The 461,373-nt window shown below is 39.7% G+C and carries 386 protein-coding genes, 9 tRNA genes, 4 other RNA genes, 6 pseudogenes and 1 riboswitch (1 of these 406 only partly in view); of the genes and pseudogenes, 149 read left to right on the top strand and 256 right to left on the bottom strand.

Annotation, left to right across the window (positions count from 1 at the left end; genetic code table 11):
* Window positions 1-236: 236 nt before the first annotated feature.
* Window positions 237-1,475, bottom strand: a complete 1,239-nt coding sequence (gene hutI / locus M1E96_RS07245; protein ID WP_272579910.1) for an imidazolonepropionase — start codon at window positions 1,473-1,475, stop codon at window positions 237-239.
* A 221-nt stretch (window positions 1,476-1,696) separates the two neighbouring features.
* Here hutI and smrB point away from each other — a divergent pair, with 221 nt between their 5' ends.
* A complete protein-coding gene (gene smrB / locus M1E96_RS07240; RefSeq protein ID WP_140178711.1) occupies window positions 1,697-2,239 on the top strand; it encodes an endonuclease SmrB in 543 nt (180 codons plus the stop codon).
* Between the two features lie 38 nt (window positions 2,240-2,277).
* Here smrB and sixA read toward each other — a convergent pair whose 3' ends face one another.
* From sixA to M1E96_RS07220, 4 genes are all read right to left on the bottom strand, one after another.
* Window positions 2,278-2,763 (bottom strand): phosphohistidine phosphatase SixA, encoded by a 486-nt coding sequence (sixA, locus tag M1E96_RS07235; protein WP_272579909.1) that lies wholly within the window; start codon window positions 2,761-2,763, stop codon window positions 2,278-2,280.
* A gap of 468 nt (window positions 2,764-3,231) precedes the next feature.
* Window positions 3,232-5,388, bottom strand: coding sequence for a fatty acid oxidation complex subunit alpha FadJ (fadJ, locus tag M1E96_RS07230; protein WP_272579959.1), 2,157 nt, complete (start codon window positions 5,386-5,388; stop codon window positions 3,232-3,234).
* Window positions 5,389-5,411: 23 nt separating this feature from the next.
* Complete coding sequence (gene fadI, locus M1E96_RS07225) at window positions 5,412-6,731, bottom strand: acetyl-CoA C-acyltransferase FadI (protein WP_272579908.1); 1,320 nt, start codon at window positions 6,729-6,731, stop codon at window positions 5,412-5,414.
* Window positions 6,732-7,075: 344 nt separating this feature from the next.
* A complete protein-coding gene (locus M1E96_RS07220; protein ID WP_272579907.1) occupies window positions 7,076-7,372 on the bottom strand; it encodes a YfcZ/YiiS family protein in 297 nt (98 codons plus the stop codon).
* 351 nt (window positions 7,373-7,723) lie between these two features.
* Between M1E96_RS07220 and fadL the strand changes: the two genes are divergently transcribed.
* Complete coding sequence (fadL, locus tag M1E96_RS07215) at window positions 7,724-9,061, top strand: long-chain fatty acid transporter FadL (protein WP_369427446.1); 1,338 nt, start codon at window positions 7,724-7,726, stop codon at window positions 9,059-9,061.
* Between the two features lie 703 nt (window positions 9,062-9,764).
* Here fadL and mlaA read toward each other — a convergent pair.
* Entirely contained in the window at window positions 9,765-10,517 is a 753-nt protein-coding gene (gene mlaA, locus M1E96_RS07210) for a phospholipid-binding lipoprotein MlaA (RefSeq protein ID WP_070929162.1), read from the bottom strand.
* Between the two features lie 467 nt (window positions 10,518-10,984).
* Here mlaA and M1E96_RS07205 point away from each other — a divergent pair.
* Window positions 10,985-11,059, top strand: a tRNA-Arg gene (locus M1E96_RS07205).
* Between the two features lie 317 nt (window positions 11,060-11,376).
* Here the strand turns inward: M1E96_RS07205 and glgC (M1E96_RS07200) are convergent.
* The 3 genes from glgC (M1E96_RS07200) to M1E96_RS07190 form a co-directional block, all read right to left on the bottom strand.
* Window positions 11,377-12,681, bottom strand: coding sequence for a glucose-1-phosphate adenylyltransferase (gene glgC / locus M1E96_RS07200; protein WP_272579905.1), 1,305 nt, complete (start codon window positions 12,679-12,681; stop codon window positions 11,377-11,379).
* Between the two features lie 18 nt (window positions 12,682-12,699).
* Complete coding sequence (glgX, locus tag M1E96_RS07195) at window positions 12,700-14,721, bottom strand: glycogen debranching protein GlgX (protein WP_337979900.1); 2,022 nt, start codon at window positions 14,719-14,721, stop codon at window positions 12,700-12,702.
* 750 nt (window positions 14,722-15,471) lie between these two features.
* Window positions 15,472-17,133, bottom strand: a complete 1,662-nt coding sequence (locus tag M1E96_RS07190; RefSeq protein ID WP_369427445.1) for an alpha-glucosidase — start codon at window positions 17,131-17,133, stop codon at window positions 15,472-15,474.
* A gap of 1,295 nt (window positions 17,134-18,428) precedes the next feature.
* On the opposite strand from M1E96_RS07190, the gene M1E96_RS07185 reads away from it, so the two are divergent.
* From M1E96_RS07185 to M1E96_RS07175, 3 genes are all read left to right on the top strand, one after another.
* Complete coding sequence (locus M1E96_RS07185; protein WP_272579902.1) at window positions 18,429-18,959, top strand: fimbrial protein; 531 nt, start codon at window positions 18,429-18,431, stop codon at window positions 18,957-18,959.
* A 162-nt stretch (window positions 18,960-19,121) separates the two neighbouring features.
* Window positions 19,122-20,114 carry a fimbria/pilus outer membrane usher protein gene (locus tag M1E96_RS07180; RefSeq protein WP_272579901.1) on the top strand — a complete coding sequence of 331 codons (993 nt, stop codon included), beginning with the start codon at window positions 19,122-19,124 and terminating at the stop codon, window positions 20,112-20,114.
* Window positions 20,115-20,151: 37 nt separating this feature from the next.
* Window positions 20,152-21,393, top strand: a complete 1,242-nt coding sequence (locus M1E96_RS07175) for a hypothetical protein (RefSeq protein ID WP_272579900.1) — start codon at window positions 20,152-20,154, stop codon at window positions 21,391-21,393.
* Window positions 21,394-21,621: 228 nt separating this feature from the next.
* Here the strand turns inward: M1E96_RS07175 and M1E96_RS07170 are convergent, their stop codons facing one another.
* The 4 genes from M1E96_RS07170 to M1E96_RS07155 form a co-directional block, all read right to left on the bottom strand.
* Window positions 21,622-22,419 (bottom strand): MoaF C-terminal domain-containing protein, encoded by a 798-nt coding sequence (locus M1E96_RS07170; RefSeq protein ID WP_272579899.1) that lies wholly within the window; start codon window positions 22,417-22,419, stop codon window positions 21,622-21,624.
* Window positions 22,420-22,428: 9 nt separating this feature from the next.
* On the bottom strand, window positions 22,429-23,208 hold the full coding sequence (locus M1E96_RS07165) for an SDR family NAD(P)-dependent oxidoreductase (RefSeq protein ID WP_272579898.1): 780 nt from the start codon (window positions 23,206-23,208) through the stop codon (window positions 22,429-22,431).
* A gap of 416 nt (window positions 23,209-23,624) precedes the next feature.
* Window positions 23,625-24,362 (bottom strand): cyclase family protein, encoded by a 738-nt coding sequence (locus tag M1E96_RS07160; protein WP_140183130.1) that lies wholly within the window; start codon window positions 24,360-24,362, stop codon window positions 23,625-23,627.
* 289 nt (window positions 24,363-24,651) lie between these two features.
* Window positions 24,652-25,485: a MetQ/NlpA family ABC transporter substrate-binding protein gene (locus M1E96_RS07155; protein WP_233445746.1), complete on the bottom strand. Its 834-nt coding sequence runs from the start codon at window positions 25,483-25,485 to the stop codon at window positions 24,652-24,654.
* A 215-nt stretch (window positions 25,486-25,700) separates the two neighbouring features.
* Here M1E96_RS07155 and M1E96_RS07150 point away from each other — a divergent pair, with 215 nt between their 5' ends.
* From M1E96_RS07150 to M1E96_RS07130, 5 genes are all read left to right on the top strand, one after another.
* Window positions 25,701-26,825 carry an alkylhydroperoxidase domain protein gene (locus M1E96_RS07150; protein WP_140183128.1) on the top strand — a complete coding sequence of 375 codons (1,125 nt, stop codon included), beginning with the start codon at window positions 25,701-25,703 and terminating at the stop codon, window positions 26,823-26,825.
* 4 nt (window positions 26,826-26,829) lie between these two features.
* Window positions 26,830-28,287 (top strand): FAD-dependent oxidoreductase, encoded by a 1,458-nt coding sequence (locus M1E96_RS07145; RefSeq protein WP_337979898.1) that lies wholly within the window; start codon window positions 26,830-26,832, stop codon window positions 28,285-28,287.
* 2 nt (window positions 28,288-28,289) lie between these two features.
* A complete protein-coding gene (locus M1E96_RS07140; protein ID WP_140183126.1) occupies window positions 28,290-29,303 on the top strand; it encodes a methionine ABC transporter ATP-binding protein in 1,014 nt (337 codons plus the stop codon).
* The gene (locus M1E96_RS07135; RefSeq protein WP_070928809.1) at window positions 29,300-29,968 is read left to right on the top strand and encodes a methionine ABC transporter permease; all 669 of its coding nucleotides are present in this window, start codon (window positions 29,300-29,302) and stop codon (window positions 29,966-29,968) included. The genes M1E96_RS07140 and M1E96_RS07135 overlap by 4 nt, the downstream gene beginning before the upstream one ends.
* 438 nt (window positions 29,969-30,406) lie before the next feature.
* Window positions 30,407-32,134, top strand: a complete 1,728-nt coding sequence (locus M1E96_RS07130) for a potassium/proton antiporter (RefSeq protein ID WP_369427444.1) — start codon at window positions 30,407-30,409, stop codon at window positions 32,132-32,134.
* Window positions 32,135-32,612: 478 nt separating this feature from the next.
* Here M1E96_RS07130 and M1E96_RS07125 read toward each other — a convergent pair whose 3' ends face one another.
* From M1E96_RS07125 to M1E96_RS07090, 8 genes are all read right to left on the bottom strand, one after another.
* Window positions 32,613-32,906, bottom strand: coding sequence for a helix-turn-helix domain-containing protein (locus M1E96_RS07125; protein ID WP_070928815.1), 294 nt, complete (start codon window positions 32,904-32,906; stop codon window positions 32,613-32,615).
* Between the two features lie 1,935 nt (window positions 32,907-34,841).
* A non-coding RNA gene (locus M1E96_RS07120) (RtT sRNA) lies at window positions 34,842-34,969 on the bottom strand.
* Between the two features lie 45 nt (window positions 34,970-35,014).
* A non-coding RNA gene (locus M1E96_RS07115) (RtT sRNA) lies at window positions 35,015-35,142 on the bottom strand.
* 45 nt (window positions 35,143-35,187) lie between these two features.
* Window positions 35,188-35,263: transfer RNA gene (locus tag M1E96_RS07110), tRNA-Lys, on the bottom strand.
* A gap of 161 nt (window positions 35,264-35,424) precedes the next feature.
* Window positions 35,425-35,500: transfer RNA gene (locus M1E96_RS07105), tRNA-Lys, on the bottom strand.
* Window positions 35,501-35,542: 42 nt separating this feature from the next.
* Window positions 35,543-35,618 (bottom strand) — tRNA-Val (locus M1E96_RS07100).
* A gap of 35 nt (window positions 35,619-35,653) precedes the next feature.
* Window positions 35,654-35,729, bottom strand: a tRNA-Val gene (locus tag M1E96_RS07095).
* A gap of 44 nt (window positions 35,730-35,773) precedes the next feature.
* Window positions 35,774-35,849: transfer RNA gene (locus M1E96_RS07090), tRNA-Val, on the bottom strand.
* Between the two features lie 473 nt (window positions 35,850-36,322).
* On the opposite strand from M1E96_RS07090, the gene gltX reads away from it, so the two are divergent.
* The 3 genes from gltX to M1E96_RS07075 all read left to right on the top strand — a co-directional run bounded on the left by gltX (window position 36,323) and on the right by M1E96_RS07075 (window position 38,113).
* Window positions 36,323-37,744, top strand: coding sequence for a glutamate--tRNA ligase (gltX, locus tag M1E96_RS07085; protein ID WP_070928811.1), 1,422 nt, complete (start codon window positions 36,323-36,325; stop codon window positions 37,742-37,744).
* Window positions 37,745-37,920: 176 nt separating this feature from the next.
* Window positions 37,921-37,996, top strand: a tRNA-Ala gene (locus M1E96_RS07080).
* Between the two features lie 41 nt (window positions 37,997-38,037).
* Window positions 38,038-38,113: transfer RNA gene (locus M1E96_RS07075), tRNA-Ala, on the top strand.
* Between the two features lie 99 nt (window positions 38,114-38,212).
* Here the strand turns inward: M1E96_RS07075 and M1E96_RS07070 are convergent.
* The 4 genes from M1E96_RS07070 to zipA all read right to left on the bottom strand — a co-directional run bounded on the left by M1E96_RS07070 (window position 38,213) and on the right by zipA (window position 42,975).
* Complete coding sequence (locus M1E96_RS07070; RefSeq protein ID WP_272581179.1) at window positions 38,213-38,428, bottom strand: DUF3820 family protein; 216 nt, start codon at window positions 38,426-38,428, stop codon at window positions 38,213-38,215.
* Between the two features lie 66 nt (window positions 38,429-38,494).
* Window positions 38,495-39,679, bottom strand: a complete 1,185-nt coding sequence (locus tag M1E96_RS07065) for a NupC/NupG family nucleoside CNT transporter (RefSeq protein ID WP_070928812.1) — start codon at window positions 39,677-39,679, stop codon at window positions 38,495-38,497.
* A gap of 231 nt (window positions 39,680-39,910) precedes the next feature.
* Entirely contained in the window at window positions 39,911-41,926 is a 2,016-nt protein-coding gene (ligA, locus tag M1E96_RS07060) for an NAD-dependent DNA ligase LigA (RefSeq protein WP_272581180.1), read from the bottom strand.
* A 56-nt stretch (window positions 41,927-41,982) separates the two neighbouring features.
* On the bottom strand, window positions 41,983-42,975 hold the full coding sequence (gene zipA / locus M1E96_RS07055) for a cell division protein ZipA (RefSeq protein ID WP_272581181.1): 993 nt from the start codon (window positions 42,973-42,975) through the stop codon (window positions 41,983-41,985).
* A 350-nt stretch (window positions 42,976-43,325) separates the two neighbouring features.
* Here zipA and cysZ point away from each other — a divergent pair, with 350 nt between their 5' ends.
* The 5 genes from cysZ to crr all read left to right on the top strand — a co-directional run bounded on the left by cysZ (window position 43,326) and on the right by crr (window position 48,499).
* Window positions 43,326-44,090 carry a sulfate transporter CysZ gene (cysZ, locus tag M1E96_RS07050; RefSeq protein WP_140180356.1) on the top strand — a complete coding sequence of 255 codons (765 nt, stop codon included), beginning with the start codon at window positions 43,326-43,328 and terminating at the stop codon, window positions 44,088-44,090.
* A gap of 243 nt (window positions 44,091-44,333) precedes the next feature.
* Window positions 44,334-45,287 (top strand): cysteine synthase A, encoded by a 954-nt coding sequence (gene cysK / locus M1E96_RS07045; RefSeq protein WP_272581182.1) that lies wholly within the window; start codon window positions 44,334-44,336, stop codon window positions 45,285-45,287.
* A gap of 371 nt (window positions 45,288-45,658) precedes the next feature.
* Window positions 45,659-45,916, top strand: a complete 258-nt coding sequence (gene ptsH / locus M1E96_RS07040) for a phosphocarrier protein Hpr (RefSeq protein WP_008910625.1) — start codon at window positions 45,659-45,661, stop codon at window positions 45,914-45,916.
* Between the two features lie 282 nt (window positions 45,917-46,198).
* On the top strand, window positions 46,199-47,926 hold the full coding sequence (ptsI, locus tag M1E96_RS07035) for a phosphoenolpyruvate-protein phosphotransferase PtsI (RefSeq protein ID WP_070930082.1): 1,728 nt from the start codon (window positions 46,199-46,201) through the stop codon (window positions 47,924-47,926).
* Window positions 47,927-47,989: 63 nt separating this feature from the next.
* A complete protein-coding gene (crr, locus tag M1E96_RS07030; protein WP_070930081.1) occupies window positions 47,990-48,499 on the top strand; it encodes a PTS glucose transporter subunit IIA in 510 nt (169 codons plus the stop codon).
* 76 nt (window positions 48,500-48,575) lie between these two features.
* Here crr and cysM read toward each other — a convergent pair whose 3' ends face one another.
* From cysM to M1E96_RS06990, 8 genes are all read right to left on the bottom strand, one after another.
* Window positions 48,576-49,457, bottom strand: a complete 882-nt coding sequence (cysM, locus tag M1E96_RS07025; protein ID WP_272581183.1) for a cysteine synthase CysM — start codon at window positions 49,455-49,457, stop codon at window positions 48,576-48,578.
* 205 nt (window positions 49,458-49,662) lie between these two features.
* Window positions 49,663-50,751, bottom strand: a complete 1,089-nt coding sequence (gene cysA, locus M1E96_RS07020; RefSeq protein ID WP_140180352.1) for a sulfate/thiosulfate ABC transporter ATP-binding protein CysA — start codon at window positions 50,749-50,751, stop codon at window positions 49,663-49,665.
* Window positions 50,752-50,753: 2 nt separating this feature from the next.
* Window positions 50,754-51,596, bottom strand: a complete 843-nt coding sequence (gene cysW, locus M1E96_RS07015) for a sulfate/thiosulfate ABC transporter permease CysW (RefSeq protein ID WP_175442603.1) — start codon at window positions 51,594-51,596, stop codon at window positions 50,754-50,756.
* An 18-nt stretch (window positions 51,597-51,614) separates the two neighbouring features.
* A complete protein-coding gene (gene cysT / locus M1E96_RS07010) occupies window positions 51,615-52,445 on the bottom strand; it encodes a sulfate/thiosulfate ABC transporter permease CysT (protein WP_140180350.1) in 831 nt (276 codons plus the stop codon).
* Window positions 52,445-53,467, bottom strand: a complete 1,023-nt coding sequence (locus M1E96_RS07005; protein ID WP_070930077.1) for a sulfate ABC transporter substrate-binding protein — start codon at window positions 53,465-53,467, stop codon at window positions 52,445-52,447. The genes cysT and M1E96_RS07005 overlap by 1 nt, the downstream gene beginning before the upstream one ends.
* A 254-nt stretch (window positions 53,468-53,721) precedes the next feature.
* Window positions 53,722-54,618, bottom strand: coding sequence for a Dyp-type peroxidase (locus M1E96_RS07000; RefSeq protein WP_070930076.1), 897 nt, complete (start codon window positions 54,616-54,618; stop codon window positions 53,722-53,724).
* Between the two features lie 173 nt (window positions 54,619-54,791).
* Entirely contained in the window at window positions 54,792-55,388 is a 597-nt protein-coding gene (locus M1E96_RS06995) for an RpoE-regulated lipoprotein (RefSeq protein ID WP_272581184.1), read from the bottom strand.
* Window positions 55,389-55,458: 70 nt separating this feature from the next.
* Window positions 55,459-55,890: a GNAT family acetyltransferase gene (locus M1E96_RS06990; protein WP_070930074.1), complete on the bottom strand. Its 432-nt coding sequence runs from the start codon at window positions 55,888-55,890 to the stop codon at window positions 55,459-55,461.
* Window positions 55,891-56,026: 136 nt separating this feature from the next.
* On the opposite strand from M1E96_RS06990, the gene hemF reads away from it, so the two are divergent.
* The gene (gene hemF, locus M1E96_RS06985) at window positions 56,027-56,947 is read left to right on the top strand and encodes an oxygen-dependent coproporphyrinogen oxidase (protein WP_272581185.1); all 921 of its coding nucleotides are present in this window, start codon (window positions 56,027-56,029) and stop codon (window positions 56,945-56,947) included.
* 290 nt (window positions 56,948-57,237) lie between these two features.
* The gene (locus M1E96_RS06980; RefSeq protein WP_272581186.1) at window positions 57,238-58,398 is read left to right on the top strand and encodes a M4 family metallopeptidase; all 1,161 of its coding nucleotides are present in this window, start codon (window positions 57,238-57,240) and stop codon (window positions 58,396-58,398) included.
* 79 nt (window positions 58,399-58,477) lie between these two features.
* Here the strand turns inward: M1E96_RS06980 and rluF are convergent, their stop codons facing one another.
* The 23 genes from rluF to trmJ all read right to left on the bottom strand — a co-directional run bounded on the left by rluF (window position 58,478) and on the right by trmJ (window position 87,082).
* On the bottom strand, window positions 58,478-59,353 hold the full coding sequence (gene rluF / locus M1E96_RS06975; protein ID WP_070930071.1) for a 23S rRNA pseudouridine(2604) synthase RluF: 876 nt from the start codon (window positions 59,351-59,353) through the stop codon (window positions 58,478-58,480).
* Between the two features lie 184 nt (window positions 59,354-59,537).
* The gene (der, locus tag M1E96_RS06970; RefSeq protein WP_272581187.1) at window positions 59,538-61,010 is read right to left on the bottom strand and encodes a ribosome biogenesis GTPase Der; all 1,473 of its coding nucleotides are present in this window, start codon (window positions 61,008-61,010) and stop codon (window positions 59,538-59,540) included.
* A gap of 137 nt (window positions 61,011-61,147) precedes the next feature.
* Window positions 61,148-62,320: an outer membrane protein assembly factor BamB gene (bamB, locus tag M1E96_RS06965; protein WP_070930069.1), complete on the bottom strand. Its 1,173-nt coding sequence runs from the start codon at window positions 62,318-62,320 to the stop codon at window positions 61,148-61,150.
* Window positions 62,321-62,353: 33 nt separating this feature from the next.
* The gene (locus tag M1E96_RS06960) at window positions 62,354-62,974 is read right to left on the bottom strand and encodes a tetratricopeptide repeat protein (protein ID WP_070930068.1); all 621 of its coding nucleotides are present in this window, start codon (window positions 62,972-62,974) and stop codon (window positions 62,354-62,356) included.
* Between the two features lie 10 nt (window positions 62,975-62,984).
* Window positions 62,985-64,277, bottom strand: coding sequence for a histidine--tRNA ligase (gene hisS / locus M1E96_RS06955; RefSeq protein ID WP_319066159.1), 1,293 nt, complete (start codon window positions 64,275-64,277; stop codon window positions 62,985-62,987).
* 213 nt (window positions 64,278-64,490) lie between these two features.
* Window positions 64,491-65,612: a flavodoxin-dependent (E)-4-hydroxy-3-methylbut-2-enyl-diphosphate synthase gene (gene ispG, locus M1E96_RS06950; RefSeq protein ID WP_070930067.1), complete on the bottom strand. Its 1,122-nt coding sequence runs from the start codon at window positions 65,610-65,612 to the stop codon at window positions 64,491-64,493.
* Window positions 65,613-65,775: 163 nt separating this feature from the next.
* On the bottom strand, window positions 65,776-66,723 hold the full coding sequence (gene rodZ / locus M1E96_RS06945) for a cytoskeleton protein RodZ (RefSeq protein WP_272581189.1): 948 nt from the start codon (window positions 66,721-66,723) through the stop codon (window positions 65,776-65,778).
* A gap of 195 nt (window positions 66,724-66,918) precedes the next feature.
* Window positions 66,919-68,100 carry a bifunctional tRNA (adenosine(37)-C2)-methyltransferase TrmG/ribosomal RNA large subunit methyltransferase RlmN gene (locus M1E96_RS06940; protein WP_369427443.1) on the bottom strand — a complete coding sequence of 394 codons (1,182 nt, stop codon included), beginning with the start codon at window positions 68,098-68,100 and terminating at the stop codon, window positions 66,919-66,921.
* Between the two features lie 152 nt (window positions 68,101-68,252).
* The gene (gene ndk / locus M1E96_RS06935) at window positions 68,253-68,678 is read right to left on the bottom strand and encodes a nucleoside-diphosphate kinase (protein ID WP_070930065.1); all 426 of its coding nucleotides are present in this window, start codon (window positions 68,676-68,678) and stop codon (window positions 68,253-68,255) included.
* A gap of 306 nt (window positions 68,679-68,984) precedes the next feature.
* A complete protein-coding gene (gene pbpC, locus M1E96_RS06930) occupies window positions 68,985-71,306 on the bottom strand; it encodes a peptidoglycan glycosyltransferase PbpC (RefSeq protein WP_369427442.1) in 2,322 nt (773 codons plus the stop codon).
* A gap of 75 nt (window positions 71,307-71,381) precedes the next feature.
* Window positions 71,382-76,430 carry an alpha-2-macroglobulin gene (locus M1E96_RS06925; protein ID WP_369113603.1) on the bottom strand — a complete coding sequence of 1,683 codons (5,049 nt, stop codon included), beginning with the start codon at window positions 76,428-76,430 and terminating at the stop codon, window positions 71,382-71,384.
* Between the two features lie 528 nt (window positions 76,431-76,958).
* A complete protein-coding gene (locus M1E96_RS06920; protein WP_272581192.1) occupies window positions 76,959-77,921 on the bottom strand; it encodes an Rpn family recombination-promoting nuclease/putative transposase in 963 nt (320 codons plus the stop codon).
* 408 nt (window positions 77,922-78,329) lie between these two features.
* Window positions 78,330-78,788: an enhanced serine sensitivity protein SseB C-terminal domain-containing protein gene (locus M1E96_RS06915; protein ID WP_140180329.1), complete on the bottom strand. Its 459-nt coding sequence runs from the start codon at window positions 78,786-78,788 to the stop codon at window positions 78,330-78,332.
* 101 nt (window positions 78,789-78,889) lie between these two features.
* A complete protein-coding gene (pepB, locus tag M1E96_RS06910) occupies window positions 78,890-80,185 on the bottom strand; it encodes an aminopeptidase PepB (RefSeq protein WP_070930060.1) in 1,296 nt (431 codons plus the stop codon).
* 158 nt (window positions 80,186-80,343) lie between these two features.
* Window positions 80,344-80,544, bottom strand: a complete 201-nt coding sequence (iscX, locus tag M1E96_RS06905) for a Fe-S cluster assembly protein IscX (protein WP_070930059.1) — start codon at window positions 80,542-80,544, stop codon at window positions 80,344-80,346.
* Window positions 80,545-80,567: 23 nt separating this feature from the next.
* Complete coding sequence (gene fdx, locus M1E96_RS06900) at window positions 80,568-80,903, bottom strand: ISC system 2Fe-2S type ferredoxin (protein ID WP_070930058.1); 336 nt, start codon at window positions 80,901-80,903, stop codon at window positions 80,568-80,570.
* A gap of 2 nt (window positions 80,904-80,905) precedes the next feature.
* Window positions 80,906-82,756, bottom strand: coding sequence for a Fe-S protein assembly chaperone HscA (hscA, locus tag M1E96_RS06895; protein ID WP_283125706.1), 1,851 nt, complete (start codon window positions 82,754-82,756; stop codon window positions 80,906-80,908).
* Between the two features lie 11 nt (window positions 82,757-82,767).
* The gene (gene hscB, locus M1E96_RS06890) at window positions 82,768-83,289 is read right to left on the bottom strand and encodes a co-chaperone HscB (RefSeq protein ID WP_283125705.1); all 522 of its coding nucleotides are present in this window, start codon (window positions 83,287-83,289) and stop codon (window positions 82,768-82,770) included.
* A 138-nt stretch (window positions 83,290-83,427) separates the two neighbouring features.
* A complete protein-coding gene (gene iscA / locus M1E96_RS06885; RefSeq protein ID WP_140180323.1) occupies window positions 83,428-83,751 on the bottom strand; it encodes an iron-sulfur cluster assembly protein IscA in 324 nt (107 codons plus the stop codon).
* Between the two features lie 161 nt (window positions 83,752-83,912).
* Window positions 83,913-84,299 carry a Fe-S cluster assembly scaffold IscU gene (gene iscU / locus M1E96_RS06880; RefSeq protein WP_070930054.1) on the bottom strand — a complete coding sequence of 129 codons (387 nt, stop codon included), beginning with the start codon at window positions 84,297-84,299 and terminating at the stop codon, window positions 83,913-83,915.
* Window positions 84,300-84,323: 24 nt separating this feature from the next.
* Window positions 84,324-85,538, bottom strand: a complete 1,215-nt coding sequence (locus M1E96_RS06875; protein WP_070930053.1) for an IscS subfamily cysteine desulfurase — start codon at window positions 85,536-85,538, stop codon at window positions 84,324-84,326.
* Between the two features lie 106 nt (window positions 85,539-85,644).
* Window positions 85,645-86,142: a Fe-S cluster assembly transcriptional regulator IscR gene (iscR, locus tag M1E96_RS06870; protein ID WP_070930052.1), complete on the bottom strand. Its 498-nt coding sequence runs from the start codon at window positions 86,140-86,142 to the stop codon at window positions 85,645-85,647.
* 208 nt (window positions 86,143-86,350) lie between these two features.
* Window positions 86,351-87,082 carry a tRNA (cytosine(32)/uridine(32)-2'-O)-methyltransferase TrmJ gene (trmJ, locus tag M1E96_RS06865; RefSeq protein ID WP_070930051.1) on the bottom strand — a complete coding sequence of 244 codons (732 nt, stop codon included), beginning with the start codon at window positions 87,080-87,082 and terminating at the stop codon, window positions 86,351-86,353.
* A 125-nt stretch (window positions 87,083-87,207) separates the two neighbouring features.
* Here trmJ and suhB point away from each other — a divergent pair, with 125 nt between their 5' ends.
* On the top strand, window positions 87,208-88,011 hold the full coding sequence (gene suhB / locus M1E96_RS06860) for an inositol-1-monophosphatase (RefSeq protein ID WP_070930050.1): 804 nt from the start codon (window positions 87,208-87,210) through the stop codon (window positions 88,009-88,011).
* A gap of 92 nt (window positions 88,012-88,103) precedes the next feature.
* On the opposite strand, the gene M1E96_RS06855 is transcribed toward suhB, so the two are convergent.
* A complete protein-coding gene (locus M1E96_RS06855; RefSeq protein WP_337979890.1) occupies window positions 88,104-89,255 on the bottom strand; it encodes a 3-phenylpropionate MFS transporter in 1,152 nt (383 codons plus the stop codon).
* A gap of 71 nt (window positions 89,256-89,326) precedes the next feature.
* Entirely contained in the window at window positions 89,327-90,580 is a 1,254-nt protein-coding gene (glyA, locus tag M1E96_RS06850) for a serine hydroxymethyltransferase (RefSeq protein WP_140186428.1), read from the bottom strand.
* Between the two features lie 351 nt (window positions 90,581-90,931).
* On the opposite strand from glyA, the gene hmpA reads away from it, so the two are divergent.
* Window positions 90,932-92,131 (top strand): NO-inducible flavohemoprotein, encoded by a 1,200-nt coding sequence (gene hmpA / locus M1E96_RS06845; protein ID WP_272581198.1) that lies wholly within the window; start codon window positions 90,932-90,934, stop codon window positions 92,129-92,131.
* Between the two features lie 410 nt (window positions 92,132-92,541).
* Here hmpA and glnB read toward each other — a convergent pair whose 3' ends face one another.
* The 5 genes from glnB to M1E96_RS06820 all read right to left on the bottom strand — a co-directional run bounded on the left by glnB (window position 92,542) and on the right by M1E96_RS06820 (window position 98,227).
* Window positions 92,542-92,880, bottom strand: a complete 339-nt coding sequence (gene glnB, locus M1E96_RS06840) for a nitrogen regulatory protein P-II (protein ID WP_004921424.1) — start codon at window positions 92,878-92,880, stop codon at window positions 92,542-92,544.
* Window positions 92,881-92,892: 12 nt separating this feature from the next.
* Window positions 92,893-94,515, bottom strand: a complete 1,623-nt coding sequence (locus tag M1E96_RS06835) for an NAD+ synthase (RefSeq protein ID WP_272581199.1) — start codon at window positions 94,513-94,515, stop codon at window positions 92,893-92,895.
* Window positions 94,516-94,605: 90 nt separating this feature from the next.
* Complete coding sequence (gene glrR, locus M1E96_RS06830; protein WP_140186432.1) at window positions 94,606-95,946, bottom strand: two-component system response regulator GlrR; 1,341 nt, start codon at window positions 95,944-95,946, stop codon at window positions 94,606-94,608.
* Window positions 95,943-96,785 (bottom strand): two-component system QseEF-associated lipoprotein QseG, encoded by an 843-nt coding sequence (gene qseG, locus M1E96_RS06825; protein WP_081336057.1) that lies wholly within the window; start codon window positions 96,783-96,785, stop codon window positions 95,943-95,945. Before qseG ends, glrR begins: the two co-directional genes overlap by 4 nt.
* 2 nt (window positions 96,786-96,787) lie before the next feature.
* Window positions 96,788-98,227, bottom strand: coding sequence for a HAMP domain-containing sensor histidine kinase (locus M1E96_RS06820; RefSeq protein ID WP_140186434.1), 1,440 nt, complete (start codon window positions 98,225-98,227; stop codon window positions 96,788-96,790).
* A gap of 974 nt (window positions 98,228-99,201) precedes the next feature.
* Here M1E96_RS06820 and M1E96_RS06815 point away from each other — a divergent pair.
* The 7 genes from M1E96_RS06815 to fbpC all read left to right on the top strand — a co-directional run bounded on the left by M1E96_RS06815 (window position 99,202) and on the right by fbpC (window position 108,215).
* Window positions 99,202-100,239 carry a methyltransferase gene (locus M1E96_RS06815; RefSeq protein WP_369427441.1) on the top strand — a complete coding sequence of 346 codons (1,038 nt, stop codon included), beginning with the start codon at window positions 99,202-99,204 and terminating at the stop codon, window positions 100,237-100,239.
* Between the two features lie 126 nt (window positions 100,240-100,365).
* The gene (locus M1E96_RS06810; RefSeq protein ID WP_070930046.1) at window positions 100,366-100,992 is read left to right on the top strand and encodes a response regulator transcription factor; all 627 of its coding nucleotides are present in this window, start codon (window positions 100,366-100,368) and stop codon (window positions 100,990-100,992) included.
* Window positions 100,993-100,998: 6 nt separating this feature from the next.
* Window positions 100,999-102,525, top strand: coding sequence for an MASE1 domain-containing protein (locus M1E96_RS06805; RefSeq protein WP_140180291.1), 1,527 nt, complete (start codon window positions 100,999-101,001; stop codon window positions 102,523-102,525).
* A 74-nt stretch (window positions 102,526-102,599) separates the two neighbouring features.
* Entirely contained in the window at window positions 102,600-103,955 is a 1,356-nt protein-coding gene (uhpC, locus tag M1E96_RS06800) for an MFS transporter family glucose-6-phosphate receptor UhpC (protein ID WP_272581252.1), read from the top strand.
* 15 nt (window positions 103,956-103,970) lie between these two features.
* Window positions 103,971-105,002: an ABC transporter substrate-binding protein gene (locus tag M1E96_RS06795; RefSeq protein WP_121874848.1), complete on the top strand. Its 1,032-nt coding sequence runs from the start codon at window positions 103,971-103,973 to the stop codon at window positions 105,000-105,002.
* 77 nt (window positions 105,003-105,079) lie between these two features.
* A complete protein-coding gene (locus M1E96_RS06790; RefSeq protein ID WP_272581203.1) occupies window positions 105,080-107,158 on the top strand; it encodes an iron ABC transporter permease in 2,079 nt (692 codons plus the stop codon).
* Window positions 107,159-107,174: 16 nt separating this feature from the next.
* Entirely contained in the window at window positions 107,175-108,215 is a 1,041-nt protein-coding gene (gene fbpC, locus M1E96_RS06785; protein ID WP_070930043.1) for a ferric ABC transporter ATP-binding protein, read from the top strand.
* Window positions 108,216-108,293: 78 nt separating this feature from the next.
* Here fbpC and purL read toward each other — a convergent pair whose 3' ends face one another.
* The gene (purL, locus tag M1E96_RS06780) at window positions 108,294-112,181 is read right to left on the bottom strand and encodes a phosphoribosylformylglycinamidine synthase (protein ID WP_319066379.1); all 3,888 of its coding nucleotides are present in this window, start codon (window positions 112,179-112,181) and stop codon (window positions 108,294-108,296) included.
* 373 nt (window positions 112,182-112,554) lie between these two features.
* Here purL and mltF point away from each other — a divergent pair, with 373 nt between their 5' ends.
* Window positions 112,555-114,228, top strand: a complete 1,674-nt coding sequence (mltF, locus tag M1E96_RS06775; RefSeq protein ID WP_272581204.1) for a membrane-bound lytic murein transglycosylase MltF — start codon at window positions 112,555-112,557, stop codon at window positions 114,226-114,228.
* 31 nt (window positions 114,229-114,259) lie between these two features.
* On the opposite strand, the gene tadA is transcribed toward mltF, so the two are convergent.
* Window positions 114,260-114,763: a tRNA adenosine(34) deaminase TadA gene (tadA, locus tag M1E96_RS06770; protein ID WP_140180284.1), complete on the bottom strand. Its 504-nt coding sequence runs from the start codon at window positions 114,761-114,763 to the stop codon at window positions 114,260-114,262.
* Window positions 114,764-114,931: 168 nt separating this feature from the next.
* Window positions 114,932-115,579 carry a leucine efflux protein LeuE gene (leuE, locus tag M1E96_RS06765; protein WP_272581205.1) on the bottom strand — a complete coding sequence of 216 codons (648 nt, stop codon included), beginning with the start codon at window positions 115,577-115,579 and terminating at the stop codon, window positions 114,932-114,934.
* Window positions 115,580-115,854: 275 nt separating this feature from the next.
* Between leuE and M1E96_RS06760 the strand changes: the two genes are divergently transcribed.
* From M1E96_RS06760 to M1E96_RS06750, 3 genes are all read left to right on the top strand, one after another.
* Window positions 115,855-116,322 carry an XRE family transcriptional regulator gene (locus M1E96_RS06760; RefSeq protein WP_140180279.1) on the top strand — a complete coding sequence of 156 codons (468 nt, stop codon included), beginning with the start codon at window positions 115,855-115,857 and terminating at the stop codon, window positions 116,320-116,322.
* A gap of 115 nt (window positions 116,323-116,437) precedes the next feature.
* Window positions 116,438-116,881, top strand: a complete 444-nt coding sequence (locus M1E96_RS06755) for a hypothetical protein (RefSeq protein WP_140180277.1) — start codon at window positions 116,438-116,440, stop codon at window positions 116,879-116,881.
* 150 nt (window positions 116,882-117,031) lie between these two features.
* The gene (locus M1E96_RS06750; protein WP_070930041.1) at window positions 117,032-117,292 is read left to right on the top strand and encodes a YfhL family 4Fe-4S dicluster ferredoxin; all 261 of its coding nucleotides are present in this window, start codon (window positions 117,032-117,034) and stop codon (window positions 117,290-117,292) included.
* 219 nt (window positions 117,293-117,511) lie between these two features.
* Here the strand turns inward: M1E96_RS06750 and acpS are convergent, their stop codons facing one another.
* From acpS to rpoE, 11 genes are all read right to left on the bottom strand, one after another.
* Window positions 117,512-117,895, bottom strand: coding sequence for a holo-ACP synthase (acpS, locus tag M1E96_RS06745; protein ID WP_070930040.1), 384 nt, complete (start codon window positions 117,893-117,895; stop codon window positions 117,512-117,514).
* The gene (gene pdxJ, locus M1E96_RS06740) at window positions 117,895-118,626 is read right to left on the bottom strand and encodes a pyridoxine 5'-phosphate synthase (protein WP_070930039.1); all 732 of its coding nucleotides are present in this window, start codon (window positions 118,624-118,626) and stop codon (window positions 117,895-117,897) included. Before pdxJ ends, acpS begins: the two co-directional genes overlap by 1 nt.
* A gap of 219 nt (window positions 118,627-118,845) precedes the next feature.
* Entirely contained in the window at window positions 118,846-119,574 is a 729-nt protein-coding gene (recO, locus tag M1E96_RS06735; protein WP_070930038.1) for a DNA repair protein RecO, read from the bottom strand.
* Between the two features lie 13 nt (window positions 119,575-119,587).
* Entirely contained in the window at window positions 119,588-120,496 is a 909-nt protein-coding gene (gene era / locus M1E96_RS06730) for a GTPase Era (protein ID WP_070930037.1), read from the bottom strand.
* Window positions 120,493-121,173, bottom strand: a complete 681-nt coding sequence (rnc, locus tag M1E96_RS06725) for a ribonuclease III (protein ID WP_070930089.1) — start codon at window positions 121,171-121,173, stop codon at window positions 120,493-120,495. The genes era and rnc overlap by 4 nt, the downstream gene beginning before the upstream one ends.
* Window positions 121,174-121,557: 384 nt before the next feature.
* Window positions 121,558-122,529 carry a signal peptidase I gene (gene lepB / locus M1E96_RS06720; protein WP_272581207.1) on the bottom strand — a complete coding sequence of 324 codons (972 nt, stop codon included), beginning with the start codon at window positions 122,527-122,529 and terminating at the stop codon, window positions 121,558-121,560.
* A 17-nt stretch (window positions 122,530-122,546) separates the two neighbouring features.
* Window positions 122,547-124,343, bottom strand: coding sequence for a translation elongation factor 4 (gene lepA / locus M1E96_RS06715; protein WP_070930088.1), 1,797 nt, complete (start codon window positions 124,341-124,343; stop codon window positions 122,547-122,549).
* A 230-nt stretch (window positions 124,344-124,573) separates the two neighbouring features.
* A complete protein-coding gene (gene rseC, locus M1E96_RS06710; RefSeq protein WP_070930035.1) occupies window positions 124,574-125,038 on the bottom strand; it encodes a SoxR-reducing system protein RseC in 465 nt (154 codons plus the stop codon).
* Window positions 125,039-125,047: 9 nt separating this feature from the next.
* Window positions 125,048-125,992 (bottom strand): sigma-E factor regulatory protein RseB, encoded by a 945-nt coding sequence (gene rseB, locus M1E96_RS06705; protein WP_070930034.1) that lies wholly within the window; start codon window positions 125,990-125,992, stop codon window positions 125,048-125,050.
* The gene (rseA, locus tag M1E96_RS06700; protein ID WP_070930033.1) at window positions 125,992-126,615 is read right to left on the bottom strand and encodes an anti-sigma-E factor RseA; all 624 of its coding nucleotides are present in this window, start codon (window positions 126,613-126,615) and stop codon (window positions 125,992-125,994) included. The genes rseB and rseA overlap by 1 nt, the downstream gene beginning before the upstream one ends.
* Before the next feature lie 107 nt (window positions 126,616-126,722).
* Window positions 126,723-127,301, bottom strand: coding sequence for an RNA polymerase sigma factor RpoE (rpoE, locus tag M1E96_RS06695; protein ID WP_070930032.1), 579 nt, complete (start codon window positions 127,299-127,301; stop codon window positions 126,723-126,725).
* A gap of 470 nt (window positions 127,302-127,771) precedes the next feature.
* On the opposite strand from rpoE, the gene nadB reads away from it, so the two are divergent.
* Window positions 127,772-129,373, top strand: coding sequence for an L-aspartate oxidase (gene nadB, locus M1E96_RS06690; RefSeq protein ID WP_319066183.1), 1,602 nt, complete (start codon window positions 127,772-127,774; stop codon window positions 129,371-129,373).
* 29 nt (window positions 129,374-129,402) lie between these two features.
* Here nadB and M1E96_RS06685 read toward each other — a convergent pair whose 3' ends face one another.
* A complete protein-coding gene (locus tag M1E96_RS06685) occupies window positions 129,403-130,140 on the bottom strand; it encodes a tRNA1(Val) (adenine(37)-N6)-methyltransferase (RefSeq protein ID WP_272581210.1) in 738 nt (245 codons plus the stop codon).
* Between the two features lie 155 nt (window positions 130,141-130,295).
* Here M1E96_RS06685 and M1E96_RS06680 point away from each other — a divergent pair, with 155 nt between their 5' ends.
* The 4 genes from M1E96_RS06680 (at window position 130,296) to srmB (ending at window position 134,905) form a co-directional block, all read left to right on the top strand.
* Window positions 130,296-131,027 (top strand): IclR family transcriptional regulator, encoded by a 732-nt coding sequence (locus M1E96_RS06680; protein WP_272581211.1) that lies wholly within the window; start codon window positions 130,296-130,298, stop codon window positions 131,025-131,027.
* A 2-nt stretch (window positions 131,028-131,029) separates the two neighbouring features.
* Window positions 131,030-131,947 carry a formimidoylglutamase gene (gene hutG, locus M1E96_RS06675; RefSeq protein ID WP_070930028.1) on the top strand — a complete coding sequence of 306 codons (918 nt, stop codon included), beginning with the start codon at window positions 131,030-131,032 and terminating at the stop codon, window positions 131,945-131,947.
* 133 nt (window positions 131,948-132,080) lie between these two features.
* Window positions 132,081-133,292 carry a sodium/glutamate symporter gene (gltS, locus tag M1E96_RS06670; protein WP_140180265.1) on the top strand — a complete coding sequence of 404 codons (1,212 nt, stop codon included), beginning with the start codon at window positions 132,081-132,083 and terminating at the stop codon, window positions 133,290-133,292.
* Window positions 133,293-133,564: 272 nt separating this feature from the next.
* On the top strand, window positions 133,565-134,905 hold the full coding sequence (srmB, locus tag M1E96_RS06665) for an ATP-dependent RNA helicase SrmB (RefSeq protein WP_272581212.1): 1,341 nt from the start codon (window positions 133,565-133,567) through the stop codon (window positions 134,903-134,905).
* Window positions 134,906-134,931: 26 nt separating this feature from the next.
* Here srmB and M1E96_RS06660 read toward each other — a convergent pair whose 3' ends face one another.
* Window positions 134,932-136,386, bottom strand: coding sequence for an ankyrin repeat domain-containing protein (locus M1E96_RS06660; RefSeq protein WP_272581213.1), 1,455 nt, complete (start codon window positions 136,384-136,386; stop codon window positions 134,932-134,934).
* 160 nt (window positions 136,387-136,546) lie between these two features.
* The gene (grcA, locus tag M1E96_RS06655; RefSeq protein ID WP_070930026.1) at window positions 136,547-136,930 is read right to left on the bottom strand and encodes an autonomous glycyl radical cofactor GrcA; all 384 of its coding nucleotides are present in this window, start codon (window positions 136,928-136,930) and stop codon (window positions 136,547-136,549) included.
* A gap of 444 nt (window positions 136,931-137,374) precedes the next feature.
* On the opposite strand from grcA, the gene ung reads away from it, so the two are divergent.
* Window positions 137,375-138,055: a uracil-DNA glycosylase gene (ung, locus tag M1E96_RS06650; protein ID WP_070930025.1), complete on the top strand. Its 681-nt coding sequence runs from the start codon at window positions 137,375-137,377 to the stop codon at window positions 138,053-138,055.
* 49 nt (window positions 138,056-138,104) lie between these two features.
* On the opposite strand, the gene grpE is transcribed toward ung, so the two are convergent.
* A complete protein-coding gene (grpE, locus tag M1E96_RS06645) occupies window positions 138,105-138,689 on the bottom strand; it encodes a nucleotide exchange factor GrpE (RefSeq protein WP_140180259.1) in 585 nt (194 codons plus the stop codon).
* A gap of 101 nt (window positions 138,690-138,790) precedes the next feature.
* On the opposite strand from grpE, the gene nadK reads away from it, so the two are divergent.
* From nadK to bamE, 3 genes are all read left to right on the top strand, one after another.
* The gene (gene nadK, locus M1E96_RS06640; protein ID WP_070930087.1) at window positions 138,791-139,690 is read left to right on the top strand and encodes an NAD(+) kinase; all 900 of its coding nucleotides are present in this window, start codon (window positions 138,791-138,793) and stop codon (window positions 139,688-139,690) included.
* Window positions 139,691-139,775: 85 nt separating this feature from the next.
* Window positions 139,776-141,437: a DNA repair protein RecN gene (gene recN / locus M1E96_RS06635; protein WP_349485264.1), complete on the top strand. Its 1,662-nt coding sequence runs from the start codon at window positions 139,776-139,778 to the stop codon at window positions 141,435-141,437.
* A 112-nt stretch (window positions 141,438-141,549) separates the two neighbouring features.
* Window positions 141,550-142,023 (top strand): outer membrane protein assembly factor BamE, encoded by a 474-nt coding sequence (bamE, locus tag M1E96_RS06630; RefSeq protein WP_272581215.1) that lies wholly within the window; start codon window positions 141,550-141,552, stop codon window positions 142,021-142,023.
* 191 nt (window positions 142,024-142,214) lie between these two features.
* On the opposite strand, the gene M1E96_RS06625 is transcribed toward bamE, so the two are convergent.
* Together M1E96_RS06625 and M1E96_RS06620 are read right to left on the bottom strand one after the other, a co-directional pair.
* Window positions 142,215-142,508 (bottom strand): RnfH family protein, encoded by a 294-nt coding sequence (locus M1E96_RS06625; protein WP_349485263.1) that lies wholly within the window; start codon window positions 142,506-142,508, stop codon window positions 142,215-142,217.
* The gene (locus M1E96_RS06620) at window positions 142,501-142,935 is read right to left on the bottom strand and encodes a type II toxin-antitoxin system RatA family toxin (RefSeq protein WP_217495512.1); all 435 of its coding nucleotides are present in this window, start codon (window positions 142,933-142,935) and stop codon (window positions 142,501-142,503) included. Before M1E96_RS06620 ends, M1E96_RS06625 begins: the two co-directional genes overlap by 8 nt.
* A 154-nt stretch (window positions 142,936-143,089) precedes the next feature.
* Here M1E96_RS06620 and smpB point away from each other — a divergent pair, with 154 nt between their 5' ends.
* From smpB to M1E96_RS06595, 5 genes are all read left to right on the top strand, one after another.
* Entirely contained in the window at window positions 143,090-143,572 is a 483-nt protein-coding gene (gene smpB / locus M1E96_RS06615; RefSeq protein ID WP_070930020.1) for an SsrA-binding protein SmpB, read from the top strand.
* 48 nt (window positions 143,573-143,620) lie between these two features.
* Window positions 143,621-143,984, top strand: a transfer-messenger RNA (tmRNA) gene (ssrA, locus tag M1E96_RS06610).
* Between the two features lie 183 nt (window positions 143,985-144,167).
* The gene (locus M1E96_RS06605) at window positions 144,168-145,409 is read left to right on the top strand and encodes an integrase (RefSeq protein ID WP_104872823.1); all 1,242 of its coding nucleotides are present in this window, start codon (window positions 144,168-144,170) and stop codon (window positions 145,407-145,409) included.
* Window positions 145,402-145,545 carry a hypothetical protein gene (locus M1E96_RS06600; RefSeq protein ID WP_158660869.1) on the top strand — a complete coding sequence of 48 codons (144 nt, stop codon included), beginning with the start codon at window positions 145,402-145,404 and terminating at the stop codon, window positions 145,543-145,545. The genes M1E96_RS06605 and M1E96_RS06600 overlap by 8 nt, the downstream gene beginning before the upstream one ends.
* 201 nt (window positions 145,546-145,746) lie before the next feature.
* Window positions 145,747-146,509 (top strand): IS5 family transposase gene (locus M1E96_RS06595; RefSeq protein WP_104872825.1). Its coding sequence is split into 2 segments (ribosomal slippage): window positions 145,747-145,857 and window positions 145,859-146,509, totalling 762 coding nucleotides; the frame shifts between segments, so codons are not numbered across the junction.
* An 8-nt stretch (window positions 146,510-146,517) separates the two neighbouring features.
* Here M1E96_RS06595 and M1E96_RS06590 read toward each other — a convergent pair.
* From M1E96_RS06590 to M1E96_RS06560, 7 genes and pseudogenes are all read right to left on the bottom strand, one after another.
* The gene (locus tag M1E96_RS06590) at window positions 146,518-146,958 is read right to left on the bottom strand and encodes a restriction endonuclease subunit S (RefSeq protein ID WP_104872826.1); all 441 of its coding nucleotides are present in this window, start codon (window positions 146,956-146,958) and stop codon (window positions 146,518-146,520) included.
* Window positions 146,958-148,064, bottom strand: a pseudogene (locus M1E96_RS06585) (class I SAM-dependent DNA methyltransferase); the annotation flags it as partial. The gene M1E96_RS06590 and the pseudogene M1E96_RS06585, both read right to left, overlap by 1 nt.
* A 175-nt stretch (window positions 148,065-148,239) precedes the next feature.
* Window positions 148,240-149,265, bottom strand: coding sequence for an Eco57I restriction-modification methylase domain-containing protein (locus M1E96_RS06580; protein WP_249890796.1), 1,026 nt, complete (start codon window positions 149,263-149,265; stop codon window positions 148,240-148,242).
* A complete protein-coding gene (locus M1E96_RS06575) occupies window positions 149,265-152,522 on the bottom strand; it encodes a DEAD/DEAH box helicase family protein (RefSeq protein ID WP_249890795.1) in 3,258 nt (1,085 codons plus the stop codon). The genes M1E96_RS06580 and M1E96_RS06575 overlap by 1 nt, the downstream gene beginning before the upstream one ends.
* Complete coding sequence (locus tag M1E96_RS06570) at window positions 152,522-153,499, bottom strand: hypothetical protein (protein ID WP_249890794.1); 978 nt, start codon at window positions 153,497-153,499, stop codon at window positions 152,522-152,524. Before M1E96_RS06570 ends, M1E96_RS06575 begins: the two co-directional genes overlap by 1 nt.
* Before the next feature lie 319 nt (window positions 153,500-153,818).
* Window positions 153,819-154,043, bottom strand: a complete 225-nt coding sequence (locus M1E96_RS06565; protein WP_249890793.1) for a hypothetical protein — start codon at window positions 154,041-154,043, stop codon at window positions 153,819-153,821.
* Entirely contained in the window at window positions 154,018-155,982 is a 1,965-nt protein-coding gene (locus M1E96_RS06560; protein ID WP_369427440.1) for a hypothetical protein, read from the bottom strand. Before M1E96_RS06560 ends, M1E96_RS06565 begins: the two co-directional genes overlap by 26 nt.
* Before the next feature lie 90 nt (window positions 155,983-156,072).
* Here M1E96_RS06560 and M1E96_RS06555 point away from each other — a divergent pair.
* A protein-coding gene (locus M1E96_RS06555) for an IS3 family transposase (RefSeq protein WP_094963256.1) occupies window positions 156,073-157,241 on the top strand; the annotation gives its coding sequence in 2 pieces (ribosomal slippage) (window positions 156,073-156,322 and window positions 156,322-157,241; 1,170 coding nt in all).
* 242 nt (window positions 157,242-157,483) lie between these two features.
* On the opposite strand, the gene M1E96_RS06550 is transcribed toward M1E96_RS06555, so the two are convergent.
* The 4 genes and pseudogenes from M1E96_RS06550 to M1E96_RS06535 form a co-directional block, all read right to left on the bottom strand.
* Entirely contained in the window at window positions 157,484-159,022 is a 1,539-nt protein-coding gene (locus M1E96_RS06550) for a hypothetical protein (protein WP_369427439.1), read from the bottom strand.
* Window positions 159,015-160,283 (bottom strand): tyrosine-type recombinase/integrase, encoded by a 1,269-nt coding sequence (locus M1E96_RS06545; protein WP_369427438.1) that lies wholly within the window; start codon window positions 160,281-160,283, stop codon window positions 159,015-159,017. Before M1E96_RS06545 ends, M1E96_RS06550 begins: the two co-directional genes overlap by 8 nt.
* Before the next feature lie 126 nt (window positions 160,284-160,409).
* Window positions 160,410-161,051, bottom strand: a pseudogene (locus M1E96_RS06540) (type I restriction-modification system subunit M N-terminal domain-containing protein); the annotation flags it as partial.
* A 162-nt stretch (window positions 161,052-161,213) separates the two neighbouring features.
* Window positions 161,214-162,455 carry a hypothetical protein gene (locus M1E96_RS06535; protein WP_249890787.1) on the bottom strand — a complete coding sequence of 414 codons (1,242 nt, stop codon included), beginning with the start codon at window positions 162,453-162,455 and terminating at the stop codon, window positions 161,214-161,216.
* A gap of 160 nt (window positions 162,456-162,615) precedes the next feature.
* On the opposite strand from M1E96_RS06535, the gene M1E96_RS06530 reads away from it, so the two are divergent.
* Window positions 162,616-162,834 (top strand): AlpA family transcriptional regulator, encoded by a 219-nt coding sequence (locus M1E96_RS06530; protein ID WP_241105141.1) that lies wholly within the window; start codon window positions 162,616-162,618, stop codon window positions 162,832-162,834.
* A 309-nt stretch (window positions 162,835-163,143) separates the two neighbouring features.
* On the opposite strand, the gene M1E96_RS06525 is transcribed toward M1E96_RS06530, so the two are convergent.
* Window positions 163,144-163,803, bottom strand: coding sequence for a tetratricopeptide repeat protein (locus M1E96_RS06525; RefSeq protein ID WP_249890786.1), 660 nt, complete (start codon window positions 163,801-163,803; stop codon window positions 163,144-163,146).
* Between the two features lie 113 nt (window positions 163,804-163,916).
* Here M1E96_RS06525 and M1E96_RS06520 point away from each other — a divergent pair, with 113 nt between their 5' ends.
* The gene (locus M1E96_RS06520) at window positions 163,917-165,125 is read left to right on the top strand and encodes an IS4-like element ISVsa5 family transposase (protein ID WP_249890785.1); all 1,209 of its coding nucleotides are present in this window, start codon (window positions 163,917-163,919) and stop codon (window positions 165,123-165,125) included.
* On the opposite strand, the gene M1E96_RS06515 is transcribed toward M1E96_RS06520, so the two are convergent.
* Both M1E96_RS06515 and M1E96_RS06510 read right to left on the bottom strand, forming a co-directional pair.
* Window positions 165,094-165,759, bottom strand: coding sequence for a hypothetical protein (locus M1E96_RS06515; protein ID WP_249890784.1), 666 nt, complete (start codon window positions 165,757-165,759; stop codon window positions 165,094-165,096). The two genes, M1E96_RS06520 and M1E96_RS06515, sit on opposite strands and share 32 nt — an antisense overlap.
* 654 nt (window positions 165,760-166,413) lie before the next feature.
* The gene (locus M1E96_RS06510) at window positions 166,414-168,273 is read right to left on the bottom strand and encodes a hypothetical protein (protein WP_369427437.1); all 1,860 of its coding nucleotides are present in this window, start codon (window positions 168,271-168,273) and stop codon (window positions 166,414-166,416) included.
* Window positions 168,274-168,341: 68 nt separating this feature from the next.
* On the opposite strand from M1E96_RS06510, the gene M1E96_RS06505 reads away from it, so the two are divergent.
* Genes M1E96_RS06505 through M1E96_RS06495 form a run of 3 tightly spaced genes read left to right on the top strand, consistent with a single transcriptional unit; the run spans window position 168,342 to window position 171,213 of the window.
* Window positions 168,342-170,102 carry a hypothetical protein gene (locus M1E96_RS06505; protein ID WP_369427436.1) on the top strand — a complete coding sequence of 587 codons (1,761 nt, stop codon included), beginning with the start codon at window positions 168,342-168,344 and terminating at the stop codon, window positions 170,100-170,102.
* Window positions 170,095-170,601, top strand: a complete 507-nt coding sequence (locus M1E96_RS06500) for a GreA/GreB family elongation factor (RefSeq protein ID WP_249890781.1) — start codon at window positions 170,095-170,097, stop codon at window positions 170,599-170,601. Before M1E96_RS06505 ends, M1E96_RS06500 begins: the two co-directional genes overlap by 8 nt.
* A 9-nt stretch (window positions 170,602-170,610) precedes the next feature.
* Window positions 170,611-171,213 carry an AAA family ATPase gene (locus tag M1E96_RS06495; RefSeq protein ID WP_249890780.1) on the top strand — a complete coding sequence of 201 codons (603 nt, stop codon included), beginning with the start codon at window positions 170,611-170,613 and terminating at the stop codon, window positions 171,211-171,213.
* A 561-nt stretch (window positions 171,214-171,774) separates the two neighbouring features.
* On the opposite strand, the gene M1E96_RS06490 is transcribed toward M1E96_RS06495, so the two are convergent.
* The 3 genes from M1E96_RS06490 to M1E96_RS06480 form a co-directional block, all read right to left on the bottom strand.
* The gene (locus M1E96_RS06490; RefSeq protein ID WP_104872827.1) at window positions 171,775-171,993 is read right to left on the bottom strand and encodes a hypothetical protein; all 219 of its coding nucleotides are present in this window, start codon (window positions 171,991-171,993) and stop codon (window positions 171,775-171,777) included.
* Between the two features lie 145 nt (window positions 171,994-172,138).
* Window positions 172,139-172,723 carry an inovirus Gp2 family protein gene (locus M1E96_RS06485; protein ID WP_104872828.1) on the bottom strand — a complete coding sequence of 195 codons (585 nt, stop codon included), beginning with the start codon at window positions 172,721-172,723 and terminating at the stop codon, window positions 172,139-172,141.
* Between the two features lie 346 nt (window positions 172,724-173,069).
* Complete coding sequence (locus tag M1E96_RS06480) at window positions 173,070-174,554, bottom strand: YfjI family protein (protein ID WP_369427435.1); 1,485 nt, start codon at window positions 174,552-174,554, stop codon at window positions 173,070-173,072.
* A gap of 466 nt (window positions 174,555-175,020) precedes the next feature.
* Between M1E96_RS06480 and M1E96_RS06475 the strand changes: the two genes are divergently transcribed.
* The 9 genes and pseudogenes from M1E96_RS06475 (at window position 175,021) to M1E96_RS06435 (ending at window position 180,237) form a co-directional block, all read left to right on the top strand.
* Window positions 175,021-175,749: a DUF3944 domain-containing protein gene (locus M1E96_RS06475; protein ID WP_104872830.1), complete on the top strand. Its 729-nt coding sequence runs from the start codon at window positions 175,021-175,023 to the stop codon at window positions 175,747-175,749.
* Window positions 175,750-175,805: 56 nt separating this feature from the next.
* The gene (locus tag M1E96_RS06470) at window positions 175,806-176,480 is read left to right on the top strand and encodes a YafY family protein (RefSeq protein ID WP_104872831.1); all 675 of its coding nucleotides are present in this window, start codon (window positions 175,806-175,808) and stop codon (window positions 176,478-176,480) included.
* 14 nt (window positions 176,481-176,494) lie between these two features.
* A complete protein-coding gene (locus tag M1E96_RS06465; protein ID WP_104872832.1) occupies window positions 176,495-176,941 on the top strand; it encodes a hypothetical protein in 447 nt (148 codons plus the stop codon).
* 59 nt (window positions 176,942-177,000) lie between these two features.
* Window positions 177,001-177,219, top strand: coding sequence for a hypothetical protein (locus M1E96_RS06460; protein WP_104872833.1), 219 nt, complete (start codon window positions 177,001-177,003; stop codon window positions 177,217-177,219).
* Between the two features lie 89 nt (window positions 177,220-177,308).
* Window positions 177,309-177,725 carry an antirestriction protein gene (locus M1E96_RS06455; protein WP_104872834.1) on the top strand — a complete coding sequence of 139 codons (417 nt, stop codon included), beginning with the start codon at window positions 177,309-177,311 and terminating at the stop codon, window positions 177,723-177,725.
* 59 nt (window positions 177,726-177,784) lie between these two features.
* Window positions 177,785-178,110: pseudogene (locus M1E96_RS06450) on the top strand (DUF932 domain-containing protein); the annotation flags it as partial.
* Between the two features lie 58 nt (window positions 178,111-178,168).
* Window positions 178,169-178,672: a hypothetical protein gene (locus tag M1E96_RS06445; protein ID WP_232006113.1), complete on the top strand. Its 504-nt coding sequence runs from the start codon at window positions 178,169-178,171 to the stop codon at window positions 178,670-178,672.
* 197 nt (window positions 178,673-178,869) lie between these two features.
* Window positions 178,870-179,301: pseudogene (locus tag M1E96_RS06440) on the top strand (antirestriction protein); the annotation flags it as partial.
* A gap of 99 nt (window positions 179,302-179,400) precedes the next feature.
* Window positions 179,401-180,237: a DUF932 domain-containing protein gene (locus M1E96_RS06435; RefSeq protein WP_369427434.1), complete on the top strand. Its 837-nt coding sequence runs from the start codon at window positions 179,401-179,403 to the stop codon at window positions 180,235-180,237.
* 161 nt (window positions 180,238-180,398) lie between these two features.
* On the opposite strand, the gene M1E96_RS06430 is transcribed toward M1E96_RS06435, so the two are convergent.
* The 5 genes and pseudogenes from M1E96_RS06430 to M1E96_RS06410 form a co-directional block, all read right to left on the bottom strand.
* Window positions 180,399-181,163 carry a lecithin retinol acyltransferase family protein gene (locus tag M1E96_RS06430; RefSeq protein WP_104872837.1) on the bottom strand — a complete coding sequence of 255 codons (765 nt, stop codon included), beginning with the start codon at window positions 181,161-181,163 and terminating at the stop codon, window positions 180,399-180,401.
* 914 nt (window positions 181,164-182,077) lie between these two features.
* The gene (locus tag M1E96_RS06425; RefSeq protein ID WP_104872839.1) at window positions 182,078-182,959 is read right to left on the bottom strand and encodes a hypothetical protein; all 882 of its coding nucleotides are present in this window, start codon (window positions 182,957-182,959) and stop codon (window positions 182,078-182,080) included.
* A gap of 812 nt (window positions 182,960-183,771) precedes the next feature.
* Window positions 183,772-184,311, bottom strand: a complete 540-nt coding sequence (locus tag M1E96_RS06420) for a hypothetical protein (protein WP_272581232.1) — start codon at window positions 184,309-184,311, stop codon at window positions 183,772-183,774.
* Window positions 184,312-184,334: 23 nt separating this feature from the next.
* Window positions 184,335-184,471, bottom strand: a pseudogene (locus M1E96_RS06415) (IS3 family transposase); the annotation flags it as partial.
* Window positions 184,472-184,487: 16 nt separating this feature from the next.
* The gene (locus M1E96_RS06410; RefSeq protein WP_070929954.1) at window positions 184,488-184,847 is read right to left on the bottom strand and encodes a DUF1090 family protein; all 360 of its coding nucleotides are present in this window, start codon (window positions 184,845-184,847) and stop codon (window positions 184,488-184,490) included.
* Window positions 184,848-185,944: 1,097 nt separating this feature from the next.
* Between M1E96_RS06410 and M1E96_RS06405 the strand changes: the two genes are divergently transcribed.
* Window positions 185,945-186,331 carry a DUF805 domain-containing protein gene (locus M1E96_RS06405; RefSeq protein WP_272581233.1) on the top strand — a complete coding sequence of 129 codons (387 nt, stop codon included), beginning with the start codon at window positions 185,945-185,947 and terminating at the stop codon, window positions 186,329-186,331.
* Between the two features lie 150 nt (window positions 186,332-186,481).
* Here M1E96_RS06405 and M1E96_RS06400 read toward each other — a convergent pair whose 3' ends face one another.
* From M1E96_RS06400 to M1E96_RS06385, 4 genes are all read right to left on the bottom strand, one after another.
* The gene (locus M1E96_RS06400) at window positions 186,482-186,922 is read right to left on the bottom strand and encodes a fimbrial protein (RefSeq protein ID WP_272581234.1); all 441 of its coding nucleotides are present in this window, start codon (window positions 186,920-186,922) and stop codon (window positions 186,482-186,484) included.
* A 145-nt stretch (window positions 186,923-187,067) separates the two neighbouring features.
* Entirely contained in the window at window positions 187,068-187,520 is a 453-nt protein-coding gene (locus tag M1E96_RS06395; protein WP_337979859.1) for a fimbrial protein, read from the bottom strand.
* Between the two features lie 59 nt (window positions 187,521-187,579).
* A complete protein-coding gene (locus M1E96_RS06390) occupies window positions 187,580-188,077 on the bottom strand; it encodes a hypothetical protein (RefSeq protein WP_349485714.1) in 498 nt (165 codons plus the stop codon).
* 17 nt (window positions 188,078-188,094) lie between these two features.
* Window positions 188,095-188,478 (bottom strand): fimbrial protein, encoded by a 384-nt coding sequence (locus M1E96_RS06385; protein ID WP_349485713.1) that lies wholly within the window; start codon window positions 188,476-188,478, stop codon window positions 188,095-188,097.
* Window positions 188,479-189,499: 1,021 nt separating this feature from the next.
* Between M1E96_RS06385 and M1E96_RS06380 the strand changes: the two genes are divergently transcribed.
* Complete coding sequence (locus M1E96_RS06380) at window positions 189,500-190,594, top strand: acyl-CoA desaturase (RefSeq protein ID WP_272581238.1); 1,095 nt, start codon at window positions 189,500-189,502, stop codon at window positions 190,592-190,594.
* 15 nt (window positions 190,595-190,609) lie between these two features.
* Here the strand turns inward: M1E96_RS06380 and M1E96_RS06375 are convergent, their stop codons facing one another.
* A complete protein-coding gene (locus tag M1E96_RS06375; RefSeq protein WP_272581239.1) occupies window positions 190,610-191,503 on the bottom strand; it encodes a hypothetical protein in 894 nt (297 codons plus the stop codon).
* Between the two features lie 421 nt (window positions 191,504-191,924).
* Between M1E96_RS06375 and M1E96_RS06370 the strand changes: the two genes are divergently transcribed.
* A complete protein-coding gene (locus tag M1E96_RS06370; RefSeq protein ID WP_369427433.1) occupies window positions 191,925-192,869 on the top strand; it encodes an ATP-grasp fold amidoligase family protein in 945 nt (314 codons plus the stop codon).
* Between the two features lie 153 nt (window positions 192,870-193,022).
* On the opposite strand, the gene M1E96_RS06365 is transcribed toward M1E96_RS06370, so the two are convergent.
* Window positions 193,023-194,165 (bottom strand): MFS transporter, encoded by a 1,143-nt coding sequence (locus tag M1E96_RS06365; protein WP_272581256.1) that lies wholly within the window; start codon window positions 194,163-194,165, stop codon window positions 193,023-193,025.
* Window positions 194,166-194,680: 515 nt separating this feature from the next.
* Complete coding sequence (prpR, locus tag M1E96_RS06360; protein ID WP_369427432.1) at window positions 194,681-196,273, bottom strand: propionate catabolism operon regulatory protein PrpR; 1,593 nt, start codon at window positions 196,271-196,273, stop codon at window positions 194,681-194,683.
* Window positions 196,274-196,657: 384 nt separating this feature from the next.
* On the opposite strand from prpR, the gene prpB reads away from it, so the two are divergent.
* Genes prpB through M1E96_RS06345 form a run of 3 tightly spaced genes read left to right on the top strand, consistent with a single transcriptional unit; the run spans window position 196,658 to window position 200,218 of the window.
* Complete coding sequence (gene prpB / locus M1E96_RS06355; RefSeq protein WP_070928763.1) at window positions 196,658-197,542, top strand: methylisocitrate lyase; 885 nt, start codon at window positions 196,658-196,660, stop codon at window positions 197,540-197,542.
* A 49-nt stretch (window positions 197,543-197,591) separates the two neighbouring features.
* Entirely contained in the window at window positions 197,592-198,758 is a 1,167-nt protein-coding gene (gene prpC, locus M1E96_RS06350) for a 2-methylcitrate synthase (protein ID WP_272581242.1), read from the top strand.
* 11 nt (window positions 198,759-198,769) lie between these two features.
* Entirely contained in the window at window positions 198,770-200,218 is a 1,449-nt protein-coding gene (locus M1E96_RS06345; RefSeq protein WP_369427431.1) for a bifunctional 2-methylcitrate dehydratase/aconitate hydratase, read from the top strand.
* Between the two features lie 41 nt (window positions 200,219-200,259).
* On the opposite strand, the gene M1E96_RS06340 is transcribed toward M1E96_RS06345, so the two are convergent.
* From M1E96_RS06340 to M1E96_RS06315, 6 genes are all read right to left on the bottom strand, one after another.
* Window positions 200,260-201,261, bottom strand: a complete 1,002-nt coding sequence (locus M1E96_RS06340; protein WP_140183053.1) for a substrate-binding domain-containing protein — start codon at window positions 201,259-201,261, stop codon at window positions 200,260-200,262.
* Between the two features lie 49 nt (window positions 201,262-201,310).
* On the bottom strand, window positions 201,311-202,351 hold the full coding sequence (galM, locus tag M1E96_RS06335; protein WP_319066216.1) for a galactose-1-epimerase: 1,041 nt from the start codon (window positions 202,349-202,351) through the stop codon (window positions 201,311-201,313).
* A gap of 10 nt (window positions 202,352-202,361) precedes the next feature.
* Window positions 202,362-203,537 carry a galactokinase gene (galK, locus tag M1E96_RS06330; protein WP_272581245.1) on the bottom strand — a complete coding sequence of 392 codons (1,176 nt, stop codon included), beginning with the start codon at window positions 203,535-203,537 and terminating at the stop codon, window positions 202,362-202,364.
* Window positions 203,538-203,564: 27 nt separating this feature from the next.
* On the bottom strand, window positions 203,565-204,623 hold the full coding sequence (locus M1E96_RS06325; RefSeq protein WP_272581246.1) for a UDP-glucose--hexose-1-phosphate uridylyltransferase: 1,059 nt from the start codon (window positions 204,621-204,623) through the stop codon (window positions 203,565-203,567).
* A 14-nt stretch (window positions 204,624-204,637) separates the two neighbouring features.
* A complete protein-coding gene (gene galE, locus M1E96_RS06320) occupies window positions 204,638-205,666 on the bottom strand; it encodes a UDP-glucose 4-epimerase GalE (protein WP_369096691.1) in 1,029 nt (342 codons plus the stop codon).
* A 217-nt stretch (window positions 205,667-205,883) separates the two neighbouring features.
* Window positions 205,884-206,813: a cation diffusion facilitator family transporter gene (locus M1E96_RS06315; RefSeq protein WP_070928752.1), complete on the bottom strand. Its 930-nt coding sequence runs from the start codon at window positions 206,811-206,813 to the stop codon at window positions 205,884-205,886.
* A gap of 557 nt (window positions 206,814-207,370) precedes the next feature.
* Between M1E96_RS06315 and M1E96_RS06310 the strand changes: the two genes are divergently transcribed.
* Complete coding sequence (locus M1E96_RS06310) at window positions 207,371-207,808, top strand: universal stress protein (protein WP_070928750.1); 438 nt, start codon at window positions 207,371-207,373, stop codon at window positions 207,806-207,808.
* 44 nt (window positions 207,809-207,852) lie between these two features.
* On the opposite strand, the gene eco is transcribed toward M1E96_RS06310, so the two are convergent.
* The gene (gene eco / locus M1E96_RS06305) at window positions 207,853-208,329 is read right to left on the bottom strand and encodes a serine protease inhibitor ecotin (protein WP_070928748.1); all 477 of its coding nucleotides are present in this window, start codon (window positions 208,327-208,329) and stop codon (window positions 207,853-207,855) included.
* A 279-nt stretch (window positions 208,330-208,608) separates the two neighbouring features.
* On the opposite strand from eco, the gene M1E96_RS06300 reads away from it, so the two are divergent.
* The 3 genes from M1E96_RS06300 to M1E96_RS06290 all read left to right on the top strand — a co-directional run bounded on the left by M1E96_RS06300 (window position 208,609) and on the right by M1E96_RS06290 (window position 211,176).
* Window positions 208,609-208,827 (top strand): DUF465 domain-containing protein, encoded by a 219-nt coding sequence (locus M1E96_RS06300; RefSeq protein WP_140183047.1) that lies wholly within the window; start codon window positions 208,609-208,611, stop codon window positions 208,825-208,827.
* 244 nt (window positions 208,828-209,071) lie between these two features.
* The gene (locus M1E96_RS06295) at window positions 209,072-209,434 is read left to right on the top strand and encodes a nitrous oxide-stimulated promoter family protein (RefSeq protein ID WP_272581248.1); all 363 of its coding nucleotides are present in this window, start codon (window positions 209,072-209,074) and stop codon (window positions 209,432-209,434) included.
* A 917-nt stretch (window positions 209,435-210,351) separates the two neighbouring features.
* The gene (locus tag M1E96_RS06290) at window positions 210,352-211,176 is read left to right on the top strand and encodes a helix-turn-helix transcriptional regulator (protein WP_369427430.1); all 825 of its coding nucleotides are present in this window, start codon (window positions 210,352-210,354) and stop codon (window positions 211,174-211,176) included.
* A 225-nt stretch (window positions 211,177-211,401) separates the two neighbouring features.
* On the opposite strand, the gene M1E96_RS06285 is transcribed toward M1E96_RS06290, so the two are convergent.
* From M1E96_RS06285 to xerD, 8 genes are all read right to left on the bottom strand, one after another.
* On the bottom strand, window positions 211,402-215,493 hold the full coding sequence (locus M1E96_RS06285; protein ID WP_369427429.1) for a hypothetical protein: 4,092 nt from the start codon (window positions 215,491-215,493) through the stop codon (window positions 211,402-211,404).
* Window positions 215,494-215,526: 33 nt separating this feature from the next.
* Entirely contained in the window at window positions 215,527-217,017 is a 1,491-nt protein-coding gene (locus tag M1E96_RS06280) for a hypothetical protein (RefSeq protein ID WP_369427428.1), read from the bottom strand.
* Window positions 217,014-217,559, bottom strand: coding sequence for a hypothetical protein (locus tag M1E96_RS06275; protein ID WP_369427427.1), 546 nt, complete (start codon window positions 217,557-217,559; stop codon window positions 217,014-217,016). Before M1E96_RS06275 ends, M1E96_RS06280 begins: the two co-directional genes overlap by 4 nt.
* Window positions 217,560-218,225: 666 nt before the next feature.
* Window positions 218,226-219,746, bottom strand: a complete 1,521-nt coding sequence (lysS, locus tag M1E96_RS06270; protein WP_070925313.1) for a lysine--tRNA ligase — start codon at window positions 219,744-219,746, stop codon at window positions 218,226-218,228.
* Between the two features lie 7 nt (window positions 219,747-219,753).
* Window positions 219,754-220,855 (bottom strand): peptide chain release factor 2 gene (gene prfB, locus M1E96_RS06265; protein WP_139158610.1). Its coding sequence is split into 2 segments (ribosomal slippage): window positions 219,754-220,776 and window positions 220,778-220,855, totalling 1,101 coding nucleotides; the frame shifts between segments, so codons are not numbered across the junction.
* 136 nt (window positions 220,856-220,991) lie between these two features.
* Window positions 220,992-222,707 (bottom strand): single-stranded-DNA-specific exonuclease RecJ, encoded by a 1,716-nt coding sequence (gene recJ, locus M1E96_RS06260; RefSeq protein WP_233445651.1) that lies wholly within the window; start codon window positions 222,705-222,707, stop codon window positions 220,992-220,994.
* Between the two features lie 27 nt (window positions 222,708-222,734).
* Entirely contained in the window at window positions 222,735-223,436 is a 702-nt protein-coding gene (gene dsbC / locus M1E96_RS06255) for a bifunctional protein-disulfide isomerase/oxidoreductase DsbC (RefSeq protein WP_070925311.1), read from the bottom strand.
* 20 nt (window positions 223,437-223,456) lie between these two features.
* Window positions 223,457-224,359 (bottom strand): site-specific tyrosine recombinase XerD, encoded by a 903-nt coding sequence (gene xerD / locus M1E96_RS06250; protein WP_272580120.1) that lies wholly within the window; start codon window positions 224,357-224,359, stop codon window positions 223,457-223,459.
* Between the two features lie 101 nt (window positions 224,360-224,460).
* Between xerD and fldB the strand changes: the two genes are divergently transcribed.
* Entirely contained in the window at window positions 224,461-224,979 is a 519-nt protein-coding gene (fldB, locus tag M1E96_RS06245; protein ID WP_070925309.1) for a flavodoxin FldB, read from the top strand.
* Between the two features lie 37 nt (window positions 224,980-225,016).
* Here fldB and M1E96_RS06240 read toward each other — a convergent pair whose 3' ends face one another.
* Window positions 225,017-225,427 (bottom strand): protein YgfX, encoded by a 411-nt coding sequence (locus M1E96_RS06240; protein WP_070925308.1) that lies wholly within the window; start codon window positions 225,425-225,427, stop codon window positions 225,017-225,019.
* Window positions 225,408-225,674 carry an FAD assembly factor SdhE gene (sdhE, locus tag M1E96_RS06235; protein ID WP_070925307.1) on the bottom strand — a complete coding sequence of 89 codons (267 nt, stop codon included), beginning with the start codon at window positions 225,672-225,674 and terminating at the stop codon, window positions 225,408-225,410. The genes M1E96_RS06240 and sdhE overlap by 20 nt, the downstream gene beginning before the upstream one ends.
* 252 nt (window positions 225,675-225,926) lie before the next feature.
* Between sdhE and ygfZ the strand changes: the two genes are divergently transcribed.
* Both ygfZ and M1E96_RS06225 read left to right on the top strand, forming a co-directional pair.
* Entirely contained in the window at window positions 225,927-226,913 is a 987-nt protein-coding gene (gene ygfZ, locus M1E96_RS06230) for a tRNA-modifying protein YgfZ (protein WP_272580121.1), read from the top strand.
* Between the two features lie 11 nt (window positions 226,914-226,924).
* Entirely contained in the window at window positions 226,925-227,545 is a 621-nt protein-coding gene (locus M1E96_RS06225) for an HD family hydrolase (protein ID WP_272580122.1), read from the top strand.
* Window positions 227,546-227,713: 168 nt separating this feature from the next.
* On the opposite strand, the gene gcvP is transcribed toward M1E96_RS06225, so the two are convergent.
* From gcvP to M1E96_RS06190, 7 genes are all read right to left on the bottom strand, one after another.
* A complete protein-coding gene (gcvP, locus tag M1E96_RS06220; RefSeq protein WP_070925304.1) occupies window positions 227,714-230,590 on the bottom strand; it encodes an aminomethyl-transferring glycine dehydrogenase in 2,877 nt (958 codons plus the stop codon).
* Window positions 230,591-230,821: 231 nt separating this feature from the next.
* On the bottom strand, window positions 230,822-231,214 hold the full coding sequence (gcvH, locus tag M1E96_RS06215) for a glycine cleavage system protein GcvH (protein ID WP_070925317.1): 393 nt from the start codon (window positions 231,212-231,214) through the stop codon (window positions 230,822-230,824).
* 58 nt (window positions 231,215-231,272) lie between these two features.
* Window positions 231,273-232,367: a glycine cleavage system aminomethyltransferase GcvT gene (gene gcvT, locus M1E96_RS06210; RefSeq protein WP_070925303.1), complete on the bottom strand. Its 1,095-nt coding sequence runs from the start codon at window positions 232,365-232,367 to the stop codon at window positions 231,273-231,275.
* Window positions 232,368-233,014: 647 nt separating this feature from the next.
* Window positions 233,015-234,244, bottom strand: coding sequence for an FAD-dependent 2-octaprenylphenol hydroxylase (gene ubiI / locus M1E96_RS06205; protein WP_369427426.1), 1,230 nt, complete (start codon window positions 234,242-234,244; stop codon window positions 233,015-233,017).
* A 23-nt stretch (window positions 234,245-234,267) separates the two neighbouring features.
* The gene (gene ubiH, locus M1E96_RS06200; RefSeq protein WP_369427425.1) at window positions 234,268-235,446 is read right to left on the bottom strand and encodes a 2-octaprenyl-6-methoxyphenyl hydroxylase; all 1,179 of its coding nucleotides are present in this window, start codon (window positions 235,444-235,446) and stop codon (window positions 234,268-234,270) included.
* A gap of 34 nt (window positions 235,447-235,480) precedes the next feature.
* Window positions 235,481-236,791, bottom strand: a complete 1,311-nt coding sequence (gene pepP, locus M1E96_RS06195) for a Xaa-Pro aminopeptidase (protein ID WP_369427424.1) — start codon at window positions 236,789-236,791, stop codon at window positions 235,481-235,483.
* A 207-nt stretch (window positions 236,792-236,998) separates the two neighbouring features.
* Window positions 236,999-237,577 (bottom strand): YecA family protein, encoded by a 579-nt coding sequence (locus M1E96_RS06190; protein ID WP_272580124.1) that lies wholly within the window; start codon window positions 237,575-237,577, stop codon window positions 236,999-237,001.
* Between the two features lie 358 nt (window positions 237,578-237,935).
* Here M1E96_RS06190 and zapA point away from each other — a divergent pair, with 358 nt between their 5' ends.
* The 3 genes from zapA (at window position 237,936) to M1E96_RS06175 (ending at window position 239,242) form a co-directional block, all read left to right on the top strand.
* Window positions 237,936-238,265, top strand: a complete 330-nt coding sequence (zapA, locus tag M1E96_RS06185) for a cell division protein ZapA (protein WP_070925299.1) — start codon at window positions 237,936-237,938, stop codon at window positions 238,263-238,265.
* Between the two features lie 111 nt (window positions 238,266-238,376).
* A non-coding RNA gene (gene ssrS, locus M1E96_RS06180) (6S RNA) lies at window positions 238,377-238,559 on the top strand.
* A 92-nt stretch (window positions 238,560-238,651) separates the two neighbouring features.
* On the top strand, window positions 238,652-239,242 hold the full coding sequence (locus M1E96_RS06175; protein ID WP_272580125.1) for a 5-formyltetrahydrofolate cyclo-ligase: 591 nt from the start codon (window positions 238,652-238,654) through the stop codon (window positions 239,240-239,242).
* Between the two features lie 39 nt (window positions 239,243-239,281).
* On the opposite strand, the gene serA is transcribed toward M1E96_RS06175, so the two are convergent.
* Both serA and rpiA read right to left on the bottom strand, forming a co-directional pair.
* Window positions 239,282-240,532, bottom strand: a complete 1,251-nt coding sequence (gene serA, locus M1E96_RS06170) for a phosphoglycerate dehydrogenase (protein ID WP_070925297.1) — start codon at window positions 240,530-240,532, stop codon at window positions 239,282-239,284.
* Between the two features lie 354 nt (window positions 240,533-240,886).
* Window positions 240,887-241,543, bottom strand: coding sequence for a ribose-5-phosphate isomerase RpiA (gene rpiA / locus M1E96_RS06165; protein ID WP_070925296.1), 657 nt, complete (start codon window positions 241,541-241,543; stop codon window positions 240,887-240,889).
* A 184-nt stretch (window positions 241,544-241,727) separates the two neighbouring features.
* Between rpiA and M1E96_RS06160 the strand changes: the two genes are divergently transcribed.
* Entirely contained in the window at window positions 241,728-242,627 is a 900-nt protein-coding gene (locus M1E96_RS06160) for a LysR family transcriptional regulator ArgP (protein WP_140181832.1), read from the top strand.
* On the opposite strand, the gene M1E96_RS06155 is transcribed toward M1E96_RS06160, so the two are convergent.
* The 4 genes from M1E96_RS06155 to M1E96_RS06140 all read right to left on the bottom strand — a co-directional run bounded on the left by M1E96_RS06155 (window position 242,624) and on the right by M1E96_RS06140 (window position 245,694).
* Window positions 242,624-243,358 (bottom strand): oxidative stress defense protein, encoded by a 735-nt coding sequence (locus M1E96_RS06155; RefSeq protein WP_070925295.1) that lies wholly within the window; start codon window positions 243,356-243,358, stop codon window positions 242,624-242,626. The two genes, M1E96_RS06160 and M1E96_RS06155, sit on opposite strands and share 4 nt — an antisense overlap.
* 124 nt (window positions 243,359-243,482) lie before the next feature.
* Complete coding sequence (argO, locus tag M1E96_RS06150) at window positions 243,483-244,100, bottom strand: arginine exporter ArgO (protein ID WP_070925294.1); 618 nt, start codon at window positions 244,098-244,100, stop codon at window positions 243,483-243,485.
* 197 nt (window positions 244,101-244,297) lie between these two features.
* Window positions 244,298-245,173, bottom strand: coding sequence for a small-conductance mechanosensitive channel MscS (gene mscS / locus M1E96_RS06145; RefSeq protein ID WP_272580126.1), 876 nt, complete (start codon window positions 245,171-245,173; stop codon window positions 244,298-244,300).
* Between the two features lie 149 nt (window positions 245,174-245,322).
* Window positions 245,323-245,694 (bottom strand): YacL family protein, encoded by a 372-nt coding sequence (locus M1E96_RS06140; protein WP_070925292.1) that lies wholly within the window; start codon window positions 245,692-245,694, stop codon window positions 245,323-245,325.
* A 212-nt stretch (window positions 245,695-245,906) separates the two neighbouring features.
* Between M1E96_RS06140 and M1E96_RS06135 the strand changes: the two genes are divergently transcribed.
* Window positions 245,907-246,284, top strand: coding sequence for a VOC family protein (locus M1E96_RS06135; protein ID WP_070925291.1), 378 nt, complete (start codon window positions 245,907-245,909; stop codon window positions 246,282-246,284).
* 104 nt (window positions 246,285-246,388) lie between these two features.
* Here the strand turns inward: M1E96_RS06135 and acnB are convergent, their stop codons facing one another.
* The 9 genes from acnB to nadC all read right to left on the bottom strand — a co-directional run bounded on the left by acnB (window position 246,389) and on the right by nadC (window position 260,888).
* The gene (gene acnB, locus M1E96_RS06130) at window positions 246,389-248,986 is read right to left on the bottom strand and encodes a bifunctional aconitate hydratase 2/2-methylisocitrate dehydratase (RefSeq protein WP_319066230.1); all 2,598 of its coding nucleotides are present in this window, start codon (window positions 248,984-248,986) and stop codon (window positions 246,389-246,391) included.
* Window positions 248,987-249,559: 573 nt separating this feature from the next.
* Entirely contained in the window at window positions 249,560-249,730 is a 171-nt protein-coding gene (locus M1E96_RS06125; RefSeq protein WP_272580128.1) for a hypothetical protein, read from the bottom strand.
* A gap of 206 nt (window positions 249,731-249,936) precedes the next feature.
* Window positions 249,937-250,161: a hypothetical protein gene (locus M1E96_RS06120; protein ID WP_036978471.1), complete on the bottom strand. Its 225-nt coding sequence runs from the start codon at window positions 250,159-250,161 to the stop codon at window positions 249,937-249,939.
* Between the two features lie 28 nt (window positions 250,162-250,189).
* Window positions 250,190-251,452 carry a hypothetical protein gene (locus tag M1E96_RS06115; protein WP_272580129.1) on the bottom strand — a complete coding sequence of 421 codons (1,263 nt, stop codon included), beginning with the start codon at window positions 251,450-251,452 and terminating at the stop codon, window positions 250,190-250,192.
* Window positions 251,453-251,869: 417 nt separating this feature from the next.
* Complete coding sequence (lpdA, locus tag M1E96_RS06110) at window positions 251,870-253,297, bottom strand: dihydrolipoyl dehydrogenase (RefSeq protein ID WP_070925286.1); 1,428 nt, start codon at window positions 253,295-253,297, stop codon at window positions 251,870-251,872.
* A gap of 204 nt (window positions 253,298-253,501) precedes the next feature.
* A complete protein-coding gene (gene aceF, locus M1E96_RS06105) occupies window positions 253,502-255,364 on the bottom strand; it encodes a pyruvate dehydrogenase complex dihydrolipoyllysine-residue acetyltransferase (RefSeq protein WP_272580130.1) in 1,863 nt (620 codons plus the stop codon).
* A 13-nt stretch (window positions 255,365-255,377) separates the two neighbouring features.
* On the bottom strand, window positions 255,378-258,044 hold the full coding sequence (gene aceE, locus M1E96_RS06100; RefSeq protein ID WP_070925284.1) for a pyruvate dehydrogenase (acetyl-transferring), homodimeric type: 2,667 nt from the start codon (window positions 258,042-258,044) through the stop codon (window positions 255,378-255,380).
* A gap of 305 nt (window positions 258,045-258,349) precedes the next feature.
* Window positions 258,350-259,120, bottom strand: coding sequence for a pyruvate dehydrogenase complex transcriptional repressor PdhR (gene pdhR / locus M1E96_RS06095; protein WP_070925283.1), 771 nt, complete (start codon window positions 259,118-259,120; stop codon window positions 258,350-258,352).
* Window positions 259,121-259,985: 865 nt separating this feature from the next.
* Window positions 259,986-260,888, bottom strand: coding sequence for a carboxylating nicotinate-nucleotide diphosphorylase (gene nadC / locus M1E96_RS06090; RefSeq protein ID WP_272580131.1), 903 nt, complete (start codon window positions 260,886-260,888; stop codon window positions 259,986-259,988).
* 390 nt (window positions 260,889-261,278) lie between these two features.
* On the opposite strand from nadC, the gene ampD reads away from it, so the two are divergent.
* The 7 genes from ampD (at window position 261,279) to yacG (ending at window position 266,996) form a co-directional block, all read left to right on the top strand.
* Window positions 261,279-261,827, top strand: coding sequence for a 1,6-anhydro-N-acetylmuramyl-L-alanine amidase AmpD (gene ampD, locus M1E96_RS06085; RefSeq protein ID WP_337979956.1), 549 nt, complete (start codon window positions 261,279-261,281; stop codon window positions 261,825-261,827).
* Between the two features lie 274 nt (window positions 261,828-262,101).
* Window positions 262,102-262,524, top strand: coding sequence for a prepilin peptidase-dependent pilin (ppdD, locus tag M1E96_RS06080; RefSeq protein ID WP_272580132.1), 423 nt, complete (start codon window positions 262,102-262,104; stop codon window positions 262,522-262,524).
* 14 nt (window positions 262,525-262,538) lie between these two features.
* On the top strand, window positions 262,539-263,939 hold the full coding sequence (locus tag M1E96_RS06075; RefSeq protein ID WP_070925279.1) for an ATPase, T2SS/T4P/T4SS family: 1,401 nt from the start codon (window positions 262,539-262,541) through the stop codon (window positions 263,937-263,939).
* Window positions 263,939-265,126: a type II secretion system F family protein gene (locus tag M1E96_RS06070; protein WP_319066233.1), complete on the top strand. Its 1,188-nt coding sequence runs from the start codon at window positions 263,939-263,941 to the stop codon at window positions 265,124-265,126. The genes M1E96_RS06075 and M1E96_RS06070 overlap by 1 nt, the downstream gene beginning before the upstream one ends.
* A 284-nt stretch (window positions 265,127-265,410) precedes the next feature.
* Complete coding sequence (gene coaE, locus M1E96_RS06065) at window positions 265,411-266,028, top strand: dephospho-CoA kinase (RefSeq protein ID WP_272580136.1); 618 nt, start codon at window positions 265,411-265,413, stop codon at window positions 266,026-266,028.
* Window positions 266,025-266,783 carry a cell division protein ZapD gene (gene zapD / locus M1E96_RS06060; protein WP_140181808.1) on the top strand — a complete coding sequence of 253 codons (759 nt, stop codon included), beginning with the start codon at window positions 266,025-266,027 and terminating at the stop codon, window positions 266,781-266,783. The genes coaE and zapD overlap by 4 nt, the downstream gene beginning before the upstream one ends.
* Before the next feature lie 15 nt (window positions 266,784-266,798).
* Window positions 266,799-266,996, top strand: a complete 198-nt coding sequence (gene yacG / locus M1E96_RS06055; protein WP_070925277.1) for a DNA gyrase inhibitor YacG — start codon at window positions 266,799-266,801, stop codon at window positions 266,994-266,996.
* A gap of 202 nt (window positions 266,997-267,198) precedes the next feature.
* Here yacG and mutT read toward each other — a convergent pair whose 3' ends face one another.
* From mutT to secM, 3 genes are all read right to left on the bottom strand, one after another.
* Window positions 267,199-267,588 carry an 8-oxo-dGTP diphosphatase MutT gene (mutT, locus tag M1E96_RS06050; RefSeq protein ID WP_070925276.1) on the bottom strand — a complete coding sequence of 130 codons (390 nt, stop codon included), beginning with the start codon at window positions 267,586-267,588 and terminating at the stop codon, window positions 267,199-267,201.
* Between the two features lie 62 nt (window positions 267,589-267,650).
* Complete coding sequence (gene secA, locus M1E96_RS06045) at window positions 267,651-270,362, bottom strand: preprotein translocase subunit SecA (RefSeq protein WP_070925275.1); 2,712 nt, start codon at window positions 270,360-270,362, stop codon at window positions 267,651-267,653.
* Window positions 270,363-270,457: 95 nt separating this feature from the next.
* Window positions 270,458-270,985, bottom strand: coding sequence for a secA translation cis-regulator SecM (gene secM, locus M1E96_RS06040; protein ID WP_070925274.1), 528 nt, complete (start codon window positions 270,983-270,985; stop codon window positions 270,458-270,460).
* A 234-nt stretch (window positions 270,986-271,219) separates the two neighbouring features.
* On the opposite strand from secM, the gene M1E96_RS06035 reads away from it, so the two are divergent.
* Window positions 271,220-271,741, top strand: coding sequence for a DUF721 domain-containing protein (locus M1E96_RS06035; protein WP_070925273.1), 522 nt, complete (start codon window positions 271,220-271,222; stop codon window positions 271,739-271,741).
* A 76-nt stretch (window positions 271,742-271,817) separates the two neighbouring features.
* Here the strand turns inward: M1E96_RS06035 and lpxC are convergent, their stop codons facing one another.
* The 21 genes from lpxC to leuO form a co-directional block, all read right to left on the bottom strand.
* Window positions 271,818-272,735, bottom strand: coding sequence for a UDP-3-O-acyl-N-acetylglucosamine deacetylase (lpxC, locus tag M1E96_RS06030; RefSeq protein ID WP_070925272.1), 918 nt, complete (start codon window positions 272,733-272,735; stop codon window positions 271,818-271,820).
* A 99-nt stretch (window positions 272,736-272,834) separates the two neighbouring features.
* Entirely contained in the window at window positions 272,835-274,013 is a 1,179-nt protein-coding gene (gene ftsZ, locus M1E96_RS06025; protein ID WP_070925271.1) for a cell division protein FtsZ, read from the bottom strand.
* Window positions 274,014-274,069: 56 nt separating this feature from the next.
* A complete protein-coding gene (gene ftsA / locus M1E96_RS06020; protein ID WP_008910356.1) occupies window positions 274,070-275,326 on the bottom strand; it encodes a cell division protein FtsA in 1,257 nt (418 codons plus the stop codon).
* A 36-nt stretch (window positions 275,327-275,362) separates the two neighbouring features.
* Complete coding sequence (ftsQ, locus tag M1E96_RS06015) at window positions 275,363-276,175, bottom strand: cell division protein FtsQ (RefSeq protein WP_070925270.1); 813 nt, start codon at window positions 276,173-276,175, stop codon at window positions 275,363-275,365.
* A 1-nt stretch (window position 276,176) separates the two neighbouring features.
* A complete protein-coding gene (locus tag M1E96_RS06010) occupies window positions 276,177-277,097 on the bottom strand; it encodes a D-alanine--D-alanine ligase (protein ID WP_335674128.1) in 921 nt (306 codons plus the stop codon).
* A gap of 3 nt (window positions 277,098-277,100) precedes the next feature.
* Window positions 277,101-278,519, bottom strand: a complete 1,419-nt coding sequence (gene murC, locus M1E96_RS06005; RefSeq protein WP_219339430.1) for a UDP-N-acetylmuramate--L-alanine ligase — start codon at window positions 278,517-278,519, stop codon at window positions 277,101-277,103.
* A 94-nt stretch (window positions 278,520-278,613) separates the two neighbouring features.
* Window positions 278,614-279,705, bottom strand: a complete 1,092-nt coding sequence (gene murG / locus M1E96_RS06000) for an undecaprenyldiphospho-muramoylpentapeptide beta-N-acetylglucosaminyltransferase (RefSeq protein WP_337979847.1) — start codon at window positions 279,703-279,705, stop codon at window positions 278,614-278,616.
* Window positions 279,702-280,895 (bottom strand): cell division protein FtsW, encoded by a 1,194-nt coding sequence (gene ftsW / locus M1E96_RS05995; RefSeq protein ID WP_140181797.1) that lies wholly within the window; start codon window positions 280,893-280,895, stop codon window positions 279,702-279,704. The genes murG and ftsW overlap by 4 nt, the downstream gene beginning before the upstream one ends.
* The gene (gene murD / locus M1E96_RS05990) at window positions 280,895-282,220 is read right to left on the bottom strand and encodes a UDP-N-acetylmuramoyl-L-alanine--D-glutamate ligase (RefSeq protein ID WP_140181795.1); all 1,326 of its coding nucleotides are present in this window, start codon (window positions 282,218-282,220) and stop codon (window positions 280,895-280,897) included. The genes ftsW and murD overlap by 1 nt, the downstream gene beginning before the upstream one ends.
* A 1-nt stretch (window position 282,221) precedes the next feature.
* Window positions 282,222-283,304, bottom strand: coding sequence for a phospho-N-acetylmuramoyl-pentapeptide-transferase (gene mraY / locus M1E96_RS05985; RefSeq protein WP_070925265.1), 1,083 nt, complete (start codon window positions 283,302-283,304; stop codon window positions 282,222-282,224).
* Window positions 283,298-284,671: a UDP-N-acetylmuramoyl-tripeptide--D-alanyl-D-alanine ligase gene (gene murF / locus M1E96_RS05980; RefSeq protein ID WP_337979846.1), complete on the bottom strand. Its 1,374-nt coding sequence runs from the start codon at window positions 284,669-284,671 to the stop codon at window positions 283,298-283,300. The genes mraY and murF overlap by 7 nt, the downstream gene beginning before the upstream one ends.
* The gene (gene murE, locus M1E96_RS05975) at window positions 284,668-286,155 is read right to left on the bottom strand and encodes a UDP-N-acetylmuramoyl-L-alanyl-D-glutamate--2,6-diaminopimelate ligase (protein WP_272580140.1); all 1,488 of its coding nucleotides are present in this window, start codon (window positions 286,153-286,155) and stop codon (window positions 284,668-284,670) included. Before murE ends, murF begins: the two co-directional genes overlap by 4 nt.
* On the bottom strand, window positions 286,142-287,908 hold the full coding sequence (gene ftsI, locus M1E96_RS05970; RefSeq protein ID WP_070925262.1) for a peptidoglycan glycosyltransferase FtsI: 1,767 nt from the start codon (window positions 287,906-287,908) through the stop codon (window positions 286,142-286,144). Before ftsI ends, murE begins: the two co-directional genes overlap by 14 nt.
* A 17-nt stretch (window positions 287,909-287,925) precedes the next feature.
* The gene (gene ftsL / locus M1E96_RS05965) at window positions 287,926-288,246 is read right to left on the bottom strand and encodes a cell division protein FtsL (RefSeq protein WP_140181791.1); all 321 of its coding nucleotides are present in this window, start codon (window positions 288,244-288,246) and stop codon (window positions 287,926-287,928) included.
* The gene (gene rsmH, locus M1E96_RS05960; protein WP_272580141.1) at window positions 288,246-289,196 is read right to left on the bottom strand and encodes a 16S rRNA (cytosine(1402)-N(4))-methyltransferase RsmH; all 951 of its coding nucleotides are present in this window, start codon (window positions 289,194-289,196) and stop codon (window positions 288,246-288,248) included. Before rsmH ends, ftsL begins: the two co-directional genes overlap by 1 nt.
* Before the next feature lie 2 nt (window positions 289,197-289,198).
* Complete coding sequence (gene mraZ / locus M1E96_RS05955) at window positions 289,199-289,657, bottom strand: division/cell wall cluster transcriptional repressor MraZ (protein WP_070925259.1); 459 nt, start codon at window positions 289,655-289,657, stop codon at window positions 289,199-289,201.
* Between the two features lie 679 nt (window positions 289,658-290,336).
* Window positions 290,337-291,347 (bottom strand): catabolite repressor/activator, encoded by a 1,011-nt coding sequence (cra, locus tag M1E96_RS05950; protein WP_070925258.1) that lies wholly within the window; start codon window positions 291,345-291,347, stop codon window positions 290,337-290,339.
* 228 nt (window positions 291,348-291,575) lie between these two features.
* Window positions 291,576-292,067: an acetolactate synthase small subunit gene (ilvN, locus tag M1E96_RS05945; RefSeq protein ID WP_070925257.1), complete on the bottom strand. Its 492-nt coding sequence runs from the start codon at window positions 292,065-292,067 to the stop codon at window positions 291,576-291,578.
* 2 nt (window positions 292,068-292,069) lie between these two features.
* A complete protein-coding gene (ilvI, locus tag M1E96_RS05940; RefSeq protein ID WP_070925256.1) occupies window positions 292,070-293,797 on the bottom strand; it encodes an acetolactate synthase 3 large subunit in 1,728 nt (575 codons plus the stop codon).
* A 306-nt stretch (window positions 293,798-294,103) separates the two neighbouring features.
* A complete protein-coding gene (locus M1E96_RS05935) occupies window positions 294,104-295,936 on the bottom strand; it encodes a long-chain fatty acid--CoA ligase (RefSeq protein ID WP_272580142.1) in 1,833 nt (610 codons plus the stop codon).
* A 358-nt stretch (window positions 295,937-296,294) separates the two neighbouring features.
* Complete coding sequence (gene leuO / locus M1E96_RS05930; RefSeq protein ID WP_272580143.1) at window positions 296,295-297,248, bottom strand: transcriptional regulator LeuO; 954 nt, start codon at window positions 297,246-297,248, stop codon at window positions 296,295-296,297.
* 892 nt (window positions 297,249-298,140) lie between these two features.
* Here leuO and leuA point away from each other — a divergent pair.
* The 6 genes from leuA to mutH all read left to right on the top strand — a co-directional run bounded on the left by leuA (window position 298,141) and on the right by mutH (window position 306,068).
* Window positions 298,141-299,721: a 2-isopropylmalate synthase gene (gene leuA, locus M1E96_RS05925; protein ID WP_070925253.1), complete on the top strand. Its 1,581-nt coding sequence runs from the start codon at window positions 298,141-298,143 to the stop codon at window positions 299,719-299,721.
* A gap of 2 nt (window positions 299,722-299,723) precedes the next feature.
* Entirely contained in the window at window positions 299,724-300,815 is a 1,092-nt protein-coding gene (gene leuB, locus M1E96_RS05920) for a 3-isopropylmalate dehydrogenase (protein WP_369427423.1), read from the top strand.
* Between the two features lies 1 nt (window position 300,816).
* Window positions 300,817-302,220, top strand: a complete 1,404-nt coding sequence (gene leuC, locus M1E96_RS05915) for a 3-isopropylmalate dehydratase large subunit (RefSeq protein WP_349489816.1) — start codon at window positions 300,817-300,819, stop codon at window positions 302,218-302,220.
* Window positions 302,221-302,232: 12 nt separating this feature from the next.
* Window positions 302,233-302,835 (top strand): 3-isopropylmalate dehydratase small subunit, encoded by a 603-nt coding sequence (gene leuD, locus M1E96_RS05910; protein WP_369427422.1) that lies wholly within the window; start codon window positions 302,233-302,235, stop codon window positions 302,833-302,835.
* A gap of 319 nt (window positions 302,836-303,154) precedes the next feature.
* Window positions 303,155-304,834: an HTH-type transcriptional regulator SgrR gene (gene sgrR / locus M1E96_RS05905; RefSeq protein WP_369427421.1), complete on the top strand. Its 1,680-nt coding sequence runs from the start codon at window positions 303,155-303,157 to the stop codon at window positions 304,832-304,834.
* Window positions 304,835-305,384: 550 nt separating this feature from the next.
* Complete coding sequence (gene mutH, locus M1E96_RS05900; RefSeq protein WP_070925315.1) at window positions 305,385-306,068, top strand: DNA mismatch repair endonuclease MutH; 684 nt, start codon at window positions 305,385-305,387, stop codon at window positions 306,066-306,068.
* On the opposite strand, the gene M1E96_RS05895 is transcribed toward mutH, so the two are convergent.
* Window positions 306,055-306,372, bottom strand: coding sequence for a hypothetical protein (locus tag M1E96_RS05895; RefSeq protein WP_369427420.1), 318 nt, complete (start codon window positions 306,370-306,372; stop codon window positions 306,055-306,057). The genes mutH and M1E96_RS05895 overlap by 14 nt on opposite strands.
* Window positions 306,373-306,541: 169 nt before the next feature.
* Window positions 306,542-306,787: a helix-hairpin-helix domain-containing protein gene (locus M1E96_RS05890; RefSeq protein ID WP_140181774.1), complete on the bottom strand. Its 246-nt coding sequence runs from the start codon at window positions 306,785-306,787 to the stop codon at window positions 306,542-306,544.
* A 402-nt stretch (window positions 306,788-307,189) separates the two neighbouring features.
* Here M1E96_RS05890 and M1E96_RS05885 point away from each other — a divergent pair, with 402 nt between their 5' ends.
* Window positions 307,190-308,056 carry an alpha/beta fold hydrolase gene (locus tag M1E96_RS05885; RefSeq protein ID WP_272580150.1) on the top strand — a complete coding sequence of 289 codons (867 nt, stop codon included), beginning with the start codon at window positions 307,190-307,192 and terminating at the stop codon, window positions 308,054-308,056.
* 37 nt (window positions 308,057-308,093) lie between these two features.
* Here the strand turns inward: M1E96_RS05885 and M1E96_RS05880 are convergent, their stop codons facing one another.
* The 4 genes from M1E96_RS05880 to speA form a co-directional block, all read right to left on the bottom strand.
* Window positions 308,094-309,002, bottom strand: coding sequence for a sphingomyelin phosphodiesterase (locus M1E96_RS05880; protein ID WP_272580151.1), 909 nt, complete (start codon window positions 309,000-309,002; stop codon window positions 308,094-308,096).
* 772 nt (window positions 309,003-309,774) lie between these two features.
* Window positions 309,775-310,554, bottom strand: a complete 780-nt coding sequence (locus M1E96_RS05875) for an acetoin reductase (RefSeq protein WP_070925245.1) — start codon at window positions 310,552-310,554, stop codon at window positions 309,775-309,777.
* 427 nt (window positions 310,555-310,981) lie between these two features.
* The gene (speB, locus tag M1E96_RS05870) at window positions 310,982-311,902 is read right to left on the bottom strand and encodes an agmatinase (RefSeq protein WP_369427419.1); all 921 of its coding nucleotides are present in this window, start codon (window positions 311,900-311,902) and stop codon (window positions 310,982-310,984) included.
* Window positions 311,903-312,013: 111 nt separating this feature from the next.
* Entirely contained in the window at window positions 312,014-313,918 is a 1,905-nt protein-coding gene (gene speA, locus M1E96_RS05865; protein WP_318708868.1) for a biosynthetic arginine decarboxylase, read from the bottom strand.
* Between the two features lie 690 nt (window positions 313,919-314,608).
* Between speA and metK the strand changes: the two genes are divergently transcribed.
* Together metK and M1E96_RS05855 are read left to right on the top strand one after the other, a co-directional pair.
* Complete coding sequence (gene metK, locus M1E96_RS05860) at window positions 314,609-315,763, top strand: methionine adenosyltransferase (RefSeq protein ID WP_070925244.1); 1,155 nt, start codon at window positions 314,609-314,611, stop codon at window positions 315,761-315,763.
* A gap of 227 nt (window positions 315,764-315,990) precedes the next feature.
* Complete coding sequence (locus M1E96_RS05855; RefSeq protein ID WP_070925243.1) at window positions 315,991-316,746, top strand: tetratricopeptide repeat protein; 756 nt, start codon at window positions 315,991-315,993, stop codon at window positions 316,744-316,746.
* A gap of 256 nt (window positions 316,747-317,002) precedes the next feature.
* Here the strand turns inward: M1E96_RS05855 and M1E96_RS05850 are convergent, their stop codons facing one another.
* From M1E96_RS05850 to M1E96_RS05830, 5 genes are all read right to left on the bottom strand, one after another.
* On the bottom strand, window positions 317,003-317,917 hold the full coding sequence (locus tag M1E96_RS05850; protein ID WP_070925242.1) for a LysR family transcriptional regulator: 915 nt from the start codon (window positions 317,915-317,917) through the stop codon (window positions 317,003-317,005).
* Between the two features lie 280 nt (window positions 317,918-318,197).
* Window positions 318,198-319,904 carry a glycosyl hydrolase family 18 protein gene (locus M1E96_RS05845; protein WP_369427418.1) on the bottom strand — a complete coding sequence of 569 codons (1,707 nt, stop codon included), beginning with the start codon at window positions 319,902-319,904 and terminating at the stop codon, window positions 318,198-318,200.
* Window positions 319,905-320,379: 475 nt separating this feature from the next.
* Window positions 320,380-320,787, bottom strand: a complete 408-nt coding sequence (locus M1E96_RS05840) for a DUF6691 family protein (RefSeq protein WP_272580156.1) — start codon at window positions 320,785-320,787, stop codon at window positions 320,380-320,382.
* Between the two features lie 4 nt (window positions 320,788-320,791).
* Window positions 320,792-321,229, bottom strand: coding sequence for a YeeE/YedE family protein (locus M1E96_RS05835; RefSeq protein WP_070925240.1), 438 nt, complete (start codon window positions 321,227-321,229; stop codon window positions 320,792-320,794).
* A 2-nt stretch (window positions 321,230-321,231) separates the two neighbouring features.
* Window positions 321,232-321,558, bottom strand: a complete 327-nt coding sequence (locus M1E96_RS05830) for a helix-turn-helix transcriptional regulator (protein WP_272580158.1) — start codon at window positions 321,556-321,558, stop codon at window positions 321,232-321,234.
* 104 nt (window positions 321,559-321,662) lie between these two features.
* Between M1E96_RS05830 and M1E96_RS05825 the strand changes: the two genes are divergently transcribed.
* Window positions 321,663-322,196, top strand: a complete 534-nt coding sequence (locus tag M1E96_RS05825) for a SprT family zinc-dependent metalloprotease (RefSeq protein ID WP_272580159.1) — start codon at window positions 321,663-321,665, stop codon at window positions 322,194-322,196.
* 35 nt (window positions 322,197-322,231) lie between these two features.
* Here M1E96_RS05825 and M1E96_RS05820 read toward each other — a convergent pair whose 3' ends face one another.
* On the bottom strand, window positions 322,232-323,248 hold the full coding sequence (locus M1E96_RS05820) for a magnesium transporter (protein ID WP_233445652.1): 1,017 nt from the start codon (window positions 323,246-323,248) through the stop codon (window positions 322,232-322,234).
* 128 nt (window positions 323,249-323,376) lie between these two features.
* A riboswitch (M-box (ykoK) riboswitch) is annotated at window positions 323,377-323,553 on the bottom strand.
* Between the two features lie 586 nt (window positions 323,554-324,139).
* On the opposite strand from M1E96_RS05820, the gene M1E96_RS05815 reads away from it, so the two are divergent.
* Entirely contained in the window at window positions 324,140-324,376 is a 237-nt protein-coding gene (locus M1E96_RS05815; RefSeq protein ID WP_070925236.1) for a HEAT repeat domain-containing protein, read from the top strand.
* A gap of 158 nt (window positions 324,377-324,534) precedes the next feature.
* On the opposite strand, the gene hcr is transcribed toward M1E96_RS05815, so the two are convergent.
* Together hcr and hcp are read right to left on the bottom strand one after the other, a co-directional pair.
* On the bottom strand, window positions 324,535-325,539 hold the full coding sequence (hcr, locus tag M1E96_RS05810; RefSeq protein WP_369427516.1) for an NADH oxidoreductase: 1,005 nt from the start codon (window positions 325,537-325,539) through the stop codon (window positions 324,535-324,537).
* A gap of 63 nt (window positions 325,540-325,602) precedes the next feature.
* On the bottom strand, window positions 325,603-327,255 hold the full coding sequence (gene hcp / locus M1E96_RS05805) for a hydroxylamine reductase (RefSeq protein ID WP_272580160.1): 1,653 nt from the start codon (window positions 327,253-327,255) through the stop codon (window positions 325,603-325,605).
* 320 nt (window positions 327,256-327,575) lie between these two features.
* Here hcp and M1E96_RS05800 point away from each other — a divergent pair, with 320 nt between their 5' ends.
* Window positions 327,576-328,670: a porin gene (locus M1E96_RS05800; RefSeq protein WP_140186057.1), complete on the top strand. Its 1,095-nt coding sequence runs from the start codon at window positions 327,576-327,578 to the stop codon at window positions 328,668-328,670.
* A gap of 55 nt (window positions 328,671-328,725) precedes the next feature.
* On the opposite strand, the gene M1E96_RS05795 is transcribed toward M1E96_RS05800, so the two are convergent.
* Genes M1E96_RS05795 through M1E96_RS05775 form a run of 5 tightly spaced genes read right to left on the bottom strand, consistent with a single transcriptional unit; the run spans window position 328,726 to window position 332,993 of the window.
* A complete protein-coding gene (locus tag M1E96_RS05795; RefSeq protein WP_140182821.1) occupies window positions 328,726-329,151 on the bottom strand; it encodes an NUDIX domain-containing protein in 426 nt (141 codons plus the stop codon).
* A gap of 14 nt (window positions 329,152-329,165) precedes the next feature.
* Window positions 329,166-330,425 (bottom strand): adenylosuccinate synthetase, encoded by a 1,260-nt coding sequence (locus tag M1E96_RS05790; protein WP_272580162.1) that lies wholly within the window; start codon window positions 330,423-330,425, stop codon window positions 329,166-329,168.
* A 12-nt stretch (window positions 330,426-330,437) separates the two neighbouring features.
* Window positions 330,438-331,091 (bottom strand): HAD family hydrolase, encoded by a 654-nt coding sequence (locus M1E96_RS05785; RefSeq protein WP_140186053.1) that lies wholly within the window; start codon window positions 331,089-331,091, stop codon window positions 330,438-330,440.
* A 10-nt stretch (window positions 331,092-331,101) separates the two neighbouring features.
* Complete coding sequence (locus M1E96_RS05780) at window positions 331,102-332,196, bottom strand: phosphoribosyltransferase family protein (RefSeq protein WP_272580164.1); 1,095 nt, start codon at window positions 332,194-332,196, stop codon at window positions 331,102-331,104.
* A gap of 29 nt (window positions 332,197-332,225) precedes the next feature.
* Window positions 332,226-332,993 (bottom strand): HisA/HisF-related TIM barrel protein, encoded by a 768-nt coding sequence (locus M1E96_RS05775; RefSeq protein ID WP_272580165.1) that lies wholly within the window; start codon window positions 332,991-332,993, stop codon window positions 332,226-332,228.
* A 332-nt stretch (window positions 332,994-333,325) separates the two neighbouring features.
* Here M1E96_RS05775 and clcA point away from each other — a divergent pair, with 332 nt between their 5' ends.
* The gene (gene clcA / locus M1E96_RS05770; RefSeq protein WP_272580166.1) at window positions 333,326-334,726 is read left to right on the top strand and encodes a H(+)/Cl(-) exchange transporter ClcA; all 1,401 of its coding nucleotides are present in this window, start codon (window positions 333,326-333,328) and stop codon (window positions 334,724-334,726) included.
* A gap of 42 nt (window positions 334,727-334,768) precedes the next feature.
* Here clcA and tehB read toward each other — a convergent pair whose 3' ends face one another.
* From tehB to M1E96_RS05745, 5 genes are all read right to left on the bottom strand, one after another.
* A complete protein-coding gene (gene tehB, locus M1E96_RS05765) occupies window positions 334,769-335,635 on the bottom strand; it encodes an SAM-dependent methyltransferase TehB (RefSeq protein ID WP_349485428.1) in 867 nt (288 codons plus the stop codon).
* 294 nt (window positions 335,636-335,929) lie between these two features.
* Entirely contained in the window at window positions 335,930-337,009 is a 1,080-nt protein-coding gene (locus tag M1E96_RS05760; RefSeq protein ID WP_070925225.1) for a linear amide C-N hydrolase, read from the bottom strand.
* A 273-nt stretch (window positions 337,010-337,282) separates the two neighbouring features.
* Window positions 337,283-338,092 carry a topoisomerase IV gene (locus M1E96_RS05755; RefSeq protein WP_070925224.1) on the bottom strand — a complete coding sequence of 270 codons (810 nt, stop codon included), beginning with the start codon at window positions 338,090-338,092 and terminating at the stop codon, window positions 337,283-337,285.
* Window positions 338,093-338,540: 448 nt separating this feature from the next.
* Window positions 338,541-339,119 (bottom strand): YceI family protein, encoded by a 579-nt coding sequence (locus M1E96_RS05750; RefSeq protein WP_070925223.1) that lies wholly within the window; start codon window positions 339,117-339,119, stop codon window positions 338,541-338,543.
* A gap of 14 nt (window positions 339,120-339,133) precedes the next feature.
* Window positions 339,134-339,691 carry a cytochrome b gene (locus M1E96_RS05745; protein ID WP_272580167.1) on the bottom strand — a complete coding sequence of 186 codons (558 nt, stop codon included), beginning with the start codon at window positions 339,689-339,691 and terminating at the stop codon, window positions 339,134-339,136.
* Window positions 339,692-340,104: 413 nt separating this feature from the next.
* On the opposite strand from M1E96_RS05745, the gene M1E96_RS05740 reads away from it, so the two are divergent.
* Entirely contained in the window at window positions 340,105-340,743 is a 639-nt protein-coding gene (locus M1E96_RS05740) for a glutathione S-transferase family protein (protein ID WP_272580168.1), read from the top strand.
* Window positions 340,744-341,073: 330 nt separating this feature from the next.
* Here the strand turns inward: M1E96_RS05740 and M1E96_RS05735 are convergent, their stop codons facing one another.
* Window positions 341,074-341,691 carry a malonate decarboxylase holo-ACP synthase gene (locus M1E96_RS05735; protein WP_272580169.1) on the bottom strand — a complete coding sequence of 206 codons (618 nt, stop codon included), beginning with the start codon at window positions 341,689-341,691 and terminating at the stop codon, window positions 341,074-341,076.
* Between the two features lie 217 nt (window positions 341,692-341,908).
* Between M1E96_RS05735 and M1E96_RS05730 the strand changes: the two genes are divergently transcribed.
* Together M1E96_RS05730 and M1E96_RS05725 are read left to right on the top strand one after the other, a co-directional pair.
* Complete coding sequence (locus tag M1E96_RS05730; RefSeq protein ID WP_369427417.1) at window positions 341,909-342,877, top strand: FUSC family protein; 969 nt, start codon at window positions 341,909-341,911, stop codon at window positions 342,875-342,877.
* Window positions 342,878-343,465: 588 nt separating this feature from the next.
* Window positions 343,466-344,107 carry an NAD(P)-dependent oxidoreductase gene (locus tag M1E96_RS05725; RefSeq protein ID WP_140182831.1) on the top strand — a complete coding sequence of 214 codons (642 nt, stop codon included), beginning with the start codon at window positions 343,466-343,468 and terminating at the stop codon, window positions 344,105-344,107.
* A 57-nt stretch (window positions 344,108-344,164) separates the two neighbouring features.
* Here M1E96_RS05725 and M1E96_RS05720 read toward each other — a convergent pair whose 3' ends face one another.
* From M1E96_RS05720 to iolG, 9 genes are all read right to left on the bottom strand, one after another.
* A complete protein-coding gene (locus M1E96_RS05720; RefSeq protein ID WP_369427416.1) occupies window positions 344,165-345,277 on the bottom strand; it encodes a class II histone deacetylase in 1,113 nt (370 codons plus the stop codon).
* Between the two features lie 285 nt (window positions 345,278-345,562).
* Window positions 345,563-346,396: a 5-deoxy-glucuronate isomerase gene (gene iolB / locus M1E96_RS05715; RefSeq protein ID WP_070925216.1), complete on the bottom strand. Its 834-nt coding sequence runs from the start codon at window positions 346,394-346,396 to the stop codon at window positions 345,563-345,565.
* Window positions 346,397-346,474: 78 nt separating this feature from the next.
* Window positions 346,475-347,368 carry a myo-inosose-2 dehydratase gene (gene iolE, locus M1E96_RS05710; RefSeq protein ID WP_070925215.1) on the bottom strand — a complete coding sequence of 298 codons (894 nt, stop codon included), beginning with the start codon at window positions 347,366-347,368 and terminating at the stop codon, window positions 346,475-346,477.
* A 32-nt stretch (window positions 347,369-347,400) separates the two neighbouring features.
* Window positions 347,401-349,305, bottom strand: coding sequence for a 5-dehydro-2-deoxygluconokinase (gene iolC, locus M1E96_RS05705; protein ID WP_319066264.1), 1,905 nt, complete (start codon window positions 349,303-349,305; stop codon window positions 347,401-347,403).
* A gap of 20 nt (window positions 349,306-349,325) precedes the next feature.
* Entirely contained in the window at window positions 349,326-350,459 is a 1,134-nt protein-coding gene (locus M1E96_RS05700) for a Gfo/Idh/MocA family protein (protein ID WP_140186044.1), read from the bottom strand.
* 273 nt (window positions 350,460-350,732) lie between these two features.
* Window positions 350,733-351,437: a 3'-5' exonuclease gene (locus M1E96_RS05695; protein ID WP_070925213.1), complete on the bottom strand. Its 705-nt coding sequence runs from the start codon at window positions 351,435-351,437 to the stop codon at window positions 350,733-350,735.
* Window positions 351,434-353,305: a DUF294 nucleotidyltransferase-like domain-containing protein gene (locus tag M1E96_RS05690; RefSeq protein WP_369427415.1), complete on the bottom strand. Its 1,872-nt coding sequence runs from the start codon at window positions 353,303-353,305 to the stop codon at window positions 351,434-351,436. Before M1E96_RS05690 ends, M1E96_RS05695 begins: the two co-directional genes overlap by 4 nt.
* Window positions 353,306-353,320: 15 nt before the next feature.
* Entirely contained in the window at window positions 353,321-355,009 is a 1,689-nt protein-coding gene (locus M1E96_RS05685; RefSeq protein WP_070925211.1) for a solute:sodium symporter family transporter, read from the bottom strand.
* Window positions 355,010-355,132: 123 nt separating this feature from the next.
* A complete protein-coding gene (gene iolG, locus M1E96_RS05680) occupies window positions 355,133-356,119 on the bottom strand; it encodes an inositol 2-dehydrogenase (protein WP_070925210.1) in 987 nt (328 codons plus the stop codon).
* Between the two features lie 680 nt (window positions 356,120-356,799).
* Here iolG and M1E96_RS05675 point away from each other — a divergent pair.
* Window positions 356,800-356,946 (top strand): Hok/Gef family protein, encoded by a 147-nt coding sequence (locus M1E96_RS05675; RefSeq protein ID WP_081335932.1) that lies wholly within the window; start codon window positions 356,800-356,802, stop codon window positions 356,944-356,946.
* Between the two features lie 16 nt (window positions 356,947-356,962).
* Here M1E96_RS05675 and M1E96_RS05670 read toward each other — a convergent pair whose 3' ends face one another.
* The 3 genes from M1E96_RS05670 to M1E96_RS05660 are packed head-to-tail and all read right to left on the bottom strand — an operon-like array spanning window position 356,963 to window position 360,743.
* Window positions 356,963-357,250 (bottom strand): hypothetical protein, encoded by a 288-nt coding sequence (locus M1E96_RS05670; protein WP_369427414.1) that lies wholly within the window; start codon window positions 357,248-357,250, stop codon window positions 356,963-356,965.
* 31 nt (window positions 357,251-357,281) lie between these two features.
* A complete protein-coding gene (gene iolD / locus M1E96_RS05665; RefSeq protein ID WP_272580174.1) occupies window positions 357,282-359,219 on the bottom strand; it encodes a 3D-(3,5/4)-trihydroxycyclohexane-1,2-dione acylhydrolase (decyclizing) in 1,938 nt (645 codons plus the stop codon).
* A gap of 12 nt (window positions 359,220-359,231) precedes the next feature.
* Window positions 359,232-360,743, bottom strand: coding sequence for a CoA-acylating methylmalonate-semialdehyde dehydrogenase (locus M1E96_RS05660; RefSeq protein ID WP_070925109.1), 1,512 nt, complete (start codon window positions 360,741-360,743; stop codon window positions 359,232-359,234).
* A 561-nt stretch (window positions 360,744-361,304) separates the two neighbouring features.
* Between M1E96_RS05660 and M1E96_RS05655 the strand changes: the two genes are divergently transcribed.
* Both M1E96_RS05655 and M1E96_RS05650 read left to right on the top strand, forming a co-directional pair.
* Entirely contained in the window at window positions 361,305-362,141 is an 837-nt protein-coding gene (locus tag M1E96_RS05655; RefSeq protein ID WP_140182838.1) for a MurR/RpiR family transcriptional regulator, read from the top strand.
* A 362-nt stretch (window positions 362,142-362,503) separates the two neighbouring features.
* Window positions 362,504-363,496 (top strand): hypothetical protein, encoded by a 993-nt coding sequence (locus M1E96_RS05650; protein ID WP_319066271.1) that lies wholly within the window; start codon window positions 362,504-362,506, stop codon window positions 363,494-363,496.
* A 298-nt stretch (window positions 363,497-363,794) separates the two neighbouring features.
* On the opposite strand, the gene M1E96_RS05645 is transcribed toward M1E96_RS05650, so the two are convergent.
* Window positions 363,795-364,049: a helix-turn-helix domain-containing protein gene (locus M1E96_RS05645; protein ID WP_070925112.1), complete on the bottom strand. Its 255-nt coding sequence runs from the start codon at window positions 364,047-364,049 to the stop codon at window positions 363,795-363,797.
* An 877-nt stretch (window positions 364,050-364,926) separates the two neighbouring features.
* Between M1E96_RS05645 and glgC (M1E96_RS05640) the strand changes: the two genes are divergently transcribed.
* The 4 genes from glgC (M1E96_RS05640) (at window position 364,927) to M1E96_RS05625 (ending at window position 371,463) form a co-directional block, all read left to right on the top strand.
* Entirely contained in the window at window positions 364,927-366,219 is a 1,293-nt protein-coding gene (glgC, locus tag M1E96_RS05640; protein WP_272580176.1) for a glucose-1-phosphate adenylyltransferase, read from the top strand.
* A gap of 4 nt (window positions 366,220-366,223) precedes the next feature.
* On the top strand, window positions 366,224-368,677 hold the full coding sequence (gene glgP / locus M1E96_RS05635) for a glycogen/starch/alpha-glucan family phosphorylase (RefSeq protein WP_272580177.1): 2,454 nt from the start codon (window positions 366,224-366,226) through the stop codon (window positions 368,675-368,677).
* 204 nt (window positions 368,678-368,881) lie between these two features.
* Window positions 368,882-369,769 carry a helix-turn-helix domain-containing protein gene (locus tag M1E96_RS05630; RefSeq protein WP_319066273.1) on the top strand — a complete coding sequence of 296 codons (888 nt, stop codon included), beginning with the start codon at window positions 368,882-368,884 and terminating at the stop codon, window positions 369,767-369,769.
* A 314-nt stretch (window positions 369,770-370,083) separates the two neighbouring features.
* Complete coding sequence (locus M1E96_RS05625) at window positions 370,084-371,463, top strand: sugar porter family MFS transporter (RefSeq protein ID WP_349489810.1); 1,380 nt, start codon at window positions 370,084-370,086, stop codon at window positions 371,461-371,463.
* Window positions 371,464-371,554: 91 nt separating this feature from the next.
* Here M1E96_RS05625 and M1E96_RS05620 read toward each other — a convergent pair whose 3' ends face one another.
* Both M1E96_RS05620 and M1E96_RS05615 read right to left on the bottom strand, forming a co-directional pair.
* Window positions 371,555-373,588: a TonB-dependent copper receptor gene (locus tag M1E96_RS05620; protein WP_319066275.1), complete on the bottom strand. Its 2,034-nt coding sequence runs from the start codon at window positions 373,586-373,588 to the stop codon at window positions 371,555-371,557.
* 266 nt (window positions 373,589-373,854) lie between these two features.
* Window positions 373,855-374,196, bottom strand: coding sequence for a DUF2946 domain-containing protein (locus M1E96_RS05615; protein ID WP_337979843.1), 342 nt, complete (start codon window positions 374,194-374,196; stop codon window positions 373,855-373,857).
* Between the two features lie 32 nt (window positions 374,197-374,228).
* Here M1E96_RS05615 and M1E96_RS05610 point away from each other — a divergent pair, with 32 nt between their 5' ends.
* On the top strand, window positions 374,229-374,426 hold the full coding sequence (locus M1E96_RS05610) for a hypothetical protein (RefSeq protein WP_070925117.1): 198 nt from the start codon (window positions 374,229-374,231) through the stop codon (window positions 374,424-374,426).
* A 71-nt stretch (window positions 374,427-374,497) separates the two neighbouring features.
* Here the strand turns inward: M1E96_RS05610 and M1E96_RS05605 are convergent, their stop codons facing one another.
* The 6 genes from M1E96_RS05605 to M1E96_RS05580 form a co-directional block, all read right to left on the bottom strand.
* Window positions 374,498-375,529, bottom strand: a complete 1,032-nt coding sequence (locus M1E96_RS05605) for a phosphotriesterase (protein WP_070925118.1) — start codon at window positions 375,527-375,529, stop codon at window positions 374,498-374,500.
* A gap of 2 nt (window positions 375,530-375,531) precedes the next feature.
* Window positions 375,532-376,497, bottom strand: coding sequence for a DMT family transporter (locus tag M1E96_RS05600; protein ID WP_070925119.1), 966 nt, complete (start codon window positions 376,495-376,497; stop codon window positions 375,532-375,534).
* A gap of 382 nt (window positions 376,498-376,879) precedes the next feature.
* Window positions 376,880-377,617 carry a glutamine amidotransferase gene (locus tag M1E96_RS05595; RefSeq protein ID WP_349489809.1) on the bottom strand — a complete coding sequence of 246 codons (738 nt, stop codon included), beginning with the start codon at window positions 377,615-377,617 and terminating at the stop codon, window positions 376,880-376,882.
* 25 nt (window positions 377,618-377,642) lie between these two features.
* Window positions 377,643-378,863 carry a PfkB family carbohydrate kinase gene (locus M1E96_RS05590; RefSeq protein ID WP_140181677.1) on the bottom strand — a complete coding sequence of 407 codons (1,221 nt, stop codon included), beginning with the start codon at window positions 378,861-378,863 and terminating at the stop codon, window positions 377,643-377,645.
* 421 nt (window positions 378,864-379,284) lie between these two features.
* Complete coding sequence (locus M1E96_RS05585; RefSeq protein ID WP_369427413.1) at window positions 379,285-379,470, bottom strand: EamA family transporter; 186 nt, start codon at window positions 379,468-379,470, stop codon at window positions 379,285-379,287.
* The gene (locus M1E96_RS05580) at window positions 379,413-380,162 is read right to left on the bottom strand and encodes a DMT family transporter (protein WP_369427412.1); all 750 of its coding nucleotides are present in this window, start codon (window positions 380,160-380,162) and stop codon (window positions 379,413-379,415) included. The genes M1E96_RS05585 and M1E96_RS05580 overlap by 58 nt, the downstream gene beginning before the upstream one ends.
* A gap of 663 nt (window positions 380,163-380,825) precedes the next feature.
* Here M1E96_RS05580 and M1E96_RS05575 point away from each other — a divergent pair.
* A complete protein-coding gene (locus M1E96_RS05575) occupies window positions 380,826-381,254 on the top strand; it encodes a hypothetical protein (RefSeq protein ID WP_070925123.1) in 429 nt (142 codons plus the stop codon).
* Between the two features lie 217 nt (window positions 381,255-381,471).
* A complete protein-coding gene (locus M1E96_RS05570) occupies window positions 381,472-382,437 on the top strand; it encodes a helix-turn-helix domain-containing GNAT family N-acetyltransferase (protein WP_337979842.1) in 966 nt (321 codons plus the stop codon).
* 46 nt (window positions 382,438-382,483) lie between these two features.
* Here the strand turns inward: M1E96_RS05570 and M1E96_RS05565 are convergent, their stop codons facing one another.
* Window positions 382,484-382,627, bottom strand: a complete 144-nt coding sequence (locus M1E96_RS05565) for a hypothetical protein (protein WP_369427411.1) — start codon at window positions 382,625-382,627, stop codon at window positions 382,484-382,486.
* Window positions 382,628-383,263: 636 nt separating this feature from the next.
* Here M1E96_RS05565 and M1E96_RS05560 point away from each other — a divergent pair.
* Window positions 383,264-383,479: a hypothetical protein gene (locus tag M1E96_RS05560; RefSeq protein ID WP_272580181.1), complete on the top strand. Its 216-nt coding sequence runs from the start codon at window positions 383,264-383,266 to the stop codon at window positions 383,477-383,479.
* A 298-nt stretch (window positions 383,480-383,777) separates the two neighbouring features.
* On the opposite strand, the gene M1E96_RS05555 is transcribed toward M1E96_RS05560, so the two are convergent.
* The 8 genes from M1E96_RS05555 to M1E96_RS05520 form a co-directional block, all read right to left on the bottom strand.
* A complete protein-coding gene (locus M1E96_RS05555) occupies window positions 383,778-384,437 on the bottom strand; it encodes a MarC family NAAT transporter (protein WP_140181680.1) in 660 nt (219 codons plus the stop codon).
* Between the two features lie 21 nt (window positions 384,438-384,458).
* Complete coding sequence (locus tag M1E96_RS05550; RefSeq protein ID WP_272580182.1) at window positions 384,459-386,093, bottom strand: FUSC family protein; 1,635 nt, start codon at window positions 386,091-386,093, stop codon at window positions 384,459-384,461.
* 3 nt (window positions 386,094-386,096) lie between these two features.
* Window positions 386,097-386,945, bottom strand: a complete 849-nt coding sequence (locus M1E96_RS05545) for an HlyD family secretion protein (protein WP_070925125.1) — start codon at window positions 386,943-386,945, stop codon at window positions 386,097-386,099.
* 1,042 nt (window positions 386,946-387,987) lie between these two features.
* Window positions 387,988-388,413 carry a glutaredoxin-dependent arsenate reductase gene (arsC, locus tag M1E96_RS05540; protein ID WP_272580183.1) on the bottom strand — a complete coding sequence of 142 codons (426 nt, stop codon included), beginning with the start codon at window positions 388,411-388,413 and terminating at the stop codon, window positions 387,988-387,990.
* Between the two features lie 10 nt (window positions 388,414-388,423).
* Window positions 388,424-389,713, bottom strand: coding sequence for an arsenic transporter (locus tag M1E96_RS05535; protein ID WP_272580184.1), 1,290 nt, complete (start codon window positions 389,711-389,713; stop codon window positions 388,424-388,426).
* A 187-nt stretch (window positions 389,714-389,900) separates the two neighbouring features.
* Window positions 389,901-389,963 (bottom strand): arsenic metallochaperone ArsD family protein, encoded by a 63-nt coding sequence (locus tag M1E96_RS05530; RefSeq protein WP_369097338.1) that lies wholly within the window; start codon window positions 389,961-389,963, stop codon window positions 389,901-389,903.
* Between the two features lie 47 nt (window positions 389,964-390,010).
* Window positions 390,011-390,346, bottom strand: a complete 336-nt coding sequence (locus tag M1E96_RS05525; protein WP_036968128.1) for a metalloregulator ArsR/SmtB family transcription factor — start codon at window positions 390,344-390,346, stop codon at window positions 390,011-390,013.
* Between the two features lie 350 nt (window positions 390,347-390,696).
* Window positions 390,697-391,524: a sulfite exporter TauE/SafE family protein gene (locus M1E96_RS05520; RefSeq protein WP_319066286.1), complete on the bottom strand. Its 828-nt coding sequence runs from the start codon at window positions 391,522-391,524 to the stop codon at window positions 390,697-390,699.
* A 985-nt stretch (window positions 391,525-392,509) separates the two neighbouring features.
* Between M1E96_RS05520 and M1E96_RS05515 the strand changes: the two genes are divergently transcribed.
* Complete coding sequence (locus M1E96_RS05515) at window positions 392,510-392,833, top strand: hypothetical protein (RefSeq protein ID WP_272580186.1); 324 nt, start codon at window positions 392,510-392,512, stop codon at window positions 392,831-392,833.
* 90 nt (window positions 392,834-392,923) lie between these two features.
* Window positions 392,924-393,095, top strand: a pseudogene (locus M1E96_RS05510) (hypothetical protein); the annotation flags it as partial.
* Here M1E96_RS05510 and M1E96_RS05505 read toward each other — a convergent pair.
* Window positions 393,066-393,142 (bottom strand) — tRNA-Arg (locus M1E96_RS05505). The pseudogene M1E96_RS05510 and the gene M1E96_RS05505 overlap by 30 nt on opposite strands.
* 189 nt (window positions 393,143-393,331) lie before the next feature.
* Between M1E96_RS05505 and folD the strand changes: the two genes are divergently transcribed.
* The 5 genes from folD to fruA all read left to right on the top strand — a co-directional run bounded on the left by folD (window position 393,332) and on the right by fruA (window position 398,609).
* On the top strand, window positions 393,332-394,189 hold the full coding sequence (folD, locus tag M1E96_RS05500) for a bifunctional methylenetetrahydrofolate dehydrogenase/methenyltetrahydrofolate cyclohydrolase FolD (RefSeq protein WP_272580187.1): 858 nt from the start codon (window positions 393,332-393,334) through the stop codon (window positions 394,187-394,189).
* Window positions 394,190-394,206: 17 nt separating this feature from the next.
* Window positions 394,207-394,419 carry a ribosome-associated protein YbcJ gene (gene ybcJ, locus M1E96_RS05495; protein WP_070925132.1) on the top strand — a complete coding sequence of 71 codons (213 nt, stop codon included), beginning with the start codon at window positions 394,207-394,209 and terminating at the stop codon, window positions 394,417-394,419.
* A 397-nt stretch (window positions 394,420-394,816) separates the two neighbouring features.
* Window positions 394,817-395,962, top strand: coding sequence for a fused PTS fructose transporter subunit IIA/HPr protein (gene fruB, locus M1E96_RS05490; protein ID WP_369427410.1), 1,146 nt, complete (start codon window positions 394,817-394,819; stop codon window positions 395,960-395,962).
* Window positions 395,959-396,903 carry a 1-phosphofructokinase gene (gene fruK, locus M1E96_RS05485; RefSeq protein ID WP_369427409.1) on the top strand — a complete coding sequence of 315 codons (945 nt, stop codon included), beginning with the start codon at window positions 395,959-395,961 and terminating at the stop codon, window positions 396,901-396,903. The genes fruB and fruK overlap by 4 nt, the downstream gene beginning before the upstream one ends.
* 11 nt (window positions 396,904-396,914) lie before the next feature.
* Window positions 396,915-398,609: a PTS fructose transporter subunit IIBC gene (gene fruA / locus M1E96_RS05480; RefSeq protein WP_272580189.1), complete on the top strand. Its 1,695-nt coding sequence runs from the start codon at window positions 396,915-396,917 to the stop codon at window positions 398,607-398,609.
* A gap of 78 nt (window positions 398,610-398,687) precedes the next feature.
* On the opposite strand, the gene M1E96_RS05475 is transcribed toward fruA, so the two are convergent.
* The 3 genes from M1E96_RS05475 to cysS all read right to left on the bottom strand — a co-directional run bounded on the left by M1E96_RS05475 (window position 398,688) and on the right by cysS (window position 402,207).
* Complete coding sequence (locus M1E96_RS05475; protein ID WP_272580190.1) at window positions 398,688-399,461, bottom strand: hypothetical protein; 774 nt, start codon at window positions 399,459-399,461, stop codon at window positions 398,688-398,690.
* 173 nt (window positions 399,462-399,634) lie between these two features.
* Window positions 399,635-400,636: a protein-tyrosine phosphatase family protein gene (locus tag M1E96_RS05470; RefSeq protein WP_272580191.1), complete on the bottom strand. Its 1,002-nt coding sequence runs from the start codon at window positions 400,634-400,636 to the stop codon at window positions 399,635-399,637.
* Between the two features lie 182 nt (window positions 400,637-400,818).
* Entirely contained in the window at window positions 400,819-402,207 is a 1,389-nt protein-coding gene (cysS, locus tag M1E96_RS05465) for a cysteine--tRNA ligase (RefSeq protein ID WP_070925136.1), read from the bottom strand.
* Between the two features lie 404 nt (window positions 402,208-402,611).
* Between cysS and ppiB the strand changes: the two genes are divergently transcribed.
* From ppiB to M1E96_RS05440, 5 genes are all read left to right on the top strand, one after another.
* Window positions 402,612-403,106 (top strand): peptidylprolyl isomerase B, encoded by a 495-nt coding sequence (gene ppiB / locus M1E96_RS05460; RefSeq protein WP_070925137.1) that lies wholly within the window; start codon window positions 402,612-402,614, stop codon window positions 403,104-403,106.
* 10 nt (window positions 403,107-403,116) lie between these two features.
* Entirely contained in the window at window positions 403,117-403,848 is a 732-nt protein-coding gene (gene lpxH / locus M1E96_RS05455; RefSeq protein WP_070925138.1) for a UDP-2,3-diacylglucosamine diphosphatase, read from the top strand.
* Window positions 403,849-403,989: 141 nt separating this feature from the next.
* Entirely contained in the window at window positions 403,990-404,508 is a 519-nt protein-coding gene (gene purE / locus M1E96_RS05450; RefSeq protein WP_070925139.1) for a 5-(carboxyamino)imidazole ribonucleotide mutase, read from the top strand.
* On the top strand, window positions 404,505-405,587 hold the full coding sequence (purK, locus tag M1E96_RS05445) for a 5-(carboxyamino)imidazole ribonucleotide synthase (RefSeq protein WP_349485417.1): 1,083 nt from the start codon (window positions 404,505-404,507) through the stop codon (window positions 405,585-405,587). Before purE ends, purK begins: the two co-directional genes overlap by 4 nt.
* Before the next feature lie 247 nt (window positions 405,588-405,834).
* Window positions 405,835-407,085: a CynX/NimT family MFS transporter gene (locus tag M1E96_RS05440; RefSeq protein ID WP_272580193.1), complete on the top strand. Its 1,251-nt coding sequence runs from the start codon at window positions 405,835-405,837 to the stop codon at window positions 407,083-407,085.
* A 46-nt stretch (window positions 407,086-407,131) separates the two neighbouring features.
* Here the strand turns inward: M1E96_RS05440 and M1E96_RS05435 are convergent, their stop codons facing one another.
* The 3 genes from M1E96_RS05435 to ybbA form a co-directional block, all read right to left on the bottom strand.
* Window positions 407,132-408,496 (bottom strand): esterase-like activity of phytase family protein, encoded by a 1,365-nt coding sequence (locus M1E96_RS05435; RefSeq protein WP_369427408.1) that lies wholly within the window; start codon window positions 408,494-408,496, stop codon window positions 407,132-407,134.
* A 141-nt stretch (window positions 408,497-408,637) separates the two neighbouring features.
* On the bottom strand, window positions 408,638-411,085 hold the full coding sequence (ybbP, locus tag M1E96_RS05430; RefSeq protein WP_319066299.1) for a putative ABC transporter permease subunit YbbP: 2,448 nt from the start codon (window positions 411,083-411,085) through the stop codon (window positions 408,638-408,640).
* Window positions 411,082-411,768 (bottom strand): putative ABC transporter ATP-binding protein YbbA, encoded by a 687-nt coding sequence (gene ybbA, locus M1E96_RS05425; protein WP_272580194.1) that lies wholly within the window; start codon window positions 411,766-411,768, stop codon window positions 411,082-411,084. The genes ybbP and ybbA overlap by 4 nt, the downstream gene beginning before the upstream one ends.
* Between ybbA and tesA the strand changes: the two genes are divergently transcribed.
* From tesA to M1E96_RS05400, 5 genes are all read left to right on the top strand, one after another.
* The gene (gene tesA, locus M1E96_RS05420; protein ID WP_140181711.1) at window positions 411,736-412,377 is read left to right on the top strand and encodes a multifunctional acyl-CoA thioesterase I/protease I/lysophospholipase L1; all 642 of its coding nucleotides are present in this window, start codon (window positions 411,736-411,738) and stop codon (window positions 412,375-412,377) included. The two genes, ybbA and tesA, sit on opposite strands and share 33 nt — an antisense overlap.
* A gap of 203 nt (window positions 412,378-412,580) precedes the next feature.
* Window positions 412,581-413,366, top strand: a complete 786-nt coding sequence (locus M1E96_RS05415; protein WP_272580195.1) for an SDR family oxidoreductase — start codon at window positions 412,581-412,583, stop codon at window positions 413,364-413,366.
* Between the two features lie 59 nt (window positions 413,367-413,425).
* Window positions 413,426-414,283 (top strand): co-chaperone YbbN, encoded by an 858-nt coding sequence (locus M1E96_RS05410; RefSeq protein WP_272580196.1) that lies wholly within the window; start codon window positions 413,426-413,428, stop codon window positions 414,281-414,283.
* Between the two features lie 13 nt (window positions 414,284-414,296).
* Entirely contained in the window at window positions 414,297-415,241 is a 945-nt protein-coding gene (locus M1E96_RS05405) for an SPFH domain-containing protein (RefSeq protein WP_070925145.1), read from the top strand.
* Window positions 415,238-415,717, top strand: a complete 480-nt coding sequence (locus M1E96_RS05400) for an NfeD family protein (RefSeq protein ID WP_140181718.1) — start codon at window positions 415,238-415,240, stop codon at window positions 415,715-415,717. Before M1E96_RS05405 ends, M1E96_RS05400 begins: the two co-directional genes overlap by 4 nt.
* On the opposite strand, the gene cueR is transcribed toward M1E96_RS05400, so the two are convergent.
* Window positions 415,671-416,081 carry a Cu(I)-responsive transcriptional regulator gene (cueR, locus tag M1E96_RS05395; protein ID WP_070925146.1) on the bottom strand — a complete coding sequence of 137 codons (411 nt, stop codon included), beginning with the start codon at window positions 416,079-416,081 and terminating at the stop codon, window positions 415,671-415,673. The genes M1E96_RS05400 and cueR overlap by 47 nt on opposite strands.
* Before the next feature lie 120 nt (window positions 416,082-416,201).
* Here cueR and copA point away from each other — a divergent pair, with 120 nt between their 5' ends.
* The 8 genes from copA (at window position 416,202) to M1E96_RS05355 (ending at window position 426,730) form a co-directional block, all read left to right on the top strand.
* On the top strand, window positions 416,202-419,147 hold the full coding sequence (gene copA, locus M1E96_RS05390; protein ID WP_272580197.1) for a copper-exporting P-type ATPase CopA: 2,946 nt from the start codon (window positions 416,202-416,204) through the stop codon (window positions 419,145-419,147).
* Between the two features lie 345 nt (window positions 419,148-419,492).
* Window positions 419,493-420,293 (top strand): TraB/GumN family protein, encoded by an 801-nt coding sequence (locus tag M1E96_RS05385; protein WP_272580198.1) that lies wholly within the window; start codon window positions 419,493-419,495, stop codon window positions 420,291-420,293.
* 18 nt (window positions 420,294-420,311) lie between these two features.
* Window positions 420,312-420,791: a Cys-tRNA(Pro)/Cys-tRNA(Cys) deacylase YbaK gene (gene ybaK / locus M1E96_RS05380; RefSeq protein ID WP_272580199.1), complete on the top strand. Its 480-nt coding sequence runs from the start codon at window positions 420,312-420,314 to the stop codon at window positions 420,789-420,791.
* Window positions 420,792-421,155: 364 nt separating this feature from the next.
* A complete protein-coding gene (locus tag M1E96_RS05375) occupies window positions 421,156-422,241 on the top strand; it encodes a 3-oxoacyl-ACP synthase III family protein (RefSeq protein ID WP_369427407.1) in 1,086 nt (361 codons plus the stop codon).
* A 382-nt stretch (window positions 422,242-422,623) separates the two neighbouring features.
* Window positions 422,624-423,715 carry a 3-oxoacyl-ACP synthase III family protein gene (locus tag M1E96_RS05370; protein WP_337979839.1) on the top strand — a complete coding sequence of 364 codons (1,092 nt, stop codon included), beginning with the start codon at window positions 422,624-422,626 and terminating at the stop codon, window positions 423,713-423,715.
* 37 nt (window positions 423,716-423,752) lie between these two features.
* Complete coding sequence (locus M1E96_RS05365; protein ID WP_272580202.1) at window positions 423,753-424,001, top strand: acyl carrier protein; 249 nt, start codon at window positions 423,753-423,755, stop codon at window positions 423,999-424,001.
* 18 nt (window positions 424,002-424,019) lie between these two features.
* Window positions 424,020-425,606 (top strand): amino acid adenylation domain-containing protein, encoded by a 1,587-nt coding sequence (locus M1E96_RS05360; RefSeq protein ID WP_349489827.1) that lies wholly within the window; start codon window positions 424,020-424,022, stop codon window positions 425,604-425,606.
* Window positions 425,585-426,730: an acyl-CoA dehydrogenase family protein gene (locus M1E96_RS05355; RefSeq protein ID WP_272580203.1), complete on the top strand. Its 1,146-nt coding sequence runs from the start codon at window positions 425,585-425,587 to the stop codon at window positions 426,728-426,730. Before M1E96_RS05360 ends, M1E96_RS05355 begins: the two co-directional genes overlap by 22 nt.
* Window positions 426,731-427,029: 299 nt before the next feature.
* Here M1E96_RS05355 and ushA read toward each other — a convergent pair whose 3' ends face one another.
* Window positions 427,030-428,697 (bottom strand): bifunctional UDP-sugar hydrolase/5'-nucleotidase UshA, encoded by a 1,668-nt coding sequence (ushA, locus tag M1E96_RS05350; RefSeq protein WP_272580204.1) that lies wholly within the window; start codon window positions 428,695-428,697, stop codon window positions 427,030-427,032.
* A 461-nt stretch (window positions 428,698-429,158) separates the two neighbouring features.
* Here ushA and M1E96_RS05345 point away from each other — a divergent pair, with 461 nt between their 5' ends.
* The gene (locus tag M1E96_RS05345; protein ID WP_369427406.1) at window positions 429,159-430,382 is read left to right on the top strand and encodes an MFS transporter; all 1,224 of its coding nucleotides are present in this window, start codon (window positions 429,159-429,161) and stop codon (window positions 430,380-430,382) included.
* Between the two features lie 358 nt (window positions 430,383-430,740).
* Window positions 430,741-432,483, top strand: coding sequence for a YbaL family putative K(+) efflux transporter (gene ybaL / locus M1E96_RS05340; RefSeq protein WP_272580206.1), 1,743 nt, complete (start codon window positions 430,741-430,743; stop codon window positions 432,481-432,483).
* A gap of 176 nt (window positions 432,484-432,659) precedes the next feature.
* On the opposite strand, the gene M1E96_RS05335 is transcribed toward ybaL, so the two are convergent.
* The 4 genes from M1E96_RS05335 to M1E96_RS05320 form a co-directional block, all read right to left on the bottom strand.
* Complete coding sequence (locus M1E96_RS05335; RefSeq protein WP_272580207.1) at window positions 432,660-433,004, bottom strand: DUF1937 family protein; 345 nt, start codon at window positions 433,002-433,004, stop codon at window positions 432,660-432,662.
* Between the two features lie 106 nt (window positions 433,005-433,110).
* Entirely contained in the window at window positions 433,111-433,887 is a 777-nt protein-coding gene (locus tag M1E96_RS05330; RefSeq protein WP_140181739.1) for a DeoR/GlpR family DNA-binding transcription regulator, read from the bottom strand.
* Window positions 433,888-433,923: 36 nt separating this feature from the next.
* Window positions 433,924-435,153 carry an NAD(P)/FAD-dependent oxidoreductase gene (locus M1E96_RS05325; RefSeq protein WP_272580208.1) on the bottom strand — a complete coding sequence of 410 codons (1,230 nt, stop codon included), beginning with the start codon at window positions 435,151-435,153 and terminating at the stop codon, window positions 433,924-433,926.
* The gene (locus M1E96_RS05320; protein WP_272580209.1) at window positions 435,150-436,550 is read right to left on the bottom strand and encodes an NAD(P)/FAD-dependent oxidoreductase; all 1,401 of its coding nucleotides are present in this window, start codon (window positions 436,548-436,550) and stop codon (window positions 435,150-435,152) included. Before M1E96_RS05320 ends, M1E96_RS05325 begins: the two co-directional genes overlap by 4 nt.
* A 399-nt stretch (window positions 436,551-436,949) precedes the next feature.
* Between M1E96_RS05320 and M1E96_RS05315 the strand changes: the two genes are divergently transcribed.
* A complete protein-coding gene (locus M1E96_RS05315; RefSeq protein ID WP_272580210.1) occupies window positions 436,950-438,389 on the top strand; it encodes an FGGY family carbohydrate kinase in 1,440 nt (479 codons plus the stop codon).
* Window positions 438,390-438,414: 25 nt separating this feature from the next.
* Window positions 438,415-439,665, top strand: a complete 1,251-nt coding sequence (eutH, locus tag M1E96_RS05310) for an ethanolamine utilization protein EutH (RefSeq protein WP_272580211.1) — start codon at window positions 438,415-438,417, stop codon at window positions 439,663-439,665.
* A gap of 485 nt (window positions 439,666-440,150) precedes the next feature.
* On the opposite strand, the gene M1E96_RS05305 is transcribed toward eutH, so the two are convergent.
* From M1E96_RS05305 to apt, 9 genes are all read right to left on the bottom strand, one after another.
* Window positions 440,151-441,464: an inosine/guanosine kinase gene (locus tag M1E96_RS05305; RefSeq protein WP_272580212.1), complete on the bottom strand. Its 1,314-nt coding sequence runs from the start codon at window positions 441,462-441,464 to the stop codon at window positions 440,151-440,153.
* Between the two features lie 176 nt (window positions 441,465-441,640).
* Window positions 441,641-442,768, bottom strand: a complete 1,128-nt coding sequence (gene wzz(fepE), locus M1E96_RS05300) for an LPS O-antigen length regulator Wzz(fepE) (protein ID WP_140181749.1) — start codon at window positions 442,766-442,768, stop codon at window positions 441,641-441,643.
* A 123-nt stretch (window positions 442,769-442,891) separates the two neighbouring features.
* Window positions 442,892-443,857: a ferrochelatase gene (gene hemH, locus M1E96_RS05295; RefSeq protein WP_140185810.1), complete on the bottom strand. Its 966-nt coding sequence runs from the start codon at window positions 443,855-443,857 to the stop codon at window positions 442,892-442,894.
* Between the two features lie 118 nt (window positions 443,858-443,975).
* Window positions 443,976-444,620, bottom strand: coding sequence for an adenylate kinase (gene adk, locus M1E96_RS05290; protein ID WP_070925173.1), 645 nt, complete (start codon window positions 444,618-444,620; stop codon window positions 443,976-443,978).
* Window positions 444,621-444,812: 192 nt separating this feature from the next.
* Window positions 444,813-446,687, bottom strand: coding sequence for a molecular chaperone HtpG (gene htpG, locus M1E96_RS05285; protein WP_139158606.1), 1,875 nt, complete (start codon window positions 446,685-446,687; stop codon window positions 444,813-444,815).
* A 189-nt stretch (window positions 446,688-446,876) separates the two neighbouring features.
* A complete protein-coding gene (gene recR, locus M1E96_RS05280; RefSeq protein ID WP_070925174.1) occupies window positions 446,877-447,476 on the bottom strand; it encodes a recombination mediator RecR in 600 nt (199 codons plus the stop codon).
* The gene (locus M1E96_RS05275; protein ID WP_070925175.1) at window positions 447,476-447,805 is read right to left on the bottom strand and encodes a YbaB/EbfC family nucleoid-associated protein; all 330 of its coding nucleotides are present in this window, start codon (window positions 447,803-447,805) and stop codon (window positions 447,476-447,478) included. The genes recR and M1E96_RS05275 overlap by 1 nt, the downstream gene beginning before the upstream one ends.
* Window positions 447,806-447,854: 49 nt before the next feature.
* Window positions 447,855-449,771 carry a DNA polymerase III subunit gamma/tau gene (dnaX, locus tag M1E96_RS05270; RefSeq protein ID WP_272580214.1) on the bottom strand — a complete coding sequence of 639 codons (1,917 nt, stop codon included), beginning with the start codon at window positions 449,769-449,771 and terminating at the stop codon, window positions 447,855-447,857.
* A gap of 96 nt (window positions 449,772-449,867) precedes the next feature.
* Window positions 449,868-450,419 (bottom strand): adenine phosphoribosyltransferase, encoded by a 552-nt coding sequence (gene apt / locus M1E96_RS05265; RefSeq protein WP_272580215.1) that lies wholly within the window; start codon window positions 450,417-450,419, stop codon window positions 449,868-449,870.
* A gap of 215 nt (window positions 450,420-450,634) precedes the next feature.
* Between apt and priC the strand changes: the two genes are divergently transcribed.
* Window positions 450,635-451,183, top strand: a complete 549-nt coding sequence (gene priC, locus M1E96_RS05260) for a primosomal replication protein PriC (protein WP_070925178.1) — start codon at window positions 450,635-450,637, stop codon at window positions 451,181-451,183.
* On the opposite strand, the gene M1E96_RS05255 is transcribed toward priC, so the two are convergent.
* Window positions 451,168-452,160 (bottom strand): FUSC family protein, encoded by a 993-nt coding sequence (locus tag M1E96_RS05255; RefSeq protein WP_140181761.1) that lies wholly within the window; start codon window positions 452,158-452,160, stop codon window positions 451,168-451,170. The genes priC and M1E96_RS05255 overlap by 16 nt on opposite strands.
* A 379-nt stretch (window positions 452,161-452,539) precedes the next feature.
* Here M1E96_RS05255 and M1E96_RS05250 point away from each other — a divergent pair, with 379 nt between their 5' ends.
* The gene (locus M1E96_RS05250) at window positions 452,540-452,710 is read left to right on the top strand and encodes a YbaM family protein (RefSeq protein WP_081335838.1); all 171 of its coding nucleotides are present in this window, start codon (window positions 452,540-452,542) and stop codon (window positions 452,708-452,710) included.
* Here the strand turns inward: M1E96_RS05250 and mscK are convergent, their stop codons facing one another.
* From mscK to acrR, 3 genes are all read right to left on the bottom strand, one after another.
* Window positions 452,711-456,085 (bottom strand): mechanosensitive channel MscK, encoded by a 3,375-nt coding sequence (mscK, locus tag M1E96_RS05245; protein ID WP_337979834.1) that lies wholly within the window; start codon window positions 456,083-456,085, stop codon window positions 452,711-452,713.
* A 78-nt stretch (window positions 456,086-456,163) separates the two neighbouring features.
* A complete protein-coding gene (locus M1E96_RS05240; RefSeq protein ID WP_272580217.1) occupies window positions 456,164-456,517 on the bottom strand; it encodes a DsrE/DsrF/TusD sulfur relay family protein in 354 nt (117 codons plus the stop codon).
* 159 nt (window positions 456,518-456,676) lie between these two features.
* On the bottom strand, window positions 456,677-457,312 hold the full coding sequence (acrR, locus tag M1E96_RS05235; protein WP_070925181.1) for a multidrug efflux transporter transcriptional repressor AcrR: 636 nt from the start codon (window positions 457,310-457,312) through the stop codon (window positions 456,677-456,679).
* A gap of 137 nt (window positions 457,313-457,449) precedes the next feature.
* Here acrR and M1E96_RS05230 point away from each other — a divergent pair, with 137 nt between their 5' ends.
* Both M1E96_RS05230 and M1E96_RS05225 read left to right on the top strand, forming a co-directional pair.
* On the top strand, window positions 457,450-458,637 hold the full coding sequence (locus tag M1E96_RS05230) for an efflux RND transporter periplasmic adaptor subunit (protein ID WP_070925182.1): 1,188 nt from the start codon (window positions 457,450-457,452) through the stop codon (window positions 458,635-458,637).
* Between the two features lie 15 nt (window positions 458,638-458,652).
* Window positions 458,653-461,373 carry the 5' portion of an efflux RND transporter permease subunit gene (locus tag M1E96_RS05225; protein WP_070925183.1) on the top strand. Its footprint extends 441 nt past the window's final position, so the window shows 2,721 of its 3,162 coding nt (coding positions 1-2,721); it begins with the start codon at window positions 458,653-458,655; its stop codon lies beyond the right edge, outside the window.

The raw sequence follows: 461,373 nt of genomic DNA, 5'->3' as shown, positions 1-461,373 counted from the left end.
TCGTGGCTACCCCATGCCAATCACATACTGATTATGCTCTTAGGGACTGACACACTTGTCACCTAGCCATCGCTCAAATTATCTAGAGTATACAATCAAGTAGCCAATATTTTGACCGTCGCAAATAAAATCTAATCTCCTGCAAAATAGGCTTAAGAGAAATAACTTACCTATCTATATTATCAGTTTTGTATGGCGATATAAGAATTTTATGACTTAATAACCAACCAATACCATTAAGCATTATGGTGACTAATATTTCCTTGATAAACGCGCATATATAAAGGCTGGCTACCTTGCTCATAAATCATCTCAACGGGATCAATAGCATTCCATACCACAAAGTCCGCCTGATATCCCACTTTTAACTGCCCATGGGTATCCTCTCGGCCTAATGCTTTCGCAGCGTGACATGTCACACCGGCCCAAATTTCTTCAGGTGTTAATCTAAACAATACCGCTGCCATATTCATGATCATACGCAATGACGCAAAAGGGCTGGTTCCTGGGTTAAAATCTGTCGATACGGCCATCGGGACCTTATGTTCACGTAACAGCTCAATTGGTGGTAATTTAGTTTCCCGTAAAAAGTAAAATGCCCCCGGTAAAAGTACCGCTACCGTTCCACTTTCTTTTAAGGCACGAATACCATTGAGATCAAGATACTCAATATGATCAACCGATAAGCCTTTAAAACTTGCGACGAGCTCACTACCACCGAGATTGGACAGTTGCTCTACGTGCCCTTTTACTGGAATACCTAATTTTTGTGCTGCGGCAAACAGTTTATGGCTTTGCTCCAAAGAAAAACCTACACTTTCACAAAACACATCAACGGCTTCAAATAAACCTTGCTGCCACAAAGCTGGCATAATCTCATTACAAATAAGATCAATATATTCGTCAGCTTTATCTTTATATTCAGGGGGAACGGTGTGAGCCGATAATAATGTAGAACTGACGCTAACGGGGTAAGAGTCTGCGAGTTTTTTAGCGACTAATAATTGCTTTTGTTCGCTGACAAAATCTAAACCATAGCCTGATTTCATCTCAATAGTCGTAACACCCTCACGGATCAATGCCTCTAGCCGAGGTTGAGAAACCTGAAAAAGCTGCTCCTCATCCAATGAACGAGTCGCACGCACCGTTGAGTTAATGCCCCCCCCTTGCTGACTTATCGTTTCATAAGAAACGCCATTCATGCGTTGCTCCCATTCCGCCGCACGGTTACCACCAAACACTAAATGTGTATGACAATCAATCAAACCCGGTGTCACTAAGCGCCCTGCTAAATCCACAACGTGGCAATCTGTAGTATTAAGCGATCCTGCTGGAACAAGCGCTACAATCAGATTGCCGCGTGTCACCATATCAACATTTTCTAGCAATCCATAAGCAATATCAGACTGCTGATCCATGGTTGCAATACGGCCATTTTGCCAGATAACATCTTGAGCTAGGGTTTTAAATGACATAACAAATCCTATGGTTTAAAAATGCATTGAATGTTGCAACAAAACAACAGGTATAGATATGTATATACAATTAGACAAAACAGCGTGATTTGTCAATGTATACTCGATAGTTTAGTTAAAAATTTGTTATTTTAGTCTTAGAAATTACGCCTCTAACAATAAGAGACAAAAATAGGTTAAACTTAAAGAAATATAATTATCTAAAAAAGACAGTTAATATAATGAAAAACAAATTTGGGTTAAATGATGATGATATTCATCTGTTTAAAGAAGCTATCCAGGGCGCAAAGAAGATAAAACAAGATCAAATTTTACATACACCTATTCGTGCCAAAGTGACTCAGCCATCGAGTAAAAAAGTTCAACAAGAACAAATTGATGCAACATTTTATTTTTCTGATGAGTTCCAACCTCAATTAGAAGATGAAGGCCCTACTCGCTATCTAAAACCCGGCGAAAGCCCTTACGAATTAAAAAAGTTACGCCGTGGAGATTACGTTCCGGAACTCTTTCTTGATCTACATGGTTTGACCCAAATGGAAGCTAAGCAAGAAATTGGTGCATTAATTGCGGCATGTAAACGTGAAAATATATTTTGTGCTTGTATTATGCATGGCCATGGTAAACATATCCTAAAGCAACAAACACCGCTCTGGTTGGCACAGCATCCAGATATTATTGCCTTTCATCAAGCACCTAAAGAATGGGGAGGTAACGCCTCAATTCTGTTACTCATTGAAACCCAAGAAAGCATCAGGCGTTAGATCCGTTAACTTAAAGTAGCCCCTTAGGGGCTAGTTAACTATTGGTTCATTGAGAATAATTGTGATGGACTAAGCATCCAGTCTAAATGAGCTTTATGGTGCCCCACATCGATTTCAATACAAGCGATTGAGGAAGTAATAAACATAGGTGGTGCCTCGTGTGGACACAACTCAGAAACTAAATAACCAACTAATGGCAAATGAGAAACGACTAATACCGCATTTGCTCCCGTCACTGTGAGATCACGAATATGATCAGCTACAAATGTGGCATTTCCCCCCGGGGTCAACATCTCCATTACTTCTGCCTGCATAGGAAGACTTAAATTTTCCCTAACCACCTGTAGCGTTTGTTGCGCCCGCAAATAAGGACTGACAAGTACATTATCAATTGCTGGGTTACGTTTATTCAACCACTGAGCCATCAATGCTGAGTCATCTCTTCCCTTTTGCGTTAACGCTCTCGCTGCATCACTGGCAGCCTGTAATGCCGCGTCACCATGACGCATAATATAAACTTGCATAATCCACCATTTGGGTTAACTAAGTCACCAGACTCGCTAACCTTATTTATTAAAATACCTTTATATATCAAATGATAATATTCTATTGAAGCATTATTCATTCACGCAAAACAACCTAACTAAGCTTCAAATTATTGAAAACACAATTGTTGCAAAAATCAGCATTAACCACACCGAATGTGTGATTCTGCATCAAACCATTTAAAAATAAAATGACTTAAGTAGTTTTTTTGTTTTTAGTTTGTCTGAAATATATCTAGATTTTGCAGTCAACTTAACGTTACTGTTTATCCTATCTTACCTACTTTGTGATGCTTTCATTTCCCCGACAATTAACCATAAAAAAACCCGATGTTTGCTATAACAAGCAAATTCATCAGGTTTTTTATCAGGTTAGCACTCTATTTATTTGATCCTAGCCTGACTCACTACACCTAGATCATTATCCTTTCTTCGCTATTCAATGTTCTACTCAGAGAAGAATTGCTCATTATTTTGTGCCATTTGACACAATCGATCGCAAGGTCTGAATTTTTCATCATATTTTTCAGCTAAGTTATTCATCGTATCAACTGTTTTTTGAATACCCAAGCTATCCATATAGCGGAAAGGACCACCAAAGAATGGCGGAAAGCCAATTCCAAATACAGCACCGATATCTCCATCACGTGCATTTTGAATAATTTTTTCATCTAAACATCGTACCGCTTCATTCAACATTAACAGCACACAACGTTCTGCAATATCAATTTTGCTTAAATGATTTTGTGGATGAATACCCACTAATGAATAAAGGCTCTTATCAACTTGGCGCTTATGAGCCTTTTTCCAAAAGAATAACTTAGATGACGCTTGATGCTCATACAAATAAAAACCTTTACCATTTTTCTTACCTTTACGACCATCTTTATTCACTTTATCTAAAAGTTCAGGAGCCATAAAACGCTCTCCAAAACGCTCGACGAGTATAGGAAGAATTTTTGTCCCTACATCAATACCCACTTCGTCTAACAGATTGAATGGCCCTACAGGAAACCCAAAATCGACTAACGCGCTATCAATATGTTCAATTGACTCGCCATGCATTAAACACTCAGCCGCTTCACATAGATAAGGCGCTAAAATGCGGTTAACATAGAACCCCGCGTCATCACCAACGACTATTGCTGTTTTACCCTGCTTTTTAGCTAAAGCGACCGCCGTTGCAATAGTTTGAGCATCTGTCTGCTGATGAGGGATCACCTCCACTAAAGGCATTTTATCTACAGGGCTAAAATAATGTAATCCAATCACTTTTTCGGGGTGTTTGGCTTTTTCTGCAATCTGATTAATAGGTAATGATGATGTATTTGAAGCAAAAATAGCATGGCCTTTAGTCACATCTTGGATCTCCGCAACCATTTTTTGCTTTAATGCGAGATCTTCAAATACCGCCTCAACAACGATATCAGTATGCTCAAAACCTTGATAATCAAGAGTACCTGATATTTTCGCCATGACTGCATCACGTTCACGAGCAGGCATTCGCCTTTTATTCACGCGCTGAGTTAGCCGATCCCAGCTATAACGCAGTGCTTGCGCTACACCGCTCTCATTAATGTCTTTGATACGAACAGCAAGATCACCTCGCATTGCAGTAACATAAGCGATCCCTCCGCCCATCAAACCACCACCTAACACACCTATCTGTTTAAATTTAGCAGGAACCGCTGCTGAACCCGTTTCATTTTTTAATGAAGTTGTCGCAAAAAAGAGGCTGCGCAATGCTGCCGATTGTGGAGTCATCACTAGCTCACCAAAGGCTTTTGCTTCCGCATCATATCCCGCTTTAGCCCCTTTTTCGACCCCTGTTCTCACAACTTGAATTATCTTCTCAGGTGCTGGATAGTGCCCTTTGGTTTTACGCATCACCGTCTGTTTAGCCGTTGAAAATACTTTATTGCGTAATAATCTACTGCTTAACAACCTTTGCTGCCAATGGATAGGAGCTCGCTGAATTTTACCTTTCTTTGCCATTTGAATAGCAACATCCAGCAAAATAGTTTCAGGTACGACATCATCCACTAGTCCGATTTTTTGAGCTTGCTTAGCGCGTAACTGCTTACCTGTCAGCATCATATCTAATGCACTAGGAATACCCACTAATTTAGGTAACCGCTGTGTTCCACCAGATCCTGGAAGTAACCCAAGTTGTACTTCAGGTAGACCTAGTCGTGTTTTATCATCATTCGAGCAAACGCGTGCGTGGCAAGCTAATGCCAGCTCTAAGCCCCCTCCTAAGCAAGCCCCATGAATAGCAGCAATGATAGGCAATGGATAATTTTCTAATTTATCAAATAAAATATGACCTTCTCTTGAAAGTTCACTGGCTTCTTCTTTACTCGTGCAATTAGCAATCATGCTAATATCAGCACCAGCAATAAAGCTGTCTTTCTTCCCAGAGGTGATCACCAGCCCTTTCAAGCCTGATGTTGATTGTGCCTGCTGTAATATGGAAAGGAATTGCTGGGCAAATTCAGCCTTTAAGGTGTTCACTTTTTCGTTAGGGACATCAATATAAATCACCCCTACAGTTTGCGAATGAACTTCAAGACGAAATGCCCCCTTAGCGATTTCACCTTGCATTTCTCGCGGAGAATAATCAGTCATTATTCCACCTCCAAAATCATTGCTGCACCTAAGCCACCCGCTGCACATGCAGTTGTTAGGCCAAACCCACCGCCACGCCGGCGAAGTTCATGAAGTGTTTGCGTTACCATACGAGCACCTGTCGCAGCAAAAGGGTGTCCATAAGCAATAGAACCACCCAAAACATTAAATTTATCCATGTCCACTTCACCAATTTCTTTGGTTAATCCTAATTTTTCTTGTGCAAATTGGCGACTTGAGAATAATTTAAGATTTGCCAGCGTCTGAGCTGCAAATGCTTCATGCATATCAATTAAGGTGAGATCTTGCAATGTCAGCCCTGCACGTTTCAGTGCAATCGGCGTTGCATAAGATGGTCCTAGTAACATATCTTGCCAAACATCAATCGCAGAAAAAGCAAAGCTACGAATATAACCTAATGGTGTATAACCTAATGCTTTTGCTCGCGACTCTGTCATCATTAGAACAGCAGCCGCGCCATCCGTTAATGGAGTACTATTCGCCGCGGTAACAGAACCATGTTTACGGTCAAATGCAGGCTTTAATTTTGCATAAGAAGATAAAACTGAGTTTGTACGAATATTATTATCTTGAGTAAACGCTTGTTTGAAAGGTGGCATATAAGCGGTCATCACCTCTTGCTCTAATACACCACTTTCCCATGCTTTCGCCGCCAGCAAATGTGAACGATGAGCCAACTCATCCTGTTGTTCACGGCTAATATGGTAGCTTTTAGCCATTTGTTCAGCGGTATCCCCCATACGTAACCCTGTAGAATACTCCGCGACTGCTGGTGCAACGGGTAACAAATCCTTTAAACGTAATTTCGCGATAAGGGATAATTTTTGGCCTAACGATTTAGCTTTACTCAAAGAAAGTAGTGTTGCAGCTAATTTTTTGGATACGCCAATTGGTAAAACTGAAGAGGAATCGGCGCCACCGGCAATACCAACGGAGATATGGCCAGCCATCATACTTTCAGCAATATTAGCCATTGCTTGAAAACTGGTTGCACAGGCTCGTGAAACGCTATAAGCATCCGTTGAAACACTCATACCCGTCCCGAGCACAATCTCCCTTGCAATATTTGGAGCAGCAGGCATTTGCACAACTTGCCCAAATACCAACTGCTCAATCAACTCTTTCTCAATACCACTTCGGTTGAGTAATTCAGCAACCACCGCTTTTCCCAAATCAACCGCGGCAACCCCTTGGTATGCTGTCGCTTGTTTAGCAAAAGGTAGACGTAGACCACTCACAATCGCGATCCTTTCTTTTGCTGAATAATTACTTTCGCCATGATGGGAAGTTTGATTCATGGTAGCTCCCGCTAAAATTTTCTAGCTTATAGACCCTACAGATATCGTCGTTGTTTACATTTAGGTGTAATAAATAGATATGCACCTAAAAACCTAATTTAATAGCGATACTTTCACAACTGTTGAACCCTAAGAGGTCTGACCTGTTATCATTGTTAACATAAAGGTTACATTCAGAAAACCGTGATATTGAGAAAATGCGAGCTTGCACACAACTTAATGAGTATCAATGAAAGATTGGAACAATTAAGGTAGGAAATAGATATTGCAAGAAAATAAAGAAACCTTCACTATTGTGCAATAAATCAACAGCGAAGGTCGCAAATAGTTAATCAGTTGATTGATTAGCGCAGGCCCAATTGAAAAATCAGACTTTCTGCTTCACAGCTAAATGTGAAATCTGCTGATAGCTCAACACCGCCCTCAACATTCGCTATCGAATGTTTGATGATACAAGGGTCTGATTCAACTGATTTAGCTTTTTCTGTTAACTGTTTCAACATGGCTTCCGCTTCTGCTTGGCTTGCGAAAACATGCTGATATGATGCAGTACAATCTTTGTTATCTAAGATTGTGCCCACATCCACACAACAGCAAGCAGCTGTCTCTTCTGCGCTACAGCGCTTAATCGCATCAGTCATTTTATTCTCCAAATCAACAAACTGTTAAGCTGCTATCATAACGCCGAAAAACAGCGAAAAACCAGTGTATACCAAAGCTATCACCGACTATCTGCTATAAGTTTGATCTAACCCCATAAATTACAGCTATAAGTAAAATTGGCACCATTCAATGTTGCAATTTTGTTAAACACATCGCAATTTTGAAAACAATTCAGAGATAATTGTAAAACATACTTGCAACACATAAGGTGGTCAGACCTATACTCTAGTAACTGGTCTGATTTGTCATAAAGGCAAGCGACCCTACAATTCTGCGCTTCTTGCGATAGAAGTCGCCTAATATAAATAATAAACAAGAGGGTTTTGGTCATGAGCCAGAAAAACCTATTTACTCGATCAGCTTTGGCAATAGCAGTGGCAATGATTTCATCTAACGCTGGAGCCGCTGGTTTTTTGCTTAATGAATATTCCACATCTGCGCTAGGACGTGCATTTTCTGGGGCAGGTGCAATCGGCGATAACGCAAGTGAAGGTAGTCGTAACCCAGCAGCGATGATGTTATTTGATCGTCCTGCTCTTTCAGTTGGTGCGGTGTATATTGATCCGAGCGTTGATATTAAAGGCCGTGGAGCCTCCCCACTCGGTAGTAATTTAAATGCGAATGATATCGCACCAAGTGCGGTAGTACCTAATGCTCACTTTATTTTCCCTATTAATGATAAATGGGCAGTGGGTACCTCAATGACGACAAACTTTGGGCTCGCAACTGATTTCAACAAAAACTATGCCGCAGGCCCTATCGGCGGTAAAACTGACCTAAAAACCGTGAATTTAAACTTAAGTGGTGCTTACCGCTTAAATGATAACTTTAGTTTTGGTTTAGGTGTTGATGCTGTTTATGCAGATGCAGAAATTACACGTCATGCGGGTGATCTTGGTCGACTAACTCCGATGCTTGGCCTACCTGCGTTGCCAGCAAGTACCACTATGGCAAAATTAACGGGTGACGATTGGGGCTATGGCTGGAACGCAGGGATCCTCTATGAATTAAACCCTGATAACCGCTTTAGTTTGACTTATCGTTCAAAGGTTAAGGTCAAATTTGAAGATGGTAAATACTCAAACGATTTACCAACTAGTTTACCAAATGGCGGGCCTCTACCTGGTGACCTTGTGGGAACTGGTGGTGAGAAAATCAAAGGGAAACTTGATCTGAACTTACCTGATATTTGGGAGTTCTCTGGTTACCATAAAGTTGCACCAAAGTGGGCATTACACTATAGCGTTGCCTACACGGGATGGAGTGAATTTAAAGATCTTACCGCATACCGTAGTAGTGATAATGAACTATTATTCCACAAAGCAGAAAACTTTAAAGATGCATGGCGCTTTGCTTTAGGTACCACCTACTTCTATGATGATAATTGGACATTCCGTACCGGTATTGCCTACGATGAAAGCCCTGTACCAACTAAATATCGCTCAATTTCTATTCCTGACCAAGATCGCTACTGGTTAAGTGCGGGTACAACCTATGCATTTAATGAAAACGCCTCCGTTGACCTTGGTATCTCTTATATGTATGGCAAGAAAGTGAATATCTCCGAAAAACTCAGCGAGAGCGCAGCTGTGCCACTGCCAGCCTACGAGTTTAAATCTGAAGGTTCAGCTTGGCTGTATGGCGTAAACTTCAACTATACATTTTAATTGATATGAGCCTCATAAATAACAGGGGCATCCCCCTGTTATTATTTTTCCCAAATACAAACAAACCTTTTTCTATCTGTAAAACCTCATTTTTAAGTTATAAATCACTGGCATTAACCTGATTTTCTACATTGAAAGCACATTATCATCATCAAGGTAGCAAAATATCCTACCTACTACTACGTAAAAAGCCTTGAAAACGCAGTTCTCGCCTGAGTTGCACTTGACATCTGCCCAGATAAATCTATAAATTAAATTATGGCTGGCTTGTAAATTAACTGTTAACAGTCCCTACACCACGCCTACCACTGTAAAACTATTTCAATTTGTTTTTAAACACCCATTTCGTTGTAAATAGTTTTGCAATTCTTTTTCATAACATCACAACACCCTGCATGTTCTTGTCATAACGCTATGTACAATAAGTTTATTGTATAGCTCAACATGGCAGCATAGATGTATGGGCAAAACACATTAACGTTAAGCCATCATTAACACGCCGAGCGTTAATCATAAAGAGGCAGATATGAGCACATAGGAGAAAAGTATGGGAACTTTATTTACTGTTGGCTTTATTGGCGTATTAGGCGTCATCGCACTAGTAGATGCAATAACTTCTCGAGGAAACCGAGGCAATGAATAACATCTTTATCACTCTCTAATGTCTGATGACAAAAGAGAGTGATAACGTTAATCACATAGACTAATCAATAGAATCTAAATCACCTTCGATTGCCGATGCATTAGGATTCACCGTCGCTTTTAATTCCCCACCACTCGATAAGAAATCATTACGTTGGAAATAGGCTTCCCTCATTAACAAATACGGATCTGAAGAGTTCTTCAATAAACCATCAGAATCGAGTAATTGTGAACGGGTTTCAATACCTTCAAGCGCCCATTTACCCGCTGACATCCAGAACGTCAAATAACTTAACATCGGATATAGATCATCGACTAAGTTACCCCCCTCTTCACGTACCGTAAAGCTACCGTAGCCGGGTAACACGACGTATGGGCCATAGCCAACATCATAGTAACCTAGAGTATTACCAAAACGTTTAGGTTCTTCTTTCGCTAACTGAGGGTTTGCCATTGAAGCTACGTCGATAAGCCCCCCCACTCCGAAAACGGTATTGAGGAAAAAGCGATTAAAATGTTTAAAACCTTGGCTGACTTCGCCTCGTAGGAAGCTATTCAGCATACTGGCTGGTTCTTCAAGGTTAACAAAAAAGTTGGTTAAACCATTACGTGCAGGCATCGGTACATAATCACGCCAAGCCACTGCAACAGGCCTTAAAACGTATGGGTCTAACACATTGTAGTTAAAATTGAACATCGCTCGGTTAAAACCTTCAAGCGGATCCGAACGTTCCTGAGTTTCAGGGTTTATTGAACTCGAACATCCAACAAGCAAAACTCCCGCAAGAAGAACGCCACTCATGCGAAACTTCATAATACTCTCCATCCCCTGCACCACCAGCCATGGCACTTTTCTACGAATTATAAGCTAATATGTTTATATTAAAACCAAACAGATATAATTGTTAATCAATTTGAGTGCTAAGAACAACTAAGCAACCATAATGTTAACTATACCTTATTTATGGCATCCATCATTATAAGAAATGTGATTAAACAGGTAAGAATCACTTTTTATCGGGCAAGAAACACAAAAATGTAGAAGATTCATAGTGATAATGCACACTATTTTAAGTATTACTATGATTTACACGTATAATTCTCATTTATCCAATTATCACATACAACTTATTTATCTAACCAGTCAACCAAAACATCACTTGAGCAAAAAAACAACTAAAAGCTCTTTTTGCAGCTTCTGATAAAAGAAATTCCACGTAACAACTTGATTCAACAGGAAGTCAGAAGTAGAATGCCAACCACTGCGGCATTAGCGGTAAAGTCCCCTTAGTTAAATGGATATAACGAGCCCCTCCTAAGGGCTAGTTGTAGGTTCGATTCCTGCAGGGGACGCCATTAGCAACTAAATAGAGCTATCCATACCTAAACAAACCCTCCAAAAAAACCAATCACAGCAATGCATCGCACTAAACTTAGCTAAACCAATCTATACTGGTATAAACGTATCTTTGGGGGTAGTATTGGTGGTATCGTATATTTCACTCGTACTCAATACCCCCATGCCAACAAATATCAGTGGCAAAAACAAAAATCATACAACTAAATGCAATCGATACATTTCTAAATGGTACGAACAGAGAGAAATAATTCAGAATAAGTCGATAGGATATGCATTTCCCTTTTCTCCCTATCCATCTTATTCCTCTATACCATCAAAGCTGTGCCAACATTTCCTGCGTAATCAGTACCACTCCACCCTCTGAACAATAAAAACGCTGTTCATCCTCTTCTTTATTTTCGCCTACCACCAATCCACTTGGCACATGGCAACCTTTATCAATAATGCAACGTTTTAAGCGGCAAGCACGCCCTACACGTACCTTAGGGAGTAACACTGAAGAATCAATTTGGCAAAAAGCATCAATATTTGTTTCTTGAAAAATAACTGAGTTAGTAATCATTGAATCCGCAATTATACAACCAGAGTTAATTAGCGAGTTAATGACCATACCTTGTGTTCCTGAACTACCTTGAATAAATTTAGCGGGGGGTAGCGGGTACATTGCTGTACGAATTGACCAATTATGGTCATACATATCTAGTTCAGGTGCAGCAGACACTAAATCAATATTCGCATTCCAATAAGAGTCGATAGTGCCGACATCACGCCAATATGGCTGAATTTTTTCATTAAAATTAGATGTGACACATGAACGAGCAAATGGATGTGCCCATGCTACCCCTTGTGCGACTACCTTTGGGATGAGATCTTTACCAAAATCATGATGAGTTTCTATAAGAATGTTTTCTTCTTTCAGTAATTGATATAGGTATTGCGCATCAAAAACATAAATTCCCATACTGGCTAATGAAGTATCAGGTTTGCTAGGCAGCGATGGTGGATTTTCTGGTTTTTCGATAAATTGAATAATACGTTCGTTTTCATCGATATCCATAATTCCAAATCCAGAAGCTTCATCTCGCGGTACTTCAATACAAGCCACCGTGCATTTGCTGCCTTTTTCGACATGGTCGAGCAACATTTGCGAGTAATCCATCTTATAGATATGATCCCCCGCTAAAATCAAAATATATTTTGCTTGATAATGCCTAATGATATCTAAATTTTGAAAAATGGCATCAGCAGTACCTTGGTACCATCCATCATTCCCTTGCTTTTGCTCAGCAGGTAAAATATCAATAAACTCATTGGCTTTATCATTCAGAAATGACCAACTCCTTTGAATATGTTGGATCAATGAATGCGAATAATACTGTGTTAACACCCCTACGCGGTAAATACCTGAATTGATGCAATTTGATAATGTAAAATCAATAATTCTAAATTTTCCACCAAAAAATAATGATGGCTTAGGTTGCTTATTAGTCAGTGCTTTTAAGCGTGTTCCTCGCCCCCCAGCAAGGATCAACGCCACCGTTTTATTAGGTAACTGCCTTGCTAACATTAAACGTTGCGCAGAGTTTGATTGTGATTGAGCCAATAACTTTTCTGGCATATAACCCCCTCAAAAAACTTAATGATTAAAATTATTATTAATTAACACATCAATATTTCTTGGATTACTTTGGTGTTTTTCAATCATTTCACTAGAACAGAGAAAAGGCTCACTGTTCACCCAATGACCAGCGGGGAGTGTTATATGCTGGTTCTGCTCTGTAAAATTAATAATTATTAGCCACTTACCAGATAATAATATTTGTAACGGTAATATTTCATGCCATTGCCATTGTTCAGGTGTTAATGGCTCTCCATGTTGATTGAGCCAAACCACATCAGCGGCATTCTTTTCACTAGAAAAATTTCCTGTCCACCATTCACCTTCAGTTAGAGCGGTTATTTTATGCCTTAAAGCTGTCAACCGACTTGTAAATTGGATCAACTCTTCGTCTCTTGTTTGCCAATTAATCCAACTTACAGGAGAATCCTGACAATAAGCATTGTTATTTCCTTGTTGGCTATTTCCTTGTTCATCACCAGCTAGCAACATCGGTGTTCCCAGTGATAACATCAAAAAGGTCAATAAATGCCGTTGGCTTTGAGATCTTTTTTGTAATATTTGAGGATCGTCAGTTATCCCTTCAAAACCGTGGTTATTACTGTGATTACTATTACTACCATCAGTATTGCTTTCTCCATTAGCTTGATTGTGTTTATGATTGAAGCTCACAACATCTTGAAGAGTAAAACCATCATGAGAAGTAATTTTATTGATAGAGACATAAGGTAAGCGCTGGCTCTGTTGATAGATGTCACTAGAGCCTGCGAAGCGGCTCGCAAATGTACCTAAAGGGACACCTTTATTTAAGGTAAATTGACGGATATCATCACGAAAACGGTCATTCCATTCCGCAAATGGAGTCGGAAAGTTACCTAATTGATAACCGCCAGTCCCAACATCCCATGGTTCAGCAATGAGTTTTAATTTGGATAAAACAGGATCTTGAGTAATTGCTCTTAATAATGGGGAATTTGAGGAAAATTCAGGCGTTCTACCGAGTACTGTTGCTAGATCAAAACGAAAACCATCAACATGACACTCATTTGCCCAAAAATGTAGGCAATCTATCACCCACTGTTTCACCATTGGATGAGATAAATTCAGTGTATTTCCACACCCCGTCCAATTATGATAATCACCATTATCTTGCAACCAATAATAAGTACTGTTATCAATACCTCTAAATGACAATGTGGGGCCTAAAAGATCTAATTCGGCGGTATGATTGAAGACAATATCTAAAATAATTTCAATACCTGCACGATGTAAGGCTTTTACCATGTCTCGAAATTCGTTTAGCGGTGAGGTATTAGCTCGACCAGACCAATATGTCGGTTCAATCGCAAATGGCGCTAACGAGTTATAACCCCAATAATTGGTTAAATTTAATTTTTGCAAACGAGGCTCATCAAGGTGAAATTGTATGGGCAGTAATTCAATAGCAGTAATACCCAGTTGTTTTAAATAGCTAATCATTACTGGATGATCAATAGCCGCATAGCTACCTCGGATCTCTTGTGGAATATCAGGGTGTAATTGAGTCAAGCCACGTACATGCGCTTCATAAATGATCGTCTGTGACCACGGCGTATTTAGTAATTCATCATCCCCCCAATCATAATTGTCTTGTGTAACAATCGATTTAGGCGCAATGCTTCCATTATCAATTACATTTCTACTATCTATCCCATCAATAAATAGATGTGCATCTTGTACTTTACTACTCACAGCTCGACTGTAGGGGTCAATCAGTAGTTTATTAGGGTTAAAACGCAAACCTTGTTCTGGCTGCCAAGGGCCATGCACTCGATAACCATAATGAAGACCAGCTGTAGCACCCAATAAATAGCCATGCCAGATATGGTTATCATCACGTATTAAGTCATAACGAATTTCTTCACCCTGTTGGCTAAATAAGCATAACTCTACTCTTTCAGCTTTTTCACTATAAAGTGCAAAATTGACGCCATTTTTATCGGCCACACAGCCTAATGGCGTTGAATGCCCCGCGCTTAATTTAAAGTTAACATTTGCCATTGTTCATCTTCCTTTTTGGTTGAAAAGGAGGAATACAACTATCATTGAATGAAATTTATTATGACAAGCAATAGGCTTTGTGTGAATATTTGCCATATCATCAATATCCCCTTTATGATTGTCGAATATCGTCCTAATTAATCATGATGTTATATCTCTTACTAGAATAATTAAGCCGCTGACAACTTTGTTTTACTTGTTTGAGTTAAACTAGCACATAAATATCAGTACATCAGAGCAAAAATATTCTCATGAAAAACTTATCCTCAAATTATAAATCAGTAATGTATAAAAAAGATTATCGAAACGAACTAAAACTTTCTTTCAACTACTTCCGTACTTATTCTAAAAAATTAAATAACCGTAATGCCTGTTAGGTTCGCTAAAGCTAACCTTGCATATTAATTTACAAGAGCTTTTCAGCATAAAGTGAGAAGTTTATAAGTTATTAAAACTTCATCCCAATTAGTCACCTTAAGTTATTACACCTTAAAAACCCCATTTGTGAGTTTAAAGTTTCCATTTATTATCAATGCATTAAAAAAACAAATGTGATTAAACTACTACCATACTAATCACATCCACTTTACAGTTAATATTATAGTGTGTTTTTTTTGTTATTTAAAAATTCGAATATTTTTTACATTAAAACTAAACCCAACATAAATAAACAGTAATCTACATTATAGATTTTAATTTTTCAGCAACCCATATTTTAGGTTGCCGCTTTATTTTTACATAAATAGATAGTCATTTAAAAATGATCGCTTGGTAAGGGTTTAGCACAATATGTTCACTTTCAATATTTAAATCTTTAATATTACTCAAATATAGTTTATTTATATGACTATTAACCTTCTCATTTTTATCATTGAAATTACAATAAATATTTACCCATTGATCTTTTAATACTCTACGGTAGGCAATAACATTTTCTGGTGCCTCAAGCGCTATAAAAGTACCATGAATAAGAATGTCTCTGATCTCAGAATGTAATCTCAGAGAAATAAGCTGTTGATAGAATGAAAAAAGAGAATCTGCTTGCTGTTGCTGTTCTTGAGCATTAATGGTTGTGTAATTAGGATTGATTTTTAGCCACGGTGATGCAGAAGTGAACCCTGCGTGCAAGTCTGAATTCCATTGGAATGGCGTTCTTGCATTATCTCTACTACGTGCAGCAAAATAACTTATCATCTTCTGCTGATCATAATTATGTTGTAATCCCCATTCATATAATTTAAAAACATGTAAATCATCATGCTCATCTATCGACATGGCACAGTTAGTCATACCAATCTCTTGTCCTTGATAAATAAATGGCGTACCACGTTGCATCAACAAAAAAGTCGCCAACATTTTTGCTGCAACTAAAGATGATTCAGTGCCTTTTGGCAGAAATTTATTTAATGAACGTGGTTGATCATGATTTTCCAGATATGGAGCCCCCCAACCTACCCGTTGGGTATCAAGCTGACTTTTTATAAAAACTGGCTTTAACCGTTTTCCAGTAATTGGCTTTAATGTAAAAGGTGGTTGTTCATCAATATCAAGATTTGCAATGCTAAAATCAAATACCATCGAAAAATAGCCATGTTCTCCTACATAGTCATAGAGATCTTTTTCAGGAACATCAATTTCAGCAACAGTCATACAATTGGCGGGGCGAAAAGTATTATCTGCAAGTTGATTAAGAAATTTATCTATCCCAGGTTGATTGACAACCCAAGGGATCAGGGAGGCGGTACTATCTTCATGATCAGGTGCAAAATAATGAACTGAAAGTGCCTCTGGTGATTTTTTTAAATTACCAATCGCATCAATACGAAAACCCGCGACTCCTTTTTTTATCCACACATTAATCATATCAATAATTTCTTGACGTAATTGTGGGTTTTCCCAGTTAAGATCCGGCTGTTCTGGCCCAAAAGAATTAAAATACCAACGATGAGTGTTTGGAACATGCGTCCATACCGAGCAATCAAAATAGCTACGTAAATTGTTAGGGGGGGTCGATTTATCCCATTCTATAAATGTATAGTAATCGGCATATCGGCTATTTGGGTCGGCGAGTGCAGCTTTAAACCATGGATGCTCATCTGATGAATGATTGAGAACTAAATCGAGGAGTATTTTTATGCCACGCTTTTTTGCTTCCGCAATTAGCTTATCTAACGTCGCATTATCACCAAAAATAGGATCAACCGTTGAATAATCAGAAATATCATAACCATTATCTTTCATCGGTGATTTAAAAATAGGGCATAGCCAAATAACATTTACCCCAAGAGCTTGTATGTAATCTAATTTTTTTATGATCCCTGCTAGATCGCCTATTCCATCACCATTATCGTCACAAAAGCTTTTGGGATAAATTTGATAAACAACCGTTTCTTTCCACCATGCATCTGTCATACTCACCTCATCATTATGTCAATAATAAATCTGTGTTAGATACAGCATGTAACTTTGTTTTACCTATCCTTGTATATTAAAAACACAAAAATTTCACTAATACTAACGTAAAATTGACGGTAAGCTATCCATAAAAATGAACTCCCTTTGCAAGCAGCAATTGGCAACTACTTTACAAGCTATAGCATAATTATCTAAAGAGGTAACTAAATCACTTAACTACTATCACTTAACTACTATCACTTTCACTCATTATAATGTCATAAGCTGAGTCTTTTTGAATAAATGATGGACTTTATGGCGAGCTAACCTATTGATATTTAATTCGAATGCACTGAACATACATAATGAATGTTCCGAAAATTTATATCATAAGAAAGTATAGCTACTCGTCCATATTATATTAATTTGTTAAAATATTTGGACATTTTGATTAAGAAAACGCTTACCACTCTATAAATAAAATCAACATGCAATATAAACACCTCACATCTTTGCACATTTCTATCATATTGATGCCTAGCACATCTAGATCACTATTATTAAGTTCTACTGTATTAGAAAATAAACCCAAGCTATTTTATTTATTGATGACATATTAGGGAGAGATTCCACTATGTATATTTACTGTGTTCACAATAGTAGTGTATAACAAACACCTATAACTAAATGTATTTCAAAAAAAACGATAGTGTAACAAAATGAAAATATCAATCTTAAATTAAAAAAATAACAAATAAAATAAACTTAAAATATATGATAATCCCATCATCATTCCAAAAAGAACTATTCACATATCTTGTTAATTTATAAAATTACAAAGTCAAATTTTTAAATGTTTTGTCAAGTTTCATCATTAAATCAATAGACAAAACCGATTAAAAAAATTCTTATCCATTGACTGAAATGTGTTTACTTAAATAACGAGTGGGCCATATTTAATTCCAGTTTAACACGCAATATGTTAATCACTAAGTGTTTTTACTATAAAAATATCAATTAGAACATATTAAATATTTGCATCATTAAGGGGTATTAATTAGAGCATGTTAAATATTTGTATCAGATAACAATAAACACTTCACTAAGTGAAGTAGGTTCGACGTTAATATTGCTTAATTAAATTCAACATTAACGGTTACTGATAAAATATGGAATGGAGCCCATATAATTATTATTAAAAGGAACAAGGCCCTAGTTAAACTACTTAACCTAATTATATTTAATAGAAACACAAAAAAAACAAGTAAATATATATTTTAAATTTAGCTTTTCACATACTTAGGAAGATCATCATGAAATTAAATAAAATTGCTTTAATTGGTACATTTGCGGTTGCAGCTCTATCTTCTCAAACATTCGCAGCGCAAGATGCTACTGTTAATTTTAACGCGCGCTTAGTAGCAGCAACATGTGATATCAGTGCTTCTAAATCTTTAGTAAATTTAGGTACTCACTCAATCGAAAAAATTACTGATATCAATAAAGCATTAGCAGAATCAAACTTTAACTTAGTATTAAATAAATGTACTAAAACTTATTCTGATGATACAACTGCAACAGAAGTTTCAATCCTAACAAGTGGTGAAGCTTTAGCGGGTCACTCTGATATGTTTGCTGATGCTCAAGCATCACAAATTGGCGTTAAACTAAAAGCAGGTACAACTGAATTAGCACCTAACGCACAAACAACTATCAATAACCTGAAAATTTTAGGTGATAACGACTATATCGTTGAAGTTACAGCTGGTTTATATGCAACTTCTAAAGATGCTGTCGCTCAGAGTTTAAATGTTCCAGTTACTTTTAGCGTTGCATACGACTAATAACTACTTTAGTTAATTAGCTAGTTGAGCAGGCAGTATCAATATACTGCCTGCTATAAAGGAAATAAAAAATGATAAAATTAAAATTCTTAATTTTTACCTTATTGACTCTTTCATTTACTACTCAAGCAGGCGTCGGTTTAAGCCAAACACGTATCATAATTGAAGAATTGGGGTGGGCAAAGCTCAAATACCTCTGTCGGTATGTCATACAATAATAATTACAAAGGCATATCTTATAGCTTAAGTTATATGGTTGACCGAGTAAAAAGCTACAACAACTCATGGCCTGAAAACCGTGTGGTTTCTTTAGATATTACAGTGCCCTTCAGCTTACTGACTAATAATGAAATGGCTCAAACGATGAGCGCTCGTTACGGTATTAGCATTGATAACCACGGCGAAACACGAAATCAAGCAGGTTTGACAGGAAGTGCATTAGAAAATAAATTCAGTTACGGTTTGTACCAAAACTACAATAGTCAAGGAAGTAACTACGGTGGTAGCTTAAATGGTACATATTCAGCAGATAATTCAACGCTCTCAGCTGGTTACAGTTACTCTGACACAAACCGCACAATGAACGTAAGTATGAGTGGTGGAATGATCGCTCACTCTGATGGGATTTCATTGTCCCCGAATATTGGAGATACCGTCGCTATTATTACCGCTGATGGTGCTAAAGGCGCAGAGCTAACAATGGGTGCCAAGTTTGACCGCTTTGGTAATGCGATTATTCCACAATTAGCGAGCAATACAGCAAACCAAATTTCTGTCAACGTCAATACGTTACCAGATGATATTACTTTTAAAGATACATCAATGATGGTGTACCCAACTGAAGGTGCAATTATCAAACGTAACTTTAAAACCAAAATTGGCTACCAAGCCATCATTCATATTAGTACAGCAGGTAAAATACCACCATTCGGTGCCATTGCAACGCTTATTTCTGCCGATAAAGATGATGATATTAATACAGGTATCGTTGGTTCTAATAATCAGTTGTACATGAGTGGATTACCTAATTCCGGAAAACTAAACATTAAATGGGGTAATCAAGGTGATCAATGTTCAATTAGTTACACATCATTAGAAAGTATAGCGGTAACTGCTGATTCACCAGTTAGAACGCTAATAGCTGAATGTAAATAAAGAGCATTAAAGCCAAATGACGGATAAGAGAATAACCATGAAAAAAATAAAATCCTATTTTCCATTTTCATCCAGTGTAGCATCAAGCTTGCTATTCACATTGCTATTTGCTACACAATTTCCAGCACTAGCAGCGGATAAACTCACTGTTCGAGCTGGACAATCAGGCTATTTGGGAGAGTTATACCCTTCAGCAAAGTCTGCTTTTTTGAGCTATCACCCTTCGTGGCACTATTCAAGCACGTCTCCGCTGCAGGATCCTAACGTTAACTACCCGATGCTTCCAAGCAATGCTGTTTACTTACAATTTTCAACACTAAGTGGTGGCTATATTAATTCCAACTTTCCAAAGTATGAAGGAGCCCCAGGTATTAGACTTATTAACGAAAATGATCCAAATAAAATTATTGTATTACTTCTAAATGGTACTGTATCCGCTTCATTTTATAATACAAATTACTCATATGTCACAAAAAGAGCTGTTATTAAGCGTTCAAGAACAATAAGTGGTAATTTATATCAAACAAACTCTTTAGGCTGGAAGCTTGAAAATAATACTTCTACAATTGAGAAATATTTTATTCCTGATTCACGGAATAGAACAGGAAATATTACAGCTGATATTAGCAGTTTTTCTGCTTATGCTAGCTCCGAATCAGGAGCTCCGACAACGATAACAAAAGGACGTTATAGACTGTCAACTGATGAACAATTACGGTTCGGCCATAGTAACTTATATTCTATATATGGATGGGCATCAGCAGATACACAATTATTAAATGATAGCACTCTAAGTATCGAAGCCTTAGATTCGTGTATTGTTAAACCGATGACTGCAACCAATATTGTATTTAACAATCAATTGGCTGGTTATAAAGCCAATCAACTATTGGAAACCCGCCCCGCCACACTGTCATTAGATTGTGTGACAACTGGCAAATTACTTATGGTGTTATCGGCTAATCAGCAATTGCATGGTCAAAATAGTACAGGAACAACATCAAGTACGAATCTTGCCGGAATGGCTTTGGATTCTTTGTCAGGAAATTCAGCTAACTCAACTGAGCGCCCTTATATTGTAACCACTAAGGTACCACCGGCATCAGATATCTGTCGAAATGGTCACAGTGATGCATTAGTTTACTATGACCGCATTAAACTAGGAGATATTACCACTACAAATTTACGCCAAAACTTATACTTTAATCTTTGCCAAAATGGGAATGTAAAAGCAGGTGCGTACCGTGGAAGTATTGATGTATCTTTTTATCTTGAATAAAAATTAAATTGACAAAAAACGTTAATGCTGTAAGTAATTAATATCTTATTACACATATTATTAATATTTAATTAAACGATGCCACTCACTATATGCTGCGAGTGGCAATCTATATTTAAAATAATAATAAGCACAGCTAAATACAAAATAAGTCACTCGCTCAGAGGCATGGGATATACGATCAGCCCCTCTTAACGAAAAGCATTACGACTTGAAATATCACAATGATTACGCTTTAGGGTAATCGGTTTTATTTAATATCGTTGCATGCGCCCCCACAGGGAATAAACTAATGGAACTAAATCCCTGATCTTGATACCCCATAATTCCACCATCTGTTCTCATTTCATTAAGGTCAATCAAGATGATACCTAACGTTGGGATAATTTTTTCACGCCAGATAAATAAATACAGATTATTTGATATTTTAATGTAATGACAACGGTCAACATCCGCTAACCCCTTTTCAACACCATCCAAACAATGCCACGCATAGAATTGTTCATTCAGATAAACATGCTCATAACGCTCTTTAGGATTATAAGTATACATATTACGCATACCAATAAGCTCTGCGGTATAAGTCGGTGCTTGTCCTTGCTTATTATCAAGGGTTCCAAATTGAATGCCGATTTTAACATCCGTTAATGGCAGATTTTGCTCAACCTTACTAAAGGCTGAAATACGTATATCAGTTTCCGTGGGTAAAGTGCCTTGAAGCAAGACACAGTTATTATCTTGCTCGTTAATAATAATAGTAATCCCTACACGCCAATCTTCAGGTGAAATAAAATTAACAAAATAAACCCCAGGCCGAATAGAAGTAATCCTACAACCAACAATAGCATCTTTCCATTTAATTTGTTGATCAGCAGGAAAAGAGACTGCTATTTGTTGCATTGTATCTGCAAAATTTAATTGAAATGTCTTACCTGTTAATTTATTACTGACCTCTAAAATATAGCTATCCGGTGCAAAACCATCTGATAATGCGCCCACTTGGATAAATGCAGCTTCTTCAATCATAATAGCTCCTTAGGTAAAAGCGAGAGTAGGTAAATCGACAACTGTTGCACCACCATCAATAACCAGTGCTGCACCAGTAATAATCGAAGCGTCCGCCGAACATAAAAACTTGCATGCTAAAGCAATTTCTTTTGCACTTGCTGGACGTTGTAATGGCACGTCACGGCAAACATATCGATAAGCCTCATCCAATGAAAACTGATGTTGTTCCATCAATGGCTGCATCTCTGCATCCGCCATTGGTGTTTTTACCCAGCCGGGACAAATTGCATTTGCTCTAACCCCTTGTCTTCCATAATCACGAGCAACAGAACGCATGAGTCCAATTAGTGCATGCTTTGCTGTAACATAACCACAAGCTTCAGGGCCAGCAGCTAAAGACGCTAATGAACCAATGAAAAGTACGTTGCCTTGATTCCGTATTAAAAAGGGTAAACATCCACGAATACTAGCAAATGCACTGTCTAGATTAGCGGATATGGCTTGCCGCCATTGTTGGTCGCTCATATCCTCAACCGTCCCTAGCCCCATTCCTCCTGCATTGCAGATTAATACATCAATTCTATCTGTGTACTGTTGAATCTGTGGCAAAATGTTCTCATCCCATGATGTTGCAGTAGAAACATCAGCGACAATGGCTATTGAGCCTGTTTCTTGAGCAATTTTTTGTAGGGGTTCTGCACGGCGCCCAATGATAAAAACTTTGTCACCTTGAAGAGTAAATAGCTGAGCACAAGCAGCACCGATTCCAGTACCACCACCTGTAATAACAACGGTTCTTGCTTCCATACCCTCTCCTATCGCGACTCATGCTTAATACAAAGTTAATTTTTACTTTAAACAATTCGAGATGTAGCTAGGAACAGAAAAATTATGCGACTAACTCACATCTGCGTAGTCACCATACCTTAGCGGAAAACCTTGTAGTTCGAAGTATGACGGGTCTATTTGTTAATATAGAAACAAATTACCAAACCTGACTATCGCTCTAAGGAACGATATTCATAAAAATGCGATTGAAGTGGATAAATTAAGAGGGAGTAAGATAAATTTATCAGCCAGCCTTTTATTATCGTATCCTAAATAATTCTAGATATAGCTAGAAGCCTACTGAGGTGTTTGACTCGTGCGAGTGCGCGCAGCCAACACGGCTGCGGCACGGTGTGTGACGACTATAATTCACTGATAAATTTAGATAATTAAATTTAAGGTAAGATTGCAAAAGAACGAACAGGGAAACCACTGGCATTGTTAGGTTTGGCGACCAAATTAAAAATCACAGCACCTCGGGTTGGTAATTTATCAAGATTAGTCATTAATTCAATCTGATATGTATCTTGTTCCAACACATAATATTCCCCTTGCAAAGCATTATTACGCCGAAAATCTTGGGCTGAATCGGTATCAAAAGTCTCATGACCAATCGCTTTAATACCTCGTTCTTCAAATAAAAACGTCAATGCATCCATTCCCCAACCTGGAATTTGATTGTTACCCTCTGTATCTTTATTATCCATTGCTTCCTGTGATGGCCAGCGATGGCTCCAATCGGTTCTCAACGCAACAAAAGTTCCGGCTTCAATTTGTCCATGTTGTTTTTCAAAATCAAGCACATCTTCTCGCGAAAAAGCAAAGTTTGGATCTTGTTTAGCGCGCTGTGATTGGTCAATGACGATCAAAGGTAAAACTAACTCTTTAAGCTCTAACTCGTGTAGATAACGTTTCCCTTGTACAAAATGGCATGGAGCATCAATATGCGTGCCATATTGACCGGGGAAAGTAAATTGCTGTGCAAAAAAACCATCTTTATAATCGAATAATGTCTGAAATTTCGCTGCTTCGAACATAAAAAAACGTGGTGAATCTTGATCAAAACTATGTGTTAAATCGACCCACTTTTTTGACTTTAATAAATTTAGGGCATTCAATAATTCGTTAGACATAGATTTTCCCTTTTGCGATGTATTTGCTCAGTTATTATTTTTATACTTAAAATAATGAGATGTATAGCTAGACAACCGGTGAACTTCATCACCCAAAGCACGACTATCTGAAGTATAGCAATGCCTTTATTAATTAACTAAAAATAAACACTTTGTCCATCAATACAAGACGAATATTTTTCATATTACATCACTGTTATTTCCAACCATATTAAAATAATAAAAAACCACCTAATAACATACTAGGTGGCCATAATTAACAATAAAAAGTAGACTAGGATTTTGTTAGTTACTTATTCCATACTTCAGGCTCAATAAAGCCATCATATATGCGTTGTGAACGAATATAATCCGCATATTCTTTTGACTCGAAAGCATCTTTTAAATCTTTTGCCCATTGAGAGTTCACATTATCTTGCATTACTGTCACAATAACACGATGCTCTAAAGGCGAGTCTTCAATCACTAATCCATCCGCAATACGCTGGCCTGCACTCGCAACATAGTTACCATTTACCACAACAAAATCAACATCATCTAATAAACGTAGACCTTGCGCAGCATCTGTTTCACGGATATCTAAATTATATTTAGCAGGCTCTATATCATTCACGCTAAAAGTTAATGTATTGGTATTAGGCTTTATTTTTATCCAACCTAATTGCTCTAAAATTCGAGCTCCACGCTCTGCGTTTACCGGATCATTAGATAATGCGACAATCATACCATCTTTTACTTCATTCAATGATTTATGTTTGTTAGAACGTAAACTTTGTGGTGCGCTTGGGGAATCTGCTAAGGCAACCATATTGATATTATTTTTCTTATTATACGCTTCCATATAAGCTCGGCTTTGATTTACTGAAGCGTCAATGGATCCCTCTTCAAATGCGGGGTTTATTTGCCTATTTTGTGAAAATTGTCGCAAGGTAACTTTATAACCTTTTTTTTCTAATATCGGAACGATTCCTTTTTCGACTTGATCAATATAATTACCAACGCCAAAGCCGATGGTTATTTCCTTCTTATTTGGGTTATTTTTCTCGTTATTATCATTACATGCAGCCAATGCAATCACTGCTGTGGCAACTAAAGCTAAATATTTTATTTTTTGTTTCAACATGATGTTACGACCCTGTGTAAATAATAGGGTCAGTATAATCATAATTATTTCATCTGATTTATAACATATCGCTATAACTTATTACTAATATTATATATAAAGCCATTTTAATAACATTTAGGAATATGGATATAGCGATTTGTTCGTTCGAATAATGGGTTTCTTGTTATGTAATGAATAAATAAGATAAAAATGTATATAAAGAGAATTGTAAGATGTCTATTCCAAATAATGATTTAATTAATGAACTCATTGAACTAACACCAGAGTCAAATTTAGCAATTACCAGAAATGAACGAGCAGCTGCGACTGACAATACTCAAGCCGCTTTTGATATTATTTTTTCCGTAGATTCTTCTCGTTTAACACCTGAAATAAAATATCACTTCGCGAGTATTGTGGCCGAGCAAACAGGTAGTGCAACACTGGCGTATTTTTATCAGCAATCTTTAGGTCAGCATCCCCTCAATTTAACTGATCCCGCCTTTAAAGCTGCCGAAAAATATTTACAAACACTGGTTAACCACCCCAAACAAACTGATTATCAGCTACTCAATGCTTTAACTCACCATGGGTGGATTGAAAGTGACATCATTTTACTCGCTCAATTAATTACCTTTGTTACTTACCAAGCTCGCTTGATAGAAGGATTGCGATTGCTACAACAGCATGAGCCATCACATATTCACACACCCTTGATTACTGCTGGGCAGTGGAATAATCACCCACAAACACATCAAGGAAAACCTTCTCCAACCGCATTCACCCAAGAACAACTTGGTTGGGAAGCATGGCTCAACGCTCGTGATCCTCAAACTCTTGATGCCGACGAAACACAAGTGATGAAAAAGTTTGGACAACTAAACTCTGAATATTTTTTATTGCTTGCTCATCAAAGCAAAATTCTGGAAATTCGTACCTTAATTGATCGCGGTGTTTTTTATACCGCCGGTGGCCTACCTCGCTGGGAGCGTGAATTTGCCGCAGCAGCAGCAAGTAAAGTTAATGGTTGTATTTACTGTGCTTCAGTTCATGCACGTAAAGCCAGTCAATACGCTAAAGATCGTCGTACTGATGTTGAAAAGTTATTAGCGACACCAGTTGGCTCAGCACTTGCCGACGGTTTCGATGAGCGCCTAACCGCAATCACCGACCTAGCAACTGCGCTTTCTGCTACACCGATACAAGCTAACCATCAGCAAATTGTTTTATTGAGGAAATTGGGATTATCTGAACTCGAATTACTCGATCTCATTCAGTCTACTGCGTTTTTCTCTTGGGCAAACCGTTTGATGCTTTCTTTAGGTGAGCCATTTCAAATCGAAGAAAATAAGGAGTAAACCAATGACCTCGTATAATGGTTTAAAGGCTCTGGAAGAGCAAATTCGTCGTGATTTGCAATACCTTAATTTACCGCTAACAAATTGGTCATTAACGCCAAATCATTCGCATCATCAATTGGATGTAGCGATCATTGGCGCTGGAATGTCAGGTATCACTGCCGCTTTTGCTCTTAAATTACAAGGAATTGGATCCGTTGTATTTGATCAAGCCGTTGCAGGAAGAGAAGGTCCATGGCAAACCCCTGCGTTAATGGAAACATTACGTTCACCAAAACATGTTGTTGGCCCCGCACTTGCCTCACCTTCACTGACGTTTCAAGCTTGGTTTAAGGCACAGTTCGGTGATGAACAGTGGGATTTACTAGATAAAATTCCACGCCTGCAATGGGGCGAATATCTTCAATGGTTCAAAAAAATGACCGCACCTTATGTACTGAATCAATATCAATTAATTGATACTGAATTAAGTGCACAAGGTTATATACTCACTTTTAAGACGCCAGACGGAGAACAACGCTATCAAGCGCAACATGTGATCCTTGCCACAGGTATGGAGTCATTCAGTGAACCTAATATTCCTGCATTTATGGATACTATTCCTAATCATTATTGGGAACATTCTTACGCAGGGAGTGATTATAGCCGTTTCAATGGATTAGATATTGCTGTAGTTGGCTACAGCGCTGGTGCAATGGATAGCTCAGCTACTGCATTAGAACACGGTGCTCGCTCGGTTGAATTACTGATCCGAGCGAAAGATATGCCAAGAGTTAATCGCGGTAAAGTTGCTGGAAACCCTGGGTTTACCGAAGCCTATAGTCAATTTACTGACGCTCAAAAATGGCATTACAGCGACTATGTTGTTAAAGCCAAGACTCCAGCACCGCATGGCAGCACGCTGAGAGTATCTTGCCATGATAATGCTTATTTTAATTTCGATACTCAAATCAAGCAGATCACAGTAAAAAATAATAAACTGCATATTGATACAACCACTGGCGAGTATATTGCTGATTATCTGATCTTAGCCACTGGCTACCGCTTAAACTGGCAGAAACATACTGCATTTAGCAAAGTTACCCCTTTTATTCGTACATGGGGAGAAGTTTATAGTCCTCCTAGCGATGAAGAGAACAGTGAATTTGCTTTATATCCTTATTTAGGTGCTAACTTTGAGTTTCTGCCAAAAGAAAACTGTCATCTATCTGAATTAAGTAATCTGTATTGCTTTAATTTAGCGGCATCACTCAGCATGGGGCCGATTATTGGTTTAATCCCTAATACCAATACTGGCGCACTAAAACTTGCAGAGCATATTGCTGCTAAGCTTTATCTTGCTCATCAACAACAACACTTGCAACAGGTGAAAGACAGTACTGAAGCTGAACTACTAGGAGATGAGTGGCAACCAGCACTCCCTTATCGCTTACGGATCACCCAAGCGGATAGTGTGGAGTAATTATGATTACATTTAAAAACATCGAAAAAATCTATCAAAAAGAAGGCCAGTCACTAACCGCACTGCAAAATGTTAATTTACAAATTAATGAAGGTGAAATTTTCGGTTTTATTGGCTATAGCGGTGCGGGTAAAAGTACTCTGATCCGCTTAGTGAATCAGCTAGAAAAACCCTCTTCAGGTGAAGTGATCATTAATGGGCAAAATATCGCACATCACAGTGCGGCAGAAATTCGAGCTCATAAAAAAAGTATTGGCATGATTTTTCAACATTTTAATTTATTAGAAACCAAGACTGTTGCCCAAAATATTGCCATGCCATTACTGTTATCTGGTGTGAGTAAACAAGAAATCGAACGACGTATTGATGATATTTTAGCTTATGTAGAACTGAGCGATAAAAAACATCAATACCCGGGGCAGCTTTCTGGTGGACAAAAGCAGCGAGTGGGTATTGCTCGTGCATTAATTAATAATCCCAAAATTTTATTATGTGACGAAGCCACATCGGCATTAGATCCACAGACCACATTATCGATTTTATCATTGCTCAAAAAAATCAATAGAGAGCAAAAAATTACTATTTTATTAGTTACTCATGAAATGGAAGTGATTGAACAAATCTGCCACCGCGTAGCTGTGATGGAAAATGGTCGTGTTGTTGAAGAAGGCTCAGTCCTCGATATATTTGCAAACCCGCAACAACCGACAACACAGAAATTTGTGCGTACAGTACTCAATGAGGAAATACCTAAACGCGTATTAGATAATTTAGAACATCAACACAATGTTTATCGCTTAGAGTTTTTAGGTGCTTCGGCACAACAGCCCGTGGTCAATGAGCTGATATTACAAGATAAAGTAAAAATTAATATTTTATTTGCCAACATGAAAGAAATCAGTGGCGTAGTTTTAGGCAGTATGTTTGTACAAATTGTTGGTGAAGAAAACAATATTCGTGATGGCATTGAATTTTTGCGCCAGCGTGGCGTTGCAGTCAGTAAGGGGGCTCTATGACACAATGGTTTGATACGGCATTAACCAGTAAACAATTTTTCCTCGCAATGTCCGAAACCTTTACCATGGTTTCTATTGCGCTGGTGATTGGCTCATTACTAGGTATTTTGTTAGGTATCGTTTTAGTGGTCACTCGACCTGATGGTATATGGGAAAACAAATGGATATACCGCATTATCAACCCAATTATTAACACTATTCGTTCATTGCCTTTTATTATTTTATTAGTCGCTATGATCCCTCTTACTCGACTGATGGTTGGCACTTCAATCGGCACAACCGCAGCGATCGTACCTTTAGTGATCTATATTGCTCCCTATACTTCACGTTTAATTGAAAATTCTTTGTTAAGCGTTCATTCGGGGATTATTGAAGCGGCTGATGCTATGGGAGCAACCAATTGGCAGATTGTTTGGCACTTTATTTTACCTGAGGCCAAATCATCTCTGATCCTAAGTTTAACGGCTGCCAGTATCACACTCGTTGGCGCAACAGCAATGGCAGGTGCTGTCGGTGGTGGTGGTGTTGGCGATTTAGCACTTAACTATGGCTATCAACGCTTTGATAATGTTGCGATGGCGATTACCGTTGTGACATTGGTCATCATTGTACAAGGAATGCAGATGATCGGTGATTATCTCGCTAAAAGGGCAAGATATCATTGATAACACAATGACCGGTATGAACCGCACTTATCGGTCATTTTTCTCCTCTCCCTCTCCTACTATTGTTCACTCATCCTATCATGCAGAAACCACACTAGAACATAATTGATTGATTAGCATGAAATTAATATAATCACATAAACAAAAAATCAAAATACATTAAATAAATTAATTATTAAAGGAATTCAAGTACTAAACATTATTAATTAGTCAATAAAATTATCATATGAAGACATCATCTGATTTAAAAATACAGTTATATGTCAATTTATTTGTTTTTATCTGTTGTATAATCATAGTGATATAACGATTAAATTAAAATTATTGTGTTTTCAGCCATAGTACTATCTTAATTGTTTTATTTTCATTGCTGATGACCTTACTCGCAACAATGATACATTATCAGCGTGTTACTCACCCCCTAACTTAAATCTGATTATGCTAACAATTGAACAGTTAATATTACTCACTTCTATACTCATCTTACTGGGTATTTTTTCCAGTAAACTCTCGGCTCGGCTAGGCTTGCCAATGCTGGTTATGTTCCTATTCATCGGCATGCTAGCAGGGGAAGATGGCATTGGCCAAATTGCGTTTAACAATGTTAACGTCTCTTATGCCGTTGGTTCTCTAGCATTAGCACTGATCTTATTTGATGGGGGTTTGCAAACTTCGGTGAAATCTATTCGCCTTGTTTGGAAACCCGCATTCACTCTCGCTACATTTGGTGTATTAGTCACCGCAGGTATTACAGGATTAGCTGCGGCGTACATTTTAGGTATACCGCTACTTGAAGGCCTTTTACTTGGCGCAATTGTGGGGTCAACGGATGCCGCTGCCGTTTTTTCATTATTACGTAATGCAGGGATCTATCTTAATGAACGTTTGCAATCAACTTTAGAGATTGAAAGTGCCACTAACGACCCGATGGCAATTTTTTTAACCGTCGGCCTGTTACAATTACTAATGAACCAGCAAGCTTCAGGTAGCGAGCTACTATTATTATTTATCAGTCAAATGGGGATTGGTACCTTAGTTGGTCTAAGCGTTGGCTGGCTATCGATCAAAATTATTAATAAGATTAAATTACTGGCCACAGGACTTTACCCTGTATTAGTAGCAGCTTGTGGCTTACTATCCTTTGGTATTGCAAGCAATTTACAAGGTAGTGGTTTCTTATCAATTTTTGTGACTGGCGTCGTTATCGGTAATGCTCGTTTTGTTTTTCAGCGCAATACTTTCTTATTTCATGATGGGTTAGCTTGGCTAAGCCAAATTATCATGTTCGTCATGTTAGGCTTGTTAGTCAACCCAAGTTCATTACTGGAAGTGTGGTTTGAAGGGCTAGTTATTGCACTGGTATTAACCTTTATTGCTCGCCCAATTGCTGTTGTTCCTGTGTTAAAATTATTTGGGTTCAATCGCGAAGAGATCACATTAGTCTCTTGGGTTGGTCTGCGCGGCTCTGTCCCTATTATATTAGCCATCTTTCCTTTTATTTATGGCTTACCTGGAGCAAATCTAATTTTTGATGTGGTGTTTTTTGTGGTGTTAATATCGGCTACATTACAAGGCTCAACTTTACCTTATGTCGCCCGCAAACTGAATTTGATGCAGCCCCCTCCTCTTCTTCCAGCCGCAACGCTTGATATCACAGCTGTCGATCAAATTGATGCAGATCTTGTCGAATATACTTTAGGTGAAGATTGCTCTGCTGTTGACCGCCGTTTATCACAATTGGCTTTACCTGACCAAACCGTTATTGCCATGATCACTCGCGGTAAGAGCGTTCTTCCTCCTAGAGGTTCAACAAAGTTACTTGCCAATGATCATTTATTTGTCGTCCTGAAACCTGAAAATCGTCTTTTTCTCGAGCGTCTATTCTCTGAAAAGATTTCTTCCGAGTTAATGCCCATAGAGCTACCATCAACAGGGCTTAGCCTAAAAGGAACAACAAGGCTTGATGAAATTTATGAATCTTATGGCATTCAAATTGATAATGAGAACATACAAACGCTAGATCAGTTTATTTATAGTATCTCAACTGGAGAACCAACGCAGGGCATGGTAATTAGCTTGACGTCTTTACAGATGAGGATCCGTGAGATGATTGGTTCACGGATAGTCACGGTGGTATTAGAGCCAATACCTTTAGAGGATAGCTAGTAAAAATCTAAACGCCATTTTTGATTATATACTCTAAATAATTCAAGGCGTAGTTAGAAGACCAAGTCAACGAGGCGCTAGGAACATAGGAAATACGTAACTAGCGTAAGTGGACATAATCAGTACGCCTTAACGAAAAGCGCTACAACATGAATTATGGGAGTATGAATTAGCTGACATTGACATCCCCTATATCAATATATTTACTTAAAATCATTGTTTTTCACTTTATTATCTCTGGAGCATCCAGTAATTTTTTATTTCCACTCATATGATATTCGGTATTTCTGACCATAAAAAAATAAAAGCCCATGAGAGGGCTTTTATTTCATAGTATATAAATAATGACAGATGCAGTATTTATTGATAGTACAATAGAGAAAGTTCTCAATGTCTATTTATATAATGTTCTTAATTGAAACAATTAAGTTCTAGATTACTTAATTAAGTTCCACTTTGGAACATATATAATCAATAGTTAGATAAGAGAATAAATAGAGTCGTCAAACCCTTTAGATTCTTTATCTTCACTTGCATGGGTATCATCTTGAAGGACTTCACTAAAGAATTCCCCCATATTTACATCTAATACTTTCAGTACTCTTACTAAACAGTCGATATCTATACGGTTTACTCCACGTTCATAACGGAATAGTTGTTGCTCGCTGATATCAATCTCTTTAGCTAACTGAAAAACAGTATAGCCTTGAGACTTTCTTAACGATTTAATTTTTTGTCCAACTGCACAAGCGACAGGATATTTTGTATTCATAAACATTCTCGCTTCAACTTATATTATTAATGAAATAAAAAATCAGCAGGTGATTCTCTGTGTTTTTCTATTGTTATCTTTATTTATGATATAGCCATTTGGATGTATTAACGACGATTCAGCCTATATCTTGAGAGGGATGATATACTAGCAATATAATTAGTTTCAACTAATCCAAAAATGACATTGCAACTATGTAACTAAATATTATCATAATCACAAAATGCCTTAAAAATGAGGATTTTCCTTTACTTTCAATAAATTAAAGCATTTAACAATTAATAGTTGTTGTTCTAGGCAAACATAGTCCCGCAGGTAACCACAAAATTTAAACCTAAATTAACCTTATTTACCCGATAAATAATCTAAAAATAACGGAAATAAACAGAATAATTTAATACTGTAACAGTATTAATGATTTTTGAAACCGATATTCATAAAATGAATACACACAATACGATAAACACACAAATAGTGTAAAACAAAGTAAAAAAGAGAAATTATTCCCATATTATCATTTTGATATCTTAAATATCAATAGCTTATATCAATAGTCTTTTTGTTACAATCGACAAAAAACACTGAATTTTTAAAGTAGCATAAGAAAAACTATAGCTAGCTCACTAAACATAACAAAACATTAACGTTATGTATCTTTTTGGTTTGCTATACATGAAGCATATCACAAAAAATAAAAATTTAAATTCTTTGAAATACACAGTTTTTTATGTTAAAAAACAAATCTAAATATGATAGAGCTACTGTATATTCACCCCATAAACTAAACAGTAAGAATTTATCTCCATAAAATTTACCTTTGTAGATTTTTATCGCATTATAAATCACTGACTATTGAGTAATACCCAATATAATTCTTACCAAATTAGCCCAAAAGAAACCGACTTAATCCTAAAAACTAGCTATTTATGCTTAACTCCTAATTCTCTTACACAATAGTAAATTTCCCTTACTTCGTAATAATTTTAATAGAACCACAAGAGATACAACAATGCAGTGTTCCATAACTCACTATTAGAGTAATTACAAGCTAAAAAATTTGTTAGACTATCTTTTATTGAACTGTGTATTTTATATACCTAAAGCCTCAACTCTTAAACTATTTGAATGTCTTTATACATGCTCTATCACTCTATGCTAAATTAATAGCATATTAACGAATACGGACTCCTTAACATCAAACTGTTTACAATTAAATTGTAAAAAAAAATAACGTCACGTTACAATAAAAGAATGATCCATATATATCTTTAAACAGTATATTTACATTCCCTATTGTCATATTAATAAGTATTTTTGTTTTTGATTTATGTTTAGCATGGTATTTTATCATTGTGGTAAACCACAGTATTAAATTAAACAACCTGTAAGGTATCTTGAATGTCTCATCCCTCCTCTGACAACTAATAATGCTAATTAGCTTAGAAAACTTCACAAGGGTTGACTGAGGGCACTACAATTTAATTTAAATGACAAAGCTCATCTCTTTATCTCTTATGCAAACATAACAATATGGAATGGCTTAGTGGGTAGTATGTATATATTACAGGAGGAGCATTAATTTGTTTGCTAATGTGACAATGAGAATATAGTCATCAAAATGATGATTCAAACCAACATCTCTAGATCACAAATCAATGAACACCGAGAAATACAGATAAATAGCCAACCCCTAACTTTAGCTAAAATTGCTGTGAGTTGAAATATTGTGAATACAAACCAATTGAGTACATATGTTGGTAAAGCCATTAAAAGCGCTATAGCTTCGCTGTAAATCATTTGGATGTATGTTTGGTATCTATTCTAGGTATGATGTAGACGTTTGAGAGAGAATCAATCGTAGAGCTTCTCACCCGCACTCTACGTACAGCATGCAAGGATCTTTTTTTGGGATTAAGAACGGAGTGTTTCTTTAGATGGTGGGTCGTGCAGGATGACTCGCCCGATGGCCTCGCCCTTCGGGTCGTTGCGCAAGCGCAACGCTGTCTCGCTTCGCTCGGCTCGAACCTGAACGCAGCTTCTCACCCGCACTCTACGTGCAATATGCAAGGATCTTTTTTGGGGATTAAGAATAGAGGAGGTTGTTTAGATGGTGGGTCGTGCAGGATGACTCGGCCGATGGCCTCACCCTTCGGGTCGTTGCGCAAGCGCAACGCTGTCTCGCTTCGCTCGGCTCGAACCTGAACGCAGCTTCTCACCCGCACTCTACGTGCAACATGCAAGGATCTTTTTTGGGGATTAAGAATAGAAGAGGTTGTTTAGATGGTGGGTCGTGCAGGATTCGAACCTGCGACCAATTGATTAAAAGTCAACTGCTCTACCAACTGAGCTAACGACCCATCGTTGAATTTTGATACTAAAAATGCTTGATATACGTACAGTATTTTAGTCCTTCGGACTTACCCTTACGGGTCAAACCTGCAACCATCTTGAAAAACACAATAATCTACTGACTGAGCCAACAACCCATCTTAAAAATGATTGGTTTTGTATCTTTAGATGGTGGGTCGTGCAGGATTCGAACCTGCGACCAATTGATTAAAAGTCAACTGCTCTACCGACTGAGCTAACGACCCATCTATAAATCTAAATTGATATAATGCGACTAACTAATGAAGTGGTGGGCGATACCGGGTTCGAACCAGTGACCTCCTCCTTGTAAGGGAGATGCTCTACCAACTGAGCTAATCGCCCACTTCATGACAAGTTTCACATATTGGGTAAATAAATGGTGGGCGATACCGGGCTCGAACCAGTGACCTCCTCCTTGTAAGGGAGATGCTCTACCAACTGAGCTAATCGCCCATTTATTTACTGCTTACTACTAAGTACTTCTTTATCGTCGACAGTGGTGGGCGATACCGGGTTCGAACCAGTGACCTCCTCCTTGTAAGGGAGATGCTCTACCAACTGAGCTAATCGCCCTGTCGTCGATGGAGGTGCATTATAGGGATCCCTCGTTCTGAGTCAACGGTTTTTGAATAGATTTTTTCTGTTCGTTGTAAAAATAAGCAAGATGTACCAATATTCATCAGAAAAGAATCTTATTTAACCAGAATCAGGTTGATTTATACCACCTAACAAAAACAATATTAGTCGAAAATTATTTTTATGCTGGTAAAAAATGGCTATTTGCTTCTTTAAACAGATTTTATTTATCTAACTACAGATAACTTTATTGAGGTATCACTGTAGAGTGATAGAATAGAACTACATTTTATACTCGTCATACTTCAAGTTGCAGCGCTTTTCGTTAAGGTATGGTGACTACGCCCTCTTTTACTAGTCACATACCCATGTATGCTTTCAGCGACTCGCTCACTTGTCGCCTCGCTGCACCTCGAATTATTTAGAGTATAGGCACGTTAGAAACCCGTATCGCAATTAAGGCAATCTCGATGAGTAAAATTAAAACCCGTTTTGCACCTAGTCCAACAGGTTATTTACATGTTGGTGGAGCGCGTACCGCGCTTTATTCCTGGTTATTCAGCCGCCATAATCAAGGCGAGTTTGTTCTACGTATCGAAGATACCGACTTAGAACGTTCAACTCAGGAAGCTATCGATGCCATTATGGATGGTATGAACTGGTTAAATTTAAATTGGGATGAAGGCCCTTACTACCAAACTAAGCGCTTTGATCGCTATAACGATGTCATTGATCAAATGCTTGATGCAGGCACTGCCTATCGTTGCTATTGCTCAAAAGAACGTTTAGAAGCGCTACGTGACCAGCAAATGGCTTCAGGTGAAAAACCTCGCTACGATGGTTGCTGCCGTGACCATGCTCATAATCACACAGCAGATGAGCCTCATGTGGTGCGTTTTCGCAACCCACAAGAAGGTTCTGTTATCTTTGATGATAACATTCGTGGCCCTATCGAATTTAGTAACCAAGAGCTTGATGACCTTATTATTCGCCGCACTGATGGTTCACCAACTTATAACTTCTGTGTCGTTATTGATGACTGGGACATGGAAATTACCCATGTGATCCGCGGTGAAGATCACATCAACAATACTCCTCGCCAGATCAATATATTAAAAGCTTTGGGTGCACCTGTACCTGAGTACGCTCACGTTTCCATGATCTTAGGTGACGACGGTAAAAAACTGTCTAAACGCCATGGCGCAGTTAGCGTGATGCAATATCGTGATGAAGGCTATTTACCTGAAGCTCTACTTAATTATTTAGTACGTTTAGGGTGGTCACATGGTGATCAGGAAATTTTCACCCGTGAAGAAATGATCAACTACTTCAGCTTAGATGCCATTAGCAAATCAGCAAGTGCGTTCAATACAGATAAATTGCTTTGGTTAAATCACCATTATATTAACCACTTGCCAGCTGAAGAAGTTGCTGTTCACCTTGCATGGCATATTGAGCAACAAAATATTGATACACAAAATGGGCCACAATTGGCTGAACTAGTGAAATTACTCGGCGAACGCTGTAAAACACTCAAAGAAATGGCCGAGTCTTGCCATTATTTCTATGAAGAGTTTAATGAGTTCGATGCAGATGCTGCGAAAAAACATTTGCGCCCAGTTGCTCGCCAGCCATTAGAAACGGTGAAACAGAAACTGGCCGCTATCACTGAGTGGACGGCTGAAAACGTTCATCAAGCTATTGAGCAGACTGCGACTGAGCTTGAAGTCGGTATGGGTAAAGTGGGTATGCCATTGCGCGTTGCAGTAACAGGTGCAGGCCAATCGCCTGCTTTAGATGTGACTGTCCATGCTATTGGTCAAGCACGCTCTGTTGCTCGTATTGATAAAGCACTTGCTTTTATCGCTGAACGTGAAGCATCAGCTCAATAATTATCAGCACTTCCCTATGCTGTATATGGCGGCATAGGGATCTCTCAAAATCCAACCCATCCCACTGATTTGCTGTTTAAATGCTCTATAATTCAGCAGTTAAACTCAAAACCACATTATTTGATTGACACCCTGACATTGCTTGAATATCATGCCCTCCGTCCATAGATTTTGTTGGGGCTATAGCTCAGTTGGGAGAGCGCTTGCATGGCATGCAAGAGGTCAGCGGTTCGATCCCGCTTAGCTCCACCACCTAATTCCCTGTTAGGTGTTTATCCAAAATCAAATCTATTGGGGCTATAGCTCAGCTGGGAGAGCGCTTGCATGGCATGCAAGAGGTCAGCGGTTCGATCCCGCTTAGCTCCACCAAATCCTCATATCTAATTTCAATCACTACTCTAAAGAATTCAAGTTAACATTAGGCGAGTAATGTGATTGAACATAACAACTTGAAGTATGACGAGTAAGTCAGACACGTTTTAACGGCTTTACAAGGCTATCCAGCCCTTCTATTTTAAGCCCTAATGCCATTTCCATTAATTGCCCAAGTCGCCCTTTCGGGAACTCACCTTTCTTATAGAACCACAACAAGTACTCCTCAGGGAGATCGACTAAGGTTATACCTTTGTATTTCCCAAATGGCATTTGCGTATTTGCTATATCGATAAGATCTTGTTTTTCCATTTTCTCTCCAAGCAAAAACGGCATTCATAATGAATGCCGTTAGTCATTTTAACATTTTTATTAGCGTTATAGAATGAGCCCAACAACCGCCGCTGATAAAAAGCTAACTAATGTTGAACCAAACAGAAGTTTTAAACCAAAGCGAGCAACGGTATTACCTTGCTTCTCATTCAAGCCTTTGATTGCGCCTGCTACAATACCAATTGATGAGAAGTTAGCAAAAGAAACTAAGAATACCGATAAAATACCCACGGAGCGAGGAGAAAGTGCCGCCGCCGCTGCTTGTAAATCCCCCATAGCAACAAATTCATTCGTCACCATTTTCACTGCCATGATACCGCCTACTTGTAAAGCTTCATCAGCAGGAATGCCGAGTATCCAAGCAAAAGGATAAAATACATAACCTAGCATTGTTTGGAATTTAATATCGAACAGCGCAACACAAATACCATTCACCATTGCAATCAAAGCAATGAAGCCGATCAGCATAGCAGAAACAATAATCGCGACTTTAAAACCAGCAAGAATATATTCACCCAGCATTTCAAAGAAGCTTTGACCTTCATGAATGTTGCTCATTTGCAACTCTTCTTCTGCTTCTGGTGGATATGGGTTAATCAGTGAAAGTACAACGAAAGTACCAAACATGTTCAGCACCAACGCTGCAACTACATAGCGAGGTTCTAACATTGTCATGTAAGCACCCACAATTGACATTGAAACTGTCGACATTGCAGTCGCCGCCATGGTGTACATTCTGCGTTCTGACATTTTGCCTAGTTGGTCTTTATAAGCAATAAAGTTTTCAGACTGTCCGAGTAATAATGAACTAACCGCGTTAAATGACTCCAATTTTCCCATGCCATTCACTTTAGATAGCACGGTACCAATGATGCGGATCACAATAGGTAACACTTTGATATGCTGTAAAATACCGATCAGTGCTGAAATAAAGATGATAGGACAAAGAACTTGCAAGAAGAAGAACGCTAAATGGCCTTCGATCATGCCACCAAAGATAAATTTAGTCCCTTCAGCTGCATATCCTAATAAGTGTTCAAAGACACCTGCGACGCCTAATACAAACGAAGAACCTACATCAGAGTGCAAGAAGAAATAAGCTAATGCAACTTGAATAACCAGTAATTGTACAACATAACGTAGTCGGATTGCCTTACGGTTACTACTTGCTAATGTCGCAAGAGCGCCAATTACAACAAGAGATAAAACAAAATGCAGGATCGAGGTCATATGCGACTCCAACAAATTTAAACAAAGCGGTTTATGTGTATATTCTATGTAATAGGCGACATTTAAATGCGACAACCGTCACATTAGCATGAAAATGGATACATTGTATTTTGTAGAAAGCTAATGCCGATCACACTTTAAGCGGAAATACTGACTGTTAACCTATAAGTTGATATAGGTCATGTCATCACCTATTTTCAGATGATGACACTCAAAAACTATAGTAGAAAATCAAGAACCTAGCAAACGAATAAGCTCATCTTCATCAATGACTTGAATACCCAATTCATTTGCTTTAGCCAGTTTGGAGCCTGCCGCTTCCCCTGCAATCACTAAATCAGTTTTCTTCGAAACACTACCAGCAACCTTAGCCCCTAATGCGACCAACTTATCTTTTGCTTCATCGCGGGTTAAGCGGCTCATCGATCCGGTTAATACCACTGTTTTCCCTGCAAATGGGCTATCAATACTGCTGACATCTATCGCAACTGCTTGTGGCCAGTGAATATTCGCTTTATTTAGCAAATCTTGGATCACCGCTTGGTTATGCTCTTCACGGAAGAAATTAACCACATGCTTAGCCACAACGTGACCAATATCTTGTACTGTTTTTAGTGACTCTTCATCTGCTGCCATCACGGCTTCAAGGGTACCGTAATGCGACGCGAGATTCGCCGCTGTTGCTTCTCCAACCTCACGAATACCTAAAGCATAAATAAAACGTGCGAGTGTCGTTGCTTTCGATTTCTCTAAAGCATCCACTAAATTCTGTGCCGATTTAGGCCCCATTCTATCCAGCCCGGTGAGAATACCTGCACTCAATTGATATAAATCTGCGGGTGTTTTTACATACTCTTTTTCAACCAGTTGGTCGATAATTTTGTCTCCCATGCCATCGACATCCATAGCACGGCGTGACACAAAATGTTTTAATGCTTCTTTGCGCTGGGCGCCACAAATCAGACCACCAGTACAACGCGCAACAGCTTCGCCTTCTATGCGTTCGACATCTGAACCACAGACTGGACAATGAGTTGGGAATACGATTTCACGACTATCTGCTGGTCGTTCTGATCCAACTACGCTAACAATTTGCGGGATCACATCACCTGCTCGGCGGATCACCACTGTATCACCAATATGTACGCCTAAACGTTCTATTTCATCTGCATTATGTAGTGTCGCATTACTGACTATCACACCAGCAACCTGAACAGGTTCTAAGCGCGCAACGGGTGTAATGGCTCCAGTACGCCCTACTTGAAATTCAACGTCTTTTAATAAGGTCATTTGTTCTTGCGCAGGGAATTTAAACGCGGTAGCCCAACGAGGAGCACGAGATACAAAGCCTAATTGCTCTTGAGTCGCAATCGAGTTAATTTTGATCACGACCCCATCAATATCAAAACCAAGCGATGGGCGAATTCTTTCTATTTCATGATAAAAATCTAATACCGCTTTATGGCCAGTTTTCAGTTGAACATAATCACTAACAGGTAAGCCCCACGCTTTAAATTGCATCAAACGCTCATAATGGGTATCTGGTAATGTTTCACCCTCCACTAAACCTACACCATAACAATAAAAAGTCAGTGGTCTTTTTGCGGTGATGCGAGGATCAAGCTGACGTAATGAGCCTGCGGCTGCATTTCGGGGGTTAGCAAACACTTTACCACCTGTACGGCGAGCTTCCTCATTGAGGGCTTCAAATCCTTTTTGTGGCATAAACACTTCACCACGAATTTCTACGCGGGCAGGAATGTTATCTCCGATTAAACGCAGTGGAATAGCACGGATCGTTCTCACATTCGATGTGATATTTTCGCCAACAGTGCCATCGCCTCTCGTTGCTGCTTGGGTCAGCTCGCCATTTTCATATAATAAACTTACCGCGAGGCCATCGAGTTTTAATTCACAGCAAAAAGTTTGCTCTTGTTGGTCTTTCAATCGATCTCTAACGCGTTTATCAAACGCAAGGTAGCTTTCCTCATCAAACACATTATCAAGCGATAACATCGGTATTTCATGACGAACAGTATCAAATGCAGCTAGTGGTGCTGCACCAACACGCTGTGTCGGCGAGTCGCTAGTTATCCATTCAGGATGCTCTGCTTCGATGGCTTTGAGTTCTTGCATGAGTTTGTCATATTCAGCATCCGGAATTTCAGGCGCATCTAATACATGATATTGATATTCGTGATAACGTAATTGCTGTTTGAGCGCATCGAGATGTGATTTTGTCGTCATGTTTCACCCATAAATGTAAACCCCCCAATTAAGGGGGGTTTCGGTCGTTCTGATAATTAATTTAGTGTATTGCGAATTCGAGCATGATACACCTCTATTTTTTGAGGTGTTAACATTTTACGCTCATCATCAAGGACAACACCGCCCGCATCTGAAGCGATGCGTTGTGCTGCCTGTAGCATTAACTTGAAGTTTTGGCTTGCATCACCATAAGATGGCACCATCATAAACATGGAGACACCCGGCGTCGTAAACTCAGACATGGTCTCAGGATCAAATGAACCCGGTTTAACCATATTTGCAAGGCTAAACAGCACAGGGCCAGTCCCCGAAGGGTGCACATGGCGATGGAAAATACGCATTTCACCAAACTGGAACCCTGCTTGTAAGATACTTTGTAACAGCACTTCACCTTGTAAAACTTGGCCTTGATGAGCAGCTACATGAAGAACCAGAACCGTCTCCTTGTTGTTCGTTGGAGATTCACTTTGCGGTTGTTCAGTTTTCTTCTCAGTGTGCGCCTGTTCCTGTTCATGGTGTATCGGCTGTTGCTCCTCTTGATTGTCATTAATATCGAAATTGAATTCTGGTTGCTCTGGCGTATGCGGGGTACGCACAGCAGCAGATGGCTGGGAAGTTGTGACTTTCGCAGCAGATTGTTCGTTCACAATATCGACCTGTGGAGCGACATCAGACACAATAGGCTCTGAACGCGCTGGCGTAATATTTAATACAGGTTCGGTATCATGAGCAGAAGGTGTAATGGGTGGCAAATCAGGCTCGACACGACGTTCTTCCTTTACCTGACGCACAGGTTCAGAAACCGCAGGCTGAGAGATAGGTTTCTCTTGTGCTTCAGTTTCATTGAATAATGCAGAATCATCATCATAATCTGACGATTTCTCCTGACTGTCATGTTTTCGGCGTTTTACGGGACGATCACGGAATAACTTTGAGCGCTCTTTACGGCTGGTCCATAGACCATGCAGTAACAGCGCAACTATGGCTATCGCACCTACGACCACTAATATCAGACGCAAATCCTGCATCGCTGCTATCTCTAGTTGTTGAATGATAATGCCACCACGGCAAAAACGAAGCCCAAATATTTTAAGCTGCGAGCTAACAAGCTGTAAAATCTACCATAAAACTACAGTAATTTATAATTTTAAGGCATTCATACAGCTAAGTACCGTCAACATAAACGCAACTTAAAATATGACGGATATACCTTAAGATTATTTGGCAAACGTGCTAAGTGCAACCCTCTGAACGATTTTCTTATAAGAAAGAGACAATTCTGCTTTCGTTTGCTGTTTTTTTAAGCAAATACTGACTAGCCAGCCTAAAATCCTACCTATATGATACATGGTCAACCGTAAAGGAGAGAAGAAGAAGTATGATCCAATCGACAGATCCGCAACAAAAAAGCCATTCAGGCTTTTACTACTTCGCACAAGGATGGCGCTTAGTCACGCGCCCAGGAATTAAACGTTTTGTTATTTTGCCGCTTTTAGCCAATATTATTTTACTTGGTGGCGCATTTTGGTGGTTATATAGCAAGCTCGGCGACTGGATTGCTCAAGTCATGAGTTATATCCCAAGCTGGCTACAATGGCTTGATTATCTCATTTGGCCAATTGCTGTTATATCAATCTTGCTCATATTTACTTATTTTTTTAGTACCGTTGCCAATATTATCGCAGCACCATTTAACGGTTGGCTATCTGAAAAACTTGAGTCTGAGTTAACCGGTATCCCTGCACCTGATGGGGGCATCATTGATGTCGCAAAAGACGTTCCACGAATGATAAAACGTGAGTTCGTGAGAATTGGCTACTACCTACCCCGCGCTATTGGTTTACTCATTTTGTTTTTCATCCCAGGTATCGGGCAAACCGTTGCACCAATTCTTTGGTTCCTATTCGGCGCTTGGATGATGTCAATTCAGTATTGTGACTACCCGTTTGATAACCATCGTGTTGGCTTTAACGATATGAAACAAGCGTTGTCAAAAGACCGTATGAATAATATTCAATTTGGCGGTGCAGTTAGCGTATTGATGATGATCCCAATCCTTAACTTGCTGATCATGCCTGTCGCTGTATGTGGCGCAACCTTAATGTGGGTTGACCGTTATCGCGCTCGCTACGCACGTTACTAATCTCTCTACAATAAAACGCGATGTTATTGATAAATAGCTCGCGTTTTTACTCATTCCTCCCTTTGTTCTCTTGCTATATTCGCCATTTTTGTCATAACCTTTTACTAAAATATATCTGTTCAAAATAACTTAAAGATATAAGTATATAGGTAATTCATATTTGCAATAAAGGTTTGTTCGCGTATTTTGGGATCAACCTTACATCCAATTCTCGGCCCTAATTGACTATTATAAGGATATCCCATGAGTAAAATTTATGATGATAATTCGCTAACCATTGGTCATACCCCATTAGTACGCTTAAAACATTTCGGAAATGGCAATATTTTAGCGAAAGTTGAATCGCGCAATCCAAGTTTTAGCGTCAAATGTCGTATTGGTGCGAATATGATTTGGGATGCTGAGAAAAAAGGAATTCTAACTCAAGATAAAGAACTCGTTGAACCAACTAGTGGTAATACAGGTATTGCATTAGCTTATGTTGCAGCTGCAAGAGGTTATAAATTAACCCTAACCATGCCTGAAACGATGAGTATTGAACGACGCAAACTGCTAAAAGCACTCGGCGCCAACCTTGTTTTAACTGAAGGCGCTAAAGGTATGAAAGGCGCTATCGAAAAAGCAGAAGAAATCGTTAAAAGTGACACAAATAAATATATTTTGCTACAGCAGTTTAATAACCCAGCAAACCCTGAAATTCACGAAAAAACCACAGGACCTGAAATTTGGGAAGATACCGACGGTCAAGTAGATGCCGTTATTGCGGGCGTTGGAACCGGCGGAACTATCACAGGAATTGGCCGTTATTTAAAGAAAACTAAAGGCAAAGATGTCACTATCGTTGCTGTTGAGCCAGAAACCTCACCGGTGATCAGCCAAACGCTAGCGGGTGAAGAGGTGAAACCAGGTCCTCATAAAATTCAAGGCATTGGGGCTGGATTTATTCCAGGTAACTTGGATGTTTCACTGATTGATAAAGTATTTAAAATCAGTGATGACGAAGCTATCAAAACTGCACGCGCGTTAATGGAAAATGAAGGCATTCTTGCGGGGATCTCTTCAGGCGCTGCTGTTGCTGCCGCCGTTAAATTGGCAGCAGAACCTGAGTTTAAAGATAAAAATATCGTTGTGATATTACCTTCTTCGGGTGAGCGTTATCTTTCAACTGTGTTATTCGCCGATCTTGCAGCAGATTAATTTTAAAAGCGTTAACTATTCGTTAAAAAAGCACCTTGTTGGTGCTTTTTTTGTGGTATGGATCAAACTTTAGCACGTATTGAGATGATTTCTAATCGAGGGTCTAGTATTAAACATAGTAATTATTTTGAGCCTCGAAATTAATCCAATTTAAATCAAAAAATTTGATTGTCGAACTGGTATTATTTAGGCTGTAAACTGAAAAAAGGTTGATATTCGACAAAGTCGGAAACCTTTTTAACCGTTAATAATCTAACTAGGCACACTCAGTCATGCACAGTTCAACTTGAAACTGTCGTATGACAAGTGAGTATACAAACCTAAGTTAAATCAACTACACTAATAAAAAACTAAGTTATTGAGGAAATAATATGTTCCAGCAAGAAGTCACTATTACAGCACCAAATGGCTTACATACACGCCCTGCCGCTCAATTTGTGAAAGAAGCTAAAGCATTCACTTCTGATATCACTTTGATTTCAGGTGGCAAATCAGCCAGCGCAAAAAGCCTATTCAAGCTACAAACTCTGGGGTTAACTCAAGGTACTGTTGTAACCATTTCAGCCGAAGGTGAAGATGAAAAACAAGCAGTAGAACATTTAGTTAAACTGATGGGTGAGCTGGAATAATCTTGCCGAGCAAGAGAACCAGTGTTACTGAGTTAATTCTCCATCCCTAAATATTTAGCTCTAAATATTTTGCAATGTAGCGAGGTGGCAAGTGCGTAACGACCTAGGATCATCGACAATTATGTGACTAGTCCCAATAAGCATAGCCACCATATCTTAAAGCAAGACGCCGCAGCTTGAAGTATTGCGAGTCTACATTTAGGGATATCAGTTTACAGATTGACAAGCTTGCTGTTATCTCTTCAACATCAGAACACCGAGCCGCAGTAGTAAGGTAATAATATGATTTCAGGAATTTTAGTATCCCCAGGTTTTGCTTTTGGTCAGGCTTTACTCCTCAAAGAAGACCCTATCATTGTTAGCACTAAAAAAATTGCTGATGACCAGATAGAAACCGAGATCCAACGCTTTATTGATGGACGCAACAAATCAGCCGAACAACTCAGCCTCATCAAAGAAAAAGCCGAAAAAAACCTTGGTGCAGAAAAAGCTGAGATTTTTGAAGGCCATATTATGCTGTTGGAAGATGAAGAGCTTGAGCAAGAAATTGTTACGCTAATTAAAAGTGACAAAAAAACAGCGGATGCCGCTGTTCATTCTGTGATTGAAGATCAAGCACAAGCCCTTGAAGCACTTGATGATGAGTATTTGAAAGAACGTGCAGCAGATGTACGTGATATTGGTAAGCGTTTATTAAAAAACATCCTGCGCATGCCAATTGTTGATTTAAGCGCTATCGATAAAGAAGTGATCCTTGTCGCTGCTGACTTGACCCCTTCTGAAACCGCGCAACTGAATCTTGATAAAGTGCTCGGTTTTATCACTGATTTAGGTGGCCGCACCTCGCATACATCTATTATGGCGCGTTCACTTGAACTACCTGCAATTGTTGGTACTTCAGATGCCACAACGAAAATTAAAAATGGCGACTACATCATCCTGGATGGCGTAAATAACCACATTTATTTGAATCCATCAGATCAAGAAATTGATAAACTGAAAAAATTCAATGAAGAATACCAACAAGAAAAAAATGAGCTTGCTAAGCTAAAAGATTTGCCAGCAATCACACTTGATGGCCATCAAGTCGAAGTGTGTGCAAACATTGGTACGGTACGTGATGTTGCGGGCGCAGAACGCAATGGGGCTGAAGGTGTTGGTTTATACCGCACAGAATTCTTATTTATGGACAGAGATTCTCTGCCAACCGAAGAAGAGCAGTTCCAAGCGTATAAAGCGGTTGCTGAAGCCATGGGCAGCCAAGCGGTCATTGTACGTACCATGGATATTGGTGGTGATAAAGATTTACCATACATGAACTTACCTAAAGAAGAGAATCCATTCTTAGGTTGGCGTGCAATTCGTATTTGCCTTGATCGTAAAGAAATTCTACATTCTCAGTTAAGAGCTATTTTAAGAGCCTCAAGTTTTGGTAAACTGCGTATTATGTTCCCGATGATTATTTCCGTTGAGGAAGTGCGTGAACTAAAAGCAGAACTTGAGATGCTAAAAGGTCAATTACGTGAAGAAGGCAAAGCCTTTGATGAATCAATTGAGGTTGGTGTCATGGTGGAAACACCAGCGGCCGCAGTGATTGCTCATCATTTAGCGAAAGAAGTTGACTTTTTCAGTATTGGGACGAACGATCTCACTCAATATACTCTAGCTGTTGACCGTGGTAATGAGCTGATTTCTCACCTCTACAATCCGATGTCACCTGCGGTTTTAAACCTAATTAAACAGGTTATTGACGCATCACATGCGGAAGGTAAATGGACAGGAATGTGTGGCGAGCTAGCAGGAGACGAACGTGCAACCTTATTGTTGCTTGGCATGGGATTAGATGAGTTTAGTATGAGTGCAATTGCAATCCCTCGTATTAAAAAATTAATTCGTAATGCAAACTTTGCAGATACTAAAGCATTAGCTGAACAGGCACTTGCTCAACCTACTGCGGATGAATTAATGAAACTTGTCGATACCTTTATCCAAGAAAAAACGTTATGCTAGGGGTAGCACAATAGAAACAGCACATTAGTTTCGGTCCCATATAAAACGATTAGGAGAAGATCCATGGGTCTGTTTGACAAACTGAAATCACTGGTTTCGGATGATAAAAATAGCAGTGGCAGTATTGAAATTATCGCACCTTTATCAGGTGAAATCGTCAATATTGAAGACGTTCCCGACGTTGTTTTCGCTGAGAAAATTGTTGGTGATGGTATTGCTATCAAACCTGCGGGTAACAAAATTGTCGCTCCTGTAGATGGGACTATTGGTAAGATTTTTGAAACTAACCATGCGTTTTCCATTGAATCGGATGATGGCATTGAACTATTTGTTCACTTCGGTATTGATACTGTTGAGCTAAAAGGTGAAGGCTTTAAGCGTATTGCTGAAGAAGGCCAAACAGTTAAAAAAGGCGATTTAGTTATCGAGTTTGATCTCGCATTACTAGAAGAGAAAGCAAAATCAGTTTTAACCCCTGTCGTTATTTCTAACATGGATGAAATTAAAGAACTGACTAAGCTTAGCGGTACCGTGACTGTTGGTGAAACCGTTGTGATGCGCGTTAAGAAATAATCTCATCGTCTTTGACGATAGAATAAAACCATCAGATAGCTTATGCTACTGATGGTTTTTTTATGATATTCAGCGACTAATCAAACACACCTGTTGAGAGATAACGGTCGCCTCGGTCACAAATAATCGCCACAATCACGGCATTAGGCTCCGCTTTAGCGACTCTCAGCGCCCCTGCAACCGCTCCACCAGAGCTAACACCACAAAAGATACCTTCACGTTTGGCAAGCGCCCTCATCGTGTCTTCAGCCTCTTGCTGATTGATATCTAACACACTATCAACTAAGTTTTGGTCAAAAATACCCGGAAGATAGTCTGGTGACCAGCGGCGAATACCTGGGATTTGGCTTTTTTCTGCGGGTTGTAATCCAACAACTTGTATATCTTGCGACTGTGATTTTAAATAACGGCTCACACCCGTAATGGTACCTGTTGTCCCCATACTTGAAACAAAGTGCGTAATACGCCCTTGTGTTTGTTGCCAAATTTCTGGTCCAGTGGTGTTAAAGTGTGCTAGAGGGTTATCAGGATTATTAAATTGGTCGAGTACCTTCCCTTCTCCACGTGATTCCATTTCCTGAGCTAAATCACGAGCGCCTTCCATACCCACTGCTGTACTGACTAAAATTAATTCAGCGCCATACGCTTTCATGGATGCTTGGCGCTCTTTACTCATATTTTCAGGCATCAATAGTTTCAGTTTATAACCTTTAACAGCTGCGATCATGGCAAGTGCGATACCGGTGTTACCACTTGTCGCTTCTATCAATGTATCACCGGGTGTTATTTCACCTCGTTTTTCTGCTTCGGTGATCATTGAAAACGCAGCGCGATCTTTTACTGAACCAGCAGGGTTATTGCCTTCTAGTTTTACCCAAATTTCAGCATTTACCCCATCAGTTAAGCGCTGAAGTTTAACTAAAGGCGTGTTACCAATAAATTGTTCCAGAGTTGCCACTATCGATTCCTTATTTCATTTATCTCTAATGCGCTTTCTTATGGTTATAAATGATATCCTATTATGCTTAAATAGTTCGCATGAAAAAAATTCACTTAGATATCAATAATTAATAAAATCGATTGGGCTTACAACTAATTTAGATAACAGACGAGGATTGCGCCAATAAAATCGTTTTATTGGCGCAATTGTAACTGATTGGATATTAAGCGCTTTGGGCTAGCTGGGGAAAAAACAGTTCATTTTCACCTTGATAGATTTTGGCCTTATGACTACCAAGGAAATATTGTTCCCCCCTCATTGGAATTGAGTGAGAGGATTGCCACACTACGGATAAAGGTTCATTTCCCCAACCTATCGGCTGGACGGTTAGCTGCCAAAAATGACCTCTAGGACCTGATTCAATTACGCGAATTGGTAAACGATGTTGCTCATCAGCCTCTTTAACTAAACTGATATCCCAAGGGCGTAAGAATACATCCACTTCGCCTTGATGAGCACTCGTATGATGTAATGGAAAATCATAACCATCGATCTGTAGCTGAGCACCTTTGATATGACCGTGAAGTTGATTAACTTCTCCCATAAACTCTAATACAAAACGAGTTTCAGGGTGCTGCCAAATTTCATCCGGTGTACCAACTTGCTCGATATGGCCTTGGCTCATTACCACAATTCTATCAGCAACTTCCATTGCTTCTTCTTGATCATGAGTCACAAACACACTGGTAAATTTCAATTCATCATGCAATTGACGCAACCAACGACGTAGCTCAACACGAACTTGCGCATCTAAGGCACCAAAAGGCTCATCAAGCAATAAAATTTGTGGCTCTACAGCCAGTGCTCTCGCTAAAGCAACTCGCTGTTTTTGCCCTCCAGATAACTGGGAAGGATAACGTGTCGCCAGATGAGCAAGCTGTACCATCTCCAATAATTGCATCACTTTTTGTGTAATAGCTTGTGACGATGGACGTTGCTTTCTTGGCATAACAGTTAAACCAAAAGCAACATTATCAAATACGGTCATATGACGGAATAAGGCATAGTGCTGAAATACGAATCCAACATGGCGATCTTTAGCATGAATGCGACTGACATCCTGACCATGGAAACGTAAAGCACCTGAGCTGTGTTGCTCTAAACCTGCGATAATTCGCAGCAGTGTTGTTTTACCTGAACCTGATGGACCAAGTAGAGCTACCATTTCTCCGGAAGCAATATCTAATGAGATATCTTTCAGCACTTGCGTCTTAGCAAATAATTTGCCGATTTTTTCGATTTGAATACTCATTGTTAATGAACTCCTGATTCGGATTGCTGCCGGCTCAAATGCCATTGCAATGCACTTTTAATAATCAAAGTGATAATTGCCATTACAGCAAGGATCGCCGCAGCAGTGAATGCGCCCACGGTGTTATAGTCCTGATGCAGTAATTCAACTTGTAATGGCAATGTGTAGGTTTCCCCACGAATTGCACCTGATACCACAGAAACTGCACCAAATTCACCAATTGCTCTCGCATTGGTTAGAACAACCCCGTATAGCAGTGCCCAGCGAATGTTCGGTAATGTCACCCGCCAGAACATTTTCCAGCCGGATGCGCCTAATAAAACAGCGGCTTCATCTTCTTGACTCCCTTGGCTTAGCATCAGGGGAACCAATTCTCTGACTACAAATGGGCAAGTGACGAAAATAGTCACTAATGCCATACCTGGCCACGAAAACATTAATTGAATGTCATAGCCTTCAAGCCAACCACCAAACCAACTATTAGACCCGTAAAACAGCAAATACAGTAAACCTGCAACCACTGGCGATACCGCAAAAGGAATATCAACCAATGTGAGTAATAGCTGCCTTCCCGGAAACTGAAAACGAGTCACTAGCCACGCAAGCATAGTGCCAAAAATTAAGTTTACTGGAACGGTTATCAAGGCAATCAGCACGGTTAAACCAATTGCATGCAACATATCTGAATCATTTAAATTAAGTAAAACTGCATCGAGCCCTTTCGAAAATGCAGTCATAAAGATCCAAATAATAGGTACCACCAGCAATAATACTGAAAATAATACGCCAACAGCGATCAGGAACCATTTAGCCCAATTAATAGGTTGACGTGAAGTTGCCGTCATTGGTGTAATTTGAGCCACTTATTTACCCCCTAATCGCTTGCCAAAACGGCTTTGCACGATATTGACACTAAACAACAGTAATAATGACGCTGCTAAAATCACGGATGCGATTGCACTCGCCGCTGGATAATCAAACTGTTGTAATTGGCTAAAAATCATCAATGAAACGACTTCGGTTTGCCAAGCAATATTACCTGCAATAAAAATGATAGCGCCAAATTCCCCTAAACTGCGGGTAAAAGAGAGTACCGTTCCAGCCAGTAATGCAGGTGAAACTTCTGGTAATACTACCCGACGAAAAGTTTGCCAACGACTTGCGCCTAACGTTTGCGCTGCCTCTTCATATTCAGGGCCTAGCTCTTCCAAAACAGGTTGTACCGTTCTGACGACAAACGGGATACTCGTAAATGCCATCGCTACCGCAATACCTAACCAAGTATTGACCACCTTAATATCAAACTGGTGCAAATATTGTCCATACCAACCCGATGTCGCAAATAGAGTCGCTAATGTTAAACCAGCCACTGCCGTTGGTAATGCAAAAGGCAGATCAACTAAGCCATCTAAAAAAGTCCGTCCCGGAAATCGATAACGGGTTAAAATCCATGCTAGCAACATACCAAAAACCGCATTAAATAGGCTCGCCACTAACGCTGCCAACAAAGTCACTTTATATGCTGCGACGACTTGTGGATAACTGACTACAGCCCAATATTGCTGCCATGTCATTTCTGACAACTGGATCACTAAGGCACTTAACGGCAGCAGTAAGATCAAACAGGTATAGAACAAACTGCTGCCTAGTGTCAGGCCAAAACCAGGCAAAAAGCGCTTCCCTGAATTACGCATTAACGGCGCCCTTCTGCCATCAATTTGTCAAACTCGCCGTTAGTTGCAAAATGGGTTTCCATCACCGCAGGCCAGCTTTTAAATTGGGATTCCACAGTAAATAAACGTGTCTCAGGGAATTTTTCTTTATTCGCAGCCATAACTTGTTTATCGTTAACGCGATAATTAAAACTGGTAATGATTTCTTGGGCTTTTGGGCTATATAAGTAATATAGATACGCTTTTGCTAAATCCTCTGTGCCATTTTTCTGCACATTCTTATCAATCCACGTCACTGGAAACTCTGCTAAAATATCCACTGGCGGGACGATAACTTCATAATCTGATTCGCCATATTGCTGGCGGATATTATTCACTTCTGATTCAAAACTGATTAATACATCACCAAGGCCACGTTCAATAAAAGATGTCGTTGCACCACGGCCTCCTGTATCAAATACTTCGACATTTTTTAAAAACTGCTTCATTTGCTCGCGAGTTTTCTTCTCGTCGCCTTTATTTTCTTGTGCGAAAGCCCCCCAAGCAGCTAAATAGGTATAGCGGCCATTACCTGATGTTTTTGGGTTAGGAAATATTAATTTAACGTCTGAGCGCGCTAGGTCATCCCAGGTTTTGATCCCTTTTGGATTATCTTTGCGTACTAAAAATGCCATCGTGGAATAATAAGGTGAGCTGTTATTTGGCAAACGGGCTTGCCAATTTTCAGGGATCAAATTGCCCTTATCATGCAAAATTTGTACATCCGTGACTTGGTTATAGGTCACTACATCGGCTTTTAGCCCTTGTAGAATCGCCAGTGCTTGCTTGGATGAACCTGCATGTGACTGTTTAATTGTCACTTTGTCATCAGGATGTAATTCATTCCACTGTTTCTCAAACTCTGGGTTCAAAGCCACGAATAATTCGCGAGCAATATCATAGGAGCTATTAAGTAATTCAGCGGCAACTAATGGTGTACTGCCCATCACTGAAATGGTTGCTAACCCGGCTAAAGCGGTTTTTTTTAAGAAAGCTTTTTTCATTAAACACCTACCTATCACTAAACCCAAACTACATCGTTAAACTTACTTTATCTGCTTTGGTTATAACTGTGTAGTTATCAATCGCCATTTAATATATCAAATTGATATAATCAATACATTATGGCAATAAGCAATGAAATAGTGTTTTTTATCATGAAGTTAGTTAGATGAGTGCTATTCATGAAAACGTGAAATGGGAACAGGAAGGTTGTGTCAAAATTGAGTTGCCGCTTCCTTGCGACAATCATTGTGGCTTATAGTGCAAGTAATCTATCAATAGAAGGAGCAAAGTAGTAACTACCTGATACCGCTTTAGTCATACGCAGCAAATCATCATATTTACCGTCTTTTTCACCAAACATACTTAATAACTGTTGTTCAATATTATGTAAACGCGCGCAATAAGCGACAAAGAACAAACCATGCTTACCACTCGCAGTACCATAAGGTAGGCTATGACGCATAATAGATAGCTCTTCACCATCCTCTTCGACCACAACACGTGAAACGTGGGAAGTCACATTACGGGCACTTTCATCAAGCTCAACGCTATCTTTTTTAGTGCGACCAATCATCTTTTCTTGCTCATGCTCAGAGAAGCGCTCCCATTTTTTCAAACTATGCTCATAACGCTGAACAAGAATATAGCTGCCGCCCATATCAATACCATCGGCAATCAGAGCAACCTCAGCAATTTCTTCACCTTGTGGATTTTCACTACCATCAATAAATCCACTCAAATCGCGCTCTTCTACCCAGCGAAAACCGTGAGTCTCTTCCTCAACTTTAATCGCTGAGCCAAATGCTTTTAACGCCGCTTGAGCTAACGAGAAGTTAATATCATGACGTTGAGATTGAATATGAATAAATAAATCACGTTGGGTTGCAGGCGCTAGCCCTTTCCCTAGTTGACGAAATGGTTTCAATTCAGGCGCACTTTCAGATGATGAAAGTTGCTTCCAGATATCCGACCCAAATGCAACAACAGCACCCAAACGATCGGCTGGATATTGTTCTTGTAATTGCGTCAACGCATCCACAAAGTGCTGGCAACCTAATTTAATTTCATCCAAAGTTCCTTGCACCATTGCTTCAATAAAAATGCCGAAACGACTGTGATCTTTCAGAATACCGCTCTGAGAATGAGACATGTAATCAACCTCTTATTATATGTAAGTAATTCTCAGATTATTTTAACGCAAATAATTGCCAGCAGGTAAGAAATAGATGGGATTGATTTGATTAACTCACTATTGAGTGAAGATAAAATTACGTGCTTTATTCCTATTTGGTCCATAAAGCACGCGATTAAATAATATTTGTATTATTTTTTCCAAGTTATTTGCGAGATCGTCCAGCTTTTTAACTCATCGTCAGGTGGCATTAAACCTTCAGGTCCTTGCCATTTACCAGTAAAGCTATAGACAATATGTGATGTTTCCGGCGCAACGCACTCGACTGTTGGCTGGTCATTAATCGGCTCAGCTATTTTACAAGCACCAAACGCTTTCTCATAAATATCGCTAAACTGCGAACCGATTTCTGTTCCCCATTCAGTGACAATTTTAGGATCGTTAATTATAACCCGTGAAACGTGCCCTTTTTCAGGCCCAATCACCTCAACCTTAACCGTATCATCATCAATGCCTTGGAAAACAGTGACAATTTCACCTTGCTCGGTTTGCATACCACTGCGAATGGTATAACGATTATCCAAACGCTCTTTAATGATATCTGCTTGCATCGGCGTAAAAGCAGTGATCCCACCAACCCCTGCCGCTTTAACCGTTATTGGGCTACTGAACCAATTCATCGGTGAAAGTGAAGACCAGAATCCTCCTGAGCCTGCGCAACCAGACAATAACAATACGCTCGTCAGTGCGGTTATCTGAGAAACCTTCACAATTGCACTTTTAGGCATAACATCCTCTATTAATGATTTACTTGATGCTTACTGTGACAACCTATTTTTAAAAACATTCCAGCCGACACTAAAAATCTAAATCATTTGTTAATGTTTTAGTGTAAATAAGGCGTGCAGGTTGCTCTTCTTCATAAAGCATTTTTTCAAACATACAAATCGCTGAATCGGACTCTTCATTGACAAGTAATTCAATTCTGCCGCAGCCTCTAGCACGTAATTTCTTTTCTAAACGACTAATTAAAGCATTTGCAATGCCTCGACCGCGGTACTCTGGATGAACCGCTAAATAACAAGCGGAGCCTTTAATACCGTCATAGCCTCCCATAACAGTACCAACAACCTCTCCTGTCACTTCAGCAACCAGAAATAAATCAGCACCACATTGTAATTTGCGTTCAATATCAAGTTCAGGATCGCCTCCGAACTCATTTAAGTCGCAGCGTTCCCACAGCGTGATGACTTCCTCAAAATCACTTTGGCGGAAAATACGTATTTCCATATTGATGACCCGTTTTAACTGAGCTTTCTGCCATTATCACTGCTTTTGGCGCACAATCAATATTCAATATGCCTTTTTTAATTCAAAAAGGTATACTTTACTCACTTTTTTTTACCAACCGTTCAATTGGAAAACAATGAATTACCCTGATATTTTTCGCGTAAAAGCCTTTTTACTCGAACTACAAGAAACCATTTGCCAAAAAATAACTGAACTGGATGGTAAGGAAACCTTCCTAGAGCAAACATGGGAAAGAGCTGAAGGTGGTGGCGGTCGCAGCCGCGTATTAACGCAAGGCGCTATTTTTGAACAAGCGGGCGTTAACTTCTCCCATATACAAGGTAACCAGATGCCTGCTTCAGCAACAGCGCATCGCCCTGAACTCGCCGGCCGTAGCTACCAAGCAATGGGGGTATCCTTAGTGATCCACCCTCTTAATCCATACATTCCAACAACTCATGCCAATGTACGTTTTTTTATTGCCGAAAAAGAAGGTCATGACCCTGTTTGGTGGTTTGGTGGTGGATTCGATTTAACACCCTACTATGGTTTTGAAGAAGATGTTATTCATTGGCACCGTGTTGCTCGCGATCTGTGCGAGCCATTTGGCACTGACACCTATCAAACCTATAAAGATTGGTGTGATGAATATTTCTATTTAAAACATCGCGATGAACCAAGAGGTGTTGGTGGATTGTTTTATGATGATTTGAACAAACCTGATTTCGATACTTGTTTTGCATTTACACAAGCCGTCGGTAATGGCTTCTTAGAGGCCTACGTTCCTATTGTCGAAAAGCGCCGACATCATTCTTGGGGAGACAGAGAACGTCAATTCCAACTCTATCGACGCGGGCGCTATGTAGAATTTAACCTAGTGTGGGATAGAGGCACATTATTTGGTCTGCAAAGCGGTGGACGCACTGAATCTATTTTAATGTCCATGCCGCCACTCGTACGTTGGGAATATGATTATCATCCTGAACCTAATAGCCCCGAAGCTAAGTTATACAGTGATTTTTTAGTCACTAAAAAAAATTGGCTAGATAGACTCTAAATAATTCAAGATGCAGGTAGGCGACAAGCGAAGATAGATGGGGAGCATAGATAAACTCTGTGACTTGGCGAGCGTAGCGTAGTCACTTATACCTCAACGAAAGCCCTGCAACTTGAAAAATGACGAGTATAAATAGTGACAGTGATTACTATCATTAAAGTCGCTAAAATGCTTGGCGGCTTTTGTGATAAAAATTAGCAAATTTTAATAAACATGATTAACTATCAACTAGTTACATAATCAACTTCATCGCCTATGATTCCATTCTCACAAACAAAATGGAGTCTATTATGAGTCATATCCTTGGTCGTTCTTACCTTCCCCCTTACCTTGTTGCTCAGATGTATCAAGATTCACCCTCACCAAGTAAAAAATCAACGTTACTTCATGTTAATGAATTAATGAGCAAAGCATACAGTTTAGAAGATAAGGAACTATTAAGATCTTTATTTATGAATGTGGCAAGCCCAGGTAATCGGTATGAACGTATCATTAGAGATGCACAGCAAAATGAGGAGTCTAGTTGGCATGCACATTCTAATTTACCTATTTGTTCACGCTCTGATCTATCGTTAGATAACTCAGCACCAAATCCATATGTCCTACACATGCCACATGAAGATTTTTCAATCATTATGAAAGAAGGTGACATTAACGCACCTTCAACCGCCGCGCGCACTGTGTATGATTCTGTTGGTAAAGTGCGCTCTTTTTACAAAGAAAAATTAGGCATTGATAAGTTATTTGGTTGTGATTCGCAAATTAATGCGGTGATCCACTACGGTGAAGATTACGCGAACGCATTTTGGAATTCACAAGCCATTTTCTTTGGTGATGGTGATCGAGTCTATATGGGTGCCTTTTATAATGACATCGATATTATTGGCCATGAACTCAGCCATGCTTTCGTAACCTTCACAACTGATTTTGACTATTGGTTCCAATCTGGCGCACTCAATGAATCTGTTGCTGATGTTATAGGTATAATGGTGAAACAATATGCTCAAAATGAACGAGCTAATGAATCTAACTGGCTATTAGGGGAAAATCTGTTCCTTGATAAGTATCATGCACCTGCATTACGTTCAATGAAAGAGCCGGGCACTGGGTATAATATTCCAATCTCTGGTGGAAAATATATGAAAGATATGCAAGTTGGTCATATGCAAGATTATATGCATCTGTCTGCATATCAAGATAATGGTGGTGTACACATTAACTCAGGGATCCCAAACAAAGCCTTCTACTTACTTGCTACAGCACTTGGAGGTTATTCATGGGAAGTCGCAGGGCAAATTTGGGTTCAAACTATGTATGACAGTACACTGAGATCAAACGCAACATTTAAAGAGTTTGCTAAAGCAACAATTAACACTGCAAATCAAAAATTTGATCACCGTGTTGCTAATATCACGAGAAAAAGCTGGGAAGATGTTGGTCTATTTGTTTAATCCTTTAAATAAGTTAGTCTGCCAGTAATGGCAAAACTTGTCAGCCATAAGCATAAGATACGGCTGACAGTTAATCGTATTAACGTTTTTTCTTTTTACGTCCTGGTTGCGTAAAGCGTTTACGAGATGCAGTATCCGTTGTTGCTTTTGATTTATTTCCTGCGTTTGGCTTACTGTTGCCTTTTCCACTCGCGGGTGTTTTAGCTTTTACAGGTTTCTTCGGCTTAGCATCTGCTTCTGATTTTTCAATCATTTCAAATAACTTAATTAACTCATCATCAGTTAAGTCTCGCCACTCCCCTAATGGGATCCCCGAAAGACCCACATTCATAATTCTAACTCGCTCTAATTTCGTGACCTCAAAACCAAAATGTTCACACATACGGCGAATTTGACGATTAAGTCCTTGAACTAAGGTAATACGAAATACAAATGGTGCTTCTTTTTTCACCTTACATTTCTTGGTCATCGTCCCTAGGATCGGTACGCCAGCTCCCATCCCTCGAATAAACTCTTCAGTCACGGGTTTATTGACGGTAACCAAATACTCTTTTTCATGCTCATTGCCAGCGCGTAAGATCTTATTAACCAAATCGCCGTGGTTAGTTAAAAAAATCAAGCCTTGTGAGTCTTTGTCTAGACGACCAATAGGGAAAATACGTTTACTGTGGTTAACATAATCGACAATATTATCTTTTTCGCCACTTTCGGTGGTACTCACTATACCAACTGGCTTGTTCAGTGCAATTAGCACCAAATCTTCTTCATTTCTTGGTTCAATAAGTTGCCCATTCACTTTGACAACATCACCACTAAAAACTTGATCGCCAATAGCCGCGCGTTTGCCATTGATAAAAACATTACCTTGTTCAATGTAGCGATCTGCATCACGTCTTGAGCAAATACCACTTTCACTAATGTATTTGTTAAGACGTGTAGAAGATTGAGTTTGCATGGTTACCCTCTGTAATCTGCATTGCAGGAGCTCTTTTCTCCCAATATTAGAAAGCCGTAACAGTGGATACCATTACGGCTTGTTAGAAGCGCACATTCTCTGTGACTTCTATACTCCTCATATTTCAAGAGGCAGGCATTTCGTTAAGGTATGCTACGCCTCGAATTATTTAGAGTATATATTGTTAACGTTTTTTCAAATGCTGCATTAAACGCTTACGTTTACGCAGCTGAGTGGCCGTTAACTGATTCTTTTTGTTTGCATAAGGGTTTTCGCCCTCTTTAAATTGAATACGAATCGGTGTTCCCATCACCTGTAATGAACGACGGAAGTAGTTCATCAGATAACGTTTATAACTATCTGGTAAATCAGAAACTTGGTTGCCGTGGATCACAACAATTGGTGGGTTATGGCCACCTGCGTGCGCATATTTCATTTTAACGCGACGACCACGGATCAATGGTGGTTGGTGCTCATCTTCCGCCATTTTCATGATACGTGTCAGTAAAGCCGTACCTACACGGCGGGTGGCTGACTCATAAGCTTCTTGAACAGATTCAAATAAGTTACCAACACCACTACCATGTAATGCAGAAATAAAATGGATACGTGCAAAATCAACAAAGCCAAGACGTAATTCGAGCATGTCTTTTACATGATCACGATCTTCAGGCTTCATACCATCCCATTTATTAACGGCGATAACTAAAGAACGACCTGCGTTCAAAATAAAACCTAATAACGATAGGTCTTGGTCAGAAATCCCTTCGCGTGCATCGATAACCAACAATACAACGTTAGCATCTTCGATAGCTTGTAATGTTTTAATCACTGAGAATTTTTCAACAGTTTCAGTCACTTTACCGCGTTTACGGACCCCTGCCGTATCAATCAAAATATACTCGCGTTCATCACGCTCCATTGGGATATAGATGCTATCACGTGTTGTACCTGGCATATCAAATACCACAACACGGTCTTCACCAAGGATACGGTTTGTTAGTGTAGATTTACCGACATTTGGCCGCCCCACTATCGCCAATTTGATTGGCAATGTGGTTGGATCAAAATCATCTTCTTCGTCCTCGAATTGCGCATTTTCCTCTTGGGCTGCCCAGTAAGCGGCATTTTCTTCTTCTTCGGTCAGCTCAACGTCTTCTTCGATTTCAATAAAAGGCTTCAGTGATTTTTCAATTAACTGTGTTACACCACGACCATGCGATGCAGCAATAGAATGGATTTCACCTAAACCTAAAGAATAAAAATCACCAATTGCACTATCAGCATCGATACCATCTGTTTTATTGGCAACTAAATAAGTTTTTTTCTTACGGCTACGTAGATGCTTGGCGATCCCCTCGTCCGCAGGCATTAACCCTGCTCGTGCATCGACCATAAATAGAACCACATCAGCTTCTTCAATAGCTTGCAATGATTGCGCAGCCATATGGGTTTCGACACCTTCCTCGGTGCCATCGATACCACCGGTGTCGATAATAATAAATTCATGCCCTTCTACTTCAGCACGACCATATTTACGATCACGAGTCAGACCGGGAAAATCCGCTACCAGTGCATCACGGGTACGGGTTAATCGGTTAAATAACGTGGATTTTCCTACGTTTGGACGCCCAACCAGCGCTACGACGGGTATCATTATTTGATGCCTCACTACTTTAATTAACTAAAAGAATTTTGTGTCGTGACTAAAATAAACACAAAAAACAAAAAACGAAACGGCTCCTACATCAGGAACCGTTAATTTTATAGAGAAATTGGTGACTTGTCAGAAAATTAACGCGTCAACAGATAAACTGTGCCGTTTCTTGTCTGGATCATAAGTTTATCACTGGCTACCACAGGGCGGCTATGGATACCTGAGCTGTTGAGCTTGTTTTGTGCCACAAAACCACCCGTGCTCATATCCAACCAATGCAGATAACCTTCTTTATCACCAACAACAATGTAGCCATTGTACATTTCTGGAGCGCTCAAATTACGGTTTAATAAACCTTCTTGCGTCCACAATGTCACACCATCACTCTTACGAACGGATAGAACACGGTCATTTTGATCAACAAGGTAGAGATTTTCACCCGACAACACCATATTGTTGACAGAACCGAGATCGCGTTTCCATTTGATTTGGCCTGAACGCATATCCAATGCAGCTAACGTTCCGTTATAAGCAATTGCATAGATCATACCGTCATCAATAACTGGCGTCATATCCACATCATCCAAGCGACCAATTTCAGTAGAGCTGGTCACTTGAGAAATGCGTTGCTGCCAAATTAATTGGCCTTGTGACAGTAATACCGCGCTCACGCGACCATTGTCACCACCCACAATTGCTGCACCATATGCCACACTTGGTGCTGACTCGCCTCTCACGGACAGTGATGGGGTATCCATATTCACTGTCCATTTGATTTCACCGTTGTTCTCATCAAGTGCTTGTAACATTCCATTACTGGTATGAACAATCACAAAACCGTTACTGGCGACCGGACGAGAAAGTGCTTCACCCGCAACTTCCACATCCCAAACAACTGAGCCGTCTTCTTTGTTTAGGGCAATCACGGTTCCACGCTCAGTGCCAATATAAATATGATCACCAGAAACGGTTAACCCACCTGATAGCAGTGCAGATAAGTTGGCAGAAAGAAAACCTGTACGCTTAGAAAGATCAACAGACCAAATTTCTTTACCACTATCCAGTTCAAATGCTTTCACTAACCCTTTGCGATCAGCCGCATAGATTGAGCTACCATCCCAAACTGGCGATAAATCAGAATAAAATTGTTCCACACCATTACCGACTGATTTATCCCAAACGATAGATGGGGTAAATTGATTTTCAACCTGTGGGAGTGGTGCCATAACGATAGAATCAGTTTCGCTGGAACAACCGGCAAGTAAAGCTGAAGCGACTAGGCCAATCAAAAGTGTTTTCCGCAACTGCATGTTAATCGTTTCCTTTCTACGTTATGTTATGAATTAATTAGACACGTTATTCAGTTTAAGGGTAAGGAGACCTTTAAGGGTCTGTGATCCTTCACTATCTAGCCCTTGTGTATATGCAGCTTTAGCACCTGCTATATCACCTTTTTGAAGTAATGCATCCCCACGAACATCTTGTGCAGCAGCCTGCCATGATTTCGCTTTAATATTACCAATAGACGCTAGCGCTGCATCTGCATTACCAAGCGCAAGTTGTACTCTAGCTAAACGCAAATTAATTAAATCTGCCATATCTTCCGTTTTGGCTTTCTCTAAAGCATTTGCTAATGACTTTTCAGCCATTGCTAAGTCGCCTTTATCAACCGCGACCTGAGCCAGTTCTAAACCAATCATCGCGCTATAAACATCATTGGTTTCTGCCGCGAATTTTTGTGCGGCCTCAATCCCTTGAGCTGAACCAGAGTGCAGTTGAGTGCTAACGTTTTCAAATTTTTGTGCGCTTTCTTGCAGTACATTCGTTTTATGAGACTGCCAATAGTTCCACCCAAAAACAGCACCAACACCTAAAACAAGCCCAACAACTAACGCAACACCATTATTAGCAAAAAAGCGTTTAATCGCATCAACTTGATCATTTTCGTTTGTATAGACTTCCACTTGTCTCTCCTTAACCTAACAGTTCAGCTAAACGCTGGGCTAAATGCTGTTGTGAAATCGTTTCTTGCTCACCTGTGCGCAAATCTTTAACACCAACTTGGTTATTTAAGATTTCATCATCGCCTAAAATCAAAGCAATTTTAGCGCCTTGTTTATCTGCGCGCGCTAATTGTTTCTTAAAATTACCGCCGCCGTGGTTTGTCATCACACGCAGTGTTGGTAACGCATCACGGACTTGTTCTGCTAACATTAACGCTGATTTTTGACTATTTTCACCAAATGATGCCAAATAAACATCGGTCACTGATTCATCAGCAGTAAAACTTGGGTTAAGGTCTTTAACTAATAAAACCATACGTTCCATACCCATTGCAAAACCAACAGCTGGTGTTGCACGGCCACCCAACTGTTCAACTAGGCCATCATAACGACCACCGGCACATACTGTACCTTGTGAACCTAATGCCGTTGTTACCCATTCAAACACGGTGCGGTTATAATAATCAAGACCACGAACTAAGCGCTGATTGACACGATATCCAATACCCGCCGCATCCAATAATTTACATAAACCATCGAAATGCTCTCGCGATTCATCATCTAAATATTCAAACAATTCAGGTGCGTCATTAAGTAATGTCTGCACATCTTTATTTTTCGAATCCAAAACACGCATTGGGTTAGTGTACATACGACGCTTGCAATCTTCATCGAGTTTATCTTTATGTTGCTCAAGGAACTCAACTAATGCTTCGCGATAACGTGCACGAGCTTCTAAAGAGCCAATCGAGTTCAACTCTAACGTGACATGTTCACTGATGCCTAAAGCACGCCACCAACGCGCAGTCATCATAATCATTTCAGCATCAATATCAGGGCCGGCTAGACCAAAAACTTCTGCTCCCAGCTGGTGAAATTGACGGTAACGCCCTTTTTGCGGACGTTCATGACGGAACATTGGCCCAAGATACCATAAACGCTGTTCCTGATTGTACAGCAAACCATGCTCTATACCTGCGCGGACACAACCGGCAGTATTTTCAGGGCGCAAAGTGAGGCTGATTGGCTCTTTATCGCTTTCTTGGCGATCGATAAAGGTATACATCTCTTTTTCAACCACATCGGTCACTTCACCAATTGCCCTACTAAATAGCGGGGTATGCTCTACAATCGGGGTACGAATTTCACTAAAGCTATATCCTTGTAAAATATTTTTAAGAACTGCTTCAATTTTCTGCCAGACTCGAGTGTCTGCCGGCAGGTAATCGTTCATGCCACGAACGGCCTGGATATTTTTTGCCACGTTATGTCTCTATTTTCAGAATCGAATAAACTCGATTATAAAAGCGAAATGTCATTGGGTTCAATCGACAAACAACAATATTCCTGCTCAATCGGGAATTATCTGTGCTTTTGCGATAGATAGCGTTAGTTTTTACTCTACAATATGCGGATTTAATAGGCTAAATAGAGATAAAAACAAAAACTGGCTCGCAAAGAGCCAGTTATTTGACAACTATTTTTCTATTTGGTTTATCTCTATGCGATTACTTTCATCCAGCATTGCTGCTTTTGCGCGAATTTTCGCCTCAAGCTGATCGATAATATTATCATTATCGAAACGCTCTTTCTGACGTTTACCGTCTTCATAGAAACCACTTTTCGTTTTAGCGCCAGCAACACCAAGAGTGGATACCTCTGCCTCGCCGGGGCCATTGACCACACAACCGATGATTGAAACATCCATTGGGGTAATAATATCTTCTAAACGCTGTTCTAATGCGTTCACAGTACCAATAACATCAAACTCTTGGCGTGAACAGGTTGGACAAGCGATAAAGTTAATTCCACGAGAACGAATACGCAGTGATTTAAGAATATCAAAACCAACTTTGACTTCTTCAACAGGATCGGCTGCCAGAGAAATACGCAGCGTATCCCCGATCCCTTCAGATAACAGCATACCAAGACCAATCGCCGATTTTACTGAACCAGAACGAGCACCACCGGCCTCAGTAATACCTAGGTGTAACGGCTGGTCAATTTTCTGGGCAAGAAGGCGATATGAGCCAACGGCAAGAAAAACATCGGATGCTTTAACACTAACTTTAAACTGATCGAAGTTTAATCTATCTAAAATATCCACATGGCGCATTGCCGATTCAACTAATGCTTCAGGTGTGGGTTCACCATATTTCTCTTGAATATCTTTTTCAAGAGACCCCCCATTAACACCAATACGAATAGGGATATTGTAATGACGAGCACAGTCAACAACTTGACGAATACGCTCTTCACTACCAATGTTACCCGGGTTGATGCGTAAACAATCAACCCCATATTCCGCCACTTTTAATGCAATACGATAATCGAAGTGGATATCGGCAACCAAAGGTACATTAACCTGTTGCTTAATTAACTTAAATGCCTCGGCAGCATCCATCGTCGGAACAGAAACACGTACGATATCAACACCGACACGCTCTAATGACTGAATTTGGCGTACCGTTGCATCGACATCTGTCGTACGGGTATTGGTCATAGATTGAACTGCGATAGGTGCACCATCGCCAATAGGGACTTTACCTACATATATTCGGGTGGATTTACGTCTTTTGATCGGTGATTCATTATGCATTTTAATTTAACTCTCCGGACATCCATGTGCTCTTAAACACTGTTGTGTCGTGATAATCATTGCTTCAATTATCACTATACACAAAAACGTAAACTGCAAACTATCACATTTGATGTTTTAGGATACAGTTTACGTCTTCAATTCTTCGCTTTATACCTTGGCCTTATGCTTCAGGGACTTTCAATTTAGCAGGGCGATTTGCCTTAATAAAACGACTTAAATCAACAACATTACCATTAAACTGTGCATCCACATTTGCTGGCGCACCAATATTTAAACGGTAAGGAGGAGTACCTTGTAAGTCGAGCTTATCGCCATTATTTTTTGTGCCACTAAACAAAATTTTATTATTAGCATCACGGACTTCAAGCCAGCATGGGCCTTTAAAACTCATCACTAATGCATCTTGAACCACAGGAGCGGCTTCAGGCTCATCATGAGTTTGAGCGCGATCGACTGTTACAGTTGTATTTGATGCGTTTGGTAATGGCACTGTTTTAACAGGCTGCGATTCCATGACTTGAGTATCGATAGGTTGTGCCGGTGCTAAATCAATCGGTGTACTTTCCGCGGTCAGTGGCGCATTAATTGCAGAATTATCAGGAACGTCGCTCGGCGATTCAGTTGAGTTTTCAACATTGTTTTGTTGAGAAAGGATCAAATCATTTTGATTTGCCATCGTCGTTAACTCACTTTTTTGTGCCTGATGGTCTTGCCACCACCACACACCGACCATTGCAATTAATAAAATCACAATCAGCCAAGTGACTTTCATTAGCCAGCCTTCACGTTTCTTACGTTTTTTACCTAACGAATAGCTTTGCATAGGTGAAACCGTTGACATAGCAATCGGTTCACCGGTTTTTAATAACGCGTTTAATTCACTCTCAGCAACATTTACCATGCGTGCATACAAACGCATATAACCGCGCAAAAATGTGGGTTCAACACCAGCAGGCTTTATATCTTCATCGATTTCTCTTACCGTACTCACCTTAAGACAAAGACGCTCAGCGACCGCCTCTTGCGTGAGCCCCATACGTTCACGAGCCTGAGATAATAGTTTTCCTACAGTGATTGGGGTTTGTTCGGTATTGTTATCGATAGTCATTTGCTGGCAACACTGTTTCCGAGTGAATGAAATATAAAGCTATTTATCCTAAGCTTTATTCGTAATAATCCTAATGTGACAATTAAATTGATATCATCACCTACAAAACATTGTAGGTGATGAGGGGCATTTTGCCTATCCATAAAATGATCTAGATGATAACTAGACCAAATGTTTAAGACTCAACTATTAACATCAGACTGCTTTAACCTTGATAGGTTCCCCAGCCATGCGTTTTTTCAATGTCCGTTTTGTTCTGTCAATCACTTCACCCGCTAATTGACCACACGCTGCATCTATATCATCACCGCGAGTTTTACGTACTATTGTTGTAAAACCATACTCCATTAACACCTTAGAAAAACGGTCAATACGGCTATTTGAGCTGCGGCCATAAGGTGCTCCGGGGAACGGGTTCCAAGGGATCAAATTAATTTTACTTGGTGTATCTTTTAAGCATTCCGCTAATTGATGCGCTTGTTCAGTACTATCATTAATATGATCAAGCATCACATATTCCACAGTAACACGGCCACCATTAGCATTCGATTTTGCAAGGTAGCGTCTAACACTGCTCAAAAAGGTTTCAATATTGTACTTTTTATTAATTGGCACAATATCATCACGGACATCGTCGGTCGGTGCATGCAATGAAATCGCTAAAGCCACATCAATAATATCGCCGAGCTTGTCTAAAGCGGGTACAACCCCCGAGGTTGATAAAGTCACACGACGTTTAGATAAGCCAAAACCGAAATCATCCATCATGATTTCCATTGCTGGCACGACATTATTTAAGTTCAATAATGGCTCGCCCATTCCCATCATCACTACATTGGTGATTGGACGACGACCACTGGATTTCAACGAACCAATAATTTTTGCAGCACGCCAAACTTGCCCAATAATTTCTGAGACACGTAAGTTACGGTTAAACCCTTGCTGTGCGGTTGAGCAGAATTTACATTCCAGAGCACAACCTACTTGTGAAGAAACACATAAGGTTGCACGATCATCTTCTGGGATATAAACCGTTTCGACCTGTTGGTCACCCACAGTGATCGCCCATTTAATTGTGCCATCCGCAGAACGCTGTTCTTCGGCAACTTCCGGTGCACGGATTTCAGCGACTTCCTTCAGTTTCGCTCTTAGAACTTTGTTGATATCTGTCATTTGATCAAAATCGTCATAACAGTAGTGATAAATCCATTTCATTACTTGGTCAGCACGGAATGGTTTTTCACCCATTTGCGCGAAGAATTCACGCATCTGCTTACGATTTAGATCCAGCAGGTTAATTTTTTGTGAGTTAGTTTCTGGTGTGACAGAAATAGCTGAGGAAGTTGCACATTGTGCACTAGTAGTCATGTCGGACATTTTGAGTTGCCTCGTTGTTACACTTTCGGCGAGTGCTATTAGGATAGCACAACGTTAATAATAAAATCGCCCTGTTAACAATTATATTAACAGGGCGACGCATTGTACAAACTTTATAGGAATAATGCTAATGCATTACACCAGTTTATCACTTAGCGTGGGCAGATTTCATCTTCTGCAAAAAAATACGCGATTTCGCGGTTTGCTGATTCGATAGAATCTGAACCGTGAACGGCGTTTTCAGTGAAACTATCTGCATAATCAGCACGCAGTGTACCTGCTAGCGCGTTATCTGGATTAGTTGCACCCATTAAGTCACGGTGACGTTGAACTGCATTTTCACCTTCAAGAACTTGCAGCATGATTGGACCAGAAGTCATGAACTCAACCAGACCTTCGAAGAAAGGACGGCCTTTGTGTTCCGCGTAAAAACCTTCTGCTTGTTCACGGGTCAAATGCAGCATTTTGGCGGCAACGATTGAAAAACCAGCGCTTTCAAAGCGGTGATAAATTGCACCAATTGCGTTTTTCTTCACTGCGTTTGGCTTAATAATAGAAAATGTACGTTGAACCGTCATAAATAACCTCTTTAGCGATATCGTGACTTTTACCCTGCGTTCTCAACTTTTCTTCAAGTAAATCAAAACGGAAAGTAGATGTCAGTTGTAGTTTTTTATAATGTATACTCGTTATACTTCCAGTTGCAGCCTTGTTGGTTGCATCTTGAATACTTTAGAGCATCTATATTCTGGTGACCAGCACCAGAAAATAAGGCGTTGATTATAGGGGCTACGATTACAATTTCCTACAGTCACATCAACATTTTGTTAAACTTTTTATAGCAAAAAACACTATTTTTTTGACTAAGTCACACTTTTAATGTGCTACTTCACTTTAAAGTCCACTGACGTGACTTGTCCACCCAAATCTAAAACCGATATCTGATAGCTACCCGATTTCTCCAGTGTCAATAAAATAGTGCCATTATGGTTAGTTTCTTGAACTTGTTCTCCATTTAAAAACCACCACTGATGACCTTGCCCACCTTGAGTGATTAAACGCAGATCTAAACTCGTTTTTCCCGGTAATCGCTGTAACACTTCTCCGCTACGAACGCCTGATATCAGTAGTGGTGGCATTTCAGCCCGTAACGGAGGACATTCAGGATCTGCTTTTGGTAAACGATTTATCCTTTTTTCACCAACAGGCAACCATGACTCTAAGGTTATCGGCCATAAATGGATCTCTTTTTCGGTTGCATTTGGGCAATCTGAAGCAACTTGCAAACCTTGACTGTTAACCCACACCTTTTGGCGTAAACCAAGCAAAGACTCTTGCTCCTTAGCCATCAATGTCGGTGGAATAGTATTATCTAAAATCCAACTCAAGCGACGCTGCCGGCAATTACTATCTTCTTTTGGCAGTGTAGTGCCACTTGGCCAACAAATCACTGCTTGACTGACACTAGCTGGCCGCGGATCTTTTGGCATCGATAGATGAGATTGATATAAACGAGCCAGTAATAGGTTATTGACTTGATTCATAATCGGGATCGCGGTTGCATAACCATACTGCCCCGCTACAGGCGTGCCATCAGGCCGCCCCACCCAAACGCCTATTGTATAGCGAGGGTTCACACCGATAGCCCATGCATCGCGGTAGCCATAACTCGTTCCCGTTTTCCACGCTAAATTGACTTGCGCGGTTAAACTACTATCCGGCACAGGACGCGCTTCGCCGCCCATAATACGGCGAATAATCCATGCTGCCCCCGGTGACATTAATTGACGATCACGCAATACGTCTGTGGGTCGATAACGTAAAGGCGATACCTTACCTTGACGAGCAAAGCCGCTATAAGCAGACACTAAATCATCCATGCGAGCCGCTGTTCCGCCTAAAATCAGTGATAAATTAGGTTCACTCGCTAATGGGAAACGTAATTCAGTACCTACGTTACGTAATTTAGCCGTAAAACGCTTACTGCCATAAACATCAAGTACTTGTACAACGGGTAAGTTCAAGGATCGTACTAATGCATCACTGACACTTACTGGACCATTAAATCCAGTATCAAAATTGCCCGGTCGATAATCATCAAAACGCTGCGGCACATCTTGCAGTAATGACTCTGCATGGATCAAACCATCATCCATTGCCAATGCATATAAAAATGGTTTTAACGTAGAGCCTGGTGAACGCCATGCCGTGATCATATCAACATGGCCAAAACGGCTATTATCTTGGAAATCAATTGAGCCAATATACGCTTTTACACTCATATCGGTATGATCGACCACCAGCAGCCCCAGTGATGTCTGTTTTGGCAACTGATTTTTCCAATTCATTGCCATATCTTCTAATTGACGCTGTAGCCCTGCATCAATAGTTGTTTCAATGATTGAGTCTTGAACATCTTTGACGACGCGTCGTGCCAGTAATGGCGCTGAATTTGGACTTTTACGCGGTGCCAACCAAATTTGTTCTTGTTTAATATCCGTTATTTTCTCTATCGGCCAAACTTGATACTCAGCCAATCTATCAAGTACTTTGTCACGAGCAGCTTGAGCCCTTAAGGGATAGCGATCTGGCCTTAGACGACTTGGTGCTTGAGGTAGCACAGCAAACAATGCCGCCTCCCCAGAGGTTAATTTATCTGGTGCTTTATTCAAATATACCCAACTCGCCGCACCTATTCCTTCAATCGTTCCGCCATAGGGTGCACGATTGAGATACATTTCTAATATTTCATTTTTTGAATAATGATATTCAAGCTGAGCTGTTCGCCATAGTTGCTTTAATTTACCCGTGACTGTTCTATCGTGAGGATCAACTAGCCGCGCCACCTGCATCGATATCGTGCTACCACCCGAAATAATGCGCCCAGAACTGACGTCCTGCCATAATGCTCTGAGTAATGAGAAAGGATTAACCCCCGGATGGTTATAAAAGTGACGATCTTCGTAGGTGAGTAACGCTTCAATAAATTCAGGTGAGACCTCATCTAATTTTACCGGATAACGCCATATTCCCTCTTTATCCGCAAAGCGCCAAAGCGGTGTGCCATCTGCGGCAACTACCGTGCGTGCCATCTCAATTTGTTTGATGGGTAATGGCCATATTTTATCAGCCAATACAAACAAGAGAGGCAAAAAAATCACCAAGAAGAGCAAAGTCAACCCAGTGCGTCGTAACCCTTTTTTCATAGATGGATGTACCGCAAAGAAATAGCCCTTATACTCGTCATACTTATAACTCACAGTATAAGGGCTTGCTCAAGATTAACGAACGATTTCTAGTTGACCATTAGCATTACCAACAGCACGCCATTCAGGAACATACATTGATTCCACTTGTGGAACTGGAACATTGTAGACGCCTGGGGTTACTGCACGCGCTAAATACACTAATGTCGTTGGCTTATATTGCTGAACTTCAACAGCAGCAACAAAACGGTCATCACGATATTCCATGTGACTAATTTGTGCTTGCTGCATGTCATCAATCACTTCTTGTAAGTTCGGTGCCGTTTCACTGAGATTAGCACTACTATTAGCAAGGTTTTGATTTTCTAATTCTAAACCTGCTGGCAGTAAATCAACCACTAATGCATCAGGCACTCTCTGAGTGGCGTTCACTTCTAATTTCACTACCACCATTTCACCCGTTCTTAAACGATCAAGTGAAATTGGCTTACCTTGTAAATCTAAATAAGTACGTTTTACATTCAATACATTAGAGCTTGGGCGTGGTGTATACATTGGGTAACCCACGACGTTCACACGACTATATAATGTGTTGGTACCCGTATTTTCAATGCTATAACCTGTTTGCAGTTGCTCTTTAGTTAAAAATTCATTGACTGGTTTGTCTGAAGACATCGGTGGTTGTTGACCGTTGATCACCGCTTTCCATGGTGACTCCGTATCATTGACATAATAACGACCTGCTAAGTACAACGCGTTACTTTCTTGAGTTGAGAAGTATTGCTGTGATACTAGGTTATTTGACAATGTTTGCAATTTTTGGTCACGTGATTTCGGCATCAATTGATGTTCATTCAGTAAGGCGACAATCAATGCATCATCACGAATTATTGAACCATAATCACCATCATAGCTGTAACGAGCTCGTTGTTTTTTCAAACCATCAACAATTGCGCTATCACCGCGTGTTTTATCTCCCATCAAGTTCAGTGCAACACCCAATTGAACCAGTGATAAGCCACTATTAGCTTCATTGGCTCTTGAGTACAGTTGACGTAACGCGCCTAAAGGTGCTTTTTGTTGAGTTGCTAATACTAAACCAGCGTAAGATTGCGCGGCAAAACGCGATGCAGCTTGGTTATCAGTATATGGATAGTTAATTTGATTGCCATCTTGCAAATAGCTTAAGAGGCGATTGTTTGCGTTAGCAATAGCGTCTTGAGGTACTGAATAACCACGTTGGTTTGCTCGATTTAAGAAATCTGCTGCATATGCAGTTAGCCAATATTCCTCATTGCCATTACGATCCCATAAAGCGAATCCCCCATCGGTACGTTGCATACTTAATAAATGTGGAATACCAACTTCAATTGCCTTACGACGGTCTTCATCCGTTTGCGACTTCACACCCAACTTAGACAGCTCTGCCTGTGAAGAATACAATGATGGATATAAACCACTGATGGTTTGTTCAAGACAACCATATGGATAGGCAAATAGCTCACGAATATAACGAGCAATTTGTAATGGCGGACGGCTAGTTAACAGAACTTGCCCTTCTAGGGTGTCCGTTGATAAGCCACGTAAATCCTCTATTGGTAATGACCACTGCTCACCCGGTTCAACCGCAATCGCATAAGAAATCGTTTCTGCTGGTTGTGCTGGGCGAACACCCACTTTCCAACTATTGCTGTATTCTTTCAATGATTCACCCGGCAAATTAATACCATTGATTGTCATTGAAACTTCACCTTCGCCATACCCATAATCAGCACTGACAGGTAAAGTGATAGTGGTACGCTTGCCTTTAACTAATGACAGTTCTTTTGATGTAGGTCCTTCTAATTTCACCATACCTGATGCTTTGAAGGTTACCGTAACATTTTGCGTATTATCCGTGGTATTGGTTAAATCTAAAGCAAAGTATGATTTATCACCACCAGCCATAAAACGCGGCATAGACATTTGTGTTACTAATGGTGCGGCAACAACCACTTTACTGTCCGCATGGCCAAAGTCTTTTTCATTCCACGCTTGTGCCATTACACGTAATTCGCCATTAAAATCAGGAATTGCCAGTGTAATTTCACCTTCACCGTTTTTATCTAACGTTACAGGTTTAGCTTGCTCTGCAATGATTTGGACTTCAGTCAATGGTTTTAGGCCACCACGTTCTAATGCCGCATCTTCACTGTCACCACCAAAACGTAAACTCGCTAATTTGCCTTGTCCTTCAATCAGATGACCATATACATCATATTGGTCAACGCTATAGCGTTTGCGACCAAAGAAAGCATCATACGGATCAGGGGTTTTAAAATCAGTGATATTTAATACACCTGTATCAACAGCAGACAATAAGACGTTAACTTGTTCAGGCAAAGGCTTACCATCTTGCGCCGTTGCTTTCACTTTCACAGTCAGATCTTGATTTGGTCGCATCTTAGCCGGTGCATTCAACGTTAAACCAATTTTACGGTTTTCATCTGCCAATGGCACATGAAGTACGCCGATCGCACGTTTCACTGTCGCCTCTTTTGAATCATCTCCCGGACGTACAACTACGGCTGTGATATAGAGGTCATGACGTGCCCATTCTTTGTTTACAGGAACGTCGATTTCCATGCCTTTTTCAGGCACATCAATTTCTTGCCACCATAGTGGGCCACTACTTGATTCAAGTAAGATATAACCTTTACCTGCTTTAGGCGATTCAATGTGAACTTTTGCTTTTTCACCCGGCAAATAAGCCGGTTTATTCAAACTGAGTTTGACCTGATCAGGACGTACGGCACCATTACCACCTACGTTATCTTGCCATGAATATCCAGCCCAAAACTGTATGCTGCTGACTAATTTGTTATCTTCATTTATCACTTCAAGACGGAAAGAGCCCCAATCAACGGGGAACGAGACTTTTGCAGTACCCTCTTTTTCAATCTTGATGTTTTCATTTGCCATCACCAAATCTTTTTGATCGTAATTTGATGTCCAGCCGCCACTTTCTGACCAACTCCAAAAATAGTCACGACGCTCATAGACAAGACGAGTCGTTAAATTTTCAGCTGATAATTTATTTCCTGCGGCATCAGCAAAGACCAATTCGAACTCAGCAAGTGAGTTTTCATCAACATTGTAGCGTTTGCTATAACGACCTGTACGATAGTCATAAATTTCTTTTTTATTGAACAGAGGGCGAATACCCACTAAGGCATTTGCAGGCCATACTGACTGTTCGGCACGACGCGTGACAGGTCTACCACCCGCTTCCAACAAACTCGCTTGAGCGACAACCTTAATTGGTGAACGCAGCGATTCCCAATTGCTTTGTGGAACGGCAATGACGGTTTCCCCGCTATCATTCAAGGTCAGATCGAATTCATCCAACTTGCGTTGCAGCCCTTCTTCACTTTCAAAACCAAACTCAAAGCCCGGTAATTTAGCAACAGCTTCACGATCAGGACGGATCAATATTTGCCCTTGTAATTCATTACCAGCTGCTGGTGCGCCATATAAATAACGCCCTTGAATATCAAATTCGACAGGTTGGTTGTTCAGTATCGGTTTGTCTTGTGCCGTAATGTCTAATGCCATACGCTCAGGCATAAAATCTTCGACATTAAACTTGTAGTAACGCAGAGGTGAGCCATCACCTAAATCAAAACGTAATGACCAATTACCTGTTTCTGCTGATTTTGGGATCTCATACTGATATTGATACAAACCATTTTGATCTTTTTCAGGCTGCCACACAAAACTTCTAACCACTTGGCCATCGGTTTTTAATACATCGACTTTGACTGGCTGTGCTTTGATTGGGTTTCCATCACCATCACGCAATAAACCATTAACCAGTAACAGCTCACCGGGACGATAAAGATCACGAGGACCAAATACAAAAAACTGTTTCGCATAACCCACTGGACCTGAAATATCAAATTCAGATAAATCAAGCGCAGGTTGGGTCAGGTCAATCATACTTGTTTGACCATTTAAAGTTGCCAGAAGTAATTTCCCTCCAGCTAATTTATCTAATTTGGCGTGGCCCTCACCATCGGTCGTCGCCTTATTCACTAACTGGCCTTTCTCATCCAGTATGCGTAACTCTACCCCTTTTAATGCGGAGCCTTTTGCCAATGATTGTGTAAATACATCAACTTGGTCTTGATAGCTGTGTAGTGACACACCGATATCACTCAGTGTAAATACCGTTGCAGGGAATTGATAACTATAGCTACCCGCCTTTTGCATGATCGCTAAATAGACACCATCTTGTTGCAATTCTTTGATATCTTTTAACGGTAATAAAATATTCTGGCGGGTATTCTTTTCTGGATTGAGATCAAAACGGCCTGTATAGGCTAATTTGACCTTATCGAGAAACTCTTCTGAATACCAATATTCGTAATTACTACGGTATTGCCACATTGCTAAAAATTGCGGGAGCTGCTCTTCATCAATGCGGAAAAAGTTAACATCAACTTTATCAACATTAAGCGCCATCACAGGTAGCCCTTGCGCAACTTTACTTGGTAATAAAGAACCTTTGCTAGCAAAACCCACGGTAGGGATAATTTGAGCAGTTTGGATTTTTTTCTCAAATGGCGCAGTGATTGTACGCTCATTAACCGCTTTGATCCCCGTATTAACGGTTAAATTTAGCTCTCTTGAAGGAGGTAAGTGGCGAAAGCGTAACTCCATCTGATTATCAGAGAGTTCCCATGCTCCATCTAGCTTTCCTGTTTTTACATCAATGAGATTCAAAAACTGACTAAAATCTTGGTTTGGCTCTAGAGGCACAGAGAAAGTCACCACCATTGCGCTGGCACCGTCTAATTGCAGTTCAGATGCATCGAGGATAGTCACATCTTTACCAGCATAGCGTTTGATCATCTCTTCTTTTGAAAGTTTCGCTGCCGTTTTGTTTTCTGCCGCAACTGGTGCGGTCTTAGTTTGATTTTCTGCCGCTGAATTTTTTTCAGTCGCGACATTGGTTTCTTTTTTGCTTGTATCGTCTGTATTATCACAACCCGTTAATGCAATGACAGATGCAAGAGCCGCTGCAATATAACGTTTTTTTGTTTTTAAACCCGCCAATGAAGCCCAACTAAAATGTTGATTCATGACCGACTCTTCCTTTTATAGTTAAATTTATTGAGCTGTACTTCCAATCAATATGTTGAAAGCAACAAAAATTTTGACCTGATAATAAAAATAGGCGAAGACTGAAATAGTTTGTATCAATCGGTTGTATAATTTAACAGAGAGGGAACCTAGCACCTATCAGACAAAACGGAAAAATAGCGTGATATTCTGTGTAATTAGTTATTATATTTCTTTAAATTAAATAAATTATTATTACTCACAGCCTGTATATTGTATTCATTGCACTTAAAATAATTAAGCCAGTTACAAAGGCTCAGCCTCTAAATCAAGTAACACGTAAGCATCCTATTTATACTCAAAATAACTCGAGGTTTAGCTAGCAGGCGGCAAGTGAGTGTGACGCTAGACAACCCTAGAAAACGATGTAACTAGTGCGAACAAATGTAGTCAACACCGACTGTAATTTTAATTATGCCTTGTATAACAAAAACTTAAGCTTAAACTTTCCTTTCTTAGCAATAGCTAAACAAAGCATAACTATTCATATTATTGTAGAGAAATAAGATCTTCTCGGCTTAACCCAGTACTTTCCATGATGAGTTCAAGACTAATACCATTTTTTAAAAGGGCTCTGGCTGTAGCGAGATTCGCCTCATATTTACCTTTCTCAATTCCTTTTTCGATTCCTTTTTCAATTCCTTCTTCTAGACCTTGCTGATGCCCTTTCTCCCAGCCCACTTTTATGCCTTTATCTTGCAAACGTTGTGCGATACTCATAATAGCCTCTTGATATTTTTCAACCTGATCACATAATTGTTGAACCACTTCCTCAACATTTGGTGTATCTATCGTAGCAAATAAATAATTGAGAATAGTGATGACATCGCTATCAGTATTATAGTTGCGATTGATCGCTTGGGCTATTAAAGATATTACGTGTTCATTTTTATCTCGCAAATGTTTATGTTTCATCACCAATTCCATAATCGCCACCTTACGGAAATTGATAAAATCATTATCATCCACCACCGTTACATCAACCAAAGGAAAACAGCCTGTATATAACTGGTTTGCGACACTCGCTAATGGGAAGCAATCTGTCCATAGTTGCGAATAAGGATAAGGAGAAGTATCTCCATGGTAGAACAAGATAGGCACAACTAGCGGTAAATCTTTATGCCCTTGTTGCAAGTGTTGATTCATCGCCAAAAAAGCGTAGTGCATTAATCGCCATGCCATTAACTTATCTGGAGTTGATTGATGCTCAACAAGTAAGTAAATATACCCGTCACCTTCTGTCGTTTGCACCGAGTACAACACATCAGATAACCGTGAGCGTAACTGTTTATCGACAAAAGAGGAGTTCGTTAATGTGAGCGTGTTAAAATCACATAACGTACTAATGTGTTCTGGTAAATGAAAGTGAAAAAAATCTTTAGCATTCTCGACCTGAGACATAAAACTTTTAAATGCTGCATCGTGGACTGAATGTTTGTGTGCCTTCTTCATTACTGAGCCTTATCTGCGCAAACCAGTCAACAATGCATATTGTTTGTGGCTGCTTTAGGTTATCACTGTAGAAGGGTAATCGTGTTTCAAATGACTGCTAATCTCGTAATACAGCAATATTTATTGCTAACGCTATTTTCCATAGATAAATACCCTAAATAATTCAAGTTGCAGCTAGGCGATAAGTGAACGTAATCGACATCGCTGTAACTTGAAGTATGACGGGTATAGACGATGTGCCCCACTGCTTGTCATTGCCCGAAAAGCGTATCATTAGGAGTATAAAAGAGTCATTAATCGCCTAGTTAACTTAGCGCTAAAGTTTCTCCGAAAAAATTAAATTTGGCGTTTATAGAGGATCACAAATGATGGTGGGACAATGGGTTCTTACCGAACCCATCACTGTATTTATTTGGTATTTTTAACTGGGATGGTATCACGTAACCAACTGCCTAATTTACGTTGGTAAAAAGGCTCAATATGCTCAGTGATAAAATGGCTAATCCCTTTTTCTGCTTCATTGACTAAGCAGAAATCAATAGATTCATTATCTTCTAGATAATCACAAGCTAAGGTGCCAGCCTGATGAATAATTTCATCAATATTTTCAGTCCCCGGAACAAACTCTAACGCGACCATTAAAATAGCTTCACCACTATCATGGTTCTCTTCTTGAGCGGACACAATAAAAGCACGACGTACAACTTTATGTTGTTTAAAACACGCTATTAATGCTTCAGTCAATGCTGCTGGTTCATTTTCTAGCGCACTTAGCTTTAATGATGAGCCTTGGGGAATAGTTAATTCAGTAAATTCGATCTCATTGTCAGCGTTCGATAAATGATTATTTTCAGATTGCTGCGACATATCGATGCCCTATAGGAAATATAAAAATGATGGCAACTATAATAAAAAAACAGGCACAAAAAGTCGCCCTTTTCATGCCTGTTTATTGATTTTAATACTGCTTAGCCTGCTTTTTTAACTAACAAATTTGCAATAGTTCTAACACCAATCCCTGTAGCCCCTTCAGCCCACAGGCTCACCGGTGATTTACGATAAGTTGCAGAACAATCGATATGGATCCAGTTTTGGCGATAGTTTTCAACAAAATGAGATAAAAATGCCGCTGCGGTACTCGCACCTGCGGTATGAGATGGCGCAGCAATATTATTTAGATCAGCAAAACCCGATGGCAATTGCTGACGGTGAAACTCAGCTAATGGTAAACGCCAGAATAATTCATGTTCCAATTCTGAGGAATCCATTAATTCCGCAACAAATTTATCATCAAAGCTAAGAACTGAATGGTAATCATTACCTACCGCAGTTTTTGCCGCCCCAGTCAATGTTGCTGCATCAATAATTAAGGATGGCTTTTCTTTACATGCATCAATTAAACCATCAGCAAGAACTAAACGGCCTTCTGCATCAGTATTCATCACTTCAACAGATTTACCGTTACGATAACGAATAATATCGCCTAATTTAAACGCATTACTGCTTACCATGTTATCTGCTAAGCAAAGGAACAATTTAACGCGTTTTTTCAATCCACGTTTAATCGCTAATGCCAACGACCCCACTAATGTTGCTGCTCCGCCCATATCTGCTTTCATTGAATTCATTGAGGAAGAAGGTTTAATACTGTATCCCCCTGAATCGAAAGTAATCCCTTTTCCTACTAGGCAGGCAAATACAGGCGCATTCGCATTCCCCGTTGGGTTGTAATCTAGTGCTAACAACGCTGGAGGGCGATTTGAACCACGGCCAACTGTGTGGATCCCCGCATAACCTTGTTCAACTAAATCATCACCTTTTATAATGCGATAGCTAATATTTTCTGCACCCACATGACATAACAAATCAATGGCACGTTGTGCTAACTGCTCAGGGCCCAATTCTTCCGCTGGCGCATTGATCACATCGCGTACCCAATCAATAGTACGAATACGGTTTTCTAATTCTTTACGCTCAGCATCGGCGAGTACTGGCCACTCAATCGTTCTCGCCCCTTTTGGCGCCCTAAAACCTTGCCAAAATGCCCAACTTTTTTCCAGATCCCAACCGTCACCAATAAGGGATACGTTGCGAATACCTTGGCTATCTAATTTGCGTCCCGCACTTTGCACCGCACATAGCTTACCAGGATGTTTTAAGTGGATAGTGATCCCTTTATCACCAGAGCTGATTAAAGCGCCTTCACCCCAACACGGTGCTGCTGCTTCAAATGAAATCATTACTGGCATAATTTGTTTTGTCATCGTTTCTCTCACTTTAGCTATTGTTGCGAGTAACTTTATCAATTCTTACCCGCTGATATGAGTAACTTAACCGATTCGCGGTCAAACAGATATCAATATAGTGCTGATTAAATGGAAAAACCGGACTACAAGTCCGGTTTACTCACTTAACGGAATAGTTATTCGAATTCATCCAGCCAAACTAATAAAATCGCTTCCAAGATCTTTTCGTTCGATTTTTGAGGATCATCATCAAAATCGTCTAAATCACATATCCATTGATGCATGTCTGTAAAGCGAACTGTTTTTGGATCCACATCAGGATAGGCATCATACAGTGCTTCGCCAATTTCTCGGCTATTTGACCATTTTAGGCTCATATTCGCTTCTCCGTGCAGTTGAATTAATGCTCACGAGCATGGTTAATCGTGTATTTAGGAATTTCGACCACTAAATCTTCATCTGAAACTCTCGCTTGGCAGCTCAAACGGCTTTCTGGCTCTAATCCCCATGCTTTATCCAACATGTCATCTTCTAATTCACTACTTTCTTCCAGTGAATCAAATCCCTCGCGAACAATACAATGGCAAGTTGTACAAGCACATGATTTTTCACATGCATGTTCAAGTTCAATACCAATACGTAATGCAGCATCTAAAATTGACTCACCGTCTAGTGCATCAACAACCGCACCTTCCGGACATAATTCAGTATGAGGTAAAAAAACTATTTTAGGCATAATTATATCTCATCCACAGAATGGCCTGACAGCGCCTGACGAATAGAAGCATCCATTCGGCGAGCCGCAAACCCCTGTGTTTGCTTATCCAGTTGTTTAATGGCATTTTCAATTGTGGTAGGGTCTGTACCTTCTACCGCTTCAATTAATGCATTGACTGCATTATCAATCGCTGACTCTTCGTCGGTAGTCAATAAATTAGCATCTTGCTCTAATGCACTAGTCAGGCTTTCAAGTACTCTGGCAGCTTCAACTTTTTGTTCTGCCAAACGGCGCGCATTAAAATCATCTTGCGCATTAGACATCGAGTCTTTAATCATGTTGGAAATTTCAGTGTCAGTTAAACCGTATGAAGGTTTTACCTGAATAGAGGCGGCAACACCTGTTGATTTTTCCATTGCACTCACACTCAGTAGACCATCTGCATCAACTTGAAAGGTAACTCGTATATGTGCACCACCCGCTGGCATAGCAGGAATGTCACGAAGGGCGAAGCGCGCAAGTGAACGGCAATCAGAAACCATTTCACGCTCACCTTGTACCACATGCACCGTCATTGCTGTTTGGCCATCTTTGAATGTGGTGAATTCTTGTGCTCGGGCTACAGGGATCGTGGTATTGCGTGGGATCACTTTTTCCACTAATCCCCCCATAGTTTCAAGACCTAAAGATAGCGGAATAACATCCAGTAGTAGCATGTCACTATCTGGTTTATTACCTACTAAAATATCAGCCTGAATTGCTGCGCCAATCGCAACCACTTTATCAGGGTCAATTGAGGTTAAAGGTAACTTACCAAAAAATTCACCCACTTTATCTCTAACTAATGGAACACGAGTCGAACCCCCAACCATCACAACATTGAGTACCTCTTCGGCGTCTACTTGAGCATCTTTCAACGCACGTCTGCATGCCATGAGTGTACGCTTTACATGTTTTTCTATTAGTTGCTCAAACTGTGCACGATGAATTTCGCCCTGCCATTGTGGCAACGATATTTGTACGCTATCTGTATCACTCAGCGCAATTTTCGCTTCAGTTGCCGCATTGAGTAGTTGACGGTTTAAACGGTGATCCCCTTGGCTAACAATGCCCGCTTGTTCAGCGATCCATTCCGCCAATACTTGGTCAAAATCATCACCACCTAATGCAGTATCGCCACCCGTTGCAAGCACTTCAAATACACCACGGCTTAAACGTAAGATAGAGACATCAAAGGTTCCACCACCAAGGTCGTAAACGGCGATCACTCCTTCTTGCCCTGAGTCAAGGCCATAAGCAATAGCTGCCGCAGTTGGTTCGTTTAACAAGCGCAATACATGTAATCCAGCCAAGCGAGCTGCATCTTTGGTACCTTGACGTTGGGCATCATCAAAATAAGCAGGAACAGTGATCACAACACCATCCATTTCACCACCTAACGTCTCTTCAGCTCTTTTAGCAAGCGCTTTTAATATGTCAGAAGAAACTTGAATAGGATCAACTTGCCCGCAGACCGTTTGCATAAATGGTAAACCATTTTCACTCGCAGTGAGCTGATACGGTAAATCAGGATAGCGTTTTTGAATGTCGACCAATGAGCGTCCCAGTAGGCGTTTCACTGAAATAATCGTATTCACAGGATCAAGCTCTGCACGTTGTTTAGCTTCCCAGCCTACCTGTTTGTTATCGGCTTGATAATTCACCACTGATGGCAGTAAATAACGGCCTTCATGATCAGGCAATACCGCAGCTTCGCCACTGCGTACAGTAGCAATTAAAGAATGGGTGGTACCCAGATCTATTCCAGCAGCAAGCTTACGTTGATGCGGAGCAGCAGTCATACCTGGTTCACTGATTTGAAGTAAAGCCATAATTATTTCTCTTAAAAATCGTCCAGTAATCGCTCTTCGAGCTGCTCAGCTTGCTGCTGTAATCGGTCAAGAAAACGTAATTTACGCACAGTATCTGCGGCCTGCTCCCATTGCTCTTCATCAAGCTGCGTCACCATGATAGCCGAACGTGTCTTTTGCATTTGTTGTACATTTTTTATAAAATCCACAAGCAAATCAGCAGCATGAGCGTTGCTTTCGATATTATCGAGTTCTTCACGTAGCTCAAGTTGTTCCATCAAAAAAGCGGTGTCATGCATCGTATGCTGTTCATTATTAATATCAATACCTTGTAACAACAACATGTATTCTGCACGTTTCAATGGATGACGAAGAGCTTGATAAGCTGCGTTGATTGTTGCTGCTTGTTGGAGGGCTTGCATTTTTTCCTGTTCGGTACAGGTTGCATAACGATCTGGATGATATTGACGCTGTAACGATTGAAAACGTTGAACTAGTTGCTCGCTGTCTATCGTATAGCTAGGTGTAAATCCAAAAAGAGTAAAATAATCCATAAGTATTTAGTTTCTCGAACTGAAATACCAATGCAAATCCATGAAAACGACTTGTTATAAAGTGTCACGAAGAGTACATTGGTCAAAATGTTGTCTATACTCGTCATGTTATAAATCACTCAGAGCATATAGAAAGTATTATACGTGAAAGCTTTCCCCACAACCGCATTCACTGCTGACATTGGGGTTATTAAATTTAAAACCTTCGTTCAAACCTTCTTTGACAAAATCCAGTTCAGTACCATCTAAATAGACGATGCTTTTACCATCAACGATGACTTTCACGCCTTTATCTTCAAAAACGGTATCTTCTTCATTGATCATATCAGCGAATTCGAGAATATAAGCCATACCTGAGCAGCCAGAAGTTCTAACACCAAGGCGTAAACCTTCGCCTTTACCTCTGCTAGCTAGAAAAGCTTGAATACGTTGCGCAGCGCTTTCTGTAAGAGAAATAGACATTGCAAACCTCACTATAGAAACAAACAAGGCAGATACTATTTTACGCTTAGTACCCACCCTAAAATATCATTATTTAGAGTATATACTGGCCTATAATGTAGCCGCATAGGTTTTATTTATTTATTAGTCCTGATGCGGCTCGTTGACCTGTGTTAAAAGCCTTATTTGCCTTGGCGTTTGCTTTTATAATCCGCGATGGCAGCTTTAATTGCATCTTCAGCCAGAATTGAGCAGTGAATTTTCACTGGTGGCAATTCTAATTCTTCTGCGATAGCTGTGTTTTTAATTGATTCTGCTTCATCTAAGCTTTTGCCTTTCATCCACTCAGTCACCAGTGAACTGGATGCAATCGCAGAACCACAACCATAAGTTTTAAAGCGAGCATCTTCAATAATGCCTTCATCACTCACTTTGATTTGCAATTTCATTACGTCACCACACGCTGGCGCACCAACCATACCGCTGCCAACACTTGGGTCGTTATTATCGAATGAACCCACGTTGCGTGGATTTTCATAATGATCGATGACTTTTTCGCTATATGCCATTTTTAAACTCCTGAAGCTGTCTGATTAATGGTGAGACCATTCGATGCTGTTAAGATCTACGCCGTCTTTGAACATTTCCCACAATGGAGACAGTTCACGTAAGTGACCAATTGCGCCATGAATCTGTTTGATTGCATAGTCAATTTCTTCTTCGGTTGTAAAGCGACCAAAGGAGAAACGAATTGAGCTGTGTGCTAGCTCATCATTCATTCCTAAAGCACGCAGAACATAAGAAGGTTCAAGGCTTGCGGATGTACACGCAGACCCCGAGGATACAGCCAAATCTTTAAGAGACATCATTAATGATTCACCTTCAACATAGTTGAAGCTGACGTTCAGAATGTGTGGCGCACCATTTTCTAAGTCACCATTTAGGTAAACTTCTTCGATATCTTTAATACCATTCCATAAACGCAGGCGCAGTTTACGCAGACGCGCGGATTCATCACTCATCTCTTCTTTGGCGATACGATAAGCTTCACCCATACCAACGATTTGGTGAACAGGTAATGTACCGGAACGCATACCGCGCTCATGACCACCACCATGTTGCTGTGCTTCAATACGAATACGAGGTTTGCGGCGCACATATAATGCACCAATACCCATAGGACCATACAGTTTATGGGCGGAGAATGACATCAAATCAACTTTCAGAGCAGATAAGTCGATAGGCAATTTACCGACGCTTTGTGTCGCATCAACATGAAAAATAATGTTACGGCTGCGGCACATTTCACCAATAGCGGCGATATCTTGTACGACACCAATTTCATTATTCACATGCATGATAGAGACAAGGACAGTATCATCACGTAAAGCCGCTTCGAGTTCTTTCAGATCAATCAAACCATTACGTTGCGGGGAGAGATAAGTAACCTCAAAACCTTCACGTTCTAATTGGCGACAAGTATCTAAAACTGCTTTATGCTCAGTTTTACACGTGACAACATGCTTACCCTTCTTCTGATAGAAGTTCGCTGCACCTTTAATAGCTAAGTTATCTGACTCGGTCGCACCTGAAGTAAATACAATTTCACGTGGATCAGCATTCACTAGCTCAGCGATTTGATTACGTGCAATATCAACGGCTTCTTCTGCTTGCCAACCAAAACGGTGGGAACGCGAAGCGGGGTTACCAAAATTGCCGTCCATAGTTAGACATTGCATCATTTTTTCAGCAACACGAGGATCAACCGGTGTCGTTGCTGAATAATCAAGATAAATCGGTAATTTCATTGCTCACTTACTCCAAAAGACAAAATTGTCTTCATTTTCCAATGACGCATGTAACCCTCATTTGATGGCCTACTGCATCCACTGCTATTTATAGAATTATTTTATATTAAGCACGAACATTGATAATAGTTTCAGGTGATAAACCACCTAATGTAGCTCGACGTTTTTCGTTATCTTGTCGATCAGCAACATCCATAACTTCCTGATTTTTAACCAGTTCATCAAGGCTAATACTGCTTAGGAAGCTAGTGATCCTGTCACTTAAGTCACGCCACAGAGCATGTGTTAGGCAACGATCACCATTTTGGCAACCTTCTTTATTACCTTGACAACGCGTTGCATCAACAGATTCATCAACCGCCGCAATCACTTGAGCAACGAAAATCTGGTCAGCATCACGCCCTAATAGGTAACCACCACCTGGACCGCGAACACTCGCCACAAGATCGTTTTTACGTAAACGCGAGAAAAGCTGCTCAAGATAAGAGAGGGAAATTCCCTGACGCTCAGAAATATCAGCAAGAGGTACTGGACCTGACTGAGAGTGTAACGCGACATCAAGCATCGCGGTTACTGCGTAACGCCCTTTGGAAGTGAGTCTCATAACATATACTCCATGGTAAAATATAGCCTAATTGTGACATTCCTGACTAATTTAGTCAACTATTTACCTGACTAAAACACTCAGGTATTATCCACGGAGTTTTACACGTTATACTTCAAGGTGAAGCGCTGTTGAATACCCTGACTTCCACTAGTTACATAATATTCTATGCCCCTAGTTGCACCTCGGATCATTTAGAGTGTAGCACTCACTTTTTTGCCCATTTTTCCATCGACGTTAAAATGCCACGTAATATATGTAGCTCTTGAGTTTCAATATGTGCACGTGTAAATAAGCGCCTTAACTTATTCATAATCATGCCTGGATGAGCTTTACGGATAAAGCCAGATTCATTCAATACACTTTCAAGATGCACATAGAAACGTTCAACATCTTCTGAAGGCGGGTATTCTACCTCATCCACTGACGAATTAAGCGTATTTTTTTCATCCATCGCTAGGTACGCCATACGAATTTCATAGCTCACCAGCTGTACAGCCATCGCTAAATTGAGCGAGCCATATTCAGGATTCGTTGGGATATATAAATGATACTGACACTTTTGTAGTTCTTCGTTGGTTAGCCCTATTCTTTCGCGGCCAAAAATGATAGCAACCGGTGCGGTTTGTGCTTGCGCGATCGATTTTTCACCACATTCACGTGGGGCAACCATCGGCCAAGAAAGCGTACGAGAACGAGCACTGGTACCAATCACCAACTTACAACCTTCTAATGCCTCATCGAGTGTCTCAACAATTGTTGCATTACCGATGACATCACTTGCTCCAGCAGAAAGTGCGATTGCGTGTGAGTCAGGTTGTACTTGTGGTTTGACCAAGTAAAGATTGGAAAGTCCCATGGTTTTCATGGCACGAGCAGTAGAGCCCATATTCCCTGTGTGTGAGGTTTCAACAAGGATGATGCGGATGTTATCTAGCATGATTTAGTCGTTTTGATAAAAAATAATCGCAAGAGTCTAACACAAAATTGCTTATTGTGATGAACATCTATATAATCCGCCCACTCAAAGTTTTTCGTTCTTTAACATTCCAGTGGAAAAAGCCCATGCATCCGATGCTTAACATCGCCATACGTGCTGCACGTAAGGCCGGTAATCATATAGCTAAAAGCTATGAAACGCCTGATAATGTTCAAATCACTCAAAAAGGCACTAACGACTTTGTGACTAACGTTGACCGTGAATCAGAGCATTTGATTATCGAAGTCATCCGTAAGTCTTACCCAGATCACACTATCATCACAGAAGAAAGTGGTGAATTATTAGGTAAAGAAGATGAAATTCAATGGGTAATCGATCCACTGGATGGCACTACCAACTTCACAAAACGTTTCCCTCACTTTGCTGTATCTATTGCTGTCCGCATTAAGGGACGCACAGAAGTTGCTGTCGTTTACGACCCAATGCGCAATGAGCTATTCAGCGCAGTTCGCGGTCAAGGTTCACAATTAAATGGTTACCGTCTACGTGGCGCCGACGCTCGTGAACTAGATGGCGCGATCGTTGCAACAGGCTTCCCATTCAAACAAAAACAACATTCAGTTGTCTTTATGAATATCATGAGCAAAATGTTTGAAAGTTGTGCAGATTTCCGCCGCACAGGCTCTGCTGCTCTGGATTTATGTTATGTCGCTGCTGGCCGTGTTGACGCTTACTATGAAATTGGCTTAAAGCCATGGGATTTCTTAGGTGGTGAGCTGATCATGCGCGAAGCTGGCGGTATTATGACTGACTTTGTTGGTAACCATAACTATCTGGCTTCAGGTAATATCGTTGCGGGTAGCCCACGAATTGTTAAAGATATTCTATCCGTGATGCGCGAAGAGCTATCTGAAGCGCTAAAACGCTAAACTAACAATACATCTTGAAAGGCGCTGGAAATCCTTCAGCGCCTTTTTTATTGATAGAGCCATAAATGCACTGGTAATCGCAAAACACCAGCTTATGACTGTGCAGTAACTTTTGGTCGAATAAATAATGCAGGTATTGCCAACAATGCCATTAAATAAAAAACAACACCATGTTGATCAGGGACACGTTTATAAATTGCGCCCGCCACAATCGTCATTATTGCTAGACCGCCTCCCATTGCTAATGCGGAATAGACAGCTTGTAACGGAATAATTTCGTTTTCTTTACGTGAACTAATAAACCGCATCGCAGCGAGATGACAAACTGTAAACGTACCACTATGCAATATTTGCACCACGATCAGCACAGGAAGTGAAGTAAAAGCCCCCATTAAGCTCCACCGAATAATGCCACATACAGCGGACAACAATAGCAAGTTGCGAGCACTCCAACGACGGAATAGCTTATGACTTAACATAAAGACCACCACTTCAGCCACCACCCCAAGTGACCACAAATTACCAATGACTGAATCTGAATACCCCGCTTCTTTCCAAAATAATGAAGCAAAGCCATAGTACGCAGCATGTGCGCCCTGCAATAAGGTGACACAAACGAGAAATCGAATAATATTTTTATCTGCAATAAGCTGTTTGAAGGTAATTTTAGACTCACCTACCGTTTTAAATACCCCCGCAGGCATAACCATTGGTTTAAGCATCGCGCCTAGTAACAACGCCAAACAGCTAATAATTAATCCAATCATGATGGACTGATGGCCATAAACGCTTGCATAATGGCCCATTAATGAAGAGCCGATAATAAATGCGATTGAACCCCAAACTCGAATTTTGCCATAATCAAATGGAAATTGTTTTTGCCACGTCCCTGCTAATGAATCACCAAGGGGAACCATCGGTGAAAAAAACAAATTAAACCCAATCATGACAAAAAATAACCATGCCCAATGCGATCCAAAAGCAAACCCAATCGCAAATATCAGAGAAAGTGCAGCCAGTATTCGCAACGCAGTAATGAGTTTTGAGGGATCTTTTACCATCGGTGTGATAAACATTGAACCAAGAAAACGTGCAGCTAGCCCTATTCCCAATAGCAATCCGATCATTTCAGCATCAATACCTTCCCCTTGTAGCCAAATTGACCAAAACGGCAAGAAAATACTGTAAGCTAAAAAATAGGTAAAATAGTCAATCGCAAGCCAATGCGTTGATGGGATTACCATTATTCCTCCTTGTTTTTCAATACAAAAAACCCGCCAGAAGCGGGTTTAAGTAAATTTAACACTAGCTTAAATTATGCGTAAACTGGGTACTTAGCGCAGATGTTTAATACTTTTTGCTTGATACGCTCAATGGTCGCTTCATCATTAAGATTATCTAACACATCACACATCCAGCCCGCTAATTCACGTGCGTCTGCTTCAGTGAAGCCACGACGAGTGATGGCGGGTGTCCCAACGCGAATACCAGAGGTAACAAATGGGCTTTTAGGATCGTTAGGAACGCTGTTTTTGTTAACAGTGATATTAGCACGGCCTAACGCAGCATCTGCATCTTTACCTGTGATATTTTTATCAACCAAATCAACTAGGAACAAGTGGTTCTCTGTACCACCAGATACCACTTTATAACCGCGTTGCTGGAAAATTTCTACCATTGCTTTCGCATTTTTAGCAACTTGCTGTTGATAAACTTTAAACTCAGGCTCCATTGCTTCTTTCAGTGCAACCGCTTTACCTGCAATAACATGCATTAGCGGACCACCTTGAGAACCTGGAAATACTGCTGAGTTTAGTTTTTTATACAGTTCTTCATCGCCACCTTTTGCAAGGATCAAACCACCACGCGGACCCGCTAATGTTTTGTGTGTAGTCGTTGTTACGATATGTGCATGTGGAACTGGGTTCGGATAAACACCCGCAGCAATGAGCCCTGCAACGTGAGCCATATCAACGAACAAGTAAGCATTGATGCTATCTGCGATTTCACGCATTTTTGCCCAATCAACCACACCTGAGTAAGCAGAAAAACCACCGATAATCATTTTAGGTTTGTGTTTTAACGCTTGTTCTTTGATATCGTCGTAGTCGATTTTGCCACTTTCATCAATACCGTAAGGTACGATGTTATACAGTTTACCTGAGAAGTTAACCGGAGAGCCGTGAGTTAAGTGACCACCATGGGCAAGGTTCATACCTAAAACCGTGTCACCTGGTTGTAATAATGCCATATAAACGGCAGCGTTAGCTTGTGAACCTGAATGTGGCTGCACGTTAGCATAATCCGCACCAAACAGCTCTTTTGCACGGTCAATCGCTAATTGCTCAACAACATCCACATATTCACAGCCGCCGTAATAACGTTTCCCCGGATAGCCTTCTGCATATTTATTTGTTAGCTGAGATCCTTGAGCTTGCATCACTCGTGGACTGGTGTAGTTTTCTGAAGCTATTAATTCAATATGTTCTTCTTGACGTACAACTTCCTGCTCCATTGCTTCCCAAAGTTGTGGGTCATAATCTGCAATATTCATTTCACGCTTTAACATCCGCTTCTCCTGCCTCAGCTATTCAATAAGTTGGTAATAAAACTAACGCAATAGCACACAGTGTAAACTCTTTTTGTTCGAGGTGATAGCCCTAAACAAAAAATATACGCAAACGTTTGCATATATTTTATTGACACTAAATCAACATAAGTTGCATCAAAATAAAATCATACAAATTCATATTGTAAAGATATTAAACGCTATTTTTTTATCGTCACATCAATAAACACTCTATTTTTAGGCCTTTTTTTAATAGACCTATTTACATTGTGAGTTAAAAGTTATAAGTTGCATTTAAAATACATGTTATAAATTTCATCTGCTAGTGAAGAATTTTCAAGGGAGTCTGCCATGCTAGACCAACAAACTATCGCTATCGTCAAATCTACTATTCCTGCCATTGCGGCAACAGGCCCTAAGCTGACCGCACACTTCTACGACAGAATGTTTAAACAGCATCCTGAACTCAAAGATATTTTTAACATGACTCATCAAAACAATGGTTCACAACGTGAAGCGTTGTTTAATGCGGTTTGTGCATACGCAACCTATATTGAAACCCCTGAAGCACTAATTTCAGCGGTTGAAAAAATTGCTCAAAAACATGCAAGTTTAAATATCAAACCTGAACACTACCCAATTGTCGGTGAAAACTTGCTGGCTGCAATTGATGAGTTACTGGATCCGGGTCAGGAAGTCTTGGATGCTTGGGGCAAAGCGTATGGCGTGCTAGCTGATATTTTTATTCATCGCGAAGCAGATATTTATCGCCAAAATGCGGAGAAAAAAGGTGGATGGGAAGGACTGCGTGAATTTCGTATTGCAGTAAAACAAACACAGAGCGATGTGATCACCAGTTTTGAGTTTGTTCCTGTCGATGGACAACCTGTTGCAGACTATCGTCCAGGCCAATATATTACCATTTACATCAATGATGATAGCTTAGCTAACCAAGAGATCCGTCAATACTCACTCACCACCGCTCCTAATGGTCAAAGTTATCGTATCGCGGTTAAACGCGAACAAAATGGAGTTGTCTCTAATTATATTCACCATGAACTCAATGAAGGAGATATTGTTCATCTAGCCCCACCTTGTGGTGATTTTTTCATTGATGTTGATAATCAAACTCCTGTTACCCTGATTTCAGCAGGTGTTGGCTTAACGCCGATGTTAAGCATGCTTAATCAATTAACTCACGAAGGCCATGACGCACAAATTAATTGGCTACATGCAGCAGAAAATGGTGCGGTACACGCATTCCATCAGGAAGTGAATAAGCATTTATCCCATCATAAAAATAGCCAGTCTGCGATATGGTTTAACCATCCTCGCCCTGAAGATAAGCAAGGCTTTGATTATCAATTCAGTGGATTGATGGATTTATCAGCAGTAAAAGAATGGTTAATGATCCCAAATATGCAATTCTATTTCTGTGGGCCAGTGGGTTTTATGCAATATATTGGTAAGCAATTGATTGATATGGGTGTTTCAGCAGATAACATTCATTATGAATGCTTTGGCCCTCATAAAGCCCTGCCATTGAATTAATAGGCAATTTTGCGGTAATGGTTTTGCATGTAAACATAGTTTTAATCAATCCCATTCTTGTGTTTACACCATTACCGCTTTTTCCCTTCTGAGAAATAGTAAATAGCTTGTTTTAAATAAAGAATTGGCTAACGCTACTCCATCAAATTTGACGCGGTAAATCCTCTAAATAATTCGTGCTACAGCTAGGCGGCAAGTGAAAGAGACCCTAGGAGCATACATCAGTATGTGACTAGGGCGAATGAGCGTAGCCAACAACGCTATATCGCGATGTATGACGCGGTAAATCCTCTAAATAATTCGTGCTACAGCTAGGCGGCATGTGAAAGAGACCCTAGGAGCATACATTAGTATGTGACTAGGGCGAGTGAGCGTAGCCAACAACGCTGTAGTGCGAAGTATGACGAGGATTAGATGGCTTCCTCGTCCTGCTCACCTGTCCTAATTCTAATCACACGGGCGACATCATACACAAAGATCTTCCCATCGCCGATTTTGCCCGTTTGTGCTGTTTGCATAATAGTTTCAACACAGCTTTCAACGATATCATCAGGCACGACAATTTCAATTTTGACTTTTGGTAGGAAGTCGACCATATACTCTGCACCACGATAGAGTTCTGTGTGACCTTTTTGGCGACCAAAACCTTTGACTTCGGTTACGGTCATACCCGTAATCCCGACTTCCGCCAGCGCTTCTCGAACGTCATCAAGTTTGAATGGTTTGATAATTGCATCAATTTTTTTCATAAATAATTCCTGCTATGACCAGTTTTTACGGCCAAAACCCGATGTGATCGGATAACGACGATCTTTTCCGAAATTACGCACCGTAATACGTGGTCCAACTGGCGCTTGACGGCGTTTATATTCGTTAATATCGACAAGACGCACAACGCGATGAACGATTGCTTCATCGAAGCCTTGTTCAATGAGTTGAGCAACTGAGTAATCTTTTTCTACGTATGCTTCTAACAGTGCGTCCAAAATATCATAGGGTGGTAAGCTGTCTTGATCGAGCTGCCCTGGCGCTAATTCTGCTGAAGGCGGCCTATCAATCACACGCTGCGGGATAGCGGGCGAGACAGTATTACGATATTTGGCTAATTCAAACACCAATGTTTTTGGCACATCTTTTAAAACATCAAAACCACCGGCCATATCGCCATATAAAGTGGAATAGCCAACGGCAGATTCACTCTTATTACTGGTGGTTAACACTAAACGGCGGCGTTTATTTGACATCGCCATTAGGATAACAGCACGGCAACGCGCCTGTAAATTCTCTTCTGTGGTATCGACTTGCGTACCTTCAAACATCGGTTGTAACTGTGCCATAAAGGCATCAAACATTGGTTCAATCGAAACAATATCAAATTCAACACCAAGTAACTCAGCCTGCTCTTTGGCATCATGAATACTCATTTCTGAGGTATAGCGGAATGGCATCATAACAGCTTGTACGCGCTCTTTACCTATCGCATCAACGGCTATCGCGACGGTTAGACCTGAGTCTATCCCTCCTGATAGGCCTAAAATTGCGCCATTAAAGCCATTTTTATTGATATAATCACGAGTTGCCATCACCAAACCTTGATAAACCTGTGCAACTGGTGATAGTGCTGGAGCGGGGTTATCCATTGGTATAATGTCTAAATCATTAAACTGGCAATTCACCACCTGTTCATTGAAATCTAATAACTGATGGGTCATTTCACCATTACTGGCGAATACTTTAGAACCCCCATCAAAAATCAGTTCATCTTGCCCACCAACTTGGTTCAAATAGATAATTGGCAATTGTGTGCGCTGGCAGTGAGCCACTAACAAATCACTACGGATATGCTCTTTATTACGATCATAAGGTGAAGCATTGATGGTGAGTAAAATTTCAGCACCAGCCTGTTTCACCGCATCAACAGGCGCATCAAACCAGATATCTTCACAAATCAATAAACCAATACGATAACCTTTAAAATCAATAACACAGGTTTTATCGCCAGCACTAAAATAGCGTAATTCATCAAAAACACCGTAATTTGGCAGTTCTTGTTTGAAGTAACGCGTGAGTAATTCACCTTGGTAGAAAAAAGACAACGCATTATACATTTTGCCACCTTCAGACCATGGGTGACCAACAACAATGGCGGTTTCACTGCTTGCCTTCTGTAAGCGCTCTAATTGCACTAAACAACGCTGCGTTAAGTCAGGGCGAAACAATAGATCCTCTGGCGGATACCCTGTCAGTGATAGCTCTGAGAACATCACAATGTCAGCAATATTTTTTTGTTGTTCAACAACTTGCAACATACGTTCGCAGTTGCCTTCAATATCACCAACTAACCAATTTAATTGAGCTAGTGAAATATTAAGCTTACGGCTCATAAGGTCTTTCTTCTCCCGAGCAGGTGTATTAATACTTTAATTTATTTATAACCAGAACATTAACGACTGAGCGACTTAATACAATAGTTATTATTCTTTAAAATCATTAGCTTCTAAATCGTGGCGTGCTAATAATTTATAAAATTCGGTTCTATTTCGCCCCGCCATACGTGCCGCTTGCGTCACGTTACCTTTGGTCATTTGCAGCAACTTACGTAGATAATTGAGCTCAAACTGGCTACGTGCCTCAACAAATGTTGGTAATGCGGTATTTTCACCCTGCAAAGCTTGGCTAACGAGAGTTTCACTGATCACAGGCGTGGTCGTCAATGCAACACATTGTTCAATCACGTTAACTAATTGGCGTACGTTACCCGGCCAACTTGCTGACATCAGGCATTTCATTGCCTCTGTTGAAAAACTGCGTACAAATGGTTTATGTCGTGATGCAGATTCACGCAGTAAATGATTAGCTAATATCGGAATATCTTCAGCTCTCTCATTCAGTGCAGGAATGCGTAAATTGACTACATTAAGACGGTAATAAAGGTCTTCACGGAATTCGTTTTTCTCCATCGCCTTCGGTAAGTTACGGTGTGTCGCTGAAATAATACGTACATCGATATCGAGGTCACGGTTACTACCGAGAGGTCGAACCTTACGCTCTTGTAGTACTCGCAACAGCTTAACCTGTAGAGGCATTGGCATATCACCGATTTCATCAAGAAATAGTGTGCCACCATTCGCCGCAAAGAATAAACCTTCTCGGCTACTCACTGCGCCTGTAAATGCACCTTTAGCGTGACCAAATAGTTCTGATTCCAAGAGTTGCTCAGGTAATGCACCACAGTTGATCGCGATAAAAGGTTTACGTGCTCGTGGGCTGGCCTTATGGATAGCCTGCGCTAACACCTCTTTACCCGTACCACTTTGCCCATTAATCAGTACGCTAACATCAGACTGTGCCACCATATGTGCTTGTTCTAGCAGCCTAATCATCAATGGACTACGTGTGACAATACCTTCGCTCCACTCCTCATCACTAATCGGCGTGGAAGAGAGAGCAAGAGCCTCATCAATAGCCTTATATAGAGCATCTTTATCAACAGGTTTAGTTAAAAAGCTAAAAACCCCCCGCTGAGTGGCGGCAACAGCATCAGGGATGGAGCCATGGGCGGTTAAAATAATAACAGGCAAATTAGGATGCTGTTTCTGAACTTCATCAAACAGCGCCATACCGTCCATTTCGTCCATTCTGAGATCACTAATCACCAAATCGGTTTTTTCTTTTTGCAGTATTTTTAAGGCTTCAGGCCCACTTTCAGCCGTTGTCACTTTAAAACCTTCGCTGCTTAAACGCATTCCAAGTAACTTCAGTAGACTCGGGTCATCATCCACTAATAATAGATTTGCTGATTTACGGCTGGTCATGGATGCGCACCCTCCGTTTGATTATTAGTTGCTGGTTCACGACTTTCAGCGACTGGCTTTTCATCTTTAGGCACTGCTTTTTCTTGCGTCTTCTCAACAGCTTCAACTTCTTTTTCAGTTTCATTGCTGCTTTGCTTACGAGATGAAAGCTGTCTTTCAATATCCGTCAGGTTTTCTAATTTGCGTGATGTCGTATTCAATTCAAAAACCAACTTAGCATTCTCTTCTTTCATGCGGTCAAGCTTATTATCAGTATCTTGCTGTAACCGTTTAAAACGTGAGTTTGCTTCTGCAAGGTTAATTATCTGAACTTGTTGTTCACGCCATAGCTGTAGCAATGGACGAATTGCTGTTGGAAAATTAAGGCTGAAAGTATTCATACTATCAACCATTTTACGGCGCTCAGCGATCGTAGGCTCTGCCGCGCCCATTAGAATGCTTTGTTGGAAGGCTTGTGACCAATTATCAACTGAGACTTGTGATGCCTCTTTTCGTGCGATAGCGGGATCAAGACGATCCGCACAATCCATCATACGCAACCAAAATAGCGCATTCTCACGTGCATTGGGTTGATTGTTATCCCAAATGCCATCACAAGCCGCGTAACGATAATCTGTTACTTTCACTTCAGGCACAACAACTTGAGCCAATGTTTCTAAAGGCGATTGGCCACTTTTTGCCGCACATCCCGTTAAAATGAGGGACAACAATAATGTACCAATATGTACCGCTTTTTGTTTTCGGATCAATGCTGTCGTTCTTTTGGTTAACCCTATATATTGCTTCGCTCGCATCGCCAAACTAGATGCGAATAAAACCTCTGTAGACCGATTTGCCATTATTATTCATTCTCTGCAGTTAAAGGCAGTTCAATTCTAAAGCAGACATCTGCTAACTTACTGGAAACGAGTGAAAGCTCCCCACCCATTTGTTTAATACAATCTTGTGCAATACTGAGCCCTAATCCGCTGCCTTTGACAGCCCCTTTTCTCACGAGTGATCCTTGGTAGAAAGGTTCAAAGATCATACTCTGTTCTGATTCAGGGATCGGCGTACCTGTATTAGCAACTTCAATAACAAGCTTATTATCTATTCTACGGCTTGTGATCCAAATATTACCTGATTCACTGCCATAGTGCACCGCATTGGAGTAGATATTATCAATAACCCGCCCAAGAAGTGTGGGTTCGGCAAGGCAGTGGTCAATACGTAAACGAATCTCTGTTTGAATATTCTTTGCTCTTGCGGGAAGGTTGTGCGCTAACACAATATCTTCAATCAATTTTTGCAAATCAACATGCTGTGCTTCTGGCGGGCTATCTGCCAGTTTACGATTATAATCGAGAAGCTGTTCAATAAGTTGCTGAAGATGCTTACTGCTATGATCTAAAATTTCTACCACTTCTTTTTGTGATTCAGTTAATGGCCCAGCGACTTCATCCGCAAGCAGTTCTGTGCCTTCACGCATACTTGCAAGTGGTGTTTTTAATTCATGGGAAATATGACGTAAAAATTCATGTCGTTGAGATTCTAGCCAAGCTAGCCTCTCACTTAGCCAAATAATACGTTGAGCAAGAGAACGAAGCTCACGAGGTCCTTTGAAACGCTCTAAGTTACTGGCTAATGTCCTGCCAGTCCCTAAGCGGTTAATCATGCGCTCAATACCTTTTACAGGGCCAATGATCATACGGGTAAATAACGCAACTAAGAATACGCTAAGCAAAAACAGAATTAAGCTCTGCCAACCAAATAGTTGACCTTTATTCGCAATCGCTTTTTGTAGCTGATCACCTCGGCTAAAAATGACATTGCGCGTTTCTTGGATCAAGAAATTATTTTGCTCTGAAAATTGGCTAAATGCATTTGTAACCTCTTTTGGCAACTCGTTATTATCACAGTTTACCGTTTTTAATTCATTGAGTGCCTTGGCAAGTGAGGATGAATCTGTTTCTTTTGGCAAAATGGTTTTTTGCCGTTCGAACATTTGCTGATAATCAGAAAATTGTTTTAAGTAAAGTGTATGCAATGATTCATCTTTTAAAACACAATACTGACGATAGCTTCTTTCCATTTCTAAAGCCAGCCCCCCCATCGCCTCACTACGTCGTGTATCTAAAAGGGTTGTTTTATTAATTTGAGCCGCTTGGTTGCTCAATTGCTCCAGACTTTGATAAGCCTGATAGGCCAAAACCAATAGTGGTAATAGCACTAACCAAAATGCCATAACAACTAATTGGCGCAAGGAGCGCGGAAAAAGACGCCATTTACTCAATGCATTCATCTCACACCTGTTAACGTTACACCAATGGTAGCAGAACTCGACGTATTACGTGAGCACGATTACGACGCTTATTTCTTATCTGTACTTCTAAATAATTCAGGCTCTCTGTCATCACCATACTTCAACACAAAGCGCTGTCGCCTATGTATGAAAAGTGTATTCGAAAAATGAAGATCAATAAGTTACAGCAAGCTACATGCCAACTTACTAAAAATGATTAAGATAATCAGAGGAATAGAAAGGAGTAAAAATAGGAAGGCGGAATAAAGTGTTGAACTCTATTCCGCCAGCGATGGTATTGATACTTCATTATACTCTAAATAATTCGAGATGCAGTCAACACCCCTGCAACTTGAAGTATGACGAGTATATATGGCTATTTATCTATAGTCATATAGGTGGTGCCTCACTCAACGTGTCGCCCTGTGTTTGATATGGCCCGAAGGCGAATATCTGTGCTATTGGACGGTAGGCACCTTACTTTGGCATCATTCTTGCTTTATGTGGTATGTTCCCACCCTAGTTGTGGACCGACATAATAATGTTGAATGAGCAACTGAATATTATTATGCACACATCATGCCAACTTTCCAAGTTATTTTTTAATTCATTGTTATTTAAAGATTTATATTTTCAACATCAAAATAACTCCCTATCTATAACACCTTTTGTTTCTCCCTCACGAGAAATTTGTCTCTATTTAAAGACACCTCTTTACCTCATTTATTTTTACTTTATTTTTCAATAAATTAAATGTCTCCTATTGGAGACAGTGCGATATGGTGTTTGTCGCTAATTTTATACAAGAAGAGAAATGCACTCATTTTGAGCTGTTACTGCATCAAATTAACATTAAAAAAATTTAATATTTTTAATTAACCAAAAAATAAATAACAAATTAATACATATAATTATTTATATCCCCCAAATTAATCACATACTTAAAATCCACAAAACATAAATTTAAATTATATTTGAAGGGTTATACGGAACAAAAAAGCACAGTTAAACAACAGAGTCTGAAAAGTGCACACTATGTCCTTCAGCAAGCAATTGGCTTTACCTATCAAGGTGCTCTACGCGCCGCAGCTGAACTCAAACTTGCGGATTGCTTAGTTGATAAAGCAAAAACCGCTGAAGAATTAGCACTAGAAACAAATACAGATGCAAAGATATTGAAGCGCATCTTACGAACTTTAGTATCGCGCAATATTTTTACTACAGATGGCAATGTAAATTTTGCGTTGAACCCAGAAGCGACTTTTTTATGTAGCAATCATCCATTTTCAATACGACAAGCTATTTTAATGCTCACGGATAAGACGTTTTGGCTACCTGCAAATAACCTCAATCAATATGCATATGGAAATAATAGTTTTGAAGAAATATTTGGTATGCCATTCTTTGATTATTGGGAATTACATATTAATCATCCTGACAATTTTCATAATGGCATGTCTGAACTATCAAGGGTTGAAAATGAGTTTGTTCTCAATAGCATTAAGTTCCCTGAAAATATCACAGTTGCTGATATTGGCGGGGGTACGGGGACATTACTATTATCTGTGCTTAAAAGGGAGCCCTCACTAAAAGGTATACTTTTTGATACTGAAGCGGTTTTAAAAAAGCACATCCTATCACAATTAAATGATGACACTCGTTGGCAACTCTGTTCAGGATCTTTCTTTGAACAATGCCCTGAAGCCGATATTTACCTGCTTAAATACATTACCCATGACTGGAGTGATGAAAAAATACAACAAATATTGCATACCATTCACAAAGCTATGAAGCCTTCATCTAAATTGCTGATCATCGATAATATTATCCCTGAAGGGGATCAACCTTACTTCGGTAAAGAGATGGATCTCATAATGATGACAAGTTTTTCAGGTGCAAGCGAACATACTCAGTCTGAATTTTCAACGCTTTTATCCTATGCAAACTTCAAAATGAATAATGTTATTTCAACTGGTTGCCATCTATATATTATTGAGGCAGTGCCGGTTTAAATCAGTAAAACATGATAGCTATCTTAAATTTGATGCAGCTTGAACATTTAATGTATCACACTAGCTTATCTCTCTCGGTGTTGATATAAGCATTAAAAATTACCTCAATAATGTATAGCTATAAAAATGATAAAAATTGCCCTTATTGACGATCACATCGTGGTACGTTCAGGTTTTGCACAGCTATTAACTCTTGAGCCTGACATTTGTATAGTTGGTCAGTATGCTAGTGCTCAAGAGGCTTGGCCTAACTTAATTAGCCTTGATATTGATGTTGCCATCATGGATATTTCCATGCCTGATGAAAACGGTTTACAACTGCTTACTCGTTTGCGTCAAAAGAAACCCGATTTTCGCACTATTATACTGAGTATTTATGATACCCCTGCATTTGTACAAAGTGCCTTAGATGCAGGCGCCAGTGCCTATTTGACTAAACGATGTGGCCCAGAAGAGCTCGTTCAAGCGGTTCGTTCTGTCCATAATGGGGGTTGCTACCTATGTTCAGATGCGATGAAGGTTCTACGCCAAGCACCACAACAACGCCGAGCTTTAGAAGAACTCACCCCAAGAGAAAAAGAGATATTTGATTTATTGGTGGCAGGCCTAAGCGTAAAGGTGATAGCCGAACAATTAGAGTTAAGCCATAAAACAGTTCATGTTCACCGCGCAAATATTCTTGGAAAGCTTCAATGTGAAAATACCATCGATCTTGTTCATTATGCTTTAGAGCACAACCTTTACTCAAGGTGATAGACGATGCGCAAAGGAACACGCCTACTCCTACAATCCATTTTTTTATTTTTTACTTATTCATTGATTTGGATTGGCTTATGGATTATTGGCTTTTATCTAAGTCAAAATGGGTTTCAAGCTACCCTTTTCTTACCTCAAGGGCTACGCCTAGCCTTAATGATTATCCTATGGCGACGCTATTGGCCAACACTATTGGTTAGCGAAGTAACACTTAATATTTGGCTCGCCCAAGAACAGTTATTATCACAACCGCTATTACTACTTTCACCTTTATTGAGTTTAACTGTTGCCTATGTGATCCAAGACATTTGGTGGCGATATACGCTTTATTGGCAGCGATTATTATTGTTACTTGCAGGTGTTGCGGCAAACAGCTTACTACACGTCCTTGTTTTTAGCTGGTTGTCTTCTTTTTCAGTCAGTCAGCTGTTTCTAGCCACTTTTACTGGCGGAATATTATTAACGCCATTTATTTATCTAATCTATGAATACTTGCATGAACAGCATTATCAAATGCTACTCGACTATGGTACCCCTGATAAGCAGCTCAGAACCTCTTTATTGATTTGGGCATTCTTATTTTGCTTAGTTGGTCTCAGCGCACAGGTCTTTTTCACCCCTGAAATCGAACAACTCATTGTTTTACTTGTTTTTATCCCTAATGTATTTATGGCTTATCGCTATGGTTGGCAAGGCGGTGTGTTATCTGCCTTATTAGGCAGCTTAATTATGACTTTTGCTCGTCAATTTCATGGCGCTTTTGCTGACCTACAAGAACTCGAAATGTTCTTAAGCTCTCAAGCGCTGATTGGAATTGGCTTAGGGATAGCTATCAGTCGACAACAGCAATTAGCACGTAACCTACAACGCTACCGACAACGATTAGAGCAGGAACTCAAAGCCAGAAGAGAATTAATGCGTCAATTGGTGCACACCGAAGAAGATGTGAAAAAAGCCATTGCACGTGAGCTGCACGATGAAATTGGCCAAAATATTACCGCGATCCAAATTCAATCAATGCTAGTAAAAAAAACGGCTCTTGACCCACTCAGCCATCAAGCTGCGGGGCAAATTAACCAGCTAGCACAGCAAATTCACCAATCTACCCGACAGTTATTACGTCAGTTACGTCCACCAGTACTCAATGAAATGTCATTAGAAAAAGCGCTCGCTCATCTTATTGATGAATTTGCCTTTGAAAAAAATGGGATCGAATGTGAGTTCCATTATCAGCTAATAGATACACCTGAAAATGATACAGTTCTGTTTACCCTTTATCGCCTAGTTCAAGAGCTGTTAAATAATATCAGTAAACATGCTCGCGCCACGCATATCTCTATCTCTCTAGAACAACAACCAGACAAAATCCAACTCAGGGTCAACGATAATGGTGTGGGGATCCCCTTTAGCCAACGAACGAGTGGCTTGGGATTGCGCGGCATTGAGGAACGGGTGAGTGCTTTAGGGGGAGACTGGACATTAACCACGCAAGGTGGAACACAAATAATTGTTAACCTGCCCACACTTTGAGAGTAAACAAGCCAAAACTAAGACTTATTCCTAGCTCTCTAAGTTCTTATCTCATCCTTTTTGTTAAAAATTTGATTACATTTTGCCGAACGGGAGACATCGACATGATTGGCAAAAGCACCCTCACTTTAGATAGCACATACCGCTTTTGGCGTCGTAGATTGATGCTATCAATGATTGTTGGCTACGCCGCTTTTTATCTAACCAGAAAAAGCTTTAATTTTGTGATGCCCGTTATGCAGGTGGAGTTGTTTTTAGACAAAAGTGATATCGGCTGGATTGCGACTGCCTTTTATTTGACTTATGGCATCTCAAAATTTATCTCTGGCATTTTTCACGATATCACAGGCTATCGCTGGTTTATGGGAGTGGGTCTAGTGATGACTGGTCTCCTGAATATCCTTTTTGCCTATTGTTTGTCTTTTCCTGCATTACTGATTGTATGGACACTAAATGGTTTTTTTCAAGGCTGGGGATGGCCTCCATGCGCACGTATCTTAACTCATTGGTATTCACGCAATGAAAGAGGTTTTTGGTGGGGGCTATGGAACATATCCATTAACTTAGGTGGCATGTCACTCCCCTTATTAACAGCTTGGTTAGCAACGAGTTATAGCTGGCAAATGGCATTAATTGTGCCCGGTATTATTGGTGTTGTGATTGGTCTATGGCTGTGTCGGCAGCTCAAAGGGACACCACAACAAAGTGGTCTGCCCACAATCGGCCGATGGCGGCATGATGTTTTGGAGTTAAGACAAGAAAGGTTATCACCGCCACAACCCATGCTAACCATATTAAAAGAAACCATTTTATTTAACAGAATGATTTGGTTGCTCGGTTTTTCTTACATTCTGGTTTATTTGATACGCATTGCAATAAATGATTGGGGCAATCTTTGGTTATCAGAAACCCACGGGGTCAATTTACTCAGCGCCAATGCTACCTTATCACTGTTTGAGCTAGGTGGTTTGCTCGGTGCACTTTGTTCTGGCTGGGGTTCTGATCTGCTGTTTCGCGGGCAACGTGCGCCAATGATTTTACTTTTTTCGTTAGGATTGGCGATTTCAGTAAGTGCACTGTGGCTAACGCCGATTCACCACTATGCCTTACTGGCAGCCTGTTTTTTTAGTATTGGCTTTTTTGTATTTGGGCCACAAATGTTAATCGGTCTAGCTGCAACAGAATATTGTCATAAAAATGCAGCTGGAACGGTAACTGGTTATCTCGGCTTGTATGCCTATTTAGGGGCGGCAATTGCGGGATGGCCACTCTCTCAGGTCATAGCACATTATGGTTGGTCAGGCATGTTTGCTTTACTTGCCAGTGCTGCGGCACTGATGGGATTACTGCTAATGCCACTTTTGATTGCGAATGTCAGCAAACGTGAGCACTTAGCCGGTACTGTTTCACTATCCGATGATAAAACCTGATAAAAAGGACTGAAAATGAAACTGAAAACCCTTACTACCCTTATTGCAGCCGGCTTGTCTTTAGCGGCAATTTCAACAACAGCTTCAGCCGCGGGTCGATTAGTTGTCTATTGCAGTGCCACCAACGCCATGTGTGAAACTGAAACCCAAGCTTTTGCTAAAAAATATGATGTAAAAACCACCTTTATTCGTAATGGCTCAGGCAGTACATTAGCAAAAATCGAAGCTGAAAAACGCAACCCTCAAGCCGATGTCTGGTATGGCGGTACGTTAGATCCTCACTCACAAGCAGGTGAAATGGATCTACTACAACCGTATAAATCACCTAATCTAGAGCAAATCATGCCGCAATTTCAAGATCCGGCAAAACGTAAAGGTAACTATTCCTCTGCGGTTTATATCGGCATTTTAGGCTTTGGCGTGAATAAAGATCGTTTAAAAGAAAAAGGTCTACCAATTCCCACCTGCTGGAAAGATCTCACCAAACCTGAATATAAAGGCGAAATTCAAATTGCCGATCCACAAAGTTCAGGAACCGCTTACACCGCGCTGGCAACCTTCGACCAACTGTGGGGGACCGACCAAGCCTTTGATTATCTCAAAAAACTAAATAGTAATATTTCTCAATATACCAAATCAGGCATCGCACCGGCACGTAACGCTGCACGTGGTGAATCGGCGATTGGGATTGGCTTCTTACATGATTACTCATTAGAAGTTGAAAATGGTGCGCCATTAGAATTGATTGCACCTTGTGAAGGTACAGGCTATGAAATTGGCGGCATCAGTATTTTGAAAAATGCGCGTAACCTTGATAATGCGAAGCTATTCGTTGATTTTGTATTATCAAAAGAAGCGCAAGAGCTAAGCTGGAAAGAAGGTAAATCTTATCAGATCTTAACCAATACAACGGCTGAATCTTCACCTGTTTCATTAAAACTGAATGATTTAAACCTGATCAACTACGATATGGATAAATACGGCGACGCTGATGTCCGTAAAAACCTGATCAACAAATGGGTTACTGAAGTCAAAATGAGTAAGTAATCGCTTGAAGGGAGCATCTATCACGATGCTCTCATTTCTGCAAAACAATAATAATGATGTCAACATTCGGGGGATTTATGTCTCGCACCCTTACTTTGCCTAAAAAACAGGGAAGAGACACCATTTTCTTTTGGTTACTACTGGCATGGCTAGGATTTGCGTTACTGCCATCGTGGAGCTTAGATTATGGTGTTTTCGACTCAACGCAAGATGAAATACTTGCCGCTTATGGTTGGAGTAGCGTAAATATCAGTTGGATGTGGTTTTTACTGCCTTCGCTCCTATTTATTCGCCCTATCTATGCTGCTGATAGATATCATAAAACACGACACTATCTTGATATATCTATTGCTGCCATCACGGCTATTGCCGTTGTCGTTTCTGCCATTTTTGAAGGTAAAGGCTTAGGCTATTCATCTATCATGCTATTTATCTCATTAGGCATGATCATGACACTCGCCTTAACACGATTAGAGTGGCTAGGTGGAGACCAATTTGTTATTGGCTCACTGATCACTATTGTGGCCGTTATCGCTTTATTTATTGTCTTTCCTAGCGTTGCCATTTTTATCCCTATGTTTACGGATAGCAATGGGGACTTTGCGCCATTTTCATTTGTCGCGATATTGACTCAATCTCATATCGTCCAAGTGATTATTAACTCGGTTTTCCTATCGCTGGCGGTGGGTGCAGGCTGTACTTTCTTTGGTTTGATCCTCGCGATTTATACCTCAAGAATTGCCAAACGTTCTGCTATCATTGGCCGCGTGTTCTCTATTTTGCCGATCGTTACCCCACCTTTTGTCGTTGGCCTAGGTGTCACATTGATGATGGGGCGCTCAGGTTATATTACTGAGTTCCTTGCAACCTATATGGGGTTAGAAAATACCAACTGGCTGTATGGTTTTACAGGTATCTGGTTAGCACAGGTTCTCGCCTTTACTCCAATGTCATTTATGATTTTAGATGGTGCAATCAAAACGATCCATCCATCACTCGAAGAAGCCTCTTATACGCTGAGAGCTAATCGCTATCAAACTTTCTTTAATGTGTTTATGCCTCTGTTAAAACCAGCTTTGGCCAACGCATTTTTGATCGTCATCGTTCAATCTCTCGCCGATTTTAGTAACCCATTAGTATTAGGAGGTAACTTTGACGTCTTAGCGACGCAAATTTATTTCTACATCACAGGCTCACAGCTCGATTACCAAGCTGCAAGTACCCTAGGTGCTTCATTATTGGTTTTCTCACTGCTCGTTTTCTGCGTGCAATATATGTGGATAGGCAAACGTTCCTATGTCACGGTGTCAGGTAAATCCTATCGTGGTGATGTTCAGCCACTCCCAACTTCATTAGTCACATTAGTTACCACTTTCCTCACCATTTGGGTGGTATTCAATGTGTTATTATATGGCAGCATTTTCTACGGTAGTTTCACGGTTAACTGGGGCGTTGATTACACCCTAACCCTAGACAACTTTATAAAACTCTTCGGACAGGGAATGAGTGATGGTGCATGGCCATCATTGTTGGATACCTTATTGTATGCGGGTATTGCCGCCCCAATCACCGCAATCTTAGGGCTATTAATTGCCTATATTGTAGTACGACAAGAATTCCGCGGAAAAAAAACCATCGAGTTCACCACGATGTTATGCTTTGCCGTACCCGGAACAGTCGCAGGTGTTTCTTATATTTTGGCCTTTAATGATTCACCTTTCTATTTAACAGGTACTGCTGCAATTGTGATCATCTCAATGACCATGCGTAACGTTCCTGTAGGGATCCGTGCAGGTATTGCAGGCTTAGGGCAAATTGATAAATCTCTTGATGAAGCATCACTTAGCTTACGAGCGGGTTCAATGAGAACCATTTTCCATATTTTATTACCCTTGTTACGCCCTGCGATCCTCTCTGCGCTGATCTATAGCTTTGTTCGTGCCATAACTACCGTCAGTGCCATTGTGTTCTTAGTTACGCCTGATACTCGCGTTGCAACCGCTTATATCTTAAATCGTGTTGAAGATGGTGAATACGGCGTTGCTATTGCTTATGGCTCGATCCTGATTGTGGTAATGCTCGCAATTATTTTCCTATTTGACTATTTAATTGGCGAAGCCCGTGTTTCACGTTCCAAAGCCAAAAATGCACAGTAATCATGGAGTAACTGACATGACCCAACAAAATTTTGTTGAACTTAAAAATGTGACTAAACGCTTTGGTAACAATACGGTTATCGATGATTTAAGTCTTTCTATTCCACAAGGCAGTATGGTGACGTTATTAGGTCCATCCGGTTGCGGAAAAACCACGGTTCTGCGCTTAGTTGCCGGCCTTGAAAAACCTACCGAAGGCCGAATGTTTATAGATGGTGAAGATGTTACTGACCGTTCTATCCAACAGCGTGATATCTGTATGGTGTTTCAGTCCTACGCCCTATTCCCTCATATGTCTTTAGGGGACAACGTCGGGTATGGTTTGAAGATGCTGGGTTTACCTAAAGCAGAAATTAAACAACGGGTGGAAGAAGCTTTGGAGTTGGTTGATTTAGCTGGCTTTTCTGATCGTTTTGTTGATCAAATATCTGGGGGCCAACAACAACGTGTCGCCCTCGCCCGAGCGCTGATTTTAAAACCAAAAGTACTGTTATTTGATGAGCCACTCAGTAACTTAGATGCTAACTTACGTCGTAGCATGCGCGAGAAAATTCGTGAGTTACAACAGCAATTTAATATTACCTCATTGTATGTGACACACGATCAAAGCGAAGCTTTTGCCGTTTCCGACATGGTTTTGGTAATGAACAAAGGTAAAATCATGCAACTTGGCTCACCACAAGAACTGTACCGCCAACCCGCTTCTAAGTTTATGGCCAGTTTTATGGGCGATGCCAATATTTTCCCTGCAACACTCACCAGTGATAGCGTGAATATATTTAACTATCATTTACCACGCCCAAGTCAATTAACGTCTGATAAAACAGAAGTAACTGTTGGCGTTAGACCAGAAGCCATTACCCTGAGTCTACAAGGTGAAGAAAGCCAACGCTGCACCATTTCACATGTAGCCTATATGGGGCCGCAATATGAGGTAACAGTCGATTGGCATGGCCAATCAATGCTATTACAAATCAATGCAACACAGCTTCAACCTACGGTAGGGGAAAGTCTCTACTTACAAATACATCCTTACGGTATGTTTATACTCGAATAGAAAACTAACTATTTTATATCAATAAAAAAAGCGGTAACGCAATGCGCTACCGCTTTCTCAATACATTAAACTCGAAAATTAGCCTAATTGTTTACGTGCGTTACGGAAAATACGCATCCATGGACTATCTTCCCCCCAATTTTCAGGGTGCCATGAATTGCTCACTGTACGGAATACACGCTCAGGATGCGGCATCATGATCGTTGCACGGCCATCAGTAGAAGTCACGGAGGTAATACCATTAACTGAACCATTTGGGTTTGCTGGATACTGTTCAGTCACTTGCCCATAGTTATTCACAAAACGCAGTGCGACCAGTGAACTATTTTCCAACTGTTGAATATGGGCTGGGTTACGTGCTTCAACTAAACCTTCACCATGTGAAACAGCAATTGGCATACGTGATCCAGCCATATCTTGTAATAATAATGACGGACTTTTCACTACTTCAACTAAGCTAAAACGCGCTTCAAAACGCTCTGAGCGGTTACGAACAAATCGTGGCCATAAATCTGCACCTGGGATCAGCTCATGTAAGTTAGACATCATCTGGCAGCCATTACATACCCCAAGGGATAGTGTGTCTTGACGTGCAAAGAAAGCAGCAAATTCATCGCGAACACGTGAGTTAAAGAGGATAGATTTAGCCCAACCTTCGCCCGCCCCCAATACGTCACCGTAGGAGAAGCCACCGCAAGCCACCAGTGTTTGGAAACCCGCTAACGATAGATTGCCTGACAATAAATCACTCATATGCACATCAATTGCATCAAAACCAGCGCGGTCAAATGCAGCTGCCATTTCTACATGTGAGTTAACACCTTGCTCACGCAATACTGCGACTTTAGGACGTACACCTGACGAAATATAAGGAGCTGCAATATCATCAGCAATATCAAAGGTTAATTTAGTGTTCAACCCCGGATCTTGGCTGTCTAACTTAGCATTATGCTCTTCATCAGCACACACTTCATTATCACGCAAACGCTGCATCTGCCATGTTGTCTCTGCCCACCACTCACGCAGTGTACTACGTGATTCACGGTAAACCACAGTATCACGGCTATTGATCACCACCGCATCGTCTTGTGTCGCAGTACCTAAATAATGCACACACTCAGCAAGCCCGACGTCAGCAAAACAAGCTTCAACATATTGTCTATCTTGTTGCTTAATTTGAATGACCGCACCTAACTCTTCATTGAATAGAGCCGCTAAAATATCTTCATCAAATTCGCTGATATCAACATTCACACCACAATGACCAGCAAATGCCATTTCAGCTAATGTGACAAATAGGCCACCATCAGAGCGGTCGTGATACGCTAACAATTTTTGTTCTGATAGTAAGTTTTGGATCACAGTAAAGAAACCTGATAGCAACCGAGGGTCACGAACATCAGGGGCTTTATTGCCTAGTTGGCGATACACCTGTGCCAATGCTGAGCCACCCAATGCATTATGACCCTGCCCTAAATCAACTAACATTAAAGCAGAATCTACATCCGTTTTTAATTCAGGTGTCACGGTTAAACGCACATCTTCAACACGGCCAAATGCACTGATCACCAATGATAATGGTGATGTCATTTCACGCTCTTCGCCATTTTCTTGCCAACGTGTTTTCATTGACATGGAATCTTTACCAACAGGGATCGTCAAGCCCAGCGCAGGACAGAGTTCCTCACCTACCGCTTTAACCGCCTGATAAAGGCCCGCGTCTTCGCCAGGGTGCCCTGCCGCAGACATCCAGTTTGCAGACAATTTTACTCGTTTCAGATCTTGCACATAAGCACAAGCAATATTAGTCAACGCTTCCCCAACGGCCATACGAGCAGAAGCGGCAAAATCTAATAATGCAATCGGTGTTCTTTCACCAATCGACATCGCTTCACCATAATAGCTATCAAGGCTGGCGGTAGTAACGGCACAGTTAGCGACAGGGATCTGCCATGGACCAACCATTTGGTCACGAGCGACCATGCCTGTGACCGTACGGTCACCTATCGTGATCAAAAATGTTTTCTCTGCAACGGCAGGAAGATGTAAAACACGTTTTACTGCTTCATTTAAATTGATTGATGTTCTATCCAACGCATCTGATTTTGCTTTCAATGTGCTGACATCACGCAACATTTTTGGTGTTTTGCCTAATAGCACATCAAGGGGCATGTCGATAGGTTGGTTATTGAAATGTTCATCGTTCAATACCAGCTCACGCTTTTCAGTCGCTTCACCGATAATGGCGAAAGGTGCACGCTCACGCTCACAAATAGCAGTAAATAGTGGAATTTGCTCAGGAGCAACTGCTAATACATAACGCTCTTGCGATTCATTACACCACACTTCAAGTGGGCTCATGCCTGGCTCGTCATTTAATATTTTACGCAGCTCAAAACAACCACCACGGCCACCATCACTGACTAATTCAGGCATCGCATTCGATAAACCACCCGCCCCAACATCATGAATAAACAGAATTGGGTTAGCCTCACCAAGTTGCCAACAATTATCGATCACCTCTTGGCAACGACGTTCCATCTCAGGGTTGTCACGCTGTACAGAAGCGAAGTCTAAATCTGCATCTGATTGTCCTGATGCCATTGATGATGCCGCACCACCACCCAAACCAATATTCATTGATGGACCACCAAGAACAATCAGTTTTGCACCAACGGGGATCTCACCTTTTTGCACATGATCAGCACGAATATTACCAATACCACCCGCTAACATGATTGGCTTATGGTAACCACGTAGCTCTTCGCCATTATGGCTATTCACTTTTTCTTCGTATGTTCGGAAGTAACCTAAAAGAGCAGGACGGCCAAATTCGTTGTTAAAGGCAGCACCACCCAGTGGCCCCTCTAACATAATATCAAGTGCAGTCACAATACGTTCAGGCTTACCAAAGTCCTCTTCCCACGGTTGTTCAAAACCAGGAATACGTAAGTTAGAAACGGAAAAACCCACTAAACCTGCTTTCGGTTTTGCCCCACGACCAGTGGCACCTTCATCGCGAATTTCACCACCAGAGCCCGTAGCTGCGCCCGGCCACGGAGAAATTGCCGTTGGATGGTTATGGGTTTCTACCTTCATTAAAATATGTGCATCTTCTTGATGATAACGATAAGTGCGCCCATCCGCTTCAGGGAAGAAACGCCCTACCGAAGAACCTTCCATAACCGCCGCATTATCTTTGTAAGCTGATAATACATAATCAGGTGTGGTTTCAAAGGTATTTTTAATCATTTTAAACAGTGACTTAGGCTGTTCTTTACCATCAATGATCCAATCTGCATTAAAGATTTTATGGCGGCAATGTTCTGAGTTTGCTTGCGCAAACATATACAATTCAACATCGGTTGGATTACGTTTTAATTGATTAAAGGCCGCTAACAGATAATCGATTTCATCATCAGCAAGGGCTAAGCCCATTTCTAAATTTGCTTTTTCAAGTGCTGAGCGACCATGAGCAATGATATCCACCACCTTCATTGGTGTAGGTTGATGATGAACAAAAAGCGCTTGCGCTTGTTCAAACTCACTGAAGATGCTTTCCATCATGCGGTCATGCAGCAACCCTGCAACTTCCAGCCATTGCTGCTGCGATAGCCCTTCAGCCTGAACGTAATAAGCTGTACCACGTTCAATTCGTTCAACTTGAGATAAACCACAATTATGAGCAATGTCTGTCGCTTTAGATGACCAAGGGGAAATGGTGCCTGGGCGTGGGGTAACTAAAATCAACCGCCCAAAAGGCTCATGCTCTGCGAGAGAAGGACCGTACTTTAGCAAACTACGCAGCTTGCCTTGCTCGCTATCACTTAGAGGCGCTGATAGTTCAGCAAAGTGCATATATTCAGCATAGATATCCGTAACGGGAAGCTGTTTTTCAGCGAACAACGCCAAAAGGCGAGTAATACGAAATGCTGATAGAGCAGGTGAACCACGCAAAATTTCCATAGTCTTAATTTCTCTCATTTAAACGCCAGCCCTGATCATGAAAGCAGGGGAACCGGAACACATTATAGAGCAATGTTCATCAATACGAAACCGTTTGCGTGACTAAAAATAAAGCAAACCGTTAAATATTATTAGGAGTGAAATAACACGATATTGGTTGCACAGATCATAATTGTTGAGCAAAATGTCCAAATACTGGGAATATAACCATTACTTATAATAATTTTACTATTACAAACCCATGCTCCTCCGAACGATAGGCGGGAAATGACAATATCAATAACCGTCCTCGTGATATGATCCGGATAGCTACTGCATTAACTAAGCGAAAACAACAATATGCAGTCCAAAGGTTTACATATGAGATATATTTTTGAATAACATCAAGGTCAACTATTTAATCATTGTGATTGTGGCATTGTTAGCTGCGCTAATTATTGGGCTGAGTATTCGCTGGCCAAGTACGCCAAACAATCAACTAAATCAAATCATCTCTCGAGGTGAGTTGCGTGTGAGCGCTATTAGCTCTCCCCTCATTTATCTTGATGATGATGCAAATCTACATGGATTTGATTATGAACTCGTGCAAAGTTTTGCCGATTATCTTGAAGTGAAATTAGTTATCACCATGCGGCCAACCGTTGAACTGATTTTTAACGATCTGGAGAACGAACAAGCTGATATTGGTGTGGCAGGGCTACTTTATAATCAAGAACGCTTGCAAAAAATGAAAACAGGCCCCAGTTATCTCAATGTCACACAGCAATTAGTTTATCGAAAAGGTTCTACGCGACCGAAAAATTTTAATGACCTTAATGGCAGGTTCGTTGTTATGGCGGGTTCAGCTCATGCCAGCACCTTAAAAGCATTAAAAGAGACATATCCCAATTTGGTGTGGGAAGAAACAACCGATTTTACAACTAACCAACTATTAGAAATGGTCGCAGAAGGGTTGATTGATTATACACTAGAAGACTCCATCTCAGTGGCTTTACAGCAACGAGTTCACCCTGAGATTGCAGTCGGGTTCGACTTAGTCGATGATCATGCTGTCACTTGGTATATGAAAAGGCTCAATGATGACAGCCTCAATGCTGCATTACTGGATTTTTTCAATGCCAGTAATGAGGCGGATTTATTAGCTAGATTGGATGAAAAATTCTTTAGTCATGTTGGAACCTTTGATTATTTTGATACCATTTCATTTATTAATGCGATCAACAACAAGCTTCCTAACTACCAGCCTCTATTTGAAAAATACGCTAGAGCCGTTGATTGGAAGCTATTGGCTGCTGTTGCTTGGCAAGAATCTCACTGGGATCCACTCGCAACATCACCAACAGGTGTTCGAGGGTTAATGATGCTCACAAAACCAACAGCTGAAACCATGGGTATCGCCGATCGATTAGACGCTGAAGAAAGTATTAAGGGAGGTGCTGCTTACCTTGAATATTTAATGCAGCGGCTACCTGTATCTATTGCGGATGATGATAGGGTTTGGTTTGCTTTAGCCGCTTATAATATGGGATATGGCCATATGTTGGATGTGAGAAAACTCACCGAAATGCAAGGTGGTGATCCTGATCGCTGGTTAGATGTAAAATCTAGATTGCCATTACTCACACAGAAAAAATATTATTCACAATTGAATTATGGCTACGCACGAGGCCATGAAGCTTATCGCTATGTAGAGAATATTCGTCGTTACCATCAAAGTTTAGTGGGCTATTTACAAAATCAAGATAAAAAACAGCGCTCATTAGCTATAGCGGAGAAATCATTAATTTTATTTCCTCCACTATTAACACCTAAACAAGAAAACACCCCTCAAGAAAATGAGAAAAAACCTGATATAAATCTGAAAACAACAGAGACGGAGCAAGGGGCAATGCAAGAAAAAGTGAGTCTCAAATATGCTCAGCCAACTCAGTCGCAATACAAACTACCGCCTATTTCACCACCTAGCGACAAGCTATCTTTAGGGCAATATTTTCTTTCAGCGACCCCTGATAACGATATAAGAACTGAAGTCGAATCAATAAATTAATATCATATTATAAATTTGCTTAATTATAATTCTACTCATCACTATAATTAAGCAAGCGTTTTTGTTCCTTTTTCTGCGCCCTTCTCATTTTAAAAAAAGCACTCAGCATTGTGGAGCAGCTCTCCTCGAGTACTCCCCCTGTCACCTCAAGATAATGATTCAAACCAGGTCGCTCCATGATATTAATAAACGAGCCACAAGCACCTGTTTTGAAATCTTTAGCACCATAAACTAAACGGCTTATACGACTATGGATCATTGCCCCTGCACACATAATACAAGGTTCTAAAGTCACATAGAGAGTAGTATCTAATAATCGATAATTACTGAGTGCTTGCCCACCTTGCTTAAGTGCCATTATTTCTGCATGGGCGGTAGGATCATGATTTTCAATTGAACAATTCCAACCTGACGCAACTAGTTGGTTATTTTTAACTAACAAAGCACCTACAGGGATCTCCCCCGCATCTTGAGCGTTTTTAGCCAATTCTAAAGCGCGCTTCATCCAGTACTCATCGATTTCTGCTTGCGTCACACGAACCTCTTAACTGTATTTTTAATACAATTATACTGAAAATAATTAGAGTTGAATAATGTATCGATGATAACTGAAGAGAAATTGACTTAAGTCGCTACCTAAACAAGCAAAATGATAGCAACTTAGTCAATGATATGATCTGTTTAGCAATATCAGTTGTCTACCTTAATGACTAAAGATAGCCAATTTTGCAGCAAATCCCATAAAGAAGGTTCCAACTGTACAGTTCCCTAATTTGGCTAACACTTGCTTTTCGCGTAAAAAGCGCGCTATTAAATAGCCACTAAAAATAAGCAAACTAAGATACATAAAACTAACTAATTCAAGGATTGATGCCAATACTAAATACGGTACCCAAGCATGACTATAGCTAAAATCAATGAATTGTATAAAAAAGGAAATGTAAAATAAAATGGCTTTAGGATTCGTTAAACTCAAAATCAAAGCACGTGTAAAAATTTTCTCCGATTTTACAACGACTGGCTCATCATCAGCATTGGGGATCTTTTTCTGCCAAAAAGTTGCATAAAGGATCTTACAGCCTAAATAAAGTAAGTAGGCTGCGCCCAAATAACGTACAATCATAAACAAGGTTGGAGATGCTTTAATCACCGACGCTACGCCAATGAACGAAAGAAAAATTAAGGCAGCATCACCAGTAAAAACGCCTAAAGCAGCTCGATAGCCAGCTCGAGTCCCGTGTGAAGTACTTGATTTTAATACATATAAAGAATTTGGTCCCGGAACAATGATAATTAAAACTAAACCCGCTAAATAGGTCCAGAAGTTTAATACACCAAAACTTTCAAACATGATGATGATCCTATTGTGTTTTGCTTATTATTAACATAATCCTCAGCAGTTGTGAATATTAAATTATTTAATTATTTAATTATTTAATTATTTAATTATTTAATTATTTAATTATTTAATTATTTAATTATTTAATTATTTAATTATTTATTTTACAAGCATTTATATATGTGAAATAGACTAACAATAAACATTATTTCTAAATGATTTTTAAATGAATAATATAAATGTGCTTAAACATTACTACATTCAATTTAAATATTAAGAGGTTTAAAATGGGATTTTCACAAAATATTTTTATCGATGGTGTTTTCGATCAATTCTATCCTTCTAATGTTGTTTATACAACCTCAACTAAAAAAACCTATTTTTTAGGGCATACTAATCAAGATTTCGCTTATTACATTTACAATGTAAATGATAAAGGTTCTATTGAGGGCTCAACACCTATTATTAAAGGAAAATTTTCATCCTATCTTAGTAATCTACAAACACTGGTTGATGTCGTCACAAATAAACAATATATCTTTGGTTTTAATTTGGTTGATAAATCAATCCAGTTTTTCAAAGTACTAGATACAGGTAATCTTGAACAACTTTATGAATTAATCATCTCTAATCCAAACTCAGCAGCTAGAACAGCATTGTACTATGCTATCAATGGAACGATATATTACTACTATCAAAATGAAAAAACAAAAGGATGGGAGATAAGTAAAGTCGCCTTCACTGATAATAAATAATATTTCACCTTAAAAAGGCATACTTAAAATAAGATAATTACACCGATTATCTTATTCTCAAATTATTAAATTAAAGTTTTTACATTAGTAAATAATAACGTAGAGAGTATAAAATATGGATATAATTCATGTACAAAATGGAACCTTCGATAAATATTTTTCAGCTACGGAGTTTTTTCATATCAATGGAAAAAGCTATTTTATTGGTATTAGTGAAGATGGTAGCTATAGGATCTACCCAATAGATAAAACCGGTGTTATCCTTGCAAAAAAAATAATATCCGAAGGAAAAGTTGAAACAAATATTTATGACTTAAATGTAATAAAAGATACATATAATGGATATATATATTTATATATAATTAATTCAGAGCAAACACTTATATCTCTATACACGATAACAGATAACCTTACCCTAGAGTTATCCTATTCTCTACGTTCTAATGTACGTAAGGTGGCAGGGATGTTTTATATAGTAAATAATAACCTATTTCAATATAGACAAAGCAGCACCACCAAAGCTTGGGAAATTCATCAATTTAATATAAATAGCCAATAAATTATTTAATATCATTAAGTTATATAATAGCAAAATTACTATAAATACAGTAGTTTTGCTATTTCCTTGATAACTAGTATTTAATTTTTCAATTTAGGTGTACAATACTCGATTCATTAGCATCACAAGCAATAAATTTAACTAGCTAAAATGGCACTACTAATCACCAAAAAATGCATCAATTGCGATATGTGCGAACCCGAATGCCCTAATGATGCAATCTACATGGGCGATGAAATCTACGAGATCGATACAAACCTTTGTACCGAATGCGTTGGTCATTATGATAAGCCAACCTGCCAATCCGTTTGCCCAATCACAAATACCATTATCACCGATCCTGCTCATATTGAAAGCCAAGAGCAGCTATGGGATAAATTTGTGATGATCCACCATGCTGATAAAATATGATAAAAAATAACAGCCTCTTCGTCCATGACGCCTGAACCAAGCGTTCATTCAACAATAGAATCGTTATTAACCACTGTATTTTTTATCCTATAAAGCAAACTCTAGCGATATAAGTTCAACTTACGTGTTGATAGATAGGCTTATCTATCAACACGTAGCTTAAATGATGTTCATATAACTGATACTTTGCACTACGAGCTCAATACCCACAAAGCAGACTTATACACTTTCTATAATCACTGTAGCGGCAGCATAGTGTCGTTCATCAGTTATTGATACATGAAAATGCGTAACCCCCATTCGCTCGGCAAGCTTCTCAGCCTCTCCCGTTAGCGTTAATAGAGGTTTACCTAGCGGATCATTAGTCACTTCAAACTGATTAAATGCTAAACCATTGCGAATACCAGTCCCTAGCGCTTTAGCCGCCGCCTCTTTAACCGCAAATCGCTTTGCCAAAAAACGCGCTGGCTGCGATTGCTGTTGAAACTGCTTGAATTCACTTTCAGTTAATATCCGCTTAGCTAAACTATCAGCAGAACGCTCTATTACCGCTTCAATCCGCGCAATTTCAACAATATCAGTACCAAGACCAACAATAGCCATTAGCTGCGAGCTTCTCTCAATAATTTTTTCATATCGGATACCGCACCTGCTAGGCCACTAAATAATGCACGACCAATAATTGCATGGCCAATATTCAATTCATAAATTTCAGGTAGCACTGCAATGCGCTGAACATTGTGATAGGTTAAACCATGCCCTGCATTTACTTTCAAACCTTTGCCTGCCGCATACGAAACCCCATCACGAATACGACGGAATTCAATTTCTTGTTCCTGCTCGGTTTTAGCATCTGCATAAGCACCAGTGTGAATTTCAATAAAAGGTGCGCCAGATGCCTGTGCAGCATCAATTTGCGCATGGTCTGCATCAATAAACAGTGAAACTTGAATACCCGCTTCTGTAAGGCGTTTAACCGCATCTGATACTTTGTCAAACTGACCTGCTACATCCAACCCCCCTTCGGTGGTGACTTCTTCTCGTTTTTCTGGCACTAAACAGCAAAAAGTAGGCTTAATACGACATGCGATTTCCACCATTTCTTCAGTCACTGCCATCTCAAGATTCATGCGTGTTTGAATGGTTTCTTTGAGTAGTTCTATATCTCTATCTGTAATATGACGGCGGTCTTCACGTAAATGCACAGTGATACCATCTGCTCCGGCTTGTTCTGCAACAAAGGCAGCTTGAACTGGATCTGGGTATTGGGTACCCCGTGCATTTCTTACGGTTGCAATATGATCGATGTTCACACCTAACAAAAGCTCAGCCATTATCTACTCCCCAAATTAATACAGTCAAATACTCTTCAATGCCCCTATCCTACTGCAATTTCGCTACTTATGGGAATAAATCTCTGCTTCATTCGAGTACCTTTCCAAACTTATCTTTAGATTTCTGCAAATAGTTAATTTTTTGGGAAGCGGCTCGAAGAATACAATGAGACCAAACAATATCGCTCGCAATGAACGATATGTTACGCCAAACTCAACTTATGATTTGGTGGCATTAGAATTGGTAGGTATGGCAAATTGCCTAAAGAGCTCTCTACTTTTCAGTGGTTTCCCACCTAAATACGGTTTTAAAGCCATACGAGTAAATCGCTTAGCAGCTTTCAGAGTATCACTATCAGGAAATTCTCTCGCAGCTAATGCTTTAAGCTGTTTACCTGTAAAACTCAATTGGTCAATAATGAGGCTACCAATAAAACCTTTTTCTTCGCGATAGCGATAAGTCATGGTATCCGACACAGGCTCACCGCTTCCCGCACAATGCAGAAAGTCAACACCATAACCAAGGTAGGATAACAATGCTAATTCAAACTGTCTTAGTGCGAACTCAGGGGTTTTTTCACTTGCAGCAAGCACTTGTATACATGAAAGGTAATCAAAAAATAAGGCTGAATAAGGTGTACCAAACTCAATAACCCGTGTTACTAGCTCATTGAGGTATAGGCCACTATAAAGTACTGTACCGCTTAATGGGAGTGATAATGAGATTGGATCCGCATTGATCAGTGTTTTGATTTCTCCTTTGCCACCCCAACGGATCAGCAAAGGAGTAAAGGGTTGTAAACAACCCCGAAGTGGTGAACGATTTCGGCGAGCCCCTTTGGCGAGTAGACGGATCTTGCCTTCGCCTTCAGTGAAAAAATCAATTAATAAGCTCGTTTCACTGAAGGGTCTAGAATGGAGTACAAACGCTCGTTGCCAACCACTCACAGTGATCTACCTATTATTTTAGATCATCAACATAGCCTAAGCTGCGCAATGCACGTTCATCATCAGCCCAGCCAGCTTTTACTTTAACCCACAGTTCAAGGTGAACTTTGGTATCAAACAGTCTTTCCATATCGATACGTGCTTCAGTACCGATGGTTTTCAATTTGCTACCTTTATTCCCTATGACCATTTTCTTTTGGCCTTCACGTTCAACTAAAATTAGGCCATTAATGTGAAAACCTCCCTTTTCCATTACTTTAAATTGTTCAATTTCAACAGTAACGGAATAAGGAAGTTCATCACCTAAGAAGCGCATCAATTTTTCACGAATGATTTCAGATGCCATAAAGCGCTGTGAACGATCAGTGATATAATCTTCAGGGAAGTGATGATCAGCTTCAGGAATATGTTGTTTTACAATCTTGGCGATTGTATCAACCCCTTTACCTTTTTCAGCACTAATCGGCACAACATCAAGGAAATTCATTTTTTGGCTAACAAAACCAATATGCGGAAGCAAAACCGTTTTGTCAGTTACATTATCGATTTTATTAATCGCTAATATGACTGGGCACCGAAGGCTTTTCAACTTATTGAGAACCATTTCATCATCATCAGTCCAATTCGTGCCTTCAACCACAAAAATAACTAATTCAACATCACCAATAGAACTGGATGCAGCACGATTCATCAAACGGTTTATTGCTCGTTTTTCTTCAATATGCAAACCTGGAGTATCCACATAGATGATTTGATATTCATCTTCAGTATGGATCCCCATTATGCGATGGCGGGTTGTCTGAGGCTTTCTCGATGTAATCGAAACTTTTTGCCCCAATAGCTGGTTTAGCAGTGTTGACTTACCCACATTTGGTCGCCCAACAATAGCTACAAAGCCACAGTGGGGATGTTTTTCACTCATTCAATCTCCAAAATTTTCAATGCTTGTTCGGCAGCAGCTTGCTCAGCTTTACGACGGCTTGAACCAATTCCATTAATTGGCTGCTCAATGCCACTAACTTGGCAATGGATCGTAAATTCCTGATCATGTGCCTCACCTTTTACTTGTACAACAACATAATTAGGTAATGGCAAATGACGCCCTTGCAAATATTCTTGTAATCTCGTTTTCGGGTCTTTTTGTTTGTCACCCGGGCTAATTTCATTCAGCCTAGTTTGATACCAATCCAAAATAATTCTTTCAATTGTTTGGATATCACTATCGAGAAAGATACCGCCGATAAGTGCCTCCACTGTATCCGCTAGTATTGATTCACGGCGAAAACCGCCACTTTTTAGCTCACCAGGCCCTAAACGTAAACACTCGCCTAGTTCAAACTCACGAGCAATTTCTGCTAGCGTATTTCCACGCACTAGCGTTGCTCTCATTCGGCTCATATCACCTTCATCCACTTTAGGAAAGCGGTGATATAAATCATTTGCTATCACAAAACTTAAAATAGAATCACCAAGGAATTCTAAACGCTCATTATGCTTACTGCTCGCACTACGGTGCGTGAGCGCCTGAATCAAAAGATCATGTTGATTAAACTTATAACCAAGTTTTCGTTGTAATTGCTCAAGTAAAGAGGGGTTCATCGCGCCTAGCCATTTCTCTGATTGACAAAAAAGCACACGCAACAGACCTGTAAAAAACAAAACTGTTGCGTTTGCACTGGCTTCTAATACTTTTCCCATTGTTTAATACACAACGTGAATAAAACGATAGGGATTAATTAAAAAGCCAATAAATATTAATTAAATTATATTGTACACTGAGAAAAACAATAATGCTTCGGTTTATGTGGGTTTTGATAATAAAACCCAAATCTACCTGTTCTACCTGTCATATTTCAAGTTGCTAGGGGCTAGCTATACTCAGCTAGGCAGGTCACATAGTTTATCTATGCTTACCGCCTAGCTTCGTTTGTCGCTTACTATACAACTCGAATTATTTAGAGTATCAACTCGTTATACTTCAAGTTATGATCCGATTGGTCCAATACGGCTAAAACGAATACCTGTCGGCCATTCATTCTCTTGCTTATCTAAACTTAGCCAGATAAATACAGCACGTCCAACAAGGTTCTCTTCAGGAACAAAGCCCCACATACGGCTATCAGAACTATTATCCCTATTATCACCCATCATAAAATAATGCTTTTCAGGCACAATCCATTCATTTGAAGGCATGTTAGGTTGAACATAACGCGATTCTGTAATTGCTTGACGAATAATCAAAATTTGATGCTCAACAGTATCCAATTTCTCAGTTCTTTGATATTGACGTAACGCATTACCGGGAACAGGCTGGTCAACAGGGATCTGGTAATTACCTTTTTGGCTTTCAACAACAGAATCCACATTAAAGAACATTGTCCATTCACTTGGTGCTAAAGGACCATAAGTGATGGGTAATTGTTGGGTACAGTTGTTATCTGCGCAATTTGGATAAATCGTCAATTCTTTCGCATCTGGGTTATAAACGATTTTATCACCCGGTAAACCTATCACTCGTTTTACAAAATCCACGCTTGGATCTTTAGGATATTTAAAGACAGCAATATCACCACGTGATGGTTTACCTGTTTTAATTAGCGTAGTTTGCGTAATGGGATCTTTCAGACCATACGCAAACTTCTCAACCAACATAAAATCCCCAACTAATAATGTTGGCATCATTGAGCCTGATGGAATTTGAAATGGCTCATAAATAAATGAACGCACCACCAAAACAATCGCTAAAACAGGAAAAATAGAAGATCCAGTTTCAACCCATGATGGACGGCGTACCACTTTTTCCATTTCATCTTGGGTCAATGAGCCTTGGCTCGCTTCCTGTATTTGTTGCAGCTTTTTCTTCCGCGCAGGCGAAAACTTAAGGCGATCTAAACACCAGATAATCCCAGTAACCAATGTGGCTAATGTTAGGATCAAGGCAAAGGTGTTAGCCATTGAGACTCCTTGTATTATTAGTTGTCTTTACCGACATGCAAAATAGCTAAGAACGCTTCTTGAGGTAGTTCAACATTACCTACCTGTTTCATACGCTTCTTACCGTCCTTTTGCTTCTGTAACAGTTTTTTCTTACGGCTAACATCACCGCCATAACACTTAGCAAGTACGTTTTTACGTAGCTGCTTAACTGTCGATCGAGCAATAATATGGTTACCGATAGCCGCTTGAATAGCAATATCAAACTGCTGACGTGGGATCAGCTCTTTCATCTTCTCAACCAATTCACGACCACGATACTGCGAATTCGCGCGGTGCGTTATCAGCGCTAGCGCATCCACACGCTCACCATTGATCATCACATCGACACGTACCATGTCGGAAGCTTGGAAGCGTTTAAATGCATAATCTAATGATGCATAGCCACGCGAGGTCGATTTCAAACGGTCAAAGAAATCTAAAACAACTTCAGACATTGGAATATCATAAGTCAATGAGACTTGATTACCATGATAGACCATATTCGTCTGAACACCGCGTTTTTCTACACAAAGTGTAATTACGTTGCCTAAATATTCTTTAGGCATCAACATATGACACTCTGCTATAGGCTCTCGTAACTCTTCAATATTGTTTAGAGGCGGTAATTTAGCAGGGCTATCGACATAAACGACTTCACCATTAGTTTGTTCTACTTCATAAACAACCGTTGGTGCCGTAGTAATCAGGTCTAAATTATATTCACGCTCTAAACGTTCTTGGATAATCTCCATGTGGAGTAAGCCAAGGAAGCCACAACGGAAACCAAAGCCAAGCGCACTCGAGGTTTCTGGCTCATAAAATAATGAAGCATCATTGAGGCTTAATTTACCTAATGCATCACGGAAGGCTTCATAATCATCAGAACTCACAGGGAATAAACCTGCATAGACCTGTGGTTTAACCTTTTTGAACCCGGGAAGTGCTTTATCAGCAGGATTACGAGCACCAGTTAATGTATCCCCTACTGGCGCACCAGTGATGTCTTTAATTGCACAGACTAGCCAGCCCACTTCACCACAACTTAAAGAATCACGGTCAATTTGTTTTGGTGTAAAGATACCAAGACGGTCAGCATTATATACCTGCCCAGTACTCATCACCTTAACTTTATCGCCTTTACGCAACACGCCGTTTTTAATTCGGATTAAGGAGACAACGCCCAAATAATTATCAAACCATGAGTCAATAATTAGTGCTTGTAGTGGCGCATCAACATCACCTTGCGGTGCAGGGATTGTTTGCACTAAACGCTCAATAACATCTTGTACACCAATACCTGTTTTTGCAGAACAACGTACTGCATCATGAGCATCAATACCCACAATATCTTCAATTTCTTCGGCAACACGCTCAGGATCAGCGGCTGGTAAGTCAATTTTGTTCAGAACAGGAACGACTTCTAGATCCATTTCGATGGCGGTATAACAGTTTGCAAGCGTTTGAGCTTCCACGCCTTGCCCCGCATCAACAACCAACAAAGCCCCTTCACACGCCGCTAAGGAACGAGAAACTTCATAAGAGAAGTCAACGTGGCCGGGGGTATCAATAAAGTTTAATTGATAGGTCTCACCATCAGAGGCTTTATAATCTAGCGTTACACTTTGCGCTTTGATTGTAATCCCACGTTCACGCTCTAAATCCATAGAGTCAAGAACCTGAGCTGCCATTTCCCTATCCGTTAATCCACCACAGATCTGAATAATACGATCAGACAGTGTTGATTTACCATGGTCGATGTGAGCAATGATAGAAAAGTTTCTTATGTTATTGATTTTCAAGGTAATATCTTCTTTTAAATTGCCTACAAAATCAGCCCTGCATAAATACTTGCCGCAGAACTAAAATGCTATGATTATCACAAGATTGCTAATTAGCAGCATTTTACATAGAAGCTCCCACTAACACAAAGGTTCAATGTAAAACAACTGTAAACTACTTAGAGCCTGTTGATGAACGATTGCGGTATAAAACAAAACCGCCTGTTATCACAGGCGGTACTGACTTAGCAATCAACTTGAACGGAAAGCTCCCCAGGAGGAAGTCCTATCTGTAAGATAACTGGCTGAAATGCTGACTCGTCACGCCAGTAAGAGGCAATTTTACGCGCTAAAAAAAAGCCTAAAAAACCACCAGCAATGCCAGAGGTAGCAACCCATACTTGTTCAAAACCTGCAAGTTGTACTAATACAGCCACTAAAAATAGGCCAATTAGAGGAGTTAGATAAACCAACATCGCAGAACGCAGTAAACTCCCTTCAGGAATGCCTACCTCAACCTTTTGACCAACAACTAAAGGTTGTTCAATTTCAACTTCTAACTGATGTTCTGTATTCGGTCCTATTTTACTTAGTGCATAAGAGCCACAAGCTCCACGAGCACTACAGCTACCACATCCAGAAGAAGCGCCATAACGCAATAACGCTCTTCCTTGATGCCAACGAATCACTGTTGCCCATTCTTTTATCATCATTTACTCCTAGAAACGAATGCTTGCAGCAACTTGCTGTGCCGTAGCTAACGGCAGCTCACCTATTATGGTAATCACATTTTGTTTCTGAGTCATGGTATAAATTGTGCGGCGACCATTTTGGATTGGTTGATCTAAAGGTAGCCCTTGCTCAGCCTTAGTAATATTAACTGAGAATGTAAATAATCCATCGCTAAATAATGCGCTTTCAACTTCATCATTCTCTGCCAGTTTACGCTCTGAACGTGACACCTCTTCAAAACCTGGCGGTAAAAAACCAACTCGCCATTTAAATGACGGACTACTATTTTTCGGGGAGACTAATAGTGGCGGCAGATTAATTTTACTTAGATTGGCCAGTGAATCATTAACCGTTTTACTGTCTAAAACAGTCGATATCACTCGGAACTGCTCTATGGTTTGACTATTATTGTCTAAAAGATCAACGCGTAGCGGTAATTTAGTTTCTTCATCAATCAATAAAACATAATTAAAGCGTGAATTATCTTTAGAGATAATTCGGATCACTAACGATGGCTTATCACCGATATGGGTTCTCCCCGCATCAATGAAATTATAATACGGCTTGATTTTATCGTAGTCAGCGAACAGCACTGACGGTAAGTTATCAACAATATGATTACCATTTAAACTAAATGCATCAAAACCTGGCTCAAAATAGCTGATTTGTTGCCCTTTTTGCACAATCTCACGTCGAGATGAATCCATTTGGATCATCTGAGAGATGGGAACATTATTAATAATCCCATGTCGATAACGCACTGGGATAATGCTTCTGGGGCTAAAAGACATGAACGACATTTCATAGGAAAGATTTTGGGCAGCACTTCCCATCTCTTTGAAGAGAACTTCAGCATCTGGTTGAGATGCCGAAGCTTGATTATAAATAATCAGGCTGCCCGTCAGGCAGATGACGGATAACCACTTATTCATTATTGCAGTTTAACTCCTGCGGGTACTACAGCTTTGTCACTTTCATGATATTGTTGATTCAACATTGAACGTCTTTCGATTTCATACTGCTGAAGCATTGCATTAACACGTTGATTTTGCTGTTCAACTTGTTGCATTTGCTGTTCATTACCAAACAGCTGACCATCAGAGAAGTTTAAGCTAACGGGAGCACCAGCACCGGCTGGGATCGTATTAAATACCGGTTCATCAATCACAGAATCGGATGAATTGCTTTGATTATATTGCTGTACCCCAACAATTACCGCCAGTGATACACAAGCAGCGACGCCAATCTGTGTAATTTGACTTGCCCATGGGCGTACTTTTTGCCAGAACGGCATTCCGCTCCACGTTGTTGGTTCAGGTTGCGATTCCATAACTACCTGAGGATTAATACGCACAACTTCATTCTCTAATGCTGCGGCAACTTTACCTGCTATGTCAAAATTCATGACGTCAGGGGTATCATTACGCAGAGTATCACGAATAAGATGATAGCTCTCCCAACGTTTTTGTAACGTTGAATCACATGTAATGGCGTTTACTAATTCTATATCAAGAACTTCGCCATCCATCATTGCGGAAAGTTTCTCTCTTTGCATGCCCGAATACCTTCAGTTAATTGCATCACAATTACAGTTTAATGCCCTGATTATGTTTATCTGCACTATCATACGTTGTGATCAAAAATCAATCACATGACCAATTGTTAGTGCCGTTGGATCAGTGGCTGTACTTTATTATCGATAGCTTCTCGAGCTCTAAAGATCCGCGAACGTACAGTACCCACAGGGCAATCCATAATTTCAGCGATCTCTTCATAACTTAAACCATCGAGCTCCCTGAGTGTTATTGCCATTCTTAAATCTTCAGGTAACGACTCTATGGTTCGAAAAACTACCCTTTTCAGTTCTTCAGACAACATTAAGTTCTCTGGGTTCGAAATTTCTTTTAATGCACTAGCGGTTTCGAAGTTTTCTGCATCGCTGGCCTCCAGATCTGACGCTGGTGGGCGGCGATCTTGAGCAACTAAATAATTTTTAGCTGTATTGACAGCAATACGATACAACCATGTATAAAATGCACTATCACCACGAAACGACCCAATCGCACGATAAGCTTTGATGAAAGACTCCTGAGCAACATCAGGCACATCAGCTTGAGGTACGTAACGGGAAACTAAACTTGCAACTTTGTGCTGATATTTAATCACCAACAAGTTGAAAGCTTTTTGGTCCCCCTTTTGGACTTTTTCGACCAACATCTGGTCTGTCAGTTGCTCGCTCATTCCTGGGAAAATCTCCCGAACTCAGGCTGTAAATTTGTTAAATTGATCATCACTCCCTTCCTAAAGCAAGCATAACTTTGAGTAATAAAAATAGATGAAGTTCAATTTAATGCATAAAATTAGTAAAAAACTTACAATAAAAGTCGTTTCTCACTGATAAAGGATCCTTGCGATCCGCAGAAAATCACTTTAAAACCATTTAGGTAGCATACCGCTTTATCAATATATACTCAAAATAATTCGAGGTGCAGCTAAGCAACAAGTCACCGAGTCATTGGGCACATAGATAGCTATATGGCAGCGCGAGTATATGCGACCAACACCACTGCAACTTGAAGTATGGCGTGTATAAACGCCAAGCTCAACCCACCGTAATCAATAACATTAAAGACGCTTTCACAAATAGCATTGACAAGTGCGATAGGCTAACATGAAAACTCCAATTAATACTACACAGCATACAACCACTTATGAAAAACTCTACACAGCATTACACTGATATTCTTATTATTGGTAGCGGTGTCGCAGGGCTTTCTGCTGCATTGCGGCTCGCACCGTTTCATCAAGTGACTATTCTTAGTAAAAGTAAGCTAAATGAAGGTGCATCATACTACGCACAAGGCGGAATTGCTGCTGTTTTCGACGACAGTGACAGCGTTGAATCTCATGTTGAAGACACACTCATTGCAGGGGCTGGCATTTGTGAAAAGCAATCCGTTGAATTTATCGCCTCCAATGCAAAAGAATGCGTACAATGGCTGATTGATCAAGGTGTTCTCTTTGATACTGAAGTCACCGATTCTGGAGCAACCCAATACCACCTCACTCGTGAAGGTGGACACAGCCACCGGCGAATACTCCACCACGCAGACGCAACAGGCAAAGAAGTTGAAACAACACTGGTCAACCTTGCTTTTTCCCATCCCAATATTCATATAAAAGAACGCTATAATGCCGTCGATCTCATTCGATCGGATAAGGTTGGTTTGTCAGGTGATACGCGTATCGTTGGTGCTTATGTGTGGAATCGACAAAAAGAACAAGTTGAAACGATCCGCGCTAAGATCATCGTGTTGGCTACTGGTGGCGCAGCAAAAGTTTACCAATATACCACTAACCCTGATATATCTTCTGGTGATGGGATAGCAATGGCATGGCGCATTGGCTGTAGCGTAGCCAACCTTGAATTCAACCAATTTCACCCGACATGCCTATTCCATCCACAAGCACGCAATTTTTTACTGACAGAAGCATTACGTGGTGAAGGCGCTTACTTAAAGCGTCCTGATGGTAGCCGTTTTATGCCTGACTATGACCAACGCGGTGAACTTGCCCCACGTGATATTGTCGCTAGAGCGATAGATCATGAAATGAAGCGCTTAGGTGCAGATTGCATGTATCTTGATATTAGCCACAAACCCGCTGACTTTATTCAAAATCATTTCCCAACTATTTACGAAAAATTACTGACATTAGGGTTAGATCTGACTAAAGAACCGATTCCTATCGTGCCCGCCGCTCACTATACCTGTGGTGGTGTTCAAGTTGATCAAAATGGCATGACAGATATTCATAATCTTTATGCAATCGGGGAAGTCAGTTATACCGGTTTACATGGTGCGAACCGCATGGCATCCAATTCATTATTAGAGTGCCTTGTTTATGGTTGGTCCGCATCCGAACATATCAAAAAAGTGATCTCGCAAGTTGCAGATATTACAACCTTGCCAGAATGGGACGATAGCTTAGTTCATAATTCAGATGAGCAAGTGATCATTCAACATAACTGGCATGAATTACGATTATTTATGTGGGATTACATGGGGATCGTCAGGACGACTAAACGGCTGGAAAGGGCTTTACGGCGGATCCATATGTTACAACAAGAAATTCATGAATATTATGCAAACTTCCGTATTTCAAATAACTTACTGGAATTAAGAAACCTTGTTCAAGTCGCTGAATTGATGGTTCGCTGTGCTCTAGAACGTAAAGAAAGTAGAGGGTTACACTATACACTAGACTACCCTGAACAACTTGAGCACTCAGGCCCCACTATTCTCAAACCTTAAATCGATTAGTAGCCAGCGACTGTTGGCTACTAATATTTTAAATAAAACTCGCGGATCAATTGCTGAAAATCTTCGGTATAAACCTGACTATCAACCTCCTTCAATGCCAATGTTGACACATTAGGCTCTACAAAGGTCAACTTCAGGCCTAGTAGCATGCGATGAAACGCCGTGGTTGATTTATCTTGGATATTGATTCGATACGCGGTGAACCACCCTTCCTTATTTGCCATTATTTCAACTTTTTCACCGACTTCATAAGGTAAAACAAGGCATAACACCCCATCAGCGACTAAGCATTGCTTAGCACAATCAAGTAATGTTTCATGAGTCAGTGTCGCAGTATAACGGGCCTGATCACGTTGCTCTGTACTACAAGACACTGATGGCTCAAAATAAGGAGGATTACTGACAATAAGATCATATTGTTGTGGGTTAATCGCACTAAATTCAACAATATCTTGCGCAAAAACGCGCAACCGCCCAGCCCATTTTGATTCAGTGAAGTTCTCTTGCGCTTGTTCTGCCGCTGCATTATCTAATTCAACAGCATCAATCAGTAATTGCGAGTTTCGTTGAGCCAACATCAAAGCAATTAACCCACTACCACAACCTATATCTAATGCTCTCTTGGCTTGTTGAACTGGTGCCCATGCTCCCAATAACACACCATCTGTTCCCACCTTCATTGCACAACGATCATGTCCAACAAAAAATTGCTTAAAGGTAAAACCACCTTTGCGATAATTTTTTTTCACGTTACTCAACCACTCTGAATCGTATATTAATTATTCAAATTCTCATTATGTGACAATTTAAAAATGAAAATATTACATTTTTTCCACAAAATAATTCTCATATTGTGAGAATATTATTTGAGCCCAAAAATATTTACTGCTAAGTTCGAAAAAAAGGGGATACCATGAACAGTATTAACCGAACATTGAATATTTTATCCTATATCACTGCAAGTACGGTTCCCGTCACTCCGCAAATGATTTCTAACGAATTAAATATTCCTGTTTCCACTGTTTATCGCTTGCTAGCCATTCTCATAAACTGGGAATTTATCACATACGCTAGGCAATATGGTACGTATACTGTTGGTGCGCAGAGTATCAAAACTCAGGAAAAATACTACCAACACAGCTTACTGATGAATTCATCCAAGATTGAATTGCAATCATTGAGTAAAAAAACCCAAGAAACGGTTGCGATTATTACCTCAAATCTATGTGAAACCATCTGTGTTGACATGATCGAAAGCTCTCAGGCACTACGTTGCTCCTTTGTGATTGGCCGCGGCAACACACTCATAAAAGGCGCTAGTGCAAAAACATTGTTGGCTTTTCGCGATGCAGACTATCAATCACTGGTATTTGAAACTCATGGCGAACAATTACAATCACCAGAGAGTATAACGCAGTTAAAGCAAGCCCTGACGCAAATTCGCCAACAAGGCTATGGTGTATCTTATGGTGAAATTGATGAAGGCGTATTAGGTGTTTCCGCCCCCATTTTTAAGGGTAATGATGTCATTGCCGTGGTTTCTGTCATGGCACCTGAATTTCGCTCTACTCATCGTGTTGATGAGTTTATTGTCGAGACCTGCAAAGCAGCGCTCAATATGACCAAACTGATTAATCTGGAGTAATTATGGCAGCACCTTTTATTTGGCAAGGCCGTACTGATGGAGATACTGAAGAGCACTTACGCATCCATCAAGTCATGAATAAAAACACCCCTGCACAGTTTGCTTTAATCGGTTTTGCCTCCGATGAAGGGGTAAGGCGTAATAAAGGACGACTAGGTGCTAAAGCAGGGCCTGATGCTATTCGTCAACAATTGGCTGGGCTCCCATTACATCAGCCTCTCGCGATCCGCGACGCAGGAACCGTCCGTTGTGATGATAACGATCTCGAAACCGCTCAGCGCAATCTTTCTGATCAATTGATCGCTATTTTATCATCAAATCAAACCCCTATCGTTTTAGGCGGTGGACATGAAGTTGCTTTTGCTAGCTTCCAAGGTTTATTTGACTTTGTTGCCCAAACAGAGCCAACTAAAACAATAGGTATCATTAATTTTGATGCTCACTTTGACCTCAGAACGGCAATGGAAGCGACTTCAGGAACACCTTTTTTACAATCGGCAAAATTATGCGAACAACATAATCGCCCATTTAATTATCTCTGTTTAGGTATTGCTGACCATGGCAACACTAAAGTGTTATTTGATACTGCGGATAAATTAGGGTGCCAATATATTCGTGATAGAGAGCTATCCCAAAGCCAACTACCAAAAGCAATTAATCAAATTCAGCAATTTATCGAACAAGTCGATTACCTTTATGTCACTGTTGATTTAGATGTTTTTTCTGCCTCAATTGCGCCTGGGGTAAGTGCTCCCGCAGCGAAAGGCATTAATACCGAAACATTTGATGAATTATTTGCCGTAATTAAAGCCAGTCAAAAAATTGCTGTCTTTGATATTGCTGAATGTAATCCAGAATTTGATATTGATAACCATACGTCAAAATTAGCAGCTTATTTAATTTACCAATTTTTATTCTAATAAACACACAACAATGCGACTGATAAAAACACCGTAAATTTGCAGTAATATATTTCAACTTTTCTTAAATGAAACTATAACAACAGATTTTAAGGAAAGTACTGGCAAAATAACGGTGCTACAGGGAAACTATATGAACTTTACATTACAATTAGACACCTTATCGACACTTTTACTAACCGTACTTTGCCTTCTTATGGGTATCCACCTTAAAAAACGCATTGAATGGTTACAACGCTTTTGTATTCCATCACCTGTTATTGGTGGTTTTCTTGTTAGCTTAATTATTTGGGGTTTAAAATCCTTTAATTTAGCTGAAATTCATTTTGACACCAGCTTACAAACTTTCCTAATGGTTGCCTTTTTTACCACTATCGGTATTGATGGCAGCTTCCGCATTTTAAAAAGTGGTGGACGTTTATTATTCATCTACCTATTTATCTGTTGGTTTATTGTTTTATTCCAAGATACTTTTGGTGCAGGCTTAGCGCATTTATTGGGGATCAACCCAGTAATCGGCGTTATGGCAGGTGGTGTATCACTCACTGGTGGTCATGGTGGTGCCGCAGCTTTCGGTCAAATGGCTGAAGGGCTTGGCGTACAGTCTGCAACCGTAGCTGCTATTGCGGCGGCGACCTTTGGCTTAATTACTGGTAGCTTATTAGGCGGACCAATTGCGTCTTATTTAATAAAAAAACATAACGTCGTTATTGAAGCTGATGAAACCATTAAAAGCCCAAAAGTGACCGAGACGATCGCTAGCAAAATTGAATCGATTGACGCTCATGCATTTTTAAAAATGCTTGCATTAGTACTGGGTATTATGGTTATTGGTCAATTCGCCTCAGCTCAATTCACTAAAGCAACGGGTTTTTCATTACCAAGTTATGTTGGAGCGATGATCATTGCTATCGTGATCCGCAATATCAACGATCAGGTTAATTTATTTAAAATTAACCAAAAATCTGTTGATTTAATTTCTGAAGTTTCTTTAGGACTCTTTTTAACGATGGCAATGATGTCGCTAAAAATTTGGGAACTAAAAGAAGTGGCTTTACCACTGTTTATTATCCTGTTTGCCCAAGTTGTGATACTTATTTTACTCGTCATATTCGTTATCTTTAAATTACTCGGTAAAAATTATGACGCAGCGGTTATGTGCTCTGGTTTAATGGGGCATGGGTTAGGTGCTACACCTAATGCAATGGCTAATATGTCTTCAGTTTGTGAACGTTATAAACAAGTTTCTATGAAAGCGTTTATGATTGTTCCATTAAGTGGTGCAGTACTGATTGACCTAGTCGGCATCCCATATCATACATGGTTAATCAACATTCTGAGTTAACTTCTCTCTACTCAAAATAATTCGAGTTGTAGGAAGACGAGCCGATAAGCATGAGTAAATAATGTGATTTGGATAGCTGAGCCTAGTTAACACTCCTACAACTTGGAATATAACGAGTACTATCGCGTGCTTTCACCTCGGAAAGCACGCTTTCTGGCAATATTACTGCCCGCTGCATACAAAAACAGGTACACTTTACCAAAAGATGCATATTTTCAGATGAACAATTTGGCTAACCTGTTTATAATCAGCGCCCCAAATAGAGGTATATCATGACTGCAACCACATTTTCTGAACTTGAACTAGATGAAAGCCTGATCAACGCGCTGGCAGATAAAGGCTATGAACGCCCAACTGCGATTCAGGCAGCCGCCATCCCTGCTGCAATGGATGGTCGTGATGTTTTAGGTTCAGCTCCCACTGGCACCGGTAAAACTGCCGCATTCTTACTGCCAGCTATCCAACATTTACTCGATTTTCCAAGAAAAAAATCAGGTCCTCCGCGGGTGCTTGTTTTAACACCAACCCGTGAATTGGCAATGCAGGTTGCAGATCAAGCAAGAGAATTATGTGCTCATAATCACCTTGATATCGCCACGATTACTGGCGGCGTTGCGTATATGAACCACGCCGAAGTTTTTAGTGAAAACCAAGATATTGTTGTCGCTACCACAGGTCGCCTACTGCAATACATAAAAGAAGAAAATTTTGACTGCCGTGCAGTAGAAATTTTGATCCTTGATGAAGCTGACCGCATGTTAGATATGGGCTTTGCCAATGATATTGAGACTATCGCAGGTGAAACTCGTTGGCGCAAACAAACCATGCTGTTTTCAGCTACCCTTGAAGGGGAAGCTATTCGTGATTTTTCTGAACGCTTGTTAGAAGATCCGATTGAAATCGATGCTGAATCATCACGTCGTGAACGTAAAAAAATACAGCAATTTTACTACCGCGCAGATACGCTAGAGCATAAAACAGCTTTACTGTGTCATCTCATAAAACAAGACGATGTGACTAAATCAATTGTTTTTGTACGTAAGCGTGAACGAATTCGTGAAGTCGTACAATGGCTGCGCGATGCAGGTATTGAGCCTTGCTATCTTGAAGGTGAGATGGTTCAAGCAAAAAGAAATGAAGCGGTACGCCGCCTTGTAAGTGGACAAGTCAAAGTTTTAGTTGCGACTGACGTAGCCTCTCGCGGCTTAGATATCGATGATGTTAGCCATGTGTTTAACTTTGATATGCCGCGCACTGCGGATGTCTATATACACCGTATCGGCCGCACAGGAAGGGCTGGTAAAAAAGGAACAGCAATCTCATTGATTGAGGCTCATGACTATCCTTTATTTGGTAAAGTCACTCGCTATATTGAAGATCCAATCAAAATGCGTGTTGTTGATTCTTTACGTCCAACCACTAAAGCACCTTCAGAAGCTATGATGAATAAACCAAAACCATCTAAGAAAGTGCTAGCAAAACGTAAAGAAAAGAAAAAAGAAGAAGAGTCTAAAAAGAAAGCAAAAGTTCGTCTTCGTGATAAAAAGAACATCGGTAAACGCCGTAAACCAGCAACCCCTTCAGCGACACCAACGACTGATAAAACAGAATAAATTAAAAAACGGGCTTAGCCCGTTTTTTATTGCATCATTAACGTCAATTTTTCACGCAATAACCTTCCCTGTGGTGATAAATAATCCGCTTTAACCATATGATTTTCCAATACATCAAGACAATCATAACCTTGATGATTTTTAATTCGCCAATCCGCCCCTTGAGCCAGTAAAAACTCAGCGACTAATAATGCATAACAGCCTAAAGCATCATGGAGTGGCGTATTACCCGTACTGTCTACCGCATTTATTTCACACCCTTCCGCTAATAAGATTGCAGTTTGCTCTAACCGCCCAGATTGCGCGGCAAGGTGTAAAAAGGTTCGTTCATTTCCTAAGTGTACTTTTTTAATATCACTCGCATATGAAGAAGCCAAAAGAACCTTCATGAATTCAGGATCCGTTGACCTCACAGAGTATCCAACCAACTTATCAAGATGAACTGGTTTATTACCAACTGAGATCAAATTGGTGAATCCAGCAATATTGCCCTGTTTAATACTGTTTTCGCAACAACCTTGCCAACAATCGGTTTGATCATCATGAAAAAATGATAATCCGTAACTAAACTGCTCTAATTGAACCTCAATATCATCGTTAACTACCCTACTGCCATTCTCCCATGGTGTAAAATGACACATCATTTTGAGAATTTTAGGCATACCATGCGCAATGAAATTCCGCGTCAATAAACGATGAGGAAGCCAATCTCGCCATGTTTTACCTTCATTGTAGTAATCTAATATGATCTTATTACCTAGTGCAGGAGGAAATGGCTTTAATGATTGAAGTAAATCCAACCAATCATATCGAACAACATAAAAACGAACGAGGCCGTCATTTGCGATTTGTTTAGCTTTTTCATAATCCATACCAATTCTTTGGATCGTATTTTTAGCAACTCCCGCTGAACTAAAAGCAATACAAGGCGTATTACTCGCAAGAGCAGCAAATGTTGCCAACCCTCCTCCTAACGAGTGGCCAACACAAATCATATTTCCCTTAGATACTTTATAAAGAATATTGGTTAAATTGACCGCTTGAAAATATTGAGGTTCATAGTAACCAAGCCCTTGTCGGATATCCGCATAAAAATCAACTAACTCATCTGAACCAGCGAAGCAAATAATATACAACTCATTAAAACGACAAATATTTGCTTCAAATCCTGTTGATGTATCACGTAATAAAATTGAATCAATACCAATTTCATGTAATTGCGTATGATTAAGTCGTTCAACACCATGCATAGTTTCCCAATCTTTGAAATAAACGCCACTCGCAATTAACCCAATAAGATAATCATAAGATTGAGATTGGCGCCCAAAAAGTTTCTCAGGCGATAAATCATCAGACCATTTTGCAGCTTTAGAACATAGAGCAAATGAATTATTCTTTTTTTGATAAATATTAATGCTTTCCCGAATTAACGATATCTCATTAGCGGATTGAATTTGAATACTACTATTAATATGAGGCATAGATTCTCCCGATGAAAATGAAGTAAGGGAGATCATTAAAGGGGAAATTTTAAGAGGAAAAAACAATGTACTTTATTAGTGAAGAATAAAAAAGCCATTAAATTCAATGGCTTTTTTAATTAGTTTTAGACTAATACTTATATTTGGAATGATACGCTGACTACAAACTTTCAGTAAAAGTACGAGTAATAACATCACGTTGCTGCTCTGGTGTCAGTGAATTAAAACGCACTGCATAACCAGAAACACGAATAGTTAACTGAGGGTATTTTTCAGGATTTTTAACTGCATCTTCTAACGTTTCACGACTTAAAACGTTAACATTCAGATGTTGGCCACCTTCAACACGTACAGTCGGCTTAACTTCTAAAGGAACTTCACGATACTCAAACGTACCAAGTTCATCTTTAGCAACGATTTGCCCTTCATTATAATCAGCTTTTGCACACACACAGCGTGCTTCATTTTTTTCTTCATCCAGTAACCAGAACGAGTTTAATAGCGCTGCATTATCAGTTTTAGTAATTTGAATACCAGTAATCATGTCGACCTCCACTTTCAGGTAGGATTAAGATCAATCCCATAATTTAACTGTCGATTATATATACTCTAAATAGTTCAAGATGCAGGTAGGCAACAAGCAAAGATAGCCAAGGAGCATAGATAACTATGTGACTCGGTTAGCTAAGCGCAGTCAACAACCCTGCATCTTGAAGTATGACGAGTAAAATTGGTCTAACCAATATCTCTACACACTATATACCAGCTAGCCACCACAGCTTCCTTGATATTTATCAATAATTTCGAGTGGCAATTAACCGTTAATAGGCCAACACCCTGTTTTAAATCAATTTTAACAAATCACTTAAATCAATATTTTTTACTAATATTAAAAAATATTTGAAACCAATTAATGAAAACGGGACTTTATCTCTTACAATCAAACCAGTAAGCTTATAGCTATAATTTGATTGTTATAGGAATTTTCATGGCAAATATCCCAACTTGGCATGACGTCATTGGCTCAGAAAAAACACAAGCCTACTTTACTGATACGCTCGCCTATGTTGCTAATGAACGTCAGAAAGGAAAAATCATTTACCCACCACAAGCAGATGTATTTAATGCATTTAGATACACCGAACTTGCCGATGTAAAAGTGGTTATCTTAGGCCAAGATCCGTACCATGGCCCTGGGCAAGCGCATGGTCTATCTTTTTCAGTTCTTCCTGGCATTAAACCACCACCATCACTGGTTAATATGTATAAAGAATTAGAAAAAGATATTCCTAACTTCCAACGTCCCGATCATGGTTATCTGCTCAGCTGGGCTCAACAAGGTGTTCTGCTACTCAATACCGTGTTAACTGTCGAACAAGGCAATGCCCACTCACATGCCCATCTAGGCTGGGAAACATTTACTGATAAAGTTATCGCCGCTATTAATGAAAATAGAGAAGGTGTCGTTTTTTTACTGTGGGGCTCACACGCTCAGAAGAAAGGCCGCATAATTGATAGCAAACGCCATCATATTTTAAAAGCCCCACACCCTTCACCACTTTCAGCACACCGTGGATTTTTAGGCTGTGGACATTTCTCACAAACCAATCAATTATTAGAGCAACAAGGGCTTACGCCTATCAATTGGCAGCCAAAAATTGACAATTAATTTTTATAGATACAAGAAACCGGGTATAACACCCGGTTTCTTCGATATATTATTTAGAAACGATAACCATTGCAGGCCGCAATAAACGACCATTTAACACATAGCCTTTTTGCATAACATCAATAACTTGATTTGGTTGATGCTCAGGTGATTCAATCATCGTCATTGCTTGGTGCACTTCAGGGTTAAATGCGACGTTCGATTCTCCAACCACTTCAATACCAAACTTACCAACAGCGCTTAGGAAAGTTTTCAGCGTTAAATCCAATCCTTCTACCATTGCTTTTGATGTTTCACTTTCATGATCAGCCGCTTCAATAGCACGCTCTAAATTATCGATAACAGGCAACAGCTCATTTGAAAATTTCTCAAGTGCAAACTTGTGCGCCTTCTCAATGTCTTGTTCTGTACGACGACGAATATTTTCAATTTCAGCATGAGCACGAAGCATTGCTTCACGCTCTACTTTTTGAGATGCTGCAAGTTGCTCTTCAAGCTCAGCAATACGCGCTGCCAACGCTTGCACTTCTGCTTGTTGATCTGCCGGCTGTGCTTCTTGCTCTAGCTCCGATTTTTGTGCTTCATTTAGCTCAGGGGCTTGCTCATCATGCATGTTTTGTTCTTTACTACTCATGAATATCTCCGCGTATTTAGCATTAATCCCATTTATTAGAGTATTATGGGGATATAAAACAGGGATTCAAGGGAAGTCATGTAATGAGAGGCCAAAAAAATATGCGTAAGGACAAAAGCTCGCAAAAGACACTTTTTCGAACTATCGGTATTGTTGGCCATCCGCGCCACCCCGAAGCTTTGGCGACCCATGAATTAATCTATAATTGGCTGTTATCCAAAAACTACCACGCGATTATTGATAAACAAGTTGCCAAAGACTTAAAACTCCATAATGCTAATACTGGGAACCTCACCGAAATCGGTCAACAGGCTGATTTAGTTATTGTTGTTGGCGGTGATGGCAATATGCTTGGGGCCGCTAGGATCTTATCTCGCTACAATAATAAGGTCATTGGCATCAACCGTGGAAACCTTGGTTTTCTCACCGATCTTGACCCCGATAACGCGCTACAACAACTTTCTCGGGTACTTGATGGCGAATACCATGAAGAGCAACGTTTTTTACTCGAAGCACAAGTCATAAAACCTAATCAAAAGGCCCGCAAAAGTAGTGCAATCAATGAGGTCGTATTACACCCCGGTAAAGTCGCTCATATGATCGAATTTGAAGTTTACATTGATGAACGTTTTGCATTCTCACAACGCTCGGATGGGTTAATTATTGCAACCCCAACAGGCTCTACTGCTTACTCTCTTTCTGCTGGTGGCCCTATTCTTACGCCTAATTTAGATGCTATCGTTTTAGTACCTATGTTCCCACATACACTTTCGTCACGCCCGCTAGTAATCAGTAGCAACAGTAGCATTCGTTTGAAATTTCTACGCACTAATATTGACTACGAAGTAAGTTGTGATAGCCAGATCATGTTACCAATACAAGATGGAGAGGAAGTCATCGTACAACGTAGTAACAAAAACCTGAATCTCATTCATCCAAAAGATTATAATTATTTCAATACGTTAAGTTCAAAATTAGGATGGGCTAAAAAAACTTTCTAATTTTTATCATCTGCCTCTTTACTGTATAAAAAAACAGGATAAACTGTATAGAAACACAGGTGTGTATTTTCACAGGAGAGCGCAGATGCTTACCCAACTTACCATTAATAATTTTGCTATCGTTCGTGATCTTGAAATTGATTTTCGTAGCGGTATGACCACTATTACAGGTGAAACTGGTGCAGGTAAATCTATCGCTATTGATGCACTAGGCCTATGCTTGGGTAACCGTGGTGACGCCAATATGGTACGCCCTGGTGCACAACGTGCAGACCTCTGTGCGCGCTTTTCTTTGATCGATGCTGATAGCGCAGCAAAATGGCTCATAGACCATGAATTAGACAATCATAATGAGTGCCTATTACGCAGAACCATTACACTTGATGGTCGCTCACGAGGTTTTATCAATGGAACCGCTGTTCCTCTTTCCCAACTACGTGAACTCGGAGCTCTGCTTATTCAAATTCATGGGCAACATGCTCATCAGCAATTACTCGATAATACGCATCAAAAATCGCTTCTTGATGCCTATGCTAATCAGCAATTTTTACTCACACAAATGAAAAAGGCTTGTCAGCAATGGCATGACTCTTGTCAGCAACTTGCCCTGTTTCAAAAACAAATGCAAGAACGCGAATCACGCCAGCAACTGCTTGAATATCATTTAAAAGAATTAAGCGAATTCTCACCTGTTCAAGGTGAATTTGAAACCATTGAGCAAGAATATAAACAACTCGCAAATTATGGTCAGTTTCTATCGCTTGGGCAAAATGCTGTACAGATCATGTCTGATAATGATGATGCCAATATTTTGAGTCTACTTAATATGGCTAAACATGAATTAGCTGAGTTAGCTTCTTTAGATAATAAATTTTCAAACTTATTAGATATGTTGGAAGAAGCATCAATCCAAGTCAGTGAAGCAAGTGATGAACTCAGACACTATTGTGATCAGTACGAGTTAGATCCTAATCGACTGTTTGAACTTGAACAGCGCATATCGAAACAAATTAATCTTGCTCGCAAGCACCATATCGTGCCAGAGGCATTGCCAGAGCTTTATCAACAGCTTCTTGATGAGCAAGAAAAAATAGCTAATCAAAATGAAGATTGTGAAGCCCTTAGTGAACAAGTTCAACGCGACCATCAACAAGCCATTCTCTGCGCACAGGAGCTTCATCAGGTGCGTATTGAATTTGCACAAGAGCTAAGCCAGCTTATAACAAGCAGCATGCATCAACTCTCTATGCCTCATGGTCGTTTCACTATTGATGTCAAATTTACACCTGAACATTTACAGCCAGATGGTGCAAGCAAAGTTGAATTTAATGTAACAACAAACCCAGGGCAACCTCACCAAGCACTCGCTAAAGTCGCCTCTGGTGGTGAGTTATCACGTATTGCACTAGCAATTCAAGTTATCACTGCGAAAAAAATGGATACTCCAGCACTGATCTTTGATGAAGTTGATGTTGGTATTAGCGGACCAACAGCCGCAATTGTGGGTCGTTTACTTCGTGAGCTTGGTGAGTCAACCCAAGTGATGTGTGTCACACACTTACCTCAAGTTGCAGGTTGTGGTCATCACCATTTTTATGTCTGCAAAGAAACCAATGGTGTTGAAACCGAAACACATATGCAATTACTTGATAAAAAAGCACGTTTACAAGAACTCGCTCGCCTGCTAGCGGGAAGTGAAGTGACTAAAAATACGTTAGCAAATGCAAAAGAATTGCTTGCAGCGTAAATTTTGACAACTTTTTTGCTCTCATATGGTCTTAGAGTCAATACGGAAGGTTTTAAATTGTATCAATGTCGATTATCATTGATGTTCTGACTCCAAAAGGAATGAGATATCCATGCGTTATAAACTGTTAACTGCTGCTGCACTATCACTCGCATTAATGTCATCGGGCTGTTCAATGATGGAACGTTTGGTCTATCACCCTGACATTAACCAAGGTAATTACCTGACAGCGAAAGATGTTGCTAAGATCCAAAAAGGAATGACTCAGCAACAGGTCGCTTATACTTTGGGCACACCAATGTTAACCGACCCGTTTGGTACTCAAACTTGGTACTATGTTTTCCGCCAAGAACTTGGTCATGATCCGGTTAAACAAGAAACATTAACTCTCACATTTGATCGTAACGGTATACTAACTGACATCAAAAATGAGAAAAATCTTTCTGCACAAGAAGCAATGGAAGCAAAAGAAGCTGAAAACACCCAGCCAGCTGTAGAAGCAGAGCCAGAAAGTCAGCCGAAAGCTGTCGAGCCTGCAACTGAGCAGCAACCAGCCACACCAAGCCAAAAATGGTTAACCAACTAAGATAACTTAGGTTATTTATTTTATAGCTTGTTAACCGTGTTGAGTAACTACCTGCTTAAAACAGGTAGTTATTGCTATTTACCTAATTCAAAGTTCTCTACTTACCAATCTTTTTTCTAACTAACCAATTTTTGAATAGCACAAATAAAAAAACCGAGAAACTCTCGGTTCAAAAATACGTAAAAAGATAATTATTTTTTATTATCTTTAGATTTTTCAGCTCGCTTACGGCGCAATTCTTTAGGATCTGCAATCAAAGGCCGATAGATTTCAACTCTATCCCCTTCTTTCAAAGTATCACTTAACTTAACCGGACGACTGAAGATACCAACCTTATTTTTTTTAAGATCGATATCGGCTCTCAATGCAAGAATACCAGAAGCAATGATTGCATCCTCAACTGTTGCACCTTCATTAATTTTTACAGGCAATAAATACTGCTTTTCAGGTAAAGCATAAGTGACTTCGACATTTAACTCAGACACTGTATATATCCTTTGCTCGGAGCGTAAATGCTTGAACCATATTATTGGCAAGTTCTTTGAAGATTTTTCCAAATGCAAGTTCAATGAGCTTGTTAGTAAATTCAAAATCAAGATGAAACTCAATTTTACAAGCATCTGCACTTAAAGGGATAAAGCGCCAACCACCAGTTAACTTACTAAAAGGCCCTTCAACTAGCTGCATATGAATACGCGCATTATCCTCTAGTACATTTTTAGTGACAAAGGTCTTACTAATACCTGCTTTTGAAACCTCAACCGATGCAGTCATTTCATCATCACTATGACTAATCACACGACTACCGACACACCCAGGTAAAAAACTGGGATATGCAATAACATCATTAACGAGCTTATACATTTGTTCTGCACTAAATGGTACTAACGCAGAGCGACTAATCTGTGGCATATCGATTCCTATCCCCAAAAACTGCCCATATATTACCACTATTGATTGGTTAAACAAAAAACAAAACAGATTGAGCACAATAAATGCACAATCGGCATATTTTTAAACGTTGAGAGATTTATTTCACTACAGCTTACAGTATAATGACCAAACTATGACAAAGAAAAAAGCTTATAAACCCGGTTCGGCAACAATTGCCATGAACAAACGTGCTCGCCACGAATATTCTATCGAAGAAGAGTTCGAGGCTGGCCTCTCCTTACAGGGTTGGGAAGTAAAATCACTACGTGCTGGTAAAGCAAACATTGGTGATAGCTATGTCTTACTTAGAGACGGTGAAGCATACTTATTCGGTGCCAACTTTACTCCGTTAAACGTTGCATCGTCTCATGTTGTCTGTGATCCGACTCGTAGCAGAAAGCTGTTACTAAACCAACGGGAGCTTGACACCCTTTATGGTCGAGTAAACCGTGAAGGCTACACGGTCATTGCATTATCCTTATACTGGAAAAATGCGTGGTGCAAAGTCAAAATTGGCGTTGCAAAAGGTAAAAAAGCGCACGATAAACGCTCAGATATAAAAGATCGCGAGTGGCAATTAGATAAAGCACGTATAATGAAACATTCTAATCGCTAAGTTCTAGCTTTTTAGAGTATTTTTCTGTTATACTGCGTTCAACAACTTGGGGCTGATTCTGGATTCGACGGGATTTGCGAAACCCAAGGTGCATGCCGAGGGGCGGTTGGCCTCGTTAAAAGCCGCAAAAAAATAGTCGCAAACGACGAAAACTACGCACTAGCAGCTTAATAACCTGCTTAGAGCCCTCTCTCCCTAGCCTCCGTTCTTAGGACGGGGATCAAGAGAGGTCAAACCCAAAAGAACTCGTGTGGATGCCTTGCCTGGGGTTGAAGCATTAAATTTAATCAGGATAGTTTGTTGGTGGCGTGTCTGTCCGCAGCTGGCAAATAAAATTAAAGACTAGACTAAGCATGTAGTACCGAGGATGTAGAAATTTCGGACGCGGGTTCAACTCCCGCCAGCTCCACCAAATTATCTTCTAAGGACGTCCTAAGAAGACTAAAAAGCCCGCTAACTCAATGAGTTGCGGGCTTTTTTATGTCCTGCGCAGTCTGATGTCACCTAATTAAATCCAATCATCTTAGGCACCTTGATAGGCACCTCGTTAACCTTTATAGTTTTTGAGGTGCCTAAAAACAATGGAACATCAAAAATGGCAAGACAAACCAAACCCTTATCAGCAAAAGAGATCGACGCAGCAAAGCCAAAACAGAGTGATTATGTCCTCTATGATGGCGATGGATTAGAACTATTGGTTAAATCCAATGGCAGCAAGTTGTGGTCATTTCGCTACATTCGCCCTCTCACTAAAAAACGAGCTAAAAAGAGCCTTGGATCTTACCCTGCCGTCAGTCTTGCTGATGCACGTAGTTACCGCCTTGAAGCAAGAACACTACTCGCTAAGCAGATAGACCCACAAGATCACCATAAAGAGCAAGTCCGTAACACCTTAGAAGCTAAGGCAAATACCTTTCAACTAGTTGCTGAACGTTGGTGGGAAGTGAAGAAGTCCACCGTAACCGAAGATTATGGTAATGATATCTGGCGTTCACTTGAAAGAGATGTCTTCCCCGCTATTGGTGATATTAGTGTTACCGATATCAAAGCGCATATATTGGTTCAAGCAATACAACCAGTTCAAGCTAGAGGTGCGCTAGAAACTGTTCGCCGCCTATGTCAGCGTATCAACGAAGTGATGATCTACGCTCAAAATACTGGCTTAATTGATGCCGTACCAAGTATCAACATTGGTAAAGCTTTTGAAAAACCCAAGAAAAAGAATATGCCAAGTATTCCCCCAGATCAGCTGCCAAAGCTCATGCAGACAATGCGTACAGCTAGTATTAGTCTATCTACTCGATGCTTGTTTATGTGGCAGCTACTCACCATCTCGCGCCCTGCCGAAGCCGCTGAAACCCGTTGGGACGAAATCAACTTTGAGACCAAGGAATGGAAGATACCTGCTGCTAGAATGAAGATGAACCGTGAACATACCGTTCCGTTATCTGACGCTGCTTTAGCTATTCTAGAGCTAATGAAACCTCTCAGTGGTAATCGTGAGTTTATCTTTCCTAGCCGTATCAAGCCGACTCAACCCATGAATAGCCAAACCGTCAATGCTGCATTAAAACGTGCTGGATTCGGCGGTGTACTGGTTTCTCACGGTCTTCGATCAATTGCCAGCACCGCTCTCAATGAGCAAGGCTTCCCACCTGATGTTATCGAAGCCGCCCTAGCCCATGTTGATAAAAACGAAGTGAGACGCGCTTATAACCGCAGTGATTACTTAGAGCAAAGGCGCCCTATGATGCAATGGTGGGCTGATTTTATTGAGGAAGCAGATAGGGGGAGTATTATTGAAGGCGGGATAAGAGGGATATCGCTAGTTGGGTAGTTTGTATGTACCAGCTAAATTTAGCTGGTACAATAAAAACACAGAGCTAGATGTCTACTCTGTGCCAGAAGCAGACATTGATAACATTCTATCTGCATCAACTTGTGGGGAGCAGATCACGGCTTTATTACCTTAACCATGTCTATAAACTTTTTAGGGCCTTTAGATGGATGTTGAACCCGCTTCATATAATACTTTCTATGCTGTATTAATAACCAGCCCAAATATTCCTTAATCTTAGAGTAAACTAGAGCGTGTTTATCTTTTCGGTATAAAAAGCAGACAGCAAATGGGGCTGTTATAATGGTTTCGCCAAAAATCAAAAAAACACCCCCAAATGCCGAGACTTATGTTAACAGATGATAGCTGGAAGTTACTATCAAAGATCATGCACCTAACCGGACGTATTTATAACACACCAGCACATAGAATGACCCTTGAAGGTATTTTTATTCCGAATAAGAACAGGCATTCCATGGCGCGATTTACCTCGTCAATTTGGTGAATGGAATACGGTATTTAGACGTTTTAACCTTTGGTCAAAGAAAGGCGTGATGATGGAAATTTTCCAATTTCTATCTCGCTTCAATGATCCTCAGTGGCTATTTATTGATGCCAGTATCGTGAAAACGCATCAAGATGGAGCCAACGTTAAAGATGCTTCAAAGCAGGCTATAGGTAAAAGTCGAGGCGGCAACTCAACTAAAATACATTTAGCGGTAGATAGCAGTGGTCTTCCGGTTCATTTTGAGTTGTCAGGTGGGCAAGCCCATGATGTGAGTTATGCAGAAACATTGGTTACCTCTTCACCGGAAGCCGAAGTTGTTATTGCAGATAAAGGCTATGACTGTGAAGCCTTACGACAGTTGATAAAAAGCCGTCGGGGTCAGCATGTCATCCCAAGAAAAGGGAATAGTAAACAAGGGAATAAAGATATTGATTGGTGCTTATATCGATATCGTCATTTAGTTGAAAATGCCTTCCTAAAAATAAAGAAATACCGAGCAGTGGCGACTCGGTATGACAAATTAGCCCGAAATTATGAAAGTGTTGTTGCTTTAGCATTTTCAATCATGTGGCTCCCAATGTGGGTCGATTGAAATATGCACTACAAAGATAAACACGCTCTAGTTAGCCACCAAAATAAAAAACGAGAAGATATATCCTTACTTGGAACAATAGCTGCCATTGACTGATTACACGTAGAATCAATAGCTAGTTGAGCAACCATTCCTTTAGTCTTTCCTTGACCAGCTAAAGCCATTACCAACGATTCTTTTGGAATCCACTTAGCACTACTATTATTAAAAGCATCTCTAGTAATAAATGCTGATGGTTTTTCAATTAGGCTTTGGTTCACTGCGCCAGAGTTTAACCAAGGAATTGAACCATTTTCCCAGAACGATAAATTGTCTTTACTTGGTGTTCCACCTGAATAAAGGTGTGAAGTCCACTTCAAGCTAACTGACTGCCAATGACTTGGGAGAAAGTCGAACCATGCTGAGTTGTACTCCTTATACTCAGGATATTCTTTATAACGCCCTACCATTATGAATGCACCTCGTTAAGCAACTGCATAATTTCAGCCGATATCGCATCCAAATCTGCGTCAATCTCTGCTAATGCTCTCGGGGGCTCATAAACATAGAAATGGCGATTGAACGGAATTTCATAACCCACTATACCCACGTCACCATCTTTCGGGTCCAGCTTGCTTTTATCAATCCACGCATCCGGTACGTGTGGCAGAACTTCTCGAGCAAAGTAATCAGTAATATTTTCAGTGAGTGGTACGTTTTCGTTGTCGCGTAAATCAGGGTTAGCTTCAATCTGGCCTTTGGCTTTGCACACTTCAGCTTCATCGTCGTGCTCACCAAGGTGTTTGACAATCAGTTTTAGTTGTACTGCACTTAGTTTAACATCCACCAGCTTGCTTTTTAGCTGCTTGAGGAATTTATCACGAGACAAATATTTTTCGCCTTCAAATGACGCTAGCGCGTCAAGAATAGTTTGTTGAATGGGTTCATCCATTTTCTGCCAAACACTATCTGCTTGCAGAGCTTCGAGGCGTATAGCATCTTTCGGGAAAATGGCTAATTTCAGTGGACGTTCAACCGTAATTCGACGATAACCAAATTCTTTGTAATCAAAGATTTTACTAAAGTCGTTTTCTACAAACTGGCCGTATGTTTGCACGATTGTCTCAATCGCTTCTTCTGTTAGTTCTTTACGTTTACTACCTAGTGATTTACGCATGGCTGCATAAAACACATTTTCATCATCGCCTTCAATTTCACCGCCACCACTACGCCCGCGCCCGCCTGTTTTGGCACGTTCTTTTGACGCGTTAATTAGCTGAACCTTACCTTTGCGAATAGTTGGCTTATGGTTAGATAACACCCAAATATAAGTGGCAATACCCGTGTTGTAGAACATATCAGTAGGCAGCGCCACAATCGCTTCGAGTAAATCATTTTCCAGAATATAGCGTCTAATTTCACTCTCACCGCTACCCGCTCCGCCAGTAAAAAGAGGGGAACCATTTAGGATGATACCAATACGTGAACCACCTTCACTTTCAGGGCGCATTTTACTAATTAGGTGCATCAAAAACAGTAATGAACCATCAGATACACGAGGTAAGCCCGCACCAAATACAGATTACATAAGCATATGGTGACATGACACAAACCCTTGAAATCACTCACATGTAACGAATAAGAAAATGTCATCACTTTTATTAAAAAGGTGATGACATTTTAAAATTTATGTCACTAGCTGCGTTATTAATAAAATCGTAATTTTCTATTACGAATAGAAAGAGTAAGAGCTAATCCATAGCTTTTACTTTCGTTTCTATGAACTCTATTTCGGCAGCACTCAGACCATACTTTTTGTAAAGTTGCTGGTCTATCTCAGCAATAGGTTTAGACCAGTCGATATCAGAGTTAGGACTAAAGTCTTGTAGCGGGACTTTTGACCATGTTTCTTTAGTTGCATTATCCTGAGTAATTTTTTTTATCCCAAGCATTGCTCTAGTGAATTTGCATTTAAGGTACTTGAGTAAAGCAGTTGCTTGATTTTTATGCTCAAAGTTACCTATAGAGATGAATGTTTGAGTATGACCAATATTAGGCTCCCCAATCTCAGGTGTACTTAATACTTCCCCAAGAGCACCTGCCCCATTTGATTTCGTGACAAATACTTTCCAACCTTCAAGGTTTCCACCATGTTGTATATAAGATGCATTCACATACTTATAAATACGAGCATTATTTTGTCGCCCATATATCTGAACTTGTTCATGATGGTGAGGACTGTCAAAAAATATTTCCGGATATCTATCAAATACATTAGAACCCATTGACTTGGCTTCGTTACCTTTTGCTCTTCCTGTCAAATTAGGGTTTTCTTCTAGAAGCTTATCTGTAAATTTATACGAGCTACGTAAGTATAGGATCTGGTTTAGACTTATAAAGTTCTTAGAATTAACTACTTTCACCATAATATTTTGGAGCTCTTCAAACCTCGTAAAGGTGTCAATTGAGCCAAAAACTTCGTTTTTATCATGATATAGAACAGCTATTCCTCCTTTAATATCAGTGTTAACAAAGACTTCTGATGAATTTTGATTGAAATAAACAACTTTCAAATGCTCATTATTAAGCATTTTTTCATTCCAGTCTTTAGGGGTTTGACCAGCGTTAAATAAGAATCTTGCTGGAGAAATTAAGCAGTATATGGAGCTGATTTTCTCTGCTAGATTGTAGAAGTTTTGATAAATAGGACTATTACGATTATTACCAGCATTATCTTCTTGATAAGGAGGGTTTCCTACAACAACATCAAATTTCATTATGCATCTCCTCCAAAAAGTTTATTAAGTTTTTTAACAAAATCAGCTTCATCTTTAGCATACGGGGTAGTATCTAAGTGCACGATATGTGACTTATTAATACTTTCAGCTCTTTCGTCAAAACCAAAAATAAAGTTACAAGCAATGTTGTATATGATTTCACTAGGAGCAAAACCGTACACTTGATTCTCTAAGATGTGTTTTAGTCTTGCATCAGGGTCAGGTATTTTATCTTCTAATCCCACATATAATCTTTTTACAATCTCAGTGATATATAGTCCTGACTTCATATACAAGTCAGCAAATGTCTTATCAGGATTAGTAAATATATCTGGATTCTCTTCCTCCAGCTTATCTACCATCATTTTTACAACACGCTTAGGTGTAAATATCTGGTTTGTTTGCTGTGGAGGGATATAGTCAAAAATATCTTCTTCCTGACTGTCATCAAAGTAGTTTGCTAGCTCTCTACGCTTTTTAAGAAACTCAAAGACAGATTCATCGAATACAGTTTCATCAAAGAAGTTGTAAGTATCACGCAAAGTTCTAAACTGATCGAGTGCTATACCAGTAACCTCTTTAAATACGTTATCACTAATATGTGTATCGAAGTTTCGTAAAGAGGTTTGTGGATCGCCGTAAGCCATCAAAAACGAAGGAATAGTTCGAGCGAAGCCACGTAAGCGTGCTCTAACATCATCTTCAACTGTATTCTTCTTCTTCTCCTCAGCTTTCTGTAAAATGGCTTTGGTTGACCCCTTAGTTAACTCCTCAGTTTTCTCCCTAACCTTAGCTGTTAATTCTTCTTGATAGTCATTTCTAATCTGGGTTTGTGTGGTTTCATAGCGGGCTTTGGCTTCAGCTACTATACTAGAATCGTTATAGGCTTCCGCAATTTGTTTTTCATATTCAACTTCTGCTAGTCTTTTCTTGATTTCTGCCTGTCTTTTGGTCATTTCAACTTCACGAGCAAGAGCTTCAGCAGAGGTCCTAGCTGCTTGCTCAGCTACTTTATTAGACAGTCCATTTTCTTTAGCCAAATCCTTCAGAATCTGCTCAGTACTATCTTTAAAGCTCGCTCCAATCTCTTTTGATAAATCTGCCTCGAAATCTCTCGCCTGAGATTCAACCGTTGATGCTAAGTCAGCATAAAGTTTATCACCAAAACGAGCTTCTGTTTCTGAGATAATAATATCTTCTGCGACAAATGCATTGCCATCTTCATCCACTTCCACATCCTGTGTTTCTATTGGTTCTGACTTCTGACGAGGAACAGACTTACCTTGATCGACTGGATTTAATTGATCTAAGATCTCTCTAGCTTCATTAGATGCAAATATACCTGAGATGTTTTGGAAAAGCAGGTTAGACATGAAGCCACGACGAACTACTTCTTGGGCTTTAATTGTTTTAGGAATTGTTAAAACTTGAGTAGCGTCAAGTTCTACCATTCTTCCTTCTGCATCCTCTGCTATTACGGGAAAGAAATTTAGTAGTTGTTTAATATTTTCCTTACGATCATCGCTGGTGCCACCACCACCAGCAGTTTTTTTAGACAGGTTGTTGGCAAATTCTTCATAAATAATTAATGTGCGCTCAGGTGCAAAGTCAAATACATAGGCATTTTGTTTTTGGCACATCTGTCCATCAACTTCATATACCCAGGGGTTCTGTGCGCGAAAAGCAGATTGCATGTAAAGGCTTGGAGACTGAAGGTTAGATAGCATTAGCACTGCTGTCCATTCTGGGATAGTCACCCCAGTTGTAAGCTGCCCTACTGAAAGAGTGATAGTTTTATCATAGCTTTTAATAGCTTCCTTAACACGGTCGATTGCTTTATCGGTTATTGCTTGTTCATTATCATTGCCCCGCCCATCTCCTGCGGCTAGTATGACTTCGTAATTTTCAAAAACAGGATGGTTTTGCAGTAATTTTTGCAGGGCTTTAGCACTTGCAACACGATTTAACAACCAAAAAGTATGCTTCAACTCATTACGGAGCTCTTTGGTAGAAAAGGGGTATTTCTCGTTATGAGTCAGAGTGTCAAGCCATTTTTTAACATCTGCCTCATGTATAAACTTGCCACTATCATTTGTTTCAAAAAACTCATTTAAGTCAAAAGCATAATCAATATTTTCACCTTCGATTTGAGCGCCCTTATTCACCTTGTCGGTAATCATTTGGCTCATTTGATATGAAAATAGGTTTAGTTGGGGTAATTGCTCATAAGGATTATTTTCTTCTGGATTATCCCATGTAGCTTTTGCAAGTTGTTCATCAGCATAGGTCCAATTGAAAATCTCATCTTCTTTGAAATCACCTGATGCAACGGCTTTAAATGGTGTTCCAGATAAGTGTAGCGTAAAGTTTCGAGTAATATTATAAAAGGCCGTTTCTGTTTTGCGGGTATCTACACCCTCATGAGCTTCATCTATTACTAGCATGTCCCAATCTAGTTCTTTAACCCAACTTAGCTTATCGTAATTTCCTCCAAAAGCGATGGCTCCTTTTAAATCTTGCAGCGAGATAAATGCTATAAGTTTCTTCTTGCCATAAGTTATTTGATCGACGAACTGTTCACGTGTCATTACAGGACGATTTTTTAGTGAGTCATTGGTTGATACGAAAGCAAAGTCTGTTTGCCATGCAATAAACTTTTCAAAGTCATCAAACCATGAGTTTGCAATAGCAGGACGGTTAGTAACAATCAAAACTCTATTGGCATCTAGCCTACGAGCTAAATCATATGTGGAAAGTGTTTTACCAAATCTTGGCTTAGCATTCCATAAGAATTCTCCTTCAGGACCTCTCAGGATATACTCTAAAGCCATCTCTACGGCTTCGTTTTGCTCGTTTCGTAACTTGTAGTCTAAAGTGTCATTACCTTGCTCATAACGGCTATTTATAAAATCTTCAAAGTCATCTTTAGACTTGTTTGGCATGTTATTATAAAAGAACCATTCATAAGGTAAATCTTGCTTGACCCCTTTGTTCTTACGTAAATAGTTGTGGAGTTGCTTGTCTTTAAACCACTCATCTTTCGATTTAAACTTGGCAGGTGCTGACCAGAGCTTTAAGTATTTTAATTCTACAGCTGCCGTTTTAGTCTGCTCTTTAATTCTTTCATCAACGTCTTTGCGCTCTGTATAACCTATTTTCACCCAACCATATTTTTCTGAAAAGTCAGGCAGTGTATAAGCATAAATCTGTGGATAGATTAATTTTGTTGTTTCAATAGTGATGTCGCTGCTACTCATTATTTAACCCCTTTATCAAAAAACTCCATCTTTTTAGTATCCCAGTTCATGATTTTTACTCTCTTGCCTGGCTTTATTATCCATTCATCTTCACTATTATCATCATCAAATAATGCCAGCTGATCTTTGACTACTTTTTCTTTCTTACTTGATAGAGGAATAGTGTATTGCAAGCCATCCATTTGAAATAGGTTATAACTTATTATTTCTGCAATTTGCTTAAATAAACTATAAATAGGCTCTTCACGCCACTTCGCTAAATAATAATCTCTATAAGTGTAAAGTAGATTCTCACGAGCTAACAATAACGAGTCTCCACTCCACTCAAAGCCGTAACTTGATTGGTAGGCTTCTTTTACTAGTAATTGCCACTCAGCTTTATCATGAACTTCTGCATTAATTCTCTTTAATTTACGATCTACAAACCCAACTCGATCTTCGAGACTTATCAGCTCTCCTGTGTCCATATCATAACGTGAAGCCATGTAAGGAGCTTCACCACAGGTAATCTCTAGCCACTTACGTTTGATATAGGTTTCTAAGTCGTCATTGAGATAGTTCGAGTCTATAGCATCATTTTGTTTCTTGACTATCCAGGTAGGAGTAAATACTTCAGCTTTGGATTTAGTTCGCTCTTTTTGAATTTCTTGAGACTTTAAGGCTCTCGGCATAATAATTTGGCCTTTATCACCTGTAATAAGTTCTGGCTTAATCTGACAGGTTGCTGCATATCTGTTTTCACCATATTGAATATAATTATCAGTCGCCCAAATAATGTTTTTCTTGTGTCGAGATGTGGAAGTAGTTCTATCAATAAGCAATAAATCAAGAATATCCGGCATTTGCTCACGGACTGTATTCTCAGAAATGTCCGCAGGACCAAACTCAATAAGAGCGTCCCCATCCTGATGCTCATCATGACTTTTTGTACTATAAAGGCTCAAATCAAAAAGACTGCTGCTCTCAACCTGTGTCATATGTCTTCTATACTCATTATTGATGTTTAAGCTCATAAGCTTGTTTAATCCATTTTAATACACAACTTTTAAGTAAAAAGTGCTTTAGCTTTTTATGGCATCCTTGTGACTTCAATTGCAGGAAGCCTTGACTTCAATCTCTCATTCTCTAGAGTTAGCTCAATTATAAGTCTCTCAGCTTCCATTAGCTTTGATAAGGCTATATCATTTTGCGTCTTTAAATCATCCAGTTGCTGCTTGAGGCTTCTATTCTTAGCAGTCTTAGCAAGATTCTTTTGTCTGGTAGACTGCTGCGATGAATTGTCTTTATTTTCATCAATCAAGACTGTATTTTGTCGCATAAATCAGGGTATCGAGTTCGACGTAGTGCAGAGGGGTTAACCCCAGCTTCTTTAGCGACGTTATTTTGAGTTACAGGGGTCCCTTTGGGTAGTAATTCAGGATTACCTACCTTTAGACGTTCAAAGGCCTCTAGAAAGCGAATCTCAGCTCTTCCTGGCTGTTTTTTCTTGATGGTACTAGATTTGGATTGTATTGATGACATTTATTGCCCTCTCCGCGGATTCTATCTGTGCTTTTAATGATTGATATAATGGCGATTGATCATCTGCATTAGTTAGCTGTATTTGTAAGCTATTTTTAAGCTTATTAATTACAGGAAGCTTGCTTTTATCTAAAATTACTGCATTACAAGCCGACTTGTCATCAAACCCCATACAAGATGTAATATTGCTAATACCTCCATAGGGGCACGGTGGACCTTGATTAGCACAGCCACCTAAGAAAGTCTCACGATAGCTGACTTTCCCTTTCTTAGCTGCATTAATAAGTTGTTTGTGATCTTTTTCAGTTATTTCAGATAGTATTTGTTCTTTTCTTTTATCCCCATGCGGTGAAATGTAATTGTCAGACTGTAATTCTCTAAACTCTCTGGTAATGGTCTCATACATTTCTTTTAAGTATAGGCCACGGGCTTCGCTATTAAGCGGGGCTTTAAGCTTATAGTAGTTTTGACCATAATACCTGCTCATAGCTAAGCTAGCATGTTTTAGCTGATACTGTAGAGAAAACTCTGAAACAAGGCCACTGGCAAGCATATTGACAGCACCTGTACGTCTTAATTGATGCCATGAAAGAGGCCATATTTTTCCAACGTTATAGAGTTCTGGATTTAAGTTAGCAGTTAGACGACGAGCAATATCCAAATCTTCTTTAGTAATCGTCATTGTTTGCTGATTGAATAGTTTAGGGTATTTTTTGCATACCTCTTGATATGTTCTAGGGGTAATATACTCAACATCAATATTCAAATGATGCACTCTCCATGCTTCATAAGCATGGCACTGCAATGTAGGATTTGCTAGAAACTTTTTATTAAGAGTTAACTGTGAGTTATGCTTTGCTGCAGTAAGTCTAAGCTCAGTTATATGACGCATTGCGTCAATAGCATCTTTAACAGTGGATGGAACTATCCAACTCGCTTCTTTATCCTGAATCGTTTTAGTTGTTACCCCTTTAATAAGCCATATTTCACCGCCTGTTTCATCAACCTCGCTCTGTAGACAATCAATCCTTAAGCGACTGCATTCACTGATGTGCATCAATGAAAAGTTGGCAATGTAAGCCGTGCCACAAAAATTTATAAGATTTAAATAGTTAGACAAAGTCTCTAAAGTACACTTATTATTAGTTATCACCCATTTTTCTAAAATACAGTAAACACCAAACTTTATCGCAACATCTTTAATACTCATACGAATAGACTTTATACCTTTTTCAAATTTTTCAACTAAATCAAACTCTTTGGTTAACTTTTTAAAACTGTCTTTTTTTATTATCGAATGGCTGGGTTCATATGCTAATAAGCAATATATAAAAAACCTTTCTAGTTTTTCTTTATTCTGTAAATAGCTATCTAAGCATTCTTTCAGTCGAGTTAGTTGATAACTCCAAATTCTAGGTGGGATGTAGGCTGTTTGAGTTGGCTCATTTATATTCAGATACTTATTGAATATCTTCATTCCCTCTTCATCAAGAATATTAAATCCTAATTTTTTTGCATTAAAGCTGATGTCATGAAGGTATGTAAGTAAGTGTAGATGACTAAACTTCCCCTTTGTAGCGATCTCTTTAATAACTTCTGGGTATTTTGAAAGCTCTGAAACACATATGTTATGATTAGAACAAATCACAAAAAATGGTTTAATAGTTTCAAATCTGGATACTATTGTTCTTGCTTGAACGGGTACACCAGGGCCCCAAATCCACCAAGCTGTTACTAGCCTTAATAAGTTAGCGTTTTCTTTACTGACCTTATGACCGTTTCCTGGACCGTCTCCAAAATAAATTTTGAGCACACTTCCATGCCAAGATGAGAAATCCCATCTAATGTCTCCATACCTAGAAACCACCTTTCCCTCTGAGTCTATAACAACTGGAAAGTCATCTTCTGGTGGCCATGTATTAGGTCTAAAATTAGGCATATCTGTATTTATGTGTACTGTAGTGGTTTAATAAATTTGGCCACCTGAACAGAGGTGATATGCTCACCTCAGAACAACACAGGTGCCTTAATGAAAAAACGAAATTTCAGTGCAGAATTCAGACGTGAATCAGCTCAGCTGGTTGTGGATCAGAACTATACAGTTGCAGATGCCGCGAAAGCCATGAATGTCGGGCTTTCCACCTTGACGCGGTGGGTAAAGCAATTACGGGACGAACGGGCAGGCAAAACACCGAAAGCATCCCCTATCACGCCGGAACAAATTGAGATACGTGAGCTGAAGAAAAAAATTCAACGTATTGAAATGGAAAACGAAATATTAAAAAAGGCTACCGCGCTCTTGATGTCAGACTCCCTGAACAGGTCTCGGTGATCGGGAAACTCAGAGCGCATTATCCTGTGGCCACTCTTTGCTGCGTGTTCGGAGTTCACCGCAGCAGCTATAGATACCGGGAAAACCGGCCTGACAATCCGGACGGCAGGAGAGCCGTATTACGTAGTCAGGTTCAGGAGCTGCACGGCCTCAGTCATGGCTCAGCAGGAGCAAGAAGTATCGCTGTAATGGCAACACACAGGGGCTTCCGGATGGGACGATGGCTTGCCGGACGGCTAATGAAGGAGATGGGGCTGGTGAGCTGTCAGCAGCCTGTTCACCGGTATAAACGTGGCGGTCATGAACACATTGCTATCCCGAACCACCTTGAGCGACAGTTCGCAGTGACAGAGCCCAATCAGGTATGGTGCGGCGACGTAACGTATATCTGGACCGGTAAATGCTGGGCATACCTGGCCGTTGTACTCGACCTGTTCGCAAGGAAACCCGTGGGCTGGGCAATGTCATTTTCACCGGACAGCAAACTGACCACCAAAGCGCTGAAAATGGCATGGGAAATACGAAATAAGCCATCCGGGCTCATGTTCCACAGTGATCAGGGTAGCCACTATACAAGCAGGCAGTTCCGACAGTTACTGTGGCGATACCGGATAAAACAAAGTATGAGTAGGCGTGGTAACTGCTGGGATAACAGTCCGATGGAGCGCTTCTTCAGAAGTCTGAAAAATGAGTGGGTGCCGGTGACCGGCTACATCAGCTTCAGTGAAGCAGCCCATGCAATAACGGATTATATCGTCGGGTATTACAGCGAGGTCAGGCCGCATGAATATAACGGTGGATTACCACCAAACGAATCAGAAAACCAATACCGGAAAAACTCTAAAACCGTGGCCAATTTTAGTTGACCACTACATACACCTAAGACTGATAATCCTGGTAGCTTTGGTATAGTCATGTCATACCCTCTAACAAGTTAATAAACCCACTCCATTGTGGATGATAATGACCTGATCTAATAGAATCACGGGCTTCAACCACCCATTGTTCTCTAATAGAACTACTCTTTGCGATAGCATCTAATTTGAGATTTATCCTATTAATCACTAAACAGGCTGGATGTGTATAGTTTTTTTCTGAGGGTTTATATTCACCAAGCTCTAAGGTCTAAGGTCTTTAGCCTTAAGTGTGAGGCTAATTTCCAACAATAATCAGGACTCATGATATCCCTATGGTGTGTGCAAAAAATACAACCTTCTGGACTAATACAATCTGGAATAGGCGCCTCATCAGGAGCTGATGTTATTTTTTGAGGCCGACTCTGACCAATACAAACCCCAGGACCTGGCGATTCTATTGAGGGGATATAACTGTTATGGAAGTTTATTATTTCGCTTGTAGCACGTTGATGGTGAGGCCTTAAGTAGTCACGTACTAGCACTTCCGGACTATGCCCCATCTGGTCAGCTGTAAGGTTAAGATTATCAGTGTGCCTTATCAGCCAATTAACTCGTGTATTACGTAATTCAGAAGGTTTAATAAATTTGAGATCATTTTTTTTAAATAATATCCTTATAGAGCCAAGTGTTCTTTGCGAGCATCTAGCTGGGATAATACCTCTATTTATAAATGGAAAAAGCCTGTCATCAAGTTCTTTTAAACCAGTATCATTAAGCCATTTAAGATAGGTTTGAAGATGCTCTCTGTATGTATTGTAACAACTAAAGATAGCTTCGCCTTGTCTGCGCCCTTTGTAAACTCTGAATACATCATAATCCTCACCATTAGATTGCCATCTAAAGTCTTCCAATTTTAGTGAGTCCGCTTGAGCTAAATTCATTCCTGTCTGTGCCAAAAATATAAGAAGTTCAGCTCCAATACGAATATTTAGAATATTAGATCTTTTATTGCTTTCAAATAAACTTTCCCCATCTGGAAGAGCTTGCCTTGCTTTGATCGCTCTTGTCCTATCACTACTGCTTCTAATAGCAGATACGTCTAAATCAGGGTTTATGAGGTTGCCAGCTATGGTAATTAGCTTATTATTATCGAATGATAATCTAATGGGTACTGGGCCACGTACAGTTACTAAATCGAGTTTTTGACAGATTGCTGTTAAGATCCTACCAAACTCAAAAGTATAAGCTAAATTCTGTTTATCAGCCTGTGTACTTAATGATGACTTGTGTTTACTGGGTCTGGTTAGTCTTGTATTAAGCATTAAATTATGCCCAGGCTTATTTCCAGGCATACTTAGGGCTTTAGCAATAACATTAGCAACAGTTGACGCTCTTTTGTAAGCTACATAGTGCTTTAAGTCTTTTTTATAAAACACTCTGTAGACCAAATGTTCAGTCCAAGCATCAAAAGAAGATACAATTGTATCTTCTGAGCAGGGTAAATTATTACTATCCACCCATCTTAAAAAATCCCATAAATTTCTCAGATATGAAATTATCGTAGGCTGAGCAATACCAGATACTAGTAAACTCGTAAACATATTATGAAGTAGGTGAACTAAAGAAACTCTGTCACTGACTATCTCACCGAAGTAACCATCATCTATAAGCTCATTGACTTCATTTCTCTTGACTGATGTAGCATCTTTATACAGTAAAACCCTTAGGTCCCATGGCTCTGCATGAGTACCTATCATTATGCCCTTAAGTAGCAAATCTTGATTATTCATTTACTGCTTTACTCCTACTCAGTCCCATAAATGCTTCGGTAAAAGCATCTGATGCCTCCTTCATTAACTTACTAGTTTCAATAAATTTTACGTATTTCATAGTGGTACTGATATCTTTATGAAGACAAGCCTCTTTTACAAACTCAACAGCATCAGCTACAGGCATTGCATTCAATGCCACCTTCATTAATTCTGTTGCATAGGTAGCTCGTGTTCTATGAAAGTAGAAACCTCTAAGCACTGTAACTCCTGACTTTAAGCCAAGTTTCCTTAAGCGAGACATCTCTACGTTAATAGCGCTGCTACTATCTGCTTTATAATTATTACCGAATCTGCTAAGAAACAGTAGGTCCTGATCGTTTTCAGAAGACAATGATTGTCGCTTCAATCTTCTAATACTTGATGCATAATCAAGCAGCATTTCCAGTAATTCGTTAGGTATCGGTACAGAGCCACTAACATCAAACTTCGTATCAACAGGCGGATATGCACTTGGACCAACAGAAATAGTTTTAATTCCTACTTCTGGCACAGTAATGGCGTTTTGGAGGGTTGATACTTTTAGATCTGTGATTGAGCCTATGCGTAACCCTGTGAAAAAACCTATCCTTAACATAAGAGCTAGTTCTTTAGAAGCGTTCTCATCAGCGAAGTTTAGTACTTCTTTCATGGCTTTGACTGATAGTGGAAGCAAGCCATCCTCTAGTTGGACAGGACCAGCAACAGTTCGATTTGGAATGGCTAGATTGGTGCTTGCCACTTTAAGTGTGTGCTCCAAACCGAACTGATTAGTGAGCTTTATTCCTACAAACTTATCTTTCCACATTGGCCACTCAGTTGAAATTAATCCTAAATCTCTAGCCCACTTATAAAATCTTATTACAGCGGCCATTCTTTGAGATGCTGTGCTAGGAGCCAACTCTCCTGAATTTCTAGCTTGTATCAAAGCACCTCTAAATCGATTTAGACATCTTTCACTTTCACGGTCAGGGAATTGCCACCAGTCAATAGACTCAGATTCTAGCCATTTTGCATATGCAAGTAAGTGAGACATGTTTGATCGAACTGTTTTTATACTACTTCTAAACGAGGTGGCCTGTTCTAAAGCCCATAGGTTAGCTTCTGACCAAGTAGTGTTATCTTGCCAGATGATTTGAGGTAAGCCTTCAATATTTTGATGATTTGATTTAGTCCAGTGAACTTGATCGTTCTGGATATTAACTCGGAAAGGGTGGTAGTTAATTTGTCGGAGGGTAGCCACTTTAGTTCCTTAATCAATCAAAGCCTAGATCCGGTTTATGATCTTTCTTAAGGACTATTATAAATGGCAATTATTATGTCACCAGTTAATTATGTAATGTGTGTATTATGAACATTGCATGTAAGGTGTACCTGCTGTAGGGTCGTAGATTGAGCGAACTAAGCCCGAACTGGTTAACTCTTCTTCGTTAGTGAAAAGCAATGACGTCGTCAGCTCAACAATATCCCTTGGGGTAAAGTGTTCCCCTGCGGTTTCATTCGAGCTTTCTGCAAAGCGTCGGATAAGCTCTTCAAACACTAAACCCATACCGTAGTTGCTAATAGTGTCAGGGTGAAGATCAGTAGTCGCAAAACGTTTTGCAACTTTATAAAGCAGATCGGCCTCTTCCAATTTATCAATAGTATTGAAAAAGTCGAAGTGTTCAAAAATCTCACGGGCATTTGGGCTAAATGATTGAATATAGTTCTGAAGATTATTCGCCACATCTGTTTCACCCAGACGGTTCAAATCCATTTTTGAGGTGTTATAAAAGCTTAACTGGGCAGCATGGGTAAGTAGTTTGTCCTGTGCTTCAATCGGCATTGATTTTATTGCATCGTATTTAGCCAGAACATCAGCCTTTGTAGCAGCAAGGACACACTCTAAGCGCCTTAGCAAGGTGAAAGGGAGAATGATACGTCCGTATTGAGATTGCTTGAAGTCGCCACGTAACAGGTCAGCTACTGACCATAGAAATGCCGCTGTTGAAGAGAAATTGTTATTAGTCATTGTAATCAGCACATTGTATATTAAAAAAGTTAACTGATTGTACCTTTATAACTCATCAAGCGATAGCGACATACTACATAAAAAAGACTGGTTATCCAGAAGTTAACCAATCCAGTGAACATTATTTATACTCAACTTCAGAGCGAAATAATAAACAAGCCTCTATTCACTCACTTCTTTCTCTTTATGTTTAAGGGCCGCGTCGTAATAACTATTGTTATTACTATTCCAAGGAAGCCCATATTCTTGGTTCAGTAAGAAATAGTAGTAGTACTTAATTTTAGAATAATTATCTTTTCTTATTGCTTTATGTCTCAAATACAAACTTCTTGCTGATACACTAAAACCGTAATCTAAAAGCTTTGATTTAACCTTCTCTGAAATCGTAAGACTATTATCAGCCTCATAATAAATTGCTTTGTTTGGCTCATCCCAGCGAATAGCCTCAATATCAAATGCTCCCAACGTTCCAAGCCAGCTACCCTGCGAGCCATTAAACATTCGTTTATGCAAATAAAATTTACTCATATTTTTAAGTAATTTTTCAGCATCTATTTCCGACACATGTTCGTTACATTGAAACACTACAAATGTAATTGCTTTCTTGTCTAAGATAATTAAATCAATCAGCCTTTTACAATAATCTACTGTTATCTTACGATTAATATCGGGTACTTCGGAGCCAAGATCAGGAAAAACAACCTCATTATTTTTATCAACAGGCATCATGGCTCTAATCGCTCTTTGCAGCATCCTAAACTCAAAAAGTAATCCTGCACGAATGAACAACAGTGATAGCTCTGAACCTGATTCTTTCGCTTCTTTATCAATATTACGCGAATATTTATCACACGAGATAATACCGCGACTCACCAGTTCATGATAAAAACCCATAGGGGCATCTGGATACTCAAATGCATAGCAACAGTCAGTCAATCTGTATTTGATAAAAAAAGGCATTGTTGATAGAGCAACCTCGCTGTCACTTAACAAATCTTCAACGATTTGGTTAACAAATTCGCTATCAATACCATTCTTCTCCGCGAGAATGGAAAGAAAAGCAAGGCTAAAATTTATTCCATATTCCACAACTTTCTTAGTAATCTCTTTGCTATAAGACTCATCACAGATATTATCCTTTTTATAAGCCTCAGCCGCAAATGAAATATATTTGTTATCAACAGATAAGTGAATTTCAAGATTAGCTAATATATAGTGTTTCGCTATTTCTGCTTGCTTTCCTGCAATCCCTTTCTTTTGGAGCGCTCCATTGAGTCGGTTAAGTATGTAATGATACCAGTCCTCGATCGGCTCTTCGTATACGAAACTCATTAAAATTTGATTAATGTGAAGCCTATCTATCGCATCAAATGCTGCTTTTTTTAGGGGGGTTAGAGCTGGCATAATTTAGTGTCAAAAAAAGTAATTAATAAATGCACATTTTAGACACTATTCGCCTCCATTACAATCCATCACATACCAGCCAATCGGCTCAGGTGGTGAATAACAGAGAGCCGTTATTCAATAGGTAACTTGAATTGTAAGAACTTAAAAGAGGCAAAATATGATCTCCCATACTCAAACTATAAAAATCCTGCGTATTCCTGCTGTTATAGCTAAAATTGGAGTAAAACGTTCGACGATATATGACTGGCTAAATCCCAAGTCAAAGCGCTACGATCCCACTTTTCCAAAACAGCTAAAGTTGGGGAAACAGTCTGTTGGCTGGAAGGAAGTAGAACTCGATGAATGGCTTCTTCAACGCGAGATAGCTACTGCCTGAACTCATTATACGGATATTATTAGGGGCAGCTTTATCTAACACTAATCTACTGTACTTGATATTAATATTAATATTAATATTAATCTTTATGGACGTTAGCGCTTGTATAACGTCCATTCCTCGTTCAAAGCCAACAGCTAAATTAGTTAGCAGGTTATACCTAAGGAAAGGACGATTATTATCTCATGGACTCTAGTAAGAACATATTTCAATGTAGATCTCATTGCGCTTACTACTGCCACAAAGAGCCTCGTTTCAACTGTATAGCATAGCTCTAGGCCTTTAAAAGTAGTCGAGGGAGTTATTCTGCTATTGTTCAAAAATATGTTTAAATAAATTTTTGACCAAATTGCATCTCAGCTTGATTATATCGCTAAAATCTTCTTCTTTTCTCAGCGGAATAGTAACATTATCAAAAAGATCACTAAATAATGAGGCATGAGGAGTTAACTCATTCCTTCCATTTTTATAAAAATCTCTATTAGGCGATATTTCATTGACATATTGCTGCGCAAGCTCATTACCTAAAGATGCACAATCAAGCTCATATCTTATCCAGCTTACGATATCAACCTCACTTAAATTATTTAGTAAGAAGAAATAAAAAAAGTAGAGAATTGTTCCATCGTGTAAGTGGCTAGCTTCATTTATTACCAGAGGCAGATTGGATAAGTCATTTGAGCCTTCTTTTACTCTTTCTAGTTCATCAATATGCCTAAATGCCCCCTGATGTCCTTCATTCTGGGATTTTATAAATAATTGCAATGCATCCTCATAACTATAATCACAACCATTTCCATTTTTATACATTAATGCCAAATTGAACGTTGCAGAAGTATGTCCATATTTTGCGGCTATTTTAAAATTATTAAATGCCATTTTAAAATCAGCTTTTTTAAGCGATTCAACACCTTGCTCATATATTTTATTAGCAAATTCGTTAGTACTTTTAATACAGCTAGAAGACACAGAGTACTGATGAATCCCCTAATGATTTTTATCAAAATCATTAAGTTAAGGTAGATACACATCTTGTCATATGATCAAATGGTTTCGTCAAAAATCAATAATCAGACAACAAAATGTGCGAACTCGATATTTTACACGACTCTCTTTACCAATTCTGCCCCGAATTACACTTAAAACGACTCAACAGCTTAACGTTGGCTTGCCACGCATTACTTGACTGTAAAACTCTCACTCTTACCGAACTTGGCCGTAACCTGCCAACCAAAGCGAGAACAAAACATAACATCAAACGAATCGACCGATTGTTAGGTAATCGTCACCTCCACAAAGAGCGACTCGCTGTATACCGTTGGCATGCTAGCTTTATCTGTTCGGGCAATACGATGCCCATTGTACTTGTTGACTGGTCTGATATCCGTGAGCAAAAACGGCTTATGGTATTGCGAGCTTCAGTCGCACTACACGGTCGTTCTGTTACTCTTTATGAGAAAGCGTTCCCGCTTTCAGAGCAATGTTCAAAGAAAGCTCATGACCAATTTCTAGCCGACCTTGCGAGCATTCTACCGAGTAACACCACACCGCTCATTGTCAGTGATGCTGGCTTTAAAGTATCATGGTATAAATCCGTTGAGAAGCTGGGTTGGTACTGGTTAAGTCGAGTAAGAGGAAAAGTACAATATGCAGACCTAGGAGCGGAAAACTGGAAACCTATCAGCAGCTTACATGATATGTCATCTAGTCACTCAAAGACTTTAGGCTATAAGAGGCTGACTAAAAGCAATCCAATCTCATGCCAAATTCTATTGTATAAATCTCGCTCTAAAAGCCGAAAAAATCAGCGCTCGACACGGACTCATTGTCACCACCCGTCACCTAAAATCTACTCAGCGTCGGCAAAGGAGCCATGGATTCTAGCAACTAACTTACCTGTTGAAATTCGAACACCCAAACAACTTGTTAATATCTATTCGAAGCGAATGCAGATTGAAGAAACCTTCCGAGACTTGAAAAGTCCTGTCTACGGACTAGGGTTACGCCATAGCCGAACGAGCAGCTCAGAGCGTTTTGATATCATGCTGCTAATCGCCCTGATGCTTCAACTAACATGTTGGCTTGCGGGCGTTCATGCTCAGAAACAAGGTTGGGACAAGCACTTCCAGGCTAACACAGTCAGAAATCGAAACGTACTCTCAACAGTTCGCTTAGGCATGGAAGTTTTGCGGCATTCTGGCTACACAATAACAAGGGAAGACTTACTCGTGGCTGCAACCCTACTTGCTCAAAATCTATTCAAACATGGTTACGTTTTGGGGAAATTATGAGGGGATCTCTCAGCACAGAGTATCCAGTGTTGGTTTTAGGATCGTTATATGTGTATGTTTCAGGACTACTATCTGCGTTAGTTACAGTAGACCAAAACTTTTCTTTAAGGAAATCCCCTTCACCTTGTTCGAAGGTGTCTTCACTAATTAAGTAACCATGAGTTTGGCTAGAATTAATTAAAAAGCTGATATTATTTTTATTATATAATTTATAGGTGTATTGATATTGTACAGAATATCCTTCCCATGAAAATACGCCATTAATACGGTTGTTAGAAAAAAATCTGTTCAAAGCTTGACCAACGAATTCCAATCTATCTTCTAAGTTAAGCTGAAGAGTGAACATCGTATAGGCGTCCTTTTCATCAAAACCAACAAAGATCTGAACTTCATCTTTTGTTGTTTCTCCCAGATATTTGTAATTAACAACACGGCCTTTGAATAAGCTGTCACCATCACCATCAATCTCAAAAAGGTTTTCAGTGTCATAGTTCACATACAACACATTGCCATTCTTAATTATAAAGAGGATGTCCACTTCAGCTTCGTGCAAGCGTGCCCCTCTATTTAAAATAGCTTTTGCCGTCTTCGGTTCACGTTTCGATTTAGAAAATAAATTATCAAGGAATCCCATATAAAATATCCCTATATTGTAAGAATTTAATCACGCTATAAAATATACGAGTTTAAATGATTTTATTCAACTAACCTAAATTTCCTTCCTTAAAACACAGTGTTCAACATTCGTTTGGTACATAATCAGTTAGAGTGAATACCCATTGCGAGTTGTATATCGGCAAGCGTTATCATCAGTATCATTCGGTCAAGCTGCAATCAACAAACTGATGTGTTCATAAAAACGTCTAACATGATCACTCTCGAATGCCTACCAAAACTGAGGCTTGAATAATATGGTTACAGCTCTCTTTAACAATAATAACTCGAAATCCGAAAATACCACATTACCAAATTCTACCCAAAAGGTTAAAGAACAGTATTTAGGGATTTATTATTTTCATACGGTTGATTAAGACACGATTTTGCGGGTATTTTGATACTGTGTACAAAGTATGAGCCTGAATTATTAAATGCACTTATGGTTAATAACGTAAGTCTTATTGGTTTGGCGTTAAGACTTAGAAAACAAAGACATTAGAAAAATGAACCCCAGTTAAACGAAGTCTGTCACACATAATGTACAAACTTTTTTATGCCCAAACACTTTGTTGTAATAAACCTAATATATTTAAGTTCAATCTACAAAACTAATTATTTTTCCGTTTTTTATTTAGTTACTTAATCTTCCCCATCCACGCCAAGAGTGTACCTTTTCATTCTTAGGGGGACGATTGCCATTATAGCCTTGTTCATAGGTTAAACGATGAGTAAAAAATAGTGCTGTAAGTAAATTTGTCCAAAACTGCTCCCTAAACCCCCCATTTAAATTGATTCGCTCTACAGGATAAATTTGGCCAAATCGAGGCTCAAAAATATCACAATATTTTTTTATCTCTGGTTGTTCAAGTAATAAAAAAGCATGTTTTTTATACAAGCTAACATGACGATGATCACCGTGAGTAAAATCTTTAATATCAGCCCAAGTAGGCGTCATTATACCTGCCTCTGCGAGTATACTTTTCCAGACATGTTCTAGCGGATTATTATAACCTTTACCTACGATAATCAGCTGCTTAGTTTGCCAGCTAAAGTGCTCAATAAACCGTTCAGCCGCACGCATTCCGATCACTTCCGCATGTTGGGCACAGCGTTGTAAATCAAGTTGAGGCAAAGTCAAATAAAACTGCTGACAGGCATACTCTTCGACCAAGCGAGTTAGGGTTAATATTGATTTGATATTAACAAAACGATTATCTCGTTTAGGGAATTGACCAAAAAAATAACTATAACGGATCGTTGAAAGTTTTTTAACTACATCAGAATCAGAGTTACATGTAATAATCCCAGCTTCGCTTGAGGAATTAGCTATATTTTCAGCAGTATCGACAGCATCCTCTCCCTTACCCGCAAAGCTTAAAAGAATTGGGAAGAAATAGCTCTTCAATGGGCTAGACTTGTAATCCACTACTGACATAAAAGTACTCATAATTCCATTGGTAACGCAAAGCTCTGCACCATAGCTAGCTGCAATTTTTGCAAAGCCAGAACCAAGCCACAGTGGATACTTCAATGATGGAAGTTCAGTAATATAGCACTGCGATTTTTCCACTTGATCTACCAACTCTTGTATTTCTTCACTGAGCTCCAACCGATTACCCCATTCAAAAATGGGGGGATTTTTTACTAGTGGCAGCAATTCTTTATAGTTAAGAACCCGAATGTTTAGCTGAGGATCAAGAGCTTCCCCTTTATATTCGCGCACAGAACTTAACAACTCCATTGCTGCCAATGTATAGTAGACTAAGCAAGCTTTGGTCGGGATTTTAACAATTCCATTACTCATGCCATAAGCACTAGAAACCATCTCTTGCTGGTTAACTTCTAGATGTTCTGAGGGTGCTAAAATAATAGACATTTCGGTAAGCCACTCGCGGTCTGCGTCTTTTGGTACCCAATCCTTTCTATCATTTGGCTCTGCACTTAAGATACGGCTGATAGGTAGATCAATAAACCTCTGAAGTTCTCCACTCCAAGCACGTACATGCCAACGCACAGGAGTTACTACTATAGAGTGTGGACAAATTAGATCTGTTTTCTTTTCTGAGGATGAAAAAGTTCCAATCTCTACCTGTACTGGTGTTTCATATTTCCGGCAGCGATTCAGAGTACGAAAAATTTTAGGATCCATCTTTTGCGGAATACCCATGATATCGACTAGACCGAGTAAATTGCCTACCTCACTATGTTGCTCCTGTTGAAGCCATTCTATCGGCTCATGATCAAACAAAGGAACGAATGACTCACTTAGAAAAAATACCTTTGAACTATTATCAAACTGCATATTATTTGGAGCAAACTCTTTGTAAAGAGCAATATCCGCAGACGCTTGTTGAGTCGAAATAGCAAAGCGAGCTACCAAGTCTTTTCGATTAAACTCACCAATCCAACTGAGCTGTCCCTCAATCCATTGCAAACGCTTAAGAATGGCCTTTCCATTCCGTTTTTGATTTAGATGGTCATGAAGTCTCATTGACATACCCACTCAACTTGCTAATGTGTGTCTATTGAATAGGCACGTTATCATTTTAGGAGACGAAAATGAATAGTAATTGTTCTAATAATACACTAGTATCATCACAATCCAATACATTGCCTCCTTACTGCTTATTGGAAGATGAAACAACGATATCAACTGATTCTGTTAATGTCCGCACCTATCTCTACAATGAGTTTCGCACCTTGCCTCGGAAGGTCTTTGCTCGTCTTCGTCATTTCCAACCACAGAGTGGGTGTTTTAACAAGTGCAACTTTTGTAGCCAAGGTGCGAGCTCGCGTATCATAGAATTTAGTTTAGAGAACCTGCGTAATATCATTGCTGTGCTCAAAGCCGTAAGTTTAGAACAAACCTACTCTCCCAATCAGATAGCGTCTATCATAGATTTTAATACTGGCCATTTCATCGATCCTAAAATAATCCATACTTCTCCACTTATTGCCTATGGGCGTGAAGACCGCCACGGAGTGATTTATTGCTATCTAGATAATGATCCAGCAATTTACCCGCATATTGATACATTCGCCCAATTAGTTTATGAAAATCTAGGAGCGAAAACCCGTATTGCTACTGTTGGCTACAGCCGACATAATCAGGCAATCAGACAAGCATTCACAAACCTAAGTAGCTCATTACGCCACTGCTTAGCGGGTGTAAGGCTTTCAATATCGCCTTATACCTATGGTTGGACAGAAGCAGGTATGAAAGCTGGAGTAACCCATAGGGATGAATTCGAGAAAGATTTAGCTCACTTTCTTACCACTTTCAAGGGCTCTGATTCACTATTCACTACAGAACTACGCTTTAGGCCAATGATCGATGTAGGTGAGGTTGAGCTAACCAAACACTCTGGTATGCATATACTCGCGTACAAAAATTATATATATGTATCAAATGATTCACTTGAGGGCTTAACGACAGCAAGCATTACTGATAGCCATAATCATGCACTGAAAATGGATATATCCGGACATAAGGTGATCCAGTTAGAAATGAAAGGAAATTGGAGAAACTCAGTGGATCTATACCTTCGTGGCAAACTAGCTGGCACGCCATGTGTAATGCATAAACTGCAAAACGATGACGGTATCTATTTTGGAGTAAATGTTGAGCGTAATCAAAGTGGTAAATGCTATGCAAAATTCTTTTATCCTAAGTCAATAGCACGCCCAAACAGTGGTCACATTGATGGTGAACGATACTTACTTAATGCTATTATTGATGCGCAATCAATTTCCAATAATACTAGTTGGCAAGATATCGATACATTACTTCTGAGCCTCAAAAATAAAGCTCAAACTTTAGCAAGCACATTTAATGCATCATCGAGTTACATTGAAAATGATCTTATTCCATTGATAGAAAGTTATATACGCATCTTAAAAATAGCAAAGTTTCCAGCTAACTCATTCTTAGATAAAGCATTAACTATGGATACCGGTCAAATTTGTAACCTAGGCCGAGCCTTTAATGAGTACAAACTCCTATCTTCAAGGCAAGATTTACCTATGACACCAAACCATGAGCGAGCGTTTGGTAATAAAGGCGATTTGGCTAATGAGGGCACTGTATTTCGTCTGTCACCGGGAAGAAGACAACGTATATCTAATAAATTAGGACGCATCAATACCAAAGAGAATGAATTTATAATAGAGGAACTAGATTTGTCATCGACATCTTCTGAAGACGGCCAGTCCAAGCAACACCTCACATTTTTCTTGCCAGGTAATGTGGTCAAAAGCATGAAACAATTGGATGAGCCAATTATTGTAGGTCAAATCCCAACGAGAGTTATTTATGAATAAGCAAAAAACCTATTTCACCCGAGAAGGATTAGCACGTACTAATAACGAAATCATATCTCTCCAAAAAGATATAAAGATCTGTAATGCCAAGATCGGGAAAACAGTTGAGCTTGATAACGACTTACGAGAAAATCCAGAGTTCATGGCATTAAGAACAAAAGCTGAATACGAGCTACCAAACAAGATTCAAGAACTAGCTCGCTTACTTGAACATAAAGAGATCATCGAAGATATGCCCCATATTCGGGGTAACCTTTGCAACTATGTCTCAGTGGGGCATCAGGTAACGCTTATAGACGAATATGACAACAGTAGAATGCTGACAATCCTTGGTTACGGTGATAGTAATCCAAAAGAAAACATCGTCAGTTATCTCACTCCTATAGCTCAGATTCTACTTGAACACGAGGTTGGAGATGAAGTGAGTTTGCCGACTCTTCATGGCAGTACTCTGTATGAGATAGACGAAATCATTATTTCTCCACTACTAAATGAATAAGGAGGTCTTATGGCGGGTAAATTTATCGTAATTACCGGGCTAGATGGTTCAGGCACAACAAGTATTGGTAAAATACTTGCCGAAATGGACAAAAAAGGTTATTACCTCCAAACACCAGAAAGCTTGTTCTCTGAGCACCGAAAGCAATTCACACAGGAACTAAGAGAAAACTACCCTGATGCACACTATCTGTATTACCTAACATCAGTAGTGAAGGCATCGAACGATATTAAGGAAAAACTCAAAAGCCACAACGTCTATTGTGTTCGCTATCTTATCGACACTATCGTCTCACATCGCACTATTGGCCTAGATGTTGACCTTGATTATGAACTCGGCTTTACTAGTATAACAAAACCAGACCTAACCCTATTTATTGACATCAATGAGGAAGTTCGCCAGCAACGTATTACAGAACGTGGAAAATCCACCCTAGATAAAACACTCGATGACACAGATTTTAGAGTGCGCTTCAAAAGTCAATTCGAACGCTTATCCTCTCATTACACAGTCATTGATAACTCGTCAACGCTAGAAGCTTGCCTAAGTAGTGCGAAACAGCATATTCATAAGTTAATTTCAGAAAAATCTCTGGAGAAAACATATGAATAATCTCACTGAGATGTTATAAAAACGGAGTCATATAGCAATTGAAAAACAAGAACTAAAATACGTTCGAGTCTTTCAACCGTGTTTGTCAGGCTGGCTCTCGCATCATGTTGTAGCATCGTGATGTTATACAGCATTTCAATCAGCTTACTCCTCTTGGGCTCAGTATTGAGATAAATGTAAAATCGACTCTAGAAATACTAGGCTTGAATCAAAATATCTTGCGCTCAAAAATTTCTAATGTATCCCACTGTAATTTAATAGAAAACAAATCATTACAGAGTTCTACTTTTGTTATCTATTAACAGCCAGCTGAAGCCAAATACAACCGATGCTATCTAGAGGTATAAAATCCGTACAGCGCTATCAGGTAAACTTTTTATAACGTGTTTCGGCTAATACATATACTCCATTATAACGACTAAGCTCGCAACGATAAGAGTTTCCCTAGCCAATCGTTACTGTTCAATTTTCAGACGATCAGACTAGCCTTAGCGAACCGATAGCGCACCACAATAAGACGATAATCATTCCCGAGCGAGGAAACATAGCCTTGGCTACACCTCATTTTTTTGCGAATAATGCCAAGATACAGCTTACTGGTATTGGTGAACCTGTCAGCTCAATATGTTCAGAGCAATAACCGTAGGTGTGCACACATACGGATGAAAACGCATCAATGCATGCCAGTAGCTGTTGGGGATCCACTAACTCAAAACGAAAATCAACCAATTCGATACATTCCCTACCCGTTTTTTCATCACATTGATACAATAATCGCATAACTACCTCGTTTGATGATCCCAATGGGTTTTCAATCTATAAATAAGTGACAGAGTCCCGCATTCTTGATATGTGCAGGAATAAACCCACAACGAATCTCCTTATAATATAAGGTGTTTATTCATATACTTTCCCCAGAAGCATATTAACATCGGCTCATCCCAATAGACCGATAGCCATCGTGATAACTCTTTGTATGATCCTTTGCTAGATAATCCATGCAATGAAGTAAACTCACTAGCCGCTGAGGATAGTCTTCTTTATTGGTATTAAGTACATGACGCCCGTTCTTTGTAAAATGGACAAGCCCTTCGTATTGGGCTAGCTCAATTCCTAATGCACTACACCATGCTTGGTGGATTAATCCCGCTAAGCTGGTAGTTGATTTAAAGTCCCCTGCACTCCAGTAGAAATCTTTGTTCAGTAATAATAAAGCGTGGTAATGCTTACGGTGATTAAGCTCACCAACCTCACGTACCCAAATATATCGCAAACGATTGTGCCAGTTACGATCCCAATCGTGATTTTTATTTCTACAAGCGACGTCAATCTTTGCTTTTAAAGATTCGATAAAACGTGTTATCTCTTTATTTGAATCACCATATTGGTAATCAGAAGGAAAGTGAAGATCCACTCGTAAAGCAAGCGTACGAGGAAACTCTCGTACGGCATCATTAATCACATCCGAGAAGGCTTGCTGATATTGAGCATTATAAGTATAAGGTTTCATCTTTATTTTGACATCCCTTAATTAGATATTAAAAGGATGTGTCGGTATCAGTAATTAAGTTATTCCAATCTATATTATTATGATGATAACCAATGAAGCATAAGAGATGCTACCTCATTAATTAACTGAGCATACATTTAATTAATATAATTACAAACTATCTCTATTAAATGGTATTAATTATAAATCACCATTAAATATATATAATGATAAACATATATTACTATACCGACACAATAAAACTTAACGACTAGAGAAAAACAAAAGCCATAGACCTTTATTAACTCGGTAAAATGTCAGAATGGGAATAATTTCACTCTGATATTATTTTTGTGCAATTTTATCATTAAACTCTGCGATTAGTTGCTACAGTAGCAGTCGTAGCTAATGGGTAAAATGAATACGCAGGGTGTTTTGTAAAAATATTGTTATTAAACTTTTCACCTTCATTTACAAATTTTGCACCGCGTAGTGAGTAATTTATATATACTGCACTTTCTTTTTCTAGGTTAGAAATAACCTTTTCCAGTAACTTACCTTTTCGTAATGCACTTGGACCATATCGCCGAATATCATTAAACCTTATACTACCTCGCATTCTACCACTTTGATAATACTCACGGTGTAGCCATGATAATAATAAGGCTTCATAATACCCTTCTTCATGCCCAAATAAATGAATAGCTTGTTGCATATACCATTCACAAATAATTGATGCGCTATCAATATATTCCTTTTTTATCTCACAATTTCCTTCAATAAAATAACTAAATACTGCAGCTAAACGTGCAATATTATTTGCTAATTTAGATGCAAAATCCTTCATGCTCGCATATTCTTCTTCCGGTTTAAGTCGACTTTCAATACTATTGTAAATTTGCTCCCATTCATATTGAGCAGATGACTCTAATGATAAACATATTTTCTCACTTATTTTTTCATTTAAATTACTCTCTGCTAATAATTCATTTATTCTGCAATGAAGATAATTAAGATGCATATTCACAGAGTGTTGATACCTTATAAAACGCTCACCTTGAGTCGTCAAATTTTCATCTATATTCACAGCCAAACAACGTGCAAAAAAACCACTTCCCCTAGCTTTATGTCCTTGCCTCTTTAAATATAAATCAAACGGTTTCTTCTGTACCATTACAGATAGTGTAATTCGCCCATCTTCTATCGTAAAACTTGGCGTTGTCTTGCGATCAACATGAAAGCTTACACCATCCCACATGGAATTTATAAAGCTTAAATCCTTCATAATCTGCCTATCTAAGATATTAGCTCCCTCATCTGCGATTAGCCCAATATGGGGATAGTTATTGAACATGCCCATTTGTAGTGCTTCAGGTGTCACATTGTTATAAATATATCGATGATATTTTGGCTGAACGGGTTTCTCTACTTGTAAAGCTTTGAGCTCTTTTAATGTCTCTTCGGTACTTTGTCTTTGAGTTGTTTTCTTACGAATTTGGCTTAGGATCGCTTTTTCTTTCTCTTTCCAAACCTGCATTTCAAGTGAATAGTTCGTTTTCTTTTGTTCAAACTCCCTTAATGAATTCGTGTCATGTTGATAAAAAGGTTTCATCACTATTTTATCTACTGTTGTTTTACGCTCCCCTGAGTTTGCTATCACAAGTAAAAACAATGACACGGGAAACGGTGCCATTTGGTTAACTCTAACATTTATTAATCCTTGACAAGACAAAGACATAGCACTAATCACAGAGGAGGCAATTAATGGAACTGGTGCTTGGGTGCATTCATGAACATCATGAATAATGTCACGAATAAGTGATGGAAAAGCATTTAATGGAAAATGAGACATATTTTTCACCTTACGTTTTTTGTTTCGAGGTGACTAATTAATCGCATTCCAAGTAGCAAGTCAATAACATAAATTCACATATATCAATAAGTTAAATAGACTTAATTAGACTAATTAAGATTCCGTCAGATAAAATTGGATAAGTAAAAACTCATTTCCCCCCTATTTAAATGCTTATCTTTTAATCCAATATTTACATTTATTTACAGTTTATTATTGAAAAGTATGTGCCCTATAATTTTTTAACCCAATATAGTCATTTCACTAATTCAAATATTTTTCAGATATATATCACTTACACGAAACCAAACAATTTCAATAATATCAATTAATTAAATAAATCCGATGACATACCCTGTCATTTCCCTTCATTTTCCCCCCGAAAAAAAGTCAAATAACCGGACATAACCTGTCCGGTGGGGTTGTTATCGTGGTGTTCTCTTTTTCAAGCTAGGGAATAACACCGATGGCAACTTACCGATTAGATACCGATTTAGCGTTTTTACGTGAATGCAGCAATGAAGAACTGGGCTTACTTGTATCCGTCCTAACTCACGACAGTAAAGATGGACAAAAGCGCTGGACTGAAACCTTAACCAGCTCGCCTGAATATCAACTCTACCATCCGGAGCACCAGCAATACTGGATGTCGATTGCGGCAGAGTTGCAAGCCTTTGGAGCTAACAGTTTGATGAGTCTCGTTCGAGGCAATAAGGGCGTGTTGTACCGTGAAATCTTACAGGATGTCTGTGACCACCTTGATGTCAATTATCCGAAGGCCGGAAGTACCGAAACCTTGGAATTAAATTTGTTATTGAAAGTATTAGAAAAAAGCTTAAATGAGTTGACCACAGAAGAGCTACAAGCCTTCTCTCGTGATATGCAACTTAACCTCACCAACCCCACGCCACAATTGATTTTGATTGCGGTTCAAGCGGCTATCCGTACCTCAGGCATTGCTGCTCTGGAAGTGGCCACACTCTCAGCCATTGGTGTAATTAATGCGCTCGGCGGGGTTGCCACCATTGGCACACTCTTTGCCGCACACCGAGCACTTTCCTTGATTGCTGGGCCGATTGGTCTTGCCGTGAGCTCGGCATGGCTTGTCGCTGACTTAGCGGGACCCGCTTATCGGGTCACCGTCCCCGCCTGCATCATTGTGGCGTACTTACGACAAAAAGCCTTATCGCAATAAGGTTTATCAATCCCATTCTATCCGCTTGCCGGAGCTATTTTAATAAGGACAACATCATGTCGACTTCTGTGTCTCGCCATGACCGGCTTGCGTCTCGGTTGGCGTTTATTATTAGTCAATTATTTCGCGGGGAAACCGTTTATTTATCCGAGCTGTCAGAAGAGCTCAATGTCTCGACTCGTACCCTACGGCGTGACCTTAATGAGCGCCTTCAATATCTGGACTTGGAATATCACCAAGGTGGCTATCGATTGGCAGCATCACAGCGTCCCTTTCGTACCGATAAGGACATATTGCGCTTTGCCGCCATTACGCATGTCACCTCACTGTTTCCGGCTTTAGACAGGAAGCTGCTAGCAGTTCTGCTCGACCCGACGATTGATTCACCGTTTATTGTTTACCATACCCCGCCCGAACAGCGTCCCTCGCTGTTCGGGGGCTTTTATATCTTGACACAAGCCATTGTGAAACGGCGTTTACTGCAATTTGCCCACCAAGGAAAAAACATCACGAACGTTGCCCCGTATAAGTTGATTTATTACCAAGGTCATTGGTATCTCGCCGCTGATATCGCGGAGCACATTCATGTCTTTGATGTGATGGCCTTGCAAGACGTGGTCATGACGGCGCGGGGCTTTCGTTATCGTGAAGACCTCAACCAACGGTTATGTGAAGAGGCGTTTATTCAAGCCTTGCCCCATTACCAATATATCCAATCTTTAATGAAATAATGGAGTTCATCTTTATGAAAAAGGTACTATTTACGACTTTAATCTCGCTAACGGTTTGTGCTCAAGCATTAGCACTTCACCTACCCGGTGAAATTCAGCCCACACGTTATACCTACTATTTAACGCCAGAATATGGTCAAAAATTGAAGGAGAAAAATGAGAGTAATGAAAGACCTGTCCTAGGTGTGCCTCATGGAGAGTTGACAGGCGACACTCCAATTCGACAAGCAAAAGGTTTTCCTGCCCCTACCGCGATGACCTGTATTAGTAGCGTTTATTATAATCGTGGTGCAGCGGCTAACTGGTTAAAAGTCGCCTGCGTCGATAATAATGGTTTAGCTTATTCAGCCGATAAAAAATGGCCACCTAAATCAATAGCCAAGCGAGTTTGTACTGTAGGTCAATCAGGCTGTGACTCTTTTTTAGTTTTGGATAGTGATAACTGGTCTGGTCCTCAATAAGTTACGCTCACCCTTACTTGAGCCTGTTCTCACACAGGCTTACTTCCTAGGAATTCATCATGACGATTTTTAAACTTATCGCCACCTCTGTGAGTGTTGTGACACTGATGTCTATCACCTACTACGCCCAGAAGACGGTCAATGAACAACTTGCGCTTGAAGGCAAGTATTCCGACACGGAAATTCAAGCGGCTCGACTTGGGGCGACGCTTGCTTGCACAACCTTATTGGGGGGAGCCATTGAACGACTACTCAACGGGCTATTTAGTGACCACTAAAACTCAACTATTTCAATGTAGATTCAACATAACGGCAGACCAATCGGTCTGCCTTTTTTATTTCGTAACATCCACAAAAGGGCTTTTTTATGACACTTGAACCCATCATCTCAACACCCGCTTCCAACCGCCAGCGCACGCATTTTTGGCAAACTCATTTTGGCAACGTTAAAGGCTTTTCAACCTTTGAAGTGGTGATTTTTACTACCATGGGCCAGTTTTGTGAGGACTACCACGGCGGGTATTGGGAATATTGCACTTTATCTAATGGCGGCGCTTTTATTTATCCCGATTTGAATCAAGAGGAGCTTACGCTATTCAATCCGCATAATGGTAACGAAGCGGAACTCAATCCTGAAGCTGCGGGCATAGCTGTGTGTTTGATGATGTACAGTTTATGGTCCTTTCAAACGGAAAGTGACACCCTCGTCGATCGCTTTTATCAATTGCGTGATTATGCGGCGCAACATCCTGAACGTTCCGCTATTTTCCATTTAATCGATTAACCTCGCCCTTATTTACGCCGACTTCTTATCTATCTACTTTATTTTAAAGGAAATTCATTATGACTCGCTTAGCATCCCGCTTTGGTGCGGCAAATAGTATCCGTCGCGACCGCCCATTAACGATTGAAGAATTGTTTCGCACAGTACCCAGTGTGTTTTCAGAAGAAAAATATGAATCTCGTAGCGAAAAGTGCACTTATATTCCTACATACCTTACTCGATAGTTTACAGAAAGAAGGTTCTTATCCCTTCTTTTACATGCCAAACTCGTGTGCGAGATGAAAGCCGTCGCGATCATACTAAGCATATGTTGCGCCTGAGACGCCACGATCAAATTACAGGTAGCCAAGTGCCGGAAATTATATTGCTTAATAGTCATGATGGTAGAATTATTTATGATCCACTATGTTATTCTGACAGGGTATCTACGAAAAGGAAAATGTATGAAACGATCAATCCAACTACCGTTAATTGTTCTTACTTCTTTATTAGTTATTCCATTGAGCTATGCAACTCCACATAAGGATTTACGCCAAGCTCATCTATCTCGTTGTGCTAAACCTGTGTTTTATGCTCAAACAGCGAACCATAAGAAGGAAGTTGAAATCTGCATTGTTTCACCTTCTGTATCTTATTCTTTTGGTAAAGTGGGGGTAGAAAAAAAAGAGATGGATATCTTTGTACCTGCAAACAGAACTTCATTTGCTAGTCAAAGTAATCGGTTTTATAGCATCAGTGAGTTTACTATCCGTAATGGTGATACTACCTATCTTGTCAGTGACGGCCATAATGAAGAAGGTCAGCCTTTTAGCACACTCAATGTCTATAAAGGATCCGTAGAGACAGGAAAGCACCTTGTTGAGATTAAACTAGATCCCAAAACCGTCGTGAATAACATCGGTTATCAATTAGCAGATGAAGGGATCCCCGAATCTGATTCATTATAAAAGCATCATCAGACTAACCCATTAATTAACTTACATTTATTTTTATATCTATATTATTTTAGTGAATCAATCATCAGAATGAGTCACTAAAAATGATACTCAATATACCTATCATTTTTAGAAAGCTCTGCACCACAAGGTGTAGGGCTTTTTTGTTTATTACTGTCTATCAATATCGACTGAATTGGAGTTCTATTATGTTTACTTTACAAGAGCAAGAATCAACGGTTATCAAAACCAACCTCGTCAATTCCCGTGGTCGTAGTACCTTCTGGCGTTTTTACTTTGGTACTGTGCCAGACTGGCAACGTATTGAAGGCGATATCTTTAATCTGATGGATAAGATGTGTGAGGTCTATCAAGGTGCTTTCTGGGAGTTCAGTATGCTGTCTAATGGCGGCGCATTTATCTGGCCTGATATGCTCGAAACCTCCCTGCAAATGTTTAACCCGCATAACGGAAATGAAGCTGAGTTAAGCCCTGAAGCAGCCGGTATCGCAGTTTGTCTAATGGTGTATAGCATCTGGTCATTTAAAACCGAAAGCCCTGTGCTGGTGGAATATTTTTACCTGTTGCGTGATTACGCTATACAGCATCCGGAGCAAGCTCAAATCTTTCGCCTTGTAGACTTATTTATCAGTCACGGTTTTATCTTTCCCCCCACCAGCAATCTTCATTTAATCCATTTATCGAATTATTTATCAGTTTAATTATTGAGGAGAACCCCTATGTCTCGTTTAGCTTCCCGTTTTGGCAATGCTTGCTCTATTCGTCGTGACCGCCCATTAACCATCGAAGAATTGTTTCGCACAGTACCCAGTGTGTTTTCAGAAGAAAAACATGAATCTCGTAGCGAAAAGTACACTTATATTCCTACTATTACCTTACTCGATAGTTTACAGAAAGAAGGTTTTTACCCGTTCTTTGCCTGTCAAACTCGTGTGCGAGATGACAGCCGTCGTGAGCACACTAAGCATATGCTACGACTTCGGCGGCATGACCAAATCACGGGGGTACAAGTCCCTGAAATTATTCTGCTGAATAGCCATGATGGTTCGAGTAGTTATCAGATGTTGCCGGGGTTATTTAGAGCGGTATGTTCGAATGGTTTAGTCTGCGGAGACACCTTTGGTGAAGTACGTGTACCCCATAAAGGGGATGTTGTCAGCAAGGTCATTGAAGGGGCTTATGAGGTACTGGAAACTTTCGACACCATAGCTGAAAAGCGTGAACAGATGCAATCTCTTCTATTACCGCCACCAGCACAGCAAACCTTGGCACAAGCTGCCTTGACGTATCGCTTTGGTGAGGAACATAAACCTATTACCGAGGAACAAGCATTACAACCTCGTCGCTGGGAAGATAAGAAAGATGATCTTTGGACGATATATCAACGCTTGCAAGAAAATTTAATCAAGGGGGGATTATCTGGTAGGAACGCTAAAGGCAAACGTGCTCGCACTCGTTCTGTGAATGGTATCGATGGGGATATTAAATTGAATAAGGCATTGTGGGTGATGACTGAAAAGATGCATGAGCATTTTTCTGGAAGGGAAAGAGTATAGAAATAACAGCACATTGTTTTTCATAAAATAATGTGCTGCTATCTATTTGTTAGTAGCTTTATTTTTTGTTAAACAGAAATTATTTACAGGGTCGGGGCGCTCGAACCTTAGTTTTCTCTAAATGTTTATACAAGAGCAGATGGTTCATTCACATTAGGCAATTAATCAAATATCTTACCCCAAAGGTACTTAACACCTAAACCAACTCCAGCGGCAACGGCCACACCAACAATGACTGGTGCAGCACCTACAGCACTTACTCCTGTTAATGCCGACAACGCGACGGTTGTTCCCCCCGAAGCTGCAACCCCACTCGAGATCCCAGCCGCACTTCCTCCAACCACACCTGCTAAATTTGAAGCTGTAGACGTTGCCACAAAAGAGTTAATGGCACTTGATGTTGTGGTTGAAGCAACGGTTGAATTTATTATTGTTGGTGCTGTGGTTCTTAGTGCGCTAGTGCTAGCTGCATTCACAACGGTTTTCAGCAGACCAGCACTAGCTTGTGCTCCGTTTAAATATTTATATATTGTGTATCCATTGTAAGAAACATTGACAACATTAACTGTTGCTTTTACAACGGACTGTACCTGCTTACTTTCCTTTGTTCCAGTGACGCACCAGTTGGCGAAGTGTTCACAATTATTTGTAGCTACATTGTAATCATCTTCACCTATTTTTTTTCTAGCTCTGTTAACTATTTCTTCTGGAGTGTAGATTGAGTATTCATGTTGAACAACGCCAATAAGTTGCTTTTCGCCTGAAAATTCAATAAGCGTTGTTTCTTGAATGCCGTCTTTAGAAAGACCATGTGAAAGGCCTGCATAGTGAACCACTTTATCACCACCAATATAAATACCATGGTGTGTGTAGCCTGTTCGTGGAGAATAAATATGATCTCCTACTTTCAGATTTAATGTGCCCATTTTTTTACCTTTTGGAATTTTCTATTATAATAGTATTCTTATTTTAAATCTAACTAAAGTCAAATTTTAATTAATGTAAATCTAGTGACCTTATGGTGGCATGAAATTATGGAACTCAACATAACTCTGGCTTTACAGCCTTTAAACCATCATAAGGGTCAGTCTTAAAGTATAGGCGGCTAATATGCAGAACTTCATTTGGGAGAGGTCAAATCCGGCATCCATACAACCTTAGAATAGTGTGTGGTATGTGTATCACACTCGCTTAGGGTATGGGTAGTTATTACATCACTGCTACTATCTCCTAATTTATTCTCGATCAAAAGTTATACCCCGTAAGTTTCCGCAATTGTCACTAGTGTTGACAATTACCGGGAAGGAAGTACTACTACCTAGCCATTGTCAGCATTTACTGATTAATATGCGGTATTTATGCAGTTATTGGGTGAGTTCCAGTGAGGTGATGATAGGCTCGAAATGCTTACCTATAAATATGCATTTGAATACATACATCTGATTGTTTTTTTATTCAATCTAGTTTTTAATTATTTATGATGAGAGATGGTATAGAGTGGTTGAGTTTTCTCCAACCACTCTATACTAAGAGACTAAAATAGGTTCATAAGTTTATTCAGTGCTTTTTTTCGTTTTATGATCATGTAGTCATCTATGTCATTTACATTGTTCAAAGCTGCATAGATCAGAACATCAAGAGGTAAGCTAGTTGACATAGTTTTTCCACCATACTCATACTGAACTGAACCCATCTGTTTTATAATATAATCTTTAGAAATTTTATTGTATTCCCACACAATAATTTCTTCACCTTTTAAAATATGGGTAAGAGAATATCTTTTAACATTATTTTCTGCATATTGATTAGCTTCTTGTTCTTCTTCTGTCTTTCTTCCACTTTATTCAAGGAATTTTAGCTTAGTTTCAGTTTCTTCAAAGAGAACTTTATTTTTAGTTAATTCATCTGTTAATTGTGAATTAATAACATTACGAACATTTGTACTGTATTGTTCTAACAAACTATGGTATTCGGCAATTTTGCGATCTTTTTCTTCTGAACAGTCGTTGGCTATTTTTTTCGTGGTTTCTTCGCTTAACCCTTGTTTTCTTACTAATTTATCGTAATCTGGCTTGTATGACCTTGAAATACAATTTTCTAATTCCTTATCGTAATCTGTGGGTTCGTAACGACTCAAATGATCAACACATATTTTTTTCATTTCTTCATTATGTTTTGAGTTTATTTCATCAATCCAGTGTTTATCATTTCTAAGCGATTGTATAGCATCGTAAGTTTCACGGGCTACGCACTGTTTGTATAAACCATAACTTTGCCCTCCCCCCTCTATTGCGAACTTGTATTTAACATGAGCACCAGAATCAGTGTCATTTTTTTCTATAAGATACTGGTATAGAGCATAATATTCATCAAAGTCCATGTGTAATGGACCGTTGTTAAATTCTAGTCTTGCTATTTCATCAAGTTTTTGTGCTTCTGGTGAGTAACTGTAACTCCTAATAGCATCAAATATATATCCTTGGTATTCTTGATCTTTCCTTAGTGCAAAAATATTGTTATCGTCATTTAATAATTTTGTGATAATTTCATTATGTTCTTTGATGTTACCCAGCGTATTTTTTGCCCTTTCAATTTCGCTTTCAGTTTTATCAACCGCGAGTTTTAGACCTTCTTGTTTTGAAGTGTTTCTCAGATTATTGGCATAGCCTTCATCAAATGAGAAATGCGTTTTGCCTTTATTTAAGTTACAAGTGTACTGCACCGTTTTAGTTTCTTTATTCTCTTACCATAGAACACTACCGCAAACACCTCGATTATCAAGTATTTGGCCTATAGTATAATTATTGAAACCTTCGAAATGTTGATTTTTAACTTCATCGATGGGACTATCGCCACACCCAGCTAATAGGGCGATACAGGAAGTCATTACTATTTTTTTGAACATATCTATTCTATGCCTTTTTTATCATAATTTTCATTATTATAAGTCATAAATCGTATTTAAAGTAAACTTAATAAAAAGAATATATGTACGCAAATACATATTGTCAAAGTCAAGGGGAGTGGACACTAGCTTTAGTGCGTATACTATAATAGGTTATTGGGCTACCCTCTATGACTTGATAATTTTTAGATTTATTTTGAATGATCTCACACAAGTTGTTTTTAATCAAGGAACAGAAATAAGGTAAAATCCTCATTTTCCCCTTTACCACACTAGCTAAAGTATTAACCTCTGAGATAAAATAGCAATTTTTGTATTTGTTGATAAAACACCAAGTTACAGTTAGTAAGTGCTCCACTAAATCTAACGCTTAAAAATCAATCAAATTATTTTTAGGCACCTTAATAGGCACTTTTCAAAAGTTGAATTGAAAATTAGCACTATAAAATCATTTAGTTAAGCGACGAATTCAGACTCCGCCAGCGCAGAAAGTCTAATTATAACTATCTTATTTTAGGGGAAGTGGACACTACCACATATGAAAATGGTTATTTTGATGTAGTGATAATTTAGATGATACTAATTATGCATATTAGCTATCTGATACAACTAGAGAGTAATATGGAATTTCATTTCTGAGTATTTTCTTGTGCTTTCTTGTGAATTTCGTCTCGCATTTCAGCTGTGATTTTTTGGTAAATCTCTAATGTTCCATCATCACGAGCAAGACCCATAAAGATATCCTTACCTCTTTTCTGAATTATAACTGATACTTTTACAGGCTCTATATCACCGAAATTTTTTGGCTCTATTTTCCCATTAATTTTGTAGGTAATCTTAGTGATTTTCTGCATTAATATGCTGGATTTTACGTCAAATTTCCACGTAGAGTCTTGCTTTATTTCTTCTACATTATCACCAACTTGGATCCGCAATGAATCAACAGCAGTACCATTTGGAGCAAAACTCATCATTTTGAGAATTTTTATTTCTTGTGTATTATTTACATCAATCCAATAACCATACAAGTCACTTTCAGAGTATGGCTGTGGGATTGTTTCAATTTTTATACCTTCCTCTATATCCAGATCTGCATCAGCAATACTGACGTTAGGGATACAAGAAAATGCAAACAATATAACAAGTGATAGGAATATTTTTTTCATCATTTGTTCAAAAATCGTTTTATGTAGAGCACATTGATAATTCGGTTTGCAGGCAACGAAGTATCGACTTCAATTGCCAAGCACTCACGCGTTCCTTCATCAATAATATTCACTGCCAGAAACGGTTACCATAATATAAACTTTCATACATAAAATCTAACGCCTATTGAACACTAAAACTAGTCAATATTTTTTAGCTCTTCAATAATTTCCTTCAATTCTTTTAACTCCAATTCAAGTAATCTCTCCCTTGAGTTATTATCATACAACCTAGTTGGCCCAGTTGCTCCCGAGTAATGGTCATACAATCTCGTTGGCCCAGTTGCTCCCGAATAATGATCATAACAATTAGATTTTACGTTTGATATCGCACGTTCCAGAGCTTGTACTCTATATGTATTACCGTAGTCCTTGGCATATTTTAATTGTTTTTCAAGATTATATATTTTCTTATCGCATTTATAGGCTTTGGTGCCCGCCAAAGAAGATAATGGTAAAAAAAACAGCAATAATGATGTAACCAGTATTTTAATTTTCATAGTATATTCTACCTAAAAAAATATCCTCTGCTTTAAATTTACCTTATATCATCATTTTTTGACTAGTTTGAATACCGGAACTATCTCAAACACAGTCAACGTCATTATATATATCCAATTTAAATGGAATTTTTAGTTATCTTTAATCACCTATCTCGCTAGTAGACTTGTTATTTATGTTGCACTTCACCAATTAGTCAAAATTGTCTGCTAGCAGTATCAGTATATCTCCATAAATCAGGATGTTTGGTATTCGCTATAATATCAAAAGACAGTGCATGACTATCTCAAATTACAAACCGTGTAAAATTTACGCCCATCACTCTAATTTATCTGGCATACGTATATCCCCTTCCTTTTTAAAGTGTCAAAAATTTAATGACAAGTTCTGATATGATTAGTTTAACTACAGGAGCACTATATTTAAATATCCTAACCATCCTAAGTAATATCGCTTAGGCCATTTTGACAACAAATGTTTTCGCCTTTCACACCTGAATCGGTAAATTTCAAAATACTCACTATTTGGATTTTAATCCAACTGATTTTATTATAATAACTTGCTTTTAAAGTAGACAAACAGCATCATCACTAACAGAGTAAAACCTCAGGTATATTATTTATCTTTGTCAATAATTATCGCCTCCTCAAAAGAAAATAATGACTATTGAAAATTGAAAGTACATTTCAGACTTTCATATTCCAATATAATTACCAGCCCTATCAAATTCACTTTAATAAAATCTTACATTACTATAATTTACATATCATTATCCAATCTATATACTTCCTCATCTAACTTTTTCAATTAAAAATTAACGTATAAATAAGTATTTGGGCATTATTGAAAATAGCCATACTCCCTTTTATAAAAGCTAGATACAAATAATATTAGACGTTATATTCGATAAGTTTTATCACCTACTCTCTGATTAGGATGAGTTTTATTAATGATAGTAATGAAAAGCCCAATAATATTGTTTACTTTTTTGCATGATTATTTTTTCTAGTCTTATTATAAAACCATCATTTATATTAATTTTTCTAGTCGGTCTATTTTATAAATTTAACTTAGATTTTTATATCTATGAGGCTCTATGCTTACTACAATCCTTCATTTTCTGAAAACATCATTTAGCCTTAAAGGTCGAGCTACTAGATGGGATTATTGGTCTTTTCAAATATTCAACATTCCTCTAATCAACCTAAGCATCTATATTTTAAATTATACGGGTAGATTTCACTTTCCTCGGGGTGAATTATTCGATGATACTCTAATTATCCTCGCATTTGCTTATTTAATTTTTGGTGCTACATATACAACAATACTTACAGTTAGACGACTGCATGACATCGGTTATTCTGGATGGTTAGTATTAATTCAATTTATTCCATATTTAGGATTCATTCTTGTTTTTGCTATGTTCTTTAAAGGCGATGTAGGACCTAACAAGTTTGGTGATGACCCAAAACAAAAAGACTAATTGTAATATTAATGCCCCATAATAGGGGCTACTTTAAACGGCATTTAACGAGTAATACATAACTTTTTCTAGATACTGCTAATCCAATAATCGCTTCATTATTCTCTAACTTAACTCATTTCCGCAAACTGAAAATAGCATGTCAATAAATTACAAATATTCCATACTAAAAGTCACATCGGTATTAGCAGAACCTGCGATAATTGTTCCCCCCGTAGAAACATATTGTGCATAAAAAACAAGCGTTGCACTTTTCTGGCCAGCCTCAAGGGGATAGGCAATACTCGCCGTTCCTGGCGAAATGCGAGTCTTATTCCGATCCAAAATAGCTACGCCCACATGTGATGCAGTACTCGTAGGATCCAATTTAAATAAACTACTATTATTACTGTCTACAGTGCCATTGAAAGTCACTTTCACTCCTGAAGCGATCGAACCACAATCTTCTAAATTAAAAGTAAAGCGAACCGCTGAAGTAGCAGGCTCCGCTGTTGCTGTAAATTGCTTTATCGTCCATGAACCTAAATTAACTGTTTGATTCAAAGTTCCAATACTCACAGTACAGGTGCTGGAGACGATTGTGGCACGCATATATAAGTTTGTGATCCCAACATCCCCCCGAGACAGCGGAATGTAGACTACTCCTAACCATTAACATTTGCCTTATTTTGCAATTCACTTTTATAAAACGGATTAAATAGAGTGTTATCATCCCCATATCATCACCTTATTTTGATTAAGGAAAATCTACACGTATATAAGCTTGAGATGTCACCGTTCCTTCCACTGGCTGTTTCCCTGTGATACTAATAGGGTAAATGCGTAAAGTTGCTATCGCGCTCTGAGCGCTGTCGAGCGTAAATGGTATATAACTCGATGTATTATTGGGGATCAATGGATTACCATCAGAATTTGCTACAACAAATCCCACATCACTATTATTTGAAACAACCGCATTACCAGAAACATTATCTGCTTGCAGGCGAAGCGTCATTGCGCTGCCAGCGCCAACATTGTCACATTGAATATTAATCGTACGCACAATTTCATTGACTCCATTCGGTTTTTCACCTGCGTTCTTAAACTCTGAACTGGAAATATTCCCAAAATCTACATCAATAACCTGCCCACCATTAAAACTACAAGATTCAACTACCGTAATATTCAAATTTAAATATAAGTGGAACAATGTCAGTGTTTTCGCCTGACAAGTTTGTGTGTTTGATGAACAAACCCCTCTTTCACCAACTAAAATATTCGTCCGATAAGTTCCCCAACCAAAGGTTTATCTATACGGATCGCCGTATCATAGGTTGTTTCAGGCCACCATGTAAAAGTATTTGGATTATAACTGTAAATAACACATGAACCTGGATATAAATTTTGAATATTAAAAGGGACATATGCGATAGAACAACCATCACTAAACTTTACTCCAACTGAAATATAATCATTAATTGGATGGAATACCCAACTCTGCGGTTTTGTTCCTGACACAGGCACCGTTCCCCCTGCAAAAACAAACCATATATTTAAATACCCCCCCTCATTATTTTGATTAACAGTCATTGTATAAGCATTTAATTTCACAGGACTACTTGAGTAAATTGCCCCAACTTTATTTTCCCTTGCTTTTAACGATGTCGTTAATGTCGCGGTAACATCATTACATCCTGATAGACATGTCACTGCCTGTATTTCTATTGAAAATAAAATAACTAACAATGTAATAATCAGTTTTCGCATAATTACCCCAACAGGCCTCAATTAAAGGTACCCGTGAAAGCAGAACCAGAAGCACCACCGGCAGTATTACTGATTGCTAATACCGTAGGATCGACGCTGTCGACGGTACCACTAAATGCAGTTGATACTTGAGTCGATACTGTACTATCACAATCTTCTAACTCGATATTAAAAAGGACAGAGTTTGAGCGAACCCCCATAGCTGTAAACAATGCCGAGCGATATTCTCCCATATACACATTTTGATTATTCGACGATGCACTCACAGCACAACCGGCATTCACGATTGAACCAGAAAAATGTATGGCTCCACCATTAACGGTTACAGCAAAAGCGATATTTACGCTAAAAACCAATAATAGCGATAGTACACAATAAGTTACTAACGATTTGTTTAACATAAGTGAGCCCCCATCCCACTGACACTTAATTGAATTAATATCAATAATAAGTATAAGTTGAGTTAACAGCCTTAAATATTAGTAAAAGCTAGAAAACGAGCTAGCTAAAAACAAACACATCATAAAAAGATGACTTATTGGAAATAATAGAATAAAGCCATAAAAACACCAAGTCACCACTATAAAAAAAACATAATATTTACTACTATGATTAACCTTATCTGTCGTGTTTCCTTTATCTGTGAAGCGATATATTTAACTCAATGTTTTTAAATCATTAATGAGAATATCTACTCTAAATAATTCAAGATGCAGCTAAGAGCATACATAAGTATGTGATGAGTCACGAATGAACATAGTCAACAACGCTCTAACTTGAAGTATGACGAGTATAAGCACTACTATCTTAAAGGCATTAATAATATTCTTGAATAATTGAATATATTTATTAATGACGATAATTCACCACAAATATTAACCAGAACTAGGCTTTCAGTTAAATGCTTTTCAAATAAGCAAAATAATGAATAAACATATTTCCGCCCTTATGTTGTATTTAGCGCAGGTGTTCAATGGCTATTTTAACCATTATTAGCAGCTGTTAAAAAGAATCAGTTTGTTAGGCTAAAAAATACTATTATGCCTGCTGAAATGTTATTTGAGCATCTATTGCGAGCGACTTAGCATTCGAAATTGAAAGACTGTTATCGTATTTCAGCGAACCACTTCTAGAAACAGAAAAATTTTTGAAGCAAGTACTAACTTAGCTAGCGCTGCTTCTCCCTATCGGAACTATAAAATTAAGCAATGCAATGCGTTTTGGCATTGGCCTGTTTGGATATACCTGTACATTAGAGATGACCGAAATGTATCGGGACGTTGAGAAACCAGAAGATGAACTTTATCAATGTCTTAACATTATAAGATGATGAATTGATGCGATTAGAAAAAGTAGATCCTTTGTTGCAAGGATTGATTGAGGCATAATAAATGACGCATTTTATCAAAAAAATATAAAACGATGAGCACACAACTGAACGAATTGCATTTTACACACGCTAATGAGCACGCTTTTCATGATGCATTAAAACAAGCGAGCCATAACTATCTCAATAGTAAAAACGATCATGTATATGCAAGCAAGAAAGATATTTTTCTGATTATCAGCATGATAGTCCTTGCTATCATCTGTTATATTCCTACATTGCTAACATCTTCAACGGTTGTGTATATTGCTGGCTATGTTGGCTTTGTGTTACTCATCATGCTGTTGAATGTATTAGGCCAGCACGATGCTTGTCACAATACTTTGTTTAAGCAAACGTGGCTAAATCGTATTTTTGGCCGTTTAGTCACGCTGCCACTAGGGCTAGAGCCTGAGTTTTGGCGAGTCCGCCATGTCTATTTTCATCACCGCTATGCCAATATTGAACATTACGATTTAGATACCGAGGAAAATGGTATTTTTAGGCAAACACCCTTTCAAAACTGGCGTCCAATGATGAAGTATCAACATGTTTATTGGCCAATCGTCGCATCGTTCTCGCTTACATGGATTGCATTAGTATTTGATTGGTCTGATAGAACGGGAAAAACGCCACTTAAATCGCGGAAAGTACTAGAAGGTAAATTGGGTTGGGCATTATTTTTAGGTAGTAAAATATGCCATCTGTTACTGATGCTTGGGCTACCTTTATGGGTTGCACACCTCCATGGTATAGACATCATGACTATCTTACTCACTTACCTAGCGAGTCAAATGGTCGCTTCTTTATTTGTCGTTTATTTATTGCTTGGTACACATTGGGCTGAAACGGCGTTTTTTGAGGCACCGAATAACCAGCAAATGCCTCATGGTTGGTATTATCACAATTTTGTGACTGCTTGTGATTGGTTGCCCTCACCCAAATGGTTATGGCGCTTGACTGGCGGGCTAAACTACCATCTTACCCACCATTTATTTCCCGGTTGGCACCATCGCCATTACCCCGCGTTAGCCGCCATTATTGCTCGGTTAGCCAAACAATATGATCTGCCTTATCGTTGTATTAGCTACCGGCAATTACTGGATGCTCAAATCCGCTTTTTACGTAAAATGGGTGAAGTGCCGAAATAGTACATCTCACTGATTTTATGCTGAATATTGCGCTATCCCTGTATATCCGTTGCCTTGATACAACGTCTTAACCTCTCCTGTATTCAAGGCGATTTGATATACTCCACCGAGTAAATCAGTAACATACATTAGCTGAGCGGACTTATCATAAGTTAAACCGATCGCTTCATTGAAACCACGACAAATCACCTGATGATTGCTCAAACCGTTTTCAGTAATATCTGCTTTATTCAAGCTATTACCATTCGGTTCGCCACCGCGATCTGTCCAATAGAGAATATGTTCTTCCCCATCCAGTAACAAATCAATAGGTTCAGGTAATTTGTCGAGTAGTAGCTCAATATCCTGTCGATGAGTAGGTTCAGTATTCACTGTTGGTCGTAGTGGCGCTCTAAACAAACGACCTTGATTGCCTTTTGACATACCTTTTTGTGTCCAGTATAGCCAATTGTTCTCAATATCCACGGTAATACCAACACACTGGTCGAGTATGTCGACTTTACCTTGAGGATCTCTAGGCCGCTCAACATGTGTCTGTAAATCACTACCATCAACATTACATGATGAAACTTTTCCGCCTTCTCTATCGCACCAATATAATCGTTGGTTAATTTGATCAAGTTGTAATTGTTTTGGTGTACGAATTCTCCCGTGACTGACTAATACTTTTCGATTAGTACCATTAAAGTTGATCACATTGATAGAGCCATCATCGGCTTCAAAGTCTTCCCCCATGTTGCTCCAATAAATTAAACGGTTTTCAGGATCAACGGTAATCCCATCAGGCGTGCCGCCAAGCCCTTCAAGAAGGTTATGTATTTGGCCTGTAGATTTGTGATATTCAACAATGGCGGGGCTATGGATATCAAGCAGTAACAAGTAAGGTTGGGACAGTGGTTTATCGTTCACTACATATACCTCATCATACATTTGATTAACTTTACATCAATAAATATAGATGAGTGGCTATTAGTTAGCTAACTAATACTCTAAAAATTAAATAATTCCTTAAGGTTAACTTAGCGTTCGACTGTTACTATCAGATAGTCTTGGCATCCTTGTGTACATTTATAAAATAAACTGACGAATATTGATATAAAAACAAACAAATATAGGATTTAATTACCTTGCTAATATAAAGGTTATTTATTATCTGTTTAATAAAAATATCACTTAAGATAGAAAATATAGAAAAATAAAAAATCAGAAAATTTAACAATACCCTCCATATTTAATATCTATTTATGTTTACCTAAATATAATTGCTGAGCAATTTTAAGTTTTTAAAATTTTATTAAATAATAACATAAAGAATGGTTAGGCGACTCATATGAAAAAAGTCGAATATTTACTCAAAAAACTACGCACTTTAGTCATCAGCGATAAACTCTATCTCACTAATAAATTTAGGAAAAAACTAGGTTACATCCCTAATATTGAAGTACCTAAAAGTTTTAATGAGAAAGTTAATCACCGTATGATATATGATAAAAATCCGCTATATACACAGCTTGCTGATAAACTCACGGCTCGTGAATATGTGACACGGAAAATAGGCGAACAATATTTAGTACCAATTTTAGCCGCCTATAACAATGTTAATGAGATCAATATTGATAAACTACCCGAGCGCTTTGTATTAAAGTGTAATCATGACAGTGGCAGTAGTATTATTTGTACAAATAAAACAACATTTGATTTACAAAAAGCCAAACATAAACTTTCACGCCACATGACGAGAAATTTGTATTACATCACCCGTGAACGTCATTATAAAGATATTAAAGCAAAAATAATTTGCGAAGAATATATCGATTTATCAACACATAGAGATAAACAATTAGCCATAGAAACCTGCCGCATTCACTGCTTTTCAGGCAAACCTATGTATGCTGAAATTAATTTCATCGATACAAAGGGAAATATGTATGCCAATATTTATGATACTGATTGGTTACTACAACCTATTGTGGTTGATTTTCCAAACACACCTAAAGACGTTGCCGAACCAAATTTGTTTCAAGAAATGTTACGGCTTGCACAAAAACTCACTAGCCCATTTGACTATTGCCGAGCTGATTTTTTAATGACCGATAACACGCTCTATTTTAGTGAAATGACTTTCACACCAAATGCAGGACGTTTCCCTATTCAGCCGTTATCGTGGGATTTCAGATTAGGTGAAATGTGGGAGCAACGTATCACTGGTTTAACGGATAATATTGAAATAGAGGGAGCATTCGCCGCTGCATCGTTTACTAGCAAGAAAAAATAGCCTATATGTTCAATAATTCAAGCGCTAAGAACCAGCAAGCCTAGTTCTTCAACACAAAGCGCTATAATTTCAAGTTCATGGATATATAAATAAACATGCCGTGTTTACCCAATAAATATGAAGTAACACGGCATGTTCTTTAACTACAAATAACTAATTAGCTAATACGCCTGCTTTACGACGTACACTTGCAATCAACATATAAATCGTGGTGACTGTCAATACGATAAAGAAGAAGTTAATTAAACCATTGTGTTGCTCTAAGAATGTTCCCGCCGCCAACGGACCAACCGCAGAACCGATACTATAGCTAAATAGCATTACTTGTGTCGCCGCAACAATATACGATGATTCAAGGCTATCACAAGCTAAGGTGATCGCAATTGGGTACAATGCAAAAGATGACATCCCTAACAGCGCCAAAGCAATTATCATCACAAGGTAATCTTCAGAGATATAGACAATCCCCATCGCAAATACCCCCAACAATGAAACCATGGCCAATAACAGAGTTTTGCTCATCATAACGGATAGCTTGCTGATCACAGGCTGAATCAACATACCACCCAAAATAATCGATGCCATCAATACACCGACTTGCTGAGTGGTAAATGGGCCATTTTTAAGCGATAACGGCATTAAACCATAAATGGTTCCCATCAAAATCCCTGAAGTCATACAACCAATCATGGCTGGCTTACTTAAACGGGTAATCTTTTTCAAAGACAACTTTTTGTGAGAATCACAAGCAGGCTGACCTTGACGAAGCAGCAACGGCGGTAAAACAGCCAGTAATAATAAACCTAATACCACCATAAATGGGTAAACGCCTTGAGTACCAATTACTCCGATGGCTAATTGCCCGAGGGTGGTACCGCCATACAGTGATGTCATATAAAAGCTAAGACGTTTTGCTCTTTCTTTAGCGTTATCACCAATCAATAACCATGATTCAACAACAACAAAAATCCCTGCAACCGCAATACCGGCAATTAAACGATTTGGTAGCCAAGCAGCTATTGTTGCTGCCCACGGCAACACCACGACTGTTGCTGCAAGCATTAATAAAAAGACAATAAATGAAAGGCGGTGCCCTATTTTAGCGATCACAGGCTCAATCATCATTGAGCCAATTAATAAGCCAATATAGTAAGCACTTGCAAGCCATCCTGCGTAGCTGGTATCGATATTAAAGCCACCCATTGATAATGGGATCAGGCTCATCAAATACCCCGAAGCGATTGCAAAAATAGTTAAACCAGCGACAGGTACAAAAGTACTGTCTTGTTTGCGCATTATTGTAGAGGCCTGTTTCACGACCTACTCTCCCGCTAATAAAAAAATTAAATGCGCTGCATCTTCATCGGGGGGCTGTGCGGCAACACTGAGCTGAAAAACAGCAACTCAGTCCGGCGACTAGTGCAGATATAAAAATAAACGATAGGACTAATTTGCCGGCAATATAGAACTTTAATTGGCTAAATTAAAATGAGAAAAACTAATGCTCACTAGTAAAAATATTTATGTGAGAAAAATCAGTGTTTTTTAGCAATGTGCTATTTTTTAGAATGATAGAAAGAACAAGAAAAACGCTTAAAAAACAATTCGTTAAAAAAAACCACCGCAGCAATCGTTTGAATATTTTTTAAACATCACTAACCCACATTCTTTATTAGAATTGCGCTAATAAATAGTTTCTTACAATATTCTGCTATTACCTTGGTTCTGCTGTACAAGTTATTAGGATAAATATTCCCTTTTGTTCATTTTTTAAATTGAATATCATTTATTTTTAATTAAATGGCAGAAAATTAATTTTTACTCTTTTGCTGCTTTAAACGACGCCATAATGTGGTACGACTAATACCTAAATACTGAGCCGCAGCTTGTCTATCACCTTTAAAATAATCCATCACTTCTGTTAAAGAGGCATCAAGAGGATTGATTTGCATAACGTCATGGGTTGTCGTTTTACGTTCAGGTGATAAAGTTTCTAATAATTCTTGAGTGATAGATTTTTCTGGGTAAGCACTACAGAATAATGCGACTCGCTCCATTAAGTTACGTAATTCCCTAACATTACCCGGCCATGAATATTGCCTAAAAAATCCATGACAGCTAAATAATTGCTGAACCCGAAAAGCCGGTAGGGATTGCTGTAGCCCCGCAAAAGCGAGTTTTAACAGCCTTTCCACTAACATAAATATATCATCTCCCCGTTGATGCAATGAAGGAACTTGCATACGTAACACACCTAGTCGATAAAATAAATCTGCTCGAAAGCGTCCTTCCTTAACCCAGCTATCTAAATCACAATGGGTTGCACAAATTACACGCACATTGACCTGCAATGGTCGATAGCCACCAATACGTACGACCGTCATTTCCTCTAATACTCTTAATAAGCGGGTTTGCAATACTAAGGGCATTTCACCGATTTCATCTAAAAATAGGGTTCCGCCATTTGCCATCTCAAACAAACCAGCTCGTCCGCCACGCCGCGAGCCTGTAAAAGCGCCTTCTTCATAACCAAACAACTCTGCTTCCAGTAAGTTTTCAGGGATTGCTCCACAATTGACGGCCACAAATGGCATGGGGGCTTTATTTCTTTTATGCTGATTAAATAAGCAATATTCATGATGTATCGCTTGAGCAACCATCTCTTTACCTGTACCACTTTCGCCTTGGATCAATACTGTCGCCTCTGAGCGCGCATATAACATTATGTTTTGACGCACAGATTCCATCAGTGGTGAGGCGCCAATAAGATCATTAATGGTATGGCGGATCTTAGTACTATTTTCAGGTAAATAACCAATAGGCGTTGTTTTTTGATCGTATGAAATACGGCTCAGCTCGATGGCATCATAAAACGCCTGACGGATGGTTTCAGTTGAATAAATAAAGATCCCCGTCATCTCTAGCTCTTGGGCTAAATCCATAATGAGTCCAGCCCCGACAACAACGTTGATCCCCATTGCTTTCAATGATTTCAACTGTGCTCGCGCATCTTCTGCGGTAATATAGCTACGCTGCTCTATACGTAAGCCAAAGTTTTTTTGAAATTCATCGAGTGAAGGAATAATTTTCTGGTAATTAATAATACCTACTTTATGGCTAATTTCTCTTGCTTGAGCAAGAGCTTGCATAACATCAAAACCGCTGACTTTAACAATAATCACAGGTACTGAAACATGGCTTTTTAAATAAGCGCCATTCGAGCCTGCACTAATGATCGCATCACAATGACCCGTTTTCAGCCTTTCACGAACTTCTGCTGCGGCTTGCTCAAAACCAATATTTAGTGGCGTGATATCTGCCTGAGCACTAAATTCAGGGCTAATATCGCGAAATAGTGTAAACAATCGTGATACTGATACCGTCCAAATAATGGGTTTTTGCATAAGTGATCCTTATTTAGCCATGACGTTTCAAATGAAACACCAAGAAACATTAACATCATTTCAATGAAACATTCATCTGCTTTGATTGAAAACCCTTTACTCGGTCACAAAAGTAAAAATAATCATATCCTAATGATTTTAAATAATTTTAATTATTTATACGCTATTTTGTATTTATGGCACAGCACTTGCTAAGAATAATTTTATCAATAGAGGCTACATTTTATACTCTAAATAATTCGAGATGCAGGTAGGCGACAGGCGAAGATAGACGGGGAGCGTAGATGAACTATGTGACTCGGCGAGTATAGCGCAGTCAACAACCCTGCATTTTGAAGTATGACGAATATAGTCGCAATTTAATAACAATCATAAGAGGTTACTATGTCATCTATTTCTGCTGGCCAAGCATTTCGTCAAGCACTAAGTAGTGAAACACCTTTGCAGTTAGTTGGCACTATTAATGCTAACCACGCCTTACTTGCACAACGTGCTGGCTATAAAGCTATCTATTTATCTGGTGGTGGTGTCGCAGCTGGCTCATTAGGTTTACCCGACCTCGGTATTTCAACCTTAGAAGATGTTTTGATTGATATTCGACGCATTACCGATGTTTGTGAACTACCCTTAATGGTGGATGCAGATATCGGCTTTGGTCCTTCTGCATTTAATGTCGCACGTACCGTTAAATCTATCGAAAAAGCCGGTGCTGCCGGTTTACATTTGGAAGATCAAGTTGGTGCTAAACGTTGTGGTCATCGTCCCAATAAAGAAATTGTTTCAACACAAGAGATGGTTGATCGGATCAAAGCCGCGGTTGATGCACGCGTTGATGAAAATTTTGTGATCATGGCACGTACCGACGCGTTGGCTGTTGAAGGGTTAGAAGCCGCGTTAGACAGAGCGCATGCTTATATTGAGGCGGGGGCAGATATGTTATTTCCTGAAGCCATCACGCAACTGAACATGTACCAACAATTTGTAGAGCAAACTAAAGTGCCAGTTCTTGCCAATCTTACCGAATTTGGTCAAACCCCTTTATTTACCCTTGATGAGTTACGCAGTGTTGGTATTGCGATTGCCCTTTACCCTCTCTCCGCTTTTAGAGCGATGAACAAAGCCGCTGAGCAGGTTTACACCACACTACGCAAAGAAGGCACACAAAAAAATGTCGTTCCACTGATGCAAACTCGTGACGAACTTTATCAAAGCATTAATTACTATGACTATGAACAAAAATTAGATGCTCTATTTTCACAACAAAAATAATACTTATATTCTAAATAATTCAAGTTGTCCCCCTACAAAGGATAATCCGATGAATGAACAACTTAATAATACTGGTACTCCCCAATTTAAACCTAAAAAATCCGTTGCTTTATCGGGTATCACCGCAGGTAATACCGCACTTTGTACCGTTGGCAAAAACGGTAATGACTTGCACTATCGCGGTTATGATATCCACGATCTCGCCACCCAATGTGAATTTGAAGAAGTAGCCTACCTACTGATCCACGAAAAATTACCGACTAAATCAGAACTCGTCGCCTATAAAGACAAGCTCAAGGCATTAAGGGGTCTTCCTGCTAGCGTTAAACAAACCTTAGAGTCGATCCCCGCGAATGCTCACCCTATGGATGTCATGAGAACAGGCGTGTCAGTCATGGGCTGTGTGCTTCCTGAAAAAGAGTCTCATACTTTAGCGGGAGCAAAAGAAATTGCAGATAGATTGTTAGCGTGCTTAGGTTCAATGCTGCTGTATTGGTATCATTTCAGTCATCATGGCCGCCGCATTGAAACGGAAACTGATGATGATTCTATTGGCGCCCACTTTTTACATTTACTGCATGGTAAAAAGCCACCAGCACAGTGGGAACGTTTCATGCATATCGCTTCAATTTTATATGCGGAGCATGAATTTAATGCATCCACCTTTGCTGCTCGCGTGATTGCGGGTACTGGTACAGATTTTTATTCTGCAATTACTGGGGCAATTGCTGCCTTACGTGGTCCTAAACATGGTGGCGCGAATGAGGTTTCACTGGAAATTCAACAGCGTTATCTCACCACTGAAGAAGCTGAACAAGATATTATTCAGCGCCTTGAAAAGTCTGAAGTGATCATTGGATTTGGTCATCCCGTATACACGATTGCCGATCCACGCCATCCCATCATTAAATCCGTTGCTCTGCAATTATCAGAACAGTGTTTAAACCGCCAATTATATGATATTGCTCACCATTTAGAATTGGTCATGAAACGTGAAAAAAATATGTTTCCTAATTTAGATTGGTTTTCAGCAGTAACTTATCATTTGATGGGCGTCCCAACCGCCATGTTTACCCCGCTGTTTGTTATGGCGCGTACAGCTGGCTGGTCTGCGCATATCATTGAACAACGTCAAGATAATAAAATCATTCGCCCATCTGCCAATTATGTGGGCCCAGAAAATAAACTATTTACCCGCATGGAACAGCGTTTATAAGGATAATATCAATGACCACAATTACCCCTGTACCTCAAGAGTTTGATAAAGTGATTAGTGATATCGTCGATTACGTCACTGAATACCCGATTATTTCTGACTTGGCTTATGAGACTGCCTATTACTGCTTCTTAGATACCCTTGGCTGCGGTATGGAATCACTTGAATACCCCGCATGTAAAAAACTATTAGGGCCTATTATCCAAGGAACCATTGTTCCCAATGGTACGAAAGTACCTGGAACGCATTTCCAGCTTGACCCTGTTCAGGCTGCGTTCAATATTGGTACGATGATCCGTTGGCTAGATTTCAATGACACATGGCTTGCTGCTGAATGGGGGCACCCTTCGGATAACCTAGGGGGGATTTTAGCCGTTGCAGATTGGCTATCACGAGACGCTATCGCAAAGGGCAAAACACCGATAACCATAAAACATGTGCTTACCGCGATGATCAAAGCGCATGAAATCCAAGGCTGTATTGCATTAGAAAATGCCTTCAATAAAGTCGGACTCGACCATGTGATCTTAGTGAAAGTCGCTTCAACCGCCGTTGTTGCACAGCTACTCGGTCTTAATCGTGAAGAAATTTTAAATGCCGTCTCACTGGCTTGGGTGGATGGGCACAGTTTACGCACTTATCGACACGCACCAAATACAGGTTCTCGTAAATCATGGGCTGCAGGGGATGCTACATCAAGAGCAGTACGATTAGCCTTAATGGCACAAAAAGGCGAAATGGGCTATCCAACGGCATTAACCGCAAAAACATGGGGCTTTTACGATAGCTTATTTAATGGCCAAAAATTTCGTTTCCAGCGCGCTTATGGCTCTTATGTCATGGAAAATGTGTTATTTAAAATTTCATTTCCTGCGGAGTTCCATGCACAAACAGCCGTAGAAGCTGCGTTACAATTGCATGAAAAATTAAAATCATTAGATAAAAGTGCCGATGATATTGAAAGTGTTTCCATTCGTACTCACGAAGCTTGTGTGCGTATTATCGATAAACAAGGGCATCTTAATAACCCTGCCGATCGCGATCACTGCATTCAATACATGGTTGCTGTGCCATTAATTTTTGGTCGCTTAACCGCTGCTGATTATGAAGACAATATCGCCAATGACCCACGTATTGACCTATTGCGTGACAAAATTGTTTGCCGTGAGGAAACACGTTTTACTCAGGATTATCACGACCCAGAAAAACGCTCAATTGCCAATGGGTTAACCATTAAATTAAAAGATGGCACGGTGCTTGATGAAGTGCTCATCGAATATCCTGTCGGCCATAAACGTCGCCGCAAAGAAGGAATTCCACTGTTACTCAAAAAATACCGCACCAATCTTGCCCGTCAATTTCCACAAACCCAGCAATTGCGCATTCTTTCAGCTTCATTAGATAAACCATTGCTTGAAGCTATGCCTGTCAGTGAATTTATTGATTTATGGGTGATTTAATCGCTTTTGGGAGTCAAACGACTCCCAAAACAACTCAATCACTATTTCAGTGAGCGTACTGAATGACGTTGAACCAATGTCGGTGAGTATACTAAGCCACTCGCCTTCATTGGCGCTTGGCGTGCTAACGATAAGGATAACTCAGTCGCGGTTTCAGCCATCATTTGAATAGGATAGCGGATAGTCGTTAAACGAGGGTGAATATAGCGGGCAATTAACACATCATCAAAGCCAATGACTGAAATCTGTTCTGGCGACAGAATATTATTTTCATCAAGAACAGCGAGCGCCCCCGCAGCCATAAAATCGTTATAGCTAACTACCGCAGTGATTTCTAACGATTTAGTGAGTAGATTGGTCATTGCCTGCTCCCCCCCTTCCCCATAAGGTACGCCATATTCAATATAGCTATCGGACAGTGTGATCGCATGCTGCTTGAGTGCATCACGGTACCCTTGTAACCGCTGCTCAACATCTTCAATATTATGATTTGATGAAATATAAGCGATTTTAGTATGTCCATGGCGAATTAAATGCTCAGTGGCAATATAGGCACCTTTATAGTTATTCAACGAAATACATCTGCCAGCAATTGCATCAATATGTCGATTGATCAACACCATACAAGGGACTTCTTCCGCAAATTCAATCAGCTCGTCATCAGATAATGCTTTCGAGTGGATCACCAAACCATCGCAGCGATTATTAATCAAGAGTTCAATAGATTGACGTTCTTCCTGTGCCGTATGATAACCATTACAAATTAATATATGTTTACCATTTTTATGGGCAACAGCATCAACCGCTTTGACCATGGTGCCAAAAAAAGGATCGGAAACATCATTCACGAGTACCCCAATGGTATCAGAGCTCTGGCTCACCAATGCACGTGCCGCAGCATTTGGACGATAACCGAGTTTATCCATAGCACTCTTAACGCAAGCAATTGACGCTTTGCTCGCCTTAGGTGATTGGTTGATCACTCGGGAGACTGTCGCTACAGATACCCCCGCTTCTCTCGCTACATCTTTAATTGTCGCCATCCGTTTCCTCTACATACATCCAACAAGCACATTCAACAACCAATTACGGTCAAAAACTAAATTGGTAACTGGTTTTCTGATGATAAACTTGGTTTGGCTGAGATACACCATTGTACTGTTCCCCCCATTCAAGGTGATTGACAGCATCGGGAGGAAATTGAGTTTCAAGAGCAATGCCGGAAAATGGGGTGTAATAACGCGATTTTCCCGGAACCGAAATCAAATAGTTCCCTGTATAAATCTGCATTGATGGCATGGTTGTCGCAATATCCATCCTGACATCACCATCCGGAGAAAAAACGGATGCCACGATTTTTTCACCATCAGTGAGTTCAGGATCGAATATCATCGCATGGTCGTAACCACCTGCTGCTTTTTGGTCATCATCTTGCAAAAAATCATAACCAATACGTTTTTTACGCCGAAAATCAAAAAAAGTGTCCGTTACGTCACGCCATTCCCCTGTTGGGATCCCATTCTTGTCGGTCGGTAAATAGTGTGTCGCAGCTAGCTGTAAATCGTGCTCTAGTGCGGTTTTAACCGAATCTTCACCCGCTAAATTAAAATAGGCGTGATTTGTTAGATTTACAGGACACCGTTTGCTGACTTGGGTACGGTAATCAATAATGACTTTGTTTTCATCGGTGAGAATATAGCGAACTTCAGCTTGCAGTTCTCCAGGGAAACCTTGATCACCATCATCAGAGGTCAATGAAAAAATAGCCTCTTGTTGATTAACTTGAGTCACTCGCCAAACACGATAACTAAAGTTATCCTCACCGCCATGCAAGCAGTGCTCACCTTGATTAGTCGTCAATGTATATTGGCGGCCATCTAGGCTAAAGCGACCATTAGCGATACGGTTTGCGACTCGGCCCACCGTTGCGCCGAGATAAACGCCCTGAACCATCTGTGCTGCCATATTTGGCGAACCAAGTAGAACATCGCGTTTCCCATTCGGCATAGGCAGTATGCAGCTAATCCAGCTAGCCCCCAAGGTCGACAGCAAAATTTTCATTCCATTGCTGTTGGTAAGCGCGATCACTTTTGAAGCGCGTGCTACATACCCCAGGTCTTTTGATAACTGCATATTTATCTCTCTACTTGGATGTCTTGTTAATTACACCAGCCCCATCACTTGGCTGGCAAACATAAATATCGGCTTTTAAACCTGTTAAGGCTGAATATTGTTGCTCAACCGCATTGACTACCGCTCCAACAATTTGCCGCTTCATAAGCGCAACAATACAGCCACCAAAGCCGCCGCCTGTCATACGGACACCGCCTTGTGCACCGAGTACTGATTTTACAATATCAACCAAAGTATCAATCTCTTTTACTGTGATTTCAAAATCATCACGCATAGAAATATGAGATTGCTCCATTAGTGCACTGAGTCGTGGCAAATTATTTTCTGTTAATGCTTGCGCTGCCGCAAGTGTTCGCTCATTTTCACTGATAACATGTTTAGCACGCTTAGCGACTACAGGTTCCAATTGATGTTGTTTTTGTTCAAACTGAGACATCGTGACATCACGTAGCGCTTTAACCCCAAATTGTTGAGCTGCACTTTCACATTGCTGGCGGCGAATATTATACTCACTATCAACTAATCCACGCTGCTTATTTGAATTAATGATCATAACAACAAGATCATCAGGAATAGGGATTGATGACAGCTCTAAGCTGCGACAGTCAATTAATAAGGCATGTCCTTCATCACCACAAGCTGAAATTAACTGATCCATAATACCGCAATTACAGCCAACAAATTGGTTTTCCGCTTGTTGTCCATTTAAAGCAATCTCTTGCTGGCTAATCTCTAATTGATACAGCTCTTTAATTGTTTGACCAATAACCACTTCTAACGACGCAGAAGAACTCAGGCCAGCACCTTGGGGAACATTACCGCTAACCGCAATGTCACATCCAGAGAAGTGATACCCCCTCGCCAATAAAAATTTCACCACACCGCGAACATAATTTGCCCACATTTTCCCCGGTAAAAATGGAATTTCGCTGTCGAGGCTAAATTCATCAATATCATTGTCATAATCAGCAGCCACAACTCGAATTAATTGGTCATTTCTTTTTTTTGCTGCTGTTATCGTTTGATAATCAATTGCACAGGGTAAAACAAAGCCATCGTTATAATCAGTATGTTCACCAATGATATTGACGCGCCCCGGTGCTTGCACATAAAGCTCAGGTTGATCATTAAAGCCTTTAATAAAAGCATCGGTCACTTTGTGTTGAAGAAGTTCACTATTGTTCATAAAAACAGCCTCTTAGTAAAAATAAACTTATTTGCTCATATGCTTATAGTGAATATCACTGACTGCCCGTAGCTTTTCAGCAGCCTGTTCAGGTGTGAGATCACGTTGAGTTTCCGCTAGCATCTCATAGCCAACCATAAACTTTTTGACGGTTGCTGAGCGCAGTAGCGGTGGATAAAACAATGCATGAAGCTGCCAATGATCAATATTTTGTTCGTTAGCAAAAAATGGTGCAAAGTGCCAGCCCATTGAATAAGGAAATGCACAATTAAATAAATTGTCGTAGCGGCAAGTTAACTTTTTCAATGCAATACTAAGATCGGCACAAACTGCCTCATTCATCTCCCCCATGCGCCTGATAGGCTCTTTTGGCATCAACATGGTTTCAAAAGGCCAAGCCGCCCAATAAGGGACCACGGCAAGCCAATGTTCAGTTTCAACTACCGTTCTAGCACCATCATTCAATTCTGCCTGTGCATAATCCAGCAGCAAATTACTTGCGTGTTGCTGATAGTATTGGCGTAAATGTTGGTCTTTACGGGCAATTTCATTTGGTAAAAAATCACTCGCCCAAATTTGTCCATGTGGATGAGGCTGCGAACACCCCATCACCTCACCTTTATTTTCAAAAACCTGTACCCAAAGAAAACGCTGACTGAGTTCATCAATTTGTTGCTGCCAAGTTTCGATAACCAATCCAATTTGCTCCGCCGATAATTCAGGTAATGTTTTGCTGTGGTCAGGCGAAAAACAGATCACACGGCTGAGACCACTGACCGCTTGTGCTTGAAATAATGCCGATTGTTTTGCCGGTTGCCCACATGCGTCAGGTAATAATGCAGAGTAATCATTTTGAAAAACATAGGTTCCCTGATAATCGGGATTACTATCACCTGAAACTCGATGGTTAGTCGGACAAAGAAAACAGTGTTCATCATAGCTAGGGAGCTGTTTAATCTCTGTTTTTTCATCTTGCCCACTCCAAGGGCGTTTAGCACGATGGGGCGATACGAGTACCCATTGCCCTGTTAAAGGGTTATAGCGACGATGAGGACAATCTGAAGGGTTAAATTGAAGTTTATCCATGATATTATTCCCTATTATCGTGTTTCATAACCATTAGGGTTATTGGACTGCCAGCGCCATACATCAATCGCCATATCATCAATCGTGCGGCTCGCACGCCAGCCTAATTCACGTTGTGCTTTCTCTGACGTTGACCAATATTCTGCAATATCCCCAGACCGACGAGGCATTATTTGATACGGGATCGCCCTTCCAGCAGCCTTTTCAAAAGCCTCTAGGACTTCAAACACACTGGTTCCTTTACCTGTACCAAGGTTATAGATATGCAACCCTGCTTGTGGGCTAACTGATTTAAGAGCAGCAACGTGACCATCTGCTAAATCCATCACATGAATATAATCACGTACACCAGTGCCATCCACGGTAGGGTAATCGTTTCCATAAATAGATAGTTTTTCACGACGACCAACAGCAACTTGCGCAATATAAGGGGTTAAATTGTTTGGTATACCTTGAGGATCTTCCCCCATAGTGCCTGATGGGTGGGCTCCGACTGGGTTAAAGTAGCGTAACAATGTCACTGACCAGTTAGGTTGTGAAGTGAATAAATCAGATAAACAACGCTCAACCATGTACTTACTTGTACCATAGGGGCTTTGCGTATTACCTGTAGGGAAGCTTTCGGTGATAGGTACAGAATTGGGTTCACCATAAACAGTGGCAGATGAACTAAAAATAATTCGAGTAACCCCCGCCTGTTGCATACACCTAGCCAAAACTAGTGTACCATTGACATTAACATCATAATATTCAATGGGTTTTTCAACTGATTTACCTACCGCTTTTAAACCCGCAAAATGGATCACTGCGTTGATTTTATGTTCAGCAAAAATGCGATTAACAAATGCTTCATCACGCACATCACCTTGATAAAATACAGGTCGATAGCCCGTTAGCTTCTCAATACGGTTAAGTACTTCTGTTTTAGCATTACAGAGATTATCAATAATGATTGGGGTAAATCCTGCATGGATCATTTGTACGCAGGTATGACTACCAATGTATCCCATGCCGCCTGTTACCAACACTTTTGTTTGTTGCATTATTTACCCCTGAGTCAATTTGAGTGGCTAAATCGATTTTAGGGAGTATAGCAATCAGACAACATAACAATCTGTGATCGATCTCGCGTTAGTGTAAACGTTTACACAAAACTCCATAAACTCATCGATTGAGAATAAATTCAGTAAAAATTGGAAAATAAGTACAGCGACCAGAAATCAAAAAATTTCTAGCCGCTATTATTGAAAGGAAATGGCTTTAATGCGTGCACTCTTCATCGTATGGATCTAAATGGGTCATCACATTGAGGATTTGTGGATTTTCCATCAACTTATCTCGAACATTCACAGCAATATCATGTCCCATCATAATGGACATATCACCATCGACTTCAAGATGTACATCAACTAAATAAAAATCACCTGATTTGCGTGTTTTCAAATCATGAAAACCTTTTATATCTTCAATATTTTCTAGCACATTACGAATTTCTTGTAAGGTTTCTTCATCGGCCCCTTTATCCATCAGATCTTGCATTGACTGATTGGTAAATTTATAACCCATCCGAAAAACAAATGTCCCTACAATGAGTGCAGCAATCGGGTCAAATATCTTAAATCCACATAAACTACCAATAATACCAATGGCAACCACCAATGAGGATGCAGCATCAGAACGTGCATGCCATGCATTAGCTACTAACATGCTTGAGTTAACTCTATTTGCCACCCGCAACATATAACGGAACAGCCCTTCCTTAGCAGCCAATGCAATTAATGCCGCCACTAGAGCAATAAAATGAACCTCCTGAATTAATTCAGGATTAAGCATTTTTTGGATTGCAGACCAAACCATGCCAACACCGACAATTAATAAAATAATTCCCAAGATCAACGATGCACCATTCTCATAACGAAAATGACCATAAGGGTGATCTTCATCGGGTTTTTTATGACTTTTTTTGTTAGCAATTAAAACAACAAAATCAGCAATAAGATCAGATAATGTATGAATACCATCGGCAATTAAGCCTTGAGAGTGTGAAATGACCCCAATAATAATCTGCCATATTGAAAGGAGTAAATTAACAATCACGCTAATTAAAGTGCTTTTTTTGGCAGCATGAAACTTTTCTTCTTGCAGGCTAAGCTCATTACTTGTTGTATTTGATAGGTTATTTTTATCCATAATATATATTCTTAATGAAAAACAAAACAATTATCATTCAAATAGACTTTAAAAATCAATGAATTACAAAAACAAAGTAAATGATCTCATAATATAAAAGAAAAGTCTTGTTATTTAATTGTAGATTATTATGTTAACTGATAATGATTATTTCTTATATTTTGATATAGATTAGAATAACAAAAAAAGATTAATTCTTATTTTGATTAGACGCGTTTCAAAATAGTAAACACCTATACTCTAAATAATTCGAGTTGCAGGTAAGCGACAAGCGAAGATAGTCGGGGACCATAGATAGACTATATGTCTCAGCTAGTTGAGTGTAGTCACTTATACCTTAACAAAAGCCCTGCAACTTGAAGGATGACGAGTATATACTAAATTCACTTATAGCTGATATACTGAGGCAAATTCACATGTACTCTAAATAATTCAAGTTACAGCTAAGTAAACAACGACTGAGTCACTTGCAACATAGAAAACGCTGTAACTCGTGCACATACTTTAACGCAAGATGCTGTAATTTGATGTATAGCGAGTATATTAATGAGGTGGTTATGCATAATAAAATTTTAGTCCCTATTGACCTATTAGAAGACACTCTTAATCCACAAATCATCAAACATGTTGAAGAACTAGCAAAATTGGGTTCCCCTGAAATTCATTTTCTATCTGTCATTCCAAGTGCAGAACTCTTTTTTGGTATTGAAGTTACAATCCTGCCAGAAAGCCATAAAAATTCAGCAGAACGTTCAACATTGGCACTGAGAGCTTTAGAAGAAGTGATCAAAGACATTAAAGTTCCAGACGATAAGATTGTCTGCAAAGTGGGAATTGGTTCAGCAAAAGATGAAATCCTCAGCTATGCTGAAGATATTGATGCAAGTTTAATTGTGATCGGCTCACATCGACCAAGCACTTCAACCTATTTATTAGGTTCAACGGCTTCAACAATTGTGCGTCACGCTAAAACATCTGTATTGGTGATCAGATAATTAGATATTAAAAAGTGCCACACAAAGTGGCACTTCTAGTTCAATTATTTTGTTACAGAATTCTGTAGCTGATCGTCAGTTGACCAAATACGGTATTTAACATCCATATCTTTTGGGGCATAAACGACGATTGGTAATTTGCTGTTATAACGAACAAATGCATCATCACCTAATTGGGTAGTTACAAAACGATCTTTCGCAGGTTCGGAACACCCCATCATGGTTGAAGCAGGTCCTTTAACATCTTCTAGCTTATAGTAGTTGTAACCCCAACCTTCTAAGGTTTTTTCTTCTAACTCACCCATAAACCATTGATGGTTACAGTCTGCTTTGATTGTTTTACCAATCACCAATTCAACTTGAAAATTGTTTTCATTCGGCTTTTCAGCCAATTGGATCACATGACGAGTCATGCCTTTATCTGCTTTAGGATAAGGTGCGATCTTTTCCAATTCCCCAGTTGCCATTGCGCAAGAAGAAACTAATGCTACAGCCATTACAGACAAAATCGCTCTTTTCATTATAAAATCCTATTAAGTGCAACAAAGTTAATCAGAAAAATAAATAACTTCCTATAGAATAAGTTAAAAATACTGCTTTTTACATCATAGATAATTCTTAATTTCAAAATTACGTAAAAACACTCAAAAAAACTATTTGAAGTTAAGTCATCATAACTAATTTTAGTATAGTGATCATAAATCAGATAAAAAATATGTAAATTCCATTTCGTTCTAATGCACAAATTATGTGCAGGGCTTATACTGACATTGAGGCTTAATACATTCTGAGGAGGTAGTATGTTATCTACAGATCAAGATTTAGTTTCAAAGTTAGTATCAACACATCCCCGTTTTCAAAACCTTTATGAAAAACACCATCAGCTCGATAAAGAAATCAGTAAGCTAGAAGGCCCTTCAGGCGCAGGCTATAATGAGCAAGTTGTTAAACTGAAAAAAGAAAAATTGCATCTAAAAGACGAAATGCAAAAAATAATGCAATCAGCAAGTAAAGGTTAGCAATCCATTTACTAGGTAATCATCTGGTTACATAATTCATTTGTTGCATGATTGGTTTATTTGCAACATAAAATTCACATATATTATGTCAGAGTATTTTACCTAGATTAATAGCGTTAGTTATCATGGCATAAGTCTCCACTTATGCCATTTTACATTTGATATGAATAAATCAACTCTTTCTATCCTTCCAAATAAGTTGTATATTAAATGTATCTTATATATCTCTTTATCGGATAGCAAAATGGCCGGCAAACGAATACAAAGAGAAATTAAAACAATCGAAAAAATGATCCTTATCTATGAGAAGTCACATCCTGCAACAATAGACTTCCCTGACCAATATCAACAATTGTATAAATACGCCATTAATCGCCTTGAAAAATGCCGTTACGGAGAGAATAAACCTGCGTGTAAACAATGTCCTATACATTGTTATCAGCCTAAAATGCGTGAGCAAATGAAAGTGGTGATGCGCTGGTCTGGTCCAAAAATGTTACTTCGCCATCCTATATTAGCAATACGCCATTTATTAGATGATAGAAGGCCGCTCCCTGAACTTCCGCAAAAACAACAAAAAACAAACTCATCATCGAAGAAAAATTAACCATTTATTCTGTACTATTAATTCTTAAATTCAGTTTATTTATCTCATAACACTATGCAAACAAATGCACATAATCATTATGTTGGCTGATAATTAACCATTAAGTAATATTTAAAATATTCATTTACTATATTGCTCAGATAGTATTGATTTCTCTATATATATTTATCATTTTTAGTCAAAGAAAATCTTGTGTCTATAGGATATTTGTCATGAGTGCATTCTCTTGCATGGGCTAACTCAATCATGAATGACGTTTTTCTAAAAAGTAGTACCCCTCAATAACTAATAATTAAAATCTATGTATATTTATTCATTAAAAATGATAAGCACGATAAATACACTCAATAAATAAGATGTACATCTCATAATTGAGCATTTAGCCGCACATAAATAAATTATTTTTATATTAACGATAAATTATTTTAATTAATAACATAGTTAACAAACACAAGCATTAATATTTTTAATAAACAATACTTTTTCCGATAATAATCACAACAAAAACCATACCTAAAATTTCCTGTAATATACGGAAAATGGTCAATTCCTGCGTTTAGATCAAAAAACCTCCTAATAGCAGAATTTTATTCATATCTATTTTGTACTCCCAAAGCACACTATTAAAAATTTATAACTATAAAAGTAATATTTTTAGTATATTAAAAATAAAAAAACACCAATAGGTCAATTAACAATCAATAAAAAGTCATTAATGCTAACAGATGGGGTTTGGAAATATTTATTAATATTTAGAATTAATCTGTGACACAAAAAAAGTCGCTTTATATAATTTCAATCAATCAGATAATACTGAATTTATATTTCATACACCCAAAATTATTCAGTATTTAATATTAACTTTTAATCAAAAGAGTCAACATTTAAGCAATGAAAATTAACATTTGGGACATATTATGCAAAATGATTATGATGTAACGAATCGGCGTATAAAAAAAATGATTATTAATAAAGGGAACCCACATTCAATTATTGAACAACCAACCAAAGGACTGATAGTTATTGAACGAGGCACGCTAGTATGGGAAAGCCCTACGGCAATAGAAATATTGAATACTGGTGATATTCTTTATCATAAACAGGGCTCTTATGCATTACAGATCCCTGATAATGGATCTGAATGTGAGTTTCTGTGGGTTTCATTAGAGGATCAGTTTTTACGTGAATTTATTAATCTCTATGGCAGTCATTTGAGTGAAATTGAACGTACCGATAACACGAGTCATGATGTGATTAGGTTTACAACATCTACCATTATTGATGAATTAAAAAATAGTTTTAAGGCGATTGTTAATAAAGAATATCCACGCCTAATGGTAACATTGCGAATCTCTGAATTTTTGTTATTGCTGTCTTATAGCGAACAAGGTTCACAGCTATTGTCTAGTTTAAGGCAACTAAGTAATCGTCAAGCAGAACGTTTGCAAAATTTTATGGAGAATAATTTTTTAAAAGAATGGAAACTGACTGAGTTTGCAAAATCATTCGGTATGGGGTTAACGACTTTTAAAGAATTATTTAATAACGTTTATGCCACTTCACCACGTTCATGGATCAGCGAGAAAAGAATTATGTATGCACATCAATTATTGGTAAATACTCAGATGAGCATTGTCGAGATTTCAATGGAAGCGGGTTTTTCAAGCCAATCTTATTTTACACAAAGCTATCGTAAACGTTTTGGTTACACGCCGAGCAAATCGCGCACGCCATCTCAATAATGAGTTAATATATAATTCACTCAAGCGACACATGCCCTGTCAGTTGTAGACTTCTATATACTGGCAGAAAGGCAAATATCCCTCCTCTCTCTACAGTACTCTTCTTATACAAAAACGCCTTTTAAACAAGCTTAAACCAGCCCTAAGCACAACAATCTGTGATCATATAGACGAAAAAAAAGGCTGCTTACTTAATTCAGTAAACAACCTTTTTGATGCCACTAATTATTTTGCACTGATAATTCTCAGATCAATAATTGACATTGAATTAGGTGGTATTTGCCCTGGTATACCTTTCACACCATAACCACCTTCAGGTTTAATATAAACTTTAACCACACCACCCTCACCCGCTTTTTCAATAAATGAGTTAAGTGGTACAGGTAGTTCGCTATAAGGTAATGTAACAGGGTTTTTGTCGGTATACATTACAGTTACCGTTCCATCTGTTAGCTGCTCCCTCATAATAAATGTGATATTTTTATTTTTCACATTCGCAATAGGCTTACCTTTTTGTAAGATCTTATAGTAAGTAAAGCTATCCAACTTGCTATATTTTTGCTGGGTGATCTCAGCAATTATCTTCTGATTACGTTTATCGTTCTCTTGAGCTATTGCAGTCAGTTCTTTCTCTGTTGGTTGTTTCGCTACAGGCTTAACTGAAATCGGGCTACCCGAAGAAGTCGCTGACTTCGCTTTTAATTTGTCATTCTCATCTTGCAACTGCATAACCTTTTTATTGAGATCCATAATCTGCGATTTCAATGCTTCATCAGGTATAACAGACTTTTGTTTTTCCAGCTCAGACTGAAGCTTTTTCAACTGTTCTTTCGCAGTCGTCAACTCTTGCTGTAACTTAGTCTTATCTTCGAGCTGCTTTTTCAGTTGCTCCAACTCAGCACTCTGAGCTTTATATTGTGCATTGACTGAGGTTAATTTATCAGCATCAAGTTTCAATGCACTGATCAGTTTATTCGCCTCAGCTAATTGCTTATCAGATTCAGCACTTTGTTTCGCTTTATTAGCTGCATCGCTTTCAAGACGCTTAACTTGCTGCTCGCGTTCTTTATTTTGCTTTTCTATTTCAGCTTTTTGAGCTTGTAACTGTTGCTGTACTTCTTTCAGCTCAGACTCTAACGCTTTCTTCTGCTCCACTTGGGCGGTTTGTGCAACTAGTGATGCCTGAAGCTTAATTGCTTGCAATTCATTGCTCTTTAACTTCTCTTGCAACTGCTGATTTTGCTGTGTCAGCTGTTTTGCCGCCGCATCTTGCTTCGCCAGTGCCTCTCGGGTCGCTTGGCTCTCCGCTTCCGCTTTTTGCAACGCCGCTTCTTTTTGCTTCAACTGAGCCACTTGCTGATCCAGATCAGCACTCAAGGCTTTTATCTGCTGATCAGTGGCTTGCGTCATCAACTGCTTCTGTTTCTCGATCTCTTTTTGCAGCTGTGCCACATCGCTATTGGCTTGCTTCAGTTGCACTTGTGCCGCGCTAAACGCTTTTTCGTTCTCGGTCAGTTTGGCTTGCAGCTGTTGTTGCGCCTGCTGGCTGTCGCCATACTGTTTTGTCAGCGCTTCCTGCGCCGCTTTTTGCGTCTGTAACTGCTGTTGCAGTGCCTTCAGCTCGGCTTCCACATTTTTCTTCTGCTCAGCTTGCGCTGTTTGTGCCGCCAAAGCAGTTTGTAGCTTGCTGGCCTGCTGCTCATGCTCTTTTAACTGAGCCAACAGCTGTTGGTTTTGCTGTGTCAGCTGTTTTGCCGCCGCATCTTGCTTCGCCAGTGCCTCTCGGGTCGCTTGGCTCTCCGCTTCCGCTTTTTGCAACGCCGCTTCTTTTTGCTTCAACTGAGCCACTTGCTGATCCAGATTGGCACTCAAGGCTTTTATCTGCTGATCGGAGGCTTGCGTCATCAACTGTTTCTGCTTCTCGATCTCTTTTTGCAGCTGTGCCACATCGCTATTGGCTTGCTTCAGTTGCACTTGTGCCGCGCTAAACGCTTTTTCGTTCTCGGTCAGTTTGGCTTGCAGCTGTTGTTGCGCCTGCTGGCTGTCGCCATACTGTTTTGTCACGGCTTCTTGCGCCGCTTTTTGCGTCTGTAACTGCTGTTGCAGTGCCTTCAGCTCGGCTTCCACATTTTTCTTCTGCTCAGCTTGCGCTGTTTGTGTCGCCAAAGCAGTTTGTAGCTTGCTGGCCTGCTGCTCATGCTCTTTTAATTGTGCCAACAGCTGTTGGTTTTGCTGTGCCAGCTGTTTTGCCGCCGCATCTTGCTTCGCCAGTGCCTCTCGGGTCGCTTGGCTCTCCGCTTCCGCTTTTTGCAACGCCGCTTCTTTTTGCTTCAATTGGGCCATTTGCTGATCCAGATCGGCACTCAAGGCTTTTATCTGCTGATCGGAGGCTTGCGTCATCAACTGTTTCTGCTTCTCGATCTCTTTTTGCAGCTGCGCCACATCACTATTGGCTTGCTTCAGCTGCGCTTGTGCCGCGCTAAACGCGTTTTCGTTCTCGGTCAGTTTGGCTTGCAGCTGTTGTTGCGCCTGCTGGCTGTCGCCATACTGTTTTGTCAGCGCTTCCTGCGCCGCTTTTTGCGTCTGTAACTGCTGTTGCAGTGCCTTCAGCTCGGCTTCCACATTTTTCTTCTGCTCAGCTTGCGCTGTTTGTGCCGCCAAAGCAGTTTGTAGCTTGCTGGCCTGCTGCTCATGCTCTTTTAACTGAGCCAACAGCTGTTGGTTTTGCTGTGTCAGCTGTTTTGCCGCCGCATCTTGCTTCGCCAGTGCCTCTCGGGTCGCTTGGCTCTCCGCTTCCGCTTTTTGCAACGCCGCTTCTTTTTGCTTCAACTGAGCCACTTGCTGATCCAGATCAGCACTCAAGGCTTTTATCTGCTGATCAGTGGCTTGCGTCATCAACTGCTTCTGTTTCTCGATCTCTTTTTGCAGCTGTGCCACATCGCTATTGGCTTGCTTCAGTTGCACTTGTGCCGCGCTAAACGCTTTTTCGTTCTCGGTCAGTTTGGCTTGCAGCTGTTGTTGCGCCTGCTGGCTGTCGCCATACTGTTTTGTCAGCGCTTCCTGCGCCGCTTTTTGCGTCTGTAACTGCTGTTGCAGTGCCTTCAGCTCGGCTTCCACATTTTTCTTCTGCTCAGCTTGCGCTGTTTGTGCCGCCAAAGCAGTTTGTAGCTTGCTGGCCTGCTGCTCATGCTCTTTTAACTGAGCCAACAGCTGTTGGTTTTGCTGTGTCAGCTGTTTTGCCGCCGCATCTTGCTTCGCCAGTGCCTCTCGGGTCGCTTGGCTCTCTGCTTCCGCTTTTTGCAACGCCGCTTCTTTTTGCTTCAATTGAGCCATTTGCTGATCCAGATCGGCACTCAAGGCTTTTATCTGCTGATCGGAGGCTTGCGTCATCAACTGCTTCTGTTTTTCGATCTCTTTTTGCAGCTGCGCCACATCGCTATTGGCTTGCTTCAGCTGCGCTTGTGCCGCGCTAAACGCGTTTTCGTTCTCGGTCAGTTTGGCTTGCAGCTGTTGTTGCGCCTGCTGGCTGTCGCCATACTGTTTTGTCACGGCCTCTTGCGCCGCTTTTTGCGTCTGTAACTGCTGTTGCAGAGCCTTCAGCTCGGCTTCCACATTTTTCTTCTGCTCGGCTTGCGCTGTTTGTGTCGCCAAGGCAGTTTGTAGCTTGCTGGCCTGCTGCTCATGCTCTTTTAATTGTGCCAACAGCTGTTGGTTTTGCTGTGCCAGCTGTTTTGCCGCCGCTTCTTTTTGCTTCAATTGGGCCACTTGCTGATCCAGATCGGCACTCAAGGCTTTTATCTGCTGATCGGAGGCTTGCGTCATCAACTGCTTCTGTTTCTCGATCTCTTTTTGCAGCTGCGCCACATCGCTATTGGCTTGCTTCAGCTGCGCTTGTGCCGCGCTAAACGCTTTTTCGTTCTCGGCCAATTTGGCTTGCAGCTGTTGTTGCGCCTGCTGGCTGTCGCCATACTGTTTTGTCACGGCCTCTTGCGCCGCTTTTTGCGTCTGTAACTGCTGTTGCAGAGCCTTCAGCTCGGCTTCCACATTTTTCTTCTGCTCGGCTTGCGCTGTTTGTGTCGCCAAGGCAGTTTGTAGCTTGCTGGCCTGCTGCTCATGCTCTTTTAACTGAGCCAACAGTTGTTGGTTTTGCTGTGTCAGCTGTTTTGCCGCCGCATCTTGCTTCGCCAGAGCCTCTCGGGTCGCTTGGCTCTCCGCTTCCGCTTTTTGCAACGCCGCTTCTTTTTGCTTCAATTGAGCCAATTGCTGATCCAGATCAGCACTCAAGGCTTTTATCTGCTGATCAGTGGCTTGCGTCATCAACTGCTTCTGTTTCTCGATCTCTTTTTGCAGCTATGCCACATCGCTATTGGCTTGCTTCAGTTGCGCTTGTGCCGCGCTAAACGCGTTTTCGTTCTCGGCCAGTTTGGCTTTCAGCTGTTGTTGCGCCTGCTGGCTGTCGCCATACTGTTTTGTCAGCGTCTCTTGTTCAGCTTTTTGCGTTTGAAGCTGCTGTTGAGCAATTTTTAATTTATCTTCTAACTGTTTTGCTGCTTCTTGCTGTTTTATAAGCTCATCGCGAGCTGATTGCAGAGCTTCTTCTTTTTGCTTCAGTAGTTCTTGTTGTTTATTTAGTGAAGCAGTCACTAATTTAACTTGTTCATCACTGTTTTTATTTAAGCGCTCAGCTTGCTCTTTTGCATCAGCCTCTAACTGAGTAATTTGTGCAGTCAATTGTTCAACTTGTTTTTGGGTATTCTCAAACTCTAATTTTGCTTGTTCAAGTTGTTTATCTTTTTCTGCTAATTGACTTTCAGCGACAGCTTGTGCTTTAACACTTTCACCGAGTTTTAACTCAAGTTGTTTAATGACTTGTTGAGCTTGCTCGTTTTGTAAAGTTAGAAGGTCTAAATTATTTTGTTTTTCAGTGATGGTATTTTTGGCTAACGATAATTCATCAGTCAGTAATACGATAGTTTCTTTATCATCTGTCGCTTTTAATTGTTCTTGCAATAAGGCAATTTGATTTTTATTTTCAGTTAGCTCGCTATTAATACGTTCTATTTCAAATTGTTTTTCAGCAATAGCATGGCTTAACTCTGCGACCGTCTTATTGTGTGCAATCAGTTTTTCAACTAACTGCCTATCTGTTAATAGCTGATGATAAGCAATTAACTGGCCTGCTCCCTGAGCAGCACCAAATTTAAATAAATGAGTTGCTTGCTGCTGAGCAAGTAGGTCTGCTAGCTGTTGCAAATAAGCGTCGTTGTCGGCTAATGATGATGCCGAGAACCGAGAGGAATAGAGCCCTAAAGGATCTAATACGATTTGGTATTTAGCAAAATCACGTGATAAATACTGCGGATGCCATTGCTTAGAATCAAATAAATATGGATAAGATGACAATAGCAAAGACTGGCGTGCTGAACCCGTTTGTTGCGCTACTGTGTTTTCTGGCATAGGACATTCAGACAAAGACACCATTGCCACTTCTTTTGGCGTAGTGGTGTTTGGCGTCGTAACTTTTGGCTGAACCTGCTTATTCACGACTCTCTGCGTATTCGATGGCGTACGTACAGAGCCTTTTGCTTGCCCTGTATTTTTTTTACTTACCGCAGATTTTGCTTTTTCTTTTGGCTCAGGAGCGAGCGGTAAAGATAAAAATGAATCATAACCTTGACCTTGAGTATTCAATGGCTTTTGTGGGACTTGTCCCTCCTGCTCTAATTGCAGGTATATATCGAAGTCATCAATGACATTATTAAAGCTATCCGACTTAGCAAACTGGCTAAAAGCAGCCGAAAAAATGGCCAAAGAGACACAAAGTCTTAGGTTAATTCTCATAATCCACTAATTTTTTCCAAAGTTGATTCGGTTGATAGAACTGAGTTATAACGCACTTTGGCACAAAGCACTTTTGTTTTAGCTTCTATTGCCATTTGTAATAATTCAATCGTATCTGGGCTCGCCGTTGAGGATACTTGTTTATAAAGTTGATTAATTTCACTGACTTCTTTAAATGAGCCAACTAAGCGGTTGTAATCTTTAGGTGACAAAGTTTTCAGTGCATTAAGTTCTTTAATACAAGTATTTAAATGTTGAAATGACTCTTTTTCATTTCCAGTATCATTTAAACTGGTTGCCGCTGTTTCCATAGGCTTGTTACTGATTGCTGTATTTAAAACTGCTTGCGAATCAGCATAAGCGTAATCCATTTGCTGCTGTTTAGGTGCAGGTGCAGCTACAGGCGCAGTAACGGGTGTAGTTGGAGTTGTAACTTGAGTTTTTTCTGTATTGTTCGTGTTATAGCCCAAAGAACAGCCAGAGAGCATCGCAGTCCCAGCTAAAAGCAAGGACGCAACAAAAAATTTATTGTTTGAGAACATATGGTTACCTTACCAGCACTTTTTCTTCGCTATTATAATGACATCCAAGAAACCTAGTGTAAGCTAAAACCTAGCTATTTTCTATAAGCCCCAATCTAGAAATAGAGACATCTCATAAATTTAGGTTAATTATTTTAATCTTAGCACTAAATTGGAATCCACCACACTATTTTTTCATGTAACAAAATAACTCAAAAACTCTTATTTTGAGTTTTATAAATAGCTATAGCAAAAACTACCATCTAACAAACTTATTTGAAACTTTTATTTAATAAACAATCCATATTACGTTCAGGATAATGATAACAGGTTGATTATCCAGATAACTCAAATATTTCAGTTCAGAAATAATTTCTAACAAAAAAATAAATTTATGTGTTTTATCTATTCATCTTGCTTCATTAGATACATTAGTGAAGATACACATTATATGTTCATATATAGCAGTTTATTTTGCCTAGTATTTTTACCTATATCGATAGATAGTTAATCATCGCTCACCTATCGTTCACTTTAGGCATTTATCCAGATAGTTTTATTTAAGTAATAATTTAACAATTACTAATTGTATTGATTTATTAATTAATCAATTTGATGGCGATCAAATAGAATAATGCCCAGTATGTTAACTGGGCATTCATTGAGAAATAATAAGTTTTAAACTTATTAAGCTTTAGATGGGCGCAATGCAGGGAATAAAATAACATCACGGATCGTATGGCTGTCAGTAAACAACATCACCATACGGTCAATCCCAATACCTAAGCCCGCTGTTGGCGGTAGGCCATGTTCTAATGCAGTAACATAATCTTCATCATAGAACATCGCTTCATCATCACCTTCATCTTTATGACGAACCTGCTCAGCGAAACGTTCTGCCTGATCTTCAGCATCATTTAACTCAGAGAAACCATTACCAATTTCACGACCACCAATGAAAAACTCGAAGCGGTCAGTAATGAATGGATTATCATCATTACGGCGTGCTAACGGAGAAACTTCAGCTGGATATTCAATAATGAAAGTTGGTTGAATTAAGTGGCTTTCGGCAACTTCTTCAAAAATTTCACATTGAACTCGACCTAATCCCCAGCTATTTTCAATTTTAATACCAAGAGATTGAGCAATCGCAACGGCTTTATCCATATCATCCAGATCCGCGACATTGGTTTCTGGGCGATATTTACAAATTGCTTCTTTCATTGTCAATTTAGTGAATGGTTTACCAAAATCAAATTCTTGCTCACCATATTTGACAACGGTAGTCCCTAAGACTTCTTGCGCTAAAGTACGGAACAGTTCTTCTGTCAAATCAATCAAATCACGGTAATCAGCATAGGCCATATAGAGTTCCATCATGGTGAACTCAGGATTATGGCGAGGTGATAAACCTTCATTACGGAAGTTACGGTTAATTTCAAACACACGCTCAAAACCACCAACAACTAAACGTTTTAGATACAGTTCAGGCGCAATACGCAGATACATATCAATATCTAGTGCATTGTGGTGTGTCACAAATGGACGTGCTGATGCACCGCCAGGGATCACCTGCATCATTGGTGTTTCAACTTCCATGAAACCTTTACCTACCATAAAATTACGTAATTCAGATAGGATTTTAGAACGCACCATAAAGGTGTGGCGTGATTCATCATTCGCGATCAAGTCAAGGTAACGCTGACGGTAACGCGTTTCTTGATCCGCTAAGCCATGAAATTTGTCAGGTAATGGGCGCAGTGCTTTTGTCAATAAACGAACTTCATGACAATGAACTGTCAGCTCACCCGTTTTGGTTTTAAATAAGCGGCCTTTAGCGCCTAGGATGTCACCTAAGTCCCACTTTTTAAATTGTTCGTTATAAATGCCTTCCGCTAAATCATCACGAGAAACATAAATTTGAATACGACCACCCATATCTTGCAAGGTTGCAAATGATGCCTTACCCATAATACGACGAGTCATCATGCGCCCTGCAATTGAAACTTCAATATTAAGATCTTCCAGCTCTTCTGCTGATTTCTCATCATATTGTGCGTGGATCTTCTCAGAAGTGATTTCACGACGGAAGTCATTTGGGAACGCGATCCCTTTTTCACGTAAAGTAACCAGTTTCTCTTTACGGGTCTTTAATTCGTTATTCAAATCGGGAGCTTGTTCTGCACCCTGTTGTTGCTGCTGAGACATTTTTTCCTCACAGGCCAGCTTTTAGACTAGCTTCAATGAATTTATCCAAATCACCATCCAGTACGGCTTGCGTGTTACGCGTTTCCACACCAGTACGTAAATCTTTAATACGCGAATCATCAAGAACATAAGAACGAATTTGACTGCCCCAGCCAATATCCGATTTGTTCTCTTCCATCGCTTGTTTATCTGCATTCTTTTTCTGCATTTCCAGTTCATAAAGCTTGGCTTTTAACTGGCGCATAGCTTGATCTTTATTTTTATGTTGCGAACGGTCATTCTGGCACTGAGTCACAATGTTAGTTGGTATATGGGTGATACGTACCGCTGACTCAGTTTTGTTTACGTGCTGACCACCAGCACCAGAGGCGCGGTAAACGTCAATCCGTAAATCCGCTGGGTTGATTTCAATATCAATATCGTCATCAACTTCAGGATATATAAAAGCAGAACTAAACGATGTATGACGACGGCCACCTGAGTCGAATGGGCTTTTACGTACTAAACGATGCACACCGGTCTCTGTTCTCAACCAACCATATGCGTAATCGCCAATAATTTTAATTGTTGCAGATTTTAAACCCGCCACATCACCGTCTGATTCTTCAATAATTTCTGTTTTGAAGCCTTTCGATTCTGCCCAACGCAGATACATACGCATTAACATACTTGCCCAGTCTTGGGCTTCAGTACCACCGGAACCAGCCTGCAAATCAATATAACAATCAGCACTGTCGTATTCACCTGAAAACATCCGACGAAACTCTAATTGTTCTAATTTCAGTTGTAGCTGTTCTAACTCTTCGCCCGCTTCATTAAAGGTGTCTTCATCATCTGCTTCAACAGCGAGTTCAAGTAAACCTTCAACATCCTCAATGCCTTGAGTTAGCTGATCAATGGTATCGACGATCGCCTCAAGTGAGGAACGTTCTTTACCTAAGGCTTGCGCTCTTTCAGGTTCGTTCCAAACATCAGGTTGTTCTAGCTCCGCGTTAACTTCTTCTAAGCGCTCTTTCTTGGCATCATAGTCAAAGATACCCCCTAAGAACCACCGTCCGGTCAGACAAGTCCTGAATCTTACTTTTTACTGGGTTAATTTCAAACGTCATTTTTCAATGTCTTATGTTGGGTCATTTAATAGAATGAATTCTTCACAAACTGTCAATTATATCGGAATTCCCCCGCAATTTATAGCGCCATAAAAACCTAATAGCGGAATAAATCATAGTCAGTAAACAAGGAGAATTATTCAGGCCAAATATGTTCCACCATCAATTGAACACTCTTTTGACCTCTAAACTCATTAACATCCAATTTAAAGGCTATTTTAGCGCGTTTAACACTGTTATCCGGCCAACGGCGCACATCAATATTAAACATGATGGCATCCAACATTGGCCCTCCATTTACAGGCTCTAATATTAGTTTAAGGTGACGTTCACCGACTAAACGTTGCTGTAGCAATTGGAAGTGACCATCAAATACTGGCTCAGGGAATGATTGTCCCCACGGACCACTTTCACGCAGAAGCTCGGCGGTTTCTAAGGTGAACTCACTGCGTGCTAATTCACCATCACTCCACACTATCCCTGCTAATTGCTCAGGTTGAATTAATTCACCCATCAATAATTCAAAATGATGTTTAAACAACTCAAACTTTGTTTCTTCAAGGCTTAAACCTGCCGCCATGGCATGGCCACCAAACTTTTGCATCAACCCCGGCTGTAGCGTGTTCAAGCGCTCTAAAGCATCACGCATATGCACACCTTGGACTGAGCGCCCAGATCCTTTTAACGTTCCATCACCCGCTGGTGCAAAAGCAATCACAGGCCGATGGTATTGCTCTTTGATCCTCGACGCTAAGATACCAACAACCCCTTGATGCCATTCAGGGTGATAAATCGCTAACCCATTCGGTAATTGGCTATCGCCATACTCGATTTGGTTAAACAAAACTGAGGCTTCTTGCTGCATACCCGCTTCGATTTCTCGCCGTGCTTGGTTTAAACCATCCAATTCATTAGCCAGCTCTCGTGCATAAGCCATATCATCAGTCAGTAATAACTCAATACTCACTGACATATCATCCAAACGACCCGCCGCATTCAAACGAGGCCCCAAGGCAAAACCAAAGTCATTAGCTACTAAACGAGAGCATTCACGTTTTGAAACCTCAATTAATGCTTTGATCCCCGCACAGCAACGACCTGCTCTTACTCGATTTAGCCCTTGATGCACTAAAATTCGGTTATTGGTATCCAGTGGAACCACATCCGCAACGGTACCTAATGCAACAAGATCCAGATATTCAGCTAAATTGGGTTCACTAAGCCCTTGCTGGGCAAACCAGCCTTCTTGGCGAAGTTTGGCTCGTAATGCCGACATCAAATAGAATGTAACACCGACGCCTGCAAGCGACTTTGAAGCAAACTGGCAACCGACTAAATTAGGGTTAATAATGGCATCTGCGTTAGGTAATAGTTCTCCCGGTAAATGGTGGTCAGTCACAATAACTTTAATACCAAGACGATGCGCTTCCTCAACCCCTTCATGGGATGAGATACCATTATCCACCGTGACAATAAGATCTGTGCCTCGTTTATAGGCTTCTTCTACCACCAATGGCGTTAACCCATAACCATTTTCAAAACGGTTAGGAACGATATAATTTAAGTTTACATACCCCATTTTGGTGAGTGCTCGGATAGCTAATGCGGTACTGGTTGCACCATCAGCATCAAAGTCACCCACGATGGTGATACGTCCTTGGTTTTCTAATGTGCTATACAGTAATGATAGCGCACTCTCTACCCCTGATAATGCACGATAATCTAATAAATTAGAGGCTTTACGCTCTAACTGTGCAAGATCAGTAATGCCTCGATGAGCGTATACACGTTGGAGGATCTCGGGGAAGCCTGACAGTGCTTTGATATCATCGGTTAATGTGCGCTGACGCAAAAAGGTTTCTACATTCACAGTAATTAACTATTTTTGTTCAAGTATCTTTAAAAGATCATCAGGTGCTAAATAGCCTGATAGTAGCTGCCCATCGGGTAATACGATTGCGGGTGTTCCTGTCATTTTAAATTGACGGCCTAAATTAACGTGTTTACTTAGATCAATTTTACAGTCATCAATCATAGCAATTTCATCACCTTTAAATGCTTTAGTGAGCGCATTTTGTGGTAAAGCATTACACCAAATAGAAGCCATCTGTTTTGCTGATTGGTGATTTAACCCCTGACGAGGGTATGCAAGATAACGTACGGTAATCCCTTTTTCATTTAACTCACCAACGGATTCATGCAGTTTTTTACAGTAACCACAGGTAATATCAGTAAAGACTGTCACTACATACTTTTCTTTTGGCGCTTTAAAAATAATCATTTGATCTTTTAGCGCTTCAATTTTTTTCATCAATGATTGATTGGAAATATTCGCAGGTACCTGACCACTAAGATCATAAATAGGGCCTTGTACCAAGTATTTACCATCATCAGTTACATAAATAATGCCATCTGATGTATCAACAGTATTCAGACCCACAATCGGTGATGGTTTAATCGACTCCACCACTAAATTATATTTAGCGAGTTTTTCTTCGATAATTTTATCATCAGTGGCCGCATGGGCTGACACAGAGAATGCTGCGAAACAAGCTGCCCATAATAATAATTTACGTTTCATAATTATCCTTATCATGCACATCACCCCCTAGGATGATGCTGCTCATGTAACATGCGCAAACGTTCAGTTGCGACATGCGTATAAATCTGGGTAGTTGAAAGATCACTATGACCTAACAACATCTGTACAACGCGTAAGTCCGCTCCATGGTTCAATAGATGTGTGGCAAAAGCATGCCGCAGAACATGAGGGGAAAGCGCTTCGGAATCAATATTCGCGATCACCGCATAATGCTTAATACGGTGCCAAAAGGTCTGCCGAGTCATCTTCGTGCCACGCTTACTTGGAAACAGCACATCACTGGTTTTACTACCTAAAAGATCGGATCGCCCTTCTTGGATGTATTTTTCAATCCAATAAATAGCTTCTTCCCCTAATGGGATCAATCTTTCTTTATCACCTTTACCCACAACACGGATCACCCCTTGGCGTAAACTGATATCAGAAAAGGTTAAGCCCACCAGCTCTGATACACGCAAGCCACAAGCATACAAAACTTCCAACATGGCTTTATCACGTAGCTCCAAAGGATCTTCCGTTGCGGGTGCATTAAGTAGATCATCGACCTGTTGTTCACTTAAATCTTTTGGTAGCCGCTGAGGTATTTTAGGTGCAGCAATCACAGCTGAAGGGTCATCTAAGCGTATTTTTTCACGATAAAAATACTGAAATAGCCGGCGCATCGCACTCAATAACCGCGCCGAACTGGCTGCTTTATAACCACCATCAATTCGTTCAGCTAAAAAGGATTGTAAATCTATTGATTGAACATTTTCTAAATTTAATTTATTTGCTTCTAACCATTTATCTAATAATTGTAAATCTAAACGGTAAGATGCCAATGTATTTTCAGCAAGATCTTGCTCTAACCAAATAGTATCAAGAAATTGTTCAATCAATGGATTAAGTTGTTTTGTTTCCACGTGCCCTATCTTCCTCTTCGCGATCACACAATCATTATGCCTGAATTCGCTTCATTCTGTTACAATACCTCTCTACTGCAATGAAAACTAGTTACATTAACATGAAAATAGGTCTCTTTTACGGTTCTAGCACTTGTTATACCGAAATCGTCGCAGAGAAAATACGCGATATCCTTGGTGATAACTTAGTCACATTACATAATGTTAACGATACACCACCTGAGCTAATGGAACAGTATGACGTTCTCATTTTGGGTATCCCTACGTGGGATTTCGGTGAAATACAAGAAGACTGGCTAGCAATTTGGGACGCGCTTCCCAATCTTAAACTTAGCGGCAAAATTGTTGCTATGTACGGCATGGGTGATCAGATTGACTACAGTGAGTGGTTCCTTGATGCACTAGGGATGCTTTACCATCAATTGAAGCCTACTGGTGTCAAATTTATTGGTTTTTGGCCACTAGAAGGCTATGAGTTTGAAAGCCCTAAACCACTGACGGAAGATGGCAGCCAGTTTGTCGGCTTAGCACTGGATGATGTCAATCAATTTGATGAAACAGATGAACGTATCGCCCAATGGTGTATGCAGGTACTAACTGAGCTCGAAGAATTACTGTGATAATGGCCGAAATTTTTGCCGATTACTGCAATATGCTTTAAATATCTGGATATTGCAGTAACAGTTGGTTTAAATTACGCCAATTCTCTTCCGATAACGAATCTCTCGCCACCCATAAATGGATTGTTTGTGGCTTCCCTTGTAGCGCACTTAACGTAAGTAATGTACCAACTCGAGTACACCACGGCTGTTTGACAATACTCCACTCATTCTTTTTCCATTGTACTTTGTTACCATTAACGAGGACTGCAACCCCTTTAATTTTACTGATGTTTTTTTGGCTTTTTGCCCAACTTGCGATCACAATCACCAGCAAGGGTAACCATACCATTGAGTTACCCGGAGCCCATGGTGCAACTAATAAGATGAAGCCGACTATCCCATGAATACAGGTTGAAAAAAATTGAGTTTTCCATGAAATGGAGAGATTAGATTTCCACAGGACCACGATTTTTATTTCTTTCCTGGATCAGTTTAACCATACTAAACAGCTCTTCATCCTCTGGACGACCGTGATTCATGAGCCAATTAAATAAATCGGGATCAGCACATTCAAGTAAACGAACAAAAGTGTGTTTATCTTTGTTAGAAAGGCTATCAAACTCATACTCAAAAAATGGCATGATGGAAATATCTAACTCGCGCATTCCGCGACGACAAGCCCAATGAATTCTTGCTTTGTTCTCTATATCCATTCCACTACGGCCTTATTTTGTTGCAGTTAACTGATAAGATTGGTTATTTTTAGTACTCTAACAGATTATTACTCAAGAAAACATGATGTAGAATACAATGTTACCAATTTCCATCATACTATCGCGTTTTTATCCAAGAATACCGATTAAAAATATTAAATAATTGATAGTGCATCATAATAATTACTTGCAATGTTATCCAGCTATTTTACCATTAACCCCCTTCTGAAATGAAAGAATACAGGTGAAATCATGACTACTGACGTTACTCACTTACCCTCATTCCCTCTCGATTCTCAGTCTTTACCACTTATATTGATTTCACTGGAAAACTGGGGACTCGTTCATTTACATGGACTTGACGCTCAAAAATATCTACAAGGCCAAGTTACTGCTGATGTTGATGCGCTGACATCAACACAACATACTTTAACCGCACATTGCGACCCTAAAGGGAAAATGTGGAGTGATTTACGCCTATTCCATCACCTTGACGGCTTCTCTTACATAGAAAGAAGTAGCGTCATTGAAAGTCAATTGGCTGAACTGAAAAAATATGCCGTATTTTCAAAAATCACTTTTGAGCAAAAAAGCGAATTGAAATTACTCGCTGTGGCAGGAAAAGGTGCCCGCGAAACGTTATCAACACTCTTTAGCACACTCCCAGATGATGAGAGCCAAGTGGTTGTTGATGGTAATTCTACCCTATTACATTTCTCTTTGCCGAATGAGCGCTTCTTGATCGTTACAGATGAAGCTACTGCACAAAAATTAGCAGATGCTATCAAAACCACAACGGATGATCAGCAATGGCTCTCACTCGAAATCGAAGCGGGTTATGCGGTTATCGATCAGGAAAGTAGTGCCCAACACTTACCACAAGCAACTAACTTACAAGCTCTACCTTATGGGATCAGCTTTAAAAAAGGCTGCTATACAGGGCAAGAAATGGTTGCTAGGGCTAAATTCCGCGGTGCGAATAAACGTGCTATGTATTGGCTAAAAGGTACAGCAGAGTCGGTACCTGCGGTTGGCGATGGTGTAGAATGGCAGCTTGGCGACAAATGGCGTCGCACAGGTAACGTACTTGCAGCCGTTAAATTAGCCAATGGTGAAATTAATATTCAAATCATTATGAATAATGATATGGAAGCAGACAGCGTATATCGCGTTACGGGTGATGAACAAAGCCATCTAACCATTCAACCGTTGCCCTACTCTTTGGAAGAAGAAAAATAATTGAGGTTTTTATGTCATCTGTAAATGGTAATAAGCCAGTTGAAGTCATGAATTTTGGCGGGTTTACCGAAGTTGTTCAGTTTTTAATGGAATTAGATAAACTAAAAAGTGTTTATCGCAAAAATAAGCTGTTGAACAACGAAAGACAAGAAAATACGGCTGAGCACAGCTGGCAATTCGCAATGGCAGCCATGAGCTTTGCCCCTTATGTTAAAGGTGTAAATGTCGACCATGCCATCAAACTAGCCCTAGTACATGACATTGTTGAAATCGATGCAGGTGATGTGTTGGTTTATGACATTGCTGCACGTGATGCTATCCGTGAACAAGAAATTAAAGCCGCTGTGCGTATTTTTGGCTTACTGCCTTCCCCACAAAACGAACAATTTTTAGCCTTATGGAATGAGTATGATGCCGCTGAAACATTAGATGCAAAATTTGCTAATGTGATCGATAGAACCATTCCAATGCTATTGAATTTACACAATCAAGGCCAAAGTTGGGTAGAAAATAATATTCGTTTAGAGCAAGTTATTGCTCGAAATGAATTTATTGAGGAAGTTTTCCCTGAGTTTTGGGAACAGCTATTGCCACAATTAGAAGCCGCTCAACAAAAAGGCTGGTTGTTGTAAGAAGTTTCAGTATTTTTGTCAGCCACCCGATGAAATCATCGGGTGTTTTGCCTAAAAATACGACAAAGTTATTTTAAAGAATAATTTTCTGAGCGTTAAAAAACAAAGCTCCCCGATAACATCGCTATCGGGGAGCTAACTTACCACATTGATTTAAATCAGTATCAATTAAACATAGTCTTCAATTGGTACGCAGGAACAATGCAGATGGCGGTCGCCATACACATCATCCAAGCGTTTTACTGCTGGCCAATATTTATTCGCTTTAGTCGCTTCTGTAGGGAATACCGCAAGTTCACGGCTATATGCATGATCCCATTCCCCTGCAAGCTCAGTTTGCACATGAGGTGAATTAACCAAAGGGTTGTCCTCAAGTGTCCATTCACCTTTAACAACCCTATCTATTTCACTACGAATAGAGAGCATTGCATCAATGAAACGATCAATTTCAACTAGACTTTCGGACTCTGTAGGTTCAATCATTAATGTTCCAGCAACAGGGAATGACATGGTTGGTGCATGGAAACCATAATCAATCAACCGTTTCGCAATATCCAGTTCACTGATACCTGTGTCTTTCTTGATTGGACGTAAATCAACAATACATTCATGAGCGACATAGCCATCACGACCAGTATACAAAATGTCATAGTGACCTTGCAGACGCTTAGCAATATAGTTCGCATTTAAAATCGCCACTTGGCTAGCTCTTCTTAAACCATACGAGCCCATCATGCGAATATACATCCAGCTAATTGGCAGGATTGATGCGCTACCAAATGGTGCGGCTGAAACAGCACCTTGGTCTGTCACCATCTCTTGCTCAACGACTGAGTGCCCCGGAACAAATGGTGCTAAATGTTTTTTAACACCAATTGGTCCCATACCCGGACCGCCACCGCCATGTGGAATACAGAAAGTTTTATGTAAGTTTAAGTGGGAAACATCTGCACCAATATAGCCAGGTGTCGTCAAGCCCACTTGTGCGTTCATATTAGCGCCATCAAGATACACTTGGCCGCCAAACTGATGGATGATTTCACAAACTTCTTTGATGCTTTCTTCATACACACCATGAGTTGATGGATAAGTTACCATCACACAAGAAAGATCGGCGCTGTGTTTCTCCGCTTGTTGACGTAGATCAGCAAGGTCAATGTTACCTTCGTCATCACAACGTACCACAACCACTTCCATACCTGCCATATGAGCTGATGCAGGGTTGGTACCATGTGCTGATGCGGGGATCAGACAAATATTACGATGCCCTTCATTACGGCTTTCATGGTAACGGCGGATCGCTAATAATCCAGCATACTCCCCTTGAGCACCTGAGTTAGGTTGCATGCACACCGCATCATAGCCAGTGAGTTGCACTAACCAGTGGGATAGCTGCTCGATCATTTGATGATAGCCTTGAGCTTGCTCTGGTGGGCAAAACGGATGCATTTCGCCAAACTCAGGCCAAGTAATAGGTAACATTTCTGCTGCGGCATTCAACTTCATCGTACATGAGCCTAACGGGATCATAGCTTGGTTCAATGCCAAATCTTTGCGCTCTAAACTATGCATATAGCGCATCATTTCGGTTTCACTGTGATAACGATTAAAGTTTGGATGAGATAAAATAGCATCATTACGCTTCATCGCCGGTGAAATCGCTTGTTCCTGAGCAGCAACCTGTTTATCCAGTTTTTCAAAATCTAATTTTTGCTCGCTACCTGTGATCACAGCAAATAAATCATTTAAATCTTGGCGAATGGTTGTTTCATTAAATGTAACGCCAACCGCACCATGAACATCTGTTCGAAGATTGACTTGCGCTTTTTCTGCACGAGCCAATACCGCTGCTTTATCAGCAACTTCGATGGTTAAAGTATCAAACCAACTATTGTGGCGCAGGGTTAACCCTGCTTCTTGTATCGCTTGAGCAAAAATCGATGTAAAACGATGAATGCGCTCAGCAATCAATCTTAAACCTTGCGGGCCATGATAAACGGCATACATTGCAGCAATATTGGCAAGTAATACTTGCGATGTACAAATATTGGAGTTGGCTTTTTCACGGCGAATATGCTGTTCGCGGGTTTGCATTGCCATCCGAAACGCAGTATGTCCTGCCGCATCACGTGATACACCAATAATACGTCCCGGCATCGCGCGTTTAAATTCATCACGACAAGCAAAAAATGCCGCGTGTGGGCCACCATAGCCCATTGGCACGCCAAAGCGTTGCGCAGAACCGAAAACAATATCAGCTCCCTGTTTACCCGGAGCTGTTAGCAACACCAGTGCCATCATCTCTGCGGCAACACAACTCACGATTTTGCGTTCTTTTAGCTTAGCAAACAGCTCAGTGTAATCGTGTACTTCACCTGTCGTGCCAACTTGTTGTAATAACGCACCAAAAATACCTTCATGATCCAGTACTTTTTCTGCTTTATCGACAATCACTTCAAAACCAAATGTACCAGCGCGAGTACGAACAACATCAAGTGTTTGTGGGTGGATATCATCGGCAACAAAGAAACGTTCAGCATCTTTAAGCTTACTAATACGTTTTGCCATCGCCATCGCTTCTGCCGCCGCAGTGGCTTCATCCAACAATGATGCTGAAGCTAATTCTAAGCCAGTCAAATCAATGGTCACTTGCTGGAAATTTAACAGCGATTCTAAACGTCCTTGGGATACTTCAGGCTGATAAGGGGTATAAGCGGTATACCAACCTGGATTTTCAAGTAGATTACGTAAAATCACTGGCGGTAATATTGATGGGGCATATCCCATACCAATATAGCTTTTATACCTTTTATTTAAACTCGCAATCGTTTTAAGTTCTGCAAGCGCTTCTTGTTCTGTCGCACCGCTCCCCACTCTTGGTGGTTCAGCAAGTAAAATCGCTTTCGGTACAATATTGCCCGTCAGAGCATCAAGAGATGCCGAACCAACTGTGTCCAACATGGTTTTAACTTGTTCTTCTGATGAACCAATGTGGCGTTGAATAAATTCTGAACGGTTTTCTAATTGACTCAGAGACATCGTCATATCTGTATTCCCATTCCTATATCTGCTGCAAAAAGGGTAAGCTTATACTCTAAATAGTTCGAGCTGTAGCTAAGCGACAAAACGAATGAGTCGCTAGAAGCATAGAAAATAGAGCGACCCCATACAAAAAGAGTCTCATCCCCCTATCTTCAAAAAGCGCTGCAACTTGAAATATGGCCGGTATAAAAGAAAAGCGCCCCATAATGTCTTCATTACGGGGCGCTTAACGGTTTATTCTTCTTCCGCAAGTAATGCTGAGTAAGCATCAGCGTCTAACAGGTCTGTCAACTCTGATTCATCAGAGATTTTAATTTTGAAGATCCAGCCTTCTTGATAAGGTTGCTCGTTGACTAATTCAGGCGAATCATTCAGCGCCTCATTGACTTCAACAATTTCCCCCGTCAGTGGTACATAAATATCAGAAGCGGCTTTTACGGATTCAACCACCGCACAATCACTGCCAATATCCACTGCACTACCCACTTCGGGTAGATCGACGAAAACCATATCGCCTAATAGCTCTTGGGCATGTTCAGTAATACCTACGGTATATACCCCATCACCTTCATGACGTACCCACTCATGTTCACGGGTATATTTCAGCTCAGCAGGAACATTACTCATCATTAACCTCACTCTTATGTTCGAATTTTTAACGTCAAATATTAATCAATAGCGACAACTAAACGAGGGCTTTCCCTTCTCGTACAAATCCCGGTTTTACGACCTGAACTGGCATCTCTCGATTACGAATTTCAACAATCGCACTGTCTTGTATTTCTTTTGGCACACGCGCCAAAGCAATACTAAATCCAAGTGTCGGAGAGAAAGAACCGCTAGTAATCACGCCCTCTTGTAACTTACCTAAGTCATCAGTAAAGCGCACTGTTTGCCCTGCACGTAAAATGCCTTTTTCATGCATAACGATACCGACCAATTTTTCAGTGCCTTGCTCTTTTAATTTTTCTAATGCTTCACGACCAATAAATTGGCGTTCTTCAGGCTTCCAAGCAATCGTCCATCCCATATTAGCGGCTAATGGAGAAATAGTTTCATCCATATCTTGTCCATAGAGATTCATACCAGCCTCAAGGCGTAGCGTATCTCTTGCACCTAAACCGGCTGGATGGACACCTGCTTTAATCAGTTGACGCCAAAAATCGACGACTTGCTGTTTAGGAAGCGCAATTTCATACCCTTTTTCACCGGTATAACCTGTTGTGGCTATGAATAAGTCGCCAGCTTGCACACCGTAAAAAGGTTTCATATCAGCAATCAGTGCACACTGAGACTCGGATAGTAAAGAATGGACTTTTTGTTGTGCAGTAGGGCCTTGAACGGCCAGTAGAGCGAGGTCATCACGCACTTCAATAGAAACGACGTAGGATTTTACGTGCTGTTCAATCCATGCGATATCTTTATCGCGCGTTGCGGAGTTCACCACTAGACGATAAAAATGGTCATCTAGGTAATAAACAATCAGATCATCAATCACGCCTCCAGAGGCGTTTAGCATCCCCGTATAAAGTGCTTTACCTTTCTCTGTCAACTTGGCGATGTCATTTGCTAACAAATAGCGAAGAAAGTCACGACAACCTTCGCCATGTAAATCGACTATGGTCATATGGGAAACATCAAACATCCCAGCATCGGTTCTGACGATATTATGTTCATTGATCTGTGAACCGTAATGCAGTGGCATCATCCAACCATGAAAGTCCACCATTTTTGCACCACAAGCTATATGCTCATCATATAACGGGGTTTGCTTTGCCATGAATACCCTCTTTACATTTTTGAATATGATAGGGTGAGCGCTACCATTCTGTGCAGTAAAGAGGATCATCACTACACAGCCAGTCACGCTACGCAAACGATAACATCTTATTAAAAACTACCACTGTTTTTAGCAAGAAACCATTAAAAAAAATAGGGCTACCAGCTCTCTGTATTACTGATTACAGAGAAGATAATCCAGCGAAATTTGTTAAAAAATTGAGAATGATCACTCAATAACACTATGTTTAATACAAAACAGTAGAGTAAATCATCATATCCACAGTGTTCTTAACTAAAAATCAATGTTAGCACTGAACCATAAAATTAGTAAAACTAATGCGAAAATCGATTGTGATTAGAATTTCTCAATCATTAATACCAAAAATAACAGTGATAAGTTGATTTTTCATGATCCTTCATCGGTCATAAAATATGGTTATTCTTTAAAGAATTCGAAATTCAGATAGGTAATAAGCAAAAGATAATCAGAAGGAATAGATAAACGATATGACTCGACAAATGTAACGTGGCCAATGATATCTCAATGAAAAGCCCTGCTGACGAGTATAGGCGGATAAGGCGAGGAAATATTGGCAGCTCTCCGTCGTTCAACGTTGATTTTCTGCCAATAATTAATCGATAAGTTTAGTTAGAGAGATCAGGCTCAGCCTTTTTCAACCACTCAGGCATATCAAATAGACCCATTGCATGATTGAGCAATTGCGGTTTTACCCTCGGCAAAGTACCCGCTAAAATTAAGCCGACATCACGCAAGAGTTTCTTGGCTGGATTATTACCATCAAAGAGTTCACGGAAGCCTTGCATGCCAGCAAGCATCATTGCCGCACTGTGTTTACGGTGGCGCTCAAAACTGCGTAAATAGAGATATTGACCGAAATCTTTACCTTCACGATGAAGACGTTTGATTTCACCTAACAGCATTGCAACATCCATAAAGCCTAAATTCACGCCCTGCCCAGCCAGTGGATGAATGGTATGAGCGGCATCACCTAATAATGCCAAACGCTGCGCTGCAAACTGCCTTGCATAACGCCCCGTCAATGGGATCGTTAATCGTTCACTTTTCAGTTGGCACAACCCCAAACGAGTATCAAAAGTAACGGCTAATTCTTTTTCAAAATTAACTTTGTCCATTTGTTGGCGTCTAGCGGCATCAATAGCTGGCTGAGACCATACTATTGAGCACAGATGAGGATCACTCAATGGTAAAAAAGCTAATATGCCTTTTCCATCAAAGGATTGACGAGCAATTGAATCATGGGGCTTCTCGGTACGAATCGTTGCAACCAACGCTGTATGTTCATAATCCCAAAATGTGAGCGGGATATCCGCATGACCACGTAACCATGAATTTGCACCATCTGCACCGACAATAAGCCTAGCTGTAAGCATAGAGTCATCGGCCAATGTAATGAAGACATCGTTTTCCCCCCATACCACTTTTTGAATGGTGGCAGGTGCTAATAATGTGACATTACGCATAGCCGCTGCTTTTTGCCATAATGCATCACGGATCACGTTATTTTCAACAATATGGCCTAAATGAGATAAATTTTGCTCTTGTGCGGAAAATTGGATACGACCAAAACTGTCCTTATCCCATACTTCCATTCCTTTATAGGCGGAAGCTCTCATCGATTTTATTGATGACCAAACGTCTAAGTAAGTTAGTAGTTTCTCACTTGCAGCATTAATTGCTGATACCCTCAGCGCATACGAGTCATTCTCTGAAAATGTATTTTTGGCGGGATGATTCTCAATGACCGCAACACGTAACCCTGTACCTTCTAGTCCACAAGCTAGCGCTAAGCCGACCATACCACCACCGGCTATAACCACATCAAATGATTGCATACTTTCTCCTATTAATTCTGTGGTTATTGTTCCGCTACCCAGCCAAGTGTTTGGCGAGCTAGTGCATCGCGTACTGATGGCAACATTTCCATTGCCATTAAACCTAAATTGCGTCCAACCACTAAAGGTAAACAACGGTTGGCAAAAACTCTCACTAATCCATCCGTCATGGTCACGGTTTTTTCTCTATCAATGCTTCTGGCTTGTTGATACGTATTCAACAGTGCATATGCGCCAATATCTTGATTTTTCTGATAGGCTTTAACCACTAACTCGGCCAATTGCATCACATCACGAATACCAAGGTTGAAACCTTGTCCTGCGATTGGGTGCAGTGTTTGTGCGGCATTACCGACCAAAACAGTACGATGACTAATTGGGTTTAAAGCCTTACGTAATGATAGCGGATAACAGAAACGTGTTCCCGCCTGAGTGATTTTGCCAAGACGCCAGCCAAACGCTTGCTGAAGCTTATTAATAAACGTTTTATCATCCCACATTTTGATGGTGTCAGCTTGTTCTTGTTGATGACACCAAACTAGTGAACTGCGCCCTTGAGACATAGGTAACAGCGCTAACGGACCAAACTCAGTAAAACGCTCAAAAGCTCTACCTTGAGGATCAATCGACGTTTTCACATTGGCAATAATCGCCACTTGACCATAATCAGTTTGCTGCCATTGCATATGACAAGCCTGCCCTACTGCCGAATGGCTACCATCGGCCGCTACCAGCAATGCGCCGGTGAGTATTTCGCCACTATCTAAAGTGACCTCAACATAATCGCTATGCCGCTGGATAGTTTCTACTTTTGCAGGACAATATAATGTAACACCTGCCGCTTTGCCTAATAACTCGAATAATCGAGTTCCTGCATCATACAATTCAATGACATTACCTAATTCAGGAATATGGTAATCCTGTGCATTGATATTAACAAACCCTGCATGACCGCGATCGGAAACGTGAACATGGGTTATTGGTGTAACGCAATCAGCAAGCGCTTCCCAGATGTCAATTTTAGCTAACCGCTGACAGGTTCCATGGGCAAGTGCGATCGCTCGGGCATCAAACCCCGGATGCTCGCCTTCTGGCAAAGAAGCTTCAACCAGCGAAACTGATAACTTCCCTTGGCTTAACGCAGAAATGGCCAGTGCCAAGGTTGCACCCGCCATTCCACCACCCACAATAATCACATTCATGTTGTGTTAATTACCTTTTACTACTCTCTTAAGCTTAATGAGCGCTTGCCATCAATGCTTCTATTTCATCAGGATCTTTGACGACTAAATCAGTCAAGTTTTCATTGCCGTTTTCAGTGATCACAATGTCATCTTCAATACGGATACCAATGCCACGATACTCAGGAGGTACATCTGCATCTGGTGCGATATACAGCCCAGGCTCCACCGTCAATACCATACCCGGCTCTAAAATACGGTCACGGTCGGCGCCATAGAAACCAACATCATGTACATCTAATCCCAACCAGTGACTTAAACCATGCATAAAGAATGGAAATAGTGCTTTGTTCTCGATCAATTGATCTACGTCGCCATGTAAAATACCTAGCTCAACTAGCCCTTCAACTTTGATACGCACAATTTTTTGTGTGACTTCATGAATACTTGTACCAGGGCGATACAATTCTAAGGCGGTATTTAGTGCCTTGAGCACAATTTCATACAGCTCACGTTGCGGCTTGGTAAATTTACCATTTACAGGGAATGTACGTGTGATATCGCCTGCATAGCCATCAAATTCAGCCCCTGCATCAATTAAGACCACTTCACCGTCTTTCATTTCGCATTCATTTTCTGTGTAATGCAAAATGCAGGCGTTTTCACCACTACCAACAATGGTGTTATAAGATGGGAAACGTGCACCATGGCGAGTAAATTCATATTCTACTTCACCGCATAACTGGTATTCAAACATGTTTGGCTTACAAGTTTTCATGGCACGAATGTGCGCCAATGCTGAAATTTCACCCGCTTTACGTAACGTGGCTATCTCTGCTTCAGATTTAAACAAACGCATTTCATGCACGAGTGGACGCCAATCAATCATCGTTGACGGTGCACGTAAATTACGACGGCTACCTTTACGTAAGGTCTCTAATGCATCAAACACTAATTTATCTGCATACTCGAATTCACCTTGAGCATGGTAAATAACATCAAGGCCATTCAATAATTGATATAACTGTTCTTCTATTTCGTCAAAAGGCAATGCTTTACTAATACCCAGTTTTTCTGGAGCAGCCTCTTGGCCTAAACGACGACCAAACCAAATTTCAGCAGTAAGATCACGTATACGGTTAAAAAGTACGGTATGACTATGTTTTTCATCGCTTTTGATTAGTAACAATACGGCTTCTGGCTCACTAAACCCTGTCAAATACAGGAAATCACTGTGCTGACGATAGGGGTATTCACTATCCGCATTGCGTTGTGCGCTAGGTGCTGAGAAAATAATAGCGGCGCTTGCTAGCTCCATCTGAGCCAATAATGCGTTACGACGAGAAATAAATTCCTGCTTATTCATACCGTTTCTGCCTTATTATTTAGATTGTTGAATTAATAGTATGCCCTTGTAGCTAATGCTAAAGCATATAACGGCCGTCACTTAACCTGTATTAATTTTACTGAATAAACCGCTATTTAGCTCAAATAAGCAAATATACTTCCCATCAAACAAGATGTAGCATTATCGGCTACATCTTGAATACAATAGATCTTACGTTGATGGCATTTAATGGAGCGTTGGTTTGTTGTTTTCAACATCCGTTGGTGCTTTTTTACCTTCAGTAAAAGTGATATAGCAAAGCTGTACTGCCACTCTGACATACTCAACCACTTCTTCTAGCGCCTGCTCAAGCTCTTCTTGATCTTCGTCTTCATCGTAACCCAGCATGCCAATGTTACGTAAATCAGTAATCACCTCACTAACTTCTTTTTTCTCTGCGAGTTTAGGCTGAGCGACCCCAAGCCCTAATAGAAAATGATTCACCCATCCAGCTAAGGCATCAGCGTGATCAAACACTGATGCATTCTCATTAGGAAATAACATAGAAAAGGTAAAATTACTGTCATCTAATGCTTCATAGGTGGTGTCATAGAGATCACGTAATGGCTGAGCAATTACTTGAGAAAAAGCCAGTCCATCATTAGCCAGATCATGAACTAATGTCTGCCAACCTTGGTCACGGCTTCCACCACAAATAAGTCCGGTAATCAGTCCGTGAATTTCTGCGGCTGTAAGCGCAATGGAATTTTGTTGGAGAAGAGTGTCCAACGTTTCATAGTTTGGTAAAGATTTTTGTATAGACATCTGAATTCGTCATGTTAGCTAATCATTCATGATATGCTACCATCAAGGGTAGTCGCTATACCAGTAAGCTTTTGTGATCTGTATTATTAATCAAGCGCTTTATCTAGCGAAATTTCCAGACTCTGAATAATTTGAACGGTTGCTATCAGTACTGCAACTTGGGTTATAACGGGTGTATACTCGAAATAATTCGAATTGCAGGTAGGCAAGGAGCATAGATCAACACTATGACCCAACGAGTTAAGCGTACGTACTCACTATACCTTAACGCAAAGCCCCGTAACTCGAAGTATGACGAGTATATTTTTTTGGCGCCGAACACAGATTTGTCGGCGAGTATTATTCGTATGGAGGGATCATGTCCGCACAGCCGGTTGACATTCAAATATTTGGGCGCTCAATGAGAGTCAACTGCCCTATTGAACAAAAAGAAGCATTAATTGCATCCGCTCAAGAGCTTGAACAGCGCTTACAAGATCTTAAAGATAGAAGCGGTGTAACAAATACAGAGCAGCTTATTTTTATTGTTGCATTGAACGTATGTCACGAATTAACACAAGAAAAGACAAAAACGCGTGATTATGCATATAATATGGAAGAGAAGATAAAAATGCTGCAACAGACGATCGAGCAAGCATTACACGATCAGGTAAAAATTACTGAGAGACAGGTTTTGCCTATTGGCTAAATTTGCTTAAAAATCATACATTAGTATAAAAAAATATATGAAAATGGGGTTGCATTTTCATCCCAATTTCATACAATGAAGTCCATAGAGTAGCAACAAGTACTCAACAGAATTTCTCTGAGATGCGCGTCAGTGGGTGAGTCCCCTGAGCCGATATTTCAAAAAAATAGAATGTGGTTATTGCGCTGGTGAGCACGCCTGATCCGCTCAGGAAGCCTAAAGGTTAGCTAAACTACGTTCACCTTGAACCAAGGGTTCAAGGGTTACAGCCTACAACGGCATCTTGGAGACCCCCATTTTTCCCTTCGTGTTGTCTTTACCTTTGTTTCTATTATTACGTTACACTTGCGGTAATTTATTCGATTATTTCTGAGGTATATGAAACCATGGAAGATCAACTATCAGCTACCCGTTATCAAATTCGCCAGTCTACTCGAAAAAAACGCCAACAACTGAACGCTATTGAACAGCAAACTGCCGCACAAAAGATCATGCAACATGCTTTATTGCACTCGAAAGTCAGCCAAGCTAACAATATTGCATTATTTCTCTCCTTTGATGGTGAAATCGATACACTGCCGCTAATTAACGCACTATGGCAGCAAAATAAAAACGTTTATCTCCCTGTTTTACATCCTTTCAATCGAAACAATCTATTATTTTTGCGTTATACCTCTGAAACTAACTTAGTTAAAAACCGTTTTAATATTGAAGAACCACCACTCGATGTCACTCAAGTGCTTCCACCAAACCAGCTCGATATTATGATGATCCCTCTGGTCGCTTTTGATGAACAAGGCCAACGCTTAGGTATGGGGGGAGGATTTTATGATAGAACATTGGCAAATTGGCAACACAAAGGTTTTTATCCTATAGGGTTAGCGCATGACTGCCAATATGTGAAGTCACTGCCTGCCGCACACTGGGATATTCCACTGCCAGAAATTATCACCCCTCAAAAAATATGGCACTGGTAACCAGTGCCATCAGATGACAAGCAGACAACAATTGATTAATTAGAACAATAAACGAGCGCGAATAGTGCCCGGTAGTTCTTTTAATTTCACCAAAATATCATCAGCTTGGTCAGGCTGCTGAGTAATGATATCGATCACTACATAGCCCACATTACCTGTAGTGCGCAAATACTGACCAACAACGTTAATGTTGTTCTCTGTGAATACTTGGTTAATGCTATTCATTATGCCTGGACGGTTTTCATGAATATGCAATAGACGGTTAGTATCTTCAGTATGTACCGGTAGAGAAACCTCTGGGAAGTTGACCGCAGATAATGTAGAACCATTATCAGAGTATTTGGCTAATTTGCTCGCAACTTCTAACCCGATATTTTCTTGAGCTTCTTCCGTCGAACCACCGATATGTGGAGTCAATATCACATTATCGAATTTAATTAATTCACTGACGAATGGGTCATTCGGATCATTGTTACCGGCAGGCTCTGTTGGGAACACATCTACCGCAGCACCTGATAAATGCTTGCTTTCTAATGCATCCGCTAAAGCAGGAATATCTACCACTGTTCCGCGTGAAGCATTGATAAAAATGGCCCCTGGCTTCATCAATTCAAATTGCGGTTTAGCAAACATGTTTTTAGTACTTGGTGTTTCAGGTACATGTAAGCTCACCACATCGCTCATATTTAATAGCTCAGCCATTGAACGAACTTGTGTTGCATTCCCCAAAGGTAATTTGTTTTCGATATCATAGAAGTAAACATCCATACCAATACCTTCAGCTAAGATCCCCAACTGAGTACCGATATGACCATAGCCTACAATACCTAAACGTTTACCACGTGCTTCAAAACAACCTTTTGCTTGTTTTTCCCAAATACCGCGGTGGGCTTTCATGTTTGCTTCAGGGATACGACGCAGTAATAATAGTAATTGGCCAAGTACCATCTCTGCAACGGAACGAGTATTCGAGAAAGGCGCATTAAATACAGGGATCCCACGTTTAGCCGCAGCATCTAAATCGACTTGGTTAGTCCCAATACAGAAACAACCTACCGCAACCAATTTTTCAGCCGCAGCAAAAACTTCTTCAGTCAAATGAGTACGGGAGCGAATACCGACAAAACGCGCATCTTTAATGGCTTCTTTTAATTCTTCATCCGACAGTGCACTTTTGTGATATTCAATATTGGTATAACCTGCTGCTTTTAGGTTATCCACCGCGCTGTGATGAACACCTTCCAATAATAAAAACTTAATTTTGTCTTTTTCCAAAGATACCTTGACCATTTCCCCTACCCTATCATGCTTAAAATTCGTAACAGATGAATCTCCGACTACCAACATAGCAAAAAATGGCACAGTATCAATACAATCGTTTGCCTAGCCCTAACTATCTAGCGCGAAGAAAAAGAAGTTATACGGAAGAAAATCAGGGGCGGTAACACAAAATAAGGATTTTGCCTATGTTATAAGCATTAGTGTGAGATATATCACCAAAATAGTGATAAATAAAAAATCGTGAATTTTTTTACTAATAGTTAATACCAGAAAAATCAATATTAAAAATATCTATCTACTCATAAAAAAAATAAACCAGTAAAATAATCACTGGTTTATGTTCATCTGAGGTACATTTAAACGCTATTTAATGGTTTTAACCCCTTCAGAGGTACCCATCAATACAACATCTGCCCCGCGATTCGCAAACAGGCCAACAGTGACCACACCTGCAATACCATTAATTTTATTTTCAAGGGCAACAGGATCAACAATGCTTAAATTATGAACATCTAAAATCACATTACCATTATCGGTAACGACATTTTGGCGATATTCAGGTGTTCCACCCAATTTTACTAACTCACGCGCCACGTAGCTGCGAGCCATTGGGATCACTTCAACAGGAAGTGGGAACTTACCCAATACATCAACTTGCTTTGATTGATCGACAATACAAACAAATGTTTTAGAAATGGCAGCAACAATTTTTTCACGAGTTAGCGCAGCGCCACCGCCTTTGATCATATTCATGTGATGATCAATTTCATCGGCACCATCGACATAAACATCTAATGAATCAACATCATTACAATCTAAAACAGGAATACCTAACGCCTTAAGTTTTGCAGTAGACGCTTCTGAACTCGAAACTGCACCTTCTATCTGACCTTTCATTGTCGCAAGTGCATCAATAAAATGAGAAGCGGTAGAACCCGTCCCTACGCCAACAATCGTGCCAGGTTTTACGTAATCTAATGCTGCCCAACCTACTGCTTTTTTTAATTCGTCCTGAGTCATGCCCATGCCTTTTGCTATTTAAAATATCAATGAAGTTAGTGTTAGTAGTATATACTGTACACCCAACAAGTTCAGCTTTGTTCGCTATATTCTGTGATTTATACAATGTCATTAATATTTCAAGTGTTCTGCAATAAATTATGGCATATTAACCCATAGAATAACGACAAGGAGAATATCCCCAATGAAGCGCCCTGATTACCGCGCGTTGCAAGCACTGGATGCTGTCATTCGTGAAAGAGGATTTGAGCGCGCAGCTCAAAAACTGTGTATTACGCAGTCAGCTGTTTCACAACGGATCAAGCAATTAGAAAACCTATTTGGCCAGCCGCTACTTGTCCGGACAGTGCCACCGCATCCCACTGAGCAAGGGCAAAAGTTACTAGCATTGTTGCATCAAGTAGAATTATTGGAAGAACAATGGCTTGGTGATGAAAATGGTGGTTCAACGCCACTACTGCTTTCGCTTGCGGTCAACGCTGATAGCTTAGCAACATGGCTGTTACCGGCCCTCAACCCTGTGTTACGTAATAGCCCAATACGCTTAAATATCCAAGTGGAAGATGAAACGCGTACCCAAGAGCGTTTAAGACGCGGTGAAGTAGTTGGTGCGATCAGTATTCAACCACAAGCCCTACCGGGGTGCCTTGTCGACAAATTGGGGGCTTTGGATTACCTTTTTGTTGCGTCACCAGACTTTGCCGCAACTTATTTCCCTGATGGCGTCACGCGCTCATCGCTGCTTAAAGCGCCGGCTGTCGCATTCGACCATCTTGATGATATGCATCAAGCTTTTGTGCAGCAAAACTTTGGTTTATCGCCGGGGAGTGTCCCTTGCCATATCGTGAATTCATCAGAAGCATTTGTGCAATTAGCCAAACAAGGGTCAACCTGTTGTATGATCCCACATTTGCAGATAGCGAATGAATTAAAAAATGGTGAGTTAGTAGATTTAACACCGGGGCTATATCAACGTCGTATGCTTTACTGGCATCGTTTTGCACCAGAAAGCCGCACGATGAAGAAAGTGACAGACGCCCTACTCAAAACAGGGCGCCTAATGTTGAAACAAGAAGAGATTTAACGTTTTAACTCAAAAACCACATCAACTTGGTCATTAAAATCAATACTCTGCTGCTCATAAGTTTCATTAACATCACGTTCAGGAGCAGCAGCAAGTACAGCTTTAGCACGATAGTTCATCACTGGTGCTGGGTATGGAACCGCATCAGGAGCACGATAATTGATACTGTATACAGGCCCTAACTGAACACTAAAACCTTTGGCCAATGCGTTAGCTTGTTCAATCGCATTTTTAATTGCTTTTTCACGTGCTTCATCACGATACTGTTGTGGATTATTCACACCAAACTGAACCGAATTAATTTCATTTAGTCCCGCTTTCAAAGCCCCATCCAGCAGTGTATTAAGCTGATCTAATTTAGTGACTTTAACTTCAACAGAGCGAACCGCCGTATAACCCACAATTGATGATTTTTGTGATTCTTTGTCATACTCATATTTAGGCTGAGTACGCACATTAGCAGCATTGATATCTTTCTTTTCAATGCCGTTTTGTTTTAAAAACTCAAAATACTCAGCAACACGCTTATCAACACCTGTTTTAGCGGCTGCTGCATCTTTCTCAGTAACTTCAACATTAATATTTAATGTTGCCATATCAGGTGATGCCTTAATAACTGCATTACCTGATGTCGTAATATGTGGGCCTTCAGGAAGTGGATTGGCTTGTGCAATAGCTGGAACCGCAATACCCGCCATCATGGCGGCAAGAACTAAAGACTTTAACTTCACAGGACCTCCTAAGAAATAATAACAAGAAAGTTGCCGTGATATTATCACTCACTAGCAACCTACATAAACCTTAGCACATACAATGTAAAGTTCGTTTCAGATTAATAAGAAATTACAATTATCCTTAATACCCTAATCCTTGTTTTGCTAATTGAATAGCAATAAACCACATTACTGTGCCAACAAATACATTAATAATACGTTGCGATAACGGTTTATTTAACACAGGTGAAAACCATGCCGCTAACATCGCTAATGCAAAAAACCAAACAAATGAAGCCGTCAACGCTCCCGCTGTAAACCAAGGGCGTAGTTGGCTTTCTAATTGACCGCCGACACTCCCCAACACCACGAAAGTATCTAAGTAAACATGTGGATTAAGCCATGTCACGGCAAACAACGTTATGATTACTCGCCAACGACTAGCGATTTGATGCTCTGCGCTTAACACCATATCGTCGCGACTAAATGCGCTACGAAAAGCACCATACCCATACCATGTTAAAAATCCAACACCAGCCCATGTAATCAGCTGCATCAATATTTCAGATTGGCTAAGTAAAGCGCTACCACCAAATACCCCTGCAACGATTAATAACGTATCACTTAAAGAGCATAAAAATGCACTCATAATATGATATTGCTTTCGACTGCCCTGCTGTAATACGAAGGCATTTTGTGGTCCTAATGGAAGGATCATCGCTGCCCCAAGTAAAGCGCCCTGTAGATAAATAGTAAACATGCACTCATTCCAAATAATTATTCACTGTTTATGCGACAATTCTATCGATAAAAAATTATTAGTGAAAATTATTAATTCTTATAGAACATTAGTAAAACTACTTTCGCGATGAGGTATAAAAATGATAAGAAAGGAAGAAATGAAAACAGGGTAACGTATTCAACATACGCAACCCTGTTATGACGCTCAGTCCACGATTATTCAGCAGATTGATTTTTGACGACAGTTTGTGATTGTTGGTGCAAATAGACATCCATTTGCGGGAAAGGAATACCAATTTTGTGCTCATCAAGAGCGCGTTTAAAGTTTTCCATCAGATCCCAATAAACAGGCAATGCATCGCCATTCGTGGTCCAAAAACGCACTAAGTAATTCAATGATGATGGTGCCATTTCATTCAAACGAATGGTCACACCTTTATCATGTTGAATACGGCTATCAGCCGCAACAATATCACCCAACACTTTTTTCACTACATCGATGTCTGAATCATAAGCAACACCAACTGTAATATCAGTACGACGATTTGGCTCACGTGAGACGTTAATAATACTATCTGCAATAATTTTACCGTTAGGGATGACAATAATACGGTCATCCGCGGTTCTCAGTGTTGTAGAGAAGATTTGTACATTTTGTACTGTACCTTCAACTGCACCAATCTTCACATATTCACCCGCACGTAATGGTCTAAATACCACCAATAAAACGCCCGCAGCAAAGTTACCCAGTGAATTTTGTAACGCTAAACCAACTGCTAAACCCGCGGCCCCCATTACGGCTATTACCGATGCCGTTTGAACACCAATTTTGCCAAGTACGGCAATAAATGTGAAGGCAATAATAGTATAACGCGCAATGGCAGATAAGAAATCACTCACTGTCGCATCAATGCCGCGAAGAGTCATGATACGGTGTAAACCACGACCTGCCCATTTCGCAATCATCATACCGACAATTAATATGATAATGGCAGAAACAATATTCACCACATACTGAACTAACAGATCCTGATTTGCCGCAAACCAACTGGTTGCGTTATTCAACGCTCCTGTAACATCATCAGTATTCATAAAGCCCTCGAGTTTTTAAATTGAACAATATTGTGAATAAAATAACCACACTCTCCCAAAACTTAACCTTCTGACAGGCTAATCATGTGGTATCACTGTCGAATAATAACTGTAATTGCTAAAATCTGACAACATATCAAAACAAAAGTTTATTGCCTTTTATTTTCTAAGACAAATCGTCTATATTCATTAAGCATACTAAGAAAGTCATCAATGCCACAAAATGCGATGCTTTCATTATCATAATAACTCATTCCTTCTTCCAATCCATCCGTTTCGAAAGCGAGCTGATTCGCTTTGATCATCACCTCTTCTTCATCCAAAAACAGTGTATATTCGTGACCAATCAACTCCCACTGTTTTTCGCTACCTTTAACTGACTCGTAACTTTGTTCAATATCTTCGAGTAAGTTTAAGTCGCCTTTTACCTCTTCATTAAGCCAATAACCAATCGCCTCATGATCCATCGAAAATTTTGCTGATATCTCGCCTGTAATATCTTGAAAAAATTGGTAATCCATAACTCACCTCCACCAGACGTTATTACGCTTAATTATACCCTTAGTTACGTATTATTGTTGGTATAAAAATAATATTGTTATGCCATAAAGCGCACAGAAATCGCCAACACATCTAAGTATTAAACTAAAATGAATGAGGTAAGAAATGGGAGTAATTGCAAAGTAATTAAGCTAAGTAAATTATAAAGAATATTTGGAGGGATGACTGGCTTATGATTAACCATATCGACCATTTAGTGTTAACGACCACGAATCAAAATTTATGTATTGATTTCTACACCCGTGTTTTGAAAATGAACTTAGTCACATTTGGTGAACAGCGCTATGCAATACAATTTGGTCAACAAAAAATAAACATTCACCAGTACGGTCAAGAATTTGAGCCTAAAGCTCACTTGCCTGTCCCTGGCTCACTTGATTTATGCTTTATCAGCGACATACCGCTAGAACAGGTTATTGAACATATTCAAAATCAAAAAGTAACTATCATTGATGGGCCCATCAAACGCACAGGCGCAATGGGGGATATTTTATCCATTTATATTCGAGATCCCGATTTGAACCTAATTGAAATATCAAACTATTGTTGATGCTCATTTTGATAATTAATTCCTCAATCATAACCCACACTATTACAATAGTAATAAAAAAGGCTCTGAACACTTCAGAGCCTTTAAATAGTATAACTTAATGGTTAAACAGCAGTTTGGAAAATAACGCCATCTGCTTTTTCAGTGTATTGCTCTAACTGATCAAAGTTTAGATAACGATAGGTATCTGCTGCCGTTTCATCAACCTTATCCATAAACTGTAAGTATTCCTCAGGCGTCGGTAGACGACCTAACAAAGAAGAAACAGCTGCGAGTTCAGCTGATGCTAGGAATACATTTGCCCCAGTACCTAAGCGGTTAGGGAAGTTACGTGTAGAGGTTGAAACAACCGTTGCACCATCAGCAACACGAGCTTGGTTACCCATACATAATGAGCAACCTGGGACTTCAATACGTGCCCCACTCTTACCAAATACGCTGTAATAACCTTCTTCGGTTAATTGTGCTGCATCCATCTTAGTTGGTGGAGCAACCCATAAACGCGTTGGTAGTTGACCTTTGTGCTGATCAAGCAGTTTACCTGCCGCACGGAAGTGGCCAATATTTGTCATACAAGAACCGATAAAGACTTCATCGATTTTCTCGTTCTGTACTGCTGATAATAAACGAGCATCATCAGGGTCATTAGGTGCACACAGAATGGGTTCTTTGATTTCATTCAAATCAATTTCAATCACTGCGGCATATTCCGCATCGGCATCACCTTCAAGCAGTTGCGGATCGGCTAACCAGCTTTCCATCCCTTTGATACGACGCTCAATCGTACGACGATCACCATACCCTTCAGCAATCATCCACTTCAAGAGGGTAATGTTAGACTGTAGATATTCAATAATTGGCGCTTTATCTAATTTAATCGTACAACCCGCCGCAGAACGCTCGGCTGAAGCATCAGCAAGTTCAAATGCTTGCTCAACTTTTAGCTCTGGTAAGCCTTCAATTTCCAAAATACGGCCAGAGAAAATATTTTTCTTACCTTTCTTCTCAACAGTCAGTAAACCCTCTTTAATCGCATATAATGGGATTGCATGTACCAGATCACGTAATGTGATACCCGGTTGCATTTCACCTTTAAAGCGAACCAGCACAGACTCAGGCATATCAAGAGGCATAACCCCTGTTGCTGCTGCAAATGCAACCAGACCTGAACCCGCAGGGAAAGAGATACCAATAGGGAAACGAGTATGTGAGTCACCACCTGTACCGACAGTATCAGGCAGTAGCATACGGTTTAACCATGAGTGGATAATACCGTCACCCGGACGTAAAGAAACCCCACCGCGGTTCATAATAAAATCAGGCAGTGTATGGTGAGTCGTCACGTCAACAGGTTTTGGGTAAGCCGCAGTATGACAGAATGACTGCATCACGAGATCTGCGGAGAAACCTAAGCACGCTAAATCTTTCAATTCGTCACGTGTCATTGGCCCTGTCGTATCTTGAGAGCCTACAGAGGTCATTTTAGGTTCACAATATTCACCGGGGCGAATACCTGGGCGACCACATGCACGGCCTACCATTTTTTGTGCTAAAGAAAAACCACGGTTACTTTGTGCAACAGATTTAGCATGACGGAAAACATTGGTTGGCTCTAAACCTAATGATTCACGCGCTTTTGAAGTTAAGCCGCGACCGATGATCAGAGGAATACGACCACCCGCACGTACTTCATCAATCAATACATCTGTTTTGAGTTCAAATGTTTCTAGCAGCTCGCCCGTTTCGTGGTTACGAACTTCACCTTTATATGGATAAATATCAATGATATCGCCCATATTCAGTTTAGAAACATCCACCTCAATAGGTAGTGCTCCCGCATCTTCCATGGTGTTAAAGAAGATTGGGGCAATTTTGCCACCAAGCACAACACCACCGCCGCGTTTGTTAGGGACAAATGGAATATCATCACCCATAAACCACAGTACTGAGTTAGTTGCTGATTTACGAGAAGACCCCGTACCGACAACATCACCCACATAAGCTAATGGGAAACCTTTCTTATTTAATTCATCAATTTGCTTGATTGGTCCTACGTTACCTGCATCATCAGGTACGATACCGTCGCGGGCATTTTTCAGCATCGCGAGTGCGTGTAACGGAATATCAGGACGTGACCATGCATCTGGCGCTGGTGATAGATCATCAGTGTTAGTTTCACCAGTGACTTTGAATACTGTTACTGTCAGTTTTTCAGCCAGTTCTGGGCGCTCTAAGAACCATTTGGCATCAGCCCATGACTCGATAACTTGCTTAGCATACTCATTACCTGCTTTCGCTTTTTCTTCCACATCATAGAAGTTATCGAACATTAATAAGGTATGTGAAAGTGCTTTAGCCGCAATAGGTGCAAGTTTTGCATCGTCTAAAGCTTCAATAAGTGCATGAATATTGTACCCACCCTGCATAGTGCCGAGTAGTTCGACTGCTTTTTCAGGGGAGATAAGAGGAGAGGCGGTTTCACCTTTCGCGATAGCGGCTAAAAAGCCAGCTTTGACATAGGCTGCTTCATCAACACCAGGGGGTACACGGTTGGTCAGCAGGTCTAACAGGAAATCTTCTTCACCTTTAGGTGGATTTTTCAGTAGTTCTACCAGTGCAGCTACTTGTGCAGCATCTAACGGCTTAGGGACGATCCCTTGAGCGGCACGCTCGGCCACGTGCTTACGGTAATCTTCTAGCACGACGTTCTCCTCGCTTCATTGTAATTTATATACCCGGCTGTCTGCACCATCCTGACAAAAATTATCATCCGGTGCCAGGTCAGAGGAATTTGCTCGCATAATCTCAATGGCGGTAAAATTATGCCCAGCTTCGGGCGTTCAGCATAGCAGAGTTTAAATAGAATGTTAATTCATTCACAAGAAAGCAACATTCTTCTGCTAACTTAACCTATTAACAAACTTTATAGGGTAATTTTTAAGCTTGAAACATCATAATCCATTATAAGCATCCATTAAGACCTTACTTTTTATAATCCATTTCGTGACTGAAAGCACCCTAATTAGTGCCTTTTTTCATCCCTTATCACAAATTATATTTAATAACTCATTTTTACTTATCTGACTAATTGATAAGGCAAATCATTGCGATTGGTTTAAAATTTTTTAATGGATTTTATGGGGTTTATTGGTTTTTTTAGTTCAACCAGGTTGCTGAGGGGAAGCAATAAAAAAGAGCCTACGAAAATCTAGGCTCTTCAATTGAAACTTAAATTATTTCCCATAATTATCTATCTAAATGAGCGTAATTCAATGCTAATCTTTATTCTTAAGCGTATCACGCACTTCAACTAAAATAGACATCAGGTCACCTAATGGCAGCTTTGCAATAAAATTATTAAATAAATCAGAACCTAACAATTCAACTTCCAAATATTCATATTCCATAGGATTTAAAAAAATAATTCTAAGCTTTTCATTTTTCATTTTTCATTTTTCATTTTTCATTTTTCATTTTTCTTTAACGCTAATAGTTTATTGGGGAATCTATCAATACAATTGAGATCATTTCAGATTGTTAATGTTAGAAACCTTATATATCCTCACATCAGTAGCTCGTTATGTGTACATTCTTTATTGAATTAAAGTCCCCCACTATAAAAGTGAGGGAGATCAACTTAATTATGTAATAATTAAACTAAAGGCTCTAACCGTAAAAGATGCTCTTTAGCTTTTTCTATCAATGATAAAAACTCATTATATTTGAACTCTAAAATTTCCGAGTCTGGATAAATAATGATATTTACCTCTTTTTTATCTTCAGAAAGTGATATTTCTCCCCATTGAATACTATTAAAGTAGAGCTCAGCATATAAATCATCTCTATTTAAAGAACTACCAACACTATATTCTAACATGAAATCCCTCATCAATTAGTTTTCAATTTCACGGTTCTCTAAAACCAATAAATTTCTTACCATCTCTACTAAATCTTAATGTTCGACCATCTGGTGATCTAGCATCAATCACTTCAATTCTTTGCCTATTTTCATAAACAGTTCTAGATTTTATTGTTACATTAGGATTATCTAATATTTCATCAATTATTGCTCTAGCCTCTTGGTTCAATACTGAAGCTTTTTGATTTGAATACGAGTATACAGAGCCTTCTCTGCCTCCATGCTTTTGTAGTGATCGTCCTGCATTTGTTAAGCCGTTGCGATTAATTTCAGATGCACCTTGCTTTAGCTCCTCTTTAGAAGGAATCTGATGTGTTCTAGCATGTGCTTCATCCTCAGGCCCCCAGCCATCTGGTGTACCTGAACCAGTACCACCTAATTCTACTTTATCTGAATTTGAAAGTTCTTTTCCAAGATTGGGATTTTTAGCTGCGTTATCGATATCATTAGAGCAACTCATTCCAAAAGTACAATCAAAAGTTTCTGCTAAACCATCACAAATGGAACTTAATCTATTTTCTACACCCCTTGCGATATGACTATCCGAAATTTCTGGATTCAAGGCTACGCTAGGGGGTAGTGAGCGAACAGGAATAGAAAAAAAGCTGCTTTTTGCAATACCGAGTTTAATTAAATTTCTCTGATTAGCTTTAATGCCATTGGCTACTTTGTTATGCACATATTTAATGTAAATAAGGCTTCTTCTTGCTGAACTATCAAGAAAACCCTCATCCCCATCTGGAAATATATAGTCATCATTCCAATTTTCATTGGACATATTTTCACTATAACCAACTAAAAGGTCATCCCTCTCTTGAGCCGTTTTATATACTTTAGTAATTAATCGGCCAGATATTATGCATTCTTGTTTGAAAGGATCATTATCTGGATCTAATAAAAACTTCCATTCATCAGTTGCTTCTATTTCAAATAATTTCTGATTTAGATTATCGACATGCCCTTGAATCCTTTTCGTTCTAGAGTTGAAATCTGCTTCTGATAATGAACATATATTATCTAATAAATCCTCAATATCTATTGGTGTAGATGCATCTTCACAAGCCGATATATCATCAATAATATCATTGATAGCATGATACCATCCAACCAAATCATCAGTTCTAAACCTGTCCGTAATACTATCGCACTCACCGTAACAACCATCCCCAAAATACAAACTTGGACTTTCAATAACTGGCAATTCATCGGCAGTTACATAGATTGTACCTAAATCTTCCACATTTCTCATAAACTAACTTCCTTATTAGCATAAATGAAAAAGAATAAAGAAATTAGAGCGAAATATTTTATTAGTCAACTAAAGGTTATTATTGATGTTTATTAAATTTTAATAATTGAATAAACATCTTATTTAAGAATATTATTTAATATTGATATATGCTCTGAATAATTCGAGGTACAGCTAGGTGACAAGTGAACGAATCTCTAGGCGCATAGAAAACGATGTGACTAGCGTGAGTGAATATAGTCATTATACCTTAATGAAAAGCGCTGTAATTTGAAGTATGACGAGTATAAATAAACCTATCAACAAATATAACTCTCTATAAAAGCAAAAAAGCCAATGTGTTTCCACATTGGCTTTTATATACTTTCCTAATAAACAACCAATTCAACAGGCTATTTATCAAGGCGACCTAAGAAATTATTTTTTCTTTTTCGCTTTAGCATTTGGCAAGTCAGTAATACTACCTTCGTAGATTTCTGCCGCCATACCGATTGATTCATACAGTGTTGGGTGAGCATGAATAGTTAATGCGATATCTTCTGCATCACAACCCATTTCGATTGCCAAGCCGATTTCACCTAGCAGCTCGCCACCATTAACACCAACAACCGCACCACCGATAACACGGTTAGATTGCTTGTCGAAAATCAGCTTAGTCATACCTTCAGAGCAATCAGATGCGATCGCACGGCCAGAAGCAGCCCATGGGAAAGTTGCCACTTCATAGCTGATGTTTTTCTCTTTCGCTTCTTTCTCAGTCAAACCAACCCAAGCAACTTCTGGCTCAGTATAAGCGATTGAAGGAATAACTTTAGGATCGAAGTAATGTTTCAGACCAGAGATAACTTCCGCTGCAACATGGCCTTCGTGAACACCTTTGTGTGCCAACATTGGTTGACCCACAATATCACCGATAGCAAAGATGTGAGGTACGTTAGTACGCATTTGCTTATCAACATGGATGAAGCCACGATCGTCAACTTCAACACCTGCTTTGCCAGCATCTAGGTTTTTGCCATTTGGTACGCGACCAATCGCAACCAGAACTGCATCATAACGTTGAGGTTCAGCAGACGCTTTTTTACCTTCCATAGAAACATAAATACCGTCTTCTTTCGCTTCAACAGCAGTGACTTTTGTTTCTAATAGTAGGTTGAATTTTTTGCTGATTTGTTTGGTGAATACTTTAACCACATCTTTATCCGCAGCAGGGATAACTTGGTCAAACATTTCAACCACATCAATCTGTGAACCCAGAGCATGATAAACAGTACCCATTTCCAGACCGATAATACCACCACCCATAACGAGCAGACGCTCAGGAACTTCTTTCAGCTCAAGCGCATCTGTAGAATCCCAAATACGAGGATCTTCATGAGGAATGAATGGCAGTTGAATAGGACGTGAGCCTGCAGCAATGATTGCATTATCAAAGTTGATAGTGGTGCTGCCGTTTTCGCCTTCAACAACCAGTGTGTTAGCACCAGTAAATTTGCCTAGACCGTTAACTACGTTAACTTTACGGCCTTTCGCCATACCAGCCAGACCACCGGTCAGCTGATTGATAACCTTTTCTTTCCACAGGCGTACTTTAGAGATATCTGTTTTTGGCTCACCAAAAACAATACCGTGTTCAGCCAGTGCTTTTGCTTCTTCAATCACTTTTGCAACATGCAACAGTGCTTTAGAAGGGATACAACCAACATTCAAACAAACGCCACCCAGAGTTGAGTAACGTTCTACTAATACAGTTTCTAAACCTAAGTCAGCGCAACGGAAAGCCGCAGAATACCCTGCAGGGCCTGCACCAAGTACCACTACTTGGGCTTTAATTTCAGTACTCATCATGACCTCTTTTTGTTTTGTCCTGCGGGGGCAGCCAAAAACGAATGATCCCACAGGAAAATACACACCGCGAGCAGTTTACAGAATTGTTAACATCCTGAAAAGGCTGAATGCGTGATGCAACTCCCAACCTTTCGCTGCAACAGCGAAAAACTCTGCCCCAGCCCAAATAAAACAGACCGGTCAATTGACCGGTCTAATTTATTACATAACCAGACGGCGAATATCGCTCATCAATTGTCCAACTAGCGTGATGAAACGCGCACCATCAGCGCCATCAATCACACGGTGGTCAAATGACAGAGACATTGGCAACATTAGGCGAGGAACAAACTCACTACCATTCCAAACTGGTTTGATAGCAGAGCGCGACAGACCCATAATTGCCACTTCTGGCGCATTCACGATAGGTGCAAAACCGGTAGTACCGATACCACCTAAACTAGAAATCGTGAAGCAACCGCCTTGCATGTCAGCTGCGGTCAGTTTACCTGCACGCGCTTTCTTAGAAACTTCACCCAGCTCGCGAGACAGTTCCATAATGCCTTTTTTGTTCACATCTTTGAAAACAGGAACAACTAAGCCATTAGGTGTATCAACTGCGATACCGATGTTGATGTATTTTTTCAGGAACAGACGCTGTGCATCTTCTGAAATAGAGCTGTTGAAACGTGGCATTTCTTCCAGAGCACGTGCAACTGCTTTCATCACAAAGACCAGTGGCGTGATTTTCACACCCAGCTGTTTCTTCTCAGCTTCTTTGTTTTGTTGCTTACGGAACTCTTCAACTTCAGTGGTATCAACCTCTTCCATCAGCGTTACGTGAGGGATCATCACCCAGTTACGGCTCAGGTTAGCACCAGAGATTTTTTGGATGCGACCAAGTTCAACTTCTTCAACTTCACCAAACTTGCTGTAATCCACTTTCGGCCACGGCAACATACCTGGTAAGCCGCCACCCGCTGCTGCTGGCGCTTCTGCACGCTTAATCGCATCTTTAACGTAAGCTTGAACGTCTTCACGCAGAATACGACCTTTACGACCTGTACCCTTCACTTTCGCTAAGTTAACACCAAATTCACGCGCTAAACGACGAATAACAGGTGTTGCATGGATATAAGCATCATTCTCAACAAATTCATTTTTGTTGTCAGCCGCTTTTGCTGGTGCTGCCGCAGGAGCTGGAGCAGATACCGCTGGAGCAGGGGTTGATGCTGCTGGAGCTGAAGCAGCTGCTGGTGCTGCGCCTGCCACTTCAAAGGTCATGATCAGCGAGCCAGTTTTCACTTTATCGCCAGTCGCAATCTTAATTTCTTTTACCGTACCTGCGAATGGTGCTGGTACTTCCATTGAAGCCTTATCACCTTCAACAGTAATGATTGATTGCTCAGCTGAAACGCTATCACCGACTTTGACCATCACTTCAGTGACTTCAACTTCATCACCACCGATGTCTGGTACATTAACATCTTTGATTGCCGCAGCTGCTGGTGCCGCCGGAGCTGCTGCTGGAGCAGAAGCCGCTACCGGTGCTGCGCCCGCCACTTCAAAGACCATGATCAGTGAACCCGTTTTCACTTTGTCGCCAGCGGCAATTTTGATCTCTTTAACTGTACCCGCAAATGGTGCAGGCACTTCCATTGAAGCTTTATCGCCTTCAACGGTGATCAAAGATTGTTCTTCGGTAACGCTATCACCAACTTTGACCATAATTTCAGTGACTTCAACTTCATCGCCACCGATATCTGGTACTGCTACTTCTTTCAAAGCCGCTGCTGCTGGTGCTGCTGCCGGAGCTGCTGGAGCTTCAGCTGGCGCAGCTGCTGCTGCACCTTCTGCTGATTCAAACACCATAATTAATTTGCCAGTGGTCACTTTATCGCCAACAGCAATTTTAATTTCTTTTACCACACCTGCTTGAGGAGAGGGTACTTCCATAGAAGCTTTGTCACCTTCAACCGTGATCAAAGATTGTTCTGCTTCTACTTTATCACCAACTTTAACCATCACTTCGGTGACTTCAACTTCATCAGCACCGATATCAGGCACTTGGATTTCAATAGACATTGATTATTACCTCTTATGCCAGACGTGGATTAACTTTTTCTGGGTTGATGTTGTATTTTTTAATCGCTTCTTCAACGACTTTAACATCAATCTCACCACGTTTAGCCAACTCACCTAACGCCGCAACAATCACATATGAAGTATCAACTTCGAAGTGGTGACGTAGGTTTTCACGGCTGTCAGAACGGCCGAAACCATCAGTACCCAATACGCGATAGTCGCTTGCTGGTACGTAAGTACGGATTTGTTCTGCAAACAGTTTCATGTAGTCAGTAGATGCAACTGCTGGCGCATCATTCATCACTTGAGCAACATATGGCACACGTGGTTCTTGAGATGGGTGCAGCATGTTCCAACGTTCACAATCTTGACCATCACGCGCCAATTCTGTAAATGAGGTTACACTGTAGACATCAGAGCCAATACCGTATTCAGTAGACAGTACATTCGCAGCTTCACGGACATGGCGCATCATAGAACCAGAACCTAACAGCTGAACTTTACCTTTGCTACCTTCAATGGAAGCCAGTTTGTAGATACCTTTACGGATACCTTCTTCTGCGCCTTCTGGCATTGCTGGCATATGATAGTTTTCATTCAGAGTCGTGATGTAGTAGTACACGTTCTCTTGTTTTTCACCATACATACGCTCCAAACCATCTTGCATGATCACAGCCACTTCATAAGCAAATGCTGGGTCATAAGAGATACAGTTAGGAATAGTCAGTGACTGAATATGGCTATGACCATCTTCGTGTTGTAAGCCTTCACCATTTAAGGTTGTACGGCCTGAAGTACCACCAATTAAGAAGCCACGAGCCTGCTGGTCACCTGCTGCCCACATCAGGTCACCAATACGTTGGAAACCGAACATTGAGTAGTAGATATAGAATGGGATCATTGGCAGGTTGTTGGTGCTGTATGAGGTCGCAGCCGCTAACCATGATGAGCCTGCGCCCAATTCGTTGATACCTTCTTGCAGAATTTGACCTTTAGAATCTTCTTTATAGTAAGCAACTTGCTCACGATCCTGTGGTGTATACTGCTGACCTTTAGGGCTGTAGATACCGATTTGACGGAACAGACCTTCCATACCAAAGGTACGCGCTTCATCAGCGATGATTGGCACTAAACGTTCTTTAATAGAATTGTTTTTCAACATCACGTTTAACGCACGAACAAATGCGATAGTGGTTGAAATTTCTTTTGATTGCTCTTCAAGTAATTGATTGAAATCTGACAGTGCAGGAATTTCTAATTTTTCATCGAAGTGAGTACGACGAGCTGGCAAGTAACCGCCAAGGGCTTGACGACGCTCATGCAGATATTTGTACTCTTCTGAATCTTTTTCAAAAGTGATATATGGCAGGTTTTCAATTTGATCATCTGCAACAGGCACATTGAACTGATCACGGAAGTGGCGAACACCATCCATGTTCATTTTTTTCACTTGGTGAGCAATGTTTTTACCTTCTGCTGTTTCACCCATACCATAACCTTTGATGGTTTGAGCTAAAATAACAGTTGGTTTGCCTTTAGTTTCTTTCGCTTTTTGGAATGCTGCATACACTTTCTTCGGATCGTGACCACCACGGTTCAGCGCCCAAATTTCATCATCAGTCATATCTTTAACTAATGCAGCAGTCTCTGGGTAACGATTGAAGAAATGCTCACGCACGTACGCACCGTCACGTGATTTAAATGTTTGGTAATCGCCATCAAGGGTTTCGTTCATTAATTGAACAAGTTTACCGCTGGTGTCTTTACGCAGCAGTTCATCCCAACGATCGCCCCACATAACTTTGATAACTTGCCAGCCAGCACCACTGAAGATGCCTTCAAGTTCATTAACGATTTTACCGTTACCTGTTACTGGACCATCTAAACGCTGTAAGTTACAGTTGATAACAAATACAAGGTTATCTAACTTGTCACGCGTTGCGATAGTAATCGCACCTTTCGATTCTGGCTCATCCATCTCACCATCACCTAAGAATGCGTAAACACGTTGTGCTGAAGTATCTTTCAGACCACGGTTCTCTAAATATTTCAGGAATTTAGCTTGATAGATCGCATTGATTGGACCTAGACCCATTGATACTGTTGGGAATTGCCAGAAATCAGGCATCAATTTAGGGTGTGGATAAGAAGATAGACCTTTACCACCAATTTCTTGACGGAAGTTATTCATCTGCTCTTCAGTCAAACGACCTTCTAAGAATGCGCGAGCGTAGATCCCTGGAGATATATGCCCTTGGAAGAAGACCAGATCGCCACCGTCATTGTTGTTATGAGCGCGGAAGAAATGGTTGAAACATACTTCATATAAAGTCGCAGAAGACTGGAATGATGCCATATGGCCACCCAGTTCCAAATCTTTCTTAGAAGCACGCAAAACAGTCATTACTGCGTTCCAACGAATCGCGGAGCGAATACGGCGCTCCAAATCCATGTTACCAGGGTATGCAGGCTCGTCTTCAACAGCGATAGTGTTGATATAATCAGAATGACTAGATGCACCAGCAGCAATATTTACGCCGCCTTTACGTGCTTCACTCAATACCTGTTCGATAATGAACTGAGCACGATCAACACCTTCTTCACGGATGACCGATTCAATCGCCTGTAGCCAGTCGCGAGTTTCAATCGGATCCACGTCATTTTTCAACATATCTGACATGGTGTATTCCTTATCTGTTATCTATTTTTTAATGTTTTTACTCGTCATACTTCAAGTTGTAGTGCTTTCCGTTAAGGGATAGTGACTTCATTCACTCGTTGCTCATCACATACTTATGTACGCTCCTAGAAACTCATGGACTTGTCACCTAACTGCAACTCAAATTATTTAGAGAATAAATGGAGCCTATCTTCCTGCTACTTTTCCACAAAATAGCGGAAAGATAGGCCCTGCTGTTGTTGCCGCTGAACTCCCAAAGAGAGTAGTTACAGTAATACAGACGCAGCAGTCAGTAATCTATATTACTAATTTAATTCAGGATGTTGCTGTAACCTGCGTAAAGAACGTTCACGTCGCGTTTGTTCACGGCTGATATCCAAAAGTAACTCTTCAATAAAGGCTAAGTGACGATGGGAAGCCTCTCGTGCTTTTTCAGGTTCTCTTGCCATTATAGCGGAGAATATTTGAGCACGATGTTCACTAACTGCTTTGTACATTTCTTTACGGGTATACAAAAATTCAAAATTTTGACGGATATTTTGTTCAAGCATTGGCACCATACAACGCAATAAATGCAGTATTACAACATTATGTGCGGCTTCTGTGACAATCAGTTGATATTGCAAAACAGCGTCAGACTCAGCATCAATATCACCGCTTTGCTGAGCCTTAATAATCAATTCATAACTTTGACGAATGCGTTCCAAATCCTCATCAGTACCGCGTAACGCCGCATAATAGGCAGCAATACCCTCAAGGGCATGACGAGTTTCAAGAAGATCAAATTGAGATTCAGGGTTACCAGTGAGTAGCTCGGTTAAGGGGTCGCTAAAACTTTGCCACATTTGCTTTTGAACATATGTTCCCCCACCTTGGCGGCGAGATAGTAGCCCTTTAGCTTCGAGAGTTTGGATTGCTTCACGCACTGATGGCCTAGAAACGTCGAACTGTTTGGCCAGTTCACGCTCAGGAGGTAGCTTTTCGCCGGGGCGCAATGTCCCTTCGAAAATAAGATGCTCGAGACGTTGCTCAATGACATCGGATAATTTTGGTTGGCGAATTTTACCGTAAGCCATAACCTGCCATGATCATAGTGAGTAATTAATGATTAGCTATCGCACAGTGTTAATTGGTATTACCAATTTCTGTTTGGATTAATAAAGTAACAAAGTATTCACTAACTGTCCATAAAGACCTTGCGCTAAATCATAAAATCCTGCAAATTTTAACAGATTTTTTTAAATTATAGCATATTTTGATAACTAATCCGTCCGAAGTTAGCACCTATTCTTAACAATCAGAACGAATCAATATGTAAAAATTACTTAAACTGAAACGATATAGCAGAAAACAAACAGAATAATTATTCAATTTTAACCGTTAAAAAAACAAAGCAGCTTAGCAAAAATGAAAATGATTAAAATTATGAGAAGTGAATATTAACAATATAGTTAAATATTCATCTCATCTGTTATTTTACTCAAACCAAGCGTCCAACACATCTACTGAATAGAAGAGATTCCTCAGCTAAAAAAACTAACATTCGCTATTTTGATTTCATGATAGAACTATTACTGTGTATACCCTAAATAATTCGAAATACAGATAGGCGACGAACGAAGAGAGACAAGGGTATAGATAACTATGTGATTCGGTGAGCACCGCATAGTCCCCCTACCTTGAAGTATGACGATTATATCTTTATTTATATGTGGGTCCTTATCCATATAAAAAGGTAAAAGAACTAGAGATATCCAATCATCTCTCTGGATATTGACGAAACAGAGTAAAGCGTACGCCTTCCGTTCTGCGTTATCCTGTCGAAAATCGATAAATTGATTTTCCTCGTTTATTTCAGAACCCCTAACGACTGCCGCTAAACATGATATGTTTGTCAACAGTCTGAGATATGGCTAAGCCATATCTCATTTTATCGATCTCCTACGATGATTTCTCAATAAAACGCATAGAAAGATCCATAGCCTTAATATGTTTTGTCAAAGCGCCAACAGAAACGAAATCAACCCCTGTCTCGGCAAATTCTTTGATTGTTTCTAAAGTCACATCCCCTGAAACTTCAAGTGCAGCTTTACCAGCAGTAAGTACAACCGCTTCTTTCATCATAGTCACAGTAAAATTATCAAGCATAATAATATCCGCATCAGCTTTAATCGCCTGTAGCAATTCATCCAAGCTTTCTACCTCTACTTCAATAGGAACTGTAGGATGAGCTTGGCGGGCTAGTTTTACAGCTTGCGTGACAGATCCTGCCGAAATGATATGATTTTCCTTGATAAGATAAGCATCCGACAATCCAAGACGATGGTTGAAACCGCCCCCCATTAAGACTGCATATTTCAATGCGCTTCGTAAACCTGGGATTGTTTTACGTGTATCTAAAAGCTTAGTGCGAGTCCCTTCAAGCTCAGCAACATACTTTGCGGTGACGGTAGATACTGAAGACAATGTTTGAATAAAGTTTAACGCTGTTCTTTCCCCTGTAAGTAACACCTGAGATGGCCCTGACATTTCACACAGTAATTGGTTCGCTGTCACTTTATCGCCATCGTTAACATGCCACGTCACACTTACTTGTCCACCCAATTGCTTAAAAACTTCGTCTAACCATTGCTGCCCACAAAATACGCCATCTTCTCTGGTAATAATCCGTGCATCGGCTTGTGAGTTTGGAGATAAAAGCTGCCCTGTAATATCTTGTTTATAATCGACTACCTGACCAAGATCTTCTTTTAATGCATTGCTTACCGTAAACGGGATATCTGTACGTAACCTTTCAAGCAATACTTCACGTCGTTGGTTTTCGTCATAACGCCTTGTAGCCATTAATCAACTCCAATAAAATGATTATAAACCCACCATAAGCTCTTTGAGCGCAGTTCACTTGTTTGTATGGGGACTTTACTGTTTGACCGATTTGTTATTCATCATACTCCAAGTTAAAACATGAATTAAGGGATGCCAACGATACAATCCGCAACAAAAATCCCACCTTACAGAAAAAGTGACAGCTTCGTTATTGACACTACACCTACTTACAAGCCACTATTCAATTGAATTTAATAAAATTTCTAGTACATTTTTAATCAATTAAACTAATAAATACCTCTTCATTAAATACGCAGAGAGTTCAATTATTTTACGTATATGCTAATCTCTCGAGTAAAAGTTTTTGAATACGAACAACACTACAAAGAGAACACAATGGCACTGAGTATGGAAATACAGAATGGTTGGTTAAAAAATGTAACGCATATTCCATCTCCACATCATGATGAACGCCCAACTAACACCCCGCCTTCCCTATTAGTGATCCATAATATCAGTTTACCTCCTGGGCAATTTGGTGGCCCTTATATCAACCAACTATTCACTGGAACACTAAACCCAGAAGAACACCCATTTTTTGATGAAATCAAACACCTTCGTGTTTCTGCACACTGCCTCATTCGCCGTGATGGTACTGTTATTCAATATGTCCCTTTCAACCTCCGCGCATGGCATGCAGGACAATCTATCTACCAAGGAAAAGAAAAATGTAACGATTTTTCAATTGGCATTGAGCTAGAAGGGACAGACTTTGAACCTTTTACTACTGAGCAGTACGATTCATTGACTTCTATTACACAAGCACTGATAAGCCAATATCCAGATATAAAAGACAACATTACAGGTCACAGCGATATCGCTCCAGAGCGTAAAACTGATCCCGGCCCCTACTTCGATTGGCTAAAATTTAAAAACCAACTCAGCGCTAAAAAATAACAGCAGTACTGTTACTCGGCTTTCGGTGCAAACTACGTCACAGTTTGTACCAATCTCTTTTCTTCAATTTCTAATCTATATTTATCACATGCCGCGCATTAATTTGAGTCGCTATTTTACAGTTAAATAAACTCTGCGAACCTGCTCCCAAGAAAATGTAACAGTTCACATTTCTATAATTTAATTTTCGATAACACTCGAAAACGGTTTTTTATTAAATTAATTATTAATCTTTTTTCATTAAGATAAAAACTCACTTAAATCGGAGGTTTTTATGAATCAAAAAGGATTTTCTTTAATTGAAATAATGGTTGTGATTGCAATAATATCTATATTAAGTGCTATCGCGATACCGGGCTATCAAGGTTATATGCAAAAAGCAGCCATAACCGATGTATTACAAACTCTTCTTCCATATAAAAATAATATTGAGATCTGTGCTTTTAATAAAGGCGCCTTAACGAGTTGTCATTCGGGAAATGAAAATATACCTAATGATATAAAAGGAAAGTATCTAAAAACCATTGAAGCTAAGTCAGGTATCATTACCTTTGAAGCTGATAAGAATCTCTCTGGCTTGTCCGCAACTCTAACACCTACCGTATCAACAGATGGTTCACCATTTAAGTGGCAAGTTGTCTGTGAAAGTGATGACGATAAATTAAAAACACTATGTGAAAACACATTTATTTTTTAATAATAGGATAATTTATGACATCGACCAGGGAAAGAGATTTCATATTTAAAGAATTAAAGTTTTTCTGCGATAAACATTATATAATTATTATTGATTATACAAATAAACGATTATCTATTGCTACAGCTAATAAACCTGAAGACAATGTACTAGCGACGCTTAGATTTATATCGAGTGTACCTGTTTGTTATGATATTTGGCCTAAAGAAAAAATCGATCATTATTTCAATAAAAAATATTCAGAGATACAAGAGCCAGAACCTGAGTATCAACCTAATGAAAATGAACAATTAAATACGACATCTCCTGCCGTTGAATTCGTTGAAGATATGTTAAAAACGGCAATCAGAAAAAGAGCCTCTGATATTCATCTTGAGCCCACGAAACAAGGCTTAAAAATACGTTTACGCGTTGATGGTAAATTGTATTTTATTGCATCCCCACCACTTGAAATTAATAATGAAATCATTGCACGCATTAAAATCCTAGCTAAGCTGAATATTGCTGAAAAACGCTTACCGCAAGATGGACAGATGAATTGGTATCTTGATGGGCACAATTACAGTGTTAGATTATCAACAATGCCTACACTGTATGGTGAGAAACTTGTTCTCAGGGTACTTAATACTCAATTGAGATATTCCATCGATCAAATAGGTTTACATTCAAGTTTGCTAACAAAATTGAAGAAAACACTTTTTCAACCACAAGGTTTGATATTAGTCACTGGCCCTACTGGAAGTGGTAAAACCGTCACTTTATACAGTATGCTTGAATATCTAAATCAATCATCACGTAATATTTCAACCATAGAAGATCCTATTGAAATTCCTCTTTCAGGGATCAATCAAGTACAGGTTAATGACAAATATGGATTAACTTTTGCTTATGTCTTGAGAGCATTACTACGGCAAGATCCAGATATTATTATGATTGGCGAAATTAGGGATGAAGAAACCGCGCAAATCGCGACAAGAGCGGCTCAAACAGGGCATTTAGTCTTATCGACTTTACATACTAACTGTACCTTTAGTGCCATTGAGCGTATGGAACAACTCGGTATTGATAGAACCCAATTAAACTCTTGCTTAAAAATGGTGGTTGCACAAAGACTAGTACGTAAACTTTGTACCAATTGTAAGACTAAAAGCGCCAAAAGCGTTCAAATCAATGACAATCGCTCAGTTCAAGAGTGGTCTGCAAGTGGCTGCGACCTTTGCTTTGCAGGTTTTATCGGCAGAACAGCTATTTATGAATATTTAGAGCAAGATTCACTTATCGAGTTTTTTCTGCATGGAAAAGCCAATTTATCCCATTTTGAAAGCCTTTTTGAAAATGGGTTACGGCTAGTTGGATCTAGTGAAACCACACTCCAAGAGCTGTATTCTGTTGTTGGCAATATAGAGGCTAATTAATGTTTATTTATTCATATATCGCATTATCTAAAAATAATACTATTATTAAAGACGTTATTATATCTAAAAGTAAAAATTGTGCTTTCATCGAGTTATTAAACTTAGAACAAACGCCAATAAAAATAACATTTAAATCTGTATTTTTTCTCGACAGGAAAAACATTGATTATAGGATACATTTTTTTCATCAACTGAGTGCATTATCATCATCAGGTATTAATATACTCCAAAGTTTATATATTCTTCAGAATAATAATCATCCTCCATTCTGGAAAATGATTATCAAATTAGCCATTGATGACCTAAAAAAAGGTGGCTCGCTAGCCAATAATTTTAAAAGAACACCAACTATTTTTACGCCTACAATAGTGAGTTTGGTCGAGGTAGCAGAAAAAATAGGGCAATATGAAAAGAATTTTAAAATTATCGCTGAGATGCTAAAACACCATCAACAAACCAAGAAAAAAATCCTACAGTCATTGAGATATCCTATTATCCTAATCTTACTGTCGGCAGTACTTATATTGCTCATGTTAATTTATGTGCTGCCTCAATTTGAAACCATATATCAAAGCTTTGGTCATGACTTACCCTTTATGACCAGCTTACTTATCTATGTTTCAAAATGGTTATCCGAATATGTAATATACCCACTATTAGCAATATCTCTGCTATCCTTTTCTCTTTTTAGGTACAAACAAAAATTTATTATTTGTACTATAAAATTTTTAAATTATATCCCTGCATTTAGAAATCTTACTCGGGAATACAACCTTACACTGTACTTTTCAATGTTATCTTCTACATTGCAAGCTGGTTTACCATTAACAGAATGTCTAAAGTGTGCAGCTAATACAATTGTTCATCCATTTTACAAACAAGCCTGTTTAGTTATACAACACTCTGTTGTGAAAGGAGGTTCCCTTTCTACTGCAATGAAAGAGCAATCTTTCTTTCCTAGTATGGCATGCCAACTTATCGCTGTCGCAGAGGAATCAGGGCAATTAATTCATTTCGTACAATATTTATTTGCACATTTTTCAGAGGATTTTATCTTTCGCACTGAGACGTTACTCAAAAGAATAGAACCTATATTGCTTATTTCAATGGCATTTCTTGTAGGTGGAATTATGGTGGCTATGTATTTACCGATATTCAATTTAGGAAACGTTATAACAGGAATCTGATAGCTTAATTATAGGATAGCCTTTTATCTATTTATGATATAAAAGATTGTACAGGTAGCATAATTAAATGATGAGTAGCTAGGTAACAACCGAATGAATCGCTAAGGGTGTAAAAATTTATGTAATGGGCAGCAAGTGAACGTTGGCATCAGACCTTATTGCGAAAGTTCAGTAACTTGAATTATGACGAGTAAATAAGTCTAAATTGCGTATTATCTCATCCGTGAAGACAAACAGATAAAATCCGTGTAACCTAATATTTTTCAATATATATGAACATGATTATGACTTATATTGTCGCACTTACAGGTGGTATCGGCAGCGGTAAAACAACAGTTGCGAATGAATTTGCCAAACTAGGCGTACCGCTTGTTGATGCTGATATCATAGCAAGAACAGTGGTTGAACCTAATACGCCTGCACTTACGGCGATAAAAGCACGCTATGGCGCAGATATAATTAAATCAGATGGCTCTCTTAATCGTCAGCACCTGCGGGAGATTATCTTTTCAGATACAGCAGAAAAACAGTGGCTAAATAGCTTACTTCATCCGCTGATCCATCAAGAGACTCAAAAGCAGCTACAGCAAATCAATTCATCTTATGTATTGTGGGTCGTTCCTTTATTGATTGAAAATAAGCTCTCGCATTTAGCAGATCGCACGCTGGTCATTGATGTGACACCTGAAGAACAAATTTCACGCACAATACAAAGAGATAATGTTAGCGAAGAACATGTAGCGAATATCCTAAAATCACAAGTCAGTAGAAAAAACCGCTTACTACATGCTGATGATGTCATTACCAATCACAATGGTGAATCCAACCTAGCAGATAAAGTGGCGGTACTACATCAACAGTATATGACGCTAGCGCAACAGAAAAATAGGAAATCTATATGAGTGAGCTCAACACAGCCAATTTCGTCACTTATGAGTATCCATTAAATGAAAAAATTCGCTCATGGCTTCGCCTTGAGACTTTGTTACAACAAGTTTATGAACTTAGCCATATAACATCCTATACATCTGGCGTTGCATTTTTCCGTTCCGTTTCAGAGTTGATTGAGATCCTTGATAGAGGAGAAGTTCGTACCGATCTGATTAAAGAATTGGAAAAACATCGCAAACGCTTAGCCACATGGGCAGATGCACCTAATGCAGATAATCAATTAATTTCATCACTACTTAATGACCTCTCAATTAAAACAGCGAATATCACCTCAGCACCAAGATTTGGGCAACAATTAAGAAATGACAAAATCATCAGCATGGTTCGCCAACGCCTAAGTATTCCAGGCGGATGCTGTAGTTTTGACTTGCCAACATTACAGCTTTGGCTAAATATGCCTCAAGAGCAAAGAGATCGTGCAATAAATGAGTGGCTTAAAAGCCTAGCGCCGCTAAAAGATACTTTAGACACTATCTTACATTTACTTCGCCAAGCGGGTTCTTTTGAAGCCAAAGAATGCCATAACGGTTTTTATCAAGATAGCGTTGAAGATAAAGAGTTATTAAGAGTACGATTATCCACCGATAAACCAATTTTTCCGCAGATCTCAGGTCATAAAACACGATTTGCCATTCGTTTTCTTCACATCGACAGCGAAAATGGTATTGTACCCGCAATGATGAATTTTGAATTGTCATGCTGTTGATAAAGGGAGTGATATATGAGCGAAAAAATTGAAGTTAATTGCCCTACATGCCAAAAAGTTGTGGTTTGGGGAGAAGAGAGCCCATTTAGGCCATTTTGCAGTAAACGTTGTCAGCTCATAGACCTAGGTGAATGGGCATCTGAAGAGAAGAAGATCACGAGTCAAGGTGATATTTCAGATAGCGATAATTGGAGCGAACAGCCAGATAACTAGCAATCTATTCACTTTATTCAAGGATTGTTAAACTTTGTAGAGTATATGTAGCAGATAATGCCTTGAAACAAACACCGTATATTCTGGATAGCTTTAAAGCTGTGACCTATCTTCTTTAATCGGCTTTTACCCATTTGAAAATAGGTCACAGGTTTATCATAAGATTGTTGGATCTACACAAGCTAATTGAAAGCTAGTGAGATTACTTCAGCATTTCGACAATCACTCGATTAGCTGGAGGGAATTCATCAGCAACTAAATCTTTTTGGTCAACCCAACGTCCCTTCTGTCCTTCTTTTCCATACGGCTCATTTTTCCAACATGAAACCATATAAAAATAGAGTGTCACACAGCGCTCATCAAATTCATGTTCCACACAATGAAATAACTCACATTCAGTGACAATAATACCCACTTCTTCTTCCAATTCACGGATCAACGCGTCTTCAGGTTGTTCGCCTTTTTCGAGCTTTCCACCGGGAAATTCCCAATAGCCAGCCATATGCGTACCACTTGGGCGCTCAGTAATAAATATCTGTTGGTCATTATTACGAATGATCCCAGCAGCGATATATAAGTGTTTTTTTTCCATAATTTTTTCGTTAAAAAGGCGGGTTACCCCGCCTTGGATTTATCTATTAGTCATTTAATAAATTAATTTAAGCGACCGTGGCATTGCTTGTATTTTTTTCCTGAACCACAAGGGCATGGGTCGTTACGACCAATCTTATGGCCTTGTGTGGCAATTTGCGCTTCAGCTTCAGACATCAGTGATTCAGCACTTGCTTCATGGCTAAGATGCTGTTTTTTCGCTAAACGTTCTGCTTCTTCTTTACGTTGTTGCTCTAATGCTTCAACTTCTTCAGGTAAACGAACTTGAACTTTAGATAACGTGCTAATCACTTCATATTTCAGTGATTCCAGCATATTTGCAAACATATTGAACGATTCGCGCTTATACTCTTGTTTTGGATCTTTTTGCGCGTAACCACGTAAGTGGATACCTTGGCGTAAATAGTCCATAGAAGCCAAATGTTCTTTCCACAGGGTATCTAACGTTTGTAGCATGACACCTTTTTCAAAATTACGCATCATTTCAACGCCAACAATTTCCTCTTTGCGTTGATACACTTCAACCGCTTTTTCCATAATACGTTCACGTAACGTTTCTTCGTGCAATTCAGGCTCTTTATCTAACCATTCTTTAATTGGTAAATCTAAATCAAAGTCGTTAATTAGACGTTTTTGCAAACCTTCAATATCCCACATTTCTTCTAAAGATTGTGGCGGAATGTATGCATCAATTGTTGTTGTGAATACATCTTCACGAATACTCTCGACAGTTTCTTGAATATCACCACCATCAAGTAGCTCATTACGCTGCGTGTAAATTGCGCGACGTTGGTCACTCGCAACATCATCGTATTCAAGTAATTGTTTACGAATATCAAAGTTACGGTTTTCAACTTTACGTTGTGCGTTTGCAATCGCCTTAGTTACCCATGGGTGCTCAATAGCCTCGCCTGGTTTCATTCCCAATTTACGCATCATACCGGTTACACGATCTGATGCAAAAATACGCATTAGCGCATCTTCCATTGATAGGTAGAAACGGGAAGAACCAGCATCCCCTTGACGCCCCGCACGACCGCGTAACTGGTTATCAATACGACGTGATTCATGACGCTCTGTACCAATGATATGCAAACCACCCGCTGCCAGAACGGCATCATGGCGAATTTTCCATTGAGCTTTGATTTCATCAATTTGTTCTTGGGTTGGCTCTTCTAAAGCAGCAACTTCAGTTTGCCAGCTTCCCCCTAACATGATATCGGTACCACGACCCGCCATGTTAGTTGCAATGGTAACGGCACTTGCTTGACCTGCGTTTGCGATAATATCTGCTTCCATAGCATGGAATTTTGCGTTCAAGACATTATGGGCAATCTTGGCTTTTTTCAGCGCATTAGAAATTAATTCAGATTTTTCGATTGAAATTGTACCGACCAAAACAGGCTGGCCATTCGCCGTTCTTTCACGAATATCTTCAATAATTGCATCAAATTTATCTGCTTCAGTCATATAAACTAAATCAGGTAAATCTTTACGCACCATTGGACGGTTTGTTGGGATAACAATGGTATCCAGTTTATAGATAGAACTAAACTCAAATGCCTCGGTATCAGCCGTCCCGGTCATACCCGCTAGTTTTTCATATAAGCGGAAATAGTTTTGGAAGGTGATTGAAGCCAATGTTTGGTTTTCATTTTGGATTTCAACACCTTCTTTCGCTTCAACTGCCTGATGCAGACCATCAGACCAGCGGCGACCTTCCATTGTACGACCAGTATGTTCATCGACAATGATAACTTGACCATCTTTAACGATATAGTCAACATCCAAGGTAAATAGTGCATGGGCACGAAGACCCGCCATCACATGGTGCATCAACATGATATTAGAAGGTGAATACAGTGACTCGCCCTCTTCCATTAAGCCTTCATCAGATAGCAGTTTTTCAATCAATACCAGCCCACGTTCAGTCAGTGTGACTTGACGTGATTTTTCATCAACAGAGAAGTGACCTTCGCCTTGGAAAGTATCTGAATCTTCTTTCTCTTGACGCTCTAATTTAGGAATGATTTTATCAACTTTTTTATACAGCTCAGAGCTGTCTTCAGCTGGACCTGAAATGATCAGAGGAGTACGTGCTTCATCGATAAGAATTGAGTCGACCTCATCCACCAATGCATAGTGAAGTTTACGTTGAACACGCTCTTCAGGACTAAATGCCATGTTGTCACGTAAATAGTCAAAACCAAATTCGTTGTTTGTACCATAAGTGATATCAGCAGCGTAAGCTTCACGCTTCAGACCAGCAGGCATACCCGGTAGGTTAATACCGACTGTCAGCCCTAAGAATTCGAACAATGGACGGTTGTTTTCTGCGTCACGTTTCGCCAAGTAGTCGTTGACGGTGACAACGTGAACCCCTTTACCTGTTAAGCCGTTTAGGTAGGCAGGCAGTGTTGCCGTTAATGTTTTACCTTCACCAGTACGCATTTCAGCGATACAACGTTCGTTCAGTACCATACCACCGATTAGCTGAACGTCGAAATGGCGCATACCGAAAACACGTTTACTTGCTTCACGTACTGTCGCAAATGCTTCAGGTATGATGCTTTCAAGACTTTCATTTTTGCTTAAACGCTCGCGAAACTCTTGCGTTTTGGCTTTCAGTTCATCGTCTGTCAGTTTTTCAAACTCAGGCTCAAGACGGTTGATATTTTCAACCTCTTTGCGTAAACGGCGCAAAGTACGATCGTTGCGGCTACCAAAAACTTTGGTTAATAGTTTTGTTAACATAATTCTTTATTCTCAGTTAGTTATTAAATGATCACATCATTTATTTTGAACGAAAAACAGTTCACCTAATAAAGGCGTAGTAATAACAATAATAATTAACTGAAAATGGGTCCGGCACGGATCCCGTGAACTTGCGCAACCCACATCGCAGGTTGAAATGAAATAAATAGAGGATAGATATAATAATTTGATTGAGAGGCGATTTCGCCCCATTGCAATGATCGTTGTGCCAACATAGCATACAACGTATCAAGCATAATTTGTGGTGCTAGCTGTAAGCCTTTTTGTTCGTCTTGCTGGCTCGCATCATCATCTTCAGTGGCTGAAAATGCAAAGGTCAATTGCCTGATCACATTTCTAACGGCATGTTGCTGCCAATAATTCACCGAATAAGAAGAGGATGATGAGGAGCGCTGAGGGTTTTGCTGAGCAAATAAGTTATCAAATGCATTAACCGCTTGATTTTGGCGATTAACAGAAGATGAATTGAATTGTGTTTGTTGCCCATCAGATAAAGCATTCAAAATCGCAGGCATGCCAATACCTGTAGCCACAACCCCTAATAAGAGGTGAGACCAAAAGTATCGTCTACCAAATTGTCGCCAAAGATTTAGAATACCCATCAAAGTCTTAAATTATTTTCTGTTATACTCATCATGCTACAAACTGCTAAGATTTGCGCTAAGGTAGTTAACTACCTTCATTGGTACTAGTCGCAGTGTTTTCTATGGACGCTTAGCCGTAACTTGGATCATTTAGAGTATACACTGTATTTATATATTATCGTTTTATAGTACACATATCATATCGCACTTGTCGTACTAGAGCACTGAACTACCCATTAGCTGGAGCTAGAAATGAGAGATAGTCACCCACAAGAGCTATTTGATGCACTTGAAGAGTCGCTCGCTAAAACGAGCAGCCCTTTAAAAACTATTCAACGTACTGCACAAGCTATCAATAAGCTAAATCAAGCTGTAAAAGGCTTATTACCCAGCGAACTAAAGCCTATGTGCCGCGTTGCAAATTATCGTAATTGCATATTGGTTATCGAAGTTGCTAACGCAAGTTGGATGACCCGTTTGAATTATGAAAAACTTCATCTGATTTCTGCATTACGAAACTCTATTCTACCATCTTTATCTTCTATAGACATCAGGATCAACCCAGTTCTAATGCGAAAAAAGGTTGAAAATAGCTCACTGAATAATCAAACAGTTAAAACTCATCAAGTTCCGAACAATCGAAAGATAAGTACAGAGACGGCTAAACATCTATTACGCTTGGCTGAGAATAGTTCGAAGGGGTTAAAAGAGAGATTAGAGCGGCTGGCTGCACTGGCCGGAGAGAGTACCAGTACAACCAACAGAAAAGGCTAACACCAATCTAGTGGTAGCTGCACAACTATTATTTACAAACCTAATTAATACGCTATTTAGTTAAGCGTAAACAGTATTAAGCGTAAACAGTTGAAGGTGCTTTGAATGCCACTGGCAATTCAGCTTCATCTTCAAATGTGACCAGATCCCAAGCTGACTCTTTTGCAAGTACCGCTTGTAGAAGTTTATTGTTCAATGCATGGCCAGATTTGTACGCAGTAAACGCACCAATAATATTGTGCCCACACATGAACAGGTCACCGATAGCATCGAGTGTCTTGTGACGAACGAATTCATCTTCAAAACGTAAACCATCTTCGTTGAGAACACGATAGTCATCAACTACGATAGCACAATCGAAACTACCGCCTAAGCATAAGCCTTTGGATTGCAGATATTCGATATCACGCATAAAGCCAAATGTACGTGCACGGCTAATTTGACTAACAAACGCTTCAGCAGAAAAATCAATTTTATAACGCTGAGTGCTGCTATCAATAGCTGGGTGATTAAAATCGATAGTAAAATCAAGGCTAAAACCATTATATGGCGTGAATTCAGCCCACTTATCACCATCTTCTACACGCACTTTTTCTTTAATACGTAAGAATTTCTTCGCACAATTGATTTCTTCAATACCAGCATCCAGTAATAAGAAAACAAACGGTGCTGCACTGCCATCCATAATCGGGATTTCAGGCGCATTGACTTCAATAACAATGTTATCGATACCTAATCCTGCCAAAGCAGCATTCAGATGCTCGACGGTCGAAATACGCACGTTATCTTCATTGACTAAACAAGTACATAACATGGTATCGCGGACAGACTTAGCATCAGCCGGAAAATCAACCGGAGGATTTAGGTCAGTACGACGGTAGATGACCCCGGTGTTGGCCGCCGCTGGACGCAGAGTAAGCGTGACTTTTTTGCCGGTATGTAAACCAACACCAGTCGCTTCAACTATACGTTTAAGTGTCCTTTGTTTGATCATCGTTTTTTTCTCGCAATGTTATCCGTCCTGCTGATCATCATACTTGATAATCAGCAGGAAAGTTTAGCACAAAAAGCGGAGAAACCAATATAATTAAAATTAATCGGCCTGTTTACGCAAAAACGCAGGAATATCCAAATAATCGGGTTCCTTATTAGTTTGCGTATTTTGGTCATTCACCGCTTTTGCAGCAGCAGGCTTCTCTTCAGTCAATGAAGACATTGACGGCATAGAAGACATGCTATTTTGCATTTGCTGGTAGCGCTGTTCCATTGATGCTTGCTGAGACATCTTGTTGTTAACAAGGGTAATTTCAGGACGTTTATCCATACCAATACCCGTTGCAACGACAGTCACTCGCAGCTCTTCATTCATTTCTGGGTCAAGTGATGTACCAATCACGACTGTCGCATTATCAGAAGCGAATGCACGGATAGTGTTACCTACCGTTTCAAACTCATCCAAACGCAGGTCGAAACCAGCTGTAATGTTGACCAGAACGCCACGAGCGCCAGACAGATCGATATCTTCGAGAAGTGGACTTGAAATAGCCATTTCAGCCGCTTCTTCGGCACGATCTTCACCGCGTGCAACGCCAGAGCCCATCATAGCGTAGCCCATTTCTGACATTACAGTACGTACGTCAGCAAAGTCGACGTTCATCAGACCAGGGCGTGTGATCAGCTCTGCAATACCTTGAACAGCACCTTTTAGTACATCGTTTGCTGCACCAAAAGCATCCAGTAATGAGATACCGCGACCCAATACTTTTAGTAGTTTGTCATTTGGAATAGTAATTAATGAGTCAACATGTTTTGATAACTCAGTAATGCCTGATTCCGCGAATGCCATACGTTTTTTGCCTTCAAAATTGAAAGGCTTAGTCACGACAGCAACAGTTAGGATACCCAGTTCTTTAGCAACTTCAGCAACCACTGGAGCCGCACCTGTACCCGTACCACCGCCCATACCCGCTGCGATAAAGACCATGTCTGCACCATCAAGTGCATTACGTAACGCTTCACGATCTTCTTCAGCGGCATTGCGGCCAACTTCAGGGTTGGCACCTGCGCCAAGACCTTTAGTGATACCAGTACCAATCTGGATGGTTTGTCCGACTGCGGTTTTACGCAGTGCTTGTGCATCCGTGTTGACGGCGAAGAACTCAACGCCTTCAATACGCTCACGCACCATGTGTTCAACGGCATTTCCGCCGCCGCCACCAACGCCGATGACTTTAATCACCGCATCGTTGGTTAGCTCCATTGGTTCAAACATAATGTCTCTCCGTTTTGTGCTTACTTCGAAGCTAATAATATGCTTCTGAATAAAAATTAAAATTCTTTTCTCAGCCAACCGGTAATTTTACTAAACCACCCTTTAACTGAAGCACGTTTTTCCGTTTCGGTATCATCGCCAAGATGGCTTTCTTTACCGTAATGCAGAAGCCCAACCGCAGTTGAATAGTATGGCTCCTGAGCATAATCCGTTAAGCCTGTAATATTGAGTGGAGTCCCGATCCTAACCTGTGTATGGAACACTTTTTGAGCACATTCAACGAGCCCGTCGATTTGTGCAGCGCCCCCAGTAAGAACGATCCCCGCGGCTAAATGGTGTTTGACACCTTGTTGCCTTAACTGTTCCTGTAAATTTAAAATTTCTTCATTTACTAGGTTTAACAGCTCTGTATAACGCGGCTCGATAACCTCTGCTAAAGTTTGACGTTGCAAACTTCTCGGTGGCCGTCCACCCACGCTAGGTACTTCAACTGTTTCATCTTTACTCACTATCGAGCCGACAGCACAGCCATGACGAACTTTGATTGCTTCGGCATCACTTGGTGGTGTACCGAAAGCGTAGGCAATATCGCTTGTTACAACATTACCTGCATAAGGGATCACTTTGGTATGACGTAATGCACCACCTGTGTATACTGCCATATCCATGGTCCCGCCACCGATATCAACCACACAAACGCCAAGCTCGCGTTCATCTTCGGTCAGTACAGAATAACTTGCAGCAAGACCGGCAAAAATCAGTTGGTCGACTTTCAACCCACAACGTTCTACCGCTTTCACAATATTTTTCGCCATATCGTTATGGCAAGTAATCAAGTGAACTTTCGCTTGCATACGCACACCTGAAAGACCAACAGGGTTCTTAATACCTTCTTGGTAATCAATCGCGAACTCTTGTGGGATCACATGAAGAATTCGATGTTCGTCACGAACCCTGACTGATTTAGCGGTATGAACAACACTGTCTACGTCTTCTTGTGTCACTTCTTCTTCTGAAACTGGTACCATACCAATTTCGTTTTGGCAGCTAACATGCTTACCTGACAAGGCAAGATACACTGAAGAAATTTGGCAATCTGCCATCAACTCAGCCTGATCAATCGCCCTTTGCACGCATTTAACCACTGACTCTAAGTCGTTAACGCCACCTTTGTCCATGCCACGAGATGGACAGCTTCCCACCCCGATAATATTCACCATACCATCGGGCAGAATTTCGCCTACAAGGGCCGACACCTTGGAAGTCCCAATTTCAAGGCCTACAACTAATTTTCTGTCCGTCGTTTTGATCATTTGCTTCTGCCTAGTCTGAGTTATTAGCAATATTAATTATTGTAACTCCAGTGGTGCATCCACTAGCAGTGGTGCCCACCCCACCGCAGCGCCACTGGTATAACGTAAATCAACATAGTCGACACGTTTATCTGTGGTTTGCTGCAACAGCGGATAAAGTTCAAGAAAACGATTTAACCGCCCAATTACATCTTTTTTACCGAGTTCAATACGAACATCGTTATCTAAAATAAGCTGCCAAGCATGCCGTGCTGTCATCGAGACTGATTTTAATTTTAAATTTTGCTCTGCAAGTATTCTTTTAAATTCAAGGTACTCTTTTAGCACTTCTTTTTGGCTACCTTGCGGGCCATATAGCAAGGCATAATCACCTTTATTACTTTCACTGGCAGGAAGACTAAATACTCGCCCTTCCTTGTCAACCATTGTTTGGTCATTCCAACGTGCATAAGGCACATATTCGACTAAATGGATCTTTAATTCGTCAGGCCACTGCTTACGTACTGTAACTTGGCGTATCCATGGCATCGCACTAATCTGATTTTGAATCGCATTCACATCAACCGTCATAAATGTTCCCGGTTGCCCCAATGATAATATTGCCTTCCTAACATCATCATTGGTTGTATAGTGGCGCTCCCCCGTTAATACCAGTTTCGACATCGGCAGTCTGTCAGCATCTTTCATCCAGTTCATGACGGTCCAGCCACTCCAAATGATTGTGCCAACAACCATTAAGAAGAAAATCAACCCACCAAGAAACGCACCATTACTTGGTCCTGAATTTGGGTCATTACTGTCATCATTATGCTGTTTATGATGCCTAACATTTAACGCTGCCTGTGACATATCAGTTAGCCAATTCCAAAATACGTACTACCAACTGCGAAAAATCGATCCCTGCTTGACGCGCGGCCATCGGTACTAAGCTATGGCTGGTCATGCCTGGAGAGGTATTCACCTCCAATAAATAAAACTGACCATCGCTATCTTGCATCACGTCTACTCGCCCCCAGCCCTCGCAACCAACCGCTTGATAAGCGCGCATCGCTAACTGAGACAAATCTGCTTCTAACTCATCGTTCAAGCCACTCGGACAAAAGTATTGTGTTTCGTCAGATAGATATTTAGCTTCGTAATCGTAAAAGATCCCCGGCGGTTGAATACGAATTGATGGTAGAGCCTGCTCGCCCAATATTGCGACGGTATATTCAGGACCACTTAACCATTTTTCTATCAACACCGTTTCATCGAAGCGAAACGCTAATTCCAAAGCTGCTGATAAATCATCCAAACTATCGACTTTGCTCATACCTACACTTGACCCTTCCAAGCTCGGTTTGACAATAAGTGGTAGTCCGAGATGTCCCACAAATTCTTCAATTTGTAACTTTGTTAGTGAATTAAATTCAGTTTTGTTTAAAGAAACGTAAGGTGATACCGATAAACCTGCGCCTTCCCATAATTGCTTGGTTCTTAATTTATCCATACTCAAGGCGGAAGCCATCACACCGCTCCCCGTATAAGGAAGTTCTAAAAACTCAAGTACCCCTTGGATAGTACCGTCTTCGCCACCACGTCCATGCAATGCAATAAAGATTTTATCAAACCCTGCTTCTTTTAACGTTACAGCAGGGAACTCTTTAGTATCAATCGCATATGCATCAATACCTGCTTCACGCAGCCCTTTAACGACCGCAGTTCCTGATTGCAGAGAAACTTCACGTTCAGCAGAGGTGCCGCCAAATAAAACTGCAATTTTCTCGGCCATAAATTACTCCTCTACCATTGGTGGCTGTAATTTAGTTTCTGCAAGATTGCGCGCTATTTTACCTATATTCCCAGCACCTTGGACTAGAATTAAATCATTTGGTTCAAGTACTTGAGATAAAATTTGTGCAACTTGCTCAGGCTCTGCCACATAAATTGGATCAATTTGGCCACGACCACGGATAGTACGACATAATGAACGGCTATCTGCACCCGGCACAGGTTTTTCCCCAGCTGGATAAACTTCTAACATCAGTAATACATCAACCTGATTAAGTACATGAGCAAAATCATCATACAGATCACGGGTACGTGAGTAGCGATGTGGTTGAAATACCATGACGATACGCTTGTCTGGCCACCCAGCTCTTGCCGCTTTGATTGTGGCATCAACTTCTGTTGGGTGGTGACCATAATCATCCACCAACATCACATCACCCTCTTTACTGTTTACATGGCGAAGTGAATAGTTACCAAGAAAATCAAAACGGCGCCCAGTACCTTGGAACTCAACTAGTGCAGATAGTATATGCTGATCATCGATACCTTCTTCCGTTGCAACGGCAACCGCAGCCGTTGCATTTAATGCATTATGACGCCCCGGTGCATTCAGCACCACCGTCAGCTCAGGCATGTTCTCACGGGCAATAGTAAAGAAACCTTGATTACCTTTTTGTTCATATTTAACGATGCGCACATCTGCATCTTCACTAAAACCATACGTTGTCACATAGCGACTAACGCGTGGTAATAATGAACGGATCACCGGATCATCAATACACATCACTGCACGGCCATAAAATGGCAAGTTATGCAGAAAGTTAATGAAGGTATCTTTCAAAGTCTCGAAGTTACCTTGATAAGTGTCCATGTGATCCGCTTCAATATTCGTCACCACCGCAACCAGTGGCTGCAAATGTAAAAATGAAGCATCACTTTCATCAGCCTCAGCGATTAAATAGCGGCTGCTACCTAAACGTGCGTGAGTACCCGCTGATTTTACTAAACCACCATTAACAAATGTAGGATCTAAGCCTGCTTGTGCATAAATCCCTGAAATCATAGCAGTAGTAGTGGTTTTGCCATGAGTGCCTGCGACAGCAATTCCATGACGGTAACGCATCAGTTCAGCCAACATTTCAGCACGGCGAATAACAGGAATACGCAGTTCATGAGCGGCTTGAATTTCAGGGTTTTCCGCTGAAATTGCTGTTGAAACCACAACCACACTGGCGTTTTCAACATTCTCAGGGCGATGATTAAAATAGATTGTTGCCCCTAAAGAAGTCAGCTGCTGTGTGACCGCGTTTGGCGCTAAATCAGAACCGCTAATTTGATAACCTTCATTTGCCAACACTTCGGCGATACCACCCATGCCAGCACCACCGATACCGACAAAATGGATGTGCCTGACTCTTCTCATTTCCGGCACTGATGTTCTTAATTTCGCCAACTGTTGTGTATTCACTATATGTCTTCGCTTCTATTAATTCTGTACTAATACCACTTACCGATGATTACTTCGCCACTTCACAGATCACGGCAGCTACGCGCTCAGTTGCATCTGTGATTGCACACTCTCGAGCTTTTTTGGCCATCGACAACAATTCTTTTCTATCCCATTGGTCTAACAGAGTAGCCACGCTATCTGCTGTAAACTCGGGCTGTTCAAGTATTTTGGCCGCACCCGCTTTTTCGAGTGGTAGTGCGTTCCAATACTGCTGACGGTCTTTGTGCTGAAAAGGAACAAAAATTGCGGGTAAACCCGCCGCTGCAATTTCACTGACCGTCAATGCGCCTGAACGACATATAACGATGTCTGCCCATGCGTAAGCTTGAGCCATATCATCGATAAACTCAGTCACTTTATATTCGGAATTAACTGAATACTCGGAATTAACTGGATTTTTTAGGCTTTCATTATACAACGCTTCTGTAGATTCCTTACTTCCTTTTCCTGCTTGATGCCATATATTTAACTGTTTGCTTACTTTTCCAGCAACTTTAGGCATCACTTGATTCAAAATACGAGCACCTTGGCTTCCTCCTACTACAAGCACGCGTATTTGGTCGTCGCGATCTGATAATCGAGCTTCTGGTAGAGGAAGTGCTAGCACATCTTTTCGAACCGGGTTTCCAACAACAGGCGCGTTAGGAAATGCACCAGGAAATGCTTGCAATACACGTTTCGCTATCTTGGATAACCATTTATTGGTTAACCCTGCGATACCATTTTGTTCATGCAGAACAACTGGAACACCAGATAACCATGCGGCAATACCGCCCGGCCCAGAAACATATCCCCCCATACCTAATACAGCATCGGGTTGATATTGCTTAATAATTGCTTTGGCTTGGCATACAGCTTTACAGATCCGCCAAGGTGCCGCAGCCAATGCCATAACACCTTTACCTCTCAGCCCTGAAATACGGATAAACTCTATCTCAATGCCATGTTGTGGCACTAATGTAGCTTCCATACGATCGGCAGTGCCTAACCAGCGAATTTCCCAGCCTTGAGTCTGCAAATAATGCGCCACAGCTAATCCGGGAAACACATGTCCCCCAGTGCCACCAGCCATGACTAATAATCTTTTTGCTCGACTCATTTAACACTCCTTACAAACGCCTGTGCTTTTTCCAGACGTGTTTCAAAATCCACACGCAATAAAACAGCGATAGCGGCAGACATGACTAATAAACTGGAACCACCATAACTGATCAATGGCAATGTTAGCCCTTTCGTTGGCAACATACCGGCCGCTGCTCCCACATTCACCAGCGCCTGAAAGGTAAACCAAATCCCTATAGAGCAAGCTAAATAGCCAGCAAAGAACTGTTTTGCTAACAAAGCACGGCGGCCTATCATCATCGCTCTAAATGCCAACATAAACACCATAAGCAGAACCAGTACTACACCGACGTAGCCTAACTCTTCCGCGAGTACGGAGAAAATAAAGTCAGTATGTGCTTCAGGTAAATATTCCAATTTTTGGACTGAGTTACCTAAACCTTGGCCTAATACTTCACCGCGACCAAACGCCATCAAAGACTGTGTTAACTGATAACCACTACCAAACGGATCTTCCCATGGGTTCAAAAATGAAGTCACTCGACGTAAGCGATATGGCTCAAACCAAATCAACGCCAAAACCCCCACTACGCAAGCCGCAATACCAATAATAAATGGTGCTAATCTTGCTCCCGCGAGGAATAACAAACCTAGTGTGGTAACTACCAGCACGATAACGGTACCTAAATCGGGCTGTAGTAATAACAATGAAGCCATAATGATCAGAATACACATGGGTTTGACAAAACCAAGGAAGCGCGTCCTGACTTCTTCTGACTTTCTCACTAAGTAACTAGATACATAGCAAAACAGCGCAAATTTAGAGATTTCTGCTGGCTGAATTTTAACAATTCCAATGTCAATCCACCGTGAGGCACCATTCACTGAGCTACCTGCAACCAGCACAACGGCTAACATCGCTAAAGCAAACATCAATAACGCAAAGCTGTATTTTTCCCATGTCGCCATCGACACTTTCATCACACCTAGCGCTAAAATGAAAGCGACCACTAAATAAATAACATCACGCTTTGCGAAGTAAAACGGATCTTCAGTGAGCCGCTGACCAACTGGCATTGAAGCGGATGTCACCATCACAAAACCAATCGCAGCGAGACCGAATGCTAACCATACTAGAGTACGATCATACAGTGTAGAGCCTGCAATAACGCCGCTCTTCTCACCGATAACCCAATTTTTTAAGCGCATCGCACCCGGTATAGTCATCAGCCTAGCTCCTTCGCCAACTCAGCAAAAATAGCACCACGTTGCTCAAAGTTTTTAAACTGATCGATACTGGCACAAGCAGGCGAAAGTAAAACCATATCGCCAGCTTTGAGCTGCGGAGCCAAGTAACGCATACTTTGTTCCATGGTCTCAGTAAGTACTGACTTATTCGGCTCTAATTCAGCCAACTGTTTACCATCACGGCCAAAGCAATACAAACGCACGTTGTCTTGCGCTAAATAAGGCTTTAATGGGGAGAAATCAGCTGATTTCCCATCCCCGCCCAGTAACAAATGCAGTGTGCCATCAACTTTTAAACCATTAAGAGCAGCTTCAGTACTACCTACATTGGTTGCCTTCGAATCATTTATCCAGCGGACACCATTATTCAGTAATACCAGTTGAAAACGATGAACTAGACCCGCATAGTTTTTCAATACTCGCAAGCTAGCATCACGATCAACGCCTGCGATATCCGCTAATGCAAGAGCTGCCAACGCATTGGTATAATTGTGCTGCCCTGTTAAATGCATTTCATCAACATTGAGCAGTGTTTGACCTTTGGCAACTAATGTACGACGCAGTGAATCAAAGTAATAATCGCCATTATCAACACCGAAGCTAGTCCAAGTGTTGCTGTTACCCTCAGTAGGTAGAGTTAATGGATCTTGTGCATTCACTACACAATGTTGTGCATTATGATAAATACGCAATTTAGCTTCACGATATTGTGCCAGCCCCAAAGGATAACGATCCATATGGTCTTCAGTGACATTCAATACTGTTGCAGCCAGCGCTTGCAGACTGGATGTCGTTTCCAATTGGAAGCTAGACAGTTCTAATACATACAGTTGATGACCCTGATTAAGCAATGACAACGCAGGGATACCAATATTACCGCCAACGCCAACAGAGATAGCCGCAGCCGTCGCCATTTCGCCCACTAAAGAGGTCACCGTACTTTTGCCATTAGAACCCGTAATCGCAATAATGGGGGCATCCGCTTCACGGCAGAACAGCTCTATATCACCAACAATTTCGATTCCATTATTGGCCGCTTGTTGCAATTCAGGGGTTGCTAATGCGATACCAGGGCTGGCAACAATTAAATCAGATTCTTGTAACCACTGATTATTTAAACCACCACGATGACACTCAACATTTTCAGGTAATTGTTCAACACCTGGAGGGACAGCACGGGTATCCATCACACGCGGGATAACGCCTTGTGATAGGAAAAAGTGCACACAGGATAGGCCCGTAAGGCCTAATCCGATAATGGTCACTTTTTTACCCTGATACTGTTTGCCCTGCGAATGACCCATTTTAACGTACCTTTAATGTTGCTAGACCAATAAGTACTAGCATCAAAGAAATAATCCAGAAACGCACAATAACACGTGGTTCAGGCCAACCTTTCAACTCATAATGATGGTGAATCGGTGCCATACGAAATATACGTTGGCCACGCAATTTAAAAGAGCCTACTTGTAGAATGACCGATAAGGTTTCAACGACAAATACCCCACCCATGATCACTAATAAGAACTCTTGGCGCAGTAAAACGGCTATCGTACCTAAAGCACCACCCAATGCCAGTGAACCAACATCGCCCATAAACACTTGTGCAGGATAGGTATTAAACCAAAGGAAACCGAGCCCAGCCCCAACAATCGCGGTACACACAATCACGAGCTCACCCGCATGAGGTAAAAATGGTATATGTAAGTAACTCGCAAAATTGACGTTACCGGTTGCCCATGCCACTAGCGCAAAACCAGCAGCAACAAATACCGTTGGCATAATCGCTAAACCGTCGAGACCATCGGTTAGGTTCACGGCATTACTGGTTCCAACAATAACGAAGTAAGCCAGTAAGATATAAAGTACGCCTAGCTGTGGCATGACATCTTTAAAGAATGGCACAACTAGCTGTGTTGCCGGCGTATCATTACCAACCGCATACATTGAAAATGCGACGACTAAGGCGATGACGGATTGCCAAAAGTATTTCCATCGAGCAATCAAACCACGGCTATTTTTACGTACTACTTTTAAATAGTCGTCAGCAAAGCCCACTAAACCGTAGCCAACAAGTACCAACAGTACACACCAAACATAAGGGTTATCTAAACGTGCCCACAGTAATACTGAAATACTGATTGAAAACAGGATCAGGATCCCCCCCATAGTTGGGGTACCACGCTTGCTGAAGTGAGACTCAGGCCCCACATCACGTACAACTTGTCCAATCTGCATTTTTTGTAAATAGGCAATTAAACGAGGTCCCATCCACAACGCAATAGCAAGTGCTGTCAGCAAACCGACAATGGCTCTAAACGTCAAATAAGAGAAGACGTTAAAGACAGAAAAATGATGCACCAATATTTCGGCAAGCCAAACTAACATGCGAAGCACTCCTTCAATGCATTCACAACATCTTCCATGGCGGAGCTGCGTGAACCTTTAACTAAAATAGAAACAACCTCATTCTGCTGAACTAGCGGAATTAGTCGGGTTAATAAATCTTTTTTGAATGCAAAGTGCTCACCACATTCACTGGACTGACTGATCAACTCACTCAACGTACCAACGGTCAGTACTTTATCCAGACCTGCATTTTTTGCTGCTATGCCTACACGTTGATGGCAATCTTGTGCATAATCACCGAGTTCGCCCATATCCCCTGCCACCAAAATGCGATAGCCGGGCATTTTAGCCAAAACATTAATTGCTGCAATCATTGAGCCATCATTTGCGTTATATGTGTCATCTAAAACAACTTTCATATCGCTTAGCTGTACCGGATATAAACGGCCCGGCACGGCTTTTGTCGTTGCTAAGCCACGACGAATATCCTCTAACGTTGCGCCTACTGAAATTGCCAAAGCACTCGCAGCCAAAACGTTAGCAATATTATGCATCCCCGGTAAAGGCAAGCTGATTGCCACCTGCCCAACGGGTGTATGTAACATGAAATTCGTAGTTAACTGCTTTATCTCAATATCCGATGGATAAAAATCAGCTTTATCCTGTGCAGTTAATGAGTAATACCAAACGGTTTGGCGCGGCTGAAACTGCCATTTATCAGAACAGCTATCAAGGTTAACAATCGCTGTACCTTCTTCAGGAATACCTTGATAAATTTCACCTTTTGCACGAGCAACGCCTTCTGGTGAACCAAACCCAGCTAAATGTGCAGCAAATAAGTTATTAACCAAAGCGGTCTGTGGCTTGACAATATTCGTGGTATACGCGATTTCGTTTGGATGATTAGCGCCCATTTCAATCACAGCGTAATCATATTCATTGGTGAGTCTAAATAATGTTAGAGGAACACCGATATCATTGTTCAAATTCCCCGCGGTATACAGTGTGTTACCGCGAGTAGAAAGAATCGATGCGGTCATTTCTTTCACTGAAGTTTTACCAGAAGAACCGGTTAGACCAACGATTTTCGCTCGGCTTTGTTGACGAACCCAAGCGGCAAGCTGCCCCATCGCAAGACGGGTGTCATCTACAACCACTTGTGGACAGTCAACATCCAATTCACGGTCAACTAATAATGCAACTGCACCGCCTTCAACCACTGATTCGACAAAATCATGCGCATCGAAACGCTCGCCTTTTAATGCAATAAATAGGCAACCTGAGTCTATTTTACGGCTGTCGGTACTGACTGCATTTAAGGCTAATGTTGATGCATCAAGCCCTTCAATGCGACATAAATGCCCAGAAGTCACATCTGCAAGTTGAGTTAGCGTTAAAGGGATCATGCTAGCACCCCCAATAATCGAGCGACAGTAAGGCGATCTGAATAATCTAAACGGCGATGACCAATGATTTGGTAATCTTCATGCCCTTTACCCGCAATCACAATGACGTCGTCAACATTCGCTTGCATGATACTGCTAGTGACTGCTTCGGCACGACCAGGGATCGCCAATACACGGCTAGAGTCTAGAATACCCGCCATGATATCGTTAATAATATTCATCGGTTCTTCACTGCGAGGGTTGTCATCAGTGATCACCACTTTGTCAGCCCACTCTTCTGCCGCTGCCCCCATTAACGGGCGCTTGCCTTTATCACGATCACCACCACAACCAAACACGCACCATAGTTGCCCTTTACAATGTAAACGCGCTGCGGCTAACGCTTTTTCTAAAGCATCTGGCGTGTGGGCATAGTCAACAACCACTGTAGGTTTGTTCGGTGCACTGAACACCTCCATTCTCCCACAAACAGGCGATAATGAAGTGGCGGCATTTAATAGTTGGTCTAATGGGTAATCCATCATTAGCAATGTCGCCATGGCTAAAAGCAAGTTACTAACATTAAATGCCCCCATTAGTGGGCTTTCTAGTACTCCATCACCCCATGATGATGTGAAGTTGATCGTTGCACCACTATCATGATATTCAACGGCGGTTGTTTGTAGCCAAGAGCCTTGCCACTGTGATGGAATACGTTGTTCCATTGATACGGCGCAAGCTTGTGGTAAACGTTGTAGCCATTTCAGGCCAACTTCATCATCTGCATTAATAATTTGTGCTTTGGTTTGATGAGTGGAAAACAATAACCATTTAGCTGCTTCATAGTTTTCCATATCACCATGATAATCTAAGTGATCACGGCTTAAGTTAGTGAAGACCGCCGCATCGAAAGGCAGTGCGGCGACTCTGCCTTGGATCAAACCATGTGAAGAGACTTCCATCGCGGTCAAAGTTGCCTGATGTTTTAACAGCTGTGTCAATTCAACTTGAATATCTACTGCTGAGCCAGTGGTATTTTCACTTGGAGCAACCTGCCCTAACAAGCCATTACCTACCGTCCCCATGACCGCGCTAGTTTCACCTAACCCTTGCGCCCATTGGGCAATTAATTGCGTCGTCGTGGTTTTACCATTTGTTCCTGTCACGCCCACGAGCTTCATTCTAGCTGCTGGGTGCTGGTAAAACTCACCGGCTAATGCAGAAAGTCGGTTATTTAAGTCATTGAGGTAAACAACCGGAACGCCATGTACATAACGTATTTCGCCTTCAGCGGCTTCTCCCGCAGCTTCAGCAATCACCGCAGCAACACCTTGTGCGATGGCTTGGGAAATATAATGTCGACCATCTGATTGATGGCCTTTAATAGCAATAAACAGATCTCCAGCCGCTGCTTTACGGCTGTCTAAAGTCATCTCACGTAATGAGATGTTTGCTGTGCTTACGCCAAATGGCGAAAGAAGATCACAAAGATTACGATCTGCCACTTTTAACCTCTTTTTTATTAATGACTATGTCGTTTTTCTCATCCGGCTGTAATGCGTCGGGCTCTATGTTCATCATGCGTAATACGCCTCCCATGATTGAACCAAATACTGGTGCAGATACTGCACCACCGTAATATTTACCCGCGTTAGGCTCATTGATAAGAACGACAAGGGCATAGCGAGGATTACTCGCAGGGGCGACACCAGCGGTATAAGCAATATATTTCTCTACGTAACGCCCCTCAGGACCCACTTTTTTCGCTGTTCCTGTTTTAATCGCAATACGATAGCCTTTGATTGCCGCTCGTGTTCCACCACCACCAGGCAAAGCAACACTTTCCATCATGTGTACTACGGTACGCATCGTTTGCTCTGGGAACACTCGTGTTCCCGGCACTGGAGGATCAACTTTAGTGATAGATAATGGACGGTAAATTCCAAAACTACCGATTGTTGCATAGGCACGGACTAATTGTAGTGGTGTGACCATTTGTCCATACCCAAAAGAAAAGGTGGCCCTATCTAAATCAGACCACCGTGTTTTTTTACTTGGAAAGATGCCACTACTTTCCCCGACTAACCCCAGATTAGTCGGCTTGCCAAACCCAAAGCGGCTATACACATCCACCAGCTCTGTAGCAGGCATCGCTAACGCCAGTTTTGAAACACCAACGTTACTCGACTTCTGTAAAATACCGGTAATAGATAACTCTGCATAACGAGCAACGTCCTTGATTTCATGGCCGCTGATCCGATATGGATAAGTATTCAATACCGTATTTTCTTTGATAATACGATTATTCAGTGCACTCATTACGACTAACGGTTTTACCGTTGAGCCTGGTTCGAAAATGTCGGTGATCGCCCGATTACGCATTGCATCCATCGGCGTGCCCGCTAAGTTATTCGGGTTATAGGATGGACTATTTGCCATCGCTAAAATTTCACCGGTGTGCACATCCACTAAAATCGCTACACCAGACTCTGCTTTGTTTTCTTGAACACCTTTAGTCAACTCACGATAAACGATAGATTGGATCCGTTCATCGATACTCAATACTAGGTTGTGTGCTGCTTGGCTATCTACTGATGAAACGGTTTCGATCACGCGACCATTACGATCTTTACGAACAGTTCGCTCACCGGGAGAGCCTTTTAACCAGCGTTCAAAACTTTTTTCAACGCCCTCAATGCCTTCACCATCAATATTTGTTACGCCAATTAAATGCGCAGTCACGGGCCCTGAAGGGTAATAACGGCGTGACTCTTTGCGTAAGTAAATACCGGGCACTTTCAATTTAGAAATATATTCACCAATTGATGGGTTCACTTGGCGAGCAAGATACACAAAACGGCCTTTTGGATTAGCCGATATTTTTGCAGTAATTTGTTCTAGAGGGATTTCCAGCGCATCAGCCAGTGCTTTCCAGTGCTCATTATTGCTAACGCCCCCTTTCTCAAACACCACTTTCGGATCCGCCCAGATAGCGTTTACAGGAACACTAACGGCTAATTGTCGCCCTTCTCTATCACTGATCATACCGCGAGCTGTCGATACTTCCTGAACCCGCAGTGAGCGCATATCGCCCTCTTTTACTAATTTTTCTGGCGCGATAATTTGTAAATAGGCAACACGCACCAGTAGCCCAGCTAAAGCTAATAAAATGCAGCCACACAGCAAAGCAAAACGCCAGCTGACAAAGCTGGTATTTTCTTCCTGTTTCTTATTTTTAGCTGACTTCGGTGCTTTCATTAGTCACGTAACCTTATCTACTGCTTAGAAACAATGATATTTTCTTGAGAAGGCTCAACATGAACCATCTGTAATTTATCCACAGATAAGCGTTCAACTCGGCTGTGGCTAGCTAATGCGTTTTCTTCTAGGATCAGATTGCGCCATTCAATATCTAGCGCATCTTTTTCTTCGTATAATCTATCTTTTTCTGCTGTCAGTAAGCGCGTTTCATGGGCGGTGGTAACCACAAATACAGCACTGATAATAATCGCAGCAAGTAAAATTAAAGGAATAATTCCATAACGGAAAAGATCGCGCCCGATAACTTTTCCTAGGCTATGCCTTTCTGGAACCATTACGCCATCCTCTGTGCGAAGCGCAATACCGAACTGCGCGCTCTTGGATTTTCATCTACCTCAGCGCCAGAAGGTTTCATTTTCCCCACTTCACGTAACTTGGCAGCACCTAACTCTTTAATTTGAGTTTCAGTCAGTGGGATCCCTGCTGGCACACTCGGACCTTTACTATTTCGGCGGATAAAACGTTTCACTAATCTATCTTCTAGCGAATGGAAACTGATTACCGATAAACGCCCTTCTGGTGCGAGAACAGCCACTGCGCCTTCAAGTGCCTGTTCTATTTCTTCTAATTCACTGTTGATATAGATACGTATTGCTTGAAAGCTTCGGGTTGCTGGGTGCTTATGACGATCTTTTATCGGGCTCACTTTCGCAATTAATTCAGCTAGCTGACGAGTACGCGTTAATGCCTCTTCTTCAGGATTATGATTACGCTCAACAATGGCTCTCGCTATACGTTTTGCAAAACGCTCCTCACCAAAGGTTTTCAGTACCCATGCAATGTCATCCGCTTCTGCATTCATGAGCCATTGCTGTGCTGATTGACCTCTCGTGGGATCCATACGCATATCTAGGGGTCCATCTCGCATAAACGAAAAACCGCGTTCTGGATCATCTAATTGTGGTGATGACACGCCAAGGTCTAATAAAACACCATCAATTTTGCCAACCAATCCTTCTTCTGCGACATAATCCGCAATCGCAGAAAATGGCCCATGTTTAATCATAAAACGTGGATCATTAATTAATTGAGCCGCTTTAATTGCTTCAGGATCACGGTCAATCGCAATCAGGCGCCCTTGTTCATTTAGCTGACTTAATATCAATCTTGAGTGACCACCACGGCCAAAGGTGCCATCGATATAGATACCGTTTGGCTTAATATTGAGTCCGTTGACTGCTTCATCAAGCAATACTGTTACATGTTTAAATTGCTGCTGTGTCATGTTTATAGTGACAAATCCTGTAAGCGGGCTGACAGCGGTTCTTGGGTTTGTCTTTCAGCAGTTATATCTTCTTCAACTTGCTGATACCAAGTCTGTTCATCCCAAAGTTCAAATTTATTTATTTGGCCGACTAACATGACCTCTTTTGTTAGCCCTGCGTGTTGGCGCAGCGTACTAGCTAACAAAAGACGCCCTGCATTATCCATTTGGCATTCACTGGCATGCCCTAATAACAGACGCTGTACACGCCGTTCCGCAGGGTTCATGGTTGATAAGCGAGACAGTTTTTCTTCAATAATTTCCCATTCAGGTAACGTGTAAAGTAATAGGCATGGCTGGTGGAGGTCGATGGTACATACCATCTGCCCCTTAGATTCCTCGCTCAGCATTCCCCGATATCGGGTAGGCACGGTAAGACGCCCTTTGCTGTCGAGATTTACCAGTGTTGCCCCACGAAACATACCCAGTAAAACCTCTTTATTTCCTGTTTACCCACTTTACCCCACAATTCTCCACTTATAAAGTTTACGAATGGTAGGAAAACCTTGTCAAGCCAGATGCACCTAGCTTTTGCTTTATTTACAGAACAATTCAGAAAAGATAAGAGAGGGTAAAATCTAATTCGGAGATAAAATTATGAATAACGGGTTGATATAACTCATTTATTTTTGACAATGCAGTAAATATTGACTTAATTCTATTTTACTGACGAAAAAACGGGCAAATGATGATATATCCTATATACGTCTCATTTTTAATCAGCTTATCGATAACCGATTCTTTACTTTCAAATTAACCGTGAATGTCTAATTACTATAAATATTCTCGATAATTGCCTCACAGGAAAATAAAAACCATAAATTTCAACCTATTAAAACACTGTTTTAATAGACAGTATTTTAACTCAAATATGGATTCAGGATAAATTTTATATTTAAACCTAAACTTTTAAATTAATTTTTTTATTTAATTTTATTCCACTTCGAGAAATTAGATTTATCCGATTAAGAATATTCCTAAAGTTAAATATTTACTTATTTTTAGCATGAAATAAAAAGCCCCTTTTGAATAGGGGCTAATATGATACTCATAAATGTGATCGATATCACTCAGTATTCAACCAGATTAATTAAAAAATAATTATTCCTTACGACCTAAGCTACCACGTCGGCATAAATCACGGCGAATACGTGTAATACCTGTATCAGGTTTTTGCTTTTCATCTAGACTTGCAAGAACTAATTCTAAAATACGTTCAGCAATATCCCTATGACGCTGTGCAAGCGATAAAACAGGACAGCCAAGAAAATCAAGCAACTCGCTATCACCGAACGTTGCAATTACCATATGTTCTGGTAAGCGCCCGTTACGTTTCAATGCGACATCGAGCACACCTTGCAACAGCGAAAATGACGTCGTAAACAAAGCATCAGGCATCTGATTGCCTTTATCTAACCACTCAGCAAACACATCTGCTGCTGACGCCCTCTCATAACTATTAGCGTACAGATAATTAACTTCTCTTGAATCGCCTTCCCAGCCCTTACGAAAACCTTGTTCACGCAAATAACTGACGGATAGCTCAGGTAAAGCGCCAAGATATAACACTGATTTTGCAGGAAATTTCTTCAGCTCAGTTGAGATCATCAATGCATCTTCTTGGTCATCACCCACTACGCTAATAAAGTGCTCTTTTTCAAGCGCCCTATCAAGAGCGATAATAGGTAAGGAACGATTTGCCCAGCGCTGATAAAAAGGATGTTCAGGAGGTAGTGCCGTTGAGACAATAATCGCATCAACTTGACGCTGCAAAAGATGTTCAACGCAACGAATTTCATTATCAGGTTGATCTTCAGAGCAGGCTATCAATAACTGATAGCCGCGTTGGCGTGCCTGACGTTCAAGATAATTAGCGATACGAGTATAGCTCGTATTTTCGAGATCAGGGATGACTAGCCCTATCGAACGTGTTCTCCCTGCGCGTAGCCCCGCAGCTACGGCATTTGGATGGTAATTGTGCTCTCTGACAACAGCCATCACTTTTTCTACAGTTTTATCGCTGACTCGATACTGCTTGGCCTTGCCGTTGATCACATAACTAGCCGTTGTGCGGGAAACCCCTGCTAAACGGGCTATTTCATCCAGTTTCACGTTAACCTCTTTGTGTGTTTCAACCAAACTTAATACATTGATTATACTGCTTATATTGCAGTCTCTAATAACCGCAAGCCTATATACTCGTTATATTTCAAGCAGTAGAGGGGATTAACTACCTGCATCTTGAATTATTTAGAGTATAAAATAACAGCTGACGGTCAAAGCCCCGAATGACTCGGGGCTTTACACATTACTGCATTCTACCTTCAGCTGACAAATTTTTCATCGCATAATTTTATCACCGCGTGATACACCGATGATACCTGAACGTACAACTTCAACAATTTCAGCAACACCACGCACCGCTTCGATAAAAGCATCTAGTTTATCGCTTGTTCCTGCGAGCTGAACGGTATAAAGCGTTGGCGTCACATCAACAATCTGTCCACGGAAAATATCTGAGCAACGTTTGATTTCATCACGCCCATAACCTGATGCTTGCAACTTAACTAACATAATTTCACGTTCAATATGTGCTGAAGCCGTTAATTCGCTAACACGCAATACATCTACTAATTTATGTAGCTGCTTTTCAATTTGCTCAAGAACTTTCGCATCGCCTTTTGTCTGAATAGTCATTCGAGACAATGTCGGATCATCTGTCGGTGCAACCGTCAAACTTTCAATATTGTAGCCACGTTGAGAAAATAGCCCGATGACTCGAGATAACGCACCGGATTCGTTTTCTAATAAAACTGATAAAATACGACGCATGATCAAGTCCTCTCCGTTTTGCTCAGCCACATTTCATCCATTGCACCACCACGGATTTGCATTGGGTAAACATGCTCAGTTTCATCAACATTAATATCAACAAACACTAAGCGTTGGTTTTCATTAACCTCAACCAAGGCTTGCTTTAACTTGTCATCTAACTCAGCAGGAGAGCTGATAGAAATACCGACATGACCATAAGCTTCAGCAAGCTTCACAAAGTCAGGCAATGATTCCATATAAGAGTGAGAGTGTCGCCCTTGATAAATCATATCTTGCCACTGCTTCACCATGCCTAAAAAACCATTATTTAAGTTCAATACAATGACAGGTAAGCCGTATTGCAGCGCCGTTGACAGCTCTTGAATATTCATTTGAATACTGCCATCACCAGTAACACAAATAACGGTAGATTGTGGATGCGCTAATTTAACCCCTAAAGCAGCGGGTAAACCAAAGCCCATCGTTCCTAAGCCACCTGAGTTGATCCAGCGACGAGGTTTATCAAATGGATAATATAATGCCGCAAACATTTGATGTTGGCCGACATCTGAAGTCACATAAGCCTCACCCTGTGTTAAACGATAGATAGCTTCAATGGCTTGCTGTGGTTTAACTTTTTGGCTATTGGTTTGGTAACTAAGGCATTTTTTCTCGCGCCATGTTTCGATATCCTTCCACCACGCCTGAAGCGCTTGGCTATTCTGCTTTGTGGAAGCTTGATCTAACTGGCTCAGCATTTGCTGAAGTGCCAATTTAGCATCACCAACAATCGGAATATCTGTATTTACGGTTTTTGAAATAGAGGTTGGGTCAACATCGATTTGGATAACCGTGGCATTTGGGCAATATTTTTCGAGGTTATTGGTGGTTCTATCATCAAAACGCACCCCAACTGCAAAAATTACATCCGAGTTATGCATGACTTTATTGGCTTCATAAGTCCCATGCATGCCTAACATCCCAACGGATAAATGATGTGTTTCAGGGAAAGCTCCGAGTCCCATTAACGTCGAAACCACTGGAAGTTGCAACTTTTCAGCAAGTTCTAGAATTTCTGGTGAGCAGCTTGAGTTGATCGCACCACCACCAATATAAAATACTGGCTTTTGTGCTGCTATCAGCTTAGAAAGTGCTTTTTTGATTTGTCCTTTATGGCCTTGCAACGTCGGGTTGTATGAGCGCAAAGAAACTGTTTCAGGATAGCGATAAGGGTATTTGTGCGCCGGGCTGACTGTATCTTTAGGTAAATCAATGACCACAGGACCAGGACGCCCACTTGCTGCAATATAAAATGCTTTTTTGATGATTGCAGGTATGTCTTCCGCTTTTTTAACTAAAAAACTATGTTTTACAATTGGGCGAGATATTCCCACCATATCACATTCTTGGAATGCATCATTACCGATAAGGGAGCTTGCGACTTGCCCTGATAGTACGACCAAGGGAATAGAATCCATGTATGCTGTTGCAATACCGGTGATCGCATTTGTCGCACCGGGCCCTGAAGTCACTAAGACGACTCCTACATCCCCTGTCGATCGTGCGTATCCATCCGCCATATGTACAGCGGCTTGTTCATGACGAACGAGTATATGATCCACACCACCAACGGTATGAAGTGCATCATAGATATCTAAAACAGCACCACCTGGATAACCAAATACGTGCTTTACACCTTGGTCTATCAATGACTTGACGACCATTTCTGCTCCCGACAACATCTCCATGAGTTTGCCCCCAGACTATTTTTGCAAGTTAACAGAGGTATGACTGTCCTCGTAATTATTGTCATTTCTTCTGTCGTAATTATGACTGCTATTAACATATCGTTGAGATTAATACGACGCAAACATCATTTGTTAAGCAAAAATGTCAACTTAGAGCATTCACTCCATCTTTATTAATTATTAGTCGAACTAACTAAGATAATAACGAAGAGCAGCAAATATCGCTGCAATGTAGTGAAAAAGAGTGCAAAGTGCAGCCGGATATGATGTTAAATATCCGGCTAAGAGAGAAATGTGATAGCTTAATTATTCACGATACATTGATTCTATTTCAGACTGGTAACGTTCTGATATGATCTTTCTACGTAATTTGAGTGTTGGTGTCAGCTCCCCTTTTTCCATTGAGAAATTGACAGGAAGTAGTGTAAAACGTTTAACTTGATGGAATGCTTCAATATTTTTTTGCAAATCTTTTAAGCGAGTTTCAAATAAGGCCACGATATTTGAGTCTTTGAGCAATTCAAGTCGGTCACGGTATTTTAAGTTAATCGACCGTGCATATTCCTCAAGTGAATCATAACAAGGCACAATTAAAGCCGATACAAATTTGCGCGCATCTGCAATTACCGCAATATGTTCAATAAATTGATCCTGCCCTAACACCCCTTCAATCATTTGTGGTGCAATATATTTACCATTCGATGTTTTCATCAAATCTTTCAAACGATCAGTAATATACAGATTGCCTTGTGCATCTATCTCACCCGCATCACCCGTTTTTAACCAACCATCCGCTGTAAAAGTATCATCAGTTTCTTGTGGACGATTATAATAACCTTTCATCACCACAGGCCCTTTGACCTGAATTTCATTATTATTGCCAATACGTACTTCGACTGATGATAAAGGTGTCCCAATAGATCCGAGCGGATAACGCCCTTCTTCCCAGCATGAAACCGTCGCGCAGGTTTCTGTCATACCATAACCATACTTAATATTAATGCCAGCGGCTAAAAAGAAAGCAATCACATCATCATCTAAGCGCGCACCAGCAGCAGGCATAAAACGAATGCGTCCACCAAGCAACTGACGCAACTTGGTGAGAACCAATTTATCCGCCAAATTATAAAATGCGTTATTAATAATTGAGAGTGATGAGCCTTTGGTAAGAGCTTTCGTTTTTTTCTTACCTTGGGCTAGTGCCCATTTAAACAATAAACGACGCGGTAGAGGCGCTTTAGCAACTTTACCTAATACCGCACTATATACTTTTTCATAAAAACGAGGCACGGCACACATCACCGTTGGTTTTACATCTGCTAATGCCTCTCTAACCGCATTGGTGTCTGTTAAATACACATTGCGAGCGCCAGTATGCATAACATAGAAACTCCAAGCGCGTTCAAAAACATGAGATAGTGGTAGAAAACTTAATGATACATCTTCAGAAGTGAGTTTCAAACGTTGATCGTGCAAATAGAGTTGTGCTGCCATGTTGTAATAATCCAACATAACACCTTTAGGTTCACCGGTTGTTCCTGATGTATAAATGATAGTGAAAAGATCACTAAGGTTATGAGCAGCAATTCGACGATTTAATTCATCTTGATATTCTACGGTATTTTGCTCAATAAAGTGCGATAAGTGGTATGAAGGAATGTCACTTTCTAGTAACTCAACATCACTGTTAAGCACCACAATAGCAATAAGCTGTGGGCAATGCGATTTTAATTGACACGCAATGTGATACTGCTCTTGCTCGCCGACAAATAGAATACGGATGTTTGCATCATTAATGATATAGGCGGCTTGTTCTAAGCTACTTGTTGCATATAAAGGTACCGTCACGGCTTTTAGTTGTAAAACAGCGAGGTCAACTAAAGACCAATTCATACTGTTATGGGCAAATAACCCAATGTTTTCCTGTATGGCAACATTAAGCGACAGAAGACGGCAAGCAATTGCAGAAGAGAGTTGTTCAACTTCCTTCCACGTCAGCTCACTCTGTTGGCCATTATGCCATTGACTGAAAGCTATCCGGCTTGCCGATTCAACAGCACTAAATCTATTGTGCAAGCGATTAACCAGATGGTAAGGATAAAGGTTTTCAGTAATCAAAGTGTGTTTCCTATAGTACATTTGTTAACTGAAGTGATTCGGCAAAGTCACAAGACACTTCGTAAGTTAATTATTTCAGCTTACAACTGTTAGCTGAATACTTGGAGTGTATAGACTAAAAAGGAGCGAGGAAAGAGGTATTATGTAAAGATTATGCAAATGTTATTGGCTTAACAAAACCCACTATTGTATTTCACTCTGACGAGTTACTCTCATAATACGACCTGTTACAACACTTTTAATTAAGGTATGGCGACTAGGTTCATGCGCTATTCATCACATACTGTGTATGCCCCTAGCACCTCATTCACAGATTACCTAGCCGCACCTTAAGTAAATTTTAATTAAACAGTATAAGAAGGGTTAATCAGCAGTAAGCCTAGATTGATGATTCTGTAATAAGCTGACAAATTCGTGATTTCATCCATTGATGCCCTTTATCGCGAGACGTTGACTCATGCCATGTTAAATAACATGGACGTGTATTGTCAGCCCAAGGCAAGGCCACTGTGCGAACAGGGAATTTATTATCTGCATGCTCAACCAACCATTTAGGTACAATAGCGACTAAATTAGTTTGTGACACCATATTTAGCACACTGTGTAAATTGATTCCTTGATAACTAATTGTTTGTGATAAATCAGTATTAGAATAATATAAATGACTAAATGAACCAATATTATCCATAGACATAACTGCATGTTTTTCGTTTACTAACTCTTCAAGCGTGATGCTATTTCCAATATAAGGATGGTTATTGGCCACCACTAAAACAGCTTCATCATTAAAGATAATTTGATGTTGATATTCGTTTTTACCGAGCTTATTGTAGCTTATCGAAAAATCTGTTTCTTGATATTTTAGTTTATGTTCAATGTTATTATCTAAGAAACCATGAATAACTATATTAATATTAGGTGATATTTCTTTAAACTTTTCGACAACAATTGCCGCTAAGCGAATATCTAGAGGGGAGCAAATCGCTAAATTAAAAATCCTTTCGCTAATCAGGGGATCAAAAGAGGCTCCGGGTAGTTCATTATGAACTAATTGTAAGGCTTGTCTAATAGGACCAAATAATTGCTTAGCACGTGATGTCGGTTGGATCCCTCTACCGTAACGAACAAAAAGCTCATCATTAAACATTGATTTTAAACGAGATACTGCATTACTTACCGCAGGTTGTGACATCCCCAAAATTTGTGCTGCTTTAGTCACATTTTGCATTTGCATTACAACATCAAAGACTGTCAGTAAATTTAAGTCTACGTTTCTTAGATGAATATCACTATTCTCTTTTTTTGTTGGTGAAACTGTATCAAAATCAATCATTCTTTACTCCAATAAAGATATTTATCATTTTTAATTAATGACAATTCATATACCTATAACTTATTTAATAGATGCATAAATTCATTAAATATTATTTTTCAAACAACTTATACATAATAAGCTATTCTGCGTTCCCTGCATTTATAAAACGACGCTCTAATTATATAACTTATAGATTTGATGATACAATATAAGCTGTAATAAGAAGCGAAGGTATTCATATATTAAATGAATATTACTCATTCATTTAAAACTACTATTGTTAACCCCAAAATAATAAAACAATTTTTAAAATAAATCATAATAAATATGATCAGCTTTACCGAAACATTCTCATTATCAGATTAATTATAAATTATTCATTTACCGAATAATTTATTGATTGAAAACTATAATTCAAGCCTATTTCTATTTCTCACTTTATCGCTTTATTCACATCGCAAAGTCGCGCAAAAAACACCCAAAACAATCAGTTTATGCTATGTTTTTACCTCGACATTTCATGAAAAGAATTTTACCCCTGCTTTATGACCAAAATATAGGGAAAAACATCACTAAAAATTTAGAAATTAGTCACAATCACTAAGTATTGATGATGATTCATAATTCGCAAAATTTACGACAAAAATCTAAAGTTGACAGCAAAGAAAAGATCACGTATCAATAAATATATCTTGATGAAAAACAAATTTTAGAGACCGCGTAAATGACAATTTCTATCCGCCTACTAAGCCTACTACTACTCGCATCCAATGTGCGCGGTATGCTTGTGGACGGAAGGTAACACGCAGTCCAGAAACATAAAGAACCCGCGCCAGCCGCGGGTTTTTTTATGCCTGCCGGCACCGCAAAAATATAACGATAAAATTCTGTATTTAAAGAGGAACACAACATGAGCGATCAAGTCATTATATTCGATACCACCTTACGTGACGGCGAACAGGCATTGCAGGCAAGTTTATCCGTTAAAGAAAAATTACAGATTGCGTTTGCGTTAGAACGCTTGGGCGTAGATATCATTGAAGCAGGTTTTCCGGTTTCCTCTCCCGGTGATTTTGAATCTGTACAAACTATCGCTCGTGAAATTAAAAATAGCCGTATCTGTGCATTAGCTCGCTGTGTGCAAAATGATATTGATGTGGCTGCTGAATCATTAAAAGTCGCTGAAGCATTTCGTATCCATATCTTTTTAGCTACCTCAAACTTACATGTACAAAAGAAATTAAATAAAACGTTTGATGGTGTCATGGATATGGCGATCGACTCAATCAAACGCGCTAGACGTTATACTGATGATGTTGAATTTTCATGTGAAGATGCAGGCCGTACCGATATTGATAACTTATGCCGTATTGTTGAATCCGCAATCAAAGCTGGCGCAACCACCATCAATATTCCAGATACTGTTGGCTACACCACGCCATACCAATTCGGTGGCATTATTACTTCTTTATATGAACGCGTTCCTAATATTGATAAAGCTATTATTTCTGTGCACTGTCATGATGATTTGGGCATGTCTGTTGCCAACTCCATTACAGCCGTACAAGCGGGTGCTCGCCAAGTTGAAGGAACCATTAATGGATTAGGTGAACGTGCAGGCAATACCGCATTAGAAGAAGTGATTATGGCCATCAAATTGCGCGAGCAGATGATGAATGTTCATACCAATATTAATCACAAAGAAATCTACCGTACCAGCCAATTAGTTAGCCAGTTATGTAACACACCGATCCCTGCCAATAAAGCTGTTGTAGGCAGCAATGCATTTGCTCACTCATCGGGGATCCACCAAGACGGTGTGCTGAAGAACCGCGAAACCTATGAAATTATGACGCCAGAATCGATTGGCTTGAAAGCTATCCAATTGAATTTAACCTCTCGTTCAGGTCGTGCAGCGGTTAAACATCGCATGGAAGAAATGGGATACCATGAAGGGAAAGATTTCAATTTAGATGAATTGTATACCGCCTTCTTAGGTTTAGCCGATAAGAAAGGCCAAGTGTTCGATTATGACTTAGAAGCATTGGCTTTCTTTGCTAATCAGCAAGATGAAACTGACCATTTTGTCATGGACTATTTCAGCACCCAATCAGGCTCCAGTGTCGTTGCGACCGCAACAGTGAAAATGCGCTGCGGGGAAGAGGAAAAATCAGAAGCTGCCACTGGCAACGGCCCTGTTGATGCCATTTATCAAGCTATTAGCAAGATCACAAATTACCCTATTCAATTAGTATCGTACAAATTATCCGCAAAAGGCCAAGGTGAGAATGCGCTAGGCCAAGTCGATATTGTTGTCGAATGCTTCAATCGCCGTTTCCACGGAATGGGCTTAGCAACAGATATCGTTGAGTCTTCTGCAAAAGCAATGGTGCATGTATTAAATAGCATCTGGCGTTCTGAGCAAGTCGAAAAAGAAAAACAAAAAATAAATCAACAAGAATCACAATCAAATACAAAGGAAGCTGTATAACAATGTCTAAGAGCTATCATATTGCCGTATTGCCTGGAGATGGTATTGGTCCAGAAGTTATGGCGCAAGCAAATAAAGTATTAGATGCTATCCGTCAGCGCTTTGCGTTATCGATTACCACTAAAGAATATGATGTTGGCGGCATCGCTATTGATCGTCATGGTAAGCCATTGCCTGAAGAAACAGTGGCTGGTTGTGAAAATGCGGATGCGGTGCTGTTTGGCTCTGTCGGTGGCCCGAAGTGGGAAAACTTACCGCCTGATAGTCAACCTGAGCGTGGTGCTTTATTACCACTACGTAAGCATTTTAAATTATTCAGTAATTTGCGCCCAGCGCGTTTGTATCAAGCTTTAGAAGCGTTTTGTCCATTAAGAGCTGATATTGCAGCTCAAGGTTTCGACATTTTGTGCGTGCGTGAATTAACGGGTGGTATCTATTTCGGTCAACCTAAAGGCCGTAAAGGCGAAGGTAAAGAAGAGTATGCATTTGATACTGAAATTTACCATCGCTATGAAATCGAGCGTATTGCCCGTATTGCCTTTGAATCAGCGCAGAAACGTAATCATAAAGTAACGTCAATTGATAAAGCTAATGTGTTACAAAGCTCAGTTTTATGGCGTGAAGTTGTTAATCAAATCGCCAAAGAATACCCTGATGTCACCGTTAGCCACATGTATATTGATAACGCGACCATGCAGATGATCAAAGCGCCTTCACAATTTGATGTTGTGCTGTGTTCAAATTTATTTGGCGATATTATTTCTGATGAATGCGCCATGATCACAGGTTCAATGGGAATGCTGCCATCTGCAAGTTTAAATGAAGCTGGCTTTGGCTTATATGAGCCAGCAGGTGGCTCAGCACCAGATATCGCAGGACAGAATATTGCAAACCCTATCGCACAAATTCTATCCGCAGCAATGCTGTTAAGATTCAGCTTAAATGAAAACGATGCCGCAGATGCTATCGAAAGAGCTGTCAATAAAGCGTTAGAAGATGGGCATCGTACTGCTGATTTAGCAGGTGGTGGTAAGTCCGTTAGTACTAGTGAAATGGGTGATATTATCGCCCGCTATATTCGTGAAGGGGTGTAACATGGCTAAAACTTTATATCAAAAATTATACGATGCCCACGTTGTCCGTGAAGTTGACAACGAGACACCTCTTATTTATATCGATCGTCATTTGGTTCATGAAGTGACCTCACCTCAAGCCTTTGATGGTTTAAGAACAAAGAATCGCCCATTGCATCAGCCAAGCAAAACATTCGCCACTATGGATCATAACGTCTCTACGCAGACCAAAGATATCAATGCATGTGGTGATATGGCGCGGATCCAAATGCAAGAATTGATGAAAAACTGTGAAGAGTTTGGCGTCACGTTATACGACCTCAACCACCCTTATCAAGGGATCGTCCACGTTATGGGACCTGAGCAAGGTATCACCTTGCCGGGTATGACAATTGTTTGTGGTGACTCACATACCGCAACACATGGTGCATTCGGTGCTTTAGCTTTCGGGATCGGTACATCTGAAGTTGAACATGTTATGGCAACGCAAACCTTGAAACAAGCACGCGCCAAAACAATGAAAATTGAAGTTATCGGCAAAGCTCCTGCTGGAATTACAGCAAAAGACATCGTATTGGCTATTATCGGTAAAACAGGTAGCGCAGGTGGCACAGGCTATATTGTTGAATTTTGTGGCGAAGCTATCGAAAACCTCAGCATGGAAGGCCGTATGACAGTGTGTAATATGGCTATCGAATTAGGGGCAAAAGCGGGGATCATTGCCCCTGATGAAACCACCTTCAATTACATGAAAGGGCGCCAGTTTGCTCCGAAAGGCGCAGAGTGGGATGAAGCTATTGCCTACTGGAAAACGTTAAAAACGGATGATGATGCCCAGTTTGATAAAGTCGTCACATTACAAGCTAGCGATATTGAACCTCAAGTCACTTGGGGAACAAACCCAGGTCAAGTAATCGCCATTAATCAACCAATCCCAGCACCTGAATCATTCAGTGATCCTGTCGAACGTGCCTCTGCGGAAAAAGCGTTAGCTTATATGGGATTAGAATCAGGTATTAAATTATCTGATGTGAAAATTGACAAAGTGTTTATCGGTTCTTGCACCAACTCTCGTATTGAAGATTTGCGTGCAGCTGCGGCAATCGCAAAAGGCAAAAAAGTCGCTGCGGGTGTGCAAGCCATTGTTGTCCCAGGCTCGGGCCCAGTTAAAGCACAAGCAGAGCAAGAAGGTTTAGATAAAATCTTTATCGAAGCTGGCTTTGAATGGCGTTTACCGGGTTGCTCTATGTGCCTTGCAATGAACAATGACCGTTTAAACCCGGGTGAGCGTTGTGCATCCACCAGTAATCGTAACTTTGAAGGCCGCCAAGGCCGAGCTGGTCGCACTCACTTAGTCAGCCCTGCGATGGCAGCAGCAGCAGCGATCAATGGTCACTTTGCTGATGTACGTGATATTCAAGCCTAAAGGAGACATGAAATGGAAAAATTGATTACTCATACTGGTATTGTCGCACCTTTAGATGCTGCAAATGTCGATACAGATGCAATTATCCCTAAACAGTTTTTGCAGAAAGTGACTCGTACAGGTTTCGGCCAACATTTGTTTAATGACTGGCGTTTTTTAGATGATGCAGGCCAACAACCTAATCCGGATTTCGTCTTAAATAAACCGGTATTCAAAGGCGCGAGTATTCTATTGGCACGTGAAAACTTTGGTTGCGGCTCATCAAGGGAGCATGCGCCTTGGGCATTAACCGATTTTGGTATTCAAGTCGTGATTGCACCAAGTTTTGCCGATATCTTTTATGGCAACTCGTTTAATAATCAGTTATTACCAATTAAATTGAGCGAACAAGAAGTCGACGAAATGTTTAATTATGTGAAGCTGCATGATGGATGCCAATTCACTGTCGACTTAGAAAATCAAACCGTTAAAGCAGGCGATAAAACTTATCATTTTGAGATTGATAGCTTCCGTCGCCATTGCATGATGAATGGCCTTGATAGTATTGGTTTGACATTGCAACATGCAGAGCAAATTAGCCAATATGAGCAAAAACTCCCTTCTTTTATGCGTTAACGATTAAGTTTCAACCACCAAACGCCTGCAATAATTGCAGGCGTTTTTGTTTTTAAATAGTGAACAAGTTTTTCATAACATGCTAATCTAAACTGAAGCCATCCCTATTGTTTTTGTATTATTAGAAAAGGAAGCGCCATGGTAAAAAACAATAAAAAAGCCGATAACCTAAGCTATCGGCTGGTAAATTACCATTACTCAATAATTCGGGGAGTTTGCCTGCTAACTAGCAGACCTAACGAGCTACTTACTGGTACCTATTATCAATGGGATATTAGGAAATAAAAATTGATGAAATCATTGCCGGAGTTCCCCTTTTATGTCTAGTTCTCGTCTGCAAACGCAATTTGTTCGCCTCTGGCAGCACTTCCAAGGACAAGATAGTGAAACCACACTGCAACATATTGCAGACACCCTGTTTTGCTCTCGTCGTCACGTTCGTACTTTACTCAATAATATGCAATCTCATGGCTGGCTAAGTTGGCAAGCAGAGGCTGGTCGAGGTAAACGGTCTACCCTACTTTTTCATATTAATGGATTAGAATTACAACAAGCTCAGGCTGAACGCTTATTAAAAGAAGAAAGCATTGAAAAATTAGTCGCATTAGTCGGTGACAAAGAAACAATTCGCCAAATGGTGCTTTCTGAGCTGGAACGAAGCTATCGACAAGGTAAAAACCTATTACGCATCATTTATTATCGTGATTTTCCTAATTTATTGCCCGGAACACCGATACGCCGTTCTGAAATTCATTTAATGAGCCAAATCTTTAACGGGCTAACCCATATAAATGAGGAAAAAGGGGAAGTCGAAAATGGGATAGCTCATTATTGGCAAGCAATTAGTGATACCGAATGGCGCTTTTATTTAAGACCAGCAATCTATTTTCATCATGGACGAGAAATGTTAGTCGATGACGTTATTAGCTCACTAATGCGCTTAAGTCATTGTTGGCCACTATTTTCTCATATTAAATCTGTTACATCCCCACTGCCTTACGTGATTGATATTCAGTTAAGTTCACCAGATAAGCAGCTCCCATTATTATTAGGTAGCCCTCATGCGGCTATCATACCTAAAGAATGGGAAAGCCTTGAAAATTTTAATAAATTGCCTATTGGTACAGGACCTTATCTCGTCGAAAAAAACTTACCTCAAAAACTTACCATTACCGCATTTGAGCGATACTTTGGCTATCGTGCACTACTCGATGAAGTGACTATTTGGGTCGTACCAGAGCTTTCTGAACAAATGGTTTGTACCACATTAAAAATGGACAGTGACAATACGCCTAATGATTCACTAGAAAGCAGAATGGAGGAAGGTTGTTACTTTTTGTTGATGGATCAACGCTCTTCGCTTTCTCAACGCAGTGATATCCGTAAATGGCTGTGCAGTTATTTGACGCCAATAAATTTATTAGCTCATTGTGAATCCTTTTATCAACGGCACTGGGCGCCTGCCTATGGCTTATTGCTTCATTGGCATCACAGTAAGATGCTAACACCGCTACCAAAACCAGCCGATCTTACTCAGCTCACCGTCACCTTTTACCAACAGCACCATGAGTTTTATGCGATTAGCCAGATCATGAAACGCGTTTTAAAATCACAAGGCATTGAATTAAAAATACAAATTGTTGATTATCAAGCGTGGTTTAATGGTGATGTCGAAAGTGATATTTGGTTAGCCACTGCTAACTTTTTTAAACCTCTGGAATTTTCTATTTTTGCTACTTTGTACGAAATTCCACTCTTACGTCAATGCTTAGGTAACTCGTTAAACGAAGAGCTCGTTAAATGGCGAAATCAACAATTAAATGTTGAGTCTTGGTGTGAAAGTCTTGTTGATTCACAGATATTCCATCCTATTTTCCACCATTGGTTAGAGTTACAAGGGCAAAAAACCATGCGTGGAGCAAGGATGAATACTTTCGGTTGGTTCGATTTTAAATCTGCATGGTTTAAACCCACTGAGGATAATACACAGAAATCATAGAAGTTATAAACATTGTAAGTGAATAATAAGGATGTTATTCACTTTTTCTGTGGATATCTATGTTAACAACACGATAGTAATCAGGGTATATCCTTTAAAGGGATTAATTAAGCAAACTAACCATTTTTATTAAACTCTAATAAATCATAAGGATAACGCGATTTAAGGCAAGTTATTCACTGTTTATCTTTTCATCATCCTTGTTTAGGAGTTCAAGTGAGCAAAGATCAAACAATGTATGATTTATCCACAAGTAATGTACTTAACTTACTCATTTTATGTGACGAAGCTCAACAAAATGACGAAGTCAAGGCTGTAAATACACACAGTAATTAAATTTTTTCACAGTTATCCAATAAACCTGTGGATAACTCAGTGCATGACCCTGTGATTAGCATGGGATGAACGTGAATAACCTATTTTTTTTAGTTTTATTTTTTTTATTAAAGGCAATTATTATCTTATATATCAATATATTAATAATCTCTTATAAAAAGTGATATACTGAATATACCTTGTGGATTTTTTTTGGCTATTATTTCATCGCATTATGCAATTTACACCACCTTTACCCCCTGAAAATGAATCTGTGCTAATGGCTAGAGCACAAGCTCTCGCAGGCTATACACTTGGCGAGCTAGCAAGCTATGCAGGTTTACCAATCCCTCCAGATCTAAAACGTGATAAAGGCTGGGTTGGTATGCTGCTTGAGTACTTCTTAGGTGCCACCGCAGGGAGTAAGCCAGAACAAGACTTTGCAAATATTGGTGTTGAACTAAAAACTATTCCTATAGATCGCCATGGCGTACCTCTTGAAACAACCTTTGTTTCTGTTGCTCCTCTCACTGGCAATAGCGGGTTAACATGGGAAAATAGTCATGTCTATCGTAAGCTTTCACGTGTGCTCTGGTTTCCTATCGAAGGTGAACGGCAAATACCACTTGCCGAGCGACGTGTGGCAAGCCCATTATTGTGGAGCCCATCTCCTTTGGAAGAAAAATTATTACGTCAAGATTGGGAAGAGCTGATGGATTTGATTGTATTAGGAAAAGTCGAAACGATTACTGCTCGGCATGGACAGGTTTTACAAATACGCCCCAAGGCGGCAAATAGCAAAGCCCTAACAGAAGGGATTGGTGAATCGGGCCAAACGATCATGACCCTTCCCAGAGGTTTTTACCTTAAAAAAGATTTTACAGCTCCGCTTCTGGCAAGGCATTTTAAAATTGATTGATAGAACTGATCATCAATCCTGCAATGTTTCCTTGCTCACAGTGCTGGATCGTAACAAGACTCCCTGTTGAGAATGCCATTTCAATGATACCAAACATTTTCTTGTTATAATCCCCTCCCCTTAACCCTAAAACTGGAATTCTTTTCGTTACCGTAGGCCCATCAAATAACGTGATTAAATATTCTGACTGTTGAGTGATTTTTCGTTCAGCAAATGTAATAGCAGCAATTTTCTTTAGCATTCCTTTATAACTTTCACATTGATCAGGAAAATAATTTACCTCTTCTGTGCTGGCTACTGCCATGATAACCATACATAAAATAAACTTTACCATTTTATTAAACATAGTTATAAAAATATAAGTAATTTGATTTCGCTAATCGTAAATCAAATTACTTAGTCTTTCATGTAAAAACAGCGGCTAAGTATTAATTAAAAATAACAGAGATAATCTTTTAATTATGTCTTTAGATCTATTTCTCTTTCAGTGAATGCCGTGCCGCCTCTATAGCTCCTTCAACAGCTTTTTTTGCTTGAGGACTATTCTTCCAACAGCTTGATCCGGTTAAAGCAGCTCCAGAAATTAAAATTTCGTCATAAGATGCTTCACTTAACTGCAATAATGATGAAAACCCCATTTGCTCAAGACGACTAATCACGGTAGGACCAACCCCTTTTACCGCTAGTAAACATTGTTTTTCTGCATCAGAGAATCCCATAATAACGCCTATTAGAAATAATAAATGAGACAGTAATATACCCTAAATAATTAGAATTTCAGCTATATGATAAGGCCAGAGATATAAAAAGTGATGTAACGTGTATGAGTTAACACGGTCAAAAAACATTGCTATTTGCTATAATTAGCTTTGCATTCAACATACTTCTTCTTTTACTATATACGCTTAACACACTTTGATAGTAACTATGCTCAAAGAAATATATTGTAAATAGTGTGCGTATTCATAATTTTATACCCTAGCTCATTCGAGTCGCTAGCAATATAGAAAACGAAATGGCACCGCCAGAAGTGCTCAACTCGAAGTGTGACGCGTTTATATCAATACAATCCCCTAAAACATAGCATATTTGTTTTTTGGAACGACAGCTAGGATCCAGTAATGCAAACTAATCGGTTCGTTAACTCTCGACAATATTCAATTCAACTACCTGACAATCGTCATTTAAGTTGGTATGAATCAGGCCCTGTATCCGGCTACCCTGTGGTTTTTTGTACAGGGGCTGGCATGAGCGGAATTTTAGGTTTTGGGATCGAATTACTGGATAAGTTGAACATTAGGTTAATTGTCCCTGAGCGTGCAGGCCTAGGCCGCTCTTCTATAGATCCACAGAAATCGTTAGCAAGTTTTGCTGTCGATGTTAATGCGTTACTCAATTCACAACAGATTGAACAATATTCTGTGGTTGGTTTTTCCCAAGGAGCTGTATTTGCTATGGCTTTAGCTTTTTATGGACATCCGAGCTCGCTATCCATTGTCGCTGGGCAAGATCAATTTGACTATCCTGCAACAAGAGCCATATTGCGTTCTGATATTATCAATATGCAAGAACAGGCCAGAAATACCCCAGAAGCGCTTGCAGATTGGTTACAAAAGAATGTGAGTGCACCATGGCTGCTGGCCTTTATACTCCACTATAGCGCAGAAATCGATCAAGAATTTTATAATGAGCCTACCTTCTTGCAAGCCTATACCGACTGTATGAATCAAGCTTTTCATCAAGGTAATTTAGGATACGTACAAGATCTATTAATTTCATTTCAAGAGTGGAAATTTCAGCCCGAAGATATCCATTGTCCAGTATTATTATGGTATGGGGAAAAAGATGAAAGTACCGTCCATTCACCTGATTTCGGTAAAATACTTTCAACACGTTTCTCTAATTGCCAACATTTTATTTTAGAAAATGAAGGTGGTTCATTACTATGGACGCAGGCCGAACGTATTTTAACTCATTTAAACGTCTGATCGTATGAACCACTCTGCACCATTGCCATGGCTGAAATTAATATAATTCAATTTCAGCCACAACAGGATAATGGTCAGAATAATCAAAAAATAGCTTATTATTATAATCATAGCCTTGCTTTGTTTTTATAACACGCGTCTGTTCATTAATTGAAACTACATTTTTTGCAAAAATATAATCTAAATGCCAACGATGCCGTTCATCTGGTGAAGCTTCTCGAATGATATTATTCGTTGCGAAATCCCAAGATGGCTGTGGATTAAAGTTTTCAGGCTCTCTCCAACCAATAATTTTTAATGCTTGCTTATATTCATCAGAACCATAATCGATATTTAAATCTCCGCCTAAAATAATAGCTTGGTGGTCATCGCTCGTTGATTGTTCTGCCCAGTTCACCAATTGAGCTAACTGTGACTTACGATGTGAAGATGGATGACTCATAATACAGAAGCTATCATCGGATTGCATATGTGTACCAAATACATTTACCACTTTACTATTAATATCGATAACCGCTCTAACTCCTCCTCTGGCACTAAAGCGATCAGCTCCACATCCTGCATCTTCAAATAGCTGATATTCACGGTAGATAATAGGATGGCGAGACACAATAGTAATACCTGAGTTGACTTGCTGAATAACATCCCATCCTCCTTTTTTAGCATTCCAGCAATGATTAGAATCACAATAAGATAATATCGATTCATTATATTGTGCTGCAACAGGTGTGTGATAGAAGAAACCCAATTCACGCATGCCAGATAGCAATTTTTTTTCAGAGTCATAGTTAAAAACCTCTTGAAAAATAACAATATCTATATCTTCAAAGATATTATCTTTTATCATTGCATTAATACGCTTGTCTTGTGTTAGAGCGCTAATACTAAAGAAGGGAATATGCAGTAAATAAGTATTTAACGTCATTACTTTAATGGTATTCGACATAAATTTTCCTTATTAAATGGTTTATTTGAAAATTATCAATTTATTTATTATATAAATGAAAATATCGCGAAATTAAAGCTATTGATTATTCTACTCAAGCCTTAATTAGGCTAAACCATATATGCATCATTGAATATATTATTTATTAATGTATTAGCAAAAGAATTTTAACAGAGTTAAGTTTAGGTTGGATTATTTATAATTAATATTTATTTAAAATAGTTTGTAATGTGGCTAATCCATTAATCAATAACTATAAAACAAAACTATTATGTAGAAAGTTAATATTAAACATTTTAATACAATTTAAAATCTATATTTATTTAATCTCTCATCCATTCTTATATATCAATAATTAGTCACATGCATAAATAGGTGACGAATATGAACAGTTCCTATTAATAAGGCTACAACTTAAATCTGACGAGGCGACAAGTCAGCGAATTGCTAGTCACACATATAAATAGTAACTCGCGTAAGTGAATGCAATCAACAAAGTTACAACTCGGAGCTTGACGAGCGATGCGCTAAATAATTCGAGCTGTAACGAGGCGACAAGTCAGCGAATCGCTAGGCGCATACATGAGTATGTGACTAGTGTGAGCGAACGCCATCAGCAAAGCTACAGCTCGAAAGTTTGACGAGCGGTGCTCTATATAATTCGAGCTGTAACGAGGCGACAAGTCAGCGAATCGCTAGGCGCATACATGAGTATGTGACTAGTGTGAGCGAACGCCATCAGCAAAGCTACAGCTCGAAAGTTTGACGAGCATTAGCGATAGACGATACCGCCATCAGTTAATATAGACTGACCGGTAATGTAATCAGAATCATCACTCGCTAAAAAGGCGACTAGGCCTGCTACATCTTCTGGGGTTTGTGCTCGGCCTAATGCTATTCCTTCTACATATTTTTTATAGGTTTCACCTTTTGGAGCTCCTGTAATTTCAGCGAAGCGTTCATCAATTTCTACCCACATGTCTGTTCCTACTATACCTGGACAGTATGAGTTAACGGTGATACCTGAACTTGCATATTCTTTTGCCGCGGCTTGAGTTAGTGCGCGTACAGCAAATTTCGTTGCTGAGTAAACCCCTAGCATGGCAAAACCATCATGCCCTGCAATGGAGGAGGCGTTAATAATTTTACCTTTATGTTTACGTTGCTGGAATTTTTCACTAGCGGCTTGAATACCCCACATCACACCATCAACGTTAATTTTGAAGATAAGATCCATATCTTCTTGACGAACATCTGCGATCGGTTTTACTTGTGCGATCCCCGCATTATTAATCATGACATCAAAGCCACCTAACTCGGCCTCTGCATGTGCAACAGCAGCGAAAACCTCTTCACGTTTACTGACATCCGCTGCAAATGTGGTCGCTTTACGGCCTAGTGCTTCAATCTCTTTAGCTACATCGACCAGTTTATCTTTTTTCAGATCAACCAGTGCGATATCAGCACCTTCTTTTGCTAGACGTAATGCGATACCACGCCCAATACCTTGTGCTGCACCAGTAACTAAAATGACTTTATTATTCAGTGCCATAAGTATTCTCCCATTGAAAGCCGTTAAAATGAATGACTCAAACTAATAATTACGTTAGCAAGATTAACAACAAGTTACAAAGTAATGATAATAGGCTGTTATTAGAGAATATAATAATAGATTGCACTATCTTTGAGTGAGAATCACTTACATTTTCGATATGAATAACTTTAAAAAGCAAAATACTAGTTAATTAGAGGTAGATTTACACAATAAGAAGTATGGCAAAAAATGCTATTTGTCCATATTTGCTTAATAAATCGTCTATAACTCCAAATAATTCGAGATGCAGATAGGCAACAAGTGAAGATAGGAAAGGAGTATCGATACACTATGTGGCTCAGCTCGCTGAAGGTAGGCAATGCTGATGCAGATTGAGCGAGTTAAAATTTAGGCTGCCTAGATGACAGCCTAATATTAAGACATCTTATTTTTTAGATGCTTGCAAATAAAGCATCTCTAGTGCTATCGATGCTGCGGCTAAAGCCGTAATTTCTGATTGGTCGTAAGCAGGTGCAACTTCAACAACATCCATACCAACGATATTTAACGGCTGTAAGCCGCGCAGTAATTTTAATGCACGGTCCGAAGTTAAACCACCAACCACAGGTGTACCTGTTCCTGGAGCAAAAGCAGGATCTAAACAATCAATATCAAAAGTTAAGTAGACAGGCATATCACCCACAATTGATTTAATTTGTTCAATCATATCATCAACACTGCGATCGTTTACCTGTGCCGCATCTAACACAGTGAAGCCATTATCGCTATCATGTTCAGTACGAATACCAATTTGTACTGAATGGTTAGGGTCAATCAACCCCTCTTTTGGTGCATGATAGAACATGGTACCATGATCATATTGGCTACCATTACCATAGGTGTCTGTATGTGCATCAAAGTGGACTAGCGCCATCTTGCCAAAGTGTTTTGCGTGAGCACGTAATAACGGTAATGTCACAAAGTGGTCACCACCAAACGATAAACAACGTTTACCTGACGCTAACAGTTTCTCAGTATGCGCTTGTAATTTGTCACACATATCCTCAGCATCACCGAAAGCAAATACCACATCACCACAATCCACGACATTTAAACGTTCTGTTAGTTTAAAACTCCATGGCCAGCGATGACTTTCCCACGCTAAGTTAGTTGATACTTGACGGATAGCAGCAGGACCATGTCGGCTCCCCGCTCGCCCTGAAGTCGCCATATCAAATGGAACACCAGTGATCACCCATTCAGCATCTGAGCTATAAGGCTGAAAATTTAATGGAAAACGTAAAAAACCAAATGCGTTAGAAACCAATGAATTATCAGTCTGGTTCCCTAATGTACTATTGATCATCACTTCTACCTCTACCTGTATTTGCATTTGCCAAATACATTGATTTATTAGGTTTTATTCACAGGATACCCTGTGATTGATTTAAAAAATCTAATGGCGATTTATCGCAAATTACTCGTCTTCTAAATAAGTATAGCCATAAAGGCCTGCTTCAAATTCTTCAACAAAATCTTTTTGCAGCTGTTCGCTTAAACCAGTCCCTTTCACTTGCTCAGTAAAGCTTTCTAACAAGACTTCAGGAACTAATTTTACATATTGCAGCATATCCGCGACTGAATCGCCTTCTTCACTTTGCAAATAACGAAGGTTGCCTTGGCTATCAACCCATACATCGATTGCTGCGGTGTCACCAAACAAATTGTGCATATTACCTAAAATTTCCTGATAAGCACCAATCATAAAGAAGCCAATCATTGGCGGATTTTCAGGGTCATAAGCAGGCATTGGCATGGTAGTTTCAACACCATCACCATCAACATAGTGATCAATAATACCATCTGAATCGCATGTGATATCCAACAGTACTGCACGACGGTCTAGCGGCTTATCTAAACCTTCAATAGGTAACACAGGGAAGACTTGATCAATCCCCCATGCATCAGGTAACGATTGGAATAACGAAAAGTTCACATAAAACTTATCGGCCATACGCTCTTGTAACTCATCAATTATTGGGCGATGCGCTCGATTGCTTGGATCCAAATCTTGCTGAATACGACGACAAATATTTAAATAAAGTTCTTCCGCCCATGCGCGCTGGGTTAAATCCAATACGCCATGAGCATACTGTGTATGCGCTTCTTGTAAGTCAAACTGGCTATCATGAAGCCATTCACGTAATGAGCGGCTATTGCCTTGGTGCTGCATCGACTCCCATGTTTCCCATAAAGAAATCAATGAACGTGGTGCATCTTCATCAGGTGGAGATGTTTTAGTAAATTCATTACGCTCTACCCCAATCACATTAGATACCAATACGGTATGATGTGCAGTTAATGCACGGCCAGACTCAGTGATCACCGTTGGGTGAGGTAAATCAAACTCCTCACACGCATCACCTATCGCCCAAATGACATTATTAGCATATTCGTTTAACCCGTAATTGACAGAGCAATCAGACTGGGAACGAGTACCTTCGTAGTCAACGCCGAGGCCACCACCAACATCAAAGCATTGAATTTGTACCCCAAGACGATGCAATTCAACGTAAAAACGTGCTGATTCACGAACCCCTGTCGCAATATCACGAATATTCGCCATTTGTGATCCTAGGTGGAAATGCAATAATTGCAAACTCTCTAAACGACCTGCATCACGTAATATTTCAACTAACTGTAGTACTTGCGTTGCCGCTAGCCCAAATTTAGATTTTTCTCCGCCACTAGCTTGCCACTTACCTGAACCTTGTGATGCTAAACGTGCTCGAACACCTAAACGAGGTGTAACATTCAAGCTCTCCGCTTCCTTCAGCACCATTTCAATTTCAGACATTTTCTCGATAACCAGATAAACTTTGTGTCCGAGTTTTTCGCCAATTAATGCTAAACGGATATACTCGCGATCTTTATAACCATTACAAACAATCACTGTGCGAGTACGACCTGCGTTAGCGAGAACTGCCATCAATTCGGCTTTTGAACCCGCTTCTAACCCAAGAGGTTCACCTGAATTAACTAATGACTCAATGACACGTCGTTGCTGATTAACCTTAATAGGATATACCAGAAAATAGTCACCCTTATAACCGTATGATTCACGCGCACGCTTAAAGGCCGCATTAATGGAACGCAAACGATGCTGTAAGATTTGTGGGAAGCAGAACAACGCGGGTAAACGCAGGTGTTCCTGTTCCTCTTGTACTTGATAGACAAGCTCAGCAAGATCGATGGATGTTTCTGGGTTATCAGGATTAGGGCAAACACAGACATTTCCGCGCTCATTCACCTGATAGTAACCACCGCCCCAATATGCGATGTTGTACGTCTGGCGCATTTTACGAGCGATATTATCATTCATAACAAACTCCTAATATGGAGGGGTGAGTGACGCTTTCTCCGGCCAGATAGAACCCCGTCATATGACGTGGTGACACTAGGCAGTTATGTCGGGGAAACAGCTATTACTCGGATTAATTAAAGTGCTTAGAACATCTAAACGGTGACAAATACGACCATTAGGCTGGCAGTTTACTTACTGGTAGCCAAGGGTGTACTGAGAAAGTGACGGTAACTTCGTGAAGAAGTAAAGAAGGACAGGAAAGTAAAAGCCAAAAACACACGGCGATCCGCGTATAGCTGTTGATTACTGTTATTCAGTAGATTATGGATCATCACCCATTAACCCCCAATATAACTGTTTAATCTTCATCAATAATGAAAAAGATAAACACTCCTGATAGATAGCAGGCAATTTATATACCTACTCGTATATAACGGAATATATCTAACTAACCATTACGGTCGCTGTTTATACATTGATTGAGCAGAAATTGCAAAACGTTATTGCTTTGTTCGAAATAAAATTAAGCAAAAGACTTTTTTTTTGTTTGTATTCTCTAAAAACTATTCATCTTTTTCAAAGAGTAACAGTTAGTGTTCACTCTCTTTTAATAAAAACAGGTGGCACTTTCCATGTTAAGCGATTAAAATAGACGTCTAGATGTTAAAACATCCAATTACAATCTGCGAATTCTAAGGTATTAATTTCATGGCGACACATCTCTTTACTTCTGAGTCTGTATCAGAGGGGCATCCAGATAAAATTGCCGATCAAATCTCTGATGCGGTTCTTGATGCAATTCTTGAACAAGATCCAAAAGCTCGCGTTGCTTGCGAGACTTATGTTAAAACAGGTATGGTGATGGTGGGGGGAGAAATCACCACCAGTGCCTGGGTTGATATAGAAGAAATTACACGTAAAACTGTTCGTGAAATTGGTTACACCAGTTCAGATATGGGCTTTGATGCAAACTCATGCGCCGTTTTAAGTGCAATTGGTAAACAGTCACCTGATATCAATCAAGGGGTTGACCGCGCAGATCCTTTAGAACAGGGGGCTGGTGACCAAGGTATTATGTTTGGTTATGCAACTAATGAAACAGATGTTCTGATGCCTGCGCCGATTACTTTTGCACACCGTTTAGTACAGCGCCAAGCTGAAGTTCGTAAAAATGGCACATTGCCGTGGTTACGCCCTGATGCCAAAAGCCAAGTCACTTTTCAATATGATGACAACAAAATTGTCGGTATTGATGCAGTTGTTTTATCGACCCAACATTCAGAAGATATTAAACAACAAGATTTGCATGAAGCCGTTATGGAGGAGATTATCAAGCCAGTGCTTCCAACAGAATGGCTAGCCCCAACAACCAAATATTTTATTAACCCAACTGGACGTTTTGTTATCGGTGGCCCTATGGGTGACTGTGGTCTAACTGGCCGTAAAATCATTGTTGATACCTATGGCGGCATGGCTCGTCATGGTGGTGGGGCATTCTCAGGTAAAGATCCGTCTAAAGTTGACCGTTCAGCAGCTTATGCAGCGCGTTATGTTGCTAAAAATATTGTAGCTGCGGGCTTAGCTGATCGTTGTGAAATTCAAGTTTCTTATGCTATTGGTGTGGCAGAACCAACCTCAATCATGGTAGAAACATTTGGTACAGGCAAAATCCCTGAAGCCCAGTTAGTACTACTTGTTCGTGAGTTCTTTGATTTACGCCCATATGGCTTAATTCAAATGTTGGATTTACTCCATCCAATTTATCAGCAAACAGCATCATATGGTCACTTTGGTCGTTCACAATTCCCATGGGAAAAAACTGATAAAGCCGAAATCTTACGTAATGCAGCTGGTTTAAAGTAACCGTAAATAAAAAGTTCGAGGTGTAGCTAAACGATCAATATATGATCCGCTAAAAGTATAACTGGCATAGCACACCTCAACGCAGAACGCTGCAATTAGAAGTATCATGAACTCACATAGACCCTACAATAATGTAGGGTTTATTTTTCAGGTAATTCTTGTTGTTAGCAAAGCGACTTATGTCATTATAACCTGCTAACAGTTAATCCCCATTTATAGAGGCCACTATGCCAATTATTGGTGCCCTACTCTATTTTATTCCAGCTATTTATTTTGCTGTACATGTTGTCAAAACACATCAAAATTCATACTGGCTATTTATTTTATTTGTATTCCCTATTTTAGGTTCTATTGTCTACGCTTTAGTTATTTGGTTACCTTCTATTCGCTACTCTCGTCATGGCTATAAACTAGAAAACACCATCAGAAAACAGTTGTTTTCGGGTAAAGATCTCAGTGAAGCGAATCGTCAATATCAGCTAAGTCCAACAACAGAGAACTGTGTTGCACTTGCTGAAATACTAGCAGATCAACAAAAATACCAAGAAGCCGCCAAATATTATGTCGAATCGTTGCAAGGAATAAATCAATACTCTCCAGATATTATGCAAAAATATGCTCAAGTGCTGTTTGATCTAGGCGATTATCAAAATTGCCGTGACACACTTGATTTACTTTGTGAGAAGAACCCTAATTTCACGTCTCCAACAGGCCATTTTTTATATGCGAAAGTATTGGCTAAGTTAGGTCTAATTGAAGAAGCCAATCAAGAATTTCGTGCATTGCTACAATATAAAGAACGCATTGAATACAAAGCTATTTATGCCGAGTTTTTATTCGAAAATCAACGTCAAAATGAAGCAATGCCTCTCATTGATGAAGTCATCAAAGAGTATAATCTTTTACCAAAATCAGCAAAAAGCTATAATAAACAATGGTATCAATTAGCATTGAAAATAAAAAATAATAAAAGGCTTGAATAAACGTCTTAACACCTGGAATCTATGCTCTAAAGAATTTAAATTACATATCAGCGACCAGCGAATAAACCACTAGTAGCATAAGCCACAATATAATGAGTGGCGAGTGAAAAAACTCACTATGCTTTAGCGAAAAACGCTGCAACTTGAAGTAAAACGAGCTATCAGTTAATCCTAGTGGCATTAGCCCTCTGCCACTAGGATTTCTAAAACAATAAAACCAACCTAATAACATGAAAGCCAATAAATATCTTTACTATTATGCTGTTGATAGGTTTTCGGTAAAACTAGATGCATCAATTTTTTTTATCAGCCTTTCTTTCCACCAAGAAAAATGCCCCCCTTTACTTGCCGGGTGCCAAGCAAGCCAAATAAATTGATCATCTTTTGGTATTTCTACTGGAACTATCACTAGCTCTTGTTTTTTTAATTCATTCTTTATATGAGATGGACAGATAAAACCATAACCAATACCTCTCTTAATCAAGATTAATTTACTTTCTAAATCACAGACTAATATTTGTTTTTGTAGTATTAATTCCTTTTCTCTATTAAATGATAATTCATGGCTACTATCTGCAATTTCCACATGAATATCATTTAGTAATTGCTCTCGTGTTATCACTTTATTTTTAGAGGCAAAGGGGTGTGATGGTGAAACACAGAGAGCAAAACTAAGTTTGCCAAGTAATTGCATTTTTGCTTTTACATTTTCAGGTACATTACCAAGCGCAATAATAAAATCAGCTCTATTTTCTTTTAATGCGTCCCATGCACCTGTCATCGCTTCTCGTTGTATAGATATATGAATATTTCCACTAGTATTAATATAATCGCGGATATCTTGTACAAAAATATCTAGTGGCAAAAATTTTTCAACCACAATGCGAATTTGATTATCAAGTGTTGGAATATTTCTAACTCTATTTTCTAGATCTTGAACCGCATTCAATATCCAAGCCCCCTCTTGCAATAAAAATTCGCCTTCTTTTGTTAATCGAATTATTGGGCCGTTGCGATGAAACAACTTAACTTTCAATCGACTTTCTATATTCAATACTTGATAAGAAATTGCCGATGGAGTTTTATGCAACACATCCGCCGCTGTTGAAAAAGAACCTGTTTTTTTGATAGTATTTATTATATTAATTGCATCCACGGATAATCTAGTCATATAAGCTCCGATTAATTTAAAATAGCTAATACAATGATTTCAGCGCATGAATATTAGATAACTACATATATAGAACTATCATAATATTAATAATAAAAAATCTAGAAACATCCTAATCTAATTACTTAATAAGAATAAGTAATTTAAATTGATTTGTAATTAATAAATAAAAGCAAAATAAAAATATTGACCAAATAAAATAATAGAACATATATATTTAAATACTTTTTTGTTAAATATATGGGAATGTATCCCCTATATAGATTATGATAATCATTCATCATTTTAAGGTATTGCCTAAGCTCGAGTTCATACTATTAAGAATATCACCATTATCGGCATCAATTTCCCATGAAAATAATCCGCCTAGTTTGTTATCTAAAACATATTTACCTTTCGCCTTAACAGAACGTTCGTCATCAAAAGTAATTAAATCGCCTGTTGATGCTTTAAATACATACGGTGTTTCCGCTACCGTATCGTAGTTATACGTCCACAAACCAGTCATATATTGGTTTTTTATTTGCCGATAATCGACAACACCATTTTCCCATGTACCAGCGACTGGCCCAGTTGCTTTCCCTGTAAATGGATTATCACCCACATAGCTATTAACCCCTGTCCACCCTCTACCATACATTGCCGCCCCTACAACAATTTTTTGCGGCGCGACACCTTGAGCTAACAAAGCATTTACCCCATTTACTGTCGTGTATTCAGTATCAGGTCTCCAACTAGATGCATTAAGTGCTGTATGGTAACCAAGCGTATTTAAATTAAATGCGCCATAAAAGTCATAGCTCATCATAAATAAATGATCGACTGATTTTTGTACTGTACCAAAATCCACTTTATCTATTTTGACTTTAGCTGCACTAATTGCCGAAGTTAATTCGTACTCACGCCCTGTTTCTTTTTCCAACCCATCTAGCATCGCGCGAAGTTCTTGCATTAATAATAAATAAGTTTCGCCATCTTTATCTGATGCTAATACAGTACTAGCGCCATTTGCGCCAGGATATTCCCAATCTATATCAACACCATCAAAGAATTTCCATGTCAGCAAAAATTCTTTTACCGAACTAACAAAAATATCGCGCTTTGATTTATCTTTCATCGCATAGAATGGATCAGATAATGTCCAGCCACCAATTGATGGAAGTACTTTTAAATCAGGATAGGCTTTTTTTAAGGCCATTAACTGACCAAAGTTTCCTTGGTAAGGCAAAGTGGTTCCGGTTTGAGGTTTATTAAATGCAGCCCACTGATCATGAATACTTACTTTATAATCCGCCCTACCCAAACATGATGTCTGTAATGTTTCAAAACTATTCTCAATTTGTTTTAAACTATCATTAATACCATGACCACCACATATGGGAATAAAGCCATAAAGAATATGGGTTAAATTTTGTGCCGGTATTTTGTCTACAGGAAATCCTCGTAAATATACTCCCCACTCCACAAAGTAAGCCGCAACAACTTTTCCAGAGTTTTGTGTATAAGCTTTATTATTTTCTAATAAAGGTGTTTTAAGCATCGCTATTTCTATTGGCTTTAAATGAATACCATCAGTATCTTTAACAATAAGCTCTTTCGGGTCACTAAGAGTACATTCATCTCCGTTACAAAAAGCAACAGTGACTTGATATATTCCCCCCTTAGTCACCTCAACTGCTGTGACACCATATCCCCCCATACTCGGGATACTTTGTACCAACTGCCCATTAAAATACACTTTAACTGTCGTTCCAAAATCACCATTCCAGTTAGTCACGGCCCATTCAATTGGAATACTTACTACGGTTTTTCTCTTGATCGCCGCTTCATAATTTGTTGCAGCTGATATATCAACGAAAGCATAGTTTGTATGATTCCAATTTGAGTAAGGATCTACAACAGGTTTTACAGGAAAAGCAGCATAAGCATATTGACTTGCTAAATAACTCACAACAGCAATCGATAATAATTTATTTAACGTAACCATTTCTTTCTCCTTAAATTAGAGAAAACAAGTTATTATGTCTTTTATTTTTCTTTCATTCGTGTCTAGTATCAACATCATTTGTTTGATACGGCATAAACATTAGAGGCTCAGCTGTATGACTGTAAATGAGAGAAAATGGTATAGCAGCTAATAGTGAAGAGTCTAAAGAATGTAATAAGACGGAATTTTGAAATCGATTTTTCATCATTCACCTCTTTTATTGGTTAAGATAAAAATATCCACATCAGTTTTATTAAATCCACGTTCTACTGACCACTAATATTATCATCAATTTTAGAGGTACTCTTTATGAATAAATCGATGCAATAAATTAAATATTTATCATGATAAATATTTTTTTTACTAAGGATGAGTAACTTTATATGTAATGTATCTCTATGTGACATCTTTTTATTCTAATAATTTATATTTTAAATCATTAAAATAAAAAGCCCCAATATAAAAGGGCTTGCTTTTATTTTTTGAATATCTGAAAAATGGACATACCGGCTATCATAGCTAAGGTAAAAATAATTCCCTCCGTTACCCCCATCCCTGTCAACAATAATGCAGGCCCAGGACAAATCCCCGCGATCCCCCAGCCTAACCCAAATAATACGCTACCAATTATCAAGGGCTTATCGATTTTTGTATTCTGTGGGATTTGTATAGGACAATTGAGCACACTCATTTTACGTTTTTTAGCTATCGCAAAAGCAATAGCACTGACTACCATTGCTACTGCCATTGTCACAAGTAAAGAAGGATCCCAATTTCCTGTAACATCTAAGAAACCAAGAATTTTAGCAGGATTTCCCATACCGGCTAAAAGTAGCCCAAGGCCAAATAACAAACCTGATATCAATGCAACGATAATAGGCATCTATTTATCCTCTTAATCCAAATGTATTAACAATCGCAACTGTCGCAAATGCAACAATCATAAAAGTCATCACTGCCACAATTGAGCGGCGAGAAAACCTAGCCATACCACAAATACCATGTCCACTAGTACAGCCGCTGCCTAAGCGAGTCCCAAATCCCACTAATAATCCTGCAATAATGATGAAAGGTGTACTCGTCGAAATAATGACTTCAGGCGCATAGAAAAAGAAACTAAAGATAGCTGGTGCAACCATAATTCCCACAATAAATGCCACCTTCCATGCGGTATCCCCCACAATAGGTTTTAATACGCCTCCTAAAATACCGCTAATACCCGCTATTCTGCCATTTAAAAGCAATAAAGTTGAAACAGCCAATCCAATTAATAAACCACCGATGGCTGCTGACCATGGAGTGAAATTAGCCCAATCAATAGACATGATTATTTACCCTCTTTCGGACAATAAAGTGTGTAGAGTGTGTTCAGTAAAATAAACAGTTTTTCATCGGCGATTGCGTAGTAAATACGTTTACCTTCACGCCGCGTTACTACAAGACCTTCATTTCGTAGCACGGTCAGTTGTTGAGATAATGTAGGTTGTTGTATTCCTAGTGATACCTCAAGATCACTCACGCACGCCTCTCCTTGCGTCAATTGGCATAACAAAAGTAAACGATCCGGATTACCTAATATTTTTAAAAGCGTTGAAGTTTGTGTTGCCGCTAATTTCATTGCGTCCAGTAGTTCACTTGAAAGTGGCTTTGTCATTATGTCTTCTCATTATCAATATCATAAATTATAATATATATTTTGATATAATGAGTGTCAATAACACTTGTTTACCTGCCATCGCTTGTATTAAGCTTAGTTGTATGAAAACACTTCGTGTCCCCATCAATCTACAGCAAAAAGTTATGCGCACTTTGCGAGCAAAACTTATGTTAGCTCAGCAAAAACTCGAACAACATATTCCAGAACCCATAATTAACTATAAACAACGCGGAACAACCGCTGGTAGTGCCTATTTAAAAGAATGGGAGATCCGCTTAAATGCCGTCCTGCTTTTAGAAAATGGTGAGAATTTTATTGATGAGGTGATCCCCCATGAGCTGGCACATTTATTAGTTTATCGTGTGTATGGGCGGCAAGGTATTGCACCGCACGGTTCGGAATGGAAGTGGATGATGGAACATGTGCTTGAAGTGCCTGCAAGCCGGACCCATTGCTTTGAGATTACGTCGGTAAAGAGCCGTACTTTTCATTATCACTGTGCCTGCCCTATTACACACGAATTAACCGTGAGAAGGCATAACAAAGTTGTTCGAGGGGAAAGTCAGTATTTGTGCCGAAAATGTGGTGAGATATTAAAACAAGGAGCAAATATAGCTGCGACAGATATTAAATAGATTGGATCTATCGCAGCCAAAATCAACTGATAAGCTTAGGCAAACTCTGTCATCACCAATTTAGCAATTTCAAAGTAAATAATTAAACCCGTACCATCGATAAAAGTGGCAATAAAAGGTGCCGATACTACAGCGGGATCCACTTTTAGCTTCTTCAATACCATTGGAATAATTGAAGAAACAATGGCACTCCACATGGTAATTGCGATAATCGTCAAACTCACCACAATCGTTACTTCAGCACCAACACCAAGTATCCATGCCCTTATTAAAGCTGCCGCACCAATTGTAATGGCGACTAAAAAAGATGTCGAAACTTCTTTTTTCAGCACAGCACCGACATTACGTAAGCTCACTTCGCCCAATGCCATGGCTCTAACAAGTGTAGATGTAATTTGTGTACCGCTGTTGCCGCCTGTTCCAATCAATAATGGAATAAAGAAAGCCAGTGAGATAGCCGCTTCTAGTTGTTCTTCAAACGCTTTTAATACTGTCCCTGTATACGCCTCAGCGACGAATAACATGAGCAACCAAACCACTCGTTTACGCCACAATGTGACTGGGCTGGTTGATAAATAAGGTTCTTCAAGTGGCGTTGTAGCGCCTTGAAGCTGTGCATCCAACGTATTCTCATCTTCAATCAATTCAGCAATATCTTGAGGACGCAATACCCCCATCAATTTACCAAACTGCACAACAGGGATCATATCCAAACCACTGTGATTGATCAGGTCATAAACATCATGACGTGATTGTTCTGGAGCAACGGAAAAGTAATTATGTCTCATAATATCAGAGACGTGCAAACCTTCATCTGCCGCTAACAGCGATTTAACGGAAAGTATACCATTTAGATAATTATCCTGATCAACAACAAATAAAAATGTTGGAATTTGTTCACCATCAAGATGTTCAATCAAACTTTTTTTTACACAAGCAACTGAATCTGCAATAGAAACAGGTAAATACGACTGACTCATGTAAGCGCTTACTGTTGAGTCATCAATTTTCGGTTGCTGTGAATTGTTGTTTTTTAGGCGTGCGCCTTTCATTGCGGACTGAGCAATTGCTACAGTTCCCGCTTTATTCTGGGAAGTGAATGTCATTTTTTTAGTCCCTAGTTACTGTTGGTTACTCAAACAGTACTCACATAGGGGCGAAACCAGATGAGAGAATGCGATGGCTATCTCCACGTCTCGGTTTTAGCACTATACAACGTATCTCATTATAAAATAATGAGAAGTTACATGGGGATATACCTTCGTTCGATATATCCTGTCCTGATCTTGGGCGTCTCTCGACGTCGTCAGATCAGCAACCTGTGTTTGTATAGGAGCCTCGCCTAACGAGATACTGCACTTTTAATGCGTCGCGAATTATAACCATTGAGATGTTAATTACCACCCCAAAAAAAGGGTTAATATCGAATAGCCATTATTCTGTTTAGGATTTGTTTAAGTTGATGTATAACAACAATTCCCACCGAAACAAAATGTAATAAAATATGAATTTATATTTCAAAAAGATTAGTACTGTCTATAATTAACTCATACTAAACAGCTTTTTGGAGTTGTAGCACTATCCCGTTATAAAATAAGATAAAGGCGCAATTGCATTTAACCATTACTATGATTAATTGAAAAGTAATATTGTATATATTAATTTGTATTATTATATATTTTAAAATAATCTTATTTTATAGTATAAAAACCCTAATTAAGGGTTAATTAAGTCATGTACCTATAATTACTTTATTTATAAGGATGTCGCCTTAGAATAATTTAAGTAAGCGAATGCACTTAAGTATTTATTAAACTCGAAAAACAACCACTTTCAGTTACACTTCAAAATAAAATAATAAAAACATATATTAATTTAGTCTTTAATATATTTTATTTTACATTAGAATAGTGTTAAGTTAATTAAAGAGTGAAGATTTGATTATGGACAAGACCATTGTCGGCATGCTGACAAACCTGACATTTAGGGGTAATGACGAGATAAAAATCGCTGCAATATCAGCTTTAGGTGATTATAAGGCGACAATTGAGTATGAAGAAGCCATCGTGCGTATTATTAATCTATGTCAGGACCCAAATAAAGAGATTGCAGTCTCAGCGATCAATACATTAAGTAAATTATCTATTTACTTTATGCATGATGGTAGTTATTTCAAGTAAAGATGCCTAATATTTAAAAAATTAGTCTGTTTATCACATTCTAATTCAATATTTTTCAATACGTTTATTTAATTAGGCATTAATACATAGACTACTGTCTCATTAATTCTATAAAGAATGAGACAGTCCATATATTTTTAGTGATACTAAAAAATACCCTAGGCTATTTCTGTATCACCTTGTAGTTGGCAGCTGCATGCTAATACATAACCATTTGCTATTTCTTCAGCCGTTAATGTCATAGTGCTACTTGTTATATAATTACCAGATAAAACTCTGGTTTTACAACTACCACAAACCCCCGCACGACAAGCTGCAATAACTGGTTGTTTATTTTGCTCTAAAGCAGAGAGTAAAGATGTACCAACTGGTACCTTAAAATTCATCAAACGGTGACGTATTTTTAAACTTAAGGTATCTTCACTTTCAATTGGTTCTGGATCTAACGAAAAACGTTCCATAAAAAAATGTTCAGCAGGAACGCCAAGATTTTTCGCAAATTGCTGGGCATTCTTCATATAAGGTGTTGGCCCGCATGTCATCACGACTCTAGAGCGAATATCAGGCACTAAAGCAAACAGTTTTTCTTGTGTTAAACGCCCTTCTGCGATTCCACCATGGTCAGGGTGTTCAGCCATAGTACACAATTGTAATCTCGGAGAATATAAATTAACTAGTTGCTGCCACTCATCAGCAAAAATAACTTGCTGCTGATCACGCACATTAAATAGAACTTTTACATCCGCTTGAGAACGATTTGCCATTAACCAACGTACCATTGACATAATGGGGGTTACTCCACATCCAGCCGCTAGCATCAAATATTGGTTACTGTTAATTTCTGCACAAGTAAACTCCCCTTGTGCATCCGAAAGCCACAAATAATCTCCTGGTTTAACTGAATTCGTTAACCAACATGAACCGACCCCATGATCCAACCGCCTAACGGTGATAGTAATAAAGCGACTTTGGCCTGGAGTAGAAGATATTGTGTAAGCACGCATTATTTCATCACTGTTTTTAATGCTTACTAATGCATACTGCCCAGGCGAATAAGTGTAAAAATCGTGATTGATTAAGTTAATCGTCCATACATCAGATGTTTCTTGATGAATAGAATGAATTTGCATTCTATTGGGACATAAGCTGCTTGGCATTGTCATCTTATCACTCCACTTGGTAGGGGGAATTATCATTCCCCCCTCTTTCATATTACTTTTTAAAAATTACGCAGGTAGGATTTCAGCTAAATCTTGTTCAACCGTTGTTATACTACGCATACCAAATTTCTCATTTAGTACATTCAAAAGATTTTCAGTTAAAAATCCAGGCGCAGTTGGTCCGGTATAAATATTTTTAACACCTAATGCCAAGAGCGTTAATAAGATAACAATTGCTTTTTGTTCAAACCAAGACAAGATCAAGCTAAGAGGTAGATCATTTACGCCACATCCCAATTTTTCCGCAAGATTAACTGCAAGCATAATTGCTGAGTAAGCATCATTGCATTGCCCAACATCGAGTAAACGCGGTAAACCTTCTAGTGTGCCGAAATCTAATTTATTGAATCGATATTTACCACAAGCTAATGTCATAATTAAACAGTCATTTGGCACACTGCGAGCAAAATCAGTATAATAACTACGCTCACCACGACTACCATCGCAGCCACCCACTAAAAATACATGGCGTAATTTTTTCTGTGCAACTAAATCAATAACGGTATCAGCCGCACTTAATAATGTTTGACGGCCAAAACCAACTGTAATTTTGTGCTCTATTTCAGTGTATGGGAAACCATTCATCGATAACGCTTGAGCAATCATTTCAGAGAAATTATCTCCAGTTAAATGTTTTGCTCCAGGCCATCCAACAATGCTGCGCGTCCAAATGCGATCTTTGTATTGCCCAACATCAGGATCAATAATGCAGTTTGATGTCATGAGTACAGGACCTGGGAATTTAGCAAACTCTACTTGCTGATTTTGCCAGCCACTACCGTAGTTCCCAACAAGATGAGAGTATTTTTTAAGTTCAGGGTAACCATGCGCTGGTAGCATTTCACCATGTGTATAGATATTGATCCCTGTACCTTCAGTTTGTTCTAGCAACATTTTCAGGTCTTTTAAATCATGACCTGAAATAAGGATACATTTGCCCGCGACAGGACGTACATTAACTTCTGTTGGGATCGGATGTCCAAACTCACCTGTTTCACCGGCATCCAGTATTTCCATCACTTTAAAGTTCATCATGCCAATGGCCATTGCGTTATCAAGCAGCTCATTCATATCAGTGGGTAACGTACCTAGCCATGCCATTATTTGATGATATTGTGCATAAATTTCATTGTTATATTGTCCTAAAACATGAGCATGCTCCATATAAGCAGCAGCCCCTTTCAGACCGTATAAACACAGCATGCGTAAGCCATGGATATCGTCACCAACACGCGCTTTATCAATATCTAATGCAAATTCTTCAGCTTGCTTTTGTAACGTTGCAATATCATTACTGTTTAACTGAAGATTAATTAACGGGTGATTGAAGACAATTGCACTATTTTTTGCTTGGCACTGCTTAATTAATTTGTCTCGCAGATATATCGCTTCTCTTGCATAACCAATAATACGTTCTGAATCAAAGTTAACATTGGTTAATGTTGAAAAAAATGCACGTGGAGCAAAACTATCTACATCATGATCGATAATGCCTAACTCGCGCGCTACCACTGCGCTAGCAGATAAACTTTGCAATACCGCAACTAATAGATCTTGCAAGTCAGACGTTTCAGCCGTTTTACCGCACATACCCTGCGCGTATGCACAGCCATTGCCAGCTGGAGTTCTAATTGTTTGTTCACATTGCACACAGTACATGTTTGTTGCCTCATAAGTTGCATTTGAAATACAACATTAAGATTAAACCTTTTTGACTAATAAGGAAGTGCGATTACAGACTATCTGAAGATTTATTGATCTAAATTAAGATTTAAATTTAATGAGAATCATTCACAGTTATCCATCTAATAAAGCAAGAAAAATTACTTTTATTATTCTGCAGTTAAAAATATCGATGTCATCGTCATCAAATTAACACTTGCACATTTTGATTTACTCAATTGATAATACCTTTACGTAACTTATTTAAGTGCGAAAAATACCATTTATTCAGTTAATCATTTTAAGGATTTATTATCATGAAGCGAAATATCCTTGCAGTTACAATTCCTGTATTAATAGCTTCTAGCACAGCAAATGCAGCCGAAGTGTATAATAAAGATGGGAACAAGTTTGATGTGTATGGACAAATTGATGTTCGACATTATCTTGCAGATGCTAAAAGTGGTGAAGATGGTGATGATTCAAGAGTGCGCCTTGGTTTTAAAGGCGATACACAGATTACAGATCAACTCATCGGCTTTGGCCGCTTTGAATGGGAAACCCCTACTAACAAATCAGAGAGTGATAACGAAACACAAAATCGTTTAGCCTATGCCGGTTTAAAGTTTGCCGATTATGGTTCACTTGATTATGGTCGTAACTACGGTGTGATCTACGATACCAATGCTTGGACCGATGTATTACCGCTTTGGGGCGCTGATACTATGGATCAAGAAGATACATTTATGATGGGGCGAAACCGTAATTTATTAACTTATCGCAATAACAATGCGTTTGGTTATATTGATGGGCTCAGTTTTGCATTACAGTATCAAGGAAAAAATGGCGATCAAAATAAATCAGCTAGCGACAGTGCACTAGATAATAATGGCGATGGTTATGGTTTTTCAACAGCCTATGAGCTAGGTTGGGGTATTTCGATCGGTGGCGGTTATTCAAATTCATCTCGTACACCAAGTCAAAATAACTCAGCAACAGGCGCTACAGGTAAACGAGCTGAAGCATGGAATATTGGCAGTAAATTAGAACTTGATGACATCTATTTAGCGGCAATGTATGGACAAACTTTAAATACAACTCGCTTTGGTGATGATGAGCATGAAACCACTGCGAATAAAACAGAAAACCTTGAATTAGTTGCGCTATATACATTTGATTTTGGTTTAACGCCATCTATTGGCTATAACCAATCTAAAGGCAAAAACTTAGGTCGCTACGGTAGTAATGACTTAGTTAAATATATTGCTGTCGGTGCAGCTTATGATTTTAATAAAAATATGTCCGCAGTTGTTGATTATAAAATTAATTTACTAAAAGACAATGAGTTTACTCGTGATTATGGCATCAATACAGATAATGTGTTGGGACTAGGCTTGATTTATCAATTCTAAAATAACTTATACGTTCACCTCATTGTGAAGACATGATGAGGTGATATTAATTTACTTATGAACGACAGAACATCATTATAGGATTATTAAATTTAATTTTTTGATCTTGCGATAGTGGAATTAGCCAAGATAAATTTGAAATAATATTTATAGGTAGTTGATATACAGAGTGTAAACTCACAATTTCTTTTTCAACTGTCTTTACCTGATTAAATTTTTCACTGTAGGTATAAAACATATATACACGATAATTATTTGAATTAGTTAAAATCAAAAAACATTGCCAGTCTGATAATTTCGTTATTACACCTGTTTCCTCAAAGAATTCTCGGACTATAGCATGATTAGCACTTTCTTCAGCTTCAATTTTTCCTCCCACGCCATTAAATTTTCCTTTTTGCCATTCTGGTTTATTTTTGTTGATCAGTACTACCTGTGAACCATCAGGGGAGTACATAAAACCTGTTACATAACTGATCATGGGACCCTCTTTGTTTAGCTACAAATAATCGTTTTTTCTCTATCTGCACCATATGAAATATAACGAATTTTTTTATTTGTTTGTTCTTCAATAAAAGATAAAAAAATCTCTAATGATTTTGGGAGTTGTGACCTATTTTGATAACATTCATTTAAAGGAGGCCAACCTGAAAATTTACGGTATATTGGTATAGCCTCAGCCAGATCTAATAGAGCTTCATCACATGAAACTGATTGGCCCTCAACCATATAATCTATTGCAATATAAACTTCATCAAAGCCTGCCAATACATCCACATTTGTTATTGCGAGTTCCGTAACGCCATTAAGCTCGATCGCTTGTTTAATTAAATTTAAATCTAACCAACCACATCGCCGCGGACGCTTGGAAACTGTGCCGTATTCATTTCCTTTTTCACGCAGTGTCTCTGCAATTTCATTATTCAATTCGGTCGGGAATGGCCCATTACCCACTCTTATCATATACGCTTTCATAACGCCTAAAATATGAATAGGTGAACTTGGGATCCCTATGACTGAAAAACAGCTTTGCACTAAAGTTTGATAAGCAACAGTATAAGGATAAGACCCAAATGCATTATCTAAAAATGTTGCTTGAGAGGTCTCAAGTAGTACATCTTCATTTCGATTAATTAGCTGACGAATTTTCTTATCTGTAAAAGACAGGTAAGGTTTTATATATTGGCATTGTTCATGCAGCACATCTAACGTTGTTTCAAAACTTAGCGCAACCTCACCATTAAAGACATATTTAATTTGCTTCTCACGTAACTGCCACAAAAAAGCTAATTTATCTCTTAAACGATCTTTATCAAGGGCATCACAGAGCCTAATCCCGTGACGGTTAGCTTTATCTTCAAAACAAGCGCCTATACCGACCCCGACCGAGCCTATTTTTCGTTTGCCTTTAAAATATTCAGATGCATGATTTAATAAGGCATGTATAGGCAATACAATATGACATCGATAGTCAATACAAATAGAAACATCTTGATAATTTGCTTTAAAGCGTTCTATTTCATCTATTAAAATTTCAGGGCTAATAAGTGCACCTTGGCAAACAAATAAGTTACGTTGATGCAAAGTAGCTGGTAACTGAGAAAATGACAGACGCTTATTTTTAACTTGAACACTGTGCCCTGCATTTGCACCTCCATTAAACCTAACAATATTATTCATTTTTGCAGAAAGGTAATCAACAAATTTTCCTTTCCCTTCATCTCCAAATTGTAATCCTATGACAGCATGTAGCATACCTCCTCCTATTTAAGTAATTCTTTCAGCTAAAATAGCAGCTTCGACTAATGAATTAACAACATATGCCCCCGTTGCTAATAATTTTTCCTCGCTATGAGTTCCTCCAGTATAAAGAATCGATTTTGCGCCAGCATCAAATGCCGATAATGCATCATCGGTAGAATCACCAATCACAACACAATCACTAGGTGAAATATTTAATTTTTCAATGTGTGATGCTAATTGTTTTGACTTACCAAACTTTAAAAGTTGTGAGCTTCGCCCGTGAATTAAATTGAAATATTTACCTACTTGAGTATTACATACACTTAAATCAAGATCGTCTTGTTCCATTAATGAACAAACTGATTGAGTTAGATTTTTTAATTGCTGATATTGTAAAGCTTTAATAGCATCCTTACACAGTTTCGCTTTTCTAACCTCTGGTTTATAATAATAATTAAAAATATTCCCAATTTTTTTCCATTCAATTTTTGTTGGAGTACGACCTAATACATTATGATAAAATTTCTGAATGGGAACCGAGTAATATTGTCTATATTCATTTAACGTCAATGGCTTAATATCTAAGCTAATAAACACTTGATTAGCTGCAAATAAAGAAATATTAACATCATCTAAAAGAGTTCCATTCCAATCCCATATAATATGTGTTTTTTTCATAGTTCCTCTTTTATGTTGGATCCTCAATAAATAAACTAAACCTATTAAATAGTGCTAAAAGTCTTTTTTCCGCTGGAAATATTTTATACAATATTGATATCATTTTTAATGAATAATTAGCCCAATCTTCTGTTGTAACGCCACATACTTCCAATGCATTTTTTTCTTTATCTTTTAATATATTAAGCAACTCAAAATGCCTAAAACACCATGGTGTTAACTCCGTCATAAAGTTTAGCTCAAATATCTGATCTTGATGTTTATACACCTTACACCTAAAAAATTTTTCCCAATGTAATTCCGTTGCATATGTTGATATAGAACAGTCTGTTATTGCATTTAAATATTGTTTAGCTTTATTTAAGGTTACCCCACTACCACAATTATCATCTATCAATAATATATTCCCTTTATCCAACCAATTTTTATATAGCGGTATTGATTTACCAATATTTCTCTCATCATAATAAGAGATTTTTATGATACTAAGAGGCTTATTTAAATAACAACTTGCTATCGCTGCGCAACTAATCCCACCCAATGCAATACCGACAATATAATCATACTGTTTTTTTAGATAACTAACTGATGATAAGGAAATAAAATGATTGTCTGCTTCAATTTGTTCCCGTGGAAATTTTAACTCTAAGCTAGGATCAATCGAAATTCCCTCTAACTCATCGGTATATTTAGGTAAAGGCTTTCCTTGAAAGAAACAGATAATTGTATAAGCACACCAATTAATTGCTCTGATATAATTAAATAAAATACTTTCAAAACTATCATAAGCTCCTATAATAAAATCAGCTAAACGAACCAATTTAGAGAAAACATGATCTACAATCACATACTTTATAATTTTTTCCGCAGCCATATAAGGAACCATCAAATATTTATTTTTTAAAACTTTTATTTGATGGATCATTTGGTTGCAATTTAACTTCTCGTAATAACTTTGCCCTCGACTATTTAGCATACCATTATTATAATGAAATAATTCAGGAGAATATCTATATGCTTTATAAAATAGGCTATTATCCACAGGATAATATAATGCACCTAGCAAGCTTATATTCTCCATTTTAATAGAAAATATTTTTCCCATAAATGCACTCTTAATCAAGATTAATTAAATTATACTATCGATAAAATACTAGGTATATTTATTATACCTATATGAAGTGCTTGCCCAAGTATCACACCTTCAATACCTAGCTCTCGCATGTCAGATAATGTGATAATATCATTTAAAGATGAAACACCACCACCAGCAATAATAGGACTATCAGTTTTAGTACAAACTTTTTTTAATAAATCAAAATTTGGTTTACTTAACATTCCGCCTTTTTCAACGTCTGTGACGACATAACGTAAGCAGCCTAACTTATTTAATTTGTCTAATACTGGCCACAATAAACCACCATTCACTCTCCATCCTCGGCTCGTTAAGTAATAATCACCATTAATTTGTTTAACATCTAAAGCAATAGCGATTTTATTACCATGTTCTTTGATTACCTTTTCACACCACTTTATATTTTCTAATACCGCAGTACCAATATTTACTCTTTCGCATCCTAAATTCAATGCACGCTCAAGTGTTCTATCGTCCCGTATTCCACCACATACTTGAGCACGAACATGCGACATTGAAATTGCCTGTTTCACCGCTTGATAATTATCACCAGTACCTGCTGCTGCATTTAAATCAACGATATGTACTTTTTTTGCTCCTTCATTCTGCCATTTGTTAATAACTTCAGTCGGTGTTCCAAGGATCATCTTACTGACGTGAGATTGGTCATAAGAGTTTTCTAACGTCATTTTGATTGCAGCTTGTGAAACCATAGCAAAACCAGACACGATATCAATTGATGGGTAAATATCGAATGGAGTGGTCATACTTACCCCCTTATTGAAACTGAATGTAGACGCTAGATATTAATTCACTGATTATTTAGCTTACAAATTCAATAAAGATCAGTTTCTATTCATTGTTATCATTATTGAAATAAATCATTCCCTACATGCAAATAATTAGGCTTATATATTGAATTTCATACACATTAAAATCGTATTTCAATAGTTATAAAGTGCTGGTACTTTCTCTATAACTCATTTTATTTCTTAAATAAAATACCTACCCATATTTTTATGATATGGTTGCCTTATTCTTTGTTATGCTAGAATTATTGTTGTTTTGTCACCAATCATAAATAGAGAGTCATAAAGAGATGTCCGAACAAAGTCCTATTAGTCAGTCCGCGATGAAGTATCGTTTCGGAATACTCAGACGATTAAAAGAATCCAATAAAACTCCACTTGGTATCTTATTATTGGCCGCTTTGATTGGCGCATTTGTTGGCCTAGTAGGTTCTCTTTTTGAATTGGGTACTACGTGGGTCAGTAACTATCGCAGTAGTACCGTTAGTCAATATGTCACTGATAAATGGCTAATCATCCCAGCAATGTTTGCAGTATCAGCCATACTCGCCATGATTGGTTATTATCTTGTCAAAAAGATATCGCCTGAATCAGGCGGCTCTGGTATCCCTGAAATTGAAGGTGCTCTACAAGATTTGCGACCTGTTCGTTGGTGGCGAGTGATCCCTGTAAAGTTTTTTGGTGGATTAGGTGCTTTAGGCTCAGGTATGGTACTTGGTCGTGAAGGCCCAACAGTCCAGCTTGGGGCAAATATTAGCCAAATGTTTTATGACATTTTCCGTGTTAAAAATAATGAGTCACGCCATACTTTATTAGCTGCTGGTGCAGCAGCAGGTTTATCAACTGCCTTTAATGCTCCTCTTGCAGGTATTTTATTTGTTATTGAAGAAATGCGTCCTCAATTCAAATATAGCCTCATTTCTATTAAAGCAGTATTTATTGGTTCGATTACATCAACCATCGTGTATCAATTAATCAGTGGTCAGGCTGCAATCTTAAATGTTGGACATTTTTCATCAGCTCCATTAAATACACTTTGGCTCTACTTAATTCTAGGCATGCTATTTGGCGTTATTGGTATTTGTTTTAATAATTTCTTACTTTACTTGCAAACAAAATTCCTCGCATTCTATAAAGATAAAGTTTCTCGGTTTGTGCTCATGGGTGGCCTAATTGGTGGCTGCTGTGGGGCGATTGGTGTGTATATGCCAGAAATTGTTGGTGGCGGTTTTTCAGTGATCCATCAGATGATGGCAGGTAGTTTCACTGTGACTATCCTATTGTTATTTTTCGCTCTGCGTTTTTTAACCTCTACAATTAGCTTTAGCTCAGGAGCACCTGGCGGAATTTTCTCCCCACTTCTCGCATTAGGTACGCTTTTCGGTGGAATTTATGGTTACTGTATACAAGAAATATTTCCTGATTATCCGATTGAGATTGGAACTTTTGCTATTGCGGGTATGGGGGCATTATTTGCCGCAACAGTACGAGCGCCACTAACCGGTTTAGTTTTAGTACTTGAAATGACAAGTAATTATCAGTTGATTTTACCGATGATTATTACTTGTTTAGGAGCAACTATGGTTGCACAGCTACTTGGTGGCAGACCGCTCTACTCGGTTTTATTAGAAAGAACCTTGCAAAGAAGTTCACAGCAAAAATCAAATGACCAAGCAAAAGCAACAAACTAAGCTTAATGATTTAGCGGGATACTCATGTATCCCGCAATAATATTATTTTTTCTTCGCAATCAATGTCGCAAAATTAAGTTTAATACGGTTACCATCCGCATCAGTGCGATGCAAATGTCCAGGATCTTCGTTGTACTTTAAAATTTCCCAATCTTGATAATACTCTTGAAGCTCACCGGCTTTGAGGAAACATTTGAATGGGATCAAATCAAGTGGTGCATCTGGTGTTTCAACTGGGCAAACAATTAAATTAATACCGCCAGATAATGTGTGCGCCTGCATATCGGCAATAACATTAGCAATGTTCTCTCTCTGTAAAAACATTAGAACAACCGTCGATATAATCAGGTCATAGTCACCTTTTATTTGATGGCTATTAATATCATAAACGGCGGTCTTGATATTTTCGATCTCTGCTTGTCTTTTTACAAACTCAATTGCTTGAATGTGTTGTGGGTTAATATCCACAGCAGTGACATCATAGCCTTGCAGAGCAAGATAAAAACTATTACGTCCGCGTCCTGAGCCGAGATCAAGCGTTTTACATGGTTGAGATAGGTGATTTTCACATAAAAATCTGACTTCCGAATGCGGGATAGTCAATCCATATTCTTTATAAAATTTAATCTCTGGCTGACATAAAAAAGAGAGCTGGCATTGCATATCATCACTACAAGCAGCAATTCGGTGCCAAACTTGTGGAGCAATAAGTGGCGGTTGATTATTCACATCAAATGTAAATTTCTGCTCACTGCCATCATCAGCAAAAATGATAAAATCTAGCGTTCCTGCTAAAACACGAAGCTGAGCATAAGTATCCTCTTTCGTGTTATGTCTATCTTGAAACATCAACGGAAGAGACGCTTTATCCCATACAGGCATCGTTTTGTAGCAAACTAATTCACTCATACCATCACCTTTAAGTTGTATATTAAATACATCTTATAGTTTTATTGAATAAGCTGCAAAGGTTTCATGATGAGATAGATATTGACTTGATTAAAATCAACCTTCTGTTTATTCGGAACGTTCAGACTGCTGAAAAACGTATTATATTTGGTGGCAATGAATAAGATTTTGAAATTAATAAGTAAAATCAACTCATTGATTTTCGACTGAGAACACGAAGTGGGAAAAAACACTTTTATCCCACTTCGTCAACGATTTCAATCTTCTGTTTACTCAGAAGGTTGTCGAAAAAACTTAATATCCAAGTTGTTTCGCAGAAAGCCCTAGGAACTCAAATGGTTTACTATCAACATACTCTTTGGTCGCATCACCTGAAAAAATATGATCCTGCTCTACACCTAAATCTAATTTTTTAACCTTACCTGTTTCAGCTGAAAAGTCGATTTTCTTCAAATCCGTCCAAAAAATATTTGGGGTTAGCGCTGATTCAAAAAAGTAGAGTTGGCGTTTATGGTCAACAAGCGTCCGCCAACGCGTTGATGAAATTTCTGGAGAATTTTCTGTTGTTAAACCATAAGGAACTGAGACATTACGAATAACACCAAATACACTGGCTACCGCTTTATTTGGCGTTGTGTGTTGTGGGATGGCATTAATATAAAATTGAGCTCGGGCAAACCTATCCGCTGAACGATTCGTCCCAGGTAACATGACTGTACCACCAATTCCTTGCCAATATTCCTGCATCGCTAGCTGTTTCTCGTAAGTCGGAGAGTTTGTCATCACCTGATATTGGCGGCTGTGGTGGATCACTTGTTTACCATCAATATATTCAATAATTGCACTATCACCGCTCGCATCTGATAATGATAAGTGCAATGTCGCCAAGCGATCTTGACCCGGTACGTTATCGGTCATGACCACTAAAGGTGTTTTTTCCAGTGCCTCTACAGCTTCAGCAACAGATGCATAATTATCAAGCATATATTGTGCCCATAGAGAAATAGATAATGCAGGCTGCTTATCATCCGCTTGTGGATACTTAGATTCTGCTAACCATAAAAGATTAGTAACTAAACCTTTTTCATTAACACCATCTGTTGTAGAAATATCATAACCAGAAGCAATCACGCTGCCATATTTGGATTTCCATTTAAGAGAATTAGGCCCAGCAATCCCATCTCTTTCCATACCGCGAGGAAAAATCCATAAATTAGTTCCAATATCATATTTCCAATCCATTGTTCTTGCGGTCATGGTTTGCTGATCATCGCCTAAATAAACCACTCTAGTACAAGCTTGGGTGACGATTGAAGGGACGTATACCGCGGCCGCTGTTAGCAGAGCAACCATACTTTTCTTAACAAATGACATCCTACCTCCTCGATAAAATTCAAACTTATCGTAACCCTATAATAATAAACTAACACAATAGAATATATTAATGGTAATCAATTAAGACGCCCATTGGCTTAGCCATAGAATTTAACTCTGAAAGTATAGAAGAATTACTTAGCTTGCACAGCCATTTGAAACATTCAATAACAATAAAATGCTATTTAGTCATTAAAATAGAGGAAGTAATAGGTCGTATTTGACTGTTGGATGGTAAAAGACCCCATAATAAATGGGGTCTGCTATTTGTTACTACTGATTAGCACTTGAAAATAAGGTTCTTAAAAAAGCGGCTTTTTGTTTATTATCAGGCATCGCAAGAATGTGATCATAGAAGCTAATAGAAATACGACAAGTTAAAGCTGGCTTTTGTTTTGCTTGCTCTAAGTTCGCAAGTAATTGAGTTTCCTTGCCGTATTGTGCTGCCAGTTTCTCTTGTAAACTGGTTAAAATCGCCATTTGTTCTTCATTAGTTAATGTTGGCTGTTTGATATTGGACTCACTTGAAATTAGCAAATCATTGGTTGCTGCTAATTGCTTAAGTAACATTGCATGGCTTTTTTGTGGCGGAATAACGGCCGCAGAATCGCGTAAATAAGGGAATAGTGAATAGAAACAAGTTTGCCCTGTTGGATCAGCCTCTAGTAACACTTTTAAATAATCATTCACTTTATGAGTAAAATTAATCACTGAGTCATCTGTTGCATAGGGCATACGCTCAATCACTAACTTCATCACGCTAGCAACCACTTGATCAAACATTTGTCGAGTCAGTAACTCGTTCGATGGATCATACTCACGCACGATTTGTTCTAGGCTCTGATACGCGACAGGGCTCATTTTTTTAATCGTTTCAATAACAGGCATCTGCTCTTCTAATTTCGACAATGCCTCTACTTGGCTCACGCTTAATGGTGCCGTTAAAACATCTTCTTGAACCTCAGCATTCGTCTGTGTTGATAATGTATTATCATCCTTGCCTAACCAATAAAATCCGATGGCAAATGCAATAAAAATAACAACAACAACCAGTGCTGTTTTGCGTGAATTTTTTGTCTCCAAGGGGCTTACCTTTATATCTAGATACCTATTAATTTTTCAATTGATTTATTTAAATAAATTTTATTTATAAAAACCAATTGATTTTCTATACATTCTACCTTGTTATAAAGTTCTCAAGCTATAGGAAAAAGGGAAATTAACCATATTATTTCGAGGATCAATTGAGTATCAGCTGCGTGAGACTATGAAAGTCGAGAAAACGATGTCGCGAGTGCCATCGCTATGCCTTAAAGATGTATGCTTTCATACAAAAAACTATAAATAAATGTAAAAAGCCCCAATACATAAATGTATTGGGGCTTTTAGAGGTTGTTGACGGAGTAGGAAAAAAACGTGGTTTTCCCGCTCCGTGTTATCAGCCGAAAATCAATGAATTGATTTTCCTAATTTATTTCAAAAACCTTAACCTCTGCCGACAAACAGAATTCGTTTTTCAGCTAATTAGGCATTACTTCTCTTGAACACCTTCAACTGAAATCAGCAATTCTGCTTCTTGTGATTTTGGACCAAGGTCAGATTTAATGTTGAAATCTTTCAACTTGATATTACCTTGAGCTTCAAAACCAGCACGATAGCCACCCCATGGATCTTTACCTTCACCCATTAGTTTTGCATCTAAAGTAATTGGTTTTGTCACACCATTTAAAGTGAAATCACCAGTGATCTTATAAATTTCACCTTCTTTTTTCACTTCTGTTGAAACAAATTTCGCTTCTGGGAATTTTGCTGCATTTAAGAAATCACCGCTACGCAAGTGTTTATCGCGCTCTGCATGATTAGTATCGATGCTGCCTGTTTTGATAGTGACTTCAACTTTGTCCTTTGCAGGATCTTTTGCATCATAAGTAAAGCTACCATCAAAATCTTTAAAGCTACCGTAAACCCAGCTATAACCTAAATGTTGGATACGGAATTCGATAAATGCGTGCTGACCTTGTTTATCAAATTTATAGGTTTCTGCTAAAGCTGAACCTGCGGTTAAAAATAAAGCTCCAGCAGCTAAACCAAGAACTGTTTTCTTAAACATATTTATCTCCACGTTTATTTATCGGGATTAAAACCCAACATTCTTTTTAAAGTAATATCACCATCAAAGAAGTGATGTTTAAATGCCGCAAAGGCATGTAAAACTGATAGCAAAACAACGGCCCAAGCAAGATATAGATGAACTTCACCTGCGGTATCTGCCTGTGTTGCTGCTCCAGTAAATAAAGCCGGTACTTCGAACCATCCAAATACACTAATTGGCTGGCCATCAGCGGTTGAAATTAAATATCCACTGATCAGGATACTAAATAAAATAATATAGATGAGAATCTGTGCAATTGCTGAACTTAATCTCGTTAAGCGACTATAACTCTCAAGAGGCTTAGGTGGTGGCGAAATAAAACGCCAAACCACACGAAATGCCATAACAATAAATAATAAAATACCTATACTTTTATGAATTTCGGGGGCTTGATGATACCAGCTATCATAATAACCTAGTGTCACCATCCATAAACCTAATGCGAACATTCCATATACGACGATCGCAACCAACCAGTGAACGAGCAAAGAGATATGCCCGTAACGTGTGGCACTATTTTTCCATTGCATATAAATAACCTTGTAAATTAAAAGGTAATTGAGCGTTTTAATAAACTGCTGTAATCATAAGGGTTATCAAAAATTATTCCTATCCCTAACTTAAACAAATATTTTGTTGATGATATTCAAATACGGTCACCATTCTTAATATTTTTTATAAATAGTGATTTGTCGAGCTTTAGATATTAAATATTAATAAAATTATCTTCAGTTTTTGTAAACAAAAGAAACCATTTATTTTTATTACTCGCCATTGGTTAATATTTTGGTTATATCTTATAATTAAAAAAATATAGGCTATCGTTCATTCTTTTGTAAAAAGACATTTGTAGCTTCTCTAAAACCCCTTTAAATTGTTAACTTCGTATCATCTTGATCTCACCTTTCATTTTCAGACCTATCGCCTCATGGAGAAAGTGACTATGTACAAACTTTGGATAGCCAATAAAAATTACTCCTCTTGGTCTTTACGTCCTTGGATCTTGCTGAAAGTACTGAATATTCCTTTTGATGAAAATATCTGCTATTTCGAAGTCGGAATTGGAAAAAGTAGTCACGATAAATTTAAAAGCTTTTCTCCATCGGGTTTAGTGCCTTGTTTAGTCGATGGAAAACAAACTGTATGGGACTCACTCGCTATTAGTGAATATTTATATGAAGAATACCCGCAAGTTTGGCCTACAGATAAAAATGCACGTACATGGGCGAGATGCGCTAGCGCAGAAATGCATTCTGGATTTTCAGTTCTTCGTCAAACTTGCCCAATGAATCTCTCTCACCAATCCCCCCTTGAAAAAATATCAAGGGAGTTACAAGCTGATCTAAATCGCCTTCAACAATTATGGCAGGAAGGCTTTACCACTTTTGGAGGACCTTGGCTGGCAGGAGCACAGTTTACTGCGGTAGATGCGTTCTTTGCTCCCATCGCATTTAGAATACGAAGCTATCAATTACCTGTCAGCAATGCAGCACAACAATGGGTTGACCGAATGATTGCTTTACCCGCGATGCAAGAGTGGTATCACTCTGCACTTACAGAGCCAGTGGTCGAACACATTTAAGCTAGCAAAGTGGGGTAAAAACTCACGTTTCCACTTTGTTAGCCATACTTTCAATAATTCAAATTCCGTTAAGCGGTAAGAGCATCCGTCCCAGAGAGCTTATATACATAATTAATGTGGATGAGCGGCGTTAACAATACGGCGACTTGATATATGACGAGTACATTGATGTAAAAAAATTCAACTGCACGAGCATCAAAATTATTTTTTAAACAATGTGATTGAGTTAGCAGCAACTTTATACCTTAAATAATTCAAGATGCAGCTAAACAACAAGCGAGTAAACGTCGCTCTACAACTCTGTAATAGGAGGAATGACAAGTATCAATATTATAAATTAATATCCCACGGATCGGCAGTCATCACATTACCTCGTGGTGTATGTAGAGTCACTTCGTCATTTTTAAACCATTCAGCCAATGAAAAGCCCCCTTTTGGAGTCTCTACATGAATATCTATACGACATAATGGCGTATTTGCTTTAATGGCAAACTCAGCAAAATCTTCTTTTTGGTGCGGTGTTGGACAACGAATAACCACGTCCAAATCGCCATCTGATAACATACTTTGAATATCAGTAACCAATGTATAAGCGCAACTGCCTGTCACTGCCCATGTCCATGGCCAATTATGCTGTGAAAGAAGTAACAGCACTTGTACTGGTGGTAGTGCAATAAACATGGAACGTTGTAGTTCACGTGAATTACTGACAAGGGATGCAACATCCATAATATGTGTAATAGATGATTTATCAATTTGTGTAACAAAGCGTTGTGAGGGTTTAATACCGCGGATCCCAACTGTAAGTTTATTTTCTGCTGCCGCTTCTCTACGCACTACTAATGGCAATTGTTTATTCCATTGAGAAATCACCCATTCAGGTAATGTTTCTACGGGTAAATCATCAAGACTATTGATCCAAACAAAATCATGTGGCTGCACTTGCATTATCTATTCCTTGTTTTCAATCTAATGATGCACTATAGGATTATTATGCATTTTTAAGCCGCAAAAAAATACCGCGCGGCACATTTATACAAAAACAACCATTTATCGTTTACTTTCAATCGATTTAATTGATTCAAAACGGTAAGCTTATAATTATGTTAATATAAAATCATCTTAATAAATAATAACTTATAAAACCTATTGTGAGCATCTTTTTATGAGGGAAATACCAGCAATCAATGACGGACTCATGTTCAGTGGCTGTATGCTATTAAGTGCTTTAGTGGCATTTGCCATTATGGATGTACAAGCCTCTATGTGGGCCGCATTCTCGACATTGTATGCATTTAACCTATTTAATGCGGCTAAAGAGTACAAAAATTATCTTTATACTTCTTTTTGGCTTGTCATGATCCTCGTCGCGATTTTTATCGGTGATACGCTACGATTAGGTACCGCTTTTTATATCTACCTTACCCTCTTTTCTTTTGTTTATTATCAGCTTTACGGGACTGATCCTGTCATGGATCTGACCATGAAATTTATGATTATTATGTCCACCATTGGAACGATCCTACCTGATATTTCTAAAAGCTTAGCATTTGGATTTATTATTGGTAGCAGCGTCACTTTAATAACCTGTTATTTATTAAGTAAAAAAATGCATCGCCGTGCTATTATTACAGGAAGTTTAGTTGAGCAAAATTTATTTACCTTACGTAAATACATTATTCCTCGTTCAATGACCTATGCAATTGGACTGATGCTGTCATTAACCATCCCACTGATGCTTGGCTTAGGCCATTTTTATTGGACATTACTCACCTTTGTATTTGTATTACACCCAAAATCACAGAGTATCATTCAAATCACCTTACAACGTGTTGCCGGAAGCTTACTCTCTGTCGTGTTGCTTTATTTCTTATTTAATACCCCTTTGATGCCTTATATCGGATTAGCGGCGATTGTTGTTTTCGCATTTCTTATGCCAATGAGCTTTCATCATGGCTATACCTTTATGACATTTGTTGTCACCAGCCTGATCCTTTCAGTACTTGAACAAGTGATTTATTGGCGACATCCTGCTTATGTTCTGTTATTTGATAGAATACTAGAAACCGCATTAGGTGGAGCGATTGCGGTAGCCACCAGTATTATTCTTAGATTATTTAGAGATGCGAAGTAATTTCCTATCAGCCCTGTCATGCAGGGCTAATTCAACATCATGATCCCTCTATTATTTCCAATACGAAGTTACTGTGATTATGATTTCGTCTAGCTGAAAACAACATTCCCGCCCCATTAAAGTAAATAGCAATTATATTCTCAATAATTCGAGATGCAGGTAGGCGACAAGTGAAGATAGGCGGGGAGCATAGATAAACTCTATGACTCGACTCGCTGAGTATAGTCAACAACCCTGCAACTTGAAATATAACGAGTATAGAGTGAATGACAACTAAGAAATCATACAGATTTAAATGCTGTGTTGAGCAAATTATCAATTTTTGCCAATTAGCATTACCACCACAAAATCCATCTTTGCAAAGCCACTCGTAATGAAGAGTAAATTGCTAAGGGAATACCACTACATTTATTAACATTACGTTATACTCAAAGGGTACCCACTAAAAATATGACTATTAAAAATACTCTAATACATCAAGATGCAATTAGGTAAAATGCACCAACAATGAAGCCTGATACAAAGACTGTTTTAGCCTAACACCGCAGCTTGAATAACGATGAGTATAATTAACTTGCGGAGCAAACAATGAAAATATCCATTATTGGAGCAACAGGTTTTGTAGGCAAGGCACTTGTTAATGAAGCGCTGCTTCGCCATCATCAAGTTATGGCTATTTCTCGTCATAGTAATCAACTCTCACAGCATGCTCATTTAATCACTATGGCGGGAGATATTACGGATACCCCTTGGCTAACCGCTCGGCTCCGAGGCCAAGATATTGTGATCAGTGCCTTCAATGGGGGTTGGCAAAACCCTAATTTGTATCAAGATACCATAACGGGTAACCAATCTATCTTACAGGCAGTCCGACAATCAGGCGTAAAACGTTTTATTGTTGTCGGCGGTGCGGGTAGTCTCGAAATAGCGCCAGGTGTCGATTTGATTGATTCCCCTGATTTCCCCGCGGCTATCAAACCGGGTGCCCAAGCCGTAAAAGAATTTAAGCAAACCTTACAAACGATACAAGATCTTGACTGGACATTTGTCTCCCCTGCGGCTGTACTTGAATCAGGAGAACGAACTGAAACATTTAGAATTGCAGGCAACCAACTGTTAATGAATGGGCATGTTCCCGCAAAAATTTCAGTGGAAGATCTTGCTGTCGCCATTCTTGACGAAGCCGAAAAACCAAAATTTATTCGGAAACAATTCACTGCGGCTTACTAACTCATACGCTAATACGGTTTGCCCCTAGAAATAGGGAGCAAACCGATTTTCTCTTAATTACAAACCAAATTTGCCTTTGAGCTTATCCAACATTTGTTGTTGAAATAGTTCAAATTCAGCCCTAGGTTGTTGCAAGCCAATAAAATCCAATAATGGATCTTGGACTTCAGTTCTAACCCCCACCATCTCTTCAATCACCGCTAAACCACAAAATGGTACATAAGCTTCCGAGTAGCCGCCTTCATGAACAATAACCAGCTTTCCATCACATAGCCTATCTGCAGCTTCCATGACTAACTGAGTCATTTCTCGAAAACTTTCACTGTGTAATTGCATTCTTGCCAGTGGATCTAATGCATTTGCATCATAGCCACTAGCAACAATGATCAACTCAGGTTTGAAGCGCTCCAAGGCAGGTATGACTATCTGTTTCATTGCATAGATATAGCTATTGTGGCCAGCGCCAGCCAGTAATGGAATATTGAGATTGTACCCTTCACCTTCACCACCACCAATATCATCTTCACCGCTATACCCCGGAGGAAAACATCCGTCTTGATGCAATGAAATGGTTAAAACATCGGAGCGATCCCAAAAAATATGTTGAGTACCATTACCATGGTGCACATCCCAATCAATGACGGCTACACGCTGTATATTAAATTGTTCTTTTGCACGTTCAATCGCTAATGGAATGTTTGCTAGGAAACAAAATCCCATGGATTCATCGGGCAAACAATGGTGCCCAGGTGGTCGAGAAAGGCTATACGCATTATCCAACTCACCGCTAAGTACGGCTTCGACGGCCGCACAGGCTAACCCAGCTGATAATTTAGCAATCTCATAACTACCCGGCCCTAATGGCGCTTCTTTACCTAAGAGCCCGCCACCATTATCGCTGACTTGTTTAAAACGGGTTAAATACGCTTGAGGATGTATTTTTAGCAGAGTTACTTCACTCGCGGGTTCTGCTGAAGATAAAACAAGAGAACGGCTTAGTCCCGAAACGTCCATTAGGCTCTTTAGTCGCCTTTTAGTTTCAGGGGATTCTGCATGTGAAGCCCCTGCGGGCGGTTGTACCCATCCTCCAACAGGTAACGTGGTTGCGTGCAAGCCGGTACTGTGCCAAAAACAATGCTCATCAAAGAAAAAACCTGTTTTACGCTTCATTACTACCTCACTCATCATGTTTTATTTACATAAAATTAACACAATGAATACATCTGAACAGATTAACATATTAATAATGTGATTGATGTAAAATTAAAACAGCATTAATTACATTGGTAACTGGCATTAACAGATACTGTTAATATGACAATAAAAAAAGCCAGCAATGAATTGCTGGCAAAGTCTAGATAACAGATTTTGGTTTTGGTATATACCCTAAATAATTCGAGATGCAGCTAAATCGAGTCAATAACACTGCAACTTGAAGTATAATGAGTATAAAAACTACTTTTTATCACGATGTTTAGCTGCATATTCTTCACTATTAACCCAGTTATGATCTTTCTCCCACGTAAAGAGCCATTTACGTGTTGGTCCAGCCATAACATTCAGGTAATAGTTATCATAACCAGCCATTGTTGCCATTGGGTGATAGCCCTTTGGCACCATTACCACGTCTTTATTATAAACAGCCATACACTCATCTAATTCACGATCATCAGTGTAAACACGCTGCATACAGAACCCCTGAGATGGGTTCAAACGATGATAATAGGTCTCTTCCAGATAAGTTTCTGCGGGTTCATTATCAGTATCATGTTTATGACTTGGATAAGAACTTGTGCACCCTTCATCTGTAAATACCTCAACTACGAGTAAGCTGTCTGCTGATTTATTATCTGGAAGAATGTTATGAACATAACGTTTATTGTTTCCATGTCCACGCTGCTCTGCATCGATGTCATTCGGTCCAATTAAACGTGTTGGGTAAGTTCCTTTACCTTTTGCTTGGCATACGGCTAATTCCAGCGCTGTTTCAGCAGTAACTTCAATAGCTTCTTGTGCGGTTACATAAACAGCATAGGGCTTTTTACGCTCAAAAGGATCCATGCGATCACCGATATTAGCAAATGTTTGCTTTGGTGTTTTGACTGTTGCTTTACCCGCAACTAACACTAAACATACCTCATTTTCCGATGCCGGCAAGGAAATCGACTCACCTTGTTTTAGTTCATACACATCAAAGTGGACATACCCCCAATTAGCTGATTCTGGCGTAATATGCTGAGTACGCTTCTGCTCATCTGGTGAATGATACTTTGATAATAATTTAGACATATCGCTTACCTCGGCTCTAACAACATATTTTAAGCTGCGACAATACATCGCAGCTCAAATTATTAACTTCACTGGCGTTTAAATCAGACCTGCATCTTTAGCAAATTTGTGCAAGTTATTATAGCCCAGTGTCGCATAAGTTAATGGATGGGCAATTGCAGGATCTTGCTCCGCTTCAACCACTAACCATCCATTTTCATATTGGCTATTTTTTAATACTTTAAATACCGCTGGATAATCAACACAACCGTCGCCCGGAACGGTAAATACCCCCGCTAATACGGCATTCAAGAAGCTTGTTTTGCGGTTTTTCACATCTTGTAGTACATCAGCACGGACGTCTTTACAGTGAACATGGTTGATACGTTTTGCCCAACGTTTAGCAACTTCAACAGGATCCGCTCCCGCAAAAGTTAAGTGACCAGTATCGAGTAGTAAGCCAACTTCATCACCTGTATATTTCATTAAATTATCAACATCTTCTGCTGATTCAATGACGGTTCCCATATGGTGGTGATAAGCAATTTGGACCCCTTGTGACAAGGTGTATTTTGCAAATTCAGTCAGTTTTCTACCGTACTCTTCCCACTGATCTGCGGGGAAAAGTGGACGCATGTGTACAGGTTTGTCTTGATCACCATGAATACAGTGTGTGACTTCAGCAAACACCATCACTTTCGCCCCTAAATCACGCAGTAATGCGAGGTGACCTTGAACCGCTTCAATTTCTTCTTCAACGCTGCGAGTCAGTAATTCCCCTGAGTACCAACCAGAAACCAGTTTAAGATCATGTTGTTCCAGGATTGGGCCTAAAATTTCTGCTTTACGCGGAAACTTATTACCGAGTTCAAAACCAACAAATCCTGCCTGACGACCTTCAGTTAAACATGTTTCCAACGGCGTTTCAGCGCCAAGTGTTGGTAAATCATCATTGGTCCATGTCAAAGGGTTAATACCGAGTTGGATTGCCATGATGAGGCTCCTGTGTATAGGTAAAAGTAATATTATTTACGCTGACGCCATAAGGCGATCAGGCCGTGGTAATTGTTTTTAATCGCTTCTACTAGCGCATCATCATCAAGCTCACCCTTCATCCATGCTAATGAAGGCTTACCGAACAATGTGCGGCCTACTGCAAACCCTTTTACAATGGCTTTTCCCGCAGCGGCATTAAAACCTGCTTCTAATTCAGCTTGTGGCGCATCTAACCCCAGTAATACGACACCTCGACAATATGGGTCACGCTCTTGGATCAAGGAATCCACTTCATCCCAATTTTCGGATTGCAGTGGTGGAAGCTTCCACCAGTCAGGTTTGATACCTAAGTTATAGAAACGTTTAATTGCACGTAGATAAAGTTCGTCATTACGTTCCATATCCGCAGGTAAAATAACTTCAAGTAATAATTCATGCCCAGATTGGCAGCAGGCGCTATAGACTTCTTGAACTGTTTTTTCCTGCTCTAAACGTAATGGGTGATTATCTTCTGGATGGAAGAAAACCAAGCATTTCACGATATGCTCTTTTGGCCAGCTAACTAGCTGTGAGCCAATATTGCCATGCTCTAGACACAGTGGACGAGAAGCAGGTAGCTCAATAGGTCGACCAATCCACCAGCCTCTACCTGTAACATCATTCAACACATCTTGGCCAAAAGTGCTGTCGCACAACAACCCTGCTTTACCTTGTAACTCGGCTTCTTCAGCAACTTCACAGCTAGCACGAAAGATCAGTTTTTTCAGATAAGGAATACATGAAATATCTGCACCCGCAGCTCTTGCCATATCAACAAATTGAATACGATGGTCAAAGGCCATTACGCACAATTCATTCCATTGTGTTCCGCGAGTCGTCACACGATGTAAATGATTCAACATAGGATCTAAGTCCGGACGAGGTACAGCCGCAGCACGTTCTAAATAATTATCGAGCTCGACTTTACTTGGCATCGCTGGAGCACAGCCATGACGTGAGACGACTAAAGCCCCACAGGCATTCGCATAAGTACAGGCTTTCTCCCAGCCTTCACCATTTAGATACCCACGTAGTAAACCTGACATAAAGGCATCACCAGCCCCTAAAACGTTAAGTACTTCGACACGAACCCCTTTTACGGTGATCCCTTCATCTAATGTTTCAGGGATCGCTTGAGTAAATACAGAGCATCCCAATGCACCGCGTTTACAAACTAGCTCTGCATCAGTCAATTGGCGAATATTTTTCAGAGCTTGAATAGTGTCAGTCGATCCACCTGCAATGTGAAACTCTTCTTCTGTACCGACTATCAGATCAAATAATGACAAAACTTCTTGCAGCTGTTCCGTCACTTTTTCTGATTCAATAAAACGCGTTTCCCCATCACCAAGAGAGGTCAACCCCCAAAGTACCGGACGATAGTCAATATCAATGGCAGTTTTAACACCATTACGCTTCGCATATTCTAAGGCTTTTAGCACCGCGGAGCGTGTTTTGGGATGAGATAAGTGAGTGCCTGTTATTGCCAAACAACGTGCCGAGGCAATATAGTCTTCGCTGAAATCGTCCGCGGTGATAGCCATATCAGCACAATTTTCACGGTAAAAAATCAGTGGAAAGGTATCTTCATCCTTGATCCCCAAAATCACCAACCCCGTTAATCTATCTTTATCTGTGATTAGATGACTGGTATCGCAACCAACACGTTGTAGCTCTTCACGAAGAAAGCGCCCCATGTGTTCGTCACCCACCCTTGCCAGCATTGATGATTTCAAGCCTTGTATTGCTGTGCCATATGCAACGTTGCCGGAAGAACCGCCTAAGTACTTTGCAAAACTACTCATATCTTCTAGACGTGAACCTATCTGCTGCCCATATAGGTCAACGGCAATACGGCCCATGCAGATCACATCTAGTTTCTTCTGCTTATTCATTAATCACCTCTTAAACAGAATTAATTGATTTCAGTGACTTTAACCCAGCGCTGTTCTTCATAAGAACGTGCGATGGCATCAAGAATGCGTGAGACTTTCCAACCTTCTTCGAAGTCAGGCCACATGTTTTCGCCCATTGCGACACCATCAATTAAATCTCGAACTTCAACTGTTTTTTGATCGTTAAACCCAATACCATGCCCTGCACCATTACAGAATGGCGCATAATCTGGATGCTCAGGGCCCACTAAAATAGTTTTAAAACCTTGGCGGTTACTTGGTTCATCATGTCGATATAGTTTCAACTCAGCCATACGCTCTTGGGTAAAAGATAAGGTCCCTTTCGTTCCAGTGACGACATAGGTCAGTCCCATTTTGCGGCCTGCGGCGATCCTTGAGGTTTCAATTACCCCCATTGCTCCCCCCGAGAAACGTACCATCGCATGCGCCTGATCCTCGTTCTCAACATCAACCATGACAGAAGAACCTGCCTTTTCAGGACGCTGCTTAATAACAATCTCCATATCACCGCAAACCGTCTCAATATCGCCAACTAAGAATTGAGCCATATTAATAATGTGTGCGGATAAATCACCAAGCGCACCTAAACCTGCTTTATCTTTGAAGCAGTGCCAGTGAATTGGGGCGTTAGGATCAGCCATATAGTCTTCATTATGAGTACCATAGAAATGAATAACGTCACCAATTTCGCCATTTGCAATAATTTCTTTTGCAAGTTGTGCAGTTGGATTTTTCATATAGTTAAAACCAACTAATGTTTTAACACCTGCTTTTGCAGCTGCCGCTACCATTTCTTTGGCATCTTGTGAGTTCAAGGCTAACGGCTTCTCGCAATAAACATGTTTACCTTGCTTTATCGCTTCCATAGCCATTTCTTTATGTAGGAAGTTTGGCGAACAAATATCAACAACATCAATGTTTGGATCAGCAACCAGTTTACGCCAGTCATCGGTTGAACGATTAAAGCCCATCTCTTTCGCTCGAGTCTCTGCTAACTCGGGTGTAATTTCTGCGATCATTTCACGAACAAGCTGACCTTTTAATGGGAAAACGGTCGGCGCCTGTGCATATGCGATCGCATGAGCACGACCAATATAACCAGTACCTATCATGCCAATACGGATTTCTTTCATTCTGTACTCTCCCTTCGTGCAGCTCATCTTAGATAGCACAAGCTCAACCGATGTTTGTGCTTGATGTTTTTTAATTGATACTGATGTTATACGGAATATTTATTTCATTTTCAACAAAATAAGGAATATTAATTTCATTATGTGATCTGGCGTTAATTTTTTATTTAATCATTTAATTTATAAAGAAATAAAAATAAAACGATTAGATAGAAAGCTTATAAATGAAATAAAATAAAGGTATAAATGAAATGGAAATTTCAAAAAATACATCAACTATAGTGATCGTTTATAGAGCTGTTTGATGACAGGCGGTTGAGAAGGATAAATCACTTTAGATTGAGCAAGAAATAGCTCTGCGGCAGCAATTGCATCAGAAAGGGCATTATGTGCATCATAATCAGGTAACTGATAACGATTTCGTAGTGCTGACAGACTAAAATCATTACGATTAATATTTTTATGGCTTAATAACGTTTTTTCAATTCGTAAAGTATCAAACCAAATAAATGGTAATTCTTTAATATTCATTGCCTTAGAAAGAAACTCTTGCTCTATCGCACTACCATGAGCCAAAATACACTTATCTTTTGCTTCATGTAAAAAAAGCGCAATAGCATGGGATAATGAGATCCCCTCACTCAATTGCTCTGGTGTGATATGATTAATCACCGCAGTTTCTGCTTTAACTGGCTCGACATCCTTCACATAATAGTGTTGCGCACTTTTAAGAAGAATTCGATTCCCTGCAATCGTAACCATACCGATACTCAAAATTCTGTCTTTTTCAGGGTTTAAACCGGTTGTTTCTATATCAATAGAGAGAATTTTTTGCGCTTCTAACAAACCATCTTCATTGGGTAAAGCCGTTTGTAAAGACTGTTGTAATAATATAGGTAGCTTTTGAGACTTAAGTAATTTCATTCGGCGACGAGCCAAACGTGCTAGTGGCCGTTGAAAACGTAATATAGCGCTTATCATTTCATTATGCCTTTCGCATGATAGCGCTGCTGCGCTGCTTCTTGAGTTCGTGCAATAATGCGAAACGCATCTTTCAAATGATTGCGCTCAAATTGGGTGAGCCGCTGGGGAACAATTAAATTAGTCAATGCATCTCCAGCTAATAATGCTCGACGTTGGCAACCAAACCTAACCTGATTAATAAATAAATACGCTTCTGTTAATTCTTGGCAAGATGCTGCACTAATAATGCCAGAGTCGCGAGCGACCTCAAACCGAGTCATCGTGGATGGTGTAAAAACCCCCGCTTCCAGCGAATACACACGAGCAAGTTCCACAAGCAAGTTAATAGCTTGCTTTTTAATATTAAACGCGCTGTGATTTTCACCATTTTTGACTAATACAAATTGTCTAAACATACCAAGTGGAGGGTTAATTCGCGTTGAATTCGCCACAAGCATTGAAAATAATCGTTTACTGCCTTTTAAGTGTGATTCAGCAGAAAGAACCAGTGAGTCAAAAAGAACTTGGTTTCCATATAAGAAACGAATATCTAAAAACACAGAGATATTTAATAATGCAAGTTGCTCAGGTTCTTTTAACCACTGTTGATAATAGGCTTGCCAATCCGATAATGGCTTACACCATTTAGGATTTGTCGCCATTATATGACCAGGGCAAAGGGAATACCCACACTCATCCAAGCCATAGCAAACATATTCCGCCAGCTGCCTAAACCAGCCTTCTTCTTCTTTAGTAATATCTCGCGCGAGAATAATGCCATTATCTTGATCCGAGAGATAATGCATCTCTTGCCTAGCTTGAGATCCTGCTGCAAACCAACAGTAATCGCAAGGTGGTTCCCCAAGCTCTCTTTCTGCAAGCTTCAATAATTGCTTATTAAAAGCATCAGCAATTAATGTCATCATCAATTGGATCGTATGGGATTGAACTCCTGATTCTACTAAGGATTCAAACACGGATTGTCTTTGTATCCCCAGCGCTTTCAATTCATCAAGGCTATCTTGTCGATATATGCGGCTGATTAAATATACCGCTTGTATACTATTTTTTTGTACTAAACTGGTTGCCGTTAAAACACCTGTGATACGGTGATTTGTCATAACTGGTAAGCTACGAATATTATGCTGCATCATTAATTCAATAGCGTTAATAATGGGGGCATTAGCAGAAATTGTTACAGGATTTTCCGTCATAATTTTGCTAACAGGCTTGGTAATATCTAAACCAAGCGCTACAACACGTTTTGTCAGATCTCGATCAGTAATAATTCCCAGTAATACATCACCCGCCATCACTAATGCCGAAGAACGATGCATCTGTACCATCTCTTGCGCAGCATCTTGAATGCTAGTGCCAGGAGAAATAATAACAATATTTCTATTTTCGATAGAGGAGACAGGATTTAAATAGAGTAAATGATCTTCTGCTAGGCTATTAATTTTTGGCCGTGATGCCAGTCTTTGGCCTTCCTCACATGCAAAGTGATGGCAAACGGCTTGGTTTTGCTCCATCGCGACCAGCAATGCCTCACGCGAAATGCAATAGAGCAATGTATTTTCTATCGCGACCACTTGATACTCACCGGGGAATTCAGGTGTTTTATTTAACACACTGAATCCAAAAACATCCCCAGAACCAAGCCTTGCTCTTAAGGAACCATCTGCATAACGCTGTTCTACCGCCCCAGTTCTTACCAAATATAAACCTTGGCCTGCAATCTGTTGCGGTTTTAACACTTCCCGTTGCGTCAAATAACTAATTTCAACATTATTGATTAGCTGATTTAACTGTTCTTCATCTAAGCGATCAAAGGGATCTCGCTGTGAGATGAATTGCTTAACCATCGGGATAAGTGATGGTTCCATAAGATCTTAACTCCTTTATGCATTAATAGGTTGAGTTTTTCCTGCTAGCCATGCCTTTGAAAATTTATAAATAATAAAGGTTAAAAATACAGCTGCAAAAATGTAATAGCCGATGATCACATAGCTAGGTGCTCCCTGAGCCAGATAGACATACATAGAAATTGCACCAAGAACAATTAGGCAAGCCGTCGGTGTTGCAAAGCGCCATGGGGAGATATCAACTTGCTCGGTATACACTTCTTCATACGGTTTTCCAGGGAAGAAATAGCCAATCGTTAGCATAAAGACAATATTCGCAACAAATAGAATTCCCACTAAATGGAAGAAATGAATATTTAAGTCTAAAACAAAATTACAAATTAAATAGGCCGACATACCAAATAACAGACCTAATTTTGCAGCGATAGGAGGTACACGCTTTGTCATTAACCCCACTAACACAACACTCAAGATCGGTGCGTTAAAAATACCTTGCAATTGCTGAATTAAATAGAACAAACCATCTGGTGCATTCGCAACTAAAGGAGCAATAATCATGGTCGCCAATGCTAAAGCAATTCCTAAATATTTACCGACTTTAACAGTCTGTGCTTCAGTTGCATTTTTATTAATACGGTCTTTATAAATATTTACCGTAAATAAGGTCACTGATGAGTTCAATCCACCACTGAATGTTGAGAATACAGCACCAACTACCACTGCGGCAAAAAAGCCAACTAAAAATTCAGGTAAAACCATGTGAACTAAAACAGGATAAGCATTATCTGGATTATCAATTTCACCACTGAGAATATGGAATGCAATAATACCAGGTAGAATAATAATAGATGGGATAATAAGCTTAAAGAATGCACATAGCATTACCCCTTTTTGCCCTTCAGCTAAGTTTTTCGCTCCCAACGATTTTTGGACAATTGACTGATTAGTACACCAAAAAAACATATTTGAAACGATCAACCCAGTAAATAAAGTTGAGAACGGCACTAATGAATCTTCATCACCAATTGAATTAAATTTATCTGGATGCGCTTGATAAACTTCCGTCAAACCAGCCCAAGCGTTACCATCGCCAACATACAGCAAGGCAAATACAGTGACTAACAGCCCACCAATAATCAAACCTGCACCATTAACCGTATCCGCAATCGCAATGGCTTTGATACCACCGAAAATAGCATAAATTGCCCCTAGACCACCAACGCCCCATACCATGATCCACAATGCAGTTGTTTTATCGACATTAAAAACATGTGAAACTTGGAATAAACTTTCAAGAGCAATCGCGCCTGTATATAGGACAATAGGTAACAACGAAATAACATACATGGCTAAAAATAGAATGGATGTTATTAATAAAGTATTTTTATCAAAGCGGCGTTCTAAATATTCTGGAATAGTCGAAATACCTAATTTAAGGTATTTAGGTAAGAAATAAATAGCGAATAATACAATCGTTAATGCAGCCATAACCTCCCAAGCCATTACAATAAAGCCAGTCCTGAAAGATAAGCCATTAAGTCCAACAAGATGTTCCGTTGATAAATTCATTAGTAGCATTGAGCCACCAATATACAGGCCAGTCATAGAGCGGCCCCCTAAAAAATATCCCTCAGCAGATGATGTTAAATGTGCATTTCGTGTTTTGTAATAGGCGATCCCTGCAACGAGTAAGGTAAAGCCAATAAATGAAAGTAGAGCCAGCATTAGTACCCCCAAGCCTTTCTATTTATAATTAGCGCATAAATATATGTAAGGTGACTGATGAAGCGGGAAAATGATTCTCCCGCTGTTATTGTTAGTAATCGGTAAAATAAGAGGTAATAAAATTTATAGTTGAACTTCTTTGCCTGTTTTCAATGACTCCAGTGCCTTATCAGCTAAATAAAGCGCTAGCTCACCATCAGTACCCGTTGTTTCTGATTCTGCACGCCCTGCTAAAATATCGACAAAATGATTCCATTCTGCTTTATACGCTTCATGATAACGTTGCAGGAAGAAAAACTCAGGTTTAGCGGATAAACAACCTACATCGCTTAAGAATTCAACACTGTTCTCTTTAATATTACCTGCTGTTAATAAACCTTTTTCGCCATGTAATTCGATGCGCTGATCGTAGCCATAACCAGAGCGGCGACTGTTTGAAATTGTTGCCATCGCTCCTGAAGGAAATTTTAAGATGATAAATGCAGTATCAATATCCCCTGCTTGCCCAATTGCAGGATCAACAACATTGCTACCTTGTGCATAGACTGAACATGGGTTCTCACCAATCATAAAGCGTGCCATATCAAAGTCATGAATAGTCATATCTCTGAACATACCACCGGATACTTTTACATATTCTGCTGGAGGTGGTGACGGATCCCGTGATGTAATAATTAAAGATTCTGCTTTACCAATTGCGCCTTGTTCAAATAAATTTTTCAGGTGGCGGAACTGGGGGTCATAACGGCGATTAAAGCCAATAAATAGTGGCACATTGTGCTCTTTAACACTTTTTAAACACTGCCTAACACGCTCTAAATCTAAATGTACTGGCTTTTCACAAAAAATAACTTTTTTGTTTTTTGCCGCTAATTCAATTAAATCGGCATGTGTATCGGTTGCAGAAGCAATCAGCACGCCATGGACGTTAGGATCTTGCATTGCTTCGTCGATTGACTGAACCTTTGCTTGGTACTTCTCCGCCAGCGCTACCGCATTTGGTTGGTACGGGTCAATCACAGAGTAAAGTGCGGTTTCTTTGTGGCCGGCAATATTGACAGCATGAACCTGTCCGATACGTCCTGCGCCGAATAGTGCTATATTGAACATTGAAATGCTCCTTGAGGCTATAAATCCACTATTAGGATATGATGAAATATAACAAATAAAACATTCATTTCAATTTATAATTAATTGAAAATTATGTTTTTGAGGACTGGGTAACAATTGTCATATTAAAGTGGTTTTTTAGTGTTACTCTGATCACAAAATAACAATAAGAACTCAATCAATTAAGCTAGAAAGAGGTCAAACCATCACAATAGGAGGGGTTCAAAATCAGACAAGGAAACACCTTAAGTTAAATTTTGAAACATATGTTTCGTTTTTTTGTTTTTTGTCACAGTTGCTCTTATCAATGATAACTCAACTTTTGCATTAACAAAACCCATCCCCCTCGGTTCACACTACAAGGGTTGTGAGCTGTCAAAATTCATTCGGATCTATCTAGTAAGCCTAATAATCTATAATTATATTAAATAATAATTATAATAAATTCATGCACTAGTTAACGAATAAAAAATCAGACGAATATCAGAATGCCTCACAATACCATATTTGCTAAATCTGCTAATCTTTTGGCGGGTGCTTAACCCTTTTGGGTTTAAGCATTTATTAATAGCCCAAAATGGAAAAGCCCCGATGATTGAGTTTTTATGTTCAACCATCGAGGCACATCCCAACAGAACAATTGAGATAGTGCCTCTTAACAAATAAGAGGTCAAGAGGAAATGACTAAGTATATGCTAATATCACTAGTGGCTATCTGTATCACCGTATTTGGAATTTCACTGTTAATACATGATAGACTATGTTCAATCAATTTTGTGAGTGGTAATACAACAGTTAAAGCAACCCTTTTCTACGAAATAAGGTAATGCCAAGTGAGGGGAATTATTGCCCCTCACCTTTTCCTCTTCTTTTATTGTTCAGTTGTGGAAATAAGCACCTATTTATTAATCCCTCTTTATATAAAGAGGGATTATTTTTAATTAAATAATTAGCTTTATATAATTTTATTTTTATAAAATATAAAAAGCCCAGCAAAACTGGGCAAAAAATATAGAACAAGATTAACCACATTAACGACCAAATAATAACCAATACATCCTTGCAAACTTCCCGATAAATCATCTCATACCTTAATAAATAGCCAGAAAGCGTAAAAACGCCTTCAGCCATTTACCCACAACTATCCCTACAGAGCCGTGTTTTAGTACTGACGTACTTTATTTTCTACCATCTCTTTGATTTTATCTGCTGCTGCAACAATTTCTGGTTTATCCGCGACTTGAGCTGTACCTGTGCGCCACCATGCTTCGTAACCATTGGTCATCGTCTTTGGCAGCACTTTAATATCGATCAATACACAGCCTGTCTGTAGTTTTGCATCTTCAATAGCCGCGATCAATTGTGCTTCATCATGCACTCGATAGCTTTTACAACCATAGCTTTCTGCATTTTTAGCAAAATCAACTTTCACCAATGCCCCATCCATTTGACCGGTTTTAGGGTTACGATGGCGATTTTCAGTACCAAAGCTTCCCATACCTTGACTCATTTGTAGATTGTTAATACAGCCAAAACCTGCGTTATCAAATAATAAAATGGTGATTTTCAAGTTTTCTTGAATAGCTGTTTGCAACTCACTGTGCAGCATCAAGTACGAACCATCGCCAACCATGGCATAAACAGGTTGCTCCGGAGCCGCAATTTTTGCACCAACAGCCGCCGCAATTTCATACCCCATACATGAATAACCGTATTCAAGATGATAAGTATCAGAGCATTTAGGTAGCCAAATACGCTGTAAATCCCCCGGCAAAGAGCCTGCTGCACCAACAATAATGGCATTATCTTCCATATGTTGCTGCATTAATCCTAATACTCGAGTCTGCGCCAGCTCTGTTCCCAAGACTTCTCGATACTCAGCCAACTTGTCATCAAGATGTCCTGCGATTTCAGGAACAAAATCCAATGGACTATATTTGATGGAAAACAATCGCGCTAACTCTGATTGCCACTGTTGCTTGGCCTGTTGAATTTTTTCGCCCCACTGAGCCTGATAACCGCTACCTCGCAATTGATGATCAAGTGCAGTTAACCCCTCTTTAGCATCCGCAATCAGCTTCAATGCATCGAGTTTACTTGCGTCAAACTCGGCAACGTTAATATTCAAAAACTCGACATCTGGGTGACTGAATAATGATTTCGATGCCGTCGTAAAGTCAGTGAATCGCGTACCAACGCCAATAACGAGATCAGCTTCTTTGGCCAGTAAATTAGCGGCTAACCCACCTGTCGTGCCAATACCACCAACATTTAGGGGGTGACTCGCAATAACTGCACTTTTACCTGCTTGTGTTTCACCAAATGGGATCGCGTAATGCTCAGCAAATTTTTGAAATGCGTCGTGCGCTTCTGAATAACGGACCCCACCACCACACACGAGTAATGGTTTTTTCTTACTGCGGATCAGTTCCACTGCTTCAGCTAAACTTACGGTCGTCGCTGGACGGCGCTCAATACGATGAATGCGCTTAGCAAAAAAGTAGTCTGGATAATCCCATGCTTCACCTTGAACATCTTGAGGTAAACAAATGGTTACTGCTCCAGTATCAGCTGGATCAGTAAGAACTCGCATGGCATTGATCATTGCTGCCATCAATTGCTCTGGGCGAGAAACGCGATCCCAGTAACGCGAAACGGGACGGAAGCAATCGTTAGTACTAATCGTTCCATCACCATATTGTTCAACTTGCTGTAAAACTGGATCTGGCTGGCGTGTTGCAAATGTATCACCAGGCAATAATAACAAAGGGATACGGTTAGCGGTTGCTGTTGCCGCCGCAGTCACCATATTCGCCGCTCCCGGCCCAACAGAGGAAGTCACCGCACAAATTTGCTTGCGTTTCTTTTGCTTTGCAAAACCGGTAGCAATATGCGCCATTCCTTGCTCGTTACACCCTTGATAAACCTGTAGATGTCCAGGCGCTTGTTCCAGCGCCTGTCCTAAACCTACCACGTTACCATGGCCGAAAATGGTAAATATTCCCTGAATAAACGGATACTGCTCACCATCAACTTCAACATATTGCTGGTTAAGAAACTTAACGAGTGCTTGAGCTGTGGTCATTGTCTGCTTATTCATATGGGTCTCCATTTATTCCATTGTTGGCATCGTAAAGCTGCTTTCATGATGTTCTAAACGAACACTTGCAGGCCAACGGCTCGTCACAGTCTTCATTCGTGTGTAAAAACGAACACCATCATTACCGTGCACGTTTAGTGGTCCAAAGATAGAACGCTTCCATCCACCAAAGCTGTGGAATGCCATCGGCACTGGAATTGGGATATTAATTCCGACCATACCCGCTAGCACATTTTCTTGGAACTCACGAGCCGTTTCGCCATCACGGGTAAAGATCGCAGTACCATTACCATACTCATGCTGATTAATCAGTTTCAAACCTGTTTCAAAATCCGGTACACGCACAATCGCCAGTACTGGACCAAAAATCTCTTCTTTATAGATAGTCATTTCAGGCGTAACATTATCAAACAGCGTTGGTCCAACAAAGTAACCATTTTCAAAACCCGCTACTTTGAAATCACGGCCATCAACCAACAATTTAGCCCCTTGTTTTTCACCGCTTGTGATGTAATCACAAATTTTTGCTTTATGCTGTGCTGAAATCACTGGCCCCATATCATTTTCTTTACCATCAACAATACCCGGCCCTACTGTCATTTTGGCAATTTGTTGCTCAAGGTTAGCAATTAAAGTATCTGCCGTTTCATCACCAACCGCTAAAACCACAGATAAAGCCATACAGCGTTCGCCGGCTGCCCCAAATGCCGCTCCCATAATGGCGTTGGTCGCTAAATTCATATCGGCATCTGGCATTAATATACAATGGTTTTTAGCCCCCCCCAGAGCTTGACAACGTTTTCCATGCTCCGAGGCTGTTGTATAAATATATTCTGCAATCGGTGTTGAACCGACAAAGCTTACCGCCTGAATTTCAGGTGCTCTCAATAACACATCAACAGATTCTTTATCACCTTGCACAACGTTAAACACACCATCCGGAAGACCCGCTTCTTTTAACAATTTAGCGAGTTCCAGTGCGAGTGAAGGGTCTTTCTCAGATGGTTTAAGTACAAAGGTGTTCCCCGTTGCGAGTGCGACAGGAAACATCCACATTGGTACCATCGCAGGGAAGTTAAACGGTGTAATACCTGCGCAAACCCCTAGAGGTTGCATTAAAGAATGGCTATCAACACCTGTTGCAACATTGGCTGAGTGCTCACCTTTTTGCAAATGCGGGATACCACATGCAAATTCAACCACTTCTAAACCACGAGTTAGCTCACCTACCGCATCCGAAAAAACTTTGCCATGCTCTTTAGAAATTAAGCGCGCTAAGTCGTCCATATGTAATTCGAGTAATGCTTTAAATTTAAATAAGATCCGAGCGCGTTTTAATGGTGAAAGTTTTGACCACATAGGGAACGCTTTATGAGCAACCTCTATTGCCTTTTTCGTTTCAGCAGCGCTGCTCAACACAACCTGAGCGATTTGTTCACCTGTTGCTGGGTTATATACGGGTGAAAAACGCCCACTTTGGCTAGATACCAGTTCACCGCCAATGAAATTCTGAATCTGTTGCATGTTGCCTCTCTTTAGCTGATAGAGTTACCTTGTTGCTAAAGATATATGAAATATTCATTTCATTTTCAACTAAAACTGAAATAACATTCAATTTATGTGATCCAGCCTGAGTTTTTATGAAATTATCGACTGAAGATAAAGACAGGTGTTTCAAAAATCGTTCTAATCAGCCTTCAGTATAGTAGGTAATATGAATTGATTATTCCATTTAGTCAGATTCGTTTTTCAAAAAGATTCGACTAACGGCTGAAAATAACTACAATCAAGAACCTAGGGGCTATTGACCTTTGCTGCTGATTTTTACGACTAAACAAGGTCAAAAAACAGCCTAATAAATTGATTGATGTGTTAATCAGGCTGACTCACTATCATTTGAGTTAAATATTGTGATTGAATGTTGCCCTGCGGGTTCGATTAAAGCACATTTCTCTCATTTGATGCGACGTTGAGAGGCTCTTGCCTATTTCACTAGGTGGCGAATTTTTCGCCTTGCCTAAAATGGCTTTAACTCGAATAAAAATTGACCATCAAAGGTCAACAGCCCCTAGTCACGGAGGTTTTATGTCAACTGCATCGAATTTGAATGAGTTTCAGGAGCAAGTTCGCTCCCGTTACGATGAACTAAGTAAACGATTACAACAAGTTGCACGCTATGTACTGGATAATACCAATAGCGTGGCATTTGATACTGTTGCTGTCATCGCTAAAGAAGCGAATGTACCGCCATCAACCTTGATCCGTTTTGCTAATGCATTTAATTTCAGTGGATTTAACGAAATGAAACAATTATTTCGTATGAATTTAGTGGAAGAAACGGCTAGCTACACGGATCGTGCTCGTTTATTCAGAGAAATGGATAGTGAGCAAGAACTTAGTGATGATCCGGCTCAAATCTTAAAAGAGTTTGCTCACTCTAATGCACAAGCGTTGCAACAAATGGCCGCTCGTACCCCAGCCGAAGATCTTGAAAAAGCGGTCTCCTTACTGGTTGAAGCCGATAACGTATATATCATTGGATTGCGCCGTTCATTTAGTGTTGCAACTTATCTAAGCTATGCATTGAGCCATTTAGAATGTCGCCCACAGCTTATCGATGGCCTAGGCGGTATGTTTAAAGAGCAGATTAGCCGAATTGGCGAAAAAGATGTGGTTATCTCAATCAGTTTTACGCCTTATGCAGAAGAGACCATTATGGTTAGCGAAAAAGCAGCTCAAACTGGCGCAAAACAAATCGTGATTACAGATAGTCAAATTAGTCCATTAGCTAGCTTTAGTGACGTTTGTTTTGTGATCAAAGAAGCACAAGTGGATGCATTTCGCTCTCAATCAGCAACCTTATGCCTTGCTCAATCACTGACTGTTGCATTAGCCTACCGCCAAGGAAGCAAACTGGTTTAACTGTTATTGGGCTTTGTCTACAAACACCTCCGAGTGGCATTGCCCTATCCAATAATCCCTTCACTACATCATCTAATTTTATCAGTCGTACTCGTAATATTAAAATTGTGAAGCCAGTCAGAAAATAGTAATTTCAATAAGATTATTAATGAAATTATTATTTCACGCTGTTATGTTGAGATAATGTAAATATTCCTATACTCAAAATCATACTAAGTGCAGCTAAGTAACCAGTGAACAAATTGCTAAAAATATAGAGGCTCGATGACGAATATGAATATAGTCACTATAACTTGAGACAAAGCGCTGTAACTTAAAGTATGACGAGTATATAACCAAAAATTTGGTGTGGAGCGTCAACAATGAATGCACATTTCCTCTATTTATTTGGTCACTTGCGCTTACTTGAAGAGCAACATAACCTTATTTCACTCAATAAAGCAGGTATAGGTTTAATCGGTAGTTCCACCCATAACTCATGGTATACAGAAGCGATACTACACAGCCAGCATCATTGTGAGCTCAAATCAGTTTGTAGCCTTGATTTTCCAACCCACTCAGCCAGCTATTTTGTACGTCAAAAAAGAAAGATAGAACAGCTTATTGAAGATGATGCGGTAAATACCATTATTGTCACATCGATATATAGCGATGAATTACTCAAATTTATTATTCGAGCAGCCGTTGATGAAGGCAAACATATTTTAGTCAGTAACGTTCCAAATTATGGAACTAATGAACTTAATGAGCTGCTTAAATTAGCGCATTATAATGATGTGAACATCTGCCTCGATAATGCGCTCTATTTTTCTCCGCAATACGATGAAATAAAATCACTATTATCCAATAAGAATACCCTTAATACTGGTTTATTGAGATTATCTGCTCACCGACAAATCAATAAAGATGATTATCTATCCCATGATAAATTACGTTTCTTAATTTCTGGAAAAATATCATTACTTCTCTCGATACTCCCTAAATTTCAATTTGAGTCGCTATCTGTTCAATATTCTCGACCGTTTTCATTTATTGAAGATGGAGATGTACTAATCATTCACCTAAAAAATAAAACTGGTTTTCTCGTTTCATTAGAATTGTTCTTTAATACAGGTAATACATCTGATCAATTATCTTTAATACAAGGTCAACATGATCTTCAGTTTGAGAGTTTTCTAATTTCCAATAATCAAAACTTAATAGCCGATGAAAATTCTCTTATTATAAAGCAACTTGACCATTTTATATTAAACTTACATAAAGCAAATAAAATAGTGATAACTTCACAGTTAATACACGTAAATACAATGACTGAGTCAATTTTAACTCACCTTACAATTAACCAATTCATTTAATCCGTGTAAATTAACCAATATTAACCAATATTAACCAAGGCTAATCAATAATCTTGTTAATTATAACTTCGATGACTATTTTTAATAAAAACTAAGCTTTACAATTTCACGTGTTATTACTTAACTAAAATTACCTATTTCCAATCAAGCCCGGAAGAAGCAAGTTACAAATAGAGTAACCCTGCAATTTCTTCCGGTCCGATTAAATTGCTCATAGTATCTCGCTATGTTTGTTTTAATTCTTTTGTTAATGCTACTGACTAGATAATTGTTGTTCTTCCTTGTTTTTAATCACCTTTTAGTGAATGGTACAACGTGTTCCGAGGTTAACGTTAACAACACCATACAAAAATGTGGTTGGTTCCAAGTTAAATAAACATGCGAATTGAAATAAAGAATCAACATCAATACAGCTTTCACCACTTTCGAAACGATTCATCTCATCCTCTGATACACCGATCAATCTCGCTGTTTGTTTCAGCGACATTTTATGGCTCTCTCTTTGCTGGCGAATTCTAATACCAAGCATTTTTGCAATATTATCTTTGTGCATAATAAACTCCTAAAAATATAATCAAAGTGAAGTTAGTTTTATCGATGCGTAAATTAACATTCTGGCTCCATAATTTAATTGATTTAAATTAAAAAACAGTGTTAAAAAAACAATCATATACAGAACATCTAAAAAAGATCAAAAACCAACAAAAAACCTTAACATATTGAATTAAAATGAAAATAAAAATATTATTTTTTTTACTACCTAATTTCATATAGTGACATTAATCACAAAAAAAATGTATCCTAACTTAGGATTACTCGAACAAAGAACCTCTTTTTATGACATTAACTAACTAATTTAATAGGCTTTATTATTTTTTATAATCTAATTCTAATACTATTTTCACAGGTGACTATAAGATTATTTCTATATTATCCGCAAATAAAATAATTTTTATTGTTAAAAATCATGACATTTTATGTCTATTGATTTCTGACTATTATTTTTCTTAATAAAAAAACATTTAATGTCATATTTTAATTTCTGAAGTCTAGTATATTATTAGGGATAATAATTATAAAACATAAAAAATAATTATCATTATTAGATTAAAAAACATCGTTAAATGATTGTATTAAGAATTTACGATGATTGAATATTTCAGGTAAAAGTAACATCTACAAATCAAGATTTTTAAATAACATAGTTACTCTCATTAAAAGAAAAACCTGAAATTTTAATAAGATACTCTAAATAACCCAAGATACGGCTAGGCGATAAATGTCAGGCTCGCTAACAAAATATGTCACTAATGCGAGTGGGTATAATCTTCATACGCTAGTGCGATACACCGTAACTTGCAATATCACGAGTATATACACCAACTGGGGATCTTTGAATAACCGTTGTTTATTTTGGAGAGTTCTAAGGTATGTCTCATAATGATATGAATAGTATGATGATGCTCGCGCGTCACTTGCCTCAAAAAGCCGTTGCTTTAATATTAGCAGGGGGCCGAGGTACACGCCTTAAAGATTTGACACTAAAACGTGCTAAACCCGCTGTTCATTTTGGCGGTAAATTTCGTATTATCGATTTTGCATTATCAAATTGCCTGAATTCAGGGATCAGACGTATAGGCGTTATTACACAATATCAATCTCACTCTTTAGTTCAACATATACAAAGAGGATGGTCATTTTTTAATGAAGAAATGAATGAGTTTGTTGATTTACTTCCCGCGCAACAACGCGAAGTGACCGACCATTGGTATAAAGGTACCGCAGATGCCGTTTACCAAAATATGGATATTATTCGTAATTATAACGCAGAGTACATTGTCATTCTTGCAGGCGATCACATCTATAAAATGGATTATTCACGCATGCTCCTTGATCACGTTACCAACGATGCAAAATTTACGGTTGCTTGTATTAAAGTAAAACAAGAAGAAGCTCACCAATTTGGCGTGATGGAAATTGATGATAATCGCTGGGTTACTCAATTTCATGAAAAACCTGAGCATCCCCCAATTTTAAAAGAAGATCCTAATCATTGCTTAGCTAGTATGGGGATCTATATTTTTAACAGTGATTACCTCTATAAAATGTTAGAGGATGACAATATCTGTCCTGAATCCAGTAATGATTTTGGCAAAGATATTATTCCTCGAATAGTGGCTCGTGGTGAAGCATTAGCACATCCTTTTGAATACTCCTGTGTGACAAGCAATACAGAGATCCCTCCTTACTGGCGAGATGTTGGAACGCTTGAAGCCTACTGGTCGGCGACGCTGGATCTGGCTTCTGTAACGCCTGAATTAGATATGTATGATCGTAATTGGCCTATACGCACTTATATGGAGCCATTACCCCCTGCAAAATTTGTTCAAGACCGTTCGGGAAGCCACGGAATGACCATGAATTCATTAGTTGCAGGTGGTTGTATTATTTCTGGTTCAATTGTGATGCGTTCAGTCCTATTTCCACGAGTTAGAGTGAACTCATTTTGTAATATTGAGTCTTCTATTTTATTACCCGGTGTTAATGTTGGTCGTTCATCACGCCTACACCGCTGTATTATCGATAGAGGTTGTAACATTCCTGAAAATACTGTTATCGGAGAAAACCCAGAAGAAGATAGCCAGCGTTTCTATCGAACAGAACAGGGGATCGTTCTGGTCACAAAAGATATGTTAGAGAACATAAATAAAAATAAGGAATGAAATCATGAACTCTCATTTTGTTTATGAATGTAATTCACCATTAGTCACCCATGAAGCACTCAAAAACTCCATCATCTATAAACTCAAGTTTGTGATTGGCAAAGAACCCTATATTGCAACACAGCGCGAGTGGTTAGAAGCTATCTTATTAGCCGCACGTGATCGGATCGTTGACCGATGGATGACCACTAACCGTGCTGAATATTCACAACAACTCAAGCAAGTTTATTATTTATCAATGGAGTTTTTACTGGGTCGTTCATTATCCAATACATTGATTTCAATGAATATGTATGATGATTTAGTCACAGTAGTCACTGAACTTGGTTTTGATTTTGAACAATTATTAGAGCAAGAAACAGATCCCGGCCTCGGCAATGGTGGCCTAGGCCGACTTGCTGCGTGTTTTTTAGATTCTCTAGCAACCATGAACCTACCTGGCTGTGGTTATGGTATACGCTACGAATATGGCATGTTCCGACAAACCATACGTAACGGTCAACAAATCGAATGTCCTGATGACTGGCTAGCACATGGTAATCCTTGGGAGTTTCCACGTACAGAAAGCCGTTATCAAATACAATTTGAAGGTCATGTTATTGAAGAGGATGGGTGCCAGCAATGGATAAAAACTAACGATATTATTGCTGTCGCTTACGATCAAATTATTCCTGGCTATAAAACCGAAGCAACAAACACATTACGATTGTGGAGTGCTAAAGCCAGTGACGAATTTGATCTACAAATTTTCAATGATGGGGAGTATTACTCCGCCGTTAAGAAAAAAAATGAGTCTGAAAACGTCTCACGAGTTCTGTACCCTAATGACTCAACCTATTCAGGAAAAGAATTACGCCTCAAACAAGAATATTTCCTTGTTTCTGCCTCTGTACAAGACATTCTCTATCGACATTGGCTGGTTTATGAAACATGGGATAACTTAGCCGATAAAGTATCAATCCATTTAAACGATACCCACCCTGTTTTAGCAATCCCCGAATTGATCCGTATTTTAATTGATAAACATCAGGTTAGTTGGCAGGATGCCTTTTCTCTCGCCAATAAAATCTTTTCATACACCAATCACACATTAATGAGCGAAGCGTTGGAAACGTGGCCGGTAGAAATGATCCGTAAAATTTTACCACGTCATTTACAAATCATTTATCAAATCAATGATGATTTTTTACAGCAAGTTATTCAGCAGTTTCCTCATGACTATGAACTCCCTCGCCGAGTATCAATCATTAATGAAGATTATGGCCAACAGGTACGAATGGCTTGGCTCGCAGCGATCGTGTGCCATAAAGTAAATGGTGTTTCCAAACTACATAGTCAGCTAATGGTCGATGCTTTATTTGCCGATTTTGCACTCATTTTTCCCAATAAATTCTGCAATATTACGAATGGCGTTACCCCAAGACGTTGGCTAGCCGTTGCTAACCCTGAACTCACTGAAATGATAGAAGAAAATATAGGGCAACAATGGCTGACAGACCTTCCGCTGTTAGATGAGCTAAAACAATGGGCTGATTACCCGCAATTTTTAGACAAGTTACGACAAGTAAAACTGCGCAACAAACAAAAACTCGCGATTTTTATTGCACAGACGCAAGGAATTGTCATTAACCCTGAAGCTTTATTTGATGTACAAATTAAACGTATACACGAATACAAGCGACAACTATTGAATTTAATGCATGTGATTACTCACTATAACCGAATTCTAGCTAACCCCAGCAAAAATTGGGTACCGCGAGTCGTTATTTTTTCAGGTAAAGCGGCTTCTTCATACAGTGCAGCGAAAAAAATAATCCACTTGATCAATGATGTTGCAAAAGTCATCAATAATGATGAGCGTATAGGTGATCGCCTTAAAATCGTATTTATTCCCGATTACGGTGTAAGTTTGGCACAAAAAATCATCCCCGCAACCGACCTTTCGGAACAAATTTCACTTGCAGGTACAGAAGCGTCAGGCACTGGTAACATGAAATTTGCTCTCAATGGAGCCCTCACGATCGGAACATTAGATGGCGCGAATGTTGAAATACGCGAACACGTAGGTCATGAAAATATCTTTATATTTGGCCATACCATTGAAGAAGTAAAGCAGATCAAGCAAAACTACTATTATCCACGTTGGTATTATGACAATGATGCTGAGCTAAAGCAGGTGATAGATCAGATAAACCATGGTTATTTTAAACCTGATGCTCCTAACTTTTATCATGATCTGACCAATAGCTTATTAGATGGTGGTGATCAGTACTTATTGTTTGCAGATTATCGAAGCTATATTAATACCCAAGAACAGGTTAATAAGCTCTATCAAGACCCACTCGCATGGCAATCTAAAGTTACCCAAAATATTTGTAATATGGGTTTCTTTTCTTCAGATAGGACGATTAAAGAATATGCGACACAAATTTGGAATATAAAGCCTATCAATTTATGATTATATCCTTTAAATTAGGCCAGATATTTGAGTTAAGATTATCTGTGATGATAAAACTTACTTAACTTCACAACAATTTTAAAAAACTATCAGTCGGTATGCTATTCTGCAACCGACTGAAATGTGCTTTTATCTAGTAATAAGTCCAAAACGTATCACTTCTTTGTTCTACACCTTGGACCAAGCCGATTTAAAAGGGTAACTATGCTTCAAGAAAGTGTTATCAGGGAAATCATTCTCTGGATCGAGAAAAACTTAGAGTCTCGCCTATCTTTAGATACTGTTGCCGAAAAATCCGGATATACCAAATGGCATTTTCAGCGTCTGTTTAAAAATCAAACAGGCCTTGCTCTTGGCTCTTATATTCGAGCTAGACGCTTGTCTTGTTCTGCGGTTGCGCTTAGGCTCACCAATGACAGCATAATGGATATTTCTCTACGCTATCGTTTTGATTCGCAGCAAACATTTTGCCGTGCTTTTAAAAAACAATTTAATGTAACACCATCTGAATATCGCAAACGCACTGGCTGGAAAATAGAAGGGTTTTGTTTACCACTTAGAGAAAGCAAAGAGTTCAGCGTTGAGGTTAGCCTTATTAAATTAGAGCCTATTAAGCTAATAGGTAAGCAACATCGCTATACTCAAGGTATTAATGAGTGGAATTTCAAAACAGAAGAACTGCGTCGTCATTATTGGCGCGATTTTCTCACCGAGATCCAATATGTCACGACAAATCTATATGCAATCAATGGTGTTGATTCGGTAGATGCTCAAGAAGGCCAATTTTGCTATACCACCGCACTTGATGAGCGAGATATCGACCCCGTTCCGCCTAATCCCAAAATTATGACGTTGCCAGCAGGTGACTATTTACAAATAAAATTTACCTGCGATGAACTTCATGGTATCGACTATAACGATATAATTTATACCGTATATGGAAAAGTACTTGCAAGCATGGATATTGTCCGAGGTGAAGGTTCTGATATCGAAAATTATGTTTTGAAATCAAAACCAAGTTACGAACAGTTTGTTGAAAATTCTAGACTTTATCTTAAAGAGCTCAATTACTGCATTCCTGTTATTATTTAGCCTCTCAGAAGAAAAACTGACTATTTTTTTAGTTAGTTTTTCTTTGCCTAAAATCAATATTCTTAAGTTTTCTCTAGAAAAAATGTCTTATTTTCTAATTCTCATAAATAAAATTTAATTTTGATACTCAAATATGGATTAAATAAAAACCTGTATCATATAAAGTGTAAAAATTACCCTCCATTATCCTATCCCTCCTGATTTATTTCGCATTGAAAGCAAATGAAGATCGCGCTAGCATGAATTTGAGTTATATGAATTACGTATAAATAGCTAGGTAGATTTTCTAATATTACTATCAAGGATTAATGCTAATGGTAGAAAAAAACCAATCAACCAATCTAATGGTTATCTTCGTCGGTTTACTCGCAGCACTAGCGGGTCTCTTTTTTGGCTTAGATACTGGTGTTATCTCAGGGGCACTTCCTTTTATTAGTAAGCAGTTTGATATTTCCGCGACTCAGCAAGAACTCGTTGTTAGTTCTATGATGTTCGGCGCTGCTGCCGGAGCAATTATTAGTGGTTGGCTATCATCTTGGGGAGGACGTAAAAGAAGTTTATTGCTTAGTTCCATACTATTTATTATTGGCGCGCTAGGCTCTGCATTTTCACCAAATGCCGAGGTTCTTATTGGCTCACGCGTGATATTAGGTCTAGCAATTGGTATCTCATCTTTTACAACACCCGCCTATTTATCCGAAATAGCCCCCAAAAAGATCCGGGGTGGAATGATATCTATGTATCAGTTAATGATCACCATAGGTATTTTACTGGCATTCATTTCAGATACTGGGTTTAGCTATGATCATGCGTGGCGTTGGATGTTAGGGATCACTGCAATTCCTGCTGTCCTGCTATTTATTGGCGTCACTTTTTTACCTGAAAGTCCACGCTGGCTGGCCAGTAAGAACCGTTCCGATGATGCAAAAACTATCTTATTAAAACTCAGAAATTCAGAAACTGAAGCAATACAAGAATTAGACGATATTTTTAATAGCCTCAAAATCAAACAATCTGGTTTTGGTTTATTCAAAAATAACAGTAATTTCCGCCGTAGTGTATTTTTAGGGATCTCTTTGCAATTTATGCAACAACTAACCGGCATCAACGTCATTATGTACTATGCCCCGAAAATCTTCTCATTAGCCGGTTTTGAAACTACCACTCAACAAATGTATGGTACGGTACTGGTTGGATTGGTCAATGTGATTGCAACTTTTCTTGCCATCTCAATTATTGACCGTTTCGGTCGTAAAAAATTATTAGTCTTTGGCTTTAGTGTTATGGCAATAAGCATTGGTCTACTCGCTTATTTATTATCTTTCGACGCTCATACCTTACTTATCCAGTATGCTAGCATTGCATTCCTACTTATTTTTATTATTGGCTTTGCTGTCAGCGCAGGCCCTATCATGTGGGTTCTATGTTCTGAGATACAACCACTTAAAGGGCGTGATTTTGGTATTACTTGCTCAACCACTTCAAACTGGGTTGCTAACATGATAGTGAGTGCTACTTTCTTAACACTGTTATCGACACTCGGTGATACACATACATTTTGGCTATATGCGGCGCTCAATGCGGTATTTATTTTAGTCACACTCTACTTTGTACCAGAAACCAAAAATGTTTCTTTAGAGCATATTGAAGAAAACTTAATGAAAGGTAATTCGCTACGCAATATTGGCCAATAACTGATTATATCCCCCCTATCATGGGGGGATATATTAGGGGCTGGTGATTTTTACAACGAGAACAGCTTGAAAAATAGCCCTCAATAATAACTTAAAAAGTTACATTCATTTTCGCCCAGAATGTCCTACCTGGTTCATTCACTGGTTGGTTAGATGAATAACCGAACCCACTATTACCAGCTAAGTTAAGGTGCTCGCTATAATTCTTATCGAATAAGTTATCCACACCCGCACTTAATTTCATATGATCATTAACTCGATAGGCTGTATTAACCGAAAAAATGGTAAATCCTGCACTGCTGCTGAAATCTTTACCAACGACGTTACCATCATTAATCGCAACTCGATGTTGACTACTCACTACTCGCATCAACCCTGTTGTCGTCCAATCATTTTTTTCCCACGACAAACCAAAACGTGTCTCTAACGGCGGCATTTGAGGCAATGGCTGTCTATCGCTACGATTTTCTCCCCATGAATAAGCAAGGCTAGCATCCGCTTTCCATTCGTCCGTTAACTTATATGCTACCCCCATTTCACCGCCCATAATCATTGCGTTGACGTTTTCAACTTGGCTTTGACGTACATTGTGAGGGTTATAACGGAATAAAATAAAGTCATCAACACGACCAATATAAGCAGAAACCCATGCATTTATGCTTTCATTACTGTACTTAGCACCAATATCAAGCTGAGTCGTTTTCTCTGTTTTGAGATGATCAAACACATTGGTTGTTCCATCAGGCCCATAAGTCGGCGAGAACAACTCCCAATAATCAGGAAAACGCTCTGTGTAACCAACCCCCGCATACAACATTACTGGCATATTAGAAAGAGCATGTTCATAACGTACAAATCCAGCAGGCATGACTGTATTACGCCCCGAAGAGCCGATATTTGTATCATTATCAACCAAAACTCTGTCTGCTCGCGCCCCCGTCACGACCTTATCATGGTCGTTAACTTCCCACGTTAACTCCCCAAACACGCCATAGTCTTGGAATTGTGCGTCTTTGTTCCAACGATTATCACTCTCTTTGCGATGGGTATTAGTTTGCATATCGGCACCAGCCCGTAGTTCATAATCAGTCCACATCCAAGTGCCCATCACCCTACCGCCAACCGTTTTACGATCTACACGCATTTTCATTGGCATATTCATCATACCGTGACCACTTCCCATCATATGACCAGAACCACTTCCCATTGTTCCACTGGTTTCACGCAATGAATAGTTATCCATGATATGGTCGGCATAGTTGTAATAAATGTTGGCTTCTACTTTATCGAGTACAGTACCAATATTAGTTTTCTCAAAACGCATACCTAAACTTTCTCGTTTGAATTGAGAACCATCCATCCCTCTTCCTGCATAACGTGCTTCTCCATCACCTTTACCTGCGGTTAGCTCCAGTAAAGTATACTCATCAGGAGTCCAACCAATCGCTACGTCAGCATTCCACTTATCCCATTTTGATGGCACTTTATTACCATTACCATCCTTATAATCATTAGAACGTGATTTATTACCAACCAACCGTAAATAACCTTTTTCATTCCCCATACTCACATCAGCATTGGCATCCCAGCGCTGATTAGATGCGGTTAACACACTAGCATTGCCCTTAATGCCTGCTTTATCAAATAACGGTTTTTCACGTTCGAAACGGATCGTTCCAGCTGAGTTACCTGGTCCCCATAATACCGACTGAGGCCCTTTGATCATGGTAAGAAGATCGAAGTTTTCAGGTGAAATGTAGGATGTTGGTGCATCCATCCGTGATGGACAAGCCCCTAGCATCTCGCTGTCATTAGTTAAAATACGTAAACGAGAACCGAACATACCGCGAAAAACGGGATCACCATTAGTACCACCATTACGGATCTGAGAAAAACCGGGAATGGTTTTCAAATAGTCAGAGCCATCACTTGCTGGAACAGGTTGCCTAGGTGTTTTAGGTGATGTACTGATCGTCAATGGTGAGTCCACTGGTGCAGTAACGATCATGACTGAACTGTCAGAAAATAGACTTTGATTTTTATCTTCCGCCCATGCGCTATAAGAAACCAAAACGGTCGATACTAAAAATGCAACAGGTGCAATTACAAACTTTTCTTTGTTCATTGTTGTGCCTAATTCTTTTCTTTATGACGTAACAATGCCGCCTGAATGGATTATCCAAATTCAAGATATAAAACGTCTTAGTGCACTCAAAACGGCAAATGCAACCTAGCTACTTTCTATTAATTAAATAATTAATAAAAAGTGCATACACTCTAAATAATGCGAGTTGCAGATAGGCGATAAGCAAAGATAGGTAGAAAGCATAGATAAATGCTGTAACTCAGTGAGCTGAGTAAAAACACCATACCTTAACAAAGCCCTACAACTTAAAGGAGGACGAATATAGGTGGTGCGCGGGCACAACGTAATAACCAAGGCCGGAACAGATATAAACGAACGCAAGGTTCAAGGGCTAAACAGGAGGTCAATATTGCCAATAGGCGAATAGCAATGGCAACAAAGAGAATGATAAAGGGAAAATGAACCAATAACTGACAGTAACCACACACAATGTCTTCCATGGGCGATAATCCAACCCCTGACATTAAAAAGTGATTCATAGGTGTGCTGGTTGCGCATTCTTCAGGCAATAGCATATCCTGATGCGAATGCTCCATCGAATGGGCTGTCATGCCCTCCGTGAGTGAACAATCAGTCATGTGCATCATTGATTTTGAAACCAATGGGGCAATAAACAGCATTGCTACAGCAAGAAGGGCAAGATAAGCGGCAAATTGTTGAAATCGAGCGTGCAGGCGCAACGTTTTTCCGTCATATCTGTTCTGATTTTATTGCGCGAGAGTGTATCCTATTTGCATCTACGTTGTTATCGTTTTTTGTCAGTTATGTTACATCTGGCTTAGTTTTATACTGGATGCCGATGGCTGCATTCTTTTAAACAAAACGCGGTAATAGCCATAGACTATTACCGCAAAGTCGAACATAAAATAACAAAGGGTTACAATTTGATTAGGCTAACAAATTAGCCGGATTATCAATACATAAGCGACTTATAATGGCTTCATCAACCCCTTTTTTCGCGAGAAGGGATAAAAAAACATTGGGCACAAAGCCCCAGCCATTACCGCCATTTTTTGCCCACATCTGTTTTAGAAAAACATCATGGCTTAACACGATTTGATTACCATACCCCAATTCAATCAATTTATAGACGGCATCAACAGTTTCAGTGACAGTAGGGGCAACCCCTTCTTTAGGAAAAGAAATATCTAATCCAATCATATCGAATTCAAGCCATACGCCTCTGTCTAACATACGACGTTGATAATCCAGATCTTTTCCTGATGGATCTGAATGTGCTAACGAAATTTTAGCAGGATTAACGCCCATTTCTTTGATTAAAATATCCAGTACTTCATCACCACGACGTTGCCAGCCAGGCATGTGAATATTCATTGATACATGATCATTGGCTAGCTGGGCAATCGACGCCGCTCTGAGGCTATTTTTTTCACCTTCAGTGAAGAATGGTGAAACACCAATTTCGCCTATCATACCTGCGCAAATATCAGTACCATCAATACCTATATTTAGCTCGTCATCGATCATTTTGGCCATGACATCGATATTACTAACTAACCGTTCACCTTCAAATTTTTCGATATATAACCCAGATGAAGCAACCACATTAATACCTGTTTTGATTGCAACTTCACGCAGTTGACGTACATCACGACCAATCGCTTCGGAGCCTGTGGCATCCACGAGTGTTTTACCACCGAGCTCTTTAAAGTTATTTACCTCATAAATCACATCTTCAATCGGTTTTTTATCCATATTGTCGCAGCAGCAATACGGATCGTGTTTAAGTCCCCACTGAATGTCTGCACTGACTTTTTTATCGACTAAGACATGTGAGAAATCATAATAAGGCTCATCGACTACCGTTGATAAATCGTTAAATAAGTGTTCATGTGGGAGGGTTAACCCCATATCCTCTTTTTTAACCGGTCCTGTGACAGTCTGAATATAACCTTTCATTTTTACACTCCTGCTGTTTTCGCAGCTTTTGCTTCTCTAAATTCAGGGATAGTGGTAATAATCGCCCCTACCAGCGCAAATAATGTACCAATGATAGTCACTAGATAGACGGTATTTCCTAAAGATGGTAATAACAGGTCAATCAATACGGAGCCTAATAACTGCCCTGCTGTCGATGCGACACCTAACATTAATAAGCCTAACCCACGAACTAAAATTGCCATCAATGCAATCGACATTAAGCCTAATGGGCCACCTAAATACATCCACCACACACCCGGTAATTCAAGGGTAATATGCCCTAACGCCATACGAATAATCAGCGCAACAGTTAATACAGTGAAACCAACAATAAAGTTCCATGTGATAGAAACCATCATAGAACCTGTCGCTTCAGCAACTTTAGAGTTACCTGCTGGCTGCCACCCTGCTAATAAACCCGCTAAGAATGGCAGGATAGCTAAATAGATTGCGGATGTAGAATGCCATTGTGGTGAAACTACAAATAGTGTTGCGACAACGGCAAATACAGCGCCCATCACACGGAATGTAGTAAACGGTTTTTTCTCATCGATACCAATACCAAAACGGTCACACAATAAACCCGATAACAACAGTGCTGAAATTAAAGCGGTTTGGAAGGTTGCAATACCTAATGCACTTGCAGAGGCACCTTCAGAGAATACAACCATCGCGCCACACAGGCCTGCAAACCAGTTCCATAGAGGTATTTTACGTTGTTTAATTAAGCTCGGAATAGCTGCAAATTGTTGACGAGTTTGCTTTTTAGCAATAATAATAAAGAACATTACAACAAGGCCACTCGCGAATGAAATTACCGCACTCGCATTACCATCTTTTAATACATCCCCTAGTTGCCCATTAACGGCTGATTGCATTGGCGATAACATACCGGCTAAAACCGTTGCTATCATCAGTAAAGGTGTAGAATAATTTTTTGTACTCATAAAATATTCCTTTTGGAATTTTGACTGTACTCTAAATCATTCAAGTGCGACGGACAGAAAAAACACAGTGACTAGTGCCATTGAGTGCAATCACCATACCTTAACGAAAAGCCTACAACTTGAAGAATGACGAGTATATGAGTCATTATTTTTTGTAATCGAATAAATCGGATAACAAAGTGCAGGAAAACTCCCCACACTTATTTTTTTATTTTTACTATTTTATTTTTTGCTATTTATACTCTAAATAATTCGAGTTGCAGGTAGGTGACAAGCGAAGATAGGCGGAGAACATAGATAAACTATGTGACTCGGCAAGCCTCGCGTCGTCCCTTATGTTTTAATGAAAACCCCTGCAACCTGAAAGATGACGAATATCTCATTACTTAGATATTTGTTTTAGAATATTCACCCACATATCTGAGTAATGTTCCCAAGCCATAAATTCTTTACTTCCCCAGTGTGGCGAGCAATCACTCATAAAACAGGCTGTTTTACCTTTTTCATATTCACCAAAAACTAATAATGGATCTTCACCAATATTCAGTACGGTTTGGCTATTTTTCTTCGCCAATACTTTGTTATAACCTAAGAAGATTGGCCAGTTACCAAACCCTTTAATTGAATCATGAGTCGTATTAACTGCGGACGCAAATACGCCTTCAGGTGTTTCAACACGATCATCACCATCAAGCATTTCGACAGGTAATACATCAGCAAGTAAGGTATTTTTATAATTGGCTTTAGCTTCAATACCCATAAAGGATAAATAACCACCAATCATCAATAACCCACCGCCATTAATAACGTATTGTTTAATTAATTGCAGTGAATTTGGTAACACCTTCATATTATAGAAAGTATCGTTTTGCAGTAAGAAAGTATTTGCACCAATATCACTGATTACAATAACATCGTATTTTTCGAGTTCTTCGACTGTTTTTGGAAATGACATTTGCACAACATGTGCTGGCATATAATCAACTTCAACACCTTTATTTTTTAAACAACTTAATAAAAATGTTGCGCCTTCTTCATATTTACTCGATGTAAAGCTATCGTAACCTTTTGTGTGGATCATATGAATGTGCCATGATTCACCAATAAATAAAATTTTCATTTTTATTCCTCTTTCAGAATAGACGTTATTCAGGAGATTGAGTCACAACCTGAGAGTAGGTTGTTTGATTAATACGATACATCACATTAATATCTTCAGGCATTTCTGAAGCATTACTGGTTTCAACTGCAAGAGATGAAAATGCAGAGGCATAACGCAATGCGTAAGAGAATTGTTTTCCTTTTGCTAGCGATGCAGCCAAAGCACCATTAAATGCATCCCCTGCACCTGCTGTATTTTTAACAACCGCAGTGTAGGCTGGTGAGTAAATAAACTTATTGCCATCATAGGCAAGAGAGCCTTTACTTCCCAATGTTATAACGACTTTTTTCACCCCTTTGTGATAGATAGCTTCAGCAGCTTGTTTTGCGGAATCTAAATCAATCACATTAATTCCCGAAAGTAAGCTCGCTTCAGTTTCATTTGGTGTTAAAATATCAACCTTTTCAAGTAGTTCTATTGCGATTTCATTGTAAGGTGCTGGGTTTAAAATAATCGGAATATTGTATTCATTACCTATCGCAATAATCTCTTTTAATGCTTCAATATTAGTTTCGAGTTGTAATAGGATAATATTTGAGTTAATAATTTTATCTTTCTGAATTTTGACTTCATCAGCACTAATATCCATATTCGAGCCAGGGTAAATGGAGATAATATTTTCACCACTATTTTCTGAAACAAAAATAGATGCCGTACCTGTCTGAAATTTTTCTGTTTGGTAAATGGTTGAGCTTTTTATTTTTGATGATGAAATAAAATTTACTGCATAATCACTAAACTGGTCTGTACCTATTTTAGTAATAAAATGTACTTGAGAGTCTGAGTAACTTGCAGCAAGAGCTTGGTTACAACCTTTACCACCCGGTGAAAAAATAAATTTATTTGATAACAATGATTCACCTGCCTCAGGAAGGCGAGGTAAATAACTAATCATATCAACATTAAACGAACCTAAAACACAAACTTTGCCGTTCACTAAATCATCCTTATTTACTATTTCATTAAGGCTTTCATTGCACTCTAGAAATTGTATAATTTCTTTTTTGGCAACTTTATCTAGGGTCTCAAATTCAATGAATGCGCCACCGTGGCAACGGCTAATAATTCCTTTTTTTGCCAAAGAATTTAAATCTGCTCTGATGGTTTCTTTAGTGACATTAAGCTCTTTCGATAAAACAGAAACTTTTGCTGAGCCTGCATTTTTTAGAAAACTGATTATTTTTTTATGTCTTTCTGCTTTCATGCCATTTTACCTCATGGCATTTACTTTAATTTAGATATTGTTAGTTTAATGTGATAATAATCATATGTTCCCGAAGCAAAGCAAAAAAAAGCAAAAAAAAGCAAAAAAGACAAAAATAAAAACAAAAAAAAGCAAAAGCATATTACGTTAAGGTAAATTAGCCTTTTAACACAAAATAAAATAGGAAAGCATTAGCCAATTTAATTATTATTCCATTTAAAACTAAAACAATCACCATGATACTCACAGATAAAAAACAAAATTAAATCAAATTAGACATTATTTTCAATAAATTATTGAAATAAAATTAAAGTTATAACTAATAGTTAACTATAAAGAATTTCAAATAAATAAAATACTTACTTTTAAATTTTAATTAACTAAATGCAAATCTGAATCGATTCAACTTTTTGTATCTTATTTATCTTGTTTTTCCTATAAATGAAATCAGCATACTCAACAAGATCAGAACCATTCCAATCAGCATAGTGAAAGAAATTACTTCATCTAGAAAATAATGAGATAACCCAACGCTAATTATCGGAGCGACTAATACCGCATAAGAAGAGAGTTCAGCCCCCCCCCTTGTTCTATCATGTAGAACCACAGTACAAAAACAATCACACCGCCAGCGATCCCTATAAATAAGATAGGAAAATAAACATCCTTAATGTAATGCAGAGGATCCTGTTGATAATCAAATATATCCAAATTGGATGAAATAAATAGTGTAATCAATAAGATAAGAAAGAATGAGACGATATTTTGATACATCACTTTAAAAAGTAGATCTAACTGAGTCGGAATTTTTTCTGCTAAAAACGTCCCTAAGGCCCACATAGAAGCACTCAGCAGTATAATCATCTCGCCCAAACCAAAGTGATCCAAGGACGTAAAAATAAATACCCCAATTAAGCAACTTAATGATACTACTATTGAATTCAAGGTAATCCGTTTATGTGCAATCATCATAATCACTGTAGTCATTGCTGGCATAGTATAAATCAGCACAGATGCTTTAGCTGAATCCGTATATCCCAAGGCAATATTATTGAGAAGAGTCACTAAAAAAACATTTAAAAACCCCAATGGAATACACATAATCAAGCCATAGAAGTGAAACTTGCGCTTGAAAGCTATTAGCGCTAACAATATTAGCACTACAACTGATGTTAACGCTGCATAAAAACGAAAAGGCCAAACACCTATTTTTTCAATAGTCATTTTTGATATAGGAAAACTGCTTCCCCAAATCAATGAAATACAAATAGCAAGACAAATTATTTTAATATTGTTCATATGAATAATATTATCGTTATATAAGGAATTAGTGATCTAATAGGATAATAAATAAGTGTTCCCATATCACTTCCCCATTATAGTTATTTTTGTTCTCTATTCTATTTTTACCAACTACAAAACAAAAAATGGTCATCTAAGCCTCAATACATCTACATTTTATCACCCTTCTTCTGGTTAGACGCGTAACACAATCAGCGTTGCCTTAATCACTTTATTTAGCGAGTTATCGTAAGAGCATTCAACGCTGAGAAACACCTATTTCCGCTGTGTGAAGAGAGGTTATCGTTTAGCTGGAAATCTTTCTTGCTTGTTGTACTCTTTATGGGTGGGAATTGAGTTATCATAGATAATGTAAATTTTTCCATTACATCAAGCTAAAGCGATTAATGTGGCAAAATCAACAAAAATAAAACAATAAAATTAACAATTCTCCATTTGCGAGATAAATTAATATAAAAATCTTTTTATAAAAAATAAAAATTAGTAGATAATAATAGGCTTAAATAAACTCAACATAACAATTCATTTTAAATTGTAATTGTTTGTTTTTATTTAACTCTTGTTATTTCTAGACCATATAACCATACTTTTATCCATGCTACTTTATGACGGTCCAATAATGATTTATTTCTATCACTTAACAGGTAAAAGAGTAATATCATGAAAAAGAACATATTTTCATATTTAATTATTGCGCTGATTGCGAGCAGCTCTTTTGTCGCAGGTATGATGGCAAACTACACACCTGATCTTGATATCGTAAAAAAATCACAAAAGGCCGTTGAAGACTTTCTCCCCTTTCCTGAAACAGCTGAATATAAAAATGTTCACTATTACTCAGTGAGGGAAACGCTTGATCACGGTATGTTGGGCTATGTTTGCGGTGAAGTGCTAGTCTTTAAAAATGAAAAATCCTTTAGTTACAGGCGATTTTTAGTCAAAACCTATATGCATCAGGATGGTAGAAATGTCGTTTCTATTCCTTTAATTAATACTGAAGAAAATAGATTCCCAAACGAAAACTTTAATAATATTTGGGATGATTTTTGCCATGAACACCCCGCCCACTCCACGACTTATAAAGATTGATAGACAATTGGTATTTAGAATCTATTACTAAACTGGGATTAAGAATACTTTCCCACTCTGCGTCACTCATAATGTAATCAATTCAACATTATCCCTTATTTCCTTATTTTACTTCAATATTACTTCATCCCATTGTTTTTCTTATTTATTTAAAAATCGGATTGACGAAGAGAAGCAACTGCTTGTAGCTTACAACAAGTTGCTTTTGGGAGGCACAATGAATAATAAGATTGATTTAACCGAGCAAATTCGTTCTTCATCTAGAATGATGGTACGTGAATTAGGTTTTATGCGCTCAACTCTCGCAGCGACTAATTATAGTCCCTCAGCGATTCACGTCCTGCTTGAAATAGAACAAAATCCCACCATTACCCCAGCACAGCTAGCTGAACTCTTAATCTTAGAAAAATCAACCATCAGTCGTCTAATTCAAAAGCTACTCTGCAATGGTGAAATAATTGAATCGACAAACATCGAAGATGGACGACTTAAAAATTTATCCCTCACTGCCAAAGGTAAAAACTTAGTTAATGGCATCCATCGTTTTGGCCAACAGCAAGTTATATTCGCATTAGAAAAATTGGCAGTTAAGCAACAGCAAGCCGTCGCTGAAGGGATCACGCTTTACGCGAATGCGCTCAAACAACATCGCCTAAAGCAAACTAATGATACCGCTCAATTCATTGATATTTATGAAGGCTATCGTTCAGGATTAATCGGTAAAATAACCCAAATGCATGCAGAATTTTACTTTGAACATGCCAATTTTGGTGAATTTTTTGAAAAAAAAATAGCAATGGATGTCAGTGAGTTTATTAATCGAATTGGTGAACCCTGCAACCAAATATGGAGCGCCATACATAATAATCATATTGTTGGTTCTATTGCGGTAGATGGGCAAGATTTGGCATGTGGCCATGCTCATTTGCGTTGGTTCATTCTTGATCCAAAATGCAGAGGAATGGGAATAGGCCGATTATTACTCGATAAAACGCTCTCTTTTTGCCAAACACAATCTTTTAAAGCTATAGAGCTTTGGACATTTAAAGGGTTAAATACTGCCGCTAGACTTTACCAACAAGCTGGATTTAAGTTAGTTCAAGAACAGGAAGGAAGCCAATGGGGAACATCTGTGATAGAACAACATTATATTAAAAATTTGAACATAAATAAAATCAGCTAGTTACCGAAGCTCAAAGAAAACAGTAGACTAGCTGAAAAGCGAGTCATTAATTCGCAAAGTGCAATAGCATAATATAACTAAGGTCGCCGATGATACTACTGTGATACAGCGATTCAAACGGGGAATAAACCATTTTTATCGTTGCTGCGATAGAGTTACCGAGTAGTTCTATGGGATCATATGCTGACATCGTATTCTCCTATTTTCTTTTAGAGTAAACTACCCTCTGACAGCACTCAATCAGAATATACTCATCATACATTAAGTTTTAGGGGGTTAGGCTTATAGTGACTAAGCCTACTTGTGCTAATCACATAATTTGTCCTATATTCTAGTAACTCACTCACTTATCCTCTATTTCCCCCAAAACTATTTAGAATATAATAGGTATTATTACCAACTTAATAAGTGTTAATCATTTTCATAATTAGAATAAGTAAAAGATATTAAGTTAATTGCTCATTTATGAGCTAACTCACATATTTTCACACCACTACGTGTTAATACTTAATATATATTTATACTTTACTTACTCTTGTTTATTGTATTAATTTACAAAATAGAAAACACAAAATAAAAAGACAATAATATCAATAAATTGAAGCCATAAAATAATTAACCAATGTAATGTTTTATCTGTTAAATTTAAATAAATTATAGAATCAATAAATTTTTTAAATTATTAAATGCTTTTTTTATCTCAAAAAGATTAAATTTAATCATTTTAAACTCACATTAAAAATTAATAGCACAAATAACTAATAAAAACTTCAATATTATATTTAAATCATATACACTTCTCACGTAACTATGAAAAGGAATTGTTATGTTTAGATTTATTGAATCATTTATTAGTGAGTTAACGCATGTGATGTCTATAAATAGTCGTCGTATCATTGTAGGCATTTTAGCGATCGCGACTCTTTCAACAACGATTACGATGGAATCGATAAACATCTATTTTATTGCAGCGTTTTTATTTGTCAGTATTTCTCTATATCTACCTGAAATTTATAAATTTTTGATGAACAAAGTCAACTAAATTTAGTATTTACGTAGACACAGGTAATTCTTTTTTGCATTGCATACAAATGGCAGTTTACTAGTATCTACATTTCAAAAATTAAGTAATAACACTTAATTAACATGTTATTTATATATTCTAAAACAACATGAAGATGGTAAAGATAATTAATATTACTTGATATTAATTTATCGCCGTTGCTGACTGGCGCAGAAAAAGAAAAGCGCTGTAACACCTTATTCAGTTGAGAAGTAATAACCTTTCAGGTGTTATTTATACATTAAATCAGAGTAATTCACGATAACATTGTTCAAAACTAGCTAAAAAAACCAGAACGCGTGAGTTCTCCTATACCGGTGATGATAAATTGTACACCCATACAAACTAGCAAAAATCCCATCAGCCTAGATATTGCATCAATGCCGCTTTTACCAAAAAACTTCATAATAAGACTTGAACTTTTTAGGCATGCCCACAAAATCACAGAAAAAATTAAAAATACCAACGGTGGCGCAACAATAATAACCCAATGAGGATAAGCGCTTTCATTCGTGATTACGGATGAAGCCATACTAATAATCATCGCTATAGTACCTGGTCCAGCAGTACTTGGCATAGCTAAAGGAACAAATGCAACACTCGATGTATTATCTACTGTTTTTTCCCCTTCATCATGACGACTATTTTCGGCGACAGGAAACAACATACGAAAACCAATGTAGGCAACAATAAAACCACCGGCAATCCTCAAACCTGGAATAGTCACACCAAAGGTATTCATGATCGCTTGTCCTGAATACCATGAGACCAACATAATAAAAAAGACATATACAGGCGTCATTTTTATGGTTTTTTTACGCGCCTCAATTGTCATTCCACCGGATAAACCAAGAAACAATGCAACTGTGGTTAGTGGGTTTGATAATGGTAACAATACCACCAACCCAATCCCTATTGCAGTTAATAATTCAAACATGACCACCTCTTATATTTATGATTATAACAAAAAGCCAATAATATCTTTGGCATACTTTACATTAGAATCTGAATAAATTGTTTCAGTACCATTAAGAGATTTCAATATATTATCTTTATCATCTCCTATTGATACCGCATTAATAATGCTGACCATCAGTTCTCTTACCTGATATGATTCTGATAATTCATATAAACTAATCAATGCAATTAACACGTAAAACTGGTTAATATTTTTATGTTCATATAATGAATTTACATTCATTAGCAAAGTATTACGAATTTTTATGAGAACTAACTCATTTAACGGTAATGTATTTATTTTCTGTAAAATAAAATTAACTTTACGTGTTTCTATCTGCTGTGCACTACTCAATGGTATGATATACAACATCAAAATCACTATAATGATAGAAAAAATAAGCGCTATAGCAGTATTAGCAAAAAAAACAAAATCAAAACTCATTGGATTAGTAAAATTAATTAGAAATATTAAAGAAATACACATAATATGTGAAATCAAAAATGCTAACTTACCTACCGTTTTCAAGACACCAAAAAGGATAAAGATAGGGATCATAATCAAGGCCGCTTGCATAAAACTTGATGCCTGTATTAAAAAGAAAAATTTCAATACATAGCTAAACGCGATCACTAACAGAGCAACAATAAATACAATAAAAGCAAGCTTATTAGCATTGGGAATAGTAATCCCAAAGGTAAAAGAAATACTCACTAATACAGGTAAAATATAACCATACTCCCAACCAGTATTAAGCCAGAACATAACACTAATCACTAAACTTACAACTAGTCTTAACGTATTTAAAAAAGCATCTTTCCAATCAAAAAATGCATAAGACTGAAAGGTAGAGGGACGACTAATCTCTTTCTTCAAGCTTAATAATTGATTATATTTTTCATAGCGTAAAAATGCGCGATCGACTAAACCAATAATAGATATAGTGACCAATATTGGTAATTTTAATGCCTTACTGTGTGCCTTTTTAAAAGATAAAAAATGACTTTCATATTTACTCACTTCATCATAGGCTATACTATCTGCAATGATAACAGATAGGTTTTTCATTGTATTATCATAATTTCCTTTGAATACACTTGATAACACATTTTTTCTATCCGTACTTATTTTCCTGTTCAATAGAACTGTTTGTGGCACATTAGACCTATTTGGTAAGGCATAACTAATAAATGTGTAAATAATGATGCCTATCATAACCTCCATTAGCCTTTCTTGAGACAAATTAAATATTGTCATTGGCAATGGATAGACTGATGTACCGAAGGCAATGATCGCAGAAGTATACCCTGATAGCGAAAACATATAAGGCATCATATAGCGAGAAGTTAACGCCATAAATAAGCAAACTGACAACCAAATAATAATCAAAGAGGTAAACAACCAGTGATCACTGAGACTAATGTTAGCGATTAATGTTACTACGATAACACCAATAACACTTCCTACAAGGCGTGCCGCCATTTTAGCCAAACTTAATGATGGATCAGGGTAGCCAATGATTGCGACAGTCATCATTGACCAGTAAGGCTTATCAAAACCAAAATATGAAGAAATATACCAAGCCAATAGAATAGCTAGCATATATTTAACTGCAAATATCCAGTTTAGTTTCATCACTTAGTCTTCAATAAATACAGTGCAAGTCGTACCCGGTATAAGGGTTACTCCTTGAGTATCATTTAATGATATTTTAATTGGTACTCTTTGTGCTAATCGGACCCATGGGTAGTTAGGTTGTATATTTTCAAGTAGCTGGCTTCCTGTCGTAGAGTTGTTATCGTCAATTGCTCGACCAATGCTTTGTACTTTGCCTTTTAATTCATGATTGTTGCCGTACAACTTTATATTTGCATTATCACCAACAACAACATTGGCCATTTTAGTTTCTTCTAAATAAGCAATCACATAGAAAGAATCTTTATCAACGATCGCAAATAGAGGGGAGCCTGCATTAATATAATTCCCTGTACGCAAATTCAAATTAGTAATAAAGCCATTTACTGGTGAATGAATTTGTGTTCTTGATAGGTCAAGTTTAGCTTTTTCAATCTTCACCTTTGCTAATTCAATTTTTTTGGCTAAGCTTTCTTGGCGCGACTTTGCATCATCTAGCTCTTCCTTAGATATCGCAACCTGACTTAGTTTAGTACGCCTTGCTAATTGGTTCTTGGCAAAATTGTATTGAACCACTAAATCATTAAGTTCTAATTCAGATTGACGTAGTTTGATTTCATAGTCAGTAGGATCAACGACAAGTAATAATTCACCTTGTTTGACTTCTTGGTTATCGATGATCATCAATTGCTCAACTTTCCCTGAAACCTCTGCTGTCACTTGGTTGATTTCAGCTCTTACTCTACCATCCCGAGTCCATGGGCTTAATGCATAATGGTTCCATAATAAATATATAGACGAAACAATGATGAATACAGATATCACAATTAATAAATATTTCTTTATATTCATTATATTACCAACCATGAATTAAGAATGAAATGCATGACCAAAATGCAGAGAAACAGCATAGAAATGTCGAATAAGCTTCCTGCATATTCATATTTGCTCACTAAGTTTGCGTAAACTACTCTAATTAATAACCATGAAAAGAAACCTAAAAAAAACACCAAAGCAATCCCGGGTATAAAAACCGTACCCCCTAGAATTAAATCTTCCATACGCTATCCCATTATCAAGAGATATTTAACGATATTAATCATTATAGTAGTAAATGCACATCGCAGTATATTTTTAATATAAGCAATAAATTTAAACAATTGGTTTAATCATATAAACTGTAAAATTTTACAATTTTTTATCTCTACTCTACTACATAAGAGGATCAGCCAATTTAGTTGATTATATTACCAACAAATAACAATGTACAATTTGAGAGCATCAAAAGTTAACTTGATAGAATTAAGCACCAAAATAAATTACAACTCATTATTGTACTAATAAATAAATTTACCTTAAGCATGAACATTGCAACAAGTAACCTAATGAGTTTTTTTAATTAAATCTGGACTATTGAAACAACAATCCAGCCAAATCGAATACGATGAAATATGCTACAATAGATACTTACTTCTTACATAACCAAATGAAAATACAACAAAAATGAGTAATAATGATGTATCTTATGTATACATTAAAGCTTATGCCATGGGGGCATTCAGCTCTTATTATATTAATTTTTATTACATTAAATGAGAAAAAAGAAGCTTAAATTTGTGTTTGTATAATTTTATATCAATAAATACACCAACAATTTTTTCCACAAAACACAGAATTTAACTTACAATAAAACATGCTATACACAATAAATTAGGGTACTTGTTTTTAGAAACCTAAGACATCAACTCAGACTCAACGAGATAATTTGTACATATAACTCAGCCATTAAGCATATCAGTATTGAATTATACCCTATAATTCAAGTAGCCAGTTTAATTAAAACTGGCCTGTCACGGATAAACATTAACCAAGAGCTATGATTTTAAAGAGCCATTTACTTTACTCTTCTCCCTTGCTTATCAACAATAACCTCACCATCTTCTTTGATAAATTCACTTTGTTGCTGATTAGGAAGTATATCTAGCACCACCTCAGAAGGCCGACACAACTTTACCCCTAGCGGAGTGACGACAATTGGTCGATTAATCAATATCGGGTACTGCAACATAAAATCAATGAGTTGCTCATCTGTATGGTTATCTTGTTCTAAATTTAATTGCTCATACGGCTCAACATTTTTTCGTAATAGCTCCCTTACCGTGATGTTCATATCCGCAATGAGTTGTACTAAAACATTTTTACTCGGCGGCGTTTCTAGGTAATGGATAATCGTTGGCTCAATACCACTATTGCGGATCATTGCAAGGGCATTACGCGAAGTGCCACAATTGGGGTTATGGTAGATAGTGATCTCATTCATGGGGTTACCTTTAATTTAACAGTGAAAGTCGAAGTACTAAAGTAACGAGTGTGACAATCAGCACAGGGATAGTCATGATAATCCCTGTTTTGAAATAATATCCCCATGTAATGGTCATGTTTTTTTGCGATAAAACATGCAGCCACAGCAATGTAGCCAAACTACCTATTGGTGTGATTTTTGGACCCAAATCGGCACCAATCACATTGGCATAAACCATCGCTTGTTGAATTAACCCTGTCGCTTCACTTCCTTCAATAGATAACGCGCCAATTAATACCGTTGGCATATTGTTCATTATGGATGATAAAAATGCGGTAATAAATCCCGTTCCTAGAGTGGCAACCCATAGTCCTTTGTCTGCAAGGTAACTGAGCGTTTCAGAAAGATAATCGGTTAACCCTGCATTTCTTAAACCATAAACCACCAAGTACATCCCTAAAGAGAAAATAACGATTTGCCAAGGTGCGCCACGTAACACTTTTCTGGTATTAATCGTATGGCCTCTGGCTGCAATCACCCAAAGAATTAAGGCACCAATAGCTGCAATTGCACTCACTGGAATACCTAATGGTTCTAAGACAAAGAAACCAATAAGTAGCAGTACCAATACCAGCCAACCAGCTTTAAACGTTGTCATGTCCTTAATGGCTAAAGTCGGTTCACTCAGTTTGGTAACATCATATTGTTTAGGAATATCTTTGCGGAAAAACCAATGCAGCATCACGAGTGTTGCGATAATTGCAGCAATATCTACTGGCACCATAATTGATGCATATTCCGTAAATCCAATATTAAAGAAGTCCGCAGAAACGATATTCACGAGGTTCGAAACAATCAGCGGCAAGCTCGCCGTATCTGCAATAAACCCAGCAGCCATAACAAATGCTAATGTGGTGCCTTTGTTGAAACCAAGTGCCAATAACATCGCAATCACAATGGGCGTTAATATCAATGCTGCACCATCGTTAGCAAATAAGGCCGCCACCGTTGCACCAAGTAGCACGATATAACTGAATAACAGCTTTCCTTTACCACCGCCCCACTTGCCAACATGTAATGCAGCCCATTCAAAGAAACCACTTTCATCTAAAAGTAAGCTAATGATAATTACTGCAACAAATGTCGCAGTGGCATTCCAAACAATGTTCCAAACAATCGGAATATCTTGAAAACTGATCACACCAAAGATCAGTGCCAATACAGCCCCTGCTGTAGCACTCCAGCCAATACCCAGTCCTTTGGGCTGCCAAATAACAAAGGTGATCGTTAAAATAAAAATTAATGCGGCAATAAACATAACTACCTCGTTTAAAAGGTGCTTTTACACCCTTTCTTGTTTTAAAATCAATAATGCAAATGAATCGGCTCTTGAGATTTCAAGGATACCCCCACTTTTTTGTTATAAAAAAATGTATAGGCTCTTGCATTAACTTATTTTTTAACCTGTCGGGCTCTCTTGTGAGGTCTACTAATGCAGGAGTGACTTACGCTCCACAAACACCTGTGCTACAGCATAATACAGGATCAAATACTTTTAGTTTTTTCATAACCCAACCTTACATATGTTTTTCCATATATGTTAATTTAAAAAATTTTATGCGGAACAACTACTCGCAGACTCTTTTGTCTCTAAGCTTTTGAGTAAATCTGCCACTCTATTTTTCTCTGTGGCATAGGTGACATCAATGATACTTTTCACCCACGGTAGTAATGCTGGAGATAATCGATAATGAACCCATTTACCATGTTTTGAGTCGAGCAAAAGACCAGACTCTCTTAACATTGCTAAGTGTCGAGATGTCTTTGGTTGCGATAAATTTAAGGCCGTATAGATATCACAAACACACAGCTCACCAGATGCTTTCAAAAGCAATACGATATCGAGTCTGGTTTGATCCCCTAAAATTTTAAACAGTTGTAATGGTTCCATACATGCTCCTTACTATCTATAGCCTAAGAGTACACTCAATAAACATATACGTCAAAACACATGCATTGACATATAAAAAATCTTAATTAAGATTAGCGCAATATAAGCATCATAGTTTCAGTTATCATCGAGTGACAATTCGAACAAATTCAAATACACATAATTTTAGAATCAGCAATTATGTTGGTACATCAAAATATAAATATCAACCGAGTGACAAAACACTAAAATTAGTTAATTCTCTGAATTTTAATATAAAAAGACATTCACTTTCTGCAATATCAGAGCACTGATAAAATTAAATGATGAAATAACTCCCTCAAAACCCTACTCAATAATGATAATCTGAATTAGATTGAACCAGAAGATATAATCAGATGGATCATTTTACTCACAACTAAGATTAAAAATACCGCAAATATTTGACGGATCACTTTAACCGGAAGTTTATAGGAAAATTTCACACCAAGTGGAGCAAATAAAACACTGGTTATACCAATACCAACAAACGCTGGGAGATAAATAAAACCTAGATAGTAATCTGTGATTTCCGTTTTATTCCAACCATAAATAATCCCTGATATAGCCCCAATTGTTGCTAAAACAACACCCAGCATTGAAGATGTCGCTATACATTTTCGAGTATTAAATCCCCATGTACTCAGAAGAGGCACTGTAATAGCTCCGCCTGCAATACCGATAAAACTGGAAATAAACCCGATAAATACTCCACCACCGGATAGCCAAGGTTTTGTTATAACAGGATCATCTACATTTTCGATTCGGTCAGCTTCATTTTTTTTCGAAAATAATAAAGTATAAATGGTATATCCCATAAAAAGACAAAAAATAACCTGTAAGATAATATCCGAAGTTTTATGAACGAAATAAGAGCCTAAAAATACCCCAATAATGGTACCAACAGATAGATATGGGAATTCATTCCAAAGAATGGCTTTATGCTTGCTGTGAGAATAGGCAGAAGATGCAGTAGAAAAAATGATAACAGAGAATGAGGTAGCTAAGGCTATTTTCATTGTCAATTCATAAGGCATGCCTTGCTGTGTCACTGTGTATATAATAATAGGTACTATGATTGTTCCGCCGCCTATACCAAGCAAACCAGCTAAAACCCCAGTAACACACCCTATTAATAAGAAAATGAGCAACATCTCCATAACTATTCCTTATGCTATATTGAAATAAAAATATAGATACAATTAATACATGTTATATAGAAACACAAGTTGATAATATTACTTTCATTATGGCGTCATTGAAATAAAAATAAATTTTCTCATGCACTTCATATTTACCCCAAAATATTCAAAAAACCAGAAATTAAATTAATTCAATGAGTTAAATAACATATCAATCGTTAAATCAACTTATAAACTCATTTTCTCACTAAATGCCACGTTAAAAATATTTTGATTAGACCTTTGGCTCTTATGGCGAACTTATATTTCCAGCCAGAACGATTGACGTCCTTCAGAAAATATGTCTGATGATACTAAGAAAGATCATCAAACATATCTCCCATCAATCACGCCAAGGAGCGGCTGTATTACTTTGATTAGGTTTACAAAACCACCAAAGAGGATTAATTAAGATATGATATTAATGAGGCTTGTTAACTTTTAGTCGCTCAAGCTTCCATTTATCCATTAGCCATTCGATGATTTTGATTCGGTAACGCTTTCCGGCTTTTGTTACTTTTGAAAGAATATTGATAATGCCTTTGAGATTGGATTTTTGAAGGTAGATGTCTTCTTTTTGTTTATTAATTTATCAATTAATATTTTCATTATTAATATTAAGCAGGAATATGTAATGATAGCAGTTCCATGAAAATTAAAGTTTTCCAGATGGCTTAGAGCTTTTGTTTCTATAATAGATTAAATCTTCATCATTTACGAGCTCGATTCGCAATATTATGACTCCCTTTTTAAGCAACCCATCCCCATAGCAACCACATGAAATTACAAAAAATAATGACATTATGCACCCTACTAATAAAAAAATTTCCATATATCTTGCGTCATTAACTCAATCATATTAACTCAAATTTATCACTCACTGTTAGCTCCACTGTTCTAATATTTGCGTTAGATGTTAATTTATAGTATTTTTCATTTTCACACTTAATCATGATAACTTCATATGAATCCATTTAAAAAACTTGTGACAGGTCAATATCCTCTTTTAAATGTTGCTATCTTTTGGTTTATTACTCAATTCTTAATTAGCACTCTATTTAAAACAATTCCAATTAGGTTTATCACTCATCCCGGCGAATCTCTTTTATATTCAATACTAGCCTCATACCTTTTAAAAGTTATTTTAGGTGCTTGTGTTTTATCTGGATTTATTTATCACTTAACACAAAAATTATCGATAAAATATATAATTTCCAGTGCTTTTATTATTTTACATATTGGATTTAACGGTTATCTATTTTTTATTTTTTTATCCGCAACACTTTAAAGCCTCTGGTATTGTTGGGAGTGGTCAGTCTTTGATGTACATCCAATAGCTAGCTTCAGGTATTGATAGTAGCACCATGGCATTATCAAAGTAGTAATGGTAAGGCGATACGCTCATTTAGCGCCCAATCATTTAAGTGAGCACGCAAGGCAAATTGATGTAATATTTGATGATAACGACACAAGGAGGAAATCAAGCAGGATTAAAACTGGCGCAACATATTGATTTCAAATGGTACGCCCTACAGGGTTCGAACCTGTGACCTACGGCTTAGAAGGCCGTTGCTCTATCCAGCTGAGCTAAGGGCGCATTAGGGAAATGCTTCAACCTATCTGGCTGATGGCGTTGAATTATACGGTTGCTACGCGCTGAGTCAATGGCTTTTCTCTACTAAAATTACTATCTGCTCATTTTATGTTACAGATGGGACTGACATTAGTGCTAACTTCTGACAAAATAGCTATATCCCCAAAGCCTCATATATGGATTAAGTTACAGATGTTAGCAAAAATTATTGATGGGAAAACGATTGCGCAGACAATTCGGCAAGAAGTTGCCCAAAAAGTACAACAACGTCTAGATCAAGGTAAACGTGCTCCCGGTCTGGCTGTTATTTTAGTCGGTGCAAACCCCGCTTCTCAAATTTATGTAGGCAGCAAACGCCGTGCCTGTGAAGAAGTTGGTTTCCTATCTCGCTCTTATGATTTGCCTGATACAACAACCGAAGCAGAGCTTCTTAAACTGATCGACGATTTAAACCAAGACACTGAAATTGATGGTATCTTAGTCCAATTACCGCTTCCTGCTGGCATCGATAATGTCAAAGTCATCGAGCGTATTCACCCAGACAAAGATGTGGATGGCTTCCATCCATACAATGTTGGCCGCTTATGTCAACGTGCTCCACGCCTGCGCCCTTGTACACCACGAGGAATTGTCACACTCTTAGATCGCTATGGTATCAATACTTATGGGCTGAATGCCGTTATTATTGGTGCATCAAACATTGTTGGTCGACCAATGAGCCTTGAGTTACTTCTTGCAGGTTGCACCACAACCGTCACTCATCGTTTCACTAAAGATCTCGAACAACATGTCCGTAATGCAGATTTGTTAGTGGTCGCTGTAGGTAAACCTAATTTTATTCCTGGTGACTGGGTCAAACCAGGTGCCATCGTCATTGATGTCGGTATTAACCGCCTTGAAAATGGTAAAGTCACTGGTGATGTTGACTTCGATGAAGCCTCAAAACATGCTTCTTGGATCACCCCTGTTCCGGGTGGTGTTGGTCCAATGACGGTCGCCACACTTATCCAAAATACGCTACAAGCGTGCGAAGAATATCACAATATTTAAGTTAATCAGGAGCAGTAATGGAAATTTTCAAACTTGAAGGCCACCCACATATTGAACTGTGTGACTTGCTCAAAATTGAAGGTTGGGCAGAAAGTGGAGCGATGGCTAAGGCAATGATCGCAGATGGTTTAGTTCAAGTTGATGGCATCATTGAGACTCGTAAGCGTTGCAAGATCCCCGCTGGAAAAATCGTTTCTATGGGTAACCAAAAAATTAAAGTTCAAGAATAAATACAAAAGTAGCTGATATTAATATCAGCTACTTTTCTTTTACTCACTCATCGCTCTGCATGTAAATCCCCTCCTTTTTGTGCTTTAAATCTAAACCAACATCATTAATACCTTCCATCCATTCCATGTATCTCTGACGTACTTTTACCTATAGCTGAAATGGCCCCCTTCAGCAAACTTCAGCCAAATGACATTTTAAGCGTAAAAATTAGATTTCGATCACATTTACTCATTAATTCATTAGTCATTCAAAGATAAACTAGAGTAGATTAATTAAACAAATAGAAACGATTCAGCTACAATGATAACGATAACAAGTCAACCTTAAGTCAAACTCACAACAATCATCCACTTTTTAGCTGAATCGATTCTTACATTATAGCAATGAGGAGATACTATGTTTAACCTGTCAGTACAAGATATACATCTTGCGGCGACGGCGAATAGTAAAGAGGAAGCTATTCAGCAAGTCGCCACAGCACTGGCTGAAGCTGGTTATGTTAAAGAAGGTTATGTACTTGGAATGCTCGCAAGAGAACACCAAGCACCGACTTTCCTTGGCAATGGTATTGCAATCCCTCACGGCACAACAGATACCCGTGATCAAGTGATTAAAACTGGGGTTGCCGTATTCCAATTTCCTAAAGGTATTGATTGGGGTGATGAGCAAGTAGCCTATATTGTTATTGGTATTGCGGCACACTCTAACGAACATCTTGCACTACTACGCCAACTCACACATGTCATCAATGATGAAACCATTGCAGATGCGATGGCAAAGGCCGATTCAGCTGAACTGTTACGTAGCCTTTTAATGGGTGAGAAAACTATTCAGCCCCTCCTATTTAATGGCAACATGGTGACATTAAACGCAGAAGCCCATAGTTTGAATTCATTACAAGTCTTGAATTTAGCTCATTTACAAGATAATCAGGCCATCGATGCCGAATTTATCTCTCATGTTTTGACTCAAACGCCACATTACCTTGGGCAAGGTGTTTGGTTAAGTGATAGCCCTGTAGGAAATCTGTGCAGTGCTGTCACTTTAGCGACAACTCAATCAGCGCTGAGCTACCAAGAACACCCTGTTAAAATGCTAATCACCCTCTCATATGCAGATGACCAAGTCGCACTGTTTCTTTCTAATCTGAATCAAATACTTCAGCATCAACAAATTGAAACCCTGCTGCAAGTGACTGACGCTGATGCACTTGCTTCTTTATTAGCAGGCCGTAATCAGCCTGAAACTGAGACAGCTGAAGGTATTACTGAAGAATTTGTCGTTCGTAATCCACACGGGCTGCATACACGCCCAAGTACGATATTAGTCAGCACAATTAAAAAATTCGCAAGCAATGTTACCGTGGCTAACCTTGATGGTTCAGCAACACCTGTAAATGGACGCAGTTTAATGAAAATGGTGAGTTTAGGCGCTAAAAAAGGCCATCGCCTGCGCATCAATGCACAAGGGAGTGATGCCGCTGAAGCGATGTCAGCTATTGCTCAAGCTATTAATGATGGGCTTGGTGAGGAGGTAGCATGAGCCGTAGAGTCGCCACAATTACCTTAAATCCAGCCTACGACTTAGTTGGCCTATTGCCTGAAATTGATAAAGGTGAGGTGAACTTAGTAAAAACTGCTGGCCTACACGCCGCAGGTAAAGGTATCAATGTCGCTAAAGTCCTTAAAAACCTTGGTATTGATGTCACTGTCGGCGGTTTTCTAGGAAAAGAAAACCAAGATGGTTTTCAAAAAGTTTTTAGCGAAACGGGTATTGCCAACCGCTTCCAAGTGGTTGACGGGCGAACTCGTATCAACGTCAAGCTCACTGAAAAAACAGGAGAAGTGACTGACTTTAACTTTTCTGGCTTTGAAGTCACCAAAGCTGATTGGCAACGCTTTGTTGCTGATTCACTAAGTTGGGCTGGGCAATTCGATATGATTTGTGTTAGTGGCAGCTTACCTAAAGGAGTGGCATTAGAAGAGTTCACTAAATGGATGATGCGATTACGTAATGAATGCATGTGCGTCATTTTTGATAGCAGCCGTGAAGCTTTTGTCGCAGGTTTAAAAGCCGCTCCTTGGTTAGTCAAACCTAATCATCGTGAACTAGAAATTTGGGCGGGTAGATCATTACCAACCCGTAAAGATATTGTTGAAGCTGCCAATCAGCTTCGTGCACAAGGTATCGCACATGTGGTCATTTCTTTAGGGGCCGAAGGGGCTATGTGGGTGAATTCATCCGGTGCTTGGTTTGCTAAACCACCACAATGTGAGGTGATCAGTACGGTTGGCGCAGGAGACTCTATGGTCGGAGGTTTGATCTATGGCCTGATGATGAGTCAAACCAGTGAGCATACTCTACGACTTGCAACCGCTGTATCTGCGCTTGCCGTATCACAACCGAATGTAGGTATCACTGATCGTGAACAGCTTGCACGTATGATGGCGCGTGTTGATCTACAACCTTTCAAGCCTGAGTAAGGAAGGACACCATGAAACTATTCATCATAGCAAATCGTCAACAGGATCCTGCTGCGGCTTGGCTAGCAATTGACGCATTAACAAGTACAGCGACCGCTCAAGAGCTGACTGTGACTGAAGATCTATCGACAGCAGATATGGTTATTGTTGTTGGTAATAATATCCTTGAACATTATGATTTAACAGGTAAAAAGGTCTATTTCGATACCATCGAAAATGCGGTACAAAATCCAAGTCAATGTCTACAACATGCAAAACAACAGGCCACACTATATCAAGCAGCACAACCTGTAGCTGATACTTCAGCACCTTTTTCTGTTCTTGCTGTTACAGCTTGCCCAACTGGAGTTGCGCATACTTATATGTCAGCTGAAGCGCTGGAAGCTGAGGCGAAAAAGCGCGGTTGGAACATCAAAGTTGAAACCCGTGGTTCCGTCGGAGTCGGTAACGAAATTACTGAAGAAGAAATTGCTAAAGCAGATTTAGTGATTCTTGCAGCAGATATTGAGGTCAACGTCGATAAATTTGCGGGAAAACGCATGTATCGTACGTCGACCAGTGCAGCCTTGAAGAAAACCGCTCAAGAGCTTGATAAAGCCCAAGCAGAAGCCACGCTATTTACTCCTAAAGGTGGCAAATCAACAGCGCAAACTGGTAATAAAGGTGAAAAAAGAGGCGTTTATCGCCACTTATTAACCGGTGTTTCTTACATGCTGCCGATGGTCGTGGCTGGTGGTCTATGTACTGCTTTATCTTTTGCATTTGGCTTAGACGCTTCCAGTGTTGAAGGCTCATTAGCTTGGGCGCTTAGTTTAATCGGTGGACAAACAGCTCTAGCCCTAATGGTTCCCGTTTTGTCTGGTTATATCGCCTATTCCATCGCCGATCGCACAGGTTTAACACCGGGCTTAGTAGGTGGTGTACTGGCTACCACTTTAGGTGCCGGTTTTTTAGGCGGGATCATTTCGGGTTTCCTTGCGGGTTATAGCGCCCACTTTATAAGTACGCGATTGAAATTACCGCAAACAATGGAAGCACTGAAACCAATCTTAATTGTACCGCTAATATCAACCTTGTTTACAGGATTAGCGATGATCTATGTGATTGGTCATCCCGTAGCTTGGTTAATGGATTGGTTGACTAATTGGCTGAACACCATGGGAACGACTAACGCGGTAATTTTAGGTGCGATCCTTGGTGCGATGATGTGTACCGATATGGGAGGACCTGTTAATAAAGCTGCATATGCATTTGGGGTCGGGCTATTAAGTTCACAAACCTACGCACCGATGGCTGCGATTATGGCGGCGGGAATGGTTCCCCCATTAGCAATGGGTGTTGCAACCTTGCTGGCAAGACACAAATTTGTTCCAGCGGAGCGTGAAGCGGGTAAAGCCTCTTTTGTACTTGGTTTATGTTTTATTTCAGAGGGGGCAATTCCATTTGCCGCTAAAGATCCTATCCGTGTATTACCGACCTGTATTATTGGTGGTGCAATCACTGGTGCGTTATCAATGTACTTTGGTATCCAATTAATGGCGCCACACGGAGGTTTATTTGTATTGTTGATCCCTGGCGCGATAAATCATGTATTAACGTATTTACTGGCTATCGTGATTGGTACGCTAGTGTCTGGTGTCCTTTATGCCATTCTCAAGAAAGCGAGCTCACAAGAGGCGCAACAAGAAATGGCAAGTCTTATTTGATGTTGGTATAAATTGAAATACTTGTATTTTTTCTCCCCCTACATGGGGGAGTTTTTATGTATTCATACCAATTCAAGCTTAGTTTGACTTACCTTGTTTTAAATAGCCAAAAATTGGCTCCTCAATACCAGAGCTTTTGTCTATGTAAGCACCTTGCATATATTCTCTAGGTATTTGATAGGATTCTGCCATTTTTTCTTGGATAGATGGTGGGGTATCCTCTTTATCCGCATTAACCCCCCAATCTCCTTTGCTAGTACTAATCTTGTTTGAGTAATCTGATACTGCAGTTTTTTTCATCTCTTTATTATGCTCTGAATAAATAACGTTATCGTCTTGTTTTTCACCTAAGTTTTTCGTCTGAGTTTCAGTTACCTTCGATAAGGATTCGAAAGGAGTTGCCAACGGCCGAGACTGATATTGCCATAACCAATCATAATCACTATCAATACATTCAATATCATTACTTGGTGATGACACCGATGATGGCGATAATTTTGGCGATGTATTATCTACATATCTAGAAAAAAAATTAGCAGTAGCTAGCTCAGTTGTATGATCTGCAGTTTTTGCTTTTTGATCTGAGTCAACTTTGATAATCAAATTAATTAGAGGAGCAAAAGCTTTTTTGACTGCCGTGAAAAACCTTTGCAATCGAGAAGGTGCCGTATCAGACACATTTTTTGTGCTTTGAATATTATCTGTAAAGCGGCTACTTCCTGCTTCAGCGATGCCATTTGATTGTTCTTTCGTGCATTGAACACTCTTCGCTGTTTTTAAATTATTAGATAATGTTTGTTCCAATTCTTTAAAATTATCTAAATTCAATTTGTTTGGTGTAGTGTTGAGCATATTATCCCCTTTTTTACCTTGAAAAAGGTAATCTACTAATTAGTATTACATATTATTTATCCTCATTATTAATTATGGCTAAATTTAATGCTTTCAAATTTAGCCATAATATCAATTAGTTGTATAACTCAAATCATTTAATCCATTCAAATAGACTATAATATAAAATGATTTTATCCTTCCAGCTCTGTTAATGTTCGATACTGTTCTTCCGTTTGCACCATATGTGGTGTTCCGGTATTACGTAACGATTCAACGACTTGATAAGCTGAATATTGATTGTCTGGTTGAGTTAATTGCATCGCTGCCGCAATAGCCCCAGTACGCCCTGATCCTGAAAGGCAATGGATAACAGGCATTTCCCCTTTACTATTAATCTTAATGGCTAATGTTCGAAGTGCCTCTGCTGAAATGGTCGTTCTGTCATTCCAATTGGTTATATGAATGACGGGGAGTGTTAGCGTTTGATTAGCTTTAATCAGTGTCAATTGATAGCTATCAGCATTCACTTGATCAGCATACTTCAACGTATCACCACTCTCTGATTTTACGTCAATAGAACCATAGCTAGCATCATGATTGAAATAGAGTGGAAACCTTTTTTCTGGATTACTTTGCAGATTTGCCCCATCAATATCATTTTGAGAAGCAATGACCACTAGCACACTCGGTTTTTCTTCCATCAGCATTTTTAAATGTTGTTCTATGGCTGACGTTTTATCTTTAGGATATTGAGTACGAATAGCGATATTCTTTCCCGCAATTTGCAAATAATTTGCAGCTAAACCTACCGTTTCCTTAGTTTTTTCATCCGTAAAAGACACTTGGGTTTTATTCGCATTTGTCACTTCAGGATAACGGCTTGAGTCAACACAAATATAATTATTCTCTAGATTCACTTTTAGTTTTTCAAAGTCTGATGACACTTGGTCAGTAGCAACTTTTGAAGTCTTTAAAAAATTTAGCTTTAACTCCCCCGTTCCCAGCTTTCTTTGCCTAAGAGAACCCGAAATAGGCATTTCTGGTTTTGTATTTTGGGGAGATGTCGGGGTGTTTTTTATCTCTGAGATTTGATTTATAAATGATGCCGAGTCGGATAAATCAGGTTTAGTGCTTAACTGATTAGGGGAACATGAAGTAACAGCGATAGGCGATGTATGTGAAATCGGTAACATAGACAATCCTTGTTTGAAAAATAAAGTAATCGAACGTCCAAAAGCACCTCCTGTTACGCTTCTGTTAATAAGATTATTTATTAAACAAGGTTAATTCGCTTGCAAATTTAGCCAATACCAATAAAAAAACCCGCTGACAGTGTCAAATACTATCAACGGGCTAATTTTTTTAATATAAGCGCTTACTTACGACGCCAGACAGTCCCTTGAGCACCATCTTCTAACACGATCCCCATTGCTGTCAGCTCATCACGAGCTGCATCCGCTAAGGCCCATTGCTTGCTTTGGCGTGCATCATTACGTTGCTTAATCAGCGCTTCGATTTTAGCCACTTCTTCATCGCCTTCACTTTGTGCATTACCTTGCAAGAAGGCTTCAGGATCTTGTTCCAATAGTCCCAGTACATTAGCCAGTTTACGCAGTTCTGCTGCTAACTCATCAGCAGCAACCCTATTTTCTGATTTCAGTCGGTTAATTTCACGCGCCATATCAAACAATACCGAATAGGCTTCTGGGGTATTAAAGTCGTCATTCATTGCTTCTTCGAAACGCTGTTTAAAGACTTCCCCGCCAGCAGCAGCAACTGATTTATCAGTACCCCGTAACGCTGTATATAAACGTTCAAGGGCAGTACGTGCCTGCTTTAAGTTTTCTTCTGTATAATTCAATTGGCTACGATAATGACCGGATAATAAGAAATAACGCACCGTTTCCGCATCGTAATATTCCAGTACATCACGGATAGTAAAGAAGTTGTTCAGCGATTTAGACATTTTTTCGCGATCAACCATCACCATACCTGAATGCATCCAGTAATTGACATATGGACCATCATGCGCACATGACGATTGCGCGATTTCATTTTCATGATGTGGGAACATCAGATCAGAACCGCCACCATGAATATCAAAATGGTTGCCTAAAGCTTTGCTGTTCATCGCCGAACATTCGATATGCCAACCCGGACGGCCTAGGCCCCAAGGTGACTCCCAGCTAGGCTCCCCCTCTTTCGACATTTTCCACAACACAAAGTCCATTGGATTGCGTTTAATATCAGCGACTTCAACACGAGCGCCTGCTTGCAGCTGTTCCAGATCTTGGCGTGATAGCAAACCGTAGTTTTCATCGGTTTTAACTTCAAACATAACATCGCCATTATCTGCCACATAAGCATGACCACGTTGGATCAGCAACTCGGTGATTTCAATAATTTCTTTAATATGCTGTGTTGCACGTGGCTCGCTATCAGGACGTAAGATATTTAATGCATCAAAATCTTTATGCATTTCAGCCAACATACGGGTCGTCAGTTCTTCAACAGATTCACCATTTTCTGCTGCACGTTTGATGATTTTATCGTCAATATCAGTCACGTTACGCACATAGTTTAAATCATAGCCTAAATAACGCAGGTAACGGCTGATAGCATCGAATGCCACAAACGTACGCCCATGACCAATATGACACAAGTCGTAAATGGTAATGCCACACACGTACATCCCAATTTTTCCTGAGTGAATAGGCTTAAATTCTTCTTTTTGACGGCTCAGTGTATTAAAAATCTGTAGCATCTGATTATTCCATGTTATCTGTACGTGTGTTTTAGAGCATCGCTCGTTTGAGCGCATTATAGCTATAATTATAAAAGATATTAATTTTTATAAAATAACACAGTATTCAAACCTGAACACAGTAATAATGCAAGATTTAACCACAGTATTTATCCGTCTATACGCCAAATAATTCGCGTTGCAGGTAGACGACAAGTGAAGATAGGCGAGAAGCATAGATAAACGATGTGATTCCGCTAGCTGAGTGTCGTCAACACCGCTGCACTTGAAGGATTTCGGGTATATTTTTCATTAGCGGATCAAGCTCTGTCACTTCAAGTCGCGTTTCATCTGTGATATAAACTTTGTGACAACAACGCCTTCTTCAGAAGGTGTATAAAATACAATTATTCAGGATAGCTATTATGGTTACTTTTCATACCAATCACGGTGACATTGTTATTAAAACTTTTGACGATAAAGCTCCAGTAACCGTCGAAAACTTTTTAAATTACTGCCGTGAAGGTTTTTACGATAATACCATTTTCCACCGTGTTATTAACGGTTTCATGATCCAAGGTGGCGGTTTCGAACCAGGCATGAAGCAAAAAGACACTAAAGCACAGATCAAAAACGAAGCTAACAACGGCTTAAAAAACACTCGTGGTACGCTCGCAATGGCTCGTACTAACGACCCACATTCAGCGACAGCACAATTCTTCATCAACGTGGTTGATAACGACTTCCTAAACTTCCGTTCAGAGCGCCCAGATGGCTGGGGCTACTGCGTATTTGCAGAAGTGGTTGAAGGTATGGACGTGGTTGATAAGATCAAAGGTGTCTCAACAGGCAATAGCGGTTATCACCAAGACGTTCCACGTGAAGATGTTCTGATCGAAAAAGTGACTGTCGGTGAATAATTAGGCACACATGTCCACTTATATCATTGCAGATTTGCATTTGAGTGAAGATGAACCGGCGATCACCGCCGGTTTTATCAATTTTATTCATCAGCAAGCCATCCATGCCGACAGCCTATATATACTTGGTGATTTCTTTAATTATTGGATTGGCGATGATGACCAAACCGAACTTCACCAGCAAGTGGCAGACAGCCTAAAAATGCTCAGTGAACGAGGTATTCCTTGCTACTTTATCCATGGTAATCGTGACTTTTTATTGGGTCAACGCTATGCCAAACAGTGTGGCATGACAATCTTACCGCAAGAAACCTTACTTGAATTATATGGAAAGCGGATACTTATCTTGCATGGTGATACCTTATGCATTGATGATCAAGCCTATCAAGATTACCGCAAAAAAGTACACACCCCATGGATCCAACGCATTTTCCTGATGTTACCTTTATTTATTCGTCGCCGTATTGCGGAAAAAATGCGTAAAAATAGCCAATATGCCAGCAGTATGAAAGCCGAATCCATTATGGATGTGAACCCACAAGCCGTGATTAATGCTTTAAACCACCATCAAGCTGACTGGATGATCCACGGTCATACACACCGTCCTGCTATTCATGAAGTTTCAGTGGGTGATAAACAGTGCTTCCGTGGTGTTTTGGGTGCATGGCACCATGAGGGTTCCGCATTTGTTATCGATAAACAAGGTATCGATTTAATTTTTTTCCCATTCCAACCTGAATAAATTATTCCCTCTAACACGCATTCGTTTGCTGATATTTTAACCACGCAAACGTTTTCCTTACTCAGTTACCATGATATGATCAGGGCAATTCATTTTTCCCACCTTACGGTGAAAATTTATTAACCACAGGGATCACACCACATGACTGCCCAAGTACCTGCTCAATCTGCGGCAAAAATCGCCATTGTTATGGGTTCTAAGAGTGACTGGACGACAATGCAACATGCTGCTGATGTATTAACTGAGCTGCAATTGCCGTTTCACGTTGAAATAGTCTCTGCGCACCGTACTCCAGACAAATTGTTTTCTTTTGCCGAACAAGCTAAAGATAATGGGTTCGATGTGATCATTGCAGGTGCTGGTGGCGCAGCCCATTTACCGGGTATGTTAGCGGCGAAAACCTTAGTGCCGGTATTAGGCGTGCCAGTACAGAGCGCAGCATTAAGCGGTGTTGATAGCCTCTATTCCATCGTACAAATGCCTAAAGGGATCCCTGTTGGCACATTGGCAATTGGTAAAGCAGGCGCAGCAAATGCGGCTCTTTTAGCAGCGCAGATCCTTGCTACCACTGACGCAACTCTGTTTGCTCGTTTAACCACATGGCGTGAAACACAAACTAATGATGTGCTAAATAACCCTGATCCTCGGGAGGCGCAATGAAACCGGTTTGTGTTCTTGGCAATGGTCAGTTAGGGCGAATGTTGCGCCAAGCAGGTGAACCTCTTGGTATCGCTGTCTTTCCTGTGGGTTTAGATGCAGAGCCTGAAGCCGTTCCTTATCAGCAAAGCGTGATCACCGCTGAAATTGAACGTTGGCCTGAAACACCATTAACTAAAGAGTTAGAACGCCATAATGCATTCATTAACCGTGATATATTTCCACGTTTAGCGGATAGGCTTCCACAAAAAACGCTGTTTGATTCATTACATTTAGCTACAGCGTCTTGGACAGCACTTGAGTCTAAATCACAATGGTCTGAGCTATTTGCCACACTCGGTGATTTTTTGATCGTGAAACGTAGGACTGGCGGCTATGATGGGCGCGGCCAATGGCGAGTTCGCCCCGGTGATGAAACCAGCCTCCCCGATGAAATCTACGGTGAATGTATTGTCGAGCAAGGGATCCCATTTGATGCTGAAATCTCTGTGATTGGTGCGCGTAATCGCGCTGGTGAGTGTGTGTTTTATCCTATCACCCATAACCTTCACCAAGAGGGCATTTTACGTACCAGTGTCGCCTTTCCTAAAACATCTAACCCACAACAACAGCAAGCTCAACAAATGTTAAGCGCTGTCATGAATGAGCTCGATTATATTGGTGTGATGGCAATGGAGTGTTTTGTGGTTGGTGATAAATTACTGATTAATGAAATTGCACCTCGTGTACACAACAGCGGCCATTGGACGCAAAATGGCGCTTCGATTAGCCAATTTGAACTACATTTACGCGCTATTTTAGACTTACCGATGCCATCACCTGAAGTGTTTAGCCCATCCGTTATGGTGAACTTGATTGGTACAGCAGTAAACGCGCAATGGTTAAGCTTACCGTTAGTCCATTTGCATTGGTATGAAAAAGAAGTGCGTCCTGCTCGCAAAGTGGGCCATTTAAACCTAACACACAGCGATAGTTCAGTGCTGATAAATACTCTCACGTCCTTAGCGAGTATGCTGCCAAATGAGTATAAAATTGGCATTGAGTGGGCTAATACAAAATTAGGCTGGTATCGAAGCAAATAAACAGCGAAAATAGCCACACTCGTCATATTTCAAGATGCAGCACTGTGTATTTAGGTATGGTGAGCTATTGCTCACTCGTACTTAGCCACATGCCTATGTCTGCTCTTAGCGACTTACTCGTTTGTCGACTAGCTGCACCTCGAATTATTTAGAGTATAGATAATACAATGCCCGATTTTTCGGGCATCTTGCGTTTTACTTCGCTGCCGCTTTCGCCAATAAAACCGGTAGTGTGACTGGAGTTGAAATGGCAACCACAAATTCCCCACTGTTTAGCCCACTGTATCAGTGGAGCATTCTTATCCTATTAGGAATGGTGTATTTCCTTGCCACGGCAACTACCTTTACCTCTCTTGGGGTAGTACTACCTGGGATGATAGGTGAGTTAAAATGGAGTTGGACTGAAGCAGGTTTTGGGTTCACCTTACTGGGTTTGACCTGTGGCTTAGCCAGTTTTCTTCCCTCTTTGTTGATCCGCAAAATCGGGGTTCGCCTAACATTATTGCTAGGTACCTTAATATTTGTTGCGGGTTTTTATAGCCTCTACTCAACCGAGACGATTAGTCAGTATTTTCTGGGTACGGCCCTGATTGGTATTGGCTTCACCCTGTTAGCTACAGTACCAGGCACTTATGTTCTCTCCCGATTATTTGAAAAACAATCACTTGCATTTGGTCTTTATTTCACTATTGGTGGTTTAGGTGGTGTTGCAGGCCCTTGGATCTATTTCTACGCTTCAAATCAAATGGGCTCATGGCGCATGCATTGGGTACTCTGTGCCATTTACCTCAGTGTAGTGACCCTAATCACCATACTGGCACTGCGTGAAGGAAAACGCGAACAGCAGCATGCTAAGAACATCATGCAAAAACAGATTAGTGATGCAAGTAAGCCTATCTATCGTACTAAAGAAGTTTGGACGGTACATCGTGCATTACGTACTTGGCAGTTTTATTTGATTGCCGCCACTTACACATCCTTTTTATGGTGTGGGATCACGGTGAATAGCTTTGCCGTCGCCCACATTGAAGAGCGCGGTTTTGGTATGACCGTTGCCGTTTCTTTGCTTAGTACAATGGCTTTTGTGAATGCTTTTTCACGATTTATTGGTGGTGCCGCTGGGGAGTGGCTAGAGCCTAAAAAATTACTCATCGGAAGTTTGATTATCATGGTATTTGGCGTTATCTGCTTGAGTATCGCCACTTCATGGATATGGTTGATCTTATTTGTGCTGTGCGTAGGCATTGGCTATGGCATGACTTTTTTGGCTTCCAGCGTGCTACTGTCAAACTATTTTGGCCGCGGCCCCTATCTAGAGCTGTTCTCGGTGGTCAATTTGATCTCTACCGTTGCTTGTCTTGCCCCCTTTATTGCTGGGGCAGTAAAAGACTATACCGATAGTTTTACCCCCGCATTTTTAATTATTGCAACCCCCGTGATTGTGATCCTGATGTTTACTTTAATGATGAAACCACCTGTTTTGTCAGTCAAAAAATAAAAAAAGCTCGGGTGATGAGCCCGAGCAAAATCAATAAACAAGGAAACTAAGGATTTAACAACGCAGGCACTTTCAACAAGATAAACTCGTTATCATCTGCTTGATTTGGCTCACGGCTAGATGAGAATGGGTAGTTATTGTCGTTGCCAACAATGATGTGTTCATTATCAACAACATCAACGTTTTCAATGGTAAAGAATGGGAAGGTAAACACGCCATTATTTAATGATTTCTTGGCGACACCTTCTGGATCTTTAATATTCATTAAATCAATATAAGCTTGCTTATCAACCGATGTACCTTGGTTTTTATCTGAAAACTCAATGCGATAAACGCGTTTGAATTTAGCTAAATTATTAAAGCAGTTTGTGGTATCCGTAGCACCTTCAGCACAAGCTTTGTCCGCCGTTCCTTCGCCATTATCACGTTCAATAATCAATCCATGTGTATCATCGATCATATTAAAATCGCCTATCGCATTTTGATTATCTTCGAAAACATATAACCAGCTGCGACCTGTCCACTGTTGGTTTTTAACATCGAATTCAAGAATTCGTGCCGCACGTTTTCCAGCGACATTTTCATAATCCTGTTTTTCTTCATTCCATAAAGCCCCTTCCAGCATTGGATATAACTTGCTGCCATCAGGCGAAGAAGCCATTCCTTCAAAACCTTTTGAACGATTGACTTGGAAGCTGACTTTGTCCGCTGGTTTCCCTGGGGTAGTCACTTGATAATGATCTGGAGAAACCACTTTTTTGCCATCAACTTCAGTTTCAAATAATGCTAATACTTTGCCATCCAGATCCATCTTAATGAGGTATGGCCCAAACTCTTCGCCCACCCACAACGCACCATCTGCAAATTGAAAGCTTTCAGGATCGAAATCACTGCCTGTCAAATAACGCTTATCGCTACTTTCATTAATAATATGAAATGGAATGATTTTATCTGGATCATGGAAGAACACTGTTTTTAGTGGGTTCGCTTTACCTGTCTTAAAATCAATATCATATTGCGTTAAGTAAAGCATCGAATCCGGCGAATTCACTTTATTACCATAACCATTATCAGTTAGCACCCAATAGGTGCCATCCGCCATACGTTTAATACCTGAGTGCCCTTGCAGTGGCTGACCGTTGATTGGCACACTCATACCTGTTGGACGATCCGCTGACTTGCCCTCCACTTTGCCTAGCTCATCAACACGATTGCCCGTCGTATACTTACCGCTAACGTGTAAGTCTTGTGGTGCATCTTTTGGCGCAGGCACCGTAGAATCAACTGCTAAAATAGCATGACCTGCCAGCGTCGCTGGTACTTCTTGCTGAGCATACCCTGTAGTAGAAAAAGCAACTAATGTTGCAAGTAGTGATAATGAACTGAGTTTTATGGTGCGGTGAGGCTGCATTATTATGTTCCCATTCGTAATGTTTATCATTATTGACGCTGGGATAATAAGCAGGATAAATGACAGTTTCGTGATGGTTTTAAGACGATTATTTGAATGGCTTCTTGTTTTTTGCATAAACAAGAAGCCATAAAGGTTAAATTAACTATTTGGCATTCGACGATGCTGATTACCTGTGCCTAACAAACGTAACCCAAGCCAACTACCACATACAGATAGTAATAGTGCGGCGCACAGTGGCAGTAATAACCACATTGACCATTCAGGTTGCCAAGGGAAATCAAACACTTTAGTTTGCAATAACCATAATGCTACCTCGGCGCCAAATGCAGCCGCTAACCCTGCCATCAAGCCTAATAAAGCAAATTCACTCCACAAAGTACGACGCATCAGCTTTTTGCTTGCCCCCAACGTACGATAAACCACCAATTCACGCTCTCGTTGGCTCATACCCACTTGAATTTGTGCTAATAGCAATAACAAGCCACAGAAGATCACCAATACCACCATCACTTCTAGCGCTTGGCTAACTTGCTGCAAGATTTGCTGAATTTGCGCAATCAATGCACCGGTATCTAACACATTAATGGTTGGATAATTACGGCTTAAATCAGTCAATAATTTGCCATCGCCTTCATAGTGGAAGCTACTCATCCATGTCGCTGGCACATCTTTCAAAGTGCCTTCCGAGAAGATAAAGAAAAAGTTAGGTCGTAGGCTCTCCCAATCAACAGTACGGATACTCGTGACTGTAGCGTTAAATACCTGAGCACCCGCATTAAATGTCAATTTATCGCCAATTTTAATCCCTAGCTCTTTAACCACCGTTTGTTCAATCGACACCTCTCCCTCTTTCGGTGGCCATGTGCCTTGATCTAATACATTGGCTTCAGGAAGCTTAGCTTGCCATGTCAAACTTAGTTCACGACGAACGGTATTATTGTTGGGATCACGCGCATCTGCCCACTCAATCGCTGATGTACCATTAATTTCAGCTAAACGCGCTAACACTACCGGATAAAAAGCGGTCGGTTTCACTTGATGTTGGAGCAACAATTCAGTAACTGGTTTGATCTGACTTTCATTCATATTAATCAGAAAGTAGTTTGGACTGTCTGCTGGCAATTGTTGCTGCCACCGATCCAATAAATCCCCTCTGACTAAAATTAATAGCGCTAACAACATAAATGACAGCGAAAAAGCGCTCATTTGAGTGATGGTTTGTAACGGCTGGCGCAGCAAACGACTGACTGACAGACGCAAACTCAGTTGTTTAAACTTAAATTGGCGTAATACCCACAACCCTAACCAACCAATTAGTGCTAATAGAACAGCAACAATCACAATACCAATTAAAATTGACCAGAGCAGTGGATTAACGCCCGCAAACAAAAATAGCCCACCCACCACAATCAAAGTCACAATTGGTAAATAATAACGCAGTGGCCAGATCGGTGAAGCCGCATCCTCACGTAATACGCGTGATGGCTGGGTTGCCATCAATTGGCGATAAGGGCGGATCCCCACAATAATCGCGATCACAAATAACGTACCAATCGCCCATACCCAAGGCCATAAGCTAGCGGATGGCAATGCTTTAGGTAGCATAGCCCCTAATATCTGCATTAAGATCCCTTCGAACGCGAGCCCAAGCAGTGAACCTAACAAAGCTGCGGCAATTAATATCACCAACCACTGCCCGATGATCCATTTTTGTAAAGCCGAACGACCTGCTCCCAATGTTTTTAATACCGCTACGAGCTGGTGACGACTACGACAATAATGGCTCATCGAGACCACCACCGCGGCGATCGCTAACAATAAGGTCAATAACACAGACAACAGTAAAAATTGTTGGGCACGCTGGAAGGTTTTACCGACTGCCCCACTGTTATCTTTCAACGTATACCAACGCTGATCGGTTCTCAGTTGTTTGTCATATTGCGCCTCAAAGGCATCAATAGTTGCCGTATCTCCCGCAAACATTTCACGATAGGTTAAACGGCTCCCAACCTGTATCGCTCCTGTTGCTTGCGCATCATCAAGGGAAATCAAAACACGAGGTGCAATTTGAAAAGGGTTAAAACCACTGTCAGGCTCTTGAATTAACTGCCCTGCCACTTTTAATGTCGCATCACCAATATCAATCTCATCGCCAACTTTCAGATTAAGCAATTCAAGCAAGCGCGGGGTAACCAAGATCTCCCCTTTAGTTGGGCGAAGGCCTGCCGGCTCAGTGATTAATTCACCGTATAAGGGATAGGCCGCATCGGCGGCTTTAACCAGTACCAATTGCGGTCGTAAGTTTTCATCCGCAGTTGAATAAGCCATTGTCGAGAAGGACATTTGCTGGCTAAGTTTTAATCCATTCTCTTTCGCTTGTTGTAGCCACGTCGCGTCACTAGGCTGAGAAGAGCGTAAAACCAGATCGCCTGCCAGTAACTCACGGCTTTGATAACTCATGCTATTTTCAATGCGGTCACTGATCCGTCCCAGTGCCAAAACACAAGCAACCGCGAGTGTCAGCGCCAACCACACGATCAGTAGTGATGGCGTTCTCCACTCACGCCAAAACCAACGCCAAATCATGACTCTTCCCTCAATACACCATCCACTAACCGTAAGCGACGCTGACAACGAGCTGCCAATTCATTATCGTGAGTCACGAGGATCAGCGTCGTACCGTGTTCTTTATTCATTGCAAATAATAAATCCGCAATTTTATCCCCTGTGTGACGATCAAGATTACCTGTGGGCTCATCAGCAAACAGTATTTGTGGTCGACCATTGAAGGCCCTAGCTAGTGCAACACGCTGCTGTTCACCGCCGGAAAGTTGTGCGGGCATATGTTTTAAACGGCTTCCTAGCCCCAACTCCGCTAATAAATTGGCGGCTTGTTGATGACTGGTTGATTCAGATTCACCACGCAATAAAGCCGGTAATTGCACATTTTCTAATGCATTCAATGTGGGTATCAACATAAAAGATTGGAAGACAAAACCAACACTTTTTGCACGCAAAAAAGCGCGTTGCTCTTCATTCATCTGAGTGAGTTCTTGGCCTAGTAAACTCACGCTACCACTAGTGCCGTCATCTAAACCGGCGATAATACCTAATAAGGTCGATTTCCCTGAACCTGATTCGCCGATTAAAGCAATTGTTTGACCGGACTCGACAATTAGCTCAACACCTTGCAATATAGTGAGTTCATGTTCACCCTGACCAACACGTTTAACGAGATGATGAACTTCAAGAATATTTTCCGCCGACATTTACTGGTATTTCTCCTGTTATTTGTCGCGAGTGGTCAAACACTCGCAGCCACAAAACTATTGATCCTTGGTGACAGCCTAAGTGCTGGCTATCGTTTACCGGCAGAGCAGGCATGGGCCTCATTACTCGCCGAACGCTGGCAGAAATTGTCACCGCCCATTGCCGTAGTTAACGGCAGTATCAGTGGTAACACCTCTGCACAAGGGCTAGAGCGTCTTCCTGCTTTACTTGAACAACACAAACCTGACTGGGTATTGATCGAATTAGGCGCCAATGACGGTTTGCAAGGGTTATCTGTCGAGCAAATGGAGAACACCTTACAACAAATTATTCAACAAATAACCCAAACAGGCGCTAAACCGCTTTTAATGCAAATTCGTATACCGCCAAACTACGGTAAACGCTACACTTCCAGTTTTGAAAAGGTCTACTCTACATTGGCAGAAAAAAATGCCATTCCATTGCTCCCTTTTTATATGGAAGAGATCATTACTCGGCCTGAATGGATCCAGCAAGATGGTATTCATCCAACCGTAGAAGCCCAACCAACAATTGCGGATTTTATGGAAACACAACTTAAGCCTTACCTTGTGCCATCAGCAAAATAATTGGCGATTTTTTGGGGTATACTCTAAATAATTCAAGATACGGCTAGGCGACAAATAAATACGTTGCAAATAACATAGCAACGATGCCACTGGCGCGAGTGAACCAAGTCACTATATATTCACGAGAAACGCTGCAACTTGAAGTATAACGAGTATAGTAAAGCAATTTTTATCTCAATCAGCACCTAAAGGTAGGTAAAGTTATGCAAAAATCGGTCTTTATCACCGGTGCATCCAGCGGTATCGGCTTTTGTGCCGCACAAACACTTCATCAGCGTGGTTACCATGTTATCGTCGCTTGTCGTAAAGAGAGCGATGTTTTACGTCTAAAAGAGCTTGGGTTCGACACGGTAGCACTCGATGTTGATGATAAACATAGCATAGATCGTGCTGCCGATGAGGTGCTCGCATTATGTCATGGGCGACTTTTCGGATTATTCAATAATGCAGGTTTTGGGGTTTATGGTGAGCTAAATAGCATCAGTCGAGAGCAGTTAGAGGGGCAATTTTCCACTAACTTTTTTGGCGTCCATCAATTAACCTTAAAATTACTGCCAGCCATGCTACAACATCATGAAGGGCGTATTATCCAAACCAGTTCAGTGATGGGGATCATTTCGACCCCAGGCCGTGGTGCCTATGCTGCCAGCAAATATGCTTTAGAGGCGTGGTCAGATGCACTACGTTTAGAACTCAAAGGTACGGGAATTCATGTTAGTTTAATCGAACCGGGACCAATCCATACCCGTTTTACCCATAACGTTGCTCAAACTCAGCAAGACAAACCGGTTAAAAACCCCAGTATCGCCGAGCGCTTTACCTTAACGCCTGAACATGTCGTCGCAAAATTAGTTCATGCCTTAGAAAGCCCTCGCCCACGCATTCGTTATTCAGTGACACTATTAACCGTTGCTGTACGGTTTTTAAAACGGCTGCTCCCTGACTGCCTAATGGATAAAATACTGGCAGGCCAAGGCAAAAAGGCTTGAAAAAAAACAATCTAGCCCCACCTTTAGAGTATTAAATAATTATTTAAAAGAGACCAATTATGCAAGCTTTTGCCCAAATCGTGGATGTTAATGAACAAAACCTACACCAAGTCGTAGAACAGTCAATGAACATGCCAGTCATGTTCTACTTCTGGTCAGCTCAAAGCCCCCACTGCCAAGAGTTTGGTGCGACACTGGATAAAATTGCTAACGACTACGCGGGTTTATTTATGTTAGCGCGTGTTAACTGCGATGAAGAACAAAATGTTGCTGCGCAATTTGGCCTTAGAGCTATCCCAACGGTTTATATTTTACAAGAAGGCCGTCCCGTCGATGGTTTCCAAGGACCGCAACCGGAAGATGTGGTACTGGAAATGCTATCACGTGTATTGCCGAGCCCAGAGGAACTGAAAGCAGCACAAGCCGCTGAATTCATCGCAGAAGGCAAACTTCAAGAAGCCCTGCCACTGCTTAAAGAAGCTCACCTGCTAAATCAAAAAAACAGTGATATCACGTTCCTACTCGCCGAAACACAGATCGGCCTAGGACAAGTTGATGATGCAGAAAAAACGTTGTCGGTGGTCCCTATGCAAGACCAAGACAGCCGTTATCAAGGGTTAGTTGCACAAATCGAGCTATCACGCCAAGCCGCTGATACGCCTGAAATCCAACAATTACAGCAACAGTTCACAGAAACACCAGAAAATACCACTCTTGCCGTGCAATTAGCGCTAAAATTACATGAAGTGAACCGCAATGAAGAAGCATTAGACATTTTATTCAGTTTCTTGAAAAAAGACCTTGGTGCCGGAGATGGTGCTGTGAAAAAAACCATGATGGATATCATGTCGGCGATGGGGACAGGGGATGCTGTAGCCAGTAAATACCGTCGTCAAATGTATTCATTACTTTACTAATTAAGGGTTAACAATGGACTTGTTCGCGTTTGGTGCGATACCAATTATTATTTTTATTGCTATCGTTATTGTTTTTACTTGTGTAAAAACCGTACCACAAGGCTATCAATGGACAGTTGAGCGTTTCGGTCGCTATACCCGCACGTTGCAACCTGGGTTACATATTCTAGTTCCCTTTATGGATAGGATCGGCCGCCGTATCAATATGATGGAGCAAGTCCTTGATATTCCTTCACAAGAAGTTATCTCTCGCGATAATGCTAACGTGACTATTGATGCGGTATGCTTTATTCAAGTCGTCGATCCTGTACGTGCTGCATACGAGGTCAGTAACCTTGAGCTATCTGTTCTCAATCTGACTATGACCAATATCCGTACCGTACTCGGTTCAATGGAACTGGACGAAATGCTCTCACAGCGTGACTCGATTAACTCACGCCTTTTGCATATTGTGGATGATGCAACCAACCCTTGGGGCGTTAAGATCACCCGTATCGAAATCCGTGATGTGAAGCCGCCAAAAGAGTTGATTAATGCCATGAACGCCCAGATGAAAGCTGAGCGTACTAAGCGTGCCGATATCCTTGAAGCAGAAGGTATCCGTCAAGCTGCGATCCTCAAAGCTGAAGGGGAAAAACAGTCACAAATTTTGCGCGCTGAAGGGGATAGGCAGTCTGCTTTCTTACAAGCAGAAGCACGTGAAAGAGCCGCAGAAGCCGAAGCAAAAGCCACACAAATGGTTTCTGAAGCCATTGCTGCTGGAGATATGCAAGCAATCAACTACTTTGTTGCTCAAAAGTATACGGATGCATTAACCAGTATTGGTTCTGCTGAAAACAGTAAAGTGATCATGATGCCACTCGAAGCAAGTAACCTTATGGGCGCGATTGGTGGGATCACGGAACTTATCAGTGAGAGCAAAAAAGTTAGCGCAGATAAGAAGCAGGTCAAACCATGATAGAGCTAATCAGTGCCCAACCGGCATGGTTTTGGCTATGCCTTGGTGGTTTATTGCTGATTGCTGAATTATTGGGTACAGGTGGTTACTTGTTATGGTCGGGGGTCGCTGCGGTTGCCGTGGCGATCATCGCATTGGTGTTACCGTTTATTGGTTGGGAATGGCAAGGTATTTTGTTTGCCATCTTAACGATTGTTTCTGCTGTATTGTGGCGTAAGTGGCTCAGCCTACGCAAGAACCCACAAGCTGATGATGTTAACCAAAAAAGCCATCAGCTTATTGGTCGCAAAGTGCGTTTAATTTCTGATACCGATGAAGGTTTTAGTCGCGTCAAACTTGCCGATGGCAGTTGGCGCGCCTACAGTGAAATAGCACTAAAAGCAGGCACTGAGGTGGTGATCACCTCAGTTGACGGTATTACACTGCATGTTAAGCCTTCTCATGATGGCAACAGCCTCGAGCCAAGTGATCAATAATCGGGCAATCTGCCCCTTCGTCACCGGGGCAGGCATCCGCTAAGCTTTGCAGCGTCTCTTTGATAGCCGATAATTTAGTGATTGTCTGTTCCAACTCACTAATTTTTGCCATCGTGGCATTTTTAACATCTGCACTATGCCTTGCAGGATTACGGAATAGCCCTAATAGTTCGCCGCACTCTTCTAAAGTAAAGCCAACGTCTTTTGCCTGCTTCAATAAGCTCAATTCATCAACATGCCGTTCTTGATAATAGCGGTAACTATTTTCACCGCGCTCAGGTGGTGTGATTAAACCTTTGTCTTCATAAAAACGGATCGCCTTTGCGGTAAGCCCCGTTTTTTTAGCAATTTCACTAATATTCATATTTCCCTTGACCTTACCCTTGTGGGAGGGTTTAACCTTCTCTACATATCGAGATCCATTAGATTCTGCCATGATAATCAAAAAGACAGGATCCGTCATGAGTTAAGGAGAATTTCACTTATGAGTAGCAAAATCATTCTCTCCCTGCAAGGATTAAGTTGCATGCACTGTGTCGGCACAGTCACCAAAGCACTTGAGGCTCGTACCGACATTCATCAATTTAAAGTCACGATTGAGTATGCCGTCATTGATAGTGACGCCCCTGTACAATCATTAATTGAAACCATTGAAGACGCTGGCTATCAAGCCAAAGTGGCTGAACAACCAGATACTGTCTTGCAACTTTCAGGTCTGACTTGCATGAAATGTGCAGCAAAAACTCAACAAGCTCTCGAAGCGGTTGATGGCGTTGCAACAGCAATTGTCGATACACAGCAAGCGAAAGTTTATGGTACAGCCACTGTTGATGCCTTGATCAGCGCTGTCGAACAAGCCGGCTACAAAGCCAGTATTGAACAGCCGAATACACAGGTTTTAGCACTTTCTGGGTTAAACTGCATGAAATGCGCAGAAAAAACCCGTTTAGCGCTGGAAGCTGTCGCTGGTGTAGAGCAAGCTGAAGTGAATACCACCACAGCGACTGTTCGTGGTACTGCTTCGGCTGAAGCATTAATTGCCGCGGTTGTGGCGGTTGGCTACCAAGCAACGTTAAGCCAAAAAGAGAATGCTTCCCCAAAAACTGAGCCGTTGACTACACCCATTGAGCAGCCGGAAACTGACTCAGCGGCAATCTGTGATATTCCGGCTCAACAAGCAGATTTAGGTGAACAACCTGAAATATCCCCCTCAGATGACAGTGTGCAACTCTTATTAGACGGCATGACCTGTGCAAGTTGTGTCAATAAAGTACAAAAAGCACTCAGTAGCGTACCGGGGGTTGAAAACGCGCGCGTTAACCTTGCTGAACGCAGTGCTTTAGTCACGGGAACTGCGCAACCAGCCGCATTGATTGCGGCTGTAGAAAAAGCAGGTTATGGCGCTGAGATTATTCAAGATGAAACTGAGCGACGTGAACGTCAGCAACAAGTTGCTGATGCCAATATGCGCCGTTTTCGTTGGCAATCTGCACTCGCCCTCGCGTTAGGGATCCCTGTGATGATTTGGGGAATGATGGGCGACAATATGATGCTCAGCCCACAAAATCATTCTATTTGGCTAACCATTGGTGTTTTAACGTTAGCTGTCATGATATTTGCAGGCGGCCACTTCTATAAAAATGCGTGGCAAAGCCTAAAAAATGGCAGTGCAACTATGGATACCTTAGTTGCCTTAGGGACCGGTGCGGCATGGCTTTATTCCATTGTAGTCAACTTATGGCCTGATATATTCCCTGAGCAAGCACGCCACCTTTATTATGAAGCCAGTGCGATGATTATCGGTCTAATCAACCTTGGTCATGCGCTTGAGCAACGGGCTCGCCAGCGTTCATCAAAAGCACTTGAAAGGCTACTTGATCTCACACCACCTACCGCTCGTGTTGTCACTGAGCAAGGTGAAGTTGACATGCCTCTTGAGCAAGTGAAACAAGGCATGGTATTACGCCTAGCAACTGGCGATCGCGTACCGGTTGATGGTGAAATCATCGAAGGTGAAGTCTGGCTAGATGAAGCCATGCTCACAGGCGAGCCTATTCCGCAACAAAAAAGCAAAGGCGATCAGGTTCATGCAGGTACTGTCGTTCAAGATGGCACAGTTCTATTTAAAGCAGCGGCAGTCGGCAGCCAAACTACACTTGCACGGATTATTCATCTCGTTCGCCAAGCACAAAGTAGTAAACCGCAAATTGGCCAACTGGCTGATCGTATTTCAGCCATATTTGTCCCAGTTGTCGTGGCAATTGCGATTATTTCAGGATTGATTTGGTATTTTGTCGGCCCTGCTCCACAAATTACCTACGCCTTAGTGATCACCACAACCGTTCTGATCATTGCTTGTCCATGTGCTCTTGGTTTGGCCACCCCAATGTCGATCATTTCAGGGGTTGGGCGTGCGGCTGAGTTTGGTGTATTGGTACGTGATGCCGATGCTTTGCAACAAGCCAGTGAATTAGACACCATTGTGTTTGATAAAACAGGCACATTAACCGAAGGCATGCCTCAAGTCACCGACATTCATACATTCAATGATTTTTCACAAGATGAAGCCTTACAACTGGCAGCATCACTGGAAAGTGGCTCTAATCACCCATTAGCGAGAGCGATAGTGGGTCGTGCGAAAGACTTAACCATTCCAGCCAGTGAACAGTTTAGAACTTTAGCAGGCCTTGGGGTTAGTGCAGTGGTTAATGGTAAAACCGTTTTGCTCGGCAACCAAAAATTGTTAACGCAAAATGATATTGATACCAGTGCCATTGAAGAGACATTACATCAACAAGCCTCGATGGGGGTTACCCCAGTATTGTTAGCCGTTGATGGTAAAATCGCCGCATTACTGTCTATCCGAGATCCACTGCGTGAAGACAGTGTGAACGCACTGGCTCGCCTACACAAACAAGGCTTCCGTTTAGTGATGTTAACTGGCGATAATCCAGTCACCGCTAAAGCAATTGCCAAAGAAGCGGGTATTGATGAAGTGATCGCAGGTGTGATGCCTGATGGTAAATCCGCCGCTATCGAAGCACTACAAGCAAAAGGCCATAAAGTGGCAATGGTCGGAGATGGTATCAACGATGCCCCTGCACTCGCCCGCGCCGATGTAGGGATCGCGATGGGCGGCGGTAGTGATATTGCGATTGAAACGGCATCAATTACCTTAATGCGCCAAAGCTTACACGGTGTTGCTGATGCAGTTGCGATTTCAAAAGGTACACTGCGTAATATGAAACAGAACCTATTCGGTGCCTTTGTATATAACACATTAGGTATCCCAATCGCTGCCGGTATTCTTTACCCACTAACCGGAACTTTATTAAACCCAGTCGTGGCAGGTGCGGCGATGGCATTATCATCGATTACCGTAGTCACTAACGCAAACCGGTTACTACGGTTTAAACCAAAACAAGATTAGTTGATCACCAAAAGACCCGAGCAATCGGGTCTTAGGTTGCTGACGAAGCGGGATAAAAGCGGGATTTTTCCCGTTCCGTGTTATCAGCCGAAAATCAATAAATCGATTTTCCTCGTTTATTTCAGAACCCCTAACGACTGCCGCCAAACATGATATGTTTGACAACAGTCTGAGACCCGAGCAATCGGGTCTTTTTTTATCAAATGCATAGCCAATATTAAGAGCAAAACAACTCTGTGATTTAACGCCATATCAATTTTGGCAATAAAATAGTACAAAGTGAGTCGAAAATTGTGTCAAGATTGTTTAACCTAATGGATTAATGTTGAAATATGGGGAAGAACCATGGTTAAGCTGCTAGAAAATTTAAAAAATTGGCTTCATATGGAAGCGGCGCCGGCCTACCCTTACCCCGCTATCGACGTACGATTATCGAAAAAATTAAAATTACATATTGTTGGTAGCATCCATATGGGTACGGACAATATGTTCCCGCTGTCAGAAATCCTCTTGGATAAACTAAACTGCGCTGATGCATTGATTGTTGAAGCCGATATTACGGATACACGTACTCCCTTCACACAAGACGAAGACTTACGTGAGCCAGTACAGCAACGCTTAACTACTGATGAATACACTCTATTCACCCATTACTGCCAAGAAATTCATCAAGATCCTGCACAATTTGATACGTTACCTTCATGGCAAATCGCGTTGATCCTACAAGCGACGCAAGCTCAAGGACTCGGCCTACGTGGACAATATGGTATTGATTATCAGCTATTACGTAACGCACAATCACAGCAAAAAAACATTATTGAGCTTGAAGGTACAGATTCCCAAATTGAGCTACTGTTAAAGCTGCCTCAAGAAGGCTTGCCTTTGTTGCAAGATACGCTAGAACATTGGCGTACCAATGCCCGTTCATTACAAACCATGATCAGCTGGTGGCTTGATTATCAGCCTGAGAACAACATCACATTACCTAAAACATTTAGTGATGATGTTTATCAGGTACTTATGTCACAACGTAATCAAGACTGGAGCACAAGGTTAAAAGCATTGCCTGATGGCAACTATGTCGTTGCAGTTGGCGCTTTACATTTATTTGGTGATGGTAGCTTAATCGATTATCTACGCAATTGAATACAAATAGGTATAACAATGACTCCAGCAGTTAAATTATTAGAAAAACAAAAGATTAACTTTACTCTTCATCCTTATGATCATGATCCAAGCGAGCACAATTTTGGTGATGAGGCTGTCAATAAATTAGGTCTAGATGCTAAACAAGTATTCAAAACGCTACTTGTGGCACTAAATGGCGATCAAAAAAGCCTTGCTGTTGCTGTTACCCCTGTTTCAGGGCAGTTGGATCTAAAATTAGTGGCTAAAGTCTTTAACGTTAAGAAAGTTGAAATGGCAGATCCACAAATCGCGCAAAAAGTAACAGGATATTTAATCGGTGGTATTAGTCCATTAGGTCAAAAAAAGCGTCTACCAACAGTGATTGATAGCCAAGCACAGCAATTTGCAACCATGTTTATTTCAGGTGGGAAACGAGGGCTAGATATTGAATTAGCGCCGACTGATTTAGCTAATGTGTTAAATGCTAAATTTGCTGACATAAAAAAAGAGGGATAAGCGCTCATTTTCTATCATTCTGCCTATCACCATAGTTTGACAACTATTAAAAAATGACTTGTTAAGCAATATCGCGCAAGTCATTTCACCTACTTAATTATATTAATAATAAGATTAAAGTTAACCTAAGTTATTTATTACAACCATAATAAAGTTATACTAAGATTATTTAAATCCCATTAATAACATATAGAATATTACAAAATAACTTGCATAAAAAAATAAAAAAAAACATATTTATAGAGATAAAACAAGAATTTTCCGCCCAACAACCCTCTTATTAAGTTATAAATTTAATCCAACTTAGATTTAAAGAGGAATAATATTTTATCAAATATCACTATTTTTATTTAATGGAGAAAATATGCATTCCGTTGGAATTACAGCACTCGCCGTCCATTTACCTGAAGGACTGCGAACTAATTCATGGTGGGATAATAAGCCAATTCCCTATTATGGTATGACTCCTCCCCCAACATTAACGAATAAAAAACATTATGCTTATGATAAGGCGATGGAGCCTTATATCACAGACCCTTTTTTAGGCAGTATTGAACGTAGAGTTGTTTATAATCATGAAACATCTGTATCACTAGGTGTCAAGGCAGCAGCCAAGGCTCTACAAGCTGCAAATCTATCCGCTAATGAGATTGATGGCTTAATCGCAGTATCTATGTATCCTGATCGGCTTGGTTTTGGGGATGCCGCACTAATAGCAGAAAAACTTGGCATAGGAGGAGGAGCATTTAACATTGAAGCATCGTGTAATGGCGCAATGTCTGCATTACTCACCGCGTGTGGATTAGTTAAATCAGGAATTAAAAGTAAAGTATTAGTTGTTACAACCACACTATTTTCTCGCATTATAGATGACGATAAAGCTTTACGTTTTGTCAGCGACCTATCCACGGCTTTTATCATCGGAACCGTCGAAAATGGTTTTGGGCTGCTAGGTTCTGATTCTTTACATCTAGGTCAAACCAGTGGTAATTGGCCTATAGATATAATAGAGGATCAGTCGTTACCTATTAATCAACGAATGAGGTTGCGTCCTTCACGCTTATATGCACAAGTGATACGCACCACAGCAGAACAATATCTCACACACACGGTAAAAGGAGCCTTATGCCAAGCAAAACTTTCAATTGGTGAAATTGACTGTGTTGCATTAAGTACCACCACCGCTTGGCATGCTGAATTTTCGGCTAACGTTTTAGGCATAGATAAAACTCGTGTGATTAATACCTATCCTCAAATTGCTTATGCAGGATTATCCACGGTACCTTTCAACCTCTATACTGCCGCTTCACAGCAGATGATAAAACCAGGTGAAATTATTTTACTGTATGGCTATGGCGGACAAACAGAAGCTTCGGCAGCTATTTTTCGTTGGAATAATATAAGCCTAGGCCCACCTCCAGATGACGCTACAATAATTAATCAGAATTGATAGAGATATTTACAATAAACATTCACTCATATTTTATTTATTCCTACCATCTTATTAATATTAGCGTTAGACACTCTAGCGCTTTCTTCATCTATTTATAATAAAAATAACACATCAATATTAATGAAGTTATTATATTTAAGCACATAAAATACCTATCAACAATAAGCTTCCTATCTACAAATAAAACATTCATTAACAAATAAACTCTTTGATTAATTCATTTTAAAACAGCAACCAATATGGACATTTATTTTTTTATTTGCAATATTTAATTAATCATATAATTCAAAACTAATTAAGAAGAAATTATTTCCCATAAAAAAAATATTAATTTCACCTTATATATTATAGATAGTTATTATTTATTAAAGGAGTGTTTATGTTATCAGTAGGCATCCAAGCTCTTGCTGTTCATTTACCTGAAGGTTTACGAACTAATTCATGGTGGAATGAAGAAACTATTCAAAATAACGATAACAATGAATTAGCTTATCGCCATAATTCACGCTATCAATTTTATGATGAAGCAATGGCTCCTTATCTCGCAGATCCTTTTTTAGGCAGTATCGAACGTAGAGTGGTTGTTGATCCTAATGAAAGCTCTGTATCCCTAGGAATGAAAGCGGCTACTGATGTTTTACAAGCAGCGGCTATATCCGCCAGCGAAATAGATGGTTTAATTGCAACCACAATGTTTGCTGATCGTGTCGGTATAGGTGATGCAGGTTACCTTGCTAACGAATTAAGTATTAGAGGTGGTGCTTTTAATGTCGAGGCTACCTGTGCAGGTTCAATGGCGGCTTTATTAACTGCTTGTGCTTTAGTGAAATCAGGACAAAAAAATAGAGTCCTCGTTGTTGCAACTGCCTTTTTTTCACGTGCAATTGATGATGATGATATTGCCTTACGTTTTTATGGTGATGCTTCTGCTGCTTTTATTGTCGGGCCAGTCGAAGACGGTTTTGGGCTACTGGGCTCTGACAGCTTACATCTTGGTAGCACCTGTGGGACATGGTTTTTAGATACCGTCGAAGATAAACATTTCCCACTTAAACAACGTATACGGGTGCGTGCAGATGCTTCTGTCACACATATGCTACGTAAAACTTCAGAGTCTCACCTTAGGTATACCGTCGATGGTGCATTGCGTAAAGCGGAACTCACTGTTGATGACGTTCAATGTGTAGCAGCGAATGCACCGACTGCTTGGCATGCTGAATTTTCCGCAAATGCATTAGGGATCGATAAAGAAAAGGTCATCAACACTTTTCCTAGCACAGCTTATACGGGTCCAGTTGTTATGCCTTTTAATCTGTATACCGCGGTAGTTCAACAGCGCATAAAACCCGGTGAAATTATCATGTTATATGCTTATGGCGCGCATAGTGAAGCTTCTGCTGCCGTATTCCGCTGGCCAAATGTGATCACAGGTACGCCTCCCGCCCCTGCTTCTGTTATTAACCATAAATAATCGTTTTTTCATAACATATATTTATAAGGATAATTTTATGTCTGATATTTTAATCAAAGTCCGTACTCTTATTCACCAAGATATACTTAAAGGAAGTCATAAAACATTATCTGATGACTTTAATTTAATTGAGTCAGGTATCTTGTCATCCCTTTCTATTGTGCGCATCGTAGCTTTTATTGAAGATACTTTTGATATCGATGTTGGTATTAGTGATCCTCGAAAATACTTTATTTCAATTAACAAAATAACTGATTACATAGAAAATAAATTATTAGAGAGATAAAATATGGGCTAACAGCTTATAAATTCACAACCGACTGATATTATCTATTATTTAAATAATACAGTCGCGCAATTTCCTAATGCATTAGCGGTTGTCGATTCAAATGAACTCTCTTTGACCTATCAAGAGCTTTCTAATGCTGCCGATAGGATCGCTACATCACTTCATCAACACCATGTTGTTTCTGGCGATCGTGTTGGAATATTAATGCACAAGACATCACTGACACTCGCGAGTATTTTCGGTGTACTTCGTCTAGGGGCAGCCTATGTTCCGGTGGATGCGGAGAGTATAACAACTCGAGCAGCAACAATATTCAATAACTGCTCAGTACAAGCTATTTTAACAACCAGCGAACTAGCAAAAACACTGATAGCGTCAGAGCCACAATTTAAGTCCCGTATTATTATTATTCAAGAAAAAAGAATAAACCAAAGCAATGACCTATTAGATTATCCTACAGTAGATCCAACACAAGATGATATCGACGCATATCCACACTATCCATCTGAATTAAATCGGTTAGCTTATATTTTATATACTTCGGGCTCTACTGGTGTCCCAAAAGGCGTAGAGATAACACATGCTAATGCCATTTCTTTTATTGAATGGGCATCTTCAACATTTGCCATTACCAAACACGATCACGTTTCTAGCCACGCGCCATTTCATTTTGATTTATCTATTTTTGATATTTATGTCGCCATAAAACATGGTGCCTGTATACACCTTATTGATTCAGACATTGCCGCAAGCCCTCGACATTTAGCCGCATTTATTTCAAACAGAGAAATTACTGTTTGGTATTCTGCACCAGCAATATTAGGCATGCTAGCGGAGCACTTCCAGCGACTTTCAACACCTCCTCCCCAAAACAAACTACGCCTTGTTCTTTTTGCTGGGGAGGTTTTCCCTATCTCGAAGTTACGTTTACTGATGCATCATTGGCCTGCTCCGAGTTATTACAACTTATATGGCCCCACTGAAACGAATGTATGTACCTTTTATCCTGTACCATCAAATATTCCAGAAAGTCGTATCAATCCATTACCCATAGGTTTTCCATGTAAACACTGTGAAGCAATCATCATAGATGAGCAGGAACATCGTATTGTTCCACATGGCGAAACTGGTTTGCTGTGTATTACAGGGCCTTCTGTTACCGATAATTATTGGAATTCACCAGAACAAATGGCTGCAAAGTTAGTTTGGTTAGAGGGTAAACGTTGGTATAACACAGGGGATAGAGTGCGTTTCTCTGATAAAGAAGGGTTTATTTTTCTTGGGCGTAATGACCGGATGATTAAACGTCTTGGTTACCGAATAGAACTTGATGAAATAGAAAAAATACTCACAACACATCCAGACTTAATGGAGTGTGCCGTTGTCAGTCAGACAATTCACTCGAATACCCGTATTTATGCTTTTATCGTTGCAAAAACAGCTCAAGTTTCTTCTCTAAATTTGCATCAATACTGCCACAATCACCTTGCTCGCTATATGTTGCCCGACCTTTTTCATTATTTAAACTCTATTCCACGGACATCTACGGGAAAAACTGATTACAAAAAATTGGAGGTATTATGCTCAACGATCGACCTCTGAAGTTGCAAGATTTAAATCATCATGCAAGGCAATTTGCACATAAACACTTATATAAAGATCTGGCACTTACTGAACATTTAGCGATGTTCGACCACGAAGGATGGATAAAATGCGCTGAATTCGGATTATTTCGTCTCGCTATACCTGAAAAATTTGGCGGTAAAGGTGCGACTCGAACTGAACTGATTGCCGTTATGGAAGGCTTAGGCTATGGCTGTGAAGACAATGGGTTATTATTTTCTATCAATGCGCATCTATGGACTGTAGTTCTGCCATTAATCGCACATGGAACCCCTGAGCAACAAGCCCAATTTCTTCCTAGCCTACTTGATGGTTCAATGATTGGCGCTAATGCCTCGACTGAAGAACAAGCAGGTTCAGATGTTTTCTCAATGCAAACTCAAGCTGTTAAACAAGATGGCCATTACATTTTAAATGGGACTAAATGCTATATCACCAATGCCCCTATCGCGGATCTATTTGTCATTTACGCAAATCTAGATCCAAATTTAGATCCACTTGGTATTACTGCATTTCTTGTTCCCTCAAGCACGCCCGGCCTAGAGATTAGCTCTCCATTACCTAAAATGGGAATGCGCACTGCACAAATGGGCAAAATTACCCTAAAAGATTGTCGGATCCCTGTTAGTTCAGTGTTGGGCAAAATAGGTAGAGGTATGGCTATTTTTGAAAATGCCATGGAAAATGAACGTGGCTGCTTACTCGCAAGTGCACTAGGAACCATGCAACGGCAGCTTGAAAACGGTATCCAGCATGCGCGAACGCGAAAACAATTTGTTCACGCTATCAGTAAAAATCAGGCTGTCTCACATCGGCTTGTTGATATGAAAGTCAGCTTAGATGCGGCCAGAGAAATGATTTATCGTGTCGCTAGGCTCAAGGATGAGGGACATAATGCATTTCTTGAAGCGGCCAGCGCTAAATTATTTGTTTCTGAAACCTATACCAAGTTTTCTCTTGATGTTTTTCGGCTTTATGGCGCTCAAGGTTATTTAGCTAATAGCCCGGCAGAAAGAGGCATTCGAGACTCCATCGCTTCATTAATTTATTCGGGAACATCGGATATTCAGCGAAATATTATTGCGATGGAACTAGGGTTGTAGGGGATTGGGTTCTTAGCCATCCAAGTAATAACTAAGTAGTAGAGCATATATACTCTAAATAATTCGAGATGCAGGTAGGCGACAAGTGAAGATAGGCAGGGAGCATAAATAAAATATGTGACTCGACTCGCTGAGTGTAGCCAACAACCCTGCAACTTGAAGTATAACGAGTTTAGACAATAAAAAACCGTCATTTGGTTATAGGCTTTATCACCTATTTCAACAAGTCACTTGTCGTATATGTTTGAAAGCCTTATCGTCAAAATAACGATAAGGCTTTGATTTAAAAAATAGTAGAACTATTTTTTATAAACAATCTCACCTTTTGGCTGGTAATCAGCCGCTTTAAGTGGTGAGTGCTTCTCAATATAGCCTTTCAGCACCTCGGCATCGACAAAGCCTGTATTCACATAGCTTGGATGACTATCAATTTTCGGATATCCATCACCACCGATCGCATTGAAATTCAATGTCGCCATACGATAGGTTTTTTGTGGATCAACAGGTTTACCATCAATTTTCACATCGCTGATGCTACCATCTGCGTTTAATGTCAGACTAACATTATAAAATTGAGCATAAGCCCCTGAATCCGGTTTCATATTCGCAGCGGCCTGCAAATAAGGTAATACTTCACTCCCTTTGAAGTCCACATACACTAATTCATTGGTGAAGGGTTGAACTTTCAATACATCTTTATAAGTGATATCACCGCTTTCGATTGAGTCACGCACTCCGCCGCCACTCATAATCGCAAAATCCGCTCCAGCTCGCTCTTTTTGTGCCGCTAGCAGTAGATGCCCCATATTGGTCTGAACAAAACGAACTTTACTACGGTCACCTTCAAGTTTGCCATCAACTGCCCCAACTTTAACATTCAATTGTTCGCCACCTTTTTCTTGATAAGGTGTCAACAGCTTCATCATTTCTGGGTTATGCGCAATTTCTTGAGTGTAATAAACACGTTCGCTAGTCCCATCATCTTTAGTCACTTTTTTCTTCAGATTAATGGGAATTAATTGATAATGTTTCAGCGTAAACTTACCATTTTTAAATTCAAAATCAGCTCGACCAACATATTTACCCCATTCATGAGCTTGTACTATCCATGTTCCATTTTGATTATCAGGGGCGCAAGGCGTTCCCGGTACATAATCAACCTGTTTGTAATTTTTATTCTCTGCGGACATACAAACGGGGTCTTGTGAATGTCCACCAACAATCATATCTAAGTAACCTTCAGGCAAACTACGTGCCATTTCCACATCACCCGGTGCATTTGAACCGTGTTGGCCATCATCATAGTGGCCCATGTGGGTTGCCGCGATAATAATGTCTGGCTTCTCGGTTTCACGAAGCTCTTCAACCACTTTTTTGGCTTCGAGGGCTGGCGTTCTAAACTCAACATCAGGGAAGTTTGCAGGATTACCTAATTTTGCAGTGTCATCCGTCGTTAGACCTAATACCGCAATTTTTACCCCTTGCTTATCGAAAATTTGATACGGTTTAAATAGGCGTTTACCCGTACTGGTTTGATATATATTCGCAGATAAGAACGGGAAATTAGCCCATTTTTCTTGGGTGCGTAATACATCAAGTGTATTGTCAAACTCATGGTTACCTAATGCCATCGCATCGTAACCCACTAAATTCATGCCCTTAAAATCAGGCTCAGCATCTTGTAAATCTGACTCTGGAACACCCGTATTAATATCACCTCCAGAAAGTAGTAAAAGGCTGCCACCTTGTTTAGCCACTTCATCACGAATTTCATCAACCACCGTTTTTTGTGCCGCTAAACCGTATTCGCCATGATCGTTATGCCAAAAATGGCCATGATGGTCATTGGTGTGCAAAATCGTAATATTATAGGTTTTATCTTTTTCCCAAGCATTTGCCAATGCGGCTGGCAATAAGGCTAAAGATACCGTTAATGCACATACGGATGCTTTAAAGGTTAACTTCATCTTTTTCTCCCTGCTATACACTATACTCGTTATAGTTCAAGTTGCAGCGTCGATATTAACTGTTCTTGTTGCATCTAGAATTATTTAGAGCTGATGAATTTTGTATGATATGTGTAGATGATTAAAAGGGTGTTTTATACTCATCATATTTCAAGTTTTAGCATTGTTGACTACGTTCACTCACACCAGTCACATAATTTTCTATACGCCTAGTGACTTGCTCACTTATCACCTAACTGAATCTCGAATTATTTAGAGTATATAGCATAAAATTGCGACCATAGTCGGTTACAGACTGCATAAATCACCCCTTGTTTCATTAAATTGAGACATCAATCAAATTAATCTAGTTAGTGATTTTTTTACCCGTGATATTTATTGATTCAAATAAATTATATATGGGTTATATTGATAACAATTATGTAACACCATTCTGCAACCACAACCAGAAGTTAATCATTATGAGTGAACAAGCAAGTAACCCCGGTAATACCACGCCATCTAAACCTATAGGCAAAACAGGAAAAACGGTTTTTAGTATCCTGAGTGCGATCAGCTTTTCTCATTTGCTCAATGATATGATCCAATCGCTGATACTTGCTATCTACCCATTATTGCAATCCGATTTTTCACTAAGTTTTGCACAGATAGGGTTGATCACCCTAACCTATCAAATCACCGCTTCGTTATTGCAACCAATTATTGGCTACTATACTGATAAGCATCCACAACCATACTCATTGCCAATCGGAATGGGCTTTACCCTAACGGGGTTATTGCTGCTAGCCATGGCGGAAACTTTCCCTGTGATTTTGTTAGCCGCAGCATTAGTGGGTACAGGATCTTCGGTCTTTCATCCCGAATCATCGCGAGTTGCACGTATGGCCTCTGGTGGGCGTCATGGTCTCGCTCAATCATTTTTCCAAGTCGGAGGGAATTTAGGTTCCTCTTTAGGTCCATTATTAGCAGCACTAGTGATCGAACCTTATGGTAAAGGTAATGTGGGCTGGTTCTCATTAGCAGCACTTTTAGCGATTGTTGTTCTATTGCAAGTAAGCCGTTGGTACAAACAACGGCACCGTGCTGCAAGCAAAAAACCTGCTCATCATATTGAAATTAAAGTTATTCCTCGTAAGGTCGTCATTGGCTCATTAACGGTACTATTGATTTTGGTGTTTTCTAAATACTTCTATTTAGCCAGTATTAGTAGCTATTACACTTTTTATTTAATTGATAAATTCGGCGTTTCAGTACAAAACGCACAGATACATTTATTTATCTTCTTATTCGCTGTTGCAGCAGGCACCATGATTGGTGGCCCTGTAGGCGACAAGATTGGCCGTAAATACGTTATTTGGTTTTCTATCTTAGGTGTTGCGCCTTTCACTTTGCTGTTACCACATGCATCTCTTTTCTGGACAAGTATTTTAACCGTTATCATCGGGTTGGTACTGGCATCCGCGTTTTCGGCTATTTTAGTCTATGCTCAGGAGCTGATCCCCGGTAAAACAGGTATGGTTTCAGGGCTGTTTTTTGGATTAGCATTTGGTATGGGAGGCGTTGGTGCGGCGGTGCTAGGGCAAATTGCTGATAAGACAAGTATTGAACAAGTTTATCAATATTGTGCTTTTTTGCCATTACTTGGCATTTTTACCGTATTATTACCAAATCTAGAACAAAAATAGTTATTTTTCTTTATTTTGCCCATAGTTATCAAAAAATAAGTATGGGCACATCTATCTATATCCCACTTAAAACTCAACAAAAAATCACATAAATGACATCTTTGTAACGATTTAGCACTAAAAAAGCACTTTTATTTAAAAAACATTGAAATTTTTTAAGGAAATTTTTCTCAAATAACGCTAAAATAGCAATTCTGCTATTCACAATATAAATTAATATCCCAAAGTAATTAGAATTGTAGCCTGTCGAAAAGTGACTTAATTCCTAAATTGCATAGCTAAATATGTAACTGGGGCGGATGAACGAAACCAACAACGCTACGGTTCGAAGTATGATGGGAATTTTAGAGGAGACTAAATGGAGCATTCTACGCCCTTAATCACAACCATTGTTGGTGGTCTCGCCCTTGCATATTTGTTAGGTATGATCGCTCAGCGATTAAAAATATCCCCTCTCGTGGGCTACCTTGCAGCTGGTGTTTTAGCCGGTCCTTTTACACCGGGTTTTGTTGCCGATACGACTCTCGCTCCTGAATTAGCTGAAATTGGCGTTATATTGCTAATGTTTGGTGTTGGTTTACACTTTTCGTTAAAGGATTTGTTAGCGGTTAAAGCCATAGCGATTCCAGGGGCTATTGCACAAATTGCCGTTGCTACACTTTTAGGTTTAGGCCTTTCTACGCTATTTGGTTGGGGAACGTTCTCAGGGATTGTTTTTGGTCTGTGTTTATCCACCGCCAGTACCGTTGTATTACTGCGTGCCTTAGAAGAACGGCAGCTTATTGAAAGTCAGCGCGGGCAAATAGCTATCGGTTGGTTGATCGTTGAAGACTTAGCCATGGTACTGACGTTAGTTCTATTACCAGCTGCTGCTGCTATTATGAATTCTGAACAAGCAAGCTTTAGTGAATTACTGTTAGGTCTTGCTTGGACTATTGGTAAAGTTGTTGCCTTTATTATCATTATGATAGTGATTGGTCGTCGTGTTATTCCATGGATTTTATCACGTACGGCTTCAACTGGTTCTCGTGAACTATTTACTCTTGCGGTGCTTGCTTTAGCACTGGGGATCGCCTATGCAGCTGTTGCCCTATTTGATGCCTCTTTTGCCCTAGGTGCTTTCTTTGCCGGTATGGTACTCAATGAGTCTGAGCTGAGCCATCGTGCGGCACAAGATACGTTACCATTGAGAGATGCATTTGCAGTTCTGTTCTTTGTTTCTGTTGGTATGCTGTTCGACCCTGTGGTATTGCTTGAGCATCCATTAGGTGTGATCGCAGTTCTCGCAATTATTATTATTGGTAAGTCAGCGGCTGCATTATTATTAGTCCGTATGTTTGGCCATTCGCGGCGAACAGCACTCACTATATCCGTCAGCCTTGCACAGATCGGTGAGTTTGCCTTTATCTTAGCAGGTATGGGCATGGCACTCGGTGTCATGGATAAAGAGGCACAAAACCTTGTGCTCGCTGGTGCGATTGTCTCGATTATGCTAAATCCGGTATTATTTAGCTTACTGGATAAGTACTTAGAAAAAACCGAAACTATCGAAGAGCAACTACTCGAAGAAACACTAGAAGAAGAGACACAAATCCCTGTCGATATTTGTGGTCATGCAATTATCGTTGGCTATGGTCGTGTTGGTGGAATGCTAGCGGATAAACTGCGCCGCCGTAATATTCCATTGGTCGTGGTTGAAGATACGCGAGCGAAGTTTGAAGAGCTGGCAGAAAATGGTTTTAGCGCTATTTTAGGCAATGGTGCAAATAAAGATATTATCAGTCTTGCACGTATTGAATGTGCTAAAACGCTCTTATTGACGATCCCGAATGGTTATGAGGCAGGTGAAATTGTCACCCACGCTAAAGAACTCAATCCTGATATTTCTGTGATTGTGCGTGCCCACTATGATGATGAAGTCAGCTTTATTAAAGAGCGTGGCGCTGATCATATCATTATAGGTGAACACGAAATTGCCAAAGCGATGGCAACTTTTATGTGTAATGATGTGACTGAATATGGTTGCTCTATTGATGATGAACCAACATCAAAAGAGGCTGAAGCAAAAGATCTTGCTCAGTACCTAAAACCCTCTCATTAATGATAATACGAATAAGGGAAGCTTTAGCTTCCCTTATTTAAAATTGTTGACCAAGCAATGTTTTTCCCACTCCGTGTTATCATCCGAAAATCAATGAGTTGGTTTCCTAATTTATTTTAATTAAAAATCTCTTGGCGATTTATAACTTATTAATACTGATAACACCTGTTATTGCGTTAAAAGTGTTGTAAAAACTCCTCATAAGTCCAAACTGGCATGCCTTTTTGTTTAAAATAATCTATCTCTGCGGCAACTCCACTGCTTCTATCCCAACCATCAAGTGTTAAGACGATTAAGCCATCACAACGGGAAAGAAAGGCCATATCAATCTCTGACCAAGTAACTTTTTTCCCTTGCTGTAGTAAATACTTGTTAATTGGATGCGTCATCGTAATTTGGCTATAAGTTGCAATACCTTTTAGTGCCAGTTCAGCAGCGACTTTAGTACATTCTTGAAAACGCATTTCAACCACACTACTGTCTGGATCTGAGTAAGGACACGCAATAAAGTACAGTTTCATAGTTAACCCCTGGTGTTGGTTAATTAAATTTTGGATAAAAAATCCATAAAGAATAAAAAAATATTATTCTTTAATAAGATTTTTATTATTTTTTTAGTACAAATTATTATGTGAGTTCTGCCACAATAATCTTTGTTTTAGAACGTTTTTTATTATCGGTTAATTTAAATTCTTTACAGGTTGTTATTAAATAATCAATATTTTCCCACCCTGTCACAACATTAATCGCATGCTTATTTGTTTTAGTCGAATCGGCCAATACCATTAATTTGTCGCTATTTTCCATCATTTTCTGTGCAATGGCAGCTTCATCAACATGTTGATCCATCACGCCATGTAAATGATGTATTGCACCAGCCCCAATCACAGCATAGTCAGCAAAAAATTCAGTAATATTTTTTAATGCGATCCCACCTAAGCAAGCATTAAGAGCGGCATTAAATTGCCCACCAATTAAAATGGTTTCTATTGTTGGGTTCTCTTGTAATGTATTTGCTAATAACGGCGAATTCGTAATGACTGTTATATTATCAATCAATTTAACCCTCTGGCTAAATTCAAATGTTGTGGTGCCAAAATCGATAAATAACGTGTCACCTGGCTTGATCAACGATGCCGCTTTCACGGCTATCGCCTTTTTCTCATCCACAGCAGCTTGGGCTCGTTCAGAAAAATTACGCTCAAATTTTGATTGAATATTAACTGCACCACCATGGACTTTTTTCAATAATTTTTGAGATTCCAACTTACTGAGGTCTCGCCGGATAGTCTCTTGCGCAACATCAAATTGCTTAGCAAGATCCTGTACATACACCTGCCCTTGAGTCGAAAGCAACTCGATAATAGTTTGGTGCCGTACCTTAGAAGAACGCCCCTCAGACATAGTTTTACCCTTCTCAATTATTTAACATTTACAGCACTATACAACACTGATGCAAATTTCCGTAGCATCAGGCTTAATTTTTGTTAAATCAATACCTTTCAATAGGATACGACGAGTCGGTAAGCAACGAATTTTTTTCTTATAAAGAACTGTATTACCCGCAACCACTTGAATAGTTCCCGTGAATGCTGAATTCACTTTAATATTAAAATCAACTAGTTCAATTTTCTGGCTCGTATAATCAATACATGCAGGTACGCTAAATCGAATTGGTTCAGCAAATTTCACTGGGATCCGTGGTGTATGTCTAACGACCTCTTGATGATGGTTTTCAAGTAAATCTTCTGCAATATATTGTCCCGTTAATATGCCCTCTTGATAGCACTGATCCCCCATATCGGCAGGATGCAGCATATTCCCCGCAGCATAGTAACTCGGGTCAGAGCAACGACTAAATTGATCGGTGACTGGTTTTCCTGTACTCGCATCAAAATCAAGGTGACTTTTACGGATCAGGGTATTTTCGCCGACAAAACTGCCAGTAAAAATAACAGCATCACAGGTTATTTTCTGTGTTTTACCTGCGGTCTCAATAACCACATATTCCACACGCTCTAAGCCACCAATCTCAATGATCTTGCTATTAAGATACAAAGGTGTGCCCATTGCTTTAGCAAATAAGGTTGCAGCTTTAAACGCTAATATTCGCTCACCGCTTTCTATCATTGCCTGAGCTTTAACCCCTGCATTCTTTAACGTCCACAAGGCAGAAAAACTGACTAATTCACTTCCCACGATAACTGGGTTTAAGCAAGGCTTTTTCCCTTTGAGATACACAAATTGCTGTAATGCCCCCGCAGTTAATACACCTTGAGGGCGCAGCCCTGATACTAATCGAGGATGGCGCGGTGTTTCACGAACACCAGTGGCAATTAAAATACGTTTCGCCCGCATTTCAACAATACCATCAGGCGTTGAAACCTTTAGCACGCCTTGCGGTAGTATATCTATCACCGTGCTACGGGTAAAAATAGCCGTATCACCAAGGTTGCTGACAATTTTTTCAGCAAATTGGTTACCTTTCATGGGTCGTTTAAACGCTAATAAGCCAAAAGTAGGATGTTGACAGTGACGAGGAACACCGCCAGCGTGGGCTTCACGCTCTAAAATCGCAATATTGTGGATCCCACGACGACGCAATGACAGCGCCGCACCTACGCCAGCAGGACCGGAACCGATAATAATGACATCATAATTTAAATTCATTTTACCGCCTCCACGGCTAAGCTGTTGTCAAAACGACCATTAATAATTTCAGCCACTTGACTACTGCAATAGAAACCATTACAACGCCCCATCATGACTCGGGTTCTGCGTCTAAGCGCACCAAGACATTCAGGTGGTATATCGGAATCAAACGTTGCTTCTATTTCTCGTTGAGTCACGAGTTCACAATGGCATACAATGCCACCATTATTTTTGCATTGATAATCACGTTGATGATAATCAGACAATACTGGCATTTGCGGCCAAATGAGCTCAGTGGGTGGAGACAATTCAAATAGCGGTTCGAAATTTTGCTGATACAGTGAGGCGAGATGGCTTGCTACCCCCAGTGCTGAAGTCAGCCCTGTTGAACGGATCCCACCAGCACATATCCACTGTTTATCAGGATAATCAGCGATTTGATAATGTTTTTCTTGCGTAGCAGGCCGTAAACCCGCATAGGTTGCCGTCACACTATAATTATGAAGTGATGGCAACATATTTGCTCCCTGAGAAATCAAATCTTCAAGCACTTCCTGTTTAACTTCCGCTTTCCAACGATCTTGCTGCTCTTCTGCGGTAGGGCCTAGTAATAAATTGCCAAAAATGGTTTTGCACAGCAAAACGCCTTTGGTTATCGCGGTTGGCACAGGTAAGATAATGGCATTAATATCCGCCGCAGCGGCTTTGTCATAAACTAAGAATTGCCCTTTACGTGGTTTTATTTGGAATGGCGATGGATGACATATCGATTCAACAATATCACCATTAATACCGGCACAATTGATCACCAATCGGGCAGAAAACTCACCTTTTGATGTGGTTAATTTCCACAAACCGCCATTCAAACTGCCCGCAGTTACCTCACAATGAAATTGATACTCAGCTCCGTGCTTTACCGCTTGGGTTAAATAAGCCAATGGTGTGCTCCATGGGTCTATCACCGCTTCCCCCGGAACAATCACCGCCGCTAACGCCCCTTCGGCTAATTTAGGTTCACGTCGATAAAGCTCTTCTTTATCAATCAAAGCCACGTCCATCACATTGTTGGTGTGTGCTTGTTCAACTATGCCTTCCAGTTTGCTAAGTTGCTCATCATTCCAAGCAACGACTAGAGCGCCAGTTTCCAATATAGGTAAATTCATTTTATGTTGAATTTGTTTAAATTCCCGATATCCCTCTTGCATACAAGCGAGTTCAAGGCTCCCTGGTGGGGCGTCAAAACCTGTATGTAATATCGCACTATTCGCTTTACTGGCACCTGACAAAATATCACCGCCTCGTTCAAGCAATAATGTTTTAGCACCCATCAATGTAAACTTACGGGTCACCGCACAGCCAATGACACCACCGCCTATGACAATGACATCCCAAATTTTTTTATTATTAATATCCATGGCTGAGATCCTTTACTTAACACTTGCACACATAAAACCACACAATAACCACAATAACAACTCAAAAAACAACACAAACATCAAACAAAACCCAAAACCATTCCACATTGTTGCTTTATTGTGATATTTGTCACATCAGTGAAACATAATGTGAGTTTTTTGTGGATTTTATTTCCGATTGAACGATAGTAAGCAAAAAAACAGACCAATTTACAACATTTAGGCTCAACAGAATTCAAGACATACAGACCGTTGCTAAAAGAGGGTTATCATTCGAGTAAACGTACTCAACAAAGCGACAAGTGAATAAGTCGTTAGAAACGTGACTGATGCGAATGAGCGTATTCAACAAAGTTGCAACTTGAAGTATGACGAGTATAGAGATGAGGAAACGATGCGATGCTCAATCAACGTTACGCTGCAATCGATCAGGGAACTACGGGAACCCGGGTTGTCGTCTTCGACGAAAGCGGCCACTATCATTCCCCAATGAGTATTCCTCATAAGCAGATCACACTGAACAGTGGTTGGGTGGAACATGATCCTGAAGAGATACTGGCAAATATATTAAAGTGCTTATATAGCTGTGATGTAGTTGATGCGATTGGTATTTGCCATCAAGGTGAAAGCATTGTTGCTTGGGATGCTGATAGCAAGCGCCCACTCTATAACGCCATTGTTTGGCAAGACTTGCGAACAGAGAAAACGATTCAGCAACTTAAAGATGCCGGCTTGGGGCCTATTGTGCAGGCTAAATCAGGGCTACCACTGGATCCTTATTTTTCTGCCAGCAAAATGGGATGGATTATTAATAATGTTGTCGGAGCCAAAACATTAGCAGATAAAAACAAGTTACGTATTGGCACTATGGATGCCTTCTTTTTAGATCGGCTATGTGGTGTCTATGTTACCGATTATAATTCAGCTTCACGAACCTCATTATTGAATATCCACACATTACAGTGGGATGAACAACTGTGTGAAATATTTGGCGTGCCAATCCATTGTTTACCACCATTACGTGACAATATTGGCGATTTTGGCGCGATTAATCTTGATGGCCATTTAACGCCTGTTACGGCAATTATTGTCGACCAATTCGCAGGAACATTCGGACATGGCTGTCGTGATAAAGGTGATGCAAAAATCACCTTTGGTACTGGTGCCTTTCTACAAGCACTAACCGGGGCTGATATTCCTCAAACTCATGAAAGCGGATTATTGCCAACACTTTGTTGGAAATTCCCTGATGAACCTCCCGTTTTCGGCTTGGATGGTGGTGTTTACAACGCAGCCTCTGCAATTAACTGGGCTAAAAAAATTGGCTTATTTGAGCAATTTGATGAGTTAGCCGATTTCAGAGCTGAACCCGCCATCAAACGCGGTTTAGCCTTTGTTCCCGCACTTTCTGGATTAGGATGCCCCTATTGGGATCGTAGCGCCGCAGGGCTTTGGGCTGGGCTATCCCTAGATACCGATAAAAAAGACATGATGCAATCCGTATTAGAAGGCATTGCAGCACGCTCCGCAGAAGTCATTTTTGCAATGGAAAAAATTTCACCACTAGGAAAATCAATTTCAGTTGATGGAGGGTTATCGTCCAACCAATATTTCAAACAATTTCTCGCTAATTTATTACAAAAAAATATTGAAACACCAGCAAATCGTGAAGTTACGGCTTTAGGTGCCGCACTGCTCGCCCGTAAAGGGTTGGGGATCTCACACGAGATGACAGTAAGACGTAATGCCACCGTGACACAACCGGATGGCACCTGCATGCAAGGTGTCATGGAGCAATATCGGGATATTATCGCCCGTTCTCGCCAATTAAGACACTAATAAAATAATAAAAGGAAACCCTACTATGGCTGAATTCGGTAATTACATTATTTATTTGATTATGGTGGGCGCTGTTGTCGGCGCCGTCGCCTCAATTGTTAGACCTACCAGTGATTTAGGGAAAGAGTTTGTTAATGGTATTTTCTCCATTGGCCCAGTATTTTTAGCGCAAGCGGGGATAATGGCAGCTGTACCTCTGCTTTCTCAACTTATCTCTTATATACTTGGGCCAGTATTCTCATCCGTTGGCTCCGATGTTTCCATTGCCGCATTATCCATTATTGCGGTTGACATGGGGGGATACCAGCTAGCAGATGCATTGACCACTAACCGCGATATGTGGATCACGGCGATGCTAATCGGTTATACCTCTGGAGCAACTATTGTCTATTTGATCCCTGTTGGTTTAACTATGCTAAACCGCAAAGATCACAAATACCTTGCACTAGGCGCAATGGCAGGGCTGATTTCAATACCTTTCGGTGTATTGGCATCGTTATTATTGATCACCTTCAATAATATCCCTGTTAGAGATATTATCTCGACTAATTCACCAGCAGCACACCATTTGACTCTTGATTTCCTGACCATGCTACAGTACTTAATGCCGCTGTTTGTGTTCTGCTTCTTGCTTGCCGCTGGCTTGAAGTATCGTCCTATGATGATGGTTACCGGCTTTTTGATTTTTGGTAAGATCATGGATGCTTTCGTCAAGCTAGTACTGGCATTCTCGATTGTAGAACACTTTACAGGCGTATTCACAAAAGTGTTTGGGGTGTGGGGTTTCGATCCGCTATTTGCCGATCAAAATGAGTTATTCCGAGCCATCGAGATCGCTGGCTATATTGGCATCATGTTGGCAGGGACTTTCCCTATTTGCTACTTGTTCCAGCGCTACTGCAAACCTTTAGTTCGTTCGCTTAGTCGTCGTTTAAAGTTAACCGAAAGCGGGTCGTTAGGTTTTATCATGGTAATGGCAAATATCATCGCAACCTATCATTTATTTAAAGATATGCGTGCAAGAGATAAAGTACTGTGTGTGGCATTTGGTGTTTGTGCTCAAGCAACCATTGGTGACCACTTAGCATTCACAGCAAACTTCCAGCCAAATCTTGTGATCCCAATTTTACTGGGCAAACTGGTTGGCGGTTTCCTAGCCGTCTTCATCGCTATCAAAATTTCAGTACCACAAGCGATGCGTTATGAGGCCGAAGATGAAAAAGCACTGGAGAATGCTCATCAGGAACAGCCAATAGCCGTTGCGAAACAAGCGTAATCTTTTTAATAAATAGTACGTTGGTAACACAACATTAAAATTATTGATGGAGTGGGATAAAGCATGACCTATCCCACTCCGTATTCACAATTGAGCGCCAATAGATTTATTTTTCTTATTTGTTTCAAATTATTAGTCAATTCTGTCAAAAATACCCTATCTGCTAGTCGCCTAAAAACACAGTTGACTCTTTTTAAATAAAGATCAATTAGATAATATTTGCTTTCTCTCGTGATACTATCAGCGATGATATTTAATCCTGAAATAAATCTAAATAAGAAACATCAATAATAAATTTATTCATATTTTCTTCATTTTTTAGAACATATGAGTAGCTATACTTAATCTCGCCTAAACCATTATTGATGATATTTTTTGTGTCCTCCTTCCCCCACTGTGTGGGGGTTTTTTCTTTTTCTCCCCACAAAAAAATACCCCAAGGCTTTACACCATGAGGTATTGTTTATACAAATACTTCGTAAAAATTATCGTTCCCAGTAAGATTCTTCTAAACTATCTTCTTTTTCTGGTAAACCCCGTGTTAAACGCGGTGAATGTTGAGAAAGTACTTGATAACTAACACGATTAGCATACTTACATACTTGCGCCAGAGAAGAGTAAGTTAAGTATTGACGGCTATGTTTACTTGAATTAGGTACATTCATGCGATGATAGGAATTAGCCGTAATATCATGTAATAAAGCCGATAACGCACCATCACCTGCGCCATTCGTGTTCATGATTTTTTCAGGCCCCCCCATGTAAGGCTCAATGTGTGAATAGATGCGCATTGGAACATCACAATCCTGTCTACGCATAGCTCGACTAAATTCATACAAATTAAATTCAGCAATCGCTCCCGGTAGCAACGGGTGTTGAGTTGTTCGTTTAAAAGCCTCTTCAGTGTAACCGGCCATATAAAGCCCTGATGGCCCTGCGGTACACAAAACAAGATCAACCCAATTTAGTGCCATATCAGAGGCAAGTAAGGGATCATTAAAACCAGTGAGTTCTAATGCTTCATCTTCATTCATTGCTACTACTGATACATGCTCTGCAAGAAAATCACGCCAAAATTGCGGATCTTGTGCAATCACAAATTTAGTCCCTAACGTCAATACCACAGGGACATTGTGTTTTTTAGCATAATGGATCGCTTGCATGGTCGCTTCAGGCATGGTCTCACCGGGTTTACAGCGTACTAAGTAAGCGGTTAATACTAATGCTGAAGCGCCTGCAATAATTTCTTCTGGAATACTTTCAGGGCGTAAGCGATTCATATGCCCCGGACTAATGGCAAATGTTCGTTCACCGTTTTCAGTAATCAAAGTAAAACAACGCCCAATAGGCCCATCAACCCCTTGCAAGTAGTTGAGATCCATACGACTTGAGGTATGGCATAGGTATCGGTAAGAATAGCTTCCTATTTGAATGTTGTTACACATCGTACCCAACAAGACTGAACGGTCATCAGCAAGCACTGAATAGTTGTGCAGTGTATTGCCAATAGTGCCCCCCGCAAACTCATGCGTAATTAATGAATTACTGGTTAACTCTTCATACAGCGCTTCTGCTGCATCATCCTCAATAACTAACGAATGACCTTTACTGAGCTGATAACGTTCAATAAACGAATCATCGACTTTAGCTTCAATATCTACCAAGGTTTGGTCAATGCCGACAATATAAGATTTGCAGTTTTCACTGTCATCCATACGTTCTTTAATAGGCTGTAACAGCGGATCTTTAAGACTAACAGGAAAGTAATGCTTTGATTTACGTTGACCGGGGAATTTCATAGTGAACAAGTTTGAAAGTATACATTGAGGGCTATTCTAGCACGATAAATAAAAGCCGGCACCTCTCATGAAGGTACTCGCTTTGTATACTCTAAATCGTTTGAGGTGCAGCTAGGCTATAAGTGAGTGTAGCCTAGCTGTACCTCAAGGTATAACCAGTATAGCGAATGTATTGGCTATTTAGTCAGCGTGTTATTTTTTTTAAAATCACGATATAGCTCGCGAGTTAACACATATGAGCAGCTTAAGATCATAGCTAAGATAGCACTCAGAGCAACAATCAATGCAGATTTTGGTGAATCCTTTTTCGTCGGTAAATCAGGCGCTAAAATAAATTTAATTGGCATAAATTCGATAGTATCAATATCCAATTCAGAGAGGTTTTTGATATAGTGTTGGCGAATTTGTAAGTCTTCGCTCAACAATGCAATATCACGGTTTTGTAGCTCAATCGCCAGTTTTTTCTCCAGTGCCTCAGTCCCTAATGCGATAGGATAATCAGGATCATCACTGATAATTGCAGAATCCGTCACAATAGGCTTACGTACACCCGCCGCTTTAGCGATATCAATAGCGCGTTTCAACCTTTCAACTTTGACATCATATTCAGTACGAATTTTAGTCACTTCCTGTTTGAAAGTTTCATTGGCAAATACTAACTGACGCGCAATTGCATTTTGAATATCGAGTTTAAACTGTTCCCTGACCTTTGTTGCAGTATAGCGGACATAGCCCGCTAACAAGTCCTGAGCCTCAGAAGGCTGCGGTGCAGTAAACGTCAGTACGATGTCGGTTGACGTACTATTTTTCTCTTTTGACTGATCTTGGATTTGGATGCTATTCGCGATAATGGTATTAACCAAACGTTGGTCACCATTTTCTTTATCAGCAGGATCAACTTGTTCAGCTAGCTTTTTATAGTATTCAGTACTACGAACATAAGCTTCTTGGTTAACCTTAGAACGATATTGATCAACAAAAGCACTAAATATTCGTGACGCTGATAAATCAATTTTGACATCTAACACTGTTAATTGGGCACCCAATGTATTGATATCTTTGATTTCTTCAGATGATGGCGGAATAATAACCGCCGTACTACTCCATTTTTGTGGTAACTGAGTGACCACTAATGCACTGATAAGTGTGATAACAACAGTGATAGCGATAATAAGAAGTTTATTTCTCACTAAAACAGCAAACAGGGCCATTAAATCAATTTCATCGCTTTGCTGCATATTAAATTGTGGGACCTGTATTTTTGCGGCTGTTTTACCATCCTGCGATTCTTTATCAGTGCTCATATAATTTCCAATTAAATACCAAATTAAGAATACTACTAATTTTTATATCGGCTAGTATAATGATTTTTCCAATTTATGATATATCGATTAACACCCGTTTTTATCTCAATTTAAAAGTTAAAGCTATCTAATTTTACTACTAATAAGTGATTTAAATAAGTTAATATTGTCATCACTATCATTTAAAGCCGGTATATAGTGAAATGACTTTCCGCCGTTACTTTTGAAAAAGTGTTGATTTTGCTCACTAATTTCTTCCAGTGTTTCTAAGCAATCCGCAGAAAAACCCGGACATATTACCTGAACTGACGTTACTCCTTTATGAGGTAATTCGTTCATTGTTTCATCAGTATATGGTGTTAACCAAGGCTCTCGGCCAAAACGAGATTGATAAGTCATCAATATACGATCTTGTGGATAGTTTAATCTTTGTTTAATTAAATCGGTCGTTTTTTGACAATCTTGTTCATATATATCGCCAGTTTCAATATATCTTTTTGGGATCCCGTGAAACGATATGACTAATCTATCGGGCTCACCATGTTGTGCAAAACTTTTCTCAATAGAGTTCACTAATCCCTGAATATAATCGGGGTGTGTTGCGTAATGACGAATAAAATGTAATGACGGTATTGTACGCATCTTTTTAAAGATAGCAGAAATGCCATCATAAACCGCTGCTGTCGTTGTACAGGAATATTGTGGATAAAGTGGCAACACTACTAACTCTGTCACCCCTTGGCTCATCAGTGCATCAATCGCACTTTTTAAGGAAGGTGAACCATAACTCATTCCGACTTCCATTGGGATATTAGGGAAGTGCGGAGCAAGTTTTTCCTTTTGACGTAAAGTATAGGCTAGTAATGGCGAACCTTCCTCTGTCCAAATAGATTGATAGAGCTTAGCCACTTTTGGTGAGCGAAAAGGTAAAATAGCACCGTGTAAGATAGGCTTCCAAATAAGCCGAGGAACATCAATAACACGCTCATCACTTAAAAATTCTGCGAGGTAACGCTTAACTGCTGGGGTTGTTGGGGAATCAGGGGTTCCTAAGTTAACCAATAAAATGCCATATTTACATTCAGACACGATGATTACTCCTTAATGATAATTATTCCCAACTTTATAACACATAATACAATCTTTTTATTGCCTAAAAGCAAAGGCAGCGGTTATCGCTGCCTTTGCTGGTAACTATGGTGACTAATTAGCCAAGAATTTTTGCTAATTCAGCACTCACTTCAGTCACTTTACGGGTACCATCAAGCTTGAAGTACTTGGTATTGCCTGCTTCGGCTTCTTTTTGATAATAAGCAACCAAAGGCGCAGTCAAATCATGATATTCAACCAAACGCTTACGAACGGTATCTTCTTGATCATCTTTACGAATAGTCAACTCATCACCAGTGACATCATCTTTGTTTTCAACTTTAGGTGGGTTGAATGTCACATGGTAAACACGGCCTGAAGGCGCATGTACACGGCGACCAATGATACGCTCAACAATGATTTCATCTGGTACATCGAATTCAAGTACGAAATCAACGTTAATGCCAGCTTCTTTCATTGCATCTGCTTGTGGGATCGTACGCGGGAACCCATCCAACAAGAAGCCATTGCGGCAGTCATCTTGTTTGATGCGCTCTTTAACCAATGCAATAACTAATTCATCAGTAACTAGTTTACCGTTATCCATTAGCTCTTTTGCTTGTAAACCTAGCTCACTACCCGCTTTAACTGCTGCACGTAGCATATCGCCAGTTGAAATTTGTGGGATCCCAAATTTCTCCATAATAAATTGAGCTTGAGTGCCCTTACCGGCGCCTGGAGCACCGAGCAGAATGATACGCATTGCGTAAACCCCTTGCTATTTAGTTTTTTATAATTTGAAAAGAAAACAAGATACCATACCATTAGCATGGCGCTTTACTCAAGAACACACGTAAACGTTTTCGCATTTAACTTCTTTCGCAAAAGAAAAAAACCACGCTAAAGCACAAGCTAAAACGTGGTTTTTGCTCAAAAACGAAACTTCATCGCTGCGTTATTTTAATAATAATTCATTGATTTTACGAATAAATAAATTTGGATCTTCTAATGTTCCACGCTCAGCGAGCAACGCTTGATCCAATAGCACATCAATCCAATCAGCAAACAAAGCCTCATCAGTGACTTCAGATGCTTTCTTGACCAATGGATGTGCTGGATTCAATTCGAAGTTATATTTAACTTCTGGGGCAGCCTGACCCGCAGCAGCAAACAATTTAGCCATCTGGGTACTCATTTCATCTGCATTTGTGGTTACAATCGCAGGTGTATCCGTTAAACGATGTGTGAGTTTAACTTCTTTAACCCGTTCACCTAGCAAGGTTTTAACACGCTCAACAAATGGCTCTAACTGCTTTTCTGCTTCTTCTTGCTCAGCTTTATTTTCATCTGCTAGTTTGTCTAGCGACTCATCCGCTTTACTCACCGATTGGAACTGTTTGCCATCAAACTCAGACAAGTAGTTCATCATCCACTCATCAATACGATCGGAAAGCAGTAATACCTCGATACCTTTTTTACGGAATAGCTCTAAGTGAGGGCTGCTCTTCGCTGCTGCATAGCTATCAGCAGTAATGTAATAGATTTTATCCTGACCATCGACCATACGGCTGATGTATTGCTCTAAAGAGACGCTCTGCTCACTACTCTCATTATAAGTGGAGGCAAAACGTAATAGCTTAGCAATCGCTTCACCGTTGCTACTATCTTCCGCAGGGCCTTCTTTCATCACTAGCCCAAATTGCTGCCAGAAAGTTTGATACTTTTCTGCGTCGTTCTTAGCTAATTTTTCCAACATCTGTAGCACACGTTTAGTCAGTGCGCTACGTAAGCTACGCGTTAATGCACTATCTTGCAAAATTTCGCGAGAGACGTTGAGTGGTAAATCGTTAGAGTCCAAGACACCACGCACGAAACGTAGATAGTTAGGCATGAATTGTTCAGCATCATCCATAATAAATACACGCTGAACATATAATTTTAATCCATGGCGCTGTTCACGATTCCACATATCAAATGGTGCCTGTGAAGGGATATACAGCAAGCTCGTATACTCTTGCTTACCTTCAACACGGTTATGTGACCACGTTAGTGGATCTGCATAATCATGGGAAATATGTTTATAAAATTCAGTGTACTCTTCATCTGAAATCTCAGATTTATTGCGCGTCCATAATGCTTTTGCTTGGTTGATTTTTTCCCAAGTGATTGTGCCGTCTTCTTCGTTCTTAACTTCAATTTCAACAGGCAACGCAATATGGTCAGAATATTTGCTGATAACTGAGCGTAAACGCCAGTTATCTAAAAATTCGCTTTCATCGGCACGTAAATGTAAGGTGATTTCAGTACCACGTTCAGCTTTTTCGATATCAGCGATAGTATATTCACCCTCACCTGCCGACTCCCAAAACACACCTTGATCTGCTGCTGCACCAGCAGCACGGCTGCGAACAGTGACTTTATCGGCAACAATAAATGCAGAGTAAAAACCAACACCAAATTGGCCAATCATTTGGCTATCTTTTGCTTGGTCAGTGCCCAAAGATTCTAAAAAGGCTTTTGTACCTGATTTAGCGATAGTTCCTAAGTTATCAATAACTTCATCACGGCTCATACCGATACCGTTATCGCTAATCGTCAGTGTTCCATTCTCTTTATCTGCGCTGATGCGAACACGCAGTTCACCATCGTTTTCATACAGTTCTGGTTTAGACAGAGCTCTAAAACGTAATTTATCTGCGGCATCAGATGCGTTTGAAATAAGTTCACGCAAAAAGATTTCTTTGTTTGAGTAAAGAGAGTGGATCATCAACTGGAGAAGTTGTTTTACTTCGGATTGGAACCCACGAGTTTCTTGTCCTTTCATACTCATTAATGGCCTCTATATCATCAATCTAATAGGATAGTTTTGACTAATCGATGAAGTTTAACTGGGGGCAAAAAATAAGAATTCAACTCAGTAAGGTAAAAAAGCGGTAAAGCTAGGGGAATTTGGATGTGATTAATTCATTTTATTAAATATTTTTCAAGCTACCAAGTAGACCTGTAGCTTGAAAAATAACTATATTCTCTGTCTTCCCGCTAAGGAGTGAGAAAGTGTTGTACCATCAACCATTTCGAGTTCACCACCAACAGGAACGCCATGAGCAATACGGCTGGCTGTCACCCCATATTGCGCACACATTTGCCCAATATAGTTTGCTGTTGCTTCGCCTTCAACAGTCGGGTTAGTTGCGAGTATCACTTCTGTAATGGTTTCAGAAGATAAGCGCTCTTCTAGCCTATCAAGACCAATATCCATAGGCCCAATACCATCGAGAGGCGATAAGTGCCCCATCAATACAAAGTAACGCCCGGAGAACTGCCCAGTTTGTTCAACAGCATAGATATCTGCGGGGCTTTCAACCACACAAATCAATCCATTTTGCTGACGCCGTGGATTCTCGCAGATATTGCACACTTCTTGTTCAGTAAAAGTGCGACAATCACGACAATGGCCTATTTCTGACATCGCGCGAGTGAGCGACTGCGCTAAGCGCATGCCGCCACTACGATCACGCTGGAGTAGATGAAAAGCCATTCGCTGCGCTGACTTTGGCCCCACTCCTGGGAGACAGCGCAAAGCTTCCATTAACGACTCAAGAAGCGGACTGGTTTGCATTAGAATGGCATCTTAAAGCCAGGTGGCAATTGCATACCACTTGAAACACTCGCCATTTTCTCTTTTTGCGTTTCTTCGATACGACGAGCTGCATCATTGAATGCAGCGGCAATCAAATCTTCCAACATGTCTTTGTCATCTTCAAGCAGACTTGGGTCAATTTCAACGCGACGGCAGTTATGTGATCCATTAATTGTCACTTTAACCAGACCAGCTCCAGATTCGCCTGTAGCTTCTAGGTTGGCAATTTCTTCCTGAACTTTCTGCATTTTATCTTGCATCTGTTGGGCCTGCTTCATCAGGTTCCCCAAACCACCTTTACCAAACATAGTTATCTCTCACTACTGAGGCCACAGCTTACTCACAGAGACTGTAGCGTTAAACGGGGCGGATACTCTCTTCGTCTAACTGAGCATCAAACATTGAGCGCAGCTTTTGAATCGTTTTATCCGCAATAATTGACTGGCGAGCTTGCGCCAGCTTCTCTTCATAAATTGCTTGTCGCCATTCTAGCGGTGTTTTCACCTCATTATTATCATCTTGAACAATATTCAATTCAACAGGATGACCATAATGTTGGCTTAATGCACTTTGCAAAGCTTCTTGTGCCGAAGGCTTATTCAAATGACGTTGTGTGGAACGCAAATGCAAAACCATTTGCGATTCACCTATTCTTTCTATATATGAATTCAAAGCTAATTGTTCAACTAGCTTAGGTATTTTTAATTGTGCAATTTCTGCTGACCAGCTATCTCTTTCACGCCCTTCCTCAATAATTTTCATTGCCAATTCAGGAGTTTTTTCATATTCGAGCGCTTCTTTTATCTCTGTAGGGGTTGTAACCGCCTCTTTTGCTTGGCTATCTTCAAACTGCGGTCGCCACTGATAAGGCTTGGCCTTAGTCGCTTTTTTGGTTTCCGCTGCACGGCTCGCTATATTTTGCTGATGTTGGCTGGTGACAGCTGCCAGCCTCTCAAGTGCTGACATCGCCGGCTTAGCCTGTTCAGGCGCGGCCGGTTTATTCTTTTTTGCGTTGGAGCCCTCATTCTGCGAAGAGAGCAAGGCTTCTCTGGCTTTTAATAACTGTGAGGTTGGGCTATTTTCCGCTATTACGGCTGGAGCTGGACGAGCGGGTGGCGCCGTCCGTACCACTGTAGGCGGAGTTAGTTGGGTCGTTGGAGCTGGTGATATAGGTTCTTCAATCACATTTTTAGGGTGGAAGGCCAATGCACGTAACAATGCCATTTCAACGCCCATACGGCGCTCTGGTGCATAAGGGAGATCACGACGACCAACTAGCAACGTTTGATAAAATAATTGCAAATCTGCTGGCGAAATCATTCGTGCAATTTGCCTGAGCCGCCCTTCCGTTGAAGAAGGATCCGTTTCTTTGGCAGCAGGTAACAACTGGATCATCGCAATACGGTGCAACAACGAAAGTATCTCAACCAGTAGGTTTTCCCAGTCTGCGCCTCGCACTGCGGCTTGTTCTACTTCCGACATCACAGCAATACCATCTGCACGAATCAATGCTTCAATAATGGCTAAAGGTTGTTCATCATCCAGCGTGCCTAACATTTGGCTGACGATGTCCGCGGTCACCTTTCCTTGCCCCATCGCAATGGCTTGGTCAGTTAAACTCAGTGCGTCACGTAAACTGCCATCTGCTGCTCGTGAGAGCAATTGGCGAGCTCGGCTATCATGTTCAATACCTTCTGCATTTAAAATATGTTCCAGTTGTTTGCTGATTTGAGCAACATCCAACGCTTTTAAGTGGAACTGTAAGCAACGCGACAGAATTGTCACTGGCAGCTTTTGCGGATCCGTGGTCGCAAGCAAAAACTTGACATGTTCAGGTGGCTCTTCCAGCGTTTTGAGCAACGCATTGAAGCTATGACGCGATAACATGTGCACTTCATCGATAAGATACACTTTAAAGCGGCCACGAGCCGGTGCGTACTGTACGTTATCTAATAACTCGCGGGTGTCCTCAACTTTTGTTCTTGATGCCGCATCAATTTCAATCAAATCAACAAAACGGCCTTGTTCTATTTCTAAGCAATTTGCACATTTACCACAAGGTGTTGCGGTGATCCCTGTTTCGCAATTAAGGCCTTTTGCAAAGAGACGAGCGATTGTTGTTTTGCCGACACCACGGGTACCAGAAAACAGATAGGCGTGATGGAGCCTCTGGTGCTCCAGACCATTTGCGAGTGCGGTCAATACATGCTGCTGACCAACGACATCAGAAAATTTTTGGGGGCGCCACTTACGGGCAAGTACCTGATAGCTCATGAATTATGCAGTTTCTAAACAGGGTGATAGCACCATGCTACCACAGCCTCATCCCTTACGGCGAGACTGTGATAAAAATAGTCGTGAAAATTAGGATTAGTGGCCTGGGAATTCAACTAAACTAAATGAATGGATACCTTCTGCGGCAAGACGTTCTACACCACCAAGATCAGGTAAGCTAATAATAAACGCGGCATCAATAATATTTGCACCTAACTGTTTAATCATTTTGACGGTAGCTTCAACAGTACCACCAGTCGCCAGTAGATCATCAATCACTAAAACATTATCTTCAGGCTGAATGCTATCTTTATGAATTTCAAGAGTATCCGTACCGTATTCCAAAGCGTACGTCATACTGAGCACTTCACGTGGCAATTTGCCTTTTTTACGTACAGGAACAAAGCCAACACCAAGGCGCAATGCAACAGGCGCTCCAAAGAGAAAACCGCGGGCTTCCGTACCAACAATTTTAGTCACACCTCTGTCTTTATAATGCTCTACCAGCAGATCAATAGTTGCCTGATAAGCAGCGGGATTGTTCAATAATGTCGTAATATCACGAAATAACACACCTTCCTTTGGATAATCAGGAATTGATGCGATACTTTCTTTAATTAATTGCAGTTGTTGCTCTTTCGCGGTCATAATAAGTGCCAATATAATTTAAATACGAAAAGGGAGAATCTATTTAAAGTACCATAAAATTGCAATAAGAGGCCGTATATTTACGGTGTGTTCTATGATCATCATACTTCAATTTTCAGTGTTTTCCATTTAAGTATGATAGCACCCCTCAAATTATTTAGCGTATATTAACACACATCAATTTTTCATACTTTTTAACTTTTATTGGAATTAAAATGAAGACTAAATCTCTTTTAGATGTGTTAAAGATACAAATCGAGCAACTACAAGCTCGCATTGCTCCCATTGCCGATCAGGAGTTTTCACATTCACGCTTTGATAGCCAGCTTTTTAGTAGTAAATCAACCCACCTCGGTGACTGTCAGAAAGAGCTCGATAAACTGTATCAACAACTCTGTAACAGCGTATCACTCAATCACAAAGAGCAAGTAAATTTTCTCACAGAGAAAATTGCTCATCAAATCCAAGCACTGTCACGGGAGCTATCGACACAATCTTTACGCGACAAAGAAAACGCCTTTCAAGAAAAGAAAGAACAAGTTGATCTTTATGAACGCTTAGCACAGCATCAAGATTATGAACGCCGCTTAGTTGGCATGATGAACGAACGTGAACTGCAACTCAGCACCTTAAGCGATCACACAAAACGCCACCAATGCCAAAAAGAGATTGCGACGTTAGCTGGGCGGCTATATCGTTGCCGCCAAGCACTGATCCGCATTGAAAAAGCGATTGAACATCAAGAAAATCAATTTTTAGAGTGAGTTTTTACCGTAGATCGCTTCATTAACGATTTAATGCAATAACTACAAACGATAGCGAACAAACCACCTATCAACGTTTCCATGATCCTTTCGGACAATAAGTGGTAGTCAACATTATTAAAATAAATTGACATTTCGATCAGTGATAATACTAACCCTGTGATACAAAAAGTACCAAATACATTATTCTTCTTATTATTACTAATCGGGATCAAGAATGAAAATAATAAGATAAGAGCAAAACCAATGTAAGGCATCAGCACTGCGGTATTGAAGGATAAATACAATACAAACACCACAATTAATGTACCAATCACTCTGTCACGAGTTAGCTTAATAATATTTGTGAGTTTAGGATTCAATACAAAAATAAAGGTCAGCGGTGCCCAAAAAAAGTGGTCTACATTGATAGCTCTAGAGACTAAAACACATAGCACTAGCCCAATCGAGTAAATCAATGATTGATAAATTAAGTTGTAGTTTAGCTTATCTCTTTTTAGGGAAATATATTTTTTAATCTGAAATAAAGATATCTTTTCACGCTTACTCATACTATAGCAGAAAGCAAGTGTGATAAAGGTACCAATCAGTAAACCTATCACTAACCCATCAAAACTGGCTTTGTTCAATGTCGCCCCTATGATATAAAAAATCATAAAGTACTTAATCGACATATCTAAAGATGAATCAATATTATAAAATTGATAGTAGAAAAAAGGCGCTAAAAATAAAACGATAAAGAATAAATAATTAATTCCAAGGTAGTAACCTAAGGCGGAACCAACAAATACAAATAAAGAACATAACAATGAATAAACAATGTTTTTGTAACGGCTCGCTTTATTGAAAATAGTATAGCCATGTAGTGTTGACAACGAACTCCATAATGTCGCATCAATACCTGCGACTTGATAAGTAATGAGAAAGCTGACCACAACACAAAATGTTAAGTAAAAACTTTCTGATAATTTCGTCACAACATCACCTAATTACATTCATTTCAATAAAAGAGCACTAATACACTAACATGCCTCTATAGCTATCACAACACAAACTAGTAGGTTATATCCCATTGTCTTTTAAGGATAATCTAATTAATATCTTTATCTGTTTGGACTCTAGATAATAGTTCATTATTTAATATATTCACTATTTTATCATGCAACTCCAACACGGTTATCCTGCTATAAAATCCAAAATCGACTTGCCCTCATTATGAGAAAAATTTACTATCCCTACATAGATATACAGTCTAAATCATTCAATAGTAACTATCATATCTGACGGAAAGCACTGCAACTTAAAGTATAACGAGTAGACGAATATAAGTTGCGTTATTAATCATAAGGAGCACGTATGGACTTACTAAAGGACGCCCCGCAAGAGACCCAACTCGCTGTTGACTTAATCTATCTACTCGAAACATCAGATATTGATACTGATGTGGTTTTGAAAGCGCTTGAAATTGTCAAAAACGATTACCTCACTAAACAGGCTACTGAAGCAACCTGCTTACCTAGCGAGTAATTAATCGTCAGAATCTGTTTTCTTTTTAGGATCACGCTTGATTTCTTGAAGCTCATCACCTTGATTATTATGTAGATGAACTTCTAACTGATTAAAGGCTATATTAATATCATTTTCTCGACATAACCTATCTATTGCACGATTCACTTCATCACTGGTCGTTCCTCGGTCACCAATTTGGCGGACATAAAAACGCAGTTCATGATCTAAAGTGCTCGCACCAAATCCAGTAAAATAAACCGCAGGCCCAGGCTCTGTCATCACCTTACTGTTTGACGTGGCCGCGCTTAATAATACCTGTTTCACTTTATCAAGATCTGAGCCATAAGCCACACCGATAGCAACCGTGATCCTTGTCACCGTATCAGAGAGCGACCAGTTGATTAAGCGCTCAGTCACAAATGCCTTATTCGGTATGATCACCTCTTTGCGATCAAAATCGATAATTGTTGTTGCCCGAATCCGAATTTTACTGACGGTACCTGAATAAGTCCCGATAGTCACTGTATCGCCAATTCGAATTGGCCTTTCAAACAATAAAATGATCCCTGAGACAAAATTAGCAAATATCTCTTGTAAACCAAAACCTAGACCAACCGTTAAAGCCGCTGCTAACCATTGAAGTTTACTCCATGTGATCCCCAGCATCCCCAATGAAGTAATCGCACCAATCCCAACAATAATATAAGTCAGGATGGTTGTAATCGCATACGTTGAGCCTTGACGCAATTTCAAACGCGATAATACTAGAACTTCTAATAAGCCCGGCAAGTTACGCGTCATAATCCATGCAACCACAATAATCACGAGAGCTAATATTAGGTTAGCTAACGTCACCGACTGTAAAACGTTGGTTCCTTCTGCTGTTGTGCCAGTGTAATGCCATAAATCAACACTATCTAAAAACGAGAAAATAGTAATAAAATCAGACCAAATGGCATAAAATCCCAGAGCAAAAATAATAAACAGAACCATCGATGTTAAACGCAATGACTGTTGGCTGATCAGCTCAATGGTCATTGGCGGTTCTTTAATTGGTTCATTTTCGCCATTTTCTTCTTGGTTCTGTGCTTTGCGACGTTCGATGGCTCGTTGATATGCCAGTTTACGTGCAACTAAAGTCAGCCCACGTAAACATGCATTATAGGTAATATACCAAAGCAAAAATAAGTACAAACTGTCTAACCAACGATTCGCTAAACGTAGCGTAGTGTAATAATACCCCGCCATCATTAAGCCAATTAATATTAATGGTGAGAATGTCAGAAGTGTTATCACCACAGAGCGTGTTAAATGACTCCCTTTTTCCTGCCAAATCTGTTTGCAGAAGGGCAATGTAAAAATAAATAGTACCAATAGCGATACTAAAACAATGAGTTGCCCAATTACATCTTCAGACACTTTTAATGGATTGATGATCCCATAGGTTGAAAAGTAAATGAGAGGTAAAAGAGGAATAGATAACCGAGTAAGCCGTCTGCGTGTTTGCGACACGATAGCAGAATCGATACCAAAATGTTTCTCTGCAATCCCTTTTGGCTTCAATACTCGCCATATTAATTCAAAAAGAACCCAGAAAATGGCCAATTGCTGACAGAGTGCCCAAACAAACCCACCTTGAGCATTACCTGTTTTCAAAAACCAGTAACCCACCGCTAACAAAAACAGTGCAGCAGGTATGGTTTGCAGCACGGTAAGCAGTAATGCGATTGGCGTATTCAGCAAGCTATCTTGCCTTAAACTGGATAACCGATAGTCAATTTCTTGTAGACGCAATGAAATCTTACGATAGAGCCAAATAAATATGAGCGCTAATAGCAACAGCGGGAGTACGACTAATAATGAGTTAGTTAGCCCTCTTTTAATACTCCCTTTCGATAAACTAAAGTCAAACTGACTAATTTGTTGCGCGGCTGCGTCAGGAAAGGCCTCTACCCATGCAAGATCGATAGGTTTATTACTATTAACCCAAAAAATTTGCTGCGCCAACGTGTTTTCTAATGACTTCACAACACTCAACAATTGATTTTGATCGAGCTGCAAATTAATTGCTTGGGAAATTTGACTACCTAGCTGCAAATTTAATTCATCTAACAGCTCACGTCTGACATCTAATAACTTAATCAGCGCATCACGATCTTCGGGAGATAACAACCCCTTTTCAGTTTCAGCACCTGATTTTTCGGCTAACTGCTTTTCAATATTGCTAATATAAGTATTCACTTGATAGAGCGCATCTCTTTGCTGTGCTACATCAAACTGTTCAAGGCGTAAATCAGCAATCGTGACAGGTAGATTCTTAGTTAAAATATCATTTGGCAAATCAATTTGCTGTTGAAACAAAATCCGCGATAACAACAAGCTACCACGTAACACGCTGATTTGCTCTTTTAAATTACGTTCTGACTGTGTTGCGCGCTCAAGCCATGCTTTTACCCTAATGCTATTTTGCACCATACGGTTATTCGCTTGAGTCACTTCGATCAAACGCTCACTTAATCCATTATTAATCGCTAACTCTTTTTGAATTAAAGGAATTTGTTTTAGCTGTAAATTATTCTCTGTCGAGCTTTGAGCTTCGCGCGCAGTCGCCTCTGAATCATTTAATCGCTTGTCACTAATAAAAGATTGCAACAGCTGAATGCGTGTTTCTAATTGCTCAATATATAAAGTGGTATAATCACGCTGTTTTTGTAATACATCCTGTAATTGGGTATTACCCTGTAGCACATGTTTTTGATATTCATTTTGCTGCTGCAAATAGTTTTGTTCTATCTGAAGTAACTCAATCTGTGTATCACGTAACTTCGCTGATTCATTAAACACACTGTTTAATTCATTACGGATCTCTTGTAGCCGGCGTGCGTTGTCCAACATAATCGCTTGCGCTCTTTCAGGCTGGGTTTGCAGGCTAATGAGATAACTATTGTAGGTGGCAAGATCATTTTGTTCTGTCTGTAATTGCTCTAATGTGCTACTGAGCAGACTTTCAAGCTGAGATTGCGGGGCATTTTTAATACTGTTAGCAAAGTTAAGCGTTTCTTCTTCGCTACTATTTTTTAATTGCAATAGTGAACGTACCGCGTGCTTTGCATCATCACTCGCTCTCTCAAGGCTTTTTTGCAGTTCATCCGACTTATTATCTAATCGATTTAATTCATCATAAAACGTGAGCGCTTTTTCTAAATCTGCTATCGAGAGCTTATCTTCAGCGCTTTGATTACTTTTCTTACTTAATGAGTTCAGTTGATTTTGAATATCGTTTTTACTTGGCAGGGGATTGGTAGCGGCAAAGATATGACTCGAAAATAATAACAACATGAGTGTGACTAGCACACTAATCTGCCTAATCCATTGATTTTTCATTATCTGCATGACTGAACCCATAATAGGTTTTATTTATATTTTTTAATCGATACACCGCGTTGACTGCTCACAGCGTATCGCTGGCACTTAAAAGGTTAAGACCTTATCGGCTTCTAATGTCCAAGCTGCAAGCTCAACCAAAGTGCCAATCTCAACACCATCAGCTAAAGGTAGCTCACTCACACCACGTGCATCAGTACATGTTTTGCAGAGTTTAATGGCAACTTGTTGTGCGGTTAAAATTTCTAACATCTGTTGGATATTATAGCCTTCCTTTGGCTTTTGAGTACTTAGCCCCGCGGTAACCGCATCCGACATTAAAAATAATCTAAGTTCCGTATTTGGATGCTGTTCTTTAAGGGTGATAGCCAAACGTAATGAATTAAATAGGGTTTCATTACCATAAGGGGCGCCATTCGCAATGATCAGAATTGATGACATCGTATTTCTCCAATTGCTTAGTCTATACTCATTTTATACTTCAAGTCACAGCACCTTTAAGGCATGGTGACTAGGTTTAGTCATACTAAGTGATATTCTTTCTATGCACCTAGCTACTAAATCACTTGCCGCCTAGCTGTACTTCAAATTATTTAGAGTTTATTTTATTCGCAATGATGGACTATATTTTAATGTTTCCAGCATAGTATCCACCAAAGTTTCTGTACGTGTCTGTATATTAAAACTATCAGGCTGTAATAACCAGTTTTCCAGTAAACCACACACCATGGAGCGCAACATAATAGCTGAACACTCTAAATCAAGATTGGCGGGAAGCTGCCCTAAATCAACACAATTACGCAAATGCTCAACAATGCGATAGTGGCTAGCCATGAAGTTTTCTCTTTTGAGGTCAACAATTACCGCCATTTCTCCCACTAATTCACATTTGTGAAACAGAATATCCATCAAAGCACGATTTTTAGGGCTTTCAATAAAATCTGTCAAAATATAAACTAAAATCTCTTTTAGAATTGCCAGTGGATCATTACTATACTTCGAACGATAATAGTTCTCAGCCTGTAGTATTTGACTATCACTAAATTCACAAGCTTGCTGGAACAGATCAACCTTATTTTTGAAGTGCCAGTATATCGCACCACGGGTTACACCAGCGGCCTTTGCGATATCGGCTAAAGATGTCGCCGAAACACCTCGCTCAGAAAAGGTTTTGATGGCAGCATCTAAAATTTCCTGACGGGTTTCTTCGGCCTGTTGTTTAGTTTTTCGTGCCATTGTAACTCGTTTATCTACAAAGCTGATTTACATACAATAGTGTATGTTTGTACTATAGCATAGTGAAAAATCTTATTGTTTACCATTTTTCTTATTTTGTATTGTACTCATAATTATTGATTAATTGAGGTTAACTTATGCGAAAAAACAGAGGGGTGTTACCTCTGGCTCTGTTGGTTCTTTCAGGTGGCTTAGCTTTATCAGGTTGTAACGATGAACAGAAAGGTGGCGGTGAACGCCCGGCGCCTGAAGTAGGAATTGTTACGCTTAAAGCCGAACCTCTGACTATCAAGACCGAATTACCGGGTCGTACATCTGCATTCCGTATTGCAGAAGTTCGCCCACAGGTAAGTGGCATTATACTCAAACGCAACTATAAAGAAGGTAGCGATGTTGAAGCCGGGACGTCTTTATATCAGATAGATCCAGCGCCTTTCCAAGCCACTTTTGATAGTGCTAAAGCGGAACTTGCTAAAGCGCAAGCCAACGCCAATTTAGCGGGTTTGACAGTTAAACGCTACAAACCACTCTTAGGTACTAACTATATTAGTCAGCAAGAATATGACCAAGCCACATCAACTTATGCGCAAGCTTTAGCTGCTGTTAAAGCCGCAGAAGCGGCTGTTGAAACGGCTCGTATTAACTTGAACTATACCAAAGTCACCGCGCCAATCAGTGGTCGTACGGGTAAATCAAATGTCACCGAAGGTGCATTGGTTTCTACTGGCCAAACTACTGAGTTAATGCGAGTTCAGCAACTTGATCCTATTTATGTTGATGTAACCCAATCCAGTGAGGATTTCTTACGTTTACGCAATGAAATAGAAAAAGGTGCTCTACAAAAAGAGCCGGGCAAAGCCCCTGTTAGCTTAGTCATTAATAATGGCCAAGAGTATGCTCAAAAAGGTGCTCTGGAATTTTCTGACGTTACTGTTGATGAGACAACAGGCTCAATCACAATGCGTGCGATCTTCCCGAACCCTAATAAAGAACTGATGCCAGGCATGTTCGTGCGCGCTATCTTAGAAGATGGTGTGAGAGAAAACGCAATTTTGGTTCCTCAACAAGGTTTATCTCGTACCCCACAAGGTGACTCTCAAGTCATGGTTGTTGGTGCAGAGAATAAAGTTGAAGTCAGAAAAGTGAAAGCTGCACAGGCTGTTGGCAACAAATGGCTGGTAACTGATGGCTTGCAAGATGGCGATCGCGTCATTGTGATTGGTCTGCAAAAAATCAAACCAGGTATTACTGTTGTACCTAAAGAAGCTAATTTAGAAACGCAATCTATAGACAATCAGGCACAACCTGAACAAAAGTCTAAATAAGGGAGCGGTTGATTAATGCCTAAGTTTTTTATAGATAGACCAATTTTTGCATGGGTAATCGCAATTATTACTATGCTTGCTGGTCTGCTGGCAATTATCAAGTTACCTGTAGCTCAGTACCCAACCATTGCGCCGCCATCCGTATCTATTTCGGCTAACTATCCGGGCGCGGATGCATCGACGGTACAGAATACAGTGACTCAGGTTATCGAACAAAACATGAACGGTATCGATAACTTGGTGTATATGTCATCAACCAGTGATTCATCAGGCTCCGCCAGTATCATGCTGACTTTTGAAGCAGGTACTGATGGTGATATCGCACAGGTTCAAGTTCAAAACAAACTACAACTCGCGATGCCATTGCTGCCACAAGAAGTTCAGCAACAAGGTATCAGCGTTGATAAATCTACCAGTTCATTCTTAATGGTAGCGGGTTTCGTTTCTGCCGATAACTCAATGGGACAATATGATATTGCCGACTATGTAGGCTCCAATATCAAAGATCCACTGAGTCGAGTTAACGGTGTTGGTGAAACCCAGTTGTTTGGTACGCAATACGCGATGCGTATCTGGTTAAAACCAGAGCAACTCGTGAAGTACAACATGACAACAACCGATGTTATCAATGCAATTAAAGTGCAAAACAACCAAGTTGCAGCGGGTCAATTAGGTGGTACACCGCCTGTTGACGGCCAGCGTTTAAACGTCTCAATCATTGCACAGACACGTTTAAACAATCCTGAGGAATTTGCCAATATCCTGTTACGTGTGAATCAGGATGGTTCTCAGGTTCGTTTAAAAGATCTGGCAACTGTTGAGCTTGGCGCTGAAAACTACAGTACTATTGCCCGATTTAACGGTAAGCCTGCTGCGGGTATCGGTATTAAACTAGCAACCGGTGCTAACGCATTGGATACGGCTAACAACGTCCGTGCGGCATTGGCGGGTATGGAGCCTTTCTTCCCTGAAGGGTTAGAAATCGTTTATCCATATGATACAACACCATTCGTTAAGATTTCGATTAACGAAGTAGTTAAAACACTGGTTGAAGCTATCATGTTGGTTGTCGTGGTGATGTATCTGTTCTTACAGAACATTCGCGCAACCTTGATACCCACTATCGCGGTACCTGTCGTCTTGCTAGGAACGTTTGCGATCCTCGCCGCATTTGGGTACTCGATAAACACCTTAACCATGTTTGCGATGGTACTTGCCATCGGTCTTCTTGTGGATGACGCCATCGTTGTAGTGGAAAACGTTGAACGTGTTATGCAAGAAGAGGGCTTACCACCAAAAGAAGCAACCAAGAAGTCCATGGGACAAATTCAAGGTGCATTGGTGGGGATTGCGATGGTTCTGTCTGCGGTATTTATCCCAATGGCCTTCTTTGGTGGCTCAACAGGGGCAATTTACCGTCAGTTCTCGATCACCATCGTATCGGCAATGATCTTGTCAGTACTTGTTGCCATGATCTTGACTCCTGCACTTTGTGCCACCATGTTGAAGCCTATCGAAAAAGGCAGCCATGGTAGCCAAAAAGGGTTCTTTGGTTGGTTTAACCGTACCTTTGAAAAACAAGCTCACCACTATACTGATAGTGTTAGCCGTATGCTGAATGGTACAGGCCGTTACTTGATCATCTATTTGATCTTAGTGGCTGGCATGGCATTAATGTTTATTCGTCTCCCCTCTTCCTTCTTACCCGAAGAAGACCAAGGGGTATTCTTAGCGATGGTTCAATTACCACCGGGATCAACGCAAGAGCAAACACAAGCCGTATTGGATGAAGTTAACACTTACTTCCATACAGACGAAAAACGTAATGTAGAATCAGTATTTACCGTTGGTGGCTTTAGCTTCGCAGGTCAAGGCCAAAACATGGGTCTGGCGTTCGTCGTGTTGAAAAACTGGAGCGAACGTAAAGGCGATGAAAACCACGTTGAGGCAATTGTTCAACGTGCCAATATCGCTTTGTCACAAAAACAAGAGGCAATGATATATGCCTTTAACCTGCCAGCCATTGTCGAGCTAGGTACAGCGAACGGTTTCGACTTTGAATTGGTAGACCAAGGTAACTTGGGGCATGACGCTTTAATGGCAGCACGTAACCAATTACTTGGTTTAGCGGCACAACACCCTGAAATGTTGCAAGGGGTTCGTCCTAACGGTCAAGATGATACATCGCAGTATCGTATCTACATTGACCAACAAAAAGCGCAAGCACAAGGTGTTGCTATCGCCGATATCAACGCAACATTAAGCTCGGTATTTGGTGGAACCTATGTAAACGACTTTATCGACCGTGGTCGTGTGAAGAAAGTTTACGTTCAAGGTGATGCAGAAAGCCGTATGTTACCATCAGATATCAGCGCGCTATACGTTCGTAACGCCCAAGGCAACATGGTACCGTTCTCCGCGTTCTTGGATGAATCACAAGATCCGTGGAAATATGGCTCACCACGTTTAGAACGTTATAACGGTGTTCCGTCAATGAACATTCAAGGCCAAGCTGCACCAGGACAGAGTACTGGTGATGCAATGCTGATGATGGAACAATTAACAACAGAAAACTTACCGAAAGGTATCGGTTACGAATGGACGGGTATGTCATATCAAGAACGTCTATCTGGTAACCAAGCACCGGCTCTGTATGCTATTTCATTAATCGTCGTCTTCTTATGTTTGGCGGCATTGTATGAAAGCTGGTCTGTGCCATTCTCTGTTATGTTAGTT

It is taken from the genome of Providencia sp. PROV236 (assembly GCF_033676985.1).
Classification (GTDB): domain Bacteria; phylum Pseudomonadota; class Gammaproteobacteria; order Enterobacterales; family Enterobacteriaceae; genus Providencia; species Providencia manganoxydans.
The sequence above is the reverse complement of the archived record's forward strand: the minus strand, read 5'-3'. Positions and strand labels throughout refer to the sequence as shown.

Coding starts and splice junctions, on each gene's coding strand:
- M1E96_RS07130 (WP_369427444.1), top strand. CDS start 30,407: ATGCTAACAATTGAACAGTTAATATTACTCACTTCTATACTCATCTTA.
- M1E96_RS05655 (WP_140182838.1), top strand. CDS start 361,305: ATGTCAACTGCATCGAATTTGAATGAGTTTCAGGAGCAAGTTCGCTCC.
- fdx (WP_070930058.1), bottom strand. CDS start 80,903: ATGCCTAAAATAGTTTTTTTACCTCATACTGAATTATGTCCGGAAGGT.
- clcA (WP_272580166.1), top strand. CDS start 333,326: ATGTCCGAACAAAGTCCTATTAGTCAGTCCGCGATGAAGTATCGTTTC.
- hmpA (WP_272581198.1), top strand. CDS start 90,932: ATGCTAGACCAACAAACTATCGCTATCGTCAAATCTACTATTCCTGCC.
- M1E96_RS05795 (WP_140182821.1), bottom strand. CDS start 329,151: ATGATCAGTTATGTAACAGGTTTTATGTACTCCCCTGATGGTTCACAG.
- M1E96_RS05740 (WP_272580168.1), top strand. CDS start 340,105: ATGTACAAACTTTGGATAGCCAATAAAAATTACTCCTCTTGGTCTTTA.
- M1E96_RS05695 (WP_070925213.1), bottom strand. CDS start 351,437: ATGATAAGCGCTATATTACGTTTTCAACGGCCACTAGCACGTTTGGCT.
- M1E96_RS06995 (WP_272581184.1), bottom strand. CDS start 55,388: ATGCCTAAAAGTGCAATTGTGAAGGTTTCTCAGATAACCGCACTGACG.
- M1E96_RS05435 (WP_369427408.1), bottom strand. CDS start 408,496: ATGCAGCCTCACCGCACCATAAAACTCAGTTCATTATCACTACTTGCA.
- yacG (WP_070925277.1), top strand. CDS start 266,799: ATGAGCGAAAAAATTGAAGTTAATTGCCCTACATGCCAAAAAGTTGTG.
- mraY (WP_070925265.1), bottom strand. CDS start 283,304: ATGTTAGTTTGGCTTGCCGAAATATTGGTGCATCATTTTTCTGTCTTT.
- M1E96_RS06160 (WP_140181832.1), top strand. CDS start 241,728: ATGAAGCGCCCTGATTACCGCGCGTTGCAAGCACTGGATGCTGTCATT.
- leuA (WP_070925253.1), top strand. CDS start 298,141: ATGAGCGATCAAGTCATTATATTCGATACCACCTTACGTGACGGCGAA.
- bamB (WP_070930069.1), bottom strand. CDS start 62,320: ATGCAGTTGCGGAAAACACTTTTGATTGGCCTAGTCGCTTCAGCTTTA.
- ppdD (WP_272580132.1), top strand. CDS start 262,102: ATGAATCAAAAAGGATTTTCTTTAATTGAAATAATGGTTGTGATTGCA.
- M1E96_RS07155 (WP_233445746.1), bottom strand. CDS start 25,485: ATGTTGAAACAAAAAATAAAATATTTAGCTTTAGTTGCCACAGCAGTG.
- M1E96_RS06755 (WP_140180277.1), top strand. CDS start 116,438: ATGGATATAATTCATGTACAAAATGGAACCTTCGATAAATATTTTTCA.
- M1E96_RS06010 (WP_335674128.1), bottom strand. CDS start 277,097: ATGGCCGAGAAAATTGCAGTTTTATTTGGCGGCACCTCTGCTGAACGT.
- leuD (WP_369427422.1), top strand. CDS start 302,233: ATGGAAAAATTGATTACTCATACTGGTATTGTCGCACCTTTAGATGCT.
- M1E96_RS06590 (WP_104872826.1), bottom strand. CDS start 146,958: ATGGTAGGGCGTTATAAAGAATATCCTGAGTATAAGGAGTACAACTCA.
- secA (WP_070925275.1), bottom strand. CDS start 270,362: ATGTTAACAAAACTATTAACCAAAGTTTTTGGTAGCCGCAACGATCGT.
- M1E96_RS07165 (WP_272579898.1), bottom strand. CDS start 23,208: ATGGAAGCAAGAACCGTTGTTATTACAGGTGGTGGTACTGGAATCGGT.
- smpB (WP_070930020.1), top strand. CDS start 143,090: ATGACAAAGAAAAAAGCTTATAAACCCGGTTCGGCAACAATTGCCATG.
- M1E96_RS05760 (WP_070925225.1), bottom strand. CDS start 337,009: ATGTCATTTGTTAAGAAAAGTATGGTTGCTCTGCTAACAGCGGCCGCG.
- M1E96_RS06460 (WP_104872833.1), top strand. CDS start 177,001: ATGACGATTTTTAAACTTATCGCCACCTCTGTGAGTGTTGTGACACTG.
- mscS (WP_272580126.1), bottom strand. CDS start 245,173: ATGAATACTGATGATGTTACAGGAGCGTTGAATAACGCAACCAGTTGG.
- rodZ (WP_272581189.1), bottom strand. CDS start 66,723: ATGACTATCGATAACAATACCGAACAAACCCCAATCACTGTAGGAAAA.
- M1E96_RS06875 (WP_070930053.1), bottom strand. CDS start 85,538: ATGAAATTACCGATTTATCTTGATTATTCAGCAACGACACCGGTTGAT.
- M1E96_RS05780 (WP_272580164.1), bottom strand. CDS start 332,196: ATGGGAAAAATATTTTCTATTAAAATGGAGAATATAAGCTTGCTAGGT.
- fadI (WP_272579908.1), bottom strand. CDS start 6,731: ATGAATCAAACTTCCCATCATGGCGAAAGTAATTATTCAGCAAAAGAA.
- recR (WP_070925174.1), bottom strand. CDS start 447,476: ATGCAAACCAGTCCGCTTCTTGAGTCGTTAATGGAAGCTTTGCGCTGT.
- M1E96_RS06560 (WP_369427440.1), bottom strand. CDS start 155,982: ATGCCTAATTTTAGACCTAATACATGGCCACCAGAAGATGACTTTCCA.
- M1E96_RS05675 (WP_081335932.1), top strand. CDS start 356,800: ATGACTAAGTATATGCTAATATCACTAGTGGCTATCTGTATCACCGTA.
- M1E96_RS05230 (WP_070925182.1), top strand. CDS start 457,450: ATGCGAAAAAACAGAGGGGTGTTACCTCTGGCTCTGTTGGTTCTTTCA.
- M1E96_RS06285 (WP_369427429.1), bottom strand. CDS start 215,493: ATGACGCAAGCCACTGATCAGCAGATAAAAGCCTTGAGTGCTGATCTG.
- M1E96_RS05330 (WP_140181739.1), bottom strand. CDS start 433,887: ATGTCTGAGGGGCGTTCTTCTAAGGTACGGCACCAAACTATTATCGAG.
- M1E96_RS06925 (WP_369113603.1), bottom strand. CDS start 76,430: ATGAATCAACATTTTAGTTGGGCTTCATTGGCGGGTTTAAAAACAAAA.
- pbpC (WP_369427442.1), bottom strand. CDS start 71,306: ATGAAAAAAGGGTTACGACGCACTGGGTTGACTTTGCTCTTCTTGGTG.
- ygfZ (WP_272580121.1), top strand. CDS start 225,927: ATGACTACTGACGTTACTCACTTACCCTCATTCCCTCTCGATTCTCAG.
- murF (WP_337979846.1), bottom strand. CDS start 284,671: ATGATCCCTTTAACGCTAACTCAACTTGCAGATGTGACTTCTGGGCAT.
- cysT (WP_140180350.1), bottom strand. CDS start 52,445: ATGCGTAATTCAGGGAAGCGCTTTTTGCCTGGTTTTGGCCTGACACTA.
- ptsH (WP_008910625.1), top strand. CDS start 45,659: ATGTTCCAGCAAGAAGTCACTATTACAGCACCAAATGGCTTACATACA.
- grcA (WP_070930026.1), bottom strand. CDS start 136,930: ATGATTACTGGTATTCAAATTACTAAAACTGATAATGCAGCGCTATTA.
- M1E96_RS05835 (WP_070925240.1), bottom strand. CDS start 321,229: ATGTCTATTGATTGGGCTAATTTCACTCCATGGTCAGCAGCCATCGGT.
- M1E96_RS05545 (WP_070925125.1), bottom strand. CDS start 386,945: ATGAATATAAAGAAATATTTATTAATTGTGATATCTGTATTCATCATT.
- ung (WP_070930025.1), top strand. CDS start 137,375: ATGGCAAATATCCCAACTTGGCATGACGTCATTGGCTCAGAAAAAACA.
- M1E96_RS06580 (WP_249890796.1), bottom strand. CDS start 149,265: ATGAAATTTGATGTTGTTGTAGGAAACCCTCCTTATCAAGAAGATAAT.
- glnB (WP_004921424.1), bottom strand. CDS start 92,880: ATGAAAAAAATTGATGCAATTATCAAACCATTCAAACTTGATGACGTT.
- fldB (WP_070925309.1), top strand. CDS start 224,461: ATGAAAATAGGTCTCTTTTACGGTTCTAGCACTTGTTATACCGAAATC.
- M1E96_RS06500 (WP_249890781.1), top strand. CDS start 170,095: ATGAATAAGCAAAAAACCTATTTCACCCGAGAAGGATTAGCACGTACT.
- M1E96_RS05745 (WP_272580167.1), bottom strand. CDS start 339,691: ATGCAATGGAAAAATAGTGCCACACGTTACGGGCATATCTCTTTGCTC.
- M1E96_RS06915 (WP_140180329.1), bottom strand. CDS start 78,788: ATGTCGCAGCAATCTGAAAATAATCATTTATCGAACGCTGACAATGAG.
- leuB (WP_369427423.1), top strand. CDS start 299,724: ATGTCTAAGAGCTATCATATTGCCGTATTGCCTGGAGATGGTATTGGT.
- tehB (WP_349485428.1), bottom strand. CDS start 335,635: ATGAGTGAATTAGTTTGCTACAAAACGATGCCTGTATGGGATAAAGCG.
- glyA (WP_140186428.1), bottom strand. CDS start 90,580: ATGTTAAAGCGTGAAATGAATATTGCAGATTATGACCCACAACTTTGG.
- M1E96_RS06445 (WP_232006113.1), top strand. CDS start 178,169: ATGAAACGATCAATCCAACTACCGTTAATTGTTCTTACTTCTTTATTA.
- M1E96_RS05315 (WP_272580210.1), top strand. CDS start 436,950: ATGCTCAATCAACGTTACGCTGCAATCGATCAGGGAACTACGGGAACC.
- M1E96_RS05615 (WP_337979843.1), bottom strand. CDS start 374,196: ATGATGCACATGACTGATTGTTCACTCACGGAGGGCATGACAGCCCAT.
- M1E96_RS06315 (WP_070928752.1), bottom strand. CDS start 206,813: ATGGATAAAAATAACCTATCAAATACAACAAGTAATGAGCTTAGCCTG.
- grpE (WP_140180259.1), bottom strand. CDS start 138,689: ATGAGTAGTAAAGAACAAAACATGCATGATGAGCAAGCCCCTGAGCTA.
- M1E96_RS05320 (WP_272580209.1), bottom strand. CDS start 436,550: ATGGATATTAATAATAAAAAAATTTGGGATGTCATTGTCATAGGCGGT.
- M1E96_RS06125 (WP_272580128.1), bottom strand. CDS start 249,730: ATGAAAAATGAAAAGCTTAGAATTATTTTTTTAAATCCTATGGAATAT.
- pepB (WP_070930060.1), bottom strand. CDS start 80,185: ATGACAAAACAAATTATGCCAGTAATGATTTCATTTGAAGCAGCAGCA.
- M1E96_RS06410 (WP_070929954.1), bottom strand. CDS start 184,847: ATGAAAATTAAAATACTGGTTACATCATTATTGCTGTTTTTTTTACCA.
- glgP (WP_272580177.1), top strand. CDS start 366,224: ATGAACTCTCATTTTGTTTATGAATGTAATTCACCATTAGTCACCCAT.
- M1E96_RS07160 (WP_140183130.1), bottom strand. CDS start 24,362: ATGTCTAACGAATTATTGAATGCCCTAAATTTATTAAAGTCAAAAAAG.
- adk (WP_070925173.1), bottom strand. CDS start 444,620: ATGCGTATCATTCTGCTCGGTGCTCCAGGCGCCGGTAAGGGCACTCAA.
- M1E96_RS06075 (WP_070925279.1), top strand. CDS start 262,539: ATGACATCGACCAGGGAAAGAGATTTCATATTTAAAGAATTAAAGTTT.
- M1E96_RS06290 (WP_369427430.1), top strand. CDS start 210,352: ATGCAAAATGATTATGATGTAACGAATCGGCGTATAAAAAAAATGATT.
- gcvP (WP_070925304.1), bottom strand. CDS start 230,590: ATGACGATGTCTCTGAGTCAATTAGAAAACCGTTCAGAATTTATTCAA.
- lysS (WP_070925313.1), bottom strand. CDS start 219,746: ATGTCTCAGCAGCAACAACAGGGTGCAGAACAAGCTCCCGATTTGAAT.
- M1E96_RS06810 (WP_070930046.1), top strand. CDS start 100,366: ATGATAAAAATTGCCCTTATTGACGATCACATCGTGGTACGTTCAGGT.
- copA (WP_272580197.1), top strand. CDS start 416,202: ATGAGTAGCAAAATCATTCTCTCCCTGCAAGGATTAAGTTGCATGCAC.
- M1E96_RS05840 (WP_272580156.1), bottom strand. CDS start 320,787: ATGCCTATTATCGTTGCATTGATATCAGGTTTGTTATTTGGCCTTGGG.
- M1E96_RS06570 (WP_249890794.1), bottom strand. CDS start 153,499: ATGACACAGGTTGAGAGCAGCAGTCTTTTTGATTTGAGCCTTTATAGT.
- M1E96_RS06920 (WP_272581192.1), bottom strand. CDS start 77,921: ATGAAGAAGGCACACAAACATTCAGTCCACGATGCAGCATTTAAAAGT.
- M1E96_RS06325 (WP_272581246.1), bottom strand. CDS start 204,623: ATGGATAAACTTCAATTTAACCCTTCAGATTGTCCTCATCGTCGCTAT.
- gcvH (WP_070925317.1), bottom strand. CDS start 231,214: ATGAGTAATGTTCCTGCTGAGCTGAAATATACCCGTGAACATGAGTGG.
- acrR (WP_070925181.1), bottom strand. CDS start 457,312: ATGGCACGAAAAACTAAACAACAGGCCGAAGAAACCCGTCAGGAAATT.
- cysZ (WP_140180356.1), top strand. CDS start 43,326: ATGATCCAATCGACAGATCCGCAACAAAAAAGCCATTCAGGCTTTTAC.
- leuC (WP_349489816.1), top strand. CDS start 300,817: ATGGCTAAAACTTTATATCAAAAATTATACGATGCCCACGTTGTCCGT.
- hscB (WP_283125705.1), bottom strand. CDS start 83,289: ATGGATTATTTTACTCTTTTTGGATTTACACCTAGCTATACGATAGAC.
- gltS (WP_140180265.1), top strand. CDS start 132,081: ATGAACTTTACATTACAATTAGACACCTTATCGACACTTTTACTAACC.
- coaE (WP_272580136.1), top strand. CDS start 265,411: ATGACTTATATTGTCGCACTTACAGGTGGTATCGGCAGCGGTAAAACA.
- fadL (WP_369427446.1), top strand. CDS start 7,724: ATGAGCCAGAAAAACCTATTTACTCGATCAGCTTTGGCAATAGCAGTG.
- M1E96_RS05790 (WP_272580162.1), bottom strand. CDS start 330,425: ATGCTACATGCTGTCATAGGATTACAATTTGGAGATGAAGGGAAAGGA.
- M1E96_RS05525 (WP_036968128.1), bottom strand. CDS start 390,346: ATGGAACCATTACAACTGTTTAAAATTTTAGGGGATCAAACCAGACTC.
- M1E96_RS06435 (WP_369427434.1), top strand. CDS start 179,401: ATGTCTCGTTTAGCTTCCCGTTTTGGCAATGCTTGCTCTATTCGTCGT.
- M1E96_RS06370 (WP_369427433.1), top strand. CDS start 191,925: ATGAAAAAAGTCGAATATTTACTCAAAAAACTACGCACTTTAGTCATC.
- M1E96_RS07000 (WP_070930076.1), bottom strand. CDS start 54,618: ATGTCTCATTCTCAGAGCGGTATTCTGAAAGATCACAGTCGTTTCGGC.
- M1E96_RS05590 (WP_140181677.1), bottom strand. CDS start 378,863: ATGAAAGCAGAAAGACATAAAAAAATAATCAGTTTTCTAAAAAATGCA.
- sixA (WP_272579909.1), bottom strand. CDS start 2,763: ATGCAAGTTTATATTATGCGTCATGGTGACGCGGCATTACAGGCTGCC.
- ppiB (WP_070925137.1), top strand. CDS start 402,612: ATGGTTACTTTTCATACCAATCACGGTGACATTGTTATTAAAACTTTT.
- nadK (WP_070930087.1), top strand. CDS start 138,791: ATGCGTAAGGACAAAAGCTCGCAAAAGACACTTTTTCGAACTATCGGT.
- leuE (WP_272581205.1), bottom strand. CDS start 115,579: ATGTTTGAAAGTTTTGGTGTATTAAACTTCTGGACCTATTTAGCGGGT.
- M1E96_RS06835 (WP_272581199.1), bottom strand. CDS start 94,515: ATGAGCCGTAAGCTTAATATTTCACTAGCTCAATTAAATTGGTTAGTT.
- M1E96_RS06855 (WP_337979890.1), bottom strand. CDS start 89,255: ATGGTAATCCCATCAACGCATTGGCTTGCGATTGACTATTTTACCTAT.
- ptsI (WP_070930082.1), top strand. CDS start 46,199: ATGATTTCAGGAATTTTAGTATCCCCAGGTTTTGCTTTTGGTCAGGCT.
- M1E96_RS06620 (WP_217495512.1), bottom strand. CDS start 142,935: ATGCCACAGATTAGTCGCTCTGCGTTAGTACCATTTAGTGCAGAACAA.
- M1E96_RS05370 (WP_337979839.1), top strand. CDS start 422,624: ATGTTATCAGTAGGCATCCAAGCTCTTGCTGTTCATTTACCTGAAGGT.
- iolC (WP_319066264.1), bottom strand. CDS start 349,305: ATGAATAAGCAGAAGAAACTAGATGTGATCTGCATGGGCCGTATTGCC.
- mraZ (WP_070925259.1), bottom strand. CDS start 289,657: ATGTTTCGTGGGGCAACACTGGTAAATCTCGACAGCAAAGGGCGTCTT.
- M1E96_RS05560 (WP_272580181.1), top strand. CDS start 383,264: ATGTTTAGATTTATTGAATCATTTATTAGTGAGTTAACGCATGTGATG.
- ftsW (WP_140181797.1), bottom strand. CDS start 280,895: ATGACTATACCGGGTGCGATGCGCTTAAAAAATTGGGTTATCGGTGAG.
- hscA (WP_283125706.1), bottom strand. CDS start 82,756: ATGGCTTTACTTCAAATCAGTGAACCAGGTATGACTGCTGCTCCGCAT.
- M1E96_RS06385 (WP_349485713.1), bottom strand. CDS start 188,478: ATGTTAAACAAATCGTTAGTAACTTATTGTGTACTATCGCTATTATTG.
- M1E96_RS06430 (WP_104872837.1), bottom strand. CDS start 181,163: ATGGGCACATTAAATCTGAAAGTAGGAGATCATATTTATTCTCCACGA.
- folD (WP_272580187.1), top strand. CDS start 393,332: ATGTTAGCAAAAATTATTGATGGGAAAACGATTGCGCAGACAATTCGG.
- ftsQ (WP_070925270.1), bottom strand. CDS start 276,175: ATGTCACAGGCAGCGTTAAATGTTAGGCATCATAAACAGCATAATGAT.
- M1E96_RS05595 (WP_349489809.1), bottom strand. CDS start 377,617: ATGAAAATTTTATTTATTGGTGAATCATGGCACATTCATATGATCCAC.
- glrR (WP_140186432.1), bottom strand. CDS start 95,946: ATGACCAGCCGTAAATCAGCAAATCTATTATTAGTGGATGATGACCCG.
- rseC (WP_070930035.1), bottom strand. CDS start 125,038: ATGATAAAAGAATGGGCAACAGTGATTCGTTGGCATCAAGGAAGAGCG.
- zipA (WP_272581181.1), bottom strand. CDS start 42,975: ATGCAGGATTTGCGTCTGATATTAGTGGTCGTAGGTGCGATAGCCATA.
- prpR (WP_369427432.1), bottom strand. CDS start 196,273: ATGCAAAAACCCATTATTTGGACGGTATCAGTATCACGATTGTTTACA.
- M1E96_RS05620 (WP_319066275.1), bottom strand. CDS start 373,588: ATGAACAAAGAAAAGTTTGTAATTGCACCTGTTGCATTTTTAGTATCG.
- M1E96_RS06140 (WP_070925292.1), bottom strand. CDS start 245,694: ATGGATTACCAATTTTTTCAAGATATTACAGGCGAGATATCAGCAAAA.
- ilvN (WP_070925257.1), bottom strand. CDS start 292,067: ATGCGTCGTATTTTATCAGTTTTATTAGAAAACGAATCCGGTGCGTTA.
- M1E96_RS06135 (WP_070925291.1), top strand. CDS start 245,907: ATGATTAACCATATCGACCATTTAGTGTTAACGACCACGAATCAAAAT.
- fbpC (WP_070930043.1), top strand. CDS start 107,175: ATGACCCAACAAAATTTTGTTGAACTTAAAAATGTGACTAAACGCTTT.
- M1E96_RS05645 (WP_070925112.1), bottom strand. CDS start 364,049: ATGCACAAAGATAATATTGCAAAAATGCTTGGTATTAGAATTCGCCAG.
- murD (WP_140181795.1), bottom strand. CDS start 282,220: ATGGGTCATTCGCAGGGCAAACAGTATCAGGGTAAAAAAGTGACCATT.
- M1E96_RS06225 (WP_272580122.1), top strand. CDS start 226,925: ATGTCATCTGTAAATGGTAATAAGCCAGTTGAAGTCATGAATTTTGGC.
- ispG (WP_070930067.1), bottom strand. CDS start 65,612: ATGCATAATGAATCACCGATCAAAAGACGTAAATCCACCCGAATATAT.
- ftsA (WP_008910356.1), bottom strand. CDS start 275,326: ATGATCAAAACGACGGACAGAAAATTAGTTGTAGGCCTTGAAATTGGG.
- acpS (WP_070930040.1), bottom strand. CDS start 117,895: ATGGCTATTGTTGGTCTTGGTACTGATATTGTTGAAATTGCGCGGATT.
- smrB (WP_140178711.1), top strand. CDS start 1,697: ATGAAAAACAAATTTGGGTTAAATGATGATGATATTCATCTGTTTAAA.
- iscU (WP_070930054.1), bottom strand. CDS start 84,299: ATGGCATATAGCGAAAAAGTCATCGATCATTATGAAAATCCACGCAAC.
- srmB (WP_272581212.1), top strand. CDS start 133,565: ATGACTGCAACCACATTTTCTGAACTTGAACTAGATGAAAGCCTGATC.
- M1E96_RS05575 (WP_070925123.1), top strand. CDS start 380,826: ATGAAAAAGAACATATTTTCATATTTAATTATTGCGCTGATTGCGAGC.
- M1E96_RS06575 (WP_249890795.1), bottom strand. CDS start 152,522: ATGAGTAGCAGCGACATCACTATTGAAACAACAAAATTAATCTATCCA.
- M1E96_RS05700 (WP_140186044.1), bottom strand. CDS start 350,459: ATGAAAGAAATCCGTATTGGCATGATAGGTACTGGTTATATTGGTCGT.
- M1E96_RS06795 (WP_121874848.1), top strand. CDS start 103,971: ATGAAACTGAAAACCCTTACTACCCTTATTGCAGCCGGCTTGTCTTTA.
- M1E96_RS07125 (WP_070928815.1), bottom strand. CDS start 32,906: ATGAATACAAAATATCCTGTCGCTTGTGCAGTTGGACAAAAAATTAAA.
- qseG (WP_081336057.1), bottom strand. CDS start 96,785: ATGGCAAATCGGTCTACAGAGGTTTTATTCGCATCTAGTTTGGCGATG.
- M1E96_RS05335 (WP_272580207.1), bottom strand. CDS start 433,004: ATGAAACTGTACTTTATTGCGTGTCCTTACTCAGATCCAGACAGTAGT.
- hutI (WP_272579910.1), bottom strand. CDS start 1,475: ATGTCATTTAAAACCCTAGCTCAAGATGTTATCTGGCAAAATGGCCGT.
- M1E96_RS05825 (WP_272580159.1), top strand. CDS start 321,663: ATGAAAACACTTCGTGTCCCCATCAATCTACAGCAAAAAGTTATGCGC.
- M1E96_RS05470 (WP_272580191.1), bottom strand. CDS start 400,636: ATGTTACCGATTTCACATACATCGCCTATCGCTGTTACTTCATGTTCC.
- M1E96_RS05885 (WP_272580150.1), top strand. CDS start 307,190: ATGCAAACTAATCGGTTCGTTAACTCTCGACAATATTCAATTCAACTA.
- M1E96_RS05730 (WP_369427417.1), top strand. CDS start 341,909: ATGAGGGAAATACCAGCAATCAATGACGGACTCATGTTCAGTGGCTGT.
- M1E96_RS06070 (WP_319066233.1), top strand. CDS start 263,939: ATGTTTATTTATTCATATATCGCATTATCTAAAAATAATACTATTATT.
- purK (WP_349485417.1), top strand. CDS start 404,505: ATGAAACCGGTTTGTGTTCTTGGCAATGGTCAGTTAGGGCGAATGTTG.
- htpG (WP_139158606.1), bottom strand. CDS start 446,687: ATGAGTATGAAAGGACAAGAAACTCGTGGGTTCCAATCCGAAGTAAAA.
- mscK (WP_337979834.1), bottom strand. CDS start 456,085: ATGCAGATAATGAAAAATCAATGGATTAGGCAGATTAGTGTGCTAGTC.
- M1E96_RS05775 (WP_272580165.1), bottom strand. CDS start 332,993: ATGACCACTCCATTCGATATTTACCCATCAATTGATATCGTGTCTGGT.
- suhB (WP_070930050.1), top strand. CDS start 87,208: ATGCATCCGATGCTTAACATCGCCATACGTGCTGCACGTAAGGCCGGT.
- M1E96_RS05250 (WP_081335838.1), top strand. CDS start 452,540: ATGGACTTACTAAAGGACGCCCCGCAAGAGACCCAACTCGCTGTTGAC.
- M1E96_RS06340 (WP_140183053.1), bottom strand. CDS start 201,261: ATGGCGACAATTAAAGATGTAGCGAGAGAAGCGGGGGTATCTGTAGCG.
- M1E96_RS07065 (WP_070928812.1), bottom strand. CDS start 39,679: ATGACCTCGATCCTGCATTTTGTTTTATCTCTTGTTGTAATTGGCGCT.
- arsC (WP_272580183.1), bottom strand. CDS start 388,413: ATGAATGAGATCACTATCTACCATAACCCCAATTGTGGCACTTCGCGT.
- M1E96_RS06515 (WP_249890784.1), bottom strand. CDS start 165,759: ATGGGATTCCTTGATAATTTATTTTCTAAATCGAAACGTGAACCGAAG.
- M1E96_RS07005 (WP_070930077.1), bottom strand. CDS start 53,467: ATGAAAAAAGCTTTCTTAAAAAAAACCGCTTTAGCCGGGTTAGCAACC.
- iolD (WP_272580174.1), bottom strand. CDS start 359,219: ATGAATAAGCAGACAATGACCACAGCTCAAGCACTCGTTAAGTTTCTT.
- M1E96_RS06510 (WP_369427437.1), bottom strand. CDS start 168,273: ATGAGACTTCATGACCATCTAAATCAAAAACGGAATGGAAAGGCCATT.
- M1E96_RS05440 (WP_272580193.1), top strand. CDS start 405,835: ATGGCAACCACAAATTCCCCACTGTTTAGCCCACTGTATCAGTGGAGC.
- M1E96_RS06345 (WP_369427431.1), top strand. CDS start 198,770: ATGACCACAATTACCCCTGTACCTCAAGAGTTTGATAAAGTGATTAGT.
- lpxC (WP_070925272.1), bottom strand. CDS start 272,735: ATGATCAAACAAAGGACACTTAAACGTATAGTTGAAGCGACTGGTGTT.
- ubiI (WP_369427426.1), bottom strand. CDS start 234,244: ATGCAATCATTTGATGTGGTTATAGCCGGTGGTGGTATGGTCGGCTTA.
- mlaA (WP_070929162.1), bottom strand. CDS start 10,517: ATGAAGTTTCGCATGAGTGGCGTTCTTCTTGCGGGAGTTTTGCTTGTT.
- M1E96_RS07190 (WP_369427445.1), bottom strand. CDS start 17,133: ATGACAGATGCATGGTGGAAAGAAACGGTTGTTTATCAAATTTATCCC.
- prpB (WP_070928763.1), top strand. CDS start 196,658: ATGTCATCTATTTCTGCTGGCCAAGCATTTCGTCAAGCACTAAGTAGT.
- lpdA (WP_070925286.1), bottom strand. CDS start 253,297: ATGAGTACTGAAATTAAAGCCCAAGTAGTGGTACTTGGTGCAGGCCCT.
- rseB (WP_070930034.1), bottom strand. CDS start 125,992: ATGAATAAGTGGTTATCCGTCATCTGCCTGACGGGCAGCCTGATTATT.
- M1E96_RS05830 (WP_272580158.1), bottom strand. CDS start 321,558: ATGACAAAGCCACTTTCAAGTGAACTACTGGACGCAATGAAATTAGCG.
- rluF (WP_070930071.1), bottom strand. CDS start 59,353: ATGCAAACTCAATCTTCTACACGTCTTAACAAATACATTAGTGAAAGT.
- M1E96_RS05565 (WP_369427411.1), bottom strand. CDS start 382,627: ATGTCAGCATATGATCCCATAGAACTACTCGGTAACTCTATCGCAGCA.
- speB (WP_369427419.1), bottom strand. CDS start 311,902: ATGATCAATAGTACATTAGGGAACCAGACTGATAATTCATTGGTTTCT.
- M1E96_RS05685 (WP_070925211.1), bottom strand. CDS start 355,009: ATGCTGGCTCTACTTTCATTTATTGGCTTTACCTTACTCGTTGCAGGG.
- argO (WP_070925294.1), bottom strand. CDS start 244,100: ATGTTTACTATTTATCTACAGGGCGCTTTACTTGGGGCAGCGATGATC.
- M1E96_RS06505 (WP_369427436.1), top strand. CDS start 168,342: ATGAATAGTAATTGTTCTAATAATACACTAGTATCATCACAATCCAAT.
- apt (WP_272580215.1), bottom strand. CDS start 450,419: ATGACCGCGAAAGAGCAACAACTGCAATTAATTAAAGAAAGTATCGCA.
- M1E96_RS05735 (WP_272580169.1), bottom strand. CDS start 341,691: ATGCAAGTGCAGCCACATGATTTTGTTTGGATCAATAGTCTTGATGAT.
- ybcJ (WP_070925132.1), top strand. CDS start 394,207: ATGGAAATTTTCAAACTTGAAGGCCACCCACATATTGAACTGTGTGAC.
- rpiA (WP_070925296.1), bottom strand. CDS start 241,543: ATGACTCAGGACGAATTAAAAAAAGCAGTAGGTTGGGCAGCATTAGAT.
- fruB (WP_369427410.1), top strand. CDS start 394,817: ATGTTTAACCTGTCAGTACAAGATATACATCTTGCGGCGACGGCGAAT.
- M1E96_RS06175 (WP_272580125.1), top strand. CDS start 238,652: ATGGAAGATCAACTATCAGCTACCCGTTATCAAATTCGCCAGTCTACT.
- mutH (WP_070925315.1), top strand. CDS start 305,385: ATGCAATTTACACCACCTTTACCCCCTGAAAATGAATCTGTGCTAATG.
- pdxJ (WP_070930039.1), bottom strand. CDS start 118,626: ATGGCTGAGCTTTTGTTAGGTGTGAACATCGATCATATTGCAACCGTA.
- M1E96_RS05800 (WP_140186057.1), top strand. CDS start 327,576: ATGAAGCGAAATATCCTTGCAGTTACAATTCCTGTATTAATAGCTTCT.
- mutT (WP_070925276.1), bottom strand. CDS start 267,588: ATGGAAAAAAAACACTTATATATCGCTGCTGGGATCATTCGTAATAAT.
- M1E96_RS06470 (WP_104872831.1), top strand. CDS start 175,806: ATGTCGACTTCTGTGTCTCGCCATGACCGGCTTGCGTCTCGGTTGGCG.
- M1E96_RS06475 (WP_104872830.1), top strand. CDS start 175,021: ATGGCAACTTACCGATTAGATACCGATTTAGCGTTTTTACGTGAATGC.
- M1E96_RS06455 (WP_104872834.1), top strand. CDS start 177,309: ATGACACTTGAACCCATCATCTCAACACCCGCTTCCAACCGCCAGCGC.
- M1E96_RS05415 (WP_272580195.1), top strand. CDS start 412,581: ATGCAAAAATCGGTCTTTATCACCGGTGCATCCAGCGGTATCGGCTTT.
- M1E96_RS06790 (WP_272581203.1), top strand. CDS start 105,080: ATGTCTCGCACCCTTACTTTGCCTAAAAAACAGGGAAGAGACACCATT.
- M1E96_RS07070 (WP_272581179.1), bottom strand. CDS start 38,428: ATGGAAAAACAAGATCTTATCGATATAGCAAATACGCAAATGCCATTT.
- speA (WP_318708868.1), bottom strand. CDS start 313,918: ATGAATGATAATATCGCTCGTAAAATGCGCCAGACGTACAACATCGCA.
- gltX (WP_070928811.1), top strand. CDS start 36,323: ATGAGTAAAATTAAAACCCGTTTTGCACCTAGTCCAACAGGTTATTTA.
- M1E96_RS05650 (WP_319066271.1), top strand. CDS start 362,504: ATGAATGCACATTTCCTCTATTTATTTGGTCACTTGCGCTTACTTGAA.
- M1E96_RS06300 (WP_140183047.1), top strand. CDS start 208,609: ATGTTATCTACAGATCAAGATTTAGTTTCAAAGTTAGTATCAACACAT.
- bamE (WP_272581215.1), top strand. CDS start 141,550: ATGCGTTATAAACTGTTAACTGCTGCTGCACTATCACTCGCATTAATG.
- M1E96_RS07135 (WP_070928809.1), top strand. CDS start 29,300: ATGACACAATGGTTTGATACGGCATTAACCAGTAAACAATTTTTCCTC.
- M1E96_RS05600 (WP_070925119.1), bottom strand. CDS start 376,497: ATGAGTACAAAAAATTATTCTACACCTTTACTGATGATAGCAACGGTT.
- M1E96_RS05720 (WP_369427416.1), bottom strand. CDS start 345,277: ATGAAGCGTAAAACAGGTTTTTTCTTTGATGAGCATTGTTTTTGGCAC.
- ybbA (WP_272580194.1), bottom strand. CDS start 411,768: ATGTCGGCGGAAAATATTCTTGAAGTTCATCATCTCGTTAAACGTGTT.
- M1E96_RS06980 (WP_272581186.1), top strand. CDS start 57,238: ATGAGTCATATCCTTGGTCGTTCTTACCTTCCCCCTTACCTTGTTGCT.
- M1E96_RS05630 (WP_319066273.1), top strand. CDS start 368,882: ATGCTTCAAGAAAGTGTTATCAGGGAAATCATTCTCTGGATCGAGAAA.
- cysK (WP_272581182.1), top strand. CDS start 44,334: ATGAGTAAAATTTATGATGATAATTCGCTAACCATTGGTCATACCCCA.
- ampD (WP_337979956.1), top strand. CDS start 261,279: ATGGAAATACAGAATGGTTGGTTAAAAAATGTAACGCATATTCCATCT.
- nadC (WP_272580131.1), bottom strand. CDS start 260,888: ATGGCTACAAGGCGTTATGACGAAAACCAACGACGTGAAGTATTGCTT.
- nadB (WP_319066183.1), top strand. CDS start 127,772: ATGAAAAACTCTACACAGCATTACACTGATATTCTTATTATTGGTAGC.
- rpoE (WP_070930032.1), bottom strand. CDS start 127,301: ATGAGCGAGCAACTGACAGACCAGATGTTGGTCGAAAAAGTCCAAAAG.
- glgC (WP_272579905.1), bottom strand. CDS start 12,681: ATGCCAGAAAAGTTATTGGCTCAATCACAATCAAACTCTGCGCAACGT.
- M1E96_RS05325 (WP_272580208.1), bottom strand. CDS start 435,153: ATGAATTTAAATTATGATGTCATTATTATCGGTTCCGGTCCTGCTGGC.
- priC (WP_070925178.1), top strand. CDS start 450,635: ATGAAGACTAAATCTCTTTTAGATGTGTTAAAGATACAAATCGAGCAA.
- M1E96_RS06465 (WP_104872832.1), top strand. CDS start 176,495: ATGAAAAAGGTACTATTTACGACTTTAATCTCGCTAACGGTTTGTGCT.
- M1E96_RS06990 (WP_070930074.1), bottom strand. CDS start 55,890: ATGGAAATACGTATTTTCCGCCAAAGTGATTTTGAGGAAGTCATCACG.
- M1E96_RS06120 (WP_036978471.1), bottom strand. CDS start 250,161: ATGTTAGAATATAGTGTTGGTAGTTCTTTAAATAGAGATGATTTATAT.
- M1E96_RS06310 (WP_070928750.1), top strand. CDS start 207,371: ATGCATAATAAAATTTTAGTCCCTATTGACCTATTAGAAGACACTCTT.
- ftsL (WP_140181791.1), bottom strand. CDS start 288,246: ATGGTTCCAGAAAGGCATAGCCTAGGAAAAGTTATCGGGCGCGATCTT.
- metK (WP_070925244.1), top strand. CDS start 314,609: ATGGCGACACATCTCTTTACTTCTGAGTCTGTATCAGAGGGGCATCCA.
- fruA (WP_272580189.1), top strand. CDS start 396,915: ATGAAACTATTCATCATAGCAAATCGTCAACAGGATCCTGCTGCGGCT.
- M1E96_RS06380 (WP_272581238.1), top strand. CDS start 189,500: ATGAGCACACAACTGAACGAATTGCATTTTACACACGCTAATGAGCAC.
- der (WP_272581187.1), bottom strand. CDS start 61,010: ATGATACCCGTCGTAGCGCTGGTTGGGCGTCCAAACGTAGGAAAATCC.
- M1E96_RS06565 (WP_249890793.1), bottom strand. CDS start 154,043: ATGTCATCAATACAATCCAAATCTAGTACCATCAAGAAAAAACAGCCA.
- aceE (WP_070925284.1), bottom strand. CDS start 258,044: ATGTCAGATATGTTGAAAAATGACGTGGATCCGATTGAAACTCGCGAC.
- prpC (WP_272581242.1), top strand. CDS start 197,592: ATGAATGAACAACTTAATAATACTGGTACTCCCCAATTTAAACCTAAA.
- hemF (WP_272581185.1), top strand. CDS start 56,027: ATGAATTACCCTGATATTTTTCGCGTAAAAGCCTTTTTACTCGAACTA.
- M1E96_RS05820 (WP_233445652.1), bottom strand. CDS start 323,248: ATGAAAGGCGCACGCCTAAAAAACAACAATTCACAGCAACCGAAAATT.
- M1E96_RS05240 (WP_272580217.1), bottom strand. CDS start 456,517: ATGTCATCAATTCTGATCATTGCGAATGGCGCCCCTTATGGTAATGAA.
- sgrR (WP_369427421.1), top strand. CDS start 303,155: ATGTCTAGTTCTCGTCTGCAAACGCAATTTGTTCGCCTCTGGCAGCAC.
- M1E96_RS06550 (WP_369427439.1), bottom strand. CDS start 159,022: ATGAATAATCAAGATTTGCTACTTAAGGGCATAATGATAGGTACTCAT.
- galE (WP_369096691.1), bottom strand. CDS start 205,666: ATGCAACAAACAAAAGTGTTGGTAACAGGCGGCATGGGATACATTGGT.
- M1E96_RS05785 (WP_140186053.1), bottom strand. CDS start 331,091: ATGAAAAAAACACATATTATATGGGATTGGAATGGAACTCTTTTAGAT.
- M1E96_RS05660 (WP_070925109.1), bottom strand. CDS start 360,743: ATGCAACAGATTCAGAATTTCATTGGCGGTGAACTGGTATCTAGCCAA.
- M1E96_RS05410 (WP_272580196.1), top strand. CDS start 413,426: ATGCAAGCTTTTGCCCAAATCGTGGATGTTAATGAACAAAACCTACAC.
- M1E96_RS06520 (WP_249890785.1), top strand. CDS start 163,917: ATGTGCGAACTCGATATTTTACACGACTCTCTTTACCAATTCTGCCCC.
- purL (WP_319066379.1), bottom strand. CDS start 112,181: ATGGAAATTTTGCGTGGTTCACCTGCTCTATCAGCATTTCGTATTACT.
- M1E96_RS06420 (WP_272581232.1), bottom strand. CDS start 184,311: ATGATGAAAAAAATATTCCTATCACTTGTTATATTGTTTGCATTTTCT.
- M1E96_RS06760 (WP_140180279.1), top strand. CDS start 115,855: ATGGGATTTTCACAAAATATTTTTATCGATGGTGTTTTCGATCAATTC.
- iscX (WP_070930059.1), bottom strand. CDS start 80,544: ATGAGCCTAAAATGGTCAAATAGCCGAGAAATTGGCGAAGCACTGTAT.
- M1E96_RS06535 (WP_249890787.1), bottom strand. CDS start 162,455: ATGCCAGCTCTAACCCCCCTAAAAAAAGCAGCATTTGATGCGATAGAT.
- ligA (WP_272581180.1), bottom strand. CDS start 41,926: ATGACGACAAAATCACATCTCGATGCGCTCAAACAGCAATTACGTTAT.
- M1E96_RS06035 (WP_070925273.1), top strand. CDS start 271,220: ATGAGAGATAGTCACCCACAAGAGCTATTTGATGCACTTGAAGAGTCG.
- aceF (WP_272580130.1), bottom strand. CDS start 255,364: ATGTCTATTGAAATCCAAGTGCCTGATATCGGTGCTGATGAAGTTGAA.
- M1E96_RS06365 (WP_272581256.1), bottom strand. CDS start 194,165: ATGCGCAAACAAGACAGTACTTTTGTACCTGTCGCTGGTTTAACTATT.
- M1E96_RS05555 (WP_140181680.1), bottom strand. CDS start 384,437: ATGTTTGAATTATTAACTGCAATAGGGATTGGGTTGGTGGTATTGTTA.
- crr (WP_070930081.1), top strand. CDS start 47,990: ATGGGTCTGTTTGACAAACTGAAATCACTGGTTTCGGATGATAAAAAT.
- sdhE (WP_070925307.1), bottom strand. CDS start 225,674: ATGGATATAGAGAACAAAGCAAGAATTCATTGGGCTTGTCGTCGCGGA.
- M1E96_RS05365 (WP_272580202.1), top strand. CDS start 423,753: ATGTCTGATATTTTAATCAAAGTCCGTACTCTTATTCACCAAGATATA.
- zapD (WP_140181808.1), top strand. CDS start 266,025: ATGAGTGAGCTCAACACAGCCAATTTCGTCACTTATGAGTATCCATTA.
- glgC (WP_272580176.1), top strand. CDS start 364,927: ATGTCTCATAATGATATGAATAGTATGATGATGCTCGCGCGTCACTTG.
- M1E96_RS06115 (WP_272580129.1), bottom strand. CDS start 251,452: ATGAGAAATGTGGAAGATTTAGGTACAATCTATGTAACTGCCGATGAA.
- M1E96_RS05625 (WP_349489810.1), top strand. CDS start 370,084: ATGGTAGAAAAAAACCAATCAACCAATCTAATGGTTATCTTCGTCGGT.
- M1E96_RS05550 (WP_272580182.1), bottom strand. CDS start 386,093: ATGAAACTAAACTGGATATTTGCAGTTAAATATATGCTAGCTATTCTA.
- M1E96_RS06750 (WP_070930041.1), top strand. CDS start 117,032: ATGGCACTACTAATCACCAAAAAATGCATCAATTGCGATATGTGCGAA.
- murG (WP_337979847.1), bottom strand. CDS start 279,705: ATGAGTCGAGCAAAAAGATTATTAGTCATGGCTGGTGGCACTGGGGGA.
- M1E96_RS05405 (WP_070925145.1), top strand. CDS start 414,297: ATGGACTTGTTCGCGTTTGGTGCGATACCAATTATTATTTTTATTGCT.
- M1E96_RS07140 (WP_140183126.1), top strand. CDS start 28,290: ATGATTACATTTAAAAACATCGAAAAAATCTATCAAAAAGAAGGCCAG.
- M1E96_RS06605 (WP_104872823.1), top strand. CDS start 144,168: ATGGCAAGACAAACCAAACCCTTATCAGCAAAAGAGATCGACGCAGCA.
- M1E96_RS05845 (WP_369427418.1), bottom strand. CDS start 319,904: ATGGTTACGTTAAATAAATTATTATCGATTGCTGTTGTGAGTTATTTA.
- purE (WP_070925139.1), top strand. CDS start 403,990: ATGACTGCCCAAGTACCTGCTCAATCTGCGGCAAAAATCGCCATTGTT.
- leuO (WP_272580143.1), bottom strand. CDS start 297,248: ATGATTGATTTTGATACAGTTTCACCAACAAAAAAAGAGAATAGTGAT.
- M1E96_RS07185 (WP_272579902.1), top strand. CDS start 18,429: ATGAAATTAAATAAAATTGCTTTAATTGGTACATTTGCGGTTGCAGCT.
- fruK (WP_369427409.1), top strand. CDS start 395,959: ATGAGCCGTAGAGTCGCCACAATTACCTTAAATCCAGCCTACGACTTA.
- M1E96_RS06490 (WP_104872827.1), bottom strand. CDS start 171,993: ATGCGATTATTGTATCAATGTGATGAAAAAACGGGTAGGGAATGTATC.
- rseA (WP_070930033.1), bottom strand. CDS start 126,615: ATGCAAAGAGAGAAACTTTCCGCAATGATGGATGGCGAAGTTCTTGAT.
- M1E96_RS06820 (WP_140186434.1), bottom strand. CDS start 98,227: ATGAATGCATTGAGTAAATGGCGTCTTTTTCCGCGCTCCTTGCGCCAA.
- M1E96_RS05690 (WP_369427415.1), bottom strand. CDS start 353,305: ATGGAACCATCACTTATCCCGATGGTTAAGCAATTCATCTCACAGCGA.
- cysW (WP_175442603.1), bottom strand. CDS start 51,596: ATGACGGCAACTTCACGTCAACCTATTAATTGGGCTAAATGGTTCCTG.
- M1E96_RS05570 (WP_337979842.1), top strand. CDS start 381,472: ATGAATAATAAGATTGATTTAACCGAGCAAATTCGTTCTTCATCTAGA.
- M1E96_RS07220 (WP_272579907.1), bottom strand. CDS start 7,372: ATGACTGATGCGATTAAGCGCTGTAGCGCAGAAGAGACAGCTGCTTGC.
- tesA (WP_140181711.1), top strand. CDS start 411,736: ATGATGAACTTCAAGAATATTTTCCGCCGACATTTACTGGTATTTCTC.
- eco (WP_070928748.1), bottom strand. CDS start 208,329: ATGAAAAGAGCGATTTTGTCTGTAATGGCTGTAGCATTAGTTTCTTCT.
- M1E96_RS07175 (WP_272579900.1), top strand. CDS start 20,152: ATGAAAAAAATAAAATCCTATTTTCCATTTTCATCCAGTGTAGCATCA.
- M1E96_RS05355 (WP_272580203.1), top strand. CDS start 425,585: ATGCTCAACGATCGACCTCTGAAGTTGCAAGATTTAAATCATCATGCA.
- ftsZ (WP_070925271.1), bottom strand. CDS start 274,013: ATGTTTGAACCAATGGAGCTAACCAACGATGCGGTGATTAAAGTCATC.
- gcvT (WP_070925303.1), bottom strand. CDS start 232,367: ATGGCAAAGCAAACCCCGTTATATGATGAGCATATAGCTTGTGGTGCA.
- M1E96_RS05880 (WP_272580151.1), bottom strand. CDS start 309,002: ATGTCGAATACCATTAAAGTAATGACGTTAAATACTTATTTACTGCAT.
- ybaL (WP_272580206.1), top strand. CDS start 430,741: ATGGAGCATTCTACGCCCTTAATCACAACCATTGTTGGTGGTCTCGCC.
- M1E96_RS05670 (WP_369427414.1), bottom strand. CDS start 357,250: ATGGCTGAAGGCGTTTTTACGCTTTCTGGCTATTTATTAAGGTATGAG.
- hcr (WP_369427516.1), bottom strand. CDS start 325,539: ATGACAATGCCAAGCAGCTTATGTCCCAATAGAATGCAAATTCATTCT.
- M1E96_RS06275 (WP_369427427.1), bottom strand. CDS start 217,559: ATGTTCTCAAACAATAAATTTTTTGTTGCGTCCTTGCTTTTAGCTGGG.
- M1E96_RS06530 (WP_241105141.1), top strand. CDS start 162,616: ATGATCTCCCATACTCAAACTATAAAAATCCTGCGTATTCCTGCTGTT.
- fadJ (WP_272579959.1), bottom strand. CDS start 5,388: ATGCAAGGTGAAATCGCTAAGGGGGCATTTCGTCTTGAAGTTCATTCG.
- M1E96_RS05895 (WP_369427420.1), bottom strand. CDS start 306,372: ATGGCAGTAGCCAGCACAGAAGAGGTAAATTATTTTCCTGATCAATGT.
- recN (WP_349485264.1), top strand. CDS start 139,776: ATGCTTACCCAACTTACCATTAATAATTTTGCTATCGTTCGTGATCTT.
- hutG (WP_070930028.1), top strand. CDS start 131,030: ATGGCAGCACCTTTTATTTGGCAAGGCCGTACTGATGGAGATACTGAA.
- M1E96_RS05580 (WP_369427412.1), bottom strand. CDS start 380,162: ATGAACAATATTAAAATAATTTGTCTTGCTATTTGTATTTCATTGATT.
- iscA (WP_140180323.1), bottom strand. CDS start 83,751: ATGTCTATTTCTCTTACAGAAAGCGCTGCGCAACGTATTCAAGCTTTT.
- M1E96_RS05520 (WP_319066286.1), bottom strand. CDS start 391,524: ATGGAGATGTTGCTCATTTTCTTATTAATAGGGTGTGTTACTGGGGTT.
- ndk (WP_070930065.1), bottom strand. CDS start 68,678: ATGACGGTTCAACGTACATTTTCTATTATTAAGCCAAACGCAGTGAAG.
- M1E96_RS05515 (WP_272580186.1), top strand. CDS start 392,510: ATGAATCCATTTAAAAAACTTGTGACAGGTCAATATCCTCTTTTAAAT.
- rnc (WP_070930089.1), bottom strand. CDS start 121,173: ATGAACCCCTCTTTACTTGAGCAATTACAACGAAAACTTGGTTATAAG.
- M1E96_RS05875 (WP_070925245.1), bottom strand. CDS start 310,554: ATGGCACTGAATAATAAAGTCATTTTAGTTACTGGTGCAGCACAAGGT.
- lepB (WP_272581207.1), bottom strand. CDS start 122,529: ATGGCTAACACCTTTGCCTTGATCCTAACATTAGCCACATTGGTTACT.
- M1E96_RS06495 (WP_249890780.1), top strand. CDS start 170,611: ATGGCGGGTAAATTTATCGTAATTACCGGGCTAGATGGTTCAGGCACA.
- ilvI (WP_070925256.1), bottom strand. CDS start 293,797: ATGGAGATGTTGTCGGGAGCAGAAATGGTCGTCAAGTCATTGATAGAC.
- ybaK (WP_272580199.1), top strand. CDS start 420,312: ATGACTCCAGCAGTTAAATTATTAGAAAAACAAAAGATTAACTTTACT.
- dsbC (WP_070925311.1), bottom strand. CDS start 223,436: ATGAAACGTAAATTATTATTATGGGCAGCTTGTTTCGCAGCATTCTCT.
- secM (WP_070925274.1), bottom strand. CDS start 270,985: ATGGGTATTCTAAATCTTTGGCGACAATTTGGTAGACGATACTTTTGG.
- ubiH (WP_369427425.1), bottom strand. CDS start 235,446: ATGAATGTGATTATTGTGGGTGGTGGAATGGCGGGTGCAACCTTGGCA.
- serA (WP_070925297.1), bottom strand. CDS start 240,532: ATGGTCAAGGTATCTTTGGAAAAAGACAAAATTAAGTTTTTATTATTG.
- M1E96_RS06805 (WP_140180291.1), top strand. CDS start 100,999: ATGCGCAAAGGAACACGCCTACTCCTACAATCCATTTTTTTATTTTTT.
- cueR (WP_070925146.1), bottom strand. CDS start 416,081: ATGAATATTAGTGAAATTGCTAAAAAAACGGGGCTTACCGCAAAGGCG.
- eutH (WP_272580211.1), top strand. CDS start 438,415: ATGGCTGAATTCGGTAATTACATTATTTATTTGATTATGGTGGGCGCT.
- M1E96_RS06280 (WP_369427428.1), bottom strand. CDS start 217,017: ATGAGAATTAACCTAAGACTTTGTGTCTCTTTGGCCATTTTTTCGGCT.
- M1E96_RS06940 (WP_369427443.1), bottom strand. CDS start 68,100: ATGTCCGACATGACTACTAGTGCACAATGTGCAACTTCCTCAGCTATT.
- M1E96_RS05855 (WP_070925243.1), top strand. CDS start 315,991: ATGCCAATTATTGGTGCCCTACTCTATTTTATTCCAGCTATTTATTTT.
- era (WP_070930037.1), bottom strand. CDS start 120,496: ATGAGTGAAAAACATCCCCACTGTGGCTTTGTAGCTATTGTTGGGCGA.
- M1E96_RS05850 (WP_070925242.1), bottom strand. CDS start 317,917: ATGACTAGATTATCCGTGGATGCAATTAATATAATAAATACTATCAAA.
- glgX (WP_337979900.1), bottom strand. CDS start 14,721: ATGGCAAATGTTAACTTTAAATTAAGCGCGGGGCATTCAACGCCATTA.
- M1E96_RS05375 (WP_369427407.1), top strand. CDS start 421,156: ATGCATTCCGTTGGAATTACAGCACTCGCCGTCCATTTACCTGAAGGA.
- rsmH (WP_272580141.1), bottom strand. CDS start 289,196: ATGACACAGCAGCAATTTAAACATGTAACAGTATTGCTTGATGAAGCA.
- iolE (WP_070925215.1), bottom strand. CDS start 347,368: ATGGCAATCCAACTCGGTATTAACCCTTTGACATGGACCAATGATGAT.
- M1E96_RS06190 (WP_272580124.1), bottom strand. CDS start 237,577: ATGTCTATACAAAAATCTTTACCAAACTATGAAACGTTGGACACTCTT.
- M1E96_RS05605 (WP_070925118.1), bottom strand. CDS start 375,529: ATGAAAGGTTATATTCAGACTGTCACAGGACCGGTTAAAAAAGAGGAT.
- galM (WP_319066216.1), bottom strand. CDS start 202,351: ATGCAGTTATCAAAAGACCTGGGGTATGTAGCACGCGCTTCAAAAGTG.
- ftsI (WP_070925262.1), bottom strand. CDS start 287,908: ATGAAAGCACCGAAGTCAGCTAAAAATAAGAAACAGGAAGAAAATACC.
- M1E96_RS06660 (WP_272581213.1), bottom strand. CDS start 136,386: ATGCCTCATATTAATAGTAGTATTCAAATTCAATCCGCTAATGAGATA.
- trmJ (WP_070930051.1), bottom strand. CDS start 87,082: ATGCTAGATAACATCCGCATCATCCTTGTTGAAACCTCACACACAGGG.
- ushA (WP_272580204.1), bottom strand. CDS start 428,697: ATGAAGTTAACCTTTAAAGCATCCGTATGTGCATTAACGGTATCTTTA.
- M1E96_RS05400 (WP_140181718.1), top strand. CDS start 415,238: ATGATAGAGCTAATCAGTGCCCAACCGGCATGGTTTTGGCTATGCCTT.
- M1E96_RS05935 (WP_272580142.1), bottom strand. CDS start 295,936: ATGTACTATAGGAAACACACTTTGATTACTGAAAACCTTTATCCTTAC.
- M1E96_RS07145 (WP_337979898.1), top strand. CDS start 26,830: ATGACCTCGTATAATGGTTTAAAGGCTCTGGAAGAGCAAATTCGTCGT.
- M1E96_RS05890 (WP_140181774.1), bottom strand. CDS start 306,787: ATGGGATTCTCTGATGCAGAAAAACAATGTTTACTAGCGGTAAAAGGG.
- ybbP (WP_319066299.1), bottom strand. CDS start 411,085: ATGATTTGGCGTTGGTTTTGGCGTGAGTGGAGAACGCCATCACTACTG.
- pepP (WP_369427424.1), bottom strand. CDS start 236,791: ATGAATAAGCAGGAATTTATTTCTCGTCGTAACGCATTATTGGCTCAG.
- M1E96_RS05305 (WP_272580212.1), bottom strand. CDS start 441,464: ATGAAATTCCCCGGTCAACGTAAATCAAAGCATTACTTTCCTGTTAGT.
- M1E96_RS05725 (WP_140182831.1), top strand. CDS start 343,466: ATGAAAATATCCATTATTGGAGCAACAGGTTTTGTAGGCAAGGCACTT.
- M1E96_RS06295 (WP_272581248.1), top strand. CDS start 209,072: ATGGCCGGCAAACGAATACAAAGAGAAATTAAAACAATCGAAAAAATG.
- murC (WP_219339430.1), bottom strand. CDS start 278,519: ATGAGAAGAGTCAGGCACATCCATTTTGTCGGTATCGGTGGTGCTGGC.
- zapA (WP_070925299.1), top strand. CDS start 237,936: ATGTCCGCACAGCCGGTTGACATTCAAATATTTGGGCGCTCAATGAGA.
- M1E96_RS06480 (WP_369427435.1), bottom strand. CDS start 174,554: ATGTCTCATTTTCCATTAAATGCTTTTCCATCACTTATTCGTGACATT.
- hcp (WP_272580160.1), bottom strand. CDS start 327,255: ATGTACTGTGTGCAATGTGAACAAACAATTAGAACTCCAGCTGGCAAT.
- iscR (WP_070930052.1), bottom strand. CDS start 86,142: ATGAGACTCACTTCCAAAGGGCGTTACGCAGTAACCGCGATGCTTGAT.
- M1E96_RS07170 (WP_272579899.1), bottom strand. CDS start 22,419: ATGATTGAAGAAGCTGCATTTATCCAAGTGGGCGCATTATCAGATGGT.
- M1E96_RS05475 (WP_272580190.1), bottom strand. CDS start 399,461: ATGCTCAACACTACACCAAACAAATTGAATTTAGATAATTTTAAAGAA.
- M1E96_RS05815 (WP_070925236.1), top strand. CDS start 324,140: ATGGACAAGACCATTGTCGGCATGCTGACAAACCTGACATTTAGGGGT.
- dnaX (WP_272580214.1), bottom strand. CDS start 449,771: ATGAGCTATCAGGTACTTGCCCGTAAGTGGCGCCCCCAAAAATTTTCT.
- M1E96_RS06400 (WP_272581234.1), bottom strand. CDS start 186,922: ATGCGTGCCACAATCGTCTCCAGCACCTGTACTGTGAGTATTGGAACT.
- M1E96_RS05385 (WP_272580198.1), top strand. CDS start 419,493: ATGGTTAAGCTGCTAGAAAATTTAAAAAATTGGCTTCATATGGAAGCG.
- M1E96_RS05275 (WP_070925175.1), bottom strand. CDS start 447,805: ATGTTTGGTAAAGGTGGTTTGGGGAACCTGATGAAGCAGGCCCAACAG.
- cysS (WP_070925136.1), bottom strand. CDS start 402,207: ATGCTACAGATTTTTAATACACTGAGCCGTCAAAAAGAAGAATTTAAG.
- M1E96_RS06485 (WP_104872828.1), bottom strand. CDS start 172,723: ATGAAACCTTATACTTATAATGCTCAATATCAGCAAGCCTTCTCGGAT.
- M1E96_RS06390 (WP_349485714.1), bottom strand. CDS start 188,077: ATGCGAAAACTGATTATTACATTGTTAGTTATTTTATTTTCAATAGAA.
- M1E96_RS05750 (WP_070925223.1), bottom strand. CDS start 339,119: ATGTTTAAGAAAACAGTTCTTGGTTTAGCTGCTGGAGCTTTATTTTTA.
- galK (WP_272581245.1), bottom strand. CDS start 203,537: ATGAACAATAGTGAACTTCTTCAACACAAAGTGACCGATGCTTTTATT.
- M1E96_RS06405 (WP_272581233.1), top strand. CDS start 185,945: ATGCTTACTACAATCCTTCATTTTCTGAAAACATCATTTAGCCTTAAA.
- iolG (WP_070925210.1), bottom strand. CDS start 356,119: ATGTTCAATATAGCACTATTCGGCGCAGGACGTATCGGACAGGTTCAT.
- cysA (WP_140180352.1), bottom strand. CDS start 50,751: ATGAGTATTCAAATCGAAAAAATCGGCAAATTATTTGCTAAGACGCAA.
- M1E96_RS05535 (WP_272580184.1), bottom strand. CDS start 389,713: ATGTTTATTGCCGCATTAATTTTTATTTTAACGATCACCTTTGTTATT.
- M1E96_RS07150 (WP_140183128.1), top strand. CDS start 25,701: ATGTCTATTCCAAATAATGATTTAATTAATGAACTCATTGAACTAACA.
- lpxH (WP_070925138.1), top strand. CDS start 403,117: ATGTCCACTTATATCATTGCAGATTTGCATTTGAGTGAAGATGAACCG.
- M1E96_RS05345 (WP_369427406.1), top strand. CDS start 429,159: ATGAGTGAACAAGCAAGTAACCCCGGTAATACCACGCCATCTAAACCT.
- M1E96_RS06680 (WP_272581211.1), top strand. CDS start 130,296: ATGAACAGTATTAACCGAACATTGAATATTTTATCCTATATCACTGCA.
- iolB (WP_070925216.1), bottom strand. CDS start 346,396: ATGTCTAAATTATTATCAAAGTATCATTCACCAGATGAGCAGAAGCGT.
- pdhR (WP_070925283.1), bottom strand. CDS start 259,120: ATGGCTTACGGTAAAATTCGCCAACCAAAATTATCCGATGTCATTGAG.